The organism is Pseudoalteromonas galatheae (assembly GCF_005886105.2).
GTDB lineage: Bacteria > Pseudomonadota > Gammaproteobacteria > Enterobacterales > Alteromonadaceae > Pseudoalteromonas > Pseudoalteromonas galatheae.
In genome coordinates, this window is record NZ_PNCO02000001.1 from 1153358 (window position 1) to 1614730 (window position 461373).

Here is a 461373-nt window from a genome sequence, read left to right on the forward strand (position 1 = left end):
GAGCAGTGCGTTTCCTGTACTTAAAAGCTTGTATACCAATAAAGATTGGTTGACGTTAATTCGGCTATTTTTTGTGAAGCACGATTGTCATTCGCCATACTTTTTAGAGATTAGCAAAGAGTTCTTGCAGTTTTTACAAACAGAATACGAGCCCTCAGAAGCCGATCCTGAGTTTTTGTTAGAGTTGGCTCACTATGAATGGCTAGAGCTAGATGTGGCAACGACCGTTGAAGCAGAGCATGAGCTTTCGATTGAAGCCCAAGCGCTTACAGAGGTCGAAATGAGCTTGGCAAGTACAACCCGAATTGCACATTATCAATATCCAGTTCATCAGATCAGTGAAACCTTTCGCCCGACTAAAACAGCAGGGCAAACGTTTAGCTTCGCACTGTATAGAGACGAAGAGGACGATGTTCAGTTTGTCGCACTAAATCCGATGACGGCCTTAATGTTGTCAGTGATTGAAGCCAATGATGGTATGCAACTCACTGATATTATAAATATTATCGCGCAGCAAGTGCCTCAGTTTACTGTTGAGCAGCTACAGCAAGGAGCACAGCATACACTTGCTGAATTCGCGGATCTTGGCATTATCAAAACAAAAAACCTTTAAGCCATTGGCAACATCGACTATTATACGGCCTGTTTTTGTCGTGCTTAAACTCGGACTAGGGCGCTAGTCAATGCTTTCTGCAGCTATGCAGTTGGTGCGAGTTGTAAAATTAAAGGTAGTATCTATGTCTAAAGGTGACTTTAAAGATCCGTTCAATGCAAAGTATTTCCTTGCATTTGTTGCTGTGTTTGCTGGAGTTGGTTGTTTAAACGCGATTCTAGGCTGGGCAACAGCGCTTGCATAAGTCAAGCTGAACGTATTTACCTAGAGGCTGCTTTTTGCAGCCTTTTTCGATTTTATACTCGTATACTGCTCACTAAATTGTTCGCTTTTCCTTCATCCTGACACACAAAGTCACTCAGTCGGTTTCAACCGGATAGAAAATTGTTATAATCTCACTCTTTTGTAATAAACTTAAAGCAAAGCAATTATGACGACAGAGAATATGTCATTGATCAAAAATAGTATCGCGACGGTTCCTAATTACCCAAAACCTGGGATTATGTTCCGTGACGTGACTTCACTTCTAGCAAACCCTGCCGCGTTTAAGGCAACAATTGATGCGTTCGTTGCGGCTTATAAAGATGGCGGCTTTACTAAAATCATCGGTACTGAATCGCGTGGTTTTATCTTCGGTGCGCCATTGGCATATGAGTTAGGCATTCCTTTTATTCCAGTAAGAAAGCCGGGTAAATTGCCACGTGAGGTAATTAGCCAGTCTTACCAGCTTGAATATGGTGAAGATACACTTGAATTACACTCAGATGCGATTGAAGCAGGTGATAAAGTGCTACTTGTTGATGATTTACTTGCAACAGGTGGTACTATTGAAGCAACAGCAAAACTGGTTAAGCGCTTAGGCGGTGAAGCCACTGATGCTGCGTTTGTTATTTCATTACCTGAGCTTGGTGGTGAAAAGAAAATCAATGATCTTGGGATCAAAATCCTTTCACTTGTAGAGTTCGAAGGCGAATAAGCATGAGCTATCAGGTTCTGGCGCGAAAATGGCGTCCGCAAAACTTCCATGAATTAATGGGGCAAGAGCATGTTAAACAAGCTCTGGTCAACGCACTCAATGAAAAGCGTTTGCATCATGCCTATTTATTCACCGGAACACGTGGTGTGGGCAAAACAACCATTGCTAGGATCTTTGCTAAAAGCCTTAACTGCGAACAAGGCGTTACTTCAACGCCTTGTGGTCAGTGTAGTGCCTGTACTGAGATTGAAACCGGTAAGTTTATCGATTTAATCGAAATTGATGCGGCTTCTCGTACAAAAGTTGAAGACACACGAGAAATCTTAGACAACGTACAATATGCACCAACTCGTGGTCGCTACAAGGTTTATCTCATCGATGAAGTGCACATGCTGTCGAAGCACAGCTTTAATGCGCTCCTTAAAACCTTAGAAGAGCCGCCAGAGCATGTAAAATTCTTGCTCGCCACAACTGATCCACAAAAGTTGCCTGTGACTATTTTGTCCCGTTGTTTACAGTTCAATCTGAACGCAATGACACAAGGGCAAATAGTTGAACAGCTAGAAAAAATCCTGCCGTTAGAGCAAGTTGCCTTTGATCCGGTAGCACTACAAACGTTAGCGAAAGCCGCTGATGGTAGTATGCGTGACGCACTAAGTTTGACCGATCAGGCTATTGCACAAACAAATGGCAATTTAACGGTGCCTGCAGTGCAATCTATGCTGGGACTGATGGATAGTGCTCATGCGGTCATTTTGCTGTCTGCAATTTTGTGCCACGACGGTGAAGCTTTACTCAATGCGATTGAAAAAATAGCACTACAAAACGGTAATTTTGTCAGTGTGCTGGACGATTTAATTGCGTTATTGCATGTTATTCAGCTCACTCAACTCGTGCCTAGTGCTGCGCGGTTATCAAATTTTGATAATAACGACATTAAACTATTTGCCGAGCAAGTAGCACCGCAACAGGGGCAGTTGTTGTATCAACTGCTGTTAAATGGCAAAAAAGACCTAAAATGGGCACCTGAGCCTAAACTTGGGTTTGAGATGGTCATGCTGCGATTAATGGCGTTTGAAAAAGAAAGCCATAGCGTAGTGCCTTCCGCTCCTGTGAGCCAAGAAACTTCTGAAAAGCAAAGCAAAGTAGGGGATTTACGAGCGCTGTTAAAAAAGCCAACGGAAGATAACGCTACGGTAGCGTCATCACCTCAGGTGCAGCCGGCAACAGCACCAACATATGCACCAGAAGCAACGACACCAGCCGCGCAACAAACAACACATTATGAGCCGCTGTCGCCAACACCTGCTGCGCAAAGCCAAGCACCAGTTGCCTCTGTGCCATCTGAGGCGGAGATGGCCAACCAATACGACAGCATTATGTCGCAGGCGGTAGAGCAGGGGTTCCAAGAGCAGGCTTCTGCACATCATCATGAAAGTGCGCCAGTTGATGATGCATACGCGCAAATAGCATCGCAAAATCAAGAGGACTGGCCTCGACCTGAGATGCAAAACCAAAGCGCTTCAGAATCTACTGCTACGGCCAGTGTTACCGAGCAGCAAAACCAAGCCCAGTCAGCAATAGCACGAATTTTAAAAAATCGTAATATCTCTGGGGCGGGTCGATTGGTGGGAGCCAATGGTGAGGTAAAAAAGTCTGAGGCGCCTAGTGCGCCAATGCCAATAGAGCAAGCGCCAGCCACGACGGTAACCACACCTGAGCATCGGCCTGAGCCGCAACTGGCACAGCCCGCTGCACCTCGCTTAGCACCAAAAAAGCAAAAGAAAGAAGCGTTTCAAGAGCGCCATAAACCTATTACGGAAAATTTAGCGCCTGAATTGCTAGAGCAGTTATCACCAGTAAAACAAGATGATAACGAACAAAGTATTCAAGTGGAGATCCCTGCACCGGAAAACTTTGTTAGTCCTATCAGTGACATTAAGTTTGCTCACCAAAGCGACGATTGGGCAAACATGATTGAAAAGATGCAATTAGGCGGTCGAATTCGCCAGTATGCATTACACAGTGTGATAACACAGCAAGGCGCGCAGGTACAATTGCAAGTAGATGCGAGTCAACAGCACTTAGACTCCGCAGTGCTTAGAGAGAAACTGACAGAAAGACTAAGCGCATTACTCCAGCAGCCAATCGAGCTTGAGATTAACTATATCGACACGGTAAATAACACGCCGTTTTTGGTACAGCAACAATTAGATGAGCATAGGCTTGTCCAAGCTAAAGCGGCGATGCGTGACGATCCACTCGTCAGCGCGTTTGTCCAAGAATTTGACGCAATGCTTGACGAAAATAGCGTTCAGGCATTGTAATTAAGGGCGTTAGCCCTTATCTTTTATCACAGTAAACCAAATTGAAGTATAAGAGAGCAGAATATGTTTAAAGGCGGAATGGGCAACATCATGAAGCAGGCGCAGCAAATGCAAGAGCGCATGGAAAAAGCCCAAGAAGAGATCAAGAGCCTAGAAGTAACAGGTGAAGCAGGCGCAGGTTTAGTTAAAGTAACTATGCTTGGTAGCCACAACGTACGTCGCGTAGAAATTGACGAAAGCCTAATGGAAGACGACAAAGACATGATCGAAGACCTATTAGCCGCTGCGGTAAACGACGCAGTTCGCCGCGTAGGTGAAGAAACGCAAAAGCGTATGTCAGAAGTCACCGGCGGCATGCAAATGCCTCCAGGCTTCAAAATGCCGTTTTAATAAGCACCAACGGAATAGTTAATTTTTATTTTTCGCGAAGAGAAATAAAAACAACATTTATAGAAAGCTTCGATACTCAAATATCGGAGCTTTTTTATAGCTACAATAAAATTCACGGGCTTTCTTGCTCTGGACTAGATTTTAGATACATGCTAAATGGCCTTGCGTTATCTGTTTCGGTATCGCTTTTCCTATATTCAAATGTCTAGGCTTTGGATAATATGAAGTGGGAATTTTCAGCATAGGAAAGCCACAATTAATTGGTTAATTAGCCTAATCATCTATTCCATGATTTGCACTATTTTAGTGTTTGTCGCGGTTGGTCTGTTGGGATTCGTTGTTTTAGCTGCTCTTAATGTTATATTTGCCATTATTGCCTCGATAAAGGCCAATAATGGTGAAGTGTGGACTTATCCACTCAGTTTCACTTTTAATAAGTAATCAACACTTTGAATAGCAAAGAACCTGCTGTTTGCATTGTTCTGGTTTGCTGTATTGAGTTTAACAATACACCTCACAGCTGCATGATAAATAGAGGCAGGAGCTAATTTAAGGCTTCTGAGCATAAAAAAGGAGCTTCGGCAAACATAGCAGCCCAAGCTGTTTGCCTGCTCCTAATTTACACTTACAGGGCTACGATTCACTTTCCTCTTCAGGGCATTGAGCTATTTGCTCGATATTGCCATTTTCATCTACTTGCTCAAGTCTCACTTTAAATCCCCATAAGCGATAAAGGTGCTTTATCACTTCTTGCTTTGAAGCGGCAAGCGGGATCCCGCCTTGCGGTACATATCTTAGTGTAAGTGAACGATCTCCCCGAACATCGACGTCATAAACTTGAATATTCGGCTCATGGTTACTTAGGTTGTACTGCGCTGAAAGGGCGCTGCGAAGTTGTTGATAACCCATTTCGTCGTGAATAGGGCCAACTTCTAAATGCGGAGATTTTTGTTTATCGACAATGGTAAAAAGCTTAAAGTCGCGCATGAGCTTTGGAGATAAAAATTGGCTGATAAAGCTCTCGTCTTTAAAATTTTGCATCGCAAAATGCAGTGTATCTAACCAGTTGCTTCCCGCAAATTCCGGGAACCACTGTTTGTCTTCTTCCGTTGGGTTTTCGCATATACGGCGAATATCGACCATCATGTTAAAGCCGAGCGCATAGGGGTTTATCCCTGAATAAAATTTACTATTATATGGCGGTTGATACACAACATTGGTATGGCTTTGCAAAAACTCCAACATAAAGGAGTCACTTAGTTTTCCCTCGTCATATAAGTGATTCAAAATGGTATAATGCCAAAATGTAGCCCAGCCTTCGTTCATTACTTGAGTTTGCCTTTGTGGGTAGAAGTACTGTGATACTTTACGCACAATACGAATAATCTCGCGTTGCCAAGACTCCAACAATGGCGCGTTTTTCTCGATAAAATACAGTATGTTTTCCTGAGGTTCTGACGGGAAATGGGAACGGTTGTCGGTTTCTTCGTCTTCACCTTTAGGAATAGTTCGCCATAATTCATTAACTTGGGACTGCAAATAATCTTCCCGTTCTTTTTGCCGCTTTTGTTCCTCAAACATAGAGATCCGTTGCGGCCTTTTATATCGATCAACCCCGTAATTCATCAACGCATGACAAGAGTCAATCAAGTTTTCTACCTCATCAATACCATACTTTTCTTCACATTTGGCGACATAATTTTTAGCGAAGACCAAGTAGTCAATGATGGATGATGCGTCCGTCCAAGTTTTAAATAGATAGTTACCTTTAAAGAAAGAGTTATGACCGTAGCACGCATGCGCCATCACCAATGCCTGCATAGGCATAGTATTTTCTTCCATTAAATAGGCAATACAAGGGTTAGAATTAATCACAATCTCGTAGGCAAGACCCATTTGTCCACGTTTGTAGGTTTGCTCAGTCTGGATAAACTTTTTACCGTACGACCAATGTGCATAACCAATTGGCATGCCTACACTGGAGTAGGCATCCATCATCTGCTCTGCTGTGATCACCTCAATTTGATTTGGGTAAGTGTCAAGTCTGTAATGCTCGGCTACACGAGCAATTTCTTGATGATAGGTATCAAGTAAATCAAAGGTCCAATCTGGACCATCGTCAATTGGCTGATATGTCATCGCGCAACCTCCCAAAAATTATGCCGCACTTTGCTTATTTTTGTTCTTCTTGAACAGTTCTCTAAAGATAGGGTAAATATCTTCTACACCTCGAATGTGCTGCATAGCAAAGTTGTCAAATGAGTTGGCTATTCCTTGATATTCCCGCCATAGGCTTTGGTGTGCACGGGTCGTAATCTCTATATACGCGTAGTAGCGGACAATCTTAAGTAGTTTGTTAGAGAGTATCTGGGTGCATTGTGGAGAATCATCTGCCCAGTTATCACCGTCAGAAGCCTGTGCGGCGTAAATATTCCAATCGCCTTGGGCATAGCGTTCTTGAATGATTTCGTCCATTAATTTCAGGGCACTTGAGACAATTGTGCCACCCGTCTCTTGCGAGTAGAAAAACTCCTGCTCGTCTACCTCTTTTGCTTGGGTATGGTGGCGGATATAAACTACCTCAATATCTTTATAAGTACGGGTTAAGAACTGATAGAGCAAAATATAAAAACGCTTTGCCATGTCTTTGGTGGCTTGATCCATTGAGCCTGACACATCCATTAAGCAAAACATGACAGCTTTGCTGGTGGGGTGGGGACGCCTTTCGTAATTACGAAAGCGTAAATCGTAATTGTCGATGAAAGGCACCGCGGCGATTTGCTCTTTTAGCACTTGGATCCGTAGTTCAATATCATTGATTTTCTGTTGAGGAGGAACAGGTTCAGCGAGCATGTTTGCCAGTTCTTCCTCTAATTCCCTTAACTCTCGGCGTTTACTTGAAGTCATCGCAATACGGCGTGCCATTGAGCCTTTTAAACTGCGTACAATATCTAGGTTACTTGGCATACCATCATTACAAAAGCCAGCTCGATGCGTTTTCATTTGCATTAATTTATCTAACTGGCTTTGTTGTAAGTTGGGTAACTCCAAGTCTTCAAATAATAGGTCTAAGTATTCATCTTTAGAAATAGAGAATACAAAGTCGTCTTGTCCTTCGCCTTGATTACTTGCTTCACCATCGCCTGAACCACCCCCTTGCCCAGAAGGTGGGCGTTGGATCCGATCGCCCGTTGAAAATTGATCGTTACCTGGGTGAATGAGCTCTCTATCACCCCCTTTACCCTGATGGAAAGTGGGCTCGCTGATATCTCGTTGTGGGATAGAAATACTCTCGCCACTGGAGATATCAGTCACACTGCGTTTGTTGATGGCCTCTGAAACCGCTTTCTTTATCTGCTTTTTGTAACGGCGGATAAAGCGTTGGCGGTTCAGAGTGCTCTTATTTTTGCCGTTAAGACGGCGGTCAATAAAATGCGCCATATAACACCCTCTTCATACTAACAAGTTACTGTGACTTTCTAACTCTTAAATACCACTCTGAAAGTAGGCGAACTTGTTTTTGGGTATAGCCTTTATCAACCATACGATTGACAAAGTCTTCATGCTTCTTCTGATCTTCAGCAGAGGTTTTTGCATTGAATGAAATTACAGGGAGTAAGTCTTCGGTATTTGAGAACATTTTTTTCTCGATAACCGTTCTTAGTTTTTCATAGCTAGTCCACACTGGGTTGTCACCATTGTGATGGGCTCTTGCTCTTAAAACGAAGTTGACTATCTCGTTACGAAAATCTTTTGGATTGGAAATACCTGCTGGCTTTTCAATCTTTTCCAGCTCGCCGTTAAGCGCGGCTCTATCAAATAGCTGGCCAGTATCTGGGTCACGATATTCCTGATCTTGGATCCAAAAATCTGCATAGGTAACATAGCGGTCAAAAATATTTTGGCCATACTCAGAGTACGACTCAAGGTAAGCTGTTTGTAGCTCTTTACCAATAAACTCGACATATTGTGGGATTAGGTATCCTTTAAGGTGGCTTAGGTAGCGCTCTTGTACTTCGGCATTAAATTGTTCACGCTCAATTTGCTGCTCAAGTACATAGAATAAGTGCACAGGGTTTGCTGCGACTTCGCTATGGTCAAAGTTAAACACACGAGAAAGGATCTTAAAGGCAAAGCGAGTTGATAAGCCGTTCATGCCTTCGTCAACGCCGGCGTAGTCTCTGTATTCTTGATAGGACTTGGCTTTCGGATCTGTGTCTTTTAAGCTTTCACCATCGTAAACCCGCATTTTCGAATAGATACTGGAGTTCTCAGGCTCTTTAATCCGAGACAGGGCTGAAAACTTCGCTAAAGTTTCTAAAGTGCCAGGCGCACAGGGAGCTTCCCTGAGCTCACTATTTTCAATAAGTTTCTCGTATATTTTGACCTCTTCAGACACGCGTAAACAATAAGGTACTTTGACGATGTAAACACGGTCTAAAAAAGCCTCGTTGTTTTTGTTGTTCTTAAAGGTCTGCCATTCAGATTCGTTAGAGTGAGCAAGTATGAGCCCGCTAAATGGTAGGGCCGAAATACCCTCTGTACCATTGTAGTTGCCTTCTTGGGTTGCAGTTAGCAGCGGGTGTAGCACCTTAATGGGTGCTTTAAACATTTCGACAAATTCCATCAATCCTTGGTTTGCAAGGCATAGTGCGCCAGAGTATGCGTAAGCATCAGGGTCATTTTGAGCGAAATGCTCCAGTTTACGGATATCGACTTTGCCCACCAGCGCTGAGATATCTTGATTGTTCTCATCCCCAGGCTCTGTTTTCGCGATAGCTATTTGATCAAGAATCGAAGGGTAACGTTTTACGACTTTAAATTGGGTAATGTCTCCATTGTACTCATGCAAGCGTTTGGTCGCCCATGGAGACATTATTGTCTTAATATAACGCCCAGGAATACCGAACTCTTTTTCAAGCAGTTCTGCATCTTCTTGTGGGCTAAACAAGCAAAGTGGGTGGTCATTAACGGGTGAGCCTTTTAAAGAATAGACCGGCACCTTTTGCATCAAGTACTTGAGCTTTTCAGCGATAGACGATTTACCACCACCTACCGGGCCGAGTAAATAAAGTACTTGTTTGCACTCTTCAAGTCCCTGTGCTGCATGCTTGAGATACGATACGATTTGTTCAATGGCATCCTCCATACCGTAAAACTCGCTGAAAGCAGGATATCGAGCTATTACTCTATTCGAAAACAGCCGGCTGAGTCTGGCATCTTTCGACGTATCGATCATTTCTGGTTCGCCTATTGCCATCAGAAGTCGCTCAGGTGCGCTGGCATAGGCAGATTTATCATTTTTACAAATTTCAAGAAATTCCGCGATGGTGTACTCTTCTTCTTGCGCGGCTTCATATCTGGCCTGATAATGTTCAAATATTGTCATAACGACCTCCAATAAGCTACTTGATGTGGTTTGCGGATCACAGATTTAGAAAGGTTACTTAAAGCTTAGTCGTGATATGGAGAATACCCAAAAAAAACTAGATTTTTTATGTATTAATGTTGAGTTACAGGCATAAAAAAGGGCGCTTTTGCGCCCCATTATTGCATCAATACTGATAGTTGATGTTACGCTAGGTTGCTGTTAGCAAAGTCCCAGTTAACAAGTGCCCAGAAGCCTTTAAGGTAATCAGGGCGAACGTTACGGTAATCAATGTAGTAAGCGTGTTCCCACAGGTCAACTGTGATGATAGGGGTAACACCTTCTTCAGTCAGCGGAGTCGCTGCATTTGAAGTGTTAACAATATCTAGAGAGCCGTCAGCTAATTGTACTAACCAAGTCCAGCTTGAACCAAAGTTGTTAACTGCTTTGTCGTTGAAAGCTTCTTGGAATGCTGCGAATGAGCCCCATTTTGCATTAATTAGTTCAGCAACTTTACCTGTTGGTTCGCCACCTGCATTTGGCGCAAGGCTGTGCCAGTAGAAAGTGTGGTTCCAGATTTGAGCAGCATTGTTGAAAACACCACCTTCAGAGCTACATACGATCTCTTCTAGTGATTTACCTTCAAAGTCAGTACCTTCGATAAGACCGTTAAGCTTTACAACGTAAGTGTTGTGGTGCTTACCGTGGTGGAATTCTAGCGTCTCTTGAGAAACGTGCGGCTCAAGAGCATTTAGTGCATAAGGTAGTGACGGTAGTTCAAATGCCATATTAATCTCCATTTTTTGGTTGATTTGCCAATAATGCATACGAAAGGTGGCTAACATCAGCCCACTTTTCTATACCATTGGCCTATATAGTGATACTATAATTCCTGACTATTTTACTCAAGTTTTGGCAAACAGCAATGCGTGCCAGTGACTTAATGACTTATAATACACATTCTTTGTGAACATATGCCGAATAGCTGTCAAAGTGTAGAACATCATGACAGACGGTCATGCTAATTTTAGCCATGGCAGCTAAAGTTCTATCGCTGCTAAAAGCTAGGCATAATGAATGCAACAGGTGTTGTTATAGTGAGTAGCAAGCTAAAACGCCGATGCTAAACTAAATATTGATAAGTATTGGACGAAACGTCATTTTGAGGTAACTAATGGAAACTATTGACAAGATTAAACAGCAGATCGAAGAAAATCCAATCATTCTATATATGAAAGGGTCGCCAAAACTCCCTAACTGTGGGTTCTCTTCGCAGGCGTCTCAGGCTTTGATGGCGTGTGGTGAGCAGTTTGCTTATGTTGACATTTTATTGAATCCAGACATTCGTGCTGAACTACCACATTATGCAAACTGGCCAACTTTCCCACAGCTTTGGGTAGAAGGTGAGTTAATCGGTGGTTGTGACATCATTATTGAGATGTTCCAAAAAGGTGAGCTCCAACCTCTTATTGCTGAAACAGCAGCTAAATATAAGAAAGACGAAGCAGCAGCGGAATAAGCTAACCGCTTATGGCAGAGTAGATACTCTGCCATGCTTTATTTTCTAATCTTATCCAGTCTACTTTTCGTTATAAGCCCTATTTTAGATGTTTGGTTGAAAACCATTTCACTCATATAGTGTGGGGTATCTAGATTTTCATTAACGCCATTGGTATTAATCCAACCTAAAGCAACTCACTTCTCCTACCCAACCAGGTTGACGTTAACGTCAAGCTAAAACGAACTCTATTTTGCATAGCTATGTAAACAGTCTAATAGAGCCTGCTTCGATATTGAGTTTGTAAAATACAATAAGTGAATAATTATTCATTTTTATCGATCTTTACGTTTACGTAAACGTTCATGTGCGACTGTGTATTGCTGTATTTTTATTGTTGTGATACCGGTGTCATTTTACAAATTAATATTCAATATTTTCAAAATGGCAAATTTATTACGATTTTGGATAACTTGTCTTACCAATGAGAAATATTCAAGTTTATGAATATATATTCATATTTGTGTTGACTCTACTTTCAATCAAGGCTAATTTTGAATATCTGCCAGCATTTCGTCGTACCGTCATGGGCTGGTCGTTGTAGCAAGGGGAGGAGTCTATGTTATACGACTCAAAATTAGAAAAAGATAACTGTGGATTTGGCTTGATTGCGCATGTGAGTGGTCAGCCAAGTCACAAACTGATCCGTACAGCAATCACAGGTTTGGACCGTATGCAGCACCGAGGTGGTATTTCTGCGGATGGCAAAACCGGTGATGGTTGCGGACTGTTATTACAAAAACCGGATAGTTTTTTTCGCGCCGTCGCAGCTGAAAACGATTGGCATGTGGGTAAAAACTATGCGGTAGGTATGATATTTTTAAATCAGGATCATGAGCTTGCAGCTGCGGCTGAAAAAGTGATCAGTGAAGAATTAGAAAAAGAAACACTGACACTCATAGGTTGGCGTGAAGTTCCCACCGATCCATCTATGCTAGGTCCTATCGCGAAAGCACAATTACCACAGTTTAAACAGGTTTTTGTTGGTGCTCCAGAAGGCTGGCGTCCTAAAGATTTAGAGCGTCGTCTATATATAGCAAGGCGACGCATTGAAAAGCGTTTAGAGCAAGATGAGCAGTTTTATATTTGTAGTTTGTCTGGTTTAGTGACTATCTACAAAGGCTTAATGATGCCGGCTGATCTACCGAATTTTTATACGGATCTTGCTGATATGCGGATGACCAGTGCGATTTGTGTATTCCACCAGCGCTTTTCAACCAATACACAGCCTCGATGGCCGTTGGCGCAGCCATTCCGCTATTTAGCTCACAATGGTGAGATCAATACCATTGAAGGAAACCGTCAATGGGCGAGAGCACGTGCTTATAAGTTCGCGTCACCGTTGTTACCGGATTTGCAAAATGCGGCGCCGTTTGTCAATGAAACAGGTTCTGACTCATCTAGTTTAGATAACATGCTAGAGCTATTTTTAGCCGGTGGTATGGACTTATTCCGCGCTATGCGTATGTTAGTGCCACCCGCATGGCAAAAAAACCGTGCCATGGATGAAGACTTACGCGCATTCTATGACTTTAACTCCATGCATATGGAGCCGTGGGATGGCCCTGCAGGCATCGTGATGTCTGATGGGCGTTTTGCTGCCTGTAATTTGGACCGAAACGGTCTTCGTCCAGCTCGCTATGTGATCACGCAAGACGGCTTTATTACACTTGCCTCAGAAGTAGGCATTTGGGATTACGCGCCAGATGAAGTTATCGAAAAAGGCCGTGTAGGTCCGGGTGAGTTACTGGTGGTTGATACTTTACATGGCAAGATTTGGCAGTCCGATGAAATCGACCAAGATTTGAAATCTAGGCATCCATACAAAACTTGGCTTGAGCAAAACGTTAAGCGTTTAACGCCATTTGAAACACTAGATGAGAAAGCGGCTGGTAAGCGCGATCTTGACGATGAAACCTTGCTGACCTATCAGAAGCAATTTGGCTATACCAACGAAGAGCTCGACCAAGTGATCCGCGTAATGGGCGAGAACGGCCAAGAAGCAACTGGTTCAATGGGTGATGATACGCCATTTGCAGTGCTATCCGAAGGACACCGTTCAATATTTGACTACTTCCGCCAGAAATTTGCTCAGGTAACGAACCCGCCAATCGATCCATTACGGGAAAATCACGTAATGTCACTGGCGACTTGTATTGGTCGTGAGCAGAACGTTTTCAACGAAACCACAGGTCATGCTAAACGTTTGCAGTTTGCCTCGCCAGTACTAACTTATTCTGATATGCAGCAGCTATTAACCGCCGATGATGACCATTACTGTGCGTGTAAAATTTCATTGATTTACGAGATTGAAGAGTCTTTGCAAGATGCAATCAAGCGTATTTGTGATGAAGCCGTTGCAAAAGCGGGCTCCGGGTGCGTGATGTTAGTGCTCAGTGACCGAGAGATAGCAGCGGGTAAGCAAGTTATCCCAGCGGCGATGGCCGTGGGGGCAGTACAAAGGCGACTAGTGGATGGCAACTTGCGTTGTGATACCAATATTTTGGTTGAAACAGGTAGTGTGAGAGATCCGCACCAGTTTGCTGTTTTGTTAGGTTTTGGCGCAACAGCAATTTATCCTTATCTAGCCTACGAAACCCTTGTTGCAATGTGTGATAAGAAGATCATTAAAAAGTCTTACCGCGAGGTGACTCTGTCTTATCGCGGCGCGATTAACAAAGGTTTATACAAAATCATGTCGAAGATGGGGATCAGCACCATTGCTTCCTATCGTTGTTCGATGTTGTTTGAAGCCGTCGGTTTATCCGATGAGGTGGTTGAATTGTGCTTCAAAGGCGTTGCAAACCGTATTAAAGGTGCGTGTTTTGACGATTTTGCCTTGGAGCAACAACAGCTCAATAAATTGGCATTTAGCAAGCGTAAACTACTATCACACGGTGGATTATTAAAGTATGTGCATGGTGGTGAATACCATGCGTATAACCCAGATGTCGTGCAAACTTTGCAGACCGCAGTTCGTTCGGGTAACTATCAAGACTACGTTAAATATGCGGAGCTGGTAAATAACCGTCCAATTACTAATCTGCGAGACATGCTTAAGCTTAATACGGCGCAACAAGCAATCGACATCAACGACGTTGAGCCTGCGACTGAGCTATACAAACGTTTTGACTCAGCCGCGATGAGTATCGGGGCTTTATCACCGGAGGCACATGAAGCGTTGGCGATTGCGATGAATCGCCTCGGCGGTTGCTCTAACTCTGGTGAGGGTGGCGAGGATAAGCTACGTTTTGGCACAGAAAAGAATTCGCGTATTAAGCAAGTTGCTTCTGGGCGATTCGGTGTGACACCACACTATTTACGTTCAGCTGACGTTATTCAAATCAAAGTTGCGCAAGGGGCAAAGCCGGGCGAGGGCGGTCAGCTTCCAGGTGAGAAAGTCACCCCTTATATCGCGAAACTACGCTATTCGGTTCCTGGTGTTACTTTGATTTCGCCACCACCGCATCACGATATTTATTCGATTGAAGACTTAGCTCAGCTTATTTTTGACCTCAAACAGGTTAACCCTGAAGCGATGATCTCGGTCAAATTGGTTTCAGAACCAGGTGTCGGCACTATTGCGACTGGTGTTGCTAAGGCGTATGCCGATCTCATTACCATTGCCGGTTATGACGGTGGCACAGGGGCGAGTCCGCTGACGTCGGTAAAGTATGCAGGTAGCCCGTGGGAGCTTGGCCTCGCTGAAACGCAACAGGCGCTGGTTGAAAATGGTCTACGCCATCGCATTAGGCTGCAAACAGATGGCGGCTTAAAGACCGGATTAGATATTATTAAAGCTGCAATTTTGGGGGCTGAGAGCTTTGGTTTTGGTACTGGCCCTATGGTTGCGCTTGGCTGTAAATACCTGCGGATCTGTCACCTTAATAACTGTGCAACCGGCGTTGCGACGCAAGATGATACGTTGCGTCAAAAGCATTATCACGGATTGCCAGAGATGGCGATGAACTACTTTAAGTTTATTGCGCAAGAGGCCCGAGAGCTGATGGCCGCTCTGGGAGTCACAAAACTCACCGATTTGATTGGTAGAACGGACTTACTTGAAGCCATTGAAGGTAATACTGCGAAGCAGAAAAAGCTAGATTTAAGTCCGCTCTTAGCGAAACCAAACAATCCGTCAAATGAAGCGCTGTATTGCACCCATACTAATCCATCACATTACAGTGGTGCGTTGAACGAAAGCTTACTTGCGAAAGCGAAGACAGCAATCGACGAAATGACGGGTATTTCGTTGGTGAATCGTATTTCTAATACGGATCGCTCAATCGGTGCAATGTTGTCTGGGTATATCGCGAGCAAGCATGGTAACCAAGGTATGGCAGCAGATCCAATTGCACTTGAGTTACATGGTACTGCAGGGCAATCGTTTGGGGTGTGGAACGCCGGTGGCCTTGAAATGACATTAGTCGGTGATGCTAACGACTACGTTGGTAAAGGGATGGCTGGTGGAAAGCTAGTCGTGCGTCCTCCTGTCGGCTCAAGTTTTGCCTCTCATCAAGCGGCTATTATTGGTAACACCTGTTTATATGGCGCAACCGGCGGTAAGTTGTTTGCAGCAGGTCGAGCTGGCGAGCGTTTTGCCGTGCGTAACTCGGGTGTACAAGCGGTTGTTGAAGGGCTGGGCGATAATGGCTGCGAATACATGACAGGAGGCGTAGTGTGTGTGCTTGGTCAAGTTGGCGTTAACTTTGGCGCAGGCATGACCGGTGGTTTTGCCTATGTACTTGATGAAGAGAGTGATTTTGATAAGCGGATCAACCCTGAGTTGGTCGAGCTGGTAGACCTCAAAACGCTGGCATCGCACCAAGAGCATCTACGCGGTTTGATTGCAGAGCATCTAGATTTAACGAGCTCAACTCGAGCTGAGCAGATCTTAGCTAACTTTGAGTTGTATTTGCCAATGTTTAAATTGGTAAAGCCAAAGTCGAGCGATTTAAACAGTTTACTTGGCCACCGAGCGCGTAGTAGCGCTGAGCTAAGAATTCAGGCGCAGTAGGAGAGAGCAATGAGCGAGAACGTTTACCAATTTATCGATGTACAACGTGTAGATCCGCGCAAAAAGCCTATTTCTACGCGTAAGCAATCTTTTGTTGAAATTTATGAGCCATTTTCTGAGCAGCAAGTTCATTCGCAGTCTGATCGTTGTTTAGATTGTGGTAACCCGTATTGTGAATGGAAGTGTCCAGTTCACAACTATATTCCGCAATGGCTCAAACTTATTCGTACGGGCAGAATCATTGAGGCAGCAGAGCTATCTCACCGTACCAATAGTTTGCCTGAAGTGTGTGGTCGAGTATGTCCGCAAGATAGGCTTTGTGAGGGGTCGTGTACGCTGAACGAAGAGTTTGGTGCCGTGACCATAGGAAATATTGAAAAATATATTACCGATACGGCGTTTGCACAGGGCTGGAAGCCTGATCTTTCTTACGTTACTTGGACCGATAAGAAAGTCGCAATCATAGGTGCGGGTCCGGCAGGACTTGGCTGTGCGGATATTCTAGTGCGAAACGGCGTGCGCCCTGTGGTGTATGATCGCAACCCTGAGATTGGCGGTTTGCTGACTTTTGGGATCCCGTCATTTAAGTTAGAAAAGTCAGTAATGGAAAATCGTCGTGAGATTTTTACCGAAATGGGCGTTGAATTTAAACTCAATACCGAGGTTGGCCGTGATGTCTCTATGGACGAGTTATTGTCGCAATACGACGCCGTATTCTTAGGTGTGGGGACGTACCAAAGCATGAAAGGCAATCTTGAAAATGAAGATGCCGACGGTGTTTATGATGCGCTACCATTTTTGATTGGTAACACCAACCGAGTCATGGGTTATGACGAGAGTCAGCATAGCTATGTGAACATGGCGGGTAAGCGCGTGGTGGTACTAGGTGGTGGGGACACAGCGATGGACTGTGTTAGAACGTCAGTTAGACAAAATGCGCAATCCGTGATCTGTGCTTATCGTCGTGATGAAGAAAACATGCCCGGCTCAGTTCGAGAAGTTAAAAATGCCAAAGAAGAAGGGGTTGAATTTAGATTCAATCTACAGCCAGTTGGTATTGAAATTGACAGCTCAGGCAAAGTCACAGGCGTTAAAATGGTGAAAACACAATTAGGTGAACCTGACAAAAATGGTCGCCGTAGTGCTGAAACTGTAGAAGGTTCTGAGCATACACTAGAAGCTGACGCGGTGATCATGGCATTTGGTTTTAAGCCTCACAACCTTGATTGGTTAGCACAATACGATGTGGCAATAAATCACTGGGGCGGTATTGTTGCACCAGAAAAAGGCGCATTTACACATCAAACAAGTAATCCAAAGATCTTTGCCGGTGGTGATGCTGTACGAGGTTCTGATTTAGTGGTGACTGCGATTTTTGAAGGCCGCAACGCCGCTGAAGGCATTTTGGACTATTTAGAAGTTTAAAACTTAAACAACAGCTTTTGTCGTTCACAAACCCCAACTACACTCGTTGTAGCTGGGGTTTTTTATTTGAATTTTGCTTAGTTAGCCGCTAACTTATACCAATTGAATTAATTCTCTAATCAATTTGAAGGGTGAAATAGCATATTAGCTTCGTTAAAAATTTCTCATTTAGAACAACTAAATAGCAAAATTTTTGCCTTGCCTATATGGATATAGGTACCTTAGCGGTAGCAGGACGCGAGAGCGGTGCTACTAAAGCTATTTCCCCGCTTCAAGATAGATCATTTAATTAATACAACAGGTATTAATTTCACTCTACATGCATTTATCAATAGTGTTAAGGAAAGATCATGAATGAAACAATAAACTCAGGTGCTGATGCGGTCACTGCAAAGATAGCGAGTGTAAACGATTGGCGTGCTGTGGTATTGCAGCAGATCAGAAGTCTGATCCTAAGTGTTGATAAAGATATAGAGGAAGATATCAAATGGCGTAAGCCAAGCAACCCAACAGGAGTGCCCGTATGGTCAAAAGCTGGCATGATCTGCACTGGCGAAGTATACAAAGATAAGGTCAAACTTACCTTTGCATACGGTGCAAAATTTGAAGATGAGCATCAGTTATTCAATACAGGGTTTGCCGGTAACACTCGACGGGCGATTGATATAAAACAGCAGGACACCATCAATGAAGCCCATTTTTGTACATTGATCCGCGCAGCAATTCGGTATAACGCTGCGCGTTAATCAACAGGTGCAATCAGCCTGATAACAGTTAAGCACTTTGTACTTGTAATAACTCCTTGGCACTCGCTCTTGTTGTGTCACTTATTTTATCTCCACCAATTAACCTTGCTATTTCGTCAATGCGTTGGCTTTCTGCCATTGGGGTCATTTTGGTAAAGGTTTCGCCATTTTCTACTCGTTTTGCGACAAAAAACTGGTTGTGACCACTGCATGCCACTTGCGGTAAATGGGTAACACAAATAACTTGCGTAGACTGGCCAAGCTGGCGCAGCAATTTACCTACGGTTGCAGCTGTTGGACCTGAGATCCCAACATCAACTTCATCGAAAATCAAAGTGGGTGTCGTCACGCGTGTTGCGATAATCACTTGAATGGCTAAGCTTATCCGAGATAGCTCACCACCTGAGGCAACTTTGCCCATAGGTTGCAAAGGTTGGCCTGGGTTAGTTGAGACGTAAAACTCAATGTGATCATACCCAAGAGGGCTCGGTTTAGCGCCAAGATTAGGCGTTAACTGGATTTCAAATTGACCATCACCCATCGCAAGCTCTTTCATACTTGCAGAAATACGTTCGTTAAGAGACGTACAGGCTTGCTGGCGGCTTTGACTTAATCCAAGTGCAGCTTGGTTATAGGCGTTGATGGCTTCGGCAATTTCTTCCTCTAACGCATCCAGTCTGGCAGAATCTGAGCTAATAGACTCAAGCTCATGTTGCAGCGCTTGATGGTGCTGATATAGCAATTCAGGCTGAACTTGATGCTTTCTAGCTAAATCTAGAGCTTGAGAGAGTCTATCTTCTAGCTCTTGTAGTCGCATCGGATCTTGTTCTACGGAATCAGAATAACTGCGGATCTCTCTACTTGCTTCTTCCACTTGTACTGCTGCTTCTTCAAGCACTTGTGCAATATTTTCAAGGGTTTTGTCAAAACTGGTGAGTTCAGAGAACACTTGCGCACTTTGTTGTAGTTGCGATAGTACAGTCTGCTCGTCATTTTCATAAAGGCGAGAAAGCTCACGGTGGCATTGTTCTAAAATGGTTTGACTATGGCTTAGGCGCGAATGTTCGGTCTCAATATCTTCATATTCGCCTTCTTGTAGAGCAAACTCGTCAAGCTCTGCTACTTGGTACTCAAGCAGTTGTTTTTTTGCGGCTTGTGCCTGTTGTGACTTTTGTAGTTCAGCATATTCTTTTTGCAGTTTATGGTAGTGATTATATTGGCCCTTAACTGCTTGTAACAATGTGGTATGGTTAGCATAGGCATCTAGCAAGTGCAGTTGATACTCTGGCTTTAACAGTAGCTGGTGGGCATGTTGCCCATGGATCGCAATAAGGTGTTGACCTAATTCCTTTTGTTGGCCTGCAGTAACAGGGGAGCCATTGATGTAGCTTTTACTACGCCCACTTTTGCTAATAACACGTCGAAGAATACATTCATTTTCTTCGTTATCTAGCATATGCTCCGTTAGAAAGCGTTTGGCAGCAGGGAGGTCTGAAACATCAAATTGAGCAGAAATATCCGCCTTGTCGGTACCTGGACGAATAGCAGAAGGATCAGCACGCTCACCGAGACATAAAGAGAGCGCATCGATCGCAATAGACTTACCCGCGCCTGTTTCACCTGTAATTGCGGTCATGCCACAATGCCAGTCAATATTTAGCGCACTAACAATAGCAAAATTTTGAACATTTAAAGCTAAAAGCATACTGTACACCCTAACAGAGAATTACTGTTAATTTATACAGTATTTTATTGTTTAGCAACTCAAATTAAAAAATTCTGCTAAAAATAATAGCGAGATTATCCAACAGCATGCTCTTTTACTAAGGCCGCTGCTTGCATTTGTTGGTTAGTTGACTCCTTGCCGCTTAATTCTGATGAGTCTATATTCTCTTCATCTTGCTGTTGCGCTGGCATATCAGGTGTTTGAATGCGTGCAATGAGGGCTGGAAGCATCTCGTGATAGAAATCACGGTTATAAGCAATGCCCGCCGTAGGTAATTCAGCGACAAAATATTGTAGTTGCTCAGCAAGCAAATCGATATTGCCGTTTGAGCGACACTTATTGAGCTCGCTTGTCACTGAATAGATAAATAACTCAGACACTTTTTCCAGTTGCGCTAAATTTTCTTCCGAGTGCGCTTGCACGACAAAAAAGTTGCTAACGATTGCATTGATCTGCGGTGCGTATTTAGGCCTTAAAATCTTTGCTTCGACGAATTCAGTAACTTTAAGTTTGAAGTTGCTGCTAATTACTTTTAAACGATCGTTAAAGGCTTTTTTTTCCGCTTCACGGGCTTTTCTTCTATTATTTTCAATCACTAAATACACTGAAAGTATAGTGATAAGCAGCGCCAATGTGAAAAATACAACGTAAGCCATTTTATTGTTATTTACCCAAATTAGAAAATTTAACCAAGGTTATTTTGCGTAACTTTGCGTGCTTAGTAAAGCCTACTGCCCCAATTTAATTTCTGTCTAAGAACATTGTAGTAGGAGTAGCATTTAGGGTGGATCAATCTTAGTCTTTTCTCTGCTTTTTTGATGATAACTTCGTCACCAGGTAGCACAGCCAGCACAACATGACTGTCACAACTCACTTGTAAGCTGTCGGTGTTTTCTAGACTTAACTTAAGCTTGACTTCTTTTTCTGCATCCACCACTAAAGGCCTGCTGGATAAGGTATGCGGAAACATAGGCACCAAAGAAATAGCGTCGAGTTCGGGGGTTAAAATAGGACCGCCACCTGAAAGCGAGTAAGCGGTTGACCCCGTTGGTGTCGAGACAATTAAACCGTCTGAGCGCTGAGAAAATACAAAGTCGTCATCGATAAAAGCCTCAAATTCAATCATATGCGCAACTTTATCAGCGTGTAATACGGCTTCGTTCATTGCTAAATTTGCGCTTTTAAGCTGGTGATGTCGGTATACTGCCACCTCTAACAGAAATCTCGATTCTTCAATAAATTGGCCGCTTAACACCGCTTCTAGCTGCGCTTCAAAGCCTTCTGGGTTCAAATCTGTCAAAAAGCCTAAGTTACCGCGGTTAACTCCGATCACGGCGACATCAAAACGAGCCAGTACTCTTGCTGCGCCAAGCATGTTACCGTCACCACCAACAACAATAGCAAGGTCGCAACGTTTACCTAGTTCAACTAACTCGACTACTGCATCCTCGTCTAACGACTTTATTTGCTCTGCAACGCGATCTTCTACGAGTACTTCATATCCTAATGCTTGCAAAAATGTGTAGAGTCGTTGTAAGGTCGTCCCGGCGCCCTCGTGGTTGGGCTTGCCAATTAAGCCGATGGTGTTAAACGTAGTCGTCATTCAGTCATTTGTCCTTGGTATCTTTGCTGCAAGATTATAATAAAAGCGTAGTGCTTGAAACTGGCAATTGACACCCATATTAAAATAATTATGAAACTAAATCCCAGAGATGAACAAATTCTGTGTGCGGTCATGCGCCATTATTGTAATGGTGAAGGGCAGCCTGTTGCGTCCAGCAAAATAGCAAAGCAGGACGGCCTTGCTATTTGTTCTGCAACCGTACGCAATGCAATGGCAAGACTTGAAAATCAAGGCTTATTGTATTCGCCGCATACCTCAGCTGGTCGTGTACCCACAGACCAAGGTGTAAAATTCTGGCTACAGGAGTTTTTTCCTCTGGCTGATGTTGCCGTTCATTGGCAACCAGATCAGTCTGCAATAGTCTCTTTTGCACATTTATTGAGCCAAAACTTTCAGGTGTGTTGCTGTGTTGGATTACCACAAGTAAGCAGCAAACAAATGTTCCGGGTGGAAGTACTCGACTTTGACCGTAAAAACTGGCTGGTCCTGCTGTTAGACAGAGCGGGGCAATCACACAATATTTGTATTGATAAACCCGTTGATGACTCCGACGCGTTGCGTTACCAGTTCGCGGCTTGGATGAATACTGTATTCAGTCAACAAACTTTAGTCGAAGGTTTGCACCGAATGCGCGCTATGGCACACAGTGCACCGCCGAGTTGTCACCATATTTTGGCCCAGTGGACTAAGCAGTTAAGCCAGCAGTTAGGCTCAGATAACGCAATTGTTGTCGGCGAGCGTTACTTATATAACCGCTTAGAGTTGGATAGAGAGATTAATCTTGGGGTTGGATTTTTGGACCAAGTCGAAGACCGCTTGGCATTTAAAGACGGCGTATCCGTGTTACTTGGTGAAGAGCTAAGTATGCTGGGTTTACATCGCGTAGTGGTGCTCAGTGTGCCGTATTTCTCCAAAGGGGAATACCAAAGTCGCTTTTGCGTGATTTGCCCAGCGGACTCTAAGATCGAAGCCATCTTGTCAGAATTCAAAAAATTGCCGCAATAAAGGGTTGAAACTCTCATTTCAATCCCCATAATTACCGCAGTTGTAAAGAATCGGAGAATCACCACATGTCTGAGCAGACAAAAGCCCCAGAGCAAGAGCTTGAACAAGAACAAACACAAGCTGAAGCGGAAGTTGTAGAAGCACAAGCAGAGCAACAAACTCAGGAAGAGCAGGCAGAAAATGCGGGTGAGTTGAGCCCAGAAGAAGAAATCGCTGGTCTGTACGCTGAGCTTGAAGCCGCTAAGCAAACTATCGACTCACAAAAAGATAGCGTTGTTCGCGCCGCCGCTGAGCTTGAAAATGTTCGTCGCCGAGCCGCGCAGGACGTTGAAAAAGCGCACAAATTTGCGCTAGAAAAGTTCTCAAACGAATTATTACCTGTAATCGATAACTTAGAGCGTGCGATTGAGTTTTCTGACAAAGAAAACGAGACACTAAAGCCTGTGCTTGAAGGTATCGATATGACTATCAAGACATTTGCTGATGCCCTAGCTAAATTCGGTGTTGAAGCTGTAAACCCACAGGGTGAAACATTTAACCCAGAGCTACACCAGGCAATGTCAATTCAGCCAAGCAATGATGTATCACCAAATACTGTGCTTGCTGTGATGCAAAAAGGCTATACTTTAAACGGCCGTCTATTGCGCCCTGCAATGGTGATGGTGTCTAAGGCCGCTGAATAAACATATTCAATTTGCAAAAGCCGCTCATTGAGCGGCTTTTTTGTGTTTAGTAACGAGTGTACTCACTTACCAACTACACAGCTTCACTTTCTCAAACCAAGGACTGGAAAAAGACTTGGTAGTGATGGGGAGAGGGGCTGTCACTTCGACGCCTAGCTCTTTTGCTAAATATCTATGCACTAACAGTTTTACTTTATCACTTTCTAACTGAGTATACGCCAGTTGCAATGCTTGTTTAGTACTTTGGCTTGGCATATCTCCTTCAAGCTGTTTGTACCGAGCTTCAAGCCATTGTAACCAAGCTTGTTTTGATTCGTTTGGGAAGGCTGTAGTTAGGGTAGAAGTAGGGCCTTGTAGACGCTCGTAGTTAACGATTTGCTTTTGAATAAGAAAGACAAACATCAAGTTGATCCCCGCAGATATTTGACCCGAGCGCTTATCAACGGCTTGATAACCTAACAGAGCATGGCGAAAATACTGCTCAGCTTCAAATATTCGACCTTGATCGAGCGCAAGACTTCCTAAGTTGCTTTCAATCATCGCAAGCACCGGAGTTTGCTTTAATTCCTCAGCGAGTTTATGTGCCTTGGCATACAATGTTCTCGCTTTTTGATAATCATCTTGGTTGCGGGCAACTAACGCCATACTGTTAGTCAGTGTAAGCCGTTGGCGATCATTTTTTGCATATTTATAGGCACATTTGAGGCTAGTATCAGCATCATCAAGATATTCCTGTCGGCGTAGCCAAATCCCAAGTGCACTCAAAATCGTGGGAAGGTTTGCTTTGAAATACATGTCATCTGGATACAAAAAGACGGCGTTGATTGACGTGTAGAGCCTATCTATTTTATCTGTAGGTACAGATGCACGAGCGCTCAGCAAATGCCATTGAATAAATAAAGGCACGGGCACATCATGCAGTTGCTCTAAACTGTCGAGAATAATCAATGATTGTGCAGGGTTAACCGTTAAATAGTCGCTGGCCTCGTCTAGCTTACTTTCAAAATATGAAAAGTCCTTTGCCAACGCTTGTTGGCAAAAATAAAATGCACAAGTTACAAAGAGTAAAAGCCGAACCAAGTAAACCCCGACCACATTTTGGCACATCTATTAACTGTAGTCGGCAGTACCGAATAGTTCCAAATCAATTACGATAAACAGCATTATACAAAGATTAGAAACAATGTAGAGATCGCCTCTTCAGTTATAAATGGGGATCGGAAACTTGATGAAAAGAAAATAAATTGCTGAGTTCGTTTTGGTGCACTTTGATTAGTTGATTGATATTTTCGAGGTCGACAGTGGTTAAACTGGCTTTGCTAAGCATATAGCTAACTGGTGTTTTATTCGCATCGGTACCAGAATAGATAATATCTGTATACTCTTTGATTTTAATAATGTGGTCGCCCGCGAGTTTATCTTCAACAACATAGTCTACTCGCTGCTTACTCAACATTTTAAAGCGGCGAGTGGCATTGGGTAGGTGCACCAGCTGATCGTTATAAAAATCTTGGATCAGCTTTTCAAATGCCATGCCGTAGTAACTGCCAGCATTCAGTGCAAATGTGTTTCCTGCAAGGATCAATGACTCGACTTCCCCGCCAATTTTTGGCTTTTCCTTATGTTGGAATAATGCCATGACTTCCTGGCGGTAAGGTGTAGTGAAGTAGGCAAACTTATCTCTCGTCGTCGTTTTTGTTGCTGCGATCAGTACGTCTACATTACCTACCTTTAGCTCCGCTAGCATCCTTGTTGAGGTGGGATAGAAGACGTATTCAAGACAATAAATAGAATCTATAAAAAGAATATTTAGTGCGTTAATCTCTAAACCGAAGGCTTTACCTTCCTTGCGAGAAATATAGGGAGGCCACAGTGTTTCGTTTATTCCGATACGCAAAGTTTTATTGCATTTAGCTGAGGCTTCGAGTGCTAAAAGCGCGATGAGTATACCGAGTAGAGGCAATCTTGCGTATTTCATAGCGGCCAATCCTTGCATATTAGAGTCTAATTATTCTATCAACAAATTAAAAGAGGTACATGCACTTTGTTAAATGACTAAGTTTGTAACTACTAACCGCAGAGTGTTCTCATAGCTGCAAAAGTTACTGCATATCGCGGCTATGGGCGAGTACGGTCGCGATGGTATTGATAAGCTCAAGCTCCTCTATGGGTTTGGCAACATAGCCATCAAATCCAACGCGCTCATATAAAGCTTTGTCTTCCGGAAAAGCATTTGCAGTTAATGCGATAATTGGGATGTTGGGGTCTTTACTCTTCAGAAGTTTACAAGCCTCAACGCCATCCATTTCAGGCATTTGAATGTCCATAAGTATTAGCTCTGGTTTGCTTCGCTCGAATTGATCTATCGACTCTTTACCATTATTTGCAATTGTAATATTACCGTTGGCTTTACTGACCATAGAACGAACTACCAGCTGGTTTATTGGGTTATCTTCAGCCAACAATATAGATACGCCGTTTAAGTCTGCTGCGGTCAGCTGGTCGGTTGTTGATTGCTCTGACGTAACCTCAGACTTTTGCATTGGCAACTCGATGCTAAATAGACTGCCTTCTCCAACGGTACTTTCTACTTTAATCGTACCGCCCATCAGGTCAATTAGAGAGCGAGTGATAGAAAGACCAAGCCCCGTACCACCAAATTTTCTAGTGGTGGACTTATCTGCTTGCTCAAATCGTGAAAAGAGCTTGTTGATTGTGGCTTCTGTCATCCCGATGCCGGTGTCGGCAACGGTAATAAGCATACCTGAATCATTTTGAAGCGGTTTTATATGGGTAATAATACTGCCAGTTTCAGTAAACTTAATGGAGTTTGACAAGAGGTTAAGCAACACTTGTCTGACTCTGACTTCATCTCCGAGCCAAAACTTATGCTCAAGCTCAACGTGGATCTTAAGTTTTAGCCCCTTGTTTTTTGCCAATACCAAAAAATCTGAGCGTAGATGTTCAACCAACACCTCAATATTGAATGGCCGTTCTTCAAGCTCAATTCTACCGGCTTCAATTTTAGAGAAATCCAAAATATCGTTAATGATGGTGTTAAGTGCCTTAATTGAGTAGGTCGCTTTTTCGAGTAGATTGGTGGCAGTGCTATTGAGCGGCTCCGATTTTAAGAGTTGCAGGGTACCGTATAAGCCATTCATAGGGGTTCGTATTTCATGGCTCATATTTGCCAAAAAGACGGCTTTGGCCTTGGCTGCTTGCTCCGCTGCTTCTTTGGCGTGCGAGAGCTCTCGTTCATATTTGAGTTGCTCTGTGAGATCTAATGCAATACCCAAAAAACCGTCTATATTACCATGCTCATCGGTTAATGTTGTGACGCTTAGCTTGATTTGAACATACCGGTTTTGCTTAGTGACATAGGTCCATCGGTTAGTATCGACCACACCTTGTATAGCTTTGGCGACAAAGACCTCAAACCCAGGGTCAATGACTCTACCAAGCTCTTTCGTCAGTGCTTCTGCTCTTGTTACTACTTCTTCTTTAAGGTGAAAAATGGCGGGGGAAGATTTACCAATGAGCTCATCTTTTTTATATCCTAATAAACGCTCGGCCGCTGGGTTAAACTGGGTAATGATACCGTCTGGATCTGTGGCAATAATGGCATAACCCGAACCTTCAACAATACTGGTATGCAGCTGGCTGTATTTAATGATTTCTTTAGTACGCGCTTTCACCTCTTGTTCTAAAGACGAGTTCAGTTTCGCCAGGGATTGTGCTTTTTCTTCCTCAGCCGCCAATTTTTCTCTTTCTGCTAAGCGCTGACGTGTAAAGCTTAAAAGTAAAATATAAGTGATGACTGCCAATAGCAAAGAAACTAGTAGTGCTACTTGCAAAACAGTATTCGGCGACACTAAGTTGAGTGAACGGATAAACTTTGGAGTTGGCCAAATCTTTACTTCCCAAGTGCGACCAAATAACGCGACTTGCTTAGCGAGTGGGCTATTTTTCTCTCTAACATCTTCTTCTAGTGCCTGATAAAATGGAGTGTTTTCATCATTATTGGTTACATCAGAGATTTGAATTGAAACATCTTGTCGAAAAGAAAGTAAAGTCGACAGGATTTCATCGATAAGTAAAGGAGAGTAAGTCCAACCAATCAAATTACGTAAACGATTTTCTTCATCTTTTGCAATACTAATTGAGGTGTAAATTGGTGCGAGAATTAAAAATCCGTATTTAACCTTATTGTCGGCTTGCACTAAGGTGATTGGGGCGGTAAGCCTTGGTTCATTGGTGGTTGCAGCCTCTATTGCTGCAGTTCTGCGACTAGCTTCGGAGCCTATATCCAACCCGACAGCTTTATCATTGTTTATTTCTGGCTCAATATACTGAATAACAAATTTGCTGGTGTTATGTGGATTTAGCGTTTTGATGGAGAATGTTCTGTCCGTGCGTTCAGCTTGTGCTTGTTGCACAAAGCTACTCACGTTATCGATGGGGACATACTTAATAATTCCAACGCCTCGTGCGCCTGGATACTCCGCTTGGAAATCAAACGAGTCGATATATCGCCGCATTGCCTGATAGTCAAAGCTATGTTGTTGGTTCGCATAAATTGCAGTGCGAAGCCCCAAAATGCCGTACCAGTACAATGTAACGCGTTCGTTCACTCCCTCAGTCACATGATCAAGGCGCAAAGCAAGTGCCGAGGCGACTTTTTCAGCATGATGCTCTTTTTCTTGCTCATATAACACCAGCCCGTAAAGCATACTACCAACTAACACAAGTAGTGCAGCAACCAGTGGCACAAATCGGCTTTGGTGAACTGTGCGAGCATTCGCTAACGACACGCTATATTCCTTACGCTCTAAATCTAACCAATATGTTAGTCCAGATAGCATTGAATTGATAGTGATTACAGCAAAGTAACAACGCTCAATTTACGCCTCAATTGGCTCACTAAAGCATATTTTGAATTGTTATTTGAATAAATTGTAGATTGGGGCTGGCTCAGTCCCGTAGCCTTAAAAGCTAAAATAATACCAATTGTATTAAGTAAATGATCTATCTTGAAGCGGGGAAATTGCTTTAGTAGCAAGGCAAAAATTTTGCTATTTAGTTGTTCTAAATGAGAAATTTTTAACGAAGCTAATATGCTATTTCACCCTTCAAATTGATTAGAGAATTAATTCAATTGGTATAAATATGCGGATTTTGGGCCATATATAAATGTGGTCACGATGTGGACACTTTTTAGGATGAAATGTGGATGTTTGCCCCGAAAACAAAAAAGCCAGTCAGAACTTGTTGCTCTAACTGGCTGTTTTAAAACGCTAAAATTTGGTGGAGCTGGGGGGATTTGAACCCCCGTCCGGAAAGCGTCGACCTTCGGTCCTACATGTTTAGTATCGTCTTTTGGTTAACCTTTAAATCTCGGACGAACACGATAAGTAAAGGCGAGGCCGCTTAGTTTTAGCCCTTCAACCCCGGCCAGGGTTTCCGTAGCGATCTTGTGTAGGGTGACACTCCAGAACCAGATCCACAAGAATATCATGGAGGAGTGCTAGCGGGCTATTATGCCGCTAGAGCGTAGTTATCGTCGTTTGCGATTACTTTAAATACGGCTTTTTTACGAGGCCAGCCGCACCTCGACATGCACCTTAGGCTTCTTGAATCCCGTCGAATCCTAATCAGCCCCTGAATAAATTCAGTACTGTTAGTGTCTATACATCTAACAACTAACTATGTCTCGCATTATACATAGGATTAATGTCATTACAATGGCTTATCATGCCATTTGCTGATGATTTCACGAAGCAGAGGCGTGTTTGATTAATTACTCGCCGATTGCTGAACAAGGCCGTAAGCGTTGATTATATGTATAACGGGTTGGCTTTTTATTTGTGCGACTAGGCACTTGCGAAGAATCTTCCCTTACCACCATATTGATAGTTCTCTAAAGTCTTGAGCAGCTTTTCAGAAAATTGAATTTCTGTTTCTGATCGGCCACTCCGACGGGCCTCTCTTAACTTGGCCTTTTGCATAGCGATAACGTCGATTTTTTCATTCTCGGCTCGTGAAGTATCGGCAGGAGAGGGAATTCCACTCCCCCGATTTAGGCCTTGCTCAACAACAAAATAATGTAAAGAAAGCGAAGCATGTTGCCCTAAATCCAATATTCCTTCGTCATACAGTGCTTTAGATGCCACAGCCAGTTCTTTCTTGGTCATATGGGTAAAGTCGAATTGTGCCTCTTTGATGTGGCTAGTTGTTGCCTCTGATGCTGGCAAAACGCTTCCCTTCGCTTCATTTTCGATTGATTGCGCGCGTCGCACCTGAGCCTGATTGTATAGCACTGCTTGGTGTTGAACTTTCATTTAGCAAATCCTTCTGAAATACGTATAACAACTTCAGCAAGGTGTATGCCCAAAAGTGGCTCAATAAACTTAAACCCTCTAACCAAGGAGTGCTTTGTCACTTATCCCGATATGAACCATGAAGGTTGAAGCGCTATTTCGTTGTTTAAGGAGTTGGAGGCATTGATATCTGACGAACTCAGCTCTAAAGTCTATAGGATTGTGCTAAAAGAAAAGTGGATTATTGTACGGCGACAGAAAGCGGAGCACTCGCTACCGCTTTGTGGGTTTGTAAGGGTGATAAACGCAGCGCCAACAAACGCTGGGTATGTTGCTTTTTGTGTTTACGCTCCGCGCAACCAGTTGCGTAGTCTATCTTTTAGTTGGCCAAGGTCATCTTCGCAGATCAGGCCAATTTCTAGCGCTTTGGCGCGTAGTCTTTCCGAAGTTCTAATACCTTGATAGCTCACTAGTAGACCCCTTGCTTGTACGCCACCAAATAGCTCGCTGAGTGAGTCGAGTTTATAAATCACTTGATTGCCTTCCCCTTTACTAAACTTTTTGGTTTTGCATTCAATGAGGTGAAGCTTATTGTTGGCGAGCGCTACAATATCTAGCTCGTTATTGACATAGCCTTGTCCCACGCGACGTTTAATCGCAACGCCTTGGGCGACATCTTGTAAAATGGTGAGTTCTTTTTTTAGGCTGAGGAGGATGGCGTACACATATTCTTCTAGCCAGCCACCGTTGGCAAAAAAGCGAGCGCCTTCATTAGCAAATTTTAATTTGTCGTCTTGCCTTGTAGCGATGTTAGCATCTTCTAAATCGTCAATGAGTGTTTGCAAACTTGGGCTATTCATTTGGCTGCGACTCAAAGGCTCACTGATAAGTTCATTATCTTCACTGCTAGCAGCGAGATAGTTGAGCTGGGCTAGGGCATGGCTAAAATCCGTTTGACTGGTTGCCCATTTGGCACCGAGCTGGCGATAGCGAATATCAACAACCCCCTCATTTGCAATTTCAGTAATATCGCCATCGATGAGGTTAAAAAAGTCACGTATCTTTAATTTATCGGCAAGGATGGTGTTGGCGCGCTCTGTTGGTACAAGCCAGTGAAGTTCGTCGCGCTCGGGCTCAATGATAAAACATTCAATTGGATAGGCGCGGATCACCTCATACATCGAGAGCAAGTGTTGGCGGTCGCCACAACTGGCATTAAACACAAATTGGGTTTCTGGCTGCTCGCTAATGAGGGTGTCAATGAGTTGGTGGAAGCTGTCGATTAAGGTGTCGCTATCTCGGCTGGTAGGGATAAGGGCATGATGTACTTTCACCCCTCTTGGCCCCAACACTCTTTTAATATCTTCAAGATTTTGTTGTTGTTGAGATTCTATTAAATAGAGTATTTCATCTGAGTCAATATTGTGGTCGAGTACAGGCGTAAGTGAGTTGATAAAGTTGGTGTCGATAAAACTAAGGTGTACGTGTTTTGTCATGGCTGTCCCTAAAATTTATGTCCGTCGTAAAAGATAAAACTACCCTATAAAGCGGCAAGTGTAAAACGGAGTAATACTTAGTTATGAATTTGACGCTACTAAGCGCGAAACCCTAAAGTTTGTCTAAAGCTTTGCACTGTAAAGCCGATAAATCTAAGGAAAATAATAAGTTGTACTTTTAATGCGCAGAACGATTTACATTCATTTAAAATTTGTAGTGGTTCAGGTAATGTTAAGCTTAACAATTTGACTAAGTTATGCTCAAATGATCCCGCTGCATTAAAAATAACAACATAACAATAAGATCGTGCATATATTTCAGGGTTGATGAATGTCATTATTTCGTTTTGATGAGGATGAGGGCTATGTCTACTTGCTCTCTCATCCAGTGGAATCCGGATTTCCGGCGAGCTCGTCTCAATTGATTGAGATGATTGAGGAGTCGCCATATGCGGATTTTGAGATCATTCATGCCAATATAGGCCAATTATTTTCCGCAAGTGAGGCACCTGAGCAGGACTCGTTAATTGTGGCTCGCGCTATCGATGCGTCTATTTCTGTGCGTATTGAAGAAGGTAATATGCTTGCCGAAGCGAGAGTAACCACAGCCCGAGGCGGTAAGTTGGTTTGTATGAACAAAGCCAAACAAGCATTAAAACAAGCTGGCATTAAAAAGGGTGTCAGTGGTAAAGCTCTCGATAATCTGCTTGGTCAGCAGTTAGAACTCCCTTCTGGACACACCTACAGCGGTATTGTCGCACATGGACAACGTGCCAAAGATGGTAGCGACGCGCGTTTTGTGCGTTTGTGTATGACAGCACAAGATAGAGTGCTTAGCCCACAAGAGTCGAGTGGTGGCAAAGTCGATATGCGTAATTTAGGCGCTATCATCACCGTAAAACCGGGTAGCCCATTGATGAAAAAAGTCCCGCCAACTGAAGGTGAGCCAGGTTATACCGTGTTTGGCGATGTGATTGAGCCAAAACCGGGTAAAGATGCGCCACTTGAGGTGTCAGAAGGCACCAAGCTTGACCCTAATGACAAAAACTTACTTATTGCCGATTCAAAAGGTGTGCCGGTAGCCGTTCCTCGTGGTATGCGCGTTGATGATTTACTGTGCTACGAAAACATTGATGTGACGACTGGGCATGTTGAGTTTGATGGTAGTGTGATTGTAAGTGGTGATATCAAAGATGGAATGCGCGTTAAGGCTTCAGGAGATATTACCGTTATTGGTTTTGTGGAGTCGGCTATTCTTGAAAGCGGCAGTGCGGTTACGGTTATGCTTGGTACGATTGGCCGCAAACGCATCGAAGGTGAACCTTTTTCGTGCTCAATTACAGCAAAGCGCAGTGTTTCTTTAGGTTATGCGCAGTACTGTCACATTGAGAGTGAGCAAGACATTTTGATTGAACGTCAAGCTCTGCATTGTGATTTAGCCTCCAAACGTTTAATAAAAGTAGGCAAAGGTGAGACCCCAAGAGGTAAATTGGTTGGCGGTAATGTTTTGGACGCCATGCGTATAGAAACGGGTGAGCTTGGGGCGCCATCTGGCACAAGAACACGTATTTCATTAGCCCAAGACTGGGACAGTTTGCACGAGAAGCACCGCGAGCTGGTAGAGCTAGAAAAGATGCTAGCCTCCAAGATCATTGATATTAAGCGTGCGATGAATAAAGCGCAGGCGTCACCGCTATCTCAAAAGCGAGAAGCCTATCTTGCCAAGTTGCAGCATAGCGAAGCGCAGATCAACAAACATTATGGCCGTAATCAGCGTAATATCCGGTTAATACAGCAAAAAATACATCGCTTAGCACGCTTGAGTCGAGTCACTGTCAATGAGTTGATGCATCCTGGGACTGAAGTGAAAATAGCGAAAGATACTAAACTGTTTTCGCGAATTTACCCGCCTAATTTCGTTAAACTACATGAAGGTAAAATCATGCAACAGTTTACGACTGCCAAAACCGCAGAAATAGCGTAAAACGAACACTTACAAAAATGCCAGCTGAATTTGCTGGCATTTTTATTATTCGGTGTCGGTTGTTGACTCGACTTCAGGCTCTGGTTCAGGTAAAGGCCAGCCACCTAATGCTTGCCACCTGTTGACTATGTAGCAAAAGAGCTCTACGGTGCGCTCTGTGTCGTAAAGTGCGCTGTGTGCTTGACTGTTATCGAACTCTATACCCGCTGCACGACATGCTTTTGCAAGCACCGTTTGGCCTAGAGCAAGCCCTGCAAGTGATGTGGTATCAAAGCTGACAAATGGGTGAAAAGGTGTGCGCTTTATCTTATTACGCTCAATAGCTGCATTTAAAAAACCGTGATCAAAAGCGGCATTATGGGCAACGACAACGGAGCGCTGGCAGCCTGCGGCTTTTTGAGCTTTACGCACAGCTTTGCAAATTTCTTTCAGCACTTCATCTTCTGCAACTGCGCCTCTGAGTGGTGAAAATGGATCAATGCCATTAAATTCAATCGCAGCTTGCTCAATATTTGCACCTTCAAAAGGCGCAACATGAAAGTGTACTGTCTGATCTAAGCTTAATACCCCGTCATCGTCCATTTTTAACATACTAACGGCAATTTCTAGTAGGGCGTCAGTATCTTTATTAAAGCCAGCGGTTTCCACGTCGATAACTACAGGAAAGAAGCCGCGAAAGCGTTTTGAAAATAGCGTTTGCTCGGTATCAGACATAATCTTCTTGGTTTGTGAAATTTAGCGGCCTATTATACTGATACCTCGACAAGAAGCGAGCAGCTTGAGAGCGCTTAGTATGGTACATTTATTGCTTAACTCTAAATAGCGCGAATTGGTAGAGACAAACTCTAGTTTTTAGCATGTTGAGTGCGTGTAGATTAATGGTTGATGTTGTGAGGTGTGGGGTGATCAAGTTATATAAATCAGTAGGTTGGGTTGGTATATCGTTATGCGCCATTGCCTTTAATAGCGAGGCTGCAATGCGGCAATACGCTGCCGAAGCTGATTCATCACATTGGAATGTTGACCAAAACAATCGTTTGAGCTGTGCGCTTAACCATGAAGTTCCGTATTACGGTGAAGCTATATTTTCAAGTAACGCCAGTAAAAATAAAGATTTAACCTTTAACCTCGATATGATGGTACGTCCTGAAAGTTACGATTTTGCAGGGCTTGAATCGGTGCCTCCGCTTTGGCGAGCCGGCAAACCGGCAAGAAGTATCGGCCAAATGAAATTGCTGAAAAAATTTGACGGTGAACTTGAAAATGACGTCGCGTGGCAGTTGCTGACTGAGCTTGAAAAGGGCTACTTTCCCACTTTTTATTATAAAGATTGGCACAACGACGTAGATAAAATCTCAGTTTCTTTGTCGTCAGTGAACTTTAAACAGGCATATTGGGCGTTCTTACAGTGTCGCGATAATTTGCTACCATACAGCTTTGAAGACATTGCTTTTACAGTGATGAACTACAAGAAAAACTCCAGTGAACTGACAAAGTCGTCACGCAAACGTTTAGATATGATCGGCGAATATCTTAAAAATGATCCGAAAATTGAGCAAATTTATATTTCGGCTTATAGCGATAGTTACGGTGGCCGTGATACCAACCTGAGATTGTCAAAGAGACGTGCCGAGGCGATTAAATCCTATATGGCGAACTTAGGGGTCGAAGAGAGTAAAATTATGACTGATGGCTTTGGCGAAAAGCGCCATATTGATACCAACGACAATGCCATTGGTCGTGGTAAGAACCGTCGAGTCGTGATCCAAATTTCAAGACCTTGATGTTGGGGTTGTGGTTTTTTGTAGTTGGTTATGGGTTAGTTGGGTTGTCGGTTGTTGGGTTAAGTTGTCGGCTTAAAAGCCGACCTACGAGCCGAGATACGATGCTGATATCGGTTTTATTCTAATACCGTACTACATGACGCTTTTAATGCATTGGCATGACTGAGCTGATTTTGATAGGTGATGGTAATGGGCTGTGCGGTGTTTATCTCATAAGCCAGTGCCAAATCTAATTCTACGCTTTTACTTTGCCCTGCATTTAGGGTCATAAATTCATTAGCTGAGGGCGCGAGTCGTTTCGCCATGGGTCCTTGATAATTAAGCGACTTACCATTTTGTGTTACCTCTAAAAATTGGCTCCACCAGCCTTCAAAAGGGGTATGCCAAATTAGAAACTTTTCATCATTATGGCCTGCGTTAGTAAAAGTGAAATTAACGGGGTAGGTCATACCTGAGTCGGACCCCTTACTCACACTGCATTGAATGTTACTCTGTGCATTCATCGTTTCCTCTGATTTGGTGGTTGGGGCGGTGTCGTTGCAAGCTTGGAGTAGCATCGCAGCGGTGATCATCATTAGGGGTTTCAACATACTGTTTTTGAGCCTGTTGCCACGCTCATTCCTTTTTTATTTTCAACGTAAATACTTTGCACTATGCTGAGTATTACAGTCGAATAACGAATCGCATACTCTCATGACTAAAAATAATAACAAAGAGTTCAATTCTTTTGCATCGTTTTACCCTTATTACCTCGCTGAGCACAAAAACAAAACCTGCCGTCGCTTGCATTTTATCGGCTCAACCTTAGTGCTCTTGATTTTGCTCTTTGCGCTTGTTTTTGCACATTGGTCTTTACTGTGGTTGTTGCCAATCGCGGGTTATGGTTTTGCTTGGGTAGGGCATTTCTTTTTTGAAAAAAATAAGCCTGCGACATTTCAATATCCGCTGTATAGCTTGATGGGTGACTGGGTCATGTACAAGGATATTATACGTGGTAAAGTACCTTGGTAAAGGAGACTCAGTAGATAATAAAAATGAATGTAAAACAAAGTGTTATAGCCATGAGTTGTGCCGTTTTATTGGCAGGTTGTCAAAGTGTCTCGGCCACTAGCACACGCACGCTGGCAACTTTTAGTGTAGATAATATCCAATGTTACGACCGCAAGACGCAGCCTAGTTATTTTGCCGTTGATTCCCATCACCATTTTCAACCATTTCGCGGAGAAGCGGTGCCGTTTGATAAGCTCGTTACTTGGGCAGAGCGTGCGGGAGTGGTGTTTATCAATGTTTATGGCATTGGTCAAACTTACGAGCGAAGGCCTGACTGCTTTGGTGAGCGTGGTTGCTACAGCCAGTTGATTTCACCCAGCATTCAAAATGACTTTAAAAATGCAAGCAATTATCTTAAATATGGCGCAGATAACGTGCATATTACTTTGTCTATGACCTTTGCTGACTTGCATAAACCAGAGACTATTTTGCCAAAAATGGCACTTCTCGAAGACGAGTTTGGTGACTTATTTCGTTGGATGGGAGAAGTGAATTTAGTCAAAGCGGCGCATTTTGGTAACGGTCATCAAGCGGTAGATAAAGAGACTATCGCCAAGTGGCAGCCGTTTATGGCTGTGCTAAAAGAAAAGCGTATTCCGCTTGCACTGCACGCTGACTTGGGCGATAACAACGCGCCACTCAAATACTTGCCTTTGCTTGAGGAAGTGCTAAAGCGCTACCCAGAAAACGATATTATTTGGATGCACATGGGCGTCTCAAAAGAGTTAAACCAAATTGATCCAGAGCTACACATAAACACCATGGAGCGGCTATTCTCTCAATATAAAAACCTAAAGGCCGATCTGTCATGGCGGATTTTGTACGACTATTACTTTAGCGACCCGAAAATTCAGGCGCAGTATGTTGAATTTATTAATGCCCATGCTGAGCGCTTTTTGCCGGGCAGTGACTTCGTCGCCAGTAAAAACAAACGCTTTTTCGATTATCTAGAAGAAGTCGATATCAATAGTCGAATTCTCGCCGAACTTGATGACAACGCCTTTCGCCGGATCGCCTTAGGTCAAAACTACTTTTCGCTGTTAGATTTACCTTATCGTGCGCCAGAGATTTGTATTAAAGCGTCTCTTTAAGCATGGATAGTACATCGTTTACGTCTAGTTTCATCACCTTATCGGTGTTCGCGAGCAATTGATCCGCGAGGTCTTTTTTATGATGATGGAGCTCGACAATTTGTTCTTCAATCGTGCCTTTGGCAATTAAGCGATAAATAGTAACGGGGCGTGTTTGTCCCATTCTATGTGCGCGGTCTGACGCTTGCTCTTCAACCGCAGGATTCCACCAAGGATCCATGTGAATAACATAATCTGCCGCGGTAAGGTTTAAACCAGAGCCGCCGGCTTTGAGGCTAATCAAAAATACCTCGCCTTCACCTTTTTGAAACGCATTCACGGCCTGCTGACGTGCTTTGCTTGGGGTGCTGCCATCTAAATATTGAAACCGGATCCCGCGTTTTTCCAAGCGAGCTTTAATGAGTTGCAAGTGGCCTACAAACTGACTGAATATAAGCGCCTTGTGATTGTTCTCTTGCAGCTCGTTCAGAAGCTCATCCAATGCCGCTAATTTCGAGCTGGTTATCTGACTTTCTGCCATTAACAGTTTTGGATGACAACAGGCTTGGCGCAAGCGGGTTAGTGCTGCCAGCATTTTAAAGCGTTGTTCATTGGCACTGTCTTGCTGTGTTGACTGTGAAATTTCGTCAATGGCGTTTTGACGCAGTGCTTCGTAAAAGGTTTGTTCTTCTTGGCTCAATTGAATTGGTACATTGATCTCAGTGCGTGGTGGCAATTCGGTTAATACCTGATGCTTCATACGGCGTAAAATAAAAGGCTGGATCAGGTGTTTGAGTCCTTTACGGGCACGGTGTGCTGCTAGCTTATCTTCATTGGCATTTTCAATGGGAGCGGAAAACTTTTCACTAAAGCGTTTGAGGTTACCGAGCAATCCGGGGTTTACAAAACGAAAGAGTGACCAAAGCTCGGTGAGGTTATTTTCTATTGGGGTCCCTGTGGTGATCAGCTTAAACTTGCCTTTGAGCGCGCAGGCGGCCAGAGTACGCTTCGCTAAAGGATTTTTTAGCGCTTGGGCTTCATCGGCGACAATGGTTTCAAAAGTGATAGGCTTTAAGATATCAACTTCGCGCTGTAGCAGGCCATAGCTTAATATCACACAATCCAGTGGTTGCAAGTTGCTCAGCATCTCAGCTCTGGCATCAGAATGTGGAAAGTCAGAAAAGAGTTTTACCGACAAGGTTGGAGCGAATTTTTGGATTTCTTGTTGCCAGTTGAAGCAGACCGATGTTGGCGCGATGACAAGCGTTGGGCCGACATTGGCACGGGCCAATATCATCGCCAGCGCTTGGATGGTTTTACCCAATCCCATATCATCGGCAAGGCACGCACCTGCACCCCAATGGGCAAGTCGCATAGCCCAGTCAAATCCCGCCTGCTGGTAGTCGCGAAGCTCGGCTTGTAATGTTGAAGGAAGCGTTGGAGTCAATGCGACGGCTTGCTGCATTTTTTCGTTTTGCTCTTCCCAAGCCGGCAAGGTTTTCATCCGCATTCCTGTGGTGGCTTCCGCAATTAAAGGTGCAGCTAGCGGGTGAAACTTTCCGCCCTCGGTCGCGTTATTGAGCTGGTCAAGTTGCGCTTTTAACTCACTTGAAAGGGCGAGCACTTGCTCACCGTCCAGCGCAATAAAGCGGCCATTGCTGGTGGCAACCATTTTGAGAAGCTGTTTAAGTTCGATAACTTGGTCATTACTTACTTGTAGCTCGCCAGTCATGTCGAACCATTCATTTTTCTTGCTCATGGCAAGTTGCAAATGTTGGCTTTCGAGCTTGCTACTGAGCTTAACCTTTTTACCTTTAGGCCATCTGAGCTTGAGTGCCATAGGGCAAGGCTCTTGATTAACCACCAGCTCAAGTTCTTGCAGCACCTCTAGCGCTGCATCCATTTCGGCTAAACTTAAGCGATTATCCGTCATCTCCAAAAATAGCGGGCAGTGCGTATCTAACTCATCCAATCTTTGCTGCTCAAGTAACAAGTTTCGGGTGGTGGATAAGCGCTTACCATCGATTTCGGCGCTGACAGTGGCAATACCGTGCCCGGGATGAAAAATCGGCCCTTTTTCGCCAAAGGGCATGACCACGCAGTGAAAATCGAGGCCTTGATGATAAGGTTGAATGTTAATAACAAGCGCTGATTGCGCCTCGATACTATCTAGCCCAGTATCTATATCAGCTAAATCAGACTGTACATTAAGATAAGGTGCGATGGCTTTAATACTCGACAGCACTTTTTGTTTTGCACTAGCAGGCACGGTTAACCCGGATTCACCAATTATCTCAGCGACCTGTATATGTGATTGGTTAAACACAATAAACTCGTAGTGATGCTCAGCTTGCTGAATAAATGAGTAGGTTTGCGGTTGACCAAAATAGCTGGGTAAATTAGGAATAGAGAGTAGCAGATCGTCGCCATGTTGACGGATGTGTAACTCGGGAGATTTCTCGGCAATGGTAATGGCTTGTTTTAAGTCTTCTTCATGGTATAGGTTGGTGGCGCCGACTGCGGCTTTTAACGCTGGAATTCCCGCAAGGGCGTAGTCCACACGACCATTGTAGCCATAACCTGACTGTGGTGCGATGGCGTCGATCAGCTTTTTATCAGATTGGCTGATATAACTAAATTGCTCTGGGTGCTGTTTCAGTTGTTTGCAGGAAATTGGCTTACCTTTTCCCCAGCCTGTTTTACCCCGTTTTTGCTCGCGTGCTAAAAACTCAATATCAAAGCGACCTTGCCTAATTTGCCAAATCAGGCGAAATTGTTCGTCAACTTCTTGGCTGGTATTTGCGTTCGGGTTGAGTGCAATAAGCTTGTCCAATGCCAGATCCCACGCCGTCTTTTTGGCAACGAGATGACTAACATTCAGCTCGGGATTAAACGCAAGCGGATATTGCTCACCGTGCATTGCCAGCATCAACTGCTTTGCAAGCCCAGCAAAAAGAGGTAAAGAGAGGCGCTCAAAAATTGCGATGCAGTCGTCGAGACTGGCAAGTGTTTTGGCATCTAAGTTCTGATTACACCAGAAGTGTGCAAAGCAGTCGAGCAAGCGACCTAAGTAATAGTCAAAAACATGAGATTTCTTCAAGCTTGAATAATTTAAGTGGGCGCTGCTGTAGCTACTGTTTTGCGACAAGCTCTCCGCGCAGTATAACAGCACGTTATTGGCAAAGAAGTTGTTATAAGGTGCTTTGCTGTCTTGGCTTTCAAACTCAAGCTGCTGCGAGAGGGTGTCAAATAATGCGGCATCATGGCTATTGGCTTGTTGCAATAACGCCAACTTATGAAACAAACCCAGTGTTCTACCTAGGTACTGTTTTTTACGTTTGGTGATTTTGTCTTTGGCTTTTAGTGCTTGTTCAAAACAAACGATAAGGTCGTCGTGTTGTTGTAAAAAAGCAATGCTCGCCATAATTTGTGCACTATAAGCGGTTTGGATATTGGCTACCAACGCCTGAGCCTTATCCAATTGCAGGGTATAGATTTGATATTCTGCTAATAAACAGGTCAGTAGCGGGTTTTGTGTCTTTGCTTGAACCTGTGTGAGTATTTCAACTGCATAGCGAATGCTGTGACCACCTTGTAGTAAGGTATAGAGCAAGGTTGCAAAAGCTTGATATTGCAAGTCATCAGCAAGCGCCGAAAATCCTTCAACTGAAAAAGGATAAAAATACAGTGGTAATAGCACTTGATTGGTCTTATGACACACCGCCTGTGGGTCTTTCGCCAGTCCTAAATGGTTGCGGGCTTTTGGCAGTTGATTAATAAATAAAAAATCTCGAATGAGTCGCTGTTCATCAGCAAATTGGCGTTCCCATTCATAAGCATTCAGTACAGGGATAAACTCTTCTGCGGTGTTAAGGATTGCTAAAAACTGGCCGTCAGCCATGACTCGATGGCTTAAACTGGTCGCGAGCTTTAGGTTTATTTGCACTCCATCTTCGTTGAAAGTCACTAACCCGTCTGAGCGCCACTTCATAATTTGGCTATGACTTACACCTTGTTCAAAGTCATTTTCAGGGATGATCTCTTTTGCCACGAGCGTTTGAACTAGGCGTTTGAGCTTGATTGCTGAAACTGGTTTATAGACGACCGCCAGCACACTCAACAGCGTTTGCTCGTGAACAGGCAGGTTATGCACTTGATTGATTAGCGCTGTGATTTCTTCGTTAATTGCTGGTGGAAAGTCTAAATTCATCGTTTGGTCGTAGTGTTCAATTTAAGACACTGAAAATTACCATAATTTAGTCTGAACTGCCACGAAGACAAGCAAAGTCAAAGTCCGTCTTTGGGCTGTGGTGGCTCATTCAATGCACTGAAAACTAGTACTATACAGGTGAACTATCATGAGGGTAAGTAACAAGAAAGATAGAGAGGTGAGGGAGGCGATGCCTCCCTTTTTGTTAGCCTAGCATGTTATACAGTAATGCAGAAACCGCCAGCAAGCCGACGAATAGCAAAAAATAAGTGCCAACGTGGCTTTTGTATTTTTGTAGTGCTGGTACTTTAAACACGGCAATGGTTGGCATGATAAACAAGATCATCGCAATGATTGGGCCTGAGATAGCTCCCATCATGTCCAAAATACTTGGGTTTAATACGGCGCATACCCAAATAGCAACAAACATAAATACCACGCCTAGCTTGTCAGCAAGTTTGTAGCTCATGCTCGTTTGCTTGGTTGCAAGGCCGTTAAAGCTTTCACGTGCACCAAGGAAGTGGCCTAGGAAAGATGAAGTAATCGCGATAAATGCCACAAGCGGGCCAAGCATTTCAATAAACGGATTGTTATACACGTTAGCTAAATAGGATAAAACAGACACATTCGCTGATTTTGCTTCTTCCATTTGCTCTGGTGTTAAAGAGAATACACAGGAGAATACGAATAGCAAAACAAACACTATCAACATAATAGAGGTCGTACGAAGGATCGCTTCTGATTTTTGAACTGCCTCACTTTTGTAGTGACGACGCTGCACGTTGGCAAAGCTAGAAATGGCGGCTGCATGGCTAAATGAAAATACTACGATAGGTACGGATAGCCAAAGCAGTTCGGTTAAGCTCGCAACATCAGGCGTGCTTACCACTGGCATTTGCCAGTTAGGCACTAAATAGAGTGACAAAAACAGTAGTACCCCAACCAACGGGTAAACTAAAATAGCAAAAGCGCGCAGGAGCAGCTTTTCGCCACCGAGCATGATGGCAATCATCCCGGCAACGAGCAAACCAGAGAGTAAAATGCGAGATGGCGACTCAAAGCCAAGCTGATTGACGATAAAGCTGTCAACCGTATTGGTTAAACCAACACCATAGATAAGCAAAATAGGGAAAATAGAGAAAAAGTAAAGTAAGGAAATTAAACGGCCAGCACCTGCGCCGAAATGCTCTTCTACTACATCCGTAAAATCAGCGTTTTTTTGCTTTGATGAAAGGACGAACCGGGCTAATCCTCGGTGTGCTAAATAGGTCATAGGGAAGGCAAGCACGGTCATGATAACGAGTGGCCAAAAGCCGCCAATACCAATGTTAATTGGCAAGAATAAAATACCTGCTCCGACCGCAGTGCCAAATAAGCTTAATACCCAATGTGTGTCGTGTTGTGTCCAGCGCCCATTGTCGACGGTATTCATCTCCATCGCTGCTTCAGAGGAATTACTCATATACTTGTTGTCCTGGATTTAGAATTATAATCGAGCGCATCATATAAAAAATGACGAAGTGTTGCATGTATAAACCGTCTACTCCGAGGAGTTATGCGGTGAATAACGCTTGTTTGGCTAAAACTTGCACAAGGTGTGGCGGGTTCTTAATCGGTTTTTGTAAATCTAAGTCTGCAAATGTTCTTAATTGTTACCACTGACAATGAATTGCTAGCCGACTTATAAATAAATTTTTATTCTAGTTTGCAAAGAGAATTAAAATAACCAAGTGGAAAAGTATGTTCAAGCTAAACTCTCTATTGCTCGCTTCAACTTTGTTGGGAAGCTTTGCTGCTAATGCAACGATTGTTGAATTTCAAACATCTCATGGTAGCTTTCAGGTCAATCTATTTGATGAAAGTACTCCGAAAACCGTGGAAAATTTTTTGAAATACGTAGATAACGGACGCTATTCTGATACAGTAATTCACCGCGTTATTCCCGACTTTGTTGTACAAGGTGGCGGATTTAAGTATGAGGGTAACATCCCTCTCGACGGTATCAATACTTACGATGCCGTAAAAAATGAGCCCGAGTGGTCAAACGTAAAGGGCACGATTGCCATGGCAAAGTTGGAAAACAAGCCAGACAGTGCGACTAGTCAATGGTTTTTTAACTTGGTCGACAACAGCAAAACTTTAGATGCCAAAAATGGTGGCTACACGGTGTTTGGAGAGGTTATCGGTAATGGTATGGAAATATTAGAGGCGATAGAAAAAATTCCTCGCTGCGGTAATGTGCCATTAGTTAACTTTACTGATGAACAATGCAAGGATAATAATAGTGAACCAGGTGCCGCTAACTTTGTGACGATAAACGCAATTACGGTTCTAGATGATGACCCTAAATCAGCACAGGGTCTTAGCCCTAAAGCAAATACCTTGATTGATCAAGTGCCTGATAAGCCTTCAACTGACTCTGATTCATCTGGCGGTTCAATGTTTGCCGGCCTTATGTTGTTGGCTGGTATTTTCGGTCTCAGACGTAGATTTCATAGGTAACCAAGTCACTTTGGTTGCAGATGCTAACAATAGCATCACAGTCCCTAGTTAACCTGATCTCAGGTTAATAACTTGGAAGCGCACTTCGGTGCGCTTATTTCTTTATTATTAAGTTATTCATCTTCGCCAAACAGAGCAATTGCTTTTGTCGTCAAACTATACTGATCACGGCCATCCGTTTGGATAAGCCCTTCATTGAGGTGAGTGGTTACAACATCTTCGAGTAGGTGTTGATCCGCATGTGGGAGTGAAAAAGTGTGATGATTGATATCACAAGATTCTGGAAAGCTTGCTTTCAGCTTAGACAGCAACATTATCGAATACATATTCTGTAAACGTTCCATAGCCGACCCTTTTATTATTCCAATTTTTGCGAGAACAATCCTAACAGTAAAATTGTAATCCTGTCTATTTTTTGTTCTTTTTTATATGGTGATGAGTTGCACTATTTTTGGTTTTCTGCAGGTGGGATATGCTTTCGTAGACTAAACGAGCCAACATACGGTTTGTAAGTTGGCCCGATTAGTGTTTAAAGTTTGTGAGCTACTTTTGGTTACTTACTTCAGTCACACTCTTCGCCACTTTCAGAGGTGCATAGAGGACTTGCAAACAAAAACCCCCAAATAAAATCCGTTTGCAATACGTCTAGCGTCGCTTTGTCGTTGTTATTATAGAACCACTCTGATTTAGGCACATTGTGAACGCTTTGCTGGTAGCCAAAGTCACTTAGCTGGCGCTCGAACACACTAAGTTTGAAAAAGTCAGCGGTCTTGACTTGCTTTGTTTCGCCATCTGCGGTGATCTCTTTCATAACCTTGTGAACCCCAGCTCTAGAATGGCAGCTTATACAACTAGACTGCTGCATAAAACCACCTTCTGTAATAGAGTTGCCAAGTAAGGTTGAATGTCCCATGTGATCTGTAAAGTTGACCTGAGAACCTTTGAGCCTAAAGTGACTCCAAGCGCTATCTTCAGGATCCGGTTCATGTTCACTCGTACTTTGACCTTGGGCGATACCGGTATTCTTCAAAAGCGCTCTTAAAGAAGCGCTCATTTCTTCTGCTTCGTATTTTAAATCTCTGTTGTAAACAATACTTGGAGAGTTTAATTCATCGCTTCGTTGTTTTGGACTGACGTAATTGAGTCCTACATCATCTTTTGATTCTGCTTTTCGATTAAAACCGAAGGCATCATTACACCCTGTGAAATCACACCGACCAAAATTGTCGACATGTTCAAAGGTGGTCCAAACCCATTGTGGGATGTCTTTTGATGAAATATGAAATGCTAAAAGATAGTGTTTACCAACGATATCGCAGAAATTTTCTGGTTTTTCTTTGGCATTACATGAAGTTGGGTCTTTATCTTCGGCTAGGCAAACGGATGTTTTCAGTGTTTTGGATATATAACGATTAGTATCTTGTGGGTAGCCCAGCTCGGTAGCAAATTCATGATATAACCAGTTGCTCTTTATCATGATGGCATCAGGGGGAAGATCGATAGTCGATAGCTTTGCTTTAGTCGCTGTAGTATCTTGCATGACGGATTGATTACGGCTATGAAATGGTGCATTTTTCTGCTGATTCTTGTTATTATTTTCGAATACATCAAGCACACCATCAGCGTTATATAAGTTGTTTCTGAATAAATAATCGTGGAAAGGTAAGTTGCGTACAGTCACCTCAGAGTTTATCTGCCGAATAATCCTGCCTTTACTTTCATAACCCGACTTGGGGATCAGCACTCGTTTGACATGTTCAACTTGTGCAGGTGTACAGATGTTTGTACCTGTGATTTCACCATGCGCTTTTAGGTTTTTGTTTCTCATTGCTGACAGCACTGAGGGTCGGCCTGTTGGTATTAACTCTGAGTGTTCACTAAGAAGTGATTGCGCTTCTTTATCCGAAAAGTGATTTAGCTTTTTGAGAGTTCGAGCATATTGTTTTGCAGGGAAGGTTGGGCAGTGTTCTTTGTTGTTACTTGCACTGCCAGGTGTGCAGCATTTATTTTTTGCCGGAGATTCACTCTCGCTACACAGCGGGTAGGGGTATTCGGGCCAATTAGCTCTTTCTTCTGCCCAGTTTGACCAAAATCTATCATTAACAACTTGGGTGAATAACTGCCAAGAAAATGCATCGGGGCAGGTCATTGCAGGGTTTGTAACATTTTTTCCATATTGATATTTTTTATTTGTTTTGCTGTACGTGAGCTCGCAAAATTCAGCATCGCGAATATCAGCATTAAAGTACATAGAGTAGTCTATATCGTTGGGAGTTCTGGTGTCTTCACTTTGTGCTGCAAAGCAGGACAATAAGCAAACGGCGACGACGGGAATAGTATATTTCATGACGGCTTCCTTACAGGGTTTTATCACCATAAGGTTAGAACGAAATGCCGAACTTACTAATTACATAAGATTACACCGCTTAGGTGCCTTTATGATCGGGTAATTTCTACTATTTATTTGGGTACTAAAGGACAATATTTTGCCATTGACTTGATATGCCTACTCAGTGGTTAAGTAGGCATATGATTGGCGATAAATTAAACCGCTTCGGCTGCTTTTTTCGCAAGGTATTCGTCATAGGTACCTTGGAAGTCAATGATTTGTCCGTCTTTGATTTCCCAAATACGCGTAGCAAGAGAAGATACAAACTGACGATCATGCGAGACGAAAAATAGGGTGCCTTCGTACTGCTCTAAAGCCAAGTTTAGAGACTCGATAGACTCCATATCCATGTGGTTAGTTGGTTCATCCATCAGCAGAATATTGGGCTTGTGCATCATGATCTTGCCAAATAGCATACGGCCTTGTTCACCACCTGAGATGACCTTAACTGACTTTTTGATGTCGTTTTGAGAGAACAGCATACGGCCTAGGAAGCCGCGCACAACTTGCTCATCATCGCCTGGTTGCTGCCACTGCTCCATCCATTGGAAAAGGTCGAGGTCTTTTTCAAATTCGTCAGCATGATCTTGCGCGTAGTAACCAATGTTGGCGTTTTCTGACCATTTATATGCACCTGACAGTGGTGTTTGGCGGCCTGCTAGGGTGTTGAGGAGGGTGGTTTTACCCACGCCGTTTTCACCGATAATCGCGACCTTTTCACCAACTTCAACCAGTGCGTTTAAGTTTGAGAATAACGTCTCTTCGTAACCTTGTGATAAAGATTCAAGCTCTAGGGCATTACGGAATAGTGGTTTTTCCTGCTCAAAGCGAATAAATGGATTTTGACGACTTGACGCTTTAACTTCTTCCAGCTGAATTTTGTCAATTTGCTTAGCACGAGATGTGGCTTGTTTTGCTTTTGATGCGTTTGCAGAGAAACGCGAAACAAACTGTTGTAGCTCGGCAATTTGCGCCTTTTTCTTCGCGTTATCTGAAAGCAGGCGCTCGCGAGCTTGTGTTGCCGCAAACATGTACTCATCGTAATTACCAGAGTAGATTCGCAGTTCACCATAGTCGATGTCCGCCATGTGTGTACATACTGAGTTTAGGAAGTGACGGTCGTGAGAGATGATGATCATAGTACAATCACGTTGATTCAATACGTCTTCCAACCACTTGATAGTGTAGATATCCAAGTTGTTAGTTGGTTCGTCTAGGAGCATGATATCTGGCTCTGCAAATAATACCTGTGCTAGCAGCACACGTAGCTTCCAGCCTGGAGCAACCTCAGACATTAGGCCATAATGCTGCTCGGTTGGAATACCAACACCGAGGAGTAATTCACCGGCTTTTGCTTCAGCGGAATAGCCATCCATTTCAGCAAATTGCGTTTCAAGATCGGCAACACGCATGCCGTCTTCTTCGCTCATTTCAGGTAATGAGTATATGCGATCGCGTTCTTGCTTGATTTCCCACAGCTCTTTATGACCCATGATCACCGTGTCTACAACCGTATATTGCTCGTAGGCAAATTGATCCTGATTTAGCTTAGCGATGCGCTCGTTTGGATCGTAGTTTACGTTACCTGCACTTGGCTCAAGCTCTTTGCTTAGGATTTTCATAAAGGTGGATTTACCACAGCCGTTAGCACCTATTAGGCCGTAGCGGTTGCCGTCACCAAACTTAACGGAAATATTCTCAAACAGTGGTTTTGCACCAAACTGCATAGTGATGTTGTTACACGAAAGCATAAATTTGACTCATTACTTACAATTGCGGCGATCCTAACATTTATGGGTGACAAATGATGTAAAAAGTTTGGCTAACTCACAGATTACTTTTGTAGTCGAAATAGCAAAGGTCTGGCCGTTAAAAATGCACCGTCAAGAGACTTTTTATTTACGATATTGTTAAGCTTTATTTACTAATTTGATGGTTAAATGTTAGTCTATTCTAATTCAAAAGGGTGATTTGCAAAACTAACTTTGGTGAACAAGGATGAGAATAGTTGAAGAGAAACATAATTGGTTGATTGACCAACAAATCGATGAGCTGGAAGTTTTACCACCCCATACCACAACAGCTCATTTACCGTCAGAAATTAGAACGCAGCTAAAGCCTCATGCCAGTGATTGGATAGTATTGCGACAAAGACATAATTGGCGCCATGTTAAGCGTGACGAGTTTACTCGCGTTTTTATAAAGACTAAAAAGGGCTTACAAAGTGTAAAGTCTGGTAGCGTTGCCGATTCTAGAGAGCAACTCATCATCGTCAAGCGCAGGTCCTATTTCAAAGCCGAGAATAGAAACAACGCCTTTGCAAGCAATGGTGGGGTTGATCCTAATCAGCCCATTGGCGGATATCAATCAGACCAATTAACATCTTTCGATCAGGTATTGGCCTCTATTAACGTTGATAAATCACCTGAGGTGGCTGAAAAGCGCATATTAGTGTCGCTGGAGGGGGAGTTGGCGGTGAGTTTTGTGATCCAAGGCGCTGATACCCCCACGTTGTCGAGAGCCTCTGAAGGGGCAACGCAAACGCCTCTCGTATTCGGAAAGTTGAGTGAAGATGGCAGCTATAGCCTAAAAGCAAAAATCCTGGGGGTGCCGGAGCAGGTGCTTTTTAATAATGTGCCATATGCTGACTTACTTGATATAGAAAAAGTAAAAGCACTTAAGATTGGCGCTGAGGGCGGAGTGCAGCTGATTAAACACAATGTTTCAGGCGAGGGCAATGTACACCTACATTTTATTAGCGAGCCTCCGAGCATCGGGATCTTCTTTGATGGTACAGGCAACAATAAATACAACGATATTTTGGACCCCTTTGATGATAAAGAGCCGACGAATATCGCTAAGCTCCATGAGTTGTATAAAATGGATGATAAATTTCATTTTAAACACTATGTCGAAGGCGTAGGCACTAAGGCAGGAGAAGATAATAGTACAATTGATTTAGCCGTTGCCTACTCATTTGATGAAAGGTTGATAGAGGCGATTGATTTAATCGAAACTTTCGTTAAGAGTAAAAGCTCCATTAGCTTATGCAACACGATTTTACTTGATTGCTTTGGATTCAGCCGTGGCGCAGCGGCAGCAAGAGCGTTTGTTAATCTGATCAATGAAATGAGAGTAAAGCAAGATACTAAGTTAGCGAATAAAGAGGTGGTATTTCGCTTTGTTGGAATTTTCGATACTGTCGCTTCGATAGGAGGGGATGGGGATAATTATCATGGTGAACTGTATGCTAAAGATGAGTTAGAGAAGGCAGCTAGACTCGATCTTAATCAAGCCAGTGCAGGGGCTGTGTATCACTTAACGGCTTGGGACGAGCGGCGTGATAAATTCCCACTAAGCTCATTAAAAAATAAAGATGGTAGCTTGTTTTCTAACCATAAAGAAGATTATCTGCCAGGCGTTCATTCTGATATTGGAGGCGGGTATGCCCCTATCAGTATTGATATTGAATATCCTTTAAAGCGCATTCGTGGCATTCCAGGTGAGCCACAGCATGAAGCAAAAGTACAACAGGCAAAATTAGCAATTGAACAGAGATATCAGTGGCCAGGTATTGACGTAGATATGGTCTATCGCTTTAAAAGACTAAGATATGGCGCTAGTCGCTCGGGAAGAGACAAGGATATTTACACCACATATCGGCCCGTTTGGAGGCGTAAAATAGATAATACCCTTGCCCATTATGGACTTCACCAAATGTATAACGAGGCGGTGCAACATGGCGTTCCGCTAAAAGAAATGGCGCGTCTTCAAAGTATCTACCCCTATGAACTTAGCAACGAGGTCGCAACTTTGGTACCAAAAGCGCTTAAAGCTGGGCCAACAAGCCAAGCTTGGCAGAAGTTATACGAGCATTATATTCATATTAGTTCTCGGTTTACGGGATTTACGGATAAACTGGCTCACGGTGAGGAAACAAAAGCAAAGTACGTGACTGAAAATGGACAAAGGGAAATGTTTTACAATAATGCAAAAGCGCTACCGCAGGTGCAAGTGTGGAAAGCGTATAAAAATGGAAATAAATCAATTTGGAGAAAAGGATGATCAATAAGCTCTATACCGTTTTAATGGCAGTAATGCTGCTTTGTAGCTGCTCTTCAAGTACAGAATTGGTTAAGTTGCGGATAGGTGTATCTGCCTATGAAAATAGTGACCTAATGGTTAAGCTAGTGTTTGACGACAAGTTTTCTCCACCAGCAGGCTCAATAGGTTGTTGTTGGGGTAATGCTAATGCAAATAGTACGTTTTGGGGAGCTGAAATCCCGCATAAAGTGAAAGCACAATGGTGGGATTATAAACAAGGAAGGCATTACAACGCTGAGTTCAGTGTACAACGTGATAAAGCATACAAAATCGCAAAAAACCTGCCTAGTATTACCTTCCACACGGGAGAGGTAAAGGAAGATCTTGTCCCTCAGATTATCTTTGGTTTTGGTGAAAAGGGTGAGGTAAAAATGTGGATCTCTAATGCTCCATTTGATGGCGTGAAAGGGCGGATTTTAGAAGAAATTGGTTCAGCACAGGCGACTTGGGAGCCTTTTGAATTAACCGATGAGATGTTTAATTAGCTAAGAAAAATGTCCACTATTTATGCAGATAACAGTAAAGTAGGAGAGTACGGCAGCGAACCGTTTTTTGGATATTAGGCTTACAAGAGGAGAGTTTTATCACTCTTCGTCTACCCGATATGTTGAACAAAGTGATCGCATCGAGTTAAATTGTAGTTCGATTTCTTGCACTAGTGCGCTCGCGTGGCTTGTGCAAGAAAGTGGCTCGCCGACAATGACGTCGCAATTAAATGGCACAAATAAAGCTTCTCCTTTGGGTAAAGAGCGGCCAAGTCCATGCATCATAATGGGGTAAACGAGCACCGGCTTACAATCGCGAGTGAGATGAAAAATACCTTTCTTTAACTGCGTCATTTTTTCAGGTTCACCACGAGACCCTTCAGGAAAAAAAATCAAGATTTCACCTTGCTTTAACGCTTTATGGCATTGTTCAAAGAGCTGTGTTTTGCGTGTAACTTGCTTGCGATTTAGAGGAATGATCCCAATAACATTGAGTGCAAACCAAGCGATATATCTGTTGGCGAGAAAATAATCTGCAGCGGCTACGGGGCGTATCTTATGTATCATCCTTAATGGAAACAAGCTCATTAATACTAGGGTATCCAAATGGCTATTATGGCTTGGCGCGAGGATAGCAGGCCCATGTGTTGGTAGCTTATTGCGATTAACAACGTTGAGCCCTAGTAAAATTAAAACCACTGGCTTAATAATCATCCCAAAAAACAGTATCTTTAAAACGCGTGCAAGCATAGTTTAATAGTGCAGATAGTAAAGGTAATGGAAGAATAGTGGTGAAGTGTAGAGTAGGCTGTCCATCCTATCTAAAATGCCACCATGGCCGGGGATCATGACCCCTGTGTCTTTAATTTGTAAATCCCGTTTAACACTTGAAATAACTAAATCACCAAAAAAACCAGTAACAGCTATTAGGAGCCCTGCGCCTGCGCCTTGTAAGGTCGATAGTGGCGTGAGTGCAGGGGCAACAAAACAAGACAATGTGGCAGTAGTACAGGCGCCACCAATAAAACCTTGCCATGTTTTGTTGGGGCTCACTTTTGGGATGATTTTATGCTTACCAAACAGCTTTCCCCAAACGTATTGGCAAACGTCGTTAAATTGAGTAGTAAACAGTAAATACAATACCAGACCAATGGCACCCGCCTCACTGTTTTTGACCGGCAAAACTAACAAGTAGCCAAGGTGACTAATAGAGAAAACACACAACATGACGGCCCAGTTAAGGATCCCAGCTGACTTTATGAATCCTTTTGTATCACCGATGAGCACCATTCTAATAGGGATAAATAGAAAGATATAAACAGGAATAAAGATAATAAACATGCCATACCACTGAGTTGCAACCCAATAATATTGCAGTGGGATACTCAAATATAGCCAAAAAATAGCGCGCCTATCGGTTTGCCGTCCTGGCACTATGGACAAAAACTCTTTTAATGCTAGAAAACTTAAAAAGCCAATAAAAGCAAGTGCGAAATGTATGTTGGAGGCTAATACGACAAAAAAAGCGCCAATTATCCACCACCAAGATTGGATCCTGAGTTTTAATTCTTGATGATCCGTATCTCGTTGTATTCGGCTAATAACTAAATAAGCAAGCGTTGCGGTGATTAAGATGAGTCCTACCAACGCCATGGCATACAAAGAATGATCAGGGACGTTAAACATCGCGTTTGCCCTCAAGGTATTGATAGGCAAGGATAGCTCGTTTAAATAACGTGATGAATGAACCGACGCTAATGATAAGTAATGACGTATATAACACAGCCCCTTGTTGCCAGAATAGAGGCTCTATAGTTGTAAAAAGGCATGCAAATGTAAGTAAAGCCATTCGGTGTTGTTTCGCCATAGGCCCACAAAAATTGGCAGGAGCCCCTGTACTCGTTGCTAAGGTTCTGACGTAAGCGGTCATAATTGCAAGCGTTGCCGCACACCAAGCAATATCGATTGCGTAACTAAATTGAGGGACTGCATAGCCCACAGCAACAATGATGAAAGCATCAGCAAATCTGTCTGGCATATCGTTAAAAAGTTCACCAGATGCGGTACTTTTCCCACCTTCCACAGCGACCATACCATCGAACAAATTACACAGTAAGCGAAATTGAATGCATATGGCGGCAAGTAGAGGCAAAAGCCAAATGAGTAGTCCAGAAGACAGTGGTAACAAAACAAGAGAGATTGCTGAGCAGGCTGCAAACAGCACGCTGAGTAGTGAAATAGTGTTAGGAGTGATATTTTTATTGCTAAGCCATTTGGCGACGCGCTGAGCATATGTGCTTGAGCGTACCTTGAGTGGACGCCGACTTGATTTGTCTTCCATGATTTCCTTTTCCTTAGAATACGCATTCTTCAGCTCTTTTGAAGAAGGGATGATCTTTGTCGTTGTGCCGAGCCAGTATAAATGATCTGTGATAGGTCAACAAGGTACTACATATTGGGTTTAGCTTTAACACTTGAGATGATGTAAAGCGGAGAGACTGAAGAAGAATATTTACATTGTTTTATTAAATTCCACCGAAATAAATTGCTATTTGGCACTATCTTGGGTCACATTACTGATCGCAATTAAAATAATATAACATTTAGGATTGGAATATGCGTATTAAAGCTATCTCCGCGGCCATGGTGTTGGCCTTTTCTCAGTACGTTGCTGCCGATGAAGGCATGTGGCAACCACATCAACTACCTGAACTTGAATCTATTTTAAAGTCTAAAGGACTGGAAATTGATGCTAAGTCAATTTCTAAACTCACTGAATTCCCGATGAATGCGGTGATTAGCTTAGGTGGCTGTACGGCGTCATTTGTCTCTCCTAAAGGTTTAGTGGTGACAAATCATCACTGTGCATACGGCTCTATTCAATACAACTCAACAACAGATAATAATATTCTTGAGAATGGCTTTTTAGCAAAACAGCCAAGTGAAGATCTACCTGCGGCACCGGGCTCACGGGTTTATGTGACAAAAGAAGTGTCGAACGTAACGGATAAAGTTAATGCCGGTACTGATTCGCTTACCGGTAAAGCACGTTTTGATGCCATTGACAGTAAGCGCAAACAACTTGTTGCTGAGTGTGAGCAAGATGAAAGCTATCGCTGTAATGTTTATACCTTTCATGGTGGATTGGAATATTACCTCATTAAATCTTTAGAGATAAAAGACGTCCGTCTGGCATATACACCAGCGATGGGCGTGGGCAAATATGGTGGCGATATAGATAACTGGATGTGGCCTCGTCACACCGGCGACTTTGCTTTTTACCGTGCATATGTGGGTAAAGATGGTAAGCCAGCTGAGTTTTCTAAGGATAACGTACCTTATAACCCTGAGTCGTTTTTGAGTGTGAGTGCAAAAGGCGTGCAAGAGGGCGACTTTGTGATGGTGACGGGTTATCCGGGTCGTACCAATCGCTATCGTATTGCTTCTGAAGTGGATTATGTATTTAACACGGTTTACCCCATGGTACGCAAACATAACTCTAAGTATGTGGAACTGATTGAAGAAAACGCACCTGAAGGTTCTCAAGCTCGTATTGCTTACGAAAGCACCATTGCGGGTTACAACAACTACATCAAAAACTTTGGCTCTATGATTGAGAGCTTCAAAAAAGGCAGTATGTATAGCCGCAAGCAGCAATTTGAGCGTGATCTTAGCACTTGGATTAATGCTGATGCAGACCGTAAAGCAAAGTATGGTGCTGTACTAAACGAATTGAGCGAGTTGGTTGCTCAATCTCAAGCTCATTATGAGCGTGATATGATGGTTGGCTATATCCATCGCTCACAAATGATGTCTACTGCGCGTAAGCTTTATCGCTTGGCGGTTGAAAAACAAAAGCCTGATGCTGAGCGTGAGAGTGGCTATCAAGAACGTGATATGCCAAAAATCAAAGCGGGGCTACAGCGTATGACGCGCCGTTATGATGAAACAGTTGATAAAGCGATTATGCTTTACTTCATGGAGCTTTATGCAGCCTTGCCAAAAGAAGCGCGTTTAGCTGAAGTAGATAAGCAGCTTCAACTTGAAAACGGCTTCAATAAAGCAAAGCACCAAGCGCTGCTAGATGAGATGTATGCTAACTCTAAGCTTGCTGATGAAAAAGCCCGTCTTTGGATGTTAGATTTAGAGCTTGAGCAGTTAAATCAGAGCTCTGATCCATTCATTCAATATGCAAAAGCGATTTTTGCAGTGATGAAGCAAATCGAAGATGAAGAAAAAGAATTGGCTGGTAAGCAGCAATCTGCACGTCCTGCTTTGATGGAAGCTATTATTGCTTACAACAAATCTCAAAATAAGCCAGTTTACGCGGATGCTAACAGCACACTCCGTGTCACTTACGGTACGGTAGGTGGTTATTCACCGCAAGATGGCTTAGTGGCAACGCCATTTACCTCGCTTGAAGGACTGTTGGCGAAAAATACTGATGTTGAACCATTTAACGCGCCTAAAAAGCAGCAGCAGTTGATCCGTGAAAAAGTATATGGTCAATATACAGGTGGCATGAATACCGTACCGGTGAATTTCCTTTCTAATGTGGATACCACAGGTGGTAACTCGGGCTCGCCAACCCTGAATGGGAAAGCGGAGTTAGTGGGTTTACTCTTTGATGGTGTATATGAAAGCATTATTGGTGATTGGGATTACGATAAGAACCTGAACCGCTCAATTCATGTTGATTCGCGTTACATGTTATGGGTAATGGACAAGGTTGATAATGCGCAAAACCTGTTAGATGAAATGAAGATAGTAAAGTAGGTCGACCTTTAGGTCGACAACCATCCTTACGTTTAAAGGGTAGCCTTTGGGTTTAAACGTTAGTCGGCCTAAAGGCCGACCTACGGGTGATATCAATTTGTCGAAAAACAATGCCGGCCATGAGGCCGGCATTATTATGTTACTTTGCCATTAACTGGCGGATATAGTTCACCGGAGCACTACCAAAGCTTAAGAATTCTTCGTGGAATGTTTTTAAGTCAAATTCCTTTCCAAGCTTTTGTTTTTGTGTCTCGCGGAAGTCGTAAATTTCGCGATAACCAGAATAGTAGCTGGTTAATTGCACTTGGCTTAAGGTCGCACGACGCCATTTACCCTCTGCTTCTGCACGTTCTTGGAAAGCACCATTCATCAATAGATCTAATCCTTGCTCTTGGTTTATCCCTTTGACATGAATACCGTAATCTAGGATGGTGTTACAGATCACGCGTAGGTTCCACTTGTAATACATTAACCACATTTCAGGCTCAAAGTTGCCATAGCCTTCTTCTAGCATCATGCGTTCAGTGTAGACCGCCCAGCCCTCAACCATTGCGCCGTTACTTAAGATGCTTTTTATTAGCGATGGAGACTCATTTGAGTATACCAATTGCGTGTAATGGCCAGGCACGGCTTCGTGAATGTTTAAGATCTGCAGGATCCAACGGTTGTATTCGCGAAGGTATGATTCAGCTTGTTCATCGTTCATAGAGGTGAGTGGAGACACATTGTAATAGGTGTTCTCATTTTTGTCGTATGGGCCTGGTGCACTGATTGAAGCACCAGCAAAGCCACGCATGTACTCAGGCGTTTCGCGAACAACCAGCGGTTTTTCAGGATCTAGAGTGATGAGATCTTTTTCCATGACAAATTTTTCTAGCTCTGGAATTTGCCCCTGTATTTCGCTGACAAAGTCTTCACGTTTTACATGTTGTAGCGAGAGGTGCTTAATAAGTGTGGCTATTGCATCAACGTTAGACTCTGGGCGTGGTTTATCTGCAAAGTACTTTGGCCACAGCTTATTGGTGATTTTAACCATTTCATTGGTAACACGGGCCTTGTCAGCCAGTGCTTTCTCATACATTTGCTTTGCGGTATAACCAGATTGAATATCAAAAGCAAACTTCTCTTCGTACAGCTTCTCACCAATTCTAAATGAACGTGCGTTACCACTTGCTTTTAGCTCTGCTTCGAGATTAGTAAGGAAAGAAACATATCCATTTATAGCTGATTTAGCCGCAGCAAAGCGTTGTTTAAAGAGCGCTTTTTCCTCTGCTGTTAGCAATGAAGTGGCAAGCTTATCAAGTAACTCATCGTTTAATACACTAAAAGCGCCTTGGTTTTGTGCAATCGCCAGTTGAGTATATTCAAGGGTTGGATTGCTAATATTATGCTGTGCGGCTTCATAATAGGCTGGCACATTTTGTAGACGCGTGAGCACTAGTTTTAGCTTTTCGTCGTCGGTTTTAAAACGGCTGTTTAAGATAGTTGCAAAGCCATAGGAAACATTGTAGTTCGATGGATTCCATTGCCAGCTTTTGAAGGCTTCAATGTGCCAGATATCGCGCTTTAGACGATTTTCAATTAAGTAATAATCAATTTTTTGACTATTGCTCAAATTGGCAAGATCAAACCGGTATAACTTCGCTAGCTGTGTTCTAGAGAAGGCAACACTCTCGTCACGGCTCGCTTGATTCGGTACCGTAATGATATCATCGTACTTGCCAAAACCTGCCCATAGTGAGGCTTCTGGGTACTGCTTCCATAAGTCATTGATAAATTGCTGAGAAAACTCAGCGAATTGTGCATCTTTTGCTACTGTCTGCTGTGAAATTAAAGGCGTCGTCTCGACAGACGAAGAAGAAAGTGAGCAGCCAGTCAGGCCCATTGCCATGGCTAGTGCCATGCACAAGGCAGTTTTTTTCATTATTGTGTCCTATTTAATGGTTTTCGCTATCATAACAAGATTTCGCTTTGTTTGCTTTGTCTGGCTCATCCAACCACACCGCACCGTTAGCCTCTTTGGCAACGATGTCATCTGGGTTGTAGATAGGACACGATTTCATCGATAAGCAGCCACAGCCAATGCAACCATTGACATAATTTCTTAGACGCTGCATGTAAGCAATTTTCTCATCCAACTTTGCTTGCCAGGCTTTAGATAGTTTGGCCCAGTCTTCTTTGGTTGGTGTTCTTGAATCGGGCAGGGTATCGAGGGTTTCTTTTATCTCGCCAAGGGTTATCCCCATCTTTTGGCCCGCTTTAATAATGGCAATACGGCGCAGTACATCCTTTTTATAACGGCGCTGGTTACCGTTATTACGCCAACTGCGAATAAGCCCTTTGTTCTCATAAAAATGCAGTGCAGACACCGCAACGTCAGCTCTTTGAGCAACTTTACCGACACTGAGATTTGGTTCGTCTCTTAATAATTTTTCAGTTTTCATAAATTAATGCTTTACCTTAACTTAAGGTGAGGTTTTAAGGTTGCACCTAATTTAATATTAATGCAACTGGAATTGAACCTTATGAAAACAGTCGTTATTTACTCAAGCTCAAACCCCAATGGAAATACCTACCAATCTGCAAAGGCACTAGCAGAAGAAAAAAGAGCGGAACTCATCTACTTAGACCGTTATAAAATTGGTGAGTATTGCTATAAACATTCTCACAGTGACGATGACTTTGTTAACCTGTTTAGATGGGTACTCGGTTTTGAGCACATTATTTTTGCATCCCCTGTTTATTGGTATGCTGTAACACCAAGAATGAAGGCATTTATCGACAGAATAACCGACTTTATGGACATCGAAGCGCTAAAGCCTGAGCTCAGAACGCTGCGCGACAAGCAGTTTTCGATTTTATCAACCTCATGCCAAGAGAAAGCACCAGCACCATTTACTGAGATGCTGGTGGGAACCTTTGAGTATTTGGGTATGAAATTACAAGAGCAGCATCATGTTCATTACCCTTACGCCGATTAATAGCAGTGGATTTTGTTGGGTGGGGCTGTGTGACGATAGCTTTTAAAGATCGCTGCGTGAAGCAGCGCCTACTCTGGAGTAAAACCAGTCTGATATAAGGCGGTTTATCCACCGAGCAGTTTGTGACTGGTGTATATTTAGATGAGGGAAAGGGCTTTAAAGATCGCTGCGTGAAGCAGCTCCTACTCTGAAGTAAAACCAGTCTAGTAGGAGGAGGTTTACCCGTCGAGCGGTTTGTGGCCGGTGTATATTTAGATGGGGGAAAGGGCTTTAAAGATCGCTGCGTGAAGCAGCTCCTACTCTGAAGTAAAACCAGTCTAGTAGGAGGAGGTTTACCCGCCGAGCGGTTTGTTGCCGGTGCGTACTTGCAAAGGCCGAAAATATTATAGAGTGTTATTAGTTTGAGTCTTAACTGTGGCAACTTGGCTCATTAATTAACGCAGCGTAAAACGTCAAGGAAGAAATATGAATATCTCCGAGATACAAAAAGAAAGAACGATTATTTTACCAGAAAAATATTTAGTGTTCGTTGCGAGTGTAGACGCGGGCGAGGACTATTTCTTCAACGAGTTTCCTGAAGAGTACCCTGATTTCGAAGGCCGATGCTGGGCTTTTTATGATGAACCACTCTTAAGTGAAGAAGTTGAAATGATTGGTATCGGTAAGGCACCTGCACATCAGCAACTAGCGCTTTACTTAAAATGTTATCAACAAAGCACTAAAAAAGGCGAAATTCATTCGCCTGAAGGGCTGATTTCTATTAGTCGAGTCGCCAATGCTTTTGTTATTGCAGAAGATGACGGTGATTTTTTTATCTAGACCCTGAAGATAGTTTTTCGGTTTGGATATTTTATCACGATGGTTGTGATGTAAAGAAAGTATCAAATTCAATGGAAGAATGGTTGATGCGCGCTAAGGCTGCTTAATAGAGTGGGGCGTTAAAACCCCTTGCTACCCGACATTTCTCAGCGGAAGTACGCACTTCCGCCTATGCGAACAGGTGTAAATTCACACCTTGAATTCACTTACCATTTGTGAGAGTTGCTGTGACATTTCGCTTAATTGCTGGCTCGATGCTTTGGTGTGTTCAGCGCCAAGAGCGGTTTGGTTTGCCACTGTTGCGATGCCACTGATGTTGTCAGTCATGTCATTAAGATCTTCGGATTGCTTTTCACTCCAGGTAGCGATATTGACGTTAATATCATTCACGGTTGCAATGGAGAGGTTGATTTGCTCTAGTGCGTGCTTGCATTCTTGGCTCACTTTGAGGCTTTGCTCGGATGCTGCACGGCAGCTTTGCATTTCTTCAACGGTTGTGGCGACGCCATTGTGTAGTTTATCAATAATGGCTTGAATATCATCGGTAGATTGTTGTGTACGCTGAGCCAGCGTTCTTACCTCATCGGCCACCACGGCAAAACCTCGGCCTTGCTCTCCCGCTCTTGCAGCCTCGATAGCCGCATTCAATGCTAATAAATTAGTTTGTTCTGCCACTTTTTTAATGACATCAAGTACTGCACCAATCTCGGTTGATGAGCGTTGTAGTTCGAGCACGGCTTGTTGCGCTGAGTCAACACTACGAGAGGCGTGTGCTATGACTGCCACATTTTCGTCTACATGCGCCAGCCCTTGAGTCGTCAGTGTGGTTGTCTCTGCCACTTTATTAAGCGCACGCATTGACTCATTATTGACAGCTTGTGCCACTTGATTAAGCGACTGCATGCGTTTTTGCACCGATTCTGTTTCACTGTTTTGTTGTCCAATACCAGCTTGGATTTGCTCGGTAATACAGGATAACTCTTCTGCTTGAGAGGCCAAAGAGTGGGTGTTTTCGTTGATATCGTGCAGTACATCACGAAAATGCGAGTTCATTTTATTAAATGCGATAGCCATTTGGGCAAGCTCGTCTTTACCGTGGCTTTTCAGTGCAATGGTGAGGTCTTTTTGCGCTGAAATGAGTCCCATCGTGCGGGTGAGCTTATCCAGTGGTTTGGTAATATTTTTGCTGATCAAGCTAGAGAGAAAAATAAGTAATATTGCGTAGCCGAGCGTTTCAGCAGTCATCGACATGAGCCGGTCATAAAACTGTTCTTCAACGTCTTGAAGGTAAATACCAGTACCAATTGCCCAGCTATAGTGCTCTAGGTTAGCGATATAAGAAAGCTTTCCCTCAAGCTCCTTTGTCCCCGGTTTTGGCCATTGATATTGGGCAAAACCTTGTTGATTTTGATTGGCAATGATGACGAACTGGCTGAATGCTTCGCGAATGAAGCGTTCATGATGGTTAGTCATTGAGGTGCCGTTGAGTAGCGGCTTAATGGGGTGCGTTACCATGTTCCCGCTTAAGTCAAATAAGAAGAAGTAGCCTGCGTCACCATAGCGTGCAGCATCAATGAGTTTTTTTATTTTTTCTTGTCTTTGTTGTGGGGTGAGCGAGCTGTCAGTGGCAACCATGTTAAGTTGTGCAACTGTGGTTTCCATTAGGTTTTTTGCATTAATGCGCCGTTCGTGCGTTAAGCTGTCTCGTAAAACGAGTGCTGATGAGAGTTGCACGAGGGCAATGATCACGACAGACAAAAGCAGACTGAGTCTGAGTTTATTGGGTACTTTCATCAAACCTAAGAGTTTATTCAGCTGCTTCATGAGTTCCTCTAGCAATAAAGAATTAGTTGAAATGACAGCGATGTCAATTGGCGGGGATCATACTTAGAACGAACCAAAAATAAATAGCATGAACAAAAGATGAATAAGGCGTTAAGTCGTGCAGGTTGCTATCTAATTGATAGTTAATATAAATGTTAATATTTACGTTTTGTAAATGATTGTGAATGAGAATTATTGCTAATAAGTGCGCTTAAGAATTTTGTCTTATTAGGGAATGTTTAGGATAGGGATAGATTAAGAAAGTTTGATATAGATCATTGCAGATATCGCTTGAATCGAATAGTGACTTTGTTATACTCGCTGCGAACTTTCAGTTTAGACTGAAAGCTCTGAACTAATCAATTCTATCAAGATAAAAACATCAGGATAATCTGTGCCTCCGTTAAGCTATGCTCGACATACTGCTACCACTGACGACACGACCTATCAAGGTTGTGCGATGACGCGTGCGCAGTTATTCGGTCGTATTTTCAGTGTACTAAGCGCATTGATGATGTTTAACACGGCATTATTATTCACTGGCATGCTAGGTGATGTAGCTGAATTAGAAGCTCTTTTTGCAGATAATTCATTACCTGACTCTGTGTTGGTGATGCTCGGAGCGTTTTTGGCTCAACCTATCTTGTCATTGCAATTATTGATAGGTATTTATTGGCTAGTTTTCCATACTATTTTGCCTACACGCGCTGGTATCGTGCTGCGCAAAATGGCATTCGCCTCTACAGAGGCTATTCACCCTCAACCAGTGCCGAGCGCACATGGTTGTCGTGCTCCTCCTTTTTGATACCGCTGTCTGTTTGCGTAATTGCAATATTTTAATCCAATGTGTTTGATTTAAGCGATTTGGGTCAGCAGTCAGCAATTCAGTTTCAATTACATTAATCGGCTACTTACAGTCCTTTTAGGGCGAATTGTAAGCTTAGCAAATGTGATTGTCCGTTTACTGTGTCGATTATTTGGTAAATGGTTAGTGGCTGGTATCAAAGGAGTATTTCCCTTCACTAATGTATTTTCCCTGATGGATACAGTGCAATTCGAACTTGTGCAGCATAGCTTGCACAAATAGATACTCAGCGTGCTTGATAAATAAGCCGCAGCTTATCGTTGAAGGGTAATCAATTGAATAAACGTAGTGTCGTGAATTATGTGCTCGCTTCATTGGGGCTAATGCTCACCGGTTGTAATGGTGGCATTTTGGATCCCAAGGGGCAAATTGGCATGGATGAGAAGTCCTTGATCATCATTGCCACTGTACTGATGTTGCTCGTTGTAGTACCAGTAATTATTCTTACCTTATATTTTGCGTGGAAGTACCGAGATGGTCGTGACCACGAAATCTATGCACCTAAATGGGCTCACTCTAACAAAATAGAAGCCGTGGTTTGGACCATTCCGATTGTGATTATTATTGTACTTGGGGTGATCACCTGGCGTTCTACACAATTGCTTGATCCATACAAGCCGTTGGAGGGCAAAGGAGAACATCTCACCGTTCAAGTGGTATCGCTAAACTGGAAGTGGTTATTTATCTATCCAGATCAAGGCATTGCCAGCGTGAATGAACTGGTGTTTCCAGCGAATGTCCCGGTGGAGTACAAAATCACTTCCGAAAGCACCATGAACTCTTTCTTTATTCCGCAGCTCGGTAGTCAAATCTACTCGATGGCAGGGATGGAAACGCAGCTTCACCTGATTGCCAACGAGCCGGGGACGTTCAGAGGCTTTTCTGCTAACTACAGCGGAGCGGGCTTTACGGGTATGAAGTTCGATGCCATTGCGACCAAAGACAAAGCAAGTTTTGATAACTGGGTTGCCGATGTCAAAGCAAACGGCGAAGCCTTAACCGCAGGTCGTTACACGCAACTGGCTGAGCCTTCGGAATATCACCCCGTTGAATATTTTGGCTCGGTAGAGCAGGGCTTATTCCACACCATAGTTATGAAGTACATGCAGGGTCATGGCGAAATGAGTTATTACGCCAAACCAGAGCATGCTGCGCATCCACATCACGGCAAGGCTGAGGAGTAATTATGTCGTTGTTTGGTAAATTATCCATCGAGGCAATCCCCTATCACGAACCCATCATTATGGTGACGTTAGCCGTGGTGGCGATTGTTGGTCTAATCGTGGCGGCAATGGTCACAAAATACAAAAAATGGGGCGTGCTGTGGCACGATTGGATCACTTCAATCGATCATAAACGCCTAGGCGTGATGTACATTATCTTGGCATTAATTATGTTACTGCGCGGCTTTGCCGACGCCATCATGATGCGTACACAGCTGGCGATGGCCACAAGCGGCGCTGCTGGTTACTTGCCTCCAGAGCATTATGACCAGATCTTTACCGCACATGGGGTGATCATGATCATCTTTATGGCGATGCCATTTATGATTGGTTTGATGAATATTATCCTGCCACTGCAAATTGGTGCTAGAGATGTTGCCTTTCCGTTTTTGAATAACCTTAGCTTTTGGTTGACAGCGGGTGGGGCTATTTTAATCAACTTATCCTTAGCATTTGGTGAGTTTGCAAAAACCGGTTGGGTGGCATATCCGCCCTTGTCGGAGTTGTCGTTTAGTCCGGGTGTTGGGGTTGATTACTATATTTGGGCACTGCAAATATCCGGGCTTGGGACATTGCTCACCGCCGTGAACTTCTTGGTAACCGTATTTAAGATGCGTGCACCTGGCATGACGCTAATGAAAATGCCTATTTTTACTTGGACTTGTACTTGGGCAAATATTCTAGTTGCGGCGTCTTTCCCAATTCTTACCGCATTGCTTGCGATGCTAACGCTTGACCGTTATATGGACTTCCACTTCTTCACCAATGAAGCCGGTGGTAATGCAATGATGTATATCAACCTGTTCTGGGCATGGGGTCACCCTGAAGTGTATATCTTGATCTTGCCTGCGTTTGGGATTTTCTCAGAGGTTATTTCGACTTTTACAGGTAAACGCTTGTTTGGCTATAAGTCGATGGTGTATGCCAGCGGTGCGATTTCTATTTTGGGCTTTATTGTTTGGCTACATCACTTCTTTACTATGGGTTCAAGCGCCAATGTTAATGCTTTCTTTGGGGTCATGACGATGGTTATTGCGGTGCCAACGGGAGTAAAACTCTTTAACTGGCTATTTACCATGTATCGCGGTCGGTTACGGATCACGGTGCCTGTCCTTTGGACGTTAGGGTTTATGGTGACTTTTACCGTAGGTGGGATGACTGGTGTACTACTTGCAATTCCTGGTGCGGATTATGTGCTGCACAACAGTCTTTTCCTAATTGCACATTTCCATAACACCATTATCGGTGGGGCAGTGTTTGGTTATCTGGCGGGTTTTGCTTACTGGTTCCCTAAAGTGATGGGTTACAAGCTTGATGAGCGTTGGGGTAAAGCCTCATTCTGGTGCTGGTTAGTTGGCTTTTTTGTAGCCTTTATGCCGCTTTATGTGCTCGGCTTCTTAGGCATGACGCGTCGCCTTAATCATACCAACACGCCAGAGTGGAATATTTGGCTATACATCGCGTGTATTGGTGCCTTTATCATTATGTTTGGGATAGTTTTCCAAGTGGTACAGCTAGTGGTGAGCTACAAAAACCGCGAGCAATTGCAAGACACCACAGGCGATCCGTGGAACGGGCATACGCTGGAGTGGTCTACGGACTCTCCCCCGCAGTACTACAACTTCGCGACAACTCCTGTGGTTGACGATATTGACGCTTGGACAGAAATGAAAGAGCAGGGACAGGCATACCAAAAGCCTGCACACTATCAGCCTATTCACATGCCAAAAAATACCCCCGCAGGAGTGCTTATCAGTGCGTCATTGACCGCGTTTTGCTTTGCCATGATCTGGCATATTTGGTGGTTAGCGGCGGTGGGGTTAGTCAGTGCTATCTCGGTATTTATTAAGCGTTGTTACACCCGCGACGTTGATTATTATGTTCAGGTTGACGAGATTGAGCAGATTGAGTCTGCCCACCTTTCTCGTGCATTACAGGAGAGTTAATTCATGAGTGCTATTACTCCCGATACGCTGCATGCGTTAGAAGATGCTCACGAGCATGCAGATCATGACACAGGTTCAAATACCATATTTGGTTTTTGGCTATATCTGATGACGGATTGTTTGTTGTTTGCCTCTTTCTTTGCCACTTATGCTGTGTTGTACATGAACACAGCAGGTGGCGTGTCTGGCAAAGACATATTCGAGCTGGGTTTTGTTGCGGTTGAAACCGCGGCCCTACTGTTAAGTAGTATTACTTTTGGTTTTGCCATGATTGCGGCAAACAAACAGAAAAAGTCGCAAACCTTATCTTGGCTTGCGGTGACATTTGCCTTTGGTGCGGTGTTCATTGGCATGGAAGTGTATGAATTTCATCACTTAATAGTACACGGTCATGGACCGCAAAATAGTGCTTTTTTGACTTCTTTCTTCTCATTAGTGGGTCTGCACGGTATGCATGTGACGGCAGGCTTGATTTGGATGACTGTGATGATGATTGAAGTGACACGTCGTGGTCTTAAGCCACAAACGGTAACGCGTTTGAGCTGCTTAAGCTTGTTTTGGCACTTTTTAGATATCGTGTGGATCTGTGTATTTACCGTTGTTTATTTAATGGGGGCAATGTAATGAGCCATAGTGGATCTCAAGCGTCAGCACAGATGGATGTTCATGAGCATGAACACGACAGCCACGGTAGTGTGAAGTCGTATCTAATTGGCTTTGTGCTATCCGTTATTTTGACAGCCATTCCTTTTGCTGCCGTGATGAGTGGCAGCTTGTCATCTAGCACGACATTTTGGACGTTAGTGACAACGGCGTTAGTGCAAATTTGGGTGCACCTGAAGTACTTTTTACACCTGAACTTTGTTACGGAAGAAGGTAAGGCAAGCACGCTTTCCTTTATCTTTAGTGCGTTGATTATTGTGATGGTAGTGGGGCTGTCGGTCTGGATCATCTACGAATCGAACGCCATGATGATGTATTAACAGGAGAGTTGTCATGCTGCGTCGTTATTTTCAGGTGACAAAACCTGGGATCATTATGGGAAACTTGATTTCAGTCGCAGGAGGCTTTTTATTGGCCTCTCGAGGTGAAGTTGATTGGCTGCTATTTGCATTGACTCTGCTAGGGCTATCTTTAGTCGTTGCGTCAGGTTGTGTAGTTAACAATGTCATCGACAGGGATATCGATGCGGCAATGGCTCGCACTAAAACTCGCGTGACAGTAACTGGGGAAATTTCCTCAGTTGCTGCACTGTCATATAGTCTGGTACTCGGATTATCTGGCTTTGGGCTCTTAGCCTATTTCACCAATTGGATTGCGCTGGGTTTTGCCGCATTTGGGTTTTTTATTTATGTCGGTGTTTACAGCTTATACATGAAGCGAAACTCAGTGTATGGCACGGTGGTTGGTAGCCTGTCAGGGGCAGTGCCTCCTGTGGTTGGTTACTGCGTAGTAAGCGGGGTGTTTGACTCTGGCGCTGCCATTTTATTATTGATGTTTTGTCTTTGGCAAATGCCGCACTCTTACGCCATTGCGATTTTCCGTTTTGACGATTACCGAGCCGCGAATATTCCGGTGTTGCCAGTCGCGCAAGGTGTTGAAAAGGCCAAGCATCATATTGTTTTGTATATCGCCATTTATGCACTGGTGGTGATGTTACTACCGCTTAGCGGCTACACCGGTGTAGCATTTATGGCGGTGGCCTGTACAACCAGTTTTTGGTGGTTATTGATGGCGCTAAAAGGGTACCAAAGAGACTCAGATTTACATGGTTGGGCGAGGCAAGTATTTGCATTCTCAATAGTCAATATCACAGTCCTAAGTATCGCGATGGCGATTGATAATCACAGCACAGTTTCTGCGATGCTGTACTGATCGCAGATTATCCCAAAGTAACTAAAACCCAAAGGCCCTCAGGGCCTTTTTTCGTTCTTATCTTAGTTTATACCAATTTGACTTAATACTTGCTCAATTTGAAGGAGTATATCTGACGCTAACAGCGTTAAAAATTCCTCATTTAGAACAACTAAATAGCAAAATTTTTGCCTTGCCTATATGGATGTAGGTACCTTAGCGAAAGCAGGACGCGGTAGCGGAGTTATCGACAAGATTTTCTCGCCTCAAAATAGACCACTTAATTAAGCAAGTTGGTATTATTTAACGTCGCTTGCTTTTTACCCATTTTATCTCCATATCAAGCTTATTGAATAGATGAGAAGATAATAATGGATTTAGGGATAGCAGAGGTATTGTTGTTATTTATGGCGATTTTTATCGCGTCCTTTTTACTTTTTAAGGTCGTGCTATGGGCCAAAAAAATGCCAAAAGGCGCCTATTTATTTTTGGCATTGATGCCGCTTATTTCTCTTTTTCCTATTCCACCACCTGTTTTTAAAAATGTCGCGAAAGCCAAACAAGAACAACGTAAAAAAGCCCCCAAATCAGGCGATAAACCTGAGCAATAAGCATAAAGTGGAACCTTCAAATAGCACGCTGTTTAGCTCGTGAATTCTGCTGCCCGCTTGGCCACGCTAGCATCGTGACAGGTATACGCCGTTGAAATAATCCCTTCGCTCAATAGAAACAGGCGCTCGACAGCGGCATCATCAGCGTTGTTAAGCGATTGTTTGAGTAACGCTTTTACCGCAAGTTTGTGCCGCTGGCATAGTTGATTAATTGGACTGGTAAGCTCACCAAATTCTGCCGCTGTGTTAATAAAGTAACAACCACGGAATTCGCCCAGTACCTCCACCTTATTATTAATCCACTGATCTAGCGCCAAGAACAGTTGCTTTTCGAGCATTTCACTGGTCTGGACATCTTCAAGGCAACCAGATAACCAAGATATAAATTGGTGATGTCGCTGCTCAAGTGTTGCAAGCACCAACGCATCTTTACTCTCAAAATGGTTATACAGAGTCTTTTTAGCGATACCAGATGACTTTAATACTTCGTTAATGCCAATGGCATGAATGCCATGTTGATAGAACAGTTCCATTGCGCAATCGATCAGTTGTTGTCTTTTTGTACTCATCAGTCAACCATGTTTATTACCGTGATTATAGGTTGACAGAAGTAGACCAACTTGTCTACCATTTGTGGGGTAGACAAGTTGGTCTACTTTTGGAAAGGGAAAGAATACAATGAGAGAAATACAACTTGCTTTAATTGCTGGAGCTGGGGCGTTTATCGCCATTGCAATATTGGCGTTTAGTCAAACGATAAGTGCTGAGCATATTTTTTTAATGGCACCTTTGGGCGCAACCGCTGTGCTGGTATTTGGTGTGCCTGAAAGCCCACTTGCGCAGCCTAAAAACGTCATCTTTGGACATATTATTACCGCTACAATCGGGATTATTTTTGCGCAGTATATTGGTGTTAACGAATTCACTTTGGCATTAGCAACGGGGCTTGGCGTATTTAGTATGTTAGTAACAAAAACTACCCACCCACCGGCTGGCGCGAATCCAATACTGATCATGTTGGCACTAGAGGGATGGAGCTTTTTATTTACGCCTGTGATTATTGGCGCCGTGGTGCTCGTACTGGTTGGTAAAGCAACGTTAGCGGCTAAAACAAAGCTAACTACAGTAACAGCTGCTTGATATGTTGATGTGCAGGCCTTATTCGCCTGCCTTCTTAAACATTAAGTCGCACAATCTGTTAGCTAGGTATTAGACTAAGACTAGTTCATTGAAATTAATAAAAAATAAATAGCGATGACAAAATTTCATTAAGCGCGTTTTTGGGTTTCGTGCTAGCATGGCGGCAACGGAATTACTTTGTCTGATTGACCAATTGATAGCATTACATCTCTTTAGTCGGCTGTTTTATGGGGTACGTGGTGCCAAATGTACGAAAGAAGGCCTCCACCTTAAGTCGAAATCTGCTGATAGTTTCATCCCCTTTAGCACTATGACAGTTCCGCCAGCACCTCAGCGTGGTTGGTTTGCTCAAAAAGTCCTGATCAAACAGGGTCACGAGACCTATGTGTTAAGTGTTAAAAATCAAGGTGCAGATGAGTTAGTGCAACAATTGCAACGATTGTGGATCTTACACCATGGCAAGCACTTGCAAGTTAAAGTTCGTAAAATTGAGCAGTTATTAACGCGTCGATATCTCAGCCATCATAATCAAAGTCTAGTGCGTCAGATTTGCAGTGCTTTATGGTCTAGTTGGCAGCACCTAGATGACAATGCCGTGCCAAGTTCGTTAAAGCCTCAAGTAGCAACTGTACGAGAAATTGCACTTTGGAATGAGCGTGATATTGCTGAGTTTCAGTCTGCTTTTGTTGAACACTACTTGGCAAAAGACGCTAACTATTTTGACAGCGTTGAATCAAATCCCCTTACAGCAGCTCAGCGTAAGGCTTGTGTGATCCAGGATGACAGGCAATTACTGCTTGCTGGCGCAGGCACGGGTAAGACAAGCGTTATCAAGGCCAAAGTTGGGTATCTCTTGCATCGTAAATTGGCTCAGGCGAATGAGCTGTTATTGCTTGCGTATGGTAATGATGCCGCGACGGAGATGCGTCAGCGTTGTCAGCCTCTCTGTGATACCTTAAATTGCTCTACCTTTCATTCACTTGGCATGCAGATCATCGAAGCGATTACCGGAGTAAAGCCGACAATTTCAAATCTAGCAACGGATAAAAAACTATTTAAACAATTTATTGCAGACACCGTGCAGTCGTTGCGACAAGAAAGCCACTTTGAGCGAGACTTTGCGCTGTTTTTGAAAAGTTCGAGCACACAGCAAGCGTCACAGGCGATAGACCTGATAAGTCAGGTATTACCATTGATAAAGCATGCTCAAATCATGGGAGAGGTTGAGCAACTGCTGACGCAATTTAGCAATCAAATGAGTGTGATCATGCCAGTTCTTGCGGAATATCAGCTGTATTTAAGCAATGAATCTAGCATTGATTTCGATGATATGCTGGAGCGGGCTATTTATTACGTAGAGTCTGGTCAGTTTATTTCACCGTGGAAGTTCATCTTGGTCGACGAATTTCAAGACATTTCCCGTGTGCGGGCAAAGCTCATTCAGGTGCTGCTAGATAAAAAAGCCGGATCGCAATTGTTCGCCGTTGGTGATGATTGGCAGGCTATTTATCGCTTTAGTGGTGGAGATATGCGCCTAACCACCGAATTTACTCGCTATTTTGGAAAGTCGACGACCACATACTTGGATAAAACATTCCGTTATCCTCAAACCATTTTAGACACGGCGAGTGAGTTTATTTGCCGCAATCCAGAACAAATAACCAAGCATATCACTTCTCATACCGCAGGCGTGGCAGGACAGGGCGTAGTGAAAGTGATGGTTGATGATGAATTGTCGCAGGCGCAACAACTGCTCAATCATATTGAGCAGCGCAATGAGGGGAAAACTTCCGTTGCCTTACTGGCGAGAAATCATAGAGCATTACCTGATAAATCAAAAATTGCGCAGTGGCGGCAACTCTATCCAGAGCTTATTATTTCACATAACACCTTTCACGGTGCTAAAGGGACTGAAGCAGACTTTACGATAGTATTTGGTCTCAAGCATAGAAACTTTCCGTCACAGGTAAAAACGCCAGCATTTGTCGATGCGCTTTTACCTGCACAAGGGGCATTTCCTGACGCAGAAGAGCGGCGTTTATTCTATGTGGCATTAACCAGAGCGAAGAAACAATGCTTTTTATTAGCACCAAATGATGCGCCTTCCTACTTCTTAGAGGAAATCGCATAATTATTAATCCCAGTTAATTGACTTGATCTTTTGGCGCCATGCACTCATACAATTACTTGTTGAATTAAAAATAAGCGAGGAAAGGATGAGTATGGATCTACTAAAAGACGCGTTGAAAAGATTAAATCATATAGTCGAAAAGACAGGAATTAACGAGTCTACCTATCAAGCGTTAGCCCAGCCTCAAAGAACGCTGTCGAGCAATATCTCAATTCGTCGTGACAACGGTAAACTTGATTATTTTAAGGCGTATCGTTGTCAATACAATGATTTGCTAGGTCCAACAAAAGGCGGAATACGCTTCCATCAAGAATCTGATATGAGTGAGGTGCAAGCTTTAGCCCTTTGGATGACGCTAAAATGTGCAGCGGTTGGTGTGCCATTTGGTGGCGGTAAAGGTGCCGTAACCGTTGATCCTAAATCACTAAGTCCCATGGAGCTTGAGCGCCTTGCCCGAGCATACATCAGAGCTAATGCTGATTTTATTGGACCCGATCAAGATATTCCTGCTCCGGATGTGTACACCAATGCTAGGATTATGGGCTGGATGATGGACGAATACGAGAAAATCGTCCGTAAAAAAAGTCCTGCCGTGATCACTGGTAAACCGCTTATTTTTGGTGGTAGTGAAGGACGAGAATCCGCCACAGGTCGCGGTGCATTCTTAATGATAGAGCGACTCAGTGAAAAGAATAATTGGAATAAAGCTGAACAAACGGTAGCTATTCAAGGCTTTGGTAATGGTGGTTATCACTGTGCAAGGCTGTTGCAGCAAGCGGGTTATAAAGTCGTTGCAGTAAGCGATTCAAAAGGCGGGATTTACTGTGAAGATGGCTTAGATATAGAAAGCATCTATCAAGAAAAGCAACGCAACAAAGCGCTTAAAGCCGTGTACTGTGACGATTCGGTATGTGAAAGCGTTGAGCATAAGGTACTGAGCAATGAAGAGTTACTCGCGCTGGAAGTAGACATTCTAGTACCCGCGGCTTTATCTGGCGCAATCACCCGAGATAACGCCAAAGCAGTATCGGCGAAGTATATTATAGAAATTGCCAACGGGCCCATTGAGGCAGACGCCGATGAAATCTTGCATCAGCAGGGCATTATAGTTGTTCCTGATATTTTAGCTAACGCAGGTGGAGTCATCGTAAGCTATTTTGAGTGGTGTCAGAATCGCCAAGGAGAAGCTTGGGATGAGCAAACTGTGCAAGATAAGTTGTCAAAATATTTATCGAATGCATTTGAAGAAGCGTGGCAGCTGCGAAGTGATGAAGGGCTTGAGATGAGAGATGCTGTATACAAGCTGGCATTACAGCGCATAGAAAGTGCTTTGGAGGCTCATGGAACACAATCTTACTTTGAAAATCGTGAGTAACTTTTTAGATTGTGTCGATAAATTTTTTTTGCTGTACTGTTTTTGAGTGAGTCCACATAATCGCGCTTTTGTTTAGGGGCCGGTGATACACGAACCTGCTTGGGTGTTTTCACTTAACGATTCGTGTCGACAGCGACCCTTTTATTCCGCTACTCAAGGGGCAATTCGTATGCGCGGTTGGATCATTTACAAAGACTCTGCCAGTTTGTTAAAACCTGAAATTTATGAAATAGATAGATTAATGGCGGTGGCAAAGGAAGAAGGTATTGATCTTCAAGTTTACTCACCAGATCAATTCGATCTATTAGTAACCAGGGAAGATGAAGAAAGTATTCTAATCGATGGTCAGCCCGTTGCGTTACCTGACTTTGTATTGCCACGTATGGGGGCAGGCACGACTTACTTTACGCTTGCGATCATCCGTCACCTTGAGCGTTTAGGCGTACATTGTTTTAACTCTTCGCAGTCTATCGAAACCGTCAAAGATAAGCTGTATGCTCAGCAGATCCTTGCAGAGCAAAACTTACCAACACCAAAAACCATGCTGGTTAAGTTTCCTGTAAATATTGAACTGGTGGAGAAGCAAATTGGTTTCCCTGTCGTGATTAAAACGCTATCAGGCTCGCAGGGCAGCGGCGTATTTTTGTCAAAATCACGCGGTGAATTTGATGATTTGATGCAACTCATTGAAGCAACAAATCCAAAAGCAAATATCATTTTGCAGCGTTTTGTTAAGTCGAGTCACGGTCGAGACCTACGTGTATTAACCATTGGTGGCCGTGCTGTCGCTTGTATGGAGCGCAACTCTGGTGGTAAGAACTTTAAGGCCAATGTAAGTTTAGGTGCAAAAGGTAGCCCACACCCGATCACCCCTGAAATCGAATGGCTAGCAACACAAACCGCTAATATCCTGAATCTAGATGTCGCTGGCATCGACTTATTATTTGATGAAGAGCATTTTAAAATTTGTGAAGCAAACTCAAGTCCAGGATTTGAGGGACTTGAACAAGCTGTAGACATCGATGTGGCGAGAGAGATTTTACACTTTATTCGTATTCGCTTAGGGATCTTTAACCGCACTGGTCAATCAAAGAAGAGCAGTAACGGCACTAAAGCGAGTAAAGAGAAAGTAGTGGAGTAATACTGCTACGTCATAACACGAAAGGAGCTAGGTCAAGCTCCTTTTTTATTGCGTGAAGGGCTCAAGCGCGCCTCTTAGTGCGTCAAGCTGAATTGGCTTAGACAGAAAGTTATCCATCCCAGCTTCATAACAGGCTGCCTTGTCGGACTCTGAAGTATTAGCGGTCAACGCAATAATATGCGGCCCTTTGCGTTTATCTTTTGAAAGCCTACGAATGCTGCGAGTGGCTTCGAAGCCATCCATTATCGGCATGACGCAATCCATAAACACAATATTAAAGGTTTTGTTTTGGCATGATTTCACGGCTTGTTCGCCGTTATAGACTTTGTCGATGTGCGTTGCACCAAACTGATTCAGTAGCTTTTCCATCACCAGTACGTTGATTTGATTATCATCTACAAGCAAGATTTTGCATTCTGATAGGGAGATGGGCTGTTCTTCGGTCGTTTGCTTTTGTATGTTGTCGGCTTCTTTTGCAAACTCTATTGGGAAGGTAACGATAAAGGTACTTCCTTTACCCAACTCACTTTCAACCTGTACTTCGCCTTGTAATAAATTACAAAGCTCAAATACGATTGAAAGGCCAAGACCAGTACCACCAAAATGCCGACTTACACTGGCATCGCCTTGGCTAAATGGCTGAAAAAGATGTACTTGATTGGTCTTAGCAATCCCAATGCCTGTGTCTGATACACTTAATTGTAGCAACGGTGAAGTTTCACTTCCCAGCACGTCGGCATAAATATCGATACTACCCGTTGGTGTAAATTTGATGGCGTTACTCACGAGGTTTGCAATAATTTGTTTAACTCGAGTCGGATCTGAATAGAGCCAATTTGTGCCTTGTTTATGAATATGGAAGTTGATTGCAAGTCCTTTTTCGCGACAGGCTGGACTGTACAGGCCTACAACTTGCTCGACTAGCTGATGAAGATCAAACGGAGTATTGTCTAGCTTCAGGTTATTACTATTTAGCTTACTGAAGTCCAAAACGTCATTTATTAAGGTGATCAACATGTCTGCACTGTTGACCGCAACGCTCAAGTTGCTTTTGATTTCTTTTATGTCGGTTTCTTTTTTGCATGCTTGAAGCATGCCTACTAAACCATTTAGCGGGGTTCTTAATTCATGGCTGATTTTGGCGATAAATTCACTCCGTGTCTTGAGAAGTTGCTCCGCCTCTTCACGTTTTTGCTCTAATGCAATACGCATTTTAACTTGTTCATCAATATCTTGAATGGCACCAAAAACTCGGACGCATTCACCATTTTCATATTCACCTTGACCGTGAGAGGCGACCCACTTTTCGTTGCCGTTGGCATCAATGATAATGGATTCGATATCCCATTTGGTTTTTGAGGTGATAGCGTCGTCTATGGCTTGTTTAATATTACTTTGGTGGGCGCCAGATTTATAAAAGCTGATAGCATTGTCGAGTGTTGGTATAAAGTTATCATCAACGCCGTGAATGAGTCGCGTTTGTTGGCTCCAATACACTTTGTTCTTTTTAAAATCGACTTCCCATGAGCCAATATCAGCAAGACGGCTCATCGCTGCTAATGCTTGTGAGCGATGTTGTATCTTCTTTAACGCCTTTTGCCGAGAAATTTCAACACCAATCCATTGACCTAGTAAACTCACGTAATCTAAGTGTTCTTGACTGAACGCCTGTGCTTTGGCACTGGATGCGGAAAAGTTGACGGTACCATAGCGTTTACCATCAACAATGATCGGCGCGCCAATGTAGCTCTCTAGGCCAAAGTTTGCGTAGCAAGGGTGAGTGGCAATTTCGCTAGTACCTGCGTGATGAAAAGACAGTGCGCTGTCTGCTTGTAAAGTATGCCAGCAATAGGTGTTTGCCAGTTCAAAGTCCGTACCTGCCAACAAAGAATTATCTGGAGTGATCGCATGCCTTACAGTGTATACGTCAGCTTGAATTTCACTGACGATTGCAATATCAAGCTCAAATACATCGAGGCCAAGCGTAAGCAGCGCCGTCACTTTTTCTTCAAATGTGGTGTCTTGGTTTGTGGTGATGAGGTGTAATCGTTTTAAAATACTCACAAATTTCACGTTGACAGTACAAAGCGGCTAATCATTTAACTTTAACCGCTCTTTGCCAACTTGCCAACATTAAATCGTTTGAATCTGTCGAGATAATTTCCGTTTTTCAAAGGATTATGAATAAAATAGAGCTCGCGGGATTTATCACAAATTTTTAAGGCAAGTCTATGAAATACGTAGGTCTATTTTTTTTATTAATGACAACGGCAGTAAGTGCACAAACACTTCGTGTTGCTACCTTTAATGTCAGTATGGAAGCAACGAACTACCAAGAAAAAGGGCAAGCAATTGACTCACAGAAGTTGAGTCAATTGCTACAAAATGGTCAGCACCAACAAATAAGAAATATTGCAGAAATTATTCAGCGTGTTCGCCCAGATGTGATTTTGCTCAATGAATTTGATTACATCGCTGAGCCAAATAAAGGTGTGCAGGCATTTGTAAATAACTATCTAGCGCAACCTCAAGCGGACCAGCAGCCGATATCTTACCCTTACTTTTATATTGCGCCAGTCAATACTGGATTACCAACACCGTATGATTTAGATAATGACGGCAAGCAATCTAACTATGGCGGTGATGCCCAAGGGTTTGGGTTATATGAAGGTCAATATGGAATGGTTGTACTATCAAAGTATCCGATTAAAAAAGAGCAAGCCCGAACCTTGCAGACATTTCTTTGGAAAGATATGCCAGACCACAGGGTGACAATAGATCCGACGACGAAGCAACCTTGGTATAGTGAGCAAGAGTGGAAAAACTTGAGGCTAAGCTCAAAGTCTCACTGGGACTTGCCTATTGAAGTGAACGGCAAACTATTTCACCTACTGGCGATGCACCCAACTCCCCCTGTGTTTGATGGTGAAGAGGATAGAAATGGCAACAGAAATCACGATGAGATCCGCTTAATGGCTGATTATATCGATCCCAAACGTAGCCAATACATTTATGATGATAATGGCGTCAAAGGTGGCCTTAAAAACGATGCACGATTTGTCATTGTCGGTGATTTAAATGCTGCTGATACAGGGGATAAACATAGACCGGGTGTGATAGAGCAGCTATTAGATAACCCTAAGGTATTCTCGAACTTTACGCCACAGAGCGAAGGGGGAAGTGAACATAGCGAGGAAAGTGCGAGTCGCAGTTATACCGCACATTGGGGTGCACGCGTAGATTATGTTCTGCCTTCAAAATTCGGCTTTCAACTGGTTAACAGCGGGGTCTTTTGGCCGAGTAAAGAAGACCAATTATTCCGTTTAGTGGAAAGTCGCCATGCAAGTTCCGATCATCGCTTAGTTTGGATAGACGTGGAAGTTAAGTGACTTCAGCGGTTGGTCAATGGTATCGCTATTACAAATTTAAACAATGCCTAACGGAACTAAACCGTAATAACCTCTAAGCTTGCACTGAATGGAACAGGAGAGTGTGATGAAAAGAATTCTATTAAGTGTAGGTTTAGCGGTTTGGTTATCTGGGTGTGCTCATCATGATGATGTGCGCCCTTCTTCTGACGGTATGCATACTATAATGTTATTTGCCGATAGCCGCGATGCTGGCAGTAAAGAAGCACTAAGGCAGGCAAAGCACTATTGTAAACAGACCGAACAGGTTGCGTATGTTGTAAATCTAGATATTATTTACAACAGCGATACGCCTGAGAGTACTTATGTCACTCAGAATGGGCTGGCTAATGCTGTTGATGCAATGGGTATCGCTATGTGGATTTTTGGTAAAAACAGTGTAGACGACGCCGGTGCTGCCTTGACCCTCAGCGGAGGAATAGCTGATGGTGCGCTCGGGAAACCTTATGATGTGCGATTAAATTTCAAATGCAGATGAGTGAGTAAACTGCATACCTAACATTGCAGTATGCTTCAGTCTCCACCTTCTTTCGGTTTATTGTTTTTGGGTGTTACCTTATCTTTGTCAAAAGGCGCGGTTTGCTCATCGATTTTCTTTTTCATTTCAAATTTGGCGGAATATTTTAACAACGCAATGTTGCTCCAGATCACCCCTAACACACCAACAATGATCAAAATCACTTGCCATGTCTCTAATTGATTATTCATTCTACCCCCTAAAAGTTATCTATTTTTAAATTTGTCCTGAAATAGGTGGGCATTTTAGCGCGACTGTTGATATTATTCACCACCTAGTCATTTCGCGATAATTATGCTGCATATATTTACATTCTGAGGATAATAGCGCATTCATGGAACAAGTGTTAATTTGGCCTGCCCAGTATCCCATGCTGTTAAAGGGGTTAATCGAACAAAACGGTGCTTATATTCTAGATGCCATAGAGGCATGGCCGAATTGCCAACAAATTAAAGATGAGCAGGGTGTAACGACCACTGTTCTACCTCCTTTATTCTACCTTGCTTGGTTACGACCGCTAGAGCCGTTCGAAGCCTGTTACTTTCAACATATTGATGACTATGACGACAAGCAGCGTCAATACGTTAATAGTGTGATTCAACACATTGAAGACAATGAGACCGATCAGGATGAGCTAATAAAAACACTTATTCAGCGCCTTGGTCAGTATTCAAATATTCAAGTCCAAGTACAGGATCAACACTTATCTTTTGTAGAATTGCTTTGTGACAAGCAATATGAAAAAACTTTAATTTGGTTATTAGAAATAGGAGTGAAATTTAGTGCGAAAGAAATAGTGTCTCTATGGTGCAATAGTTCGCAAGAAATTCACACCGCTTTGCTAACCCATCTTGACACTTGTATGCTCGACCGTGCTGCCACCGCGAAGTTAGCTACGGATAGTCTGTTGGATGGGCAGCTGACGTTCGAACTGCTATGTGCCATGTGTGATGAAGATGAGGTGAGCGGCCTTTTGGAGCAAGCATTATTGTTTCAATTAACCCAGCAACAGGTGAAACAGTCTGCAATTATTACGCTGGTTACACAGGGAGCAAAAGGAACCGCAAGAGATAGCAGTGGGCGTTCTGCTATTATGCTGGCTGTTGAAAATGGTTTTGTGAGTGCGGTTGAAACCATGTTGCCACACCATAATGTTAATGAGTTAGATGAATCGGGCCGCAATTTAATGCATTATGCGGCGGCATCTAACTCGGCAGCAATGATAGAAATGATTTTTGAACATGGTGATGACCCAACACTCGCGGATATTCATGGTGACACCCCTTACCGTGTGGCGATGAAAAATCAGGCGCTTACTTCTAAGCAAACATTTGAACAGCACGGTATAATCGAGCTTTCTAACGAAGCAAAGTATCAAAAAATAAAAACCGTCCATATTCTTTATGCCTTTGCTGCTATTTTATTACCACTTCAGTTATTTTTATTTTTTACTGATGAAGTGGATGAAAAAACCATAGCAACACTTGTCACTACGGCTGCTTCTATTGCAATTTTTGTCTTTGCGAGGCGTAAACGCAGCAACCCTCTATATCCAAACAGCTCAACGCCTTGGTCACTCATCGGTGTAAATGCGTTAGCATGGCTTAGTATTGGTGTGCAGGTATTGTTTTCAGTATTGGTGTTGATAGCCGTACTATCATTGCAGTAGTTTACTGTAACGAACTAAGCTGATGGATTGATGCTAAAAAGCGCAGTTGCTAAATTGAAGACTGCGCTTTTTTAATGTGGTTACGCAAGCGAGATTATGACTCTTTATGTTCGTGAGCTGCCTTTTCGTCAGCGAGGTCTTCTTTTAACTTGCGGATCTTCAATCCTAACTCTTGACCTCTGTGCCTTGCATAGTAGGTACAACCAATAAACATGGATGTTGCAAAGCCAATCTCAAGCAGGACTAACAGAAGCTCGTCTGGAGATGTCCACAAAAGGGTAAAGCCATGGATAAAATAAAACATCACGATAAAGTTAGCCCAAGCATAAGTATAAGGCTTATCCTGTAAAATCCCTTTAAGCGGGAGTAATAAAGGTAAAACGTACACCACAAAGACAAAGCCCAAGCTGTAACCTTCTCTTGGTGCAAGCACAAAGAGCCAAAGTGGCATCAATATTAAAAGGCCAAAATACCCAACTAGCGCAAAGAGTTGAAAGCGTCTAGTGATAGGTTTTTTTGCAATTTCATTCATGTTAACTTTTCCGCGATACGTAGCAGTCGACTAGCGGCTGCACGGCAAATTTTGATTTCGGTTTGAGTGAGCGAGACATTGTTTTGGCTGCCAGCGACGTGTGTAGCACCGTAAGGCGTTCCGCCCATTTCGGTCGCCAAAAGTTCTGGCACATCATAGGGAATGCCTAACAACATCATTCCGTGGTGTAATAACGGTAAAGAGAGGTTGAGTAGGGTTGCCTCGTTGCCACCGTGCATACTGCTTGAAGACGAAAATACGCAGGCCGGTTTATCGATAAGCGCGCCTTTAAGCCATAAGTCGCTGGTGGTTTCCCAAAACGCTTTGGCTTGGGCTGCCATCATACCAAAACGTGTTGGAGTACCGAACGCCAGACCGTCACACGATATTAAGTCTTGCTTTGTTACTACCACATCATGATCTTGGCGTTTCTCGAATACGCGGATCATAGCTTCCCCGCCTTGTGCCACTATGGTATCTGCAAATTCGTGCGCCATATTCGTCACAGAGCCATGACTGGAGTGGTATAAAATAAGAATTTTACTCATTACAGGATATCAAGCACTGACTCTGGGGGTCTACCAATCGCTGCCTTGTCATCGTTGACAACGATAGGACGCTCAATTAGTTTTGGATTTTCGAGCATTGCTGTGCGCAGTGTCGTTTCGTCTGAGTCTTTCGATAGTCCAAGCTCTTTGTAGAGCGTTTCTTTGCTACGGATGAGTTGGTGAGCTGAGCTAAACCCAAGTTTAGAAAGTAAATTAGCTAAAGTGTCACTATCGATTGGCGTCTTTAGATATTCAATAACGATAGGATTAACGCCATTGGACTCCAGTAAAGCTAGGGTTTCACGTGATTTTGAACAGCGCGGGTTGTGATAGATTTCTACTGACATTATTTTGCTCTAATTCGTAATGTAAACGGATCATAGCTTAATGTCGAGGTGACGAAAAGCGATGCGCAAGAAATTTGGCTTAAATACGTTTTTACTATTGCTGTAAGCAATCGCTAAGCCTACAGCTTAGCGATTTCTTTTTGCATATTACGATATTGGCTAAGTAGCGCTTTCAGCCTAGTACGTTTGATATCTTCGTTATCTTCGACGTGATTAAGTGCACGTTGTACTTCATCCGCAGCTTTTGTGAATGCGCCGTATTGCGCGTAAACGCCAGCTTTTGATTCATGGTACGCGGCCTTGTTTTCTTGTGCTTCATAGGTTTGTGTGAGCAAATCACGAGCGAGAATATGATCCGGTTTCTCAAGCAAGAAGATCTTGAGTAGCTGCTCAGCAACTTCATACTGTTTTGCTTTTATTGCGGCATTGGCGTAATTCAGCGTGATAACTTGGTTATTGGGTCTAAGTTGATGTTGGGCTTGAAGCATCTCAACTGCTTTAGCAGATCTGTCCGTTGCAATTAAATAATCGGTATACACATCAAGGTAGAAGAGGTTATTCGGATCTTTTGCTAGTAACTCATCTAATAGTTTGCCAGCTTCCTCGTATCTTTTCTGGTCGAGTAAGGTGATTGCTAATCCGTACTGTAGTGCGCGTTTGTCGAGATCTGCAGAGCGATTTAAGGAGTTTCTAAAAAAGGCTTCTCCAGCATCTTCTGCATAATAGTATCGAGCAAGTACACGACTTTTAGCCAATGCATAGGAGAGGCTTGAAGGATAATGCTTTTTCTCGAATTGTTGTGCCCTAAGCCTAACATCTGATACTCGACTGTCGGGTAATGGGTGTGTAAGCAAAAAGGCGGGGGGTTTATTTTTAAAGCGAATTTGATCCGAGAGTTTAGTTAAAAATTCACTGGCTGCATAGGGGTCAAAACCTGCTTTATGTAATGTATTCATACCAAACCGATCGGCTTCCTGCTCTGCTTTTCGGCTATGCGTTAACTGGTTTAATGAAGACTGGGTCTGGCTTGCGGATAAGATAGCGATACCCGCATCTGGGGCAACAACGGTTGCCAAAATACCAGTAATAAGCCCCGCGATGGTTAAGGCGCTGTTGTCTTTTGCGTTTTGTACTCGGCGTGCTAAATGTCGCTGAGTTACGTGTGCAATTTCGTGGCCAATAACGGATGCTAATTGGCTCTCGTTATCAGATTGTGCAATGAGTCCGGTATGTACTCCTACATGACCCCCATAAAAAGCAAAAGCATTAATATCTTTATTATTTATCCAAAAAAAGGTAAATGGAAAGCGCACGTCATTAGCGTTGGCGACGAGGCGATTGCCCAGACTGGTTAAATACTCTTCAAGAACGGGATCGCCAACCACAGGAGAGCGGGAGCGCAGCTGCATCATCATGACTTCGCCAATCGCTTGCTCTTTTTCAATAGGTAGTACTTGGAGAGCCGAAGTTCCTAAGTCTGGTAACTTCAGCTCCGTTTGTGCAATAGCGCTACTGGATGTCGCGAGCGCAAACGTTAAAACGATTGAATTTAATAGGGGTTTTAACCGCATTTTAATCCCTTTTAAGATCTTCTCCGAGCATGATCCTAGCTAAGTCGACCTCATCATTGCATGCTCGAGCATCTTTTTCACAAAGTTGGTAAAAATCTTTTATTGAGACACCACCAACGCTGGTGATGTTCAATTCTTTTTGCAAAAACGTCACTGTCATATGCAGCACTTTATGCGCATGAAGTATTAAGGCTTTGTCAGCTATATCACCACGTTCAAAGTAAAACGCAATGAACTTATGGAGCTGGTTAATACGCAGTAAGTTTTTCATCGTGTGCGGATCCCACACTCGGAATTCTAAAAAACGATTATCTTTAACATAGGCATCAATCTTGGTACCTTTGGCTATTGGGTAAGCCCACAGCTCAAAGCCTCTTTCAGTAAATGCTTGGTGTAATGCTATTTGAGGTTTATTGTCACAGTGGATTATGCCACTGTCGTCTTCATAACCACCTAATAGGTCGATATTCCAGTTTCGCTTATCTAGCAAACGTTTGACTGCGTTATCAAAGCCGTGATGGAGCAGACCTTCACATTCACTCACTGCTGAGGCAACAAGGTGATAAAATGGTGGTAGTTCACCCCAATTAATTTGCTTTTTGTACCAATTTATTTCTTTTAATGTTGGATTGGCTGGCAATCGGGCCTTATTATTAACGCCTGGCATTAAGATTCCCAAGAAGTAGAGTATGCTATTAAGAATAAACCATCAACGCCTTGAGGGCTACTGCATTGAGTGATTTGTGTGGCGCCAAAACAACCAAAGTTGTACATGATTTGCGAGAATTTACCTGTCCTGCATTATTTGTTCAGTTTAAGTGGCGGTTAAAGCGACATGACTATACTCTAGGCAAACTTAAACTGCTGATGAGTCAGGAACAAAGCTTGTTAGATATCAAAAAGTATTTGGATGGTAACGCAATCAGTTACCAAATTATTGAACTAAAGGGTGAAGAAGTGTGTTTGGAGATCATGGATGTTTGAATTAGTCAAAGCGTGGTATATCAAGAAGTTTTCAGATCCGCATTCAGTCACGCTATTGCTGATGCTAGTTGCTTCGGTTGCGTTACTGTACTTTTTTGGCAGCTATGTCATGCCGGTGCTGGTGGCAATCGTGATAGCCTACTTGTTAGAGTGGCCAGTGAATAAGCTAACTCGGGTGACTGGCAGCAGGGTGTTATCAGCTGTCGTCGTGATGGCTGTATTTGTCGGTATTACCTTGGGTTTGGTATTTGGTATCGTTCCTGTTTTGTGGCAACAATTGAGCAATTTACTCCAAGAAAGCCCAACTATGGTTGAAGAAGGAAAAGATTTCCTCTTACATTTACCCGAATACTATCCGACTTTGATCTCTACCACTCAGGTTCAAGCAATTGTTACCTCGGTAGAAAATAAATTACTAGAGCTTGGTGAAGTCATTGTCTCAGCCTCGCTTACTTCATTAAGAGATGTGGTTGCATGGATGATTTATTTGGTGCTAGTGCCACTACTCGCTTTTTTCATGTTGAAAGACAAGTCAGAGCTGACGTCCGGAATCTCAAAAATAATACCTAAAGACAGAAAGCTCATTTCGCAAGTGTGGCATGAAATGGACCAGCAGATCATGAATTATATTCGGGGTAAGGTTTTCGAGATTGTTATCGTGGGTTTGGTGAGCTTTGTGACCTTTTCTATATTGGAGTTGCGCTATGCTGCATTATTAGGCACTTTGGTAGGGCTTTCTGTACTTATTCCATTTGTCGGTGCTGCACTGGTTACATTGCCTGTTGCTGCTGTTGCGCTATTTCAATTTGGTCTTGCGCCAGAGTTTTGGACTATCGTTATTGCGTACAGCATAATTCAAGCGTTAGACGGCAATGTTTTGGTACCGTTACTGTTTTCTGAAGCCGTGGATCTCAACCCTGTTTATATTATTGTCGCAGTGTTGTTCTTTGGCGGCCTTTGGGGTTTTTGGGGGGTGTTCTTTGCCATTCCATTGGCATCCCTTGTCAAAGCACTGATAAACGCATGGTCGAGTAAGAGTGAAGAATTGCTGGCCAAATAACCTCGTTCAGCCTATTGATAGTGTAACTTGTTGATAGGCTGAAAAAATGTTTTGCGCTTCGGGTTTGCCTTTGGCAACTCGTGCATAATGCTCCAGCGTTTTCTCTAAATAGCGTTTGGAAAGCGTACCTTGTTGCCAAATCGCTTTGCCTAATGGAGTTATGGCAGCGCCAGTCTTACCTGAAGTGAGATAGAGTACTTCGTAAATACGTCGATTTTCCTCAACCAGTGATTCATGGATCAGCTTAAGTGGCAAAGATTGTAAGGTTTGCCTCAGGGTATAATGATGATGAACTGGGCAAAGCAAGAAATCGACCTCGTCAGGTAATTTGTGGCAAAGGCTTGTCATCAGTTCTGCGGTTAAGTCGCCGCCAACACCTGCGATGATCACTAACTGCCTGCCTGAGTGCTGTGCAAGAGGGAGCTTCGCAACGTCTTGGGTGTAAAGGCTATAGCGCGCTTCAGCTTCTGGAAAGAAGCGTGCGAGATCTAGTTTCACTTTCGCGATAAGCGCTGGGACTACATCAACAAAGTGTATGTGCGCTTGGCTCGAGTCTAAAAATTGTGCACCAAGCTGGCCATGATCGCAGCAGCAGTCCCAAATATGTTGATAGTCTTCAGTAACAACGTCATGTAAAGTCTGTAAGCGTTTTCCAAGCTTCAAGTGGACTCCTTTTATTCAGGCGTAGGTGTGGTGCCGCGTTGCGCTAAAGTGATTAAGTAAGCGATGAATAAGGTAAATTGCACAGAGACTTACCGTAATTGCAACGCTCACTGAACTGAAGCGATATAGTGCGCTGTAGATTAAATCTTGATTTGGTGCGAGAGACTGCCCAAACAAGATCCCAAAAGTGGTAATAATACCAAAGCCAATCCCTGGAGCACCACCACTTAGCAAGTGATAGCGACTAAAAATGAAGACTAAGATCCATAAAATCAAAATTGGAAAAAGTAAAATCTGGCTATAGGTTTGCAGTAGGATTTGCGCTGCTAACGCTAAGTTACAGCCTATCAGCGTGCCGACTGCGCGTTGCCAGCCAGCAGTGCCCGCCGCCTTCCAACTCAGTGGAAAGAGAATTAATATTGATGCCGCTTGAGCGGAAACGGAATCTTGTAAATCTAGGATTTGGAATACCATAAATGAGAGTGTGGCTACGGTGGCGCATAGTAAGACTTCATGGCGAATACTTGCCGCATCTTTTGCTGGCCGTGGTGGTAATTGACGCACGGTAACGTCCGGAAATAACCAATGCATTACATATGCAGTTGCGATACTAATGATAATAGCCAGAGAGTTACTGGCTATGAGTGAATATAAGCCACCACTGGTTGAAGTATAACTGGCAAAATGAAGTTGGATTGATAGTCCCACCACACTCATTGCGCCAAATAAGAAGTTAACGCCTTTGCTCATTTGCAAAAACAAAAAGGCAAATAAGGCAAAAGTGAGTAAGGACATTAACGCAGGGTGGAAGCCAAATAGCCCTTGTAGCACCAATACCGAAAAGGCACAGAGCAACCCACTTAAGATAAACTGGCACACTATGTGTGCATTTAACATTGGTACTAATCCAAGCAGCAGCATGGGATATACGGTAAAAAAGATACCGTACGGCCAGTTGAGCAGTTTGCTTAGTGCAAAACCTAGCGTACTGCCAGTTGCAATACGCAGCATCTGTCTCAGGTCATTGGCGTTCAGTGCAACTTTCATATCAATAAACGTAGTGAAGTAGACTGACGAATTTGATTTGCGCTTGTGCAAGCGTTGCAAGCAAAGTGCTTTCAGGTAGGACTTGAACTGTCGCTCTTGCACCACTTGCTAGTAAAGGTAATGGCTCATCAAATGCTAAATAAACGCGTTGACGCTGCGCATCTCGCACCCAGCGGTTGGAAGTCTCAACGGCAGCCAATTGGCCGTCGGCATTAAGCTGTCCATCACTGACGCCGGCAGAAAACTCATGGATCACTGCAGGATAGACTTTGCCCGGTAACGCATCAAAGCTCACTAATGCTTGTTCGCCAATTTTGACGTGGTAAAGCGATTTTTCTCTGAAATCCGCAGCTAAGTCAATATTGTCCGAAACCAAACTGGTTAGACTCACACCCGTGCGAGCATAGGTACCCGTAGTGATCTGTAAGTTACTAATGATGCCATCATGAGGCGCGCGGACTTCGGTATAACTGAGCTGCAATTTAGCCTGCTCTACAGCATTTTGTGCTTGCTGTAGTGCAATATTATGTTCGTCGGCTGCACCACGCTTTACTTCAAGCGCATGCAGATTAGCTCTAAGTGCCCTAAGCTGTGACTTAGCCGTCGCAAAATTTGCTTGAATTTGATCTGATTCCTGCGTTGAAATTGCGTGTTGTGACAGCAAAGATTGGCTGCGCTTATACAGTCGTTGTTGCTCATCATACTTAGCTACAGCAGCCTCTATTTGCGCTTGCTGGGCAACTATTTGTGCATCTAATTGTTTGTTCTGTTGATTAACCTCTGCCAAAGCGAGCTCAGCCTTAGCTAATGCTAACCGATACGGCGCTTCATCGATAGTAAGCAGTAATTGCCCTTGCTGAACTCTTTGGTTATTGCTGACATTCACTGTAAGCACTTCACCACTGATTTTAGGCGTCACTTTGGTTACTTGATGATACACACGCGCCTGAGGCGTCATTGGTATGTAGAGATCAGCAAAGATAAAATAACTAAAGCAGAGTGCAAAAACGGCGATTGACACCTTTACGTAGCGGGAAAATTGCTGATCTGGACTAAGTTTACTCACTGGTACTCCCATTTTCAGAAATATTGTCACAACATTGCTGAGCATTGTTCTCAAGTTTGACCAAAGCATGTGCAATAGCATTGAGCTCGTCATCGCTAAGCCCATGATATAAATGTGCCTTCACTTCACTGATCCGCATCTTTAGCTGCGCTAACTGAGCTTGCCCGTGCGCGGTGAAGTAGATTTTACGACAGCGTTTGTCTTGCTTATCAATGCGGCGCTCAATTACATTATTCTCTTCTAACTGTTTCATCGTGCGAGTCAGGCTCGGCATTTCGATATCTAAACTGCTCGCTAATTGGTGTTGTGTGCAGCCCTCACCTAAATGATGAATATGCATCATGGCAGTCCAGCGTGGCTGGGTAAAACCGAGTGGCTCTACAGCTTGGGTTACAGCTTGACGGCAAATTCTATGGACTCGGCCTAACTTGCCACAGAGACTAAGATCGAGCGTTTCATGAAATGGAAGTGACGACATGACTTAAGGTATATTTACTTAGCATGCTAAGCATTTTAAGTTAGTTAGCATGCTAAGTAAATGGTGCGCGTTTAGGTTATTGCAATATTAGCTTTAACTCTATGAATTGGCGGTGCTTATTTTTATTAAGAATCGCGCATAGTGAACACAAACGTGGCTAATTACAGCGATCGCAACAACAAGTTCAAGCCAAACTAGGTATTGCAACAAGCTTAGCCAGCCTGAGTTTAAGTGCTCGCTGCTGAGCCAAGTGACGACCTTACTAATGGCGGTGACGCCGATGACTAAGGGAAAGGTATATGCCGCGAAAGCAGGACTAAATGGCAACCGCAGAAGCTGAATAAAAGCAAGATATATCGCTAGGGTCATAACAATAGCAATGCTCAGTAAAGCAAACACCACGCCAGCCGCTGGCATTGGGTGGACACTCAAATATCCTGCTAAACATAGACTCGCAGGCGCTGCCATAACTGCAATTGTGGGTTGGGTTTGCTGTGGTATGGCACAGCCTCTACATAAACGGTAAATCATGAACGGTAGCAGCAGCAGGTAAAATATAACCCCCAAGTACCAAAGTCCCATTGCCAAAGGTTGCAACGCTAACATGCCGTTAAAGGTGACATCGGCAACGACAAACCCAACAGGGGGAATAAACCAACTTGGCACTAGCTGGTTAAGCTCAAAATTGCGGCTGCGAAAATACACAAAGCTGGTTAGCAACCCTAAGTGAAGTGCAATGGCGAGCAGCCAAACCACAGTTGCGATAAGATGAGAATAGGCCGAGATGCTATGAGAAATCACCATGATGGTCATGGCGCTGGTTGGTAATACACTCCCAATCACTGGATCTGCGAGATCTGCTCTTAATTGAGCTGGTTGATGAATAAACTTAAGCACTAACAGCAATAAAATAAAGCCAGCCAGAAGTGCACTTGAAGGTTTTAATACAAAGAGTGCGGGAAAGAGATTACAGATACACCAGCCTAAACTAGCCAGCCCAAGAGCAAGACCAGACATCGGGGTGGGGATATTGGCGGTGAGCTTTTTACTATAAGAATGAAGAGTAGCCATGCGTAATTTCACAACAATTGTTCGGTGAAGGGATAATACGCTTGCGCTTTAATTAAGAATATCTGAATATATTTAAATTGGTGTTCAGTAATTCTTAACGAAGATGGTAACCCTCAAACAACTCAATGTATTTACGGTAATCGTGCAAGAGCGTTCGATCACGGCCGCAGCGGAAAAGCTATGTTTAACTAAGGCAGCTGTTAGCATGGCACTAGCGGAGTTAGAGCGCCATCTCGAGCAACCGTTATTCGATCGTGTAAATAATCGATTAATGATAAACTCTGCCGGAGAGCTATTACTACCGCATGCGCATCAAGTGCTTGATAGGTGTCGCTTCTTAGATTCCCTATTTAAAGAAAGCGAGAGGCTATATGGCGAAATTAAAATTGGTGCCAGCGATACCTTAGGCAATCATTTATTGCCTCCCATGTTAGCCGCTTTTCAGCAGCAAACTGGACACACGCAACAGCAGTTGTTTATCACCAATACGGCGAAGGTGTGCGCCATGCTTCGTGATTATGAATTAGATATTGGTTTTGTTGAAGGTCGAGTGATAGGCGAAGATTTAGACATCATGCCTTGGTTTGAAGATGAAATGTGTATCGTGAGTGCAATGGACTTCGTGGCAACTGACTTTCAAACTCTTTTGCAAAATCAATCTCGTTGGCTGTTGCGGGAACAAGGCTCCGGCAGTCGAGAGTTTTTCTTAGCGAATATTGCAACGCAGCTTACGTCGTGGCGAACCGCATTTGAGTTAAATTCTACCGAGGCGATTATAAATGGTGTGGCGGCAGGGCTCGGTCTAGCTTGTATCTCAAAATACTCCGCTGAACATGCCATAGCACAGCAACGAATTAAGGCGCTTTCAGGTTTAAAAGCCGCACCGAGGCAGTTTTGGCTGGTGACGCGTAAAGATAAATTTCAAAGCCCAATATTAACGCAACTCATTGCCTTTGCGACGCACTGGCGTCAAGAATCACGACAGAATTAGGGCCTGTCTAGCTACTCAATCCATCTTGTAGTTGGTATTAATTCCACAGACGCTGAATGAACTTTCTCATACCTCGGGTCTTTTAGACAATAGCAGATTAAGAGGTTACATATGTCGTTCAGAACTATCGACTATTCTATTTCAGGCCTGTTAGCAGTGAGCTTATTACTGCTTGGCATTTCATTTTTGTTTGGCGCTGGGCCAAATAGTATTTCAGGCACCTTTAGCTTTTACGGCTTAACGGAGTGGGTGCCCGTTGCCACGCTTGGCATGGTGTTTGGCTTTGCATTAATGGTTACTGCGGGCCTGATCATTTTACAGCAATGTAAGATTGTTCCTACGGCATGGCCGCTTGCCTTAATCGCCACCGTTAGCCTTATTACCTTGTTGACATTATTTGCCGAAAATCGTTGGATCGCAGCCCATGGTGGCTTTCCGGTTATTGGTTCTGGACAAGGGATCATCAAATATTTTGCGTTAATACCCATCGCCTTATTTCTCTACTGCCGTCATCATATCAACGCGCGAGCGCTAGTGTGGGCGAACTATTTTCCTGTGGCATTGGTTTTAGCCTGGATCGGTGGGATGAAATTTCTCGAACTCGAAGCTAAGGCAATAGTGCCGCTAGTAGAAACTTCACCGTTTATGTCTTGGATGTATGAGCTGTTTACTGTGCAAGAAGCCTCAAACGTGATAGGTGCTTATGACCTATTGATGGCAGGCTTGCTTGGCATTGGCATTTGGTTCAAACAGCGAGTCTTGATTGGGGTTGCAAGCCTTGGATGTCTCGCGGTATTTGTTATGACGCAAAGCTTTCTGTTTACCGCAGCCGGTGCGTTTAGCGACATGAGCTTACTTGGCGGCTTGGGACAATTTGTGATTAAAGACTTGTGGTTTATCGCCAATATCATGGTGATGGCATTTTTGACATTGGAGTCCAGCCCGTCTGACTCTCTAGAGTCTGCAGTCGCGTAAATTTCATTGTGATGCAGCCCCGCTGCCAAAAGAGCGTGACCTGAGTTGCGCTCTTTTTATTTTCATCATATGTGCCAGATGTGCCAGATGTGCCAAGTGAAGTTTTTTCTGAAAATAGTCCTATCGGCAGTGAAAATTAAATGTGAATAAGCTAAGGTCATAAAAAGTTGATATCAGTGGTCTAAGCTAGATTATCAAACGTATACAGCAAGATGCCATTGGCATTAAGTGGCAAAGTGAGCAAAGTTTAAAAGCTGCATGCATTGAAATGGTGTATGTATCGAAGTAGCAAGTTTAAAGAAGATAATTGTATGGAAAGACCAAATACATTAAAGCCAATCTGGCTTTCAGGTGGCGACGTAGAGAAAAAGCGCGCTGAGATCAAAGCATACTTCAACAACAGCTGGCAGCAGTACGAATCATTATTTAGCAATATCAACAATGACGATGCCTATTTTGTGAAGGCTGAGCGGTTACGGCATCCACTCATTTTCTATTTCGGTCATACCGCTTGTTTTTACGTTAACAAGTTGATGTTAGGGAAATACATCACTCAACGCGTTAATCCTCATATTGAATCTACCTGCGCTGTCGGTGTAGATGAAATGTCTTGGGACGACCTTGATAGCAATAATTACGATTGGCCAACGGTGTCTGAAGTGCGTGCTTATCGCCAACAAGTGAATGCGCTTATTAACGGGTTAATAGACAAGATGGATATTACCCTTCCAATTACCCAAGATAGCCTTGTGTGGGTTGTCCTAATGGGTATTGAACATGAGCGTATCCATTTGGAAACTTCTTCGGTGATCATACGAATGCTGCCGCTGGCTGACTTGACTTTACAACCCGGTTGGGAAGCGTGTGATGAGTACGGTGACGCACCTGACAACAGCCTAGTTTCAGTAAGTGGTTGTGATGTTCGGCTTGGTAAACCTGAGTCAAATCAAACCTACGGTTGGGATAATGAATATGGTGTGCAAGACGTCAATGTGTCGCCATTCAAGGCCAGTAAGTATGTGGTTTCAAACCAAGAGTTTTTAACCTTTGTCGAAGCTGGTGGCTACAATCAGCCTGAGTTTTGGACGGCTGAAGGTCAAGCTTGGTTGGCTTCAACTAAATCAACCATGCCGCGCTTTTGGATAAAGAAAGACACAGGCTTATGGCAGCGAAACTTAGCTGAGGAGATCCCGTTACCACTCAACTGGCCAGTTGAGGTTAATTACCTTGAAGCAAAGGCTTTTTGTAATTGGAAATCCGGGCAAAGTGAGCACTTCGTACGCTTACCAACAGAAGCTGAGTGGCAAGTACTACGTGATAAGCTTGATGTTGATCTGCCGACATGGAATGAAGCGCCAGGGAACATCAACCTTGAAGTATGTGCTTCAAGCTGCCCGGTTAATCGTTTTGAAACTGAAGGCTTATTCGACATCATCGGCAATGTTTGGCAATGGACGGAGAGTCCAATCGACGCATACAGCGGCTTTAAAGTGCACCCTTTATACGATGATTTCTCGACACCTACTTTTGACGGTAAACATAATCTGATCAAAGGTGGTTCTTGGATTTCTACAGGCAACGAAGCCGTGCGAGATTCACGTTATGCCTTTAGACGCCACTTCTTCCAACATGCCGGATTTAGATATATCGAAAGTGAGGAACCACAGGTGCCAGTGCAAAAGGTCAACTTGTGTGAAATGGATGCTGACGTTGCTAATGCGCTACATAGTCACTACGGCAAGCCTGTCATGCATTTTGGTAATCCATTGCAAAGTGTTGTTTCAAAGCTAATGACGCATTATCAAGGTAATACAGATAAAGCGCTGGACTTGGGATGCTCGGTCGGTCGCGCAAGCTTTGAATTAGCCAAACACTTTACACAAGTCGATGGTATCGATTTTACTGCGCGCAATATTCAGCACGCGTTGGCCTTAAAAGAAGGCTCACCGGTACGTTTTGCCACCGAGATTGAAGGTGAAATTGTGAATTTCCACGAAGTGTCGACTTCGCAATTGGGTTTTGTTGAACTCAGTGATCGTATTCATTTCTGCCAAGGGGATGGTCATAACCTTAAACCACAATTCGCAGAGTATGACTTAATCTTATGTCATCGCGTTGTAGAGTACTTATATTCACCAAAAACTTTTTTAAACCAAATTAAATCGCGTTTGAACGCTGGAGGGATCCTTGCGATAAGTTCTGCCTATCAGTGGGACAAAGCGCTGACCCAAGCACAAAACTGGTTGGGCGGTTATAAGGTCAGTGGTGAAAATGTCACAGGCCGCGATGGTTTAGAAATTTTACTGGGACAAGACTTTGAGTTGCTCGCTGCAGACGAAGTGATGTCCGCCATAAGCAAAAACGCACGTAAAGTTGAACTAGAGGAGTGTCAACTTACGTTATGGCGTCTTAAATAGTCTTTGATACACATGCCAGCAAAAATGCTGGCATGATTTTTTAGGTTAAAGAATGGAATTAGTATTACCTGAACACATTAAGTTTAGTCAAAGCTTGGCTGCTCCAATCGACGTCAACTTGAGTGATTCCTGCGCTCAAGGCGTCACGCTCGGTGAACTTATTGAGCTTAGTGGCGGCAAAATGCCAGACATTGAACTGGGTTACAATCCGATTGCGGGCAGTGAAGGGCTAAAAGCGGCGATTAAAGCTTATCATCTGCCGACGACTGTGTGTGTAGATCTTAATCAAATCGTGACGTTTAACGGTGCTCAAGAAGCTATTTTCACGACGATGGCGCAGTTACTAGAGCCACAAGATGAGGTGGTGGTCTGCACACCAAGTTACCCATCGCTTGCAACACTCCCCAAACAGTTTGGCGCTATCGTCAACACCGTGCCATTGCGAGAAGAGAACAACTGGCAGTTTGATATAGAAAGACTCAAAAACGCAGTGACGACAAACACCAAACTCATTATCGTCAACGCTCCTCATAATCCAACGGGCACAGGTTTGACTGACAATGAAGTTGGACAAATACAACAGCTGGCAGAGCAGTGTGGTGCTTACATTTTAAGTGATGAAGTATCAGCACAGAGCCATGGCGATGACCGCGCAGTAAGTGGACGGTTTTCGGCTTATCCGCGGTCGATTACGTTAGGCGTATTATCCAAAAGTATGGGCTTGCCTGGGATCCGAGTAGGGTGGGCAATTTGCGGTTCGAAAGCACTAGCAAATGCGCTGCTGGCCGGTAAAAGCTACTTAAGCATTTGTGGCAGTAAAGTGGACGATTTATTGGCGACGACCGCATTACTGCATAGTGAAACTATTTTAGCGCATAATGCGAGCATCATTGCAAATAACGTTCAATTGATGCGTGAATTTGTCAGTTTATACTCGCAAAAAGTAACTTGGGTTGAGCCACATGGCGGGGTGTTGTCATTGCTGAAGATTAATTCAGTAAGAGATTCTGAAAAGTGGTCACGTCAATTTGCAGAGACCTCGAGTACGCTATTGTTACCCGCAAAGTTATTTCTATTGGAGAGTGAGTGCCATTTCCGTTTAGGTACGGGTAAGCGCAACTTTGCCGCTGGTTTGGTAAGGCTTGAAACATACCTCAGTGACTAGATTAATCCAGCATTCAAACTAAGCGTCTATGATAGGTCGTGTTATTTTAATTTAATGCAGGAAAGGAAAAACCTATGGTAAACGTTAAACATTTAATGGCTGGCTTTTTGGCCGTCATGCTTAGTGCATGTGCTTCAATGGGTGATGGTGACAAGGTTGAAAAGCAACGTGCCATCCTAGATATGAAAAACGATGTACTTACTCAGCTTTACAGCAAAAAGCCGGATACACGCTCGCAACTAGCGGCAGCTCCGGGCTATGCTGTTTTTTCTAATGCCAATATTAATCTGTTATTTGTTGCTGCTGGAACAGGTTACGGTGTCGTACACGATAATACAGTGGGAAGTAACACTTATATGAATATGGCTGAAGGTGGTGTCGGCCTTGGTCTAGGTGTAAAAGATTATCGTATTGTGATGGTATTCCATACTCCTGAAGCAATGAATAAGTTTGTTACGTCAGGTTGGACGTTTGGTGGAAATGCAGATGCTGCAGCTAAAGCCGCTAAAAAGGGCGGGTCGGTAGAAGGCGAAGCCTATTATGGCGATGTTACTGTGTACACCTTTACTGAAAGTGGTTTAGCACTGCAAGCAACAGTAAAAGGCACTAAATTTTGGAAAGATAAAGAACTAAATTAAGATGATGTAATAATGACTTTAGAGAAAAGCCCCGTAAATCGGGGCTTTTCTTTGATTACTTGCTTACCTCTTCGGCGCTGAGGCTTTTCTCAAAGCGCCTGTTTAGCAACTGGCAGACGATGGTCAGCACAATGGCAGCGAACATAAAGCTCGAGAACGGCATAGGTGACTCAGGAACCGCGAGCGCAAGTAAAGGGCCGACCAAAGCGCCACTACCAAATCGTAGCGTGCCTATCACCGCGGTAGCGGTACCGGTTTGATGTTCAAAACTCAGTAATATCAGCGCATCAGCGTTGCTGGCAATGATCCCCAAACTCATCATCAAAGGTGCAATGGCAGAAGCTAACACCCAAACCGAGACGGATTGGCTACTGAGTATGACCAAGAGTGTGGAACAGACAACACCAATCGCAAGACCGATATTGAGCATTTTTCTAGAACCAAGCCTTGGTACTAAACGCGTGTTGGCAAAGTTACCAAGCATCAATGCAATCACATTCATGGCGAATAACACTCCAAAAAGCTGTTCCGACACACCATAATACTCAAGATAAATAAATGAAACTGAGGTTAAAAAGCAAAAGAATGCAAATGATGCCAGCATTGAAGAAAGAATATCGTAGCGGGCCTTCTTTTGTGTTAACACAATGCGGTAATTTTTTAAGAAAAACGATAAGCTAAGCGGTACATCGGCGTTGGTTGGAATTGCAATACAGAAAAACTGTAATGCGATGATAACCAATACTGCATAAACCGCTAAAAACCAAAAAATGGCGTGCCAATCAAAGTACAACAAGATCAACGCACCAAGTGAGGGGGCAATAAGTGGCGCGATCATCATGATCATCGACACATAAGACATCCCTTTGGCTGTATGCTCTTTGTAATAATAGCGGATCACGCCTGGTACAACAACAGTCGCTGCGGCACCACAAAATGCTTGAACGACCCGCAAGAAGCAAAACATATCAATGTCATTTGTTAGTGCAAGCCCAATTGATGATGCGGTAAACCCGACTAAACCCCAAATAGCTAACGTCTGCCTTGAGAATCTATCTGCAAGGGGGCCGAACACCATCATGCCGACAGCATAGCCTGCCAAATAACTACTAAGAGAAACCTGCACTTGCTCGAGCGGGCTATTCAAGCTGTCTGCAATCGCGAGCATCGCAGGTAGGTACAAGTCGATGGCTAATGGTGTTATCGCAACAATACTAGCCAGTAATGGCAACAGTATTGCGGGGAGTGTTGATGACTTCATATGTTGGTATTGTTACCTTGTTAATGTTAAGCAGAATAAATACACCAATCAGAGACGCTTTATATGGAGATGGTACTCGATGCACTGGAGTAGAGCAGCGAAAAGACGGCGTTGTGATCAGCAGAAGTTCATGAAAAATTTTTTATATTGTACTAAGTTAGTCTCGTTAAGTGACGAAATTGCGGTAAACTTAGAGAAACTTAAGTTGTAAAAAAGAAAAGGAACAAGTTATGAAAAAACTGGTTCTCGCGATAGCCGTAGCGGCAACGCTTGCCGGTTGTAAAACATCGCCTACCGGACGCACTCAGTTAGCGCTCTATTCAGAGCAGCAAATGGACCAAATGGGTGTTGCGAGCTTTGAACAAATGAAGCAAGAGCAAAAAGTCGATACTGATGCTAAAACCAATCGCTACGTTAAGTGTATTGCAAATGCCTTAATAGCACAACTTCCAGCAAACTACGCAAACCAGCAATGGGAAGTCGTAGTATTTGAAGATGACTCTGCCAATGCATTTGCGCTACCCGGCGGTAAAATCGGAGTTCACACGGGGATTCTCAAAGTTGCAGAAAACCAAGATCAACTTGCGGCGGTTATGGGTCACGAAGTAGGGCATGTTATTGCCGAACACGCTAATGAACGTGTTTCGCAAAACAGTGTGTTGCAGTTTGGTCTGCAAGCAGGTGCAGCGGTACTTGAAATGAATAATATCGAATATCGCAATGCCATTATGCAGGGATTAGGTCTTGGTGCACAGTACGGTGTAGCACTGCCATTTAGCCGCTCTCATGAAAGCGAAGCGGATGTTATCGGCTTAGATCTAATGGCTAAGGCAGGCTTTAATCCTGAAGGCTCTGTTGCACTTTGGCAAAATATGGCGAAAATGAGCGAACAGCGTCCACCAGAATTTATGTCGACGCACCCTGCGCCAGAAAACCGAATTAAGCAATTACAAGCCAACATGATAACAGCCCAAACAACCGCTAACAAAGCGCGTGCGGGTGGATTTACACCAAGCTGTAAACGCTAATTTCTCAAAACACCAATTACACTTAAGTTAAGTGTAATTGGTGTTTCCTTCTGTCTCACACATCAGCATAAATAGCCGTAATTCTAGCTCAAGTTGATGATAGTTGGGCTCCATGTGCTGACAAAGCTTGTAAAACGCTTTGTTATGGTCTTTCTCTTTAAAGTGCGCTAGCTCGTGTACAACCAATGCTCGTAACACCGCCTCGGGAGCGTGTTTTAACTGCGCTGCGATGTGTATTTGGTGCGACGTTTTTTGTTTTTGCCCGTGCCGTGTGGTTTTGAACGTATGTGTTCCTAACGCATTCAATACCATATTGTTGCGCTTCTCAAACTTGGCCTGCGATACCCGTGGGGTATTTTTTAAGTACTGTTGTCTTAATCCTTCTACATATTCGTAAAGTAGCTTATCGCTTTTGATTTGATGCGGTTCAGGATAGCGGCTTTTGAAAAACACACTGAGTCGTTTGCTCTCTATTAACTGAGTGACTTGAGTTTGGACTTGCTCGGAGTAGTTTAAAAAATAGGGATGGGACATTAAAACAGCGCCTCTTGCTTTGCTTCTTTTTCAGCGGGGAATGGATTGCTTACTTGATGATGTATCTCTAAATCAGCAATAAATTGTCTTGCTAAAAATGGCGCATCAAAATTGTCTGCGGTATGGAAAAACACATAAGGTGATTTACCTTCACTGAGCCATTGATTGAGTTTAGTTAACCAAGGCTGGTAAAAGTCTCTATTAGACTCAAGCTGAGAGCAACCAACAAATCGCAGAATTGGGCTGTCTCCTGTAGCAATAGCATGTACAGGCAATCGCGGCTTTTTTTGTTGTGCATCTACTATCGCAGGGGTACTGGCAGGCTCGCTAAAGAGTGCGCGAGTATCCATCACGATGCGATTGTAGTTATTTTCGATTAAATATTGGTTGTATCTGCGCTCAGCATCACCTTTACGATAAAAGTCCCAATGTCGTACTTCAACACCAACAGTTAGTGATTTGGGCAACCAAGATAAAAATTGTCGCATTTTATTTATATGTTCAGGCGCAAACTGCGCAGGTAATTGCAGCATTAACACGCCCAATTTAGGGAACAACGGTGCCATGTTTTTACACCAAGTCAATAATTCATCTTGGCAGTGGCTAAGTGCCATTTCATGACTAAAACGCTTAGGAATTTTAAACGTAAAGCGAAAGTCATCAGGCACTTGTTCTAGCCATTTTAATACGGTCTGCGGATTTGGATCGGCATAAAAAGTCGTATTACCTTCAACGCTATTAAAAATTTGGCCATACTCTTTGAGCATATTTGTGGCGCTACAATGGCTGGAAAATACTCGACCTTTCCAGTGTGCGCTACTCCATTGTGGGCAACCCAGATACAACATAGTGATCAAAACAACGATTAAATGTGTGAATAGTGTATCAGATCCTTAGATTGAGGATGACAATGCAGCGTATTTTTATATAATTGGCGGTTATTGAAAATGAGTCTTAGCGACTGGCTTACCAATACTGTGAATTCATATTGTGTGGTGAGAAGTGATTAGTCGTAAGAGCAAACTGGACTGACAGGAATTTTATGCGCTCTATATACTGCGGAAAACTAAATAAGAGCCATGTAGATCAGGAAGTTGAACTATGTGGTTGGATCAATAAACGTCGTGACCTTGGCGGCCTAATCTTTGTCGATTTAAGAGATAGAGAAGGGCTTGTGCAAGTGGTATTCGATCCTGAAGTGGAAGGCTTAATGGATAAAGCGAATACGTTGCGCCAAGAGTTCTGTGTTCAGATCAAAGGTGTTGTCCGTGCGCGTCCTGAAAGCCAAGTAAACAAAGACATGGCAACCGGTGAAGTTGAGATCTTAGGCACTGGCTTAACCATTATCAACCGTTCAGAACCATTACCGCTTGACTTCAATCAGCAAAACTCTGAAGAGCGTCGTCTTAAGTACCGTTATTTAGACCTACGCCGTCTAGAAATGAGCGATCGCATTAAGATGCGTGCTAAAGCGAGTAGCTTTGTGCGTCGTTTCTTGGATGAAAATGCATTCTTAGACATTGAAACGCCAGTACTAACGAAAGCGACACCTGAAGGTGCACGCGACTATCTAGTACCAAGTCGTGTTCACAAAGGCAGTTTCTATGCGCTACCGCAGTCGCCGCAGCTATTTAAGCAGCTACTAATGATGTCTGGTTTTGACCGCTACTATCAAATCGTAAAATGTTTCCGTGATGAAGACTTACGTGCCGATCGCCAGCCAGAGTTCACTCAGATAGATATCGAAACGTCATTTATGAGCTCAGATCAAGTTCGTAGTGTGACAGAAAAAATGATCCGCGAAATGTGGCAGTCTTTCCTAGACGTTGATTTGGGTGAGTTCCCAGTGATGCCGTACAGCGAAGCGATGAGCAAATATGGTTCGGACAAACCAGACCTACGTAACCCGCTTGAGCTTATCGACGTTGCAGACATCGTAAAAGACGTTGAATTTAAAGTACTAAGCGGCCCTGCGAACGACGAAAAAGGTCGTGTTGCAGTACTGTCAGTGCCTGGTGGCGCACAACTTTCACGTAAGCAAATCGATGAATACACTAAGTTTGTAGGTATTTATGGTGCGAAAGGCCTGGCATGGATGAAAGTAAACGACCGTGATGCAGGTATCGAAGGCGTACAGTCGCCAATTGCTAAATTCTTGAACGAAGAAGTGATCAATGCACTGCTTGAGCGCACAGGCGCAAACACAGGTGACATTATTCTATTCGGTGCAGACAAGCGCAATACCGTAAATGAAGCGATGGGCGCGCTACGTCTGAAGATTGGTCTTGATTTAGAAATTACTGATCTTAATAAGTGGGCACCACTTTGGGTAGTTGACTTCCCGATGTTCGAAGAAGACGACGAAGGCAACCTACACGCGGTACACCACCCGTTTACTGCACCTAAGGGCGTAAGTGCTTCGGAACTTGAAGCAAACCCAGCAGGTACACTTTCTGATGCATACGATATGGTACTTAACGGCTACGAAGTAGGTGGCGGTTCGGTTCGTATTCACAACAACGAAATGCAGCAGGCAGCGTTCAGGATCCTTGGCATTGAAGAGTCTGAGCAGCAAGAGAAGTTTGGTTTCTTACTCGATGCTCTGAAGTATGGCACGCCTCCACACGCAGGTTTGGCATTCGGTCTTGACCGTTTGGTGATGCTACTGTGTGGCACTGACAACATCCGTGACGTTATTGCGTTCCCGAAAACAACGCAAGCGTCGTGCTTGATGACGGATGCACCAAGCCCTGCAAACCCAGATGCGCTAAAAGAGCTTGCTATCTCAATCGAAAAGCAGTTAGTAGAGCAAGGTGAAGGCGAGTAAGTTCGTCAACCTGGTGTAAAAGAGGCGGCTTAGGTCGCCTTTTTTGATCTTATGTACTAGCTTATAACTGGTAATCTATACAGTATTTTGGCATTATAACCAAAAAATCAAGAGACGATGCGTTTGGCTGTCATTTTAGGAATTGATCCGGGGTCAAGATTTACAGGCTATGGTGTGATTGCTCACCAAGGTGCAAAGTTCCAATATTTGGGGAGCGGTTGCATTAAAGTTGGTGAACATGACTTTCCCACTCGATTAAAAATGATCTATCAAGGGATCACACAGCTCATAGAGCAGTTTTCGCCGAGCGACTTTGCGATTGAGCAAGTGTTCGTTGCGCATAATCCAAGTTCAGCCTTAAAACTTGGTCAAGCGCGAGGTGCGGCCATTGTTGCGGCGACCATGCAGTCAGTGGTCGTGAGTGAATATTCGGCAAGACAAGTTAAACAAGCCGTTGCGGGTACCGGTGGTGCAGACAAAGCCCAAGTACAGGAAATGGTAAAGCGCATATTAAAATTGCCTGGCACACCCCAAGCTGACGCAGCAGATGCGTTGGCTGTGGCGATTTGTCACGCGCACTCAAGGCAAAACTTAATAAAAATGGCAGGCGCAGCTCGTAAAACCGTAAGAGGAAGGTTGAGATAACCATGATAGGAAAATTAAGCGGAACACTGTTAGAAAAGCAGCCACCAGAAATATTAATTGATGTTGCAGGTGTAGGTTATGAAGTACAAATGCCTATGACTTGTTTTTATGAATTACCAAGCGTGGGCGAGCCGGTTTCAGTATTTACCCACTTTGTGGTGCGTGAAGATGCGCAGTTACTGTTTGGTTTTAATACCAAGATCGCACGTGCATTGTTTAGAACGTTAATTAAAGCAAACGGAGTCGGCCCTAAGCTCGGTCTTGCAATTTTGTCGGGTATGTCTGCAGAGCAATTTGTTAGCTGCGTGAATCATGGCGATGCAACTACTTTGGTTAAGATCCCTGGAGTTGGTAAAAAAACCGCTGAGCGTTTAGTACTTGAAATGAAAGATAAGTTAAAAGACTTTGGCAATGACTTACTCACACCGTTTAGCGATGCCGCTGTACTTGCGCCGCAAGAGCATCCGACGGTAAGTGATACCCCAGCAGATGAAGCGATTGCAGCCTTAATGGCATTAGGGTATAAACAAGTTCAAGCACAAAAAGCGGTAAAAGCCGTAAACAGAGAAGGCATGACGACCGAGAGTATCATTAAAGATGCTCTTAAATCGATGATGTAACTATGATTGAAGCAGATAGATTAATTGAACCTGAGGTCCAAGGTAATGAAGATTTAGTTGACAGGGCGATTAGACCTAAACTACTGAACGATTATACCGGTCAGCCGCATGTTAAAAAGCAAATGGAAATCTTTATTGCGGCGGCGCGTTCAAGGCAAGAAGCCTTAGACCACTTGCTGATTTTTGGTCCCCCTGGTTTAGGTAAAACTACGCTTGCGAACATTGTTGCAAACGAGCTTGAGGTGAATATTAAAACCACCTCGGGACCTGTGCTTGAAAAAGCGGGAGATTTGGCCGCATTGCTCACTAACCTTGAAGAGGGGGATGTGTTATTTATTGACGAGATCCATCGTTTAAGTCCTCAGGTGGAAGAAATTCTCTATCCTGCAATGGAAGACTACCAATTGGATATCATGATAGGCGAAGGTCCTGCTGCACGTTCAATTAAACTGGATTTACCGCCTTTTACTTTGGTTGGCGCAACGACACGTGCCGGTTCGTTAACCTCACCATTGAGAGACCGTTTTGGTATTGTGCAGCGCTTGGAGTTTTACTCGATTGCGGACTTGTCTGCGATTGTTACTCGCTCAGCGTATCACTTAAACTTGGAGATCAGCGAGTCGGGCGCAACTGAAGTAGCGCGTCGAGCGCGCGGTACACCACGAATAGCAAATCGTTTACTACGCAGGGTAAGAGACTTTGCTGAAGTGAAGGGCGATGGTTCTATCACTGAAGAGATTGCGCACTTAGCGCTGGATATGGTCGATGTTGATAAATGTGGCTTCGATTATATGGACCGCAAATATCTGCTAGCAATCATTGAAAAGTTTACCGGTGGCCCGGTTGGTCTGGATAACCTTGCTGCGGCAATTGGAGAAGAAAAAGAAACCATCGAAGATGTGATAGAGCCATTTTTGATCCAACAAGGTTTTATTCAACGCACGCCAAGAGGACGTATTGTCTCTGACAAAGCCTATATGCATTTTGAGCTAAGCAAGCCAGAATGATCTAAGTTGGGTAATAAACACCTTTATTCTTCATAATAGCCGAGTATTAACTCGGCTATTTCATTTCTACACTCACTTATTGCAAATCGCGTTTGCACAAATCCATTATTTTGTGTCAGCTAAATTCAAGCAAGATCCATCACTGCTGAGGTAACTTACCTGTGTGGGTTATATGTTGCTTAAACAATTTGTAGATTGCCTCGTCTTTTAAGCCAAACACTAAATAAAAACCGCAAAATGACCGAGTGTTAAAGAAAGCGTGGAGCGTAATGTTGAGCTTGTGCCAAATTTCGGGCAAAAAAAAGCCCGCAAATAATGCGGGCAAAACAACAAGTTGAAGGAAGTAATCCAGGGAACAAGATGAGTTACTTTGGGTTTTATCCACAAAATGCGTCATCTAAGCAATACGAAAAATCAGAATCCTATTGCAAGTAACTGTGCTTGCTGAAACTTCAGCTGCTCGCTCAGTACAGGGTGTATATTAAAGAGGTTTTGGCTTTTCATCAAACTAGAAAAATTCTTTTTTCAGATAGAAAAAACTAATATCAAAATTTTTTACAAGCTCAAAAAGTGAGCTTAAATGTGTCGGTGTATTTGTGTAAGCTTATGTAAAATATAGGTTTGTATGTTAAATGCGCAAATTGTAAATATTAGATAATCTGTTGTTAATTGGTAAGACCAATGTGTTTTGTGGAGTTTTATTCTCTATTTGTGCATAAAACTCCTATTTTATGCAGTTTTCAGTCATATTTAGAGGCTGTGATGGAGATTGTTGGATTTGCTTAAGTTTGGGTAAAGCAAAGGGAGTTAAACTGTTCTGGTCTATTTATCGTCAAATACAATGAATTCGCAGTATTGAGATTGTAAGGTATTTGTAGTGTGGTTAAACTAGCTGAACCTTTTGGTAGTAAATCTAGTCTATCTCTAGATATTGCTCGGTAGAGCGTAAAAATATAAATGGCTACCATTGCCGAAACACTTTTGGGAGTATAATAACGTGGAATCGGGACTAAATTTTGTCGATCTAATTTTAAAAGCCAGTTTTTTGGTACAACTTGTTATGTTGACCCTGGTGGGATTGTCTATTGCTTCTTGGGCAATTATTTTTCAACGTAAAACTGTCATTTCTCAAGCCCAAAGCCAATCAAAGAATTTCGAGCAAAAATTTTGGTCCGGTATGGATCTTAGCAAACTCTATAATGAAATAGCTGCAAGGGCTGGTAGTGCAACAGGATTAGAAGCGTTATTTGTATCCGGCTTTAAAGAATTTGCAAAGCATAAAAAAGGCAATATCCAATCTCCTTCGATTGTTGTTGAAGGAACTCACCGTTCAATGCGTGTCGCGCTTTCTCGTGAAATTGAAAAGTTAGAATCAAGCCTCTCTTTCTTAGCGACAGTTGGCTCTATTAGTCCTTATATCGGTCTATTTGGTACGGTTTGGGGTATTATGAATGCGTTCATCGCGCTCGGTGAAGTGAAACAAGCGACACTGCAAATGGTTGCTCCAGGTATTGCTGAAGCGTTGATTGCGACAGCCATGGGTCTGTTTGCGGCAATTCCAGCGGTTATGGCCTATAACCGATTTGCCAAAAATGTAGAAAAGCTCGAAACTCAGTACATTAACTTTATGGAAGAGTTCGCTAATATTCTTTATCGTCAGGCTGCAACACAAGTAGAGGCAAAACAAAATGTATCAGCGTAAGAGACGTCGTCCCGTCGCGGAGATCAACGTCGTTCCTTATATTGATGTTATGTTGGTGTTGTTAATCATCTTTATGGCAACGGCTCCACTTATCCAGCACGGCGTAAAAGTAGACCTACCTCAGATGGAAGAGTCTGAATTGGTTGAAACCAAAGACTCGCCACCGATTATTGCCACCATTGATGCTGAAGGTCGCTATTTTGTGACTGTTGGTACAGACCCTGAAGCGCCAATGGATGCAGTAGAAGTAGCCGCAGTGATTAAACTTAAGTTAGAACAAAATCCAGATACTCCTGTAATGATTAAAGGTTCAGGCAGAGTGTCGTATCAAGAAGTCCTTTATTTAATGGATTTCTTGAAAAAAGCGGGTGTTCCTTCTGTTGGCCTAATGACTAAATCATTTGAGGATGAGTAATGAGTTCATTATCTAGCAGTGTAGTTAAGTCAGTATTGCTTCATGGCGCGATTGGCGGTCTGCTATTTGCTACGGCAAATTTTCAAGTTGAAACACCTACTGTGATGGAAGTCACCTTAAATCCACAGCAAAAAGATCAAAAGCCTGAAAGGGCGGTTTCTGCGGTGTCGGTTGATCAGCAAGCGGTTGAGAAAAAGATTGCGGATTTAAAAAAGCGTGAAGAGGAAAAGCAAGCAGCTGAAGATCGCCGTATTCGAGATCTTGAGCGACGTGCACAGCAAGCCAGAAAAGACCGTGAAGCCGAAGCTAGGCGCATTAAAAAGCTGGAGCAAGAGCGTCAAGCTAAGTTGGAAGAGACTCGCCAAGCTGAGGCGCAAGCTAAACGCGCTCGCGAAATTGAGAAAAAGCAACGTGAGCAGGCTGATAAAGCGAGAGCTGAAAAAGCCGCAGCGGAAGAAGCTGCTAAAAAGGCAGCAGCCCAGCGTCAAGCTGAGGAAGATCGCTTAAGAAAGGCCGAAGAGGCGAGGAAACGTCGCGAAGCTGAGGAAAAACGAAAAGCGGAAGAAGCGGAGCGTCAACGTCAAAAGGCACTTGAAGAACAAATGCTGCGTGATCAGCTTGCTAAGGAGCAGGCAGCAAGAGCGAAGATCCGTCAACAGCAAGTCTTGAGCGAGGTGGATAAGTTTAAAGCGCTTATCATGCAACGCATTCAAGCAAACTTACTTATTGACGAAACAATGAAAGGTAAACAATGCCGAGTAAACATCCGTCTAGCTTTTAACGGCCTTGTGACGCATGTAGAGTCATTGGGCGGCGACAAACTAGTTTGTGAAGCTGCTATCCGTGCTGTGAAAATGGCAGATACTTTACCTGTTTCTAAAGATAAAGACGTGTTTGAGCAGCTTAAGAATATCAATCTAACAATTAAACCAAATTTTTAAAGGACGAACATGCTAAAGAAGTTCACAACCTTATTGCTGGTTTTTACTCTGGGCGTATCACAGTTTGCGCAAGCCGCACTTGAAATTGTGATAACAGAAGGGGTAGACAGTGCTAGACCCATCGCGATTGTGCCATTTAAGTATAATGGCACTGGTGAAATGCCGTCGAGTTTAAGTGACGTTATTTCTGCGGACCTGATGCGCAGCGGTAAATTTAAGCCCGTTGCTGAGGCTGACATGCCTCAATTACCTACAACTGACTCGGAGATTGACTACGCTGCATGGGTAGATGCAGGGATTGAAGCGGTAGTAGTAGGCACCGTGACTCAGCAATCTGCTGGACGCTACTTGGTAAAGTATGAATTGATTGATGTGATAAGAGCACAGCTTACTGGTGGTGAAACTCGCATTATGTCAAATGGTCGCTTAATGCAAAGTGACGATCATGTACTTGAAGGACGCCAAAGCATTGTCAGCAGTACAGGCTTTAGAAACTATGCGCACCAAATTAGCGATGTTGTATACGAAGCTTTAACGGGTGAAAGAGGTGCATTTAGAACTAAGATCGCCTACGTCATCGTACGTGACGGCCAAGATAAGCCGTACCAATTGGTTGTTGCGGATTATGACGGTTACAACGAGCAGGTGTTATTACGCTCCAAAGAGCCGTTAATGTCGCCTGCATGGTCACCGGATGCAAACAAACTTGCTTATGTGACTTTTGAAAATCGCCAATCGCAAATCTATATTCAAGATATTTACACTGGAAAACGCGAACTCGTCACGAGTCACCCCGGTATTAATGGCGCACCACAGTTTTCTCCTGATGGAACTAAATTACTAGCGGTGCTCTCTAAGGACTCAGGTGGTGCGACAGAAGTCTATCTAATTGACCTAAAAACCCGTCAAGAAACACGCTTGACTCGTCACCGTAGTATAGATACTGAGCCTTCTTGGCATCCAAACGGTCAAGAAATTGTGTATACATCTGAAAGGGGTGGTAATGCTCAGATTTATAAGTTAAATTTAAAAACTGGTAGGTCTAAGCGAGTGACGTTCGACGGCGACATGAACTTAGCAGGTTCGATCACCCCAGATGGTAAACGTCTGATTATGGTTAACCGTACGCTGGGCCGTTACCACATTGCGAAAAAAGAATTAGATTCCGGGCTGTTTCAAGTGCTAACTCGTACGAGACTAGATGAGTCTCCGAGCATTGCACCAAATGGTTCGATGATAATATACAGCACCTTGCACAATAATAAGCAGGTATTGGCATTGGTGTCTATGGATGGTCGTTTCAAGGCAAGATTACCTGTCTTGGACGGTCAAGTTAAGGCACCAGCCTGGTCGCCGTTTTTACAGTAATTTTGCTGGTTAGATTTATAAAGATATAGGAATATACTCGATGCAACTTAACAAAACTCTAAAAGCCTTAATGGTCGCGTTGCCAGTGATGACACTTGCAGCATGTAGCTCATCCTCAAGTGTTGATGAGGGCGCGGCGAGCGAAAGCAATCAAGCGGCAACCAATCAAGATAACAACACTGTTGACGTAAACACTATTTCTCGTGAGAAATCTGCAGAAGAAAAACTACGCGAGAAATATGAAGCACTTCGTCAAGAACAGATCGTTTACTTCGATTTTGATAAATCTACTATTCAAAGTAAATATGCTGAATTACTTCAAGCGCACGCTGATTTCCTAGTGAAAAATCCAAGTGTAAAAGTACTGGTAGAAGGTCACGCTGATGAGCGTGGTACGCCTGAGTACAACATTGCACTAGGTGAGAGCCGCGGTAAATCAGTAGCTAAATACCTTCAAAGCCTTGGTGTTTCTGACAGCCAGATCTCTGTAGTGAGCTATGGTGAAGAAAAGCCAATGATTAAGTCACGCACAGAAGAAGCGTTCGCTAAGAACCGTCGCGCGGTATTAGTGTACTAAGAAAGAGTTATTATGAAGCCGAATACTATTTTGGCAGCATTCTTACTCATGAGCGGGAGCGCCCAAGTTTGGGCTGCTCCCGCTCCTGTTTCAGAAGCTGCAAATTCAAGTCAAACACTAGAAGAACGTGTCTCTCAACTGGAGAGCATGATGAGAACCCGCAATTTACTGCAAGCCGAGCTTCAGCAACAGCTTAATCTTTTACAAGAAGAAGTAAGCCAAGTACGCGGTGTGACAGAAGAGCAGAGCTATAAGCTTGAAAAAGTGTTGCAACGCCAACGTGAGTTGTATCAAGAGATTGAAAATCGCGTTAGCCAAGCTTACGACCAGTCAAAGTCAACCGCTGCTGTAACGCCAGATGTTACACCTGAACAAGCGTTCAGCAGTAACCTGTCTGAGAATGAGGCGTACGACCGCACAGTAAACATGATAATGAAGGATAAGCGCTACGATGCAGCGATCCCTGAGTTTCAAAGTTTTTTACAGCAGTATCCAAACTCAGTATATGTACCAAACGCGCATTACTGGCTAGGTCAGCTATTCTTAATAAAATCTGACGATGGTAAAGCTAAGTCTCACTTCGCAACCGTTGTGGATAATTTCCCTGAATCGAATAAACGTCCAGAAGCAATGTTAAAGCTGGGTACTATTTTACATAAACAGGGACAAACAGCTGAAGCGAAGACACTCCTTAATAAACTGATTAAAGAGTATCCAAGTACGACTCCTGCAAAATTGGCAACAGAGCGTTTAGCGAAGATGTAATTATCACTTTTTGAGCTGAGTGCCTTAAAATTAGGCGCTTAGTCATAAAAAGTGAAAAAAACTAGCTATTTCAGTTGCACTCAAAATTTAAATAAGTATTATAAGCGCCCGCAGCAGGCGATTGGTAACAAAAAACTGCTGCGTTAAGTGGGTCATTAGCTCAGTTGGTAGAGCAGTGGACTTTTAATCCATTGGTCGATGGTTCGAGTCCATCATGACCCACCACTTTACAAGCTTTAGAATTCATATTTGAGCGGGTCATTAGCTCAGTTGGGTGAAAAAAGACCGAAGCAAGGCTTCGCAGCTTTTTGAACGCGAGTCAGGACGACGAGCCGGAACACCTCTTCAGGATGAATTAATGGCACTTTTAATACTTGAGCGGGTCATTAGCTCAGTTGGTAGAGCAGTGGACTTTTAATCCATTGGTCGATGGTTCGAGTCCATCATGACCCACCATCCTCTTATTCTTCATATATTATTCAAAATACTTTCTTAAACTCGCCATTTTGAGCTAAACATTCGCTAGGATTACCCCTGTATTTTTCGTATAATTCCACCTAATTATGCAATGTGGACTAGTGGTCGAGAAATGAGTCTAGCTGAACGTATTATGCCGGAAGATTATATCTTCCCTCCAAAACCTGCCCCTCTTACCGTTGAAGAAAAAGCAGAGTATAAAGCGCGTATCAAAGCGCTATTAGTTGAAAAGAATGCGGTACTGGTTGCCCACTATTATACTGATCCTGAGATCCAAGCACTTGCTGAAGAAACTGGCGGCTGTGTTGCTGATTCATTAGAAATGGCACGCTTTGGCGCTAAGCAAGAAGACAAAGACATGATCATCGTAGCCGGCGTGCGCTTTATGGGCGAAACGGCAAAAATATTGACACCGCACAAAACCGTTGTGATGCCAACACTCGAAGCAACTTGCTCGTTGGATGTAGGTTGCCCTATCGACGAGTTTTCTGCGTTTTGTGATCAATACCCAGACAGAAAAGTGGTGGTATACGCCAATACTTCAACTGCGGTAAAAGCAAGAGCGGATTGGATTGTCACCTCTTCTTGCGCGCTTGAGATTGTTGAGCACCTTGATGAGCAAGGCGAAAAAATCATTTGGGGTCCGGATAAGCACTTGGGTTCTTATATTCAAAAGAAAACGGGTGCAGATATGATCATGTGGAACGGTGCATGTATCGTTCATGATGAATTTAAAACCAAAGCCCTTAAAGACATGAAACAACTGCATCCTGACGCCGCAGTACTGGTTCACCCTGAGTCTCCTGCAGAAATCGTAGACTTAGCGGATGCAGTAGGCTCAACGAGTCAGTTAATTAAAGCTGCGCAAGAAATGGATAATCAGAAGTTTATCGTTGCTACCGATCGCGGTATCTTCTATAAAATGCAGCAACTTTGCCCTGAGAAAGAGTTCTTCGAAGCGCCTACCGCTGGTGAAGGCGCTACATGTCGTAGCTGTGCCCATTGCCCTTGGATGGCAATGAACGGCCTACAAGCAATTGAAGAAGCGCTTATCAGCCCACAAGGCAAAGAAGTCTTCGTTGATATGGAATTGCGTGAAGGCGCACTACGTTCGCTTAATCGCATGCTAGATTTTTCTGCATCCTTGCAAAAATAGTAGGATTAATAGACAAATAAATCCGAAAAGCAAAAAACTGCTTGATAAAGTGCGAGGCTTTTCATAGTATTAGCCCCGCAATTCAGTGCGGAGAGATGGCTGAGTGGCTTAAGGCGCACGACTGGAACTCGTGTATACGTTTATAGCGTATCGAGGGTTCGACTCCCTCTCTCTCCGCCATTCCTCTTTATTTAAATCAATCATCTACTAAAAGCTGCTCGTACTTTTGGGGACTATGATAACCCTAAACTTCGCTTTTATTTCCTAAATACAGCGCATCTTCAAAAGCCATACTGGTTTACGTCATTTCTGTTTAAAAATACCTTTGCTTGTGTAGTTTAGCCTTAGATTATCGGCTGGAGTCGCAAACGGCATAGTCGTACGAATTTGAGTTCAGTATCCGTGATCTAATACCAATTGAATTAATTCTCTAATCAATTTGAAGGGTGAAATAGCATATTAGCTTCGTTAAAAATTTCTCATTTAGAACAAATAAATAGCAAAATTTTTGCCTTGCCTATATGGATATAGGTACCTTAGCGGTAGCAGGACGCGAGAGCGGTGCTACTAAAGCTATTTCCCCGCTTCAAGATAGATCATTTACTTAATACAACTGGTATAACTCGACTTAAATGTCTCAGCGATATAAAGCTAAACGAACATGAGGTTGAGCGAGTTTCGCTATCTTATTTACAAAAAATACGAAACGCCCACTTTAAGTTTAAAAATTACTTTTCTAAAAGCCATTTGAACCAGACTGATTTCTTAGTATTGGGGTCGCTTTGTAGGTGGAGTAGGGTATCAAATTGAGCGGGCTTGAACTCAATAGGCGGTGCGAGCATTTGAGTATTTTGCGTTAAGGTTACGCCATTTTTCCGTCCTTTTTCGGTTACCTCACAGACCCCATTTTTGCATGTCACATCTGGTTCTGGAAGGGGCATACGTTCTTCGGATTGGGTAATGACATAGCGCTCGTTGATGCTACTTGCCTCGGTGAACGTTTTAAATTGCGTGGCTGAGTCACTGGTCGCAATACCGGCAGTTACCTCCGCTATATGTGCCAGAAACTGGTAGCTTCCTTGGTGAGAGAGTGCGCCAAGGCCAGGGTCTGTGATAAAAGATACAAAGCCCGCGTCCAGAGTGCTGGAAGATAGTGCACCATTATTCATCAGGCTATCTATAGAGGCTTGATCTCTTTGCGTAAATCCGACGGTAAGCTTTTGGCCTTCGGTATTAAAATGTCCCTCGTTGAAATTACTGAGTAATTTGCCATCACCATGTCGTCGGTAGTTTCCTATGTCATTAGCGAGCTTTTGAATATATTCGAAATCTATGTCATTTTGATCTGCATATTGATATAGATCAGCTAGCATAAATCGGTCTTTTTGAGTCAAAAAGTCATAGTTGCTGCGTTCTAAGTTGTGTGAAGACATCCCTTCAGCGCCATTGTGCACTTTTGGTTCATTGCCGGCAAACAGGTCTGTAACCATTAGCCTATAGTACTGCGTGGCTTGATTGTTCATAGTATGCGCTGATAAATTCACGCCTTGAAGCGCTGACTCAAAGTGTGACTGTGCTTGCGAAAGATAATCATCAGGGAGCATAGCTTTACCGAGTTCTGAGAATGTCTGGCTATGTGTGTATAGCGCAGCTTCAAATGATGTCATTGCATTATCATCATTGAGGGCGTTCCGCTTCAGCTCAGACAACGCTCGTTGATCAAGTGCATGCCACTTTTCGTAAGCAGCAGCCTTCTCTGCTTTTGAAAAGGTGTTACTGGGATCCATGGCGATAGTCTCCAGTTGAGGTTTGGACAGTTGCTCAAACTCCCACTTAGCCGAATTAATCTCTTCTTGATTGCTTTGCGCTTGCCACGTTAAAACGTTGTTATTCTGTGGAAATGATTGCTGATTTAAACGAGCTGCGTCAATCGCCTGTTGTGCTTCTTTTAGTTTCACTGCCAATGAAGAAACAGACACCTGTGTATTACGTGTATTGTTCTGGTTGGTGACCGTATTCGAACGATATGAGGTAGCAGGTGAAGCTTTGGTTTTAGTGCGCCATCGGGTATCTGATATATCCATATTGTCTGTCCCTGTGGTTTGTTAACCCTTTCTTATATAGGTGTTAAGTAAGAGTTTGTTGGTAAAATAGTAGAAATAAATACTGTTCTTCCTGTTTGCTTCTATAATAGTTGGGACTAACTGATATATTAGCGGTGCTAAAACATTCGCACTTAGGCATTAGACATAGCCAAATCCCTCGAAGCATTAGGAGAAGTTTCTGCATTTTTGTTAAGGTTTTACTATAAGCTCGATAGTAGCATAGTTCAGTTGCTCTGGAAGTTTATTCTGAAAAGCTCGCAGACGTGGCGATACCAAAGTAAGTCTGTCAGCTGAGCTGATGGAATATCAAACCCATCACTATTTCCAACTACGGGGGATAGCTTTATGATCATTGGCTTGGTTTGATGTCTTTACATGATACCGATACTCCCCAAAATGCCAATTGGCAATAATAGAATCCATTGCGGTAATTTAATGAACGTTTGTAACTTAAAAAAATACCAGCCAACTGATATAAAAACGATAAAAAATATAATGAAGCAAATCGAGATCCCGATGACTAAATGGTGAAATGAGTTTAAGTCGTACCAGCCAATAATAGTTAAGGAGACTCCGGAAAGGACCAAAATAGTTGATACTAGATGCCAGCAACTTAAGAGAGTAGCTTTACCTATATCAGGTAGGTCACTTTTAAGCAGTGGCCTAATAGGGTCTAGTTGACCTGCAAAGATATGTATAAGTGACGTCAATAGCGCGATGATACCTGCAAAAAATATCCAACTGTTCATCATGTTTTCCATGTAAATTTGATTAGATAGCAGCATAGAGTTGTCGCTTTAGTTTCTTTGCATCGGCTAATGCTGCTTTGTTCAAAATATTAGAAAAAATGTTACATTGGGCTCTATATGCAATTTGATAGTGATCAAATATTCAATTATTTACTAATTTTATAACCTAGTTCATGTCAAATATTAGCTTACATAACGAGCCACATTTTATAGTCTTATAAATTTTACTTAAAAAGTCGCTTAGTGTTCCTCAAACGATTTTTGGGGATAACTAAACTTCTATCTTGTTAAAATACTTAATATCAGGTGGTGCACTGAGAAATGAACTCAGTTTTTCCAATACACCGTTATTATTAATGAAATTCAAATATGCTAGATGACTTTCTACCGTTAGCCACTCCTCATCCAAAAGCATTTCATCATTTTCTTCGTCATATAAAACGCTAACCTGCAAATTTCCTTTAAAACCTCTAACGTTGGGCAAGTTGTGTTCTAAAAAGGGAAGTAGGGCTTGAAATTGCTCAGGTTTTACTTGGCAGTTTAGGGTAACTCTTACACTCATCTGTTTTACTCCTTATGGTTATCTTCACTCAGACTATCTAACCTGCCGAGCACCAACTACCCAAGGAATGTCAAAACTAACGATTTTCCGTCATTTACATCGTTTTATTTGTTTTGGAGTTATACCATACTGAAGCTTGAATGCTTTGATAAAGGCTGACACATTTTCATAGCCCATTGTCAAAGCAACTTGCGTCACAGACAGCTCTTTTTCTACTAACAATATTTTAGCCTGAGATAGTTTTTTTTCTCGCAACCATTTTTGTGGTGTAACTTTGTAAGTCGCTTTGAAATCACGATTAAAGCTAGAAAGACTTCTCCCTGATAAATGCGCTAAATCACCAACAGTGAGATGAAGTACATCAAGCGTTTCTAGTAGTCGAATAAGGTTTCGCCGAGGAGGGATGCACCTTTTTGAGGATAGTACGGAATGAAAAATGGCTTGGTTGTCTTTCCAAGAAATAAGGTGGAGTAGCTCTTGCAGCTTAATGTTTAAATAAGAAGGTGATTTTATATCACCTATAATTGAATCAAAAAAAGCACTGAAGTCATTACAACCTTCCAACAAGCAAAAGGTTGGCGCGCTATTGGGGCAATCTAAGGGCTTTTTAAATTTACTCAAATAATCCACAACAACACTGTCATCAAAAAATACCAAGTAAGCTTTTAAGGACTCCGTTTCTTTAACGAAATCAGATTGTAGTTTTAGCCCTTGAGGGAGAAATATTGCGCTTCCTGCCTTCAACTCAATCGTGTCGTTGTCACGGTTTGTAATGACCTCACGTCCGCTTTCAATATATATCAAACATGGTGTATTGATGTAAAACTCAACGTTTACCAAGTCCCGCTCAAGACTTTTATAAAAAATAACAGAGTTTTTATGATGACTAACAACAGCCACATCTTTGATCGCAAATAGAGCTTGAGGAAGCACTAAAACACTAGATTGAGTATGTTCAAAAATTGTTTTCATTTTTATAAAAGCCGCTAAGTTTTCAGGTAGGCTTAAAGTTTACGTCTGCATAATTGACAGATAAAAGTTAGCTAAAATTGTAGCGAAAAGTGTTAAAGGGTCGCTTTGATGCACTTTATTTAAGTGTCGCTTAGCTTTACTTTGCAAACACGGCATCAAAGCTTTCACCTGAATTTAATCTATCTATGCCTTCGTAGAGTTTTTTAGGATCAATTTTTTCAAATGCGACTCTTGATGCTTGATAAGCCCAAATTTCTCGAGGAGAAAAGTCTGATAATTCCATTACTTGATTTACTTTTGAACTATCAATATTTATGTTCTCTAGTAGTAGTGGATGCCTGTAGTCTACATAAGTACCCGAGCCTTCAAGTAGCCAAGGTTTCATTTTAAAATTTTTAGTAAAAAAGTTAGCTCTATGGAACACCTCTGCATGTGCTGTCTCGTGTGCAATCACATCAATATTAATGCCTTTGGGGCCAATAAACACACACTCCCTAAATAATGAACTTCGCGCCATCCCTGTTGGGTTGAAACCAAATTTCCAGTATGTTGAGTTTTTGGACACAATATACCTTGGATTGGAGCTCATTTTACCAAAAGCTTCATCAACTCTTTTTTTTGCTTTTTGCACCAATTCAATAAAATTTCCTTGCTCTGTTTTTTTCATGGAGTCATCAGCATAAATTTCTGGGTAAGTTTCTTTAAATCCCATAAACGGTGTAATTTCACATGCAAGTGCCTCCTTGTTAAAAATGAAAATAGATAAAAAAGTGGTAATGCACAAAAGGATCAAAATAAATTTAAGTATTTTCACCTAGTCTCCTTGTAAAACTAACGCGTATTAATTTTTTCTGTATAAAAAGTAGGTCGGTGCTAACATTTTCACCAAAAGCGAAATAACATTCCTCGTATGTTGCGACTAATGCTAACAAATGAAAGGTGGTCATTACTATCAAGAATTATGAGCGACTTTAGTTGACCATTTATATAGCTTGATGTGTGATAGAGCAAATGACAACTGGTTTTGGCAAAGGGAGTACCACGTGTTTGGCAGCTAAGCCTTAAAGGAGCAGTAATACCAGAGCATAGCGTAATACAGGCTATTTTAATTAGTGCAGACAAATACAACTCTGGGCTATGGATGGTTGTAACTAATTGTTTTTAATTTAATTTTAGTAGAGCCTATGCGACACTCGGTATTTTTTGAAAAAATTCAGGAAAAGTTGAGTTATGAAATCTCGAAACTACAATGAAGCGCTCAATAACTTACCTCCAACATAGAGAAAAAAGATGGAACTCAACAAAATATCAAATGAGGAATTAAAGTTGGCCCTTAAGGCCAGCGCGGCATTAGATATTGAAATCTCAGATGATGAGTATTTGCGCTGTTTTACTTATACCGAAAATTGGGTTTTTGGTATTGATATCGCGACTTACGAAAATGGGGGCGGCGACAATATTGTTGTCGTGATCAAAGACGAGTCGATCCTTATCAAGGGGTTCGATCATGGATCGGAAGTTAGCCCTCATGCTCAAGAAGAGTACGGTGTATGGCCGGGTATGTACGAGGGAGCGCCAACAGAGCTGTTGGAAGTACTGAATGACGAGGCTTTCGAAATAGAAGAGGTCACATTTTGTATGTGGCGACTTGATAATGAAGCGACTTGGTCTCAAGGAGCAGTAGAGTTTAATAATGATGAAGATGACGGTTCGAGCTGGCTTCTGTCAGCTATTACTACCACTCCAAGCGCCTTTATTGAATATGTCGAAAACTATCATGACGGTGATTTCAACCAGCTAACGCAAGAGAAAATACATGACGTATTTGCGGCGCAAATGTAGAGTATGTCAACTAAGCTGCTAAAGGTTTTTCTACGCCAGCAAATTCTCAAAAAATGTGATGTGAGTGGATAAGGAAAGTTTAATGAGACGAGTTAAAGTCTATTACCAACATCGTGACGGTGGCACAGAGCTCATCAATTATGAAAAAGAACTACGTTCTTATCGTGAAGCTTGCGATGTTATTGATCATTACCCTTGGGACAAAGAATTGGAATTGTTTGAGGCACTTGGGGAAGGTGGTGGGTTCTTTTTTATACTTGGAAATGAAGGCGGTAAGTACGCGTCTTACCAATTGACACCAATAGAAAATAATCGCGGATTACTAACTTTGGATGTTGTGTCTAAGCCAGCTGCTTTTGGACTATTTGGTGGTAAATCAGCTTCCCTCGATTTTGAGCTTGTCTCGATTCCAGAGGCTAAAAATCACATAAAAGCGCTGTTTGAATACTCAATTGACTCCTTGTACGAAAAGTATCGATGAAAATACACGCTATGCTGATGAATAAATATTTAAATTGAGACTTCCAATAACCTATCCGCCAGCGCATTTAGGTGTGAGCTGTCGCACTGAGTCGCTGCATAAGTTCGAATACCATATACAGACATAATAAAAAAACGGGCTCTATTTGTGGCTTCCTCTTCACTAAACGCTTCACTATCGGGCCATGCAATCAAAAACTGTTGCCTGATAAGTGATTCAAACTGGCTTAAGTTAGTACTCAGTGCTGTTTGAATGTCAGCATCTTGCTCGCCGATTTCGTTAAGCGTTTTGGTGAGCAAGCACACTTTTTTTGACTCGTTGCCTAAACACTCTGCGACAAGATCTTGTAAGAATCGCTCAAGTGCACAGCGAAGGCTGGTGCTATTTGCAAACAATTGTTGATAGTGGACTCGTCGGTCTGCTTGATATTGATCTATGGCAGCTAATAGCAAACCTTTTTTATTTTTGAACGCACAGTAGATAGAACCCGGATGGAGTCCGGTTACTTCGGTCAGTTTGGGCATACTGGTTTTGTTGTAGCCATAAGTCATAAATGCTTGCATGGCATTTCTCAGTACGGTTTCTCTATCAAACTCAGCTGTTCTCATTGATTTCCTAAGTGCACAAAATGTGTTTAAACATCACCATTATACCAAGACTTCAGCCCATTTTTGATAACAATGAAAAAAATGTAAAGGTTTAACTTGAATAATAATTCAAGAATCCCTATCTTGAATGTATATTCAAATATATGGAGAGTCATAAATGCCACAGGTACTTTTTGAAAATGTTAAACTAAATAACACCATATCACTCAATAATCGCATCCTAATGGCGCCACTGACGCGCTGTATGGCAGGCGACGATTTAGTACCTACCGATGACATGGTGAAGTACTACGCTAAGCGAGCCAAAGCTGGATTAATCATCAGTGAAGCAACGATTATTCGCCCTGATGGGCAAGGCTACCCGAATACCCCAGGTTTGTTTACACAGGCACAAATTACAGGGTGGAAAAAAGTAACAGATGCTGTACACGCTGAAGGTGGCAAAATGTTTGCGCAGTTGTGGCATGTTGGACGTGTAGCTCATCCATACTTTTTTGATGGGGAGGTCTTAGCACCGTCGGCTATTGGAATTGAGGGGACGGTTCCAAGAATGCGTGAACTCACCTATCAAACTCCTAAAGCGGTAACTCAGGAAGAAATCGCACAACTTGTTGCCGATTATGCCCAAGCGGCAGCAAACGCGATTGAGGCAGGCTTTGATGGAGTTGAAATTCACGGTGCCAATGGTTATTTAATTGACCAGTTTTTACATCATGCCGCAAACCAGCGTATCGATGAGTATGGTCAAACACCAGAAAATATGAGCCGTTTCGCTTTGGAAGTGACAGATGCTGTTGCTGAGCGAATCGGTGCCGATAGGGTGGGGCTGAGAGTATCTCCAGGGGCTTACTTCAATATGGATGGTGACCAAAGAGACAGAGCGGTATTTGATTACCTAATTAAAGCGTTAAACAGTCGTAACTTGGCATATTTACACGTAGGTATTTTCGACGACGCGATGGAATTTGACTATTTGGGCGGTAGTGTCTCAGCTTATTTGCGTAGTATTTATAAAGGAACGTTGGTAGGTGTGGGGAGTTATACAGCTGAATCAGGTGCTGAGGCTATCCAAAACCAAAAATTTGACTTATTGGCGATTGGTAGGCCGTTTATTGCTAATCCTGATTATGTGGAGAAGGTGCAAGCAGGCCAAGCCGTGAAAGAGTATGATGAGTCTATGCTCGCGACATTAGACTAAAACCAATCCATAAGTATGAATTTAGAGGGATGCCAGACACTTAAGTTTGGCATTTTTTTGTATATTGCATAAGCTTATAGCTAGCGTCAGAGGGAAAGCGGCAACTTTTTTGGTATAAAAAGTTGCCATCTTTATCCATTTAGCTTGAATGTGTTTTAAGTATTTTACTGTCAGGCATTTGCTAATTAATAGTCAACTGGATTTTAGCTTATTTTTTAACATTGATAGGAATAAAGGAGTACTTTGGAGTTTATTTGTTCGCTAAGTGTGTAATAATATGCCAGCAATGCAGTTGTGAGTGCGTCGAACATGCAAGAAGATTTACTAAATTCCGTTATCAGAATAACAAAAACGAGAGACGTCGATTCTCTTGAATACAGCTTAGTGTCAACTATTCAAGAGTTTATAGGCTGTAAAGAAGTTGCTGTTTATAAAGATCTGCTCGTGCCAGGAGAGCTGGCGATAGAGAGAAGCTTATTACTGAGAAAGCTATCTGAAAAGGAGTTTGATTGGGAGGAAAGAAGCCTGATCAAAGAACCTGATAAGGAATTAATTTCTTGCTTGCAATCAGCCTGTATTATTACAGTACAAGCTAAAGATGGCACCGAGCATCGTTGGGTACCAATCAGCCTTCTAGACAGACCTGTCGGTGCGATAGCGGTCATAAGTACAGGGTTGTCAAGCGCAGATCAAGTGCTGCTTAATGCTTTTTGCCGTATTTTTGAAAACTACCTCACCATTCTTCACGAAAATGAGCGTGATAAGCTCACCGGGTTACTCAATCGTCAAACCTTTGAAAAGCGCCTAAAACAATTGATCGAAAAGCAAGTGATCAAACAACACAAAACGGTGTGGCATGGCGATGTGCGTTCGGTGCATAAGGGCGCGACCTCGTGGCTAGCAATAATGGATATTGATCACTTCAAGAAAGTAAACGATAACTATGGACATGTGTGTGGTGATGAAGTCTTGTTATTATTAGCTCAACGTATGCGTCAGTTTTTTCGCTCCACAGACTTATTGTTTCGCTTCGGTGGTGAAGAGTTTGTACTGGTCTTTGAGCCAACCGATTACGATTCGATAAAGGCTAAGATGGACGAGTTTATGGAGCTGGTACGAAATACCCACTTTCCATTCGTAAAAAAACTCACCGTCAGTGTCGGAATGTCTCGGATCAGTCCATATGATTTCCCCATCACTGTGCTTGAAAATGCCGACAAGGCGCTCTATTACGCAAAAGATAACGGTCGCGATATGCTTTGTTTTTATGAAGAGTTGCTGTCTGAGCATAAAATTGAAGCGCCGGAAGAGAGCTCTGATATAGATTTGTTTTAATAGCTTATCTGAGAAGCGGCGATTGTCGCTTTTCTACTCAAGCACACTCGCAATAACCTCAATAACTACCGCTTGCAAGGAGATTCAGATACACTTAACACAGCGTTAAACTGCATGGCAGACAACATGTTACACATCATCCAATCGAATCGAATGGAAATCTTGCAGGCGCAACTCTGCACACTAATAAAATCAGCACCGCTCGCTAGCCCGTTTGCAAAAGAAGTGGTGTTAGTACAGTCTCCTGGTATGTCTGAATGGCTTAAACTAGGCATGAGTCAACACTTAGGGATCAGTGCACAGATCGATTTTCCATTACCATCTAGCTTCATTTGGAAGCTATACCAAAATTTTATTGATGATGTACCCAAGGAATCCGCTTTTAATAAAGGCAATATGGCTTGGAAACTATTTACGCTATTGCCTGACTGCATTGATAAGCCTCAATATATTGCGCTAAAGCACTATTTAGGTGACGACCCATCAGGAATTAAACTTTTTGCGTTGTGTGAAAAAATTGCCGACGTTTTTGACCAATATTTGATGTACCGGCCCCAGTGGATTGAAGTTTGGGAGCAGGGTCAAGATACGCTGAACGATGTGGATGTTGAAGCCATTGCCCCTTGGCAGCCTGATCTCTGGCGTCGTTTAGTCCGTCATGTTGAAGCGCTTGAACAAAGTCCATATCACCGCGCAAACATGCACAACAAGTTACTGCAAGGGCTGGCTAATGCACCAGAAGGCAAGCTTCCCGAGCGGATCTGTATATTTGGACTGTCAGCCATATCGACCAGTCAGCTTGATATTTTTCAAGCGCTTGGCGAAAAAACAAGTGTATTTTTATTCTTTTTTAACCCCAGTGAACACTACTGGGGAGATTTAGTCGATGAGAAGACTCAAGCTAAAGTAGCTGCAAAATATGCCAAGATGCCAGAGCTTGAAGCGAAAGACGGCGAGTATTATTACATTGGCAACCCACTCCTTTCTTCGTGGGGAAAGCTCGGGCGTGACTATTTTGAACAATTATTGCAGCTTGATGCCAGTTGGATTGATGGATTTGATGACGCGTTTGATGACAGCTTGCTTGGCCAAGTACAGCAAGAGATCTACCAGTTGGCATTTAAAGGTGAGTCGTTAACTGCGGATCCAAATTGGTTTGTATCTGAATTGGGTAAGTTACCCATTATGGCTGATGATACCAGTATCATTTTTCAGGATTGCCACACGCCACTGCGTGAGGTCGAGCGGCTTCATGATTATTTACTCAATCTGTTTGAACAAAATCCAAGCCTGACGCCTAAAGACATTATTGTCATGATGCCTGATGTGGGCACCTATTCGCCATTTATTAAAGCGGTGTTTGACAGCAGTGAAGACAACCTGCGGATCCCCTATGCGATTTCCGATCTTGCAATTGAGCAAGAGCGGCCTATTTTAACGTCTTTTGTGACGTTAACAGACTTACCCAATAACCGTTTTTGTGTGTCAGATATTCTCGACTTGTTGGGCGTTGCACCGATCGCCGAACAGTTTAATCTTGAAAGCCATGAGTTTGACTTAATTCGCTATTGGCTCGATCAGGTCAGTGTTAAATGGGGCTTAAATGATAGCCATAAGAGCGAATATGGCTTGCCAAAAATACCATTAAATACGTGGCAGCATGGACTCAACCGTTTGCTCTTAGGAGTAGCAACGAACGACGAACAGACGCCGTTTGCATCCATTTATCCAGCTGATGAAGTTGAAGGTATGTCGGTGGCAGTACTTAACAAGCTTATCGGCTTTGTCGATGCGCTGATTTGGTTAAAGCGGCAACTCAGTAGTGAAAAGACCTTAACGACCTTTGCAGCAATTCTACGTGAAGCCATGGCGCTATTTTACTCGTCAGAGTCTGAACAGAGTTGGGATTTACTTAAGCTTGAGCAAATTATAGAGAACATCGAAAAACACCATCAAAATGGCGATATTCAAGCGCCAGTCTCAGCAAAAATCTTAGCGTATTTGGTCAAGCAAGGCGTTAGAGAAAAAGGGGTTGGGCAGCGCTTTTTAGCCGGATCGGTAAACTTTTGTACGCTGATGCCGATGCGTGCTATTCCATTTAAAGTGGTGTGTATGCTAGGCCTAAATGATGCGGACTATCCTCGTACCGTGCAACCTATCGGTTTTGATTTAGTCGCCCACTCCACTAGACGTAAAGGCGATCGCTCACGAAAACTAGATGACAGATACTTGTTCTTAGAAGCGTTACTCAGTGCTCGAGAAAACTTGTATATCAGTTATATTGGCCGCTCTTGCTTTAACAACGAAGCCCAAGTGCCATCTGTTCTAGTCAGCGAATTGACTGAATATCTAGATCGCAGCTTTTATTTTGAAGATATGCCAAAGCAGTCGCTTGTTACTCGATTAACTTCACAACTGCCATTACAACCTTTTAATCCCGAACATTTTAAAGCGGGCTCACTACAGAGCTACAATCGTACTTGGCTTTGGCAGCATAGAGCGGCGCAAGTTGATGAGATAAAACCGTTAGCACCAGTTTTAGACGCAGAAATTGAGTTTAGCGATTTGCTGCGCGGCGTTTGTGAGCCGCAAAAGTTATTTTATCAGCAAGCACTCGGCATTAAACTCAAACCAATAGAAGCGTTAACACTTGATGAAGAACCTTTCGCATTAGATGCATTGGAACGCTACCAATATTTAGATGAAGTGCTTGATGCTCAGCTACAACAACAACCCTTAAATCTTGAACAAATATTACAACGAGGCTCGCTGCCACAAGCAAACATTGGCAAACTACAGCTAGAGGGACTGCTCACCCGCGTTGAACCTATGGTTAACGTATTGACCCCGTTGCTTAGCGAACCAAAGGAGCCTCTAGAGCTAAAACTTGGTGTTGCAGAGCATATACTGGTCGGCTGGCTTGATTGTGTGTATGAAAACAGGCAAGTGTATTATCGTAGCGCCAGTATTAAAGCCAAAGATTTGATTAAAGGGTTTTTACATCACTGTGCAGCCTGTGTAATGGGGCATGAAGTCACTACTTATATTGTCGGGTTAGATCAAAGTGTGCACTTTGCTGCTATTTCGCAGCCACAAGCTCAGCAATATTTGGAGCAGTGGCTGGCTTTTTATAAGCAAGCGCTGAGCGAACCTGTGGCATTTTTCCCAAGTTCTAGCATGGAATACGCCAAGACACAGGATATTAAAAAGGCCGTAAATAAATTTAAGCCGCAATATGTTGGTCGAGGAGAAGGGGAAGACCCCTATGTTCAACTATGCTTTAGCGATTTGTTAGCTCATGAAGCGCATTTTTGTGCACTTAGCCTTACTTTGTTAACACCTATTCTTGATGCCGCTGAGGAGGTACGCCATGGAGATGCTTAATCCCATTACTATGCCTCTAAGTGGCCAAAACCTAATTGAAGCCAGTGCAGGTACGGGGAAAACCTACACCATCACCGGTTTATATCTGCGCTATTTACTTGGTTTGCGCACTTCTGATCAGCAACATGAGCCGTTAAGCGTTGAACAAATCTTAGTGGTAACCTTCACAGAAGCGGCAACACAAGAGATCAAAGACCGAGTGAGAAAACGCATTATTCAAGCTCGAGACGTGTTACTAGGCGAAGTCTGTAAAGATGAACTGATCAATGCCATTTTGGCGCAAGTTGAAGATAAAAAGCGCGCCTTTGATCTCCTTGATGCAGCTGCTAAGTCAATGGATGAGGCCGCGATATTCACCATTCATGGCTTTTGCCAAAGAATGCTGAAGCAGCACGCTTTTGAGTCTAAGGTAGCATTTAACCTCGAGTTTATTCTCGACGAGAGCGAGTTGATTGACGCCGCGATGGCAGATCATTGGCGATGTTTTGTCTATCCGCTAGATACAGAAAAAACACAGGCTGTGATAGAGCAATTTGCGACGCCTTATGCACTGGCGAAGCAAGTTAGGCCCTTATTAGCAAGAGAAAATGCCGAAATTAAACCTTCTGTTTCCTTAGATGCGGTATTTGCAGCTCGCGAAAAATACCAAACATTAGCACTGTGGCTAAAGGCCGAAATCGTCAAAGCTGACTACATCAATGTGTTGAAAAACGCGGGGCTGGCAGGCAATCGGGCACCTGGGCGAAAAGCTAATCTTCAAGCTCTGGAGGATTATGTCAACAGTGAGCAGTGGTGGTTTGAGTTTGGTAGCAGTAATCACTCCTTTGGACTTTGGGGCAGTGAAAGCCTTGCCGATGTTGCTCACTATAAAAAGAATACTACGCCGCTGGAGCATGAGCTCATTCGTCATTTTGATACCCTAGCTGAGCTTCACCAATTAGTCGGGAGTGGGCTTAAAATCGCGCTGGTGCAACAAGCGGTGAACGAGGTAAGAGCTTTGCTTCACGCCCATAAAGAAGAATATGGCTTGATCTCTCCCGATGATTTACTTAAGCAGCTGCATCAAGCGCTGATGGGCGATAGTGGTGAGCGCTTAGCCGAAAAAATTGCACAGCAATATCCGGTTGCCATGATAGATGAGTTCCAGGATACCGATCCCATTCAATATGGGATCTTCAGCCGAGTTTACGTAAAGGAAAATACCGCATTAACTTTGATAGGCGACCCAAAACAAGCCATTTACGGCTTTCGTGGAGCGGATATTTTTACTTATATCGGTGCAAAGCAAGGAGTTGCGCAAGACAGGCGGTATACGCTTGCAACCAATTATCGCTCCGATAGTGACGTGGTTGCCGCAGTGAATACGATATTTACTCGCCATCCCAATAGTTTTATCTACAACAAAGATATCCCTTTCATTGAGGTGAGCGCGCAAGGTAAAGCCGAGGATGCGCAATTTACTATTGCGTCTAAAAAGTCGTCAGCTCTGCGCTTCAGTGTATTACCAAATGAGGATGAGGCGTTTAACAAAAGCGCCGCGCAAGCGCGGCTAAGTCAGGTGTTCGCCGGTCGAATTGCAGCGCTTATCGAGCAAGGACAGTCGGGGATTGCGAAGATTGGCGAAAACCCAGTTGTGCCAGCGGATATCTGTGTGTTAGTTCGCGACCGCATAGAAGCGAGCTTGATCAAACGAGCCTTAAATCAACTCGATATTGCCAGTGTGTACCTTGCCAGAGATAGTGTATTTAGGCAGCCGCTCGCAATTGCCTTGTATCAACTGCTTGATGTACTGCACGGGAGTTACGACGAAGCTGCGCTCAGAGGCGTGCTTGCGGGACCATTATTTTATTTAAACAACCAAGCGCTGTATGACTTACAGTTTAATGAGCAGCAGTGGCAAGGTTATTTACAGTTATTTAGTGAGTTAACACAGCTTTGGTATCGCTCTGGTGCGATGGCGATGCTGGAACACTTATTGATAACTTGTGAGCTGCCAGTGATTTGGCAGCAGCAGGGAATGGAAGTGGAGCGTTGGCTTACTGATTTTCGTCATTTGGCTGAGCTTTTACAGCATAAGCAATTAGAGCTTGATGGCACGGGTCGTGTGTTACGTTGGTTTTTATCGCAGCTAAATAACGCCCAGAGTGACAGCAGCCAAATTCGCTTAGAGAGTGATGCCAATCTGGTGAAAATTGTGACCATGCACGCATCAAAAGGTTTGGAGTATCCGATTGTCTTTATGCCATTTGCGCTTGGGTTTCGTGAACCTGATACGTTAGTTTATCACCAAGGGGATAAGCTAGTTGTCGATCTTGAAGCCAGTGACGACGCCAAAGAAAAAGCAGAGCAAGAACGACTGGCTGAGGATATTCGCTTACTTTACGTTGCGCTGACGCGTGCGGTGCATTATTGTGAGCTTGGGCTTTACGACATTCAACAAGGGCGCAGTAAAAAGTCTGCGCTGCACAAAACGGCTTTAGGGTTTGCCTTGTTTGGCATGGAAACCTTCGACAGTGCTGAGGCTTGGCAAGGTGCCCTAAGCGAGTTATGTAAAGCACATGCGGCAATGGAGTGCGTAAGAGTAGATGAAATTACCGCGCCACAGCAAGCGATAAACATATCGCTTGAAGACAAGCCTCTAGCTTTGTCAGCGAAAACCTTCAGCGGTCAGATTGAACGCCATTGGCGTACCACAAGCTTCAGCCAGCTAAGCTATCACACGCATCATGGTGATAAACCAGCTGGGGCCGTGGACGAAAACCATTTATTGGACTTACCTGAGCAGCGTCAAGAGCGGGAAAAAACCTCATATACATTTCCTAAGGGCGCCAAGCCAGGTAGCTGTTTGCACGAAATCTTTGAGCTTATAGATTTTACCGCACCGAATTCCCCCAAAAACGAAGATAAGTATACGCTGACCGAAGCGGTCACGAAATCTTTGGATAAGTTTGGTATTGCGACTGAATGGCAAGAGACCGCTGAGCGCTGGATAACAAGCTGTTTGGCAGCACCTCTTGCGCCACATCCTCATTTACAACTTGGTGTCTTGCCACCAGACGACTGCATTGTTGAAATGGAATTTTATTTGCCACTAAAACCACTCAGTGCGGTTAAGCTGAACAAGATCCTCAGTGATATCACTGGGCAAAAGTCATTTTTAAACTTTGATGATGTGAAAGGCATGCTGAAGGGGTTTATCGATTTAATCTTCAAGTGGCAAGGACAGTTTTTTGTTCTCGATTACAAGTCCAACTACCTTGGCGATAGCCCAGAAGATTATCACTATGATAACCTCAATGCCGCGATGTCGTCTCATCAGTATCATTTACAGTATATGATCTATACCGTGGCACTTCACCGCTTGTTAAAGCAGCGCCTTGCGGACTATAACCCTGAACAGCATTTAGGTGGGAACTATTACTTGTTCTTACGTGCATTACCGGACAATCAGGGAATTTTCTTCAATCAGTTAAGTGTAGAGCAAGTGTTGGCGCTGGATGCATTATTTGAGGAGTCTGTATGAGCCAGCTAAGCATGGACTTTGAGGCATTCGATCATCATAGCTTTATAGCGTTATTGCTTGAACACAAACGAGTCGGAAAAGCCGATATCGCGTTAGCCAAGTTGCTGAATCAGCAAGGCTATGACGATCACTTCTATGTATTTTTACTATTATTAATCGCTCATGGACGTCAGCATAGTTGTTTAGAGCTAGATGGTATTAATTATCAGGATCCATTTGAGCTCAGCTACGCGGTTGCGGATGAATCTATAGAGTTGTCGCCATTTTCAAGCTCGGGTATAGCCGTTGCTGCGCTCGCACAGCATCCTGCAATCGGTGAAGATAAACCGCTTCGGCTATACGATAATAAGCTCTACTTGGCGAGATTAGCAAATTATGAAGCAAGGCTTGCGGGACACTTTGAAATGTTGGCAAAAGCCGATGTTACGCTGGATGAAGCAAAACTGAGTGCACTGTTGGCGTCGTTTTTTCCAGCCAGTGAAGAAGACATTGATTGGCAAAAAGTGGCTTGTACGCTTGCAATCATTAAGCGATTTTGTGTCATCACGGGTGGTCCCGGTACGGGGAAAACCACGACGGTCACAAAACTGCTTGCGATTTTACAATCGCTTTATAACAGTGCGCCGTTGACCATCAAGCTAGTTGCGCCAACTGGCAAAGCGGCTGCGAGGCTCAGTGAGTCAATTATCGGTGCGAAAGCGAAGTTAAATCTGTCGCCAGCGCTTGCTGATTTACTGCCAGAGCAGGCGCAAACTATTCATCGCTTGCTAGGCGTTATTCCTAATAGCGTGCACTATCATCACAATCAAGATAACCCGCTGCATGTTGATGTACTGATTGTTGACGAAGCATCCATGGTGGACTTATCGCTTATGGCGAAGCTGGTGGATGCACTACCAAAACATGCACGGCTTATTTTGCTCGGCGATAAAGATCAGCTCGCATCGGTAGATACCGGTAACGTACTTAGCGATCTATGTGAAAACTTAATGCTTGGGCAAGCACCACATTACAGTCAGGCACTGAAAGCAAAGCTAGCTGAGTTGAGTAAACAAAACCTGCCTGAGTCTGGTGATACTAGCGCTGACTTTATGTTGGAAGATAATCTGGCGTTTTTACAAAAAAGTCACCGTTTTGACAGTCGAAGTGGGATTGGTCAGTTAGCATTTGCCGTAAATAGTAACAATAAGCGGCAATTAGACAGCGTGCTGGGGCAAGGTTATAGCGATATACAGCATCATGAATTAAATAGTGAAACTTACAATACCTTAATTGCCAGAGCGGCGGAGCAATACCAGCGATACCTGCTTGCCATTCATCATGGTGAGAGTGAGGCCATAATTCATAGCGAGTTTGCCAGCTATCAATTGCTAGCGGCCGTGAGAGAAGGCCCTTACGGTGTGAACGAGTTAAATCGTAGAATAGAGCTCAAGCTCAGCCAAATGGGATTGGTACAACCAACAGGGCGCTTTTACGTTGGTATGCCCATTATGATCACCCAAAACGATTACCAGTTGAAACTGTTTAATGGCGATATCGGGATCATTTTACGCGATGAACAGGGTGAACTACAGGCATCATTTATTGATGAACAGGGCAGCGTTAGGCGCTTTTATCCTGCCAGATTGCCGAGCTTTGATAGAGTGTACGTGATGACTATACACAAATCACAAGGCTCGGAGTTTGCTTACACGGCAATGATACTACCACCAATTCAACGTGCGCAGCAGGGGATAAACCGCCAGCTCATTTATACAGGGATCACCCGAGCTAAACGGCAGTTTGAATTGGTGGCGCAATATAAAGTACTGGTGCAGGGTATGAATCGAAGTGTGAGCCGCAGTAGTGGTTTACGAAGTCGGTTATCAAAGTGATGAATTTTTTGTTAAAAACTTGTTTTATTTTGTGGTTTGACTAAGGTTAAAGTGAGCTTGAAAGCTAGCTCGCCCAGTGAGTAGACTTGCCGTCAGTTAACGTGTTAACTGACGGCGTTTTTTTATTTCGTTGGTATTAGAACTTCAGTTTATCAATAAGTGTGTTTGGGTCGATTTCAAGTTCATCCATTAATGACCAGCGAGTTTGCTTTTGTACACTACCTTTTCCTAAGATCCAGTAATCATAAGTTTTTTCAATACGGCCATTGGTATGCTGGATAGTCAGCCAAGCATTTACATAACTCAGTAAATCTTGATTACGCTTGGCGACGGCAAATCCAACGGGGTATTTCAGACTTGCCCCCTCCGGCACTACAACACCAAATTCAGGGTAGAACATGCTCCATGCAAAGCCCGCCTCTGCGCTGATCACTAAGGCGTCATATTTTTCTGGGTGCTTAAAATAGCTTTGCAAATTGTTAATACCGGATACTTTTACCTTAGGGTTTTGCTGGGCCAATTGTTTGAGTAACGGAGCATACTCAACGTGAGCTAAATTCAGCTTATCAAGCGTAAGTAGGGCTGACTTGTCAGCAAACTTCTTCAAATCATGATCTTTGGCCAAGAGCGCCAGTTGCAGCTCCAATACCTTGTCACTAAAGCGCACGCTTTGTAAGTCGGCAATATTAATTTCAAGGCCGGACATTGCAATGTCGAAATATCCCTTGTTGAGATACTCTGCCAGTTGTGGCTTTTTAAATGGAATAAACTCGATTTTAACCCCAAGGTCGGATGCGAGCCTATGTGCGAGGCTGACATCAAAACCCACTAACTGGTCTTTTTGATTAAAGTAACTAAACGGCACATTATCGATAAGATATCCAACACGCAGCAGGTTACGTTTTTTAATCACATCGATATTCGTCAAAGACAACTCACCACTTTGGTATGCTTTAGGGACATAGCTAAGTACATGAGCAGGGACGGTATCCGAGATCACCATATTAGCGATGGCCTCGTCGGCCGATTTAGTTTGCTTACCGAGATAATTATTCGCTGTAAAACTCAACAACATAAATGCTGGGAGTAGTGCAGATAGTAGCGTTAAATAATAAACTGATCGCACGCGTTTTAGGTGTAATTGTCTGCGGTTGATGAAAATACATAAAAATACAAATGCGAAGATATATACCACAGTGGTCGGTGAAACTACTTTTGCGGTGAGTACTGACATTGATAAATATAACTGATAAGTGTCAGCCGGGACACGCAAGGTATCGAGTAAATAGGGAATAGCGATATGTACATTAGCAAAGTAACTTAACATCGCCGACAAAGACACATTAGGAATTTGTTCGATGCTGATTTGGTTGCCGGTAAGCCATGCTGCAAAAGAGACGAAAATAAGGGTAGTAAGTTTTCCTAAACTTGGGAAGGTATAAGCGATAGGCACTAACACCTCCGCGATGTGATCAGAGTTTTCGTCACTTTGCTTAATTTTGCGTAAATGATCTTTGATCCCCTCGGTGATCACAGGCAATACAATAAAAACGTTGCCGGTACTAAATGCGGTGATCCATGCATTGCGCATAACCATGATAAGGTCGCGGTACTTAACTGGGGTAAGTGCGGCAACAAGCATAGGGAGCAACACTAACATCAAATACACGCCGACACATAAAACGACAACCCAGTACACTTGCAATTCAGACAATTCTTCTGCACTCATGGTGCCTGCGGTACTTGCTGTCATCGCAAAAATGCCGATAGGGAAGATGGCAATGATCTTCTTGGAAATAACCGACAGACCTTGACCTACGACTTCTAACACATCGAGTAAACGGTTTTTCTTTTGATTGGAAATAAGCGCCATACCTAGCGCAATACAAAATATGACTAAGGCAGGTACATTACCCTCTGCCATAGAAGCAAAAGGGTTAGCGGGAATATAATGTTTAACGAAGTCTACTTCGGGCGCTGCGGCGACCAGTGCTGGGGAAAAAAAGGTCCCGGCATCATGCGCAGGTAATGTCATAATAAAGCACCAGATCACAGCAAGACCTACCACCCAAATGGAGATCATGACTAGCGCCGCTTTTGCAAGAATGCTTTTAACTTGTTCGGGATTAAATTTCCCTAAACCCACGATAAGGCTGACGACAATATAAGGGAGAATGGTGATTTGCATCAGGTTTACAAAACCTGTACCGATAGGTTTTAAAAATGATAACCGTTCACCGAAAACTAAACCAGCAAAAATGCCAAGTATGAGCGCCCAAAGCATCCAGTTAACGTTTTTTAGAAAATTAAGCAATTTAGTCATGTGCTCAGTCGAAAAAAGAGCGGTATTTTAATTAGCTTAGCTTAAAACTTACTGAATGTTTGAGCGATTTGATTACAAATTATCGAGTGTTTACTCAAAGTTCATAATCATCCCCATTTTTGGCACGGTAACAGGCTTTTCCTGCCGGATGTTGCACGCCGTGATAAAAGCTCATCCACAGTTTTTGTAGCTGGGTTTTAGTCTTTTTACCAACCACAGACGCCAGTGGTGTTTCTACGATAATATCTTCGATATGGGCGCTATCAAATTGACCGAGCATTCCGGTTCGATTGAAGGTAATTTCAATATGTAAACCATCGTCCTGTTTTAATAAAATAGCCTCTGGCGTTTCACGGTGACCGCATAGTGCGACGAATTGGCTACAATTTTTCAAACCACAATGGGTGCCGTTGGCAAAAAATGCAAGCAGGTGATTGTAGTAAACCACATAGTCTGTCACCTCCATGTGTGAGCCAAATTCTAAAGGACATTGTTCATCAAGATACTGTTTTGCCAGCATTGACTGTTGCGCTTTCGTATCATCAATTGATTGCTCTGTATGCGGTTGTAATTGCGCTGCCATGATCCACCTCACTTGTTCATGTTGTCATAAATTGGGAAATATATTCTGGTTGTTTCGTGTACATTTTGAGTGTAAGTTAAATATTCAAATAATTTCACAAAAAGAATTTCACAGTGTGAATTTCACAAAAACGGGGTGTGAAATCATGGCAAAAGTTGCAAGCTTAATTAGAAAGTCCCACTTTCTGGGTACTAAAATAAGAAATCTAAGAAAGCGTAACCATCTGACTTTAGAAGACTTATCGGCTCGATGCGTTAAGCAAGATCCCGCCAGTGCGCCTTCCGTTTCCTACTTGTCAATGATTGAAAGAGGCCAGCGTACGCCAAGCGAAGCGATGCTCGAAAACTTCTCCACTGTATTTCAAAAGCCGATTGAGTGGTTTTTAGATAGTCAACCAGAAGCACCGGAGATAGCGCCAGATAAAGGCAATTTCGGTGGGATAGTGGGGATGGCTTTAGAGCCCAACTTTCTATTTGCCAAAGAGATATTGCAAATTGCGATCCCAGAAATGCTGTCCCAAGCGGGGATCAGCGGTAGGCAGTTTGCGCACCTTTTGATCCGTGCCCACCAAGAACACCATCAAAACCACTTTCCTGATTTAGAGCGAGCAGCCGATGAAGTGGGGGGTAAAAATCTCTATCTCAGCTGTGATGACCTCATGGCAATTTTGCTAGCAAAAGGTCGAAAAGTGGAGTGGTTTGAGCAATCCTCTCCTGACGGAGAGGGAATGATCACTTCTTATTTCAAAGAGCCAAACTTGGTGTTTATAAATCGCGCATTGCACGCACATCCCGCGAGAATGAAATACGATTTAGCCGTTCATATTGGCCATGCAGTGCTTCACAATAGTGAGGGTTTAGAATGTGTACTCACTACTGGAGAAAGCCGGAAGAGTAGTGATAACCCAGATCACGATACTCCAAATGCCCAGGATATTTTGAGCGCGTGGCAGGATTTTGAATCGAGTTTCTTCGCAGGGGCTTTATTGTGCCCCCGTACACCATTTCGGCAGTTACTCGAAAGCCGAGGTTACGATGTGCGCGTCCATGAGCAACTTGGTATTTCGGCTTCCGTCGCAATGCGCAGAATGACATCGGTTTCACCTTATCCACATTGGCACTATTTTGATGCTTATCAAGCAGGTAAACTCAAGGCGGTGTATCGGGGCAATGGCATTCCTTTACCTTGGGGCAATATGCGTAGCGTTGCCGATCCGTGTCAGCACTGGGCCGTATTTCGTAAATTTCATGATGATAGTCATAGTGCCAGTGCTCAGCTTTCGATCTTGAACGTCAATGGTAAACCACGTCTGTATTGCTGTGAGTCAGTAAAAATCGTTGATGTGGCGAATCGTCCAAGGGTGTTGTGCGCGGGTCTGGATCTCAATCCTGCTATTAATGCACAAGGAATTGATGCTGACGCCTTGATTGGAGAATTGCAACAAGCTTGTATTAGCCATGGTGGCGCGAGTGTGGTGCCCTATCATATGAAAACCCAATTACTCCGTGTCGCCAAGATTTTAAATATCCAGTGGATTGAACGAGGGCTTGAGGGCTCTGTTCGGGTGATCTGTACTCGAGGAAAAAGCTGCCCAAGAAAGCCGAGCTGTTATGTTGAGAGTCCGTAATTGACGTCATTCGATGATTGTTTTGTTGAGTTTTTGATAATAAAAGTTGAAAAGGTCGGCGTTGCATGCCATATTTTTTAAGCGGGTTGTTTACATCTGCTTAATACTCATTCTTTTAACTATCACCTAGGAGACGTAAATGTTCATCTACAACAAACAACGACCTAGTGATCTGCATGAATGTTCCGTTAATTACCACTTGAGTGAGTGGTTCGACGAATAGCCACACCTGAATTTCAATTCTATTCCCATCGACAATTTGTTGGGTGGGTTTTATCACGTTCCGTATCAATGCGAATGTAAACGCTAACGCTAATTGCGTTTAGGTTTTTCAAAAAACCAAATTAATAATACCAGTTGTATTAAGTAAATGATCTATCTTGAAGCGGGGAAATAGCTTTTGTAGCACCGCTCTCGCGTCCTGCTACCGCTAAGGTACCTATATCCATATAGGCAAGGCAAAAATTTTGCTATTTAGTTGTTCTAAATGAGAAATTTTTAACGAAGCTAATATGCTATTTCACCCTTCAAATTGATTAGAGAATTAATTCAATTGGTATAAGGCTCATTTCTGCACTTTTGGTCATCGTCACCTGTGAATAAGTTGCCGTGAACGCGTGGTGCAAATACGGTGTGCGGCAGCGTAGCTTTACAATGCAACGGTACGGATCATAGAAACACATATCATTCAGGTAAACACTATGAAAAACAATAACATTCTATTTGTATCACTAGCTGCTTTAATGCTTGTTACAAGCCATAGCTATGCTTGCTCAACCTCTGAAACTGAATCTAACGACAGCGAAGGTAATACCAATAGTGGAGTGTGTAATAACACGACAATTAGCGGCGAGTTATCTAGAAGGGATATTGACTGGTTTACTTTTGATGTGGCAGCGCCAGGTTCGATAGATATTTCTCTAGACCATAGCTCTGGTGATGATTTTGACTGGTTCTTATATCAAGAAACAGGCTCAGCGGTTGTCAGTCGAGAAACGAGTCAAATACCAGAAACGGGGAGCTTTTATGCTGAAACTGCAGGCACCTATTATATAAAGCTAACGCGATATAGTGGCTCTGGTTGGTATGATTTGATTGTGAATTTTGTCCAAGATGAAAATCCTCCTCCACCAACTGGAGAGTGTAATTACGGAGTTCGTCCGTCAAAACCTGGGGGATTAAAAACTTATCTTGCTGGTAATAGCTTAGACACTTGCAACACGCTCACAGCGAATAACGGTGCCACGCTCTTAATGGGAGGGGGAGCGGATGTTGATAATGCCTTTAGCCAAAGAGTAGCTCCTCATATTGGTAGTGGTGCTGATGTGGTGGTACTGCGTACTTCTGGCACGGACGCGTACAATGATTACTTACTTGGTCTAATGGCGGCGGATTCAGTTGAGACGTTAATTATTGATTCTGTTAGTAAGGCTAATGACCCTTATGTTGATTGGGCTATTCGCAGTGCCGAGTTTGTCTGGTTTGCTGGAGGCGATCAGTCTGATTATCTAAATAAATGGCAAGGAACTTCAGTCCAAAGCGCGGTGCAGCACGTTTTTGATAAGGGAGGTGTTGTTGGTGGTACATCAGCTGGAATGGCGTTACTGGCCTACAGTATTTACGATCCTGATGGTGTGCTCGGTGCTATCTCCAGTGAAGTAGTAACCGATTTTTGTCATGAAACACTGAATTTTAGTAGTCGGTTTGTTTCTATCCCTATGCTAGACAATGTGCTAACAGACACGCACTTTGCTGAGCGTGACAGAATGGGACGTGCAGCCGTATCTTTAACTCGCCACAGTAGTGACTATTTTAATATTGCTGCGAGTGAAGCAACATCAATTTTCATCAATAGTGACGGCGAAGGGATCGTGGATGGCAGCGCTGAAGTTTATATTCTCAAAGAAACTGCACAAACAAAAAGAACAGCACTTGCTTGCGGTCAAGCAGTACAATATCAAGACTTTTTGCGAGTTAAGGTGTTGCCGGGGCAGAGTTACAACATCTATACCCACACACATAGTAGCGGTGAACTCGCGGTCTCCATTAACGGGAACTTGAGTAACTTTTATTTACCCAATAACCCGTATTAATCAGATAACTACAATTACTTCTTTGACTTAATATTAGCCAAAACCCAATACTGTTGTCGGTATTGGGTTTTATATCTGGAGTAAAAATACCGTGATAGAGTCGGATGATACTTTTGCCCTTTGCATTTTAGTTAATTCATTTTTAATTCCGAGTTCAAATGAAATAGTAATTTTGTCTGTTTAACTTTGCGCACTATTGCTGTAAGTTACGCCGACTAATTCTGAGTAAAGGTCGGTATTTTGGAAATTCGTCAAGTAGTGGGTTCATTAACACAAGTCTATTTTAATTTGGTGCAAGCATATGAAGCTGAGTTTTCAGTGTTGACGGAAAAATTACCAGATGGTAACGGTTTATTTCAGATAGATACGCCAATAGATGAACAGCACCTTGGCTACTTGGTATATGAAAATGGCCGCCCGGTTGGTTTTATCAATATTTTGAAAGTGCAAAATACTTTTGAGGTGTGTGAGTTTTATATCGTGCCTGCAGCGAGAAAACGTAAACTCGGTTCTTCATTTATGTCCAAAATATGGCAAATGTATCCAGGGCATTGGCAAGTCAAGCAAATTCAAGGCGCAGATCACGCGATCAATTTTTGGCGCAACGCATTGACGTTAAACGGTATCGACTACTGCGAATCTCAATATCAAGATGACTATTGGGGTGTCGTAAATAGACAGATCTTTACCGTGTAATGGGTGTATTTCGCGAAGGCATAATATCTAGGGATATTATGCCTTCGCCATTATTATATTTTACTTCTAATTAAATCTCTGACGAGCAATCTGGCTGGGTGGATTGCCTGATGTACACGCTCGCTTAAAGGTCTTGCTTCGCCAAGTAGAGTTGCAACTAAGTGCTCAGTAGCAAGTGGAGCGCTGCACAGTCCTCGTGCGCCAAAGCCGGTAACAATATGAATTCCTTGATAGGGTAGTGCTGGCTTCCCAAAACCGTAGTGTTTTCCCTTTCTTAAATTGGCAAACGCCGAGCAAAACTCATCGTTATGCTGGACTTGACCAAGCATAGGCAAATGATCGTTAAAGCAGCAACGTACTGCGGCTTTTGCTGAGGTGATCTCGCCAAGACTCGCGGCTAAATCCGTATCTTTATAAAAGCGTTCAAGCTGGGCACGGTTAACCGCATTGTCTTCGGCTTTTACCTCTCGGCTTTTGCTATTTTTTTCAAACGTCGCGCCCATACAATGTTGTCCATTCATTGCGGGAGTAAAGTACCCCTTATGGCAAAGTACGGTATTGAGTTTTTGTGATTCTTCTCCAGCATCAACATGAGAGACCTGACCGCGAACGCCGTGTAGAGGAATATGTTTGGTTTGCTCGAATCGGTCAGAATGCTCACCGCCACAGACAAAGACATCTGAAAACGGCCCAAACGTATTATCTTCACCGTGTAATAACCAGCCGCTCTCGGTTTTTTCGAGCTTTTGTATATCAGTATTAAAATAAGTCGAAACTGCTTTTAATGCGTGAGCTGCATCAAACACAGCTTGCGTTACCTCTGCAGGGTTTAGCCAGCCAGCCTCAGGAATATAAAGTCCACCGTAAGGCAGCGTGGTATTTGCTATAACTGAAGCTTGTTTGGCATCAACGGCATGAATTAAGTCATGCGGCCAAGTTGCTTTTTCAGCTAAGTTTTGATGCTGCGCTTGTTTGGCTTCACTAACGGACTGCAAGAGTACGCCACACCAATCGTGCGCAAAGTGGTAGCCTGTACTTGCAATATGTTGATAAAGACGTTTTGCATATAAAAAGCTGTGGGCATATAGCTCGCTCGAGGGCGTGTGATCTGCTTGCAGGTTTGGATATAGCGCGCCTTGACGATTGTGAGAAGCGCCTTTGGCTAACGCGTCGTCTTGGCAGAAAAGTGTTGCGCCAAGATTACGTTTACTAAGGTGGTACAACAAACAACTTGAGGCAATACCGCCACCAATAATAGCGATGCTCTCTAACTTACGCGGTGCAGTGCTGTAATACGCTGGAGTATTGTAATTTTTATTGGCGTGGTTTAGCGTTCCGACCACCATTTCGCGCTTACGACCAAACCCTTTGACTTTTTTGCACTCAAATCCGGCGTCTTGTAGTCCCCTGCGGACAAAACCCGCGGCGGTGAATGTTGCTAAAGTAGCGTTATCTCGGCTCATATTGGCCATGGCATCAAATAGGCTTTGTTGCCACATATCTGGGTTTTTACTCGGCGCAAAGCCATCTAAAAACCACGCATCTACAAATCCAGCTTGTTCAAAACTTAGCTGTGGTAAATTATCGTGAATATCGCCAAACCATAAATCTAAGGTCACTTGACCATCGTCAAACTCTAGGCGATGGCACCCTTCAAGTGCTATCGGGTATTGTTGGCAAAGCTTTTCGGCGAGCGGGGCAAGCGTAGGCCAAGCTTGTAGCGCTTTAACTAAATCATCAATATGGATTGGGTATTTCTCAAATGAGACAAAGTGAAGTTGGTTAACGCATGCGTCTTTGCTACGCTGGTTGAAGTGATACCAAGCGTTGAGAAAGTTTAATCCAGTACCAAAACCAGTTTCTGCGATGACAAATCGGTCTTTGCCATGATTTTGTAACCGCTCGTCGATATGGTTCTGAGTATAAAAGACGTAATGTGACTCAGCTAATCCATCGTCGTTGGAAAAATAGACATCGTCAAAACTATCGGCAACAGGGGTGCCAGCATCGTTGAAGTGTATTTGAGCGTTTTTTATCATGAAAGACTCTATGTTCGACTATTTGGGAACTATTTTACTGTCTTTCGACTCAATAGTCTGGTTGCATTTTTAGTTATTTAGGTTCAGAGTACATGTGTACGCTGGAAAGCTGACCACTTGGCGCTAAAAATCAGCGTATACTACGCATAATTTGTAATATCGAAGGGAATAAACCCATGAGAAGAGCCGTTATTACGGGGATCGGTGTTGTTTCGAGCATCGGCAACAACAAGCAAGAAGTTTTAGAGTCATTAAAAGCAGGTAAGAGCGGTATTGCTTTTAACCAAGAATTTGCAGACTACAACCTACGTAGCCAAGTGTCTGGTAAAATAGATATCGACGTAAAATCTCTCGTTGACCGTAAGGCACATCGTTTTATGGGGGACGCGGCAGCGTTTTCTTATATTTCGATGGCGCAAGCAATAGAAGATTCAGGGCTATCAGAAGAGCAAGTATCGAACGAACGCACAGGCCTTATCGTAGGTTCTGGTGGTGGTTCGTCTAAATACCAAGTTGAAGCCGCTGATATTCTGCGCGAAAAAGGCGTTAAACGTGTTGGACCTTATATGGTTCCGCGTACCATGGCAAGCACGACTTCTGCGTGTTTGGCGACACCATTTAAAATTAAAGGTGTAAACTATTCAATCAGCTCTGCATGTGCAACATCAGCACACTGTATTGGCAATGCAGTTGAACAAATTCAACTAGGCAAGCAAGATGTTATTTTTGCTGGTGGTGGTGAAGAGCTTCACTGGACATTGGCGATGGAATTCGATGCCATGGGGGCGTTGTCAACCAAGTACAATGAAACGCCTGAGCGCGCATCACGTACGTATGATGCGAATCGTGATGGTTTCGTCATCTCTGGCGGTGGCGGTATTGTGGTAGTTGAAGAGCTAGAACACGCACTTGCTCGCGGCGCGCACATTTATGCTGAAATCGTTGGCTATGGTGCTACATCAGATGGTTACGACATGGTAGCACCATCAGGAGAAGGCGCTGTACGTTGTATGAAGCAAGCGATGCAAGGCCTTGATGCACCAATTGACTACCTAAATACGCACGGTACTTCAACACCAGTTGGTGACGTGAAAGAGTTAGGTGCCATTCAAGAATTGTTTGGTGATAATTCCCCAGCTATTAGTGCAACTAAAGCAATGACTGGCCACGCACTCGGTGCGGCTGGCGTGCATGAAGCGATTTACTCTTTGCTGATGCTAGATAATGACTTTATCGCACCATCAATTAATATTGATGAACTGGACGAACAAGCGCAAGGTTTAGACATTGTAACGGAGCGTCGTGATGGACTGCTTAATACCGTGATGTCCAACAGCTTTGGCTTTGGTGGTACTAACGCAACGCTTGTGATGCAAAAGTACAAAGGTTAAGCGCTTTACGCTTAACCTTCATATCAAACACAAAAAAGCAGGCTAAGCCTGCTTTTTTTCGTTCTGTTTGTATATTAACGTACATTGTGCTTCATTAAACGCTCTTTATCACGAGACCAATCACGGTCTTTAATATCAGCACGTTTATCGTGTTGCTTTTTACCCTTCGCAAGATAGAACTCGAGTTTTACCCAGCACTTTTTCCAGTACATTGCTGTGGCAATCAGAGAATAACCATCACGTTCGGTTGCACCGATAAGACGTGAGATTTCACGTTTATTTAGTAGCAGTTTACGATAACGAAGCGGATCGCATATCACATGTGTTGACGCACTATTTAGTGGCTGAATTTGACTGGCCAATAAATAGGCTTCGCCGTTTTTGATATGGATGTAAGTATCTGAGATATTGACTTTACCGGCGCGGATACTTTTTACTTCCCAGCCTTGTAACTCGATACCTGCTTCGAACTTTTCATGTAGTGAATACTCATGACGCGCTTTTTTATTTAGCGCTATGGTATTGCTATTTGATTTACTTGAATTTTTCTTTGCCATAATGGCTTAGTCTACCTATAAATCTTGTTTTAAGACAGCGCTTTTTCATTAATATGACGTATTTTTACTTAGTCAGTGGCTGCAAACAAGATAAATCTGCAAAACCTTGGTAAAATCCTCGTATTAAGATTTGGAGTGTCTATGCCACAGATAGAAAAAAGTGCTTTGGTGATGTATAGCACCAAGGAAATGTTTGAATTGGTCAATGATGTTGACGCTTATCCCGCATTTCTACCACATTGCTCGGATGCAAAAGTGCTCAGTAGTGATGATGAAGGGATGACCGCGAGTCTAGAAATTTCGAAAGCCGGCCTAAAAAAGTGGTTTACCACAAAAAATGAATTTGACGGTAATCGAGTAAAAATGTGTCTAGTAGATGGACCATTTAAGTCTTTAAATGGTTATTGGGAATTTACCGCGCTTGATGAACAGGCTTGTAAGGTGAGTTTAAAATTAGAGTTTGAATTCGCGAGCAGATTAATTGAGATGGCGTTTGGTAAGCTATTCAATGAAGTGGCCAAGAATATGGTGTCTGCGTTTACCCAGCGAGCCAAAGTTGTTTACGGAGTGAGATGATGATAAAGGTTGAAGTGGTATTTGCATTGCCTGATAGCGCGACGTCTTTGTCGGTTGATGTGCCTGAGGGAACGTCAGCTGAGCAAGCGGTATTGCAATCAGGGATATTAGAAAGATGCCCTGAAATCGATGCGAATGATTTGACGCTTGGGATTTGGAATCGCACAGTAAAATTACATCAAGTAGTGAGTGATGGTGATAGAATCGAAATCTATCGTCCACTAATTGCTGACCCGAAAGAGGCGCGTAGACGCCGTGCGGAAAAAGCAAAGGAAGAAGGTCGTGCAAGCAAAGTTACTGGTGGGCGACCTGTCTCTTTAGGAGGCAAGGAATAATTAACCTGAACTTCGGATAGTTAATGCCTTTCTAGCAGCCAGTTTTTGCGCTAACTGCGTTGAATTCACTTCCAATAGCCAACTATTGGTGCGTAAATTCGCCTTGTTATCCCTAAAACTCTCTGGCTAGATAAGGGTATAATTTAATGTGGTATTAAAAACAATGATTTAGCCCATTCCTTATCCAAACCTCAGGCTAATTAAAAAAGGGGAAAGACTTTCCCCTTTGACTACGAAATAATGTGTGCCCTTTGGCCTCTATGAGTCTAAAGGGGTGTTAAATTCTTCAGGTTCTTCGAAGTCGCCGCTCACGCGAACTAGTTTGTCATTCTCGAAATAAACGCTAAATGATTTGCGAACCTCTGACTCTCTATCAATATTAAATACGTACTGGTAATGCCAGACATTGTTGTTAAAAGTGTCTTTTGCAAGCGGTGTACCTAGTACATATAGCACTTGCTCTCTGGTCATTTGGACGCGAAGCTTATCTACATCTGACTGCTCTAAGAAATTACCTTGTGGCACGTTGATGCGATAAATCCAGCTTGAACAGCCAGACATAAACACCGTCATAACTACAGCACTGAGCCAAACAGAAAGGGTTTTATTAGACAGCATGAAATTGTGTATCCTTATTATCAGTTGTTTGCATGATACCGATTGCACAGAGAAGGTAAAGTCTCTTAGCGGAATTGGACTGCACTAAGTGTAAAAAGTTCGTACATAAGTTGCAATAGTCATCAAGTGCAACATAAATCGTTGATAAGATCTTGAGGAGAACCAAGTAGTGCTAGGAAAAATATTACTTAGCGAGCCCAATAAATCCGAGCACCAAGTTACTTGGAGCTTATATATCCTAGAAACGCGCTTTGGTCATTGGTATACAGGAATAACAACTAATGTAGAGCGGCGTTTACAGCAGCATCAGGCAGGGAAAGGGGCAAAGAATTTAAAGGGGAAAGGGCCTTTGACATTAAAATACCAATATCCAGTCGGTTCTAAATCTCAAGCTGCAAAACTCGAGTGGCATATAAAGCAGCTGACAAAAGCACAAAAAATTCAGCTCGTAGAGTCAAGTGGTGAGCGAGTTAACGACAAAATAAAGTCACTGATGAGATTTACCCCTGCTTGATACTTATTTAAATCCATATTCTCTAGTGTATCTCTCGTCGTGTGATGATGTTTGTCTTCACCCATACCGAAATAAATATAAGGGATCCCTTGGCGATAAAAGGCGTAGTGGTCGCTCGCTTTATGCCAATCAATTCTTGGATTATTTGTATAGCGCTCAATTTGTCGTTGTGATGATACTACAGTCAATTTGATTTGAGATTGGACCTTGTTCTGGAGCTCTGCTTTATACTCCTTAAAACCCGGTGAAAACAACGCAAATAAACGGTTGTTGTTATTTATCCCTAACATATCTAAATTGATATTGAGTTCAACTTCCTGATTAAGGTGTTTGGCATAGTATTTTGCACCATGCAAGCCGCGCTCTTCAGCATCGGTTGCGACAAACAATATATCACGAGCGCGATTTGTTTTACTGAGTTGCCTAGCCATGTGCAACATCGCAGCAACGCCAGATGCATTATCATTGGCACCTGGGTAATGTTTCTGCCCTGTGGTTCCTAAATGGTCGTAATGCGCACTGATAACAATGGCCTTGTCACAACGAGGTTGAGTACAAGGCAAAGTCGCAGTGACGTTATGACCGATATCTTTACTAAAAATACCAGCTCTAAAGGTAAAATGCTGATAGCTTGGATTTCCACCTAAACGCTCAAAAGCATCAAAAATATACTGAGCACTGATATTGGGTGACTGAGCACCACTCTTACGCCCTTGGTGATTGATGCTCGTAAGTGTTTGTAAATCTCGCACCAATATATTATCAACATGAGCAATACTTGAATGTTGCGCCTGCGCCACTGCATTCGTGGTACATATTGCGGTCAGCATCATGCCGAATAGTTTGAAGTAGAGATTCTTCATTCTTATTGTTATCTCTCATCGTTGGCTATGGAATTTAACTGGTTGCTTGCAACACTTTTCAATAAGGCAAGTTTACCTTCGTAGCGCGCTTTATCGTGTTCAAAGACAGATATTTTGTATGCCTTGTTGAGGTAATACTCTGCTTTTTCTCTATCGCCTTGTTCATAAGCGACCTTTGCTAATCCAAAGTAGCTACCATGAATGTTGCGATCAAGTTGATTAGCTTTTTGATAAAAGTGCTTGGCACGAGCTAGGTTTCCACTTTTAAACGCTTCGTTACCCAACACTAGCATGTAATAGGGGTTGTTCTTCCTTAAGTTGTGAATATTGGCTTCAATCATTTCTGCCTCACGGTCACGTTCAGTGAGATAGTAAAGTTTTGCAAGGTTACCAAGGGCGTTTCGGTTGTCGTGATTAATGGCGAGTGCTTGATTGTAGGCTCGTTCGGCGAGCTCATATTGTTCAGTGATGCGATATAGGATCCCAAGGTTTCCCCAGGCACCGTCGTGGTAGGGATCACTTTCAATAGCTGCCTTATAATAGCTGTAAGCCAAGTCAAGGTTGCCGTTAATCATTCCCATAGCACCTTTGTTGTTATAAAACATAGATAAGATGGTGTTTGTATCTATCGCTGATGTACTAAATTGTTGTGCTCGGCTATTGGGATCGAAGTCGACAGTGACTGAAGTCGGTTTCACATAGAGTGTTTTTATCGCATTTTTTGTGTTGTCTACTTCGAAGATTTTGATGTTTACGTGACCTGTGAGCAAACTATAACCTTGGCTCTCATCCCAATATTCAGGTATATGGACTCGTTGAAATTGGGTACGTAAGCCAAGTTGTTTCGCGATTGCATGGGTCAATATGGACAGGGATAAGCAGTTGGCATTCATGTCTCTAAAAGTTTGGTTTGCAGTCAGATTTGCACCTGATAGATAAGAAAGAGAATCATCGCCACTACTTACTAAAAACTCCATCAACATTTTAGCGCGCTTAATCCCAATTTCATCGTTATGAAAATAGTGAGCGAGTTTCGCTTTTATTTGATTATTTAGCTGAAAAACCTCTGAGTATGACTCTACAGGCTGAATATTAAATTGATGCTCCGATTGGAGAATGGATGTGTCTATTGTCGCTTTGGGAGTGCTATTACAGGCACTAAGCAAAACACTAAGCACAATAATAGAGAACTGAATTACTATCTTCATACTACCTCCAGATTGGGCGTGAGGCTGATTTTTAATTATCGTGTAATTGCTTACCTATAGCCCTTGCTATTATTGAATTTAGACTATAATTGCAAAATTTGCGCGGTGTGATTGTTACACCATGTAACAAAGAGGAAATTTGAGAGGCTAAGCCTACAGACAAAGCGTGTAGGCTTACTTTAGGTTTGAAAATAGGGTTTAAAAGCTCGCGACGAGATCATCAAGCGTTTTGGCGGATGCTGCAAGACGCTGAATTGCTTGTTCCGTGTCAAGTTGCTCGTTCATCACCGCATCGCTTATTTCACTGATCTGTTCGATATTACGGCCAACGTCCGCGACGACATTACTTTGTTCTTCGGTCGCCGTTGCGATAAGCGCAGTCATATCATTTATTTGATTTGCGGTTTCTGAAATTTCCAACATTAACTCCACTGACGATTGCATCGTTTGAACACTTTGCTCTGCTTGTTCACTAGATTGTTGGATTTGGTTTACGACAGCATCAGACACCTGAGTTAATTCAGATATCGTTGCTTGGATCTCGTCGGTAGATTGTGATGTACGGCTTGCAAGTGCTCTAACTTCATCTGCAACGACGGCAAACCCGCGACCATGCTCGCCCGCACGTGCAGATTCAATTGCGGCATTAAGTGCAAGTAAGTTGGTTTGCTCAGAAATGCCTCTGATCACATCAACGATGTTGGCGATGGACTGTGTTTTTTCGGCCAACGTAGCGACTTGACCCGCCATATTTTCGATGTCACCAGCAAGTAAGTGAAGTGTTTCTTGGCTTTCTTGTACACCTTGGCGGCTGCGTTTGGTTGACGCTTTACTTTCTTCTGTCAGTTTTGCCGTGTTGGTCGCGCTGCTCGCTATCTCTTGTACTGTCGCCCCCATTTCATTGATCGCCGCGGCAACAGACATAGTTTGAGACTTTTGTTCGTCCAGAGACTGAGAGTTTTGCTGGCTCTGTTTAAACACGGCTTCGCTCGTCACACGAATTGAGCGGCTCTCTTCTGCAACCATGTGGATAGCTTCTTCGATCTTAGTCATAAACTGGTTAAAGCCGCCAGCTAAAGCATGAAGTTCAGGTTGTGCTGAGTCTGGCAAACGGTAATTGAGTTTTGCATCGCCGCTGCCAAGCTGCTCAAATAAATCTGCCATCTTTTTAAGTGGCGCGCTTAAGTTCTTAGCCAGTAGCATACTAAAAAAGCTTGCCACTAGCGCAATCACTAGCGAAAAACCAATGATTTGCCATTGCAGGGAAGTGATCCCACTATTGATTTCACTGGTTGGTACTTGGGCAATAACAAGCAAGTCTGTGTTTGGAATTGGGCTCGCTGCAACTAAATTAGTTTCGCCGTTCACTTCCAACTCTTTAACGATAAACCCACGTGTTGAGCTAAAATCGTGACTATGCTGGCCATAAAAGTCTTCAATCGAGGACTTTGCGACTTTGCTTGCATCTGGGTGCAATTGCACCGTACCTTGCCTATTAATGACGAAAACAAAGCCACTTTGCTCGATTTTCATATTAGCAAGCATCGCCTGCATATCATCAATACTTTTCGCAAGCCCAGCCAAACCAATCCCATTTAATTGTTGGTGATTGACAAACATTTTTACGTCGCCCGGCGCTTCTTGGTAGATACTAATCGAGTATGCCGAGCCACTATTCGTGAAACCGAAAAACCAACCATCTTGCTCTTGATTTAATACTCTTAAAAAGCCGTTTTGATTCCAATATTGATTGGTTTCGCGGTTAGCCCAAGAAGCCGTAACTAAGTCATACTGCGCCGCAATACGCTTGAGTTCGTTGACAAGAAGTTTTTCGTCCAAAGTATTTTGCTTGGCACTTTGGGTGATTAATACATTGCTTGAAAGCTGCTCGGCTGCATTTTTCAAAGTGTCTATCTGCTTGCTTAATGATTTATTGATGCTTTCTATCTTGCTTGGCAATTCAGACTGCATCATGCGTTCATTAATGAGCGTTTTGGCGCTGTAAAGCGAGGTAAACCCGATTAAACAAGCGACAGCAATCGCAATGAGACTACCTAAGAGGGTAATTCTTTGAGTAATTGTTAAACCTGTGTTTTGCATTCGATCTGTGTGTGTAATCCCGTGGAACCGATTATTCTAGCATAGTAAATAACCAGCTCGGAACAAGTAACAATCCAAGTCACAAAAAATAATTTTGTTTTATAAAATAAAGTTAATCTCAGTATTTAGTGTTAACTGTATTTGAGTTAAATGGGTGGTTATGTTGAGAAACAGAGATAAAAGGCCACGATCTCAGGGTGGAAAGTGGCCTTGGTTACTAACAAGCGAACTAGTTTGCAATATTATTGACGCAAATTTATTTCTACTTACTAAACAATCTTTTTCATATCTGACATGTAACCGCGAAGGACTTCACCTATTTTTTCTACCGGATGGTTACGGATCGCACGGTTTACAGCGATGAGTTTCTGGTTGTCAGCATAATTGTCACTGTCTAACAAACCTTCACCAATCTCACGTTTTGTTATGGATTCCATAAATGGCTTCAATAATGGTAGGCATGCGTGATTATACAGGTAGCAACCATATTCTGCGGTGTCTGAAATCGTACGATTCATCTCGAAAAGCTTTTTGCGCGCAATGGTGTTCGCGATTAGCGGCGTTTCGTGTAGTGATTCGTAGTACGCTGATTCATCAATAATGCCAGCCGCTGTCATGGTTTCGAAAGCTAACTCTACACCGGCTTTAACCATAGCAACCATTAAAATACCTTGGTCGAAGAAAGTCTGCTCTGAAATTTCAGCGTCAGTATTCGCTTGCTTTTCAAACGCGGTTTGTGCGGTTTCTGCGCGCCATGTAAGTAATTTATTGTCGTTTTCAGCCCAATCCGCCATCATACCTTCTGAAAATTCACCACTGATGATGTCGTCCATATGCTTGTTGTATAGCGGGCGCATAATGTCTTTTAGTTGCTCGCTCAGTTCAAATGCAAGTAACTTGGCGGGATTCGACAGTCTGTCCATCATATTGGTGATACCACCGTGTTTTAGTGCTTCAGTGATGATTTCCCAGCCATATTGAACGAGCTTTGATGCATATCCAGGTTCAATGCCTTCTTCAACCATTTTGTCAAAGCATAGTAGCGAGCCAGTTTGCAACATACCACATAGGATGGTTTGCTCACCCATTAGATCTGATTTTACCTCAGCAATAAATGATGATTGCAATACGCCAGCACGATGACCACCAGTTCCTGCCGCATATGCTTTAGCTTGCGCGAGACCTTTACCCTCAGGGTCGTTTTCAGGGTGAACAGCAATCAGCGTAGGTACACCAAAGCCGCGTTTGTATTCTTCACGTACTTCCGTGCCCGGACATTTTGGTGCAACCATGATTACGGTGATATCTTCACGCACTTGCATCCCTTCTTCTACGATGTTGAAGCCGTGAGAGTAAGCAAGTGTTGCGCCTTTTTTCATTAACGGCATAACCGCATTTACAACAGGTGTATGTTGTTTGTCAGGCGTTAAGTTTAGTACCAAATCTGCTTCAGGAATGAGCTCTTCATAGGTGCCAACGATAAAGCCGTTTTCAGATGCATTAAGAAACGATTGACGTTTTTCTTCGATTGCTGAGGGACGTAGTGCGTAACTAACATTCAAACCAGAATCTCTTAAGTTTAGACCTTGGTTTAAGCCTTGGGCGCCACAACCAACGATGACCAGTTTTTTACCAATCAGAACGTCGACACCTTGTTCGAATTCTCTTGGGTCCATAAATGCACATTGAGAAAGCTGAGCTAATTGCTCGCGTAAAGATAAAGTATTAAAGTAATTCGACATGATATTTCCTGATTCTGTAGAAATAGATTGAAGTCAGAGTAGGGCGAACTTTTGATTGCGTAAAATGATATATTTGAACTATAGTATTTCAAAAGGTGAAATACTATGAATCACAAACAACTAAAATATTTTTTGGCACTTGCAGATACGCTGCATTTTTCCCGGGCGAGTGAACGCTGTTTTGTAAGCCCTCCAACTTTAAGTCGTCAAATCAAGCAGCTAGAAGAGGAGGTCGGGGCGCCTTTGTTTCTACGAGACAATCGCACCGTAGAGCTGACTCAGCAAGGTAAAGCGTTTGTTCATTACGCGCAAGCGACGTTGGCAAGCTGGCGGCAGTTTAAGAGCGAATGTGTTGACGATGATAAGCCTTTGACCGGTGAGCTGAGCTTATTTTGTTCAGTGACCGCGACTTACAGCTTTATTTATGATCTTTTTTCCAAATTTCGCCATCTATACCCGCAAGTAGAGTTGAATCTTATTACCGGCGACCCCGCGCATTCAATAGCAGAAGTTGCCAGTAGTAAGGAAGATGTAGCAGTAGCGGTGAAGCCAAAACATCTGCCAAACGGTATCGAGTATTTACCTATCGGCCGTTCTAGGTTGGTGTTCATTGGCCCGACGATGGATTGTCCGCTTAAATCTATTATTGACGAATACAGTCACAGTGATCTGCCATGGCAGCGCTTGTCTTTTATTATGCCAGAGCAAGGTGTGTTAAAAGATCGTATTGATAGCTTTTGCAAAAAACACAATTTTATACCCAAGGTTTATGCGCATGTTTCGGGTCATGAAGCTATGGTTGCACTCGCAAGTTTGGGTTTTGGTATCGCGTGTGTCCCCGAGATAGTAATTAGTCAAAGCCCATTTAAGAATCAAGTTCAGCTTTTGCAGCTTAGATCTGATGAGATTGAAATTGGACTTGTAACTAAGAATAAACGGTTATATGACCCAGTTGTTAAAGCACTTTGGGATACGGCAAAAGGATTATTTGTGCTGTAAAGCATCCATTCAGGTTGCGTGACTACACTGTGTTCATCCACGTTGAATGAAGAGGTGCGTCCGTGTCCACTATCTTGGTTGCACAAAGCAATAACAATATATTGACATCACAACAAAAAATGCTTGAAGAGCAAGGTTATACTGTTGAGTTGTTGAGGGAATTAGGCCAATTGAATGGTTTTTCAGGGAAATCTATTAACGGTATCGTGCTTGATCAAGCTATCGCTTCGGTACCAACCTGTGATTCAATTAGCCAGTTTAGACAAAGGTTTAAAGCGCCGGTGATTGTCAGTCTTGACAGCGATGATGAAGATGTTCATAGCCTGTTTCTAGAGCTTGGTGCTGATGAAGTTATTTCAAAAGATGCAAAGCCACGGCTGTGGCGTGCTCGACTTGACGCCGTATTAAGAAGGCAAGCTGCGAACTCGCAGTTCGACGATGAGCCGGAGCAGCTCACTTTCGGACAATTACATATCGATAAAAACACCAGACGCGTGAGTTATGGTCAGGAGCGTATTGATCTTACTACACATGAATTTGAACTTTTATGGTTGCTCGCAAGCAATGGTGGCAAAGTGGTGAAACGTGACTTTGTTTATGAACAAATCCTAGGTAAGTACTATCGCCCAGACACACGAACGATAGATGTCCGTATTTCTCGCTTACGTAAAAAACTACATGATAATCCCAGTCGTCCTGAGAAGATCAAGACAATTTGGCGTCAGGGTTACTTATTTGTTACTGACGTTTGGAACTAAAAAGTAACAATTTGATTTAACGCAAAAATACTTCGGGTTTTTCGAATACTTAATTCGATTAAATTTGATGAAAAGCTATGCGTAATAGCGGCATAAATTCATTGTTATGGATTTATGCCTTTGTTTTTTCTATATTATTTTTACTCCCTCAATTTTTCCACTGCCTCTTGGTGGTAAAATGCCAAGCAATAAACTTGAAAAAATTGTTATTTTTACAATGCAAATAATATTGATTGCTATTTAGGTGCGTGTATACTTTACACCTAGTTATGAAAATATAAACATAATTAGTCTCAAAGGAACAATTCAATGGCACTTAAAAAGTCTCTGTTAACGACTGCTATTCTCGCTGCAACTTTAGGCCTCACTGCATGTGGTGGCTCGAGCAGCAATTCAAACGATAACGATGATAACAACACAACACCACCTCCAGCGGAAACTAATGCTGCACCTACGATCACTGTAGACAGTGCATCAGTATCTGAAGATACACTTGGTGCAGCGGTTGCAAACATTACTTTCGCAGATGATAACGATGAAGTAAGTGCACTGACACTAAGCATCTCTGACAATCGTTTTGAAATTGTCGACGGTGCCGTCAAGCTCAAAGCTGCGAATGCACTAAACTTCGAACAGGTTGACGCTGGTAAAGTATCGGTAACTATCACGGCAACAGACAGCAAAGGCGAAAAAACCGAAGTTGAAGCCGAAATCGCTGTTCAGCAAATTGCTGAAGAAAACAAAGCGGGTGTAAACCGTTATGCCTTTAATAATGCTCAAGGTGAGTCTTCAGTTTCTTACTCTGGCCAAATCGCGCGCCACGCGGCTATGGTTCATATCAAGAGTTTAATGGGTAAGCTTAGCAATGAGACTGTAGGTAATGCACCTGGTCAAAAAACGGCTGAAGCAGCAATCACAGAAATAAAATCATTCTTGATGCCTACAGAAGCACTTGTATTAGATGAACCTTTAGATTTTGCTGTTGCGGCAAACGCTTCACAAACTACATTGGGGCAAATTTCAGGCTCATTTAAAAAGGTGGCGGGTGAAAGCGGTAAAATTGCAGGCCGTGACACGTCTTATATGCATAAAGCATGGGAAGAAGATGGCGTTATGGTTGGTTGGACTGACTTCGGTACACAGCCTAAAACACCAGAAGGTCTAGCACTGCACTATTTAGACTTGTTACAAGCTCAGCTTCAACAGTTTGAAAATGGTTCAACGATTAAAGCTGAACATAATGGTACAGAAGTAACATTAAACAAGCTATATGTCACACCGGAAGGCCTGGATTTGGCCCAACTGATGCAAAAGCATTTAAATGGTGCCGTATCACTTTCTCAAGCAGCTGATGATTACCTTGACGACTTACTTATCGGAGCTAAATCGGCAGACAACTCTGCGCTAGCTGAAGGTAAGAGTTATACAGAGCTCGAGCACAAATTTGATGAAGGTTATGGCTACTTTGGTGCTGCAATTGACTATTTAGATTATTCAGATGATGAGATTGCGGGCAAGGGTGGACGTGAAGCTTACGCCAGTGGTTATCATGATTTAGATAAAGATGGAAAAATCAATCTACTGTCTGAGTTTAACTTCGGTAACTCAACAAATGCAGCAAAACGTGATCGTGGTACTAAATCCAATGTGAATCCAACGGATTTGACTGCCCAAGCGCAATTGGCATTTATTGAAGCTCGTAAACTTATCAACATGAATGTTGGTACTAACGTTGCGCAGTGGTCAGACGAAGACAAAGCGCGCTTAGAAGCTTTGCGTGATCAAGCATTGCTTGCATGGGAAAAGTCGATTGCAGCGACAGTGGTTCACTACATCAATGATACAATCTCTGACGATGATGGTGATTTAGACGATATCGCATCAGGTAACTTTACTGCTGAGCAATTTTATACAGTAGCTAAACACTGGTCTGAGATGAAAGGGTTCGCGTTAAACTTCCAGTTTAACCCGCATTCTCCAGTAGAAGAAGCCGACTTCGCTGAAATCCATAACTTAATGGGTGATAAACCTGAGCTTGCAGCTGACAAAGTAGCAGATTATAAGGCTGACTTGTTGAAAGCGCGCGAGATTATTGCCAATGCATATGGCTTTGATGCTGAGAATGTTGCCAACTGGTAATCTAAATTTTCATTTATAACGTTAAAAGGTTAGCCGTTTATTCAGCTAACCTTTTGTTGTATATAGATAATAGAGAATACAAATGAGAGTATCTAAACGTTTAAGTACTGCAGCTATCGCAGTGGCTCTGGTGTTGTCGGGTTGTGGGGAAAGCACTTCAAGTAGTCAAGGCCCAGGAGTAAAGGACAATAATAACTCAGGAACGGATAACCCATCACCAACGCAATTTGATGAAGCAGCCTTGGTAAGTAACTTGGTTGATAATGTACTGACTCCTACTATCGAGCAGTTTAATGAACTAGCAAAGACACAACAAGTTGCAATTGCCAGTTACTGTAGTGCTGAAAAAGCGGTGGCAGAAAATACCGCAGCGTTAAAGCTAAGTGCTCAAGACAGTTGGCGCTCAGCTATGGTGGGATGGCAGTATGTTGAATTAATGCAAATGGGTCCACTTACCGCCAATAGCAAAGAGCTTAAGAATAACATTTATGTTTGGCCTGCTACCGGTTCTTTATGTGATATCGATTTGGATGTTGTGTATTTCGAAGATGGTGTCATTAATCGTAATGCTAGCAATCCTTATAATATTTCTGAGCGCACCGCAAACCGCAAAGGCTTAACGGCCCTTGAGCACCTTCTATTCAATGCTAATCTTGACCATAACTGTTCGTCAGTGAATGATGCTTTGGCACCATGGAATAGTCGCCCAGCTCAGGAGCGGGTCATTGCTCGTTGTGAGTTCGCGACGGAAGTCGCAAAAGATATTGAAACTCAGAGTAATTTACTTCTGTCCCAGTGGGGCGGAGAAAATGGCTATGCAGCTAAGCTTGTTAACGCGGGACAGCCTGGGTCGCCGTTTGATACGCCTCATTTAGCGCTAAATGAGATATCAAAAGCACTGTTTTATATGACCGAAGAGCTGAAAGACGGCAAAATTGCAACACCGTTAGGCCTAGGTTTTCCTAATGCATGTGGTTTAGAGGCTTGTCCTGAAGCTGTTGAGTCCCCTTTGTCTGAACATTCAAAAGAGAATTTACTTGCCAATATAAGAGCGTTTAGGAAGATTTTTACCGGTAATGGCCAAGACGCTGAAAATACACTGGGCTTTGATGACTTTTTAGACGCAGAGGATGGCAGTGATGTAAAAGAGCGCATGCTTGCAGGGCTTGCAGATGCTGAAGCCACATTGCTTGCGATGGATGCGAGCCTTAAAGCTGAGCTCGCGGGTTCAACAGAACAAGTAACGCAAACGCATACAGATGTTAAAAAAGTGACGGACGACTTAAAGACTGAGTTTATCGAAAAGCTCGCCCTAGAACTTCCACAAACTTCGGCAGGTGACAATGACTAAGCGCATGAATATGAAGAGATCTTTATTAGCTGTTGCGGTAATTTTTGCATTGCCTCAAGCGCAAGCTGCGGATGACAACCAAGATATTGAACATATCTCTATTATCAGCCACCACGATAAGTTGCGAAAAGAAGCAGGCTCCGCAACGTTGTTGTCTGAAGCGCAGTTGGCAGAATACGAGTATGATGATATTCACCGTATTCTTTCTAACGTACCCGGCGTTAATATTCGTGAAGAAGATGGTTATGGCTTGCGACCAAATATCGGGTTTCGTGGTGTAACACCTGAGCGAAGCAAAAAAATCACCATAATGGAAGATGGTGTGCTGATTGGCCCCTCACCATACTCTGCACCAGCTGCTTATTACTTTCCAGTGCCGACTCGTATGACTGCGGTTGAGGTATTTAAAGGGCCTGCGGCTATCAAGCATGGTCCGCAAACCGTTGCTGGGGCACTTAACTTAGTGACTCGCCAAGTGCCAGAATTTACAGAAGGCGGTATTGATGTCGCGGCTGGAAGTGATGGGTACTCCAAAGCACACGGTTATTATGGCTCTGTGGTAAATAATGTCGGCTTCTTATTTGAAGCAGTTAATTTACAGGCTGATGGCTTTAAAGAGCTTGATGGTGGGGGAGATACTGGATTTGAAAAGAACGATATCTTAGCCAAATTCAATTATAAGCTTTCTCAAGGTGAATTAAACCACACTTTTGGGCTAAAACTCAGCTATGCTGATGAGTTGTCTGATGAAACCTATCTTGGTTTAACTGATGCAGATTTTGCTGAAAACCCATACCGTCGATACGCAGCGTCTGAGCCTGCAGAGATGGACACTAAGCATACTCAAGTAATGTTATCCCATGTGCTTGATGGTGAAGACTTTAACATTACAACAAGACTTTATCGCAATGACTATGAGCGAGCTTGGCTTAAACTCAATAGTGTGGGTAGCAAAAATGGACCATCATTGTCAAAAATCATGGCAAACCCAGAGGCTTTTGCAAACGAGTACGATGTGATCACAGGGGCAAGGGACTCGGTCGTTGCAGGTTCAAATATCTTTTTGAATATGGGGACTAATGACCGTGAGTATTTCTCTCAAGGTCTTCAAGTCGATGCCAATACGAGCTTTAGTCTGTTTAACTTAACCCATGATATTGCTGTTGGCGTGCGTTTTCATGAAGATGAAATTGAGCGCAAACATTTTGAGCAAGCGTATGCAATGGAAGCTGGTTCACCTACGTTGCTGGAAGGTTCAAAGCAGTTTACATCGCTGAATACTGAAAATACTAAAGCTTGGTCTGTATATCTAGAAGACAAAGTACAACTGGATGCTTTAACACTAGGCCTTGGCCTTCGTGGCGAGCTGATGGACATGTCTTACCAAGATAATAAAGATGCCGATGTTTGGATTGATAAAACCACCCGTATTTGGCTACCTAGCCTAAGTGGTTTCTATCAGCTTTCTGATGATGCCGGTCTTTTATTTGGTGTGCACCAAGGTTTTGTGCCTTCTTCACCACAACAAGATCCGGATATAGAGCTTGAGAAGAGCGTTAACTACGAATTTGGTGGGCGCTTTAATGATGGTGTGACTCAGTTTGAGATTGTGAGCTTTTTCAACGATTATGAGAATCTGAACGAAAGCTGTGGTCAGTCTAACTGTGGTGTTAATGACCAACAAGACCAGCAGTTCAGTGGCGGTGAGGTGGATGTTTACGGTCTCGAAATGCAGTTTGCACAACGTTACCCTTTGAACCTTCAACTGGATATCCCTTATAGTCTCACCTACACCTATACGAAAGGTGAATTCCAGAATGAGCGTGCGACAACGTTCGCACAATGGGGTTATATTAAAAATGGTGATGAGCTTCCGTATTTACCATCTCATCAAGCCACTTTTAATATTGGCCTTGCAGCAAGTGACTGGAAAGTTAACGTAGCCATCAAATACATCAGTGAGATGAGCGAAGCTGCTGGCAGAAGCACTGAAGACTTTGAGCTTGTACTTGAAGGCGCAAAGGTGCCTAGCACAACCATCGTTGATGTGTCTGCGAGTTACGAGCTAGGCCAGTATGGTCAAATCTATGCTAAAATCGATAACTTGTTCGATGAAGCAGAAATTGTCAGTCGCCGCCCGTATGGCGCGCGCCCAGGCAAACCAAGACAATTTAGTTTAGGTTATAAATACCAGTTTTAATTGATTGTCTATGCGGCTCTTAAATAAGAGCCGCAGCTTCATGGCGGTTTGTCGCTAGACCTATGGAGCTATTCCCAAAATATATGAACTCATTATTTCTTTTTGATGGAAATGACTATGTTAGAGCAATTATGGCAAAGCATTACTGAACTCCCAGGCTACTTGTTCGATGCCAATAAAAGAGTGTATTTGCCATACTTGTTTAGTGCCATTTTGATGGCTGTTCCTGTCTATATCGCCACAGAAAAAGCGCGTTCAGGTAAAGGTTTTTTTAAATTCCTATTTCCCAAGCAAGTGTGGTGGTGCAAGAGCGCCAAGCTCGATTACTGTTTATTGATCACAAATCGATTGATAAAGGCAGCGACGTTCACGCCTATCGTGTTGACTATGGTACCTGTGGCGCTGGGGTTATCCGGTGGGCTTGAAGCGCTTTTTGGTCCAGCATTACATCTTGAAGCGCCAGAATGGCTGGTGATTGGACTATTTACGTTATTTTTATTTATAGTTGATGATCTTACTCGGTTCTTGCTGCACCTGATGCTACATAAAATCCCATTCTTTTGGGAGTTTCACAAAGTGCACCATTCTGCAAAAGTTCTGACCCCTTTTACCATTTATCGCTCACATCCCGTTGAAAGCTACCTGTACGCCTGTCGTATGGCATTAACTCAAGGGATAGTGGTTGGAGTGGGGTATTACGTATTTGGCAGTAGCCTGAGCATGTACGATATTCTTGGTGCGAATGCGTTTGTCTTTTTATTTAATATTTTTGGCGCGAATTTAAGACATTCACATATATGGCTGAGCTGGGGTGATAGGTTAGAAAATTGGTTTATCAGTCCTGCACAACACCAAGTACATCACAGTGATAATCCAATCCATTTTGATACTAATTTAGGTTCAGCGCTGGCTATTTGGGATCGTATATATGGCTCGCTCATAAAAGCCTCAAGTGCGGGTAGCATTACCATTGGAGTCGGACAATATGATGCTGGGCATGATTCACTCTCCGCTATTTATTTGAAGCCGTTCAAGCAAGCTTGGAAAACGTTATTACCGAAAAAGAAAAATGATCCACCACTTAAGTCACCGCAGGGGGAATGACTAAGTTATCCAGCGCAGCGTTTTTATGAGAAACAAGATTGGTATTTCGTGTTTCAGTCATAAATTAGTTTCTTTTATTGAGCGAAAGGGGAAAATAGGCTGACGACGGGCATTGTCAGCCTATGTGGGAGAGTAGGCTCCCTAAATCATATTAGTGTAGTTGTGACGACAGCTTATTACGCACGAAGCCAAGTTCATTTAGCCTTTCAACCAGTTTTTGTGGGTCATCTAAACCACAAGGTGTTTCTTCGCTTCGCAAAAAGTGATCATTTGGGACTGCGTGTAAATCCAGCATTTTATGGAATAGAATATTTCTAATTGCCAGCGCTGTCATGCCATTGTCCTGAATCGCATCGAGTCGCTCTTGAAGGTCTGAAAAAGGCGCAGCCTTTACGTCATCCACTACTGCAGAAAATTGACTATTAGATTTATTCTTAATCATAAAACCTCCAGAGGTATAGCTTGTTCACAATCCAGTGACACACTGTTCTTAAGCCGAAAAATATCAATTTATGTTCATAAAATAGATACTTACGTCTTGTCCAATGTGGTCAGTTTACTCTGAAGTCGGGGCAAATTACCATCTTGGATGTAAAGCTTTGTAAATCGAATAATGAGAGGAATGAAATAATTAAATAGACGTCTAGATGTAACATGATGATCTGAATATGAAAATAGTTCTCAGTACCAATTATGGAACTGAGAACCGAGTATCTAATTTAAGTAAATAATTTTTCTTTTACATGCTCAGCAAAGCCGCTACCTGCTTCTAAGTAAAAGTTATAGGTAGAATTTACTCCCATCTCTTCTAATTCTTTTTGTTGATCTGGGTAGTTTGCAATCGCGGTTACTTGGCCGTTGTAACCTGAAGCTTTTAGCTGCTCTAATGCGTAAATATTCTGCATGTGTTTTGGCATAGCCAGCATCACCATTTCTACTTCAGAGTGATTTACACGTTGCCAAAAATCAGGATCGGTTGCGTCGGCGGTCAATACTCTGCGGCCTCTGGAAACATGTTTTTCAACCACCTCAGGCTTAATATCTACACCCGCTACGGTGTCTGGGAAGCTAGCCTGTATTGTTTCGTAAGCACCGGTTCCAATTCTTCCCATGCCAAATATTACGATTTTTGTATCGGTAAGATTGACGGGAAGCTCTTCTTCTAAGCGGTCTTGGCTCTCAAACTTTAATAGCCAAGGCTCTAATTTAACGTAGATCTCATTTGAACGCTTGTTTAGCGGAGAGGCAATTACAAAAGTGATAGAAACAGCGATCGCCACGACCGCTAACCAATCAGGAGCAACCGCACCAGAAGCAGATGCAACGGCACAGACAATGAGACCAAACTCGCTATAGTTGGTTAGCGTAAAAGCGCTCAAGAGTGACGTACGGGCACGCAGTTTAAACATATTGGTAAAGATGTAATAAAGCGATACCTTGATTGGTAGCACAAATACTAACAAGATAGCGATGAGTAACGCGTCTAAGGTAATGGTCGCGTTCAAACCAATATTCAAGAAAAATCCAACAAGTAAAATGTCTTTTACATTTAATAGTGACTTTGACAGCTCACCCGCCTTTTTATGTGGTGCGAAAATCATCCCCATAATAAGTGCGCCTAAATCGCCCTTGAGACCCGCAAACTCAAAGGCATGATAGCCTGCAACCAATGCAAAAAAGAAGCCAAAAAGTGGTAGCAACTCGCCATGTTTCGAGCGACTTAACACCCAAAACATAACTGGACGTACAAGGGGTAAAACTACAAGCAGTGCCAAAGCCCAAATATTTGGTACTTTGCCCGTACTCACGGCGAGAAAGATAACCGCAAAGATATCTTGCATGACTAAAATACCGATTGAGATTTTACCATGAAGGCTTGCCATCTCACCGCGCTCTTCTAATACTTTTACTGCGAAAACGGTACTGGAAAAGCTAAATGCAAAACCAACCAATAACGCACTTTGCCAGTCTAAGTCAGTAAATAAAGGTAGGCTCATTGCTCCTAGCATCAATGATAGGCTAGCGAAAAAAGCGGTGCTAGTAATGATGTGCATACTTGCTGGCGCCCAAACCTGAGGCTTTATTAGGTTACCAACTCGTAATTTTAAACCTATGCTAAAAAGTAGTAGTGTTACACCAAGATCAGCCAATTGGGTGAGTAAATCAGTGGTTTTGTGTCCAAGTAAGTTTAAAACAAAGCCAGCCATCAAAAAACCAATCAAAGGAGGAAGCTTTAATTGATAGACAGAAAATCCGCATGCGAATGCGACAGCAAAATAGAGCAGTTCCATAACTTCAAATTTTTATCCAAGATATGAGCAGTGTACCAAAACCTCCTGATATATAAATTATAAATTTTCGCTGACAAGTTGGAAAAAATATGGTTATGATGCAGGTAAGGACATACCGGACAGGAGACGTAATGTTTAAGAAGATCCTAGCATCTGTCGGTATCGGTGCGGCAAAAGTAGACACTATATTAGAAACAGAACATTTGCACCCGGGACAGAAATTTCAAGCGCAAATAGTAGTGAAGGGCGGTGACGTTAGCCAAGAAGTAACAGGTTTAGAGCTTGCGCTAATGACCAGAGTTAAGATTGAAGGGGAAGACGGCGAATACTTCAGCAATCATGTTATCGATCGTTGGCGTGTAAGCAATAGCTTCACGATAGGTCCAGATGAAGAAAAAGTGATTCCTTTCGAAGCTCGACTTCATTCAGAAACACCAATCACAGAAATTAATGCAGGTTTCAACCGTTGTCATGTTTGGATTGAAACAGGACTAGACATTGATTTAGCAATAGATCCTTCTGACAAAGATGCTTTGCATATATATCCAAATGAAGCAGTTAAAGCCTGTATGACGGCAATGGAGCGTTTAGGCTTTCGTTTAGTGAAAGCTGATGTGGAAAAGGGGTATTTACGAGCCTCCGAGTTTCAGTCTGTTTCTGGTTGCTATCAAGAATTAGAATACCGACCAAGTGCTCGTTCGTTGTTTGGATTACAAGAGGTTGAGCTCTCATTTGTCCCTGAGGCACATCGAACTCATGTACTGATTGAACTAGATAGAGCATTTCGAGGCGATGGCTATGTCGATCTTACGATTGAGCACGATCAGGTAAATATTTCCCAATTATGCGATCAGTTGGAGCGGCTGTTCTCATAATCACTTAATTTAACTCAAAACGCCCAGCTTTGTCTGGGTGTTTTTGTTTCAAGCATAAAGGATACCAATTAGTTTTTAATACTTGCTCAATTTGACGGAGCAAATCTGACGCTAACTGTGTTAAAAATTTTTCATTTAGAACAACTAAATAGCAAAATTTCGCCTTGCCTACATGGATGTAGGTACCTTGGCGTGAGCCGGATGCGGAAGCGGTGTTATCGACAAGATTTTCTCGCCTCAAAATAGATCACTTAATTAAGCTAATAGGTATGACAGAGAAGAATATGAATTGGCAAGTTAAAAGTTATGATGCACTTACAAAAGATGAGCTTTTTGAAATTCTAAAACTAAGAGTAGATGTATTTATTGTGGAGCAGGCATGTCCCTATCCGGAAATTGATGACACGGATAGAGCGCCTGAAACTAGACATTTGTTTTTGGTTAAAGATGAGCAAATCTTGGCCTATGCGCGTTGTTACAGGCAATCAGCATCAACAGCATCCATTGGCCGTGTGATTGTTTCGTCAATATTGCGCGGGCAGGGTGTTGCGCACGATCTCATGCATCGTGCTATTGCTTGTTGTGACACGGATATAACCCATGAAGCTTTAGTTATTTCTGCGCAGTGCTACTTAGACAAGTTTTATACAGGGCTTGGTTTTGTGAAGCAAGGTGACGAATATCTTGAAGATGGGATCCCACATCAAGATATGTTTTTGGTGAGAAATTAAAAGAGGCTACGTGTAGCCTCTTTTTTATGAGCAAAATTATAGCGAATTTAAAAATACTGCAGCAATAGCGATTGGACAAACGAAGCGAATGTACCAAGGCCATATCTTCCAGAAAAAGCTACTACCAACTTCCGGGTACCCTGACTCAATTTCCTTGAGTAGCTTTGCTCTGTGCCAAATCCAACCTACAAAAATACAGCAAAGCATGCCGAGCAGAGGTTGCCCAAACTTAGTTGTTAGGCTGACAATGAAGCCGAATAGCGTCTCGATATTTACTAAAATGGTTAAGCTTACAGCTGTCACTAAAGCACCGATGATCCAAGTTGCTTGTACTCTGCCAAGTGCAAAACGTTCAACGGCGTAAGATACAGGTGCTTCTAACATCGAAATAGAAGAGGTGAGTGCTGCAATACTCATCAGTGCGAAGAAAGCGAAGCTTACTAAGAGGCCAATACTACCCATGCTGTCAAACAGTGCAGGCAATACTTGGAACACTAGGGTATCTTCGTTTAGAAGCGAACCATCGGCTGCAAAGATGTCCACGCCTTGTGCTTGTGCAACATACATGGCAGGAATGATAAGTAAGCCGGCAACGAATGCGATAAAGACGTCGATTAATGTGACCAACGCACCGAGTGAAACTAAATTTTCTTTTTTACTAATATATGAGCCGTAAATGATCATCACGCTGGTACCAAGCGAAAGCGAGAAAAATGCTTGTCCAAGGGCATCAACGAGTAACTGCGGATTGAGCACAGACGAAAAATCAGGAACAAGATAAACTTTAAGCCCTTCAACAGCACCTTCTTGGGTTAATACATAGGCAATTAACGAGAATAAAATACCAATAAGTGCAGGCATCAAGCGTTTTGACCACTTTTCGATCCCATTTTCTACGCCTTTGCTAATAATAAGCACAGTGAGTGCAATAAAGGAGGCTGTAAAGACGATGTTGCGCGACATGGAAGAGTCAGCAAGCCAAGATTGTGCTTGAGTCATCGACGCAACCTCGGCGATGGGCTCAAGTGTTGCACTAAACATCCAACCTGCCACGATTGCATAGAAACTTAAAATAAGACCAGCGCAAATGATACCGCCGAATCCAACAACAAAAGCAAGCTTACTTTGCCATGCTGTATTTGTAAGTTTGCGCAGTGAAGATACCGCATTTGCTTGGCCGTGACGGCCAATAACAAGCTCTGCCATTAGTGCTGGGTAGGCAAGACAAAAAGCCAACACCAGATAAACGAAAACAAACGCAGCGCCACCATTGGATGCTGTCTGTGTAGGGAAACCCCAAATATTTCCCAAACCTACTGCCGACCCTGCGGCAGCCATAATAAAACCAAAGCGAGAGCTGAACTCTCCTCGGACATTGCTCATAATTATTATACTTCTCTAAATTTTCTAACGGCGTTGACAATCTACTGTAATTAAAAAGAAATAAAAAGAATAAATTACTTTGATTTAGCGCAAGTTTTAGCCGGATATGTGGCCGTAATTAAGTTGTTGCACTCAAAAAGGAAAGTTTAGCTTATAAGCTAATGTTTTCACGATTATTTATGCATGAGGTTGGTTAGCGTGTAGCGGCATATTTACAACAATTATTTTTCTTTACAGGGAAGCGAAAGCACAAATTTTGCACCGCCTAATCGCTCGGACTGGTTAACAGTGGCTGTACCATGATGCCAATCCATGACTTTTGCAACGATGGCAAGCCCTAAACCGTAGCTCTTACCCGCACGGTTACGATGAGTTTGCTCTTGAAAGAAAGGGCTAAAGACTTTGTCCCAGTTTTGTCTCGCGATCCCAGGTCCATCGTCTTCAACGGTAATAATAAGCCTGTGTTCGGTACGATGTGCACTCAATACCACACTACTTGTCGCAAAATCACAAGCATTGCTGATCAGATTACTTACGGCTCTGGCAAGCCAATGTAAGTCACCATAGATCATTAAGTGTTCAGGAATATCCACCAGACCACTAAGTTGATTCTTTTGTAGTTTATGCTGCATTTGCTGCATAAGATCTTGGCCATAATGAGATAAGTTTGTGACTTCGTGTTTGAGTAAATGAGACTTTTGCTCGAGTGTCGCAAACGAGAGGTAGCTCGCAAGCATATCTTCCATTTGGTCTAAATCTTTTTCCATACGTTCTAAATAGTCGTGGATAGCGCCAATATCATTTTCATCCAAAGCAGCATCTAAGCCAAATCTTAAGCACGCAACAGGTGTTCGAATGTCATGAGAAAGACTAGAGGCCATTAATTTATTTTCGGCCATTAGCTTTTCAATCTGGTTGGCCATGCGATTGAAAGTGTTTTCTAGATCACGGATGTAAGTGAAATGATTGGGGGCGATCCGCGCGCTTAGGTTGCCGCTAGCAAAGTGCTTTGCTGCGGTATTGAGTACAATCAATCGTTTCACTAAGGGAGAGAGAATAAACCATAGAATCGCGCAAATACCGCCATAGAAAAATAAAGTCAGTAGCACATCGTAGTTCGCCTGTTCAACTTGAGGCAACCATTCTAACTCAATATAGTCAGGTGCCATTTCAGGCGTTGTTTTTAGTAGATAGACATTCTCGTTCTCTATCACTAACCCATCAGGTTGAAGCATTTGTTGCTTCAACTCGAGTGGCATGGCTAGTGTATCGCCATCTTTATAACTAATGTTGATAGCAAATTGTCGAGCAATCAAAGTAGTTGCATCTTCACGCTTTGCCCGATCAATATTGGCAATTTGCTTAGCAAGGCCGGTGATTAGTTTACTTTGCCATTCAAAGTTATCTTCTACAGGGGCGGTTTGTTGATTGTAGGTGTCAATCACCCAACCTAATGCAAAGATCGAAATCAATGCACCGGCGAGTAAGTAGATGTAGAGTTTTTTCACGATATGAGCTTGTAATTCACGTTACCAAGCCGAGGGTACAAGTAAATAACCTTTTCCCCATACGGTTTTAATCTTTTCGGGATTTTGTGGGTCGTCGTTAAATTTCTTCCGCAGAGCGGAAATGAGTACGTCTACGCTTCTATCAAGGCCATCGTATTCTCTTCCTTTCGTGGCTTTAAATACCGCGTCACGAGATACAACTTCGCCAGCATGACTGGCTAGAAACTGTAACAGTAAATATTCGGCGCTGGAAACGATGATTTCTTGTCCTGAAACACTGACTTTGCGAGCCTGAGTGTCAATGCATAGGTGCCCAACGATAAGTTCATGATTTGCCGTTTTGTGGTCGAGTGGCTTTTCTTGGGCTGCGCGTACATTGGCTTTGATCCGAGCGAGTAAGGCTCGTGGGCGAACCGGCTTAATAACATAATCGCTGGCACCAACTTCTAAGCCAATGACTTCGTCCATTTCTTCATCTTTGGCGGTAAGCATAATAACAGGTTTGTTATAAAACTGGCGTAAGTCGCGGCACACGCTGATACCGTCTTTACCAGGAAGCATAAGATCAAGTAAAACAAGGTCTGGGTCTAACGACTTAACACGTTCGATCACCTCGTCACCACGATAGCAACAATGTGTTTTGTAGCCTTGATTGTCTAGATATTCAGCAACCCACTGAGCAAGTGAAGTGTCATCTTCAACCAATAAAATCGTACCGTATTGCTCCATGTCTTAACTCCGAACTTTTTATTTTTCTGCGTCGAGTATAATTCCAGAAGCGAAGATGTCTGTAAATAAGTGTAGCGCCAGCTTCTGAGAAAAAGCTGACGGCTCTTCAATTATTTAACGTTTAGCTTCTCAATTAAACTTTCGGCTAAGTGTTTTTGCATATCCGCTGTTAGTGCAGATACTTCTGTTTGGGTACACGCACCAGCGGTTTTTTCGAGTGGAGAAACCGTCTTAGTTACCTTGTAAGGAGGAATATCCACCGGGTTTTTGCCACGTTGACGGCGCGCCTCGTCGGTATTTTGTGCAACGATAAACGATAGCACGTCATGTTCATTTTCTATTTTCTCTACTTCGGTAAAAGTGAACTGCAATGGGATCCCTTGGAATCCAGCACTGTCCACCGAAGATTTAGCAAACCATACAACATCTGATGAAGCTTGGTGTGCCAGACGCATACTGACTGAAGCCACAATATTTGTGCATTGGAACGCTGGTGAGTTTTGTGCAAGCTCAGCAATGTGAGGGTGTGGATTTCTTGGTCTATCCAAAGCGTACGTTTTATTGGCCGCAAACTCTAAATCAAGTTGGTGAATCGTTAGCGTATAGCTTGCCCCTTTTCCAGCGGCAATTTTAAGCCCTTTTTTCTCGAGTAAAGTAACGATTTGCTTTCTTAGCGTATCAGTTAAGCTAACTTTGTCTGCGTTGATATAAACAGTATCACCTTGTGCGAGCGGGTGAGCGGGTAATTGCACTGATTTAATCCGTGCGGAATTAAGTTCGGTACTATAGCTGATTTGATAGACAGATTTTTTTAATAGTGGCTTCTTAGGCACATCTAACTTTGGCGCTAATGGCGCTGTGGTGACACATCCAAAGAGTAGGCTTGTACATAGAGCTGCTAGCACTAAACGCATTAAAATACCTCAATTAAACAGTTATTTTCTTATATTTAGTGAGTTCCGCCAATTCATCGTGTTAGTATGGCGGGCGAGTGTTAATGAAATGAGTCATTATGAAGTCGCTAATTCTCACATTAGTTTGTTTTTTTTGCATTAGTTATCCAAAAATAACGATTGCAAAAACTCCAAACCAGCAATGGTCACAATTTTTAAAAAGCTATTCTAAGCAAGTCGAGCGCAAACTAAAAGAAAAATCGGTGCCTGGTGCTGCATTATCCATTGTGCATATTGAGCACGGTAGCTACGCTAAGGGCTTTGGTTTGACGAAAAGCCGCCAAGGAAGAGTGGTTAATGAGCAAACTCGTTTTCGATTAGCATCTTTATCTAAAACGTTTGCGGGCAGTTTAACCGCAAAGCTGGCGAGTGAAGGATATTTTAGTGTTGACGATCATGTCAGTACCTATTTGCCACAAGTCGCAAAGGGAAATTATAGTCAACTTAAGCTCTATCACCTGCTAAGTCATTCGAGTGGCTTGGTGCCCAACGCCTACGATAACCTAATAGAATCGCGCATGGATTATCCGCAAATTGTAGAGCGCTTACTGCAAGTCAAAGCGTTGTGTAAGCCCGGCGAGTGCTATGGCTATCAAAATGTCATGTTTAGCTTGATTGGGGATGTTATCGAAAAAGCAACAAACATCAGTTACAAGACTTGGATGGAAGAATTTGTATTCGCGCCACTTAATATGCGCGATTCAGGTCTTGGTTATGAGCAAATGACAAAAAATGATAACTTTGCCTGGCCGCATGTGAGAGGCAGAAAACGTTGGCATACCGCAAAATTAAAGCAACATTACTATAAAGTACTGCCGGCTGCAGGTGTAAATGCGAGCGCAGCGGATATGGCGCAGTGGTTAAAAGCACAGTTAGGCATGTACCCAAGTGTGTTATCACCAGATGCGCTAAGTAAACAATCGGTACCTTATACCTTGACCAAGCGAGAGTTACGACGAAGGATTTGGCGTGGCCACGTAGAAGAAGCTTATTATGGACTTGGATGGCGCATTTATCGCTACGATGGCAAGTTACTTTATTATCACAGTGGCTGGGTGCAAGGTTATCGTACCGATGTAGTGATTATTCCTGAGCTTGGTGTTGGCTTTAGCTTACTGTTAAATGCAGAGAGTGGCATTATTAATCAGCTAACGAACGATTTTATTGTTGACGCATTGGCGCTTGAGAAGAAATTACTGCCTCAGGTGAGTGAGCAGGAAATTAAGAAAATTAAAGAAGACGAAGCAAATTTATTGAAAGCCGCGACGTTTTCTAGTGAAAGCGTCGCGAGCAATAAAGATTAATTACGAGGTAATTGGATCTTTTTGTCTTCACTTTGACGGTACAACACAATGATATGGCCAATTGTTTGTACCTTGTGCGCGTTCGTTTCACGAACAATTGCTTCAAAAATCAACTGCTTAGTTTCACGATCATTGGTTGGTACTTTTACCTTGATGAGTTCGTGAATGTTCAGGTTTTGCTCAATTTCAGCCATGACACCTTCCGTTAGGCCGTTTGCGCCAAGAAGAACAACTGGGTTTAAAGAATGAGCTAGCCCTTTTAGGAACTGCTTTTGTTTATTTGATAAGGTCATATTGATACAATCTTATTTATTAAAAGGCTTGAATTCTCGATATTCTAACGCCATCTAGACAATATTACTAATGAGTTGTAGTTAATATGGCAAATAAAAAACATTCCGCCAGTTCGAAACGTTGGTTAAAAGAGCACGTAGAAGACCCTTACGTACATGAGGCCCAAAAGCGTGGCTATCGTTCACGAGCGGTTTTTAAGCTGGAAGAAATCCAACAAAAGGATAAATTGATCCGTAAAGGGATGACGGTAGTTGATTTAGGGGCTGCCCCGGGGAGCTGGTCGCAGTATCTCGCAGAGCAGGTAGATATTGACGGACAAGTGATTGCCTGTGATATCTTACCGATGGACTCATTAGCAGGCGTTGACTTCCTTCAGGGAGACTTCAGAGAAGAAGCGGTATTAAATGCGCTGCTCGACAGAATAAATGGCAAGAACGTAGACGTGGTTTTTTCCGACATGGCTCCAAATATGAGTGGTAATATGTCAACCGATCAATCTGGCAGCATGTATTTAGTCGAACTAGCATTAGATATGTGTCACCAAGTGCTTAAACCAAATGGCGCATTTGCGGTTAAAGTTTTTCAAGGCGAGGGCTTTGATCAATTTGTACAAGAGGTACGTAATTGTTTTAAGGTTGTAAAGATCCGTAAACCAAAAGCGTCTCGTCCTCGTTCACGAGAAGTATATGTAGTGGCGACAGGTTACAAACTGTAGTACAGTTGGAAAGCATCAAGTTGAATTTGAATTTTTTTGGATACAAGAGGTTAACTCCTTGAGCGATATGGCTAAAAATCTAATACTCTGGTTAGTGATTGCAGTAGTGCTAATGACTGTGTTCCAGAGCTTTAACGGTGGCGAACAATATGATCGCCAAACGAGTTACACACAATTTGTAAAGGATGTGCGCAATGGCTCTGTAAGAGAAGTCAGTATTGACCGTCAAACGGGCATGATTAGTGGCGTTCGTTCTAGTGGAGATCGTTTCCAGACAGTGATCCCATTAACTGATTTAGATCTAGTTAATGATTTACTTAAGAATGACGTAAATATCAAAGGTGTTGCACCGGAAGAACAGTCTTTCTTGGCAAATATCTTTATTTCTTGGTTCCCAATGTTGCTGCTTATCGGGGTATGGATTTTCTTCATGCGCCAAATGCAAGGCGGTGGCGGCAAAGGCGCGATGTCGTTTGGTAAAAGTAAAGCTCGATTAATGAGCGAAGACCAAGTTAAGACAACATTTGCGGATGTTGCTGGTTGTGATGAAGCGAAAGAAGATGTTACTGAGCTAGTCGATTTCTTGCGTGATCCGTCAAAGTTTCAAAAGTTGGGCGGTAGCATTCCGAAAGGCGTGTTAATGGTTGGCCCTCCTGGTACGGGTAAAACCCTACTTGCTAAAGCCGTTGCTGGTGAAGCAAAAGTACCATTCTTTACCATTTCGGGTTCTGACTTCGTAGAAATGTTTGTTGGTGTTGGTGCATCTCGTGTTCGTGATATGTTTGAGCAGGCGAAAAAAGCAGCGCCTTGTATTATCTTTATCGATGAAATCGACGCTGTAGGCCGTAAACGTGGCGCTGGTATGGGCGGTGGTCACGACGAGCGAGAGCAAACGCTTAACCAAATGCTTGTAGAAATGGATGGCTTTGAGGGTAACGAAGGTATTATCGTTATTGCTGCTACTAACCGTCCTGATGTACTAGACCCTGCATTATTACGTCCAGGCCGTTTTGACCGCCAAGTCGTGGTTGGTCTTCCGGATATTCGTGGCCGTGAACAAATCTTAAATGTACACATGCGTAAAGTGCCTTTAGACGATAATGTTGAAGCGTCTGTGATTGCACGTGGTACACCTGGTTTTTCTGGTGCTGACTTAGCTAACCTTGTGAATGAAGCTGCACTTTTTGCCGCTCGTGGCAACAAGCGTAAGGTAAGCATGGCGGAATTTGACGCCGCGAAAGATAAAATCATGATGGGTGCTGAGCGTAAGTCCATGGTGATGAGCGAGCAAGAGAAGGAAATGACGGCTTATCACGAAGCTGGTCACGCGATTGTTGGTCGTTTAGTGCCTGAGCATGACCCAGTATATAAAGTGTCGATTATCCCACGTGGTCGCGCATTAGGTGTAACAATGTACTTACCGGAGCAAGACCGTGTAAGTCACTCTAAGCAACACCTAGAATCTATGCTTTCGAGTTTATACGGTGGTCGTATCGCTGAAGCGCTGATTTACGGCGATGACAAAGTAACGACAGGCGCGAGCAACGATATTGAGCGCGCAACCGATATTGCTAAGAAAATGGTTACGCAGTGGGGCTTAAGTCCGAAACTTGGTCCACAGATGTATTTAGAAGAGCAAGGCGAGATGTACATGGGTGGTGGTTCTCACCGCATGTCAGGTATGTCGGATGAAACTGCTAAGCTTATTGATGCTGAAATTAAAGATTTCATCGATCGCAACTACCAACGTGCGGAGCAAATCCTAAAAGATAATATGGATATTCTTCACACGATGAAAGACGCGTTGATGAAATATGAAACGATTGATGCATTGCAGATTGATGACTTAATGGAGCGCCGTGATGTTCGTCCACCAAGGGATGCACATGACATTAAGCCAGAGAAAAAAGCGGAATCTGCGAAAGTAACAGAGATAAAGCCTGAGCCTAAAGCTGAAAAACCAGCAGAAGAGCAGTCAAACGACACATCATCAAACTCAGAACTTGATGACAAATCGTAAGATTAGGTAGAATACGACAGCCCCGAGCAATCGGGGCTTTTTTGTATCAGTTGATATAAGTTCTATTAGCACTCAATGCGAGAATTTAAATCAACTGCTATAAGCCTTTCGTTATCACCAAACTTAAACTACAGAAAATAGGTATAGAATGTACGAGTTACGTTTACCCAAAGGGCGCACCCTTAGTTTAGATAAGCCTCAGGTAATGGGGATTTTAAATGTTACTCCCGACTCATTTTCTGACGGTGGACATTTTACTCACCTTGATAGTGCGATAGAGCAAGCAAATTTAATGCTTTCACAAGGCGCTACCATCTTAGATATAGGTGGAGAGTCCACTCGTCCCGGTGCGCCAGACGTACAATTAGAAGAAGAATTACAGCGCGTAATACCGGTTATTCAAGCAATTCGTACACACTCTAACTGTGTGATTTCGGTAGATACCAGTAAAGCCGAGGTGATGAAACAAGCAATAGAGGCTGGCGCTGATATCATTAATGATGTTCGAGCGTTGCAAGAGCCAGGTGCGCTCGAAGTCGCAGCTCAATACGGTGATGTACCAATTTGTTTAATGCATATGCAAGGTCAACCTCGCTCAATGCAAAATAACCCTCACTATGATGACTTATTTTCAGACATCAGTCAGTTTTTCGAAGCTAGGATCAGTGCGTGCAAGCAAGCTGGGATTGATATCAATCGGCTGATTTTAGATCCTGGCTTTGGCTTCGGTAAATCTCTAGAGCATAACTTTCAGATATTAGGCTGGCTGGACAAGTTTCACGCTTTCAATTTGCCTATTCTGACAGGTCTCTCTAGAAAGTCCATGTTTGGACAACTACTCACTCGGGAAACGCATGAGCGCGTAGCTGCGAGTCTAGCTGGTGCACTGATATGTGTGCAGAAAGGCGCGCACATAATTCGTGTTCATGACGTAAAAGAAACAAGCGACGCGCTTAATGTATGGCTAGCGTCGGTCAATGGAGTTACTCAATGACAACAAGAAAGTACTTCGGTACGGATGGTGTAAGGGGCATGGTGGGCGAGTTCCCAATTACGCCTGAGTTTGCAATGAAACTAGGCTGGGCGGCTGGAAAAGTGCTGTCTGAGCGTGGTACCAAAAAGGTAATTATTGGCAAAGATACCCGCATTTCTGGCTACCTTCTTGAAACCGCGTTAGAGGCTGGATTAATTGCCGCTGGGATCAATGTGATTTTATTAGGGCCGATGCCGACACCTGCTGTTGCTTATTTGACACAAACGTTCAGAGCTGAGGCTGGTATTGTGATCAGTGCATCTCATAATCCATACCATGACAATGGCATCAAGTTTTTTGGTGGCGATGGTAAAAAGCTCCCTGACGAGGTGGAACTTGCAATAGAAGCAAAGCTGGATGAGCCGATGACGTGTGTAGCGTCTGAAAAGCTCGGTAAAGCTAAGCGCCTAGAGAGTGCGGATGGTCGCTATATCGAATTTTGTAAAGGCCAGTTCCCTAAAGAGCTATCGCTTGAAGGTTTGAAAGTGGTGCTGGACTGCGCAAATGGCGCGACTTACCACATTGCGCCAAGTGTCATGCGTGAACTTGGTGCGGACGTGATCACAACTGCGTGTGAACCGAATGGTGTTAACATCAACGAAAAATGCGGTGCAACGCATGTCGAAGCGTTGAAAAAAGCCGTGCTTGAACATCAAGCGGATGTTGGTATTGCTTATGACGGTGATGGTGATCGAGTCATGATGGTCGATCACGACGGTCATGTATTTGATGGTGATGACATCGTCTATATTATTGCATGCCAGGCTCATGCCGATGGCACATTAGGTGGCGGTGTTGTAGGTACGGTGATGTCTAACATGGGGCTCGAAAACGCCCTTAAATCACGCGGAATTGCTTTTGAGCGCAGTAAGGTCGGTGACCGCTATGTGATGGAGCTTCTTGGTGAGAAAGGCTGGAAAATCGGCGGCGAAAGCTCAGGTCACGTTTTAAATCTGGATCTGATCAGCACCGGTGATGGCATTGTCTCGAGCTTACAAGTGCTTGCCGCCATGGTTGCGCAGAATAAAACATTAAAAGATTTGGGTGACGGTTTTAGCAAATACCCAATGAAGATGATTAATGTGCGTTATAGCACTAAAGATGATCCAACCGAGCAAGACGCTGTTAAAGCGGTTGTCGCTGAAGTTGAAACTCAGCTTGCCGGAAAGGGCAGAGTGCTATTGCGTAAATCTGGTACAGAGCCAGTGGTTCGCGTCATGGTTGAAGCTCAGCAACAGAAGCAAGTTATCGATTTTGCCCAAAAAATCGCTGAAGTTGTTGAATCTGTGAGCAATTAAACCAAAAGTTAAATTTATTTCTTGTAACTTCGGGTGAGTAGAGTTAGTATCTCACCCGCTTTCTACTGCGGAGTATCGTATGACAACTAGAAAGCAAATTGTTGCTGGTAACTGGAAAATGAATGGCTCAAAAGCTCTTGTTGACCAAATATCAGAAGCAGTAAGCAATCAAACATTTAAAGCAGATGTAATTATTTTTCCTCCTGCTATGCTCATTGAGCAAGCAGCAAGTAAAGGGCTTACTGTCGGAACACAAACTGTTTCGGAATATAAAGAAGGCGCATACACTGGAGAAGTTCAGGCGTCCCTAGCAAAATCGCTAGGAGCAACATATACCTTAGTTGGTCATTCAGAGCGTCGAGCTATTTATGGCGAAAGCGATGAAGATGTTGCTAATAAATTTGCACATGCTCAAGAACAAGGTTTAACACCAATTTTATGTGTTGGTGAGACCGAAGAAGAAAGAGAAAATGGGCAGACAGAGCAAGTAGTTGCTAGGCAAATAAACGCAGTTATCACCAAATTAGGTGTAGCAGCGTTAGCAAACTCTGTGATAGCATACGAACCTGTTTGGGCTATTGGTACTGGTAAAACAGCATCTCCAGAGCAAGCGCAAGCAGTACACAAATTTATACGTGATTTGCTTTCAGATAATGACAAGCAAATCGCACAATCACTGCAGCTCCTTTACGGCGGCAGTGTTAATGAACAGAACAGTGAATTGTTATTCGCACAAGACGATATAGACGGTGGACTTATCGGTGGCGCAAGCCTAAAACCTGAGAGTTTCGCTGCTATATGCAGAAGTGCAAAAGGATAAGTAAATGTACGAAATTCTAATGGTTGTTTACTTAATTGTGGCATTAGCATTAATTGGTATGGTGTTAATTCAACAAGGTAAAGGCGCAGACATGGGCTCTTCGTTTGGTGCAGGTGCGTCAGCGACAGTTTTTGGCTCATCAGGCGCAGGCAACTTTATGACCAAGACAACAACAATATTGGCAACTGTATTCTTTGTGCTAAGTATTGTTCTAGGTAATCTAACTACAGGTCAGATTAAAAAGACTAACGAGTGGGAAAACCTAGAGGCACCAGCTGCTGCAACAACAGTTCCAGCAACAAATGATGTGCCAGCGACAGAAGAAAATCCAGCTTCTGACGTGCCTAACTAATTATTAGGAAATACACCGAATTTGCGAATGTGGTGGAATTGGTAGACACGCCATCTTGAGGGGGTGGTGGCTTCGGCCGTGGGGGTTCAAGTCCCCCCATTCGCACCAAATAAAAAAACCAGCTTAGGCTGGTTTTTTTCGTCTAGACTCTTTTATTTAGAGAAACTAATACCAGTTGTATTAAGTAAATGATCTATCTTGAAGCGGGGAAATAGCTTTAGTAGCACCGCTCTCGCGTCCTGCTACCGCTAAGGTACCTATATCCATATAGGCAAGGCAAAAATTTTGCTATTTAGTTGTTCTAAATGAGAAATTTTTAACGAAGCTAATATGCTATTTCACCCTTCAAATTGATTAGAGAATTAATTCAATTGGTATAAGTAGCAAAGTTTTTGGTCTGCCAATAGACATGTTGATACTTTTGTGCGAGCAGAATATGGTAGCTGTGTTATCGACAAAATTTTCTCGCCTAATAATAGAACACTTAAACGTTAAGTAAATTGCTATTAGGCATTTTGCCAACCAAAAGAAGCTCCACTATGATTACTTTAAATCAGGAAATCGGAGAGCGAAAGTGCTTCCAGTTTTAATTGTTGTTTCTTCCCTGACAGTACTTGCACCTGATGAGCTGTTTAAGACATTGCGGGTTATTCAAGATTTAAACATCTCTAACCCAGCACAAGCAACTCGAGCCTATGAAGCAGTATTACCCAAACTACCAGTGCAGCCCTCAAAAGGTTTATATGAGCTACATCGAGCAGGCTTAGAGGCATCAATAAAATCAAATAATGTACGTAGAATAACTGAAATTGTGGAGCTATTTTCTGAAAGTGCTGATTGGCTTACCTATCTTCAGTCAGAGAAAGGGTTAATTGCAAACAATCTTGCGATTTATTATCGCCGCATTAATCAACCTGCTCTTGCTCAAATAAACTACGAATGTGCACTCAGGTACTCAACTCATGATCAAAGGCCCCGTATCGTTAATAATCTCGCGGTTTTATATCGAACGATGGGACAGTTAAAAGAAGCAATCAATATTTTAACACCAACATTGTCTGACGTTAAAGATGAGCAACTGGAAGCGGCACTTAACAATAACTTAGCCAATGTTTATTTTGATATGAGCAAATACCAACATGCTGCAAGACTATATAGACAAGCTTTTCTTTATCACCAAAAATCAGGGCAAGCATATGAGGCGAGTTATACCGGGTTAAATTTGTTAAACGTTTATTTGCTCGCAAATCAATGGAAAAACTATAGACGCTATAGGAATACAGTAAAAGCTCAGCTAAGTGCAGCAGAGGATAGAGAATTGTCGATTGTGTTTATGTGGCAGGAGTTAATTTTTCAAAAAAGTAGAAATGGTTTAAACCCAAAAGCAGAGCAAGTGGAGTTTCTCATGTCGACTTTACCCAAGTTGATCCAAAGTGACTACGGCAGCAACATGGAAAAATATGTTTATACACTACAGCTCCCAGAGTTGATAGCATCTTATAATACCTTGCTGTCCGAGCAGCAAAAAACATCACCTAATGTATCAACAGAGGCTCCACTGTTAGGCGTCGCGCTGTCCTGGTGTGAGAGCAATAACTCATAACAAAAACACGACTACCTCAGTAGAAAGCGGTACGGTTTTTATACTGTGAGTGGTAGAGAAATGTAGCTAAGCAATACTGGCTAGTCAGCGCCTATGACTCAACTACCCCAGAGCCAAGTCAAAGGCTATGAAAAAATTGACGACTAGAATGTCCACGCAACGTGTACTTGAGGAACAGATTCGTTAGTGTCTGTACCAAGTTTGTTGCGCCAATACTGCCATTCAATACCTAACATCAACTGGCTGTTAGGCATGCCCATCGCGTAGCCGAGATCCCATTGCAGAATTGGCTGCGCGAGCAACCAGCCTTTTACGTCATTACCAAACTCGTTCTCTCGCTCGCCAATATATTCTACGTGACCTGTGAGGTAGAACTTTTGTTCGCCTATTGTGAAAGGGTAACCCCATGCAAGATCTATCATCCAGCTATCACTTTCCTTAGGTGCACCGCCATGGCTGACCCCTTGGCTATCGTCTTGATAGAGAGTAAAAGTAGAAGAGAAAAAGTTGAATCCTTCAAAATTCCAGTTCACTTTGACACCAGGTAAGTATTTCATCACCTTAGCGTCTCCAGCTGCATTGAAGCCCATTGTTAAGCTAACGTCAGCTATAGCATCAAAAGAAGACTTAAAGTCAGCAACCTTTGACATTGAGAAACTTGAATACCACTCTCCATAAAAGTCACCATCTTGGTAGCCATCAGAGAGATCATCTTTACTGTAATCGATAAAAAAGAAGTTATCACCATAGCGATAACCTGAAGCATGTTGTAGCGAATAAACGGTTGTGGTTGCTTCATTTCTGCTAAAGGGGTTTTTAAAGTCGCCGTGGTTAACGTGTAGCTGTGTTGTGCTCCAATCAGCAGCATAGCTAAGTGAGCTAAAAGCGAGTGAGGATAAAGTAACGAGCGTATTGAGTTTCATTTATTATTAATTCGGATAACATTAAAAATGAAAGTATAACAAAAGCGCCCAAAGTTGGGCGCTTAAAATAAATAAATTATGCTTTATTACTTCTCAAGCAAATAACGCCAATGGCAGTGAACGCCAGAATAAAACAGTAATAAGATGAACTAGATACATCCCAAGGGCTGATTTTAAAAGTAGCCCCAAGTAACAGTGCCTGTGCGCCATAGGGTAAAGAGCCTTGCATAACACACGCAAAAATATCCAGTAAGCTTGCAGAACGCTTAGCTGAAATTTTTCCGTCTTCAGCTAGCTTTTTAGCAACTGGACCTGCGACAATAATACTTACAGTGTTATTTGCAATACATAGATTACTAGTTAACACTAGCGCTGCAATACCGAGTTGATCAGCAACTTGGCGGTGCCATTTTGCGATAATGCTGGTGATTTTTTGGATCTGTTTGGCTAAAAAGTCTAGGCCACCATTGATACGAATAAATTCAGATAAACCACCAATGAACATAGAGAGCAAGAAAATCTCTTGCATATCACTAAAGCCTTTATAAATATCGTTTAAGAACGCAGCGCCTTGATAGTCACCTACAAAGCCCATACAGCCGGCAAATACGATGCCACTAAAGAGCACAACAAAAACATTGATACCAATCACTGCCAAGACCAAGATAAAGGCATATGGCAAAACTAATAACCAATCAAACGGCTTGGTTTCTACAACCTGCGGCTCTGGAGTTAAAAATACCAACAACAAAACAGTCAAAAATGCAGCTGGCAGGGCTATCTTAAGGTTCTCTCTAAATTTATCTTTCATTTCACAGCCTTGGGTTCGTGTGGCTGCAATTGTGGTGTCAGAAATAATAGATAGGTTATCGCCAAACATTGCACCTGATACTATAGTGCCGGCCATAAGTGCCGGATCAATTCCGGTTTTCATCGCGACTGCAACAGCAATAGGTCCAATTGCTCCAATTGTACCCATAGAGGTTCCCATTGCAGTAGAGACGACAGCAGATATAAGAAACAAGCCGGGTAATAAAAATGCCGGAGGAATAAGTGATAAACCAGCGTTAACTACAGCGTCAACGCCGCCTGTGGCACTTGCAACTGCAGAGAAAGCACCTGCTAATAAATAGATGAGGCACATGGTGATGATATTGCTGTGTCCCGCGCCTTGAATAAAAGTTTCGACACTGCGGTTGATGGTATCTTTATTAAGTAAAAAAGCGAGAACGATGGCTGGTAAAATCGCGACAGGAGCTTTTAATTGATAAAACGCATAATCAACGCCTTGCGATTGCAAATACAATCCTGCGCCAAGAAAAATCCCTACAAAGGTCAACAGCGGCAATAGTGATAGTTTTGCCTTTGTTTGATTGTAATTTGGTTGCATAGCACTCCCCAACAATAAAGCACAGCCAATAGTTAGCTGTAAAACCGCACAACACACCTGATACCAATTGTATTAATTCTCCAACCAATTTGAAGGGTGAATTAGCATATTTGCGTCGTTAAAAATTTCTCATTTAGAACAACTAAATAGCAAAATTTTTGCCTAGCTACTAAAGCTATTTCTCCGCTTCAAAATAGCCCTTTTACTTAATGCAATTGGTATAAGATGAAAATCTCTCAACTTCAATAGGTGAGCGAGCGCGGCAGTTTATATGTTTAGACGTCTAAAGTCTAATGTTTTATTATTTTCCACTTAACTGACTATGACACACAGATACGGTAAACTCTACTCCCGCAAAAACACATTTCCATTATCCGGTTAGCCATCGTTGCTGCCTTTCGGATAATCAATATCGCAAATAAAAAGGGTAACGTATGACAAGAATAGGTATTTACGGTGCGAATGGCAGAATGGGGTTAGCATTGATAGAAGCCTGCTATTTGTCGCAAGAAGTAGAGCTGGGCAACGCTTTTGTACGAGATAGTTCACAATATCTTGATAAAGCAGTTAATCAATTGCAGCCTCAAGCAGACGCAAATATCTGTTTTAGTTCCGAGCAAAGTAAGCTTGAAAATGTTGATGTATTAATAGACTTTACTTTGCCAGAGGGTATGAAGCAGCATTTATCAGCTGCAATTGCCGCTAAAAAACCAATGGTGATTGGTACTACTGGACTGACAGCAAGTGAAATAGCGCAGTTGGCGGAAGCCGCAAAAGATATCCCAATTGTGTTTTCTCGAAACTATAGCGTTGGCATTAATCTGCTGCTTAATCTTGTACAAACAGCCGCTCAAAAGCTGGCTGACGACATGGATATTGAAATCTTTGAAGCGCATCATCGCAACAAAATAGACGCCCCCTCGGGAACCGCGCTCGCTATCGGAGAGGCAATTGCAGAAGCTAAAGGCTGGCAACATGATGATGTTGCGGTTTACGATCGAAGTCAAAATCATGAAGCGAAATCACAACAAGAAATCGGATATTCGGTCCTCAGAGCGGGTGATATAGTAGGCGAACATACAGCTTACTTCGCGACAATGGGGGAAAGGCTTGAATTAACACATAAAGCTGCGTCGAGACTGACCTTTGCATCAGGTGCTGTAAGGGCTGCGCAGTGGCTAAAAGATAAACCAGCAGGTCTTTACGATATGCAAGATGTGCTGGATTTAAAGAAGTAAGTATAACATTTTGAGGCTTTAAAACAAAAAAAGAGTTTAATGGCTTATTTTTATAATTTTTGTGATTTGTATTAGACGAAAAGGCATTCATGCTGTAGACTATAACGAATTTGCCAAAATTTTAATAACTGCGTGTTACCAAGCGCTTTGTAGACGGGATGTTGAGCGTTTTGCTTTCGCCCGTTTTTTACTATTAGGAGGTTAACTTGACTAAATCCGCTCTGTTAGTCCTTGAAGACGGCACGGTGTTTCGCGGTACTGCTATCGGTGCTGACGGTATGTCAGTCGGTGAGGTGGTATTTAATACGTCAATGACGGGGTATCAAGAGATCTTAACGGATCCTTCATACGCGGAACAAATCGTTACGCTTACTTACCCACATATCGGCAACACCGGTACTAACAGCGAAGATGAGGAAGCGGACAAGATCTGGGCAAAAGGCCTAGTGATCCGTGACTTACCACTGCTTGCGAGTAATTTCCGTAACGAACAATCATTGAGTGATTACTTGAAAGAACGCAATATCTTAGGGATCGCAGATATTGATACTCGTAAACTAACTCGCATTTTACGTGATAAAGGTGCCCAAAATGGCTGTATTATCGCAGGTGACGAAGTAGACGAGCAAAAAGCGCTAGAAGCGGCGCAAGCATTCCCTGGCTTGAAAGGGATGGATTTAGCAAAAGTAGTAACAACAGAATCTCAGTTTGAATGGCGTGAATCAAGCTGGACTCTAGGCGAGGGCTTTAAAACGCTTTCTGCTGAAGAAGAAAAATTCCATGTTGTTGCGTACGATTTTGGTGTGAAAAAGAACATTCTTAGAATGTTAGTTGATAGAGGCTGTAAGTTAACCGTTGTTCCAGCAGAAACCTCCGCTGCTGATGTACTTGCATTAAACCCTGATGGTATCTTCCTATCAAATGGTCCTGGCGACCCTGAGCCATGTACTTATGCCATTGAAGCAATCAAAGCATTTTTAGAGACAGATACACCTATTTTTGGTATTTGTTTAGGCCATCAGTTATTAGCACTCGCTTCTGGTGCGAAAACAGTAAAAATGAAGTTTGGTCACCATGGTGGTAACCACCCGGTTAAAGACTTAGATCGTGATGTTGTGATGATCACAGCACAAAACCACGGTTTTGCTGCTGACGAAGCAACGCTTCCTGATACGCTACGTGCAACGCACAAGTCACTGTTCGATGGCACACTGCAAGGTATTCACCGTACTGATAAGCCAGCGTTTAGCTTCCAAGGTCACCCTGAAGCAAGTCCTGGTCCACATGATGCGGCACCGCTATTCGACCATTTCATTGAATTAATGCAATCTCGCAACGCTTAATTAGACCGGAGTAATAATGCCAAAACGTACCGACATAAAAAGCATTCTGATTTTGGGCGCAGGTCCAATCGTTATCGGCCAAGCATGTGAATTCGATTACTCTGGTGCTCAGGCCTGTAAAGCGCTTAGAGAAGAAGGCTATAGAGTTATTCTTGTAAACTCTAACCCTGCGACTATCATGACTGACCCTGAAATGGCGGATGCGACTTACATTGAGCCTATTCACTGGGAAGTGGTAGAAAAGATCATCGAAAAAGAAAAGCCTGATGCGGTGCTACCTACTATGGGTGGCCAAACAGCACTTAACTGTGCGCTAGACCTAGATAAGCACGGTGTGCTTGCTAAACATGGCGTTGAGCTAATTGGTGCGACTGCAGATGCGATTGATAAAGCGGAAAACCGTGAGCGTTTTGATGCGGCGATGAAAAATATCGGCCTAGAATGTCCTCGCGCTGAAATTGCACACTCAATGGATGAAGCCCACGATATCTTAACTCGTATCGGGTTTCCATGTATTATTCGTCCTTCATTCACGATGGGTGGTACCGGTGGTGGTGTTGCGTATAACATGGAAGAGTTTGACGAGATCTGTACTCGTGGTCTTGATCTGTCACCAACCAATGAGCTGCTTATCGATGAAAGCCTATTAGGCTGGAAAGAATATGAGATGGAAGTGGTTCGTGACAAAAACGACAACTGTATCATCGTATGTTCAATCGAAAACTTCGACCCAATGGGCGTACACACTGGTGATTCAATCACAGTTGCGCCAGCACAAACGCTAACTGATAAAGAATATCAAATCATGCGTAACGCCTCGATGGCGGTACTTCGTGAAATTGGTGTTGAAACGGGTGGTTCAAACGTTCAGTTTGGTGTAAACCCAGTTGATGGCCGTATGGTTATCATCGAGATGAACCCACGCGTATCACGCTCTTCTGCACTTGCGTCAAAGGCTACGGGCTTCCCGATCGCTAAAATCGCAGCCAAGCTTGCCGTAGGTTACACGCTAGATGAGCTTCAAAACGACATCACAGGTGGTGCAACTCCAGCATCATTTGAGCCGTCAATCGACTACGTAGTGACTAAGATCCCTCGTTTTAACTTCGAAAAATTCGCAGGTTCAAACGACCGTCTAACTACGCAAATGAAGTCGGTTGGTGAGGTAATGGCAATTGGTCGTAACCAACAAGAGTCATTACAAAAAGCACTACGAGGTCTAGAAGTGGGTGCAACGGGTCTGAACCCGATTGTCGCATTAGATGCGCCAAACGCAAAAGAAACGATCATTCGCGAATTGCGCGAGCCAGGTGCCGAGCGTATTTGGTATATTGCCGATGCGATGCGTCATGGCATGTCTGTCGAAGAAGTATTTGAATTAACTAAGATTGACCCTTGGTACCTAGTTCAAATCGAAGACATTTTAAAAGATGAAGCGACAATCGCTGAAGTGGGAATGGCAGGTCTAAACAAAGACTTCCTGCGTCGCTTGAAACGTAAAGGTTTCTCAGATGCTCGCATTGCCGAAATCGCGGGTGTATCAGAAAAAGAAATTCGCAAGAAGCGTCACCAGCTTGAAATCCTACCGGTTTACAAGCGTGTGGACACATGTGCTGCAGAATTTAGCTCAGACACCGCTTACATGTACTCAACGTATGATGAAGAATGTGAAGCGAATCCTTCTGACAAAGACAAAATCATGGTTATCGGTGGCGGTCCTAACCGTATCGGTCAAGGCATCGAATTTGATTACTGCTGTGTACACGCAGCCCTTGCAATGCGTGAAGATGGCTATGAAACTATCATGGTTAACTGTAACCCGGAGACGGTTTCAACAGACTACGATACGTCTGATCGCCTATTCTTCGAGCCAATTACACTTGAAGACGTGCTGGAAATTGTCCGTGTTGAAAAGCCAAAAGGCGTGATCGTTCAGTACGGTGGCCAAACGCCACTGAAACTGGCAAGAGACCTTGAAGCGAATGGTGTTCCTGTAATTGGTACTTCTCCTGACGCCATTGACCGCGCAGAAGACCGTGAACGCTTCCAACAGCTAGTAGAGCGTCTAGATCTACTGCAACCAGAAAACGCAACAGTGACGTCACTAGAAGAAGCGGTTGCTAAATCACAAGAAATTGGCTTCCCACTGGTTGTTCGTCCATCATACGTACTTGGTGGTCGAGCAATGGAAATCGTGTACGATGAAGACGACTTACGTCGCTACATGACAGAAGCGGTGTCTGTTTCTAATGAAGCACCAGTGCTACTTGACCGTTTCTTGGATGATGCGATCGAAGTCGATGTAGATGCTATTTGTGACGGTGAGAACGTTATCATTGGCGGTATCATGGAACACATCGAGCAAGCGGGTGTTCACTCGGGTGACTCGGCTTGTTCATTACCAGCACACACGCTGGCGCAAGATATTCAAGACGTGATGCGTAAGCAGGTTCGCGATATGGCGCTTGAGCTAGGTGTTGTGGGTCTGATGAATACTCAGTTTGCGGTGAAAGATGGTCAAGTTTATTTGATTGAAGTTAACCCGCGTGCTGCTCGTACAGTACCATTTGTTTCAAAAGCAACAGGCGTTGCACTTGCAAAGGTTGCGGCACGTTGTATGGTTGGTCAGTCTCTTGAAAGCCAAGGTGTAACGAAGGAAGTGATTCCTCCATATTACAGTGTAAAAGAAGTGGTATTGCCATTCGCTAAGTTCCCAGGTGTTGACCCAATGCGTGGTCCAGAGATGCGCTCGACGGGTGAAGTGATGGGTGTTGGTGAAAACTTCGCCGAAGCATTCGCAAAAGCCCAATTAGGTGCATCAAACACTTTACCACGTGGCGGCCGCGCGCTACTATCTGTGCGTAATGGTGATAAGGCACGCGTAGTTGAACTAGCTAAGACAATGAAAGCAATTGGATTTGAGCTAGATGCAACGAATGGTACGGCGAAAGCGCTTGAAGAAGCGGGTATTGAAGTACGTCGCGTAAACAAAGTATTCGAAGGCCGTCCTCATATTCTTGACCGTATCAAGAATGGTGAGTATAGCTATATCGTTAATACGACCGAAGGTCGCCAAGCTATTGAGGACTCGAAGGTGTTACGTCGTGGTGCACTTCAGCATAAGACTAACTACACCACTACGCTAAATGCAGCGTTTGCAAACTGTACAGCGAATGAAGCTGACGACAGAAGTTCTGTAAACTCTGTTCAAGAACTACACCAGCGTTTGAACTAAGAAGAACAAGGCCAGAGCGTTAGCTCTGGCAATGAGTGAGATACTTATGCAATCAATTCCGATGACAGTACGAGGCGAAGAGCTGCTTCGTGATGAACTGAATCATTTAAAAAAAGTTGTTCGCCCGAAAATCGTTGCCGATATTGCAGAAGCGCGTGAACACGGTGACTTGAAAGAAAATGCTGAGTACCATGCTGCACGTGAGCAGCAAGGTTTTTGTGAAGGCCGAATTCAAGAAATTGAAGCTAAGCTTTCGACAGCACAAATCATCGACGTGACTAAAATGCAGAATAACGGCAAAGTGATTTTTGGTAGTACTGTGACTATTGTTAATGTAGATACAGACAAAGAAGTGACTTATCGTATCGTTGGTGACGACGAGGCTGATCTTAAGAACAATTTGATTTCTGTTAATTCACCGATTGCGCGTGGGTTAATCGGTAAAGAACTGGATGATACAGTGAATATTCAAACACCAAATGGTGCTGTTGAATATGAAATCATCGAAGTTGAATACAAGTAATCCTTCCTTTTAAAGCCCGGGTCTGCGGGCTTTATACTATCTCAATCTTAATCATCTTATTTCGACTTTTGCAGCTGTAATGCCGTGTAATTGCCATTTCTCAAGATTCTTATAGCTTAAGATGATGCCTGTGTATTTTTTGCTATAAACACTTTTAGGAGAAATGGATGTCATTTGAAGTCGACCAGTTTAAAACACAAGGGTTTGAATTGTTTATGTCCAGTTGGAGATCTAGGTTGGCAGGTGCTGGCGCGCGGGACCTTTCCCTGGATCAACATTATTTTTGGCGTACCATGCGTAGTCGCTTTGCGATTGACCTCAGTAAGCAGAGTGAGCTTTTGCAAGGAGTGAGCTTAGCGAGATACGATACCTATCTTATTCTAACCGCTTTGTTGTACACCAATAGCTTGTACGAAAGTTCAGATTTAATTGTTGGTTATAATCTTCCGGATCATTTTTTTACCACTAATAGTTCGGAAGCTCGGCACTGCTTTTCTCGAGAGCTACTTGATTCGCTTAAGCTTACTCAGTCATTGGTCTTAGTCGATGAATATTTTGAAAATTTTGAGTTCAATACCATTGCTTATGAAAAGCTTAATGAGGATAATCCCGTTTGGCACGATATTAGTAGCGAATTAGGCACTTTACCTAGTTTAGTAAATACCACACGCTCCGAGCACCAACTTTCCTTAAATCTATTGCATTTTGTGCCGAAACTCTTTTCTGGTAGGCAGCTTGCCGAGCAAATAAATTACTTAGCTGAGATCGAGTAGAGTGGTACACGTCTGACATAGTTTGAAACGAATTTGCTTTAGACTTTTAAAGTATACTTGTTACACTCGGATTGTTCCCAAAACCAATCAGGCACCGGTTCATAATTGGTGTTATTATGAGCCGGTATCTTTATCAGGAGAGTAACCATGAGTTTATTAAAAAGCGCATTGTTTAAGACGTTGAAAAATAAGTCTACTCAGCAAGTCGCTTCAGTGGTATTGGATAAGGCACTGAAGCAGGGAAAAGAATATCTAGATTCAAGAAACACCAGCGGTGGTAACGATACAGATGAGTTGTTGTTAGGGCTGCAGCATTTGTTAGCACAAAAACCCAATGATGGTGTTTATTCAATCACACTATCCACTTATCGAGTGAGAGTAAAAATTACTTCCGGCGCTATTTCCCATATTGATAAGATCTAATTTATTCCACTCACTGTAAATTTTTATTCCTCCTTTTCGTCAATTGGTTGGATTTTTAATCATAAAGATCAACCAATTGGATGTATGTATAAGCTACGACTTTCCCTTTGGATATCCGTTTTTAAGATTATGATGGCTTGTCCGTCGATCCACTATTCCATAAAGTTATATAAAATATATTGTATACATTGTAATTTTAGTGTTAAAAACCTATAACCCGATCGGGTTTGGATACACAACAGGAAAGGTAAATTATGAAAATTACAAAACTCACTTTGGCGTTATCTGCGATCACAGCGATAAATTCAGCCAACGCACATCAAGAATCACAGCGACTTTTTAAGCCGCTCAATGCATCGGTTCAAGTGGAAACGAACATATCTCATGGCCATGAGCATAAAGCTTTGAATGATAGAGCACCCGTTGCACACACACCAACAAGAAGCGTGCCGCTGCTATCTGCTAAGCACACACCATTATTGCAAGCGATGGCAGTTAGCGAGAGAGAAGCAATTGCTGCATGTGATTTAAACAGCTTAGCAAGTGCGAGCAGTAGCCAAATTGTTACTGAAATAAAGCAACAGGGCACGAGCTGTATCAATGCTTTATTCTCCGCTGACAGCAGCATCCAAACGCAAGTGTTCACGTCAGATAAAATGTATGCTGCGGCGCAAAATGCTAAGTCGCTTTCGCAAAGCTATACAGGCAACGGCAGTGCCGATCTCGAAGCGCTTTATTTGTTTATTCGCGCTGGCTTTTATGTTGAGTTTTACAATGATCAGGTAACTTTCGCCACTTGGGTTAAGCCTGCGGTGAAAGATGCGTTGGATGCTTTTGTTAGCAATAGCCATTTCTACGACGACAATGATGCCCATGGTAAAGTACTTGGTGAGGCTATTACTACAATGGACTCATCGGAACTACAAGGGCACTATCTGCCTGTCGTAAAAGCATGGTTATCTAAATGGAATGAAAGCTACGCTCAAAAGTGGAATATGCGCAGTGCGGTAAACGGCATTTTCACTATCTTATATCGTGGTCAGTGGAATGATAACTTTGTCGCTTTGGTTAAAAACGATCAACAATTGGTAAGTTTACTGGGGAGCTTTACCGAACAAACTTGGATGGTAAATTCTGACTCTGAATATCTAATCATCAATGCAGCAAGCGAATTGGCTCGACTTAAACTGTACAATGGTGCAGCTATTCAAGAGTCAGTCGACACGCAATTAACTGCTTTATTCTCGCGTTACAACAGTTATGGTTTTGGCGATGGTGTCTGGTTAGCTGCGGCTGATGTCGCGACCTATTATGCTGATTGTGGTCAGTTTGGTATTTGTAATTTTGATAAAGAACTTGAGACAAAAGTACTTTCTCAACAACATAGTTGTAGCGATACAATAAAGATTAGAGCACAAGCGCTTACTACTCAGCAATTGACTTCAGCTTGTCAAACTATGGAAGCGGAAGAAGTGCGATTCCACACCATGCTGGAAACAGGCCGCTTACCGGTTGCCGATGACAACAATGATTTTCTGCAAGTGAATATCTTTAATAGCAGTGCGGACTATAAAAAATATGCCAAAGCCATTTTTAAGATCAGCACCGACAACGGTGGTATGTATTTAGAAGGTAATCCCAGCGATGTAAATAACGTTGCTAATTTCGTTGCATACGAGGCCAGTTATGCAAAGCCGGATCATTACATCTGGAACTTAGAGCATGAATACGTCCATTACCTTGATGGGCGCTTTGATCTTTATGGTGACTTTAATGCACCAACTAAACCTATCGTCTGGTGGAGCGAGGGGGTGGCTGAGTACATTGCAAACCTCAATGATAATCAAGCTGCAATAGACACAATCAAAGATGGTTCAGCATATACGCTTGCCGAAATATTCAGCACCACGTATGACGGTTTTGATCAAGATAGAATTTACCGTTGGGGTTATTTAGGGGTGAGATTCCTGTATGAAAAGCACTTTGATGAAGTGCTCGCAATGCGACAGGAAACGAGACAAGCAAATTGGAATGCGTACCAAGCTCGTATGGACCGACTCGCATCACAGTATCAATCAGAGTTTGTTCAATGGTGTAATGCGCTTGCCACTGGTGGTCAGAATAACGCGCCGACTTCAGAGATTAATGGCCCTTACTCCGGTGACGTCAATCAAGCGATACTATTTTCAAGCCAAGGTAGTGTCGATCCTGATGGCGACGCGCTCACTTATTTGTGGCGCTTTGGTGATGGTAGTCAAAGTAATGAAGCCAATCCCACGCACAGATATGCACAAGCAGGCGAGTATCAAATTAGCTTAACAGTAAGTGACCCTAGCGGATTGAATCACACTAGTAATACAGTGACTACAGTAAGTGCAACGACTTCAAACAAACTACAGTCTGGCGTACCTGTCACAGTTGCTGGCGAGCAAGATGAACAAGTTGCGTTTTCAATTGATGTTGCTGCTGGCACCGATAAGTTAGTCATTCGCACGTCTGGAGGTAACGGTGATGCCGATCTTTACGTTAAGTTAGGGTCGGCGCCAACGTTCAGCGATTATGATTGTAGACCATACCAATCAGGTAACGAAGAGATATGTGAGATCACCACACCTACCGCTGGCACCTATTACATTATGTTGTATGGCTATAACCGCTTCGAAAATGTGCAATTGTTAGGAGAAATCGTAACAACTTCAACAATAGCGGACGTATGTCAGTCGCAGGGCAGTGTCTCTAATGGTAGATTGGTAGCAGGTGAAACGATTTGCCTTGGAAGTCAAGAGCCTATGTGGTTTAGCCTTGAGAACGTAAGTGGTCAACAATCGGTGGTGATCAAAACCGCGCATGGTAGTGGTGATCTTGGTCTGGAATACAGCAATTCAGGGTGGCCGAATGGCACAAATGTGGATGCAAGCTCCTTCAATCAAGGTAATCAGGAGTGCATTGAAATAAGTGCGCAATCTCAATATTGGGGATACCTAAAAGTGTCGGGCGCACCGACGGGAGCTGCGCTGAAAGTCTCTTATAATAAAGGTGATTGTCAGTAACTGTTCAATATTAAGCTTAAATTGATGAAGGCAATTGAAAAGGTGAGTTAGATCACAGATATTACTTGTTAATAATTTGTTTTTGTTATATTTTTGTGAAGTGAAGGGGCCTTTGGTCCCTTTACTTATTGTAAAAACATGCAAAAGGAATTAACTGATGTGCCAAGAAGGAGCTAGGCTGTATTAGACTGTATGAAAAGTTTAGGGTATACACGAGGCGCTCAGTGTTAAAACAGTATTGTATTGCCATTACTACTTTGTTAATGCTGGCCTTTTCAGTGAAAGCCACAGAAACACAAATTCTCTATATATATCACGATAAACCACCCTATGTTATTGATCTAGAGTCCCAAAAAGGCCTCTATTTTGATTTAGCCAAATTAATTAATGCAGTACAAAAAGACGTACGGGTAGAAGTACGGTTTGTACCACGCAAACGCTTAGATAAGCAACTCGAACGACAAACGTTTCAAGGCTTCATATTAGGGGTAAATCCAGCTTGGTTTGATGACCGAAAAAAACAAAAATATTTGTGGAGTAGCCCGTTAATGTATGACACGGACGAATTTGTTTCGCATATAGATCAACCGTTCGAATATTATCACCCCAGCTCTTTGTATGGAAATCAGGTTGGCGCTATTGCTGGATACTATTATCGACACCTAGATCAGGGAATGGAGCAATCCAATATCCAGCGAGTGAACGTAAATTCCGAAGAAGCGCTGTTGGAAATTGTCCTAAAAAAGCGGGTGAGTATTGCGATCGTCAGTCGGTCTACGACAGAATATCTTATTGCTAAAAATGGATGGAAGAGAGTGTTTCACTTTTCACAAAATCCGCACGAAACCTATTTCAGAGCGATATTGGCGCCTAAAAGTTCTGTATCGGACTTTGAGGCGCTACAGCTGGTGCTAGATTCCAAGCCCTTCAAAAAACAACTGGTGAAATTGCTTAAAAGCTATCATCTTGTCTATTGAGCGATTGGGGGCTAATTTTATTTAAATCAGTTACATCGCTCAGGCGCTTGAGTGATTACCAACTGCCAGTGTTGTCCATTGACTGCCAAGGCTCAGCTGGAGGCAATGCATCACCTTGCTGCAGTAACTCGATAGAAATTCCATCTGGAGATTTTACAAATGCCATATGGCCACAGCGCGGTGGTCTGTTGATCACGACTCCGGCATCTTGCAGTTTTTGGCAAAGTGCATAAATGTTCTCTACGGCAAAGGCCAAGTGACCAAAATTTCGTCCCCCCGTGTATTCTTCCGGATCCCAATTATAGGTAAGTTCGATAGTAGGAGAAAAGCTTTGCTGCGCTTGTTCAACTTGATCAGGGGCGGCAAGATAAACCAGACTAAAGCGACCTTGCTCACTGTCATAACGTTTCACTTCAACGAGGCCCAATAGCTCGCAATAAAACTTCATTGACTCATTAAGGTCACGGACTCGCACCATAGTGTGTAAGTATTTCATTATGTAATCCATTTAGACTCTAGTTGATAAATTTTAAAGTGTTCTACATCAGATTGGAAGGTCAACAGACTTTGACGCTTAACAGTGGCGATAAACGTGCTTTATGAGCCGAAAAGAAGTACAAGAACCTGTTCCTATATAGCTTCAAACAATACTGAATATTAGATTAATATTTTGTTATTTATCATGTTTTTATAAAATTTCATGATATTTTTCGTTGCCCTTTGCTTTAAGCAGATGATTGATTTAGGATCAGACTTTATAGTCAAAAAACATGGACATTATGATCATCAGGCTGATCCTTATTGCACTGTTTTGTTTTGCCATGACGGCAAAAGCAGTAGAAGTTCAAAATTTATATGAAGCCTCGCTGAGTGTTAACGACAAATCTCGCGCAACACGAGCGCAAGCGAGCCAACAGGCATTATTAAAAGTGTTGCAAAAGCTCACGGGTAAAGCCGATGATTTTTCTCACCCTTCTATCCAAGCGAGCCTTAAGCGTATTTCAGATTACATGCTGAGGTATGAATATTATGATCGACAAGGTGTAACTAAAATAAAGGTGGAGTTTGAGCCTGGTAAGGTCGAAGATTTGGTTAGAGAAGCTGGCTTACCGCTTTGGGGCAACCGCCGTCCTATGGTCGCGATATGGATGGTGATTGAAGATAACTTCCGCCGAGAGTTTGTTACGCAAGAAAGCTACCCTCAACTCGAACGCTTGATTTATGACACAGCAGACGAATGGGGTGTGCCAGTCGTCGTCCCTTTGATGGATCTTGAAGATCGCAGCAATGTGAGTATCGCAGAGGTATGGGGAAACTTTTCTAACGAAGTTGAGGAAGCGTCATTGCGTTATGAGGCGGAGCGCGTTATCACTGCACGTTTGTTTCAGCCTGCCCATACAAATTCTTGGCAGTTAGACTGGCGCTACACTGATGCCGAATATTTTGAGCCTGAGCAATATGTTGGTGACAAGCAGCAAGTTATCATTGATATGGTGAATCAGCTATCTAGTACCTTAGCTCAGAAGTATGTTATCGATCCTAATCTTACTTTAGAGGCCCATCGAACTGAAATTGTCGTCGAGCAATTACGGTCATTTTCGGATGTAGAAATGGCTAAGCGTCGTTTGCTATCCATGAGTACGGTGGTGGATGTCGATGTGATCTACCGTGCGAAAACAGCGGTGAAGTTTGCAATTGAACATACCTCAAGCACAACAGACTTGCGTAAAACGATTGCATTGGAGCAAAGCTTTAAGGCGTATGAAGACCCAAGAGCTTATTATCAAATTGCAGACGAAAATAACCTTAAATACAATTGGGTGGGCAAATAGGATGGAATCGCCACGTCAAATGGCGTTGCCAGTGACACTGCCAGATGACGAAACCTTTGCCTCTTATTTTGGTGGCGAAGCGTCATTGGAAGTAAGTCACTTAAAAAATGGCCTTGCCCGTCGTTTAACTGGTTTTCAGTACACTTACCTGTGTGGATTAGCAGACTCTGGCAAGTCGCACTTGCTTTATGCCACGTGCATTGAAGCGCAAGAGCTTGGGCTTTCAACTATCTTATTGTCTATGCGAGAAGTGTTGGATTTTGGTCCGTTAGTGTTAGATGGGCTCGATGCACTGGATGTAGTTTGTATAGACGATGTGCATTTGGTTGCAGGAGATGAAGCGTGGGAAAAAGCCTTATTTAACTTTTTCAATCGTTTTAATGAAAAAGGCAAATGCCTAGTGGTCACTGCCGATCTGTTACCCAACATGCTGAATTTGTCACTGCCAGACTTAGAATCGCGCCTAACCTGGGGAACGACCTTTCAGATCCGCTCGATGAGTGACGATGATAAAGCCGAAGCCTTAGTAAAAAGAGCGCATATGCGTGGCCTTGAACTATCCGATGAATGTGCGCGATTTTTGCTCACGAGATTGAGTCGTGATATGCGTGCGTTACTTGATGTATTGGATAAACTCGATCACGCATCCATGGCTGCGCAAAGAAAGTTAACAATTCCTTTTATAAAAGCCACTTTAAAGCTGTAACAGGGCTAGAATATCGCCTTGCAATTCAGTTATCATAAGAGATTAAATAACAGCAAATTACCTCAGCAAAGATCAGGTAGACAATGAATTTAGAAAATATTTTAGCGCAAGCGCTTGAAGCCGTTGAGCAGGCAAGCGAAATTGCGCACCTTGAGGAAGTTAGAATTAACTACCTTGGTAAAAAAGGTGAGATCACAGGTCTTCTTAAAACGCTAGGCAAACTAGCACCAGAAGAGCGTAAAGACGCAGGTCAGGTGATTAACCAAGCGAAGACCCAAGTACAAGATGCGATTACGGTAAAACGTGAAGCGTTAGCCAATGCTGCACTTGAGCAGAAGCTAGCAGCTGAGACAATTGATGTGACGTTGCCGGGTCGTACAATGCCAGCTGGTGGTCTTCACCCAGTTACTCGCACCATTGAGCGTATTGAGCAGTTTTTTGGTGAGCTAGGATTTGCTGTTAAATCTGGCCCAGAGGTTGAAGATGACTTTCATAACTTTGATGCGCTAAATATTCCAGAGCACCACCCTGCGCGTGCCGATCATGATACTTTCTACTTCAATCCTAAATTGGTACTACGTACACAAACCAGTGGCGTTCAGATCCGTACTATGGAAGCTGAGCAGCCACCTTTACGTATTATCTCACCAGGTCGTGTATACCGTAACGATTACGATCAAACACATACGCCAATGTTCCACCAAGTTGAAGGCTTGATGGTAGACACTAACGTAAGCTTTACAGAACTTAAAGGGATTTTGCACGATTTCCTACGCAACTTCTTTGAAGAAGATATGGAAATCCGTTTCCGTCCTTCATACTTTCCGTTTACAGAACCTTCTGCTGAGGTAGATGTAAAAGGTAAAAATGGTAAATGGCTTGAAGTACTAGGCTGCGGCATGGTGCACCCTAACGTATTGCGATCGGTAGGCATTGACCCTGAAAAATACACTGGTTTCGCCTTCGGTATGGGGGTTGAGCGTTTGACGATGTTACGTTACGGCGTAACTGACTTAAGAGCTTTCTTCGAAAACGACTTAAAATTCCTAAACCAATTCAGATAAGAGCGACAAAAGTATGAAATTCAGTGAAAAGTGGTTACGCGAGTGGGTCAATCCAGCAATTGATACTGATGCGTTATCTGAGCAATTATCAATGGCGGGTTTAGAAGTTGATGGTGTAGACCCAGTTGCCGGTGACTTCCAAGGTGTGGTTGTCGGTGAAGTGGTCGAATGTGGTCAACACCCAGATGCTGACAAACTTAGAGTAACAAAAGTAAATGTAGGCGAAGACGAGCTACTAGATATTGTCTGTGGTGCCGCTAACTGCCGTGCCGGTTTAAAAGTAGCGGTTGCTAAAGTGGGCGCAACGCTTCCTGGCGATTTCAAAATTAAGAAAGCCAAACTTCGTGGTCAGCCGTCTCACGGTATGTTGTGTGCGTTTGAAGAGCTTGGCATGGCGGAAAGTTCAGACGGTATTTTAGAACTCCCTATGGATGCGCCAATTGGCCAAGACATTCGTGAATACTTTGGCTTGAACGACGTGACTATTGACGTTGATTTAACGGCTAACCGTAGCGACTGTTTAGGGATCAAAGGTCTGGCTCGTGAAGTTGGGGTACTAAACAGCATTGACGTAACAGAAGTTGCTATCACGCCTGTTGCGCCAACGATTGATGATAAAATCTCTATTGAACTGGTAAATAGCGAAGCATGTCCACGCTACTTAGGTCGTGTGATCAAGGGCGTTAATGTTAAAGCAGAGACCCCGTTTTGGATGGTAGAGAAACTGCGCCGCTGCGGTGTTCGCTCGATTGATCCAGTTGTTGACGTAACGAACTACGTGTTGCTTGAGCTAGGTCACCCGATGCACGCGTTCGATTTAAGCCAAATCGAAGGTGGAATTAAAGTACGTAATGCCTTTGAGAATGAAGAGCTAGTATTGTTAGACGGCAACACGGCGAAGCTTAATCCATCAACGCTACTGATTGCTGATGATAATAAAGCACTTGCGATGGCCGGTATTTTCGGTGGTGAACAGTCTGGTGTTAGTGACGAGACAAATGACATCTTGCTAGAAAGCGCGTTCTTTGCACCGCTTGCGATTGCAGGTCAGGCACGTAACTACGGTTTGCATACCGATGCATCGCACCGTTACGAGCGTGGTGTAGACCCAGTGCTGCAGCGTGATGCAATGGAAAGAGCGACAGGCTTGTTACTTGAAATCGTTGGCGGTGAAGCAGGCCCGATTGTTGAAGCTGTGTCAGAAGCAGATTTACCAAAAGAGCGTCAGGTGACGTTACGCCGTGAGCGTTTAGACCGTGTGATCGGTTATCATATCGAAGATGCTAAAGTGTCAGACATTTTAACGCGTCTGGGCTTAGCTGTAACATTTGCAGGCGGCCAGTGGCAAGCAACAGTGCCAAGCTATCGCTTCGATATTAGTATCGAAGAAGACTTAATTGAAGAAGTTGCTCGCGTATTTGGCTACAACAATATTCCAAATGTGGCGCCAACCGCTGCGTTAAAGATGACAGATCATCAAGAAGCACGTTTGCCTGTAGCGCGTTTTAGAGATGAGTTAGTAAGCCGTGGTTATCAAGAAGCCATCACATATAGTTTCGTTGATCCAAAAGCACAGCAGCAGCTACATCCAGAAGCTGATGCATTAATTCTTCCGCACCCAATTTCGATTGAAATGTCAGCAATGCGTGTAAGCTTGATGACAGGCTTGATCAATGCGGTTTCTTATAACCAAAACCGTCAACAGTCACGTATTCGCTTATTCGAAACGGGCCTTAAGTTCATCAAAGACGACAGCGCGGAAAACGGCGTACGTCAAACAGCTGTGATTGGTGGTATCGCGTATGGTAATACGCACAATGAACACTGGTCTGTGCCTTCACGTAAAGTGGATTTCTTTGATGTGAAAGGCGATGTAGAAGCATTACTTGCGCTTTGTAACGATAAAGCACGCTTTAGCTTTAAAGCAGAAGCGAGCGATGGTTTGCACCCAGGTCAATCAGCTGCAATTTATGCAGACGGTAAAAAGGTTGGTTTCATCGGTGCTGTTCACCCTCAGCTATTAAAGCCGTTAGAGCTTAAAGATACACCATATGTATTTGAAATCGACATGGCTGCTTTAGAAAATCGCCTGCTTCCAGAAGCAGTTAGTATCTCGAAATTCCCATCAAATAGAAGAGATATTGCTATTTTAGTTGCAGATGACGTAAAAATAGGCGATATTTTAGAGTGCATTGAGAAAGTTGGCGGAAATCAATTAGTTGACCTAAACTTATTCGATGTGTACAAAGGGCAAGGGGTTGAACCTGATCATAAGAGTTTAGCCATTGCTCTAACATTACAAGCGGTTGATAGAACGCTCGAAGAGAAAGACATCAACGCGGTTGTAGAAAACGTGGTGGCCGAACTGGCCAAACAATTCAATGCATCGTTGAGGGACTAGATATGGCGCTTACTAAAGCCGACATAGCTGAACACCTATTTGAAAAACTGGGGATCAATAAGAAAGATGCCAAAGACTTAGTTGAAGCGTTTTTTGAAGAAATCCGCTCAGCGCTAGAAAACGGCGAGCAAGTAAAGCTCTCTGGGTTTGGTAACTTTGACCTTCGCGACAAGAAGGAACGCCCAGGTAGGAACCCAAAAACTGGGGAAGATATTCCTATCTCTGCGCGACGCGTGGTAACTTTTAGGCCTGGCCAAAAGTTAAAAACCCGTGTTGAGGTCGGCACAAGCAAAAACTTGTAATATAAGAAAGCCTTGGTGGTGATACCAAGGCTTTTTTTATATTGAAATAGTTTTGTCACATATTCAAGCTACACTCTGCGCTTGATTGCGTTCTGTGGAGTGGAGAGCTTATGCGAGGAGCACACTCCTTAAGCAAGTTGTTTAAGAATATCTTTATTGCTTGGTTGTCTTGCACCTTTGTATTTTCAATTTTGGCAGCATTCACTTATGTGCATCAAAAAGAGACTGCTAAATCCAACCTTACTACCGTAGCGAGTCGGATTGTATCTGACATCAACAAAGAGTTTGCTGTAGTAGACGATACCTTAAAACATGCTATCCACCTTTCTTCGAATTGTGACCCTGAGGGTCTACAGTACATGCGTAGATTGGTTTTTGAAAATCCAGGTATGAGCGAAATAGGTATAGTAGATAGTAAAGGGAAATTGGTTTGCAACTCTTTTGGGCAGCTCACTCCACCTGTTAATACCAGTGCCCCCATAAAAAAGCCCGGGCTAAGATACTACGGTCCAGTTATTACTGACTACCTGGAGCTTCCAGCCTTTGTTCTAGCACGTACAAGAGACGATGGCTATGAAGTGAATGTGTTGATCCCTGCTCATTGGCTGAAGAGTATGCTTGATATTTCGGCTCATCATAATACCGATTTTGCTGCCTTGGTCGACAATAGCACGGGTGTGCCGATTTTTTTAAATGGTAAATACGCTTTGCCAATCCGTCAAAAACTATTTCCGTCCGCTAATAGCCGTGCAGTAGAAGCACTTTTTGATGATGGAAAAGTAAAATTTGCTTACGTTGCTGCTATTCCAAGTTTACCGCAGATGAGTTTGATTATTGCAAAAAATGACGAGCAACTAGTGAGTCTAGGTTGGTTATGGTTAATACTCTGGAGTGTTTTTTATGGCGTCTCTTGGGTTGGCCTTACGTTGTTATTAATCAGTTATGACAAGCGCCAGTTAAGCAGTAAAACCCAAATACTAAGAGCATTGGCAAATGATGAGCTGTTTAACGTATATCAACCACTCGTTAATTCCGAAGTGAAGTCGATAGTGGGCGTAGAGGTGCTCATTCGTTGGCGACATCCACTTGAAGGTGTGCTAGGGCCAGCTTACTTTGTTCCCGAGGCTGAGCGAGATGGTACTATTTTAGATATCTCGATAGCGCAAGTCGAAAACGCTGTGCGTGATTTGACGGACATCTTGGAAGCTCAGCCAGACTTTAAGGTTTCTTTTAACGTTAATGGTTTACTTCTGGGTTCTAAGCGCTATATAGACGCCTTACTCGCTGCAAAATGTCAAATATCTTCATTAACTATTGAGTTAACTGAGCGCGATGTGCTGACACAAGCTCAAACCAAAACGGTACTAACTGAGCTCAAACGTGCTGGAATAGAAATCGCGATTGATGATTTTGGCACGGGGTATAGTGGTCTGCAGTACCTGCAAAGTTTTCCGATTGACCTACTGAAAATAGACCAGAGCTTTGTCGCATCGATTGGCCTAGATACTTTGCAATCCCCGGTTTTATCGGCGGTGATTGATATGGCGGAAAAGCTGGACAAAAAACTGATTGCCGAAGGGGTAGAAACTCAGGCTCAAGCAAGTTACCTAAAAAGTCGAGGAGTGAATATTCACCAAGGCTGGCTTTACTTTAAAGCATTGGAGCTGCCGCAATTGCAGTGTGAGGTAGGTAAAGCGCTGGGTGATAACAGAGCAGCTTAACCACTCTGTTACTTTCAATAGACCCTAAAATTAAATAACCTTAGCGAAGTAGCAACCAAATGCATCAAGAGTGAGTACATTTGCGCTTGCCGTGCCACTTAGGTGCTTCAGGTCGCACTGCATTAATGCAACTTCAGGAAGTGTCACGCTTTGCTGAGTAGCGGCTAAGTTGAATGCGCACAGCAGTGTCTGGGTTTGTGCTTTACGGTAAAAAGCTAATACTGGCTCTGGAGTATCAATAAACTCAATATCGCCTGTTTTTAGTGCAGGTTGCGCATTTCGCCACTGTAAAAAAGCTTGATAGTAGCTGAGCGTTGAATAGTCATCTACTGCCTGTTCATCTACAGCTCGTAGCGCATGCGCTTCAGAAACTGGTAACCAAGGCTTAGATTCTGAGAATCCAGCATTGGTTTTTTCTTTTGTCCACGGAAGCGGCGTTCTACAGCCATCACGGCCTTTAAAGTTTGGCCAGAAGGTAATGCCATATGGGTCCTGCAGCTCCTCGAAAGCAACGGTGGCTTCGCCAAGTCCAAGTTCTTCGCCTTGATACATACAGACGCTACCGCGCAATGAACCGAGAAGGGCGGTGAGCATTTTGACCTGCGTATCGTTCACCTTGCCATCTACACTCCAGCGACTTGCTACCCGTTCTACATCGTGATTTGCAAACGCCCAACATGGCCAACCTTCGGTCATGACTGACTCTAGGCGAGCAACCGTTTCTCTGATGTACTTTGCACTATAATCGTTAGTTAGGAGCTCAAAGCTATAACCCATGTGTAGCTTGTTACCATCGGCTGTGTACTCTGCCATTGTTTGCAAAGAGTCTTCTGAGCTTATCTCACCCAAGCTAACTGTGCCTGGGTATCTATCTAATAAGGCACGGATCTCTTCCATGAACAGTAAGTTTTCAGGTTGTGTATTGTTGTAATAATGGTACTGAAAAGCATAAGGGTTGTCTTCGCTAAAGCCACGACCTTGACGAAGCTCAATAGGCTTAGCTGGATTATCCCTAAGCTGCTTGTCGTGAAAACAGAAGTTGATGGCATCTAGTCTAAATCCATCAACGCCTTTTTTAAGCCAAAATTCGACGTTGTCTAGTACGGCTTTACGCACTTCAGGGTGATGAAAGTTAAGATCCGGCTGCTCAGTTAAGAAGTTATGCAGGTAATATTGGCAACGTCTAGGCTCCCACTGCCAGGCAACACCGCCAAAAATGGATAGCCAATTGTTTGGTGGACTGCCGTCTGGATTGGCATCGGCCCATACATACCAGTCTGCTTTGTCGTTTGTTTTGTTTTCACGACTTTCGACAAACCAAGGGTGTTGATTTGAGGTATGACTAAGTACCTGATCAATGATGATCTTAATATCACGGTTATGTGCTTCGCTGATAAGCGTATCAAAATCGTCGAGTGTGCCGAACATAGGATCGATATCGCGATAATCGCTAATATCATAGCCAAAGTCTTTCATCGGTGATTTAAAAAATGGTGAAATCCATACTGCATCAACACCAAGCGACTTAATGTAGTCTAGTCGCTGAATAATACCCTGTAAGTCGCCAATACCATCTGCGTTACTGTCCTGAAAGCTACGTGGATATATTTGATAGATAACCGCGCCTTTCCACCATTCATTATTTGCCATGCACTTTCTCCAGGCTATGTGCGTGTTTATTCTGTGGTCGTGCTGAGTATCAAGTAAATACGATACTAGGCACTTTCACCACTAATTTTGCCAAAGAATACGTCATGCTCATGGGGCTGTAAAAAACCTGCATACGTATGCAGGTTTTGTTGGGTAAATTTATGATAAGTCATTTACATAATTTTATTTTATAAAATAAATTTACCAATATTGGCCTACAAAAGGGAATAACCAGATAAATAAGGCTTTACAAGACTAAGTTTTTGGTAAGACCAATTTAACTTGAGTAAGTCGTTAGATAACACGGAAGATGTGGTTTGATGTTCAGTCAACAATAATAGTCCGTGAAAGTTAAGATTTAGTGAAATTAAAGCAGGTAAATAAATGTTGTCGGTCTTATGACCTTAATAAGTAAAACTATATATTTATCATTAGGTTGGGCTTTATTTCTGTAAAAAGCCTGTAAATTTCGTTGAAATGCACTAGCTTTGAATACGTATGCATAAAGTTGTTTACAAATTTAATCAGCCGCTAGTATTTGACTGACAACAACTGTGCTCGTTTGTTTTTTCATCAGTTTGCACGCCAGATGAACAAATCGCACAATATAATATGGTTAATTGGGATAAAACATTATGTCTAAGTTCAAACCGAGTATGCTAACGCTTGCGCTGATTGCTGCAGGTGTGAGCCATGCTGCTCCTGTTGAAGATAACACTGCTAATAATGAAGAGAAAAACGTTGAGGTGATCGAAGTTCGCGGTATCTCGCGCAGTATCATCGCCTCAATAGATAAAAAAAGATTTAGCGACACCATTGCAGAAGTAGTTGATGCTGGAGACTTAGCTTCCTTACCTGACGTTTCAATTGCTGACTCGTTAAGCCGATTGCCTGGGATCACAGCGGTAAGAGCAAGTGGGCAATCATCGCAACTTAATATTCGCGGGATGAACGGCGACTTTATTCAAACCACATTAAACGGACGCGAGCAGGCGAGTACCAGTGGATATACTGCAGGTAGTCGCTGGATTTCATTCGACCAATATCCGTCAGAATTAATTAATCAAGCCGCGGTGTATAAATCACCAAAAGCGTCGCTGATTGAAGGCGGTGTTGCGGCTACGGTTGAACTTAAAACGGCAAATCCTCTCGATGCTGAAAAAGAACATAATTTTAATTCTTCGGTAAGATATTCCTACAATGATGCAGCGTCAGATGTGGGGGCGGATTCAACGGGTGAGCGCATTAGTTTTTCATACCGAGGTAAATTCCTAAATGAGACACTTGGTTTTGCCATTGGTGGGGCGTATCTAAACCAACCAAATAATGCAATTGATATTTCAGCGCATGCACCTACACGCTCTCAAGATTTTGATGGTGATGGTACTGAAGAGCGCTCAGTTAATGGCTTTCAATATCGTTCAGCCAAAGGCAGTGATGAAAGACTTGGCCTGTTAAGCACCTTAGTGTATCAGCCAACAGACGCACTCAAAGTCCAATTTGATTATTTCCATTCTAAGTTTGAATCGGAAGATAAAAAGAGCGGCTTGAATATTGAAGGGTTTTCAAAAGATATTAACTCGTTGTACACGGTTGACAATGCAGTTGTTAAAGACGGCTTTCTAGTTGCTGGGGATGTCACTATTACAGATCCAAATGGTCCATGGGTTGAGATGCGCTCTGAAGACCAATCAACGGACTCAACCACCGATAGCTTTGGCTTAAACTTACAATACACGACTGATACATGGGAGTTAAAGTTCGACTGGGCTCATAGTGAAGGGGAAAAGACGCGTAGAGATATGATTGCTTCAATGCATGCATATGAATACGGTACTTCCACACTGGAAGATGGAACGTTAGTTAACACTTGGCAAGAATTAAGAAATCAAACGTTTTCTTTTGAACAAAGAGAGAAAGACTCACCACTGTTAACACTTGGCAACGGGTATACTGACCTATCTAATATGCGACTGGGTGATTGGGAACAATTCCCTCACAAGTACACAGACGAGTTAGATAGCGTTAAAGTTGATTTTAAATATTTTATTGAGAACAGCTTTATTTCTTCAATTGAGGTCGGTGCACGCTGGTCCGAACGAGAATTTACTGATCAGCGCTCGACATTTAGATGGGGGGCACGTGAAGGTCAAAATGGTTATCAGTTACCGGATGGCACTATCGTCACGAACAAAGGCTGTGAGTTTAATGATCAGAACCACCCGTGTATTCCTCACGATTTGACGGGATATGTCTCGGTTAGAGATACACGGGGCTTTCAATACTTGGAATTAGATCTTGAAGGTATCGCTGATGAGGTATTTGGTCCAGGTAACTATGACGCGCAACAAACTTGGGGTCATAACTGGACACTTATTGAAAGTGGAGCTGTTCGAGAAGAAGTGTTAGCTGGTTATATTATGGCTAACATTGATACCGAAATTGCTGACATACCAGTGACGGGTAATTTTGGTGTTAGAGTTGTAAGAACTGATACGAAATCAATAGGCATTCAACAGATCCAAGGCGATGAAGTTGGCGACTCAATCATTGATGACAATGGCGTTGAAAGAACCGATTATCGCCATGTTAATTATGGTCCTGAGTATACAGACACATTGCCTTCACTAAACCTCAATTTCAGAGTGAGTGACACTGACCAAATTAGGTTTGCAGCTGCGGAAGTTATTGGTCGTCCACCTGTCTACCAGCTTAGAGGTGGTGCAGGTTCTTGGGCTGACACTGCAAATGATGGTACTAGTCCTCGTTATAATGTTTGGTCAAAAGGTAACCCAAATTTAGACCCATTTAGAGCGACTCAAATTGATTTATCTTATGAGCGTTATTTTGAAGATGGTGGTGCTTTTGTTGCCGCTATATTCTGGAAAGATATTGAATCTTTGATTGAAAGCATCACTTATCAGGAAGGTGAAGTTGACTGGGCTGATATTGGCTTAGAGGTACCAGATGGGTTCGTTGCAGGTCAATACCAAACGACTCAGAACAATGATCAAGGTGGATACATAAGAGGTATTGAGCTTGCTTATACCACGATGTTTGATAATTTACCGGGCATCTTTTCGGGCTTAGGTTTTAACGCTAACTATTCATATACTGAGAGCGAAACAACGGTGGATGGCGGTGGTAATTTCCCTGATCAGCAATTGCCGCTCCCAGGTCTATCAAAAAATGTTTGGAGTGCGACGGTATTTTGGAACATAGACTCGTTCACAACACACCTGAATATCCGTTACCGTGATGAGTATGTGTATGAAGGGGCTTCACCTGGTGGCTCTTCTCTAGCTTGGGCTGATGAATATACTGTGGTTGATTGGCAGGCATCGTACAACTTTGAGAATGGCTTGGAAGCCGTCTTACAGGTTAATAACCTAACTGATGAGCCAAATACCACTAACTATGGGACTGCACTTGCCACTGGTGAGTACAAAGAGTTTGGTCGCCAGTATTATTTAGGGTTCAACTACAGCTTCTAATTATTAGCAAGCATTCATGGCCACCAAAGTAACACCTGCTTTGGTGGCTTTTTTATAGTCGCTCACAGTGTAATGGGTGGTTATCATCAGTTATCTAAATTGATATGTTTGTTTCACTTTCAATACATGGTTTTTAATAGGTTTAAGGTGCGAAGGCGATGAAAAGTCAGAAAATAGTGATTTTAGGTGGTGGAACTGCAGGTTGGATGGCCGCAAATATGATGGCGAAAAGCTGGGCAGATAAAGCGATAGAAATCACTGTGGTTGAATCTTCAAGCATCGGAACTATTGGCGTTGGTGAAGGGTCTACTCCGCAGTTCAAAGGATTTATGGACTATTTAGGTATCTCGGAAGCCGAGTGGATGCCGGCTTGTAATGCGACCTATAAAAATGGCATTCGGTTTATAGATTGGTCGACCAAACCTGGGTTTTCTAGCTATTTTCACCCATTTCCTGCACAACCTGACGACTACAGTGCACCGGCTTTTTTTCATAACAGCTTTGTTCGGCGTAAGGCGATTGACGTAGAGGGCCATCCAGACCACTTTTTTTTAGCGACTCACTTGGCTGATTTAAATAAATCCCCAATTGCTGCAGAAAACTTTCCATTCGAAATTAATTATGGTTATCACTTTGACTCTGCTTTGCTTGGCCAGTTGTTGGCTCGCAAAGCGGCTGAGTTTAATGTAAAACACATTGATACCACTATTACCGACGCTCGAACACACGTTGATGGTGATATCGCAGCACTGATAACGTCGGAGGGTACGGAAGTCGCTGGTGATATCTTTATTGATTGCTCGGGTTTCAAAAGTTTACTGCTACAACACACTTTAGGTGTGGGTTTTGAGTCATTTGAGTCCAATTTATTTAACGACGCTGCGGTCGTTATACCTACCAAGCAACTTGACACTATTCGCTCCGAAACACAATCTGTTGCGCGTCAATTTGGGTGGTCTTGGCACATTCCACTAACGAACCGTATCGGTAATGGTTATGTTTATAGTCAGCGTTACTGCGATGCGGATCAAGCAGAAACCGAGCTAAGGGCTGCTTTGGGTTTGTTGGACTCAGAAGTAGAAGCTCGGCATATAAAAATGAAAGTCGGGCAAGTTAAAGCGCACTGGAGTAAAAACTGCATAGCGATTGGTTTATCTCAGGGCTTCATAGAGCCATTAGAAGCAACCGCTTTGCATATAGTCCAAGAAACCGTTCAAAGTTTCATTGAATGCTACCAAGATGCGGATTTTACCGATGGTAACAGAGATAAACACAACCGCGCTTTGAGCGAACGGTATCAGGCTATTCGAGACTATATCGTCGCTCATTATCGTGTCAATAGTCGTACTGACACCAACTACTGGCTTGATAATGCCAACAATAACCACTTATCGCGGTCACTCTATCAAATTTTACAGACTTGGGTTTCTGGTAACAACTTATCGGATGAATTAGTTCGCCAAAACGTCGAGCAATATTACCCTTCAGTCAGCTGGCATTGTTTATTGGCAGGTTATGGTATCTACCCAGAACAATCTCAGCTTAAGTCAGGCAATGCCCTAGCAAACCAACATAGCATCGAAAAAGTGAATGATTTCATCAGACGATGTGGATTGAATTTTAAAGATCACCGAATGGAGCTAGAAAGCTTTGTGGCAAATGTTCACAAGTAACTTGGTATTAATCGTTATAAATAAAATCTAATTAAGGGTCTCTCTGAATACATATGTAATGGGTTCAGTACGTTCGTTTACGCAAGTAGACTCTTTTAAAACAGCATTATGACAACACTATGAAAAATAAATCTCTACTATTGGCTGTGTCAGCGCTTTTGGGTGGTGCAGTAGGTTTAAGCGGCTGTGGCCCTAAGCCAGTTGACAATAAAACTGAACAAATGACATTGCAATCGGAAGTGGCACCAGTGAGCAAACCCGTTGTTTATCAAGTCTTCACAAGGCTCTTTGGCAATACCAAAACGGTGAACAAACCTTGGGGAACAATTGAGGAAAACGGTGTAGGCAAGTTTTCTGATTTTACTCCTACGGCACTACAACAAATCAAGGCGATGGGCGTGACCCATGTTTGGTATACCGGTGTCCTTCATCACGCAGTCGTAACCGATTATAGCAAGTATGGGATCAGCCAAGATGATCCTGATGTTGTAAAAGGCAGATCGGGTTCACCCTATGCGATAAAAGATTACTACAATGTTAATCCTGATCTTGCGAACGATCCTTCCGCACGACTGGCTGAATTTGAAGCCTTAATCAAACGCACACATGACGCCGGTTTAAAAGTGATCATTGATATTGTGCCAAACCATGTCGCTCGTAACTATGAGTCACTCGGTGCGCCCAAAGGAACTGTCGATTTTGGCGCGAATGACGACACGCAAGTTGCATATGCTAGGGACAATAACTTTTATTACGTGGTTGGTGAAGAATTTGCAGTACCAACGAGTGAAAGCTATCAGGTGTTAGGGGGGGGAACCCATCCATTAGCGGATGGCAAATTTGCAGAAAATCCAGCAAAGTGGACCGGTAATGGGGCTCGTGCGGCAAAGCCTGATATTAATGATTGGTATGAAACCGTCAAAGTGAATTATGGGGTAAAGCCTGATGGTAGCTACGATTTCGATCGCTTGCCAGATGAGTATGCGCAGCAAGATTACCGTGCGCACTTTGAATTTTGGCAACACAAGCAATTGCCCGATAGTTGGTACAAATTTCAAGCCATTACCCACTTTTGGTTAGAAAAGGGCGTAGACGGTTTTCGTTACGATATGGCGGAAATGGTGCCAGTAGAGTTTTGGAGCTTCTTAAACTCGTCGATTAAAACAAAAAATCCTGAAGCTTTCTTGCTTGCAGAAGTCTATAACCCCACTTTATATCGCCCGTATATCAAGCAAGGGAAAATGGATTACCTCTACGACAAAGTGGGTTTTTACGACACCTTGAAGGCGTTAATGCAAGGCAAAGGTAGTGCCCAAGCTGTGTTGGATAGTCATCAATCGGTAGCCGATATTGCTCCACATATGTTGCACTTTTTAGAAAACCATGATGAGCAGCGTATCGCAAGCCCTGAATTTGTAGGCGATCCGCTAAAAGGCAAACCCGCTATGGTGGTCAGTCACCTGATAAGCACAGCGCCATCAATGATCTATTTTGGACAAACATTAGGGGAAGATGCCTCTGAGCATGCAGGGTTCGGCAGTCCAAGCAGAACCAGTATCTTTGACTATATTGGTGTACCCGAACATCAAAAATGGATGAATAACGGAAAATTTGATGGCGCGTTACTGTCAAATGAGCAAAAGGCGCTTCGTAATTACTACGTCAAATTACTTAACCTTGCAAAGCAGCCGGCGATTGCTGCTGGTGAATACCAGCAAGTCGTTATGAGCGCTGAGATGTCAAGCAATGCTGAAGCCGTCATGGCATTTGGCCGTAAATTAGGTCAACAAAAGCTGTTGGTCGTGAGCAACTTTAATGCAGAACAAGAACAAACAGTCACCGTCAATCTGCCTAAAGACTGGCAGGGTACTTATAACGATATTTTAGAGTCACACCCGACTTTACAATTACAACCAACAGCTGATGGCGAGCATGCCAACGCAACGATTACGCTAGCGCCGCTTGCCAGCGCAGTTTATCAATTAGAGAAGTAACCTATGCAACAAGAACAACAAAAACCACAACTCAGTTTTTGGCAGATATGGAATATGTGCTTTGGGTTTCTTGGGATCCAATTTGGTTTTGCACTACAAAACGGCAACGTGAGCCGTATTTTTCAAACCCTTGGTGCAAAGGTCGATGACATCCCTATATTGTGGGTTGCAGCGCCCTTAACGGGTTTAATCGTGCAACCAATTATTGGCTATTGGAGTGATAGAACATGGGGAAAACTTGGCCGTAGAAGACCATTTTTCTTGTGGGGGGCTATTCTCACCACGCTATCGCTTTTTATCATGCCCAATTCTCCAACGCTTTGGATTGCGGCGGGTATGCTGTGGATCATGGATGCGTCGATCAACGTCACGATGGAGCCGTTTAGAGCATTAGTAGGTGATAATCTGAATGAAAAGCAACGTGCTACAGGTTATGCGATGCAGAGCTTTTTCATTGGGGTTGGTGCCGTGGTCGCGTCTGCGCTGCCTTGGGTGATGACCAATTGGTTTGAGGTGAGTAATACAGCACCTGCTGGACAAATCCCTGACTCGGTAAAATACGCATTTTACTGGGGGGGAGCTATCCTGTTCATCTCCGTATTATGGACGATTTTAAAAACGAAAGAATATAGTCCTGAGCAACTCGCTGCTTTTGAACAAGCGCAAACGAATACGCAAAGCGCAACACTGTCAGACCTACCTGTGAACTTTATAAAAGGCAGTGCGGTGAGTGGTTTCATTGGCGTTATTGTGTTGCTTGCCGTTGCACTTCTTGGCCTTGAAAAAGAGCTTTATTTGCTTAGCGGGCTGCTCATCGCTTTTGCAATTGTATTTGTCATTGCGCATGTGATGCAGCAAAAACAGCGTGTAAGTAATGGTTTTTATCATGTTATTTTTGACTTATTTACGATGCCAAAGACCATGCAGCAGCTTGCTGTGGTGCAGTTTTTTAGCTGGTTTTCGCTATTCGCCATGTGGATCTACACTACCTCAGCGGTGACGAGCCATCACTATGGTACGTCAGATGTAACGAGCAAACTTTATAACGATGGTGCTGACTGGGTTGGGGTGTTATTTGCAGCTTACAATGGCTTTGCTGCCATTGCTGCGATGGTGATCCCATTCATGGTTAAGCACATTGGTCTCAAAGGGGCACATGCAGCTAACTTGTTTTTTGGTGCTGTGTCTTTAATTAGCTTCAAATTTATTGGTGACCCCACATTACTTTGGTTGCCAATGGTGGGCATTGGCTTTGCTTGGGCATCTATTTTGTCATTACCTTACGCGATGTTAAGTAACGCTTTGCCAAGCAACAAAATGGGTGTATTTATGGGGATCTTTAACTTTTTTATCGTGATCCCACAATTACTCGCCGCCAGTATTCTAGGTCTAATTCTACGTCATGGTTTTGATAACCAACCGATATTTGCACTCGTCATCGGAGGCGTGTCATTTTTACTCGCTGCATTAGCTGTTTCAAGAGTCACGATAAAGGCTCAATAAGGAGAACGAGATGATTAAACTATCAACAATTGCACTTGCTCTGGTAAGTGCTGGCCTCATGGGTTGCGGATCACAGCAATCTGGCAATGAAACCCTGACGGCACCAGGTGAACCTGGCGTTAAACCTTATTGGTCATACTCTGGAAAAACGGGGATTGGTACGTCGTACGAAGCGTACGAAGACGGCAAGTACAGTGATTCTACGGCTACTAAAGCAGTTTCAAAGGTATGGTTTTCTGTTGCAAAAGGGATGATCACAGAGACCATGTTTGGACTTATTCACCAAGCGCAGATCAAAGACATGCAATTCATCATCGTGGGTGACGGCTTTGCAGTGAAAGAATCTGATACTGACGCCCTAGATGTCACGATTGACTATCTTTATAAAGATGCCAATGGACGACCGTTATCGCTGGCTTACAAAATTTTAAGCAAGGATAAACAAGGCCGCTTTACCCTTGAAAAGCATATTTTTACCGATCCTGACGGACAAACCTTGTTTGTTAGAGCAAAAGTAGATACTGCTCTCAAAGATGTAAAAGCTTTTGTGAACGTAAACCCATACGTGAATAACAATGGCTTAAACGATTTTGCAAAAGTGACAGAGCAAGGTTTGTTAGCATGGGAAGGTAAGAATTATCTCTCTTTGCAGAGCAAAACTGGCTTTGTTGAAGCATCTGTCGGTTTTACTGGCACCAGCGATAATTTAGCGGCACTTGAGTCTACAGGACATATAGCTCAGGCTTATGCGTCTACAGGCAAAGAAAGTGGCAACGTTAACTGGTTGGCAAACTTAGGGCAAGTAAAGGGCAGCAGCACCTTTGATCTTACCTTGAGTTTTGGTCATTCTCAGCAGCAGAGCTTTGCTGAGGGAGCAGCCACATTAGCCAAAGGTTATGACAAGGTACTGGCTGATTATAATGGCCAAGGCGAAGCGACGGGCTGGCAAGATTATCTCGACAGTTTAGTGCCACTAAAGTCCATGACGGCAAATACCGCAGACAACGGCAAGTTACTTTACACCAGTGCGCTAGTGCTTAAGGCGCAAGAAGATAAAACCCATGCCGGTGCGCTGATAGCATCGTTGTCAAATCCGTGGGGTGACACAGTGCCTGCAGAGCAAGGCCATACCGGCTATAAAGCAGTATGGGTGCGTGATTTTTATCAAGTAGCGATGGCATTTTTGGCGATGGGAGATACACAAACAGCACTCACTGCTTTTGAGTATCTAGAAAAAGTGCAAGTTACGGATAAAACACCGGGTAACCATGGTGATACTGGCTGGTTCTTACAAAAAACGCATGTAGATGGCGAGCTTGAGTGGGTTGGTGTACAGCTTGACCAAACGGCAATGCCAATCATGCTGGCATGGAAACTGTGGCAATCGGGTGTGCTAAGCGATGAAAGACTGGTTTATTGGTACAATAAGATGTTAAAGCCCGCGGCTAACTTCTTAGTTGAAGGGGGACTGGCTAAAATATTGTGGAATGACACGCAAATCACACCGCCGGCGACACAGCAAGAGCGTTGGGAAGAGCAAAATGGCTATTCACCATCGACTACCGCGGCAATCATTGCAGGCCTTGTGACGGCGAGCGATATTGCTAAATTGGCTGGTGATAAAGCGGGACAAGAGAAATTCCTTGCGACGGCGCAGCAGTACAATCGTGATGTTGAGTCATTCATGTTCACAACCAAAGGGAGTCTGCAAAGCAAACACAGTGACGGTCAATATTTCTTCCGTATTGGACAAGACAAAGATCCTAATTCCAATACGACCTTAAATACCAACAATGGCCGCAGCGGAATGGATAAGAAGCAGATCATCGACGGTGGCTTTTTAGAACTTGTGCGTTACGGGGTTAGAGGGGCTGACGCCCCGAGCATCGTGGCCACCATGCCTGAATACGATGATGAATCGATAGCTGACAACTTAAGAGTAAAATATAGCTTTAAATTTGATGGTGATGTTAATAGTTATCCGGGGTATCGCCGTTACGGTAATGACGGTTATGGTGAAGATGAGAAGCGTGGTATCAATTATGCCGAAAATGGTCAGAATACTGATGGCCAACGCGGTCGAGTGTGGCCTTTCTTTACCGGAGAGCGTGGTCACTATGATATTGCGCTGGCGCTGCTTGATGGTGAATTAAGTGCGGATGAACAGAGCAAAATACAAAATACTTATGTGAAGGGGATGGAGCACTTTGCTAATGAAGGCATGATGTTACCTGAGCAAGTATGGGATGGTGTGGGTAAAAATACCTTTGGCTATCAACTTGGCAAAGGAACCAACTCGGCGACGCCTTTGGCTTGGACACATGCTGAATACGTAAAGTTAGTACGCTCTCTTAATGAAAAGCAAGTATGGGATCACTACCCAATCGTAGAAAGTAAACTGAAATAACAAACTGTAAGTAAACACATAAAAAATGCCGAACATGAGTTCGGCATTTTTATCGCTATTGCTACCGTGAAGACTGCCTAACAATCAATTTCGGCGGCAAGAGGGTAGAGGTTACCGCTTCACCTCGGATAAGCGTAAGTAGGTTATCGACTAGCATTTGCCCTGCCAATGTGGTGTTTTGCTGCACAGTAGTCAAAGAGGGAGAAACATAACCCGCCGCGGCAATGTTATCAAAGCCAACGACATGCACATCATGCGGCACGCGAACGCCCGCTTCTTGAAGTGCCTTAATCGCGCCAATAGCAATGAGATCGCTAGCAGCGAAAAGCGCATTAAATTTAACATTGTTGGCGATTAAAGAGCGAGTCGCATGATACCCTGAGTCTTCTGTGGAAATCGCATTTGCCATTTTACGGTCACTCACCTCAATACCTTTTGCTTTAAGGGTGTCTCTAAAACCTTTAAAACGCGCAAAAAATTCCGGGCTGTGATCCGAGGCATCGCCAATAAACGCACAATCTGTTCTGACCATGTCGATTAAATGCTTTGCAGCTAATACACCACCACCGTAATTATCGCAGCTCACAGTGAGGTCTGGACGGTTATCAACCGTTGCCCCCCAGCAAACAAACTTCGTGTGGTTGTCGAGTAGAGTTTGTAACTTTGACTGGTAATCGATGTAATCACCATAGCCGAGTAAAATTAACCCGTCAGCACGATGACTATCCTCGTAATCGGCATGCCAATCACTGCTCGTCGATTGAAACGACACTAAAAGGTCATAGCCTTCTTTCGCGCATGCTCGGGTAATACTGCCAAGCATACTTAAAAAGAAAGGATTAATTTGTGACTCGTCTTCTGTGGGATCTTCAAATAACAGCAAAGCCAACGTACTGCTTTGCTGAGTGCGCAGATTACTCGCGTTTTTATCGACCTTATAGTTAAGCTTTTTAGCAATCTCATGAACGCGACGACGAGTTTCTTCGTTAACCAAAGGGCTATTTCTTAGGGCGCGCGATACCGTAGATTGCGAAACGCCAGCATAATGGGCGATATCAAATGAAGTTGCTTTACCTTTCATGTTCTTCTCAACGCTTAAGACAGTGACATTGTCAGTCATTCAATTTTTTTTTCAACCAATTTCACCGAATTTGCAAATTTTTATTGATACAGTCTGACACCGGTGTCATAATGTCGATGTTTTATCATTTTGTTGTCAAAACGTATTTGGCTGCCCTATGCCAAGGGCAGCATTTTTTTACCAAATTAACAGAATAACAGGTAAGAGCAAAAGCCAAGGCGTGCAAATTTTGGCGAGTTGAGACAGTAAATTGCAGGACGTGTGCTGGCAGCCCTGATGTTAGCCCAAGCATAATCGCAGTGATAAAGAGATAATAATATGAGCCAGACAACAAGCCATTCATCCGTGCCGTTTGAGCCGATTGTCGTTGCCGACATCGGGGGAACAAACGCCAGATTTGCAATCGTGTCAGATTTTGATGCGCGAACTAACCATTTTTCAATTACGCATCAAGTCACTTTTCCTAGTGCTGAATTCCAGTCTTTTGAATCCGCTATCCAAAAATATTTAACTGAGCTACCTGTTGCGCAACCAAGCAGAGCCTGCCTCGCGGTTGCTGGTCCTATTAAATCTCAGCAAGTTCATTTAACTAATTTAGGTTGGCACTTTAGTTCAGAAGATATCAAAGCTCAGTTCGACTTTACCGAGCTTGCCGTGATCAACGATTTTGCCGCTTTTGCCTACGCGGCACCTTATTTGGCACTAGAGAAAAATCTAGTAATTAAGCAAGGTCAACCTGAGCTAGGTGCAAATATCGGCGTGATGGGTCCGGGCACTGGATTTGGTGCGGCTTGCCTTGCTAGAGATATCAATGGCAGCGCAGTGATGAGCTGTGAAGCAGGGCATATATCGCTTGCGCCGGTTACTGCTCTAGACAAAGAGTTATTAAAGGTGCTGCGCGCGAGTATTCAACATGTTTCAGTCGAAACTGTATTTTCAGGCCCGGGTATTGCGAGACTCTATAAAGCCATGGCTGAAGTGCGTGGTGAGCAAGCTAAAGATCTTAATGCTGCGCAGATCAGTGCGCTTGCGAAAGAATGCAAGGTTTGTGACGCAACATTGAGTCACTTCTGTGACTGGATGGGGAGCGTAGCTGGCGATTTAGCGCTGACTTTTGGAGCCTTAGGTGGTGTTTATATTGGTGGTGGGATCTTGCCGCGGATGAAAGCGCGATTACAAGCAAGTAGCTTTGTTGAGCGCTTTACCGAAAAAGGCATGATGTCACAGTACACGAGCCAAATTCCAGTGACTTTGGTGGTACAAGATAATATCCCACTGATTGGTGCAGCGGCATGTATTCATGAGCGACGCCGAGCCTAAGGGAAAATCGATGAAAAAAGTAACTATTAATAGCGTTGCCGAATATGCCGGAGTATCTAAAAAGACTGTATCTCGAGTATTAAATAACGAGCCAAATGTTAGTCCAGCAACGCGGGAAAAAGTCCTGAAAGTCTTTGAAGAGCTGAATTATAAGCCAAATCCTATTGCACGCGGTTTGGCACAAAACCGTAGCTTTATCATTGGCTGTTTATACGACAATCCATCAAAAAGCTATATCACGCGAGTGCAAAGTGGTGCGCTGGAAGCGTGTCAGAAGCATAGTTACAATTTATTGATACATCCTTGTGAACTGCGCGGCCAAGACCTCATCGACAATGTTGAGCAGCTGCTGACCACATCGAGACTTGATGGTATTGTGCTTACTCCACCGTTTTCAGACTCCAACGAGCTTATTGCTTTTTTAAAGCAACGTAATATTCCCTATGCACGCGTTGCTTCAGCCATTGAAGGTGATGATTCGATTTCAATTCGCAGTAATGACGAGCAGGGGGCTTTTGAGTTAACTGAGCATCTGATCAATTTAGGTCATACCGAAATTGCCTTTATTAAAGGTCACCCTGATCACAGTGCTACAGAAAATCGTTTCTCTGGCTACCAAAAAGCGCTAGCAAAACATGGCATTGAATATCGCGAACGATTAGTTGCAGAAGGTAACTTTAGTTATCACTCAGGTGCAGACAGTGCAAAAGCCATATTGGACTTAGAGCCAAGGCCAACGGCTGTATTTGCATCAAACGACTACATGGCTGCGGCCGTGTTAAAACTTGCGACCCAGAGAGAGATCAAAGTGCCCGAGCAGTTATCTATTGCTGGGTTTGATAACGCACCTATCGCAAGGCATATTTGGCCGGGCCTGACGACGATAGCACAGCCCGTGGAAGAAATGACTCGGATAGCGGTAGAAGAGCTGATTAAGCATATAACTCAGCCGCAAGAAGCACCGTTTCAGCAGGTTTTAGAAGCTAAACTCATCACTCGAGAATCGACGAAAGCGCGCTCGAGCTCATAACATTTTCAATTTTTATACTTGCCCCAAAGCCCAACGCCTAGCCGTTGGGCTTTTTATTAGGGAAGTGACGGCAGCAATACAGTAGAACGGAGCGACTTGCTCTAACGAGTTAGTGCTTTCAACTATCAGATTTTGGTTGATAGGTTTTAAGCTCAATCTGAAATTGTTCCATACCATCTTTGCCTTTAAACATTTTAACCAACATGTGATCGTAGTTAGGAGCAAACCAAGCAATAGCTTGTCGGTCGCTATCATCGTAAACGCGCTTAACCTTGATGGTTTTGACATTACCAAAAGGTAAGGTGATCATTTCCTCGCCGACAACTTCAAAATCATAGCTTCGCTGGCCGCCTTTTTTGTCTATGATTGGGTAGCTAAACTTGGTTTTTCCGGCTTTCAGGTCTTCTCGCAGCTGTACCTGATAACTAATTAAATCTTGCTGATTCTCAAGCCACTTCACTTTCAGTGGATACTTTTCTTCACTGGAGGTAATTGCTTGGTTTTGATGATCAAACTTAATTTTGTAGCTTTTATCTGGGCCAGTCCCTTCACGAGTCATGCTATAGTGTAGTGGGCTTACAGTATGCTCGGTGACTTTAAACAATGACTCTTCAGTTCTTACGTCCGAAAAAATCATCCATTCGATATCACTTTTGTAGCGCACAGCGTATGTTGCGTCTGCAATTTTTGTGAGATCGCGGGTGGCCGTACCATGAACCTCACCTTTGCGCGAAACTTGGTATTCGGCGTGATATTCAGTGAGCGAGTTTGCAAATGTGGAGGTAGAAAGTAGAGCGCTAATACCAATTAGCACAGCGCTCCATTTTTTATTTTTCTGGGTACGGTGCGCCTTGAATTGGTAAGGTTTTGTTATCAAAAACAGCATAGTCTGCTTCCATTGTTAGTCTTTGTTCGCTGAACCATTTGACCACCAAAGGATAAAGAATGTGTTCTTGCTTATGCACACGTTGCGCCAGTGACTCTGCCGTATCATCTGGAAGAATAGCGACCTTGGCTTGACAGACCACAGGACCACCATCTAACTCCTCTGTGACAAAGTGAACGCTAGCACCATGTTCTGCATCGTTTGCATCGATTGCTCTTTGGTGGGTGTTCAACCCTTGATACTTAGGCAACAAAGAAGGATGAATGTTCAACATTTTTCCTCTAAATTTTTGCACCAAGTTTGGAGTTAGAATACGCATAAATCCAGCTAATACAACCAAATCTGGTGTAAAGCTATCAATTAGTTGACCAAGCGCAACATCATACTCTTCACGAGAAGTGTATTGCTTATGGTCTAAAACGGATGTTGCTATGCCAGCTTCTTGCGCTCTGGTTAGGCCGTATGCGTCCGCTTTATTACTAATAACGGCAGCAATTTCACCTTGAATATAGCCAGCTTTGCAAGCATCAATGATGGCTTGCAAATTCGAACCACTCCCAGAAATCAGAACTACAAGGCGAGTGGGTGCCATTACTCGGCACCACCTAAGATCTCAACTTGTTCTTCACCAGCCTGAGCGTCTTGAATTTCACCGATGTGCCAAGCGTTCTCGCCTTGTTCTTTTAGGATTTCAAGACTTTGCTCAAGCTTATCAGCTGGAACAACTAAGATCATGCCAACACCGCAGTTGAATGTGCGGTACATCTCGTGAGTTGCAATGTTACCGTTTTCTTGTAGCCAGTTGAAGATTGCAGGCCATTGCCAGCTATCACCCTTGATCACTGCTTTCGCTGACTCAGGTAGTACACGAGGGATGTTTTCCCAGAAGCCACCGCCAGTGATATGAGAAAGTGCGTGAACATCAACTTCTTTTAATAGCGCTAAGATTTGCTTTACGTAGATACGGGTCGGCTCTAGCAGGTGCTCGCCTAGAGTTTTGCCTTCGAACTCTGCGTTAGTATCTGCGCCAGATATTTCTAGTACTTTACGAATTAGAGAGTAGCCGTTTGAGTGCGGACCGCTTGAACCTAGTGCAATTAGCTGATCGCCAGATGCAACTTTAGTTCCATCAATGATTTTAGACTTTTCGACCACACCAGTACAAAAGCCAGCCATATCGTAGTCATCGCCTTCGTACATGCCTGGCATTTCAGCTGTTTCACCACCGATAAGCGCACAACCCGAAAGTTCACAGCCCTTACCAATACCAGATACCACATCTGCTGCGACGTCAACGTCTAACTTGCCTGTGGCATAGTAATCCAAGAAAAACAGCGGTTCAGCACCTTGGACAATAAGATCGTTAACACACATAGCAACTAGGTCAATACCTACTGTGTCGTGCTTTTTCAAATCGATAGCTAAGCGTAGCTTAGTACCAACACCGTCAGTGCCAGCAACCAAAACAGGCTCTTTATATCCAGTTGGAAGTTCGCATAGTGCACCAAAACCACCAATGCCACCCATTACTTCAGGGCGACGAGTTTTTTTTACTACGCCTTTAATTCTTTCGACCAATGCGTTGCCCGCATCGATGTCAACGCCAGCGTCTTTATAACTAAGAGACTGTTTTTGTTCGCTCACAGGTTTTCCTCAAAAGTTGCTAGATAGATTTGCTTAGAAACGCCGCCATTTTACAACAATTGCATCTAGGCGGCTAGCGACTTTGCGAGAAACCCCGAGAATGTGGTCAAAGGTCCTAGCTTTTATGGGGTAGATAGTATAAAGAAGCAGCAAAATACCGAGGGCTAAGCAAGGTTTGCGTTAGATCAATACTCAAAGGCGACAGCGGGTTACTATGGGAGTAGGCCCAATCAGACAGTAACTTCATCAATACTTTGAAGCGACTGTTACTACGGCGCATTGATTGGGTCTACTCTTTGAGGTTGGGTGTATATCTTAACCTCGTGTATATGGCTATTTATGGGAATAAAACGATGAACATTGAACGTCACAGCCTAGCTAAAGAACTCCCAGAATTTAAAGATAGAATTCATGACTTAAAACTGTCAGATGGACACTTCTCAAGGTTATTTAAAGATTACCATGAAGTGGACAATGAAGTTATTCGGATTGAAGATGGTGTAGAGCACTCAAGTGATGAGTATCTCGAGTCACTAAAGAAAAAAAGGCTGTGGTTAAAAGATCAGCTTTACCAAATTCTAAAAAGCGCGGATTAAACTCTTGTCTTGGCCAATTAGCTAATATGAGCGGGCTACCTAGCCCGCCACTGTGTTCCCCACCCAATATTGAATAATTCTTTCTGTCCCGAGCAAGGGCGTATTTATAATCTATACTCTAACCATTGTACTCTATGCACGATGATTCCTTTGATTGCACTTATATTAGTATTAGCTGGCAGCTTTATCATGGGATTAGCTTTTTCTCCGGCCTTTAAAATATGTCGATTAACTTCTTCGGTCGGTTGGCGAGTGTTGTTAATTCTTATGGCTCTGTTTGAACTTGGATATTTGAGCTTTGCCTACTTCCTGTACGATCACAATAGCGCGAGTTTTATTGAGCAAGGCTTAAGTTTAATCCTGTTTCTAGGTTCCATTTTTGTTTTTGTGGTGAATTGTTTGAGTCTAACTAGCCTGCAAGAATTGAATGAAATTGCAACACAGGCCAAGTATAACGCAGAACATGATTTTTTAACGGATTTAGAGAATCGCCAGCGTTGCATTGATGCTATTAATGAACGTAAACATCAGCAGCTTGATTTTAGTGTTATTCTGGTAGATTTGAATAATTTCAAGCAGATCAATGATGCTAAAGGGCACTTTTTTGGTGATAAATTACTGGTGGAACTGGCGCATAAAATGGGGGCAGCACTGCTTCCTCGTAGCAAGTTATATCGCATGGGCGGCGATGAATTTATTATTTTAATGGACGTGACAGACGTAAATTGTATTTACTCCCAGAACAATGCGCTGCTGAGTGAGCTAAAGTCAGGTATTGAAGTTGAAGAGCTACAACTTGACGTGACGTACAGTGCAGGCGCAAGCTTATGGACTAAGTCTCGTCAGCTCGATGTTTTTGAGCTATTGAAGCAAGCTGACATCGCTATGTATTCGGCCAAACATAGCCGGCAAAGCATTGTTATTTTTGATGAAGAGCTTCATGAGGGAATTGAAGCCGAATTCCAGATGCTGGCCAATCTAAAGGTTGCGCTCGCACGTGGTGAACTTGCGCTTCATTATCAACCGATTGTTTGTTCGAAAAGTGGTGATATTCATGGGGTTGAAGCCTTACTTAGATGGCCGCAGCCAGATGGCTCAATGACAATGCCGGATCAATTTATTGAATTGGCGGAGCGTAATAATTTGATCCGCCAGCTGAGTACATTTGTGATCAATCGTGTTTTTCAAGATCTCGCTATCTTAACTGAAATAGATAACAAGTTAGTTGTACATATTAATCTTTCTTGTCAGGACTTTGCCGAGCAGAACTTAATTAATACCCTCGCAATGCTTCTGGATACACACCGAGTAGACCCAACACATATTGTGTTTGAGCTCACGGAAAGTACGGTGATGGAAGAAGTTGAGAAGGCACGGAGCATGATTGAAACGTTAATTGATATGGGATTTGCAGTCAGCATTGATGATTTTGGTACTGGTTTTTCTTCATTTTCAATATTAAAGGAGTTACCAATTTCTCAAATTAAAATTGATGGCTCGTTTGTGAGGCAAAGCCATGAAAGTGAAAAAGATCAAGCCATAGTCGAAACAAGTATGTTTTTAGCGCGTAAATTGAATTGCAGTATAGTTGCTGAGGGTGTTGAAAGCGATGCCTGCTTGCAGTATTTGTATAGCTTGGATTGTCCTTATATTCAGGGCTTCCAGATCTGTGAACCACTCTCGCTAAGCGAATGCGTAAAGTGGATTAATTCCCAGAGCATGGTGAGAGGTGCGATGAAAAGGTTAGACGGATGAGAGTAATAATCCTTTTCTACTAAAAGCTTATTGTCCAGATATACGAGTCAACTAGAACGTCAACATGGGTTTAGGTGGGACGAAGCCATACATTTGTTCAAACCCCGGGATCTCTGTTTCCCAAATCGGTGTTTCCTCACCAATATATGCTCTGAATGCATCTAAGAAAAGCCTCGTTCTAACCGGTAAATCTCGGTGAGGGTAGAGGGCATACATCGCAGCGAAGTCAACTAACTTAATATTCGTTAAAATTGGCTGTAACTTCCCTTCAATAATCTCTTTACCAACTAAAAACGCAGGCGCTACGATGTAGCATGTACCTGATAATACACTTTCTAGCAAGGTATCTCCGTCATTGGTTCTAAAGATACTTTTAACAGGCATTTGTTGTTCGATGCCTTGCTCGTCTTGATAGGTGATACTGGTAAACCTTAGCGCATCACTGGCGTAAGTTGCTGCAGGTAACTCGCTGAGCTCTTCAAGGGAGCTTGGTGTGCCATGGGCTTTTAAGAAGGTTGGGCTTGCTAATATGAGCAATCGATTGCGTGCAATTCTACGAGCGATAAGCGAAGAATCTTTCGGTTCGCCGACACGAAAAGCTAAATCAAAACCTTCACCGACCAAATCTACTAATCTGTCTTCAAGTCGAAGCTCAACCTCGACGTGGGGGAAACGTTTCTGAAAATCGTTAATGACAGGCTGTACATAGCGTCTACCTACTACAGTGGAGCTCGCAATTTTAAGCAAACCTTTAGGCTCGGTGTGATAATTTTGTGCGATCCGTTGTGTGTCGTTGAGTAATAGCCTTAGCTCCTCTGCTTTTTTTACCATCTCAGAACCAGCAGAAGTGAGTGAGAAAGAGCGAGTTGTACGGTTCATTAATCTTACGCCAAGCTCTTCTTCTAATTTGGTCATCTGTTTAGAAATGACAGAACGGTCAATATTTCTCAACTGTGCCGCACTGGCAAAGGAACCGCGCTCCACAACGTCTAAAAAGATTAATAATCTGCTGCTAATATCCATGATGCGAAAAAGTTCACCAACACTGATGCCATTGTGACACTAAACAATTGGAAATGCGAGTAGCATATTTACACTAATAAAGTTGTGGCTCGTTGCTAACAATGGTTTAATGAAGTGAAGCGCATAGGTCAAATTATTTTATTTTTAGACATAAAGTTAAGGTATATGATGAAAGCAGTCCGATTCAATCACACAAATGGACTTACCTTCGAGCAGGGAGAAATTAATTTGCCTGAAGCAACGGATGATCAGGTTTTGGTCAAAGTTGAATACGTTGGTTTAAGCTTTATCGATACAAAGGTGGCCAATTGTCCCTGTGAAGAAACACCAAACAGAGTGTTTGGCGTGGACGCTGTGGGTATTGTGGAAAAAGCATGTAAAACAGGGTTTCCAGAGCCGGGAACTCGAGTATTCTGGCACGGCGATATTCGAGAGCATGGTACGATGAGTGAATTTGCCTTGGTGCCAAGTCATGCACTTACTGTCTTGCCAACAAACGTCGATGGAAAACTGGCCGCAGCTTCAATTGCTCCAGCAATGTGCGCGTTAATAGCTCTTTTCAAACTGCAGTTAAATGCTGGGGATACGGTCTTAATCGAATCGGCTCATCACCCAGTTGGTCAAATGGCGATACAATTTGCAAAACAGTTGGGTTTGGGCGTTGCGGCATGTTCTGAATCTAAGCATAAAAAGCTGCTTGAGAAACTAGGCGCGGATCTGGTGTATTGTCATCCTGACTTTGCGGGTTTGGCTGATGCGTTGCAGCTTCACTTTGGTGCCGCAGAGGTACAAGGTGCGTTGGACGTGACGGGCACACATACTCAGCAACTGATTGCGCACTTGACATTTTGTGGCCGCGTCAGCTGCCTAGCTGGGTTGCCAGCCATTGAACAGCATATATTGATGAAGAAAGCCCCCAATATAGGAATTGTTTCCTTATGCGGCAGCTGGCTTTCAAATAGCGTCTGTGCACAGCAAAGAATGGCATTTATTGGAAACGCGCTTGCAGAAAAGCTTGAAAAAAATGAAATCACTTTGCAGCAACTTGAGTCAATTTCGCCGCAGCATGATGCGATAATAGAAACACTGGAAAAACTGGGAAGCTGCGATAATATCGCGTTTTTTGTGGCAGATATGGAACGCTAGCCTCCAGCAACAACGGTAATTTATCCCCTTCACGCAATAATCGTGAGCTTGGCTGCAATCGCCAAGCTCAGCGAGCAAATAAATTGATACAATTTCTGACATTTTTCGTCGTTTGATCCCCGTATACTTCCCGTAGGCCTTGTCATAACAGTAATACGCCTTTTATTTCTGACTTTATAAAAAGCGGTTGTCATCGTGAGCCTCTATTTTACATTGCGTTAATTGATGTCGGTTAGGCATTAATTTGGTGCAGATTGGTATGTTTATTTGCACTCGTCAAATTGGATAGACTAGTGTCATCAGTTTAATAAGGATTAAACAATGAAAAAGTTACTCGTTATTTTCAGTTTTCTCATTTTCTCAGGCTTCGCTTCTGCGAATGACACGCCTTACGAGTTAATTAATCACGTTGGCGATAAACTATTTGCCGACATAAAAACGGTTAATCAAGATGGCAAGGCGACGGAAACTCAGATGAAAGGCATTGTACGTAGCCGTTTAATGCCGCACATAGATGTCAAGTTTGTATCTTTTAAATTACTTGGCAAACACATCAAAGGGTTAAAGCGAGATGAAGCGATTGAATTTATCAATGCAGTAGATAAGTATCTTGTAGCCACCTATGCCAATGCACTTTTGCAGTATAAAGGTCAAGATGTATTGTTTGAAGAATTACCAGTTTCTGACGGCGCTGATTTTGCCACAGTCAAGGTGGTAATAAAAGAGCAATCAAAACCGGATATTGATATGCATTTTAAGTTTCGCCAAAGCAAAGACGGCAGTTGGAAAGTCTATGACATGGTTGCTGAAGGTATTTCTTTATTGAGTGCTAAGCAAAAAGAGATCACGATGAGAATTTCAGAAGTAGGTTTAGCTCAGGTTACGGCTGAATTGAAGAGCAAAGCATAAATCAAATTACTTCCCCCGACTTTGAAGTAACCAAAAGAGCACATCATGATTGATATGCTCTTTTTTTTGGTTCTGAAATTAGATTACTTGGTTTATCAACGGCTTTTCCAGTCTTGCTGCGTCGAGGTTTTCACAGGTTATTGTTGCAATTTGTTTTAGTGCTTCTTTGGTAAAGAAGCCTTGATGCCCTGTAACTAGTACGTTGGGGAAGCTAACCAAACGCGAGAAAACATCATCTTGAATTATTTCTTCACTATGGTTTTTAAAAAATAGCTCTGACTCTTGTTCATACACATCTAAGCCGAGATAACCGAGTTGTTTAGACTTGAGCGCGGCGATACAGGCTTTGCTATCTAACAGGGCGCCTCTACTGGTGTTAATAAGCATCACACCCGCTTTCATTTTGGCAAACGCAGCATCATCGATAATATGATGGGTATTTTCATTAAGCGGACAGTGCAGACTAATAATATCCGATTGTGCTAGTAAGATATCTAGAGAGACCAAAGTGTAGGGGCCTTCTCCAACGTTTGGGTCATAAACTAATACATTGGCACCAAAGCCGTTCAAGATACTGACCAATGCTTGCCCAATTTTGCCACAACCGATGATACCGACCGTTTTATTATAAATATTAAAACCTAGTAAACCGTTGAGATCAAAGTTATCTTCTCGAACTCGATTATAGGCCTTATGAGTTTTGCGGCTGAGCGTTAGCATTAACGCGATACAGTGCTCTGCAACCGCTTCAGGACTGTAGGCTGGCACACGGACAACATTTATACCACGCAGCTTTGCTTGTCGAATATCAACGTTATTGAAACCTGCGCAGCGTAGGGCGATGAATTTAACACCATAGTCAGCGAGTTTATCAATCACTTGCGCATTTACAGAATCGTTTACAAATACACAAACCGCGTCATAGTGCTGACACAGTGAAACTGTGTTTTCATTGAGTGACTCGCTAATAAAGCTTATTTCAAGTTCTGAGTAAATATTTACAGCTTGCTCAAAAAATGGCACTTCATAGTTTTGCGAACTGAATAGGGCGATTCTCATGATTAATGTGGCTCTCTATCACTGATTTAAGCGTTTCTGGTTTAGTTCTTGGGGCATATCTAGATACTAGCATGCCTTCTGAGTTTATTAGAAACTTGGTAAAATTCCATTTAATTGCACGGTTTTGCGCGATACCACGGGTATGAGATTTTAAGTAGCTAAACAATGGATGTGCATCAGGTCCGTTGACTTGTGTTTTAGTACAGATCTTAAAGCTTAAATTGAAATGTGTATTGTAAAACTCTTTAAGCATTTCATCTTCAAGTGGCTCGTTGCGACCAAACTGATTGCAAGGAAAGGCCAATACCTCAAATCCAAAAGGTTTGTATTTGCTGTATAGCTTTTCAAGTGCAGAAAGTTGTGGCGCAAAGCTACATTTACTCGCAATGTTAACGATCAATAACGGTCTTCCCGCCAGAGACTGTAATGGCAAAACTTGGCCATCAATAAGTTGTGCACTAAAACGATAAATATTCTCCATCCTTTCAGGCTCCGTGTGATTTATTCATGTTATTCGGTATCAAAGCGGTTTTTTCATTTGCTATGACAGAGGTGCTCGGGTATAAAAACTCCATTCTTATTAAGATAACAACGAAATAGGACAGAAATATGTCAGTGAAAGTCGCATTTATAGGATTAGGCGTCATGGGGTATCCAATGGCTGGGCATTTGCAAAAAGCGGGTCACCAAGTCACGGTATATAATCGTACTACCAGCAAAGCCGAAAAATGGGCCGAGGAGTATGCTGGCAACTTTGCAGTTACACCTAAAGACGCAGCGACTGACTGTGATTTTGTGTTTATGTGTGTTGGCAATGATGACGATTTACGCTCAGTCGTATATGGCGAAAGTGGTGTATTAGCGGGAGTGAAGCCGGGAGCGGTGATAATTGATCATACTACAACATCTGCAAAAGTTGCCCGTGAAATAGCGCAAGAAGCCAAGAAATTAAAAGTTGAATTTCTAGATGCTCCTGTATCTGGAGGCCAGGCTGGTGCAGAGAATGGCGTGTTGACGGTAATGGTTGGCGGAGACGAAAGTACGTTTGCAAAAGCACAACCAATCATGGCCGCGTTTGCTCGCTTTAGCCAATTAATTGGAGAAGTGGGTGCTGGGCAGCTTTGTAAAATGGTTAATCAAATCTGTATCGCGGGTGTGGTGCAAGGGCTCGCAGAAGGCTTGCACTTTGCTAAAAAAGCGGGTCTTGATGGTGAAAAGGTGATTGAAACGATTGCCAAGGGTGCGGCTGGCTCTTGGCAAATGGAGAATCGTTATAAAACCATGTTAGCAGGCGAATATGACTTTGGTTTTGCAGTCGATTGGATGAGAAAAGATTTAGGCATTGCGCTAGACGAGTCAAGAAGTAACGGCGCAAATTTGGCGCTTACAGCTTTAGTGGATCAATATTATGCGGATGTTCAAGCGCTTGGCGGCAACCGTTTTGATACCTCAAGTCTACTGGCTAGGCTTGACGCTATTCACGACAAAAGCAAATAACCCTTTCTTTTCTAATCTAATACCAGTTGTATTAAGTAAATGATCTATTTTGAAGCGGGAAATAGCTTTAGTAGCACCGCTCTCGCGTCCTGCTACCGCTAAGGTACCTATATCCATATAGGCAAGGCAAAATTTTGCTATTTAGTTGTTCTAAATGAGAAATTTTTAACGAAGCTAATATGCTATTTCACCCTTCGAATTGATTAGAGAATTAATTCAATTGGTATAAGTAGCTTAAGGTCGGGTTAGTTGTTATGGCTGCGCTACATTGGTGATAAATTGCTGATGTAGTGCGCTGAGATTCGTCAGTATTGCGTCTTTACCTTTGATATCGCTGCGTTTAAGCACTGCACCAATCGCGTCAACGGATTGCAGCGAGGCAAGTTTTGATGCCGTTAGCTGGTGGCTAATATGCCAAGGCTCCGCAGCAACTCCCCCTCGGTAACAATCATAAGGCCGATAGAAACCAAAAGTTGCTAAATGCGCATCAAGCCACAGCGAAAATTTGTGCTGATGTCCATCTTTCTGGTATTCCCACGGTTCCAGTTGTAGTGATTGCCCTGCTGGTACAAGGTTTTTGGCGAACACATCCAGATCAGTGCCCAAATGGTGGCGACTAGCACCAGGTAGGGCGGAGAACAACATAATTGCTTTTACTTTGTCGATGTCTGAGAGGTTACTCAGTTCTATCTCTTGATTAGTGATACCAAAAACAGGACGGCGCATTGCAAACTTGCTATTCCAAATCGCTTTTTGCCTTTCAAATCCTCGATATGCGGACGCCATGTAAAACTCAAAACCTGCCTTTTTCGCAGCTTTAGAGAGGTCATTGAGATCGGAAACTATTGCGCTATGCACGTGGCGACCATGGTAAAACACCAGATGTGATTCGTTGACGCCACAAGCGCTACATTCAGCGCTTGTAAGCATATAGTTGCTAGGCAAGTAACTTCTCCAAGATCTTTTCATAGATTAAGGCTAATTGATCTAGGTCTTTGCAGCTCACGCATTCATCGACTTGATGGATTGTGGCATTAATTGGGCCAAGCTCAATTACCTTACATCCCGTTTGGGCAATAAACCGGCCATCCGATGTGCCACCTGAAGTTTCCGGTGTGGTTTGCCTTCCCGTCACTTCTTTGATGGCTGCAATCGTCACATCGAGCAACGGACCTGGTTCAGTTAAAAACGGTAAGCCATTCAGTACCCAATTAAGCTCATAATCAAGTTGATGCTTGTCTAGAATAGCAATAACGCGCTGTTTGAGCTCATCGGCTGTAACTTCGGTGCTAAAACGGAAGTTAAACTGTACTTGCAGGGAACCTGGTATCACGTTGCCAGCCCCTGTTCCGCCATTGATATTGGACACTTGGAAGCTTGTTGCGGGGAAAAATGCATTCCCTTGATCCCACTCGGTCTGACTGAGTTCAGCAATCGCCGCCGCAGACAAGTGAATGGGGTTTTTAGCAAGGTGAGGGTAAGCTACGTGACCTTGTTTTCCAATCACTTTTAGGTGTCCTGTGAGTGAACCGCGGCGACCATTTTTTACTACGTCGCCAAGTTTATGGCGCGATGAAGGTTCACCGACTAAGCACATATCAATTTTTTCGTTGCGGGCTTCTAATAAATCTACAACTCGAGTTGTGCCGTTCACGAAAGGGCCTTCCTCATCAGAGGTTATCAAAAAAGATAGTGACCCTTTGTGGTTGGGGTGTTTTTCGATGAACCGTTCCGTTGCCACGATCATAGCTGCAAGTGAGCCTTTCATGTCAGCAGCTCCACGGCCATGCAACATGTCATTTTCAATCACTGCAGCAAATGGCGGGTGTTGCCATTGACTCTCGTCGCCAACCGGTACTACATCAGTGTGTCCAGCAAAGCAAAAATGTGGTCCGCTGTCGCCTTTTCGTGCCCATGTGTTGAGGGTATCAACAAAGAAGTGTTCTTCGATGGTAAAGCCAAGCTTTGCTAGGCGTTCATTCATTAATTGTTGGCAACCAGCATCATCAGGTGTAACAGAAGCCCTTTGGATCAGAGCTTGAGCGAGCTTAACTACTTCGCTCATTAGGCAAAAATCTCATCATACTGCGCAGCTTTAAAACCCAAGTGATATTGACCTTGGTACTGCAAAATAGGGCGCTTTATCATGGCTGGTGCCGCCAAAAGGTGTTGTTTCGCTGACTGCGCATCGAGATTTTGTTTTTGTTCTTCGCTAAGCGCTCGGTATGTGGTCCCGCGTTTGTTTAACACGTTTTCCCAGCCAAGTTGGTCAATAAAAGTAGTGAGTAGAGCTTCGTCTAATCCATCTTTGCGGTAGTCGTGAAAAGTGAATTCGATATTGTTGTCTTGAAGATATTTTTTGGCTTTTTTAATGGTATCGCAGTTGCTGATCCCATACATGGTGATTGTCATAAAGCACACGCCCTTGCAATTGTGATTATCGGCTCTTTGGCCGCAGATACTTGTTTTAAAGGATAATAACACGCACCAAGCTTTTGTGCATTGAGTAGCACAATAGCGGCCATGGTTTTTGCTTCACTGAGTGGAATATCAAAAAAGCATAGCGGCTCTCCAAGCTTTATCGTGGTTTTGCCAAAGCTGTTTGCTTTGAGATATTCGGGTTTGGCAAACTCATTGCCGACTTCTAAGCTCAGCAACATTTTTAAGCCGTTATGGGCGTGTAGAATGTATTCACAGTTATTTTTTCTGATCTGAATTAGTTTTCCGTTACAAGGAGATAGCAACAAAGGCACGCGCATTTGTACACAAACACCAATCCCTAACATTCCTGACGCAATCGCCGCGTTTGGGTGCGCACTTAGCGGTAAGACTTTACCAGAAAAGGGACTTGGAATATGCGCAATAGGGTTTGCGATTTGGGATATTGGCCGATATTGGATAGGTGGTGAGAGTTCAATCAAAGTAATAAATATCCATCTTTTTTAAGTGCTTGCATCGCTTGCTGGATTTGGCTTTCTTTTACTAGGATGTAATCGGTATCGTACGTTGATAACGTAAAAATAGAGACGTTGGACTTTGCTAGCACACCAGAAATATTAGCCATAATGCCTGTAAGCGAAAACCCCAGCGGGCCCACGACTTCCAATGCTCTCCAATGACTTTCAGCCGCGAGGCTACTGACTGCGATATCTGACGCGCAAACGATAGAGAGCTCATCCTCAGTTTTGGCAATAAAAAAGATTTTACTGTTTAACACTGCTTGTGGAACAGCGTCATCGCAATCCAAGCTATGTATTGTAAATTCTTGTTTGAGCAATTGCAGCGTTTGCTTTGACATTACCAACCCTTGTTTTTGGAAAAATACCAATTGGTATAATTCATAGTATAGCTAAGTCAATTTAAAGACCAGAGGGTTCACCCGAATTCTGGGCAAAAGAAAGGATTAGTGAGGTAATAAAGAAAAGGGCTCACGCATTGAGCCCTTAGTGTGAAGACTATTCTTCGATTTGTGTTGCCTGAATAGCAGTTAAGGCTATGGTGTATACAATGTCATCAACCAAAGCCCCGCGGCTTAAGTCGTTAACTGGCTTACGCATACCTTGTAACATAGGCCCGATGCTAACAAGTTCAGCACTTCGCTGCACCGCTTTATATGTGGTGTTACCTGTATTTAGATCTGGGAAGACAAATACTGTTGCTTTACCAGCGACTTTGCTGTTTGGCGCTTTTTTACGTGCGACATTTTCCATAATGGCGGCATCGTATTGCAGCGGCCCGTCAATATCGAGATCAGGGCGTTTCTTTTGCGCGATCTCTGTGGCTTCACGCACTTTTTCTACATCTGCACCTTGTCCAGATGTTCCTGTGCTGTAACTGATCATGGCAACGCGAGGCTCAATGCCGAATGCTGCAGCGGAATCTGCAGATTGAATTGCGATATCTGCTAACTGCTCAGCCGTTGGATCAGGGTTAATTGCACAGTCGCCGTATACTAACACTTGGTCCGGTAGCAACATGAAAAATACTGAGCTTACCAAAGACGCGCCTGGTGCCGTTTTGATTAACTGCAGTGGTGGACGAATAGTATTGGCGGTGGTATTTACCGCACCAGATACTAAGCCATCAACTTGGCCTTCGGCTAACATCATGGTGCCGAGCACGACGTTATCTTGCAGTTGCTCTGCCGCAACAACTTCGGTTAGGCCTTTGTTTTTACGTAGCTCAACCATAGGCGCAATGTACTTTTGCAACTCTTCTTCTGGAGATAAGATAGTCACGTTTTCATTAAGCTCAACACCTTGTTGCTGGGCGATACGCTCAATCTCTTCTCTATCTCCAAGTAGAACGGTTTTAGCAATGTTTCGTGCACCGCAGATAGCCGCCGCCTTGATCGTTCTAGGCTCATTACCCTCAGGCAGCACAATGGTTTTGCTAGCACGTCTAGCTAAATCAGTCAGCAGATAACGAAACGCAGGAGGGGAGAGTTTTCGGGTTTTACCGACCCCTTTAGCCAAACTTTCCAGCCACTCGCTATCGATATGGCGAGCGTTGTGCTGTTTTACGCGCTCGATGCGCTGCTCGTCATCACTTGGCACTTCCATATTGAAATTATGTAATAGTAACGAGGTACGCCACGTATCAGCCTCAGTAGCAAGAATAGGCAGACCGGTATCCATCGCTTGCTCACATAAGGTCATGATCTTCTCTTCTGGTTTGAATCCACCAGTTAACAAGATAGCGCCAATCTTGGTGCCATTCATAGCTGATAAACACGCTGCAACTAAGATATCCGAACGATCGCCAGGAGTAACCAATAGGGCACCTGGCGTAAAGTGGTTAAGAATGTTCGATACCGTTCTTGCACAGAAAGTAACACGGCGCAGACGACGGTGCTCCATATCACCCGCATTGATGATTTCGGCTTTTAAATAATTGCTTAAGTCGATAACTCGCGGCGCAACTAAGTCAAAGTCCCATGGTATGGCACCTAAAAGTTGAAATGGGTGTTTTCTGAAAATAGGTAGCGATGCTAAACGATTCATTTCGTTTTCAAGCTCTTCTGGTTTGTATTGATCAACCAGATCGGCGCGCGCTCTGCCATCTTCATCCAGCGGTGCATTCACTTTATTGAATATACAACCCAATACGCGAGGGTGGTTTACACCGCCATAATTGCCTGCAGCTATCTCTAAGCGGTCTTCAAGCTCGTCGATAGAGTCATTACCCGGCGTTAAGACAAACACGATATCTGCACCTAACGTTTGCGCAATCTCGCGGTTTACACGGCCAGCGTAAGGTTGACGACGGGTGGGAACCATTCCTTCTATAATGGCAACTTCATCGTCTTGTACTGTGCCTTCAAAGCGCTCCACTATTTCTTCTAACAGGTCATCGCCTTTACCATCACCTATCATTTGCTCAGCGTAGCTAAGCTCAAACGGCGTGGGTGGGGCAATGGTTGAACCTTGCTGAACGATGAGTGTTGACTTCTCGGGGCCGACTTCATCTTTACGAGGTTGAGCGATCGGCTTAAAGAAGTTTACTTTTACCGCTTTTTGTTCCAGTGCTCGGACTATTCCTACAGACACCGACGTCAAACCAACGCCCGTTGAAATAGGAATAAGCATGATACGACGACCCATCATTACACTCCTTTAGCAAGCGTGGCTGCATCGTTGGCAATCACCCACTCTTCATTGGTTGGGATGACCATAGCGACAGGAGAGTGAGACTCATCAGTGATCACACCTTGATTACCAAAGCGTGCGTTGAGGTTATGCTCCTTATTGATGTGCATGCCAAGGAAGCTAAGTTGGCTCACTACTTTTTCACGGATAACGTCAGAGTTTTCACCAATTCCGCCAGTGAATACAAGTGCATCTAAGCCGTTTAGTGGTACCAAGAAGCTAGCAATTTGTTTGGCTAAACGATAACAGAAAATATCAAGCGCCAGTGTTGCTTGAGGATGGTTCTCCTGCGCTGCTTCTTCTATCGTACGGCAATCGTTAGAAAGCTCACTAATACCTAAAAGGCCACTTTGTTTGTTCAACAAGGTGTCAATTTGCTGTGTTGAATAGTTTAGGTGATTAACTAAAAACGAGAACAAGCCTGGATCAATATCACCACTTCGGGTGCCCATCACTAGGCCTTCTAATGGAGTTAAGCCCATGCTGGTGTCCACCGATTTACCGTCTTTAATTGCGGTAACGGAACAACCATTGCCCAAGTGTGCAGTGATAATACGAGATGGCTTATCTTTTAAGCCTAAAATCTCGATGGCCTGCGCCGATACATAAGCATGGCTGGTGCCGTGGAAACCATAACGTCTAACACCATGTTCACGGTATAGTGAATAAGGTAGGGCATAAAGGTACGCTGTTTGATCCATACTTTGATGGAAAGCCGTATCAAAGACAGCGATTTGCGGTAAATGTGCAAATGCGGCTTGAGCTGATCGGATCCCAAGTAGGTTAGCTGGGTTATGTAAAGGCGCCAGACTTGCCGTTTCTTGGATAGCTGTGATAACGGAGTCATCGATAATGACTGAGTGTGTGAAGCGCTCACCGCCGTGTACCACGCGATGGCCTACAGCGACAAGATTTGCGTCTAACGCGAGATCTTTGATAAGTTTTACAAGTGTTGTGATCGCAACTTGGTGCGCATCACCACTATTTAGGGGCACGATTTCCTTGTTGCCTTGGAACTTATATTTAATTTGTGGCGACTGTTCAGCTAGGCGTTCAGCCAGACCTGATAATATCTCCTCTCCCGTTGCATTATCGATGATTGCAAACTTAAGACTGGAGCTTCCACAATTAAGAACCAAAACATGCTGAGATGACATAATGACTTTCCGTTTTGACAATAACAGTTATTGCGTATTAAGCTTAAAGCTATAGCGCATATAAGCTACGCATTTAGACTAAGGTATAGTTGACAGTAAAGACGTCGATTTTACCTCATTTTTTATATAAAAGTTAGCACCTAGGAGTTATGATGCAAAAAAGTCTTATTTCGCAAGTGCAACTTGGACGTCAATACTCGAAAGAGTGGCCTATGCGCAAGGAGCTAGCACCGTTGTTCCCTGAATTTAGGGTGATCAAGGCGACAGAACTTGCTTTAAATACAATGCCTATGCTGGCGGTGTTTACTCTGTTTTTGCAGACCAGCCAATTGGGTTTTCAATATCTTCCGCAAGCCATTGCGATTGCTTTGTTCTTTTTATCGCTTCCTCTCCAAGGATTATTATGGCTTGGTAAAAGAGCTGAAACGCCGTTGAATCCGGCTTTGTATTCTTGGTATACAGAGCTGCATCAAAAGATGGTTGCTAATGGTTATGATTCGCCCCTGTCTTCAAGAAAGCCTAGATACAGAGATTTAGCGCGATTGCTAAAAGATATGTTCGATAAAATGGACAAAGCGTTTACGCAAGAAAACCTGTAGGATCCGTTTTCCTGCCTACCAAGCAAGTAGGCAGTGATTTGCTCATAATTGGTGATCTGATGTTGGATTACTTGCGCTGATATTCGTTTATTAAAAACGAGAGCGTGACTTCGATATGATCCATCTTTTGTAATCTATCCATGTGTTGTTGCTTAAATTTCCATGCAAACGGCGTCATCATGATTAAGTGCTCAACACACTCAAATTCCATGCTATGTGTTTGTTGCAATTTAGTTCGTTCAACCAATTCAAACCCTTGTGGTGTTTCAGGTGCCTTGTGTAGCTTTACATTATCATAAATCAGCGACTTGAGTTCGAATAGATGGTGCTCACCAGGTGAGACGACATACAAACTGCCTGATGGTTTGCATAGACGGGCAAGTTCCTCGGCAAACACTGGCGCAAAAATACTCACAATCACATCTGCAAATTCATTTTCAAAAGGGGCGTCTTTGATAGAGGCTACGCTAAACTCTACTTGAGGATAGCGTTTAGCAGCATAGCGGACAGCAGGTTTTGCGATATCGACCCCGTAGACTTTAGCATTCTCGCAGCGGTTTGCGATTTCACGGGTATAAAATCCTTCACCACATCCTAAATCCAGTAGGGTAGCTGGCAATTTTTCAGAGACTATTTGTGCAAGTCTATCACGTAGAAAGTGATAGTGATCGGTTTCGAAGAATGCCCGACGCGCTGCAACCATTTCCTGATTGTCGCCCGGTTGTTTTGATTTTTTATTTTGCACGGGTAGTAAGTTGACATAGCCTTCTTTGGCAATATCAAATTGATGATTATTATTGCAACTGTAGCTGGCACCGCCCTGATATAAAGGCAGTTTACACAGTGGACAGCGGTAGTGGGAGATCATTTGTCTAAGTATTCCCTATCAAAAAAAGTTTTTACCCAGTGTGGGCGATATGTAATGAGTAAGGTGATGGCCATACCATTCAACATGGCTTCCGGGAACCACATTATCACCGCAAAATGGAGATAATTGTCCGCCAACTGATACCAAGTATAGGCATCGACTGCATAATAATAGAATGCGCTTAGGAGTATCTTTAAACAGCCCACCGTACCTGCGAAAATAAATGCACAAACAAAAATATAAACAAAAAAGTGCCGCGGTAAATGATGATAGCAAAGGGCAAAAAGTCCATAGCTTAAGTAAACAGGGAGCAGTGCTGTGAATAGCCAAAAATTACCGAACTCTATCAAAGTAAAAGCGCTAAAGTAACTGTGGACGAGACAGGCCAAAGTCGCACTCAACGCGCTTAGCCGCCAACCCAAAATTAACGTTACTGCGGTTATTCCTAGAATATGAATGTTCAACTCAGGTAAGATACCTGCTTTTATTTGCCAAAGGAATGTAAGCACGACCGCACAGCTAAATACACCAGTTTGTCTGGCAGGCACTTGTAACAATTGCTGATATTCTTTGCGATGAAAACTGAGTAAAAATAACCCAAGGGCAGCGATAAACGTCACGTTTCTATCCAGTTTTTAAGTTGGTGATTTTAGTATATGCCGAGCACTGAATTCACAGTCTCGGCGGAAAAGCGGGCGATTAGATGTCGAAAGTTGCCCAAATAGGTGCGTGATCTGAGGGTTTATCAATTCCTCTCAATTCGTAATCTATGTCACTTTCAATACACTTCGCAGTTAAAGGAGCAGTTGCTAGAACCACATCTATGCGTAGACCACGATTATCATCAAACCCTTTAGAGCGATAGTCAAACCATGAGTACTTTTCGGTTGCATCAGGTGTTAACTCTCTAAATGTATCTTTAAAGCCCCAATCTAGCAGTGTTTTTAACCATTCGCGCTCTTCAGGTTGGAACGAGCACTTACCTGTTTTTAACCAACGCTTGCGGTTTTGCTCACCAATACCAATATCTGCATCCAGTGGAGAAATATTAATATCGCCCATGACCACAAGGTTAGATTGAGGATCGGCAAAATTATTTAAATGGGTCATGAGGTCCGCATAAAATTGTCTTTTATACGGAAACTTTGTTTCATGGCTGATGTTATCCCCTTGAGGGAAGTAACCATTCATAACGGTAACTTCGTTCCCTGAATCGCTTTCAAACGTACCGCTGATCATGCGACGTTGTGATTCATCAGTATCCGTTGCGAAGCCTTTTTGTATCGCTTTTGCAGGTTTCTTGGAGAGTAGTGCCACACCGTAATGCGCCTTTTGGCCATGGAAATAAACATGGTAGCCAAGCGCTTCTACATCGTCGACAGGAAAAGCTTCGTCATGGACTTTAATTTCTTGCAGTCCAATGACATCAGGTTGGTGTTTTTCAATCAATGCTTGTAATTGATGCAGTCTAGCTCTAAGGCCGTTTATATTAAACGAAACAATTTTCATAGCGCTCTCTTTAGATTCTTGCTGTTATTTGACAAAGTTTATCACTTAAAAACGAGAGGGTCAGCGCTTGGGGGAAATAACTTCTTTAGTGAATGGGTACGCATGTTGGTAGTTGTTAAATTTTGCACAAGTTTAGCGCGGGGATAACGAGGATTTTAGCTTAGTGTGAATAGATCATTAAATAATCAAAATTGCATGATTTAGCTGTTTACTTATTCTTCATTGTAATTATAATCCGCGCCGAATCGTTCAATTGGGGTATACTATGCTTAAATCTCTCTCTTTCTTTGGTCTTGTTTCTTTGGTTTCTACAACGGCTTTTGCTTCACAGGTTGAGTTCACTCAAGCTGATGCATCACCAGCGACAAAAGTATGTGCTGTTGCAGCAGAACAAGGTTTCAGTGCAGCTCGTAGAGAAGCTTCTTCACTAGGTCTATTTATTTCACGCTTTTCACCAAGCATCCATTGTAACGGTGAAGATATCCGTGAGTTTGCGAAAGCGGCAAAGCGCTCGCAAAAGCAAGAAAAGAAAGTTGAGCTAATCGCTGAAAAAACTGATACCGCAACTGAGCTATGCTTAGACGCAGTTCGTCACGGCGTAAATCACCTACGTTTGAATAACCAACAGGTTCGCAACTTACGTTGTAACGATATGCCTGTTAAGCAATTCGTCAAAGAATTCAGAAACGCAGCAATCTAACCTAATTGATGTGAAGAGAAGGGGCGTTTAGCCCCTTTTTTATTGCTTTTTATTCAATTGTGCATCACGATATTTGTTGTAACAGACTAGCGCTGCCAAACCTCCTACTGGCACTGTAATAATACCGAACCAGCCACCCGTATATAAGACGGCAAGTAGCATTCCAATATCAATACCGCCGATAACACAATCAGAATGACCACTTTCTGAAACCCGACAATTCAGTACTGCAACGCTAAGTTCAGCAATGAGTAAACCAAATAAAGGCGCAAGGGCGAGAAACCCTAAGCTCACCGCTAAAAGTTTCAATTGCTTGTGTGACATGTACATATCCTTATTTATCATTCACGTTTATTGTGTCGTGATGAGATTAACGCGAGCTGATAATTTCTGCAACGCAATGACAGTCGCACGTTTTTTGCACAAAAAGTGTCGTTCACATAATACGATATTTAACGTAGTGAGGATGGTGAAGTTGTACAATCAGGTGAAAACCAAAAGTCATCGGAGGCTGCTGACCACTCATCGCTACATACACCGAGTTGCTCACCTTCAACGTCAGCACAGGCATCGTGATTTAAGCAATCTTGAGTGTATTGTCCATCGCCAAACATTGGGCAGCCAGCACCGCATCGAGCAGCACAAAAACCATGACCGCCAACAATATAACTCCGTGTTTTTACGTTTGAATCGTTAACATCCCAAACCGCTGTTCTTGAGTAACCCATGTATGGACAAAGATCGGTCCATCCTTGTGCACTAAAGTCCCTAGTAACTTCTTGTTCTATTGCCTCACCTAACGGGTAGGTCGATAAAAACTCGAAGAACTTCAGCAACACCAGTTTCGATTGCTGGTCTAGAGTAGATTGGCTCTTCATGATGGCGCTTCCATTCAGTTTTGCATGATGTAACATATCTTTAATATCTGTTTGGAGTGCTTGAGTGTTAACGAGTGGCTGCTTAGTCGCATCAATCCCTGATATTTTAACTAGCTTCTTATTTTGATCTAGCGATAAAAAGTAAAAATTACCCTTGTATTGAATGGATGCCGAGACTATACCCTGCATTTTGTTAGTTATCGAAAACTGAATTGGAGAGGAATCACTTTGCAGGTTTGGCGATTGGTCCTTACCATCATTGTGAGTTTGAATTACTCCTTTAATACCGTGTTCCGTAGTCTGAACGATAGTATTGTCGGTGCTAGCGAATGTTAAACCAGAGAATAATACAGATAAGATAATAGATGAAAACAGGTGCTTCATAGTAAATCCTTTTTAAAAAATATTAAAAAACTAGGTTAAATTAAAGTTCTTAACCTGGTTTACATTTTTGTTTCATTTTTAGTGTTTGTCAAGTGTATGTTCTATAAAGAAATAATTGTTTTATTGGTAATAATGTTGTTTTTTGGTTTTGACCAAGTTATAAAATTATTACCGTGAGCTTCTTGCGTTGTTTTACTTACTTAAACTATTACTTGCTACCGCTTTATAACCTTGTCTATTTCTTTGCTATAATCCGCACAATTTTGGTAATAGGCACTGACCTCCAATGACATTTAGCGAATTACAACTTCACCCTGAACTACTAAGCGCAATTACCGAGCTTGGGTTTGCGTCACCAACACCAATCCAAGAAAAGAGTATTCCACTTCTGCTCAGTGGTTTTGATTTAATTGCAAGTGCCCAAACTGGAACCGGTAAGACTGCTGCCTTCATGCTGCCGATTTTGCACTCCATGCTGATAGGTGGCGTGCAAGATGAGAAACGGGTTAGGGCGCTGATACTTACCCCAACTCGTGAGTTGGCGCAGCAGGTTGCTGAGCATACTGAAAAGTTAGTGGGTAGCACCGGCCTAAATGTCGTGTGCTTATATGGCGGTGCAAATATTGGTCCGCAAGAAAAGCGCTTAAGAGCGGGCGTTGACATAGTGGTTGCGACACCTGGGCGTTTACTTGACCACCTAATCAAAGGCACATTAACACTCAAAAATATTCAACACTTGGTCTTCGATGAAGCAGATCGCATGTTAGATATGGGGTTTATGGGGGAAATTAAGCGGATCATGCGAACTATGCCGCTTAAGCGTCAAACGTTGCTATTTTCAGCTACGGTTGACGATGCTGTGTTGTCCCAAGTAAAGCCTTGGTTGAACGACCCTAAGCGAGTAGGAGTTGAATCTCAGAACAGCACCGCAAGCACAGTTACGCAAACTTTCTATTCGGTAGACGAAGATCGCAAACGTGAATTGATCTCCCACTTGATTGGCAAAAATAATTGGCATCAGGTACTGGTGTTTACTCGCACAAAAAATAGTGCTGATAGCTACGCAAAAGAATTGAATAAGGATGGCCTTAAAACCGCAGCGATCCACGGTGATAAGTCTCAAGGTGCGCGTGACAAAGCGCTATCTCAATTCAAATCAGGTGAAATTCGCGTCTTGGTTGCAACGGATGTAGCAGCTCGTGGCATTGACATTGACTCGCTAAACTATGTCTTCAATGCTGAGTTACCCTATGTTGCTGAAGACTATGTGCACCGTATCGGCCGTAGTGGTCGTGCTGGACAAAATGGCCAAGCCATTTCGCTTGTGAGTATTGATGAACAGTGGCTACTAGAAGAAATAGAAATTTTCTTAGATGAGCGATTTGCACCGCAATGGCTGCTAGGCTATGAACCTGATTTAACCAAAGAGCCTAAAGACACTCGCCGTAATTCTGGTAAATCTAAGAAGCAAAGAGACAAAAAGCGTATTTTGGGAACAAGAACCAAGCGTAAAAGGAAGTAATGGCTTAGCGCTAAAGCTTATGTTTGGCTTCTCTCATCCAAACATAAGCATCATTGGCCATTAATTACTAGTAGAGGTTTTGATATAAACAGCTGCCCCAGATACAGATAAAAACGATAAGTGCGATCAACACGCCTGCAGAGCCCAAGTCCTTGGCAAGCCCCGACAGTGGGTGGATTTCTAAACCGACTCTATCAATTGTTGCTTCAATAGCAGTATTTACTATCTCTGCAAACATCACAAACAGCGTTGCACAAAACAACATAACGCGCTCATAGAGTGAAAGTTCAAGTGTAAACAGCAAAATGATAGTAACCAGCAGTAGAATAAGCTCTTGCCGAAAGGCGGATTCATTTTTTGTGAGCCAATTAAACGCTCTAAATGAGTGTCCAAGCGCCAGCAATAGTCGTTTTGCTCCAGTTGGCTTATTGGTGTTATCAAAATGCATTAGTTTCTCCATTAGTTGCGAGTAATTGAGTTTGACAGGTTGCAAATATGTCATTTTTGGACTGATAGGTTTTCGAATTAACTTGGGTTAAGCCAAGTAACGTATCGTAGATATTGTCATGAGAAAGGGGTTGCTGTTTTACAGCGTCAATGCAACCACTGTAGCTTTTATTTGTTAGGCGGTTACTCCAGTAAATCATCGGGATCTGAGTTTGTTCTTTAGGTGCTAGACGATATGGAAAGCCATGTAAATATAATCCGGTTTCACCAAGTGATTCGCCATGATCGGAAACATAGAGCATGTTGACTGTTTCTGCGTCTAACGAAGACAGTTGTGTAATGGTTTTGTGCAACACTAAATCTGTGTAAGCGATGGTATTGTCATAGGTGTTCACTAATTCTTGAGGCGTACAATTTTGGATATCGCTACGTTGGCAATCTGGGAGGAATTTTTGCTGTGTTTTAGGGTAGCGGCGATAATAAGTTGGGCCATGCGAGCCAATCATATGTAAGACAACAACAATATTGCTTGTTTGCGCGTTGTTTATGGTAGTCATAAGTGATGGGATTAGTACCTCATCAAAGCAATACTTACCGTCGCACAGCGGGTTATCCTTGTTAGTATCAATCCGATAATTCTCAACCCGATTACATACACCTTTACAACTACTATTATTGTCTATCCAAAACACTTCGGCGCCAGCCCTGTGGATCACATCAAGCACGTTATCTTGGCTCTGAGCAAGACGGCTATTGTAATGTGCTCTATCTAGCCGTGAAAACATACAGGGTACTGAAATTGCTGTCGCTGTGCCACAAGATGACATGTTACTGAAATATTTGATGCCGTCCTGTTTAGTGTATTCGTTAGTATCTATTTTATAGCCTCCATGTGAAAAGTTGCTTGCACGTGCAGTTTCACCAACAACGATAACGGTGATATTAGCACTTGATTTGGAAGCTAAAGCAGGTGTTTTATCTAGTAATCGAAATGGTAATGGAGGATAAAAATAGTTATCTCTCAGGTATTTATATCCTGCAATATAAAATGAAAATGGCGTGATATAGCTTGCGACTTCTTTATTGTTTCTACCAACGGAGGCATAGTTTTGATAAAAGCTAAAGGCTATCAAAGAGATGAAGGTAATTGAAACAAAATTAATGAGTGTAAAGGATTTTAGCCTTTGCTTTAGTGGCTGTTTTATTTTGTTTTTTGTTATTAAATAAGCAGGGGTTAAACCCAGGGTTAGTACGAAAATAACTAGTTTTAAATTTAAATATGAAAATGCTTCCCCTGTGTCTGTTTCAATAACGTTTTGTATCATGTTTTTATCAAATATGACGCCGTAGTTTATTGATGCGTATAGCAACACACTAGATAACACAATGGTGATAAATAATAAAGGCCGTACGAAGGTGATTAAAGAAAGCCAACTAAATAGTAACAGTGTCAGGAAAAATAAAAGAATAGGGACAGACGCTAAAAATAGCCAATCGGACCAGTCCTGCATTGTAGTAGCATTAGGTACAGTAAAGGGTGGCGAGAACCATCAGGCTGGTATAGCCTGATGGGGAGATATGTTTTAAAAATTTAAACATATCCAACTCCTGATGAGAAAATAAAAACTAAGTTATCTTTATTTTCTATAGAAATACTTAAGGCAACCTTATGCTTTACTCTTTTAATCGATAAATTTGCTCCTGATAGGCCAAATTACTAAATAATACATGAGATAGTGCTTTTTCTTTCAAATCAACGGTGTGCGTTGTATTCACCAGTGGTGTTTGCATCTTAGTCGCCACGTCATATTGCCAATAACTCACTTTGTTTCCTGGCATCAAAATGGCGGCTTTGTCATCTTCAATGTAGGCAAAATTATCGTAATATTGCATCATCGCTCTTTGCACTGGATATTGTTTGGTTAAGTCAAAACCAAGCATAGGCGTTGGGCGTTCAACCCCTATTAAAGAAAGCAAAGTGACAGGTAAATCAATTTGACTGACCAATCTTTTATCTTGTTTCTGATTAAAGTCTGAATTCAAAATAACGGCTGGAATATGAAAAGACTTAATAGGGATGGGCTCGGATCCATACACCCTGACATCATGATCTGCAACGACTAAAAAGATAGTATCCTGCCAATAGCGGCTTTGCTTGGCCTTATCAATAAACTTTCCGAGCGCATAGTCGGCGTACTTGATAGCGAGATCTCGCGCAGGTTTATCACTTTTATGATTTGTTGGTAACATTACTTTTCCGTCAGGAATTTCAAACGGGTCGTGATTGCTAGATGTAAAGATCAAACTAAAAAATGGCTTTTCTTCTTCACTCAGCTGAGTTAGTTCTTTATCCGCTTGATTAAACAGATCTTCGTCGCTGGCGCCCCAAGACGCAACAAACTCCGGGCTTTCAATATCATCAAAGTCAACGATACGTTGAAAGCCATTTCCTAAGAAGAAGCTTTTCATGTTATCGAAGTGGCTTTCGCCACCGTAAATAAACTGTGTGGTATAGTTTTCTTTGGCTAAAATATCCGCCAACGTACAAAATTGTTGCTGAGACTTTGAAAGCTTAACAACGGAGCGTGATGGTGAGGGGATAAAGCCGGTGATCACGGCTTCAATTCCGCGAACCGATCGGGTGCCCGTTGCGTAGAGGTTCTCCAGCCCCCAGCCTTCTTGATACAGTTTATCTAACTCTGGGGTTAGGTTTGCTCCCCCCAGCGAGCTGACAAAACGTGCGCCTAAGCTTTCCTCTAAGATAATTACTAAGTTTTTCTTTTTGCCCTGATGATATGCCAGATTAGTGGCTAGGGTAGGAAGTGTATTTGAGATAAAATCTTGTTTGTAACTTGCTTTTCTTACTGTATCAAAAACCTTTTCTTTGGATAGCGAACCATAAAGCGCACTGGCACTTTTTTCGCTGCCCATATTTTTTGCTGCGAACGCAACACTATAAGCTGAATTGATGGTCAGCGAATTAACCAATGCATCCTGTGAGAAATAGACGGTAGCAGGGTTAAGTGGTCTATGACTCAGAGTGCCTCTTGCTAATAGCGCTAAACAGATAAGACTACAAAAAGTAGAGATAGCCATATTCCTCTTTGATGGCACATCGTTGCCAATGCGAGGAAAATATCTCAAGGTGGTTATTAAAGCTAAAGTACATAAAAGCAGGGTGAATATCACTGTGCCCAAGTGGCCACTCAACAACATTGAAATAACTTCTTTGGGGTAAATCAGATACTCAATAAATAAACGGTTCGGTCTGATGTCGTATTGCAAAATAAATGCAGGAGTTGCAGCTTCAAGTAGTAGGACAAATGCAATACCCAACGCAATATACCCCGTTATTAGCGCCGTAAGTAAAGGCTTTAATGGTTTAGGCATAAAATAGTGTGTGACCATTAACAATAAGAGTGGTATCGCGAGATATGCGATAGTACTCAAATCAACTCGAAGGCCTGATATCACAAAGGTCAAAGGATCAGAGCCTGCCATTCTCTCTAACATCCAAGCCGATAGTCCTAAACGGCTAAGCGTCAAAATTACCAACAAGGACAAGAAAAACACCATGAAAGGTTTTGCATAAGGAGTTGAAAAGTGTACTTTGTTCATAGAATGTTAAGAATAGCTGCATTTATCACAAGACTATCCGACGAAACTTAAGAAAAGCTTAGGAAATCCTTCGGAATTGATGAAAGTTGAAGTTCTCTTTAGCGAATCTTAAGTTTGAGCAACTAAGCTATGTGACATTAAGCACTAGCCAAAGGTTTATTTATGAATGTGTTACTGATTGAAGATTCTGAGTCCTTGCGTCGCAGCTTAACCTTAGGGCTCTCTAAACTGGGCTTTACGGTAGATGATACGGCGGACGGCTCTAGCGGTTTGAGTATGGCGCTGATGGATCACTATGATGTAATTATTTTAGATATCATGTTGCCCAGTTTGGATGGCATAAGCGTGCTTAAAGCGCTAAGACAACATAAGAATGATACTCGAGTGTTGGTGTTGTCAGCAAAGTCACAACCTGAAGACCGAGTGCTGGGTTTATTAAGTGGTGCAGACGACTATCTCGCCAAGCCCTTTTCGTTTGATGAGCTGCATGCACGGCTATTAACGCTAATGAGAAGAGGGGCATTTAAACAAGATGGTGATGAAATCGTGCATGGCTTTTTGACCATTGACTTGCAGCTAAAGTCGGCGTTAATTGCAGGGCAGCGAATAGACTTAACACCCAATGAGTATAAAATTTTGGAATGTTTGTTTACTAATCAAAATAAGATTATTACATCAGAAAAATTGAGCACTTATATTACCGGCAATTTCGATAGTGTGTCGAAAAATGCTATCGAAGCTCACCTTTCTTCGCTACGCAAAAAGGTAAAAGCGTTGGGTCAATGCTTGCCAGTTAAAACTAAACGCGGGTTTGGATATTATGTTGAGCAACTACCATGAAGTCGATCCGAGGGAACTTAGTTAGCACATTATCAATTACCATCACAGGTGTTGTAGTCGCCATTTTACTCGCTACAGATTTGGCTGTTGACTCTTGGATTGACTCACAATTCGACAAAGCGATGCATACAAAAGTTGGCATGCTGATGACGTTAGTCTCTGAAGATGAAGATCATCTTGAACTGCACTTTTCCGGTGAGTTTTTACCTGAATTCACTGGCAATATCGAGCCCGAATATTATCAAATCTGGTTGAACGACCGAGTTTTTGCACGCTCTGACAGTTTAGATCTTTTTTCGCAACACGAGTTACCTTATTTGTCGTTATCACTTGGCGAGAGCAAAGTGGTAAATAAAACCCTGCCAGATGGTCGTGCGGGACGGATCATATATACCCGTTTTATTCCGCAGATCCATACCCTAAAAGGGGAAAAAAAATCTTTTGACGACGAACTTGTTATTGCCTATGCGGCCTCGTCGGAGGGGCTGGACTTTATTCTTTGGCTCATTGATATCGTTTTTATCGTGACTATCGTATGTGTTGTGGTGTTTATTCGTGTCTTTGTGCGTAAAACGGTCGATGTTGGTCTCGCGCCGTTGAATAGCATGAACGCTCAGATAGCCAAACTAAATTTTTCTAAAGATTCAGACACCATAATATTAGAAAAGCCAGTCTCTGAGCTATTACCCGTTGAGCAAAGCTTAAACCGTTTTATCGTTGAAAACAGACAACTGTACTTGCGAGAAAAGCGCTTAACCTCAGATATTTCGCACGAACTAAAAACGCCCATTACGGAGCTCATTAATTTGGCGGAAGTTATTTCACGCTTTCCCGAAGACAATGAATTGATGGATGACTTTGTGCCAGAAGTATTAAGAATAAGTCAGCGGATGAAAAACATCGTCACCAACGTAATGTTGTTACATAAATACGAGCAGATAAAGCTACCTAAAGAAGATGTTGTTGATGTATTGCAAGTCGTCAACCGTTCGATTGGTGAGATAGCACTTGATAATGTTGAGATTCAGACAACTTGCTCAGAATGTCCAATTCAGACCAACTTAATGGCAGTTGAGAGCATCATTGGTAACTTACTAAAAAATGCCAAGCGCCACCGTGTAGTGGGTTCCGAAGCACTTATTGTTGTTGAAAAGGGGGCGACAAATGGGATAAATGTTCGGGTGAGCAATCAGGCTTCCGGCGAGCTCGAAAACATGAATTTAGCACAGTTATTTGAACCACTATGGCAAAGCGACCAGTCGAGAAGCGCGAATGATTGCTTTGGCTTGGGGTTGCCTATTGCTAGGGCCTTTGCTGAAGCCATTGATGCGGAACTCACTGTTGCGTTGGAAGGGAGCACCATCACCTTTACATTGACCCTTTGAAGCACTATTTAAAAGTGAGTTTCCACTGATAAACCCAGTTCCCAGCTGTCAACTTCAGGATAGTTACTTAATGGTTTAGTAAAGTCTATATGCACTACGTTTTCGTTACTTGAACGAGCGGAATATAAACGAACTCCGAGCCCTACACTGCCAAGCATTTTATTGCTTATATTAGGATGTTGTATATTCCCGGATGCTTTTCCCATATCAACAAAGCCAACGAACCCTAAATCAACAAGCTGATAAATATTAATGTTAGGATACATACGGAGCTCGAATGAAGATTTGACCGTTTGCATACCTTGTTGATAGCTTTGTGGGAAGCCACGGATCCCTTCTTCTCCACCGAGAGCAAGAGGACGCTCGGCAAATTCCTTGTTTTGCCACGCAGCAATGACATCAGCATAAAAAGCAAAACTATCGCTCCAGCGATAATTTACCTTTGCAGCGAGAGTAGACCATACTCTATCACCTTGCTGCGTGCCGATTTGGGCATTGGTTGATGCTTTAAATCGGTATAAAAGATCCTCATTAAATAGCCATGCTTTGTTGGCTGAAAACTCCCAAATTGAGCCAACTCCATCTGCTTCGGTATCAATACCTGCTTTAGCCGCAAGTGACCATCCGAGGTTGAAATCTTCACTGTGATTGATTAAGTCTACATCTTGTAGCACGATATAATTATCTGCGATATATTGAAGGCTAATCCAAGGCGCTAACAGTTTGAAGTCATAAAGGTTATCTCTTATGGCTAAGTTTGGCTCGTCATAGCTGACATCTTGGTAATCGACACCAGCTATCCACCTCAGGGTGGTGGTGTTGGTTTGCTGCCATAAACGGCCATAAGCAAACCGCGCAGATGTACCATTATATCGAAACTGACTTTATGTTTGACCGTTATGATAGATAGAAGTCGTTTGGTCTTGTGCATTAATATAAGCTCTATATAACAAAGAGCTGGAGCGCTGATAGAAAGGTAAATATTTGACCGTTATCATAATCATCTGCTTGCACCGTTATCATGGCATGTGGTTGCCATGGCGCAGGCATTTGCAACACGGTATGGTAACCGGAACGTTCATGATCAGATTTGTATTTTACGGATGCCCTAACGCCATACCCTAACAAGTTTTCCTCTTTAAACCCCAAACTTAACTTATTGTTTCCACTACTTCGGCCAAAGTTGACACTGGGCAGCAAACTCCAGGTGTCCCACGTTTGCACTGATATTTTCTATGGCTCGGCACTGCTGCAAGGCTTGGCGTAGTTGATTTTCGCCTCTCTGATGTATTTTTTAGCACGCAAGATCCGCTCAGCCTCTAAAATATCGGCCTCGCTGACTAGGCCACCAGCCTGAAAAGGGAGTTGAGAAGCGATAGTCGCATCTCGGGTTTCTATATGTAGCCAGTTTGCGAAGTCATGGAAAGAGGTCGTTTCTGGGTTGTCTGGATTAAAAATAGGGTTTGAGTTTATTTCGATAGACTCAATCTTGATGTTTTTCTCTTGGCTTGCTTTATCCGTCTGTCGCGCCATTTTATTACTATGTTCAGCATCATTATTGTAAAGGGAGTCGATGCTAAATGGGTCACCAGCAAACGCAGGAGTGATTGAAGTGACTAACACGAATACCGCAACGGTTTTGGCTGGCATATATGCTCCAACTGAAAAATATCAAGCTACGTTGAAAACATATATGCCAATACTTAAGAAAGGCTTAAGAAAAATTAAAGAATGAGTTAATTGCCAATGTATGCGAGTTTTTCATGATTAAGTTTTGCCTCTACGAACAGAGTTTACAGTTCCCCGGTAAATAAGCGTCGATGCGCTTTTCGTGCATACTCATCAGACATACCACCAAGATAGTCCGCTAACACGCGCATTTGCTGCGTTTCATCGGTTGCTTGCTGGAATAGTGTTTGGGTTGTATACGGCAATAATCGCATTGGGTCACTGGCAAAAACTTCAAATAAATCAATAAGCAGGTTTTGACCACTAAACTCAATTTGCTGCATTTTAGGTTCACGAATTAATCTTCGATATACGAACACTTTTAATACTTGCAGGATCTCTTGAAATTCGGGTGCCATCTCAACGGTAAAATGAAGTAGGGCGGAGTCAAAATCTGAGTCTTGAACGGTGAGTTTACAGTGCACAATAAACAGGTTGACGAGTTCGCCTATAGTATCTTTACGGTTAGATTCATCTTCTGAAAATAAACTCTCGCTCACGCGTTGTAAGTTTTGCTTTAACCAAGTTGAGTCTAACTTTTGTAATTCAGGTAGAGCGAAATCATGCCATGCTGCCTCGTTAAGGGTCTCGGTTGCAATCGCATCTTCTAAATCATGAACTGCATAGGCGATATCATCGGCATATTCCATAATGGCGCAATCTAACGATTTAAACTTAGTCTTGCGACGAAAAGTATCTTTTACTTCGGTTTCCTGCAGCTTGCTTTGGTCATTTTGAGAAAATGGCGAGAGGATCCAATCAAATACAGATTGGTCGCATTGATAAATACCTTTAGCAGGCAGCCAATCGCTAGACAATATGTACTTTCGACTTTGTGTTTGCGTTGGTTGGTGATACCAAAGTGTGTCGATTAATGCAGGATATTTAATAAAACCTAGTAGGGTGCGGCGCGTTAAGTTCATGCCATAACCTTTAGTATAGGGTTCTAATTTAGTTACAATGCGCAAGGTTTGAGCATTACCTTCGAATCCTCCATGGTCACGCATAAGGTAATTAAGTGCGATTTCGCCACCATGGCCAAAGGGTGGGTGGCCGATATCATGGGCTAGACACAAAGTTTCAATAAGGCTTGTCGAAGGAAAGTGTTCAAATTCAGGGTGTTGTTTTCTTAAATGGCGCAGTAGACCGCTGCCTATTTGCGATACTTCCAAAGAGTGGGTTAGACGAGTCCGATAAAAATCGTTAACGCCGATTGCCATAATTTGGGTTTTGGCTTGCAAGCGCCTAAAAGCCGCGGCATGTATGATCCTTGAGCGGTCAATTTGCCATGCTGAGCGGTTGTCGTTAGGGCGGTTTTTTTGCTGCGATAGCAGACGCTGCTGCCAAGCGTTAGACGTCATACCTCTGTTCCTTTTTCTTTATACCTTAAATTCGTCTAAACTATGTACGATAACTGAACGAAAATTCGCGTTTAATTGCGGCTTTTGATATTATCAGCCGCTATTTTTGAATACTGTTATTTTGGCGCAAGTTATCAACGCCTTATCACACTATAGTAACAGAATAAAACTGTTATTGAGTGGGCTTGAGAAAAGTTCTTAGAGACTTAGGGAAAGAGACTCCGTTTCCAGAACAACGCCACTGCGAGGAGAAGTATGCAAGCTAAACTGATTAAACTCATTGTTGCCCTAGTGACTATTTGGGCACTCTTATTCCCTTTTGTCCAAGATAAGGGCCCTCAAGATACCGTTTTAGACCAAGAGGATACGGGCACAGAAGTCTTACCTAAGGTGCCTGAAAAGCCACTTCATAGCGTAAAACTACCCAATTTTTCAGCCATTCGTGATATCAATGAAAAGAAAACGGCATTTTTCGACTTTATTAAACCGCATGTAGAAGCCGAAAATAAACAGATCTTGGAGCAACGAGCCACGCTTGAAATTGCGCTGATGATGGTGCAATTTGATGAAACCCTGACACGAAAACAAATAGAAAAGATAGCATTGATTTTCACAAAGTATGATTTAAAAGGTGAAGCCATTAATGAATCGTCGCTCAAAAGAGCATTACGCCGAGTGGATATTATTCCTAAAGAGCTGGCGTTGATGCAAGCTGCTAATGAATCCGCTTGGGGCACGTCACGATTTGCGCGAATTGGATTAAACTTCTTTGGTCAGTGGTGTTATACAAAGGGCTGCGGTATGGTACCCAGACGTAGAGAAGACGCCGCAGATCACGAAGTTAGAGCATTTCAGTCGGTACGGGCTGCGGTTAAGTCGTACTTTAGAAATATCAACACCAATGATGCATACAGAGAGTTGCGTTTGGTACGAGCAGAGCTGCGAGCTCAAAAAGCACCGATTGATGCGACAGTATTAACAAGTGGCCTGTTGAGTTATTCAGAACGTGGTGAAGACTACGTGAACGAACTTAACGACATGATAAGACATAACCGAGCGTATTTTGATGAAGAGTAAGATTGTATTTGTCCTGATAATGGCACTTTGGAGTGCGATAGCCTCCGCTAACACGGTCACCTTTGCATACGATAGTTTTTACGACAGATTAAAAGTAGTAAATAAAGGCGATTTTGAATTTGCACGTGTGGGTTTTTACCTTGTCGATACAGTGAGCATGCAGCCATGTAAAATCACCAAGGGGAATATTGTAACCGAAGAGGCCAGTTTTCCATTATCGTATACCGATGAAGCACAACTATTGCTTCCATTTGACAAAGAATTGGACAAAGACAAAGCAAAAGTGTTGATTGAAACAAAGAGTGGACACTCGGACTGTCAGCTAAAAATGCAGATTGAAGCCGAGTTATTTAATACGACATCTCTAAGCAGATCTGACCTTTATAAAATGCAAATGGAATTTGAGGAGCTGTTGGCTGATCTATCGGGTTTCTTTATTAAAAACTTGCTATCATTTTTGCTACCAGAGCAACAAGGGGTCATTGTAACCTTTGACCATACTCAAAAAGTCACTAACGCCACTATGCAGTGTGAATCGCAAGTCTGTCAAATCACTGTTCCTAAAACATGGCTTAATGACAATACACATTTTGCTGACTCTGCTAATGTGCAGTCAGTACAACCTTGGCTAGCATTATAATTAGTCTATTATAATATGAAGTAACGTCTTTAGACTTTAGTCGTAGCTCTTCAAGCTGGCTAAATTTATTAGATGTTACTTCATCCTCGCGTTTTTACATGTCAAATTTCCTCTTTACGACCTTTAATCCCTCTTTTGGCAATAATTCAGACTGGAAAATAGTTTGGTATATTCGTCGCATTTTTCTGTCGTCACATCCCTAAATTGGAAACTTTGTGTTAAATAAATGCATTGTTAAAGTTTACGTGGTGTGCTAATAATGTTTTGATTATTAAAAAAACTACAGTGTAATTATTAACTTAAGGGGAAACAGGATGACCTATAAATTACCACTCAGTGCGCTTTCAATTGCTATTTTAATTGGCATGAATCAACAAGTTAAGGCTGAAGAAACAACGCAAGTTGAACGTATTGAAGTGACCGGTTCTCACATAAAAAGAACAGACTTAGAAGGCCCGTCACCAATCCAAAGTTTATCAGCTGCTGATCTAGCATCAACAGGATCAACGGACCTTATTGGCGCACTACAGAAACTACCAGTTTCAGGAACGGGGACTTTTAGTACGCAAGGTAACTCAAGTGATGACACCGCAAATGGTGGTTCAAGTGTGGCGCTAAGAGGACTTGGGGCCTCATCAACTCTTGTACTGATCAATGGTCGTCGCGTTGCAGTGAGCCCATTTGCAAAAGATATTGAAACTTCGTTTGTTGACTTAAATACCATTCCGGTATCATCGGTTAAGCGTATAGATATTCTAAAAGATGGCGCTTCAGCGACTTATGGTTCTGATGCGGTAGCTGGTGTTATTAACATCATTCTTCGTGATGATATCGACGGTTTTGAAGTTGCGGGTAAAATCTCTGATACCGCAGATGGTGGTGCCGAAGAACAAAACTTTACTCTTCTTTGGGGGTCGTCAACACAAAATGGCCACCATAATTTTTCATTAGATTACTTCAAGCGCGGTCACTTAACGTATGCAGATCGAGATTATACGGCGTCTGCTGATCAGCGTTTTCGTGGTGGTAATAACTCATTAAGCTCTGCAGGTGTGCCAGGAAGCGTTGAGGTAATGAGAAGTATGCTCACAGACGAGCAGTGGGCGAGATTACCTGTTGTTCGTGTTGAAGACGATGGTACTCAAGTTAGGCAGACTATCTTTACTGATGTATGGGGAAATGATAAGTGTGACCCTGCTTTAGATATTGGTGATATCTGTCGCTATGATTATGCGCCACACATGACCGCAATCCCATCGACAGAGCGTATTAGCTTTAACTATAACGGCGTACAAGAAATCACCGATGGAATTGAAGGTTTTGCAGAAATTTCTGCACAGCACTCCTCAACCTTCATTCAAGGTGCAGGTAGTCCAAGTTTTACAGAACTATTTATGGATGGTGATAACCCAAATCACCCATTGTTTAACGACCCAGACCATTTCTTACATGGTGTAGATATTTCCATGCGTCGTCGTACGGTTGATATCGGTAACCGTAAAAAAGATGTTGATTCCGAATACTATCGTGCTGTTCTCGGTGCGCGTGGTGAATGGAATGCGTGGTCGTGGGAAGTTGCGTATTCTGCTATTCGTTCAAGTGCAGTCGAAAAAGGCTTTGATGGCTTTCCGAACAAACTAAGAGCGCAACAAGCGATTGATGAGGGCCTTTGGAATCCATTTGAACCAAGCACCAATACAGAAGCCGGTCTGGCGTTTTTTGAAACCACGACTACACGCTATGGTGCATCAACCATGCAATCATTAGACGGTACTATTTCAGGTGAACTATTTGAATTGGGTGCAGGCTACGTTGCAGCAGCGTTTGGTTTCGAACATCGCTACGAAAAAATCGAAGATAATCCTGATAGCCAATACATCAGAGGCGAAATCTTTGGTACTGAAGCAACACAAGCTAATGGTGATAGAGACAATACTGCGCTATTCGCTGAGTTTAGTGTGCCAGTACTGGATAATTTAGAGCTACAACTAGCGCTTCGTTATGAAGACTACAGTGACTTTGGAACAACAACCGATCCGAAAGTGGCATTTCGCTGGACACCAATTGACAGTGTTGTAGTTCGAGGCTCTTGGGGAACTGCATTTAGAGCACCTTCTCTTGTGCAGTTACATCTAGGTAGAACTGACGAATCACCAAGTGTGATAGACCGCGAACGTTGTCGTCAAACAGGTGCCGATGATGATTGTAGTCCGTATGAATACACCGCGATTGTATCTGGTAACAAGAATCTTCAACCGGAAGAATCAGAAAACTACAACTTAGGTATTGTGTGGCAGGCAACCGATGACTTTAGCATCGGTGTGGATTACTGGAACTATGATCAAGAAGATCTTATTAAGAAGATAGGTGCACAGAAGTTAGTTGATTGTTGTGGTACTGATCCTAATTTGGTGGTGCGTGCGCCTAATCAAGGTAGCACACTTGGTCGTATTCTGACTATTAACGACACTTTTGTTAACATTGGTGGTCGTGAAACAGACGGTTTCGATGTTAACTTAGCCTACGCATTAACTACTCGTGAAATGGGCGAGTTTAAGTTCAATTACAACTTAACTTACGCACTTAACTTTGAAGAGCAGTCATTTGAAAGTGATGATCAAGGTAACACATTCAATGTCGCAGAAGATCTCAATGGAGAATACCAGCATCCACAGTTCCGTTGGACCGCAGGCATGGACTGGGCTAAAAACGATTGGCTTGCAAATATCAGCGTAAACTATGTTGATTCTTACAAAGATCTAGCTGACAGTGATGGCAACAAGTATGAAATCGATTCTTGGACTACGGTTGATACAAGTGTCAGTTATATTGGTGTAGAGAAGCTGACAGTAACACTAGGTGCATCGAACTTGTTCAATGAAGAAGCGCCGCTAGCGCCTTCAGAGTCAATGGGTATTGATAATAAGACACACAGTATCCTTGGTCGTCAAGCTTATGTGAAATTTGCTTACCAGTTTTAAGCTACATTAACTCTTCCCTCCAGAGGCTTGGAGGGAAGCTTCCCCAAAAAAGTTAAATCTTTGACTATGGTCAGTTGACCTTTATGATCTAATTTCTATTTCCAGTTTATGTGTTGTTCGTAATATCCGAGTTACTGCATTTTCCTTTAAGAAACAGTGCAATGTAAACTTTATTTGTAATAAGCCCAATCACATTAATACCAATTGAATTAGTTCTCTAATCAATTTGAAGGGTGAAATAGCATATTAGTTTCGTTAAAAATTTCTCATTTAGAACAACTAAATAGCAAAACTTTTGCCTTGCCTATATGGATATAGGTACCTTAGCGGTAGCAGGACGCGAGAGCGGTGCTACTAAAGCTATTTCCCGCTTCAAGATAGATCATTTACTTAATACAACTGGTATAAATCGACTATTTCTTTACTTATGGTAGGGGGTTAAAAGAGGTGTAAAAAGTGGCTTGCTAATTGCTTTTTAAAGTTAGGCTACCAATAAAACACAGGGGTTCATTATGGAGATCCAAGGAGTAGGGCAAATATTTGCCACATCAGGTAATAATAGCAACAAGTTAGCACAATCCGGTCTAGAAACGGATTCAGCCTTTAGCAGTTCTTCTTCATCGGTTGAGTCGCAAATAGAAAAACGGATTGATATGCACAATATATCTCCAAATGAATACAATATGCTAGTCCGTGCAGGCGTTGCAGATCTTCCTATTCCTATGGTTCTACCCAATGGGCGATTATACTTGGATGGACAACAAGGAAAAATGGGGGATGTCCGAACTGACTACATCGGGCAAATCGAGCAATCTATAAAGTATAGTAAGAGTATCGGCGATGTTAATCAGGCAAACTTCCTTGAAAATAGATTAGCGATTGTAAAAGAGCTTCATGGTAAAGATTATCTGCAGACAGAACATGCTTTAGGCCTTGATGTCATGGCTTAAATTAGTTTACCAATGAGATAGATAAGTCCCAAAAAATTCGAAATACGCGTTACAGCGGTGCATAATAGGCCGATTGGGGAGATGAAAATTTAAAAGGAAACACCGAATTAAAGTCGAGTGTTGGGTCTTATTTGATTCGATTTCTGCCTATATACAGCTCTGTTGCGGTATGGTTCACCTAAGTGTGCTTTGTTCATTGTTGCTCAACTTTTGCTTAGATTACTTGGCGGAAAGTCGAGCGTCGTGACCAAAACACACTCAGGAGAACGACAATCAAACAGCAAAGGTCCTATAGTGAGTACAGGCTTTATAAATTGATTGTTTTTATCAACTTAATCGGTTCACCATCAACGTCAAACTCACCCGTGATCTCAAGTAACCCATCCTTTAGCCCCCGTAGCTTATCTAGGTTAAAAGTTTTACTTTCATAAGGTGCAAAGGTGACGGGCAGTTGCCAAAGAGGCTCATCATTTTTGAATGAGTGGAATGGGGTAAAACCGACGCGTAATGTGCCACTCGATGCACCTGAATAGGGGCCGGTTAGCGTGATGGTTATATTGTCATGAATAGTGACTTCCATTTTTACGCCATCAAAAGACTTCTCTGGCGTTAGAAGAGATTTATGTTGTGTTAGTCCGTTCCAACGAATCACTAAGTTTTGAAAGGTATGTTTTGGCAATAAAATACGGTGTTCACCTGAAGCTAGAATTTTTTTGTGGTTACCGTAAGTTAGCGCAACATCATGGGTACTGGGGTTATTGACGTAAAGGTCGTGCGTTCCATCAGAAAAATAGTCCTGGATGTTGATACCACTTAGCGTAAAGAGCGCATCGTCGCCAAGTGTTGATTGCCATTGCTGCAGCAAGTGGTTGAGGGTTTTATGCTCAGTTTCCGTGACTGTCCTAGATTTCTGTTTGTTAAAGATTTCGCGAAGTGGGGTCATACAATCACTTAACTGAGCGCTATATTCCACACAAGTGTTAAAAGCTCTGCGAAGTAAAGGTGCATCTTTAAAGTGCCAAGGATTAGTGGTTTGTTCATTCGTGATCAAGTAGTCATGCGCAGCAAAGTACGGCGTTATTCTATGATTGTTATTTCGGCCAAGAAGACTTATTTTTTGCAAGCTAAGGTCTGAAACACCAATTTGGATCAACGGTAGCCTAGCCAATTGCTCATGGTGTTGTGTTTTCATTTTAATAATCAGTGTATCGTCCCGCTTTGAAAGCGTGAGCGCAACTTGATGATATAGCTTAATATCGTTGCGTAATTGCGGCAGCAGTGCGATAGACTTTGCAGGAAACAATGCTTGATTGCTTGAGACTGTTAACTTTACTCCGTCTTGAAGGGTAAATTGCAGTAGAGTGTCTTTATTGAAATCAATTTCTTTTGGTTTAACGCGTCCGAGACGCGCATCTAAGCTCTCGATTGTTAAATCAGCGATTAACGCAAAGCCAATTTCCCCACGTTTTATCTGCTCTGGTTCGAAGTCGATTAGTACTGCAACACTATGCCCATCAAGTGAGTTGATTAGAGGTGTTTTATCGGGGGCGGGAAAATCCATCACGACATGTGTAGAGGAAAAGTTTGGATGAATATCGAGACGATTAAGTGTTTTGCTTTCGGTATTTCTGAGCCAATATGCGGCACCGTTTTGCTCCCAAGGCCCATCGACAATATAAAAACTTGGCGTGGCAGAGCGCACAAACGCTGCAAACTGCTGTTCAAGCTGAGGCCAATCGGGGAAGGTCTGTTTTAAGAGTGCATTGGCAGTTGGCAAGGTGTTTTCAGAGTGAGGATTTGCGTCCATTAATTTGCCGATAAAGCGTTTAAAATATTGATATCGCTCAGGATCGCTCAATAAAAAATGTACGATAAAAAAGTTGAGCCCGCGTTTGAGTGATGGATCATCATTGATTGCTTCGAAAGATGGCTGGCCATTTTGGTAATACTGCTGTAAACCCAAGTGCAGATAATTCATTGGAGCACGGTCAAAAACCATCACAGTTAACTGCTTTTTATTTGGATTATATACGTGGCTTGCAATGGCATCAGCCATCCCCTCAGTGATCCAATTGGGTGCCCAAGTTGAGTGACCGTTCAGTGCCATATGAAACGCATGCATAGTTTCGTGGATCACGATGTAGCGTTGGTGATGCTGGCGATGACTCGGAAAGTTGTACCCTGCACGGTTATAAAACATAGTTTCGCCGCCAGCCGTTTTATGTACGCCGCGCAAAAAGCCATCATCTAGCATGGCTTCTTTTGTACGTTGGCGTGAACTGCCATAAACGACAGCGATTCTCTTCTTATCAATCGCGGCGGGTGCCATACCAAACAATTCAACATAATGAGGGTAAGACATTTCAAGTAATTCTAAATAAAGTTTTACTTTGTCTTCAGGCAGGTCACTTTTGAGTGCAAAATGTTTACTCACCCACCAGTCATATCCCCGCGAGTTAGCTATTTTTCCATCGCTATAAGTGAGCGGAATTTGTTTACCAGTATGTTGGATATCGATGTGTTTCAACGTACTAACTCGGCCATTAACGCTTACTTCAGAGCGCATATCGGCGGGACTTGGTATAGCAACAATATCGCTTCGTGTAGTTTTACATCCACTGAGTAAAGCAAGTATTGCAATTAGAGGAGCAAACACTAGCTGTGGCTTTTGCACAGAGGATATTCGCCGATAAAAGGTATGGAATAGATAAAATAAAGACATGATACTTTTCTCTCGTTACTATTTGTGTATATTGTATGCAATATAAAATAACAAAGATAACAGGTATTGTCATTATGCAAAATCAGCAGCAGTGGTGTGAGCCAGATCTCAATGGAGCAAATCGGTCAAAGTCGTCTTCTGGGTTTGGTCGAACTTTTTACATTGCGAATATCATGGAAATATTCGAACGGCTCGCTTGGTATGGCTTTTTCGCTGTGTCATCAATTTATATGACAACCCCAAAATCACAAGGTGGTATTGGCTTTACTGATATAGAGCGTGGCGCCGTGCAGGGGATTATTCCCTTCTTTTTATATCTTTTGCCTGTTGTAACTGGTGCGCTGGGAGATCGCGTCGGGTATAAAAAGATGTTCTTTTTTGCATTTTTGGTGATGACACCAAGTTATTATTTACTGGGACAGGCACAGAGTTTTTGGCCGTTTTTTGCTGCGCTGAGCTTTGTTGCGTTGGGTGCTGCTTGCTTTAAACCTGTGGTTGTTGGCACCGTCAGTCACAGTACAAACGATGGTAATCGTGGCCTTGGATTTGGGATCTTTTATACCATGGTGAATATTGGTGGGTTTTTAGGTCCTTTGGTTGCGGGGTATATGCGCGCTATTAGCTGGGATGCGGTATTTATGATGTCGGCGATTTGGATTGCCATAAACTTTATCCCCTTGATGTTATTTTACAAAGACCCGCAAACATTACCTAAAACCAAGCAATCTCCTACTCAAGTATTAAAAACGGCACAGTCGGTGCTGGGTAATACACGTTTAGCACTTGCGCTGTTTGTCGCACTGGCGCTATTGATGTCGGCAGGCGTTGGGTTTTCTGACTACAGTCAGGCGTTTACTTGGATTGCAATCTGGTTAGTAGCTAACTGGGTGTGGGACAGAGTACTCATAAATCGAGCGCCGACTAAAGCATGGTGGCAACAACCGATGAAGGTGAGTAACCTGCCGTTTGCGTTATATTTGCTGATCCTTGCAGGCTTTTGGACTGTGTATAATCAGCTGTTTTATACTTTACCTGTGTATATCCGTGATTATGCAGATACCCGAGATATATTGGCGTGGTTTGGCGATTCTGGCGTCGCGTTTTTAGCGCATGTTGATATTGATAAGTTAACTGCTGCTATTTTTACGCTGTTCAATGAGCTTAAGGAAAGTGGCACGGTATCCATTGAAACCATTAGGCTGGAATGGGTTCACCTCAAAGTGAATGTCCCCCATGAGCAAATACAGTTGATACTACAAACGCTAAATGCGCTTCATGATAATGGACAGGCTCTTTCACAGCACCAAGCGCAAGCCCTTGCTAAGCAACTCGTACAATATCGTCAAATCAATCCTGAGTATCTCATCAACTTAGACTTTGCAGCGATCGTGGTCGCACAAATTTTGGTGAGCTTTCTCTGTCAGCGATTTAGACCATTTTATGTGTTAGTCACAGGCTTACTGGTGATGGCGGTTGCGTTTACCGCATTACTTAGCGATAGCGACTGGTTAAGCGGTCAGCTCATTGTCACTGTCATATTGCTTATCGCGCTTGGTGAAATGCTTGCCTCTCCTAAAAGCCAAGAGTATGTCGCGAGTATCGCGCCTCAATCTCAAGCTGCGTTGTATATGGGATACTACTTTGTTTCTATGGCGCTGGGCTTCTTATTTGCTGGATTTTTATCTGGTTGGAGCTATAAAGTGTTAGTACAAGAAATGGCGGCACCTGAGTTAATGTGGGGGCTATTTGCCGCTATCGCGCTTATAACTGCCATTGCATTATTCTGGTTCAACAAAGTGATAATAGACAGAAAAACATAGCACTATTGAAATGGGAACAGTTATTGGTCGCGATCGGTTTGTTTGCAAGCCATATTCTCTCTACACTCAAGCAAAAAATGAGGAAGTAACATGAATAAAAAAATATGGATGAGCGCGGCCCTCTTTGTTTCAAGTAGTGTGCATGCACAAACGTATGTTTTAAATGCCGACTCTGCAATTGATGTGGTGTCAGGCAAGCTTATCTCACCTGCCACTGTGGTCGTTGAAGACAATAAAATTATTTCAGTCGGAAAATCAAATCGTAAAGCCTATCCAAAAGGCGCAGAGGTGATAGACCTAAGCGGTCACACATTATTACCCGGTCTATTTGATATGCATGTCCACTTAACTTCAGATGCTCATGTTCATGGCTACAAAAGGTTGCAACGTACCGCACCTCGAGCGGCAATTACTGGCGTTAGAAACGCCAAGCGCACGCTAGATGCGGGCTTTACGTCTGTTCGTAACCTCGGTGCTGCTGGCTATGCTGACATTGCGCTGCGAGATGCCATTATTGATGGTGATGTATCAGGCCCACGTGTAAATGCAGCAGGCCCTTCACTTGGGATCACTGGCGGCCATTGTGACAACAACCTCCTAACCCATGAGCATAAAGTCTTTTCAGAAGGGGTAGCTGATGGTCCCTGGGCGGTAAGGCAAAAGGTACGTGAAAATATTAAATATGGCGCTAACTTAATCAAGTTCTGTGCAACGGGTGGCGTACTATCTAAAGGCACTAAAGTGGGGGCTCAGCAATATTCTCAAGAGGAAATGACGGCGATAGTAACCGAAGCGCATCTACGTGGCTTAACAGTTGCAGCCCACGCACACGGCACGGATGGTATCAAGTCCGCAATTAAAGCAGGTGTGAACTCGGTTGAGCATGTCAGTTTTGTTGATGATGAAGCCATTCAGCTGGCCAAAGACAAAGGTACGTATTTCTCTATGGATATCTACAATACGGAATATATCCTTGGCGAGGGCGAAAAAGCAGGTATTTTGCCTGAGAGCTTAGATAAAGAACGTAAAGTTGGGGCTACTCAGCGTGCTAGTTTTACAAAAGCGGTAAAAGCAGGCGTGAATATGGTGTTTGGCTCTGACGCTGGCGTTTATCCTCACGGTGACAATGGTAAGCAGTTTAGCCGCATGGTGAAATTTGGTATGACTGAGCTACAGGCTCTGCAGGCCGCTACTATTAACGCAGCGACGTTACTCAAGCAAAACACACTATTAGGCTCGCTTGAGACGGGGAAACTTGCTGATATTATTGCGGTTAAAGGCAATCCGCTCAAAGACATTGGCGTGATGGAAAATGTCACTTTTGTGATGAAAGACGGCAAAGTAGAGAAGCAATAACCAAATGCTCAGCAGCTAATGCTTTTTTTAACAACTACGTCCTGACCTTTGAGGAACTGACGATTAATTTTGGCATTATCCGCTGACAAACGAGCAAAAAAGGCGCACAATAGCAAGCGTTGCCAGACAAGGTATTTCATGATGGATTTGAAATACCTAAGTGCTTTTCTAAGACCCTAGAGTACTTAAGTATTATACTTTTAAGGGCAACATGATGAATACGCAACTTCCTAAAATCGTGATAGTCGGTGGTGGTGCTGGTGGTTTAGAGTTGGCTACACAGCTAGGACATAAACTCGGGAAAAAGCGCCAAGCAGAAATCTTATTAATTGATAAAAATCGTAGCCATATTTGGAAACCGCTGCTCCATGAAGTCGCGACAGGATCTATTGACGCTGACTTAGATGGTGTGGTTTATTCTGCTCATGCGGCAAAGCATTATTATCAGTTTCAACTCGGCAGTTTTAGCCACGTAGACTCAATCAATAACACCATCACGCTGAGCGAGCTAAGAGACGAACTCGGTCATCGTATTCTCCCAGAGCGACAAGTCAACTATGACTATTTAGTGCTTGCTATTGGTAGTATTAGCAATGATTTTAATACTCCAGGGGTCAAGGAGCACTGCTTCTTTCTCGATTCAAATCAGCAAGCTGAGCGATTTCAGCATGCACTTCTCGATAACTTTACACGCTTACATCAAGACGATGATCAGAAGCATTCGTTAACTATTGGCATTGTTGGTGGTGGTGCTACAGGCGTTGAGCTTTCTGCTGAGCTGTATCATGTGTCTGACATGTTGAAAATGTACGGGCTGAATAAAATGACTGCCAAACGCCTTCGTATCGATTTAATAGAAGCAGGTCCTCGAATATTACCAGCACTCCCTGAGCGTATTGCCAATTCAGCTAAACAGGAGCTTGTGAAGCTCGGTGTCACGGTGCGAGAAGGTACCCAAGTAAAGCAGGCAACTGAAGACAGTTTTATTACTAAAGAAGATGAGCAGCTAAAGGCAGACATCAAAGTGTGGGCTGCGGGGGTAAAAGCACCTGACTTTATTAAAGAGATTGGGCTGTTCGAGCTTACTCGCAATAATCAAATTAAGGTAAATCAATACTTACAAAGCAGTGTAGATGAGCATATTTATGTCATCGGTGATTGCTGCGCATTTACCCAAGCGGATGGTACTCAAGTGCCGCCGCGTGCTCAGTCGGCCCATCAAATGGCGCAATGTGTAGAGAAAAATCTAATTGCAACACTAAAAAATCAACCTTTACAAGAGTTTACCTACAGTGACCACGGCTCTTTAGTGAATTTATCTCGCTATAGCACCGTTGGGAGTTTAATGGGAAATCTAACCAGCAATAGCTTTTTTATTGAAGGTAAGATAGCGCGATTCATGTACATCTCGTTGTATAGAATGCATCAGCGCGCAATCCATGGTATCGCAAAAACTTTTGCACTATGGATAAGCGAAAAGGTGCTTAGAGTGGTACGGCCAAAAATGAAACTGCACTAAACCCAGTTTGATATGTTACTTAAAAGCCGACGAAGGTCGGTTTCAAATGTAAGCGTGCCATAATAATCTTGCTCAGCAATACAAACGCTACAATAAACTTCTAAGGTGAAGTCCAGTATGGCCGGCTCTATATTTCAATAAACGGCAGAAATTTGATTTGGAAGAGTAATTAATCACTTTGTTACTTTTGATTAACGAAATGGGTCGTGAAATATCTACTTTTACTCTAGTATGATTAATCATGCGATTAAAGGAGTAAAAATATGACTGAAGAGTTAGTAGAGATTGCGGAGACACCGAGGGATAAACTAGTGACAGCGGGAAAAAACTTATTTATTAGAAAAGGTTATAATCGCGTCACTACGAGAGCAATAGCTGAGCAGGCTGACGTGAACGTCGCTTTAATAAAATATTATTTTAGCGATAAGGCGGGTTTGTTTGAAGCGGTATTTCGTGAAGTTGCAGCTCCTTTACTAGGTTTACTTGAGGAAGTTAAGGTGTCACAGCTACAAGATGTATCGCCGATTATATTGACTCAGTTTGTTGAGAACTATTACCAAGTGATGAGCACTTACCCAACACTTCCGAAGATCATTTTGATTGCGTTACACGATACTCATTCTAAGGAGCATGAGATCATTAGACGGATCTTCTTGGAGCATGTGGAAGTTGGAGTAAAAATATTGAATTCGGCGTTTAGGCAACTCGTGCCATCGAAACCTATTCGTGTTGAGTGGTTATTGTTAACTTGCCTTAGTCTATCTTCATTTCCATTTTTAGTACCGCCCGTAATACAACCATTGCTAGGTATTGAGAGCAAAAACACTCAGCATTGGCAAGCGCTTGGTGAACATCAACAAGCCATCTTTAACGTGTTTCTCTCTCAAATTGCTGAACAGAAGACATCATGACGACACTATTCTTAATCATATTGGTTTTATTTTACAGATGAGTGTGAATAGCTGATCGAAACTCGAGAGTAGAATCCTCGGTATAATCGAATGACCTCTGGTATAGCCAAACGGAGAATTGTTAGGGGTTATTCAACTTTGCTGTTTGGTTTTTGTTCTCTTGAGGGGGGCAACGCTTGACTTGCCGGTTAGCAATCTAACTAAGCAAAAGTTGAGAAACAATGAACAAAGCGCACCCAGGTGAACCCAAAGGACAGCGCTTGATTAGCACTTCTTTTGTGTTGCTCAACAAGGATGTGGGGTAACTTAGCTTTCATAAATACCAGTCAGGTTGCCGGAAAAATAAACTTAAAAGATAAACTAAACCTAGTTGAGCTAATGAGAAATTATGGCAACAGCGTAGTAAAAAGATAAGCACTGGCAAAAATTTCAATGTCAAAAGCATGAGCGCAGCTAGATTAGTTGTACAAATTCGTCGGTACTGATAACTTACGACGAAGTTTTGTTTTAAAAGGAAAATTTTGATGGACTTGCAATCTTTGGCTGTGTTTGCGGTGGCGTGTCTCGCGATTAACCTCATTCCAGGCCCCGATGTGATCTATATTGTGTCCAATACAATGAAGGGTAAAATGTCTGCAGGGTTAAAGGCTGCATTAGGCTTAGGCACTGGTTACTTCATTCATACTATTGCCGCTTGTTTAGGATTATCAGCAATTATTTTAAGCTCGGCCTTTGCGTTTACTGTGGTGAAGTGGCTTGGCGCTGCTTACCTAGTTTATTTAGGGATTCAGTCGTTATTATCGATGTGGCGTGGCGATAGTCAACTTCAGTTAAAACAAACCGAGGTTGCAACAGGCAATGTCTTTATGCAGGGGGTATTGGTAAGTGTTTTAAACCCTAAAGTGGCTTTGTTTTTCTTATCCTTTTTACCGCAATTTGTTGACCTTTCAGCACATTCCACTTCGCTGCAAATTTTAATGCTCGGCATGTTGTTTAGTGCCCTGGCGACACTTTGTAACTTGATTTACGCGGTAGCCGGAAGCTGGCTATTCAATCGTCCTAATGCTAAGCGGTACTCTCGTGCCCTTGAAGGTATCTCGGGCGTATTGCTGCTGGGATTAGCTGGAAAAGTTATCGCGAGCGAGAAGTAGAGTAATCAAAGGTGACTAAAAAAGGTAATCCAAAGTAATAGAGTTACACGTGGAAAAGTCTAAAATCTGGAAAGACAAGTCTGTTGAGGGTGTCGAGCTTTTATCAGCGCAATATACTAAATTTGAGTTTGCCAAACATTGGCATGATGAATTGGCTATTGGGGTGATAGAAGAGGGTGCTGAAGGTATTCTCTATGGCGGGCAAAAATTGATTGTGCCTAAACACCACGTTGTTGCTATCAACCCTTCTGAAGTGCACACCGGATTCCCAGGTGTGCCAAGTGGATGGCGCTATCGAATGTTTTACTTTGATCTCGCATTTCTACAGCGACTTTTTGATAATATGAGTGTGCACTTAGCGCCCGTTGTTACTCGCACCATCATTGATGATAATCGTCTATTTTTAGGTTTATTGCAGCTTCATCAAGCCATGGAACAAGCGAGTTTCACACTGACAAAAGAGTCGTTGTTGCTGATGACCTTAGAAAAGGTGTTTACTCAGTATGGCTCAGTGACAAACCCTGAAAACACTGCTTTTATTGATACTCACAGCGTGTTTCGTGCAAGAGATTATCTTTTTGATAACTGGCAAGAAAATATTTCACTCGATGAGTTAGAGTGCTTAACGGACAGCACTCGGTTTCAATTAATTAAAGGTTTCAATTCTGCATTTGGCCTGACTCCACACCAATTCCTCCTGCAAATTAAAATCCAAAAGGCCAAGCTGCTGCTTGCTAAGGGTATGACGTGTGTGGACACGGCGCTAACCTGTGGCTTTTATGATCAAAGCCATTTTAGTCGCAACTTTAAGCGGGCATATGGGGTATCACCGTCTAATTACAGGTGCTGATATCTAGGCCTTTGGCTTATTTCAATTTTGTACAAGAACATGCCTTGCGATTTCTGTACTTTGTGTGCTTTCACAAAGGAGAAGTTTCAACCATGAGTTTGTTTATCATTTGGTTTAGTGCCATGTTCCCGTTAGTTTTTAGTCCAGGACCTGCAAATATCGTATTTGCTGCATCAGGTGCGAATGTCGGAGTGAGGCGATCATTAGGACTCTTGGCCGGAGTTGACGTAGTGTATATTCTAAAGTCGCTGCTGGTGGGGTATGGTCTTGGCAAAGTCGTTGAGTCTCACCCCATGGCTTTGAATATTATGCAATTGATAGGTGCAATTTACCTCATATATCTGGCAACGAAGTTTTTTGCCGCGACTAAGAACACCCCAGCAAATGATAACAAAAAATTAGGTTTTATAGATGGAGCGTTGCTGCAAATATTGAATAGCAAAGGATGGGTGTTAGTCTTTATTATGTTTACGCTTTTTAGTGAGCAAGCAAATGAGACCTTCGGCGCGTTGGGCAATTTAATTCTGGTGTTGTGGCTTGCGATACTTAATATTTCGGTGCATTTGGTGTGGATTAAAGCTGGTGATTTGTTGGCGCGAGTGTCGAATGACCCAAATTATAATAAATGGTTGAATCGGTTTTACGGCGGCTGTTTGTATCTGGTCGCGGCTTGGTTAATTTTCGATAATGAAATTTGGCGCGAAGGTTTGATCTGAGCAAAAATAAAGGCTTCTAAATAGAAGCCTTTATTTGTATACAAGTATTAGGGTGATTACATCACTCGCATGCCAGGCTGTGAGCCCTCGTCTGGATTTAAGATGTAAATCTCTTTACCACCGGGGCCAGCGGCCAATACCATGCCTTCCGACATGCCAAAACGCATCTTACGAGGTTTTAGGTTTGCAACCATTACTGTTAACTTGCCGATAAGATCTTCAGGTGAATAAGCCGATTTAATGCCAGCAAATACCTGGCGCGTTTCACCACCTAAATCAAGCGTAAGTTTAAGCAGTTTATCTGCACCTTCAACATGCTCTGCGTTAGCAATTTTTGCGACACGCAGATCAACTTTGGCAAAATCATCGAATTCGATTTCCGCAGAGATTGGCTCTTTGGCAAGCGGGCTATTCGGATCTGCTGCTACAGATTGACCACCTACTTTCTTTTCAAGGCTTTCTTTAGACGACTCGATCATCGCATTCACTTTATCAAGCTCAACACGCTGCATTAGCGCTTTAAATTTATTGATCTCATGATTAACAAGAGCGTTGTTAACACTTTCCCAAGTAAGCTCGGTATTTAAGAAAGCTTCTACATTTTTCGCCATACCTGGAAGGATAGGCTTTAAATAAGTCAGTAGTACGCGGAATAGGTTAAGACCCATAGAGCACACTTGATGTGCACGCTCAAGCGTCTCTTCATTCTTTGCAAGCACCCAAGGCGCTTCGGCATCAATAAACTGGTTTGCTTTGTCAGCAAGGGTCATGATCTCACGCACTGCGCGGCTGTATTCGCGGTTTTCAAAATGTGTCGCGATTGAATCCTTTGCAGCAACAAAGCTAGTTAATAGTGCTTCGTCCATAACAGAGCCGCTTAGCTTGCCGTCAAATTTCTTAGTAATAAAGCCTGCGCAGCGACTTGCGATGTTTACCACTTTGCCCACTAAGTCTGAGTTTACGCGTGCCGCGAAATCTTCTAAGTTTAGATCTAAATCCGTAACGCCGCTGTTTAGTTTAGCTGCATAGTAATAACGTAGATATTCAGGGTCTAAATGCTCTAGATAAGTACGAGCCTTTACAAAAGTGCCTTTTGATTTAGACATCTTAGCGCCATTCACGGTGACAAAACCGTGAGCGAATACGTTATTTGGTTTACGGAAATTAGCGCCATCAAGCATCGCAGGCCAAAATAGGCTGTGGAAGTAGATGATGTCTTTGCCGATAAAGTGATAAAGCTCGGCGTCAGATCCTTCACCCCAAAACTCGTCAAAGTTTAGGCCTTGTTTCTCGCAAAGGTTTTTGAAGCTTGCCATGTAGCCGATTGGTGCATCCAACCAAACATAGAAATACTTGCCAGGCGCGCCTGGTATTTCAAAACCAAAATAGGGGGCGTCACGGCTGATATCCCATTGCTGCAAGCCGTCTGCAAACCATTCGTCAAGCTTGTTCGCCATTTCAGATTGCAGACTACCTGAGCGTAGCCATGTTTTTAGCATGTCTTCAAACGCTGGTAAGTCAAAGAAGTAATGCTCTGAGTCTTTCAAGATGGGTGTCGCACCAGACATCACTGATTTTGGCTCAATTAATTCTGTTGGGCTGTAGGTTGCACCGCAGGCATCACAGCTGTCGCCATTTTGATCTTCAGACTTACAAGTCGGGCAAGTGCCAGTAACAAAACGATCTGGTAGGAAAATGCCTTTCTCTGGGTCAAATAACTGTGAAATCGTGCGCTTTTTGATATAGCCTTTTTCGTCTAAACGAGTGTAGATTAGCTCGCTTAGTTCACGGTTTTCGTCACTGTGTGTGCTGTGATAGTTATCAAACTCGATATTGAAGTCTGCAAAGTCACGCTGACGCTCAATACTTACCTGCTTAACCATTTCTTCAGGCGTGATACCTTGCTTCTGTGCATTTAGCATGATTGGTGTGCCGTGCGCATCGTCCGCACATACATAATAGGCTTCATGGCCTTGTAGCTTTTGGAAGCGAGCCCAAATATCGGTTTGAATATATTCCAGCAAGTGGCCTAAGTGTGTGGGGCCATTTGCATATGGTAATGCACTGGTAATGAGAATTTTTCTCTTCGTCATAACGATTCCATGAATTTAGCGCGATCTTTCTAATTGATGGTGTTGAATTGGTTGATTATTCACCGAGTTAACACTTGAATGGACAAGTGTGCTTAGTGACTCACCTTAGTTCAGACCATGAACCGCGAATTGACTGGTTTTAATGAGTTGAATGTTACATAATTCCGTGGCTATTTTCATCACCCAGAGGAGTTTAATTTGTATGTTTGGACTGGAAAAATGGTTTGCCAAGGGAAAAAACACCAAACAGGCAATCATTGAGCTTTTAAATGGTTATCGTAGTGCCGCATTACCAGTGGGCATTGATGCAAACTGGGTGATCAAAACACAAGAATCAAAGGCGCAAATTCAAGTACAAATTAATTTCCCATTTGCCATCCAATGCGACCAAGATGTTGCTAGTTATCTACAGCAACACTTAGGCAAGCCCGTTGAGGTGACATCGAAAGTCGTCGTTGTCGGCAGACCAAAATTTAAAGCCATTAAACATATTATTCTTGTTGCCTCAGGTAAGGGCGGAGTGGGTAAGTCTACCACTGCGATTAATTTGGCGTATGCGCTACGTGCTCAAGGCGCGAAAGTCGGTGTGCTAGATGCTGATATTTATGGCCCTTCGCTACCTAGTTTACTGGCTCTTGAGGATGAAAAACCTCAGGCGAAAGATGATAAAACCTTACTACCAATTGAAAAGTCGGGCATTAAAGCCATGTCTATTGGCTTTTTAGTCCCTGCAGAAGACGCCACTGTTTGGCGCGGACCAATGGCTTCTCAAGCGCTTACTCAATTGTTAAATGAAACGGATTGGGGCGAGCTGGATTATCTGATTGTTGATATGCCACCAGGCACAGGAGATATCCAACTCACTATGACGCAAAAAGTGCCAGCCAGTGGCGCGGTGATTGTCACCACTCCTCAAACATTGGCGCTTGCAGATGCACAGAAGGGCATCGCGATGTTTGAAAAAGTGCAGCTCCCCATTTTAGGTTTGGTCGAAAATATGAGTTACTTCAATTGTGCGCAATGTGGTAGCCGCAACCATATTTTTGGTCACTCTGGTGGCACCACGTTGGCGAGTCGCTATGGTGTGCCTTTACTTGCGGAAGTACCGCTTAACGACCAAATTAGAACAGCAACAGAGCAGGGCGAAGATATCATTTCCGCGACCCGTGAGCCTAGTTCAGAAAGTAAGACTGACAATCATGGTATAGCAGATCACTATGTTGATTGTGCCCAACTGGTTGCCAGTATGTTATATTACCAATCAGACTCAACATCGGGTGTTGAGATTGTGATGACGGAAGACTAAGAATGAGATTATCGGATACCCATATTCGAGAAGCGATCGAACAACAACGCATAATCATCGAACCGACCCCAAAGCCTGATATGATTTCAGGCGTTACCGTGGATTTAAGACTGGGTAACAAGTTCAGAGTGTTTCAGGACCATGCCGCGCCTTACGTTGATCTCAGTGGTCCTAAAGATCAGATCAATGCCGCGATGGAATCCATCATGAGTGACGAAATTGTGTTAGAAGATGGCCAAGCGTTTTTCTTGCACCCTGGTGAGCTTGCGCTGGCAATGACGTATGAAAAGGTAACGCTACCTGCCGACCTTGTTGGTTGGTTAGATGGCCGCTCGTCGCTGGCAAGACTTGGTTTAATGGTTCATGTTACTGCGCATCGTATCGATCCCGGTTGGTCTGGAAACATCGTATTGGAGTTTTACAACTCCGGTAAGTTACCTTTGGCACTTAGGCCAAATATGAAAATAGGTGCGATGAGTTTTGAAACGATGACCAGTGCCGCGCAATTTCCTTATAACGAGCGCAAAGACGCCAAATATAAGGATCAAACTAGTGCGGTTGCTTCACGTATTAGTGACGACAGTTAATGGAATACTTTGGCGGATGGATTGGCGCGCTAGTCGTTAGCTTACTATAAGCAAATTTGACCCTTATGTTTGGAATAACAACGGCTAGAGAACAAGTTGTTATTCCAATCTTAAAATTAAATATTAGACCTCCTATAACGGCACACCACCTTTACATTTTTGAGCTCACACCAAATCAGTCATAACGATTTAAATTCAATAATATTTTTGCATTTGCTTTGATCCAAACCATACTTACAACAATACGTTTTTATGTTGTCGAACGATACATCATGTAAATGGCTACAGAAGACAAAGTGAATACGTGTTGGCGCGAGAATGACGTAGCCTACTGATTTTCAATGGAATTTAATTAATAACCGTGAGGGTTAGTGTTTTTCTGAATGATAACGCTTGGTTCTTTGGATAATGAATAGGCTAATAAATCACCGTCAAAGTGACTCAAGGAGAATGGGTATGTGGCTTAGCACTGCTAGGTATGTCACGTTGATGTTTATGATAATTGTGAGCTGTACTTTTGCGATGTCGGCTTCTGCTGAAACGCAGTTGGCTGCAAAAAATATAGAAGCAAGACCACTAGTTTCGGTAGGTTACGGTGACTTTGCCGAAGCCCAATTTAGTGAATCGCAAGAGGCTGTAATTATTCCGAAGGGGGTGGCTGTTTGGCTTCGAGTCACGAATCTTATTTATGCTGATTCGTCAGGCCAAGTGCTAACAGTTTCACGTCCATCTATGGGCAGTGTTGAGTTTTTTACCACTGACTCTACTGGAAAATTAATTCAAATTTCCAATAGTAATAATCATACATCATTGAGACATTTTTCACCCCATTTGGTGATTGATAACAATAGCCATGTTGAGCCGTTAATCGTTAAAGTTCAATCACCTTATGTTGCCGTGTCGCGAGTGAGCATTGAACCCTATGAAGTGTATATCAAAAATACCAATGCTCATTTATTTTTAACTGGGCTATTTCTAGGGGTGATATTTTTACTGAGTATCTTTATGCTCAGTACCGGTGTTATTTCGAAGCGCCTAAGTCTGCTTTCGGTTAGTGGCTATTTGCTGTCATTAGCCTGCTTGTACGTAGCTCATAAAGGACTTGCGGATATCTTTTTTAGCTACCAAAATAGTATTCATTTTCTACATTACAGTGGCAGCTTTGTGTGTTTTTCACTTGGCTTCACCCTTTTGTTTTTTCATCACTTCCTCACTAAAAATAGGCTTGAACGAAAGACGAAGCTAATCATCAAGACGACTGCCCATGTTTATTTATTAAGCGGTATCGTCGTTGCATTTGCAAAAGTGGATTTACCGCTTGCTTTGCAATCAATTATGGTTATCGGGGCAATCGCGTTAATTATAATGATTCTGGTAAGCCAAGATAAAGACAGTCGCAAAGAAGTCTATTTCTGCTGCGCAATTTGGTCTCCCATGGTGGCGGTATTAATTGGCTTTGCAGGAAGTCAATTGATACAGCCAAGTGAGCAAATATCAGCCGTAAACTATGTATTGATCAGCCTGCATTTAATGTTGTTACTCCTGTTTGTGGTTTGGCATGATGCAGAAAAGCGGCGCATGTATATTCATTATGCTGAGTATGATAAAGAGACTGCACTGCCCAATAAATTCGCCCTGTTTGGCTCACTCGCTAAGCTTGAGGAGCAAAATAAAGCGCATACCCTAGTGCTCTTTAAACCACTTATCCTACCATCAATAAGGTTGAGCTTTGGTTTAACCTTTGCAAATCAGCACATCAATAAGCTATTTAAAGAGGTTTCCGAACAGATCAATACTTATGGTAGCGCTGCAGTTGCAAATAAAGGAGAAACACCAATTTATCGTCTCGAAGATCAAGTGTTTGCCATCGTGCTTGACGGTAAAATTGAAGTCAGTCAAGTTGAGCAATATGTATGTATTTTATCTTCCGTTTTTGAAGAAGGAATTGGCTATAAGGGCACGCAAATAGTAGATAGTTTAGAAGTAGGTGTGGCGAATTACCCAATGCACGCAAAATCTACTGAAAAGCTGATCCAGCGCGCACTGCAGGCACTGAATACTAAATCGCATAATGGTCAACGCTGGCATTTATTTGACGTTGAAAGCTCTATTTCCACTGAACGACATTTAAAGCTCACCTCATTTCTCAAAAGTGCGATAGCACATGAGCAGTTTAGTTTGTTTTTTCAGCCACAGGTTGACCTTGGGACCGGGAGGGTGTTCGGCTCGGAAGTGTTACTACGGTGGCTCCACCCTGAACTTGGTTACATTCCACCTGACGAATTTATTCCTATCGCCGAGTCTTCAGGGCAAATTTACGAAATCACGGAGTGGGTGATCGAGCATGCACTGCGTTATCAAGCCGAGATAACAAAGCTATTACCTGAACACGTTATTTCGATAAATGTATCTGGTCGTGATTTAAGTCGAAGAGAGTTGTCGGTACAGCTCATTACACTTATCAATGAGCTTTCGTTAGCACCTTCACAGATTATGATAGAGATCACAGAATCTGTCACAATAGGAAATGAAGCCGAGCTTAAAGGGGTGTTAAATGACTACCGTTCAATCGGCGTAAAAGTAGCGATAGACGACTTTGGTACTGGATATTCCTCACTTGCATACCTGAGTAAGCTTGGATTTGATGAGCTTAAAATTGATAAAAGCTTTGTGATGGATATTGAGACATCCAAAAGTAATCAAAGTATTTGTAAGGCAACTTGTGATATGGCACACAGTTTAGGATCAAAAGTGGTGGCTGAAGGGGTTGAAGATATCAATAGCTATATTCGTTTACAGGCCTATGGCTGCGACTTTGCACAGGGCTATTTTATTTCACGTCCGTTACCGTTTAACGAATTTAAGAGTTGGCTAAATAAAGTCACCTATGCCGGCGATATAAAATCTTTCCTAGTTCGCTGAAGTAGTTAAAAATGGGCTTAGCGCAGCGTGTTCTATGTTCACTCGTCGGGTAAATTCCCAGCTTTTCTTGCTCAGAATCTTTAATTCCTGCGGCCAAGAATGAATTTGATATATCGCTGTGATAGGCAATAATGGCCTCGAACATTCGAGCGGTTAATTCCTCGGGTAGTGCGTAATAAATTTGTCTATTTGCACTATCAGCAATCTTAGCGGTATGAAAAAACCGATTTGGCTTTTGATGTTGTTCATCTAAAAAGGTATGCGCAAAGAAAGTTGCTAAGGCATTGTTCAATGGGTGTCGTACGGTCTCAGTAGAAAGTAGCCAAGCAGATGATGCAAAAGGTTTCTTTGGCTGTGTTATTAAATGCTGGCAAATATAGTGGTCAAAAGCATGCCACCATTCATGGGCGAGTGCACCACCACCGGCATTTTTTGCCAAAGCGAGTGTTCTGGTATTTGCGGCATAATGCGCTTGAACACCTTGTTGACCGCCTGTACCAAAGGCAAAGTGAAGTGTTCCCCGAAGGCCTATGACTTCAGGTGGTACCTGTAATATTTGGGCTAGATCTGCAAGAGCATCATAAATTAAATTGGCGGATAAACGGGTTTCTTCGGGCGTAACCCAATTACCAATGGTCATGGTTTTAAAGCCAAAGGTCTGTTTGATTTCACTAAAATCCACTTGATCGCCGAATCGATAATCGGGTCCGTGGCGAGCATATCCACGCTGTAGTCTAGAGCTTGGCATTTTCTTCCTTCAATACCTAGCCTTAACATCATCAGGCATGAGCTTCATCTGTTCTTTCACCATGCCTGCTTGAAGTTTATAGAGATCCGCTGTTTCGCATTGATCTACAATCTCGAGAAATTGAGCTGCCGCTTCAAGTGTTGATAAACTGTATTCATGTTTAGATTTACGAATAGTATATTCACTCGCATTTACCGAATCGAACTGAAAACTGGGCAACTGGCTTAGCCACGGGTTGAGATTATAAAGCTTAGTGGCTTTCTTCCACGTACCATCCAATAAGATGATAGCATCAAGCGTTTGATCGAAGTTATATTCTGTAGTTAGGGTTTTGGCATGGCTGTTTGGGTATAGCACAGCGACGTGATTTAAGCGACAGAAGTTAATTAATTCCTCAAAGTCAGCAGTATTTTCTCCAACATAAAGCGTAAACCTATCTAACTGTAAGGCGAGCAGCTTTGCCGTATTTTTGGCAACTTTTACTTCGCTTGGGTGCTGTATGATAATAACTTGGGTTGTATTTGATATTGTGTTTCCAATATAGCTGCAAACGCAAGTGTTTGTGGGAAATCGACAGACTGGACAGGTATTACGTTTCATGATTGATGAGGCATTTTTTAATTTAAGTCACATTTTATCATATCTTGCCTGTATTTACTTTGCACAAGAAACCAGATTTGGCTAGCATAAGTAATAGAATATTAAACTTAAGGAAAATTATGAGCATCGTGATAGATGAAAGTGCCTTAGAGAACATGCAAATGTTACTGGGCGAGCAATTCGAAGATACGGTTCATTTTTGTTGTTCGGAATTCGAGCGGTTAGAATCGGAGTTGATGCTGAACTTGAATCAGGATCAAGAAGCTGCTATTCGTCATGCTCACAGTTTGAAATCTAATGCTGCTCAATTTGGGGCTGCTAGTTTGAGTGAATTGGCAAAGGCGATTGAGCACGCCCTAATTCATGGCGAGGCGGACATTGTCGATGACTCAATTGCGAAGCTAGCAGCGCAAGTTGCAGGTTCAAAAGCTAAATTACAGCAGTGGCTGGAAGTACATTCTTAAAATTAACGTAATCCAAAGTGTAAAGAATGAGGTCGTGTATACGGCCTTTTTTAACCTAGTGTTGTGAATAGGCCAACTTATCTTAATACTTGCTTAATTTGAAGGAGCAATTCTGACATCAACTGTGTTAAAAATTTCTCGCTGAGAACAAACAAATAGCAAAATTTTTGTTTGGTTATCGATAGAACTTTCCCGTCTCAGAACGGATCACTTAATTAAGCAAATCGGTATTACTTGTCCCACCCTATCAACTTCATTTTATACGTTTCTTTTTTGCAGCATAAAAAGTTATCACAAGCATAGAATTTAGACGGCATTGTGATATATGCTTGAGCAAAATGAGGGGGTTATAGATGCTACAAATAACAAAAAGTAATAAGCTAAACGGGGTGAGTTACGATATTCGTGGTCCAGTGTTGGATCAAGCAAGAAAAATGGAAGACGAGGGCATGAAAGTCCTCAAATTAAATATTGGTAATCCGGCGGCATTTGGCTTTGATATGCCAGAAGATATGCACCGAGACATCATAAAAAACTTATATTCTGCGCAGGGGTATTGTGACTCAAAAGGATTATATTCTGCTCGAGTTGCCGTATACCAATATTATCAGCAGAAAAGCTTTCCTAATATTAGTGTTGATAACATCTTCATTGGCAATGGTGTCAGTGAATTGATCCAAATGACCGCACAAGCTTTACTCAATGATGGTGACGAGGTGTTGATCCCCGCACCGGATTATCCGTTATGGACTGCTGCCGTTAAACTATCTGGCGGTAATCCAGTGCATTATCTTTGTGATGAAGAGCAAGACTGGTTTCCAGATATCGAAGATATCAAGCGTAAAATCACGAGTCGTACCAAAGCGTTGGTGCTGATCAATCCAAACAATCCGACCGGTGCGGTATATGACAAAGCATTGCTTGAGGCATTAATTGACGTTGCCAGAGAACACAAGCTATTAATACTGAGTGATGAGATCTACGAAAAGATCTTATATGACGGTGCGGAGCATTTTTCAATAGCAAGTCTTTGTGATGATATACCAGTTATCACTTTTAACGGCTTAGCAAAAACCTATCGTGCGGCCGGGATCCGCATGGGTTGGATGGTGATCAGTGGTAAGCATTCAGTGATGCAGGATTTGATTACAGGCTTAGAAATGCTCGCCTCTATGCGATTATGCGCCAATGTTCCTGCACAGTTCGCCATTCAACAAGCGCTTGGAGGCATACAATCCATCGACCAACTCATTGAACCGGGTGGGCGCTTGTATGAGCAGCGTGATATTGCGTTTAAAGGTTTAAACGATATTGAAGGGATAAGCTGTGTAAAGCCAAAGGGCGCACTTTATGCGTTTCCAAAAGTGGACGTGAAACGGTTTAATATTAAGAATGATGAGCGCATGGTGCTGGACTTGCTCAAAGAAGAAAAAATTCTACTTGTCCACGGACGCGCTTTTAACTGGCCTAGTGCCGATCATTTTAGATTAGTGTTTTTGCCACATAAAGATGATTTACAGCCCGCAATGGATAGAGTAAAGCGCTTTTTTGCACATTACAGTCAGTAATATCTTGTAATACAAATTAGTCTTAGTACTTGCTCAATTTGAAGGAGTAAATCTGACGCTAACTGCGTTAAAAATTTCTCATTTAGAATAACTAAATAGCAAAATTTCGCCCGGTTATCGGCAAGATTTTCTCGCCTCAAAATAGATCACTTAATTAAGCGACTTGGTATAAAAAAGCTCGGAAATTTCCGAGCTTTTTTGTGGGCTAGTAATTTGTTACTTAGTGAGTATTGGAATGTAGCTCTGATATCGCTTGTTGGCTATCGGCCGAGTCTTTACCTTTAAACCATTTGCGGCCAACCCGTTTAACATCTTCAAGTGCCACATATTGACAAGGGATCAGCACGAGGGTTATCACTGTGGCAAATAACACGCCAAACGCAAGTGATACAGCCATTGGAATGACTATTTTAGCTTGTAGGCTAGTTTCCATTATGATCGGTACAAGCCCGATAAAAGTAGTCAATGATGTGAGCAAGATTGCTCTAAAGCGTTTACAACCGGCCTCGACGGCCGCGGCTTTTAAATCGATGCCTTGTTCGCGTGCTTTATTTACAAAATCAACCATAACCAAAGAGTCGTTTACTACAACCCCTGCCACGGCAATAATTCCGAAGAAAGACAGGCTACTCATGGTCATACTCAACACCATGTGACCAAACACTGCGCCAACTACACCAAATGGGATCACAGACATGATAATCAGCGGTTGTGAATAAGAACGTAATGGAATTGCCAGTAGTGCGAAGATAATCATTAATGACAGGGCAAAGTCACGAATTTGCTCAGCAACACTGTCCATTTCTTCTTGTACGCGACCCGCCACTGCACTTTGAACGCCAGGGTAGTTCTTTAATAGACTAGGAAGATATTCGTCACGAACCTGTTTTGCTATCTCAAATGGTTGTGCGATTTCTGTATCAACTGATGCCCAAACATTAATCGTGCGTTTGGCGTTTTCGCGTCGAATTCGATTAACACCGTCTACCAATTTCACATCAGCCACTTCTACCAACGGCACTTCTGCACCTTGAGGTGTTAGAATACGCACATCCTGAATATCACTAATGGCATCACGATGTTCTTTAGGGTAACGGATCATTACCTTGATCTCTTCTCCATCACGTAAAATGCGCTGTGCTTCAAGGCCGTAATAGCTGAAGTTTACTTGAGATGCGACATCCGCCAACGTAAGCCCAAGACTGTACGCCAAAGGTTTCAGCTCAAGTTGTACTTCATCGGTTGCTGATTGCATAGAGTCGTTGATATCACCAACGCCTTCGATAGTTGCTAGCTTATCTTTTAGTTTCTGTGCGACTTCACGAAGTTCTTCTTTGTGTTTACCTTCTAACCTAAAGCTAATGTCTCCGTCGTCACGGCCACCATTCATAATGCTATCTTGAATGTTTAGCGATTTAACACCTGGCAGTGCAGGCATTGCATCACGCCAGCGGGCGCTGAGTGCAAAGGTATCGATTGGACGCGCATCTGGCTCAACCAAGATCACCATGATATTTGCGCTTGTGCGGCCGTTCATGTTTACCATGTAATCACGGATCATTTTTTTGCCATACTCAGTCTCAATTTCTTTGTCGACACTCAGTACCATTTGCTCGATTTTTTGAATTGACTCAAGTGTCGCGTTTTCTGACGAGGATAAGTTCATATCGATCGAGATACGTGGAAAATCATGGGGGATTTTTGGGTTAGCAACAAACTTCACTAGGCCACCAGCAAACATCCCGGCGCTGATAATTAAAATAGTTAAAAAGCCAACGATAACGGTATAACGGTAGTGAATACAGCGCATAATGAATGGGCGGTACGTGTTTTCAATGAAAGATTGAAGGCCGCTATCCATTTTTTCTCTGAGGCGGTGGAACGGATTTTTAGGGTTGCTTGGTTTGTCTTTCATCGCTGCTAAATGCGCAGGTAAAACCAGCTTAGACTCAACCAAAGAGAATAATAGGCACAGAATTATTACGCCACCAATAGCTTTAGAAAATGCTGCCGTTGGTCCGGTTGCTAATGTTTGCGGTAAGAAAGCGGCAACGGTAGTCAGCACACCAAAAGTGGCAGGGATAGCAACACGTTTTACGCCACGAACGACATTATCGAGACTATGACCATGCTTTTCTATTTCTGCATGGGCGGATTCACCGACGACTATCGCGTCATCAACGACAATTCCCAACACCAAAATAAAGGCAAACAGTGAGGCTAAGTTAATCGTTACGTCTAAATAGCTCATTGGCATCATTAAAAATGCACCTAAGAAGCTAACTGGCAACCCCATCATGACCCAAAATGCTAAACGCACACGTAAAAATAGAGCAAGCATTAGCATAACCAATACGCCACCTAACGCCATATTTTCAAGCATCATGTTAAGGCGGCCATTGAGGTAATAGGTCAAGTCAATAAAAGGTTCAAGTTCTACGCCTTGTGGTAGTGAGCCTTTCTTTGCCTCCAGATAGTTCTTAATGATATCTGCAACTTTGGTGATGTCTTGGTCTTTTGACGCGCTAACTTCATACACCAGTGAGTTCTTGCCATTGTATTTAGAGTATTGAAGTCCTTCCTCAAAGCCATCGTTAATGATAGCGACGTCGCCTAAGCTAACCTGTGCGCCGTCTGGTAGTGTTAATAAGGGGAGCTTTCTAAACTCGTCACCGCGATAGGCTTGGTTTTCAACTCGCATTGAAATATAGCCATTTTCGGAGCGAATTTGACCTGCAGACATGTTCGCTGAGAAGCTCTTTACTGCATCCGAAATCGCTCTAAAACTTAGGCCGTATTCGCGCATCTTATCAGGGCTTATCTCAATAGAGATTTCGTAGTTCAGACCACCATCAAAACGTACAAGGTTAACGCCAGGTAACGACAGCATTTCTTCATGAATGCGATTACCCAGTTCTTTAAGATCATGGGGGCTTAAATCGCCATTGAGTGATAGCCACATTACTTCTTGGGTTGCCTTGTCGTGACGCACGATAGGGCGCTCCATGCCAGATGGGAAAGTTGAGACGGAATCCACCTGCATCTTGACTTCATCGAGCACTTCTTTGGTGTTGTACTGCTCATCTACTTCTATCCAAGTTTGTGAATAACCACGATTAGAGTAGGTGATCAGGCGTTTGATCCCTTCGAGACCTTCCATGGATTCCTCGATCTTAATCGTGATCCCTTCCTCGACCTCTTGAGGTGCCGCACCCGGATACACGGCTTGAACACTTATCCAGTTACTATCGTATTGTGGAAACATTTGCTTGCGGATCGAAAACGCAGTAAGCAAGCCACCCACAATAATAAATATCATCAATAAGTTTGCTGCAACTGGGTTACGTGCAAACCAAGCAATTAAGCCTTTTTCTGTGCTTTGACTATGCATGAGCCTTACTCCTCTTTGAGCGCCAGTTGTGTGTTAGCGCTTTGCGAAGGAGTATCGTCTGTACGAAGTTGCATCCCTTCAGAAGGATAGTCCAGTGCTGAAGTAATAATCTGTTGGCCTGACTCAACGCCGTTATCAACGACGACCATACCATTGTAATCTCTAATAATATTGACCTTTTTGTAGCTCAGCTTATTATCGTCATCCAATGTTGCAACGCGACCTTCTTTTACTAAGTGATGAGGAAGCATAGTGGCATTTTGCACTAATAAACCTTGAATATCGGCGTTGATATAAGCGCCAAAACGTAATGGTTTTACACTGTTGTGATAAGGCTTTTCGACTTGTGCAACGAGGTAGGTCATGCGGCTTTTGTTATCGATAACACCTTCACTGCGGACGATTTCGCCTTTCCAACTCATCGGTTGACCAGCGACTTCAGCGGTGATCACGACATCGGTACCAACACCTTGTTGCGGTAAATATTTCAATTCATTATCGGCAACAGGGAGGCGCACTTCTGCAACAGATGTCGCATTGAGTTTACCAAAGCCATTACCAGGGTTGACTACACTACCAAGACTTACGGTGCGAGATTCTATAATCGCATCGTAGGGCGCTTTGATGTAAGTACGCTCTAAATTTCGATTCGCTCTTTTCACCGCGGCCTGCGCCGCTTTAAAGCTTGCTAACTTTTCAGCAAGCTGTGGCTTTCTTAAATAGAGCTCGGAGGGTATTTTTTCGTTAGCGTTTGCTTTAATTCTTTGCCATTCCGCTTTTGCTACTTGCACCTGAGCTTGTTCTATTTCAAGCGCTGAGCTTGCTTGTGCTAAAGCCGCTTCAGCTTCAATCAGCGACGCCTCATAGTCATTTGGGTCGATGCGAGCAAGCACGTCGCCTTCTTTGACAAAGCCACCTTTGACAAACTTGTCAGACAATGAAATGACTTGACCACTTACTTGAGCAACAAGCTCAGTACTGTATTTTGGCATCACGATACCGTATGACGATACGTTAAGCCTTACAGGGTCAATATGAATAGGTTGAACCTGTACGAGAGGATGTACTATTTCTTCTTTCTTCTCTTCTGGAGGTTGTTTCATTGCAGACATGGCAACAGCCGCTGCAATTCCCACCGCAAGAACGGCAATTGGTAGAATTATTTGTTTTTTACTAGCCACGTTAAAATCCTTCCTGTTGAATGATTTTTAATGACCCAGATTAACGGCTCTAGATCATCGATAAGCTTAAGAATACGCGAATAGTTATGTCGAGATGTTTAAATCCTACAGGAATATGTAACAAAGCTTTGCGTACCTAAATTAATCGTTACATTCTTAAAAGAGATTGATGCTTTTACGTGTAGTCGATTTTTCGATAAAATGCACCACTTATTGTCAAAATTGCGAGAAACAGAATGGATTGTAGGCTTGGTTGTGGCGCTTGTTGTATAGCACCAAGTATTTCAACACCCATTCCCGGTATGCCAAATGGTAAACCTGCGGGGGAGCGGTGTATTCAACTAGATGAAAATAATCTGTGTAAACTGTTTAATCAGCCAGAGCGTCCACAGGTGTGTTTGCAATTTAAGGCCATGGAAGATGTGTGCGGTGACAGCAATGAAGCAGCGATGCAGATCATCACAGAACTCGAAATGTTGACCTAACTAGCCTCTGGTTAACTGATAAAAAAACGCCCAGAAACTTACCTGCTAAGTTCTGGGCCTAGGGAAAGGCTCAAGATTGAGCCGTGCGCTAACTAAAAACACCTTCTAAGACTGTAGGGAGAAGTAGAAAGTACTGTTAAGTTTAGTTAACCTTTCATTCTTTTTACAAATAAATGAATGATTTATTAAGTTTATATAAAACAAAGAGTTGTTCTTTATATTCATAATTGGTCTTAAAAATATTAAAAGGGTATATTCAGGTTATACCCAAGTTATCAACAGGCCGTCTTTAATTAAATCCCGAGGCAAACTATTTTTAACTTTATTCTTTTGCCATTTTCCTAACCCGATGGCACTGCCACATAGCGTGAGGATCACCTCTCCCGTTAGTTTGGTAACTTCATCTAGGCGTATATCCTTGCCATTAAAGTAATCTTTTGCTTGCTCTTTTGTTAGTGCTAAAGTGTTTTTAGACGCTAAGTGACCGAAAGTAGTGGCAAACTCATGCTCTAATCTTACCCCGTTTTTATGGGTAGTACCGATTAAAATCCCTATGCGAGAATATTTGATCTTATCGTGGATTGCTTCAAAGTTGTCAGGAAATAGCCACACCTCCTTATCGCGCTGCATCAACTTACCGTCAAGTTGGGCAATTCCAAACTGTTTTTTTAGTACGGATAACAATAGTTGAGTGGTTTTCTTGTCTAGTTCTTCAAAAGGGAAAGCGCCTTTTTTCTGTTTTGGGTTCTTAACTTCAACCGTGCTTAACTTTTTAAATCGAGCAATGAAAAACCCCTCGCTATCATATAGCTGAGGCCACACATGCAAGTATCCTTCGGACGTTGTAGCTTTTTCAGCACCCTCGAATAAAGTCGATAGGTTTTCGACTGCTACTGCTTTGGGGTAATTATCAATGAGGTGTTGGCATACTTGCTGATTTTCCAGAGGTGTTAACGTACAAGTTGAATACACTAAGGTACCGTCTGGCTTTAAGGCTTGAAATGCGCTGTCTATCAGTTGCTTCTGCACTTGTGCAATTTCAACATTAGACTCAATTGACCAGTTTTTAAGGGCATTTGGGTCCTTTCTAACAGTGCCTTCTCCAGAGCATGGCGCATCAAGCAAGATGTTATCAAAACATTCATGCATATAATCGCCAAAGATACAGCCGTCAAAGTGAGACAACGCAACATTGCGTATGCCCATACGTTTCATATTTGCTGCAAGGGCTTTGAGTCGAGATGAAGATAGCTCATTAGCGATTAGTACGCCACGCCCATCCATATAAGCTGCGAGTTGCGAAGTTTTCGAACCTGGTGCTGACGCCATATCCAAATTAATATCATCACTGCTGATAGTCGATTTCAGTGCCGTGGGCGGCAACATGGAACTAGCTTCTTGGACATAGATGCAGCCACTTAAATGGATATCTGTGTTGCCGATAGCAAGATTAGCCTCTTCTTGTTCACTTCTTGATATCCAAAACCCTTCTTCACACCAAGGGATCGGTTCTGCCTGCCAATCACTTTTTTCGCAGTAGGCTAAGAATTCCGTGACAGACATTTTTAGGGTGTTGACTCTGACTGCTCGGCGTAAAGGAGACTGGCACGTATCTATAAAGTCTTCGATGCTAAGGTGGTCTGGTAAGTAGGTTTTTATGTCGTCTAGAAACGCGCTGGGAATATAGGTTGATTTGTCCACGCAGTTACTCAATTTGAAAGCTATATCTCATTTTACACTTTCATGAGTAAAAAATGCATGTTTGTTGTGACGGTTACGATTATTAAATGAAACTCATGGCTGACAGTGATAGGTTATGGTTATATAATAGTCGCGAAATATCGCGAGGATTGCTATGTCTATTATCAAACATTTTTTGGCGGACCCAAAATTATTACTGAATGCGGTTGGAGAGGGGATCTATGGTTTTGACCTTTCTGGTAACGCTGTCTTTGTAAACCCGGCTGCGGAGCGTATGACTGGGTGGCAAAGTGATGAGCTTTTGGGGAAAAAAATACATCAGTACCATCATCACAGTCATGCAGATGGGAGTGATTATCCTGCTGATGAATGTAACATCTACAAAACCATGTTTGATGGTAAAACACGTCAGGTAACCAATGAGGTATTCTGGCGTAAAGATGGGAGCTGTTTTCCTGTAGAATATACCTCAACACCAATTTTCAAAGATCAGCAAATTATTGGAGCGGTCGCGATATTTCGCGATGTATCACAGCAGCACAAAACTGAAAATGCCCTAAGAGAGGCGCTGAATAAAGTTCAAGTGCTTACTGAGCAGCTTAAAGATGAAAATGCCTACTTGCTAGAAACATTAAATGAAAATTGGCAAGACTCGGGTTTGGTGGGTAGTAGTGCAATATTTCAGGCCATGTTGGCGCAGCTTGAACTGGTTAGTCAGACTGACAGTACGGTATTGGTTTTAGGGGAGAATGGCACGGGTAAAGAGCTTGTTGCCAGAAATCTGCACCGCCTTAGTGAGCGCTCAGCACAACCTTTCGTTAAAGTAAATTGCGCTGCTTTTTCACCAACCTTGATTGAATCTGAGTTGTTTGGACATGAAAAGGGGGCATTTACTGGAGCGAATGAGAGGCGTAAAGGACGGTTTGAACTGGCGGATAAAGGAACTATATTTTTAGATGAAATTGGAGAGTTACCGCTAGAGGCACAAAGCAAGTTATTACGCGTCTTACAAGAGCGAGAGTTTGAACGTGTAGGGGGAAGTAAGTCAATTCAAGTAGATATACGCATAGTCGCGGCGACCAACAGGGATTTATGGAAAATGGTCGAGGTGGGGGAGTTTAGAATGGATTTATATTACCGTTTAAACGTTTTTCCTATTCGAGTACCTGCACTACGAGAGCGTATAGAAGATATTCCTGTATTGGCCAACAACCTCATCGTGCAGCTCAACAAAAAGCTGGGTAAGCAACTACGCGGGATCTCCAAAAAGGCTATTCATGCGCTGCAGCGTTATGATTGGCCAGGTAATATTCGAGAACTCCAAAACGTGCTGGAGCGCGAGGCGATATTATCTAAAGGTCGTTTACTTGATTTATCTCAAGCGCTTAACGCTACTGAACACCATAAACCTGAAGACGGTGAGCTGACTTTGGCGCAAGCAGAAGCCGAGCATATATTAAGAGTGCTAGAAATAAGTAACTGGAAGATTGCTGGCAAAAACGGTGCGGCTGATAAGCTAGGGTTACCCGAAAGTACTCTGAGGTCGAAAATGAAAAAACTAAAAATCACCAAACTTTCGTGATATATCGCGTCTATTCGTGATATTTCACGACATTGAAAATTTAATAAAAGTAAAACCATTAAAAATCAGGTGTTTATAAACTTTCAGATTGGTCTGAAAGTTGCAGTATCAAGCTTGTGTATTACCAATGTAGCAAATAACATGAAGTTTGATATCAAAGAAGAAGACATGATCATTAAGCCCTATAAACAAGAAGGGCCTATTTACGTCAGAGAGCAAAAAGGGTTCTTCCAAAAAATAAGGAGAAATCTTGGTTGGTTTTTAATGTTAACTTTCGTTCTTATTCCTTGGATCCCTTACAACGGACAGCAAGCCATTCTACTTGATTTTGGTACGCAGCAATTTAGGATCTTTGGTGCTACCTTTCTCCCACAAGACTTTATGATTCTTGCTTGGATTTTTATGGCGGGTGCTTTTGCCTTATTCTTTGTCACAACTTGGTTGGGTCGAGTTTGGTGTGGCTATACTTGTCCACAAACGATTTGGATGTTGATGTTTACTTGGGTTGAGCACCGAGTGGAGGGGACTCGCAATCAAAGAATAAAGTTGGACAAATCAGACTGGAATAGCAAAAAAATCGCTAAGAAAACGGCAAAACACGCTATTTGGTTGATAATTTCCGTGTTTACCGCCACGTCATTTATGGCATATTTTATTCCCGCGAAATCGCTGTATCTCGATATGTTTACGCTTGAGTGGACTGGCCTGACTTGTTTCTGGGTATTTCTATTTGCACTATGCACTTATGGAAATGCGGGCTTTCTACGAGAAAAAATGTGTACCGTTGCATGCCCATACTCTCGTTTCCAATCGGTTATGTTTGACAAAGATACGCTAGTCGTTACCTATGATAGTGAGCGTGGCGAAAACAGAGGTCGCCGTAAACGCAAAGACGATCCAAAGCAACTGGGGCTCGGCGACTGTGTAGACTGTAATTTATGTGTTGAAGTTTGCCCAGCTGGTATTGATATTCGTAATGGTCTGCAATATGAATGTATTAACTGTGGTTTATGTATCGATGCGTGTAACGAAACGATGAATAAATTTGGTTATCAGCCAGATTTGATTAAATACCAGAGTGAACATGAACAAGCGGGTAAAAAGTCAAATCCGTTTAGGCTAAAAATTGTAGGTTATGGTGCGATTACCGCTTTGATAATAGTTACTATGGTGATTTGGGCATTCAACCGTACGCCCATAGAAGCCTCTGTCATTCGCGACCGAAATGCGCTTTATCGTGTTAACTATGAGGGCTTAGTCGAGAACCCATACACCTTAAGTGTAATAAATAAAACGCAACATGATTTGACTTACACTGTAAGTTTGAAGGGACTGCCAAATGCGCAGCTGACCGCCCCAATTACTACGCATATCGCCGGTGGCGACATGGCATTGATCCCAGTAACAGTTACAGCCGATGGTTATGAACTTAAAGGTAAGCGAACTCCAATCCAATTCACTATAGAATCGCAACAAGATGCCAATATTAGCATCACGAAGGACAGCTACTTCTATAAAAACTAATTTACACTCCCCCCGACTCAAGGCGCTTGCATTATGAAGCGCCTTTTTTGTGTGCGTATACGCACAATCTGCCGCTAAATATATGGCTTTCTCTCTGAACTTTTAGCGTATAAGCTTATCTTTATTGAGAATGAGTTTTATTAGCTGAATGTTATGTTTAAAAATACATCACAAAACTATGGTTTGTTAGCCATCATCTTTCACTGGCTCAGTGCACTGGTAGTATTTGGTATGTTCGGTCTTGGATTGTACATGGTTGAACTCAGTTATTACGATCCTTTTTATCGTGACGGCTTACACATTCACAAAAGCATCGGGATACTGCTGGCAGCTTTGATAGTTCTTAGGCTGATTTGGAAGGTTGCCAACCCTAACGTGAAGCCCGAAAGCGAAGCAACTCCCATGGATAAATTGCAAAACATAATAGCGCATGTCGTTCACGTCGTTTTGTATCTTGGCTTGTTTGGGCTGTTTGTCACAGGTTACTTAATCTCTACCTCGGATGGCAGAGCAATAGAGGTATTTAACTGGTTTTCTGTTCCGGGTATTGGAGAGCTATTTGAAGAACAAAGCGATATTGCAGGCACTGTGCATTTTTACATTGCATGGGGACTCATTGGATTAGTAGCGCTACACATCGTGGGAGCGCTAAAACACCACTTTATTAATAGAGATCGTACCTTAGTTCGAATGCTTAAGGTACCAAACACTACAAAAGTTGAGGATTAAAACATGAAAAAGACAATGATTGCACTGAGCATGGCTGCTATGACTTTATCAGCTGCTGTGAGTGCTGCGGATTATGTAATTGATACTAAAGGTGCACATGCTTTCGTAAACTTCAAAATTAAGCATTTAGGTTATAGCTGGTTGCATGGTCGGTTTAATAGCTTTGAAGGGGATTTTAGTTATGATGCAAAGCATCCCAATGCATCGAAAATCAATGTAGTAATCGATACCGCATCTATTGACTCGAATCATGCTGAACGTGACAAACATTTGCGTGGCAAAGATTTTCTTAACGTAAAAGCAAACCCTAAGGCGACTTTTAAGAGTAACTCCATTACTTTTAGCGATGATACAAATGCGAAAGTAAAAGGAAGCTTCACGCTTAATGGAGTAACAAAGCATATCGAATTTGATGTTCAAAAAGTGGGTGAAGGTAAAGATCCGTGGGGAGGGTACCGAGTTGGCTTTGAAGGTGAAACCCAGTTAAAACTTACTGATTATGGCATTGACTACGATCTAGGCCCGGCGTCAACACACGTTACCATTGGTTTGCATTTAGAAGGTATTCGTAAATAATCGCTAAGCACCATGTGTTGTTATACACATGGTGCTATTTCCCTACTTTAAGTTGGGTGTACTTTTTCAAACGTAAGATACGTTTTAAAAAGTCAGTGTTTAAAGATGCTAGCCAGCTGTGGCTGAAACTGTTCTGGTAACCAACGAGACATTGCCATTCTAAACTGCTCGCTTTTGTGTGCTTGTTTTAATGCTTCGCTAATTACAGCTATTTGTTCCTTGCCAATCGCATTGTTATTACAGCCCGCATATCCAGCAGTTATCTGTGAGGCGATACTCAATCTGGCTTGTGTCAATTCATCTTGCGTATCTACATGTAATTTGTGGTAGTGGTGCTCGCTTGGGTATCCGAGTATCACATCGACTCTTTTTTTGAGTAGCATAAAAGTTAAACTCTCTAGCGTATCTCTACCAGGCCTGACAAGTACTTGCTTAGTCGGTAAACTCGCCAATAATGCATCAATTTCATTACCAAAGGAACGGTTTGCTGCAACGCCAATGGTTAGCCCGTGTTCAGTTACCAGTTTTTCTAAATCTATTGCACTGTTTGTAATGCCAAGCGACTGTGCGACATCTTTCCTTAGTGCTGCAGAGGTTGACAATCCGATGGTGGAGTACTCATCACTAAAAGCGATATGTTTTTTTCGTTCGGCCGTTTTGTACAATGAGATCATACAGTATTGGTTGTTGAAATTAGAAAGCTCATATATAGCCCTAGATGCAGGGAACACTTTATAATTGAAGGTATAGTCGGGCATCTGTTGTTGAATGAGTTTTATCAACAGCTCGTCTCGTCCTTGCCCTTCCAAGTTGTCAGAGAGGATATAATAAGGAGCAAAATCTATAACAATCCAGGTTATTTGCTTTGCAAATACAACACTAGATTGAAGGACAATGAAGAGAAATAAGATGATTTTGATCAAATTGGATCACTCTTGCTGAACTTACAATAAGCTTAGCATTGTTTGTGATATTAATAATTAAATTAATGTTTATTTAATTTGTATTTAATGTTTACAGGGATTGGCAGTGTGCTAGCTTTAAGAGAGGTTTTAGTTTTGGGTAAATGCCTGCTAATCAGTACCCTGTGTAGCGATTGATGGTAAGTTTAGGAGTAGCGTGTTAATCCAAATATAAGTAGATAAGGCCATGTGGCAGGGAAAGTCATATAAGCCAATAACGATAAATTATTAATAAGGAAAACCAATGGCTATATTAATTGTTACCGATATTTTCGGTCATACTGATCATATTGACCACTTTGCTAAATCGCTTGGAAGTGACGTGCAGGTGCTTTCCCCATTTATAGAAGAACCAAACACAGTCTCGGAGCCAGATTGTTACGAACTGTTTTTGGTGCAATGCGGCCATCGTGTATATGCTGACAAAGTATCAGCTGCGATTGCTGAACTTCAGCCAAAACTTATTATTGGGTTTAGTGCAGGCGGAGCTGCCGCATGGGTAGCATTATCCGAGCAAGATGCTTCTGGTTCTGTAGAGCAGCTTATTGCCTTTTATCCTAGCCAAATACGTCATCATTTAAATATTAAGCCTAGCTGTGATGTATCTATCTTTTTTGCTCAAGTTGAATCTCATTTTGATGTAGAGCCTGTTATTGAACTCTTAAAAGATAAAAAAGGGCTGAATTGTATCCGCACACGATATTTACACGGTTTTATGAATAAGCTTTCGAGTAACTTTGATGAGTATGCATATTCTCATTATCAATACTTTTGCCAGCAAGAAGCACGTAACTATGTCGAAGTTGAGCAACGAGAGGCAGAGTTTTTATAACCTACATACGCAAAAGCAGCTTGAGCGAACTACACTAAGCACTAACTTATTATATTCTAAGGAGTGAAAGATGTATCCCGAGTTGCCTGATTATCAACATTTTTATAGTAATCCAATCGCTAAACCTCCGTGCAGAATGTTAAATGCGCAAATGTATGGCTTTTTTGTCAAAGGAAAGAAATCAACAATCCAAAGCTATGTTGATAATACACTTAATTCGGTTTCTAGTAGTGAATTTGTATTCAAGGCTTTAACAGATTGGTGCTTATTGACCTTTACGGATATTGAAAATATCGCGTCAAAAGTTCCGCCTTTCAGTAACTATGGATACATGCAAGAAACTGATGTCATCATCTGGTTGCCAATTCTGCAAATAAATCTCGAAACGCTAAAAGCAGAACATTTATATTGGTATCCAGCATTTATCTCAGTCAACAATATTAACGCGCTGATAAATGGTCGAGAAATATGGGGCTACAATAAATATTTATGTCGCTACGAAATGCCTGATAACTTTGGTGACCCACTGAACTTTTCCCTCTCTCTGGAAACCTTTAAGGAATTTGATCCCAACGTCAAAATGGCATGGCATGAATTGTTATCTGTAGAACCTGAGGATGACGGAGAGTCATGGTTAAAAGAAGTGTTAGAAGTGGGTGAAGAAATTGCTGAGCTTTTCAAAGATTCAGTGTCTGATTTAAATGTCGATAGCCAATTTCTTAAACAGTTCTTATCGGGTTTTACCCACCCGCAAATGGATCAAATATTATTTAAACAGTTTCCAGATGGTTATGCTGAAAAGTCTGTATATTCGGCGGTGGTGCATTCCCCTTCTGAGGTGAAGAAAATCCACAAAATTGGTTTTATTAAGGACGACTTAAGCCTGAACTTACAACGAATGGATGCGTTTCCACTTGATAAAATGTTTGGTATTCCATTAGGTAAAAGTGAGGTCAAACTACCTTATTTTGTGAAAATGGATTTCGATCAGGCAGGAGTGGAAGAAATTGTTTCCAGTGCTCAGAGTATGGTTAATCTCCATCGTTAGTGTATTTGTGGCATAAAAAGCACGATTTTTACTAAAGCGATATTTGCATGTTTAGTTGTCTTCCTATATGGCTTTAGGTGTTGCTCGTCAACACGTTAGAAAAGGAAGATTTATGAGTAAACAAAAAGTAGCAATACTTGGCGGCGGCGTTTCGGCAATGACCGCTGCGGTATACATGACAGAACAAGAAGGTTGGCAAGAACGCTATGATATTACCGTTTATCAGCAAGGCTGGCGTTTGGGTGGTAAAGGAGCGAGTGGCCGTAATGCTGAGTTCGGCGAACGTATTGAGGAGCACGGCTTACACGTTTGGTTTGGTGCTTATGTTAATTCTTTTAGGGCAATAGAAACGGTTTATAATAAGCTAGAACGCTCAAGTGATATCCCCATTCACACATGGCAACAAGCGCTAAAACCGCATAGCTTGGTCGTGTTACAAGAATATATCGACCAGCAGTGGCAAACTTGGTCGGTAGATTTTCCTGAGATCCCAGGTAATCCGGCAAATGGCACACTCGATTTACATTTTTGGCAGATTTTAAAATTACTTGCGGCTTGGCTACACAAATGGGTTGATGATTTGGAGTGCGAGGTTGAAAAAACGCACAAATCCATACAGCTCAAAACAAAAAAAGAAAGAGATAAAACACTACTCGCTCATCTAGGCCAAGAAGTTAAGAGCTTTTTTGACAGTGTGGAAGAAAAAGCTAGCGCTTTATTTGATGACGCAGAAAACCATGTCCAAGAGGTAGTATCCACGCCAAAGCTGTTAATAACGCAACTCAGTAATTTTTTAACGGTACGTGAGGCCGATCACCGTTTAGAAAATAAGAAAGATCACTTACTTGTTTGGTATATGGTTCGAAAAATTAGGCGTTGGTTAAAGTCAGAAGTAAACGACTTGATTGATGACAACCCATTGATAAGGCGTCTGTACATATGTATAGATCTCGGGGCTGCGATGACCATTGGTATGCTACGTGACAAGGTTTATTCACGCGGTTTTGGTTATATTGATCGGTATGATTTTAAACAGTGGCTAAGGCGTAATGGTGCAAATGAATCTTTGTCCGTGGAATCAGCGCCGGTTCGCGGTTTTTATGATCTCGTTTTTGGCTATGAAGACGGGGATTTTAAAAAACCAAATGTCGAAGCTGGCGTTGCGGCTTTGGCAATGCTTAGGATTATGCTGTGTTATCGAGGCGGTGTGATGTGGAAAATGCAAGCGGGAATGGGAGATATTATTTTCTCCCCCATTTATGAGCTGCTCAAACATCGAGGCGTTAAGTTTGCCTTTTTTCATCAGGTTGAGTCATTACACTGTGCACAGGATGAAAACGGTCATCATGTTGATAGTATTCAATTAATTCAACAAGTCACGCTAAAAGCTGCAGAATGTTACGAGCCTTTGGAATTAGTAAAAGGCTTGCCGTGTTGGCCAAGCGCTCCACTGTGGCAGCAAATTGAGTCGCAGCAAGCTGCACTACTCAAGGAGCATAAGATTAATCTTGAGTCTTACTGGTCTAATTGGGAAACGGTTTACCAACAAGCATTTGGACAGACGTTACCGAGAAAAACACTAAATAAAGGAACTGATTTCGATTTGGTGATTTTTGGGATTTCAGTGGCAGGCCTTGAGCCATTATGTCAGCAACTATTGGCCAAAGATAATGACTTAAAGCTGCAAGCTGAAAAGGTTAAAACTGTTGCGACTCAAGCATTGCAGTTGTGGCTCACTAAAACTGACAGTGAACTGGGTTTTCACGATCCTTCTGGCAGTAATGAACCACCAATATTAAGCGCATTTTCCCAACCCTTCGATACTTGGGCTGCGATGTCTAATTTACTAGAGGTGGAGGATTGGCCAAATTCACAGCCCAAGAACATTGCCTATTTTTGTAGTGCTTTTACCTGCGCAGATTATCCACCTCCGAGCGATCATGAATTTCCTGAACGCATGAAAGCTCAGGTAAAAGAAAACGCTTTGCAAAAACTTAGATTGCAGATGCAACCACTGTGGCCAGAGGCGTATCATGGTGACGACTTCGATTGGAACGTATTGTTTGATGTTGATAATAATGAAGGTGAAGCGAGGTTCAACACACAGTATTGGAGAGTGAATGTCGACCCCAGTGAGCGTTATGTACTAAGCGTTGTCGATAGCAGTCAATTTCGACTATCTACTGACGGCAGCATATTCAATAACCTCTACATTACCGGAGATTGGATTAAAACCGGTGTTAATGCAGGTTGTGTTGAAGCCGCAGTGATGGCAGGCATGCAAACCAGTAGAGCCATCACCGGATACCCTCAACGTATTAGTGGAGAGTTGGGGTTTGAGCCATTTAACTGAAGCTTATTGATATTTAATGTTTTTTGCAGCAGTTTGATTGGTATTTAGACAATGCAGGGTCCGTGTAGCATAGTTATTTTATGTGAGTTAGGTGATAAAGATTTTGCGCGCCTTCAAAGTCACTTTACCCCACATCTATGTGGGGCTACATAGAAGAAATACTAATCAAGCGCTGCCCTTTGGATTCACCTGAGTGCGCGATATTCATTGTTGCTCAATTTTTGCTTGGATTACTAGGTAGCAAGTCGAGCGTCCCGGACCAAAATACGCTCAGGAAAGCAAAAATCAAGCAGTAAAGGTCAAGAGGCCCTAACTTAGCCATCTTTATTTAGATAGGAAATAAACCCTTTCCCCTTAGGTTGTAATACATACCGAGCCGTGCAATCTAGAGGGCTTTATCCGAGTATTTGGATAATTTACCACAGTAATGAACAATAATTTGAACCTCAAAGAGGTAATCAGGTTCATTTGTTTGGGAGTCTTTTTAATTCAGCTATACTGATAATGCAATTGCATGATATAGCTCAGGATTCAAACTATGCCACATCCAAATGTGCTGTTAAATACGATAACTTTAGCATTACTCTCTGTAGGCCCGATGGAAACATCAGCACAAGTAGAAGAAATCGAAGTCATTGAGGTGTACGCTCAAAAAAGAAAGCAGTCTATCAATGATGTCGCTATCGCTGTAAAGCCCATATCCGGACAGACTATTACTGATGCCGCACTGAAAGACACGACGGAACTAGGCAGCTTAGTTGCGAATGTTAAAATCAGTCAAAATGCGGCCGAAGGAACACCTCCTGCTATCAATATTCGAGGCGTTGGTTTAGTCGATTACAATACAGCAAATACCTCTCCTGTTGGCATGTATTTAGATGGTATATCAGTTGGAGCGGCGAATAACCAAGTTATCAATCTATTTGATATTGAACAAGTTGAAGTATTAAAGGGTCCACAGGGTACACTTTTTGGTAGAAATACTACTGGAGGGGCAATTTTAGTACGTACAGCACGCCCAACTGATGGTGACTTTGCTTCTGTCAGTGTTGGGGTTGGCTCAGATTCTCTAACAAGAGCTCGGACAACCTTTAATTATAGTCTAGATCAAAACAGCGCGGTGCGACTCGCTGCGAGCCACAATAACTATGAGTATACTACGTATAACCTTCAGCCAGATGTTCCCGAAGCATATATGGAACAAAATGATGTTCGATTAAGTTATTTAGGTGAGTTTGATGATTTCAGCGTGTTTGTCAAACTTGATTATGGCCATTGGAATGGGTTAGTTCAGCCAGTCGGGAATATCGGATTATTCTCTAACCCCTTAGATGGTTCGTTATGCTCTCCTGCGAAGGCGGGAACTAGCAACTGCGTTGATATACTTGGATTTAATGTTGGCAGCGACGATTTTTGGGCAGTACGGGTGAACAATTACCAAAGACATCACAGCATAAATAAAGGTGTCACAACTGAGATAACTTATGCACTGGATGAGCGGTCGCAGTTTATCTATCTTGGAGCTTTCAATCGTTTAGATAGGGTACATGGATTTAACTGTGATGGAAGCCCATTTTCACTGTGTGAAGGGGAGTTGGGCCTTAAAAACGAAAAGCTGGTAAATGAGCTGAGATTTGAACAAAGCATGACAAATGGTTTTTTGACCGTTGGTTTATTCCACTTGGAGGAGCGTATTTATCAGGATAATTTTAATGATTTATTACGTGATCTAAGAGGTACCGAGAATGGCACAAGTGCAGCGACTTTTTTTTACGATAATGATATCAAAGTAAAATCGCAAGCATTGTTTGGCCAATATGAGTATGAAGTCAGCGAGGATACTGATGTCCTTGTTGGCATAAGATACAGCGATGAAGAGGTAAGTTATGACTCTTTCTCCTACTTAAATGTACCGTTTGCAGATAACCTCACAGGTATTTTAGTTCCTGCCTACGATATTGAGGGAGAAGAATCCGATAGCAATTTGTCTGGAAAATTATCGGTTATCTATAAAATAGAACCGGATAACAGTATCTATTACAGTTTGTCTAATGGTGTTAAGAGCGGTGGTTATAACGGCGGTTTTTTGATCTCAAAAGCAGCAGCAATGCAAGCAAGTTATGGCCCTGAAGAATTAGTTGCTCATGAAGTTGGCGCTAAGCTGTTGTTTAAAGATTTAAGACTTCGTACAAATTGGGCTGCTTTTTACTATGATTATAAAGACCAGCAGGTATTTATGAATCAAGCATCTGAGGTACCTGGTGCGCCGCCTTATCAGCTACTAGAAAATGTGGGTAAGTCAAAAATTTACGGTGCTGAAGTAGAAAATACTTGGTATCTATCGGAGCAAACTCATCTAGGATTAGATGTTGGGTATATACCGGAAGCAAACTTTGAAGAATTTATTGACCCTGTGGGTGTTGTGTTGACGGATAACCGGCTACCGTTTACATCAAAGTGGAATATCTCTGGACGTATAGATTATAAATTTAATTGGGATGAAGTGAGTATAAAAAGTAGAGTTGGGTTTGATTATCAAAGCGAATATTACTTCGACCAAAATGAATCTTCTTACGCTAAGCAGCCAGGCTATATACTTTGGAATGCTAATCTACAAATGGAATATGGAGACTGGCAGTTAGGCATATGGGGTAAGAATCTTTTAGATAAGGAATACAGCCATCTCAAATTTGACCTTAGTAGCTTTTTGGGGATGTTGGAAGACTTTAAAGGTGAAGGTAGAAGGGTAGGAATGGATGTAACATACCGTTTTTGAGCGTGTTTAAGAACTATATTGAGATAAGTCACCTGACTTGGGGATAGAAAATTTGCATATACAATATCGGACCACAGGTAGCTTTGCTAAGGTAACTGGCTAGAATGCGTTTGCTACTGATCATCTTCGGCATAATTCTGTTTTCTGGTTTTGTTCATGCAGAGCAGGCTGTGTTGAAGTTAACACAGCCTTGGCAATATCAAAATCTGCACCATATTGGTAAATCCTACGAGGCTAATTCCAATACAAGATTTCCTCAGAGTTGGAATGAACTGAGAGCGTGGGAATCAATAAGAGAGCCAATAGAAAAGAGAGCACTGTTCTCTGGTCGTTATTTCTTGGTAACCAAAATCAGGAACGAAACGCCGTTAAATGAGTTTGTGCTTTACCCCTACAATACGGTGCTAAGCAAAGTCGAGTCGAGGATATATACGCCTCAAACAGTACAGCGGGTTTTCTCTGGAGGTAAAGTAGAAAATGAATTTGCGTTTCATTATGGCAATCAAGTTACGCTAGAGCCTAACCAAGACTATTATATCGTTACGCTTTTCGAGAGTGACTTTTTTTACACGCCCGTAAAATTGACTATTGAGCCACTTAGGGATTTTCGACAAAAAGTAGTTTATGAAAATCTCATCATGACACTTTGCTTTGGTGTTGGTATTGTTTTAGGGTTGTATAACTTATTGATTTACGTAGGCTCTAAGGATGTAACCCACCTTTACTATGCACTATTTACCTGCGTTTGGGTATTCGCTTGGAGTCACTTCTTTCATTTTCCTGATGAGTTATTTGGATTTTACTCAGCAAATCTTCATTGGTTAGGTTTTGCATTGGCACCATTGACCAATGCATTATTTTATATTCATTTATTAAAACTCAAAGATGTTCATCCTAACTATGTGTCGATCTCTATCTGGCTCGGCGTAATAGCCGCGCTCGGAATGCCTTTTTGTATATTATTTCCTGGCTTTGGTTTTATCTGGGCAACTTTAGTCACAGGCTTGGCCTTGTGCTTTGGACTGTTTGTTGGAGTAAAACGCTGGATTGAAGGGTTCAAGCCCGCACGATATTTTGTGATGGCTTATGTTGCCATGGCTATCCCCAATATGGTTGGCAATCTAACTAACTTGAGTTTGCTACCGGAGTCCTCAAATAACCTATACCTTTATGGGCTGATAGGTACCGCTCTTGATGCATTGCTGTTGGCATTCGCGGTTGCAGATAAGTTTAGAATTACCAGTGAAGAGAATATAGAGTTAAATAAAAATCTAGAAGCAAAGGTGTTAAAACGTACCTATGAACTAGAGCAGGTAGCGTCGGAGCTCAGAGATGCTAGTGAGGCTAAAAGCCGGTTTTTAGCAAACATGAGCCATGAAATACGAACACCAATGACCTCGATTATTGGCTATGCTGATGGCATTATGCTTGGAGACATCAAACCTCATGAGCGCAACCATGCTATTTCCGTCATTTTGCAAAACTCAAGGCATGTACTTGGGCTCATCAATGATATTCTTGATATGTCTAAAATTGAGGCCAATAAACTAGAGGTTGAATTGGTGGAGTCAAACCTATTTCAAGCGATTGCACATGTTGACTCCCTATTGGGTAAACAAATTCGGGACAAGGGGCTTGAATTTGCCCTAAATTATCACTTTCCCTTACCTGATTTCGTTGTGATCGACCCTACGCGGTTACGGCAAATATTACTCAACCTCACATCTAACGCAATGAAATTCACTACGGTTGGTAAAATATCAATAGATGTAGCGTGTAAAAACGAGCAGCTTATGATCACTGTTCGTGATACTGGGATTGGTATGACCGTGGACGAGCAAAGGGAATTATTTAGTGCGTTCTACCAAGCCGACTCTTCGACCTCTCGGAAGTATGGTGGAACGGGGCTTGGATTAAATATTTCGAAAAGCCTTGCGAAAAAATTGGATGGGGACATTAGTGTCGAAAGCGAGGTCGGCTCAGGAACTGCATTTACGCTTACACTTAGCTTGTACACGACAGAAAAAACCAAGTGGGTACAAAGTCTTGCCCAAATTGGAGACGTGAGAGAGGTAGGGACGATGCCTGAGGAATTAAGCCAAGAGCTAAAAGGTGAAGTTCTGCTTGCAGAAGATAACACTGATAATAGTAAGCTTATTAGGCGTATTCTTGAGCGTATGGGATTGTCTGTAACTGCAGTTGAAAATGGTCAGATGGCGGTCCAAGCCGTGCTTGATAGTGAGTTTGACTTGATACTAATGGATATCCAAATGCCAGTAATGGATGGTGAACAGGCATTTAGCTTTATCCAAGCAACAGGATGTAGCACACCTGTGATTGCGTTAACCGCTAACACTATGCAGCATGAAATTGAGCGTTATCTGAAACTCGGGTTTAGTGATCATTTAGCAAAGCCAATAGATAGAGTTGTATTTAGCCAAAAAATTGCTTATTACCTAGATATTCAAGTTGATGAAGATGTAGATCTACCTGAAGCGGAGTTTTATCAGTTAAAACAGCAGTATATTTCTGGGTTGCATGAGCAGATAGTTCAGATAAAGAATCAAGCGAAATACCAAGATTACGAAGCGTTGGCAAAGACTATTCATGCAATTAAAGGTACGGCTGCAATGTTTGATTGCATTGATATTCATAAAATAGCAAACGAACTGGATGTTAAATTGAAGAATAAGCAGCTTGAGCGTATCGACGAGAGAATAATGGAGTTACTCAATGCCATGTCTGTCGCGATTGAGTCAGAAAAGCAGGAAACAAAACAAGCTTAGCTTTTTATGTCTTATCAATATTTATCCGTGAAGATATGGTAGTGGTCGTTAAAGGCTTTAAAAAATGCTTTATCTTAATGGCTGAAGACTATAAATATGAGTTTTACTTAAGTAAGGAAAATCCTGCCGCTGCTTATAGTTAGCATATAGATTGGAAAATATGGTCGTTTTGGAGAGTTTATCTAAGTTCGCAATAAATAGTCGTCCACTGTTACTGTCTCCCGGTATTGCACTGTTTTTACAGCATTGCTGAAATAAGGAAATAAGCGTTCTGATTGTGTTCTTATTGCCTATATCCTGTAGTGCAATTTCTGCTTCTATAAAGAAGGCAACTCCACTCCAATAGACTCTTTGTTGTGCCTTTAATGACCACATTTGTTCGCTCACTGCTTTAAGTGATCCTTTATTTAGTCGCGTATTTTTTACGTCTCGGCTGAGCCCTGAGATTAACCTCGTACGAAACTCGTCAACATTAAAAATATCATTTTCTAGCATAATGACATTTTGTAAATAGGTAGCAAGCCCCTCTGCAAGCCAAAAATCTGAGTGGTCAAGCAAAGGGTGATAAAGGTGGGCAATTTCATGGTACAAGGTCCAGTCTTTAATCAGCACTCGGCTTGAGGTAAATCGTTTGACTTGAAGTAAAATGGCATCGGGCTTACCTCGTTGAACCGAGCCCCATGGCACAGGTTCAGATGCGAATAAGCTCGGTTCAATGATAAATGGAAGCGTTTGCTGTTGTAGTACTCCTAAGGAACGCTCTGTTGCTTTGACACCGTGTTTTAGCCAAGTTTCCACATATTGTTTATCACTGCTACTTATCCAGCTCTTATATTCGATTTCAATTTCGGTTGCCTGTGCGAATGCAATTAAGCCGAACCACAGTACTAGCATTAATAATTTCATTATTCTCTCGATATGGGTTACTTCGTAAATAGACCTGAGAACGCATTATTTCATTCCTGATGTTGAGGTTACCTCAACTGAATTCGTTGGGTAATTGTGTAAAACTGGATAAAACAACGTTGCACTTAGTTTATTGTTATTGAGTCCACTCACATTGGCAAACCCACTATTAGGTATTTGGGAATTGGTTGAGGGAAAATATGTCCTAAGGATGGCATTGTATCGACGCAAGCGCCTAGCTTGACATCGATAAAGTAGGAATAACAAAGACATCTATTTTTATTCATTGCTAACTAAGCATAAATGAGCAATAAGGCTGACATCATTGGATTGTTTGTATATGTCAGAAGTTTATCGTAATTACATCAACGCAACTGATCCTACGAGCGTCCGAATTTACTACGATTACGTCCACTTTCGGACGTTAATTTATTATTTTAAGTCCTAGAATGAAAAATTAAAATAAAAACATAGAGTTAAGTTTTGGCATGTAGGTTGCTTCGTCATGTATACCACCAATTAACCATAAAGATAAATATGGGTGTTAATAAGTCCAAAACTGCAAAACATACGCGAATTTTCAAACGTGAAATCTCGTTTAAGATTATATCGGCACGACTGAGCTGCTTGGTTATCTAAGTTGATGGATACGTCTTACTACTTCTCAATCGGTCATACCAGAAGCTGTGTCATTAACTCAGAAATACCGCTATGCACTGTTGTTTTAGCGCTTAACTCCATCATTTTAGCAACGTTAACCTAATAACAAGGGAGTCCATATCAGTGCCAGATTATTATAGATATTTGATTTTTGCCTCTACAGTAATTGGAACCTCAATTTCATCAGTGCAAGCTAGTGCAACACCTGTGGTGAAAGTCGAAGAGGCGCGAAAGTGGCAGCGAGGAGTTCAAAAGCCGCTGTATTGTCATGCCGATGTTCCTTTCCGTCAGCAAGTTTCAAGTCATGTATCTGCTGAGTTAACTTGGTTGTTACCGGCTGGTAGCCGAGTGAAAGAAGGGGAAGTATTAGCGAAACAAAATGACTTCTATCTAAAGCGTCAGCTTGCTCAATTGGATGCGAATGCTAAAGCTGCGCGTGCAAACTATGTTTATTCCTTTAATGAGTACGACCGCCTGAGCAAATTAGATGAAGGAGGAGTTGTATCGAGCTCGGAATTGCAGCAACACAAAAGAGACTATCAAACAGCAGCAGAACAAAATGAAATTTATGCTGAGCAATATCGTTTAGTTGAACATCAATTAAATAACTTAACGCATCGAGCGCCCGCTGACGGTGTTGTGCTATCGCTATTTGGTGAGCCGGGAGAGTGGGTTGGCGAAGGAGAGAGTATCTTAGTTTTTTTGCCAGCTCAGCAGCAGGAAGTGACTTGTCGAGTTGCATTAGACTTATATCAGGAGTTCAATCAATTTGAAGGTGCGAAACTGTCATTGGCTGACGGCACTGAGTTGTTTTTAGACCGTGATGCCGGCCTTGTGAGTAGCCAAGATCAAACTATCAATTTACATTTGAAATTCAAACACAATCCTCCCGAAAAATTTCTTATTGGTCAACGATATGTCGTTGACGTGTCGATGGCTGCCAGTAATTTAACCAAGGTGCCATATGATGCCTTGACTATAAATAAAAATGAATATTACGTTTGGCGTGTAGATCAAGAGAACAAAGTGAATAGAGTTGTTGTAAAAATTGTGGACACTGACAAAAACCACTCGGTGATCCAAGGAGAAATCCAAGCCGGCGACAAAGTAGTAGTCAAAGGAAAAATAGCACTGAAAGATGATGCACAAGTTACCATTAATAGTCAGGGTAAACTATGAAATTAGTTGAAAAATATGGCTCTATTATCATCGCCTTTTCATTTTTACTGGTATTGCTGGGGGTTTTAGCTGGTGCAAAACTCCCCAATGCGTTATTACCTAAAATCGATAGAGCCCAAATTGCCGTGGTGACATCTTGGCCGGGGAAAACTGCAGCTGAGATTGAGCAGAGCTTAGTTTCACCGCTTGAACGACAGCTTGCAGGTGTGAGCCAATTAAAAAATTTACAAACTAATATTTCAAATGGCCAAGCGTGGACCACCTTGAACTTTCATTATCAAGCCGATATGGAACAAACTTATATGGAGGTTTTGGCGCGGATCAATCAGGTTCCGGATTGGCCTCCTCAAGTTGCAAAGCCCAGCGTAATTGACTATAGCAATGGTGCGGGCTCAACTTTGGCTTCCTTGTTTTTGTATTCAGATACAGAGAAGTCACAAGAAGACTTTATGCATGCCTATCGCGCTTATGTCGAGCCTGCCATGACAGATATTCCGGGTATCACCAACATCAATATGGATAATAACCGACTGGCACAACGGGTAGACATTGAATTTGAACCACGGAAGTTAACTCAGTTTTCATTGAGCATAGAGCAAGTGACTCGTAAACTACAGGGCCTAATCGACCGCTCAGGAGACAGTCTATTATTGGGGTCGAAAGAGTATGATTTGCACTTTAAAGGCCAGATGGCATTGACCGAGTTACGCAATTTACCAATTGCGGTTACTGGAGTTCGAGTTGTACGCTTAGGGGAAGTGGCAAGTGTGCATAGACGGTTTGTGTACGACTGGTCATACTCAGCTTTTAAGGGTAATCAAGCGATATACTTTTACCTACAACCAGATAAAGATATTAATGTATTAGAAACTATTGAATTGATCAAAGCAACCTTAACCGAGCTAAATGAAGGGCCACTGTCATCACTCGACCTCAAGGTTGTGATGAGTCGTGACAACTCGCAGCCAATAAAACAGGCACTGCTACTGGTTTATGGTAATTTACTATTGGGTGTTCTGCTCGCTTGTGGTTTTTTGTATTATTTTATACGCAATTTACGCATCGTTTTTTTGATCTTTGTGAGTATCCCTGTGTGTTTGTCTTTAGTGCTATTAGGGATGCAATTGGGCGGACGAAGCCTGAATTTAATCTCCCTAGCCGGCATGGCGTTGTCCGTCGGACTATTACTTGATGCTTCAATAATCATTGTTGAAAATATTCAACGCTTAAGAAGCACAGGACTATCGCTTTTAGAAAGTTGTCGCCAAGGTGTATTGCAGGTACAAGCAGCTTTAATTTCTTCTACGTTGTCCAGTATTGTAATTTTTGTCCCTATCGTATTAATGCACTCGCGGAAGTCAGCCAGCTATTTGGCGACCTTGCATTTACTATCTCCAGTGCCTTAGTGGCCTCAATTTTAGTTGCATTGTTCCTATTACCAGCATTAACACGACAGCTATTACCAGGCCAGAAAGTCGTTAAAAGTAAGGCGTTATCTGATAAATGGACTCTGTTTGTCACAGCACCATCTCGTTCAAAGCTTCAAGGGACGGTTTGGTTGGTCTTAGCAATCCCCGGAGCCTTGCTGCTCAGTTGGTTGATCAAGCCAGAGTTAGATTTGTTGCCCAATCCAAAGGAAAACATAATGATGGTCTACACCGCATTTGATGAACCTCTTTCTGTTGGTGCCGCAAAAACACAGGTAGGTAATGTGATTGAACAGCGTATTGCGGCTCAAAAACAGCTTGGTAGCCATCCGGCCTTTGATATTCACGGCTCTTTTTGTAACTCAACGTATTGTTTAGTGTATTTTTATCCTGAGGGCAGTTGGGATTTTCCTGTATTCAAACAGTGGGTCGACACCCAGATAGTACAAGATTTACCAGATGCAAGAACCTACGTTTATCAAGGAACTCTACTTCGATTAGCGTTACCTGATGCGCGCACAAGTCAGCTCGATTTAAAAGGACTGAGCTTGCCTAAATTACAACAAGCTGGACAAGATTTACTCGCCCATTTAATAGAATCCTTCCCGGGAGCGCGGATCACTGAAGTTATTCCGATGAGAGATACTGTGGCCAGAGTAGAATTTACGCCTAAAGCCGACACGCTTGCGTTTATGGGCATGTCTCAGGCTGAGTTAAATCAGATTTTAGTGACGTTAACCGACGGTGCTTACCTCGGCCAGTTTTATGCTGACAGTGATACTCTGCCTTTCTACTTAAAAGGTGAAACCCCTGAGCATCTTGAACAATTATTGCAAACAGAAGTGATGATCCCAAATCACGGACTGCACCCACTGCGCTCTTTAGTCGATACTCAACTAAGTTTGGCACCAAGTGCTATATATCGCACTGATCGCGAAGTAAGTATGTCGATTAATTTAGTGCCAGCTAATGGTCAGCCAGTTGGTCCATTTATTACGCAGGTAAAGGCTGAAGTCGCGGCGTATTTAGCGCAACAACCAGAGCAAAACTTGTTTATAAATTATCGGGGTAGTGCAGATCAATTGAGTGGATTCTTAACGGAATTTTTCCAGATGTTCTTGGTTTCCTTGTTGATTTTATTTCTATTGATACGAATGGCACTCAATTCTTGGATTTTAGCTTTAGCTGTCATGTTGTCAATGCCGTTGGCAATACTGGGTGGCATGTTTTTCTTAAAAACAGTTAATTATTTTGCACCGCAAAATTTAGATATTGTCACCATGATTGGCTTTATTATTTTAATGGGACTGGTGATAAATAATGCCATTTTGCTTGCGAGTCAATATCGCTCGGCGATAGTTTCCGGGCTAAATCAACAGCAGGCCATTATTCAGTCTACTAATTATCGTATGCGTGCTATTTATATGAGTACCGGAACCAGTGTTTTTGGTATGTTGCCGTTGATGCTCAGTCCCGGAGATGGTTCAGAGATATATCGTGGTTTAGCCGCTGTGATTGTTGGCGGTATGTCGTTCAGTGCGTTGTTCAGTTTGGGCTTTATGTCAGCTTTACTATCACTGCCAATGTTTGATAAGCAATCACAAGTGAAGGATGAGCCTGAGACTAACAGTGTGCCCCTGTTAGAGAGTGAATAGGAATAAGGTTTCTGCTATGACGTTATTCTTAGTGGAAGCCATGATTGCTAGCAGCATCAGGTCACTGGCACGGCTTGACATAACTGGGGCGTGAATTTTGTCACACGTACTTTTCAGAGCTTAGTGGAACGATTGGCGTTGGCAACGGGCTCACTCAATTAAAGGAATATATTGGCTTTATGATCGCAAGATTTTTACTGTGTTTTAGTTTGTGTGTGATCGGTGATAATAGGTTACAAGCGAAAGCCGTTGAAGTTGACGTTGCGCACCAGTTACAACCTGCGCAGGCTAAACAAATTGTCGAAGAGTTTGCTCACACTATCGAACAAAATTACGTGTTTACCGACACCGCAAAAACCATTGCAGCGCAATTACGTGCGTTGACTTTTAATGATATGCAATTTCGACATGGTTTATCAGAGCAGATCACTGATTTAGTGAGCGAGTATGATAAACACCTGGCGCTGGTTACTCGAGTTGACAACAATGGCAAGCATAGTAGCGATGCTAGAGAGCCCTGGTTCACTGAGCTAAAGCGCAAGAACTCAGGTATACGCCAAGTAGAAGTGCTAGCAGGAAATATTGGTTATTTAGAAATGTGGGGCTTTGATTCTGTATCTTCTCAAGCTAAAGACGCAATTGCGGCGTCGATGAGATTACTACAAAGAACCGATGCCCTTATTCTTGATTTTAGTCAAAACGGTGGAGGAGATGGCTACATGATCTCCCACTTTGCAAGCTACTTTTTAGCGAAACCGACTTTATTACACTCCTACCAATTTCGAAATGGAAGTCATTACCCCTTTACAGTGAACAGCCTTTGGGGGCAAGTGAACTGCACGAGATACCTTTGTACATCTTAATTGGCCCTGAAACGTTCTCAGCCGGAGAAGCGTTTGCGTATGCGATGAAGCATCTTGGGCGAGCAACAGTGATTGGTGAGTCGTCAAAAGGGGGAGCAAACCCTATCAGACAAATAAAATTATCTCATGATTTTATTGCATTTGTGGCAATCGCTAGCACTGTTAGCCCGATAACCCAAAAAAACTGGGAGGGCAAGGGAGTAACACCAGACATAAATACTCAGGGTGAATTTGCAAAATCGCAGGCCTATCTAATGGCATTACAGCAGTTAGCAGGGCAGAGCTCTAACCCTTTTCTAATCAAAGAAAGAGCTGAGGCAATTAGCGAGTTGACTAGCCAACTTGCCGTTTTAGGTGCTAAAGCTGATAGCAAAAATTAGCTTGGCTGCGTAATTCTCTCTCATAGATCTCATATTTTCGTTTTTGATGTTGAGATTATCTCAACTGACCTCGTTGAGTGATCGTGTAAAACTGAATAAAACAACGTTAAAGGGAAATAAGATGAAAGTCTCCGTACTTAGTTTATTGTTATTGAGTCCAGTTGCTTTGGCAAACCCACTTTTAGGTACTTGGGAATTTGTTGAGGGGAAATATGCCACCACAGATGGCATTGTATCAGCGCAAGCGCCTAGCTTGACATCGATAAAGTTAGTTACTCCAACTCACCACAGCTACATTACGCAAAGTGAAGGAAAATTTAAATACGCTGGTGGAGGGAGTTACAAAATAGAGGGAGATAGATTTATCGAAACCTATGAATATGGAAATATTACTAGTTTACTCGGTCGAACGATGTCATTCAGCTACAAGATTGATGGTAATTTATGGCATCATGAACTGTATGAAGATGGTAAGTTCGTCGAGAAGGAAATATGGAAAAAAATCCAGTGATCCCAAAGAAGATGCGTTATATCAGCCACGCATCTTCTCAACTTCAACTCCAGTACACCGAAACGCCAACGTTGAGTGCAAAGCAAGTGCTAATCAAAGTGCATGCGTTTGGGGTTAATAGAGCAGATATTTTGCAAAAACAAGGGAAGTATCCTGCGCCTGAAGGCGATAGTGAGATATTGGGTCTGGAAGTGTCTGGAACGATAGTTCAGGTGGCGTCTTCTGAGCTTGAACATTTACTTGGTGACCAAGTGTTCTGTTTAACCGCCGGCGGCGGCTATGCTGAGTACGTGGTTGCACAAAGTGAATTACTCATGCCGTTAACCGAAGGTCTGTCATTGAGCTATGCGGCAGGTGTAGCAGAAGTATATCTTACGGCCTATGATGCGATTGTGCGAACTGGGCAGCTAAATTCTAATGGGGTTTTACTTTGTCACGGCGGTGCTTCAGGTGTTGGCAGTGCTGCCATAAGGATTGCAAAAAGGCTAGGTGCAACGGTCATTACTACCCAAAGTAGCAAGGAAAAGGCCGAGTATGCAAAATCTCTGGGGGCAGATCATACTATTAATTACTTAGACTGTGATTTTGCTGAAGAAATGAAAAAGCTTGGTTTGAAAGCAAATGTCATTCTTGATCCAGTCGGTGGTGAATACCTCAGAGCGAATCTAAGAGTTGCAGCCATGGATTGCCATTGTGTCATGCTCGCTATGCTAGGCGGAAGATATACAGAACTAGACTTTGCCAAGTTACTCGCGAAAAGGTTCAACTTGCATGGAAGCACGTTAAGAAATCGCTCTTTAGATTATAAAAGGGAATTAGTGAAAGATTTTCTGAGTGAGTTTGGCTCGGAACTGTCGGATCAGACGATGAAGATACCAGTGTATAAGGAGTTACTTTGGGATGAAATTGAGCAAGCCCACGATATTCTCGAACACAACCAGAATCTCGGGAAGGTGATAGTTAGAGTTAGTTAACTGTTTATTTATACAGTTGTTATTCTACCCACTCTTAGTGACAAGAGGAGTGAATAGTTTTGACGTTTAAAATTGAAGAGAAAGTACCTTGCCCAGAGGAATATTGTGATTTGCGAATAGCCGCGGGATTATCTGCAAAATCTTTAGAAGCAGCGACACGTGGGTTGCCTAACTCATTATATGGAGTTGCTATTAGGCATGATGAACAGCTTGTGGCAATGGGTCGGGTGGTTGGAGACGGAGGCTGTAATTTTGAGGTCGTCGATGTTGCCGTCAATCCGCTTTATCAAGGGCAGGGATTAGGGCGTACAGTAATGGAATATATTGATGGTTACTTAGCAACAAGTGCTTTGCCGGGCTCCTATGTTTCAATGATTGCAGATGAGCCAGCTTTTTATGAAAAGCTGGGCTACCGCTTAGTATCCCCGGCGAGTCAAGGAATGACAAAGCGGTTCACTGTGAAGCCTATCAAAAGTTCTGAGGCTTGAATTATTCACTTTTTGGTTAGCGGGATAAAAAAATAGCGAACATATTCAAAATTATTGCTCCTTGTTTCGGGTTGTTGAAAGTCGTTAGTGCTTTTTCTGTTTTGAATTTAGCTGGTTTGTAAAGATCTCAGAATGGTATAACCGAGTTGTTCTGGATTATCGACCTTTGGCACGGTCTATGGAAAGCAGGGAGTACTTTTTCTGTTTTGAATTTAGCAGGTTTGTAAACATCTAAGAATGATACAACCGAATGGATCCAAATTCTCGACCCTTGGCGCGGGTTATAGAGATTAGGTAGTGCTTTTTCTTTATTTGAATGATATTTATTAGTGGTACAACCGAGTGGATTCGAACCACCGACCCCTACCATGTCAAGGTAGTGCTCTAACCAACTGAGCTACGGTCGTACAATAACATTTTCTTATTTGTCGTTTTCAGGTCTGTGCCTGTCAACGCGATGTAATATATAGTGACTCAGCTAACGGATCAAGCGGCTTTCCGTAATTTTTTGATTGTTTGCCTTTTTTTTGTTCATGCTGGGGGGATTTCACACAGCTGATAAAATTCTTGCCACCATTTTACGTGTGCTTTTGCAGAATCTTTAAGGTTATCTAAGTTCTGTTGAAGCGTGAGCGGATCGACAACATTATTATTTTGATACAATAGGTGAATAGGCTGCCAAGCAGCGATCAGCTCTTCCATAGAAAGAGAGAGCATCGCCTGATAAGGCTGAAGAATAGATAAATAATACTTGCTGAAGATATTGTTTATGATCTCTGCCTGTTTTTTATTTCCGCCGCTTTTACAAATGTCATTTCTCAGTTTAAGTTGTTTTAATTGGCGTGTAGCTGCATTATTCAGTTGAGTTTGTTTACGGACGCTTGTAACCAAAGATGAGACAAATCGCTGAGAAAGGACTTTTAAAGCGGGGGTAAGCGTGTCTGGACTGAGGTTCTCGGGCGCGTCCATGTTTATCACCAACTCAGCGAGCTCATTAGCGGCTTCTAACATGTGACTGTGCGCTGCTGGTAGTTCTAAGGGCACCTCATCAGCAATCAACAAGCTCAAACTTGCCAACTCTCTTTCAAATGTCATCATATGAAGAAAGTGATGTGGAAGCTGCTCTTTCTTTTCCTGTAATGCTTGAGCTAGTGTTTGTTTTAGCTCGTCGCTCGTGTTTGGATGTCGAATGCAGTGAGGCGCTTGCTGAATAAATAAGATGGTATATTTCAAGCGCTCACTTGGATAACTTACTTTACCCAGTTGATTATTTTGCGCAGCGATGAGATTTGTGACTTTGCAGTGCCCAGCGGTCGCGATGTCCAACATAGAGATAGTAAGCTCACTTGTAGGTAATGGCACTTTTTGGATTTCAGGATTGTAAAGTGGGGCCGGATGTACCAACTCTATGCTAGCTGCATTCGCAAGTCGTTGTTGATATTCAACAGCAATATCGCTTGGCTGCTTGCTGCATCCGGCCATAGTAAAAAGTAATATCGTACTAGCTATTTGCTTGACTAATTTCAAATTTCACCCGTTTGTTTACACAAGTTACTAATAATATCGCCGCCGTACTCAAACCGATAATAATACCAACCCAAAAGCCCTGTGGACCCATAGCTGGCGTTATCCAATCGGTCTTTGCTAATACATAGCCCAATGAAAACCCAATAAGCCAGTACGATATAAAAGTTACCCAAGATATTGGTTTAGTATATTTGAGCCCTCTTAACACGCCGTTTGCGGAGACTTGCAATGCATCGGGCAATTGATACAAACAAGCCAATACCATAATACTGGTTGCGAGTGTGGCGACTTCAGTATTGTTTGTATATAGCCAAACAATCTGATCTCTCCCTATATACGTAACGAGAGCGACAAAAAGAGCAATTAAGGTGGCTAAAAGAAAAGCTGTATTAACAGAAAGCCTAAGTTGGTCTAAGGCTCCTTGGCCGGTTAGGTTACCGATCCGTATAGCGATAGCCATAGACAAACTTAATGGCATCATAAATAACATTGTAGTGACACTAGCCGCAATTTGGTGACCGGATACGGAAATAGGCCCTAAATCAGCAATAAATAATGGAATACAAGCAAACAGAGTAACTTCAAAGAAAGTTGCCAGTGCAATTGGGAAGCCAAGTGCTGCAACATATTTCATCATAGATAGACTTGGCTTGGTAAAGCCGCTGATGAGCGCCTTTCCATCTATGTGTTTACTCTTCAAGCTATACACCCACTGTGCAATTGCCATTGACCAAAGCACGATGGATGTAGCGAGACCGCAGCCAGCACTTCCAAACGCAGGAGCGCCAAATTTACCATAGATAAAAATATAGTTAGCAACGACATTGATACAGAGACCAACAATACTGATGTAAAAAGCAGGCTTTGTTTGCCCAACTCCCTCTGTAACATTACGATATACTGTGAAGATCAAAAAGCCTAATAGGCCCCACTTCACAAAATCAATATAGCCTTGAGCAAGGGTCTGAACATTCTCACTTGCCCCAATATTTGAGAAAACCACAGAAGTAAAGTTCGCTAAAACCAAACCGACGGTAAAAAGTGCTAAAGCAAGATATAAACTTTGTTGGAAAAATCGTTTGATCCCAGAAGTGTCATTAGCACCATGGCAATGTGCGACGATACTTGTAAGTGCTAGTAAAATACCTTGTAAACTAAAAATCAGAGGGTTCCAAACACCCGTAGCAATAGAAAGTGCAGCCAAGTCCTCAGCGCTAACTTGACCTGCCATCATTGTATCAACAACGGTCATTAAGACTAAAGTAACTTGAGCGAGAAAAACAGGGATCGCAAGTTGAAGCAAGCGTCTGGCTTCCCAAGTTGAAAAATTCATGGTGAGATACTACTTAAGGCGTAAAAGAGATAGTTTATTTTAGTGCTTTGTATTTAGCAAAATTTTGCGTTTAGCAGCCACGACTATTTATATCTAGTCGCATATTCAATACAAATTAAGTACCTCTATTAATGCGATTTCGCTACAATTCCAAGGATAAATTAAGAGGGTAGATATGTTTACAGGAATTGTTCAAACAAAAGCGACTGTGGTGTCGGCAAAGCAAGTTGATAGTATTTTAAAATTAGTTATTTCTGTTGGTGTCGACTATCTCGATAAACTGACTTTGGGCGCGAGTATAGCAATTAACGGATGTTGTTTAACTGTGGTTCACTTCGAGCGACCAGAAAATGATGTCGTAGGCCAAGTTTGTTTTGATGTGATTGATGAAACCTTGAGACTTACCAATTTAGGTGAAGTACACAGAGGATCACAGGTTAACTTTGAGCGCTCGATGACATTTGGCACGGAGCTTGGCGGACATGTAATTTCAGGGCATATTCAAACGAGCGCGAACATAAGTGAAATACATCGAAACGAAGGCAACTGCAGGATGCATATTTCGTTGCCTGAATCGTGGCATAAGTATGTTATGTATAAAGGCTTTATCGCGGTAAACGGTGCCAGTCTGACGGTAGGGGAGCTTGATCACAGTGGGTTTTGGTTACATCTAATACCTGAAACACTAGCGCTTACAAATCTTGGCACGATGAATGTGGGAGACCGCGTAAATATTGAGGTTGACCAACAAACCTACACGATTATTAATACCGTTGAAAACTATTTGAAGAAGCAAAGTTTATTAAAACACGGCTAGAAGATTACGAGACTGAGCACTGCGTTTTCGGCCTATCTTGATATAAAAAAGTATGGCTGTCTTTATAAAAGCAGCTCGAACCCGAGCTGCCCGTAACTTATAGTGCTTCTGCTTTTGGTTAAAAAACCTGCTCGTCGTCGCTATCAACCCTAAGCTCAAGTTTATTGTGTACTTGGTCTAGGTGCATATTTAGATGTATAGGATTGCAACAAGCAGCACAGTCTTCGTAGTAGTCCTGATCGCCTTCACTTGTATCAAGGTTGACAAAAATATGGTGTCCACAATGTGGGCATTCAATACGTTGCTGATATAGGTTTCTCATTGGCCCTCCACCTGAATTGGCCAAACTAAATACCTTTTAACTATAGCGCATTGTGACGAAAATATGGCAGTTATTTGAGCAGGGCTTGCACTTGTTCTGCCGCGTCCCGTATGTACTTGCCAGCAAATAAGTTTGCTTGCACTAGAAGAGGATATAAGCGATAAATGTCTAAACGCTCAGCCGCATTTTCTGCAAGTGGATAGATAGACCCATAACCACGGTAGAAGTCATCTGGTAATGGAGCAAATAGCGAAGCCATAGCAATATCAACTTCTCTATCACCATAGTAGCAAGCTGGAGAAAATAGCACGGGCTTTTGACGGCTAAAGCCAATGTTACCATGCCAAAAGTTACCATGAACCAAAGACGGTTGAACTTGGTGTGGAAGGAGTGGTTTAAGTTGCTCTACAAATGTGTCGATATCGGTGAGAATAATCCCTTTTTCAGCCAGCAGTTGCAGCTGCCAACCAATTCTTTCTTCGGCAAAAAAAACTTCCCACTTTTTGTGCCATTGATTCGGTTGTGGAAGCTCGTGAATGTAATTGTCTTCTTCTAGGCCAAACATTTCCTGTTCATGGCGTTGGTGCATTTTAGCTAGGCTTTGGCCACACTCAAGCCAATTTTCATTGCGATGATCAAGTTCTAACCATTCCAGCACAATAAAACAAAATTCGACACTCGTACCCAGTGTTATTGTATCGGCAACGAGAAAATCGGAGTCACGAATGAGCTTTTCTCGATTAGATGCCTCACACTCAAACCGCTCTAAAGCCTGAATTGGGGCTACTTTGACTAAAAATTGATGGGTATCGTCTGCAATCTTATAGAGTTTTTTAGACCCATAACTTTTTAAGGTTTGCTTTGATGAAAGCTCAAACGCGTCATGGAGAGATTCAGAGATTTGTTGGTTGACTTTGTTCCACATAAGTTAGATCCAACATATTCACTTACTCTAAAATATGGTTGAAATTCTCAAGATCACAAATACTTGAGGCCTTTTTCTAAAAAAAATAAAATATCGCCTCTGTCATTTTATCCAAGGGAAGTACATTGAATAAAAATATCACCACCAATTTACTCGCGATACTGCTAACAGGTACTGGTTTCACACTAGAAAACGACGTGCTGTTTTCGATAGGATTGTTTGCACTATCTGGCGCATTGACGAATTGGTTAGCGGTACATATGTTATTTGAGAAAGTGCCTTTCCTCTATGGTTCAGGGATAATTACGCTTAAGTTCGAGTCGTTTAAAGCGTCGATTAGAGAGCTCATCTTGAGTGAGTTCTTTAGTCAAGAAAAACTAGAAAAGTTTCTCGGCAAGGAGCATCCAAAGTTTGACTTGGCACCTATCGCTAATAAAGTCGACTTAAATCCTGCATTCGACCGTTTGTTAAGTGTGATTGAGGCGTCTCAATTCGGCGCAATGCTGCAGATGTTTGGTGGGACTGAAGCTGTACAACCACTGCGAGAGCCATTTATTGAGAAAATGCGATTAGCAATAGTTGAACTCGGTGAGCAGCCTGAGTTTGATGCTGCAATTAGTGAGTCGCTCAGTAATGGTCTACTTGGCGATGATTTACACCAAACCATTGAAAAAGCGGTAGATGAGCGGCTTAATGAACTAACGCCGAAAATGGTAAAGGAAATAGTACAAAATATGATTAAGACTCACCTAGGATGGCTAGTTGTGTGGGGTGGAGTTTTTGGGGGTCTTTTCGGATTATTGGCTGCAGTTGTATAGCTGAATAATGAAAAAGGCGTAGTCAGGGATTTCTACGCCTTGCTTCTGTTTATAACCATATCGATATGGTTACTTAGATCCTGAGACAAAAATGGTTTTTTGATCTACTTTCGCAATGTCTTTAATACTGGTTTCCACACTACGGTCTATACCGAGGAAGTCTGCCGCTTTATTAAACCCGTAGGTCGTGGCAAATTTGCCAATTGGCATATCGTTGCAGTGTAGTTTTTCTTCAACGACTCGTGTTCTTAAGTGATTTTCTTTGATTGTGTTATGCAGATGAATTTTATTATTTTTAACGACCGACATACAAACCTGAGTCGCTCGACTATTATCCGCAGCTACAAAGTCAGCGGCGGATACACTACCTGTGATTAAAAGTGAAGTTGCACATACTAAATTGAACAGTTTCATGGTTAGCTCCTTGGCTATCTCTAGGACACGTTCTTAGTATTGCTAAAGTTGCTGAGTAATGCTGTAAATCAAGTAATTCGGAATGTAATAGAGTGTGTCAGATGTGTGTGAGATTTCTATGCACTTGAATAGTAGTAATTTATTTTGTTGTAATAGATACAAATAGTGAAAACTTTTTTTATTATAAAATACTATTATCGATAATTTAACACTCTGCTTTTGTACTTGCCCCTATCTTTATTACTTCAACGAGAAGGTATGTCAAATCATGTCAATATTGACGCATCTTTACAAATTTGCGCAGCTGCCTCTAATGCACTGCGCATTTTCGCAACATGCGTTATAATCTCTTGACGTTCGTCGTAATTACTTGTCGCTAAAGCTCATAATTGCGTAAAGTGCGATGGCATGAGCTAAAGTCACAAAAAAACAATAGAGATGACAATAATGTATAAATTTGCCCCCTCCATAGTCGTAGCTGGGATTGCCGCAGCTTTGATGGGCTGTCAGGATCACGGCCCGCAGAAAGAAAAAGTTACCATAGAGAAAAACCCATATCCAAGTACTTACAAGCCAGTACCTTCTCAGTCAACCCTAATCACGAATGCTACCGTTCTAATCGGTACGGGTGAAAAGCTAGAACAAGGTGATGTATTTATTGTTGATGGTAAAATCAAGCAAGTTGGCAAAGACCTTTCTGTCACAGCTGATGTTACTATCGATGCCGAAGGTAAATGGGTAACACCTGGTATTATCGATGTGCACTCTCATTTAGGGGCTTACCCCAGTCCAAGTGTAGAATCGCACAGTGATGGCAATGAAATGATTAACCCTAATACTTCTCAGGTATGGGTTGAGCACTCTGTATGGCCGCAAGATCCTGGCTTTAACCGAGCCAGAGAAGGGGGGATTACCACGCTACAAATCTTACCTGGCTCTGCAAACCTATTTGGTGGCCGAGGTGTTACCTTAAAGAATGTGCCGGCATCAACAATGCAAGCAATGAAATTCCCTGATGCGCCATATGGATTAAAGATGGCATGTGGTGAGAATCCAAAGCGTGTATACGGCTCTAAAGGTGTAGCCCCTTATACTCGTATGGGTAATATGGCAGGATATCGTGAAGCTTGGATTGAAGCTGGTGAATATAAGCGCGCGTGGGAACAATACGAAGCCGAATATGCTGCTGGATTGAATCCGGATGCACCAGAGCGTGATATCAAGTTCGATACGCTGCGTGGCGTGCTAGATGGTGAAATCTTGATCCATAACCATTGCTACAAAGCGGAAGAAATGGCAATGATGATCGACTTGTCTAAAGAGTTTGGTTATCACGCAGGAACTTTCCACCATGGTATTGAAGCATATAAGATTGCAGATCTGTTAGGTGAAAACGGTAACTGTGCTGCACTTTGGCCTGATTGGTGGGGCTTTAAGATGGAAGCCTATGATATGGTTCAGGAAAACGTTGCAATTGTTGATGCAGTGAAAAACTCATGTGCAATTGTTCATTCTGATTCAGGGACCACAATCCAACGTTTGAATCATGAAGCCGCAAAAGTGATGAACACCGCAAACCAGTCAGGCTTTAACATCAACGAGCAGCATGCAATTAAGTGGATCACCTCGAATGCTGCGAAATCGTTAGGTATTCAGGATAAAACCGGATCGCTTGAGCAAGGCAAACAAGCTGATGTCGTAATTTGGAGCACTAACCCGTTTAGCGTGTACTCTCGTGCAGAGCAGGTTTTTGTGGATGGTGGTAAAGTCTATGATCGTTATGATGAAAAATATCAAGCGGTTAGTGATTTTATGTTGGGCCAAAAGTAAGGAGTTGATGAGATGAAAACCATGAAGCTAACCATGATCACTAGCGCATTACTAGCTCACTCTGTTGCTTTTGCCAGTGTTACCGCAATTACCAATGCAACGGTCCATACCGCGACAGATGCTGGCGTACTTAAAGGTGCGACCTTAGTTATCGAAAACGGTAAAATAAAAGCGATTAATCCAGATAATGTGACTGCTGATGTGACGATTGACGCCAGCGGTAAAGTGGTCACTCCGGGTTTTATTGGCTCAATGAATCAACTTGGTTTAGTTGAAGTTGGTGCTGTTGCTGCTTCACGTGATGCCAGCGATGACGATGCAGGCTTAGACTTTGATGCAAGCACCGCATTTAATCCACGTAGTAGCTTAATTGCATATGCTAGAAAAGGTGGAGTAACGCAAAACTTTGTCGCACCTTGGGGTGGTAAAAGTGAGTTTGCAGGGCTTGGTTTTGTTGTTGATTTATCTGGTGAATTTAACAGTGTGACCGACAAGCATACCGCGTTAATTATTCATCTAGGAGCCAAAAGCAAAGGGTCTCGTGCAAAGGCGTTGGATAACGTTGTTAAAAAGCTTGAAGCACAGCAAGAAAAGCTCGCTAAGAAAGACAAAAAAGACGAGGGAAAACCGAGTTCAGAAGAACAAGTGTTAACGCAAGTGTTAGCGGGTGAAATGCCTGTGATTGCAACACTTTCACGAGCGTCGGATATCCTTGAAGCGATTAAGCTAAAAGAAAAGTTTGGTTTAGATCTGATTATTCAGGGTGCTGATGATGCGGTAGTGGTCGCCGACCAGCTAGCTGAGGCAAAAGTACCTGTTATTTTGAGTGCGGTATCAAACCTACCAGCTAGCTTTGACTCAATGCATGCAAGTCTAGATAACGCAGGTAAGCTTGAGAAAGCAGGTGTCAATGTCATCCTGTCAATAGGTGGTGACGGTAGCCATAACGTCTACCAGCTACGTTTTGATGCGGGTATTGCTGTAGCAAATGGCATGAGTCATGAAGGCGCACTTAAGGCGGTTACCGCTAACCCTGCTAAAGCACTGGGTATTGATGGCGGTGTGATTGAAGCTGGTAAACGCGCAGACATCGTAATGTGGAGTGCGGATCCTTTCGAATTCAGCACCACAATCGATAAAATCTGGATCAATGGTGAGGAAGTGTCTACTGAGTCACGCCACGATAAACTAAGAGACAGATATACGACAGATTCTGATATGCCAAGAGCGTATACGAAGTAATATAGTCAAGAATAGCTTAAAAAGCCTAAAATCGTCTAAGGTTTTAGGCTTTTTAAATTATAAATAGCTTTGTATAGCGTTGCTATTTTTCAAACAGGTTATGTACTCGTGAATTCAAGTCCGAAGCGTACTTCTCGTTAAATTAGGCTGCTTTGCGTAATTCATCGAAATATCACGGCTGATTGCCTAAGCCCTAGGAATTTTCTCGGCCTCGCATTTAGCGCCTGTTCTATGTGCGCAATTTGCTTAAACTTTCCCCAGTTTGCGCACTTTTTCATTAGCCCGAAAAGCAACTATATAGGCGCCTGTTTCTTTTTTCACTAGTATATAGCGAAGTTTAGGTTGAGATTAATCAGGCACCGTCACACTGAGTTGAAATCTCTATCTTAATTATATTGTTGTGTAAAATATAATAATCTAAAATATTTAAAATTCTCTTTTTATTAATGTTGGCGTTGGTTGTTTTTTAAACTAACCTTAATTTGGTTTTAAAGTAAATATTTAAGGATAAATATATGAAAAGAACATTTGGAATAAATTATTTTATAATCTACTTTGCTTTTGCCTTAGTCTTCAGCTGTAATGCTCAGGCTAATTCTGAACTAAACACTGATCTTAAACATAATATGACAGCCTGCCATGGATGTAGCGAAAGCTATAGTCAATCTGCCGCTAAGGACGCATGGGAACCTGGGGAAAGTGGCACTATTTTCGTATTTAATTACCCAGCAAGAACACTTAAAAAGTATTATGTATATTATGAGTGGATCCAAGTTGACCCTACCCTGCGAGTCCCAAAAAAAAGAGTGAGAGCTGAAGTATTATCATCTAGAGAAAGAGAGTATGGGCAAAATATTGTTCAAGTCTTTAATGATTTTAAAGAGCGCTCATTAACCTATGAAGTTAACCGAGGCTCTCTCCATACTGATATAGTTGTTAGCTCAAGTCCCTATGGTAACAACGCTTATGACTTTGTTCGGAGTTCACAAATGCGAGATGAATTATTTGATACGCACTTTCGGCTTGGATATAATAGAGTTTCAACCTTAGTAAATAGGATTACTTCTGCTCTTAACATAAAAAGATTTGCGATCTTTTCAGAGAAATTTGATTTTAATATAATTTTTCCAGATGGCTCATACGTAAAAGTTGAGCCTATTTTGCATAGACAAACTTATAATATAATCGAAGTTAAAGATGGAGATGGAAACACCATCCCTGTCAGACGCCCTAATACACCAAAGCATTATTATCATAGACAATGGCCTCGCTATGAAAGTTTTAAAGAGTACATGTCAGAATTGGGGTTGAGAATGCGACAAGCAGAATTGTCTCGCTCTTGTCCGAGAATACAGACGACTTGTACTATTTCCTCAGACAATGGTCGGATGACTTGTTTAGCATCTTGTAGTTAATCAGGGTTTTGTAACTCATCAATATTATTTATAAAAAGGAATGATTATGAATATTAGCCTTAAAGTCTCATTTTTATTTATCGTATTTTTCAGTTTCTTTTGCCATTCAAGTGTGGAAAAACTAGGTAATAATAAATTTAGATTATTAGGTAGTTGCCACGGATGCCAAGATACTGAGACTAGAAGTGTCGCAATAGAAATATTAGGTATAGGCAATAATGGCGTTGCTTTTATTTATGATTTTGCTAGTAGAAATCTGAGCAAGGTCGATATTTATCATGATAAAGCGAATGTTGAGGGTGAGCAAGTTTACATACCACAATATAAGGTGCTTCCATTGACTGAAAAAGAGTCAATGGCTCTTGAACCGCTCGAGTCATTATTTCTGGAAAGCTTGAATTATGGTGGTTATTCGAGTGGTTCTCCCTACCTGATAGCAGCTCATCAGGTTGAAGGGGAGTGGAACAAGTATAATGCAAATGATTTTATCTTAACATCGGCGATGAGAGACAGTTTAAATAAAGAAATTATTGTTAATCTAAAGAGTCGTATTAAGCCTTTGCTAATTTCAATTAGAAGTATTTTGGATATGGATAGCAATGAACCTGTAGATTTAAAGCTCCTTCATAAATTAGTGTTTAATGATGGAAGCTATGTACTTGCGGTTGAAAGTGAGCAAAGTGACGATGATGATTTTAAAGTACTTAAAGCTTATGATAGTCAGCAGAACGTGCTGGACAAGTACTAAAAGAAATAGTTAAACATGCTTAGTTGGGAGCTAATATGAAGAAATACCTTTTAGGAATATTATTAATCTTTCTCTCATTAGTAAGCTTTATAGCATACTGCGGTTTTCAAGCTAAATATAATGTCTTAACCAGCTGTCATATGTGCTCCGAGCTAAAAAAACAAAGTGAGGCAATTAGAGCGCATACGGGGCAATTAGGAGAAAAGGTTTATGTCTATGATTATAGCTCACGAAGCCTGTCAAAATATCAAATAGCATCTAGGTTGGTATTGACGGACAATGGTGTTGTGGATATTAATTATGCAGTGCCTAAATCATTGTCTATCGATGAACGGTTGGCTCAAGTAATGATTGATAAGGTTTTTGATGGGGTAATTGCTTCAAACTAATTTTAACTTATTATGATCAAATATGAAGCTTATGAAGCTTATGGAGCAATAAGCTTCATATTTTTTACCAAGTATTATCAAATACACTTGGCGGGTTTTGGCAATCCTGCAATTTTTGTTGCTTGTTTAGCTGGGCCTTTTGGAAATAACTTATATAAATAGATGCTATTACCTTTATCCTCACCTAGTGCTTTAGCCATTGCCTTTACCAGCATACGGATCGCGGGGCTGGTGTTGTATTCGAGATAAAAACTTCTCACAAACTCAATGACTTCCCAGTGTGCATCTGAAAGCTCAATGTTTTCCTCTGCGGCTAGAAGCGGTGCTAAGTCTTTAGACCATTGAGTATGGTCTAGCAAATAGCCTTGTTTATCAGTCTCGATAGTTTGGTTGTTAAATTCTAGCATGATGATTACCAAGTAATTGAATTGTTCATAGTAATGGTCAGCTCAACCCAATCTTTGTCAGAAATAAGCTTTACTCCGGCTTCTGGGACAATGCCTCTGGCACTCGCACAGGTTTGCAGCATCACCACATGTGCATCCTCAGCTGAGATACGCGTTTGGCCAAAGCAGCCATCATTACATAATAAAATAGTGTCGCGATGGGACACAAACTGCAGCTTATCGCATGCTTCGATACTAGAAATAATATGTAGCGTACTCATAATGTCACCACAAAGTCATGTTGTTTGATTAACGCGAGGATCTCATGTTGATTTTTGACTTCAGTATCAACAGCAAGGGAGTGTGGTGATACGTTAAACTCATCCATAGCTGACTGGCAGGCGTAAACCTGCTCGACATCATAAATTTCCAAAGTTTTTAATTGTTTAAACATATCTTTTAAACCCAGTGTGGGCGCATTGAGGGTTTTCTGGAGTGATAGCACAGCAGGACCAGTAAAAAGCCAACTTACTTGCTGATCAATTGCGGCATAGATTAGTGCGACATCGAGCGCTTCTTTCAGACTATTTTGGTCAAACGGACTGGTTTGAGAAATGATTAACACGGTTTTACTCATTTAAACTGTATCCATTTATCAGATTTACTCGAGATCATGGCAAACTCTGCAAGGCCAGCAACGGTGAAAGGGCTAACGTTTTCGGTGCTAACGCCGCGCTTTTCCGCTGCGGTGACACACAGCAACAGCGGGATCCCTTTATCTTTGATGCGTTGCCAAAGCGCGTTGACTTGCAATTCGTCGGAAGCATGTACAATATTTTGACTGGCGTGATAGACAGCATCTTGATATAGAAAGATACACGCGATTTGATGGTCACTTTTAATAGCGGCATCGACATACCGCTCTAGTAAAGTTAACTTTGACTGTGCAGCTACGCCAAAGTGCACTGATATGGCTATTTGACTCAAATTTTACTCATAAAAAAAGCCCCGTAATGGGGCTTATTTTATCAGAAATTCTGAGTTAGTCATCCGACGCACCTAAAAGGGCAAGGATACTGGTAAATAAGTTATAAATACTTAAATACAAGCTTACAGTTGCAAGCACGTAGTTTGTCTCGCCGCCGTTAATGATACGGCTTGTATCATAAAGGATAAAGCCAGACATTAATAAAACGACTGCCGCGTTAATTGCCATAAACGCGATGCTTGATCCAATGAACAAGTTTACTAGGCTCGAGATAATAACCACGATTAAACCAACTGTTAAAAAGCCACCCATAAATGAGAAATCTTTTTTCGTAGTTAGTGCATAAGCTGATAAACCGAAGAAAATTAACGCTGTTGTGCCTAGCGCTTGTGCTATCAACATGCCACCATTTGGTAATGCAGCATAGTGATTAAGCATAGGCCCAAGGCCGAAGCCTAGAATACCAGTAAATAAGAATACAAGACCGATAGCAGAAGATGAGTTTGCTTTTTTACCGATAACAAATAGCAAACCAAATGCAACTAATGAACAAACGATACCAGTAAACGCTGGTAATGCCATCGTCATTGAAATTGCGGCTGTTACTGCACTAAACGCTAATGTCATTGCCAATAGGAAGTAAGTGTTTTTCAACACTTTGTTTGTTTCCATTGTCGACATGACAGGTTTTGCAGTGTTGTATGAATGATTGAATGCCATGATTCAAGCTCCTTAATAAAACATGCTGATCCCAAAAATAACTGAGATAAGAGTATCAATTGTTATATGTTGGGGCAATGATTTCTGGATCAATATCGTCGATATTTAGATTGCCTTTATAATCTAAGCTATTGTCTAAGACTTTGAATATTTTCAAAAGTTCGCTGAAATATCAAAAATACGCAGAATCTTGACTGGTTCTTAGACGATTAAGCCAAATTTTACGCAAACGATCAAATAATTGAAAAAAAAGCTTCACAAGCGCATAGGGATTCTCTATTATTCGCCCCGCTGCGGAGAGATGGCTGAGTGGTTGAAAGCACCGGTCTTGAAAACCGGCATACGTTAATAGCGTATCTAGGGTTCAAATCCCTATCTCTCCGCCACATTTAAAGCCCTCATGTTTGAGGGCTTTTTTGTTTTTGATATCTGAAACTTCCATTCATCAGCATAACTCTCGATAAAAATACCTATTAGACCAAAGTCGGCTAGTGCCGAGGCTCTGCTTGCACAATACTCAATGGTGTTGAATGAATAATGAATGTAGAGAGTGTTGAATATGAAACAAGTTGGCAAAGGGGTAGGCTTCTCTTTATTATCACCGTTAATCGTAGGTGGTGTGCTTGGGATTTACTACAGCTTTACACTCGGTCGCAGTGAGATGTTCTTTAACTTGCTACTTAGTGCAATTTCTAATGCATACATCGTTGGTCTTGCAATGTGTCTATTCGTTGTTCCCGGATATATCCTTATGTTTAGGTACAACAAGGTGCAATATGGCGGTTTGTTAACACTGGGGTTACTTGGTGGCGCGATATTTAGCTATCTTTTTGCCGCACAATCGGGCGTTGGTTTTATTGTTAACGCCTTAATGTCAATGCTCTCCGCAGGGCTTTTCTTATGTGGTTTGCGGGCTGGTAATCGTAAAACTGAGTGATAATTAACCGAGCAGTGTCAGTTTTACAGATAATTAATACTTTTTCAGTCGAAAAGGTTTTAATTGTTTCTCCGAAAGAGTACCTTTAGCTTTTGTCGTTCAATTCGTGAATTTGATGGTAATGCAAAAGCAAGATTTTTATCAGACTTTAGTTAAACAAGCTCAGGGGCTAATCAGTGGCGAACACAATGTGATTGCCAATATGGCAAACTTGAGTGCGCTTTTATTTACAACCCTTGAAGATATCAACTGGGCAGGCTTTTATCTTATGGATAGCGCTGAAGAGTTGGTTCTTGGGCCGTTCCAAGGTAACCCTGCATGTATCCGAATTCCCGTCGGTAAAGGGGTATGTGGCACAGCAGCTGCGATGTGTGAAACGCAATTGGTTGAGGATGTTCATGCGTTCGCTGGTCACATTGCTTGTGACGCGGCATCAAATTCAGAAATCGTGATCCCTGTTTTTAAAGGCAATAAAGTGATTGCCGTGCTAGACATTGACAGTCCCAGTCTGGCAAGATTTGACGAGCAGGATAAAATCGGATTGGAAGCGGTAGTTAAAGCGTTTGAGGAAACGCTTTAATGAAAGATATGCTTCAGGTACAAGATTATTTGTTTTCCTACGCCGATGTCGGTGATTGGGAAGGCGAAGAAGAAGTTGTTGCAGAACGCTTAAATGAGCTTATTCATCACGCCTGGGATTTGCTTCCCGAAGATTTAGACTGTGACACAATAGATAGGCTCATAGAAGGTATTTGGGAACATCTTCGCGGTGATTTAGCGCTTCTTGAAGCAGATATAGAAGAGCTAATTGACTGGGTTACACACTATATAAACTCGTCGCTCGATGAGCAGATGTAATTAATAGGTTTAAAAATGGAAACCACAAACAAGCTAAAAGACACAAATGAAGTATTAGACTTCTTATTTTCAGAATTTCCTAATTGCTTCAAGCAAAAGGATGGGATTAAGCCACTAAAGGTCGGTATTTTTAAAGATATCGCTGAACGAATTGAGGGCTCTGATAAAGTCAGTAAAACTCAAGTACGTCAAGCACTTCGTAAATACACTTCAAACTGGCGTTATCTCGAAGCAGTTACCAAGAACGAATTTCGCGTAGACCTAGACGGCAATCAAGCAGAAAAGGTTGAGCAAGAGCACGTTGAACACGCAGAAAAAGCATTGGCTGAGAGTCGTGCAAAAATGGCTAAGCGCAAAAAGCCACAGCGTCCAAACAATCGCGATGGCGAAACAAAATCTTACAAAAAGAAACCTTACTCAAGGGATCGTCAAGACCAAAAGCGCCCTAAAATGAGTAATAAACCTGCTGAAGTTAAACCAAAGCGCAGTGGTAAAGTTGAACCTTTACCGGCTGAACAGGTCAAGGTTAATAATAAAGTTAAAGTTAAACTTGGCCAAGCGCTTGTTAACGCTACCATCACTGAAGTCAAAAATGATGAAGTGCACGTAGAGCTTGTAACAGGAATGCAAGTCAAAACTAAAGCAGATAGCCTATATATCCAGTAAGGAGTTGTATATGAGTAAAAAGTTACCACTCATTTCCCTAGTCGCCGCGTTCGTATCGAGTGTTACTTTAGCCTCAACAAGCACAGTCACTATTAAGGACTTGCCGGTTCTTAAACCTGAAGCGCAACATACAACGGCTAGTAAACGAGTGACTAACCTATTTACTCGACAACACTACAAACGCTTCAGCTTTGATGACAGCTTATCGGATAAAATCTTCGATCGTTACGTAGAAGCCATCGACTTTAATAAGTCTTTGCTTCTACAGTCGGATATCGATAGTTTTCAACAATATCGTAAACAATTTGATGATGCATTGATCTCAGGAAAATTGGGTTTTGCTTACGATATGTTTAATCTAAGCATGAAGCGTCGTTTTGAGCGCTATGATTTTGCTATTGACTTACTCGACAAAGAAATGAGCTTCGATAAAAAAGATGAGTTCATTTTTGATAGAGAAGAGCAAAATTATGCAACCGCGACAAGTGAACTTGATGAATATTGGCGCCAGCGCGTTAAATCTGATGCGCTGCGTTTAAAGTTGACGGGCAAAAATTGGGAAGAGATCAAAGAAGTTCTTACCAAGCGCTACAAAAACGCGCAAAAACGTCTAGTGCAAACGAACAGTGAAGATGCATTTCAAGTTATTATGAATGCGTTTGCACGTAGCATTGAAGCGCACACATCCTATCTCTCGCCACGCCGTGCCGAACAGTTCAAAATGGATATGGACCTAGAGCTTGAAGGTATTGGTGCGGTGTTAAGTTACGATGAAGATTACACCGTGATACGTAGTTTAGTCCCTGGCGGTCCCGCGGACAAAACTGAAAAACTTAAGCCGGACGATAAAATCATCGGCGTAGCACAAGATGATAAAGAATTTGTAGACGTTATCGGCTGGCGTTTAGATGATGTGGTCGATTTGATCAAAGGTCCTAAGGGAACCAAGGTTCGACTTCAATACCTTAAAGGTACTGATAGCCACGGAACGCCTAAAGTCGTTGAAATTGTTCGTGACAAAGTAAAATTAGAAGATCGCGCAGTTAAATCTTCTGTCTTTGAAGCTAAATATTCAGAGCTACAAAGTAAAATAGGCGTGATAGAAATTCCGAGTTTCTACAATAATCTCTCTCAAGATGTAAAAACTGAAATCGCTAAACTTAAAGAAGCCAAAGTCGATGGGGTTATCATTGACCTTCGCCAAAATGGCGGTGGCTCGCTTTACGAAGCAACCCAGCTATCCGGTTTATTCTTTGACCAAGGTCCAGTGGTTCAGATCCATACCGCTTACAATCGTGTCGAAAGTCAACAAGATAGAGATGGCATTACCTTCTACGATGGACCTTTGACTGTGTTAGTTGACCGCTACAGTGCATCAGCATCCGAAATTTTTGCTGCTGCGATGCAGGACTATGGCCGAGCTGTAGTGATTGGTGAGCAAACCTTTGGTAAAGGTACCGTGCAACAACATCGTGGCCTGGGTAAAAATTACGATTTATTCGAAAACCCTTTAGGGAGTGTAACTTACACGATTGCGAAGTTTTATCGTATCGACGGTGGTAGTACACAACATAAAGGCGTGATCCCTGATATCTTGCTACCATCGGCAATCAATCCTGAAGAGTGGGGAGAAAGCCAAGAGGATAACGCACTACCTTGGGATAGTATTGTTCGTGCAAAATATGCGAGTTTAGATAACTTGTCGCCAACCATTCAGTACTTGAGTAAACGCCATGATGAGCGAGTAAAAGTTGAGCCTGAATTCGAATATATTTATAAAGACATTGAAGAATACAAAGCGCGTAAAGACGATAAGGCGATTTCATTAGTTGAAGCTGAACGTATCAAGGAGCGCGAAGATCGTGATGATCTGGTATTGAAGCGGACAAATGAAAGGTTGAAGCGTCTAGGATTAGAGCCCGTTAAAGATTTGGACGATACGCCAGAGGTTATTTCGGAATTAGACCCGTACCTTGAAGAGGCAGCCCTGATCACGCAGGACCTAATTTCATACGGGCGAATAGCCAAAAACGAAGTTAAAAAATAAATAAAAGGCGCTTCAAGCGCCTTTTATTATTTCTTTTACTCTTACTTTTACTTAACAAATTTTGTTATCATCTGCGAGATTTTCTAAGCTGATACTCTTTTGAGGCTTTTTGAGAATGGTGCGTGGCTCGACCACTGGCAACCTTGCTACTCAAAACGGCTTAAAGCGGTATACTGCAAATAAAATAATTATAAGCATGGGTCGTCGTGCGTAGGAGTATTCCTTTTGAAACAACAAAAACAGCCGTCATTTATTGACGCTCTTATTCCGATCACTTTGTTGGTCGCTTTGCTAGGTGCTGCGGTGTACCTCTACGGTGACAGTTCATCATCGGGTCCAAACCAAATAGCCTTGCTTTTTGCAACATTCACTGCGGCGCTTGTTGGCCTAAAAAATGGTTTTACGTGGAAGACGCTTGAAGAAGCGATGATCAAGGGGATAACTATCTCTCTTGGCGCTATTATCATTTTACTGATGGTTGGTGCTTTAATAGGTACTTGGCTATTGTCCGGTACCGTTCCTACGCTGATCTACTATGGTCTGCAAATTATCAATCCAAGTTGGTTTTATGCCGCGAGTTGTTTGATTTGTGGAATTGTGGCGATGAGTATAGGCAGCTCGTGGACAACAGCTGCAACCATAGGTGTGGCGCTATTAGGCGTGGCGACGGGGCTTGGCTTAGATCAAGTCGTTACTGCGGGTGCAGTGATTTCAGGTGCTTACTTTGGAGATAAGTTGAGCCCACTATCTGAAACCACAAACCTAGCGCCTGCGGTCGCAGGTAGTGATTTGTTTGATCATATTCAACATATGCTTTGGACTACTGTGCCGAGCTTCGTAATTGCACTCATCATATTTATCGTAATGGGCTTTAATGCTGAAGTGTCAAGCGAAGCGGGGCGAATAGATGAAATAGTGTCGATACTGCAAACTAATTTCAACATTAATCTATTAATGCTAGTTCCTTTGCTGGTGCTGCTTGGTCTTGCTATCAAGAAAATGCCCGCTTTTCCGGCGATTTCAATTGGCGCGGTGATTGGGGCTATATGGGCAGTGCTGTTCCAAGGTGACCTAATTGCAAGCCAAATTGACGCTAGCCAAGGTGAATTAGTAGGTTATGTGAAATTAGTATGGGCGACTTTCTTTGATGGTTTTGCATTGCAAACAGGCGATGCAAAAATGGACGACTTGTTAAGTGGCGGTGGCATGTCATCAATGCTAACGACAACTTGGCTGGTGATGACGGCATTGATGTTTGGTGCCATTATGGAAAAAACTGGCTTACTTGATGTCTTCGTACGTAGCATTCTTAAAATTGCAAAAAGCACGGGTTCACTGATTGCCTCGACTATTGCAACTTGTATTGGTACAAATCTAGTTGCAGCGGATCAGTACATCGCGATTGTTGTCCCTGGCCGTATGTTCAAAGAAGAATACAAAAAGCGCGGTTTGAAGAGTGTAAACCTCTCTCGTACGCTGGAAGATGGTGGCACAATCACCAGTCCACTGATCCCTTGGAACACCTGCGGCGCATATATGCAAAGTGTACTGCTGATCAATCCGTTTGATTATGCCATGTACGCGTTCTTTAACTTGATCAATCCTGTACTGGCTGTTATCTACGCGTATCTCGGTATCAAGATCCTCAAGATTACGCCACCAACGGTAAACGCGGAAGAACCAAATGAGAAAGTAGGCCGAGCGTAAAGTAGCGCATTTGCAATCTTGCTCAGGCCTTTTCCAACAGGTCAAATAGAAATAAAACGCCTATCCTTAGAGTTGGCGATATCGAATTTGTTTTATCACTCGCCCCTTTTTGGGGCGTTTTTGTAAGGACTATATATGACTCAAAAACCACAAGCTAAATTTCTTAAAGATTACCTTGCACCAAGCCATACCGTTGATGCGCTTTGTTTGACCTTTGAGTTAAGCCCAAGAAATACCATTGTGACTGCGGTAAGTCAGTTTGTCGCTGTGAGCGATGCGACACAATTAATATTGGACGGTGTCGACTTAGAGTTGGTGTCTTGTCAGGTAGATGGTACAGAATGGCAAAGCCTTGAAAAATCCGATTCTGAATTGATCCTTTCTAACTTGCCAGAGGCTTTTGAGCTCAAAATTGTCACTAAGATTTCACCGCAAACGAATACGTCGCTTGAAGGCTTATACCTCTCTGATGGCGCATACTGCACGCAATGTGAAGCAGAAGGTTTTAGAAAAATCACCTACTTCATGGATAGACCGGATGTATTGACGACTTACACGGTGACTATCATTGGTGAATCAAAGTATCGTTACTTACTCTCAAATGGTAATAAAGTCGAAGAAGGGAGCCTAAGTGATGGTAGACATTTTGCAAAATGGCACGATCCACATAAAAAACCAAGCTACTTGTTTGCCTTGGTTGCCGGCGATTTTGATGTATTAGAAGACAACTACATCACTAAATCGGGTAGAGAAGTGAAGTTGGCGCTATTTGTCGATAAAGGCAATTTACATAAAGCTCCCCATGCTATGACGTCACTAAAAAAAGCCATGGAATGGGATGAGACAAGGTTCGATTTGGAATACGATCTCGATATATACATGATTGTCGCAGTTGATTTTTTCAATATGGGGGCAATGGAAAACAAGGGCCTAAATGTTTTTAACAGTGCCTGTGTGTTGGCAAGCCAAGAAACTGCGACAGACCGAGACTTTCACACTATTGAATCGATAGTTGGACATGAATACTTCCATAACTGGACAGGGAACCGGGTCACTTGCCGAGATTGGTTTCAACTTAGTTTAAAAGAAGGCCTAACCGTATTTAGAGATCAGGAGTTTAGCTGCGATTTAGGTTCTCGAGGCCTAAACCGTATCGACGCAGTAATGGCGATGCGTACGCATCAGTTTGCGGAAGATGCGGGACCAATGGCACATCCAATAAGGCCACAGCAAGTTATTGAAATGAATAACTTCTATACCGTGACTGTTTATAACAAAGGCGCTGAAGTCATCCGTATGATGCATACCTTGCTGGGGGAAGAGAACTTCCAAAAAGGGATGAAGCTCTACTTTGAACGTCATGATGGACAAGCAGTGACGTGTGATGATTTCGTTAATGCAATGATGGACGCCTCTGGTGTCGATTTAACGCAATTTAAACTATGGTACGAGCAATTTGGTACGCCAAGAGTAAAAGTGGCAACCGAGTATGACAAACAGACTCAAACATATGCAATTACGGTGAGCCAACGCCATGCTGATTGCGACCCTGTGAACGCGCCACTGCATATTCCATTTAAGCTAGAGCTTTTGGATGAGCAAGGTGAAAGCATCCCCTTGGTAACGAAGCACGGAGACATACAACGAGCGTTAGATATTACTGAATTTGAACAGCGGTTTGAGTTTGGGGGAGTTACAAGCAAGCCGGTTCCTGTATTGCTTGAAGATTTCTCAGCACCAGTGATTATGGAATACCGCTACAGCATTGATGAGTTATTACACATATTGCGTTTTGCGCGGAGTGATTACGCTCGTTGGGAAGCAATACAGCAAATCTTTATGATTGAAGTTAAGCGAGCGGTTACGTCAGGTGATAACGAACTGGATTCAAAAGTCCTCGGCGCGTTGTCCTCATTAGTGGAAACGTTAGAAGGAGATCTTGCACTACTGGCTGAGCTTTTGACCTTACCTACATTCGACACGCTAGCCGGTCAATTTGAAATTATCCCAGTAGATAAGCTCGTTTCAATTTCCGATGCATTTGAAATGCAAATTGCACAATCACTCCAATCGGTGTTTGAACTCGCTTATTTGTCTTTACAAGACTCAGGCTCACTAGAAGCAAAGGATGTTGCGATCAGAGCCTTCAAAAATAAAGCGCTTTATTACTTAGCGAAAACAGACTCTGATAGTGTTGACAGCGCCCTCGATAGTCAATTTTCATCAAACAATATGACCACTAAGCTGGGCTCATTAAAAGCGGCTGTCGCCGCCCAGCACACAAAGATGGAAAGTTTGTTCAGTCAGTTTGATAGTCAATGGCGTCACGATAGTCTAGTCATGGACAAATGGTTTGCATTAAGTGCAAGCTTACCTAATGATGAGGTGATATCGAATATAAATACGCTTTATGCGCATCCTTGTTTTGACAAAGGCAATCCTAACCGTGTTCGCGCATTGATAGGAAGCTTCGCAAGAACTAATCCTGCGCAATTCCATCGTACAGATGGTAAGGGCTATGCGTTATTGGGAGACCTACTAGTGGAGCTAAACAGTATCAATCCACAAAATGCGTCTCGTATGATTACGCCGTTCATGTCATGGAAGCGTTATGATGAAACACGCCAACAGCTGATGCGCGCGCAGTTGAGCCGTTTGGCTAACTTAGAAGGCTTGAGCGACGACTTATATGAAAAGGTAGAGAAGGCGCTGGCGCAGTAGATGAAAGAGTACTTCTTTTACATGGATCTGAGCTACGACAAGTGCCTCGGTTACTACTACGGGCACTATACTTCAGTGCAAGTGATTGAAGATGGGGGGAAGAGTATTCGCTTCCCCGCAGAGCGTATTCGCCCCTTTATTTCATCAATTGGGATCAGGGGCAGATTCCGTCTCATCTTGGATGATAGCAATAAGTTTCTATCGTTAGAAAAAGTCACTTAATCGAAGTAGAACTGCAAAACATATTTTATTTTTGTTAAATGAGTTTGTTATAAGCTTGAAATACGTGTTATAAATTATCTGGTAGGACGTCTTACCAAGAGTAAAATACGCCCCTAGAGGCGAAAAAGCGTTGATTTAGTGGAGCAGTATTTGTATTTTCGCGGTTTCGCTTCTATCGTTTAGACAACAAAAAACAATAACTCTAAGAGCTTAAGCTCTAGACATGACCCGCCAAAAGGGGGAGAAATAATGATAAAAAGATCGCTCTTTGTGAAAAACAAAATCATGCTCGGTCTTAGCGCGGCAGTAATGGGAGCTGCCGCCACGTCAGTACACGCGGCCAGTTTTGAGGTTGGTGATTTCGAAATTACCTTCGATTCGACTTTTTCTTATGGTCAAAGCATTCGCGTTGAAGATCGTAACTTTGATTTCATCGGTAAAAGTAATCATCCACAGTTTAACTGGGATGGTTATAAAGCAACCACTGGCAACACCATCTATTCTTCGTCACAAATCTGGTCACAACAGGGGGCCTATTCAAATAATGGTGATGCTGGTAACCTAAATTTTGACTCTGGAGATACTTTCTCTCAGTTGATAAAAGGTACCCATGATTTAGCAATTACCAAAGATAACTATGGTTTGTTCACTCGTTTCATGTATTTCTACGACTTTGCAATGGAAGATGGGGATTTTGCGTATAGCAACCCTGTTTCAGGCAAAAAAGTTGACCCGTGTGAAGACGACGATACCAGAAAACAAGTCTGTTCTGATTTACGCTTGCTAGATGCATTTGTTTGGGCAGATTTTGACCTCAATGATGGCAAAAACCCGCTCTCAGTGCGTTTAGGTCAGCAAGTAGTTAACTGGGGTGAAAGTACGCTTATTTCCCATGGCATTAACGTCAACCCAGTGGATATTGACCGTTTGAAAGCGCCTGGCTCTGAAGTAAAAGAAGCCTTTATCCCTGTAGGTATGCTTTGGGCGTCGATTGGTTTGTCTGAAAACGTCAACCTTGAAGGTTTTTATCAGTATCAATGGCATGAAACCAGATTGCCGGCAACAGGTAGTTACTTCTCAACCAATGATTTTGCATCTGAAAATGGTTATATGCAAAATGTTCAGCTTGGTTTTACCTCAAATCCTGATATCGATTTATATCACTTAACGGATGCGTTAAACAGCTTATATGCTGATGCGACGGCCGCGTTGGTTGCGCAAGGCGTAGTACCAACAGCTGAGGCTGTGGGTAGTGCCGCAGCTTCCATGTATATGGCTTATCCGACAAGAGTGGCACTTAAAGGAAAAGGGAATAACGGTAAGAGCGAACCTGATGATGGTGGTCAGTACGGTTTACGCTTAGGTATTTTCTCTCCAGAGCTAAACGACACTGAATTTGGTTTGTATTACATTAATTACCATAGCCGCAGACCTTTGATTTCTGGTAAAGCTTCTAACTTTACAGGTCAAGCGATTATGGCTGACTTAGCTTATATCGCACAGAACCAAATTACGGCAGATAATATCACTAACCTAAACGCCTTTACTCAAGCGCAAATTACCTACCCTGAAGACATCAAGCTGTATGGTTTAAGTTTTAATACTGCGATTGGTGAAACCGCATTTGCTGGTGAAGTGGCATATAGACAAGATGAACCACTGCAGATAGATGACGTTGAACTACTTTACGCAGGTATGGTTGAGCAGTTAGCCGCTGCGGGTCTGCGTGATGATTTGGCTGGTTTATCTCAGCTTAGTCAAGGGGACGATATCGCTTATGTGGGTCCTGGTGAAGTCGCACAAGGTTATATTTTGCGAGACACTATTCAAGCACAGTTTACTGCAACACATTTGTTCGGACCATCGCTAGGTGCAGATAGCTGGGCAGTGGTTGGTGAAGTAGGTGCTGTTACCATCAAAGACATGCCAGAGTACGATGAACTTCGTTTGAATGTTTCAGGTACTGGCCGAAGTGGCACGATTGAGGGGCTTTCAGGCCGAGATTACAATCTTATCCACCAAGCGGTTTCAAATGGTCCAGAAACCAACCCATTCCCGTCGGCTTCTGCATGGGGCTATCGCCTTATTGCTAAGGGTGAGTATAACAACCTATTCAGTGGTGTGAATTTTTCTCCACGCGTAGTGTTCTCACATGATGTTAACGGTATCACCCCAGATCCTATGTTCTTATTCATTGAGGATCGTAAATCGCTAGGCATTAATCTTAACTTTAACTACCTAAATTCGTGGTCATTTGATTTTGGCTATAACACGTTTTGGGGTGGTGGTAAGACGAATACCTTTGCGGACCGTGATTTCATCTCATTCAACATTAAGTATTCAATTTAAGGGCTTTCGATATGTTTAGAAAACCTACGTTTATCGCAGCAACAATAATTACAATGCTGTCTGCCAGCAGCGCTATGGCTAAAATGAGCGCTGACGAAGTTGCACGTTTAGGTAAAGACTTGACGCCTATCGGTGCAGAGAAAGCGGGTAATGCTGATGGCAGCATTCCGGCTTGGAATGGTGGGATCACAGCGCCGCCAGCTGGTTATGAAGTGGGCATGCACCATCCAGATCCATTTGCTGATGACAAAGTATTGTTCACAATTGATAAATCAAATTTAGATAAATACAAGTCACTGCTAAGCCCAGGTCAAATTGCACTATTTGAAACGTATCCAGAAACGTTCAAAATGAACATTTACCCAACTAGACGCAGCGCTTCTTATCCACAGTTTGTGTACGATGCAACGAAGAAATATGCATCTACAGCAGAGCTTATCGAAGGTGGTAACGGCATTAAAAATACTGCTATCGGTATTCCGTTTCCGGTGCCAAAAGATGGATTAGAAGCTATCTGGAACCACCTATTGCGTTTCCGTGGCTTGTCGATTGCACGTTTCGGTGGCCAAGCGATGCCGACGGAGTCAGGTGCTTATAACATTATTGGTTTCGATGAGCAGTTATTGGTTAAGTACTCTGCAACAGACGCAACGCCTGAAGCATTACAAGAGTCAAATATCCTGTTTAAGTTTAAGCAGCAAGTGACAGAGCCTGCACGTCTTGCTGGTACGGCACTGCTTGTACATGAAACCATGGACCAAATTCTGACACCTCGCCAGGCTTGGACCTATAACGCAGGTCAGCGTCGTGTAAGACGTGCGCCAAACGTTGCATATGATGCACCAGGAACTGCGTCAGATAGCTTACGTACAACAGATGACTTTGACATGTTTAACGGCTCTCCAAACCGCTACGACTGGAAACTAGTTGGTAAAAAAGAGATGTATATCCCTTACAACAGCTATAAGTTACATAGTGACAAGTTGAAGTATGATGATATCTTGATGGCTGGCCACATCAACCCTGAACACGTACGTTATGAAAAACACCGTGTATGGGTAGTCGAAGCTAACCTGAAAGAAGGCACTCGCCATATTTATAAAAAGCGTGTGTTCTATATTGATGAAGATAGCTGGCAAATCCACGTAACGGATATCTATGATAACCGTGATCAGATGTATCGCGTCGCGATGGCACATGGTCTTAATTACTACGAAGTGCCGACACATTGGAGTACGTTGGATGTCTATCATGATCTAAACTCTCGTCGCTACCTTGCGATTGGGTTAGATAACGAAGAAGACATGTACGACTTCAGTCAGTCTTTCAACGATAACGAGTTTACTCAGGGTGCGCTGCGCCGTGAGGGTCGCCGTTAATCAAATATTATCAGGCTGAAGCAACCTCGCTTCAGCCTTCTTCCTCCTTTCCTCTCACAACTCGAGTGTTTTCTCATGATGAAGAAGTTAGTAGCAGCCTCGATTTTAACTATGGCGCATGTAGCAGTAGCCGAAAGTAGCGATCAGATTTCAGCAAAATCAGCCCTGATGGTCGCTCACCCAGAGCAAACGCTTTTCACAGATATTACAGATAACGGTGATGCGTTAATTGCGGTAGGTAAACACGGCACAATAATTATTAAACAAGAAGGGCAAAACTGGACGCAGGCAGAGGTGCCAATTCAATCACTGTTGACCTCTGTGACATTCAAAGGCAAAGATATTGGTTGGGCGTGTGGCCACGACGCCAGCATAATCAAAACCACAGACGGTGGTAAAACATGGGCGCTAAAACAATATCTACCAACATTGGAAAAGCCTTGTCTTGATATTGAGTTTATTGACCAGCAACACGGCTTTGCTGTGGGCGCTTATGGAATGTTTTTTGAAACCACGGACGGTGGTGAATCCTGGACAAAACGTTTTATCAGTGAATTTGTTCACCCCGACGATGTCGACTATTTAGCCGATTTAAAAGAGCAAGACCCCGCGGCATACGAACAAGAAACGGCGTTTATTCTTCCCCATTTTAATCGTCTGTTAATCGCCGAAGGCATGATGTACCTTGCCGGTGAAATGGGACTTGTGGCACAAAGTGATGACTTGGGAAAGACATGGCAAAAATTTGAGTCTTTTTATCGCGGATCATTTTTCGCTGTTGATCAAACCTCTGACAACCAACTTATTGTTGCGGGCCTTAGAGGCAACGCATTTATTGGCAATGTACAGCAAATAGTACAGCTCGATACTCAAAAAACAGCGACAATAAATAGCATTGCCCACAAAGATAATGTGACCTATATGTTTGCTAACAGCGGCGTAATATTCACGTTGAAAGCAGGTAAGCTAACCTCAAAACAACTAAAAAATGGCCACTCTATTTTAGCAGGTGTGGTTAAAAAGAATCAGCTAATTCTAGCGACGGAGCAGGGGATTGCTGAGGTAGAGGTGAACAACTAATGCAAGCGTTTTTAAATCAATTGGTATACGCCATCTTTAGGCATCGTATTAGCGTCGTGTCTTTTTTCGTACTGACGACGGTATTTTTGGGCTTCAAAGCCACACAAATTCAGCTCGATGCCTCATTTAACAAAAATATTCCACTAAATCATGAATACATGAAGGTGTACCTGAAGCACGAAAAACAGTTTGGTGGTGCAAATAGTATTCTTATTTCTGTTTGTGATAAAGATGGTGACATCTTTAATGAGCCATTTTTCACTCAGCTAAAAGCGGTGCATGATCAGCTTTATTTTATTCCGGGCGTTAATCGCCCATTGGTAAACTCAATCTTTGCTCCTAGTGCAAGATTTGTTGAAGTTGTGGAAGACGGCTTTGCTGGTGGGCCTATTATTCCTGCTAATTTCCAACCCACCGAACAAGGCCTAGCGGTTGTAAAGCAGAACATTGAAAAAGCAAAAGTTGTGGGTCGTATGGTTGCAAGCGACTATTCATGTGCCATGGTAACCGCACAGTTAATGGAAACCGACCCGCAAACTCAAGAGAAACTTGATACCTTAGCTTTTGCGCAAAAACTAGAATCTGAGGTCAGAGCGCCACTTAGCACTGATAAGGTGAGTATCCATATCATTGGCTTTGCAAAGATGGCTGGTGACATTGCTGATGGCGCGAAAGGCGTAGTGCTCTTCTTTGCATTAGCGATTGCTTTTACCTTTATTATGGTTTGGATGTTTTGTAAGAGCTTTAAGCTAACCTTATTACCTATCGCCTGTTCTTTTATTGCTGTGATTTGGCAGATGGGTTTACTCAGTACTTTGGGTTTTGGTGTTGATCCCATGTCTATTTTGGTGCCTTTCTTAGTGTTCGCCATTGGCGTGAGTCACGGTGTGCAAATGATCAACGCGATAGGTAAAAAAGTAGCGGAAGGGGTAAGCTGTAAAGTGGCTGCTGAAGCGAGTTTTAAAGCATTACTTATCCCTGGTGGTATTGCTCTACTGTCGGACACCGTTGGCTTCTTAACCTTACTGGCAATCGACATCGGCATTATTCGTGAACTTGCTATTACTGCCAGTTTAGGGGTTGCGGTTATCATCTTTACCAACTTGATACTGCTTCCAGTGATGGCGTCGTTCTTTGAGTCCGCAAATATCAAACGACTTGGTGATGGTAAAAACGCCAGCCATGGTATGTTTGAGGCAATGCGAGAGTGCTTGGTGAAAACCACAGACAAAAAAGTAGCCAGAATTATCTTACTTATCAGTGCAGTACTGTTCGCATTTGGCTATTGGCAATCTGAAAAGATGCGTATTGGTGATTTACATGCTGGTGCACCGGCGCTACATGAAGATGCCAGATACAACCAAGACACTTTTCTTATCTCAGACCGTTATGCCATTTCTTCTGACATCTTAAAGGTCATTGTCGAAGCGACACCTGCGGCTTGTACTGAGCACGATACAATGGAGCGTATTAGTCGTTTCCAATGGCGCGTAGAAAATTTGGCCAGTGTACAATCGGCAGTTTCTTTGAGCTCTGTTGCACAAGCGGTTAATGCTGGGTACAACGAAGGTAACTTAAAATGGCAGACGTTACCAAGAAATACTGCTTCTCTAGTTCAAGCTACCTCTCGAGTAGAGACAAGCTCAGGACTGCTTAACGGTGATTGTTCGGTGATGCCTATTATCATCTTTATGGAAGATCATAAGGCGGAATCTATCGACCATGTGATTGCAAAGATCAAAGCGTTCTCAGAAGAAGAGGGAACTGATGACGTTGCCTTTAAGTTGGCGTCTGGTCCAATCGGTGTAATGGCGGCGACAAATGAATCTGTTTCTGAGGCACAGGTCCCTATGATGATATACGTGTACGGTGCCGTGATCCTGTTATGCTTAGCGAGCTTTAGGAGCGTTCGAGCGACTATCGCAGTGGTACTACCTCTGTATGTGGTATCAACGCTGGCTCAAGCGCTTATGGTGCAGCTTGAAATCGGTTTAACGGTATCGACGTTACCGGTAATTGCTTTGGGTGTGGGAATAGGTGTCGATTATGGCATTTATATTCTATCCTCAATGATGGGACAGCTTAAGCAAGGTATGCCGTTGTCTGCGGCCTATAGAAATGCGCTTGCTGAACGAGGCAGTGCGGTACTGTTTACTGGTATCACGCTGGCTATTGGAGTAAGCACATGGATTTTCTCTGCGCTTAAGTTCCAGGTTGATATGGGTATCCTTTTAACCTTCATGTTCTTGGTAAATATGCTGGGTGCTGTGCTGCTTTTACCGGCAATTGGAACGCTCATCTGGTCTGACCAGAAAAAATAATGTGAATAATTGTGCTCCTTTTTATTTGGTATTGGCGATTTATATCTATTTTTTGTGAATAGATGAGCAAACAGCTGAAAAGCTTGAAATGTTTTCGTCAAAAAGGCTGTTTATTAGCGTCAGAAAGGTTAGAATTTACCTGACTCCACGCTAATAAATGGCTGTACAAATAATCTACCGTTCAAAGGTGGTATAGATTAAGGAACACATAATGACACAAAATGAAGGCACAGCTTCTGTTATCCTAGATAACGTCTGCAAGCTTATCCATAAGAAAGTCCATGCTGACAAAGTGTCACTTGTCGAAACGTTTGCCAAAACCTTGTACAGCAATATGTCTAAAGAGGATTTGGCACATCGTAACGACAGTGACTTATACGGCGCAGCATTGAGCCTTTGGAATGCCCTTGATAAAAACAAGTCTGACGATGCCGTCATTCGCGTTTTTAATCCTGAGGTTGCAAAGGATGGATGGCAATCATCGCATACGATTGTCGAGATAATCGCTAAAGATATGCCGTTTTTGGTTGATTCAGTACGCATGGCGATGAATCGCAAAAACATAGTCTCTCACCTATTACTTCATTCTCCACTTAAGTTACAAAGAAATGACGCTGGTGCAATCACCGCAGTTTCTAACTTAAAAGCAGAACAAGAATCTACGTCTACTAAGACCGTATTCTTTATCGAAATCGACAGGCAAACAGATGATTCGGTGATCGCTGATTTTACAGCTGAGCTTGAATCTGTCTTAAATGATGTTTCTGTTGCGGTTGCTGATTGGCTACCAATTCGCGATAAATTGGTGAGCGTAAGTAAAGAGCTGCCGACTCGTCATTATAGTTGTTCAAAAGAAGAAGTTGCTGAAGCCGTCGAGTTTTTAGACTGGCTGGTTAGCGACAACTTTACCTTTATGGGCTACCGCCAATATGATTTGACTCCAGTTCAAGGTGACTATGAGCTGAAGCCAGTTGAAGGCACAAGTCTCGGACTGATGAAAAACTCAGGTGATGACCACAGTCGTTTATTGTCTGAATTGCCTGAAGTTGCGCGCAAAGAAGCACGTAGTAACAACTTGCTGATCTTAACCAAGACGAACTCACTTTCACGCGTTCATAGACCAGCGTATATCGACTATGTTGGTATCAAGCGTTTTGATGATGAAGGTAACGTGATTGGCGAAGACCGTTTCATCGGCTTGTTCTCATCTAGTTTCTACAACAACAGTGCAGTAGATGTTCCGGTACTTAAGAGTAAGATTAACCGTATCATGGAGCAATGTGACTTTGCAAAAGGCACACATGCATACAAAGCGGTACTCAATATTCTTGAAACCTATCCTCGTGATGAGCTAGTACAGGCGCGTGAAAGCGAACTACTTGAAGTGGCAATGGGCGTTTTGCAAACTCAAGAGCGTGACATGTGTCGCCTATTTGTGCGTAAGGATGTGTATGGTCGTTTCTTCTCTTGTATGGTTTATGTGCCAAGAGAGCGATACAACACAGCGTTACGCCGTGAAACTCAACAACTGCTAGGCCGTGCATTTAAGTCTAGCGACAAAGTAGAGTTCACCACCTTTTTCTCTGAATCAACACTAGCGCGTACGCATTACATCGTGCGTGTTGATGACAACAACATAGATTACAACGTGAAAGAAATCGAAAATAACTTGGTAGAAGCCGCTCGTACTTGGGAAGACAAGCTACAATCCGCACTTCTTGAAAGAACAGGCGAGTCTCGTGGTAACGAGTTAAACCGTAAATACACGAATGCGTTCCAGTCTGCATATAAAGATCAAGTGTTGCCAAGCGCAGCAGTCGTAGACATCGAAAAGCTAGAGCAACTAAATGACGACAACAAACTTGAGATGCTGTTCTACAGACCTCAAGAAGAAGCTACGTCGCAGCTTGTTCGTTTGAGTCTGTTCCACAAGGCAGAGCCTATTCATCTATCAGACGTGATGCCAATGCTTGAAAACTTTGGCCTACGTGTTATTGGTGAAACTCCGTACGCCGTGAAGACGACTGATGGTCAAGTAAACTGGATCATGGATTTCTCTATGCTTATTGACAGTAAAGGGATCACTGATTTTGATAAAGTATCAGCACGTTTCCGCGCAGCATTGACTAATGTGTGGAATAACCGCCTAGAAAATGACGGTTTCAACCGTTTAGTGTTATTAGGTGGTCTAACTGGTCGTGAAGCATCTATCTTACGTGCATATGCTAAATACATGCGCCAAATTGGTGTGACGTTCTCGCAGTCTTACATCGAAAATACATTTGACCGCTACCCGCACATTGCAGCGATGATCGTTGATCTCTTCGTGAAGAAGTTTGCACCGAAGAAAGTTGCCACTGAAAAGGCACTTCAGAAGGTTATTGATGCAATCTACCTTGAGCTTGAAAACGTAGCAAACTTAGATGATGACCGTATCATTCGTTTGTACGTTGATATGATCAATGCAACGCTGCGTACTAACTTCTATCAAAAAGAAGCAGACGGCACGAACAAGTCGTACACGTCATTCAAGATCCAGCCAAGTGCAGTGCCAGATATGCCATTGCCATTACCAGCGTTTGAAATCTTCGTATACTCTCCACGCGTAGAAGGTGTTCACTTACGTGGCGGTAAAGTGGCTCGTGGTGGCCTACGTTGGTCAGACCGTCGTGAAGATTTCCGCACAGAAGTACTTGGCTTAGTTAAAGCACAGCAGGTTAAGAATACGGTTATCGTACCTGTGGGCTCTAAAGGTGGTTTTGTTTGTAAACAACTTCCAACTGAACGTGAAGCGTTCTTCAAAGAAGGCCAAGAGTGTTACAAGATCTTCATCCGTGGTCTACTAGACATCACAGATAACATCGTACATGGTGACATTGTGCCGCCAGTGGATGTTGTACGTCACGACGAAGATGACCCATACCTAGTTGTTGCAGCAGATAAGGGGACAGCTACCTTCTCTGATATCGCAAACGGCATCGCTGAGTCTTACAACTTCTGGTTGGGAGATGCGTTCGCTTCTGGTGGTTCAATCGGTTATGACCATAAGAAGATGGGTATTACTGCTAAAGGCGGTTGGGAATCGGTTAAGCGTCATTTCCGTGAAATGGACATTGATTGTCAAACAACTGATTTTACAGCAGTTGGTATTGGTGACATGGGTGGTGACGTATTCGGTAACGGTATGCTGCTATCTAAGCACATTCGTTTACAAGCGGCATTTAACCACATGCACATCTTTATCGATCCAAACCCAGATGCAGCAAGCTCGTATGTAGAGCGTGAGCGTCTATTTAATCTGCCACGTTCAAGTTGGGAAGATTATAATAAGGATCTTATCTCCGAGGGCGGTGGTATTTTCTCTCGTGCAGCGAAAGCAATTACGCTAAGCGCTGAAATGAAGAAGATGATAGGCACTAAGAAGTCGAGCATGACACCAAACGAGTTGATCAAAGCATTGTTGAAGATGCCAGTTGATTTACTTTGGAACGGTGGTATCGGTACTTACATTAAGTCTAAATCTGAAACTGATGCTGAAGTAGGCGACCGTGCAAATGACGCGCTACGCATCAACGGTGGTGAGCTTGGAGCGAAGATCTTTGGTGAAGGTGGTAACTTAGGTGCTACTCAGCTAGGTCGTATCGAGTTTGCTTCAAACGGCGGTCGTATTAACACCGACTTTATTGACAACGTAGGTGGTGTTGCCTGTTCGGATAATGAAGTTAATATCAAGATCCTACTTAACGGCCTAGTTGCTGAAGGTGAATTGACGAATAAGCAGCGTAACGAATTACTGTATTCAATGACTGATGAAGTATCAGAATTGGTACTGAAAGATTGTTACCGCCAAACGCACACGCTTTCGATTACTAAGTCTAAAGGTCCTGCAACTCTGAAAGAAAAAGTACGCTTTATTCATGCACTTGAAAAAGAAGGCAAGTTAAATCGTGCAATCGAATTCTTACCAACTGATGAAGAGCTAGCAGAGCGCGCGGCGGCAGGTAAAGACCTAACACGTCCTGAGCTATCTGTATTAGTTTCTTACTCTAAGATGGTATTAAAAGAGACATTAGTTGTTGATGAGATCTCAGAAAATCCATACTACCGTCAGTTGCTAGTGAACTCGTTCCCAGCACCGCTGCGTGAGCGCTTCAATGCTGCGATGGATAATCACCCGCTACGTAAAGAGATCATTGCAACGAAACTTGCAAACAATATCGTGAACGATATGGGTCTAAACTTCATGGTTCGTATGCACGAAGAGACAGGTGCAACGGATGCAGAAATTGCGGTTTGCTACTCAATTGCAAGTGCAATCTTTGAAATGAAGGAAACGTGGTCAGCGATTTCTGCGCTTGATAATAAGATCCCAGCAGCAGTTCAAACGGAAATGCTATATCAATTACGTCGTACGGTTCGCCGTTCAACGCGCTGGTTCTTGCGCCACCGTGATAAGTCTCAAACCATCGAGCAAACCATCGCGTTCTTTGCACCAACATTTAAAGATTTAAGTACAAATCTACACAACTACATGGTTGCAAATGAAAGCGAGCAGATCGTTGATAAAGCGCGCGACCTTGAATCTCAAGGTGTACCAGCTGAGATTGCACTGCGTATTGTGTCACTTTCAAGCTTGTTCTCGGTCATGGACCTAGCGGAAGTGGCGCATAACTCAGGTCGTAAGATCGGTGTTGTGTCTAATACCTACTTCACGCTCGGTGCAAACATGGGTCTACATTGGTTCCTTGACCAAATCACGGCTCAACCTGTTGCAAACCATTGGCAGGCGCTTGCTCGTGCTTCATATCGTGAGGAGCTTGATTGGCAACAGCGTTCATTGTCAGAGGTTGTATTAAACAGCTTTGCTGGTGATGACAGTGATATCAATGAACAGATTGAGCAGTGGATGGATAAGCAAGCAGGCTTACTACACCGTTGGCAGCAAATGTTAACTGAGTTTAAGACGTCGCAAAGTCATGACTTTGCTAAGTTCTCAGTTGCACTTCGTGAGCTAATGTTACTAAGCCACAACTGCGATACTTCCAAATAATCCAGAAATCGCTACAATACCCCAGCTTTGACTGGGGTATTTTTTTGTCTAATGCCATTGGCATAATCCATTTAGCTAAAGTCACAAAAGGGTGATTTTAGCTAAGTCGATTACGTTACCAATACTGAGGAGCTACCATGTTTTACGATCTTGCGCGTCGTTTTATGTTTAACAAAGATGCGGAGTGGGCACACGATTTTGCCCTAGGCAATCTTCGTCGCTTTGCAAATACGCCAATGAGCCTTGCATGGTCTCAATCAGTTCAAGACAAACCAGTTAACTTTTTGGGGTTAGAATTTAAAAACCCGGTTGGGCTGGCAGCAGGCCTTGATAAAAATGCTGAGTGTATTGAAGCATTCGCACAAATGGGTTTTGGCTTCATTGAAGTTGGAACTGTCACGCCGAGACCACAAGCGGGCAACGACAAGCCTCGGATCTTTCGTTTACCAGAGGCAAATGCGATTATTAATCGCATGGGATTCAATAACAAGGGCGTTGATTACCTAGTCAACAATGTAAAAGCGGCAAAATACGATGGGATCCTTGGGATCAACATTGGCAAAAATAAAGATACACCGAATGAACAAGGTAAAGATGACTACATTCACTGTATGAGAAAAGTATTTGAGCATGCCTCATATATCACAGTGAATATCTCTTCACCAAATACACCAGGTCTTAGAGATCTACAATATGGCGAAGCGCTGGACGATCTATTACAAAGCCTGAAAAATGAACAGATGGATCTGATCGCCAAGCATAACAAGTCAGTGCCTATGTTGGTAAAGATCGCACCAGATGTCGATGGCGTTCAGTTAACCCAGATCGCAGAGTCATTAGTTAATAACCGTATCGACGGTGTTATTGCAACTAACACAACATTAGCCCGAGATGCGGTAGCAAATCTAGAGTACGGTAATGAAGCAGGTGGTTTGTCTGGTAGACCTGTTCGTGAAAAATCGACGCATGTAGTCAGCGAATTGAAGCGTATTACTGACGGTAAGCTACCAATCATCGGTGTAGGTGGTATTGACAGTGCTGAATCTGCAAAAGAGAAATTTTCAGCTGGTGCTGATTTAGTACAAGTCTACACAGGCTTTATTTATGAAGGTCCAGCGCTTGTTAAAAAGATCGTTTCGTCCTTATAAGGATCGGTCATATAACCAAATGATCCAAAACAAAACGTTATTATAAAAAATTTCATCATTGCGTTTTTCGCGTTATACTCCCACTTACTAGTTGAGCTAATTGGTTGGTGGGAGAGAAGTTTTGCAAGCTTCAAAAGAGTGGCAATGGATCCGCTGCACAGAAAGGAACAGGTTGTTAATTGATTTGGGTGACGAGCTTCAGCTTTGCACGCCTTTTCGTTTGCGCCACCTTACTGAGGACTCAACCGCTAATCCCAATTTTAGTCTCAGCGAAGCTGAATTTTATCAGAGTGTATTTTCCTACCTTTGCGGGTTTGGTGTTTGGAATGAGCCCAGATGCTGCCAAATCGCTTTAAATGCCACTGCGGCAAAGTTTCATCTGCAACCGATGCAAGCAAAAAGCTGGTTTTTTAAGCCATATTTTGGTGGTGAACCTGTGAGTGAGGCGGTTGTGTGTTTAAATTCTAAGTTAAGCTGCGGCGAGTTTCTAATTATCGAGCATGATGGTCAATCAAGCCTTTGTTTAAGCTTGAACGAGCAATTTATTCTTGATGAGGGAATAGAGCTTGAACAATTTCAAGCGATAAAAGTACTGAACGATCGGTTAGCGCCGCTGGTGTTAACACACCGAGTTCACCAAAGCGCATAGCCAAGTTCATCCTATCGTTTTATTGACCAGCAATTATTTCCTATATTAATCTGTACCTAATTTGAGTTATTTGCTGATCTAGGGAACAGAATGCGCTGCCTCTGCGATAAAACATTAAAACTAACTTATGCCGACGCTGAAGGACATTGCGGTTATCAATGTCAGTCATGCGGTGCCATTTGGCTGCCGCGCAAATTTATTGATTCCATTAAACATACTTATCACTTTAGTTATATCGATTTTATTGCAAAGCGGTTGTTGCTTGAGCGTGACGTTTTTCAATTATGTCCTGATGATGGTCATACACTTAAAGACTATACGCTCTTTGAAGCTAGTTTTAGTGAGTGCGGGTGCTGTGGTGGCGTGTGGTTTGAAAAAGGGGAGCTCCATAACTTACTACAAAATTACGAAAGCAAGAGTTCGGACATAAGCGCGCTAGATAAGTTAGACTTTCTGAACTTGCTAAATTTTTAACGTAATTTATCCCTATACAACCAAGCTCAACTAATAACTAACGATAACTTGTGTGTTATACTGCGCCCAGTTGAAATTTAAGGGTATTCAAATTGCAATTTATCGCATTGACATCTATTGGTGTAGAGCAGTTACTGGTTGAAGAATTAACCGAGTTTGGTTTTGAAATAAATAAGCAAACCGTTGGTTCAGTTAAGTTCACAGGTGCTAATCTAGACGTACAAAAGTTCTGTATGATGACACGATTTGCAACGCGCGTGATGTTGCTTATCGATGACAAACCAGAAGTGAATGACAAAGATTCTCTCTACAAGTTTGTTCGTTTTCATCCATGGCAAGATTGGTTTAGTCCAAAGCAGACCTTTGCAGTAGAGTTTAATGGTACGAATAATGCGCTTAAAAATACGCAATTCTCTGGTCTGGTGGTTAAGGATGGGATCGTTGACTATTTCAATGACCTGTTTGAACAACGTCCAGATGTTGACAAACAGACACCGGATATTCGCATCATAGCGAAATTATCTAAGCAAGGCTGTGCGCTATATATCGATTTTTCGGGACCTCGCTTATCTGATAGAGGTTATCGTGACAAACAAGGTAAAGCGCCAATTCGTGAACATTTAGCGGCAGCGCTGGTTAAACGTAGCGGCTGGCTTGAAGATACTAATAAGCCACTTTTTGATCCCTGCTGTGGTTCTGGCACGTTATTGATTGAAGCAGCTTCTATGGCACTTGGCTTACCTACTAACCTAAATAAAGACTTTGCCTTTAAACGCCTGCCGAGTTTTCGTGAAAGTAAGTTCACTGAGCTTAAAGCACAATTAAAGGTACAACCAGAGCAAAAGAGCTTATGGCTGATCGGTAGTGATATCGATGAGCGTGTGCTGTCAATTGCCGAGCGCAATGCCAAGCGCGCAGGCGTTGAGTCACATATTAAGTTTAAGTTTGAAGATGCCAATCAGCTTAGCCTTGCAGCTAAACGTCCCGGCACTGTGCTGAGCAACTTGCCTTATGGTGAACGTCTAGGTGGTATGGCTGAAATTATTACGCTATATCGCAATATGGGGATCGCCTTTAAAAAGCACTATAAAGACTGGAATTTGGCGCTACTTGCAAGCGAAGAAAGCCTGTTAAAAGTGTTAAAACTGGCGCGTAAAAAGTCTTATAAATTTAAGAATGGTCCACTAGACGTACTACTTAACCTGTATGAAATGAATGAAATGCAGGTGCAGCAAAATAAACAGAGCAGCGGTCTTAATTTTGAAGGCTCGACTGCGTTTGGCAACCGTTTGAAGAAAAACCTGCAAGGCTTAAAATCTTGGCTGAAAAAAGAAGACATTAACGCGTATCGTGTTTATGACGCGGATATTCCTGAGTACAATGTTGCGGTTGATGTATATAACGACAACGCAGTCATCTTTGAATACAAAGCACCAAAAGAAATTGACGATAGCGTTGCGCAAAAACGTTTGCAAGACGTGATCACACTTACCGCCGAGCAGCTGAATATCGACCCGCTAAACATCGCGGTAAAAGTAAGAAAACGCCAAAAAGGTCAAGAGCAATACAAAGCCCTGGACAAGCAAAACCGTACTGAGGTAGTAGAAGAGTACGGTGCTAAGTTCAAGGTTAACCTATTTGATTATCTTGATACTGGTCTATTCCTAGACCACCGCTTAGCTCGCAAGTTTATTCAGCAACATTCGAAAGATAAACGTGTGTTGAATCTATTTGCATACACAGGTAGTGCTTCTGTGCACGCCGCAGTTGGCGGTGCAAAGTCTGTTACCACAGTAGATATGTCAAAGACCTATCTAAAATGGGCTGAGGAAAACTTTGAGCTAAATGGTTTGAAGAATCCACGTTTCAGATTTGAGCAAGCGGATTGCTTAAAATGGCTTGAAAGAGCCGTTGGTCAATATGATCTCATTTTCTTAGACCCACCAACATTCTCTAACTCTAAGCGTATGTCTGACGCGTTTGACGTACAAAGAGATCATTTAAAACTATTTGGGTGGGTAAAGAAAATATTAGCACCGAATGGTGTACTGCTGTTTTCTAATAACAAACGCGGATTTAAAATCGATGAAATGGGACTTGCTGCACTTGGCCTAACCGCTGAGGAATACTCATCACAAACCTTGTCTTTGGATTTTAAACGTAACAAGCAAATTCACAACAGCTGGTTGATCCGTCATGATTAAATGTACCTTATTCCACACCGATGGTTGTCATCTTTGTGAAGAAGCATTGGCGATGTTAATTCAATTTTTGCCTGAGGCCGAAATTGAACTAGTCGATATCGTTGATAGTGAAGAGACGATGACGGAATATCAATATAGAATTCCAGTGATTAAAAAAGGCGAGACAGGTCAGGAACTTGGCTGGCCTTTTACTCAACAACAACTACAAGAATTTATAGACTAATATGGATCTCATTCGAATTGCTAAAGCCCAACTGGCTTTTGGTTCACACCCTATACTTGACCAAGCTGATGCCGTTATTGAATCAGGTGAGCGCGTTTGTATTGTGGGCCGAAATGGAGCCGGTAAATCAACGTTACTGAAAGTACTTGATGATCAAGTTCAACTTGATGATGGTGAAATCAACCGTGTTGGTGGATTAAAGGTTTCAAGGCTAGAACAAGACCCACCAAAGGGTGCAAATGGGTCGGTTTTTGATTATGTTGCGAACGGTTTACCTGATGTTGCTGAGCTACTCATTGAATTTCATGAAGTCAGTGAAAAACTACAAACCAGCCAGTCAGATAAATTGATGACCTCGCTTGAGCGCCTGACTCAGCGATTGGAAAGCGAAGATGCATGGCGTTTTGAGTCAAGGATCAAGCAAGTGCTTAGCCAGTTGCAATTAGATGCGAATATGCGCCTAGAAGAGCTCTCCGGTGGCTGGCTACGCAAAGTCGCGCTGGCCAAAGCGTTGGTGAGCGACCCAGACTTGTTGCTACTCGACGAGCCGACTAACCACCTTGATATGCAAAGTGTTATCTGGCTTGAGCAATTCCTGAAAGAGTTTAAAGGAGGGATCGTGTTTATCTCTCACGATCGTGCCTTTATTCGCGCAATGGCGACTCGAATTTTAGATTTAGACCGTGGCAAGTTGGTTTCATACCCAGGGGACTATGCGCAATATCTAGAACAAAAAGCCCATGATTTAAAAGTGGAAGAGCAACAGAATGCCTTGTTTGATAAAAAGCTTGCCGAAGAAGAAACCTGGATAAGGCAGGGGATCAAGGCCCGTCGAACCCGTAACGAAGGGCGTGTGCGAGCACTAAAAGCGCTCCGTGTTGAGCGCAAGCAACGCATCGAGCAGCAAGGTAAGACAGACTTCAACATCGAGACGGCGGATCGTTCCGGTAAGCTGGTCTTTGAAGCGAAACATTTAGACAAAGCATTTCAAGAAAAATGCATTGTGAAGGACTTTTCAACGCTGGTGATGCGTGGCGACCGTATTGGCTTGGTCGGTCCTAACGGAGCTGGTAAAACCACGCTATTAAAAATGCTTTTTGGTGATATTAAACCTGATGCGGGTAGTGTAAAACAAGGTGTGAACCTAGAAGTTGCGTACTTCGACCAATACCGAGAAAAATTGGATGAAGAAGCAACCGTGCAGGATAATGTCGCAGAAGGCAAGCAAGAAGTAATGATGGGCGGTCGCTCGCGTCATGTGCTTGGCTATCTGCAAGACTTTTTATTTCCGCCTGCGCGAGCCCGAACCCCTGTAAAGGCGTTATCAGGCGGTGAAAAAAACCGTTTATTGCTTGCAAAGCTTTTCCTTAAGCCTTCAAATATTATTGTGCTGGACGAACCGACCAATGACTTGGATATTGAGACGCTTGAGCTACTTGAAGAAATCTTAAATCAATATCAAGGTACGGTGCTGGTCGTTAGCCACGACCGAGAGTTTATCGATAATACCTGTGGCAGTGTTTGGGCGTTCGAAGGCGAAGGCTTGGTGACAGAAATTGTTGGCGGTTATAGTGACTTTGAGCTGTATCAACAAAGACGTGAGCAGCAAAAGAAAGAAGCGCAAAAGGTTCATCAAGAAAAACAGCAACAAGCCGAGATTAAAAAAGCAGCTGCGCCTGCTCGTTCAAATAAACTGAGTTACAAATTAAAACTTGAATTAGAGTCGTTGCCCAGTAAAGTAGAGGAACTTGAAGAGGCAGTGAACAAACAACAAGCACTGGTCAGCGATCCAGACTTCTTTAAACAAGATCAAGAAACGACCCATAAGGCATTGAACCATTTGACTGAGCTAGAGTCGAAGCTGGAAGCCGCGTTTGAACGCTGGGAAGAACTAGAAGCATTACAGAATCAGCAGTAAGGATTAAAATGAAATTTAAACTTTTAGCCGCGAGTGTCGCCGTAGCCCTTTCACAACAGGCGAACGCTGCCACCTATCAGTTAACTGAATTACCAAGACATGATAATAGCAAATATAGCTACGTGTCGGATGCCAATGAAGCGGGTGAAGTGATTGGCTATGCGTCCAATCTGTTTGGTGTAAAAATTGATGTGTCGTATATCGACTTTGATGATTCGACATTTAAAAACTTTTACGATAACACTAAAAAGCAGTATGAGCTGATCGACGAAGAAATTACTTTTACATTAGATGATATTCAAAATAGCAATGCTGCTAATACAAATGCCCAAGCGCATGCTTTTATGCTGTCGTACTTGAGCAGTGAGAATAGAAATGGTTTTATACAGCATCAACATGTTATTAGTGGCATTGTGTTGACCTATGATAACAGTAGTGCAGAAGAGTTCGTGGTGTTTGACGAATCATCCCCTGACTACGAGGGATTGACTCGATCTGTGAGTAGCTACCTAACGAGCATCGCAGAAGACGGCACAATCGTTGGTTGGGGATCTGCGCCTTACAAAAAGATCACATTTACTCCTGATGGTGAAACGGAAAAAGAAACCTACTTTGTGCGTGATTGGCGCAATAAAGGTATTTTAGTTACACCAGCAGGAGAGAAAATTAAGTTAGAGCCAGCCTTTACAGAATACGGCGGTCTTTCTATTGCCACTGATATCAAACAAACTGCAGATGGCGGCTATATTGTTGTGGGACAAAGCTCGACGTCGTTATCGCAACGTGCAAAAGAAAATATTGAAGACAATTGTGATGGTAAAGATGAACCGGTTGAGGTGTGTGTACAAAGTATCTCCACTCCTTTCCACACAAGAGCGTATCAATGGAAGTTTGACAATGACTTTAATCTAACTAGCACCACTGATCTTGGTTTGGGATTCACGCCAGATGAAGACAGTGAAATTGCTTATTCAAGTTTGGCTGTGGCAACTAATGCGAACGGCTTAACGGTTGGTGAGTCCCGAGCGCGTCGTCAAAGTAATAATGATTTATTGCCATATGGACAGGCTGTTTATTATAAAGATGGTGAAATCAAGCGCATCAAAGAAGTTGAGAGCTTTATCGAGTATAGCCAAGCAGTTGATGTAAATGATAATGGGATTATTGTTGGTGTGTTTGGTCGGTCATCGAATGGTTCAAGAGAATATGACTCAACTGGCTTTTATTTTGATACGACAACATCAGAATTTAAAGAGATGCCTGCATACTTTGAGAGCTCAGCAACTGCGGTAAACGACATCAATAATAACGGGTTTGTTGTAGGTCAAGGTGTTATCGAAAAGAGTGGCTCTAACCGCCGTCGCGAGGCGTTTTTATATGAAATTGGTGCAGAAAAACTAGTTAATATAAACTCACTTCTTCCTTGTAAGAGCGATTCTTTCCCTTACACTATCGCAGAAGCTGTAAAAATCACCGATGATAACAAGATTTACGCTGTCGCGACTAAAACAGTTGAACGACGCAATACCTTGGGTGGAATTGAAAAGGACAGTAAAGGTGAGATAGAGTATGAATCGGTGAGTTTGCCAGTTTTACTTACGCCAATTTCGGGTGAACCAGAAAGCTGTACACCACCTGAAGCGGAGACGTATGAGCGCCAATCTGCAAGCTGGTCTTGGCTTAGCTTACTTGCGTTACCACTAGTGGCGCTGAGAAGACGTCGTAAAATCTAAAGTACAAATTTAGACACAAAAAAAAGCCCTTAAGGGCTTTTTTTTGTGTCTGAAAAAATTCAATTCGATATTTAATTCAACCGATAAAAATCTTAACTATACTGGTACTAGTCTTGGCCGCGACTTTGCCACGCTTTGTTTACTGAGCGTCGCCACAGGTAATCGATACCGAAAAAGCCGACAATGGCGGCAAGTGTTGCGCAGATCAAAGAGCCGACGATAAATGCTGGCCCAATCGTTGTTAAACTTTGTGCAAGCCATTCCCAACTCGCTTCAAAATGGAATGGTTGTTGTTCTTGGCCAAGAGCAAATACACCGACTAAGTATGAGCAATAAAATATAGGCGGCATTGTGAGTGGGTTAGTGATCCACACGAGTGCAATAGACAAAGGCAAGTTAACGCGAAATGGAATCGCGAGTGCTGCTGCCAGCACCATTTGAAAAGGAACAGGGATGAATGCGAAAAATAGCCCCACCGAAAATGCACCGCGCGCTGAGCGCCGGTTCAAATGCCAGAGATTGGCATCATGCAATAACTTACCAAAGATTTTTAATGATTTCTGTTGTTTGATTTTATTATGATCAGGTAAAAAGCGTTGAATCGTTTTTTTCGCCATTTGCAGCTGCCATCTACTTGGATTCTGATATGTTTTGGAATAATGCTGGGTTGCTTCAGTGCGGTATTTCTTCTCGACAATTGGCGATTAGCCGCAATAAGCATATTCCTCTACTTCATGGGCCGCTATTCTAAGCTTTTTTGTCCTATATTGGCAGGGTTTATTTTAGGGATTTCCATTGTTCTTAGCCATTACTTTGTTTTTTATCAGCTAAAAATACCAGAAATGTGGCAATCGCAGCTTGTTACTGCTTCGGGTAAAGTTCTTGAGGTTGATAATTCTGTGATAGGTGAAGCGTTAAAGGTAAAACTTGAACAAGTTGACGATTATCAGTTTGCGCGTTGGCGGACGGTAAATGCAAAGCTTTATCGTGACGCGTCAACGCCTATATTGACAGTTGGTGACCACATTGAGTTTACGGTAAAACTTAAGCGTTATCGTAGCCGAGTTAATATCGGACTTTTTAACGCTGAATTGCATGCGTTTAGAAAGCACATGTATTTTAAGGGCAGCATCAAAACAATCAATTTGGTAGTGAAGGACACTACGTGGCGAAATAACTACCGCTTATTCATAGATAAAAAGCTAAACGGGCTCAGTTATGCTTGGCTGTATTATATTTTGTTAACCGGCGATACAAGCAAAGTCGACTTTGAAAACAAAACACAATTTAGAAGTCTAGGTTTGAGCCATTTGTTAGCGATTTCAGGGCTTCATATCGGGATGGTATTTGCCATCGCGTTTTTGCTGATAAAAGTCGTGCTGTATTGTATCCCGGTAATAATCTCCCAGGCAGCCAACTTGCATCAGTGGTGTTTAGTTTTTGCGTTATTATTGTGTTTTGGATACGTCATTCTCTGCGGCTACAGTGTATCGGCGACACGAGCTGTGATCATGGCAATGGTATGGGTTGCATGTTACCTCTTTGCTGTGCGACTTAAAGCGCTTCAAGTGTTAACGGTTGCGTTGACAATCGTCTTGGCGGTAGACCCGTTTTCGCTACTTAATCCTGGTTTATATTATTCCTTTTTTGCGGTTGCTATCATCGTAACGTTAGTGACAAAAGTTGGTCGAGGTATAGGTGCAAAACTGCTTGCGTTAATTAAGTTGCAGCTTGCGTTATTTATCTGCCTGTTGCCACTTAACCTATATTTCTTTTCCGGTGCGAGTATTATCTCACTGGTTGCGAACATCATTGTGATCCCGTTGATTTCTGTGGTTGTATTTCCGCTACTACTGCTTCATGTTACTGCGTTGCACGCTATTGGTTGGCAACTTCCACTTCACTTAGTTGATAATGGTTTAGTGGTTCTTTTTGAGTTGTTGCAGAGCGCTCCGCTAACTTGGGTAGATATACCCAGCGTTTCGTCCGTGTTTCTCATAACCAGCTACTTAAGTGCTGTGCTGCTGTTTTTATTCAGAGATTATCTCGGTTTATTACCTGTCTTACTTTTCCTCGTTCAGTATCAATTTCGAGCTTCTCCGCTATGGCAAATCGATATCTTTGATGTAGGTCACGGAACGGCAGTGTTAGTTTCTCGTGATAACAAAGGGCTGCTCTATGATGTGGGGGCTAAGTATTTTGGTTATTTTTCGATGTTCGAGTTTGTGATCAAACCCTATCTTTTAAATAATCGAATTACGCTGCAAGATACCATCATTAGTCATAACGATGGTGACCATAATGGTGGCGTTGACGACCTCATTGCTTTTGATGGCGGGAAGTCGTTACAGCGTTTTCACCCAGCAAGTGCTGCTGATAGTTGTGTGCTAGGAATGCATCAATTTCAAGGACTAGAGGTATCTGTGATCTGGCCTCAAGAAATGTCGAACAATGACAACAATAACTCTTGTGTGGTTCGTATCTCTGATGGGCAGTTTACGCTTTTATTACCAGGAGATATTGAGAAAGTCATTGAAGCTAAGTTACTTACTCTAGAAAAAGAAGCACTCAAAGCCGACATTTTACTGGTTCCACACCATGGTAGTGGCAGCTCTTCAAGCGAGCAGTTTATTCAAGCAGTTGACCCGGATATTGCGATATTTTCTCGTGCCTTTTATTCGCCTTGGAAAATTCCCAATGAGAACGTGATTGAAAGATACCAAAGAGTAGGGAGCACGCTATTGGATACCGCCTTAGATGGCCATATAAAGATCTCAATTTTTGCTCAAGAAATCACAGTTGAACGAGCTCGAGAAGTGGAAAATTACTGGTTTCTCAGATAATCCATTCAGTTTTAACGATTTGAAAGTTACAATAATGCCATATAGAAAAGTAGAGGCTGGCAATGCAACCAACCGACAAGCAGATTTACGCTAGATTATTTAGCTATGTAAAAGACTTTAAACTCGCTGCCGTATTTTCAGTAATTGGCATGATAGGGTACGCTGCGATGGACGCTTCGTTCGTTGCCTTAATGGATCCATTTATCGATGAGGGTCTCACAGCAGGCAATCGCGATGTACTAAAACTAGCGCCCTTTGTTGTCATCGCGTTAGTTATTGGTCGCGGTATATTTAACTATATGGCATCGTATTGCTTGTCTTATGTTGGGTCTCAGGTTGTTCGCACTTTGCGACAGCAACTATTTGAACATATGTTGTATCTACCAGTTTCATTTCATGATCAACATTCTAATGGTGAATTGATATCAAAAATCACTTTTGATACTGAGCAAGTACAGCAAGCCGTCACTAAGGCACTTCAAGTGCTGATCCGTGAAGGTGCATTTGTATTTTTCCTACTTATTACGATGTTTTATGCAAGTTGGCAGCTATCACTCATCTTCTTAGTTGTGGTACCAATCGTGGCGGTGATCGTTACTGTGGTGTCTAAGCGTTTTAAGAAAATTTCCAAGAATATTCAAGATGCGATGGGAGAAGTGACGAAAAGCTCTGAGCAAATGATGGCGGGTCATAAAGTTATTCATGGGTTTGGTGGTCAAGATAAAACTATCTCTCACTTTGCTAAAGTTAATAATCATAATCGCCAGCAACGCGTAAAAATGGATGCGACTAAAGCGCTGAGCGTGTCTATCATCCAAATCATAGCGGCGAGCGCAATGGCGGTGATACTCGCGATTGTCGCAATGCCTTCTATGGTAGATAAAATTTCATCGGGCACCTTTGTCACTTTGATCACCTCTATGATGATGATGCTGCGTCCTTTAAAACAACTTGCCAATGTGAATAGCGACTTGCAACGCGGTATCTCTGCGGCGAAAAGTGTGTTTGCGGTGATTGATCTTGAAAAAGAAAAGGACACTGGCACTCAGTCCTTATCTCGTGCTCAAGGTAACCTACAAGTCAAAGACTTAACCTTTACTTATCCATCTAAAAACGATCCGGTGATTGAGTCATTAAACCTTGAAATCAAAGCCGGGCAGAGTATTGCGTTGGTTGGCAGAAGTGGCTCAGGAAAATCAACGATTTCTAATCTATTACCGCGTTACTATGATATTGAAGCGGGCAGTATTGAGTTAGACGGCACGAACATAAATGATTACCAGCTTGCGGATCTACGCGCGCAGTTTTCCATCGTGTCGCAGCAAGTGGTGTTGTTTAATGACACTATTGCAAACAATATTATGTACTCGTTAAAGCAACCCTTATCGCAAGAAGCCCTCGAAAAAGTAGCAAAACAAGCCCACGTCTGGGAATTTGTTAAAGATCTTCCTGAGGGCCTAAATACTGTTGTTGGTGAAAATGGCGTGATGCTTTCTGGCGGACAACGACAACGTATCGCCATTGCGCGTGCTATTGTAAAAGATGCACCTATCCTTATTTTAGATGAAGCCACATCAGCACTAGACACGGAATCTGAGCGTTTGATCCAACAAGCGTTAGAAGAACTGATGGCTGATAAAACAACCATAGTGATTGCCCATCGGTTATCGACAATCGAGCGTTGTGACTGCATCTATGTGCTAGATAAAGGCAAAATCATCGAACAAGGCAAGCATGCTGAATTAGTCGCGCAGGAAGGGGTTTATCATGCACTTTGCAAAATGCAGTTTGGTGAGCAATAAATGGCATCAAAAATAGAGCAAAGTTGGTATAAAAAAGCGGGCGTACTGACGTTGTTATTGCTCCCGTTAAGCCTATTATTTGGACTTATTAGCTCGATAAGAAAGGGGCTTTATAAACTCGGTTTTTGCCCCGCGTATCGCTCGCCTGTTCCGGTTATTATTGTCGGTAACATCAGTGTGGGCGGTAATGGCAAAACGCCATTTGTGCTTTGGTTAGTGCCTTTTCTTGAAAAGCTTGGTTTTAAGGTTGGGGTGATCAGTCGAGGCTACGGTGCGAAACCCAGTTCAACCCCGTTTTTGGTCACTGAAGCGACCTCAACGGAAGAGGGCGGTGATGAACCTTGTTTACTCGCCAAGCGGTTGAAATGCCCAGTGATGATTGGTGCTGATAGACAAGCCAGTATCGAGAAATTATTGGATAGTAGCGATGTAAACATCATTGTCAGCGACGATGGGCTACAGCACTATAAATTGGCGCGAGATATTGAATTCTGTATTGTTGATGCTGAACGGCGCTTTGGGAATGGCTTGTGGATGCCAGCAGGGCCCCTTAGGGAGTTACCTAAGCGTATTCAGAGTGTCGATCTTGCCGTATATAATGGTGGGTGCGAAAGTTACTCCTATACGCTAGAGGCGGTTGGTTTTTTTCGTGTTACAGATGATAGTCCAGCATCCAATATTGAAATGGCTGGTGCTTCAGTCTGTGCTATCGGCAATCCCGCGCGATTTGAAAATACGCTACGAGATAGGGGGATTGTTCTGAGTGAAAGCCTACATTTTGCGGACCATCATCCATATCAAGCGTCCGACTTCTCGCAAATCGATAACGGCGCTATTTTTATGACAGAGAAAGATGCGGTAAAGTGTCGCACATTTGCAAAAGATAATTGGTATTACCTCAAAGTAGATGCCAAACCTACATCAGCGCTTGAAAAAGCGGTATTAAATTTACTTAAAAAGAAAGAGATTTATCATGGCCTTTGATACCAAATTACTAGAAATAATTGCCTGCCCAGTATGTAAAGGCAAATTAAGATATGACAAAGAAAACAAAGAGTTGATCAGCACAGCAGCTAAGCTTGCGTATCCAATTAAAGATGATATTCCTGTGCTATTGGAAAACGAAGCACGCGAGCTGAGCAGTGATGAGGTTGAGCAGTGGAATTCGTAGTCGTTATTCCGGCGCGTTATGCTTCAAGCAGGCTGCCTGGTAAACCACTTGCTGATATCGGCGGTAAACCAATGATCCAGCGTGTCTACGAACAAGCTATTCAATCTGGTGCTGCAGCGGTTTATATCGCAACCGATCACAGTGCGGTATTTGAGGCTGCGCAAGGCTTCACCGATAATGTGCTTATGACGCGTGAAGATCACCAATCTGGTACTGAGCGACTTGCCGAAGTTGTTGAACAACTGGGGCTGAACGAACAAACCTTGGTGGTCAACGTACAAGGTGATGAGCCACTATTAGAGCCTGATAACATCGCACAAGTCGCAGCACTACTGCATCATTCTGATGCACCGATGGCGACTTTGTGCGTTGATGTGGAAGATGTAGAAGAGGTGTTAAATCCGAATGCTGTGAAAGTGGTGTCTGATATTCAAGATAACGCGCTGTATTTCTCTCGCGCGTCTATTCCGTTTCAGCGCGACAGTATGTTAACGCTCGACAAAAATAACATTCCAGTGAGTCACTTTAGACGTCATGTTGGCATATATGCTTATCGTGCGGGCTTTATTCAAACCTATTTATCGCTAAGTGTTTCACCGCTAGAGTTGCAAGAGTCACTAGAGCAGCTACGCGTGCTGTATCATGGATACAAAATTAAGGTCGCTAAAGCGGCTAAGCCGGTGCATGCAGGAGTCGATACTCCCGAAGATTTGGCACGAGTTCAAGAGATACTGAATGGAAAAGTTTAAGCTCATTGCAGACGAGGCAGACTATGTAGTTGCATACAAACCTCAAGGTGTGAGTTTCCATAGTGAGGACGGTGCAGGTTTTGTTGCCTTACTGACGGAGCAATTAGGCTATCCCTTATTTGCGGTTCACCGCCTTGATAAAGTTACATCGGGACTCATTCTTTTAGCGAAGTCTAGCGAGACTGCAAAGCAGTTGACAAGCCTGTTTTCCGCCCGAAAAATAGATAAATTTTACTTGGCGTTAGTCAGTGCTAAACCGAAGAAAAAGCAAGGCTGGATAAAAGGCGATATGGCTAAGTCGCGTAGAGGCACTTATAAACTGGTTAAAACTAAGCTAAATCCTGCGGTGACTCGATTTTATTCATGCTCTGTTGCGAGCAACCTACGCGCTTGTATCGTTAAACCGTTTAGCGGTAAAACACACCAAATTCGCGTGGCACTAAAAAGTATCGGTGCGCCAATTTTAGGTGATTTAGCCTATAGTGGAGAGCCTGCTGATAGAACGTATCTTCACGCATTTTGCCTTGAATTTGAGTGGCAAGGTAACCATCAACGTTATCAAGCGGCGCCTGAAGGTGAGGGTGCATTTGGCCATTTATTGGCACATGAAATCTTTGCAAGTTGGCAAAATCCAAGTCAATTAGAGTGGTAAAATGACGGATTCGAATAGAGAACTAAGATTTGGCGGTATTGGTCGGTTATACGGTAACGCCGAGTTAGAAGCATTAAGTAGAGCACACTTTTGTGTTATTGGTATCGGTGGCGTTGGTAGCTGGGCTGTAGAAGCATTAGCGAGAACGGGTATAGGAAAGATTACGCTTATCGATATGGACGATATTTGTGTTACTAACATTAACCGCCAGTTACATGCTTATAGCGAAAGTATCGGGATGCAAAAGATTGAAGCAATGCGAGATCGCTGTCTTGCGATTAACCCAGATTGTGAAGTTACCCTGATCGATGATTTTTTGATGTTAGATAACATTAGAAACTACATTCAAGGCTTTGATTATGTTATTGACTGTATCGACGCGGTTAAAGAGAAAGCGGCGCTAATCGCGCATTGTAAGCGTAATAAAATACCGGTGATCACCACAGGAGGTGCAGGCGGTCAAACCGATCCTAGCCAGATCCAATATGGGGATGTGGCAAAGACAACCCATGATCCGCTGCTGGCAAAAGTACGTTATATTCTCAGAAAACAATATAATTTTAGCGATAATCCAAAACGTAAATTTGGCGTGGATTGTGTGTATTCCACAGAGCAGCTCGTTTACCCAAGTACCGACGGCACCGTGTGCAAGGCAAAGCAACAAGCTGAAGGTGGGAAAAATATGGACTGCGCGACCGGGTTTGGCTCTGCTACTATGGTAACTGGGAGTTTTGGTTTTTTTGCGGCGTCCAAAGCAATACGCAAGTACCTAGATAAACAAAGCAAAAGCAGCGAATAAGTGTGCTCGTTCGAGCACCTTATATCACTTTATTTTAATAACTCCGCCTTTGCTTGGATCTGTTCAACAATCGCACGTATACCATTACCTCTTGATGGGCTTAGGTGAGCAATTAATCCAAGCGACTCAAACAGTTCATAAGCATTAAACTGACTTGCTTGCTCTGGTGTTTTACTTGCGTACGCTGCAATGATGATTGCAAGTAATCCTTTGACAATACGCGTATCTGAGTCGGCAATGAGTACGAGCTGCTGCGCGTTTTCATCTAAGTCCAGATAGAGCCAAACCTTACTATCACAGCCTGACACTAACGCTGAGTCGACTTTCAGCGCATCAGGAAGCGATGGAAGTTGTTTACCTAGCAGCATAATTTCACGGTACTTGGCTTGCCAGCCATGACTGTCAGATAATTTTTTTGTGATATGTTCAATATTCATAAGTTTAATCTAATAATTCTATTGTGGCATTTAACGCATTAATAAAATGCTCAATATCATCTTGGTTATTATAAAAAGCCAAACTTGCACGCACTGTCCCGTTAACCTTGAGCATTTTCATAAGAGGCTGAGTACAATGATGTCCGCTTCTGACTGCTACGCCGTATGTATTGAGTAGTGTGGCAAGATCGTAGTGATGCTCGCTTTTATAGTTAAAACTGACTACGCCAACATTGTTTTGTGTATCGCCATAAACCGTGATGCCTTCAATCTGTCTTAGCTTTTCTAAAAGGGCGTGGTAGAGCGTTTGCTCATATCGTTGAAGTGCACTGTGCTCAATCTTGTTTATATAATCTATCGCTGCGGCAAAACCGATAACGCCAGAAATATTGGGCGTGCCGGGTTCAAACTTGCCAGGTGCCTCTCGATAGCTGGATCGCTCGAAGCTCACTTCTTTTATCATTTCGCCGCCGGTTTTATACACGGGGAGCGCATTTAGTTGCTGGTATTTACCATAAAGCCCGCCGACACCTGTTGGTCCAAGCGCTTTATGAGCTGAAAAAACATAAAAGTCGCAATCCAGTGCCTTCAGATCAGGCCTTAAATGCAGTAAAGACTGTGCGCCGTCGATAACCGTGATGGTACCCAATGCCTTACAAACCGAAATGAGCGATTCAATTGGATGAATATTCCCAAGTGCGTTTGACACATGACCCATTGCTAACACATCAGGTTTATGTTGTTTTAACAGCGCAATAGCGCCTTGCTCATCGAGGATGCCGTCTAACATAGGTAACACTAATAAAGTTGCCCCGGTACGTTGACAGGCTTCTTGCCAAGGCACTATGTTAGCGTGATGTTCAAAAGGACTGATGGCAATGACGCTGTCTGAATTGAAGCATGCACTCAGGCCATGAGCCAACAAATTTAGAGATTCAGTAGCGCCGCTGGTCCATACTATTTCTCGTGTTTCTACATTTAAAAAATTTGCAACTGTTTCTCGGGCACTTTCGTAGCGAACGGTGGCGTTTTCACTAAGCGTGTGTAAACCTCTATGTACGTTTGAATTCTCATCTTGATAAAAAGATTTTATGACATCGATGACTTTGTTCGGTTTTTGCGCAGTTGCAGCAGAGTCAAGATAGCAAAGCGGCTGTCCATCAAGTTGTTTGTTCAAAATTGGAAAGTCGTTGCGCAGAGATTGAATGTCAGTCATAACGTACCTGAGTTAATTGAGCAGCGCGATTCTAACGAATACGCGGCGATATTAAAACAAAAAAGGCCGCATTAAGCGGCCTTTTCAAACACAATAACGAGATTATCTGTCGTTTTGTGTTTTGTAGTCGCGAGACGTGTAGCCTTTGTAAAGCTGACGCGGACGACCAATTTTGTGTCCTGGTTGAGAAAGCATTTCGTTCCAGTGTGAAATCCAACCCACAGTACGAGACATCGCGAAGATAACCGTAAACATGCTTGTTGGAATACCGATTGCTTTAAGAATGATACCAGAATAGAAGTCTACATTCGGGTATAGTTTCTTCTCGATGAAGTAAGGGTCTTCTAGGGCAATCTGTTCAAGTTTCATTGCTACGTCAAGCAGTGGATCTTGAATGTTTAGCTCTTTAAGCACTTCGTGACACGTTTGACGCATTACCGTCGCACGTGGGTCAAAGTTTTTATAAACGCGGTGACCAAAGCCCATTAGACGGAACGGATCGTTCTTGTCTTTTGCTTTTGCAACGTACTCGTCAATACGATCAACAGAGCCAATTTCTTCAAGCATAGTTAAACATGCTTCGTTTGCGCCGCCGTGTGCAGGGCCCCAAAGTGATGCAATACCTGCCGCGATACATGCGTATGGGTTTGCACCTGAAGAGCCAGCAAGACGAACGGTTGAAGTTGACGCGTTTTGCTCGTGGTCTGCGTGAAGCATGAAAATACGATCCATTGCTTTAGCAAGCACTGGGCTGACGTTATAGTCTTCAGCTGGTACAGAGAACATCATGTGAAGGAAGTTTTCTGCGTAGCTCAAGTCGTTACGTGGGTATACGAACGGTTGGCCAACGTTATATTTGTACGCCATTGCAGCAATCGTTGGTAGCTTAGCTACTAATTTGATTGCACAACGCATACGCTGGTCTTCATCAGAAATATCCAAATCTGAGTGATAGAACGAAGATAACGCACCAACTACACCACATAGCATTGCCATAGGGTGCGCATCGACACGGAAACCTTGGAAAAACGCAGCGATTTTCTCGTGCATCATTGTGTTGCGAGTGATCTCATCTGAGAACTCAGCTAGTTGTTCTTCGCTTGGTAATTCACCATTTAATAGTAGGTAGCAAAGTTCAATATAGTTAGAATTTTCAGCAAGTTGCTCAATTGGATAACCGCGGTGAAGCAGTACACCTTTGGCACCGTCAATATAAGTGATAGACGAGTCACAAGAGGCAGTCGACATAAATCCTGGGTCATACGTAAATAGGCCGTGAGCACCTAAAGAACGAACGTCAACTACGTCTTGACCAGCTGTACCCTCGTAAATCGGTAACTCAATCGGATCGTGACCATCAATATGGACTGTGGCTTTTTTATCTGCCATCTATTTGTCTCCTATTTAATAACAATATTCTGATTGTTATGTTGTGATACTAATGTTAAGCAAATTCAGATCATTCTAACTTATAACCTAGGTCAAAAGTCAATTTTTCTGTGATTTATGCATAAATGTATAATAAATATTCTACGACGATTAAATATTAGACCATTCGCTAATTCGCAAGCGTCTCTATCTAAACAAGAATTGTAAAAGGGCGCATAGCCTTATATACTGTCAACGGTTTTATACCGTATCGTCTGTAGGTAAACCTATTTTTACATCAATTTTTACACTCAAGTGAACTATTTGGTGTCCAAATTGGTTTATCTAGAGTGTGCTGCTTGCATTTGAGAATATGTAGGTGGGTTTCATAAAAACAAGTAGATGGCTCCTTGTGGGCAAAGATGGGCAAGTAACTGTGAAAATGCAAAGACCTGTAAATCTAGATCTTACGACTATATCTATGCCAATAACGGCTAAAGCGTCGATTCTTCACCGTATTACTGGTGTAGCGTTCTTCTTCGCTTTAACCTTTGTGATTTGGGCTTGGTCTGAATCTCTCTCTTCTTCTGAAGGCTTCATGTTTGTAAAAGAACTGATGACTAGCTTTGTCGCGAAATTCATCGCGTGGGGCACCCTAACTGTATTGTCTTACCACGTTATCGCTGGTATCCGTCACATGATACAGGACAAGGGGTGTTGGGAAGAATTAGAATCAAGCGCGAATAGCGCGAAAGTTGCACTAGCGCTTTGGGCTGTTTTAGCAATTTTAGCTGGAGTATGGATATGGTCTTAAATCAAGCGACTCTTAAGCGTGATGGCGTACAAGACTTCGTGTCATTACGCACAACTGCGTTAATTATCCTAGCTTATGCTGTATTTATCATAGGCTATTTATTATTGACTCCTGAACTGACCTATGAAGCTTGGTCAGGGTTGTTCTCAAACTTAGCTGTTAAAGCAGCGACGATGATCACACTCGTTTGTATCATGGTGCATACACGCATTGGTTTGTGGCAGGTTCTAACTGACTACGTTAAGAACTCGACAACTCGCACTGTCCTTGGCTTTGTATTAAACCTTATGGCAATAGCTTACGTAGCTATTGGTCTATTTGTTCTATGGGGTGTTTAAGTGAAATATAACGTACGCGAATTTGACGCAGTTGTAGTTGGTGCTGGTGGCGCGGGTATGCGCGCGGCACTCGCTATTTCAGAATCAGGTAAAACTTGTGCTCTTATTTCAAAAGTTTTCCCAACTCGTTCTCACACAGTATCTGCGCAAGGTGGTATTACAGTCGCGCTAGGTAATTCTCATGAGGATAACTGGGAATGGCACATGTACGATACGGTGAAAGGGTCAGACTACATTGGTGACCAAGATGCCATCGAATACATGACTAAAACGGGTCCTGAAGCTATTACTGAGCTTGAGAACATGGGACTACCTTTTTCTCGTTTTGAAAATGGTCGTGTTTATCAGCGCCCATTCGGTGGTCAGTCTAAAAACTTCGGCGGTGAGCAGGCTGCACGTACAGCGGCGGCTGCTGACCGTACTGGTCACGCATTATTACATTGCTTGTATCAGCAAAACGTGAAAAACAAAACAAACGTGTTCTCAGAGTGGTATGCGCTTGATTTAGTTAAAAACGACAAAGGCGACGTCGTTGGTGTTACCGCGATTGATATCGAAAGTGGCGAAGTCGTTTATTTCAAGTCTAAAGCAGTGGTATTAGCAACGGGTGGTGCAGGTCGTATTTACGCATCTACTACTAACGCACACATTAACACTGGTGATGGTGTTGGTATGGCGGTGCGTGCTGGTATTTCAATGCAAGACATGGAAATGTGGCAGTTCCACCCAACCGGTATTGCAGGTGCAGGTACGCTTGTGACAGAAGGCTGTCGCGGTGAAGGTGGTTACCTTCTAAACAAAGACGGTGAACGCTTCATGGAGCGTTATGCACCTAACGCAAAAGACTTAGCTGGTCGTGACGTTGTTGCACGTGCAATGATGACAGAAATTCGTGAAGGCCGTGGCTGTGAGGGTCCTTGGGGTACACATATCAAGCTTAAACTCGATCACCTTGGTGAAGAGATGCTAAATCTACGTTTACCTGGCGTATGTGACCTTTCTAAGACATTTGCACACGTTGACCCTGCTAAAGAACCAATTCCGGTCATCCCAACATGTCACTACATGATGGGTGGTGTACCAACGAATGTGAATGGCCAAGTGTTAAGTGTTAGTGAAAATGGTGATGAGCGTATCATCGAAGGTTTATTCGCTGTAGGTGAAATTGCGTGCGTATCAGTACACGGCGCAAACCGCTTAGGTGGCAACTCGTTGCTTGATTTAGTTGTATTTGGCCGTGCGGCAGGTAACTTCCTAGGCACGTACCTAAACAACTTCGAGTCTACTGGTGAAGCATCGAAAGATGATGTTGATAACGCGTTCGCACGTTACAATCGCTGGGAGTCGTCTGAAGCTGGTAAAGGTGAAGATCCAGTACAAATTAAAAAAGACCTCCAAGAGTGTATGCAGCTTAACTTCTCTGTATTTAGAGAAGGCGATGCAATGGCTGAGGGCCTTAAAGAGCTTAAAGAAATCCGCGAGCGTCTTAAGCATGCTCGTCTAGATGACAAGTCATCTGAGTTCAATACGCAACGTATTGAGTGTTTAGAACTAGATAACTTGATGGAAACAGCGTACTCGACAGCAGTAGCCGCTAACTTCCGTACAGAGAGTCGTGGTGCACATTCACGTTTTGACTTCCCAGAGCGTGACGATGAGAACTGGCTGTGCCACTCAGTTCATCACCCGGGGTCTGATTCGATGACTAAGCGTGAAGTAAACTTTGCGCCTACAACCCGTGAAGCCTTCCCGCCAAAAGCACGTACATACTAGGAGTTCAACGATGGCGACTTTAGAATTATCAGTTTATCGTTACAATCCTGATGAAGATTCAGCACCGCGTATGCAGGACTATACTCTAGAAGTAGAGGAAGGTCGTGACATGATGGTGTTGGACGCTCTGATGCAATTAAAAGAGCAAGATCCAACTTTATCTTTCCGTCGTTCATGTCGTGAGGGCGTTTGTGGCTCTGACGGCGTAAACATGAACGGTAAGAACGGCCTTGCCTGTATTACTCCAATTTCTGCGGTGCAGAAAGGTGGAAAAGGTAAGATCATTATTCGTCCATTACCGGGTTTACCAGTAATTCGTGACCTAGTAATTGACATGAGTCAGTTCTATACGCAGTACGAGAAGGTAAAGCCGTTTTTGATCAACGACAAGCCGACTGGCGGTGTTGAACGTCTTCAGTCTATTGAAGAACGTGAAAAGCTAGATGGTCTGTATGAATGTATTCTTTGTGCATGTTGTTCAACGTCTTGTCCTTCGTTCTGGTGGAATCCAGACAAGTTCATCGGTCCGGCAGGTCTTCTACACGCTTATCGTTTCTTGGCTGATAGCCGCGATACAGCAACGGAAGAACGTCTTGCAGGCCTTGATGATGCGTTCAGTGTATTCCGTTGTCACGGTATCATGAACTGTGTTAACGTTTGTCCAAAAGGTCTTAATCCAACTAAGGCAATTGGGCATATTAAATCAATGTTGTTAAACCGTTCGGTATAACACATACTACTAGCTAAGATGGCAAGCAAATGCTTGCCATCTTGTTTTCGTTTGGGTTTCTGCGCTAGATAAAAGGGCTAATAGATGCACGAAGGTGTGATGAAGGCATGGCTAGAATCTTCGCATTTGTACGGCGGTAACGTTGCGTACGTAGAAGATCTATATGAAGCGTATTTAGATGATGCAGCTTCAGTGCCAGAAGAGTGGCGAGAGGTGTTTGATCAACTACCAAAAGTTGATGGTGTGGATGTTGACACAAAGCATTCAGAAGTGAGAACGCAATTTGCGGAACTTGCTAAAAACAAACACAGAGAAGTCGTGGTTTCTGCAGAAGGTTCTGCTGATGCCAAACAAGTTAAAGTTCTGCAGTTAATTAATGCATTCCGTTTCAGAGGTCATCAGAACGCAAACCTAGATCCTCTAGGGATTTGGGATAGAGAGCGTGTTCGCGATCTTGACCCTGCTTTTCATGATTTAACCGATGCAGACTTAGATAAAGAATTTAACGTTGGCTCATTTGCTTGTGGCAAAGAGACAATGAAACTCAAAGACTTGTACGCTGCGCTTAAAGCGACATACTGTGGCTCTATCGGCGCTGAGTACATGCACATCACGTCTACCGAAGAAAAGCGTTGGCTACAACAGCGTTTGGAATCGTCCTTCTCGAAACCACAGTTCGACAAAGAAACCAAACTAAGAATCTATAAAGGCCTTACTGCTGCAGACGGCTTAGAAAAGTATCTGGGTGCAAAATTTCCGGGTGCGAAGCGTTTCTCTTTAGAAGGCGGTGATTCACTTGTGCCTATGCTGAAAGAGCTTATTCATCGTGCTGGTGAAAGTGGTCAGCAAGAAGCCGTAATTGGTATGGCTCACCGTGGTCGTCTAAACGTACTAGTGAATGTACTGGGTAAAAACCCACAAGAACTATTTGACGAGTTTGCTGGTAAATACGGTGAGCATGCAGGTTCGGGTGATGTTAAATACCACATGGGTTTCTCTTCTGACTTTGGTACGAAGGGTGGCAATGTTCACATGGCATTGGCATTTAACCCATCTCACCTTGAAATTGTAAACCCAGTAGTAATGGGCTCGGTACGTGCTCGTCTTGACCGACTAAATTGCCAAAGTGGCTCTAAAGCACTACCAATCACAATTCACGGTGACTCTGCAATCGCAGGTCAAGGTGTCGTACAAGAAACGTTTAACTTATCGCAAACACGTGCATACGGCGTTGGCGGTTCGATCCGTATCGTAGTTAATAACCAAGTAGGTTTCACTACATCAAAACGCGAAGATACTCGTTCGACTGAATACTGCACTGATATCGCTAAAATGGTTCAGGCACCTATCTTCCACGTTAACGCTGACGACCCAGAAGCTGTTGCATTTGTTACACAAGTTGCACTTGATTTCCGTAACAAGTTTAAGCGTGATGTAGTGATTGACTTAGTGTGTTACCGTCGTCATGGCCACAACGAAGCTGATGAGCCAAATGCGACTCAGCCGTTGATGTATCAAAAGATCAAAAAGCACCCAGTACCTCGTCAATTATATGCTGATCAGCTCGTACGTGAAGGTGTGATTTCTGAAGATGATGCGAAGCAGATTGCCGACGATTACCGTAATGGTCTTGATAAAGGTGTTTGTGTAGTAGAAGAAATTCAAAAAGAAACCAAGCATTCTTCTGATTGGTCTAAGTATGTTGGTCACGACTGGGACGCGCCTTATGAGCCAAAAGTTGCGTTAGATAAGCTTAAAGCGCTTGGCGAAAAGATTGCGAACTATCCTGAAACGCATAAAGCACAATCACGCGTTAAAAAGATTTACGACGACCGTAAACTAATGGCGCAAGGCGAGAAAATGCTTGATTGGGGTATGGCTGAGACATTGGCTTACGCGACTTTAGTTGACGAAGGCACAGACGTACGTCTTACTGGCCAGGATTCTGGTCGTGGCACATTCTTCCATCGTCATGCTGTAGTACATAACCAAAAAGACGCGTCTACTTATCTTCCGCTACAAAACATTCGTGAAGGCCAAGGCCTGTTCGAAGTGTACGATTCAGTATTGTCGGAAGAGGCGGTACTTGCATTCGAGTATGGTTATGCGACAGCAGAGCCAACGTCATTGGTACTGTGGGAAGCGCAATTCGGTGATTTTGCCAACGGTGCTCAAGTCGTATTTGACCAATTCCTTAGCTCAGGTGAACAGAAGTGGGGCCGTCTATGTGGTTTAACACTTTTACTTCCTCACGGCTATGAAGGTCAAGGTCCAGAGCACAGTTCTTCGCGCTTAGAGCGTTATTTGCAGCTTTGTGCTGACCACAATATGCAAGTATGTGTACCGTCAACACCAGCGCAAGTATACGCAATGTTACGTCGTCAATCGGTTCGTCCACTGCGTCGTCCATTGATCGTAATGACGCCTAAGTCGCTATTACGCCACCCACTAGCGGTTTCTAGCCTAGAAGAGCTATCTGAAGGCGTATTCAACAACATGATCGATGAGATTGATGATATCAATCCTGAAAACGTTGAGCGTGTGGTGTTCTGTAGCGGTAAGGTTTATTACGAACTACTGCAAGAACGTCGTAAGCAAGAACTTAACAACGTTGCTATCGTTCGTGTTGAACAGCTATATCCTTTCCCTCACAAAGAGATGGATGAGATCATGGCTCGTTACCAGCACGTAAAAGATTTTGTTTGGTGTCAAGAAGAGCCACAAAACCAAGGTGCTTGGTACTGTTCACAGCATCATTTCTGGGAAGCTATCCCAGCTGGCGCAAATCTGACGTATGCAGGCCGTAAGGCTTCAGCTGCACCAGCATGTGGATACATGTCTACACATACTAAAGAACAAAACGCGTTAATTGCTGACGCTTTAACAATTAAGAAATAAGGAATAAGAGATGACAACCGAAATTAAGGTGCCTGTTCTTCCTGAGTCTGTTGCAGATGCAACGGTTGCTACATGGCATGTAAGCGTTGGCGATAAAGTGACTCGCGATCAAAACTTAGTTGACATCGAAACGGATAAGGTCGTTTTAGAAGTGGTAGCACCAGAAGATGGTGTTATCGTTGCAATTTCTGAAGAAGAAGGCGCAACCGTTCTTGGCGAACAAGTTATTGCACAACTAGGTGCTGCTGATGAAGCAGCAGCGCCTGCTCAATCAAATGAAAAACCAGCAGCGTCAGAATCGGCGCCAGCAGCAGAAGGTAAAGAAGTGGACATTAAAGTACCTGTACTTCCTGAGTCAGTAGCAGATGCTACTATCGCAACTTGGCACGTTCAACCAGGTGAAGCGGTTAGCCGCGACCAGAACCTAGTTGATATTGAAACTGATAAAGTGGTTCTTGAAGTTGTTGCACCTGAAGACGGTGTGATGGGTGAGCACATCCACGCTGAAGGTGAGACTGTACTAGGTGATCAAGTTATCGGTAAAATCGTTGCCGGTGGTGCACCAGCTGCATCATCAAGTGCTAAGAAAGAAGAAGCACCAGCAGCTGCTTCTGACGAAAACTCAGATGTACTAACGCCATCTGTTCGTCGTCTTATCGCAGAAAAAGGCCTTGATGCTGCTAAGATCAAAGGTTCTGGTAAAGGCGGTCGCATTACTAAGGAAGACGTTGATGCTTTCCTAAAAGCACCAGCAAAATCAGAGTCTAAGCCTGCGGCTTCTGCACCAGCAGCGCCTGTAGGTGAACGTACACAAAAGCGTGTACCTATGACTCGTCTGCGTAAGACAATCGCTAACCGTCTATTAGAAGCGAAGAACTCAACAGCAATGCTGACGACGTTCAACGAAGTAAACATGAAGCCAATCATGGATCTTCGTAAGCAATACCAAGAAGTTTTTGAGAAGCGTCACGGTATCCGTTTAGGTTTCATGTCTTTCTACGTGAAAGCAGTAACGGAAGCCCTTAAGCGTTTCCCTGAAGTAAACGCGTCAATCGACGGTGATGATATCGTTTACCACAACTACTTTGATATCAGCATCGCGGTATCAACGCCTCGTGGTCTAGTGACTCCGGTACTACGTGATTGCGATAAGCTTTCAGTTGCTGAAATCGAAAAGAACATTCGTGAACTGGCTATCAAAGGCCGTGACGGTAAGCTAACAGTAGATGATATGACTGGCGGTAACTTCACAATCACCAACGGTGGTGTGTTTGGTTCACTCCTTTCTACGCCTATCATCAACTTGCCACAATCTTCAATCTTGGGTATGCACAAAATCCAAGAGCGTCCTATGGCAGTAAATGGTAAGGTTGAAATCTTACCTATGATGTATCTAGCGCTTTCTTATGACCACCGTCAAATCGATGGTAAAGAGTCAGTTGGCTTCCTAGTGACGATTAAAGAGTTGCTTGAAGATCCAACACGTTTACTACTAGACGTATAATATTTGTTTAAAGAATAAGCTGTATGCTCGCATGCAGCTTTTTTTTTGCGCCTTTGGTCTAAGTGGGGTTTTCATCAGAAGCCTTGGGATCTATACTATGTGCGCAATTTGGGATAGCTGACTATTTGCATAAATATTCAGCTTTTTTAGTATAAAAAATTGGATAAAGCATCATGAATTTGCATGAGTATCAGGCAAAACAACTTTTTGCCGAATATGGTTTACCTGTATCAGAAGGCTTTGCTTGTGATACACCTCAAGAAGCAGTAGAAGCTGCTGGTAAAATCGGTGGAGACAAGTGGGTTGTTAAGTGTCAAGTACACGCTGGCGGCCGTGGTAAAGCTGGCGGTGTTAAACTTGCAGACAGCAAAGACGAAATCCGCGCATTCGCTGAAAACTGGTTAGGTAAAAACCTAGTTACTTACCAAACAGACGAGAAAGGTCAGCCAGTTGCTAAAATCTTAGTAGAAAGCTGCACTGATATTGCAAATGAACTATACCTAGGTGCTGTTGTTGACCGTGGTTCACGTAAGATCGTGTTCATGGCATCAACTGAAGGTGGTGTAGAAATTGAACAAGTTGCAGAAGAAACGCCTGAACTAATTCATAAAGCTGAGATCGACCCACTTGTAGGTCCTCAAGCTTATCAAGGTCGTGAGCTAGCGTTCAAACTAGGTTTGAACCCAACTCAAGTTAAGCAGTTCACTAAGATCTTCATGGGTCTAGCGCAAATGTTTATCAACCACGACTTTGCACTACTAGAGATCAACCCGCTAGTAATCACAGACGCTGGTAACCTACACTGCCTAGACGGCAAAATCGGTGTTGACGGTAACGCATTATTCCGCCAGCCTAAGATCCGTGAATTCCACGATCCTTCACAAGAAGATGCACGTGAAGCTCACGCTGCAAGCTTCGAGTTAAACTACGTTGCTCTAGACGGTAACGTTGGTTGTATGGTTAACGGTGCAGGCCTTGCGATGGGTACTATGGACATCGTAAACCTACACGGCGGCAAGCCAGCTAACTTCCTAGACGTTGGTGGCGGCGCGACGAAAGAGCGTGTATCTGAAGCATTTAAGATCATCCTTTCTGATGACAATGTTAAAGCAGTATTAGTTAACATCTTCGGTGGTATCGTACGTTGTGACATGATCGCTGAAGGTATTATCGGTGCGGTTAAAGAAGTTGGCGTAAACGTACCAGTAGTTGTACGTCTTGAAGGTACTAACGCTGAAGCTGGTCGTGAAGTACTAGCTAACTCTGGCCTTGACATCATTGCAGCTGAGTCACTAACTGACGCTGCTGAGAAAGTAGTTGCTGCTGCGGAGGGCAAATAATGTCTGTACTAATTAACAAAGATACTAAAGTAATCTGTCAAGGTTTCACTGGTGGTCAGGGTACTTTCCACTCTGAGCAAGCTATCCAGTACGGTACGCAAATGGTTGGTGGTGTTTCTCCTGGTAAAGGCGGCACAACTCACCTAGGTCTACCTGTATTTAACACAGTACGTGAAGCGGTAGAGTCAACTGGTGCAACTGCATCTGTTATCTACGTACCAGCTGCTTTCTGTAAAGACGCTATCCTTGAAGCGATCGACGCAGGTATCGAGCTAATCGTATGTATCACTGAAGGCATCCCTACACTAGACATGGTTGATGTTAAAGTGAAGCTAGAAGAAACTGGCGTTCGCATGATTGGTCCTAACTGCCCAGGTGTTATCACTCCAGGTGAAACTAAGATCGGTATCATGCCAGGTCACATCCACATGCCTGGTAAAGTAGGTATCGTGTCACGTTCTGGTACTTTGACTTATGAAGCAGTTAAGCAAACAACTGACGCTGGCTTCGGTCAATCTACTTGTGTTGGTATCGGTGGTGACCCAATCCCAGGCACTAACTTCATCGACGTACTAGAGATGTTCCAAAACGATCCGCAAACTGAAGCTATCGTAATGATCGGTGAGATCGGTGGTACAGCTGAAGAAGAAGCGGCTGAGTACATCAAGCACAACGTAACTAAGCCTGTTGTTTCTTACATTGCTGGTGTTACAGCTCCTCCAGGTAAGCGTATGGGTCACGCTGGTGCAATTATCGCAGGCGGTAAAGGTACAGCTGATGAGAAATTCGCAGCACTTGAAGCAGCGGGTGTTAAAACAGTTCGCTCTCTTGCAGAAATCGGTTCTGCACTAAAAGAGAAAGCGGGTTGGTAAGTTAATACCACGTGTTAAAAAGGCTCCTTACGGAGCCTTTTTTGATCTAGTTATACCTATTGTATGAGTGAATTATGCCTTTTCATAAACTCGGTCAGTTTTGTGAAGCCACAAGAAATGAATTATTAACATTTATTAGGGAGAATCCAACGTTCGGTACAAAGCGCTGCGGCCGCAATGAAATATTGTTGCAGCAAGGACAAATGCAACATTATGGCTTCTTTATCCACTCTGGCAAGCTCGTCTCATCGGTAGTAAATGAAGTAGGGGAACTAAGACATAAGGAGTTCTATTTTGCTGGCGAACTTTGTATTTTATTTGCTGAGTGGATCCAAAAATCTCCTAGCTTCTATCAAATCTCTGCGCTGGATGATGCAAAGGTTGTACTCGTTCCGTTAGCCAAATTGGAACAAGATAATCTCCGCGCACTTAAATTAAAATTATTACAACAACAGTTGCTATTCAAAGAAGCAAAAGAAGCGTTTCTATTACTAAATACGCTTGAGCAAAGGTATTGTTTTTTGCGTGACGAACGTCCACATTGGGTTAATGGTTTGGCAAATTATGATCTTGCTAATTATTTGGGTGTAACGCCTCAAGGCTTATCACGGTTAAAGTCGCGAGTAAACAATGCACAAGTGACCACAACTAAGCGCTAGCTCAAAGACTATATTCACGCTCTACCTTAGCAATACGAGTTGTATAGCTTTGATACCATTTCTTATTACCGCTTTTTTGTGCCTCAATATGCTCAGCATTGGCTTTCCATGCTTTGATTGATTCTAAGTCGCGCCAATAAGAAACCGTGATCCCAACCTCTTCACGCGCAGATTCTAATCCTAAAAAGCCAGGTTGAAGCTGTGCAAGCTCGACCATTCTCGACGCGGTTCGGGCGTAGCCCTCATCGTCTTCATTTTTTATATTGGTAAAAATTACGGCGTAATAGGGTGGTGGTGGGGTAGTTGCAATCATAAGTTGTAGCGCAGTAAATTGTAGATGCTATGTTTATACCAATTAAGCTGTGCTTAAATCAATCACGATAAATGATGAGTTACTCATCAGAGCAACTCAGCATTTATTTTTAATATCATTCAACCCCAAAAGGATTGTCTATGCTGTGCGCAGGCTCAGTAAACCAACGCGGACCATCGTCGGTCATATAGAAATGATCTTCCAAGCGAATGCCAAATTTATCAGGAATAACCAGCATAGGTTCGTTTGAAAAGCACATTCCAGCTGCAAGCGGTTCTGGGTTGTCTTTGACTAAATAAGGCCATTCGTGGATATCTAAGCCGATACCGTGCCCAGTGCGATGTGGGCAACCTGGTAGTTGATAATCAGGACCGAGCCCATTGCTGGCAATATACTCTCTCGCGGCCTTATCAACAGCGCCACAGGGCGCCCCAATTTTGGCTGCATTAAATGCTGCAATTTGCGCTTGCTTCTCGATTTGCCAAACGGACTTTTGCTTTTCACTGGGGTCGCCAAAAACATAAGTGCGGGTGATATCGCTAAGATAGCCGTGTAACTTACAACCAGTGTCGACGAGAACCACATCGCCTTTTTTCAGCGTTTGTGGATTTTTTACACCATGTGGGAATGACGACGCCACACCAAATAGCACAATACAAAAATAATTGCCCGGCGCCCCCACTTTTTTGTGCGCTTCATTAATAAAGGCTTCAACTTCGGTTGTGGTGATCCCTTCATACAGCATAGATGCCGTTGCTTTATGTACGGCAAGTGTCATGTCCATTGCGCGTTGAATAAGGGCAATTTCATTGGCCGACTTATGCATTCTACAATGCGCGGTTACTACCTTTGCATTAATAAGCGAAAGCCCAGGTGCCGCGAGTCTGATCCCATCAGCAACAAAAAACGCAGTGCTTTCGTCAATGGCGAGTGTGCCTGTGCTATCAATATTGAGTGTGTTAAGTATGTTTGCGACGAGCTCGTAAGGAGATTCTTCTTCTTGCCAAGCATGAATAGGGCCTTCAATCAGCCAATAATCCTTAATAGAGCCGATTTCAAAAAATGGGACGATAAACTGAACTTGTCCATTGGCGGGTAAAATAGCACCGACCAAACGTTCACTGGCGTACCATTGTAAACCAGTAAAGTACTTTAAATTTGTACCAGCATTTAAATAGAGCGCATCAATGTTGTTTTGCTGCATATATTGTTGAGCTTTCTCTATTCTTGCTAAATACTCGCTTTCGCCAATTGGCGCTATGCCTTTGGTCATATCTTCTAAGTTATCTAGCGCTTGCTGCGCGCTTTGGTATGCAATACCTTTCATTTTTGTGCTCCTTGTCTAATTAAATCGAGCAATACTAAAAGGAGTAAGATCGATGTCGTTGGGCTTGTTGTCAATAAGATCTGCGATACATTCACTGGAAATTGCGGCTTGGGTCAGTCCTAAGTGCTGATGACCCAGTGCAAAATAAACGTGGTGATGATTTGGCGCTTGTCCGATGACAGGTAAATAATCTGGGAGTGAGGGACGGCAGCCAACCCACAAGTTATCATTTTTTTGTGGCAGCGATGAGTTTAACAATATACTTGCATGATGCAATAATGCGTGAGCACGGCTGTAATTGGGCTTACTCTCCAGTGTGGCAAATTCTACTGTACCGGCCAGTCGCAAACCTTGTGACATGGGCGTCATGATAAACCCTCGTTCACTTGAGGCGACAGGTCGTGTAAGCGTATTATTCAATGCCAACATGTTGTGATAACCGCGCTCGGCAATCATGGGCAGTGAGTAACCTAAAGACGCACAGAGCGTTTTACTTGCAGCACCCGTTGCCACAACCACTTTGTTAAAGGCCATCATGTGGCTTTTGGAGTGAAGTGTATAGCCATGCCCTGTGTGGGTAATATTATCGATTGAGCCTTGCTTGAACGTACCGCCTAGCTGTATAAACTGCTCATATAACGTCAAACAAAGGGCGTAGGGGTCTGTGCTATGCGCGACTTTATCAAAATACAGTGCCGAGGTGATGGTACTTGATAGGCTCGGCTCCATTTCTCGGGCTTGATCGCCTGTTAGTAAGCTCACTGAGATGTCTTGTTCGGCGTATTTGTTATAGCTTTGACGCGCAGAGCTTTCGTCACCTTCAAATACCAGTAAACTGCCGTTACTAGATATAAGTGTATGATATTTGTCACCAAGTAAACGCTGATATGCGGGTAGTGCGCGTTCATTTAAACTTCTAAGTGCGATTGTACCTTTATGGAAGCAGCTACTTTTCATTTGCTTTAAGAATCGTACAAACCAAGGAATATTTTTGACCAAAGAGGTGGTCTCAATTCGCAAAGGCCCCACCGGATTGACTAACATGCTAGGCACCTTTGTTAGTAAAGCTGCGTCTGCCATGGGGAATACCTGCTCTGTGGCAAAATGCCCCGCGTTACCCTTAGAACATCCCTCTGCGGGCTGATTTTTATCGAGCAAGGTAACAGCGTGGCCTCGTCGAGCTAATTGCAGCGCTGTGGTGATCCCAATGATCCCTGCGCCTATCACTGCAATTTTATTATTATTTTCCACAATTTACCTCACCACCCTAAATTGTATTTCCACATAGCCTTCAATCAAACCTCATTGAAATACCAACAAGAAAAAATTTAACACTTATAAATCATAGTATTAAAGATGTTTAAGCCAATCATTTGAGTTAATGGCTAAAAAATCTCTCTTTCGAATATTGATTATTGTATACAATATACCTATGATGGCAAGCACAATAACTAAACAACTTAATGAAAGGCGAGAACCATGAACGTAAATTGGCAGGGTGTATATCCAGCAGTAACCACTCAATTCCATGATGATGAAAGCATCAACTTTGATACCACAAAAGCGATGATAGATAACCTGATTAACGAAGGGGTTCATGGCATCATAGTATTAGGCACCGTAGGTGAAAATTGCTCACTCACGGCTGACGAGAAACGCCAAGTTTTAAAAGCTGCAACAGAAGTTGTAGGTGATAGAGTGCCACTACTTAGTGGTGTGGCTGAAACCACAACAGCACTTGCTGTCGAGTTTGCCAAGGATGCAGAAGCGCTAGGCATTGATGGACTGATGGTATTGCCGGGGATGGTCTACCGCTCAACAGAGCGTGAAGCTATTCATCATTACCAACAGGTGGCGCGCAGCACCGCATTACCTATTATGATTTACAACAATCCAGTGACCTATGGTGTCGACGTGTCAATCGAAGGCATGAAAACCTTAGCTGAAGAGCCCAATATTGTTTCTGTAAAAGAAGCAACGGAAGATACTCGCCGTATTAGCGAGCTGTTTAGCGCATTTGGCGATCGCTACGTAGTATTTGGTGGTGTTGATGATATCGCACTGGAAAGCCTGATGCTTGGCGCGACGGGTTGGATCTCGGGATTGACTAATGTATTCCCACGCGAGTCAGTGGCTATTTATAAACTTGCTGAGCAAGGTCGTTTTGAGGAAGCGCGTGCGCTGTGGCGTTGGTTTTTACCTTTGCTACGTTTAGATACGATTCCGACACTGGTGCAGTGCATCAAATATGCAGAGTATTTGGCTGGGCGCGGTAGTGAAGTGACTCGTTCTCCAAGATTGCCACTAACTCAAGAAGAAAAAGCCTATGTAAGTCGTTTGTACGATGAAGCGATGGCAAATCGAATTGACTTAAGCCAATATAACTTGGACTAAGCGTATGATTTTAGGCACCTACTATTGTATAGATGGCCATACTTGTGGCAATCCCGTGCGCTTGGTCACAAGCGGTCATCCAACGCTTTTGGGCGAGAGCATGAGTGAAAAGCGCCAACATTTTTTACGTGACTACGATTGGATAAGGCGCGCATTGATGTTTGAGCCCAGAGGCCATGACATGATGTCGGGTGCCTTTTTGTATCCACCGACCACTGCTGATGGGGATGTGGCAATCCTATTTATCGAAACCTCTGGGTGCTTGCCTATGTGTGGGCACGGCACTATCGGGACAGTCACTTTTGGCCTCGAAAGCGGCCTTATTACCCCAAAGGAACAGGGGGTACTCAAGCTTGACACCCCTGCGGGGCGCGTGAATGCCTATTATGAGATGAAAGCAGGTAAAGTGACTTGGGTAAGGCTCTACAATGTGCCGGCATTTTTGGCTTACCAAGCGGTGCCTGTCCACGTTGATGGGTTGGGGGAGCTTATCCTTGATATCGCCTATGGCGGTAACTTTTACATTATCGTTGAACCTCAAAGTTTATTTGCTGGTGTGGATCAAAGCTGCGCCGCTGAATTACTGGCGTGGAGCCCTAAAGTGCGCGCGGCAGTTAATGCGCAAATAAACCCTATTCATCCCGAAGACTCTACCGTGTGCGGCGCCTCCCATGTGTTGTGGACAGGCAAGCCACAGCACCCAGGTAGTCATGCGGCCAACGCGGTATTTTATGGCGATAAAGCACTTGATAGGTCACCTTGTGGCACAGGCACAAGTGCAAGAATGGCACAGTTGTATGCAAAGGGGCTGCTAAAAGAGGGTGATACATTTGTTCACGAGAGCATCATAGGCAGTCAATTTATCGGTAAGGTCGAAGGCACAACTGAGGTCGCGGGAAAAGCCGCTATTCTACCAAGTATTCAAGGTTGGGCACGTCAAACGGGGAGTAATTGTATCACTGTAGATGACGAAGATCCGTATGCACTTGGTTTTCAGGTGCTCTAGCCATTAAGACTGAAAGAAAACAGGAGCTAACAATGAATTTATCAGGAAAGAGCTACGTCAACGGTGCGTGGCAAGCCGCACAAACGGCAACAACGTTTTGCGCGTTTTGCCCGGCAACCAATGAACCGTTAACGCAAGCATTTTTTAACGCCAGTGAAGCACAAGTAGAAGAAGCCGTTAATGCAGCAGAGCAGGCTTTTAAGGCTTATCGTAAAACCTCGATGACTGCTAGAGCCGAATTTTTAGAGACCATAGCCCAAGAAATTCTCGCCTTAGGTGATGAGCTGATCACTACTACGATGGCAGAAACTAACCTACCAAGGCCACGACTCGAGGGCGAGCGTGGCCGCACGGTAAACCAATTAAACACATTTGCTGCAGCGCTGAGAGATAACCTAGCTGAGCTTTGCCTGACTAAGGAAGAGCAAGCAGACCCAAATCGCACGCCGGTGCCTAAGCCAAAAACACAGCTTAAGCATATTCCTATTGGTGTTGTTGCGGTGTTTGGCGCGTCAAACTTCCCGTATGCCTTCTCTACGCTCGGGGGCGATACCGCAGCTGCGTTAGCCGCCGGCTGTCCTGTGGTATATAAAGGTCACCCAGCACATCCGGCAACGTGTGAGCTAATGACTAGGGCCATCGCCACAGCAATAAGCAAGTGCGATATGCCAAGCGGGGTGTTTTCAATGCTGCAAGCGAAAGCATACGATGTCGCGCATTGGCTGGTGGAAGCTAAGCCTATCAAAGCGGTTGGGTTTACAGGCTCCTTTGGCGTTGCAAAAGCATTGCAAGAAACCATCGCGAAGCGCCATGAACCTATCCCGCTTTACGGTGAGCTTGGCAGCGTGAACCCGCAAATTGTCTTACCTGAAAAAGTACAGGCACAAGGCGCAGAGCTTGGTGCACAATTTGTCCAGTCTTTACTTATGGGTAATGGTCAATTTTGTACTAGCCCCGGCATTTGGTTGGTGCCAAGTAGTAGTTCGCAAACATTTATCGAGACAACTAAGCGACATATTAGTGAAGCGCCTTCAGATACCTTATTGACTCCGGGCATTTTAAAAGCTTATCAAAACAGCATCGCGGCGCTAAAAGCACACCCTCAAGTAACGTTGTTGAGCGCTGGTGAGCAAGCACAGCCGTTTCACGCAAGCGCTCACTTGTTCCTGACGGATAGCGAAAGCTTTGCAACCGATGCAAGGCTTAAAGAAGAAGTCTTTGGGCCAAGTGCTTTAGTGGTGAGCTATGACAACTTAGCACAGCTTGAAGACTTAATCGCAGACTTAGATGGACAACTCACCGCCAGTATTCATGGCACTGAGTCTGACCTACATCAAGCCGAATGCATCATAGAGGCGCTACAATACCGCGTAGGTCGATTGATTTACGGGCAAATGCCCACGGGCGTTGAAGTGTGCGCCACCATGAACCACGGTGGGCCGTTTCCGTCATCAACCGATGTACGTTCAACATCGGTAGGGTTAGAAGCGCTCAAACGATTCGTAAGACCAATTTGTATACAAAGTTAAGCAAACCAAGCCCATAGTACTGCTATGGGCTTATTTATTCAGACATAATTCGCACATCAAACTTATATACTCGACAAACATGCAATTTGAACTCAGATACGTTTATAATGAGTTCATAAAACAATAATTACTAAATACTATGGCGATTGTACATAAAACTCGAACTCAATTAGTTGCTGAAGCAATTCGTGAAAAAATCCTCACTGGCGAAATCAAAGCGGGCGAGCCGCTAAGGCAAGCCGCGCTGGCAGATGAGTTAAATGTAAGCCGTATTCCTGTTAGAGAAGCCCTTCTGCAACTAGAAGCTGAAGGCTTAGTTAACTTTGAAGCGCACAAAGGTGCGACAGTTACGCGTTTAAGTGCCGAACAAATCGATGAAATATTTGATCTACGCGCATTGTTAGAAGCCGAGCTATTACGTCACTCAATCGACAAGTTAACCGCACGCGACCTATTAGAAGCCGAAGCCATCTTAGCCGAGCTTGAAGAAGCAATGGCCGCTGGCGATACACAACTGGCAACGGGCAAACTCAACGCCGAATTTCACAGCAAACTCTACAGCAAAGCACAGCGCCCACAAACACGTGAGCTGGTGGATGTGTACAGTAAAAACTCCGAGCGCTACGTGCGCATGCATATCCTACTTGCGGGCGGCATTAAAACCGCACCAGAGGAACACCGCCAGCTATTAGAGCTATGCCGCGATAAAAATACCAAAGGGGCTTGTGACTTTTTGAAAAAACATATCATCGGCGCAAAAGATGATATCAAAGCATTGCTGCTAAAGCTTGAAAGCGAGCAGTAGGTAAATTTGGTTGTATAGGTCCTAGTGGATTTCTGAATAATAGTCATATCTATTCTCATGGCTATTGTTCAGGACGCTGTGATTACATGTATTACACAGACATAATCATATTTAATTTCCCTAACCTTGATCTGTATCATCCTCGCAAGACTAAAGTCTCATCAAAACTTGGTGGTTTTTTATCTATCTTTACTCTGTTCTAGCAAAACTGAGTAACCTATTATGACAACAATAACCTATCAACAGGCATATCAAACATTTTCCCAAGACCCTGAGGCATTTTGGCTTAAAGAAGCGGCACGGCTTGATTGGCATACGCCACCACAAATCGGACATAACCAAGACCAAGAGGGGCTGAGTCATTGGTTTAGTGATGGTTTGATGAATACCAGTTATTTGGCACTTGACCATCATGTACACCAAGGCCGAGGCGAGCAAACCGCATTAATTTATGACTCGCCGGTGACGAATACCAAACGCAAAATTAGCTATGGCGAGTTGCTCTCTCAAGTGAGCCATTTTGCAGCTGGCTTAAATCAACTTGGTGTAAGTGTAGGGGATAGGGTGGTAATTTATATGCCCATGGTGCCAGAGGCGGTCGTTGCCATGCTTGCTTGTGCGCGCGTGGGTGCTATTCATTCCGTGGTGTTTGGCGGTTTTGCACCTCATGAGCTTGCGGTGAGAATAGATGATGCGAAACCAAAGCTAGTGATCAGTGCTTCTTGCGGAATTGAAATAGGCCGCACGATTGAATACAAACCTATGCTGGATGAAGCTTTGTCGTTGGCAAAGCATCAAGTGGAACATTGCATTGTGCTACAGCGTGAAGCATACCAAGCGCAGATGTCATCGCCAAGGGACCTAGATTGGACTGTGGTGGCAAATACGCCAGAGTCTTTTGATGCTGTGCCTTTACCAAGCACGCATCCGCTTTATATTTTGTATACCTCTGGCACCACAGGCACACCCAAAGGAGTAGTGCGAGAGCAGGGCGGTCACGCCGTGGCATTAAACTACAGTATGAAAACCGTTTACGGCATGGAGCCCGGAGAAGTGTTTTGGGCAGCATCCGACATTGGCTGGGTTGTGGGGCATTCTTATATTGTCTATGGCCCACTGATTTATGGTTGTACCAGCGTGTTATACGAAGGAAAACCGATTAAAACTCCAGACGCAGGGGCATTTTGGCGAGTGGTTGAAGAATATCAAGTGGCAGCACTTTTTAGTGCACCGACGGCATTTCGTGCCATTAAAAAAGAAGATCCGAGCGCAGCGCTTTTGGCTAATTACAACACCAGCAGTCTAAAAACGCTATTTTTAGCTGGTGAACGACTCGACCCTGCCACCTACGACTGGTTACAGTCCACTACAAAGCTACCGGTAATTGATCACTGGTGGCAAACGGAAACGGGCTGGGCAATTGCGTGTAACCCAGTTGGGATTGAATTGATGCCTTCAAAGGCGGGCAGTGCCACAGTTCCTACACCGGGCTATCAAGTCGAGATCCTCGATGTAGACGGCAGTCCATGCGAGGCCAATCAACAAGGTGTTGTTGCGGTTAAATTACCACTTCCTCCCGGTTGTTTAACCACTATTTGGAATAACACGGCGCGCTTTAAAGGCAGTTACTTATCACAATACCCCGGCTATTACCTCTCTGGCGATGGCGGGTATTTTGATGAAGACGGCTACCTGTTTATTATGGGCCGCACTGATGATGTAATAAACGTAGCCGGGCATAGACTGTCAACTGGTGAAATGGAAGAAATCGTTGCTGGTCACAATGCAATTGCAGAATGCGCGGTATTCGCCGGTAAAGACGAGTTAAAAGGTCAAGTACCCATTGCAATGGTGGTATTGAAAGATGGCGTAAACACCACTGAATCGGCAATTGCCGAGGAGATAAGAAGCCTGATCCGCGAAAAAATCGGCGCGATTGCCTGCCTTAAAACCATTAAAGTGGTTGAGCGTTTACCCAAAACCCGTTCGGGTAAAATTCTCAGAAAGAACCTACGCCAGCTGGTAGACGGAGAAGACATTGTCGTGCCATCTACCATTGACGACCCGGCCATTATCGAAGAGTTAAAGCAATTGTGGGATGTGAGCCAGCACCAATAGTTTTTGCGTGTCAGCAGGTTACCCCTAACGCGAAACGCGCATCAACATTAGTTAGGAGCGGGTTCATTCCGCGATCTTTTGAGTGCGGTTCCTTCTAAAATCTGATGTCGCAATAAATCACGACCTACGAGTTTTAGTAATGATTTACCAGTGTTGCTGAGCTGTTAGGGTAAACCTTGTGCTAAACGCGCATCAACATTAGGTAGGAGCGGGTTCACCCCGCGATCTGTTGAGTGCGGTTCCTTCTAAAATCTGATATCGCGATAAATCACGACCTACCAGTTTTAGTCACGTTCTGCTATTGTCCGCAAACTGTCCGGTGTCCGTCCAATCCCCTTGAATAAAGCCGTTAAATCTCATAAATTTCATATAAAACAACAATATAAATTCTGGCACGCTACTTGTAATTAGTTACTCATGATAATCTCGGACACTCACGTGTCCGCATGGAGGTAGCATGATTAAAGATACAAGTGCGCAAGACAAACAAATCGCAAAAAAGCGAACCATAAAAAAGCCTGTAATTGCGTTATTGGCCGTTGGCATCACATTAGGTGGACTAACCAGTGCTTGGTCAAGTATTAACACTATTCTATCAGCAGAGCAGACCGTATCGCGGGAGCAAGTACGTCTCGCCACAGTAGTGAGAGGTGATATCAGCGAAGATCTTCGTGTTGAAGGGCGTACGCTCGCTGCGAATAATCCAGATTTATATGCCATCGCATCGGGCACAGTAACGCTAAACGTTAAACCTGGTGATGCCATCAAAGCGGGGCAAGCGTTGCTTAGGATAGATAGTCCTGAACTAACCAATCGTTTACTACAAGAAGAGGCTACGTTCGAACGTTTACAAACGGAAGTTGAGCGCCAACGGATCTCGATTAAACAGCAGCTACTCGATACCGAACAACGCATGGAAATGGCGAAAGTAGACTTAGAAGCGGCAGAGCGTGAAATGGCGCGCTCAAAACAAAGCATCGAAAAGCAAATTATCTCAAAATTAGAGCTTGAACAGTCAATGGTTGAACTTAAGCGCGCGCAGCTACAAGAGCGGCACGCCATCGAGTCGCTAAAGCTTGAGCAAGAGCGACTTGCGTTTGAGCTAAAAAGTAGTGAACTGAGCCTAACCAGACAGCAGCATATTTTAGAAGAAGTGCAGCGTCAGGTAGCAGCACTTAATATTATTTCGCCGTTATCAGGCATTGTTGGTACTGTGCATGTCCAACAAAAGCAGTTTGTACAGCGAGATGCCGCATTAATATCACTGGTTGACCTTTCTGAGCTTGAAGTTGAAGCACAAATACCAGAAATTTACGCCGACAACCTGGGGGTCGGCATGGCCGCTGAAGTATTTATCAATCAATACCAATATCATGCGAAGCTGGTCGCTATTTCCCCTGAAATCGAAGCTGGTCGCGTCAGTGCTCGGGTGCGCTTTGACGAGCAGCCAAGCGGCCTTCGCCAAAATCAAAAGGTATCTACAAGAATTATCCTATCGCAAAAGCAAGATGTGCTCAAAGTAAGGCGTGGTGCATTTGTTGAAACCGGTGCCGGGCGTTTTACCTATGCGGTTGTCGGTGAGCAGGCTGATCAAACACCAATTCAGATTGGTGTAAAAAGTATTTCTGAAGTTGAGATTATTGAAGGCCTGAGTGAAGGGCAAGAAATCGTGATTTCAAGTTTAGAACCGTTCAATAAAAAAGCGCGAGTGCTACTCGGGAAGTAGCGCCAGCTTTCGTTGCGAATAAGAATTAGAAGGAATAGACAATGTTAAAAATGAATGAAGTAAGCAAAATCTATCGCACAGATCTGATTGAGACCCATGCACTCAGTAATGTGAATTTGACCATTGAAGAAGGGGAATTTATTGCGGTCACAGGCCCGTCAGGATCGGGTAAAACGACCTTTTTGAACATTGCGGGTTTATTAGAGCGTTTTGAGCGCGGTGATTATTTTCTAGATGGTGAAAACGTTGCCAATCTTAACGATAAAAAGCTATCACAACTACGAAACGAAAAAATTGGCTTTATCTTCCAAGGCTTTAACCTTATCAGTGACTTATCTTTATATGACAACGTTGAAGTCCCCCTTATTTTTAGGGGAATAAAAGCCAATGAGCGTAAAAAGCGCATTGAAGAAGCACTCGAACTCGTTGGGCTTGCCAGCCGAATGAAGCATTATCCTGCACAGCTCAGTGGCGGGCAACAGCAACGTGTTGCTATTGCCAGAGCACTGGCGGGGAAACCGCGATTCCTATTGGCGGATGAGCCAACGGGAAATTTAGACAGCTTAATGGCAAGGCAAGTGATGGACTTATTACAAGAGGTAAACCAAGCGGGTACTACATTGATTATGGTAACGCATGACAATGAACTGGCTCGAAGAGCTGGTCGCAACATTCAAATTCTTGATGGTGAACTCACTGACATCACTAAATCTCAACTAACCGAACTGGCAGTGTAGGAGCAGGCAATGAAAGAGTTAGTACTTTTAGCTTGGCAAGGGTTAAAGCAAAAGCCCAAACTGAGTGCACTAATGATAATCAACCTTGCAGTTGGGATCACTTTAATGTTGACTATGTCAGCCATAGTAAAACAAAGCAGTAGCGAAGTCATTGGTTATAAGGCAAACAGCTTATTTACGGCAGGCCTCAATTATTATGATGCGGTGGTAGATGTTGTCGACTTTAGACAATTTCCTCGCTGGACTTTTCAAGATGCCCAAGCACTTAAGCAAGCGGATTTATCGTACGAGCACCTATCGTTTAACTACACCACGGAGTTTATCGTTGGTCTTGCTGATAACTCAGTTAGGCCTATTAGTGTAGAGGCATCTGGTACAGATAGAGAGATGTTTAATGTACTAGATGCGCCGTTTATTTACGGTACTTCTTGGAACGAAAAAAGCCAGCAAAGTAGTGAAGCGGTGGCTGTGATCAGTAAAAACGTCAACGACCATCTATTTGGTGGGGCGAATTCTGTTGGACAGTTTATTCAAGTTCAAGGAGAACAAATACAAGTCGTGGGCGTGGTTGATTTAAGCAATTATAAACGTCGCTTCCAAGATTTGAGCTTTAGCAATAATTACAACCACGATGTTTTTATTCCGCTAAATTATGCTTATGCGCAAAACTTTCCGAGAACGGGGCAAGTAACGTGCAGAACTGACGAGTTATACACTGCAACTAACCCGAGAAGTGGCAGTATCGACATGTTGAAAAGTACTGAATGTGGTTATTTGACGGTTTGGTTCCAGTATCAAGAAGACAAGAAGACGGCGCATCTTGCAGAACTAAAAACCTGGTTAAATAACTATATCGTTAACCAACAAGAAGTTGGCCGGTTTCAACATACTAACCTTACTAGTTTTTATAGCATGGGTGAGCTGTATATTTTGATCCAGCGCTTTATGGCGTGGGAAGCCATTTATCTGACTTTTTCGTATTTATTATTTGGCATTTGTTTAGTGAATACAGTGGGGATCCTACTGGCCAAATTCCAAGCCAATCGCAAGCTTATTTCTCTTTACCGAGCCCTCGGTGCAAATCGTAGAGTGATCATGAAAATTCATTTTCTAGAAATTCTCATGCTCACGGTTGCATCTGTGCTGTTTGGTTTTGTACTAGCATTTGCAGGACTCGAGTTGATGTTCCATCTGCGTATGTATCAGACGGATTATATGGCACTTGCTGAGCAAGTACGACAAATCTATCAGTTCGATGGTGAGCTGGCACTTTGGACGACTATTGGGATTTTCTTAGCGGTGGGTCTATCTGGGTTATATCCGGTATACCGCAGTAGCCGCGTATCACCAGCTGCAGAGTTAAGGGGATAATCATGGCGATTAAACATATTTTAAAGCTGATATTAAAGCAAAAGAGCATTTCACTATTAATTATTCTACAAATCGCGATTACCGTGATGATTGTCAGCAACACGGCCTTTATCAGCTATGCAACGCTGCAAAACTGGTTAATTCCTTCAAAGCTGGAAGAGCAACAAATTCTCAATGTGACGACGCGTGTATTTGATACCTCAGTAAATGTCCAGTCACTTATCGAAAAGGATATTCAAGCGATTGAAAACGTACCGGGGGTTATTGGTGCATCTTATGCCGGTAGAGAACTGGTATTAAACAGCTTAGGCCCTGGGTGGACCATTTTTAAAGATACCCAACCAGAAACGGATTATAGCGTGTTCGGCTACTTTGGCTTAGATGAAAAGGGAGTTGATGTACTTGGGCTTGAGCTCGTTGAAGGGCGCAGGTTTTATGCCAGCGAATTTATTAAAGGCGATGAGACTACAAAAAATGCCGGCGTTATTATGATAAGTGACGACCTTGCCACGTCCTTATTTGGTGATAGCTCTGCTCTTGGAAAGTCGGTGTATATTTCAAGACAGCGTATCCCTCACCAAGTCGTTGGGGTATATAAAGGTAAAATGCTTGGTGAAAGTGCCACATATAGTCAACAACCCTACAATTCGGGAGTTGTACCTGAAGTCATCTGGGGTAACCGTCAGCGGGCCAATTATTTAGTGCGAGTAGAGGAAGGCGTATCTGAGCGCATTCTAGAAGAGGTCGAAACAGCGCTTTATCATTCTGAGGGCCGTATGGTAGAGAGAGTTGAATTTGTAGCGCGTGCTAAAAAGCGTTTGTGGGATGGCCGCAGCACCTTTGCACTCACCATGGCAGGTATAAGCGGCATCGCTTGTGTGGTCACCGCGCTCGGTATAGTCGCACTTGTCAGCTTTTCTGTTAGCCTTAGAAAGAAAGATCATGGTGTACTTCGTGCACTAGGCGCATCTAAAGGTAAAGTGATGTGGTCTTTAATTAAAGAAAATACAATTTTAGTCTGTATCGGTTTAGTGCTAGGCTTTGGTCTCTCGATTTTGCTTTACTATTTTTTGATGAATAATGTTCGAGTGCAAAGTGTGGTAGAGATACCGTTATTGGTTGGAGTAGCTATTTTTACTTGGCTTGTGAGTACATTGGCGGTGTACCTGCCTGCTAAGGAAGCCGCCAAAGTGTCGCCGGCGCAAGTAACTAAATCGAGTTAATAATAAAAACAATACAGCCCCGAAAGGGGCTAAATCTACAAATTAGGATCAAAAGCGTTCATGAGTGTATTGGTAATTGACGATAATCCGGATGTAATTCAAGCAATTAAAGTCCTCTTATTGCTCAATGATATTCAGTGTGAAGGCGTGACTTCTCCGCAGCAAGGCTTAGAGATGGTACGTAGTAAACAGTTCGACTTGGTCATTCAAGATATGAACTTTACCAGAGACACCACCAGCGGGGCAGAAGGTAAAGCCCTATATAAAGCAATCAGAGATTTAGAGCCTGATTTACCTATCATTTTATTGACCGCTTGGACAAATCTTGAAATGGCGGTGGAGCTAATTAAAGATGGTGCGGCAGACTACTTAGCCAAACCTTGGAAAGACCATAAACTCGTCACCTCAGTGAAAAACTTGCTCGAAATGCGAGAACTACAAGAACAAGTTAGTAGCGCCGCTAATCAGCGCAATACCAGATTACAGAAGCTAAAAGCGCAATACGATCTGTGTGGTGTGGTGGTAGCCGATCCTGCCATGTTGAGCTTGCTTGAAATGGCAACTCAGGTTGCCCATTCTGATGCACCAATATTGATCACAGGACCAAACGGGGCAGGTAAAGAAAAAATTGCAGAAATTGTGCAAGCCAATAGTAGCTATAAACATAAACCCTTTATTAAGGTAAATGCAGGAGCTATTCCAGCTGACCTGATTGAGGCCGAATTATTTGGGGTTGAAAGTGGTGCGTATACAGGCGCACAAAAATCGAGGGCTGGGCGCTTTGAAGCGGCTGATGGCGGGACATTATTTTTGGACGAAATTGGTAACTTGTCTTTGGCAGGGCAACAAAAATTACTGAGGGTTTTACAAAGTGGTGAGTTTGAACGCGTTGGCAGCACGATAACAAAGAGGGTGAATGTTAGGGTGATCAGTGCCACCAACAGTAATTTACCAGAGGCCATTCGGGCAGGTACTTTTAGAGAAGACTTATATTATCGTATCAATATGATTGAGTTAAAGCTGCCGCCACTATCTGAGCGAAAAGAAGATATTGCCGTGTTAGTGGATCACTTTTTGCCTAGCAATAAGAGTTTGAGTAACGCAGCTATGAAGCAGTTAAAGCATCATACTTGGCCTGGAAACGTTAGAGAGCTTGAAAACACCATAGCCCGTGCTGTGTTGCTGAGCCCCGGGCAAGAAATTGAGTGTGAGCATTTAGCAATTCAAATACCACAACATGAAGAGCCGCTTGAATATACACAAGCAGATATCGAAGCTGCATTAGACAGCGCTGATGGCGTCGTCAGTAAAGCCGCAAGAAAGCTTGGATTAAGTCGGCAAGCACTATATCGGAGAATGGAGAAATTTGGCTTAAAATGACGATATCTCTTCAAGCAGCTGTGTCTGCATGCTTATTTGTATCATTATTGGTGTTTGCGGCTATTTTATGGCTGGCAGCTTCATTTGCAATACCACTTACTCTGGCAATTCCGGTGGGGCTCCTTTTTGCAACGGTATTTGGCATTGTCGGTATCAGTTATTTTTTTTCTCGCCAACGGCGGATCATAGATTGCTTAACGGACGGGATCCGCAGTTTTAAAGATCAAGACTTCTCAGTTCAAATTACCCACTTTGAAAGCATAGAAATGTCTGACTTAATTCTGGAATATAATCGTTTATCGACGACATTAAAAAAACAGCGCCACGCTACTAGCCAAAGGGAGTTACTACTCGATACCATTTTGCAGGTGTCGCCGGTGTCGATTATATTACTCAATCAGTTTGATCAGGTTGTATATGCCAACGACAAAGCTGGGAAATTACTCAATAACAAAAAATCTTTAAGTGGCCTTGTACTTCATCATGCCATCGCGAATGCAGAGCCTAAGCTGCAAACAATTTTGCTACAAAAAGAATCCGGGTTTGTGACCTTTCAAGCCAATGATGAAAAGCAAAGCTATTACTTTTCAAGGCAGAGTATCACACTCAACCACCAGCCACATGTATTGCTAATGTGTCAAAACTTATCTAGCGAAATGAGCCGTCAAGAGGTGGGACTTTGGAAAAACGCCATTCGCCTGATAAGTCATGAGCTCAATAATTCATTAGCGCCCATTTCTTCGTTGACTAACTCCGCAAATACGATTGTTGAGCGTAGCGCTAAAGAACAAAATCATACCTTAGTCCAGTTGCTACCTGATATGCTGGCAACCATTAATCGCCGCACCGAAAACTTGAGTGAGTTTGTGGCTAAATATAGCGAATTTGCAAGATTACCGGCTCCTAATATTTCAGAGCAACCCTTGCAGCCCTTACTTGATACCGTTGGTAAGCTTTATGACTTTACTTCGCTGGCACCACTTCCTGTGGAGCGCGCTTTTTTTGATCCCATACAGGTAGAGCAGGTGATGATTAATTTGGTTAAAAACGCCCATGAGTCAGGATCTAAAATAGATGAAATAGGCGTGAAGCTGCTGGTTAATTATCAACGCCTGATAGTCGTGGTTGTTGATAGAGGTGTAGGAATGGAAGAAGAAAAGCTAGCAAACGCAGTACTGCCATTCTTTTCTACTAAACCAAGTGGCACAGGGATAGGGCTGAGTATTTGTAATGAAGTCGCCATTGCCCACGGTGGACAACTTAAGCTATTTAATCGCGAAAAGGGCGGACTAATGGTGCAGTTTGATCTACCCCTCGTTGCACCAAAAACATAGTATTGTCATTGTACTAACCCATATCGAGTAGGCGCAGATCCACCCAGCGTTTTTTGATTCCGCATTTCGGGTGGGAGCGGGTTCACCCCGCGATCTTTTTGGTTTTAATGCCGTACCTTAGGGGCGGAAATCCTGTGTCGTGATAAATCACGACCTACAAATAACAAGCTTCACAAATTTATTTGGTTGATCTCATTTTTTGCTAAATCTATATCGGGTGGGAGCGGGTTCACCCCGCGATCTTTTTGCCTCTAATGCTGCACTCTAAGCCGCGGAAATCTTTTTGTCGTGATAAATCACGACCTACCAGTCAGCTGCGCTGCTAAAGCAAATATTGTCCTAAAAGCTCAATTTCTGGTGGGAGCGGGTTCACCCCGCGATCTTTTTGGCTCTAATGCCGCACTTTAAGCCGCGGGAATCTTTGTGCCCAGATAAATCACGACCCACAGATATTATCGTTTGAGCGCATATCTATCGACAGGCAAAGGCAGAGCAGCGATACTCAAGCATGTTGACCATACAGGGAAATGAACTTGAACGCGCAAACTCAAACCAAAAATCACTTTTTACTCTTCGCAGGTGTGTGTACAGCCATTGCGGCAGTGGCGCATGTAGGCTGCATTATCTTCGGTGCACCTTGGTATCGATTTTTTGGTGCCGGTGAGGAAATGGCTACTATGGCCGAGCAAGGGCTTATTTATCCTCACCTAATCACTGCCGTTATCGCTACGATTTTACTGCTCTGGTCATGCTATGCGTTTTCAGGAGCGAAACGGATCCGACAATTACCTTTGATGAAAATCGCCCTATGTGTAATAAGTGCAATCTTTTTAATTAGGGGAATTGGCTTTGTTTTTATCATGCCAGCCATCCCAGATAACAGCATGACGTTTTGGTGGGTGAGCTCCTCAATTTGCTTGGTAATAGGTGGCGCTTACGCGCTTGGAACCAAAAAGGCATGGTCACAAATCTAACCGTTTTAAAAGCTAGCACTTCAGGTGCTAGCTTTTTGTTCAGATTAGGCAGTTAACCTTATTCATTCAGTGCTGTTCTAACACCGGCTTCAAGTTCTTCATGAACAGATTTAAATAACCCAAGTTGGCGTTCTATGATATGTTCAGGTACACCCGCCATCGCGCGTGCTATGTTGCCGTACAAGCGCTGCTTTTGGGCATCATCAAATAGGCAATATAGAGCACGAGGCTGTGAAAAATCATCATTGTCTTTGCGGTGGTCGTATCTATCCGCCATTCCCTCAAGTTCAAGAGCAGGGCGTTTATACTCTGGATTCTCTTTTGGGCCTCCCATCGAGTTAGGCTCGTAATAAGCATCTTCGTTACCACCGGGTTCATTGTTAAAGAACCGCATTGCACCGTCTTTGTGGTAATGATGCACAGGGCATTTTGGGCGATTAACAGGTAATGCCTCATAATGCGTACCGAGTCGGTAGCGGTGAGCATCTGCATAGGAGAAAATGCGTGCTTGCAACATTTTATCCGGAGAAAATCCAATGCCAGATACCACGTTAGACGGACTAAATGCGGCTTGTTCTATCTCAGCAAAATAATTGTCTGGTACGCGATTTAATTCGAGTGTGCCAACATTGATGAGTGGAAAGTCGCCATGCGGCCAGACTTTGGTTAAATCAAACGGATTGTGTTGGAATTGTTTTGCTTGTGCTTCAGTCATCACCTGAATTTTCATATCCCATTTCGGATAATTTCCGCGCTCTATGGCCTCAAGCAAGTCCTCTTGAAAGCTCTCTCTGCTTTCGCCAATTACCGTTTTAGACTCTTCATCAGTATGATGCTGGTGGCCTTGTTGGGTTTTCATATGAAACTTTACCCAAACTCTTTGATCCTCTTCATTGATCAAACTAAAGGTATGTGAGCCATAACCGTTCATGTGCCTTACATCCGTTGGCAAGCCACGGTCAGACATTAAAATTAATACTTGATGCAGGCTTTCCGGTGACAGAGACCAAAAGTCCCATTGTGCGGTGTTGGAGCGTAGGTTGGTTTTAGGGTGGCGTTTTTGGGTGTGAATAAAATCTGGGAATTTATACGGATCACGAACAAAAAATACGGGGGTATTATTGCCAACTAGATCCCAGTTTCCTTCTTCAGTATAAAACTTTATCGAGAAACCTCTTACGTCACGCTCCGCATCGGCAGCCCCTTTTTCTCCGGCTACCGTTGAAAAGCGCATCAGAATGTCGGTTTGCTTACCAACCTCAGCAAATAGCTTTGCCTTGGTATATCGGCTTATATCGTTTGTTACTGTAAATGTTCCAAACGCCCCCCATCCCTTAGCATGAACGGTACGTTCTGGAATACGCTCTCTATTTTGATGCGCCAGTTTTTCGATTAACTGGTAATCTTCAACCAATAAGGGGCCTCTAGGACCTGCTGTAAGGCTATTTTGATTATCGGCGATTGGATTACCAGCTGTGGTGGTTAATGGACACTTGGTCATTGCTCGTTTCCTTCAAATAAAATTTAGAAACTAACAGCAAGAATTAAACCAAAGAAAAAATTCAATTTAAACAATTGGTTGAGTAATAGCTTAGTGGTGGGTGTGATTTTTACAGAGCAAAGTTTTCAAAAGCGTTGTAAGAGCTACGTAAGTGGTGAGCTAGGATATTGCTCACCACTTACTCATCTTAGTTACTGAGATTCGGCAAATGCATCAAGTTCACTTTCCATTTGCTCTCGCATTTTGAACTTTTGTAGTTTGCCTGTGACCGTCATCGGATAATTTTCAACGAGCTTGATATGTTTTGGTACTTTGAAATAGGCGAGTTTATCTTTTAAAAAGATACGAATATCTTCCTCCGAAATATAATGATTGGGCTTAAGTTGAACCCAAGCACATACCTCTTCACCGTATTTGTCATCTTTAATCCCAAATACCGCAGCATCTTGAATATCATGATGATGATAAAGTACCTCTTCAATTTCTCTAGGATAAATATTCTCGCCACCGCGAATGATCATGTCTTTTATGCGGCCGACGATGCTAACGAAACCTTCGTCGTCCATTACCCCTAAATCGCCAGAATGTAGCCAGCCATCGTCATCAATGGTTGCTGCCGTTTTTTTAGGGTCTTGCCAATATCCTTTCATTACGCAATATCCACGAGCACATACTTCACCAGGCGTACCTATTGGGGCAATATGTCCGAGCTCATCAATAATTTTTACCTCGGTATGTGGCATAGCGCGACCAACTGTCTGTACGCGTTTCTCAACAGGCGAGTCTATTTCGGTAATATTGTTGATTGGGCTGCACTCGGTTTGCCCATAACCAATGAGTACATCGGTCATATGCATTTGGGTTTGAACTTGGCGCATGACCTTTTCTGGACAGGTCGAACCTGCCATCACTCCAGTGCGCAGCGAAGACAAATCAAACTGCGTAAAGTCTGGGTGTTCTAATTGTGCGATAAACATAGTCGGCACACCGTGAAGTCCGGTGCATTTTTCTCGTTCAACAACTTGTAAAGTGATAAGTGGATCAAAGCTATCGTTAGGGAATACAGCGCACGCCCCTTTACTGATACAAACGAGATTACCTAGCACCATGCCAAAACAATGATAAAGTGGTACGGGAATACAAAGCTTGTCTTGCTCCGTGAGCTTCATGGCATTGGCGACGAGTAATCCGTTATTGAGGATATTATTGTGGGTGAGGGTGGCGCCTTTTGGGTTACCAGTGGTACCTGAAGTAAATTGAATATTGATAGCGTCACTGGCGCTGAGGTTGGCAGCAATTGCAGTTGCCTCAAGATAGTGGGCATCGTTTGCTTTAGATAACAAGGTGCTGAAATTCATCAGGCCCGGTTCAATATCGTCGTCAATCAGCACAATCTGCTTGAGCGATGGTAGACGCTTTGAACATAGTTCGCCAAACATGCTGTCATAGGACTCTGGAGCCAGCTCTCTTATCATGTCTACATAATGACTGTGTTTAAATGATTTCGCCATGATTAGCATTTTACATTCAACATTATTTAGCACGTATTCAAGCTCGCTCGGGCGGTAGGCGGGGTTAATGCACACCATGACCGCGCCAATTTTTGCGGTTGCGAATTGCACAAGACTCCATTCGAAATTGTTTGGTGACCAAATTCCAACTCTATCCCCTGGCTTTATTCCCACAGCTAAAAGGCTTGCGGCAAGTTGATTGATTTTTTCGAGGTACTCACGATAATTTAAGCGAACTGATTGATGAGAAACAACTATGGCTTCTTTTTCAGGATAATTGTCGACAATGCGCTCTAAATATTGCCCTATAGTGAGTTGAGTTAATGGTTCTGCTTGGGGGCCTTTGAAGTAACTCTTTGTAAGTGCTTTTACATTTAAAGTTTGGCTCTTTGTTGTCATGTCTTGTCCTTGCTGTTGATCTCTAGTTTTTATCATTATGCTTTATCAGTGATAACTTAATTGTCGACAAAATCAAGTGCGATTGGACGAAAAGCATAAAATTACGACTAATGGATAGTGATAAAATGTGTGATGGCGAGAGAGTGGAAAGGTGGTAGTAGCTTTATCAGACATATAAAAAACGCCTGAAAATTCAGGCGTTTTGTGGTTTAACTTAAGGGATGTTGTTAAGCTAATCCTTCATCTGTATCGACATGCTCATCTTTATGATGCTTCGCGATTTCATCTGAAAGTTCTTGTTTAGAACGCTTCTCTGACATCCGTCTTGCCATTAGCCAATAGAAGAACAGTGGCAAGAAGAATACTGCGAGGAAGGTCGCCGAGAGCATACCACCCATTACGCCAGTACCCACACTGTGTCTTGCTCCTGCGCCAGCTCCTGAACTCATCACCAGTGGAACAACACCGAGTATGAAAGCAAGTGAAGTCATGATAATAGGTCTAAAACGCAGTCTTGCCGCTTCAAGGGCTGCGGTTGCCGGACTCCACCCTTCTTGATACTTCATGAGTGCGTACTCGACAATAAGAATGGCATTTTTACTGGCAAGGCCAAGTAGGGTAACCAAACCGATTTGGAAGTAAACGTCGTTGGTTAGCCCAGCGATCCAGATTGAGACCAATGCACCAAAAGTACCAAACGGCAGCGCTAACATAACTGAGAATGGCAATGACCAGCGCTCATAGAGTGCTGCGAGGATCAAAAATACCATGATCACAGCCATACCTAGAGCAATACCGGTTGTGCCAGAGTTTTGCTTTTCTTGGAATGCAGAACCCGTCCACTCGTACGTCATGTCTGGTGGTAGCACTTTGTTGGCGATACGCTCAAATTCTGCGATAGCTTGACCTGAGCTATAACCAGGTGCAGCTTCGCCCATTAGCTTCACAGCTGATAGGTTATTGTAACGATTCATGGTTTCTGGACCGCGACTATACTCAACATCCGTAAATGCCGAAATTGGTACCATTTCGCCGCGATTGTTTTTCACGTATATACGTCCAACATCTTCCGGTGTCATTCTAAACTCGGCTTCTGCTGACATAATCACCTGCCATGCACGACCAAACTTATTGAAGTCGTTGACGTAGTAGTTACCTAAATTGGCTGCAAGTGCGTTAAACGCAGAATTAATATTAACCCCCATGGCACGCGCTTGTTCACGATCCATATGCACCTTTAGCTGTGGTGCATCAGGACGCCATAGCGTTTGAATGCCAGTAAGGATAGGGCTCTTCTGCGCCTCAGCCATGATCATCTGCATACCTTGCTTCAATTTAGCAGGATCAGAGCCGCCTTTATTTTGCAAGAAGACTTCAAATCCGCCTGTTGTACCCAAGCCGAAAATTGGTGGTGGGTTAAACGCTAGCACTAGTGCTTCATTAATATGCGCAGTTTTCATAAATAACTCACCAACAAGTTCTTTCGCCGACACATCACGTTCATCCCAATGTGTCTGCGTCACGAACATAGTCGCAGCGCTATTTTTGAAGCCACCACCGATGAAATCCATCCCCGTAAACGCCACGACGTTTTCGTTAGCTGGGTTTGATTTTGCAGCAGCAATTACTTCATCTGCCACTTTAGCGGTGCGCTCTAGTGAAGAACCATCAGGCAAGAACACAGCAATCATGTAGTAACCTTGATCTTCATCAGGTACTAAAGAGCTTGGCGTTTTTTGCCATAAGAATACCGTAGCACCAATCATGGCTGCCATTAGTGTTAGGCCCACAAAACCACGGCGGACCATAAAGCTAACCGCGCCAACATAGCGTCCGGTTACACGATGGAACCAGTCATTGAACCACAAGAAAAACTTGGCATCTTGTTTATGCTCGTGCTTAAGCAGCAATACACAAAGTGCTGGTGTCATCGTCAATGCAACCACACCGGATAAACTTACAGAGATGGAGATTGTGATCGCAAATTGGCGGAATAGTTCGCCTGTTAACCCGCCTAGGAAAGCGATAGGTACAAACACTGAACACAATACCAATACAATCGCGACTACGGGGCCGCTTACTTCCTGCATCGCTTTAACCGCTGCTTCTCTAGCCTGCAAGCCTTGCTCATGCATGATCCGCTCGACATTCTCAAGTACTACAATGGCGTCATCTACCACGATACCAATCGATAACACCATGCCGAACAGCGTAAGGGTGTTAATCGAGTAACCGAGCATATAGAGACCTGCAAATGTACCAAGTAACGAGACCGGAACTGCAAGCGTTGGAATTAGCGTTGCGCGCCAGTTTTGCAAGAACAGGTAAACCACTAAGAATACCAAGATCATTGCTTCACCAAGCGTTTTTAACACCTCTCGAATTGAGACTTCTACAAAGCGTGTGGTGTCGTAAGAGTTTACGTGAGCAAGACCAGTAGGGAACTGAGGTTTGATCTGTTCAATTTCAGCCTCTACTGCTTTAGCTACGTCAAGCGCATTCGCGCCCGGTTGCAAGAATACACCGAGTAATACCGCTTCCTTACCGTTAATAGTACCTTGGAAGTTATAGTCTTTTGAGCCAAGCTCTACGCGAGCAACATCCTTAAGGCGCAGTGTTGAGCCATCAGGGTTTGCACGAACGATGATATTTTCGAACTCTTCAGCCGTCGATAAACGTCCTTTTGCAGTAACACTGTAAACTAGCGATTGCGCGTCTTGAGAAGTTGGAGTGGCACCAATACTACCCGCCGCATATTGAGAGTTTTGCTCTCTAATTGCGCCTGAAATTTCATCTGCTGTGACTTGCAGTTGACTCATAATATCCGGACGTAGCCAAATACGCATGGCGTAGTCTTTGGCACCAAAGATTTGCACGTTAGTCGTCCCTGGAATACGCTTGACGCGGTCAAGAATATTCATGGTGACATAGTTAGATGTCCAGAGACTATCTCGAGTTCCATCTGGTGAATAAAACGCATGCACTTGCAAGAAGTTAGAAGAGGTCTTTTGAACCACCACGCCTTGGCGTCTTGTTTCTTCAGGGAGACGAGCTTCTACTTGCTTCACACGGTTATTAACATCGACAGCGGCCTGATCAACATCTGTTCCTATCTCAAAAGTTACTGCAATAGTTGTTACTCCTGAGTTAGTACTGGTTGATGTCATATACATCATACCTTCAACACCGGTAATCGCGTTCTCGATGGGGGTTGCAACAGTTTGTTCCAATACATCTGCTGATGCACCTGGGTATACCGCACGTACTTCAACTTGAGGTGGTGCGATTTCGGGATACTGTGCAACTGGTAAACTGCGCATTGCAGCAAGACCTGCGAGCACTATCACGATAGAAATAACAAAGGCGAAAATAGGCCTGTTAATGAAGTATTTGGAGAACATCAGATTATTCCCCTTGCTCGCTCACAGACACCGGCATGCCAGGAAAAAAGATCCTCGCCATACCTTCAACAATAACGGGTTGTCCTTCTTTTAGGCCTTCGCGAATAACCCACATATTTTCACCATTAAGCTTGACCCATTCACCAACTTTGACAGGTGCGGGCAGAGCGACTGTTGTGCCTTGTTCATTTTTAGTGGCAATATACACAAATTTACCCGTGCCATTATCTAGTACCGCTCTTTGCGGCAGAACAATAGCGTTATTGCGTACTGCACCTGAGAGCTTAACTCGCACAAATTGGCCAGGCCTTAGTTCGCCGTTTTCATTAGGGATACGAGCTTGTAACTCACTGGTACCCGTAAAGCGGTTTACGCGAACGTCGCTAAAGTTTACTTTACCCGCTTGTCCGTAAAGCGAACCATCTTGCAGAATAATTGTGGTATCAAACTCATTATGTTCTGGCAGGGCTAAGGAGCCGTTTTCCACATCTTGGCGCATTGCCAATTGCTCACGCTCGGAAAAGCCAAATCGAGCGCGAATCGTGCTGATATCGGTAAGTTCGGTTAAAAGTACACTTGGACCAGAAACGTAGCTACCTTCTGACATCAGTTCGCGACCGACAATCCCAGATACTGGCGCTTCAACTTTGGCATATTCAAGATCCAGCTTAGCTTCACTCAACGCGACTTTTGCAGATTCTAAATTCGCAACTGCAATATCGTAAGCAGACACTGAATTGTCAAAGTCGCGCTTTGACACTGAGCGTTCGTTCTTTAAACGCTCAAGTCTCTCACTTTCTCGCTTAGTTTGGTCAACGTTTGCTTTCGCTGCCTGAAGTGCTGCTTGCGCTTTATCTACAGCTAATTCAAATGGTTTAAGCTCAATGGTAAATAGCGAATGACCAGCTTTTACAAACTGACCTTCCTCAAAGTTGCGAGATTCGATGATCCCAGAAACCCGAGAACGAATTTCTACTTCTTTATCACCCGCGAGAGTGGCTGGAAGTTCGATATCGAAAGGCACTGATTGAGTAGTAACTTGTTGTACACTCACTTGCGCAGGTGGCATTGCTTGCCCTCCTTGCTGTGGTGCTTCTGAACACGCAGACAAAGTGCCTAACGTGAGCATTAAAAAAGATAGGTGTTTAACACGACTGCGTATTGATGCTGGATACATGAACACTCCAATTCCTATATTATCATTTTATGCTGCCCCGACTTTGACGGGGAACTACCTTGCAATTTGCCTTTTATAACGCACACTCAACTGGATGCAATCAGTCAAGTGAGTTCATTTCATACCTTAACCACACCAAAGTAAAGGCTATTTGTTCGACAATTAAACAAGTAAACGGTAGTGTATACTTAAAGAAATAAAAGGTAAACGGTTGCGTGTACTTTTCTTCGGTTTAGGTATACGATCATGTGTACTTTTTATTAACGACTTTATTGATTAAAATAAAGGGAATGTTGATTTATTACGAAGAAGGCTTATCTAGAGATAGAGAAGTAGTTCTTGGTATGCAACTGACCATGTGAGTAGCAGCTATCGATGGCTCGCTTTTCCCACTATTAATTAAAGACAGAATAAGTAGATGACGCAACTTTCACCAAAACAGCAGTCAATTTTATGTGCGGCGATAGAAGAATTCGCTCAAAAAGGCCTGCAGGCTACGACGATGGAGTCGATCAGTCAATCTGCAGAAGTTTCTAAGCGAACGCTGTACAAACATTACTCAACCAAAGACGAGCTATTTGATGCCGTCGTCGAGTTGTTGATTGAGCGGATAAAACCCATCACTGCGATACAGTTTATTCCAAACTATGACTTTGCAGTTCAGCTGCAACACCTTGCGAAAAGTGCAATGACTTTACTGAACGATGAGGATTATATGCGTTTATCGCGCATTGTGATGATTGAGTCGATGCGCAGCTTTGAGCAAGCACAAAACCTTAATGAGAAGTTTAGTAACTGCGAAGCTGCAATGAACCAGTGGTTTGAAGATGCGGCGAGGTCAGGCTGTTTGGGAAGTTTCAAAGGGGACTTTGCTGCTGCTTATTTCTGGGGAGCACTGAAGAAGCTAGGCTATTGGGAGCGTGCAATAAAATGGCAAGCTCCGCTTCCAGAAGCAGAGCTTGACATATTGGTTGAAAAAGCGGTCGCGCTATTTTGTAACGGTGTTACTCAACCCCAATAAACCCACCGGTTTGATGAGACCACAGTTTGGCGTATATACCATCTAAGGCTAGCAAGGATTGATGGCTTCCTTCTTCTACGATCCGACCTTCATCCATTACGATTAGCCTGTCCATTTGCGCAATTGTAGATAATCTATGGGCAATCGCAATAACGGTTTTATCTTCCATTAATGCATCTAAGCTCTCTTGGATAGCTTGTTCGACCTCTGAATCTAGAGCTGATGTAGCTTCGTCTAAAATTAAAATTGGCGCATTTTTTAATAATACACGGGCTATGGCGATACGTTGTCGTTGGCCACCTGATAATTTCACACCGCGCTCACCCACTTGAGCGTCAAACCCAGTATTACCGTGGCTGTCTTCCAAGTCTTGGATAAAATCATAAGCCTGCGCTTCTTTTGTTGCGGCAATTAGCTCGTCTTCTGATGCATCAGGGCGACCATAAAGAATATTATCACGCACGCTGCGATGGAGCAAAGAAGTATCTTGCGTCACCATGGCGATATGACGTCGTAAGCTTTCCTGTTTTACTTTAGCAATATTTTGACCATCAATTTCGATGCTGCCGTCGTCGGTATCGTAGAATCTCAGTAATAAGTTCACTAAGGTCGACTTGCCCGCACCTGAGCGGCCAACTACGCCAATTTTCTCACCGGGTTTGATATGCAGGTTAAGGTTGTCGATGACATTATGTTGTTTCGCCGCATCTTTACGCTTATAAGCAAAGGTCGTGTTACAAAAGTCGATTTTTCCGGCTTTAAAATCTAACTGCGGCGCTGTTTGTTGATCAACAATATCAAGCGGTCTTGAGAGCGTATTCATGCCGTCTGCAACTGTACCAATATTTTCGAATAGGCCGCTAATTTCCCACATTATCCACTGTGCCATACCATTTAAGCGTAAGGCTAATCCCACAGTAATTGCGATTGCACCAGCGGTTATCGCATTAAAAGACCATAAGTAGATTGAAAGTGCTGCGACGGAAAATACCAAAAGATAATTTAGGGCTTGAATGCTAACGTTTAAGCTAGTTGCTAGGCGCATTTGTTTATATACAGGTTGAATAAACACATCCATGCTGTCTTTGGCATATTCTTCTTCTCGTTTAGTGTAAGAGAAAAGCTTTACAGTTGAAATATTGGTGTAACTATCAACGATCCTTCCTGTCATTTCTGAGCGTGCGTCAGCCTGCTCACTAGAAACACGTTTTAGTTTAGGAACGAAATAGAATTGAAAACAGATATAGCAGCCAAGCCAGACAACCAGCGGGATCATCAAACGTATATCACTGCTTGCGACAAGCGCGAGCATTGCGGTGAAGTACACTAAAATATAAACCAGCACATCGAGTAACTTCATGACTGATTCTCGCACGGCTAGGGCGGTTTGCATCACTTTAGTTGCAATTCGTCCAGCAAACTCGTCTTGATAGAATGTCATAGACTGCTTTAGCAAGTAGCGGTGTGCCTGCCAACGAATAGCCATTGGGTAATTACCCAATAAACTCTGATGTAAAATGGCGCTGTGAAAAAAGACTAATAGTGGCAGCGCCACTAACGTGATCACAGACATTCTAATTAGCTCGGCTTGTTTGGCTTCAAATAGAGTTTGCGGTGTGTAAGTGGAGAGCCAGTCAACTAAATCACCCATAAAGCCAAATAATGTTACTTCCAAAATTGCGAGGATTGCAGCACTTAGCGACATAAATAATAAGGGTAATTCCATTCCCTTAGTATAGAAGCGACAGAAAGCCAACAAACCTTGTGGTGGCTGACCAACTTCTTGCTCGGGAAACGGTTTGGTAAAGCGTTCAAATACTCGATACATGGATGATCCCTAAATTTGTTCAGCAGCTAGTCTACCTTGATAGTATGAAATTCGCGAGTCACAGATTGGTGCTTAAATTGCACGAGTAATTATAATTGTTTTTTATTGAGTCGCTTTTGGGCGATTAGCTCACCTGTAATTGCATTGTAGCTAGTGAGCGTTAACGGGGCTGAGTAATGTTTTAAATGGACTTGCTCAAGCGGTTTTTCTATCGTTATTTTATCAATAGGAACGAGCTTATTAGATTCCTTAGTAAAAAAAGCCAGCTCTAGATAGCAAGGAAAAGTTTGTTTACAGATACTCAGTGGCTGTTTTTTCAGCCTAAAAGTAGATGATATCCAGCTTGGGCGGTTCTCGACATGAATGGTTTTTGGCCAAGTAACGGATAAATCAAAGCGTTCAGGATCAGAAGAGTAGTGTTGTGAAGTACTAGTTACTCGTTCAAGCAATAATGGTCCATCGCCAGTTTCAGAATGAACTTCAGATAGTCTAACTTGGTCTATCGTCAGTGGGTTGACCTGCAACTGCTGTTTTAACTCACTCGCTAATTGTTTTTGCTCGTCCAATTGTGAGAAACCAAGGTGGATCAGTAGCTTTGCATCGGGATTGCTATTAAATACTTTTTCCTGTAATTCTAACGCGGCAACTTTAGCTCTATTGTCTTGCGATTCTCTATCATAGCTAATAATTTCATAGCCAATTGTTTTTGCCTCAAATATTAAGCTGGCGAATGTCGCTTCCATCGTGTAGATACCATGGTCGTATGTGGTAAAGCCATGTTTATTTACCTGCTGCTCAACATCAGTTTGGGAGGACAATGCCTCTAACGCGAGGTAGCGATAACCTTGATCGTATAAAGGTTGAAGCAGGGCGATTGTTAACGCACGATGCTTGGCATTATGGTACGCTTCATTCACCATAGTGATACGAGTTTTCATCGATTTTTGCTTGATGACTTCCAGAGCAGGAACCAAGCGATAGTCATTTAATAACATGTCAGGGCTAATCACACCTGAAATGAGCTTTTCCGCTTCAAAATAGTTACCAACTATAGAATGGTAAGTCGCTGCATATTGAATACTGGCTGAGCTACTGTCTAAACTCCCACGGATAGGTAACTGAGCCTCAAGAGACTGTGTATTTTCGTACACACGTTTGTCTGTGTTGACGGCAAATATTAATGATGCTGGATTGCTATCTGAATTGGCAATTAGTTTTGTACTTAACAGGGAACATGCCAAAAAAATGGCTACCGTTGAACACTTTATACGTAACACCTGAATCCACTCCTTGCGGTTTATTACGGTTATATTAATAGCATAAAAGCGCGCAGGGCTGAATCAAATCAAAGCAAAATTTTTACAACAATTTTATATTTGAATTATTTACATAGTGGAGAGAAGTTGAAGCTAATAAAAAGGCCAGTAGCTAAGTAGCTGCTGGCCCTTGATATGATTATTCTTCTTTGCCGTATGTTTTACGAAGAATATAAACATAGGCATTAATGAAAGCTTGCTCTTGAAACTTTTTCAACCCAGTGTCTTCAAAGTCAACAGGAATTGGGTTTCTTTTTAATTGCTCTTTAACTTCAGTACCAGATAGTAACTGCACGTCCACGCCTGAAATTAACTGGATTGCTGCTTCCATTTTAAAACCTGCCGCACTACCTGCGAACTTACCTTTATGTGGGCGCTGACGAATGGCGATAGAATCTACGCCGTAATCTTCTACTAGTTTTGCAAAGTCGAATTGGAACTTGCGCATTTCATCAAGTTCTGTCCCTTGGTTACTTAACGTAAAGCGGCGCTGACGAATGTCTCTGATATCAAAAACGTCATCTTCTTTCGTTAGCATACAAAGCAGAGCTTCGCTGCCTGAAATTTCAACCCCAAGTGTTCTCATTTTCGTGTCCAGATTATGCAAAAATTGAATTATCTCACAGTGTTATTTCTATTGCTATCGCTGCATGGTCAGAATAGCAAATATCTTCGTCCATACGCTTTGGATCAAGGTGAGCATCGTAACTGTAGTAATGTAACGACTTCACCCTAGGCGCTTCTCGGTTGGGATTGAATTCTTTTGAACAAAGAATGTAATCAAGTACATTACCCTCACCTTGATAGTAATGACTGGCGGGCTTTTCTTTGTGGTTGTTGTCGGCATAAAGAAAACTGTCGAACAACCCGACACTGTCAAAGCCATTACTGGCAAGTACGGGTGGAAAGGCTTGCGTCATAAAAGATAGTGCCGGGCTGTCTAACGCATCATTGAAGTCGCCCATCACCAATGTTGCAGCCTGTTTCTCTCTTTGTGTCTTTAATGCATCGTAATAAATGATGGAAGCTTCGAGTGAACGTGAGATCTGCGACTGCATCGTACCTACGGTTTCGTGGAGCAATGTAAGTAGCGGATCGTCTTGATTGGAATCTCCTAGCATGTGGGCCATTGAATGCACGCGTTGAGACTTAAAGTGGACGGCATAACACGCCAGTAACCCAAAGCCTGGAATATCGAACTTACATTTTATCGGGGTACGATTGAATTTAAATTGATGTTGATTATTAAGGTATTCGAGTAATTCGGGGCAGGGCTCTAACGGTGCAAAAGATTTAAATGGTAGCTTCGATGCGATAGCGACTACTGGTTTAAACAGTACTGATGGATATACGTGATCAGGACTTGGCGCATCGACAGTGGCAAAGTGAACAAGGCCCAAGTCTTCGCACAGCATCTGTAAGCTATCAGGAGAGAAGACCTCTTGAAACACAATGACGTCGGGGTTTATATGCTGAATGAGTCCCGTGATGAACTGAGTTTTGGTTTGCCACTGTGTTTCATTATAGTGCTCATGAAGCTGATAAAAGGAATAAGGTGGTGCTGCAAAATTTAGTAGATTAAAGGTTGCAAACCGATAACGCTTTTTGGCCACGAATAATCCCAAAATAGTTTTTGTAAATTAATAGATTAATTTTAGCTCTAGGCTTGCACTTAGCCAAGTAACACGCGAGAATAGTGGCTCTTATTCGGAAGTCCTCGGATGAGCCGCGATAATTCGCGCAAGACAATGCTTATTCGTAAAAGCGTTGATAGGCACACTTTAAAATTAATTAAATACATGTGATGCATTGTAGGTGTCACCACTGTAAATAGGATTTATCATGCCAGTTATTACTCTCCCTGACGGCAGTCAGCGTATTTTTGAAAACCCTGTCACTACTTTAGAAGTCGCTCAAGACATCGGTCCTGGCCTTGCGAAAGCAACGATTGCTGGCCGTGTAAATGGCGTTCGTGTTGACGCTTGTGACCTCATCGAAAATGATTCAGCACTTGAAATCATCACTGCAAAAGACGACGACGGTCTTGAGATTATTCGTCACTCGTGTGCGCACTTGATTGGTCACGCTGTAAAACAATTGTTCCCAGAAGCTAAAATGGCGATTGGTCCTACCATCGACAACGGTTTTTATTACGATGTTGACCTAGAGCATTCGCTTACTCAAGAAGACCTTGAAGCGATTGAAAAGCGTATGTTGGAGTTGGCAAAGACCGACTACGATGTAGTAAAGAAAAAGGTGAGCTGGCAAGAAGCGCGCGATGCATTTGAAGCACGCGGTGAAACCTATAAGATGGAAATCTTGGACGAGAATATCGCGAAAGATGATCGCCCAGGTTTATATCACCACCAAGAATATGTTGATATGTGTCGTGGTCCGCACGTACCAAATATGAAGTTCTGTCACCACTTTAAGATTATGAAAGTGGCAGGTGCATACTGGCGCGGTAACTCAGAAAATAAGATGTTACAGCGTATCTACGGTACAGCTTGGGCTGACAAGAAGCAGCTAAAGGCTTACCTTAAGCGTTTAGAAGAAGCTGAAAAGCGCGATCACCGCAAAATTGGTAAAGCACTCGATCTGTGGCACTGGCAAGAAGAAGCACCAGGCATGGTATTCTGGCATAATGATGGCTGGAGCATTTATCGCGAGCTTGAAGATTTTGTTCGTGAAAAACTACGCGAATATCAGTACGAAGAAGTAAAAGGTCCGTTGATGATGGACCGTGGCTTGTGGGAAAAATCAGGTCACTGGGATAAGTATTCAGATGCCATGTTCACGACTGAGTCAGAGAAACGTGAGTATGCTATTAAACCAATGAACTGCCCGGGTCACGTGCAGATCTTTAACCAAGGTCTAAAGTCATACCGAGATTTGCCATTACGTATGGCTGAGTTTGGTTGTTGTCACCGGAATGAACCATCAGGCGCATTACATGGCTTGATGCGCGTTCGTGGCTTTACTCAAGATGATGCGCATATCTTCTGTACAGAAGAGCAAATCATGGATGAAGTATCTGCGTGTATCAAAATGGTATACGACACATACTCGACATTTGGCTTTGAAAAGATTGTTGTAAAGCTTTCTACTCGTCCAGAAAAGCGCATTGGTGAAGACGAAATGTGGGACAAAGCGGAAGAAGCATTGGCCGAAGCGTTGAAAGTCAACAACATTGAGTTTGAATATCTGCCGGGTGAAGGGGCGTTTTATGGTCCTAAAATTGAATTTACGCTATACGATTGTTTAGAACGTGCGTGGCAATGTGGTACAGTGCAGTTAGACTTCGCATTACCTGGTCGTTTAGGTGCAACTTATGTTGCGGAAAATAACGAGCGTAAAACGCCGGTTATGATCCACCGTGCTATTCTGGGTTCACTAGAGCGCTTTATTGGTATTCTAACGGAAGAATATGCTGGTCAATTCCCAACTTGGCTTGCGCCGAAACAAGTTGTGATCATGAATATCACGGATAAACAAGCGGATTATGTCCACGAAGTTGTACAAAAGTTGAATAAACTTGGAATAAGAGCTTGTGCCGACTTGAGAAATGAGAAGATTGGTTTTAAAATCCGCGAGCATACTTTAAAACGTATACCTTATTTGCTAGTGGTGGGTGATAAAGAAGTCGAGCAACAAGAAGTTGCAGTAAGAACCCGTACTGGTGAAGATTTAGGTAAATTCTCGATTGATGATTTCATCGCGAAAGTTAGCGAAGAGATTAAAAATCGACTATAAATATAAACTTGCGTGTACTTCACTTTTTCTGGTGCACGCAATTACTTTTGAATTTTTTGGAGGAACGTACCATTAGAGGCGGCAAAAAAGGGCAAAATAACGCTCAGAAAAATCGTATTAACGAAGAGATTACAGCGAAAGAGGTTCGCTTAATTGACGCTGAAGGCGAGCAAGCTGGCATTGTCTCAACAAGAGACGCACAAAACATGGCGGATGAAGCAGGTCTAGATCTAGTTGAGATCAGTCCAAATGCTGAACCACCAGTTTGTAAAGTGATGGACTACGGTAAGTTCCTTTTTGAAAAAGCAAAAATCCAAAAAGAACAAAAGAAAAAGCAAAAGCAAATTCAGGTTAAGGAAGTTAAATTCCGTCCTGGTACTGATATTGGTGATTACCAAGTCAAGCTACGTAGCCTTCGCAAGTTTCTTGAGGGTGGCGATAAAGCTAAAGTCACAATTCGCTTCCGCGGTCGTGAGATGGCGCACCAAGAGATTGGTATTGATCTACTAGAACGTATCAAGACTGAATTGGAAGATATCGCATCAGTTGAGTCTTTCCCGAAAAAAGTAGAAGGTCGTCAGATGATAATGATGATGGCACCTATTGCTAAAAAGTCTTAATCTCGGCATAATACGCATCGAATTTAACGCAGGTCTCAAGTGCTAACGCCACCTGCGTTATCCGGTCTTAAAGTAAGGTATTGATCCTTCACCGGTTTTAGGTAGTAAGCTAGGCCTACAAGTGAGTTTATCTCCGCCTACTTACATTGTGTTAAAGCAATATCATTCGGAGTTATTGCAAATGGCTTATAAGCTAAAATCACACAGAGGTGCTGCTAAGCGCTTCAAAAAGACTGCTTCTGGCGGTTACAAGCGTAAACAGTCGCATCTTCGTCACATTCTGACTAAGAAATCTTCAAAGCGTAAATTACACCTTCGTGCTAAGTCTATGGTTCATAAGAATGACCTAGGCCTAATCGATCGTATGTTACCATTCGCTTAATAGAGGATATCAGAAATGGCAAGAGTTAAACGCGGCGTAGTTGCACGTGCACGTCACAAAAAAGTATTAAAGCAAGCTAAAGGTTACTATGGAGCGCGTTCACGCGTTTACCGCGTAGCTTTCCAAGCGGTAACTAAAGCTGGTCAATATGCTTACCGTGACCGTCGTGCTAAGAAACGTACTTTCCGTCAACTATGGATTGCTCGTATCAACGCAGCTGCACGTCAAAATGGTCTTTCTTACAGCCGTTTCATCAATGGCCTTAAAAAGTCATCGATTGAAATCGATCGTAAGATCCTAGCTGATATCGCAGTATACGACCAAGTAGCTTTCGCAGCACTAGTTGCTAAAGCAAAAGATGGTCTAGCTGCTTAATAAGCGGAACTAGAATTAGTCTTAGGACTAAAGCTGGTATTGAAAAGGAGCCTTTGGCTCCTTTTTTAGTTTTGTATTCGTTATAAATTCTAACGTTAGCGGTTTTTTATTAAGATTTTATCCAGCATCTTACTACTCAATATTCGTTTTAAGTATCCCATCAAATAGGTCGGAAACGTCACGTAATATCTCGGCTTTGCAATCTTCGCACTCAGTGCGTGTTGCAGCGCTTTATAAACAGCTTCTGGTCCTAAGGTAAATTTTTGCGGTGCTTCTTCTGAGCCTAAGCGGTTAAGCTGCGCTTGATATGCTTTGTGATGTACACTATTTTCGTGATCGATATTCGTTAAAAAGGCCAGTTTCGCGTTTTCTCTAAACTTAGATACGATTGGACCTGGCTCGATTAGACTAACTTGAATATTGCTACCGGAAAGCTCCATGCGCAGGGTATCGGTAAGTCCTTCAAGTGCAAACTTACTCGCGTTATAGGCGCCACGATATGGTAGGGCGACCAATCCTAACACGGATGAGTTATGAATAATGCGGCCAGCGCCTTGCTTACGCATTTGCTCAACTGCAAGACAGGTGAGCGTATGCCAGCCGAAAAAGTTAACTTCAAATTGTTGCCGTAACACGTCTGTAGGCAAGTCTTCTACCGCGCCTGGTTGCCCATAGGCTCCGTTATTAAATAGCGCGTCTAGCTGACCATTTGCGACAGTCAAAGCTTGGTTAAAACCATCTCTTATACTTTGCTCACACGCTAAATCTAACAAAATACATTGGATGTCTGTGCCTTCAAATATATTCAAGTCTTTTGCATTTCTAACCGAAGCAATGACTTGATATCCTGCTTTTGACAATTGCACTGCGCAGTAATAACCGATCCCGCTAGAACAACCAGTGATTAAAATTGATTTTTGTACGCTCATTTGATCCCTAAAGTAATGGTTAACTGCGATTAACTGCAAATTTTTGTTGAATCACCGCACATTGTAAGCTGATATCTAAAATATTGATATAATTGGCGGATAAAAGCAGAGGAATAGAGAAATATGATGAGTTCCAGCATTATTATGCTTACTGCAATGCTAGGTTTAGATGGTCATTTACCTCCTTTGATGGAGTGGCAAGGCAAAAGCGAACAACTATTACAACAACAAGGCCCATTGACGACTGATTTTGAGCTAAGCGGTGCGATAGATTCCCCTAATTACGCAGATACAATGGCGTTTGTTGATCGCCTTGTGGCCGCCAATCCTACCCAATTTAAGCTAGAAACAATTGGATTTAGTAATAGCAACCGTGCAATTAAGATGATTGTTGCTACCGAGCAAGGCGGCAATAAGTCAAACGTTATCAATAATGGCAAGCCAACAATTTTGGTGCAAGCTGGGATTCACGCCGGTGAAATTGATGGTAAAGATGCCATGTTTATGTTGCTTCGCGATGTTGCAACTGGTAAGCGCCGTGATATTTTAACGAAAGTAAATTTACTTTTTATTCCTATCTTAAACGTCGATGGGCATGAGAGACGCAGTGAGTTTAACCGCATCAATCAACGCGGGCCGAGCATTATGGGTTTTAGAACTAATGCCAATAACTTAAATCTTAATCGTGATTACACTAAATTGGATACGCCGGGAGTTAAGGCGGTCATGCAGGTGATTAATGACTATAACCCAGATCTCTATATTGATGTCCATGTAACGGATGGTGCAGACTACCAATATGATGTCACTTATGGTTTTAACCCCAGATTTGCAAGTGAATCTCCAGCGATAGCTGAGGTATTAGAGAGTCAGATTTCGCCACAAATTAATGCAGCGCTAGCCGCCCAAGGGCATATCCCTGGTCCGTTAGTATTTGCAATGGATAAGCGAGATTTTAAAAAAGGCTTAGCGGGCTGGGTGGCAACGCCTCGATTTTCGAATGGTTGGGGAGATTTAAAAGGATTACCAACAATATTGGTAGAAAATCACTCATTGAAGCCCTATAAGCAGCGTGTTCTAGGCACTTATGTGTTTATGGATGGTGTTATCAATGGCCTTTCAAGTAATATTCAGGCACTGCGAGAAGCGGTTCAAAAAGAGGCTGAATTCACACCTAAACAACTGGTTGTTGAACGAAGCTACGCAAAAGAGCCTGACTATATTCAATTCAAAGGCATCAAATACAAGCAGTTTGAAAGTGCATTATCTGGACACCTAGAAGCTAAGTATTTAGGTGAGCCACAAGAGTATGATAAGTTGCCTATTTATTGGCAAAAGGAAGTAAAAACAACGGTTAATGTACCTGAACAATTTTACATTCCACCTACATATCCGGAAGTGGTTGAAAAATTAAAACTGCACGGAGTAGCTGTTTCTAAACTACCAGCCGAGTCGATACTGGAAAAAGTAAGTCAAGCTTCAGTAAAAGACTACCAATTTGCTACTGCTCCTTTTGAAGGACGCTTTAGAGTGAGCGCGACTTTTGACATTAAGGAGCTATCAGATAAAGTGGACTTAAGTGGTTGGTATAAAGTCGCAACAGCGCAAAAATCTGGAGAGTTGGCGACCCACTTATTGCACCCGGCGGCACCAGATTCATTCTTTGCTTGGGGAGATTTTAATACTATCTTCCAACGTACAGAATATGTTGAAAATTATGCACTTGAACCTTTTGCGCGAAAAATGCTAAAACAAAATCCAGCGATGGCCTTGGCTTTTGATAAAAAAATACGTGAGGATAAGCAGTTTGCAAACGATCCAAAGGCGAGAATGGAGTGGCTTTATGCACGAACTCCGTTTTATGATAATGCGTATCTTAAATATCCCATTTTGATGTCGTTTGGAGCAAATTAACAATGCAAGTGTTCACTATTCCCGTTACCCCATTTATGCAAAATTGTCGTGTGATTGTGTGCCCAGAGACACAAACCGCGGCAATTGTAGACCCAGGTGGTGAACCGGAAAAAATTATTTCGCAGTTGAACACATTGGGGTTAGTACCAAGCATGATTCTGCTTACTCATGCGCACCTTGATCATGTGGGTGCGAGTACAGCATTAAGTGAGCATTTTAATATCGAGATAATCGGACCTCACCAAGACGACCAATTTTGGTTGGATGCTTTGCCTATGCAATCGCAAATGTTTGGCTTTCCAAATCATGCTGCTTTTTTACCATCACAGTGGTTAAAAGGTGGTGATAACATATGTTTAGGAAATCTAGAGCTCGAAGTCAGACATTGTCCGGGGCATACTCCGGGGCACGTAGTATTTTATGAGCCAAGTTCAAAGCAGGTCTTAGTGGGCGATGTGTTGTTCAAAGGTTCTGTTGGCCGTACTGACTTTCCAAAAGGCGATGCGACTGAGCTAAAACAGTCTATTGAAGATAAGCTGTTTACTTTGCCCGATGAGGTCATAGTACATTCGGGACATGGTGAAAATACCTCAATTGGCTTCGAAAAGGCGACAAATCCTTTTATGAGTGGCCGATTTGGCTAAATTATAGTGGAAGTGGCATAGTAGTGATGTGCATTTTTACCTACTATGCTTCAGGGAATAACAATCAGCATCGGTTAACTGACTGATGTGCTAATTAAACTAGAATTGATATGTCATTAAACCAAGTAGATCGCCAGATTCTGGCATTGTTACAGCAAGACGCAAGTCTTTCTACCGCAGAAATCGCTGATAAAGTGGGGCTATCTCAGTCACCTTGTTGGCGTCGCATCGCTAAATTAGAGCAAGATGGCTACATTAAAGGCAAAGTTGCATTGCTAGATGAGAAAAAGCTCGGGTTTGATATGTTGGTTTATGCGCATGTTAGACTCTCAAATCATGGCCGTAACAATCTCGCTGAATTTGAAAAACTGATCCTAAGCTATGATGAAGTGACAGAATGTTACTCTATGGCAGGTACAATGGACTTTATGCTGCGTATTATTTCGAAAGGCATTGAAGGCTATGAGCAATTTGTTCGCGACAACTTACTTAATTTAGAGTTCGTTCAAGAAGTACACTCAAATGTTACAATGACGTGCGTTAAGCGTAGTACTTCTTTACCTCTTTAATACAACCTGTTGCCCTGCTCCGTTGGGTAGGGCGTCCCGTCATCTTTTCTCCATTGTTCTATACTAAAATAGTGGCTTCTTTACCAAGCCGAGTATAGAAATGAGTTTTCAAAACAAGCTTGTATCTTATTTGTTAAAGGCGCTGCTTTTTGCTAAAATCCGCCGCCTTTGTGTTCATAGTCAATTCACACCAGAGGATATTGATGTTTAATCTTATCAGCAAAGCGCCTAGCTCTGCTAAAAACGATGTACTGTCTGGGCTGACAGTTGCTTTGGCACTTGTGCCAGAGGCTGTGGCTTTCGCTTTTGTCGCACAAGTAGATCCGTTAGTTGGTTTATATGCGGCATTTATTGTCGGTCTTGTGACCTCAATCTTTGGTGGTAGACCGGGTATGATATCCGGCGCAACTGGCGCATTAGCCGTAGTAATGGTGAGTCTCGTCATTGATCATGGTGTTGAGTACCTCTTCGCGACTGTTTTACTTATGGGCTTTTTACAGATCCTAGCAGGTATATTTAGGCTGGGTAAGTTTATCCGCATGGTGCCGCATCCTGTTATGCTAGGCTTTGTGAATGGTTTAGCCATCGTTATCTTTCTTGCACAACTTGGTCAGTTTAAAGTACTTAATGGTGAAGGTGAGTTGACTTGGATGCAAGGAGAAACTCTTTATGTGATGGTGGGTTTGGTAGCATTGACTATGGCCATCATTCACTTTTTGCCGAAGCTAACAACTGCAGTTCCATCTAGCCTTGCGGCAATTTTAGTGGTAACCGGCATTGTTATTGGTTTAGATCTGGATGCTCGTAATGTGCTCGATTATCTGAAAGATATGTCAGGTAACGCAGATGCAACGATTGCCGGTGGTTTTCCTGCTTTCCATATTCCAGAAGTACCTTGGACATTTGAAACATTTAAAATCATTTTCCCGTATGCGCTTATCCTAGCCGCGATTGGTTTGATTGAATCTTTATTAACCCTCACGTTAATCGACGAAATCACCGAAACACGTGGTCACAGTAACCGCGAATGTATTGGCCAAGGCGCAGCGAACGTAACTTGTGGCGTATTCGGTGCGATGGGGGGCTGTGCGATGATTGGGCAATCAATGATCAATATTAATTCTGGTGGTCGTAGCCGTTTGTCAGGTATCACAGCTGCATTATTACTACTTGTATTTATTCTGTTTGCAGCAAGCCTTATCGAGATGATCCCACTTGCTGCGTTAGTCGGTGTGATGTTTATGGTGGTATTAGGAACTTTTGAGTGGTCAAGCTTTAGATTAATTAGAAAGATCCCTAAATCAGATGCTTTTGTAATTGTCTTGGTATCGGGTGTCACCGTTCTCACGGACTTGGCTATAGCGGTTTGCGTTGGTGTCATCGTTTCTGCGCTTGTATTTGCGTGGGAGCATGCGAAACACATATACACTAATAACTATATTGACGAGCAAGGCTCAAAAGTATACGAATTACACGGACCACTATTTTTTGGATCGGTGAAAAATTTTGCCGAACTATTTGATGTTAACAATGACCCGGACGATGTTATTGTTGAGTTTAAACACAGTCGTGTAGCCGATCACAGTGCAATTGAAGCGATAGATGCGTTGGCTGAACGTTATAAAAAGACTGGTAAAACGCTACATCTTCGCCATTTAAGCCATGATTGCAAAGTATTGCTAAGTAAAGCTAAAGATTTAGTTGAACTAGACGGACAAGCAGATCCGACTTATAAAGTGGCATCTGACAAACTAGCTTAATAGCGATAGTTTGAATCGATGAATATAAATTAACGGGTTAATTTATTTCAAAAAAAGGCACTAAGGTGCCTTTTTTATTTGCGGCAAGGTGTGTAAAAACTGAGACCACCGGCAGTGAATAGAGACGACATGCTGAGATATAATCCAGTTAAGATAGAAGAGGTATGATCATTTTGAAGTGGCAATCACTGGTTGATAACAGGCAGAGATTTTTCTGGGTATTACAAATAGCTGGTTGGTTAGGCTACGCGTTAGTTAACTATATTGGCTCAAAAGTCTTTGAAATGCGTGACATTTATGTATTTGTCATCGCGTTAAATGCCTATGCAGGTTGCTTGATGACCGTACCGCTACGCTACCTCTATCGTAAAATTTGGAATGCAACGCCCTTGGTGTTGATATTCGCTGTGTTTACGGCGTCATATGTTACTGGGACATTATGGGCGGTAGTGCAGAAATTCAATCATTGGGAGATATATCGTCACGGGTATCGGCCGGATGAATGGTTTTATTACTTACAGCAGGGATTAGATTCTGTCTATATTATACTTTGCTGGAGCGGGTTGTATTTTGGTATTAAGTATTATCAGTTGTTGCAGAGCGAGCGTCAAAAGGCATTGAAAGCCAATACTATGGCCCATGAAGCGCAATTAAAAATGTTACGCTATCAGCTAAATCCGCATTTTCTATTCAACACTCTTAATGCAATTTCGACGCTTATATTGGTTGAAGAAAACAAAGATGCGAATCAAATGGTTTCAAGGCTCAGTGATTTCTTGCGTCATACATTAAATACAGATCCGATAAAAAAGGTACCGCTTGAGCAAGAGCTACACGCGTTAAAGTTGTACTTAGAAATTGAGAAAGTCCGTTTTGATGAACGCTTATCCATTGAGCTTGATGTGACAGAAGAAGCAGAGCAGGCGTTAGTACCAAGCTTGATTTTACAGCCACTCATTGAAAATAGTATTAAATACGCAATTGCCCATATAGAGCATGGCGGCAAAATTGAAATAAAAGCGCAGGTGTTTGCCAATGAACTACTCTTGGAAGTAGGAGACAATGGTCCTGGCGCCGAGCTAGAAGATGGGCAACTGAAAAGTGCACAGGGAGTGGGTTTAGCGAATACCAAAGACCGTTTAAAAACCTTGTACGAAAATAACTATTCATTTGTGCTCTCGGATAATGAGCCATCAGGGTTGAAGGTAAACATTCGCGTTCCATATGAAAGGGCGAAGAAGTAATGAGCAAAATTAGAACACTAATCGTAGATGATGAGCCGTTAGCGAGAAAAGGACTAGCGGTAAGATTAAGAGATTTTTCTGAAATCGAAGTTGTAGAATTGTGTGGCAGTGGTCAACAAGCAATCGATCTATGCAAATCTGAGGATATAGATCTGGTCTTTCTCGATATTCAAATGCCGAACATGAACGGTTTTGAAGTAGCGAGAGCGTTAAGTGAAAGTGTTAAACCATTGCCTGCTATCGTATTTGTAACTGCGTTTGATCAATATGCTGTAAAGGCATTTGAGATCCATGCGCTTGATTACATCTTAAAACCCGTTGATGACAACAGATTAAAACAGGCGGTGGAGAAAGTGCAAAGCTATTTAAAAACACAACAAGACAATGCGCATAAGAAAAAGCTAGCCAGCTTTGTTGCAGGGATCACTGGTAACAACTGTGAAGAAATCCTAAAAAAACTTGCAACAGGAGATACAATTGAAGATAAAAAATTCCCAGAGTCTTTAGCGGTAAAAGAGCAGGGTGAGATTATTCGAGTATCTACATCGTCAATTCAGTGGATTGATGCAGCTGGTGACTACATGTGCTTACATTGTAGCGATGGTCAGACTCATATTTTACGTAAAACAATGAAAGATCTAGAGCAAGAATTAGATCCAACGTTATTTGTACGTGTTCATCGCTCTGCAATCGTAAATACTAAGCAGATCAGTAAACTAGTTACACAAAGCAGTGGTGAGTATTTATTGGTGCTTGAGAATGGTCAAGAGCTTAAAGTAAGTCGTAGTTACCGTGACAAAGTAAAGGCCGCACTCGCAAGCTAATCCACTGAAAAAGCGAATACAATCGCGAGCTAAAGTGATTTGCACCGTGTTTAGCCTACGGTGACGTAGTGTATTTTATGTGCTTGTACACTTTAGGATATTCTAAGGAGAGATGAACTAGGCAGCAAGGCTACCTAGTTCAATGCTGTTACACAGTGACGATTTTCAGCGTGTTACTGGCGCCGATAGTTTCCATCTTATCACCGTGTGTGATGATCACTGTGTCGCCTTTTTCTAATGAGCCTGCTGCAACTAGCGTATCAAGCGCTTCGCGAACAGTTGAGTCGTCTGAGCATTGTGTCGAGTCAAATCTCACTGGATAAACACCGCGATAGAGCGACGCCTGCCCAAGTGTTGATTGATGACGAGACAGTGCGTAAATAGGTAACCCTGAACTGATACGGGACATTAATTTTGCGGTGTTACCTGATTCAGTTAGCGCAACAATCGCTTTTACTGAGTCCAAATGGTTTGCTGCGTACATTGCTGACAAGGCAATAGTTTCACAGGTATCAGCAAAACGGCTGTCTAAGCGATGTTTAGATATATGGATCTGCGGTTGAGACTCAGCACCTAAACACACACGTGCCATTGCTGCCACCGTTTGCTCTGGATAATCACCAGCAGCGGTTTCTGCTGAAAGCATTACCGCATCTGTGCCATCTAGCACTGCGTTGGCGACATCCATAACTTCAGCACGAGTTGGCATTGGGTTGTCAATCATTGACTCCATCATTTGGGTGGCAGTGATCACCGTACGATTTAGTGAGCGAGCACGGCTGATAATTTGCTTCTGTTTACCAACAAGAGCGGCATCGCCAATTTCTACGCCTAAATCACCACGGGCAACCATCACCGCATCAGAAGCCAGTACAATATCGTCAATCGCTTCTACGGTTTCCACCGCTTCTGCACGTTCGATTTTTGCAAGTAACTGCGCATTAGACCCCGCTTTTTCTGCCAGCCCCCTAACGTAGCGCATGTCGTCACCACTGCGAGGGAACGAAACTGCAATATAGTCCACGCCAATTTCTGTCGCTGTGATCAAATCTTCTCTGTCTTTGTCAGTAAATGCAGGTGCTGTTAAGCCACCGCCTAAACGGTTGATCCCTTTATTGTTCGACAATACACCGCCAACTTTAACACTGGTGTGAACCAAGTGATCTTGTACTTCTTCAACAACAAGCTGAATAAGTCCATCGTTTAATAACAGTAAATCGCCTTGCTTCACGTCATTCGGTAATTCTTTATAGTCGATACCCACGGCTTCAACGTGACCTTGGCCTGGTTCCATTTTTGCGTCGAGCGTGAATTTTGCACCCACTTCTAGGAACACTTTGCCTTCTTTAAATGTTGAAACGCGAATTTTAGGACCCTGTAAATCTGCTAGGATCGCTACATTTACGCCTAAGCGTTTAGCAATTTCGCGAACGGCTTCGGCTCTATTTTTATGATCTTGAGCAACACCGTGTGAAAAGTTTAGTCTGACTACGTTGGTGCCGGCACGAATGATTTTTTCTAGGTTGTTATCTCTATCCGTCGCTGGCCCCAGTGTTGCGACGATTTTTGTGCGTCTAAGCATCAGATTCTCCTGTTAGCTTATCAAGGTAAGCAAAAACTCATGAATGTGTTAAAAATAAATCAAGATTGCTGTTTTTTTATACATGTCACATTGTAAAATCACGATTTAACTAATTAGAGCATAAAGAATTATGTAAAACCCTTTTTAACACTCTAATTAAGTTATATGATCTATATGTCATCATTATGACACCGGTGTCAGTGGCCGTCAATCTCGAATATTTTACCCTACAGCTTAGAGGGTAATTTGAGATTTATCATAAAATTGGTGAATTCGCGCCGCTGTCACTATATTGCTATACAGTGAATTGTGTTAGCTGCCATATTTGGGGGCCGCTCTGATATCAGTGAATTGTGTGTCTCGCTGGTCAATCATGGTCGCTCAGGTATAATGCACATACACGAACGCATAAAGTTTTGATGTTACCGAGGAGGAAACTAAATGCAGGTTGCATTAGTTGGTTTGGGTGTGATGGGTAAAAACCTCGCGCTAAATCTAATTGAGAAGGGGATGACCTTAGTCGCTTACGACAAGAACCCCGAAGTAGGTGCGGAATTATTGAGTTGCGCACAGTCGTTAGGTATGGCGGAGCGCTTACACATAGTGTCTGATCTCGGTGATATGATCAGAAGATTAGAGACTCCTCGCTCGATTTTATTACTCGTTCCAGCAGGTGAACTAGTAGATAAAGTTTGTAGCGATTTGGTTGAAGCTGGAGTTGAGAAAGACGATATCATCGTTGACTGTGGTAACAGTAATTACAAAGATGGTATTGCACGCAAATTGAAGTATCAGAATAAATTTGAGTTTGCCACTATGGGGATCTCTGGCGGTGCCGAAGGTGCACGTCATGGTCCCGCAATGATGGCAAGTGGTTCTGAAGGTGGCTGGGAGCGTATCGAGCCTTGGTTCGAAAAGGTTGCTGCGAGCTACAACAATGAATCATGTTTCGCGCGTGTTGGGCAATCTGCCAGCGGTCACTTTGTTAAAATGGTTCACAACGGTATTGAGTATGCATTGATGCAGCTCATTGCAGAGCTTTATCAATTGCTTCGACTTGGTACCGGTCGCTCTCCTAAAGAAGTGGCTGAGATTTTTGAGTCTTGGTCTGAAGGTAAACTAAATAGTTATCTACTTGCAATTTCTAGCCACATTTTAAGTCTTGAAACAGAGCAAGGTGAGTCTTTAGTCGATCTTATCGACAATAAAGTCGGGGCTAAGGGCACTGGCCTTTGGACGGCGCAAAACGCACTAGAGCTTGGAATTGCCGTACCTTCGCTTGTCGCTGCGGTACAAGCTCGCCACCTCACCAATACCATCGATACTCCAGCTGCAAAAGAAATGACGTATGCGAATAAATCAACGCAAACAATTGATGTTGATTTAGACGAATTAAAAGACGCATTCTATTTTGCAAGTTTGCTATGTTACCGCCAAGGTCTTGCACTGATTAAGGGCGCGTCACGAGCACATCAATGGAAAGTTGATCTTAATAAAACGCTACAAACTTGGCGCGCCGGCTGTATTATCCGAGCTGATTACTTAGATGATATCGCTGAAGGTGTTGAATTTATCGATTCACTAGAGAAACCAGCACTTGCGCTACGTAGTATTACAGGTAAAGCAGTGGCGACTGGTTTGTCTTTCCCTGTGCTTGGCGCGACACAAACTTATATTGCAACATTGAGCACGCCAAGCAATGGGCATTTGGTGCAAGCTCAGCGTGATTACTTTGGTGAGCACGGTATAAAGACACACAGTGGTGAAACTTGTCACCTGACTGATCTTGTCGATATCGAAGCAAAAGTTAGATAATAATCGACGTTCGGAGCAGTTCGAGCTGATTGAAAAGCCGTGGCAACGATACCACGGCTTTTTTATTTTACCGCTATCGAGTTAGCTCACCGCGTAGATTGTCTTGCATCAAATGGCGGATTGTTTCAAGCTCAAGTTGCTGGCTAAACAAATAGTGTAGCTTTGTTAAGCACGCTTCTAGTGTCATATCGTAGCCGCTGATCACACCACAGTTTAATAACGCATTTCCTGTCGCGTAGCCGCCCATATTCACTTTTCCTTGAATACATTGGGTGAGGTTGATAATCACCACTCCGCGATCGCTGATTGCTTTAAGCTCAGTTAAAAAGTGCTCGTCTTGTGGTGCGTTACCAACACCGAAGCTCAATAAGATTAATGCTTTCATCTTGCTACGCATTAGATTCTTAAGGATTTCAGTTGAGATCCCTGGATACAAATGCATTACCGCGATAGGTTGAGGTGAGATCTTGGTGACTTGCAAGCTTTGCTCAACGTAAGGGCTTAGCTTCCCTTCGATCAGCTGAATATTGATCCCTGCTTGTGCCAGTGGCGAAAGGTTTGGAGAAGCGAATGCATCGAAGCCATCAGCATGAGCTTTGATTGCTCTGTTACCGCGGTAAAGTTTATTGTTGAAAAACAAACTCACTTCGGCGATAGGGTAGTTAGCAGCCAAATACATCGCGTTTAACAGATTCACTTGACCATCGGAGCGCAGCTGTGACAAAGGAATTTGAGAGCCTGTTACGATCACAGGTTTAGTTAAGTTCTCAAACATGAAGGATAGCGCAGAAGCAGTATAGGCCATTGTATCTGTGCCATGAAGCACCACAAAGCCATCATAGTCGTGATATTTTGATTGAATATCATCTGCGATAAGTTGCCAGTGATGCGGTGACATATCTGATGAATCAATTAACGGGCAATATTCATGAATATCAAATAGCGGCATTTCATCGCGAGTAAACTCAGCATTATTTTTCACCGTATCTGTTAGATATCCTGCAACCGGAACGTAACCGCGACTGGATTGCTTCATACCAATGGTACCACCGGTATAGGCGATATATATTTTTTTTCTTTTCATAAAAAAGCCCAGAATAAAATCTGGGCTTAGTATAACAATTACAGCACCACAATTGCAGTGCTTAATCGATTTCACTCAGGTGAAACGTTACACACTAAGCAAAGCGTATAGACATGGTTAGGATCGTTAAGCTGCCCTAACATTTGAGTTTGTATTTCGATTGTATTACTAACGCTGTCTAGGGCGTTCAGTGCAGTTTTTGCGAATATCGATTGCTCAGGTACAAGGGCACTAATGGCGCTTTGCACCATTGATGCACCAAATAATTGCTGCATCAGCTTTTCTTGCTCGGTGAGTGTTTGTTCAATAGTGATAACATCATACATCTCTAAATTAGCAAGATTTGCGGCCGCTTCAATGGCATCGTTCTTGTTACCTAACTTATCAACTAAGCCAAAATCAAGCGCCTGAGTTGCTAGCCATACACGTCCTTGCGCAACATCATTAACGGCTGATTTATCAAGATTTCGCTCAGTCGCGACCATGGAAATAAACTTATCATAGGCATCTTCAACCCCCATCTGGATAAGGTTTTTATAGCCTCCGTCTATTCCTCTGAATGGGGATTGACCTTTCAATTCGGTTGTCGCAACACCATCAGAGTAAATTCCTAATGAGTTTGCTGCATTTTCAAAGGTCATGATCATGCCAAAGACACCGATGGAGCCCGTAATTGTACTTGGAGAAGCCCAAATTTCATTAGCTGATGCCGCAATCCAATAACCGCCAGAAGCTGCAACTGAACCCATTGATGCTATCACGGGTTTTCCAGCGGCTTTTAATGCAATAACCTCATTACGAATGGTTTCCGAAGCAAACATGCTACCACCGCCAGAGTCAATTCTTAATACAACTGCTTTTACCTTGTCGTTAAGGCGAGCCTTTTTAAGTAATGCAGCTGTTGAATCACCACCGATAGCACCCGCTTTACGCTTGCCATCAGAGATCTGACCTTTAGCAACAACCACTGCGACTTTTTCAGTAAATGGGTTTTCTGCAAACTCTTTAGGCGGCATTGTCGATAGATATTGATTGAACGAGACCTGTTTAAAAGATTTTCCTTTTGCATCGAGACCAACTTCATCGATCAGTTTTTGTGCAAATGCCTGATTGGTCGTTAATGCATCGACCCATTGGTTGTCGATAGCATATTTTGCTGAATCGCCTTGGGCGGCTTCCATTTTATCGGTTAATGCTGCGAAGGTTTCATCAAAATTAGCTGTATCAAAACCGCGGTTTTCGGCGACTTCTGTTTTGTATTGTGTCCAAAGTGGGGTGATCCATCCAAGGTTTGATTCTTTTGCTTCTGGTGACATGTCGCTGCGAATAAAAGGCTCAACAGCTGATTTGTAAGTGCCAACGCGGAAGATATGTTGCGTAACTTTCAGCTTATCAAGGGCTTCTTTGAAGTACAGCGGATACATACCAAACCCAGTGATATTAACTCCCCCATATGGATGTAAAGAAATTTCATCGGCTATCGAGGCGAGATAATATTGAGCTTGAGTGTAATAAGCGCCGTGAGCGTAGATTTTTTTGCCTGCAGCCTTAAACTGCGAGAGCGCGTCTTTAATATCTCGTAATTTGTCGAGATGGGCGCTATGAAGACGTTGTAAATCAAGGTACATCACTGTGATTCGGTCGTCTTTAGCCGCACTATTGATAACATCGATAATATCATCTAATAGAATTTCACTTGGCTCTTCTGAATCGCCAAAGGCGTCGCTCATTGCTGCGTCAATAGGATCAACATAAGTCAATTGCTCGACTATGATACCGTTCAGGTTTAAGCGTAATACGCTTTTATTTTCGACCTTAACCTGATCTTCGTCCGATACAATGCTTATCACTATGGCGATAAGAATGAACAAAAACAGCAGATTTAGAATCAATCGCCTGGAAAAGTTCAGTGTGGCCCAAATGCCCTTAAAAATATTCGCTATCAATTTCAAAATGATCCCTTATGCTTAACTTCAATACAACTCTATACGTTTATCATATATCAGAGCGAGTTTCATGAATAATAGAAAAACGTAACGAAGTATTTTCATGATTGAAATATCGCCAATGCTGCCAAATTCGTTAATTTCTTTCTTCTTAACACTTGCCAAATAATAAAAAAACGTTAATGTTCACAGGTAAGACCAGTTTTGTGGGGCGGCAAATGTTAGAACAAGAATTACAACTTAAACATACCAGTTTACGAAATCGCTTGGTAATGGGATCAATGCATACCGGGCTTGAAGAGGGGTGGCATAACCGAAAGCGACTCGCTGCATTTTATGAGGAGCGGGCAAAAGGCGGAGTAGGTCTTATTGTAACCGGAGGCTACAGTCCAAACTTGCGCGGTAAGTTGACACCAATTTCTTCTTCTTTTAACTCGTTATACGATGTAATTAAACATAAAGCATACACTGATGTAGTACATAAGCATGGTGGCAAAATTTGTCTACAGTTACTACATGCAGGGCGCTACGCTTATCATCCATTCAACACCGCACCAAGTGCGATTAAAGCGCCGATTAATCCATATAAACCAAAAGCAATGAGCGTAAGTGCTATTAAAGGCACGATTAAAGACTTTGCTCACTCAGCTAAATTGGCCGAAAAAGCAGGCTACGATGGTGTGGAGATCATGGGCTCAGAGGGTTATTTAATCAATGAGTTTATGGCGGGTCATACCAATAAACGCACCGATGAGTATGGTGGTAGCTTAGAAAACAGAATGCGATTGGCAACAGATATTGTAAAAGCGGTTAGAGCAAAAGTGAGCGATAAGTTCATAATCGTGTTTCGTCTGTCGGTCATGGACTTAATCCCAAATGGCTCAACACCAGAAGAAGTAGTGCTGCAAGCCAAAGCTTTGGTCGCAGCCGGTGTAGATATTCTTAACACCGGAATCGGTTGGCACGAAGCGCGTGTTCCAACAATTGCGTCGATGGTGCCTCCTGGTGCCTATCGTGAAGCGTCACATAGATTAAAACAAGCCGTTGATATACCTGTTGTCGCGGTAAATAGGATTAACACCCCAGATCTTGCTAATGACATTTTAGCTAAAGGAGATGCTGACCTTATTTCTATGGCGCGTCCGTTACTGGCTGATCCTGAATTCTTTAATAAATATCAAGAGCAGCGCTCGGAGCAAATCAATATTTGCATCGGCTGTAATCAGGGTTGTTTGGACCATGTATTTAAGGGCAAACGAGCAACATGTTTGGTGAATCCACAAGCGGGATTTGAATTGGATTATCCACTTCAGAGCGCTCAAAGGAAAAAACAAGTACTTGTTGTTGGGGCAGGACCTGCTGGGTTGTCTGTAAGTTACTATCTCGCCAAAAAAGGCCACCAAGTTAAGTTGATTGATAAAGGTAGTGAATTAGGTGGCCAGTTTAATTTAGCGATGCGAATACCTGGTAAAGAAGACTTCCAACATACGCTTAAATACTATGTCAGCGAAATAAATCGCTTAGGTGTTGAGCTTTGCCTAAATACACCATACGAAGAAACAATGGCAAACGCGTTTGATGATGTGGTATTTGCAACGGGTGTAAGCCCGCGTATGTCGAAAATAGAGTGTGCAGATGGGAAACGTGTGTTTGCCTATGACGAAGTGATTAAAGGTGAAGTAGAACTGGGCAATAAAATTGCCATTTTAGGTGCAGGTGGTATTGGCTTTGACATGGTAGCGTTTTTAACAGAACAGCGAGAACAAACTATTCCTGATTTTAAATCACAGTGGGGAATAGAATGTGAAGCGCAACCATCACAAGAGCAAAGGCCAATTTATATGTTAAAACGCTCTGAAGGACGTTTTGGTAAAGACTTAGGTAAGACTACCGGCTGGATCCACAGAGCTGTTGCAAAACATCACAATGTTCAGCAAATTGCGGAATGCGAATATATAAGCTTTGATAATCAAGGTTTGACTGTGAGAGTGGCAGGTGAAGAACAACTGTTAGATGTAGATACGGTCATTGCTTGTATTGGACAAGTTTCCAACGATAGCTTGTTCGATAAAGAGGCACTTCCTGAGAATCAGCACGTTATCGGTGGGGCCAAACTGGCTGCAGCGATTGATGCTAAGCGAGCGATTGCAGAGGCACTTCAGGTAGCAAGAAAGATCTAACGAAATAATCCAACCCAATCTGCGGTCTATACTGATAATTCAAACATCAACTATGGACCGCATATGTTTACCAACCTACTAAAGCCGTATCGGCAACTACAACATTTATCTCAATATTTTTCTGGTCTTGCACCATTGCTTATGCGACTTATTCTCGCGCCTGTTATGATCATTGCAGGTTATAATAAGTTGAATTTGACCAATCCAGACGCGACATTTTTGCAAAGTCTCCTCGCCGATCCGAATATTGTTGCTTGGTTTGGTAATAGTGAATGGGGCTTAGGTCTGCCTTTTCCTGACTTGCTTGCCTTTCTAGCCGCATGGACGGAGTTTTTAGGTGGTTGGTTAATTTTATTCGGCTTGCTTACACGCTTAGTATCAATTCCGCTCATGGTGACTATGGTTGTTGCTGCCACTACGGTTCATTTGGAACATGGCTGGTTTTCGGTTACACCAACAAATCCAGATACTAGCGCGGCTAAAGTATTAGATTGGCTTGGCTTTGACGAAGCAAAAGTAAGCTTAAAAAATAGTGTAGATGCAAAGCAGCGTTTGGATTTAATTAAAGAGATTGTCGAAGAAAATGGCAAACCAAGTTATCTATACGAAAAAGGCAATATTGTGATTTTGAACAATGGAATTGAATTTGCAGCAACTTACTTTGTGTTACTGCTATCGCTATTTTTTACCGGTGGTGGACGTTATGTCAGTGTCGATTATTGGTTGAGACTACGTTTCGAAAGAAAACAACGTGATTTAGTTCCCGAATAAAAAATAGGTTATAGCAAGGATGCAACCATAAACCGTGATGTTGCGTGGTCGAATTTAAGGTAAAATGGTAGACTGTCACCATGTAACGGCAATTTGCTTAATTAGATAGCCTATTTCGAGGCAAGTATTAAGTTAAATTAGTATAATTCACGGCCATTTTGAAGGCACAACACGGGACGAGTTAATGGACGCCATAGAATTACTCTTAACACGCCAGTCAGATAGCAACCTGTCTTTTCCTGGACCCAACCCAGCTCAGCTAGAAATCATTAAAAAAGCGGCACTAAAAGTGCCTGATCACGGTGGTTTAACACCGTTTAAATTTATTATAGTAGAAGAAAAAGGTCGCGAAAAACTGGGCGAGATCTACTACCAAGCGGCGGTAAAAGAGCAACAAGAGCAACGGGTAATAGATAGAGCGAGACAATTGCCAGAGCGTGCCCCTATGTTGATCATCGCTGTATCTCCATATCAAGAACATCCAAAAGTACCTCGTATTGAGCAAATTCAAAGTGCAGGCTGTAGTGTACTTGCTATGCAGCAAGCGGCTTTTGCACAGGGATTGTCGGGTGTATGGCGAACTGGCTACTTTGCCCAGAGCCCTGAAGTGAAAAAGCAACTTGGTCTCAATGAAAAAGATGAAATCGTTGGTTACCTTTATTTAGGCACGCCTACAGTACAGTGTACTAAGCCTACAAGGCACAAACCTGAAGATTTCTTTTGCAGTTTATAAGGATACGTAGTCATGGCATTACATGTAATTGATCACCCGTTAGTTCAGCATAAACTTGGGCTGTTACGCGAGCAGTGCATATCAACTAAAAACTTTCGCGAAATTGTCTCGGAAGTTGGCAACTTACTCACTTACGAAGCAACAAAAGATTTGACGTTGAGCGATCAGGTCATCTCCGCTTGGGACGGTAACGAGTTAACAGTTAAAAGGCTGACGGGCAAAAAGATCACCTTGGTGCCAATTTTAAGAGCTGGTTTGGGAATGCTAGATGGCATATTGCAGTTGATCCCAGCGGCTAAAGTGAGTGTTGTGGGTTTACAGCGTAACGAAGAAACGCTTGAGCCTGTGCCTTATTTCGAGAAATTGGTGGGAAATATTGATGCCAGACTTGCTTTGGTTATTGATCCAATGCTTGCGACTGGTGGCTCACTGATCGCTACTATCGACATGCTAAAAAAAGCAGGTTCAAAAGAGATCAGGGCGATTGTGCTTGTGGCAGCGCCAGAAGGAGTCAAACTGGTGGAAGAAGCACATCCTGATGTTGAAATTTATACCGCTTCACTGGATAGTCATCTAAATGAAAAAGGATATATTGTGCCAGGTCTAGGCGACGCCGGTGACAAAATATTTGGTACGAGAGCCTAAACAGTTATAGTGATCAACAGGTTTTGGTTTTTTGATCTAAAACAATGATACAAAAAAATATCGTAGTAAAAATACGTCTTCCGCTCTATTTTTGTTAAAACAACAAAATAATATTAAGGATAGACCATGTATTTGCTACGTATTTTTTTGTGGCTAAGCTGCATTTCTGTTTCAGCAAACGAGCTCCCCAGTATTAAAAAAATAGAAATATTTGCAACCAACTATCATCTCGATCTCAACATACATACACAAACAAGCCGTTTATCTGGCAGCGCAACGATAACGGTTAAAAACCAAGGAACAACACCAACTAGCGTAATTCCATTAAGACTTTATCGCTTGCTTAGTGTTGTCGATATCACTTCGGAAGCGGGTAAGTCCCTCAACTATACACAGGGAGTAGTAAGTAATATTGATGACTCACTATTTCAGTCTAATTATATTAAATTATCGTTATCTGAGGCGCTCCAACCCGATCAACAAACAACTTTTACTGTTAATTATTCTGGCCATATAAAGGGGTATGTAGAAACTGGGATGGCTTATATTAAAGATGACATCACCCCTTTGTTTTCTATTATTCGTATGGACGCATATGCTTATCCGCTCATCACAGTGCCTGATGATAGGGTCAATCGCGCGTCACGCTTTTGGCAGAAGCTGTATAACTACACCGCTAATATCGAAGTCGATAGTGGCTTAGTGGTAGCAAATGGTGGAATTTTACTAGGCGTAACAGAGACCGATCAAGGAAGAAAGGTTTATTCGTACAAAAACCAGAAACCCTCATGGAGAATGGACTTCATGGTCGCACCATATACCGTGACAAAAGGAGATGGCTTTAAGCTATTTACGTTACCGGGAAATAAATATGCAACTGACTATATGGAAAAGGCAAAACAAACCATAACGTTGTATGAAAGCTGGTTTGGTCAACGTCAAAGCACTGGTGAGTTTAGCTTTATAGAGATCCCAAAGGGGTTTGGTGCTCAAGCTGATGTTACCGCAATTATTCAAGACAGCGAGGGGTTTGTGGAGGTAACTCGTTTGTATCACGAACTGAGTCATCTATGGGACCCACGTTCGAATGAAAGCTACTCACCACGCTGGAATGAAGGTAAGGCTACCTTTTTAGAGTATTTAACGGATTCACGGCTGAATAAAAGGGTGTCTTTAAGCTCGCATATGACAAACGTACTAAAACGAGCAAAAAATCAGTTCGTTAAACAGCCTAAATATTTAACGACTGCGTTTGAAGAGTATGGAAAAGCAGGGCTTAATGCCTATTCGGTAGGGGCGCTATTTTTTGCGCTTTTGCATCATGAGCTAGGAGAGGAAAGGTTTACTCATTTACTACGTACTTTTTATGCAGCACATGTTAAAAGCGGAGCATCAACAGGCGACTTTATTCTTGCACTGCGTGATTTGAAAGATCCTAACATTGATTGGATATTATCTCGTTGGGTGAATAGCCATAGGTTCACGCTTGATATTTTAGACGCTACCAACTTTGAGAACTTCATCACGTTGAGTATAAGAAGTAGTAAAATATAAATAATCCAAATAAAAAAGCTACCCACAAGAGGCAGCTTTTTGGCTTCTATAAAAGAAAGGAATCGGTATTAAAAGTAGCCTCTGATACCAAGCTTGATATTACGACCTGGAAGTGGAGCTTGCTCTTTAATAAACGAGCTATGCACAAAGCCTAGCTCATCTGTTAGGTTATCAAGGTTAACATAACCAACTATGTCACTGCCCATAAACTCAAAGTCATAGTTAAACGACATATCCACTAACGTGTAGCCTTTAGTTTCACTTTCATAGCTTGCGATGTTGTCTTGCTTGAAGTAATGCGTCACCGTGAAATTAGCTGTTAAGTTCTCGTAACTGTGTTTGTAATCAAGACCTAGCTTGTTGCTTGGGATACGTGGTAAATATTCGTCGTTATCTAACTTCGCTGTTAGTGAGTCACCAAACACTTTAACGCGTGCAAAGTTGCTTAATTTGTAATGGGCATCAAACTCAAGACCATATAGTTTGGCGTCACTGCTTTCAAACTTAAACACTGGAACAGCGCCTTCATGTTCATGATCTGCCACTTCTAAACCGTGCTCTGGACTATAGATATAGTCTGTTAATGCCTGATAGTAGAAGTTTTCGATGTCGTTGTAGAAGAAGTTAACGGTATAACCAAAGTCACCTGAGAACTTTCTAAAGCTGATGTCTAAGTTGTTTGATGTTTCTTGTTCAATATCTTGTGGCTCAAAGTGTAAATGATCGCCTTCTAGCTTATAACCAAGTCCTAGTTCATAGGTGCTTGTTGCGATATGAATGCCATTTGAAAGCAACTCGGCGGTTAATGGTGCGCGCTCTGAGCGAGATAGTGAAACGGCAACGTTTTGACCTTCAACAAAGTCGTATACACCGCCAATGGATAAGCTTAGATTAGTCATTTCCAGGTCATAAGAAATAAACCCATTATCTAAGTTTCCACCATGGTCGTGGTCGTGATCATGGTCGTGTTCACCTTCGTGGTCATGATCTTCTTCGTACGCTTTCAGTTGATTACCTTTGCTTGATAACTGGTAGTCTTCAATACGAGCACCTAACTCAAGTGTGAAGTCTCCAAAACGACGTTCTTCAAGGATATAAAGTGCGTGCGTTTTGGTATTGGTCGATGGCGTGAAAGCTTCTGCACCGTTTGCGGCGTAATCGCTGTCGGAGAAATGATAACCAACAGTGCCGTGCCACTCTCCTAAGCGGTGTTCCGCCGTTAAGCGTAACTCAGTTGTATCATTTTCAAATACAGTGCCAATGTTTCCATCTTCAATTTCAGCGTGTTCATAATCTGTGTAACCCACGCGTAGACCAATAGATTCAAGCCAATCACTATGTACTGCATAATTTACAAGCCCTTGCCAACGATCTTGCTTTACTCGAGCAAATACGGATTCTTCTTCGTGGTCATGTCCTTCGTCTTCATGTTCGTGATCATGGTCATGACCAATATGAGAGTGAGCGGGTATGCCATAGTCCGTATCAACACGGCCATAAGAGAAACCAACAGTCAGATGATCGCCAACATAACTTGTACCTAAATTAAATTGCTCGGAGTCGATAAAGGTATTGTCGACGCGATTGGCGTACTCTGTTTCATGTTCTTCTGCTTCGTGGGCATGATCTTCGCCTTCATGTTCATGCTCGTGTTCTTCATGTTCGTCGTGCGGCAGTGCAAAATTTGGGGTTTCATAATCACCACCTTTACGCTTAACGCCATCGAAATGGAAGTTAAAGCCGTCAAAGCCGGATTCTAATAACATCGCAAAGGTATTGGTATTTGAGTTGGTATCATGGCTGTAGTCGGCAGCGCCCTGGAGGCTATCGATTACGTCAGTAGGAATACGATTATCAACGACATTAACCACCCCACCGATTGCACCTGAGCCGTAGAGTAGGGTTGCAGGGCCCCTTAGCACTTCAATTTGCTGCGCGGCTAGCGAATCATTAGTGTTTGCGTGATCCGGACCAACGCGCGAGGCGTCGCTACTGTCTAAACCATTTTGCGTAATTTTTACGCGAGGACCATCTAAACCACGGATAATAGGACTTGAACTAACCGGACCAAAATAGCTGGCATTGATCCCAGGTTGGCCTTTTAGTGTTTCACCTAGCGTTGGTTTTGCATGATTTTTTAACTCATCACCACTTAACACACTGACAGGAGAAGTCATTTCCATGTTATTTTTGTGTAGAGCAGAAGAGTAAACAACAATGCTTTCGACAGATGTTGGTTTTAATTCGACTCGAACAAATCCTTGGGCTTCATCTACATCTACACGCTTATCAAGATAATTAGGCTTAGTAACGTGTAATTGAGAATCAGCATCTATTTCAATGGTAAATTGGCCATTCTTATCTGATTTAACTGACTTGCTTTTGCCATGTAGGTGGATGGTTACATTACTAAGTGGTTGGTTGTTTGCGTCAACAACTTTACCTGTTAGTTGTGCAGCATAAGCTGGCGCTGCACCGATAATTGAAATTAATGCGCTGGCGATAAGAGACTGCTTAAACATATTTTATTACCACGAGTTAGATTATGTATTGAACGAGTGAGCCTATTTGGCAACTAGGGTGATAATATAACACTACAAATATAGTGGATCAATAACGTTATACTATAACTTGGGTGTTGTTGAAATTGGAATTGCAGCTATAGTTAAGGAATAAGTCAAAATGGGCACAACATTATGAACAAGCCATTTGTTTTCAAGGCAAGGATTAAGGTTGCTGACTTATTTCATCATAGCCATCATGAAGAAGTTTTTACTACAGCTATGTTGTCAAAAGAAAGTAGCGAACACTTTGCGATGAAATTGCTCGGGATCTGTGCGCTGTCTTTTGATAAGCCTGCAAAGTGGAGTAAGACGGAGAAAAAGTATTGGCCCGATGTATGGCTCGAAGATGAAAACGAACAAATTGAAGTCGCTTTGTTTATTGGCACTTACGAGGTTGAAGAGATACTTAAGTATGAAAAGCTTTATACTAAGGTCGTGGTGTTGTGTGCCGACGGTGAGCAATGGTTTGAAGAGCGTCGAGTGCAGTTACAGTTTATTGGTTCGCTATCTGTGTTTAGTATTCCCGCTGTTTTTGTGGCTGATTTGTGTGAAATGCTGACACGAAGTTTGCATTGGGATGTGATTCTTGAAAATGGGGCGCTGAGTATTACTGATAACGAGCACTATATTCGTGCTCAAATTACCAAGCTGATTTAACGCAGTGATAAGGGACAACGGCTACGGCTAGAGAACAAAGTATTCTTTTGAATTCATGCTATCTAGGGCAACTCTATTTTAATATGGCTTGTGGGTCTGCTACAGCACAATAAAATTTCTCCATCTCTCACAAAAGCAAGTGGCTCGTTCGCGTATTGTGTTTGCCCTTCGATGAGCTTGGCGCGGCAGGCGCCGCAAAAACCCTCGCGGCATTGATAGGGGACTTCAATATTTGCGGCTTCAAGGGTTTCGAGTATCGAAGACGAAGAAGCCACATATTCCAGTGGCTCCTCAATATTCTCAACCTGAATTAGGAAGGGTGGCTTTTCAACCATTACAGGTCGAAGTCGCCAAAGTCAGAGGCATCGACTTCAGAGTCGATTTGTCCAACAAGGTATGAGCTGATCTCTGCTTCCTGTGGTGCAACCTGAACATTGTCAGACACAAGCCAAGCATTGATCCACGGAATAGGGTTTGATTTAGTTTCGAATTGCGTTGGTAAACCAACTGCTGACATACGAATATTTGTGATGTACTCGACGTATTGACACAAGATATCTTTGTTCAGACCGATCATCGAACCGTCTTTAAATAGATACTCAGCCCATTCTTTTTCCTGCTCAGCGGCCTCAATAAACATCTTAATTGCTTCTTCACGACATTGCGCTGCCACGATAGACATTTCAGGATCATCTTTACCTTCTTGCATGATATTCAGCATGTGCTGTGTACCAGACAGATGTAGCGCTTCATCACGTGCGATTAGCTTGATGATTTTCGCATTACCTTCCATAAGCTCGCGCTCAGCAAAAGCAAACGAACAGGCAAAACTTACGTAGAAACGGATTGCTTCTAAGATGTTTACAGACATGATGCAAAGATATAGGAGCTTTTTAAGTTCAAACAAGTTAATGACGACCGTTGTGCCGTTAATTTCATGTTTGCCTTCGCCGTACTGATTGTAAAGGCTTACTTTTTCAATCAGTTCGTCGTAGTACTTGGTAACTGCATCCGCACGTTCAACAATTTTGTCATTGCCCACGATGTCATCAAAGATCAATTCTGGATTTTGCGTTACATTACGAATAATGTGAGTGTAAGAGCGACTGTGAATAGTTTCACTAAATGCCCAAGTTTCGATCCAGGTTTCAAGCTCAGGAATGGAGACAATCGGTAAAAGCGCAACGTTTGGAGAGCGGCCTTGAACACTGTCTAGCAATGTTTGATATTTTAGGTTGCTCAAAAAGATATGTCTTTCGTGCTCAGGAAGTGCCTGAAAGTCCAACCTATCTTTACTTACGTCTACTTCTTCTGGACGCCAGAAAAACGATAGTTGCTTTTCAATTAGCTTTTCGAAAATAGGAAACTTCTGTTGGTCGTAGCGAGATACATTAACAGTCTGTCCAAAAAACATCGGTTCTTTTAATTGGTCGTTATGATTTCTGCTAAACGTAGAATATGCCATAAATGTGTTACTCAATACCTAAAAAAGCGGGTGAAGACCACCCGCATAAAAGTTATATCTTACAAGCGCCGCCTTCACAACCATCGTCTTCTGCTTCTGGTTTTAACTCATCTTGAGCATCTGAAGCACCGTCACGGGTGTTATGGTAGTAAAGCGTTTTAACACCAAGTTTGTATGCGGTGAGTAAGTCTTTTAGCAATAGCTTCATAGGAACTTTACCCGCTTCAAACTTACTTGGATCATAATTGGTATTTGCAGAGATAGTTTGATCGATGAACTTTTGCATAATACCAACTAATGCAAGGTAACCATCGTTAGATGGAATATCCCAAAGTAGCTCATAGTTATCTTTGAGGCGGTCGTACTCTGGTACTACTTGCTTCAAGATACCATCTTTACTCGCTTTAACACTGATATGACCACGAGGTGGTTCGATACCGTTTGTTGCGTTTGAAATTTGTGATGATGTTTCAGATGGCATCAAGGCAGACAACGTTGAGTTGCGCATACCGTGTTCTTGGATACTTGCTCTTAGTGAATCCCAATCCAGATGCAATGGCTCTTCGCATACTTTATCAAGGTCACGCTTATAAGTATCTATTGGCATAATACCTTGTGAGTACGTCGTTTCGTTAAATTTAGGACAAGCGCCGCGCTCTTTTGCCAATTCATTCGAAGCTTTCATCAGATAGTATTGAATGGCTTCAAATGTTTTATGTGTTAGGCCGTTAGCGCTACCGTCGGAGTACTTAACGCCATTCTTTGCAAGATAATAAGCAAAGTTAATCACACCGATACCTAGTGTACGGCGTCCCATCGTTGCATTGTACGCAGCAGGTACGGGGTAGTCTTGATAGTCTAATAAGTTATCAAGTGCGCGAACCGCAAGCTCTGCTAACTCTTCTAACTCGTCTAGAGACTTGATGGCACCCAAGTTAAATGCGGAAAGCGTACATAGTGCAATTTCACCTTCAGGGTCGTTTACGTGGCTTAGAGGCTTAGTCGGTAGTGCAATTTCAAGACATAGGTTTGACTGGCGGATCGGTGCAACCTTAGAGTCAAACGGACTGTGTGTATTACAGTGATCAACGTTTTGTAGATAAATACGACCAGTGCTCGCACGTTCTTGCGCAAACATTGAGAATAACTCAATCGCTTTAATGCGTTTCTTACGGATAGACTCATCTTGCTCGTACTTAACATACAGTTCTTCGAATTTATCTTGGTCTTCAAAGAATGCGTCGTAAAGACCAGGCACATCTGATGGACTAAATAGCGTGATATAGTCGTCTTTAATTAGGCGGCTATACATGGTTTTGTTGAACTGCACGCCATAATCCAAATGACGCACACGGTTCTCTTCAACACCACGGTTATTTTTTAGTACTAATAGGTTTTCAACTTCAAGATGCCAAAGCGGGTAGAATAGGGTCGCTGCGCCACCACGTACACCACCTTGAGAACAGCTTTTAACAGCCGTTTGGAAGTGCTTATAAAACGGAATACATCCTGTGTGATACGCTTCACCATTTCTGATTGGGCTACCTAGCGCACGAATACGACCAGCGTTAATACCGATACCAGCGCGCTGACTGACGTATTTTACAATCGCAGAAGAAGTTGCGTTGATTGAATCTAGGCTATCAGCACATTCTATAAGTACACATGAGCTAAACTGACGTGTCGGCGTACGAACACCCGCCATAATTGGCGTAGGTAATGAAATTTTGAATGTTGAAACTGCATCGTAGAATCGCTTTATGTAATCTAGACGCGTTTCTTTCGGGTAGTTTGCAAACAGGCTAGCAGCTACAAGAACATATAAGAACTGAGCACTTTCGTAGATCTCACCTGTTACGCGGTTTTGTACAAGGTATTTACCTTCCAACTGCTTAACAGCTGCATAGCTGAAGTTCATATCTCGGCTATGATCGATGTAGTTGTTTAGCTCATCAAACTCTTCTTTTGTGTAATCGGTAAGAAGATGCTGATCATAGCGCTTGTCTTCAACCAGCTTTACCACATGGTCGTGTAAGTGCGGCGGCTCAAAACAGCCATAGGCTTTCTTACGCAAGTGGAAAATAGCCAAACGAGCGGCTAGATACTGATAATCTGGAGACTCTTTTGAGATCAGATCGGCTGCAGCTTTAATAATCGTTTCGTGGATATCACCAGTACGAATACCGTCATAAAACTGGATGTGTGACTTTAATTCAACCTGAGAAACTGAGACGTTATCTAGGCCTTCTGCCGCCCATGTAATGACACGATGGATCTTATCTAGATCTAACGGTTCTTTGCGACCGTTTCTTTTGCATACAGATAGCTGTTGGTTCATGTTATGTGCCTGTATTCCTTAGGAACGCGCTTTAGATATCGCACGAATATAAAATTGTTTAGCAAACCACCACTATATATGGTGCCCTAGTGGCTAGGGATCACAAGATAGTGGGGTTGACGTGAATTTGCAAGAGAACAACTCGGGCAGAATTGTGGATAAGTTTGGGATAATTTACTTATGTAAGTATCCACTAACCTATGACAATCCACTTATCTGCTCACAAAGAAAAATCAACAGAAAGATGACGCTTTTCAGCAAAAATAAAAAAAAATTCTAACTGATTTTTTTCTACACAAATTCGTATCTATTATAGCAAAAACACAATATATGGTGTTTTATTTTTCTATCAACACTAAATATGCGATAGCGTGTCTAATGGGTTAGTAAGATAGAGATCCGCATGCCAAGACTTTGCTTCGGCTTCAGATGGAATGAACCCCCACATTGCTGCTGCACTAATCATTTTTGCAGATTTCGCAGCAATAATATCTCGCTCAGCGTCGCCAACATAAATACACTGCTCAGGTGAGACCCCCAATTTTGATGCCACTAACAGTAAAGGCTCTGGATGAGGCTTGGCCACCGCCAGTGTATCTCCGCATACTACTGTCTCGATCTTTGCAAGTTCAGGGATCTGCTTTAGTAGCGGAAGTGTTAAAAACTCAGGTTTGTTTGTCATGATCCCAACCTGAATCTCTTTTTCTGCAAGTGCCGCTAATAACGCACCAATCTGCGCAAAGCATTGGGAATGTACTGACAGGTTCGCAAGGTAGTAATCGAGTACCCCCTGACGTAATACCTGAGTATCGTAGCGCTGTAATGACTCACCAAACCCTACTTGCAACATCGCTGCTACGCCGTTTGAAATCGCACTGCTATATACCTGTTTGCCGACAGTAGGCATTTTGTTAGCAGTTAAAACGTGGTTTAGTGCAGCTCCCAAGTCATCACTGGTATCCAGCAAGGTGCCGTCTAGATCAAATAGTACCGCTTGGATCATACTAGCTTCTCGAAGTGTAGAATGTAGTTAACCGAAACGTCTTTAGTTAAGGTAAATGTTTTGCCGATAGGGTTGTAGTTAATCCCTGTTGCCGCTCTAACTTTGAGGTCGTACTTTTCAGCCCAAGCTATTAAGGTAGACGGGCGAATAAACTTATCATGCTCATGCGTGCCTTCAGGAACCATTTTAAGCAGTTTTTCAGCAGCGACAATAGCCAGTAAATACGCTTTTGTGGTCTTGTTTAAGGTAGAAAAAAATACATGACCGCCGGGCTTAACTAATTGTGAGACAGAACGAATAATGGATTCTGGATCTGGTACGTGTTCTAACATTTCCATGCAAGTTACTACATCGAATTCGCCATGGTGCAAGGCTGCGAATTCTTCTACTGGCACTTTTTGATAGTCTACTTTAACGCCGACCTCTAGCGCGTGAAGTTTTGCGACATTGAGCGGTTCTTGTCCCATATCGATACCGGTTGCATTTGCGCCCAGCTTAGCCATGCTTTCTGTTAAAATCCCACCACCACAACCGACATCCAATACTGTTTTTGCAAATAGGCCTTCACATTTATCGTTAATAAAGTCCAATCTCAATGGGTTAATATCGTGTAATGGTTTGAATTCTCCCTCTCGGTCCCACCAGCGCTCTGCTATTTCTTCAAATTTAGCGATTTCATTAGGGTCTACATTTTGATGTTCGGTCATAAAAAACTTCCTCGTCGAATTGAGCGCATTATAAAGGGGATTAGATAAAAATAGCACCTGTAAAACGGTAAAAAGTGTGTTAGCATGCTTGACGAATTTTATAATAAACAAAGCCCCCGCTGATACTCTGAGGCAATTCGGCTATTTTTCGAAGCGCGTTTAATTGGCGCTTCAGCAGAAAAAGCAATTTGATATTCAGATAGCATCTCAACACAAGTTGTAGTGTGACACAAAAGGGGTGGACACTGAAGGAAAGTGGAGTCAAATGCCTGATCTCGCCAATGAAATCCTGCCAGTCAATATCGAAGATGAATTAAAAAATTCATACCTAGATTATGCAATGAGTGTAATCGTAGGTCGTGCATTACCTGACGTACGTGACGGCCTAAAGCCAGTTCACCGTCGTGTATTGTTCGCGATGAATGAACTTAAAAATGACTGGAACAAACCATATAAAAAGTCAGCTCGTGTAGTTGGTGACGTAATCGGTAAATACCACCCGCATGGTGATAGCGCGGTTTACGATACTATTGTACGTATGGCTCAGCCTTTCTCTCTACGCTACATGCTCGTAGATGGACAAGGTAACTTTGGTTCTGTCGATGGTGACTCTGCAGCTGCGATGCGTTATACCGAAGTACGTATGGCGAAAGTCGCTCACGAGTTACTTGCTGACCTTGAAAAAGAAACCGTTGATTATGTACCAAACTACGATGGTACAGAGCAAATTCCAGATGTGTTACCAACTAAAGTGCCTAACTTATTGGTGAATGGTTCATCTGGTATCGCGGTTGGTATGGCGACCAATATTCCGCCTCACAACTTAACCGAGGTGATCAATGGCTGTTTGGCTGTGATCCAGAATCCAGACATCACTATTGAAGAGTTAATCGACTATATTCCGGGTCCAGATTTCCCGACAGCCGCCATTATTAGCGGTAAGAATGGCATCGAACAAGCCTATAAAACAGGCCGTGGTAAGATCTACATCCGTGCGAAAGCTGAAATCGAAGTTGATGAGAAGACTGGCAAAGAAACTATCATCGTTCATGAAATTCCTTACCAAGTTAACAAAGCAAGACTAATCGAAAAGATTGCAGAGCTTGTTAAAGATAAAAAGGTTGAAGGGATCAGTGCACTACGCGATGAGTCGGATAAAGACGGTATGCGTATCGTTATTGAGATCAAGCGTGGTGAAGTAGGTGAAGTTGTACTAAACAACCTATACGCTCAAACACAACTACAAACTGTGTTTGGCATCAATATGGTTGCACTAGATAATAACCAGCCTAAGTGTTTCAACCTGAAAGAAATGCTTGATGCGTTTATTATTCACCGTCGTGAAGTCGTAACGCGTCGTACTGTATTTGACCTGCGTAAGGCGAGAGACAGAGCGCATACGCTTGAAGGCCTCGCAATTGCGCTAGCCAATATTGACCCAATCATTGAGCTTATTCGTAAGTCACCAACACCAGCAGAAGCAAAAGCAGCGCTAACCGCACGAGCTTGGGATCTTGGTAACGTTAAATCAATGCTTGAGCGCACTGGCGAAGAAAATGTTGCGCGTCCGGACTGGTTAGCGGAAGAATTAGGGATCCGTGATGGTCAGTACTATTTGTCTGAGCAACAAGCCCAAGCAATTCTAGACTTAAGACTACACAAATTAACGGGTCTTGAGCACGAGAAAATTCTAGCAGAATACAAAGAACTGCTCGATTTAATCGCTGAGCTACTGTACATCCTTTCTACTCCAGAGCGTTTGATGGAAGTGATCCGCGATGAGTTAGTTGAAATCAAAGAAACGTATGGTGATGAGCGTCGCACAGAGATCACTGCTGCTGCGCACGATATTAGTTTAGAAGATTTGATCAACGAAGAAGACGTTGTCGTTACGCTTTCTCACGAAGGTTATGTGAAGTATCAACCTCTAAGCGATTACGAAGCTCAGCGTCGTGGTGGTAAAGGGCGATCTGCAACTAAGATGAAAGATGAAGACTTTATCGAACGTCTACTCGTTGCAAATACTCACGATACAATTCTTTGTTTCTCAACTTCTGGCCGTTTGTATTGGTTGAAAGTTTACCAGCTGCCGCTTGCATCACGTGCTGCGCGCGGTAAGCCAATTGTTAACTTGTTACCACTCGAAGCTGATGAGCGTATTACGACAATTTTACCAGTTCGTGAATACGAAGAAGATAAGTTTATCGTCATGGCGACGGCAAGTGGTATCGTTAAGAAAACACCTCTGACAGCATACAGTCGTCAGCGTGCAAGTGGTATTATTGCTATCAACTTGAACGAAGGCGATAGCCTGATCGGTGCTAACATTACCACAGGTGAAAATGACATCATGCTATTTACTGAGCATGGTAAAGTTGTGCGCTTTAATGAGAAGCAGCGAGATTCAGAAACAGGTGAAGTGAAGCGTGATCCTGAAACTGGCGAAGAAATGTTGGCGTTACGTCCGATGGGTCGCACAGCAACAGGTGTTCGTGGTATCAAGATGCCAGATGACGTGAAAGTGGTATCACTAATCGTACCACAAGGCGATGGTGCAATCTTGACCGTAACTGAAAATGGTTATGGTAAGCGTACGCCGCTTGAAGAGTACCCAGCGAAGAGCCGTGCAACACAAGGTGTTGTGTCAATCAAAGTAACTGAAAGAAATGGTTCTGTGGTCGGCGCGGTTCAAGTTGATGACAACGATGAAATCATGCTGATATCAAACCGTGGTACACTAGTTAGAACGCGTGTAAACGAAGTTTCTACGGTAGGCCGTAACACTCAAGGTGTTATTCTGATCCGTACAATGGAAGAAGAAAAGGTAGTTGGTCTTCAACGCATCGAAGAAATTGAAGTGGACGAGTTGCCTGAGGGTGAAATTGTTGAGGCTGAGGGTGAAGCGACACCAGCAGTTGATTCAGACACAGAAGAATAGCACAATCTTATCTGTAATATAAAAAGCGACTTCGGTCGCTTTTTTTCTTTATGTCAGTTTTTTCAATCTATCCCTCTATGACAATAGCTCGAACCCTGATAAATTAAGGCTACGAACTATCCAGCTTTTGCTTGGGCAACTCACTGTTCATTCAAAAAATATGATAACAATTCGTCTATAATTTGGATGGGCTAGTTTATTAGGAATGAGGAAAAATATGACGGTTTATAATTTTTGCGCGGGTCCTGCGATGTTACCTGTTGAAGTTATGAAGAAAGCGCAAAAAGAATTTTTAGATTGGCAAAATTTAGGCGTGTCGGTGATGGAAGTCAGCCATCGCTCAGCGCCTTATTTGGAGATGGCGAAGCAGTGCGAGGCCAGCTTACGTCGTTTGATGAATATCTCTGATGAATTTGAAGTGTTGTTTATGCATGGCGGTGGTCGTGGTCACTTTGCTGCTGTACCGCTAAATCTACATGTAGATGGTGTACCAGGTGTATATATCGAAAACGGTATCTGGTCTACTGGCGCGACAAAAGAAGGTGGGAAGTTTACGCAAACGCATGCAATTAATATTCGTACTGACGAAAATGGTCAATTCGATATTTTACCTGTCTCTGAGTGGAAGCTACCAGAGAACGCTTCATTTATTCACTATTGTCCAAACGAAACTATCGACGGTATCGAAATATTTGACGTTCCAAAACATTCAAGCGCACCGATTGTAGCGGATATGTCTTCCAATATTTTATCTCGTGAGATTAACGTCAATGACTTTGATTTGATTTATGCTGGTGCGCAAAAAAATATCGGTCCTTCAGGGCTAAGTATCGCTATTGTGCGTAAGACGTTATTGAAGCGTGAAGGGTTGCCAAGACCTGCCATTCTTGATTACGCCATTGAGGCTGATCAGCAAAGCATGTACAACACACCACCGACATTTGCATGGTATCTAGCGTTTGAGGTATTCAAGTATCTTGAAAGCATTGGTGGTGTTAAAGCCATGGAAGCGCACAATCAAGAAAAAGCGGCCATTTTGTACGATTACATCGATGGCTCTGGCTTCTATTCAAACAAAGTTGCAAAACATTGTCGCTCGTTAATGAACGTACCATTTTGGTTAAACGATGACAGCCTAAATGCAAAATTTTTGGCAGAGGCAGAACAAAACGGTTTAATTGCACTTGAGGGCCACCGTTTTGTCGGCGGTATGCGTGCAAGCATCTATAACGCTATGCCAATTGAAGGGATAAAAGCGTTAGTTGCATTTATGGATAAATTCGCACGGGAGAACAGTTGATGGAACAGTTGACCCTCAAGCCTATTACTAAAGTCGGTGGCAGTGTAACGCTACCTGGCTCTAAAAGCTTATCAAATCGTATTTTGTTGCTTGCGGCATTGTGCGAAGGCACGACAAAAGTGACGAACTTATTGGATAGCGATGACATCCGCCATATGTTAGGTGCACTGTCTCAATTAGGCGTTGAAGTGACGCTAGAAGACGACAACACGGTGGCACTTGTCAAAGGAAATGGTGGCAACTTTATTTCCCCCGTTGAGCCGTTATTTTTAGGCAATGCTGGTACTGCGTATCGGCCATTAACTGCTGTGCTTGCTGCTATATCCGGTGATTATGAACTGATTGGTGAGCCGCGAATGGAAGAGCGCCCAATTGGCCATCTTGTTGATGCCATGCAAACGCTTGGTGCAGATATTCAATATCTCAAAAACAAAGACTACCCGCCGTTAAAAATTGCAGGTAAGCAACTTGCTGGTGGAGAAGTTGAGATTGACGGCAGCATCTCAAGCCAGTTTTTGACTGCATTATTGATGGCTGCACCGCTTTTTAGTGGCGATACGAATATTGCGATCAAAGGTGAGCTGGTTTCAAAGCCTTATATTGATATTACCATTGGCGTGATGGCGCACTTTGGGGTTCATGTCGAAAACCATGATTACCAGCGTTTTGTGGTAAAGGCTGGGCAGCAGTATCAATCTCCTGGAACACTTATGGTCGAAGGGGATGCATCATCTGCCTCTTATTTCATTGCTGCAGCGGCAATTGCAGGCGGTGAAATTGAGATCAAGGGAGTGGGTAAACAAAGTGTGCAAGGTGATATCGGCTTTGCCCAAGTGATGGAACAAGTCGGAGCAAACATTGATTGGCATGACGAACGTATTGTTGTGCGAAAAGGTGAGTTAAATGGTGTGGATATCGATGCTAATGCTATCCCCGATGCGGCGATGACGCTTGCAACCGTAGCGCTATTCGCAAAAGGTAAAACCGCAATTCGTAATATCTACAATTGGCGTGTAAAAGAAACCGATAGGTTAGCTGCGATGGCGACTGAGCTAAAGAAAGTAGGTGCAGAAGTGGTAGAAGGGCACGACTTTATCGAAGTTACACCACCGGCTAATTTTAATTTTACGGATGTAGATACATACAATGACCATCGCATTGCGATGTGTTTTTCAATGGTGGCAGTAGGTGGTCAAGCTATAACGATTAATGACCCTAAATGTACGGCAAAAACTTTCCCAACCTATTTTTCAGTGTTAGAAAGCATTAGCCAGTATTAATCTCATCAAAGGTGTTGAAGATGTTCAGCACCTTAAAGCCCTCTCTAAAATAATCAATCATAACAAAGTCAAATACGCGTTTGGTTGGCTGAATTTTATTCAGTCAAAGCTAGTCTGCACCTGACATTTAGCATCTTTCGCTGTACTAATAATTTGAGATATAACAAAAAATGACAGGTAAATAAGGATATATTCAGCAAATTGACGTATACTATGCGCCGTCAAATTCAGGTGAGCATTTTTAGGAGGTCTAAATGCAGGCAGCTATGCCAGTTATCACCGTCGACGGCCCAAGTGGTTCAGGCAAAGGAACTGTTTGTCGCTTGTTAGCTGAAACATTAAATTGGGAAGTGTTGGATAGCGGCGCGATTTATCGCGTGCTTTCGTTAGCTGCATTACACCACCAAATAGCAACTGATAACGAAGAGGGCTTGGTCCCACTTGCAGCTAATTTGGATGTACAATTTTCTATCGATAAAGAAACTAAAAAAAGTAAAATTGTACTTGAAGGTGAAGATGTCACTAATACCATTCGCAATGAAGAAGTCGGCGCAGCAGCGTCAAAAATTGCGGCATTACCACGAGTCAGAGAAGCATTGTTAAGACGTCAACGTGCTTTTAGAACTGAAGTTGGCTTAATTGCAGATGGACGTGATATGGGAACAGTGGTGTTCCCTGATGCAGAGCTTAAAATTTATTTAACTGCAAGCGCTGAAGAACGTGCTCGCAGGCGGTTTGTTGAGTTGAATGAGAAAGGCCATGATGTTACACTAAGTGGTCTGTTAGAAGACATTAAAGCTCGCGATGATCGCGATATGAATCGCAAGGTTGCCCCATTAGTTCCTGCCAGCGATGCGGTAGTTGTTGATACAACTGAGTATAATGCTGAACAGGTATTCGAACAGGTTATGTCTTTTATTCAAGACGCCATTGTGGCAGGTAAGCTTCCAAAAAGTTGTTTACCTAAATAATTTTTAATGACACAGGCAGGAAGCTAGTGTTTATTTAACAACCCCATGCAGCATGGTTGCTAATTGGTAATTTAACTTTATAGAGACGTATTTAGTATGTCAGAAAATTTTGCGCAGTTATTTGAAGAAAGCCTACAGGGTTTTGAAGTTGAGCAAGGCTCAATCGTTAAAGGTACAGTAATCGCTATCGAGAACAATGTTGTTCTTGTTGATGCTGGCCTTAAGTCTGAAAGTGCAATCCCTGCAGAGCAATTCAAAAATGCTGCTGGTGAACTAGAAGTTGCAGTTGGCGACGAAGTAGATGTAGCACTTGACGCTATTGAAGACGGTTTCGGTGAAACTATCCTTTCTCGTGAGAAAGCGAAGCGTCACGAAGCATGGATCCGTCTAGAGAAAGCATGTGAAGAGCACGAAACTGTTGTTGGTATGATCAACGGTAAAGTTAAAGGCGGTTTCACAGTTGAAGTTGATTCAATCCGTGCATTCCTACCTGGTTCACTTGTTGATGTACGTCCAGTTCGCGACACAGCTCACCTTGAAGGTAAAGAGCTAGAGTTCAAAGTTATCAAGCTAGACCAGAAGCGCAACAACGTTGTTGTTTCACGTCGTGCTGTTATTGAATCTGAGAACTCACAAGAGCGTGAAGAGCTTCTTCAAAACCTTGTTGAAGGTCAAGAAGTTAAAGGTATCGTTAAGAACCTTACAGACTACGGTGCATTCGTAGACTTAGGTGGTGTTGACGGTCTTCTACACATCACTGACATGGCTTGGAAGCGTGTTAAGCACCCTTCAGAGATCGTGAACGTAGGTGACGAAATCAACGTTAAAGTACTTAAGTTCGACAAAGAGAAGACTCGTGTTTCTCTAGGTCTTAAGCAACTTGGCGAAGATCCATGGGCTGCTATCGCTGGTCGTTACCCAGAAGGTGCTAAGCTTACTGGTCGTGTAACTAACCTAACTGACTACGGCTGTTTCGTTGAAATCGAAGAAGGCGTTGAAGGTCTAGTACACGTTTCAGAAATGGATTGGACTAACAAGAACATCCACCCTTCAAAAGTAGTTTCACTAGGTGATACTGTTGAAGTTATGGTTCTTGAAATCGACGAAGAGCGTCGTCGTATTTCTCTAGGTCTTAAGCAGTGTAAAGCTAATCCTTGGCAAGAGTTTGCTCGTCTTAACAACAAAGGCGACCAAGTTTCTGGTAAGATCAAGTCTATCACTGACTTCGGTATCTTCATCGGTCTTGACGGCGGTATCGACGGTCTTGTACACCTATCTGACATCTCTTGGAACACTCCAGGCGAAGAAGCTGTACGTGAGTACAAGAAAGGTGACGAAATCACAGCTATCGTTCTACAAGTTGACCCAGAGCGTGAGCGTATCTCTCTAGGCGTTAAGCAAATTGACGCTGATCCATTCACTAACTACCTAGACGCCAACAAAAAAGGTGCTATTGTTAAAGGTAAAGTGACTGAAGTTGATGCTAAAGGCGCAACTGTTGAGCTGATCGAAGGCGTTGAAGGTTACATCCGTGTAGCTGATATCGCACAAGAGCGTGTTGAAGACGCGACAGCTGCTGTTTCTGCAGGCGACGAAATCGAAGCTAAATTTGTAGGTGTTGATCGTAAGAACCGTACTATCAGCCTATCAGTTAAAGCTATCTACGAAGCTGAAGAAAAAGAAGCACTAGAGAAGCTTAAGAAAGATGAGCCAGCGTTCGAAAACGCAATGGCTGCAGCTTTCAAAAATGCTCAAAAAGACTAATTAATCGGTCTTTAAACTAGGAGGGGCGTTTAGCCCTTCCTTTTACACTAAAGGAAACATTATGACAAAGTCTGAATTGATAGAACAACTTGCACTGCAGCACGCTCACGTTCCTGTTAAAGATGTAGAGAATGCGGTAAAAGAAATCCTTGAACAAATGGCTGGCTCATTATCAGACTCGGAGCGTATCGAAATCCGTGGCTTTGGTAGTTTCTCGCTTCACTTCCGTTCTCCTCGCACTGGCCGTAATCCTAAAACGGGTGAGACAGTAGAGCTGGATGGTAAATATGTACCACACTTTAAGCCTGGCAAAGAGCTGCGCGATAGAGTAAACGAAAGCTTAAATAATTAAGTCTAACGGAGCTAAACTTGGTTGCAGTATTGAAAAAAGGATTAGCTGTTGTTGCCATACTGATTGCATTTTTAGTTGGGACACAAAATCCACAAGTTGTTAATGTCAATTTTGTAATTGCAAGTGCAGAGTTACCACTGGCAACCTTAATGAGTATTTGCTTAGCTCTTGGGATAATTATTGGTTTACTTGTAACAGCGTCGGTTTTATCTAAGCTTAAATGGCAAAATCATCGCCTAAAAAAAAGTAATAGTAAGCTTAGCCAAACAGCCGAACGCTAGTTATGATCGAACTGCTGTTTTTATTATTACCTGTAGCCGCCGCTTACGGTTATGTTATGGGTAAAAATAGTGCTAAGAATCAAGCCTTAGAGCAAAGTCGACAAATTACCTCAGAATATAGTAAAGGCCTGAAATTCCTGTTGGATAGGGAAGAAGACCAGGGCCTTGAACATCTCACTAAATTACTAGAAGTCTCGGCAGACTCCGTCGATCATTATTTAACACTTGCATCGCTTTTTAGAAAGCGGGGAGAGTTAGATAGAGCGATAAAAATTCATGAGTTACTACTTAAACAACCTAATCTAGATGAAGAAGTGGTTAAATCCTGCCGCTTAGAGCTTGCTCAAGACTACATCTTAGCAGGTCTGTTGGATAGTGCAGAGGAACACTTAGTCATCCTTGTAAAGCTAGGGTTTAATGATGCTCTCGATCCTATTTTAAACCTATACTCTCAAACTAGAGATTGGCGAAAGGGCGTTCATATGTATGAAGCGCATCCTGAGCTTTTTAAAAAGTCTTCTCATTGCGCCACGATTGCAAACTTTTACTGTGAAGCCGCAAATCAAGAAAAGAATCCGAGTCTATTCGAAAAAGCAACGTTACTTGCGCATGAAACAGTAAGACCCTTGTATGAAATGGGTAAAGATGCATATAAACATGATGATTACGTGAAGTGCATATATTATTGGCGAAAGCTCGTGAGCCAATTTGTATTTATGGCGCCACTTGTAATAGAAGACCTTGAATCCTGTTATGTTAAATTAAATATTCATGATCAATTCTTTGAGTTAGTCTCAGAGTTATTAGAAAAAGGAGGTGTGCTGATCAGAATTAAGTTTTGCCAAGGATTAGTCCAAAAAGGTCATATTTCTGAGGCAATAGAGTTTCTAACTGATAGTTTAAAGCGTGAACCATCAATTAGGGGCTTTAGTTATTTGCTGCAACTCATTAGCGGCAAAGATGCTAAAATAGACCACGTACTACAAGAAATAGATAAATTGGTGAAGTCTTATATTGCAACTAAGCCAAACTATCAATGTGGTCATTGCGGGTTTACAAGTCATACTATGTATTGGTTATGTCCCTCCTGCAAACATTGGGAGTCACTTGCTCCAAGCCGTGGGTTAGACGGTTTTTAAGTTTATAATTTGGCCAAATAGGGTAACTATGTCGACACAAGATTTAAAAAAGGTTTTGATTGCGCTTGATTATGATAATGAAGAAGCTGCATTATCATTTGTTTCTCAGCTCTCACCTGACGAATGCCGATTGAAAGTAGGTAAAGAGATGTTTACCTATTTTGGCCCTCAGTTTGTAAAAAAACTGGTAGATATGAATTTTGATGTATTCTTAGATCTAAAATTTCATGATATTCCAAACACGGTTGCAAAAGCAGTAACTGCTGCGGCTGAGCTAGGGGTGTGGATGGTAAACGTTCACGCCAGTGGTGGTCATGAAATGATGTCAAAAGCAAAAGAAGCGTTGGTAGCTTACGGTGATAAAGCGCCACTACTTATTGCTGTGACCGTACTAACTAGTATGGATCAAGGACAATTATTAAAGCTTGGAATTGAAAAAACGCCCCAAGAGCAAGTGCTATATCTAGCAAAATTAGCGAAAGAATCAGGCCTAGACGGCGTAGTTTGTTCTGCGCAAGAAGCCGAGCTGTTAAAAGCTCAACTCGGTGAAGAATTTAAACTTGTAACACCTGGGATCCGACCTGCAGGCTCTGATGCTGGCGATCAAAAACGCATTATGACACCTGAAAAAGCAGTTAAAGCGGGGAGTGATTACCTCGTGATAGGACGCCCGATCACTAAAGCTGAAGATCCTACTGCTATGCTAAAGGCGATTAACAGTAGCATAGCCGAGATTTAAGTTGCAAAGCCAACGTTATATTCACGTTGGCTTTAATTTATTGTCCAAGTCGTGTATCGCAACTATAAGCGAAGTAAAACTCCTCCGGAAGATATTGAGCATAGACCTTCGTCCTGTTGTGCTTATTGATATACCACTCACCCATGAACGTGTAATTTGGGTCATCGCTAGTTATGAAATTAAACTTCTCTAGCTTTGTTTTATTAGTCGCTCCAACTTTTAGCGTCAGGGAGTTGTCGTTAAGTTTGTAGTTTCCTCTTGCCAGAAAGTCATATCCTATATTACTCTCAGTTTGCTCAGTTGCTCTCGCTATCACTACATTCTTGTTTGTCCGTATACAAATTTCATAAAGAAGGGATTTATAACCATATTGTTCATATACAATTGATAAAATACCTTTTGTTAACTCATTCGTAGAATACGGAAATGCGGTACTAGATGAGTCACTAGTACCAAAAGAATCACTAGTACCAAAAGAATCACTAGTACCAAAAGAATCACTAGTACCAAAAGAATCACTAGTACCAAAAGAGTCACTAGTTCCAAAAGAGTCGCTAGTTCCAAGCGAATCAATCATGGTATTATTGGTTTGGGTTACACTTCCGTGTAACTCTTGACTAATTCCATCACTAATTGTTTCAGCAGCAGATGCAATTGATTGTACAGTGCTTGCTAAAACCACTGTAGTAGGTAAAACAGCAAATAAATTAAATTTCACGATCTGTCCTTACAATACTTAAAATTTCTGTTTTTATCTTTGTTACTATTTCACATAGTATAGGTTTTATATTTAAGAAATAATCCTCCTTTTTATCCTCAGGTATATGATTTGTATGGTTGAATACTCCAAAAATGATGTACTTAAAGCTGCCAGATAAGACGAGCATAACCTCTCTTTCATTTGAATTTGACTCTAAATCACTGATGAAATTAGAAAGTACTGATTTTAATTCATTTAATGTGCGAGTCTTTTTTAAATCCTTGATAAGAAAGTTTAATATTTCACGGCATCTATCTAAATTTTTTTTAAAGGTAAAGCTTATATGATTAAGATTGTTTACTGCTTTCAAGCTGTTTTCAAATAGTGAAAAGGAAAAAGGAATTGAGTTTTGTTTCAATTCCTTTGTTGGTATTGCACCATTTATCAATGCGCCATTACTTATATTCTCAACACTCAGCTCAGGATTAACATGAATTAGCGACTCAACTGCTTTTCTTGATTCATTGAATATTCGAGTTGTTAACACTCTTTCTGTTTGGTTACCTTGCACATAATGTTGTCCAGTGAAGCGACATCGGCTAAGATCATCTCTTTCGTTATAGTATTGAGAGTGCTTACAATGATGCAGTTTCTCATCAACAAAGCCATAATCACACCCAGATAATACAAACTTTTTAACACCCAGACTTACGAGTGCAGACATAGCGGTATTTGTAACGGTTGGATTGCTATAGTAAAGCGGAGTTATAGCATGCTCTTTTGTAATAATCTCTGTTGTAATGTCATTTGCTTTAAAAAAAACTAACCTATTCTTGAATGCGCGTAGAGTTTTATGATAGACGGTGTTTAAAGTTATCAATAGCGTGTTTTTCAATAGGGGACTGTTTAGGTAATTCTCTTTAATATAATAACCATCTTTACTTCTCTCCATTTCTACATGTATATGTGGAACAATGTCTTTTTTAAGTAGGCTCGATAATGATGTTCCACATGATACAATAATCCCATTAAATTTATTTATATCATCAATTATAAGATCTAGCGATGGGCCATTTCCTACAATCAAAGCTTTATGACTTTCTAGAAAAGAAAAATCTGATTTTTTAAAATTTTTTAGACTTTTTATGTTTTGATAGGAATGTTTTAAACTTATCATCTCATCTTCCATAAAGCCCCATAGACTTACGAAGGAGTTTCTCCATTCCTTAAATGAGTCATATATTTTTTCAAATAACTGACAGTTATAATGTCTAAATAAACTGATATCACTAAATATTCCACAACTTCGCTCAGATGAGTAGGATGCTAAACTATCTAAAAAGTCACTATAGCTCTTACATTTAAAGAGCTTTAGATTACCGCCGCGTGCTTTACACTCATTTTTTATCGTTTCAAGATCGATGTTAAACCGGCCTAAGGCTTCAAGTTTTTGATCCTGCTCAATAATTATCACATCTATATAATTTAGCTTGTTAAGTAATGCGGGAACATGATAACCAGCACCTAAGCCCAGAACGACCAGTGTACTGGATGTAGGTTTCGAGTTTGGTTTAAACCCTAATGCTGACGCAATGTCATGTGATTTATTGATAAATTGTTGATGGTAGTATTGTGTTTCAGCGATAGATAAATTTAGAGAAAGATGAGTTGGTCTATTAAAAAAAAGTTCCACTTGCTCAATGCATTGAACTTTAGGGTCAATGCCATAAAATTCTAACTCTATAGACTTAGCATGTAATTTATCTTGAATCTGTGGGAAGTGAGATTTGTTCTGCGAAATTTGAAAACTTGCTTTCATATATTATTCTAGTCCTTGATATCTAATTACTCGATAAGTATTAGAATTGAGTACCTATTTTAGCATCAAACCTGAAAATTATCCTTCAATTAAATAGAGACGTTACCAAGCGAAGAGCAGCCATAGATGAAGGATTGTAATCTATTCTAGAAGTAGCAGATAACCTTGTAGTTTACTCATTATTTAGTGATACGTTAGCTGGGTATTAAGCAATAGTTGGCATTGGTTTGATCAGCCATACTTTTAGCATGGCCAATCGGGGACAATATATTTGTCTTTTACTCTTCGTTATCAGCAGTTTCAAAGTTCAAACTAAATTGGCCACTGCGCTGTACTGAGAAAATAGCCTTTTGCCAATTTTCTTCTTGATTTGATGTTGCATTTTCGAACAAGCTTAGAAAAAGAACAGAGATTTCATCACTTACTGGTATAACGTGTGCTTGTTTTGGTGTGCTGGTGTCATAGTAAAAAGCGGAACACCTAGGCATATTATCGTCATGGTAGTCCAGTACGAGCCGCGCTTCACTCCATGGCTCTTTAATTTGTTGATATAGATACTGGCCCAATTGTTGAGGGACTCGTCGGTTTTCTTCTCGCATTCTAACTCCTTGTTATTTTGGCGGTAAATGTTGGCCTGGTTTTACTGATGGCTTTAGTATGCACTAAAAATTTGGGGACCCCAAAACCCACCAGTATAAATATGATCGACTGACTCGCAGCATTACCCATGATAACCTTAGTGTAAAATAGGCCTGAAAGTATAAACATAAAGATAAAAATGAAAGCACCGATGTTAGTAACACAACGACTTTTACCCATAGTTGAACTAGCTTATGTCTCTGTCTGCTAATCAATACAGCAACGATAAAACTGATCAAAGAAACCAAAAAACGATAAAATGCTGTTCCGTGGTGATCAGGTATTTCCTTATTCATAGATAAGTAAACTTGCTTTGTTCATTTTCTGTCGCTTTAAAGAAGAGTTTCATAAAGTGTTCGGCAACTCAATTACTCCTTGCAATCATAACGACTCAATAAAATCATGGCATTTAAGCCAATAAATTAACCCTTATTTTGCTAAGAGTCGGGTGAAAAAGTGTCGCTTTTTTCTAGCGCTTGTCTGTCTGCTGTAGTGTGGCCAGATCTTTAGTGACTTGCAATTTTATTCGGTCTTATGAATAGCCCACTTTTAATAAAATTGAGTTGATCAAAGATTGTACATTGATTTTTACAAAAAACTGGCATTTTTCTGTTTGTTTTAGTCGTTCGACCCTTGGCTTTAAAGTTAATTGACAAGCATAGGTATTCTCCAAAGTCGTCCGTTACAAATGTCAAAGCGTTCGGCCGTGAAAAAAGTACTCTGTTGACCTGAACAGATTGTTTCAAAAGTTACATCATTCCCAGCCAAAAGTTCGTCAGGAAGATCTGACTTTGATGCTAAAGTGCTATATTCAATAAAACTACCATTAATACAAGTAGTTAATTCAAAACTTGCTACATTGCTTGTTTAGCTAATACCGTAAATTGCGATCTCTGTGTGCACGATATTTAACCTTTGTTTGCTCGCAGGCCATCACAATAGTCTGCTGGTTTTGGTTAATCATATGTAAATGGTTATTTTGCGTGTAATTATCTGTTATTAATATAATTCATATAATAACAGAGGCTATTACATCGTTAGGCTGGAATGCAAGTGTGTTTTTTAAAGTGGTATAATATTAATTTGATATTATGGTTGATCTAAAAAATTCGTTTGTGTATCGTATGCGCCGTTCGAGAATGTACATCAAAAGTCCAGATGTTTAGTGTGGTTTTTGTTTTCAGGGAAGTGTCTATCTCAACAAGTCGTAAGAAAGCTTAATGCAAACTGAATTACTCATTAAGCTTTATGACTTCCTCTCTGAATGCCTATAAAAAGTAAAATCCCTTAAAAAACATATGTTTGCATAATTTTGAAGAAGATTTTCGAATGTTAACTTAGTATTCAGTTACAAACTGCATACTTGGTCTATGTAATTTCTTGTTAAATAGTTAAATCAAATGTATTTTCACTATTGTACTGGAAATTAAAAAGATTAATTGTTTCCAATAATCTAATTTGGATGTCTTATAATTGAGGCGGATATGGCTAGGAATGCTTTATTTATAATGGTTTTGTTTTTAACTGGTTGTATGTCTACTTACGTTAAGTTAGACGTGACGGCTACTGATAACATAAATTTAAACCAGTTTAACGAACCACTACCTGTGGTATTAAAGGTATATCAACTAACTGATATTCAAGCGTTTAAAAATTCGACATTTGAGCAGCTTTGGAAATCAGACAAATCAATTCTGGCTAACACTTTGGTCACGGTGGAAGAGCGCACCGTAAACCCCTCAGATCGTATTAAAATCGAGTTTGAACAAGCTGAATCAGCCAAGTATGTTGCGTTTGTGGCCTTATTTAGAGACCGAACGGGTGGAAACTGGCGCGCATTTTATGACTTAAATGATTGGCCAGTACCCTTATCTACTTCTCTAGATATTGAAATTACCAGTAATTCTCTCCGCTTACCTGAAGTTGAGGAGGATAAGTAATGCAGCGCAACAACGTGTATAAGCCCGTTTGGGCTGAAGGGCTAATGCTCAGTCAGCAGCACTTGCAGCTATTTGATCAATATCAGCAATCTCAACTAGCGAGTGTACAGCAAAGCCTTAGAGAAAACGCATTTGGTTTGGATAGAGTTGTTTTTGATGAATCAGCATTGGCCAAAGGCGTAGTCAAACTGCAAAGTATTGCTGCAATTTTCAAAAGTGGTCGCCATATCCATCATATTTTTGCTGACAACGAAGCACCTATGTTTGAGCTCGAGGATAACAAAAGCGAATACATTATTAGTGTGGCGCTTGCGAATAATCATTCAGTAAGCAATATCCAAGGTTACCCGCAAACTGGGCAGCTCAGTGCTTATGATTGTGATTTTGTTGAAATGCAAGATGCACATGATCCAAACCGAAAAGCAGAAGTAATGGTTGCTAAGCCCAAACTTATGCTGGTTGAGTACAGTGCAAGTAATAGCTTTATTGAGCAACTCCCTTGCATCAAAGTGGTTCGTGGTGAGCATGGGCAGTTTGAAATTGACTCAAGTTATATTCCACCGTTATTAAATATCAAAGCCCTTGGATATTTAGCCGAGCGCGTAAATAAACTCGTCAACATGGTTGAAGCTAAGTACACGGCATTGTTTACCAACCGTGCCAGCATGGGAATTGTAGAAGACTTTGGTCCAACAGAGCTTAAACACTTTTTGTTATTACAAACGTTTAGCTCTGTTTTTCCTGAGATTAAGCAGCTTAGTAATACAGCCAAAATTAGTCCTGATGCTTTATTTATGGCGCTAAATAAACTGATCTGTCAACTGATCAATTTTGAGCCAGAAGCCAGTAAGTTCGAGCTACCAGTTTATGACCATCAAGACCTAACGCGCAGCTTTGGTTTGATTGAATCTCACATTCAGACTCTGATTGGTTCGATAAGCGCAGCACGCTCGTCTGATTTAGTACTCAGTGCTATCTCTCAGTCTATTTTCGAAGTTCAAGACTTAGAAAGCACGACCTTGACTCGCGGTGAATTGTATATTGCAGCTTTCTATGAACATGAATCTACCCAGTGGATTGAGCTATTTGCAGAGCAGGTTAAGCTGGCAGCGCCTAGTCAATTGGAAATCTTAATTGCGTCAGCGCTTGGTGGTGTGAAGTTAACACACTGTCAGCGTCCACCGAATAGAGTATCGGTTAAAGGTGGTTATGAATATTTTAAAGTCGAACCACACGGAGCTGCTTGGGAACAAGTTGTACAGGAATTAGCGTTAAGAATTTTTGTGCCATTTAGCCTTCAAGGCGTGAAACTTGAAGTGGTTTCGGTGGCAAGTAAATAGTTAGTAGGTAAAGGTCATGGAAGCGTCGAAAAATAAATCTGAACTAGTCGCCTGCATTTCTCCGGTACTTGAGGTGCTTACCTCAATTCGCCAGGGTGGGGCTGATCATCAAGGAGTTGATGGTCTACGCAGTAAAGTCATGGATGCTTTTGATGAATACGAAAAAAGTTGTTATGACGCACGGATCAGTGCATCAGACATGCAAGAAGCCAAATTTGCATTAACCGCTTTGGTCGACGAGCAAATCATGACGGCGCAGAAGCCGTATAGTATGGAATGGATGGCGCGACCTTTACAATTAGAGTTGTTTGGCAATATGCGTGCGGGGGAAGCTTTTTTTGAAAAGCTTGAAAATATCCGCCGTGCAGCGGCACAGCAACGCACTTTATTAGAAGTCTATTTTGTTTGTTTACAACTTGGCTTTGAGGGTATCTATAAGATCAAAGGCGTGGAGCAACTCAAAGCGTTGATGCTGGACGTTAGAGCACAATTAGAAGAGCTCACGGGGCCGGCAAAATTACAGCTTTCTGATAATGCAAAACCACAAGAAAGTATGGTAACCAAGGTGGGAAGAAATCTCCCGTACTGGGTTATTTTATCAGTAACGCTCGCCCTACTTGCTAGTATGTATGTTGGTTCAACGTATTTTATTGAGAATCGCGCGAACCAGCAAGTGGTGCAAATTGATAAGCATATTGAAGTCCTAACGCAGTTAGAGAAAACAGGGAAAGCGAGGTAACATCATGTCAGGAGTGAATCGTAGCGGGCTAGTGCACCTAGTCTTAGGATTTTTGTCATCTCGTGCAACGGCTCATTGGGTCGGTATATTCGCAATTTTAACGCTAATTTGGTTTGCAGGTCGGTTTATTGGCCTTGAGGATCAAAATCATCGTTTAATGGTGATGGGTGCTGTATTTGGCTTGTTTTGTCTTACTTTATTAGTTCGTTGGCTGTGGGTGAAGCGTTCTGGCGACAAGCTAGCGAAAGAAATTGCCAACAATCACGCGGGAACAGAAGCCGAAGTCGAAGAAATCAAAGCCAAAATGGAAGAGGCGCTGTCGGCATTAAAAGCGTCTCACCTAGGTGCAGGCTATCGTGGCAACGCTGCGTTGTATGCATTGCCTTGGTACATGATCATTGGTCCGTCTGCTGCAGGTAAGAGCACATTATTTGCAAACTCTGGACTGCACTTCCCTTATTCAAAATCTAATCAACTGCATATCCAAGGTTTTGGTGGTACGCGTAATTGTGACTGGTGGTTTTCAGATCAAGCCGTTTTAATTGATACTGCAGGTCGTTATACCACTGAAGAGTCAGATAATGATCAATGGTTATCATTCTTAAAGCTATTACGCAAATACCGCTCTAAACAGCCAATCAATGGCGTGATGGTTGCGATTAGTGTTGCCGACATCTTGACTTCTGACAGCGAACAGATCCGCGACCACGTTAAACAGATCCGCGCTCGTATTGATGAGTTAATCAACCAACTAGGACTTATCTTTCCAGTATATGTGGTGTTTACCAAGTGTGATTTGATCAGCGGCTTTGAGCCTTTCTTCAATGAATTAAGTGAAGATGAGCGTAAGCAACCCTGGGGCGCGTATTTACTTGAGGAAGATGGCACCAATACCGGTGAAGTGGCAAGCGAGAACTTTTCAAAACATCTTACAGGCTTGTATGAGCGCTTATGTGATCAACGCCTAGTTAAAATGACGCGTGAACGTAACGCCCAACGTAAACAACTGATTTATGATTTTCCCAATCAGTTCAAAGCAGCGTCAGCTAAAGTCGAAGAGTTTATTGACACATTATTTAAAGAAAACCCGTACCAGGAAGTACCGTGGTTTGCTGGTGTGTATTTTACCTCTGGTACGCAAGAAGGTACACCTATTGAGCGCAGCGCAACGAGCAAACTGTCTACATTTAGATCAGTATTGTTTGAGTATCGCCAAGAAAGCATAACTTCTGCGTTCTTTATCAACCAAGTATTCAAAGATGTGTTGTTTAAATTACAAGACCTTACCAGAGGTAACCGTAAAAAGCGCCGCGTACAAAAATGGCTAAAAGGCTTTGCTGTATGCTTGTGTGTAACGTCGGTATTTGCACTTGCGGGCTTATTGGTTAACTCCTATACCCACAATCAGCAGCTTTTAACAACCAGTGATAAATTAACGACTGCTGTTGTTAATACACGTGTAGAAAATCAGCCGCTGGCGGAGCAATTTAACTCAACTTTGTCTCTTTTTGCACACTATCAAGAGCTGATCGGTTATGAGAAAAAGCTGCCTTGGTATTTCTTACTTGGTGTTTACAGTGCTGACAACACCATAAAGCCAATAGAGCAGGTATTACGTCAACGTGTACAAGCGCTCATTGGTGAACCAAGTTCGGAGCTTGTGCAACAAGCACTATTTGAAAGTCACCAAAACTGGATTGCGCTGCTAAGTACAGAAGAGCAAGTTGCTAAACGTATCGAGCCAAAACTACGTGATAAGTACTATCAGGCACTAAAGCTGCAGCTTATGATGAGTAACGAGTTTGAACGTTTAAATAAAGACTATGCCAAGTCTGAATTATTAGACTACACGGCGGATCGCCTAGAGCTAACGCTAAACGAAGACACGCAAGCATTAACAGAGCAACTGTCAGGACTAATCGATTTTTACTTAGCCCAATTAGCGGTTGAGCCTGCACCGCAGCAGCTAGCGATTTGGCAGAGTAATGATTTCTTAGTGAACCAGGCTCGTTCAGACTTAATGAGTGCGCCAGAGCCGATTGCGCTGTATGAGCAGATCAAAGCAAAAGTCACAGTATCAAAAGCCGCATTAACGCTTGATCAAATGATGCAGCAAAACAACAAAACCTTCTTGCAGTCCAAAATCAGTATTCCATACGTTTACACCAAAGAAGCGTGGGAAAACGAAGTATATGACGCCATTAAGGTTAGTGCGAGTAAAGCATTTTCTGGCGACTGGGTTATGGGAACCGAGAACTCAGAAAGCCAAGGCTCTGTTGATGAAGCAAAAGCAAGCGCTTTGGTTAAATCTATTCGTGCGCTGTATTTCAGAGACTATGCCAATGTATGGTTTGAATTTTTAAATTCAGTAGAAATAAGTCCATTCAATACTAGTAACGCGGCGAGTTTAACCCTGGCTCAGCTGTCATCACCAGAAGGTCCATTAGTTGATTTAATGGCCTCAATTGACGACAACGTAAATCTAATTGATTCGCCAAGCAAAGTGATAGAAACGGAAAAGCTAGCTGATCAAGCTAATGCACTACTTGCAAAGTCCAAAAATAACAAGGTTAAAGATGCGAAAATAGAAACCGCTGCGAGAAAGCGTGTGCCTGAACTGTCGAGCCGCTTTGCAGATCTGCGTCGCTACACCGCAAAAGGAGAAGACAACGCACGCTCCGATTATCTTGAGCAATATCTGGGTGCTTTGAGTGCTTTTCATTCGGATATCAAAACAATTGCAGCGAGTAACAATGATGACTATATGGCCATGTCTTTTACTCAAACACTGTTGAACGGTGACAGCAAAAACCATGCACTTCAAAGTGCTTGGGTGGTAGTGGAAAGTCAAGTAAGAGCACTTGACCCTGATACCAAGCAAGCACTTGAAAAACTGCTAAAAGCACCACTTTTGGCGAGTGTGCAGACGGTAATGAATGAAGCAAAAGTACAACTCAATGAGCGTTGGTCTAATCAAGTATTTTTAACATACAAAGAAAATATCCGTGGAAAATACCCGTTCAATACCAGTGGTCCAGATGCTGCGGTTGAAGATATTAGTGAGCTGCTGAACCAAGAGTCGGGTGTGTTTTGGCAGTTTATGGCTGAAAACCTTTCTCCTTACCTGCGTTTAAAGCGTGGTGAGTGGGTAGAGAAAACGTGGAATGGCATTGGCATTGGCTTCAAGCCCGGTGTACTAGACAAGCTAACTAAAGCGAGAAAGGTAACGCGTTCGCTATTTCCTCGAGACGGTTCTGAGGTGGGTATTAGCTTCCAAATGATGCCTGTGGCGCAAAAGGGATTAAAAGAAACGTATATTGGCTTTAGTGACCAAAATTACCGTTATAGAAACGAGCCTGAAGAGTGGCGTCGTTTTAATTGGCCTGCAAGATCTGGAACAGAAAAAGCGGTGGTATATGGTTTAGACAGTGAAGGTCGCAGAATCGAAATCGAGAAATCAGGCCCTTGGGCGTTCCTTAAAGTCTTGAATGAAGCAAATGTGCAGTGGGTTCGTGGCACCGAATTTATGGCAACGTGGCAACTGCAAAGGGAAGCTGAAGACACTGCTGAGCCAATTCAAGTTCAAGTCGCACTTAAGTCGAGCAGAAACAGTGGCATATTCAGTAAATATTTTATGACGTCGTTTGCACTGCCAGAATCTTTATTTGATACCAAAGTGAGCGTGGCTTCTAATGAAAACTTGGTGTTGAGGTAATACGGGCATGTTCGGTTTTTTTAATAATAAGAAAGTCGCCAAAGTACCAACGACTCAGCCATTTGGATTTATGGGTAAAAACCCAATTCAAGCGGACTTTATTAAGTTTAACGTTGACTCAAGAGAAGCAATTACACTTGAACGCTGGCTTCAAGAAGGGTTTGCAGACATGAGTCGCCAAGCTTTGGTAAGCGATGGCGCAGCTCAAAAAGAGCAATCAACGCTATTTTTTATTGCTTCAGGTCAGGACGAAAACTGTTTATTAGGGACATTGCAGCCGAGTGAAGATAAAAGTGGAAGACAGTACCCATTTTGCTCGTTTGTATTATCGAGTAATGCGGATTACAAACAAAACCCGGCGTTTTTGTTTAGCGAATGTGGTAGTGCGTTTAAGTCATTAAGTTTAAACCATGAACTTATCAGAAATTGCAGTAGCGTTGAGCAAATGCGCCATAGTGCGCAGGAGCTTAAGCAGGTAAGCGAGCTGGTTTCGCAACCGATCGATTTCGATAAGGCAATGTCTTCACTACGAGCTTCACCGATACAGCGTGTATGGGATGCGCTTGAACTAGAAGATCTAGATCAGCGAGCACAATTAATCAGTCAAGTGATGTCTGCGCTTAAAATGATCAAAACCCAGGGTTGTTTGCGTTGTCAGTTTGGGTTGAAGTTACCGATGCCACAAGTGGGTGAAGATACTCAGCTGTTAGGTGCATTTTGGCTGCATCTCATTACCAATATGGTGGCCGATCATCACTGGCAGCCTTGGTGTTTTTATAACTATGGTCAATTGAGCCAGAAAGCCTCGCTGGTGGTGTATTGCAGGCCTATGCCGGCCTCGTATTTTGCGTCAGTTTGGCTTGAGCACAATAGCTTGTCGACGACTATTAATCTAACGGGGACTTTGCCACAACACCCAGTAACACCACATATGTATGAATTGGCAAAAGCATCAAATATGAGTGTTTTCGATGCGCTAAGAAGTTGGAGTAAGCTATGAGTCAACCACATAAGTATCAGAGCTGGCAGCAGTGGCGTGAAAACTTATTAGCGCCTCTAGGCGGCATGCCATGCGGTGACGATTTAAAATACGAAGAGTCATTTAAATTACTAAAAGCCTCTTCGTCAGGTGTTGCTGAGCCAGACTTCAAAGCTAACTTTATTTTGGCATCAGAGCTGTTAGAAAAACAAACCAAAGATATTCGCATTGCGTCGTATCTAGCGTTGGCCGCGACGAATGAGTTTGGACTTGAAGGTTTGATCCAATCGTTAGATTTGTTTAATCAGCTTTTGCAGCAGTATCAGGCGCAGATCCACCCAGTGAAAGAACGTGCGAGGGCATCGGTTCATACTTGGTTCTTACAACAACAACAGCGATTACTTGGTGTTGCGACAGCGCATAGCGCGACAATGCCAGAACAATGGCCAGAGTTAAAGCGTGTACTTGAACAATATGCAGCATACTCTGTTGCGATACTTGATGCAGACTCGGGACCACTTGCTGATTTAAAACACTGGTGTGAGCAAGGTTTGGTATCACAACCTGTGATCGCAAAGCCCACTGTGATTGAACAAGAGCCCGTTGAAAAGCAACAGGTGGTCACAGCAGAGCAGCCTCAAGTACAGCAACCTGTAGCGGCAACTTCACAGCCTGCGGCTATTGCCTCCAAGCCCGTTTCTACGGTTGCTATCGCCGCGGAAGCACCACAGTCAGACTCGGCTTATACCGAGCAAGTTCGTAAATTACTGGCTTACGACAAAGAAAGCCAAAATTGGATGCGCGCAATTCGTTTGGCACGTGCAGTGAGGTGGGGGGCGCTTGCGTTACCACCACATGATGGTGAGTTAAAAACACGCTTACCTGCGCCTAGACAAGCGGCATTTGTACCTATCGAAAACGCGCTAGCAGCGCAGAACTTTGTTCAGGCATTAGAAAAAGCAGAAGCCTTATTCATGGAAGGGGCGATGCATTTTAACCTTAATTTACAAAGGCTGACTATTTCTGCACTTGAGGGGCTTAAACTATTTAAAGAAGCTCTATGGATAGAGTTAGAACTCGCGGCAATCGCTGATCAATATCCAACACTCTTAAGTCTTAAATATGAAGATGGAAGTGAATTCTGTTCCTCGGCAAATCGTGAACGAATTGGTGAACATAAATTACTAAGCCAAGGTCAAGATTCAAGCGGCGATGGTAGCCAAAAAATTTGGCTGGACAAATTTAAAGAAGCGCAAGCGCTTGTTGACCAAAACAAGCTTTCGCAAGCACTTCAGCTAATGGAAGGCTTCGCACAGGATAAGTTCGATTTTTCGAAACAAAAGTTATATCAAGCGCGTTTATTGATGCGTAGTGAACGCGCGGATCTTGCCTATCCAATGTTTGAGCAGTTACTTAAAGACATTGAACAGTACCGACTGGATTTATGGCATGAGTCGTTTGCTCTAGAGGTTTGGCGTTATGCTAAGCAATGCAATGAAGTAGTATCCCTAGAGCAAGGGGATGAATTTGACCTACGAGCAACCGCGATAAAGCAGAAAATGCTCGTAACCAAAGTAAGCTCAGCGATTGACTGGGTTTGATTGTTAACCGCTGGGCTTGTAACGGCAGGCGCAACGACTGATTAAATAAGGAAAGACTATGTCTGATACGTTTCAAAAAGAGATCCCAAGGGCGCGGATTAATATAGCGCTTGAGCTGGAAACCGAAGGTGCAACGCAAAAGAGCGAACTACCAATGAAAGTTTTGGTGGTTGGTGATTATTCCAACGGCCAAAACGACAGTGACCTCGCAGAGCGAGAGCGCATTGCTATAAATAAAAATAACTTAGAGCAAGTGCTTAAAGACATGTCACCAAAGGCAAACTTTCAAGTATCGAACAAAATTGCGGGTGATGGTGAAATTGGTATTAACCTGACGTTTGATGATTTTAAGTCATTCGATCCAGAACAAGTTGCAGCCCAAGTGCCAGAGCTTAACAAGATGATGTCAATGCGTAACCTATTACGTGATCTGAAATCTAACTTGCTCGATAACTCAACGCTGAGAAAAGAGCTTGAGCGTATTTTGCAAAATAAACCAGAACTTGATGAGTTAAAAGCACGCCTTAATGAGCTGGCGCCGCTTTTGTCTGAGCAAGAAAAACAACCGCAAGAGTAAGGACACGAACCGATGAATATGCAAGAAACGTTAAACGTTGAAGCGCGCAAAGAAGAGACGTTGACAGCTTCAGCTTATGAAACAATTTGTAATCTTGTGTCTATTGAGCCGGTTTCAAGCGAAATCAGCATAGATAACTTCCGTGATGCTAATAACCTTGCGGAAACCGACACCAATGAGCGCTTAACTGCTGCTATCAATGTCTTTTTAGATATGGCCACTAATGACAGCAAAGAAGTGTCGCGTATCGACAAGTTATTACTTGATGACTACATCGCCAAAGTTGACAAAATTATTTCTGAACAGCTGGACGAAATTTTACATCATCCGCAGTTTCAAAAAGTAGAATCGGCGTGGCGTTCATTGCGTTATTTGGTAAATCGTTGTCCAAATAACTCAAACGTAAAGCTTGAGCTACTTGATGTTGATAAAGAAACGCTACGTGATGACTTCGAAGAAGCACCAGATACCACGCAATCTGCGCTCTATAAGCAAGTATATACGGCTGAGTATGACACACCAGGTGGCGAGCCAATTTCGACTATGGTGTCAAACTTTGAATTTGATTGTTCAGCGCCGGATGTGTCGTTATTGCAAGAAATTTCAAGGGTATCTGCGGCAGCACATTGTCCTTTCTTAGGTAGTGTTGGTGCTAAATTCTTCCTAAAAGACTCGCTTGAAGAAGTGTCAAAAATTCAGGATTTAGGCTCTTATATGGAGCGTGCTGAGTTTTTACGTTGGAAGAACTTCCGTGAATCAGAAGATGCACGTTACATTGGCTTAGCATTTCCGCGCTTCTTGCTGCGCTTACCATACGGCGACTTAAACCCAATTCGCCACTTTAACTATCAAGAAGACGTTAGCAGCGAGCATCACGAACGTTATCTATGGGGTAACGCGACATTTGCGTTCGCGGCAAATATCGTCCGTAGCTTCCACCAAAATGGTTGGGCGGTAAATATTCGTGGTCCACAGTCTGGCGGTCGCGTTGAAAATCTACCTCTGCATTCTTTTGAGGCTGGTCGTGGTCAAGAAACTAAGATCCCAACGGAAGTGCTGATCTCTGAAACTAAAGAGCTTGAGTTTGCAAACCAAGGGTTTATCCCTCTGAGCTATTACAAAAACAGTGACTTTGCGTGTTTCTTCTCTGCAAACAGTGCGCAAAAGCCACAAATTTTTGAGACGCCGGAAGCCACCTCTAACTCGCGGATCAATGCAAGATTACCTTACATCTATTTGGTATCGCGTATTGCACACTATATGAAGGTGATCCAGCGTGAAAATATCGGCTCCAGCAAACCTCGTCATGAGCTAGAACAGCAACTTAATGATTGGTTAGGTGCATTAGTTACTAAGATGAATAATCCAGACGAGTCTCTAATTGCTACGCACCCGTTAAAGGATGCCAACGTGACGGTTTCGGAGATCCCAGGTAACCCAGGTTATTACCGTGTGAATACGTATGTGGTTCCACACTTCCAAGTAGAAGGTATCGACGTACGCCTCGCACTCGTTGGGCAAATGCCTGGCGAAAAATGAAGGCCACCTGAAGAACCTATGAAGCGTATATAGGGCAGTGAAAGCTGCCCATTATTAAGAATGAAGCCTTAATATAATGAGGTTTAGAAATAGCGGTTTGGACTTTTGAGATGTCAGCTGAGCTTGCGTTCAAAAGTAAGAAAAGAAAAAATTTTAAACCGTGTTAGATTGATAAGTTCAACGATTGAAAATTGGTTACTGGTAAAAAATAAAACTTAATATGATTGCTGGTATTAAATGGTGTGTTTATGAATATAAAAGCGAGCCATTTTATTTGGAAGGTTATATTTTTAGTGCAGCTTTCCTTAACACTATTTTCAATATACGAGAATCAATTTTTAATCTTGTCTGAGGTTAGGGTTACACTTGTAGAAGTTGTCGTTCTTATTACTGATGGATTAGTGTTGGTGGCAAACTTACTGTTGATTTTACAAATGCGTATGTTAAGCCAAAGAACATGGTGTTTGATAGTTTTGATATGGTGGTTTGTAAATATTTACAGTTTACTAAATGAATTTTACTTAGGCGGTTATACTTCGTCTGAAATGTTGTTTTTTGGAAATGTAATCTGGTTTTTAATTTTATTTTCTTTGCCTGTAATTAAGTACGGAAGCTTTATAGGAGAACCCATTAAAGCTGAGTAAAGTTAAAGCGATTTATACTTCCATGATGCACTTTAGTGCATGCGTTAAACTGTGGAATTGACGTGCGTCTTAAGATATTTGGTCAAAAGCCAAGTATAAATAAAAGCCACTGATAAAAACGAATAAACGTATCTAAGGCTTAGATAGCCCTATAAAAAAAGCGATAAGGCAATGGATTGTCATGTTTAAACGAAAAATATATAGCTGGTTAATGGTGTTAAGTACAGTTTTAGTGACTAACTTTGCTTATAGTCAAGGGCTGACACCTGAGCTCTTTTTCGCAAAAAAGAAATTACAAGAAGCAACTATCTCTTACACCGCAGAGATGGAAACGTGTTTTGAGCATACTCCACGCGTTCGTCCAAGCGAGTTAAAGATAGACAAACTTGAAACAGAATTAGTTGTAGATGCAGTATATTATTTGCATTACTTTGCGCTTAACCATTGTATGAAAGACGAATATATTCGTTTCTTAAGTGCAGTTAACTACTACAACTCTTTGGTTAATCGTAATGAATGGTTAGAGGTTGATAGCTTTGTTATTTCCGCTTTGGAGGAAGAAGTACGTGGAGAATTCGAATTTAAACAGTTACCCGAAGCGGTTCAGCAGCACTTTTTGCAGCTGGATATACTAAAAACGCCATTTGATGCGGCGACGTTAGTGATGGAATTACGTGGTGACTTATAACATGTAGTGAAAGATTGCCCCAAGTTGGCTGCCACCAACTTGGGACATGTTCCCAAATTGGCATAAAGCGTGGCGCTTTGTTTGGGGATCAAACGTGAAAAACACGCGTTTGATCAATGCCTTTAATAATTAGGAAACATCTTATCTTAAAAGGAGAAATTAAAAATGGC

The 461373-nt window shown here is 42.7% G+C and carries 381 protein-coding genes, 6 tRNA genes, 1 other RNA gene and 2 pseudogenes (2 of these 390 only partly in view); 248 read left to right on the forward strand and 142 right to left on the reverse strand.

Annotation, left to right across the window (positions count from 1 at the left end; all coding sequences use genetic code 11):
- The 5 genes and pseudogenes from CWC29_RS05070 to CWC29_RS05090 form a co-directional block, all read left to right on the forward strand.
- Nucleotides 1-613: the 3' portion of an HvfC family RiPP maturation protein gene (locus tag CWC29_RS05070; protein ID WP_138524481.1), read on the forward strand. 137 nt of this gene lie to the left of the window's left edge; the window shows 613 of its 750 coding nt (coding positions 138-750); its start codon lies beyond the left edge, outside the window; its stop codon occupies nt 611-613.
- A gap of 430 nt (nt 614-1043) precedes the next feature.
- The gene (gene apt, locus CWC29_RS05075; RefSeq protein WP_010368992.1) at nt 1044-1589 is read left to right on the forward strand and encodes an adenine phosphoribosyltransferase; all 546 of its coding nucleotides are present in this window, start codon (nt 1044-1046) and stop codon (nt 1587-1589) included.
- Nucleotides 1590-1591: 2 nt separating this feature from the next.
- Nucleotides 1592-3916 carry a DNA polymerase III subunit gamma/tau gene (gene dnaX, locus CWC29_RS05080; RefSeq protein WP_138524479.1) on the forward strand — a complete coding sequence of 775 codons (2325 nt, stop codon included), beginning with the start codon at nt 1592-1594 and terminating at the stop codon, nt 3914-3916.
- Nucleotides 3917-3979: 63 nt separating this feature from the next.
- Nucleotides 3980-4306 carry a YbaB/EbfC family nucleoid-associated protein gene (locus CWC29_RS05085; protein ID WP_010368987.1) on the forward strand — a complete coding sequence of 109 codons (327 nt, stop codon included), beginning with the start codon at nt 3980-3982 and terminating at the stop codon, nt 4304-4306.
- A 249-nt stretch (nt 4307-4555) separates the two neighbouring features.
- Nucleotides 4556-4747 (forward strand): annotated as a pseudogene (locus CWC29_RS05090) (DUF4870 domain-containing protein); the annotation flags it as partial.
- A 192-nt stretch (nt 4748-4939) separates the two neighbouring features.
- Here CWC29_RS05090 and CWC29_RS05095 read toward each other — a convergent pair.
- From CWC29_RS05095 to CWC29_RS05110, 4 genes are all read right to left on the reverse strand, one after another.
- Nucleotides 4940-6445 carry a SpoVR family protein gene (locus tag CWC29_RS05095; protein WP_128727829.1) on the reverse strand — a complete coding sequence of 502 codons (1506 nt, stop codon included), beginning with the start codon at nt 6443-6445 and terminating at the stop codon, nt 4940-4942.
- Between the two features lie 18 nt (nt 6446-6463).
- Nucleotides 6464-7747 carry a YeaH/YhbH family protein gene (locus CWC29_RS05100; protein ID WP_128727828.1) on the reverse strand — a complete coding sequence of 428 codons (1284 nt, stop codon included), beginning with the start codon at nt 7745-7747 and terminating at the stop codon, nt 6464-6466.
- 25 nt (nt 7748-7772) lie between these two features.
- Nucleotides 7773-9695, reverse strand: coding sequence for a PrkA family serine protein kinase (locus CWC29_RS05105; RefSeq protein WP_128727827.1), 1923 nt, complete (start codon nt 9693-9695; stop codon nt 7773-7775).
- A gap of 185 nt (nt 9696-9880) precedes the next feature.
- Nucleotides 9881-10462, reverse strand: a complete 582-nt coding sequence (locus CWC29_RS05110; RefSeq protein WP_010375405.1) for a Fe-Mn family superoxide dismutase — start codon at nt 10460-10462, stop codon at nt 9881-9883.
- Between the two features lie 386 nt (nt 10463-10848).
- On the opposite strand from CWC29_RS05110, the gene CWC29_RS05115 reads away from it, so the two are divergent.
- From CWC29_RS05115 to CWC29_RS05130, 4 genes are all read left to right on the forward strand, one after another.
- On the forward strand, nt 10849-11193 hold the full coding sequence (locus CWC29_RS05115) for a Grx4 family monothiol glutaredoxin (protein WP_010375406.1): 345 nt from the start codon (nt 10849-10851) through the stop codon (nt 11191-11193).
- A 598-nt stretch (nt 11194-11791) separates the two neighbouring features.
- A complete protein-coding gene (gene gltB, locus CWC29_RS05120; RefSeq protein WP_128727826.1) occupies nt 11792-16249 on the forward strand; it encodes a glutamate synthase large subunit in 4458 nt (1485 codons plus the stop codon).
- 9 nt (nt 16250-16258) lie between these two features.
- The gene (locus CWC29_RS05125) at nt 16259-17674 is read left to right on the forward strand and encodes an FAD-dependent oxidoreductase (protein ID WP_128727825.1); all 1416 of its coding nucleotides are present in this window, start codon (nt 16259-16261) and stop codon (nt 17672-17674) included.
- 350 nt (nt 17675-18024) lie between these two features.
- A complete protein-coding gene (locus CWC29_RS05130) occupies nt 18025-18420 on the forward strand; it encodes a DUF1801 domain-containing protein (protein ID WP_128727824.1) in 396 nt (131 codons plus the stop codon).
- A 28-nt stretch (nt 18421-18448) separates the two neighbouring features.
- On the opposite strand, the gene recN is transcribed toward CWC29_RS05130, so the two are convergent.
- The 3 genes from recN to nadK form a co-directional block, all read right to left on the reverse strand.
- Nucleotides 18449-20125, reverse strand: coding sequence for a DNA repair protein RecN (recN, locus tag CWC29_RS05135; protein ID WP_128727823.1), 1677 nt, complete (start codon nt 20123-20125; stop codon nt 18449-18451).
- A gap of 95 nt (nt 20126-20220) precedes the next feature.
- A complete protein-coding gene (locus tag CWC29_RS05140) occupies nt 20221-20802 on the reverse strand; it encodes a hypothetical protein (protein ID WP_138524604.1) in 582 nt (193 codons plus the stop codon).
- Nucleotides 20803-20864: 62 nt separating this feature from the next.
- Nucleotides 20865-21749: an NAD(+) kinase gene (gene nadK, locus CWC29_RS05145; RefSeq protein ID WP_017217984.1), complete on the reverse strand. Its 885-nt coding sequence runs from the start codon at nt 21747-21749 to the stop codon at nt 20865-20867.
- Nucleotides 21750-21839: 90 nt separating this feature from the next.
- Here nadK and CWC29_RS05150 point away from each other — a divergent pair, with 90 nt between their 5' ends.
- Together CWC29_RS05150 and grpE are read left to right on the forward strand one after the other, a co-directional pair.
- A complete protein-coding gene (locus CWC29_RS05150) occupies nt 21840-22775 on the forward strand; it encodes an HrcA family transcriptional regulator (protein WP_171039494.1) in 936 nt (311 codons plus the stop codon).
- Between the two features lie 65 nt (nt 22776-22840).
- Nucleotides 22841-23458 carry a nucleotide exchange factor GrpE gene (grpE, locus tag CWC29_RS05155; RefSeq protein WP_138524598.1) on the forward strand — a complete coding sequence of 206 codons (618 nt, stop codon included), beginning with the start codon at nt 22841-22843 and terminating at the stop codon, nt 23456-23458.
- A 66-nt stretch (nt 23459-23524) separates the two neighbouring features.
- Here the strand turns inward: grpE and CWC29_RS05160 are convergent, their stop codons facing one another.
- The 6 genes from CWC29_RS05160 to CWC29_RS05185 all read right to left on the reverse strand — a co-directional run bounded on the left by CWC29_RS05160 (nt 23525) and on the right by CWC29_RS05185 (nt 31271).
- Nucleotides 23525-24565 carry a tetratricopeptide repeat protein gene (locus tag CWC29_RS05160; RefSeq protein WP_138524596.1) on the reverse strand — a complete coding sequence of 347 codons (1041 nt, stop codon included), beginning with the start codon at nt 24563-24565 and terminating at the stop codon, nt 23525-23527.
- A gap of 97 nt (nt 24566-24662) precedes the next feature.
- Nucleotides 24663-25436: a substrate-binding periplasmic protein gene (locus tag CWC29_RS05165; protein WP_128727818.1), complete on the reverse strand. Its 774-nt coding sequence runs from the start codon at nt 25434-25436 to the stop codon at nt 24663-24665.
- Nucleotides 25437-25560: 124 nt separating this feature from the next.
- Nucleotides 25561-28269 carry a CHASE domain-containing protein gene (locus tag CWC29_RS05170; RefSeq protein WP_138524594.1) on the reverse strand — a complete coding sequence of 903 codons (2709 nt, stop codon included), beginning with the start codon at nt 28267-28269 and terminating at the stop codon, nt 25561-25563.
- Between the two features lie 491 nt (nt 28270-28760).
- Nucleotides 28761-29117: a transfer-messenger RNA gene (gene ssrA / locus CWC29_RS05175) on the reverse strand.
- Between the two features lie 211 nt (nt 29118-29328).
- Complete coding sequence (locus CWC29_RS05180; protein ID WP_138521867.1) at nt 29329-29796, reverse strand: hypothetical protein; 468 nt, start codon at nt 29794-29796, stop codon at nt 29329-29331.
- Nucleotides 29797-30119: 323 nt separating this feature from the next.
- Nucleotides 30120-31271: a Card1-like endonuclease domain-containing protein gene (locus CWC29_RS05185; protein WP_138521865.1), complete on the reverse strand. Its 1152-nt coding sequence runs from the start codon at nt 31269-31271 to the stop codon at nt 30120-30122.
- A gap of 331 nt (nt 31272-31602) precedes the next feature.
- Between CWC29_RS05185 and CWC29_RS05190 the strand changes: the two genes are divergently transcribed.
- Nucleotides 31603-33255, forward strand: a complete 1653-nt coding sequence (locus CWC29_RS05190) for a DUF342 domain-containing protein (protein ID WP_138521863.1) — start codon at nt 31603-31605, stop codon at nt 33253-33255.
- A 45-nt stretch (nt 33256-33300) separates the two neighbouring features.
- Here the strand turns inward: CWC29_RS05190 and rnt are convergent, their stop codons facing one another.
- Nucleotides 33301-33969, reverse strand: a complete 669-nt coding sequence (gene rnt, locus CWC29_RS05195; protein ID WP_138521861.1) for a ribonuclease T — start codon at nt 33967-33969, stop codon at nt 33301-33303.
- A 164-nt stretch (nt 33970-34133) separates the two neighbouring features.
- Here rnt and CWC29_RS05200 point away from each other — a divergent pair, with 164 nt between their 5' ends.
- A complete protein-coding gene (locus CWC29_RS05200) occupies nt 34134-35039 on the forward strand; it encodes a flagellar protein MotY (protein WP_128727812.1) in 906 nt (301 codons plus the stop codon).
- Nucleotides 35040-35155: 116 nt separating this feature from the next.
- Here CWC29_RS05200 and CWC29_RS05205 read toward each other — a convergent pair whose 3' ends face one another.
- Nucleotides 35156-35614: a DUF5067 domain-containing protein gene (locus CWC29_RS05205; RefSeq protein WP_235956527.1), complete on the reverse strand. Its 459-nt coding sequence runs from the start codon at nt 35612-35614 to the stop codon at nt 35156-35158.
- 118 nt (nt 35615-35732) lie between these two features.
- Here CWC29_RS05205 and CWC29_RS05210 point away from each other — a divergent pair, with 118 nt between their 5' ends.
- Nucleotides 35733-36050 carry a DUF962 domain-containing protein gene (locus CWC29_RS05210; RefSeq protein ID WP_010606470.1) on the forward strand — a complete coding sequence of 106 codons (318 nt, stop codon included), beginning with the start codon at nt 35733-35735 and terminating at the stop codon, nt 36048-36050.
- 50 nt (nt 36051-36100) lie between these two features.
- Nucleotides 36101-37180: an amidohydrolase family protein gene (locus CWC29_RS05215; RefSeq protein ID WP_235956528.1), complete on the forward strand. Its 1080-nt coding sequence runs from the start codon at nt 36101-36103 to the stop codon at nt 37178-37180.
- Here the strand turns inward: CWC29_RS05215 and CWC29_RS05220 are convergent.
- Nucleotides 37164-41369, reverse strand: a complete 4206-nt coding sequence (locus CWC29_RS05220; protein ID WP_138521855.1) for a DEAD/DEAH box helicase — start codon at nt 41367-41369, stop codon at nt 37164-37166. The two genes, CWC29_RS05215 and CWC29_RS05220, sit on opposite strands and share 17 nt — an antisense overlap.
- Before the next feature lie 205 nt (nt 41370-41574).
- On the reverse strand, nt 41575-42831 hold the full coding sequence (locus CWC29_RS05225) for an aromatic amino acid transport family protein (RefSeq protein ID WP_138521853.1): 1257 nt from the start codon (nt 42829-42831) through the stop codon (nt 41575-41577).
- Nucleotides 42832-43109: 278 nt separating this feature from the next.
- On the opposite strand from CWC29_RS05225, the gene CWC29_RS05230 reads away from it, so the two are divergent.
- Nucleotides 43110-43871 (forward strand): peptidylprolyl isomerase, encoded by a 762-nt coding sequence (locus CWC29_RS05230; protein WP_138521851.1) that lies wholly within the window; start codon nt 43110-43112, stop codon nt 43869-43871.
- A 113-nt stretch (nt 43872-43984) separates the two neighbouring features.
- Here the strand turns inward: CWC29_RS05230 and CWC29_RS05235 are convergent, their stop codons facing one another.
- The 3 genes from CWC29_RS05235 to CWC29_RS05245 all read right to left on the reverse strand — a co-directional run bounded on the left by CWC29_RS05235 (nt 43985) and on the right by CWC29_RS05245 (nt 48011).
- Entirely contained in the window at nt 43985-44215 is a 231-nt protein-coding gene (locus CWC29_RS05235) for a hypothetical protein (protein ID WP_128727805.1), read from the reverse strand.
- 218 nt (nt 44216-44433) lie between these two features.
- Nucleotides 44434-46218 carry a hypothetical protein gene (locus tag CWC29_RS05240; protein WP_138521849.1) on the reverse strand — a complete coding sequence of 595 codons (1785 nt, stop codon included), beginning with the start codon at nt 46216-46218 and terminating at the stop codon, nt 44434-44436.
- 197 nt (nt 46219-46415) lie between these two features.
- Nucleotides 46416-48011, reverse strand: coding sequence for an ABC-F family ATPase (locus CWC29_RS05245; protein WP_095727709.1), 1596 nt, complete (start codon nt 48009-48011; stop codon nt 46416-46418).
- A gap of 247 nt (nt 48012-48258) precedes the next feature.
- On the opposite strand from CWC29_RS05245, the gene CWC29_RS05250 reads away from it, so the two are divergent.
- Nucleotides 48259-50325, forward strand: a complete 2067-nt coding sequence (locus CWC29_RS05250) for a T6SS phospholipase effector Tle1-like catalytic domain-containing protein (protein WP_138521847.1) — start codon at nt 48259-48261, stop codon at nt 50323-50325.
- Nucleotides 50322-50849, forward strand: coding sequence for a hypothetical protein (locus CWC29_RS05255; RefSeq protein WP_138521845.1), 528 nt, complete (start codon nt 50322-50324; stop codon nt 50847-50849). The genes CWC29_RS05250 and CWC29_RS05255 overlap by 4 nt, the downstream gene beginning before the upstream one ends.
- Before the next feature lie 99 nt (nt 50850-50948).
- Here CWC29_RS05255 and CWC29_RS05260 read toward each other — a convergent pair whose 3' ends face one another.
- The 3 genes from CWC29_RS05260 to CWC29_RS05270 are packed head-to-tail and all read right to left on the reverse strand — an operon-like array spanning nt 50949 to nt 53190.
- A complete protein-coding gene (locus CWC29_RS05260) occupies nt 50949-51563 on the reverse strand; it encodes a lysophospholipid acyltransferase family protein (protein ID WP_209319024.1) in 615 nt (204 codons plus the stop codon).
- 39 nt (nt 51564-51602) lie between these two features.
- Nucleotides 51603-52535 (reverse strand): phosphatidate cytidylyltransferase, encoded by a 933-nt coding sequence (locus tag CWC29_RS05265; RefSeq protein ID WP_128727800.1) that lies wholly within the window; start codon nt 52533-52535, stop codon nt 51603-51605.
- Nucleotides 52528-53190: a CDP-alcohol phosphatidyltransferase family protein gene (locus CWC29_RS05270; protein ID WP_128727799.1), complete on the reverse strand. Its 663-nt coding sequence runs from the start codon at nt 53188-53190 to the stop codon at nt 52528-52530. The genes CWC29_RS05265 and CWC29_RS05270 overlap by 8 nt, the downstream gene beginning before the upstream one ends.
- 275 nt (nt 53191-53465) lie before the next feature.
- Here CWC29_RS05270 and CWC29_RS05275 point away from each other — a divergent pair, with 275 nt between their 5' ends.
- Nucleotides 53466-55625, forward strand: coding sequence for a S46 family peptidase (locus CWC29_RS05275; protein WP_128727798.1), 2160 nt, complete (start codon nt 53466-53468; stop codon nt 55623-55625).
- A gap of 139 nt (nt 55626-55764) precedes the next feature.
- On the opposite strand, the gene CWC29_RS05280 is transcribed toward CWC29_RS05275, so the two are convergent.
- Both CWC29_RS05280 and soxR read right to left on the reverse strand, forming a co-directional pair.
- A complete protein-coding gene (locus CWC29_RS05280) occupies nt 55765-57549 on the reverse strand; it encodes a DUF885 domain-containing protein (protein WP_138521840.1) in 1785 nt (594 codons plus the stop codon).
- Nucleotides 57550-57562: 13 nt separating this feature from the next.
- A complete protein-coding gene (gene soxR, locus CWC29_RS05285; protein ID WP_138521838.1) occupies nt 57563-58069 on the reverse strand; it encodes a redox-sensitive transcriptional activator SoxR in 507 nt (168 codons plus the stop codon).
- A gap of 81 nt (nt 58070-58150) precedes the next feature.
- Between soxR and CWC29_RS05290 the strand changes: the two genes are divergently transcribed.
- Complete coding sequence (locus CWC29_RS05290) at nt 58151-58606, forward strand: flavodoxin family protein (protein WP_138521836.1); 456 nt, start codon at nt 58151-58153, stop codon at nt 58604-58606.
- Nucleotides 58607-59071: 465 nt separating this feature from the next.
- Nucleotides 59072-59425: an SMI1/KNR4 family protein gene (locus tag CWC29_RS05295; protein WP_235956529.1), complete on the forward strand. Its 354-nt coding sequence runs from the start codon at nt 59072-59074 to the stop codon at nt 59423-59425.
- 189 nt (nt 59426-59614) lie between these two features.
- Here CWC29_RS05295 and CWC29_RS05300 read toward each other — a convergent pair whose 3' ends face one another.
- A complete protein-coding gene (locus tag CWC29_RS05300) occupies nt 59615-61249 on the reverse strand; it encodes a methyl-accepting chemotaxis protein (protein ID WP_128727794.1) in 1635 nt (544 codons plus the stop codon).
- A 394-nt stretch (nt 61250-61643) separates the two neighbouring features.
- Between CWC29_RS05300 and CWC29_RS05305 the strand changes: the two genes are divergently transcribed.
- From CWC29_RS05305 to CWC29_RS05335, 7 genes are all read left to right on the forward strand, one after another.
- Nucleotides 61644-62054: a hypothetical protein gene (locus CWC29_RS05305; protein ID WP_128727793.1), complete on the forward strand. Its 411-nt coding sequence runs from the start codon at nt 61644-61646 to the stop codon at nt 62052-62054.
- 383 nt (nt 62055-62437) lie between these two features.
- Nucleotides 62438-63298 (forward strand): ubiquinol oxidase subunit II, encoded by an 861-nt coding sequence (gene cyoA, locus CWC29_RS05310; RefSeq protein WP_408004176.1) that lies wholly within the window; start codon nt 62438-62440, stop codon nt 63296-63298.
- A 2-nt stretch (nt 63299-63300) separates the two neighbouring features.
- Nucleotides 63301-65283: a cytochrome o ubiquinol oxidase subunit I gene (cyoB, locus tag CWC29_RS05315; protein WP_138524229.1), complete on the forward strand. Its 1983-nt coding sequence runs from the start codon at nt 63301-63303 to the stop codon at nt 65281-65283.
- Nucleotides 65284-65286: 3 nt separating this feature from the next.
- Nucleotides 65287-65907: a cytochrome o ubiquinol oxidase subunit III gene (gene cyoC / locus CWC29_RS05320; protein ID WP_125253822.1), complete on the forward strand. Its 621-nt coding sequence runs from the start codon at nt 65287-65289 to the stop codon at nt 65905-65907.
- Nucleotides 65907-66266, forward strand: a complete 360-nt coding sequence (gene cyoD / locus CWC29_RS05325; RefSeq protein ID WP_125253823.1) for a cytochrome o ubiquinol oxidase subunit IV — start codon at nt 65907-65909, stop codon at nt 66264-66266. The genes cyoC and cyoD overlap by 1 nt, the downstream gene beginning before the upstream one ends.
- Nucleotides 66267-66279: 13 nt before the next feature.
- Nucleotides 66280-67158, forward strand: coding sequence for a heme o synthase (gene cyoE / locus CWC29_RS05330; RefSeq protein ID WP_138524228.1), 879 nt, complete (start codon nt 66280-66282; stop codon nt 67156-67158).
- A 350-nt stretch (nt 67159-67508) separates the two neighbouring features.
- Nucleotides 67509-67748 carry a hypothetical protein gene (locus CWC29_RS05335; protein ID WP_125253825.1) on the forward strand — a complete coding sequence of 80 codons (240 nt, stop codon included), beginning with the start codon at nt 67509-67511 and terminating at the stop codon, nt 67746-67748.
- A gap of 32 nt (nt 67749-67780) precedes the next feature.
- On the opposite strand, the gene CWC29_RS05340 is transcribed toward CWC29_RS05335, so the two are convergent.
- A complete protein-coding gene (locus CWC29_RS05340; RefSeq protein WP_125253826.1) occupies nt 67781-68317 on the reverse strand; it encodes a TetR/AcrR family transcriptional regulator in 537 nt (178 codons plus the stop codon).
- A gap of 109 nt (nt 68318-68426) precedes the next feature.
- Between CWC29_RS05340 and CWC29_RS05345 the strand changes: the two genes are divergently transcribed.
- The 4 genes from CWC29_RS05345 to CWC29_RS05360 all read left to right on the forward strand — a co-directional run bounded on the left by CWC29_RS05345 (nt 68427) and on the right by CWC29_RS05360 (nt 73535).
- Nucleotides 68427-68888 (forward strand): HPP family protein, encoded by a 462-nt coding sequence (locus CWC29_RS05345; RefSeq protein WP_088530930.1) that lies wholly within the window; start codon nt 68427-68429, stop codon nt 68886-68888.
- 157 nt (nt 68889-69045) lie between these two features.
- Entirely contained in the window at nt 69046-71019 is a 1974-nt protein-coding gene (locus CWC29_RS05350; protein WP_138524278.1) for a UvrD-helicase domain-containing protein, read from the forward strand.
- Between the two features lie 91 nt (nt 71020-71110).
- Nucleotides 71111-72394 carry a Glu/Leu/Phe/Val family dehydrogenase gene (locus CWC29_RS05355; protein ID WP_235956530.1) on the forward strand — a complete coding sequence of 428 codons (1284 nt, stop codon included), beginning with the start codon at nt 71111-71113 and terminating at the stop codon, nt 72392-72394.
- A gap of 169 nt (nt 72395-72563) precedes the next feature.
- Nucleotides 72564-73535: an ATP-grasp domain-containing protein gene (locus CWC29_RS05360; RefSeq protein ID WP_128727785.1), complete on the forward strand. Its 972-nt coding sequence runs from the start codon at nt 72564-72566 to the stop codon at nt 73533-73535.
- A 45-nt stretch (nt 73536-73580) separates the two neighbouring features.
- Here CWC29_RS05360 and CWC29_RS05365 read toward each other — a convergent pair whose 3' ends face one another.
- Nucleotides 73581-75599, reverse strand: a complete 2019-nt coding sequence (locus tag CWC29_RS05365) for an ATP-binding protein (RefSeq protein WP_138524274.1) — start codon at nt 75597-75599, stop codon at nt 73581-73583.
- A gap of 167 nt (nt 75600-75766) precedes the next feature.
- On the opposite strand from CWC29_RS05365, the gene CWC29_RS05370 reads away from it, so the two are divergent.
- Nucleotides 75767-76924 carry an endonuclease/exonuclease/phosphatase family protein gene (locus CWC29_RS05370; protein WP_128727783.1) on the forward strand — a complete coding sequence of 386 codons (1158 nt, stop codon included), beginning with the start codon at nt 75767-75769 and terminating at the stop codon, nt 76922-76924.
- A gap of 106 nt (nt 76925-77030) precedes the next feature.
- Entirely contained in the window at nt 77031-77441 is a 411-nt protein-coding gene (locus tag CWC29_RS05375; protein WP_138524272.1) for a hypothetical protein, read from the forward strand.
- Nucleotides 77442-77476: 35 nt separating this feature from the next.
- Here CWC29_RS05375 and CWC29_RS05380 read toward each other — a convergent pair whose 3' ends face one another.
- Complete coding sequence (locus CWC29_RS05380; RefSeq protein WP_128727781.1) at nt 77477-77671, reverse strand: DUF2897 family protein; 195 nt, start codon at nt 77669-77671, stop codon at nt 77477-77479.
- Between the two features lie 143 nt (nt 77672-77814).
- Between CWC29_RS05380 and CWC29_RS05385 the strand changes: the two genes are divergently transcribed.
- The gene (locus CWC29_RS05385) at nt 77815-79149 is read left to right on the forward strand and encodes an ankyrin repeat domain-containing protein (RefSeq protein WP_128727780.1); all 1335 of its coding nucleotides are present in this window, start codon (nt 77815-77817) and stop codon (nt 79147-79149) included.
- 94 nt (nt 79150-79243) lie between these two features.
- Here CWC29_RS05385 and CWC29_RS05390 read toward each other — a convergent pair whose 3' ends face one another.
- From CWC29_RS05390 to CWC29_RS05410, 5 genes are all read right to left on the reverse strand, one after another.
- Nucleotides 79244-79681: a DUF2069 domain-containing protein gene (locus CWC29_RS05390; RefSeq protein WP_128727779.1), complete on the reverse strand. Its 438-nt coding sequence runs from the start codon at nt 79679-79681 to the stop codon at nt 79244-79246.
- The gene (gene wrbA / locus CWC29_RS05395) at nt 79678-80229 is read right to left on the reverse strand and encodes an NAD(P)H:quinone oxidoreductase (RefSeq protein ID WP_138524270.1); all 552 of its coding nucleotides are present in this window, start codon (nt 80227-80229) and stop codon (nt 79678-79680) included. The genes CWC29_RS05390 and wrbA overlap by 4 nt, the downstream gene beginning before the upstream one ends.
- Complete coding sequence (arsC, locus tag CWC29_RS05400; protein WP_128727777.1) at nt 80229-80576, reverse strand: arsenate reductase (glutaredoxin); 348 nt, start codon at nt 80574-80576, stop codon at nt 80229-80231. Before arsC ends, wrbA begins: the two co-directional genes overlap by 1 nt.
- A gap of 119 nt (nt 80577-80695) precedes the next feature.
- Complete coding sequence (gene bepA, locus CWC29_RS05405) at nt 80696-82147, reverse strand: beta-barrel assembly-enhancing protease (protein ID WP_138524268.1); 1452 nt, start codon at nt 82145-82147, stop codon at nt 80696-80698.
- Between the two features lies 1 nt (nt 82148).
- A complete protein-coding gene (locus CWC29_RS05410; RefSeq protein WP_128727775.1) occupies nt 82149-82814 on the reverse strand; it encodes a hypothetical protein in 666 nt (221 codons plus the stop codon).
- Between the two features lie 65 nt (nt 82815-82879).
- On the opposite strand from CWC29_RS05410, the gene CWC29_RS05415 reads away from it, so the two are divergent.
- Together CWC29_RS05415 and CWC29_RS05420 are read left to right on the forward strand one after the other, a co-directional pair.
- The gene (locus CWC29_RS05415) at nt 82880-83131 is read left to right on the forward strand and encodes a hypothetical protein (protein ID WP_128727774.1); all 252 of its coding nucleotides are present in this window, start codon (nt 82880-82882) and stop codon (nt 83129-83131) included.
- Nucleotides 83124-84191, forward strand: coding sequence for an AI-2E family transporter (locus CWC29_RS05420; protein ID WP_128727773.1), 1068 nt, complete (start codon nt 83124-83126; stop codon nt 84189-84191). The genes CWC29_RS05415 and CWC29_RS05420 overlap by 8 nt, the downstream gene beginning before the upstream one ends.
- Before the next feature lie 6 nt (nt 84192-84197).
- Here CWC29_RS05420 and CWC29_RS05425 read toward each other — a convergent pair whose 3' ends face one another.
- From CWC29_RS05425 to CWC29_RS05445, 5 genes are all read right to left on the reverse strand, one after another.
- Nucleotides 84198-84854, reverse strand: coding sequence for a tRNA (adenine(22)-N(1))-methyltransferase (locus tag CWC29_RS05425; protein WP_128727772.1), 657 nt, complete (start codon nt 84852-84854; stop codon nt 84198-84200).
- 15 nt (nt 84855-84869) lie between these two features.
- Entirely contained in the window at nt 84870-85901 is a 1032-nt protein-coding gene (locus CWC29_RS05430) for a DUF2955 domain-containing protein (RefSeq protein WP_128727771.1), read from the reverse strand.
- A gap of 1 nt (nt 85902) precedes the next feature.
- On the reverse strand, nt 85903-86967 hold the full coding sequence (locus CWC29_RS05435) for an HlyD family secretion protein (protein ID WP_128727770.1): 1065 nt from the start codon (nt 86965-86967) through the stop codon (nt 85903-85905).
- Nucleotides 86960-87445 (reverse strand): MarR family transcriptional regulator, encoded by a 486-nt coding sequence (locus CWC29_RS05440; RefSeq protein WP_128727769.1) that lies wholly within the window; start codon nt 87443-87445, stop codon nt 86960-86962. Before CWC29_RS05440 ends, CWC29_RS05435 begins: the two co-directional genes overlap by 8 nt.
- Nucleotides 87446-87544: 99 nt before the next feature.
- Nucleotides 87545-88516, reverse strand: coding sequence for a TDT family transporter (locus tag CWC29_RS05445; RefSeq protein ID WP_209319025.1), 972 nt, complete (start codon nt 88514-88516; stop codon nt 87545-87547).
- Nucleotides 88517-88619: 103 nt separating this feature from the next.
- Here CWC29_RS05445 and CWC29_RS05450 point away from each other — a divergent pair, with 103 nt between their 5' ends.
- The 5 genes from CWC29_RS05450 (at nt 88620) to CWC29_RS05470 (ending at nt 94702) form a co-directional block, all read left to right on the forward strand.
- Nucleotides 88620-89507, forward strand: a complete 888-nt coding sequence (locus CWC29_RS05450; protein ID WP_138524266.1) for a LysR family transcriptional regulator — start codon at nt 88620-88622, stop codon at nt 89505-89507.
- A gap of 111 nt (nt 89508-89618) precedes the next feature.
- Entirely contained in the window at nt 89619-90482 is an 864-nt protein-coding gene (locus CWC29_RS05455) for a DUF417 family protein (protein WP_138524264.1), read from the forward strand.
- 311 nt (nt 90483-90793) lie between these two features.
- The gene (ovoA, locus tag CWC29_RS05460) at nt 90794-92899 is read left to right on the forward strand and encodes a 5-histidylcysteine sulfoxide synthase (RefSeq protein ID WP_138524262.1); all 2106 of its coding nucleotides are present in this window, start codon (nt 90794-90796) and stop codon (nt 92897-92899) included.
- Nucleotides 92900-92951: 52 nt separating this feature from the next.
- The gene (locus tag CWC29_RS05465; RefSeq protein ID WP_138524260.1) at nt 92952-94064 is read left to right on the forward strand and encodes an aminotransferase class I/II-fold pyridoxal phosphate-dependent enzyme; all 1113 of its coding nucleotides are present in this window, start codon (nt 92952-92954) and stop codon (nt 94062-94064) included.
- A 74-nt stretch (nt 94065-94138) separates the two neighbouring features.
- On the forward strand, nt 94139-94702 hold the full coding sequence (locus CWC29_RS05470; protein WP_128727764.1) for a lipid-binding SYLF domain-containing protein: 564 nt from the start codon (nt 94139-94141) through the stop codon (nt 94700-94702).
- 55 nt (nt 94703-94757) lie between these two features.
- On the opposite strand, the gene CWC29_RS05475 is transcribed toward CWC29_RS05470, so the two are convergent.
- Nucleotides 94758-95963 (reverse strand): Bcr/CflA family multidrug efflux MFS transporter, encoded by a 1206-nt coding sequence (locus CWC29_RS05475; RefSeq protein WP_138524258.1) that lies wholly within the window; start codon nt 95961-95963, stop codon nt 94758-94760.
- Between CWC29_RS05475 and CWC29_RS05480 the strand changes: the two genes are divergently transcribed.
- The gene (locus CWC29_RS05480) at nt 95954-96097 is read left to right on the forward strand and encodes a hypothetical protein (protein ID WP_161568697.1); all 144 of its coding nucleotides are present in this window, start codon (nt 95954-95956) and stop codon (nt 96095-96097) included. The genes CWC29_RS05475 and CWC29_RS05480 overlap by 10 nt on opposite strands.
- 96 nt (nt 96098-96193) lie before the next feature.
- Nucleotides 96194-96991: a M48 family metallopeptidase gene (locus tag CWC29_RS05485; protein WP_138524256.1), complete on the forward strand. Its 798-nt coding sequence runs from the start codon at nt 96194-96196 to the stop codon at nt 96989-96991.
- Nucleotides 96992-97018: 27 nt separating this feature from the next.
- On the opposite strand, the gene CWC29_RS05490 is transcribed toward CWC29_RS05485, so the two are convergent.
- Both CWC29_RS05490 and CWC29_RS05495 read right to left on the reverse strand, forming a co-directional pair.
- Entirely contained in the window at nt 97019-97525 is a 507-nt protein-coding gene (locus CWC29_RS05490) for a M48 metallopeptidase family protein (RefSeq protein WP_138524254.1), read from the reverse strand.
- The gene (locus CWC29_RS05495; RefSeq protein WP_128727760.1) at nt 97525-98292 is read right to left on the reverse strand and encodes a DUF72 domain-containing protein; all 768 of its coding nucleotides are present in this window, start codon (nt 98290-98292) and stop codon (nt 97525-97527) included. Before CWC29_RS05495 ends, CWC29_RS05490 begins: the two co-directional genes overlap by 1 nt.
- Nucleotides 98293-98567: 275 nt before the next feature.
- Here CWC29_RS05495 and aspS point away from each other — a divergent pair, with 275 nt between their 5' ends.
- The 14 genes from aspS to CWC29_RS05565 all read left to right on the forward strand — a co-directional run bounded on the left by aspS (nt 98568) and on the right by CWC29_RS05565 (nt 110205).
- Nucleotides 98568-100352 (forward strand): aspartate--tRNA ligase, encoded by a 1785-nt coding sequence (aspS, locus tag CWC29_RS05500; protein ID WP_128727759.1) that lies wholly within the window; start codon nt 98568-98570, stop codon nt 100350-100352.
- A 123-nt stretch (nt 100353-100475) separates the two neighbouring features.
- The gene (gene ruvC / locus CWC29_RS05505) at nt 100476-100997 is read left to right on the forward strand and encodes a crossover junction endodeoxyribonuclease RuvC (protein WP_010605128.1); all 522 of its coding nucleotides are present in this window, start codon (nt 100476-100478) and stop codon (nt 100995-100997) included.
- 2 nt (nt 100998-100999) lie between these two features.
- Complete coding sequence (gene ruvA, locus CWC29_RS05510) at nt 101000-101617, forward strand: Holliday junction branch migration protein RuvA (RefSeq protein WP_010377584.1); 618 nt, start codon at nt 101000-101002, stop codon at nt 101615-101617.
- Between the two features lie 2 nt (nt 101618-101619).
- A complete protein-coding gene (ruvB, locus tag CWC29_RS05515) occupies nt 101620-102624 on the forward strand; it encodes a Holliday junction branch migration DNA helicase RuvB (RefSeq protein WP_138524252.1) in 1005 nt (334 codons plus the stop codon).
- A gap of 997 nt (nt 102625-103621) precedes the next feature.
- Complete coding sequence (gene tolQ, locus CWC29_RS05520; RefSeq protein ID WP_010605125.1) at nt 103622-104326, forward strand: protein TolQ; 705 nt, start codon at nt 103622-103624, stop codon at nt 104324-104326.
- Entirely contained in the window at nt 104313-104741 is a 429-nt protein-coding gene (gene tolR / locus CWC29_RS05525) for a protein TolR (RefSeq protein WP_010377593.1), read from the forward strand. Before tolQ ends, tolR begins: the two co-directional genes overlap by 14 nt.
- Nucleotides 104741-105682, forward strand: a complete 942-nt coding sequence (tolA, locus tag CWC29_RS05530) for a cell envelope integrity protein TolA (protein WP_128727757.1) — start codon at nt 104741-104743, stop codon at nt 105680-105682. Before tolR ends, tolA begins: the two co-directional genes overlap by 1 nt.
- Before the next feature lie 9 nt (nt 105683-105691).
- The gene (gene tolB, locus CWC29_RS05535; protein ID WP_138524250.1) at nt 105692-107050 is read left to right on the forward strand and encodes a Tol-Pal system beta propeller repeat protein TolB; all 1359 of its coding nucleotides are present in this window, start codon (nt 105692-105694) and stop codon (nt 107048-107050) included.
- A gap of 40 nt (nt 107051-107090) precedes the next feature.
- Nucleotides 107091-107627 (forward strand): peptidoglycan-associated lipoprotein Pal, encoded by a 537-nt coding sequence (gene pal / locus CWC29_RS05540; RefSeq protein WP_128727755.1) that lies wholly within the window; start codon nt 107091-107093, stop codon nt 107625-107627.
- Between the two features lie 12 nt (nt 107628-107639).
- Nucleotides 107640-108392 carry a tol-pal system protein YbgF gene (ybgF, locus tag CWC29_RS05545; RefSeq protein WP_128727754.1) on the forward strand — a complete coding sequence of 251 codons (753 nt, stop codon included), beginning with the start codon at nt 107640-107642 and terminating at the stop codon, nt 108390-108392.
- 149 nt (nt 108393-108541) lie between these two features.
- Nucleotides 108542-108617, forward strand: a tRNA-Lys gene (locus CWC29_RS05550).
- A gap of 155 nt (nt 108618-108772) precedes the next feature.
- A tRNA-Lys gene (locus tag CWC29_RS05555) sits at nt 108773-108848 on the forward strand.
- 133 nt (nt 108849-108981) lie between these two features.
- Entirely contained in the window at nt 108982-110025 is a 1044-nt protein-coding gene (gene nadA / locus CWC29_RS05560; protein WP_010605119.1) for a quinolinate synthase NadA, read from the forward strand.
- A gap of 89 nt (nt 110026-110114) precedes the next feature.
- Nucleotides 110115-110205 (forward strand) — tRNA-Ser (locus CWC29_RS05565).
- A 548-nt stretch (nt 110206-110753) separates the two neighbouring features.
- On the opposite strand, the gene CWC29_RS05570 is transcribed toward CWC29_RS05565, so the two are convergent.
- The 4 genes from CWC29_RS05570 to CWC29_RS05585 all read right to left on the reverse strand — a co-directional run bounded on the left by CWC29_RS05570 (nt 110754) and on the right by CWC29_RS05585 (nt 115227).
- Nucleotides 110754-112109, reverse strand: a complete 1356-nt coding sequence (locus CWC29_RS05570) for a hypothetical protein (RefSeq protein WP_138524826.1) — start codon at nt 112107-112109, stop codon at nt 110754-110756.
- A 1041-nt stretch (nt 112110-113150) separates the two neighbouring features.
- A complete protein-coding gene (locus CWC29_RS05575) occupies nt 113151-113441 on the reverse strand; it encodes a putative quinol monooxygenase (protein ID WP_128728396.1) in 291 nt (96 codons plus the stop codon).
- A 90-nt stretch (nt 113442-113531) separates the two neighbouring features.
- Nucleotides 113532-114413: an AraC family transcriptional regulator gene (locus CWC29_RS05580; protein WP_128728395.1), complete on the reverse strand. Its 882-nt coding sequence runs from the start codon at nt 114411-114413 to the stop codon at nt 113532-113534.
- A gap of 136 nt (nt 114414-114549) precedes the next feature.
- A complete protein-coding gene (locus CWC29_RS05585) occupies nt 114550-115227 on the reverse strand; it encodes a hypothetical protein (RefSeq protein ID WP_128728394.1) in 678 nt (225 codons plus the stop codon).
- Nucleotides 115228-115703: 476 nt separating this feature from the next.
- Between CWC29_RS05585 and CWC29_RS05590 the strand changes: the two genes are divergently transcribed.
- Both CWC29_RS05590 and CWC29_RS05595 read left to right on the forward strand, forming a co-directional pair.
- Entirely contained in the window at nt 115704-116255 is a 552-nt protein-coding gene (locus tag CWC29_RS05590) for a hypothetical protein (RefSeq protein WP_138524824.1), read from the forward strand.
- A gap of 82 nt (nt 116256-116337) precedes the next feature.
- Nucleotides 116338-116736: a hypothetical protein gene (locus CWC29_RS05595; protein WP_138524822.1), complete on the forward strand. Its 399-nt coding sequence runs from the start codon at nt 116338-116340 to the stop codon at nt 116734-116736.
- A gap of 29 nt (nt 116737-116765) precedes the next feature.
- Here the strand turns inward: CWC29_RS05595 and CWC29_RS05600 are convergent, their stop codons facing one another.
- The gene (locus CWC29_RS05600) at nt 116766-117344 is read right to left on the reverse strand and encodes a TetR/AcrR family transcriptional regulator (RefSeq protein ID WP_128728391.1); all 579 of its coding nucleotides are present in this window, start codon (nt 117342-117344) and stop codon (nt 116766-116768) included.
- Between the two features lie 157 nt (nt 117345-117501).
- Between CWC29_RS05600 and CWC29_RS05605 the strand changes: the two genes are divergently transcribed.
- From CWC29_RS05605 to recD, 5 genes are all read left to right on the forward strand, one after another.
- Nucleotides 117502-118542: an alkene reductase gene (locus CWC29_RS05605; protein ID WP_128728390.1), complete on the forward strand. Its 1041-nt coding sequence runs from the start codon at nt 117502-117504 to the stop codon at nt 118540-118542.
- Between the two features lie 309 nt (nt 118543-118851).
- Nucleotides 118852-119877: a GGDEF domain-containing protein gene (locus tag CWC29_RS05610; RefSeq protein ID WP_128728389.1), complete on the forward strand. Its 1026-nt coding sequence runs from the start codon at nt 118852-118854 to the stop codon at nt 119875-119877.
- A 126-nt stretch (nt 119878-120003) separates the two neighbouring features.
- Nucleotides 120004-123261 carry an exodeoxyribonuclease V subunit gamma gene (recC, locus tag CWC29_RS05615; protein WP_235956531.1) on the forward strand — a complete coding sequence of 1086 codons (3258 nt, stop codon included), beginning with the start codon at nt 120004-120006 and terminating at the stop codon, nt 123259-123261.
- On the forward strand, nt 123248-126784 hold the full coding sequence (recB, locus tag CWC29_RS05620) for an exodeoxyribonuclease V subunit beta (RefSeq protein WP_138524818.1): 3537 nt from the start codon (nt 123248-123250) through the stop codon (nt 126782-126784). The genes recC and recB overlap by 14 nt, the downstream gene beginning before the upstream one ends.
- Nucleotides 126781-128658, forward strand: a complete 1878-nt coding sequence (recD, locus tag CWC29_RS05625; RefSeq protein WP_138524816.1) for an exodeoxyribonuclease V subunit alpha — start codon at nt 126781-126783, stop codon at nt 128656-128658. The genes recB and recD overlap by 4 nt, the downstream gene beginning before the upstream one ends.
- Nucleotides 128659-128794: 136 nt before the next feature.
- Here the strand turns inward: recD and CWC29_RS05630 are convergent, their stop codons facing one another.
- Both CWC29_RS05630 and CWC29_RS05635 read right to left on the reverse strand, forming a co-directional pair.
- The gene (locus CWC29_RS05630; protein ID WP_138524814.1) at nt 128795-130981 is read right to left on the reverse strand and encodes a cation:dicarboxylate symporter family transporter; all 2187 of its coding nucleotides are present in this window, start codon (nt 130979-130981) and stop codon (nt 128795-128797) included.
- A 94-nt stretch (nt 130982-131075) separates the two neighbouring features.
- Nucleotides 131076-131564 carry an aldolase/citrate lyase/malate synthase family protein gene (locus tag CWC29_RS05635; RefSeq protein WP_138524812.1) on the reverse strand — a complete coding sequence of 163 codons (489 nt, stop codon included), beginning with the start codon at nt 131562-131564 and terminating at the stop codon, nt 131076-131078.
- Nucleotides 131565-131709: 145 nt separating this feature from the next.
- Between CWC29_RS05635 and CWC29_RS05640 the strand changes: the two genes are divergently transcribed.
- The 3 genes from CWC29_RS05640 to CWC29_RS05650 all read left to right on the forward strand — a co-directional run bounded on the left by CWC29_RS05640 (nt 131710) and on the right by CWC29_RS05650 (nt 135980).
- Nucleotides 131710-133191 (forward strand): DUF3612 domain-containing protein, encoded by a 1482-nt coding sequence (locus CWC29_RS05640; RefSeq protein WP_128728383.1) that lies wholly within the window; start codon nt 131710-131712, stop codon nt 133189-133191.
- A gap of 701 nt (nt 133192-133892) precedes the next feature.
- Nucleotides 133893-135284, forward strand: a complete 1392-nt coding sequence (locus CWC29_RS05645) for a pre-peptidase C-terminal domain-containing protein (protein WP_138522768.1) — start codon at nt 133893-133895, stop codon at nt 135282-135284.
- A gap of 240 nt (nt 135285-135524) precedes the next feature.
- Nucleotides 135525-135980 carry a GNAT family N-acetyltransferase gene (locus CWC29_RS05650; protein ID WP_138522770.1) on the forward strand — a complete coding sequence of 152 codons (456 nt, stop codon included), beginning with the start codon at nt 135525-135527 and terminating at the stop codon, nt 135978-135980.
- Between the two features lie 53 nt (nt 135981-136033).
- Here CWC29_RS05650 and mnmC read toward each other — a convergent pair whose 3' ends face one another.
- The gene (mnmC, locus tag CWC29_RS05655) at nt 136034-138019 is read right to left on the reverse strand and encodes a bifunctional tRNA (5-methylaminomethyl-2-thiouridine)(34)-methyltransferase MnmD/FAD-dependent 5-carboxymethylaminomethyl-2-thiouridine(34) oxidoreductase MnmC (RefSeq protein ID WP_138522772.1); all 1986 of its coding nucleotides are present in this window, start codon (nt 138017-138019) and stop codon (nt 136034-136036) included.
- Nucleotides 138020-138195: 176 nt separating this feature from the next.
- Here mnmC and fabB point away from each other — a divergent pair, with 176 nt between their 5' ends.
- Nucleotides 138196-139410: a beta-ketoacyl-ACP synthase I gene (gene fabB, locus CWC29_RS05660; RefSeq protein WP_128728379.1), complete on the forward strand. Its 1215-nt coding sequence runs from the start codon at nt 138196-138198 to the stop codon at nt 139408-139410.
- Between the two features lie 74 nt (nt 139411-139484).
- On the opposite strand, the gene smpB is transcribed toward fabB, so the two are convergent.
- Complete coding sequence (gene smpB, locus CWC29_RS05665; RefSeq protein ID WP_010379116.1) at nt 139485-139967, reverse strand: SsrA-binding protein SmpB; 483 nt, start codon at nt 139965-139967, stop codon at nt 139485-139487.
- A gap of 141 nt (nt 139968-140108) precedes the next feature.
- Here smpB and CWC29_RS05670 point away from each other — a divergent pair, with 141 nt between their 5' ends.
- Both CWC29_RS05670 and CWC29_RS05675 read left to right on the forward strand, forming a co-directional pair.
- Complete coding sequence (locus CWC29_RS05670; RefSeq protein ID WP_128728378.1) at nt 140109-140543, forward strand: type II toxin-antitoxin system RatA family toxin; 435 nt, start codon at nt 140109-140111, stop codon at nt 140541-140543.
- Entirely contained in the window at nt 140543-140878 is a 336-nt protein-coding gene (locus CWC29_RS05675) for an RnfH family protein (RefSeq protein ID WP_128728410.1), read from the forward strand. Before CWC29_RS05670 ends, CWC29_RS05675 begins: the two co-directional genes overlap by 1 nt.
- Nucleotides 140879-141136: 258 nt before the next feature.
- On the opposite strand, the gene CWC29_RS05680 is transcribed toward CWC29_RS05675, so the two are convergent.
- Nucleotides 141137-141496 carry an outer membrane protein assembly factor BamE gene (locus tag CWC29_RS05680; RefSeq protein ID WP_128728377.1) on the reverse strand — a complete coding sequence of 120 codons (360 nt, stop codon included), beginning with the start codon at nt 141494-141496 and terminating at the stop codon, nt 141137-141139.
- 181 nt (nt 141497-141677) lie between these two features.
- On the opposite strand from CWC29_RS05680, the gene CWC29_RS05685 reads away from it, so the two are divergent.
- Nucleotides 141678-142010, forward strand: coding sequence for a GIY-YIG nuclease family protein (locus CWC29_RS05685; RefSeq protein ID WP_128728409.1), 333 nt, complete (start codon nt 141678-141680; stop codon nt 142008-142010).
- Here the strand turns inward: CWC29_RS05685 and CWC29_RS05690 are convergent.
- The 4 genes from CWC29_RS05690 to ilvC all read right to left on the reverse strand — a co-directional run bounded on the left by CWC29_RS05690 (nt 141938) and on the right by ilvC (nt 147923).
- Nucleotides 141938-142873: a M20/M25/M40 family metallo-hydrolase gene (locus CWC29_RS05690; protein WP_138522774.1), complete on the reverse strand. Its 936-nt coding sequence runs from the start codon at nt 142871-142873 to the stop codon at nt 141938-141940. The genes CWC29_RS05685 and CWC29_RS05690 overlap by 73 nt on opposite strands.
- Nucleotides 142874-142881: 8 nt before the next feature.
- Nucleotides 142882-144081 carry a tetratricopeptide repeat protein gene (locus CWC29_RS05695; RefSeq protein WP_138522776.1) on the reverse strand — a complete coding sequence of 400 codons (1200 nt, stop codon included), beginning with the start codon at nt 144079-144081 and terminating at the stop codon, nt 142882-142884.
- A 198-nt stretch (nt 144082-144279) separates the two neighbouring features.
- Nucleotides 144280-146181 (reverse strand): methyl-accepting chemotaxis protein, encoded by a 1902-nt coding sequence (locus tag CWC29_RS05700; protein WP_138522778.1) that lies wholly within the window; start codon nt 146179-146181, stop codon nt 144280-144282.
- Nucleotides 146182-146450: 269 nt separating this feature from the next.
- On the reverse strand, nt 146451-147923 hold the full coding sequence (gene ilvC, locus CWC29_RS05705) for a ketol-acid reductoisomerase (RefSeq protein WP_138522780.1): 1473 nt from the start codon (nt 147921-147923) through the stop codon (nt 146451-146453).
- Nucleotides 147924-148028: 105 nt separating this feature from the next.
- Between ilvC and ilvY the strand changes: the two genes are divergently transcribed.
- The 6 genes from ilvY (at nt 148029) to CWC29_RS05735 (ending at nt 156474) form a co-directional block, all read left to right on the forward strand.
- Nucleotides 148029-148922, forward strand: coding sequence for an HTH-type transcriptional activator IlvY (ilvY, locus tag CWC29_RS05710; protein ID WP_128728372.1), 894 nt, complete (start codon nt 148029-148031; stop codon nt 148920-148922).
- 62 nt (nt 148923-148984) lie between these two features.
- Nucleotides 148985-149680, forward strand: coding sequence for a response regulator transcription factor (locus CWC29_RS05715; RefSeq protein ID WP_010373828.1), 696 nt, complete (start codon nt 148985-148987; stop codon nt 149678-149680).
- A 309-nt stretch (nt 149681-149989) separates the two neighbouring features.
- Nucleotides 149990-151819, forward strand: a complete 1830-nt coding sequence (locus CWC29_RS05720; RefSeq protein ID WP_138522782.1) for an Ig-like domain-containing protein — start codon at nt 149990-149992, stop codon at nt 151817-151819.
- Between the two features lie 82 nt (nt 151820-151901).
- Complete coding sequence (locus CWC29_RS05725; RefSeq protein ID WP_138522784.1) at nt 151902-153170, forward strand: imelysin family protein; 1269 nt, start codon at nt 151902-151904, stop codon at nt 153168-153170.
- A complete protein-coding gene (locus tag CWC29_RS05730) occupies nt 153163-155370 on the forward strand; it encodes a TonB-dependent receptor family protein (RefSeq protein WP_138522786.1) in 2208 nt (735 codons plus the stop codon). The genes CWC29_RS05725 and CWC29_RS05730 overlap by 8 nt, the downstream gene beginning before the upstream one ends.
- A gap of 117 nt (nt 155371-155487) precedes the next feature.
- The gene (locus CWC29_RS05735) at nt 155488-156474 is read left to right on the forward strand and encodes a sterol desaturase family protein (protein WP_138522788.1); all 987 of its coding nucleotides are present in this window, start codon (nt 155488-155490) and stop codon (nt 156472-156474) included.
- A 151-nt stretch (nt 156475-156625) separates the two neighbouring features.
- Here CWC29_RS05735 and CWC29_RS05740 read toward each other — a convergent pair whose 3' ends face one another.
- Both CWC29_RS05740 and CWC29_RS05745 read right to left on the reverse strand, forming a co-directional pair.
- Nucleotides 156626-156916, reverse strand: coding sequence for a hypothetical protein (locus CWC29_RS05740; protein ID WP_128728367.1), 291 nt, complete (start codon nt 156914-156916; stop codon nt 156626-156628).
- Between the two features lie 277 nt (nt 156917-157193).
- Nucleotides 157194-158765: a cation:proton antiporter family protein gene (locus CWC29_RS05745; protein WP_128728366.1), complete on the reverse strand. Its 1572-nt coding sequence runs from the start codon at nt 158763-158765 to the stop codon at nt 157194-157196.
- A gap of 131 nt (nt 158766-158896) precedes the next feature.
- Between CWC29_RS05745 and CWC29_RS05750 the strand changes: the two genes are divergently transcribed.
- Together CWC29_RS05750 and CWC29_RS05755 are read left to right on the forward strand one after the other, a co-directional pair.
- Nucleotides 158897-159640, forward strand: coding sequence for a sporulation protein (locus tag CWC29_RS05750; RefSeq protein ID WP_138522790.1), 744 nt, complete (start codon nt 158897-158899; stop codon nt 159638-159640).
- Between the two features lie 284 nt (nt 159641-159924).
- Nucleotides 159925-160371 carry a GNAT family N-acetyltransferase gene (locus CWC29_RS05755; RefSeq protein WP_128728364.1) on the forward strand — a complete coding sequence of 149 codons (447 nt, stop codon included), beginning with the start codon at nt 159925-159927 and terminating at the stop codon, nt 160369-160371.
- A 36-nt stretch (nt 160372-160407) separates the two neighbouring features.
- On the opposite strand, the gene CWC29_RS05760 is transcribed toward CWC29_RS05755, so the two are convergent.
- The 4 genes from CWC29_RS05760 to CWC29_RS05775 all read right to left on the reverse strand — a co-directional run bounded on the left by CWC29_RS05760 (nt 160408) and on the right by CWC29_RS05775 (nt 164905).
- On the reverse strand, nt 160408-161754 hold the full coding sequence (locus tag CWC29_RS05760; protein WP_138524876.1) for a sodium-dependent transporter: 1347 nt from the start codon (nt 161752-161754) through the stop codon (nt 160408-160410).
- A gap of 221 nt (nt 161755-161975) precedes the next feature.
- Nucleotides 161976-163262: a sensor histidine kinase gene (locus CWC29_RS05765; RefSeq protein WP_138524874.1), complete on the reverse strand. Its 1287-nt coding sequence runs from the start codon at nt 163260-163262 to the stop codon at nt 161976-161978.
- 21 nt (nt 163263-163283) lie between these two features.
- The gene (locus tag CWC29_RS05770) at nt 163284-163991 is read right to left on the reverse strand and encodes a response regulator (protein ID WP_128728361.1); all 708 of its coding nucleotides are present in this window, start codon (nt 163989-163991) and stop codon (nt 163284-163286) included.
- Between the two features lie 110 nt (nt 163992-164101).
- A complete protein-coding gene (locus CWC29_RS05775) occupies nt 164102-164905 on the reverse strand; it encodes a hypothetical protein (protein ID WP_128728360.1) in 804 nt (267 codons plus the stop codon).
- Between the two features lie 98 nt (nt 164906-165003).
- Here CWC29_RS05775 and CWC29_RS05780 point away from each other — a divergent pair, with 98 nt between their 5' ends.
- A complete protein-coding gene (locus tag CWC29_RS05780; protein WP_138524872.1) occupies nt 165004-166248 on the forward strand; it encodes a serine hydrolase domain-containing protein in 1245 nt (414 codons plus the stop codon).
- On the opposite strand, the gene yhbY is transcribed toward CWC29_RS05780, so the two are convergent.
- On the reverse strand, nt 166245-166541 hold the full coding sequence (gene yhbY / locus CWC29_RS05785) for a ribosome assembly RNA-binding protein YhbY (protein ID WP_128728358.1): 297 nt from the start codon (nt 166539-166541) through the stop codon (nt 166245-166247). The genes CWC29_RS05780 and yhbY overlap by 4 nt on opposite strands.
- Nucleotides 166542-166627: 86 nt before the next feature.
- On the opposite strand from yhbY, the gene rlmE reads away from it, so the two are divergent.
- The 8 genes from rlmE (at nt 166628) to CWC29_RS05825 (ending at nt 174383) form a co-directional block, all read left to right on the forward strand.
- A complete protein-coding gene (gene rlmE / locus CWC29_RS05790) occupies nt 166628-167257 on the forward strand; it encodes a 23S rRNA (uridine(2552)-2'-O)-methyltransferase RlmE (protein WP_099028807.1) in 630 nt (209 codons plus the stop codon).
- A 67-nt stretch (nt 167258-167324) separates the two neighbouring features.
- Nucleotides 167325-169277: an ATP-dependent zinc metalloprotease FtsH gene (gene ftsH, locus CWC29_RS05795; protein WP_095728538.1), complete on the forward strand. Its 1953-nt coding sequence runs from the start codon at nt 167325-167327 to the stop codon at nt 169275-169277.
- A gap of 148 nt (nt 169278-169425) precedes the next feature.
- Nucleotides 169426-170271, forward strand: coding sequence for a dihydropteroate synthase (gene folP / locus CWC29_RS05800; RefSeq protein ID WP_138524870.1), 846 nt, complete (start codon nt 169426-169428; stop codon nt 170269-170271).
- Nucleotides 170268-171608 carry a phosphoglucosamine mutase gene (gene glmM, locus CWC29_RS05805; RefSeq protein ID WP_128728356.1) on the forward strand — a complete coding sequence of 447 codons (1341 nt, stop codon included), beginning with the start codon at nt 170268-170270 and terminating at the stop codon, nt 171606-171608. Before folP ends, glmM begins: the two co-directional genes overlap by 4 nt.
- A 79-nt stretch (nt 171609-171687) precedes the next feature.
- A complete protein-coding gene (gene tpiA, locus CWC29_RS05810) occupies nt 171688-172428 on the forward strand; it encodes a triose-phosphate isomerase (protein WP_128728355.1) in 741 nt (246 codons plus the stop codon).
- A gap of 4 nt (nt 172429-172432) precedes the next feature.
- Nucleotides 172433-172780, forward strand: a complete 348-nt coding sequence (secG, locus tag CWC29_RS05815; RefSeq protein ID WP_128728354.1) for a preprotein translocase subunit SecG — start codon at nt 172433-172435, stop codon at nt 172778-172780.
- A gap of 23 nt (nt 172781-172803) precedes the next feature.
- A tRNA-Leu gene (locus CWC29_RS05820) sits at nt 172804-172888 on the forward strand.
- 466 nt (nt 172889-173354) lie between these two features.
- Nucleotides 173355-174383, forward strand: coding sequence for a tetratricopeptide repeat protein (locus CWC29_RS05825; protein ID WP_239966900.1), 1029 nt, complete (start codon nt 173355-173357; stop codon nt 174381-174383).
- Nucleotides 174384-174526: 143 nt separating this feature from the next.
- Here the strand turns inward: CWC29_RS05825 and CWC29_RS05830 are convergent, their stop codons facing one another.
- Nucleotides 174527-175306, reverse strand: a complete 780-nt coding sequence (locus CWC29_RS05830; protein WP_138524998.1) for a nucleoside-binding protein — start codon at nt 175304-175306, stop codon at nt 174527-174529.
- Between the two features lie 76 nt (nt 175307-175382).
- On the reverse strand, nt 175383-176696 hold the full coding sequence (locus CWC29_RS05835) for a Na+/H+ antiporter NhaC family protein (RefSeq protein WP_138524996.1): 1314 nt from the start codon (nt 176694-176696) through the stop codon (nt 175383-175385).
- Between the two features lie 434 nt (nt 176697-177130).
- Between CWC29_RS05835 and dapB the strand changes: the two genes are divergently transcribed.
- The 8 genes from dapB to CWC29_RS05875 all read left to right on the forward strand — a co-directional run bounded on the left by dapB (nt 177131) and on the right by CWC29_RS05875 (nt 188258).
- Nucleotides 177131-177934, forward strand: coding sequence for a 4-hydroxy-tetrahydrodipicolinate reductase (dapB, locus tag CWC29_RS05840; protein ID WP_138522303.1), 804 nt, complete (start codon nt 177131-177133; stop codon nt 177932-177934).
- A 206-nt stretch (nt 177935-178140) separates the two neighbouring features.
- Nucleotides 178141-179277, forward strand: coding sequence for a glutamine-hydrolyzing carbamoyl-phosphate synthase small subunit (carA, locus tag CWC29_RS05845; RefSeq protein WP_010377970.1), 1137 nt, complete (start codon nt 178141-178143; stop codon nt 179275-179277).
- Between the two features lie 16 nt (nt 179278-179293).
- On the forward strand, nt 179294-182512 hold the full coding sequence (gene carB / locus CWC29_RS05850; RefSeq protein ID WP_128728350.1) for a carbamoyl-phosphate synthase large subunit: 3219 nt from the start codon (nt 179294-179296) through the stop codon (nt 182510-182512).
- Nucleotides 182513-182558: 46 nt separating this feature from the next.
- A complete protein-coding gene (gene greA / locus CWC29_RS05855) occupies nt 182559-183035 on the forward strand; it encodes a transcription elongation factor GreA (protein ID WP_010377973.1) in 477 nt (158 codons plus the stop codon).
- Between the two features lie 167 nt (nt 183036-183202).
- Nucleotides 183203-183808, forward strand: a complete 606-nt coding sequence (locus tag CWC29_RS05860) for a hypothetical protein (RefSeq protein ID WP_128728349.1) — start codon at nt 183203-183205, stop codon at nt 183806-183808.
- Nucleotides 183809-183955: 147 nt separating this feature from the next.
- Nucleotides 183956-184231 carry a hypothetical protein gene (locus tag CWC29_RS05865; protein WP_128728348.1) on the forward strand — a complete coding sequence of 92 codons (276 nt, stop codon included), beginning with the start codon at nt 183956-183958 and terminating at the stop codon, nt 184229-184231.
- Nucleotides 184232-184482: 251 nt separating this feature from the next.
- Nucleotides 184483-187281 (forward strand): collagenase, encoded by a 2799-nt coding sequence (locus tag CWC29_RS05870; protein WP_128728347.1) that lies wholly within the window; start codon nt 184483-184485, stop codon nt 187279-187281.
- Between the two features lie 224 nt (nt 187282-187505).
- Complete coding sequence (locus tag CWC29_RS05875; protein WP_138522305.1) at nt 187506-188258, forward strand: substrate-binding periplasmic protein; 753 nt, start codon at nt 187506-187508, stop codon at nt 188256-188258.
- A 55-nt stretch (nt 188259-188313) separates the two neighbouring features.
- Here CWC29_RS05875 and CWC29_RS05880 read toward each other — a convergent pair whose 3' ends face one another.
- Nucleotides 188314-188754 (reverse strand): VOC family protein, encoded by a 441-nt coding sequence (locus CWC29_RS05880; RefSeq protein ID WP_128728345.1) that lies wholly within the window; start codon nt 188752-188754, stop codon nt 188314-188316.
- A 274-nt stretch (nt 188755-189028) separates the two neighbouring features.
- Between CWC29_RS05880 and CWC29_RS05885 the strand changes: the two genes are divergently transcribed.
- The 6 genes from CWC29_RS05885 (at nt 189029) to CWC29_RS05910 (ending at nt 196284) form a co-directional block, all read left to right on the forward strand.
- Complete coding sequence (locus tag CWC29_RS05885) at nt 189029-190090, forward strand: DUF2066 domain-containing protein (protein WP_128728344.1); 1062 nt, start codon at nt 189029-189031, stop codon at nt 190088-190090.
- Nucleotide 190091: 1 nt separating this feature from the next.
- A complete protein-coding gene (hda, locus tag CWC29_RS05890) occupies nt 190092-190796 on the forward strand; it encodes a DnaA inactivator Hda (RefSeq protein ID WP_117332898.1) in 705 nt (234 codons plus the stop codon).
- 83 nt (nt 190797-190879) lie between these two features.
- On the forward strand, nt 190880-191860 hold the full coding sequence (gene pheS, locus CWC29_RS05895) for a phenylalanine--tRNA ligase subunit alpha (protein ID WP_128728343.1): 981 nt from the start codon (nt 190880-190882) through the stop codon (nt 191858-191860).
- 13 nt (nt 191861-191873) lie between these two features.
- Nucleotides 191874-194261, forward strand: a complete 2388-nt coding sequence (pheT, locus tag CWC29_RS05900) for a phenylalanine--tRNA ligase subunit beta (protein ID WP_128728342.1) — start codon at nt 191874-191876, stop codon at nt 194259-194261.
- Between the two features lie 2 nt (nt 194262-194263).
- Nucleotides 194264-194563, forward strand: coding sequence for an integration host factor subunit alpha (gene ihfA, locus CWC29_RS05905; protein ID WP_010377997.1), 300 nt, complete (start codon nt 194264-194266; stop codon nt 194561-194563).
- A 110-nt stretch (nt 194564-194673) separates the two neighbouring features.
- The gene (locus tag CWC29_RS05910; RefSeq protein ID WP_128728341.1) at nt 194674-196284 is read left to right on the forward strand and encodes an EAL domain-containing protein; all 1611 of its coding nucleotides are present in this window, start codon (nt 194674-194676) and stop codon (nt 196282-196284) included.
- Nucleotides 196285-196314: 30 nt separating this feature from the next.
- Here the strand turns inward: CWC29_RS05910 and CWC29_RS05915 are convergent, their stop codons facing one another.
- Nucleotides 196315-197934, reverse strand: coding sequence for an alpha-glucosidase family protein (locus CWC29_RS05915; RefSeq protein ID WP_128728340.1), 1620 nt, complete (start codon nt 197932-197934; stop codon nt 196315-196317).
- 635 nt (nt 197935-198569) lie between these two features.
- Here CWC29_RS05915 and CWC29_RS05920 point away from each other — a divergent pair.
- The 5 genes from CWC29_RS05920 (at nt 198570) to CWC29_RS05940 (ending at nt 209005) form a co-directional block, all read left to right on the forward strand.
- Nucleotides 198570-201428 (forward strand): TonB-dependent receptor, encoded by a 2859-nt coding sequence (locus CWC29_RS05920; protein ID WP_128728339.1) that lies wholly within the window; start codon nt 198570-198572, stop codon nt 201426-201428.
- A gap of 158 nt (nt 201429-201586) precedes the next feature.
- On the forward strand, nt 201587-203101 hold the full coding sequence (locus tag CWC29_RS05925; RefSeq protein ID WP_138522307.1) for a tryptophan halogenase family protein: 1515 nt from the start codon (nt 201587-201589) through the stop codon (nt 203099-203101).
- A gap of 119 nt (nt 203102-203220) precedes the next feature.
- On the forward strand, nt 203221-205095 hold the full coding sequence (locus tag CWC29_RS05930; protein ID WP_128728337.1) for an alpha-amylase family glycosyl hydrolase: 1875 nt from the start codon (nt 203221-203223) through the stop codon (nt 205093-205095).
- A 3-nt stretch (nt 205096-205098) separates the two neighbouring features.
- Entirely contained in the window at nt 205099-206598 is a 1500-nt protein-coding gene (locus CWC29_RS05935; protein WP_128728336.1) for an MFS transporter, read from the forward strand.
- A 10-nt stretch (nt 206599-206608) separates the two neighbouring features.
- Nucleotides 206609-209005: a glycoside hydrolase family 15 protein gene (locus CWC29_RS05940; RefSeq protein WP_128728335.1), complete on the forward strand. Its 2397-nt coding sequence runs from the start codon at nt 206609-206611 to the stop codon at nt 209003-209005.
- 61 nt (nt 209006-209066) lie between these two features.
- Here the strand turns inward: CWC29_RS05940 and CWC29_RS05945 are convergent, their stop codons facing one another.
- Nucleotides 209067-210086, reverse strand: a complete 1020-nt coding sequence (locus tag CWC29_RS05945; RefSeq protein WP_128728408.1) for a LacI family DNA-binding transcriptional regulator — start codon at nt 210084-210086, stop codon at nt 209067-209069.
- A gap of 318 nt (nt 210087-210404) precedes the next feature.
- Between CWC29_RS05945 and glk the strand changes: the two genes are divergently transcribed.
- Together glk and CWC29_RS05955 are read left to right on the forward strand one after the other, a co-directional pair.
- Nucleotides 210405-211406, forward strand: a complete 1002-nt coding sequence (gene glk / locus CWC29_RS05950) for a glucokinase (RefSeq protein ID WP_128728334.1) — start codon at nt 210405-210407, stop codon at nt 211404-211406.
- A 10-nt stretch (nt 211407-211416) separates the two neighbouring features.
- The gene (locus CWC29_RS05955) at nt 211417-212436 is read left to right on the forward strand and encodes a LacI family DNA-binding transcriptional regulator (protein ID WP_128728333.1); all 1020 of its coding nucleotides are present in this window, start codon (nt 211417-211419) and stop codon (nt 212434-212436) included.
- A 118-nt stretch (nt 212437-212554) separates the two neighbouring features.
- Here CWC29_RS05955 and CWC29_RS05960 read toward each other — a convergent pair whose 3' ends face one another.
- The 3 genes from CWC29_RS05960 to purM are packed head-to-tail and all read right to left on the reverse strand — an operon-like array spanning nt 212555 to nt 214966.
- Entirely contained in the window at nt 212555-213250 is a 696-nt protein-coding gene (locus tag CWC29_RS05960; protein WP_128728332.1) for a DUF3108 domain-containing protein, read from the reverse strand.
- 13 nt (nt 213251-213263) lie between these two features.
- Nucleotides 213264-213914, reverse strand: a complete 651-nt coding sequence (purN, locus tag CWC29_RS05965; protein ID WP_128728331.1) for a phosphoribosylglycinamide formyltransferase — start codon at nt 213912-213914, stop codon at nt 213264-213266.
- Nucleotides 213914-214966 (reverse strand): phosphoribosylformylglycinamidine cyclo-ligase, encoded by a 1053-nt coding sequence (purM, locus tag CWC29_RS05970; protein ID WP_128728330.1) that lies wholly within the window; start codon nt 214964-214966, stop codon nt 213914-213916. The genes purN and purM overlap by 1 nt, the downstream gene beginning before the upstream one ends.
- A 353-nt stretch (nt 214967-215319) precedes the next feature.
- Between purM and CWC29_RS05975 the strand changes: the two genes are divergently transcribed.
- Nucleotides 215320-215562 (forward strand): YdcH family protein, encoded by a 243-nt coding sequence (locus tag CWC29_RS05975; protein WP_128728329.1) that lies wholly within the window; start codon nt 215320-215322, stop codon nt 215560-215562.
- A gap of 390 nt (nt 215563-215952) precedes the next feature.
- A complete protein-coding gene (locus tag CWC29_RS05980) occupies nt 215953-217317 on the forward strand; it encodes a putative bifunctional diguanylate cyclase/phosphodiesterase (RefSeq protein ID WP_240036275.1) in 1365 nt (454 codons plus the stop codon).
- A gap of 51 nt (nt 217318-217368) precedes the next feature.
- Here CWC29_RS05980 and CWC29_RS05985 read toward each other — a convergent pair whose 3' ends face one another.
- The gene (locus tag CWC29_RS05985; RefSeq protein ID WP_128728328.1) at nt 217369-218340 is read right to left on the reverse strand and encodes a LysR substrate-binding domain-containing protein; all 972 of its coding nucleotides are present in this window, start codon (nt 218338-218340) and stop codon (nt 217369-217371) included.
- A 165-nt stretch (nt 218341-218505) separates the two neighbouring features.
- On the opposite strand from CWC29_RS05985, the gene CWC29_RS05990 reads away from it, so the two are divergent.
- Together CWC29_RS05990 and CWC29_RS05995 are read left to right on the forward strand one after the other, a co-directional pair.
- Nucleotides 218506-219486 (forward strand): zinc-binding dehydrogenase, encoded by a 981-nt coding sequence (locus CWC29_RS05990; RefSeq protein ID WP_235956533.1) that lies wholly within the window; start codon nt 218506-218508, stop codon nt 219484-219486.
- Nucleotides 219487-219807: 321 nt separating this feature from the next.
- Entirely contained in the window at nt 219808-220395 is a 588-nt protein-coding gene (locus CWC29_RS05995; protein ID WP_128728327.1) for an MlaC/ttg2D family ABC transporter substrate-binding protein, read from the forward strand.
- Nucleotides 220396-220473: 78 nt separating this feature from the next.
- On the opposite strand, the gene CWC29_RS06000 is transcribed toward CWC29_RS05995, so the two are convergent.
- Nucleotides 220474-221454 carry a 2-hydroxyacid dehydrogenase gene (locus CWC29_RS06000; protein ID WP_138522309.1) on the reverse strand — a complete coding sequence of 327 codons (981 nt, stop codon included), beginning with the start codon at nt 221452-221454 and terminating at the stop codon, nt 220474-220476.
- Nucleotides 221420-221935 carry a glutathione peroxidase gene (locus CWC29_RS06005; protein ID WP_010373899.1) on the reverse strand — a complete coding sequence of 172 codons (516 nt, stop codon included), beginning with the start codon at nt 221933-221935 and terminating at the stop codon, nt 221420-221422. Before CWC29_RS06005 ends, CWC29_RS06000 begins: the two co-directional genes overlap by 35 nt.
- Nucleotides 221936-222063: 128 nt before the next feature.
- Between CWC29_RS06005 and CWC29_RS06010 the strand changes: the two genes are divergently transcribed.
- Nucleotides 222064-222951 carry an NAD(P)-dependent oxidoreductase gene (locus tag CWC29_RS06010; RefSeq protein ID WP_138522311.1) on the forward strand — a complete coding sequence of 296 codons (888 nt, stop codon included), beginning with the start codon at nt 222064-222066 and terminating at the stop codon, nt 222949-222951.
- 252 nt (nt 222952-223203) lie between these two features.
- Here the strand turns inward: CWC29_RS06010 and CWC29_RS06015 are convergent, their stop codons facing one another.
- The 7 genes from CWC29_RS06015 to CWC29_RS06045 form a co-directional block, all read right to left on the reverse strand.
- Nucleotides 223204-223896: a M15 family metallopeptidase gene (locus CWC29_RS06015; RefSeq protein ID WP_138523216.1), complete on the reverse strand. Its 693-nt coding sequence runs from the start codon at nt 223894-223896 to the stop codon at nt 223204-223206.
- Nucleotides 223889-225016, reverse strand: a complete 1128-nt coding sequence (dapE, locus tag CWC29_RS06020) for a succinyl-diaminopimelate desuccinylase (RefSeq protein WP_138523202.1) — start codon at nt 225014-225016, stop codon at nt 223889-223891. The genes CWC29_RS06015 and dapE overlap by 8 nt, the downstream gene beginning before the upstream one ends.
- The gene (locus CWC29_RS06025; RefSeq protein WP_128728321.1) at nt 225016-225363 is read right to left on the reverse strand and encodes an ArsC family reductase; all 348 of its coding nucleotides are present in this window, start codon (nt 225361-225363) and stop codon (nt 225016-225018) included. The genes dapE and CWC29_RS06025 overlap by 1 nt, the downstream gene beginning before the upstream one ends.
- On the reverse strand, nt 225360-225872 hold the full coding sequence (locus CWC29_RS06030; RefSeq protein ID WP_128728320.1) for a PTS glucose transporter subunit IIA: 513 nt from the start codon (nt 225870-225872) through the stop codon (nt 225360-225362). The genes CWC29_RS06025 and CWC29_RS06030 overlap by 4 nt, the downstream gene beginning before the upstream one ends.
- Nucleotides 225869-226249, reverse strand: coding sequence for an ACT domain-containing protein (locus CWC29_RS06035; protein WP_010373910.1), 381 nt, complete (start codon nt 226247-226249; stop codon nt 225869-225871). Before CWC29_RS06035 ends, CWC29_RS06030 begins: the two co-directional genes overlap by 4 nt.
- A gap of 157 nt (nt 226250-226406) precedes the next feature.
- Nucleotides 226407-228554, reverse strand: a complete 2148-nt coding sequence (gene pta, locus CWC29_RS06040; protein ID WP_193554588.1) for a phosphate acetyltransferase — start codon at nt 228552-228554, stop codon at nt 226407-226409.
- A 2-nt stretch (nt 228555-228556) separates the two neighbouring features.
- Nucleotides 228557-229756 carry an acetate kinase gene (locus CWC29_RS06045; RefSeq protein ID WP_128728318.1) on the reverse strand — a complete coding sequence of 400 codons (1200 nt, stop codon included), beginning with the start codon at nt 229754-229756 and terminating at the stop codon, nt 228557-228559.
- Nucleotides 229757-229908: 152 nt separating this feature from the next.
- Here CWC29_RS06045 and yfbV point away from each other — a divergent pair, with 152 nt between their 5' ends.
- Entirely contained in the window at nt 229909-230355 is a 447-nt protein-coding gene (gene yfbV / locus CWC29_RS06050) for a terminus macrodomain insulation protein YfbV (RefSeq protein WP_138523220.1), read from the forward strand.
- A gap of 67 nt (nt 230356-230422) precedes the next feature.
- Here the strand turns inward: yfbV and rlmA are convergent, their stop codons facing one another.
- The 3 genes from rlmA to xthA all read right to left on the reverse strand — a co-directional run bounded on the left by rlmA (nt 230423) and on the right by xthA (nt 232732).
- Entirely contained in the window at nt 230423-231223 is an 801-nt protein-coding gene (gene rlmA / locus CWC29_RS06055) for a 23S rRNA (guanine(745)-N(1))-methyltransferase (protein WP_128728317.1), read from the reverse strand.
- Complete coding sequence (locus CWC29_RS06060; protein ID WP_138523200.1) at nt 231220-231843, reverse strand: energy-coupling factor ABC transporter permease; 624 nt, start codon at nt 231841-231843, stop codon at nt 231220-231222. Before CWC29_RS06060 ends, rlmA begins: the two co-directional genes overlap by 4 nt.
- A 79-nt stretch (nt 231844-231922) precedes the next feature.
- Nucleotides 231923-232732, reverse strand: coding sequence for an exodeoxyribonuclease III (gene xthA, locus CWC29_RS06065; protein WP_128728315.1), 810 nt, complete (start codon nt 232730-232732; stop codon nt 231923-231925).
- Nucleotides 232733-232997: 265 nt separating this feature from the next.
- Between xthA and CWC29_RS06070 the strand changes: the two genes are divergently transcribed.
- The gene (locus CWC29_RS06070; RefSeq protein ID WP_128728314.1) at nt 232998-233432 is read left to right on the forward strand and encodes an exonuclease III; all 435 of its coding nucleotides are present in this window, start codon (nt 232998-233000) and stop codon (nt 233430-233432) included.
- 39 nt (nt 233433-233471) lie between these two features.
- On the opposite strand, the gene CWC29_RS06075 is transcribed toward CWC29_RS06070, so the two are convergent.
- A complete protein-coding gene (locus tag CWC29_RS06075; protein ID WP_128728313.1) occupies nt 233472-233756 on the reverse strand; it encodes a hypothetical protein in 285 nt (94 codons plus the stop codon).
- 128 nt (nt 233757-233884) lie between these two features.
- Nucleotides 233885-234694, reverse strand: a complete 810-nt coding sequence (locus CWC29_RS06080) for a hypothetical protein (RefSeq protein ID WP_128728312.1) — start codon at nt 234692-234694, stop codon at nt 233885-233887.
- Between the two features lie 286 nt (nt 234695-234980).
- On the opposite strand from CWC29_RS06080, the gene CWC29_RS06085 reads away from it, so the two are divergent.
- On the forward strand, nt 234981-236216 hold the full coding sequence (locus CWC29_RS06085) for a DEAD/DEAH box helicase (RefSeq protein ID WP_128728311.1): 1236 nt from the start codon (nt 234981-234983) through the stop codon (nt 236214-236216).
- A gap of 67 nt (nt 236217-236283) precedes the next feature.
- Here CWC29_RS06085 and CWC29_RS06090 read toward each other — a convergent pair whose 3' ends face one another.
- The 3 genes from CWC29_RS06090 to CWC29_RS06100 all read right to left on the reverse strand — a co-directional run bounded on the left by CWC29_RS06090 (nt 236284) and on the right by CWC29_RS06100 (nt 240239).
- Nucleotides 236284-236664, reverse strand: a complete 381-nt coding sequence (locus CWC29_RS06090; RefSeq protein WP_010605037.1) for a diacylglycerol kinase — start codon at nt 236662-236664, stop codon at nt 236284-236286.
- Nucleotides 236654-238174 carry a phosphoethanolamine transferase gene (locus CWC29_RS06095; RefSeq protein ID WP_235956534.1) on the reverse strand — a complete coding sequence of 507 codons (1521 nt, stop codon included), beginning with the start codon at nt 238172-238174 and terminating at the stop codon, nt 236654-236656. Before CWC29_RS06095 ends, CWC29_RS06090 begins: the two co-directional genes overlap by 11 nt.
- A 163-nt stretch (nt 238175-238337) precedes the next feature.
- Nucleotides 238338-240239: an LTA synthase family protein gene (locus CWC29_RS06100; RefSeq protein WP_138523218.1), complete on the reverse strand. Its 1902-nt coding sequence runs from the start codon at nt 240237-240239 to the stop codon at nt 238338-238340.
- Between the two features lie 204 nt (nt 240240-240443).
- Here CWC29_RS06100 and CWC29_RS06105 point away from each other — a divergent pair, with 204 nt between their 5' ends.
- Both CWC29_RS06105 and CWC29_RS06110 read left to right on the forward strand, forming a co-directional pair.
- The gene (locus tag CWC29_RS06105; RefSeq protein WP_138523198.1) at nt 240444-241121 is read left to right on the forward strand and encodes a response regulator transcription factor; all 678 of its coding nucleotides are present in this window, start codon (nt 240444-240446) and stop codon (nt 241119-241121) included.
- Nucleotides 241118-242506 (forward strand): histidine kinase dimerization/phospho-acceptor domain-containing protein, encoded by a 1389-nt coding sequence (locus CWC29_RS06110; RefSeq protein WP_138523196.1) that lies wholly within the window; start codon nt 241118-241120, stop codon nt 242504-242506. The genes CWC29_RS06105 and CWC29_RS06110 overlap by 4 nt, the downstream gene beginning before the upstream one ends.
- A gap of 8 nt (nt 242507-242514) precedes the next feature.
- Here CWC29_RS06110 and CWC29_RS23670 read toward each other — a convergent pair whose 3' ends face one another.
- The 4 genes from CWC29_RS23670 to CWC29_RS06120 form a co-directional block, all read right to left on the reverse strand.
- On the reverse strand, nt 242515-243180 hold the full coding sequence (locus CWC29_RS23670) for a ShlB/FhaC/HecB family hemolysin secretion/activation protein (protein WP_235956535.1): 666 nt from the start codon (nt 243178-243180) through the stop codon (nt 242515-242517).
- Between the two features lie 268 nt (nt 243181-243448).
- Nucleotides 243449-243730: a hypothetical protein gene (locus tag CWC29_RS23675; RefSeq protein ID WP_235956536.1), complete on the reverse strand. Its 282-nt coding sequence runs from the start codon at nt 243728-243730 to the stop codon at nt 243449-243451.
- Nucleotides 243731-243739: 9 nt separating this feature from the next.
- A complete protein-coding gene (locus CWC29_RS23680; RefSeq protein ID WP_235956537.1) occupies nt 243740-244156 on the reverse strand; it encodes a hypothetical protein in 417 nt (138 codons plus the stop codon).
- Nucleotides 244157-244299: 143 nt separating this feature from the next.
- Nucleotides 244300-245595, reverse strand: coding sequence for an anti-phage deoxyguanosine triphosphatase (locus CWC29_RS06120; RefSeq protein WP_138523194.1), 1296 nt, complete (start codon nt 245593-245595; stop codon nt 244300-244302).
- 255 nt (nt 245596-245850) lie between these two features.
- Between CWC29_RS06120 and CWC29_RS06125 the strand changes: the two genes are divergently transcribed.
- From CWC29_RS06125 to CWC29_RS06140, 4 genes are all read left to right on the forward strand, one after another.
- Nucleotides 245851-246672 (forward strand): glucosaminidase domain-containing protein, encoded by an 822-nt coding sequence (locus CWC29_RS06125; RefSeq protein WP_138523193.1) that lies wholly within the window; start codon nt 245851-245853, stop codon nt 246670-246672.
- Nucleotides 246662-247312: a DUF2987 domain-containing protein gene (locus CWC29_RS06130; protein WP_138523191.1), complete on the forward strand. Its 651-nt coding sequence runs from the start codon at nt 246662-246664 to the stop codon at nt 247310-247312. The genes CWC29_RS06125 and CWC29_RS06130 overlap by 11 nt, the downstream gene beginning before the upstream one ends.
- 314 nt (nt 247313-247626) lie before the next feature.
- Nucleotides 247627-250293 (forward strand): TonB-dependent receptor plug domain-containing protein, encoded by a 2667-nt coding sequence (locus CWC29_RS06135; RefSeq protein ID WP_138523190.1) that lies wholly within the window; start codon nt 247627-247629, stop codon nt 250291-250293.
- 512 nt (nt 250294-250805) lie between these two features.
- Nucleotides 250806-251243, forward strand: a complete 438-nt coding sequence (locus CWC29_RS06140) for a hypothetical protein (RefSeq protein WP_128728306.1) — start codon at nt 250806-250808, stop codon at nt 251241-251243.
- Between the two features lie 307 nt (nt 251244-251550).
- On the opposite strand, the gene CWC29_RS06145 is transcribed toward CWC29_RS06140, so the two are convergent.
- Nucleotides 251551-253965, reverse strand: coding sequence for a hypothetical protein (locus CWC29_RS06145; RefSeq protein WP_138522681.1), 2415 nt, complete (start codon nt 253963-253965; stop codon nt 251551-251553).
- 74 nt (nt 253966-254039) lie between these two features.
- Between CWC29_RS06145 and CWC29_RS06150 the strand changes: the two genes are divergently transcribed.
- The 7 genes from CWC29_RS06150 to CWC29_RS06180 all read left to right on the forward strand — a co-directional run bounded on the left by CWC29_RS06150 (nt 254040) and on the right by CWC29_RS06180 (nt 262288).
- Entirely contained in the window at nt 254040-255785 is a 1746-nt protein-coding gene (locus CWC29_RS06150) for an MFS transporter (protein WP_138522679.1), read from the forward strand.
- A 90-nt stretch (nt 255786-255875) separates the two neighbouring features.
- Nucleotides 255876-257141, forward strand: a complete 1266-nt coding sequence (locus tag CWC29_RS06155) for a Xaa-Pro dipeptidase (protein WP_128728303.1) — start codon at nt 255876-255878, stop codon at nt 257139-257141.
- 214 nt (nt 257142-257355) lie between these two features.
- Nucleotides 257356-258660 (forward strand): NAD(P)/FAD-dependent oxidoreductase, encoded by a 1305-nt coding sequence (locus CWC29_RS06160; protein WP_128728405.1) that lies wholly within the window; start codon nt 257356-257358, stop codon nt 258658-258660.
- Between the two features lie 263 nt (nt 258661-258923).
- Nucleotides 258924-259571 (forward strand): TetR/AcrR family transcriptional regulator, encoded by a 648-nt coding sequence (locus CWC29_RS06165; protein WP_128728302.1) that lies wholly within the window; start codon nt 258924-258926, stop codon nt 259569-259571.
- 524 nt (nt 259572-260095) lie between these two features.
- A complete protein-coding gene (locus tag CWC29_RS06170; protein WP_128728301.1) occupies nt 260096-260722 on the forward strand; it encodes a LysE family translocator in 627 nt (208 codons plus the stop codon).
- Nucleotides 260723-260771: 49 nt separating this feature from the next.
- Nucleotides 260772-261572 (forward strand): AraC family transcriptional regulator, encoded by an 801-nt coding sequence (locus CWC29_RS24070; RefSeq protein WP_128728300.1) that lies wholly within the window; start codon nt 260772-260774, stop codon nt 261570-261572.
- A 92-nt stretch (nt 261573-261664) separates the two neighbouring features.
- Nucleotides 261665-262288, forward strand: a complete 624-nt coding sequence (locus CWC29_RS06180; RefSeq protein WP_138522677.1) for a LysE family translocator — start codon at nt 261665-261667, stop codon at nt 262286-262288.
- A gap of 56 nt (nt 262289-262344) precedes the next feature.
- Here the strand turns inward: CWC29_RS06180 and metG are convergent, their stop codons facing one another.
- A complete protein-coding gene (gene metG, locus CWC29_RS06185; protein WP_138522675.1) occupies nt 262345-264381 on the reverse strand; it encodes a methionine--tRNA ligase in 2037 nt (678 codons plus the stop codon).
- Nucleotides 264382-264583: 202 nt separating this feature from the next.
- On the opposite strand from metG, the gene apbC reads away from it, so the two are divergent.
- From apbC to CWC29_RS06200, 3 genes are all read left to right on the forward strand, one after another.
- Nucleotides 264584-265687 carry an iron-sulfur cluster carrier protein ApbC gene (gene apbC / locus CWC29_RS06190; RefSeq protein WP_138522673.1) on the forward strand — a complete coding sequence of 368 codons (1104 nt, stop codon included), beginning with the start codon at nt 264584-264586 and terminating at the stop codon, nt 265685-265687.
- Nucleotides 265688-265689: 2 nt separating this feature from the next.
- On the forward strand, nt 265690-266274 hold the full coding sequence (dcd, locus tag CWC29_RS06195; protein WP_128728296.1) for a dCTP deaminase: 585 nt from the start codon (nt 265690-265692) through the stop codon (nt 266272-266274).
- Between the two features lie 456 nt (nt 266275-266730).
- Nucleotides 266731-269196, forward strand: a complete 2466-nt coding sequence (locus CWC29_RS06200; protein WP_138522671.1) for a bifunctional diguanylate cyclase/phosphodiesterase — start codon at nt 266731-266733, stop codon at nt 269194-269196.
- Here CWC29_RS06200 and CWC29_RS06205 read toward each other — a convergent pair.
- Nucleotides 269156-269944, reverse strand: coding sequence for a CLCA_X family protein (locus tag CWC29_RS06205; protein WP_128728294.1), 789 nt, complete (start codon nt 269942-269944; stop codon nt 269156-269158). The genes CWC29_RS06200 and CWC29_RS06205 overlap by 41 nt on opposite strands.
- Nucleotides 269945-269953: 9 nt before the next feature.
- The gene (locus CWC29_RS06210; RefSeq protein ID WP_138522669.1) at nt 269954-270544 is read right to left on the reverse strand and encodes a tRNA-uridine aminocarboxypropyltransferase; all 591 of its coding nucleotides are present in this window, start codon (nt 270542-270544) and stop codon (nt 269954-269956) included.
- Between the two features lie 119 nt (nt 270545-270663).
- Here CWC29_RS06210 and CWC29_RS06215 point away from each other — a divergent pair, with 119 nt between their 5' ends.
- Complete coding sequence (locus tag CWC29_RS06215; protein WP_128728292.1) at nt 270664-271008, forward strand: Hpt domain-containing protein; 345 nt, start codon at nt 270664-270666, stop codon at nt 271006-271008.
- 353 nt (nt 271009-271361) lie between these two features.
- The gene (locus CWC29_RS06220) at nt 271362-272576 is read left to right on the forward strand and encodes a pyridoxal phosphate-dependent aminotransferase (protein WP_095727258.1); all 1215 of its coding nucleotides are present in this window, start codon (nt 271362-271364) and stop codon (nt 272574-272576) included.
- A 220-nt stretch (nt 272577-272796) separates the two neighbouring features.
- Here the strand turns inward: CWC29_RS06220 and CWC29_RS06225 are convergent, their stop codons facing one another.
- On the reverse strand, nt 272797-275967 hold the full coding sequence (locus CWC29_RS06225) for an efflux RND transporter permease subunit (protein ID WP_138524864.1): 3171 nt from the start codon (nt 275965-275967) through the stop codon (nt 272797-272799).
- Nucleotides 275968-275972: 5 nt separating this feature from the next.
- Nucleotides 275973-277148: an efflux RND transporter periplasmic adaptor subunit gene (locus tag CWC29_RS06230; RefSeq protein WP_138524862.1), complete on the reverse strand. Its 1176-nt coding sequence runs from the start codon at nt 277146-277148 to the stop codon at nt 275973-275975.
- A 236-nt stretch (nt 277149-277384) separates the two neighbouring features.
- Here CWC29_RS06230 and CWC29_RS06235 point away from each other — a divergent pair, with 236 nt between their 5' ends.
- On the forward strand, nt 277385-277633 hold the full coding sequence (locus CWC29_RS06235; RefSeq protein WP_010371625.1) for a YkgJ family cysteine cluster protein: 249 nt from the start codon (nt 277385-277387) through the stop codon (nt 277631-277633).
- Nucleotides 277634-277894: 261 nt separating this feature from the next.
- Here the strand turns inward: CWC29_RS06235 and rsmF are convergent, their stop codons facing one another.
- Entirely contained in the window at nt 277895-279334 is a 1440-nt protein-coding gene (gene rsmF, locus CWC29_RS06240; protein ID WP_138524860.1) for a 16S rRNA (cytosine(1407)-C(5))-methyltransferase RsmF, read from the reverse strand.
- Nucleotides 279335-279488: 154 nt separating this feature from the next.
- On the opposite strand from rsmF, the gene CWC29_RS06245 reads away from it, so the two are divergent.
- The 4 genes from CWC29_RS06245 to CWC29_RS06260 all read left to right on the forward strand — a co-directional run bounded on the left by CWC29_RS06245 (nt 279489) and on the right by CWC29_RS06260 (nt 283745).
- Nucleotides 279489-280916, forward strand: coding sequence for a sigma-54 interaction domain-containing protein (locus tag CWC29_RS06245; RefSeq protein ID WP_128728288.1), 1428 nt, complete (start codon nt 279489-279491; stop codon nt 280914-280916).
- 141 nt (nt 280917-281057) lie between these two features.
- On the forward strand, nt 281058-282440 hold the full coding sequence (gene ccoG / locus CWC29_RS06250) for a cytochrome c oxidase accessory protein CcoG (RefSeq protein WP_128728287.1): 1383 nt from the start codon (nt 281058-281060) through the stop codon (nt 282438-282440).
- 153 nt (nt 282441-282593) lie between these two features.
- Complete coding sequence (locus CWC29_RS06255; protein ID WP_128728286.1) at nt 282594-283169, forward strand: cytochrome b; 576 nt, start codon at nt 282594-282596, stop codon at nt 283167-283169.
- 3 nt (nt 283170-283172) lie between these two features.
- Nucleotides 283173-283745: a YceI family protein gene (locus tag CWC29_RS06260; RefSeq protein ID WP_128728285.1), complete on the forward strand. Its 573-nt coding sequence runs from the start codon at nt 283173-283175 to the stop codon at nt 283743-283745.
- Between the two features lie 92 nt (nt 283746-283837).
- Here the strand turns inward: CWC29_RS06260 and CWC29_RS06265 are convergent, their stop codons facing one another.
- Entirely contained in the window at nt 283838-284668 is an 831-nt protein-coding gene (locus tag CWC29_RS06265) for a transporter substrate-binding domain-containing protein (protein ID WP_128728284.1), read from the reverse strand.
- A 283-nt stretch (nt 284669-284951) separates the two neighbouring features.
- On the opposite strand from CWC29_RS06265, the gene CWC29_RS06270 reads away from it, so the two are divergent.
- The 5 genes from CWC29_RS06270 to CWC29_RS06290 all read left to right on the forward strand — a co-directional run bounded on the left by CWC29_RS06270 (nt 284952) and on the right by CWC29_RS06290 (nt 294502).
- Entirely contained in the window at nt 284952-285539 is a 588-nt protein-coding gene (locus CWC29_RS06270) for a dienelactone hydrolase family protein (protein ID WP_128728283.1), read from the forward strand.
- Between the two features lie 70 nt (nt 285540-285609).
- Complete coding sequence (locus CWC29_RS06275; protein ID WP_138524858.1) at nt 285610-286587, forward strand: acetoacetate decarboxylase; 978 nt, start codon at nt 285610-285612, stop codon at nt 286585-286587.
- A gap of 112 nt (nt 286588-286699) precedes the next feature.
- Complete coding sequence (locus CWC29_RS06280; protein WP_128728281.1) at nt 286700-288940, forward strand: NAD(P)-binding protein; 2241 nt, start codon at nt 286700-286702, stop codon at nt 288938-288940.
- 538 nt (nt 288941-289478) lie between these two features.
- On the forward strand, nt 289479-291716 hold the full coding sequence (locus tag CWC29_RS06285) for a TonB-dependent receptor (protein ID WP_138524856.1): 2238 nt from the start codon (nt 289479-289481) through the stop codon (nt 291714-291716).
- Between the two features lie 104 nt (nt 291717-291820).
- Nucleotides 291821-294502, forward strand: coding sequence for an ATP-binding protein (locus CWC29_RS06290; RefSeq protein ID WP_138524854.1), 2682 nt, complete (start codon nt 291821-291823; stop codon nt 294500-294502).
- A 69-nt stretch (nt 294503-294571) separates the two neighbouring features.
- Here the strand turns inward: CWC29_RS06290 and CWC29_RS06295 are convergent, their stop codons facing one another.
- Nucleotides 294572-295408 (reverse strand): M61 family metallopeptidase, encoded by an 837-nt coding sequence (locus CWC29_RS06295; protein ID WP_138524852.1) that lies wholly within the window; start codon nt 295406-295408, stop codon nt 294572-294574.
- Between the two features lie 783 nt (nt 295409-296191).
- On the opposite strand from CWC29_RS06295, the gene CWC29_RS06300 reads away from it, so the two are divergent.
- The 8 genes from CWC29_RS06300 to CWC29_RS06335 all read left to right on the forward strand — a co-directional run bounded on the left by CWC29_RS06300 (nt 296192) and on the right by CWC29_RS06335 (nt 303545).
- Nucleotides 296192-297247 carry an efflux RND transporter periplasmic adaptor subunit gene (locus CWC29_RS06300; protein WP_167815414.1) on the forward strand — a complete coding sequence of 352 codons (1056 nt, stop codon included), beginning with the start codon at nt 296192-296194 and terminating at the stop codon, nt 297245-297247.
- Nucleotides 297244-298653, forward strand: a complete 1410-nt coding sequence (locus CWC29_RS23950) for an efflux RND transporter permease subunit (RefSeq protein ID WP_138524848.1) — start codon at nt 297244-297246, stop codon at nt 298651-298653. The genes CWC29_RS06300 and CWC29_RS23950 overlap by 4 nt, the downstream gene beginning before the upstream one ends.
- The gene (locus CWC29_RS23955) at nt 298653-300329 is read left to right on the forward strand and encodes an efflux RND transporter permease subunit (protein ID WP_167815398.1); all 1677 of its coding nucleotides are present in this window, start codon (nt 298653-298655) and stop codon (nt 300327-300329) included. The genes CWC29_RS23950 and CWC29_RS23955 overlap by 1 nt, the downstream gene beginning before the upstream one ends.
- A 179-nt stretch (nt 300330-300508) precedes the next feature.
- The gene (locus tag CWC29_RS23960) at nt 300509-301192 is read left to right on the forward strand and encodes a S41 family peptidase (RefSeq protein ID WP_138524844.1); all 684 of its coding nucleotides are present in this window, start codon (nt 300509-300511) and stop codon (nt 301190-301192) included.
- Nucleotides 301180-301572 carry a S41 family peptidase gene (locus tag CWC29_RS23965; RefSeq protein ID WP_167815415.1) on the forward strand — a complete coding sequence of 131 codons (393 nt, stop codon included), beginning with the start codon at nt 301180-301182 and terminating at the stop codon, nt 301570-301572. Before CWC29_RS23960 ends, CWC29_RS23965 begins: the two co-directional genes overlap by 13 nt.
- 121 nt (nt 301573-301693) lie before the next feature.
- A complete protein-coding gene (locus tag CWC29_RS06325) occupies nt 301694-302083 on the forward strand; it encodes a hypothetical protein (RefSeq protein WP_128728274.1) in 390 nt (129 codons plus the stop codon).
- Complete coding sequence (locus CWC29_RS06330) at nt 302065-303057, forward strand: NAD(P)H-quinone oxidoreductase (protein ID WP_128728273.1); 993 nt, start codon at nt 302065-302067, stop codon at nt 303055-303057. The genes CWC29_RS06325 and CWC29_RS06330 overlap by 19 nt, the downstream gene beginning before the upstream one ends.
- Before the next feature lie 59 nt (nt 303058-303116).
- Nucleotides 303117-303545 (forward strand): GNAT family N-acetyltransferase, encoded by a 429-nt coding sequence (locus CWC29_RS06335; protein WP_128728272.1) that lies wholly within the window; start codon nt 303117-303119, stop codon nt 303543-303545.
- Nucleotides 303546-303875: 330 nt separating this feature from the next.
- On the opposite strand, the gene CWC29_RS06340 is transcribed toward CWC29_RS06335, so the two are convergent.
- The 3 genes from CWC29_RS06340 to CWC29_RS06350 form a co-directional block, all read right to left on the reverse strand.
- Nucleotides 303876-303952 (reverse strand) — tRNA-Val (locus tag CWC29_RS06340).
- 124 nt (nt 303953-304076) lie between these two features.
- Complete coding sequence (locus CWC29_RS06345) at nt 304077-305072, reverse strand: DUF3080 family protein (protein WP_138524176.1); 996 nt, start codon at nt 305070-305072, stop codon at nt 304077-304079.
- A complete protein-coding gene (locus CWC29_RS06350; protein WP_128728270.1) occupies nt 305047-306405 on the reverse strand; it encodes an MATE family efflux transporter in 1359 nt (452 codons plus the stop codon). Before CWC29_RS06350 ends, CWC29_RS06345 begins: the two co-directional genes overlap by 26 nt.
- Nucleotides 306406-306580: 175 nt before the next feature.
- Between CWC29_RS06350 and CWC29_RS06355 the strand changes: the two genes are divergently transcribed.
- Entirely contained in the window at nt 306581-307222 is a 642-nt protein-coding gene (locus CWC29_RS06355) for a riboflavin synthase subunit alpha (protein WP_128728269.1), read from the forward strand.
- A 118-nt stretch (nt 307223-307340) separates the two neighbouring features.
- On the opposite strand, the gene CWC29_RS06360 is transcribed toward CWC29_RS06355, so the two are convergent.
- Together CWC29_RS06360 and CWC29_RS06365 are read right to left on the reverse strand one after the other, a co-directional pair.
- Complete coding sequence (locus tag CWC29_RS06360) at nt 307341-307544, reverse strand: CPXCG motif-containing cysteine-rich protein (protein WP_128728268.1); 204 nt, start codon at nt 307542-307544, stop codon at nt 307341-307343.
- A gap of 70 nt (nt 307545-307614) precedes the next feature.
- Nucleotides 307615-308469 carry a fructosamine kinase family protein gene (locus tag CWC29_RS06365; RefSeq protein ID WP_128728267.1) on the reverse strand — a complete coding sequence of 285 codons (855 nt, stop codon included), beginning with the start codon at nt 308467-308469 and terminating at the stop codon, nt 307615-307617.
- A 125-nt stretch (nt 308470-308594) separates the two neighbouring features.
- Between CWC29_RS06365 and CWC29_RS06370 the strand changes: the two genes are divergently transcribed.
- A complete protein-coding gene (locus CWC29_RS06370; protein ID WP_128728266.1) occupies nt 308595-309287 on the forward strand; it encodes a DUF445 domain-containing protein in 693 nt (230 codons plus the stop codon).
- Between the two features lie 69 nt (nt 309288-309356).
- Here the strand turns inward: CWC29_RS06370 and CWC29_RS06375 are convergent, their stop codons facing one another.
- Complete coding sequence (locus tag CWC29_RS06375) at nt 309357-309701, reverse strand: DUF3718 domain-containing protein (protein ID WP_138524174.1); 345 nt, start codon at nt 309699-309701, stop codon at nt 309357-309359.
- Nucleotides 309702-310148: 447 nt separating this feature from the next.
- On the opposite strand from CWC29_RS06375, the gene CWC29_RS06380 reads away from it, so the two are divergent.
- Nucleotides 310149-311531 (forward strand): amidohydrolase, encoded by a 1383-nt coding sequence (locus CWC29_RS06380; RefSeq protein ID WP_128728264.1) that lies wholly within the window; start codon nt 310149-310151, stop codon nt 311529-311531.
- Nucleotides 311532-311543: 12 nt separating this feature from the next.
- The gene (locus CWC29_RS06385; protein ID WP_138524172.1) at nt 311544-312773 is read left to right on the forward strand and encodes an amidohydrolase family protein; all 1230 of its coding nucleotides are present in this window, start codon (nt 311544-311546) and stop codon (nt 312771-312773) included.
- A gap of 142 nt (nt 312774-312915) precedes the next feature.
- On the opposite strand, the pseudogene CWC29_RS24220 reads toward CWC29_RS06385, so the two are convergent.
- Nucleotides 312916-313021, reverse strand: a pseudogene (locus CWC29_RS24220) (IS30 family transposase); the annotation flags it as partial.
- A 267-nt stretch (nt 313022-313288) separates the two neighbouring features.
- Between CWC29_RS24220 and CWC29_RS06390 the strand changes: the two are divergent.
- The 3 genes from CWC29_RS06390 to CWC29_RS06400 are packed head-to-tail and all read left to right on the forward strand — an operon-like array spanning nt 313289 to nt 315325.
- Nucleotides 313289-314188 carry a hypothetical protein gene (locus tag CWC29_RS06390; protein WP_138524170.1) on the forward strand — a complete coding sequence of 300 codons (900 nt, stop codon included), beginning with the start codon at nt 313289-313291 and terminating at the stop codon, nt 314186-314188.
- Between the two features lie 46 nt (nt 314189-314234).
- Nucleotides 314235-314936: a hypothetical protein gene (locus tag CWC29_RS06395; protein ID WP_138524168.1), complete on the forward strand. Its 702-nt coding sequence runs from the start codon at nt 314235-314237 to the stop codon at nt 314934-314936.
- 35 nt (nt 314937-314971) lie between these two features.
- Nucleotides 314972-315325 (forward strand): hypothetical protein, encoded by a 354-nt coding sequence (locus tag CWC29_RS06400; protein ID WP_138524166.1) that lies wholly within the window; start codon nt 314972-314974, stop codon nt 315323-315325.
- A 77-nt stretch (nt 315326-315402) separates the two neighbouring features.
- Here CWC29_RS06400 and CWC29_RS06405 read toward each other — a convergent pair whose 3' ends face one another.
- Genes CWC29_RS06405 through CWC29_RS06425 form a run of 5 tightly spaced genes read right to left on the reverse strand, consistent with a single transcriptional unit; the run spans nt 315403 to nt 317419 of the window.
- Complete coding sequence (locus CWC29_RS06405) at nt 315403-315732, reverse strand: TusE/DsrC/DsvC family sulfur relay protein (protein ID WP_039495713.1); 330 nt, start codon at nt 315730-315732, stop codon at nt 315403-315405.
- A 5-nt stretch (nt 315733-315737) separates the two neighbouring features.
- Complete coding sequence (locus CWC29_RS06410; protein WP_128728262.1) at nt 315738-315992, reverse strand: DsrH/TusB family sulfur metabolism protein; 255 nt, start codon at nt 315990-315992, stop codon at nt 315738-315740.
- Nucleotides 315989-316348: a DsrE family protein gene (locus CWC29_RS06415; RefSeq protein ID WP_128728261.1), complete on the reverse strand. Its 360-nt coding sequence runs from the start codon at nt 316346-316348 to the stop codon at nt 315989-315991. The genes CWC29_RS06410 and CWC29_RS06415 overlap by 4 nt, the downstream gene beginning before the upstream one ends.
- A complete protein-coding gene (tusD, locus tag CWC29_RS06420) occupies nt 316345-316698 on the reverse strand; it encodes a sulfurtransferase complex subunit TusD (protein WP_128728260.1) in 354 nt (117 codons plus the stop codon). The genes CWC29_RS06415 and tusD overlap by 4 nt, the downstream gene beginning before the upstream one ends.
- A gap of 55 nt (nt 316699-316753) precedes the next feature.
- Nucleotides 316754-317419: a Bax inhibitor-1/YccA family protein gene (locus CWC29_RS06425; protein ID WP_010604622.1), complete on the reverse strand. Its 666-nt coding sequence runs from the start codon at nt 317417-317419 to the stop codon at nt 316754-316756.
- Nucleotides 317420-317714: 295 nt separating this feature from the next.
- On the opposite strand from CWC29_RS06425, the gene CWC29_RS06430 reads away from it, so the two are divergent.
- From CWC29_RS06430 to CWC29_RS06530, 21 genes are all read left to right on the forward strand, one after another.
- Nucleotides 317715-317805, forward strand: a tRNA-Ser gene (locus CWC29_RS06430).
- Nucleotides 317806-317978: 173 nt separating this feature from the next.
- A complete protein-coding gene (locus CWC29_RS06435) occupies nt 317979-318356 on the forward strand; it encodes a hypothetical protein (RefSeq protein WP_128728259.1) in 378 nt (125 codons plus the stop codon).
- A 121-nt stretch (nt 318357-318477) separates the two neighbouring features.
- Complete coding sequence (locus tag CWC29_RS06440; protein WP_128728258.1) at nt 318478-318936, forward strand: GAF domain-containing protein; 459 nt, start codon at nt 318478-318480, stop codon at nt 318934-318936.
- Nucleotides 318936-319214, forward strand: coding sequence for a hypothetical protein (locus CWC29_RS06445; protein WP_010371557.1), 279 nt, complete (start codon nt 318936-318938; stop codon nt 319212-319214). Before CWC29_RS06440 ends, CWC29_RS06445 begins: the two co-directional genes overlap by 1 nt.
- Nucleotides 319215-319229: 15 nt before the next feature.
- Nucleotides 319230-319880, forward strand: a complete 651-nt coding sequence (gene proQ, locus CWC29_RS06450; RefSeq protein ID WP_138523880.1) for an RNA chaperone ProQ — start codon at nt 319230-319232, stop codon at nt 319878-319880.
- A gap of 10 nt (nt 319881-319890) precedes the next feature.
- The gene (gene prc, locus CWC29_RS06455) at nt 319891-321927 is read left to right on the forward strand and encodes a carboxy terminal-processing peptidase (protein WP_138523878.1); all 2037 of its coding nucleotides are present in this window, start codon (nt 319891-319893) and stop codon (nt 321925-321927) included.
- A gap of 225 nt (nt 321928-322152) precedes the next feature.
- Nucleotides 322153-323634, forward strand: coding sequence for a Na+/H+ antiporter NhaC (nhaC, locus tag CWC29_RS06460; RefSeq protein WP_128728255.1), 1482 nt, complete (start codon nt 322153-322155; stop codon nt 323632-323634).
- A gap of 135 nt (nt 323635-323769) precedes the next feature.
- Nucleotides 323770-326355: an aminopeptidase N gene (gene pepN, locus CWC29_RS06465; RefSeq protein WP_138523876.1), complete on the forward strand. Its 2586-nt coding sequence runs from the start codon at nt 323770-323772 to the stop codon at nt 326353-326355.
- Nucleotides 326356-326577, forward strand: coding sequence for a DUF2835 domain-containing protein (locus CWC29_RS06470; RefSeq protein ID WP_010604628.1), 222 nt, complete (start codon nt 326356-326358; stop codon nt 326575-326577).
- A 249-nt stretch (nt 326578-326826) separates the two neighbouring features.
- Nucleotides 326827-328926: a DUF1302 domain-containing protein gene (locus CWC29_RS06475; RefSeq protein ID WP_128728253.1), complete on the forward strand. Its 2100-nt coding sequence runs from the start codon at nt 326827-326829 to the stop codon at nt 328924-328926.
- 11 nt (nt 328927-328937) lie between these two features.
- On the forward strand, nt 328938-330305 hold the full coding sequence (locus CWC29_RS06480; protein ID WP_017218691.1) for a DUF1329 domain-containing protein: 1368 nt from the start codon (nt 328938-328940) through the stop codon (nt 330303-330305).
- Nucleotides 330306-330383: 78 nt separating this feature from the next.
- Complete coding sequence (locus CWC29_RS06485; protein WP_235956640.1) at nt 330384-331385, forward strand: WD40/YVTN/BNR-like repeat-containing protein; 1002 nt, start codon at nt 330384-330386, stop codon at nt 331383-331385.
- Nucleotides 331385-333706, forward strand: coding sequence for an efflux RND transporter permease subunit (locus tag CWC29_RS06490; protein WP_138523874.1), 2322 nt, complete (start codon nt 331385-331387; stop codon nt 333704-333706). Before CWC29_RS06485 ends, CWC29_RS06490 begins: the two co-directional genes overlap by 1 nt.
- Nucleotides 333707-333917: 211 nt before the next feature.
- Nucleotides 333918-338756, forward strand: a complete 4839-nt coding sequence (locus CWC29_RS06495; protein ID WP_138523872.1) for an NAD-glutamate dehydrogenase — start codon at nt 333918-333920, stop codon at nt 338754-338756.
- Nucleotides 338757-338893: 137 nt separating this feature from the next.
- Nucleotides 338894-339904: a quinone-dependent dihydroorotate dehydrogenase gene (gene pyrD / locus CWC29_RS06500; protein ID WP_128728250.1), complete on the forward strand. Its 1011-nt coding sequence runs from the start codon at nt 338894-338896 to the stop codon at nt 339902-339904.
- A 121-nt stretch (nt 339905-340025) separates the two neighbouring features.
- The gene (locus CWC29_RS06505; RefSeq protein WP_138523870.1) at nt 340026-340553 is read left to right on the forward strand and encodes a cell division protein ZapC domain-containing protein; all 528 of its coding nucleotides are present in this window, start codon (nt 340026-340028) and stop codon (nt 340551-340553) included.
- A 90-nt stretch (nt 340554-340643) separates the two neighbouring features.
- Nucleotides 340644-341027: a zf-TFIIB domain-containing protein gene (locus tag CWC29_RS06510; RefSeq protein WP_138523868.1), complete on the forward strand. Its 384-nt coding sequence runs from the start codon at nt 340644-340646 to the stop codon at nt 341025-341027.
- Nucleotides 341028-341119: 92 nt separating this feature from the next.
- Nucleotides 341120-343231 carry a bifunctional 23S rRNA (guanine(2069)-N(7))-methyltransferase RlmK/23S rRNA (guanine(2445)-N(2))-methyltransferase RlmL gene (gene rlmKL, locus CWC29_RS06515; protein WP_138523866.1) on the forward strand — a complete coding sequence of 704 codons (2112 nt, stop codon included), beginning with the start codon at nt 341120-341122 and terminating at the stop codon, nt 343229-343231.
- On the forward strand, nt 343224-343454 hold the full coding sequence (locus tag CWC29_RS06520; RefSeq protein ID WP_045989052.1) for a glutaredoxin family protein: 231 nt from the start codon (nt 343224-343226) through the stop codon (nt 343452-343454). The genes rlmKL and CWC29_RS06520 overlap by 8 nt, the downstream gene beginning before the upstream one ends.
- A 1-nt stretch (nt 343455) precedes the next feature.
- Nucleotides 343456-345372: an ATP-binding cassette ATPase Uup gene (uup, locus tag CWC29_RS06525; protein ID WP_128728246.1), complete on the forward strand. Its 1917-nt coding sequence runs from the start codon at nt 343456-343458 to the stop codon at nt 345370-345372.
- A gap of 8 nt (nt 345373-345380) precedes the next feature.
- Entirely contained in the window at nt 345381-347105 is a 1725-nt protein-coding gene (locus CWC29_RS06530) for a DUF3466 family protein (RefSeq protein WP_138523864.1), read from the forward strand.
- Between the two features lie 107 nt (nt 347106-347212).
- Here CWC29_RS06530 and CWC29_RS06535 read toward each other — a convergent pair whose 3' ends face one another.
- Nucleotides 347213-347722, reverse strand: a complete 510-nt coding sequence (locus CWC29_RS06535; protein ID WP_138523862.1) for a DUF2062 domain-containing protein — start codon at nt 347720-347722, stop codon at nt 347213-347215.
- Here CWC29_RS06535 and CWC29_RS06540 point away from each other — a divergent pair, their 5' ends adjacent.
- The 7 genes from CWC29_RS06540 to tcdA all read left to right on the forward strand — a co-directional run bounded on the left by CWC29_RS06540 (nt 347723) and on the right by tcdA (nt 355121).
- Entirely contained in the window at nt 347723-349948 is a 2226-nt protein-coding gene (locus CWC29_RS06540; protein WP_268960340.1) for a DNA internalization-related competence protein ComEC/Rec2, read from the forward strand. It abuts the gene before it with no gap.
- Nucleotides 349949-350010: 62 nt separating this feature from the next.
- Nucleotides 350011-351750: a lipid A export permease/ATP-binding protein MsbA gene (gene msbA, locus CWC29_RS06545; protein ID WP_128728242.1), complete on the forward strand. Its 1740-nt coding sequence runs from the start codon at nt 350011-350013 to the stop codon at nt 351748-351750.
- Nucleotides 351751-352734, forward strand: coding sequence for a tetraacyldisaccharide 4'-kinase (gene lpxK, locus CWC29_RS06550; RefSeq protein WP_138523858.1), 984 nt, complete (start codon nt 351751-351753; stop codon nt 352732-352734).
- Complete coding sequence (locus CWC29_RS06555) at nt 352724-352921, forward strand: Trm112 family protein (RefSeq protein WP_010371492.1); 198 nt, start codon at nt 352724-352726, stop codon at nt 352919-352921. Before lpxK ends, CWC29_RS06555 begins: the two co-directional genes overlap by 11 nt.
- Nucleotides 352909-353670, forward strand: a complete 762-nt coding sequence (gene kdsB, locus CWC29_RS06560; RefSeq protein ID WP_128728240.1) for a 3-deoxy-manno-octulosonate cytidylyltransferase — start codon at nt 352909-352911, stop codon at nt 353668-353670. The genes CWC29_RS06555 and kdsB overlap by 13 nt, the downstream gene beginning before the upstream one ends.
- Nucleotides 353657-354322 carry a TIGR01621 family pseudouridine synthase gene (locus CWC29_RS06565; protein ID WP_138523856.1) on the forward strand — a complete coding sequence of 222 codons (666 nt, stop codon included), beginning with the start codon at nt 353657-353659 and terminating at the stop codon, nt 354320-354322. Before kdsB ends, CWC29_RS06565 begins: the two co-directional genes overlap by 14 nt.
- Nucleotide 354323: 1 nt before the next feature.
- Nucleotides 354324-355121 (forward strand): tRNA cyclic N6-threonylcarbamoyladenosine(37) synthase TcdA, encoded by a 798-nt coding sequence (gene tcdA / locus CWC29_RS06570; RefSeq protein WP_138523854.1) that lies wholly within the window; start codon nt 354324-354326, stop codon nt 355119-355121.
- A 29-nt stretch (nt 355122-355150) separates the two neighbouring features.
- Here tcdA and CWC29_RS06575 read toward each other — a convergent pair whose 3' ends face one another.
- From CWC29_RS06575 to CWC29_RS06585, 3 genes are all read right to left on the reverse strand, one after another.
- Nucleotides 355151-355558, reverse strand: a complete 408-nt coding sequence (locus CWC29_RS06575) for a SufE family protein (RefSeq protein ID WP_138523852.1) — start codon at nt 355556-355558, stop codon at nt 355151-355153.
- Nucleotides 355559-355562: 4 nt separating this feature from the next.
- Complete coding sequence (locus CWC29_RS06580) at nt 355563-356774, reverse strand: aminotransferase class V-fold PLP-dependent enzyme (RefSeq protein WP_138523850.1); 1212 nt, start codon at nt 356772-356774, stop codon at nt 355563-355565.
- Nucleotides 356775-356876: 102 nt separating this feature from the next.
- Nucleotides 356877-358163, reverse strand: a complete 1287-nt coding sequence (locus CWC29_RS06585) for a citrate synthase (RefSeq protein ID WP_010371472.1) — start codon at nt 358161-358163, stop codon at nt 356877-356879.
- A gap of 415 nt (nt 358164-358578) precedes the next feature.
- Between CWC29_RS06585 and sdhC the strand changes: the two genes are divergently transcribed.
- The 9 genes from sdhC to CWC29_RS06630 all read left to right on the forward strand — a co-directional run bounded on the left by sdhC (nt 358579) and on the right by CWC29_RS06630 (nt 369070).
- On the forward strand, nt 358579-358956 hold the full coding sequence (gene sdhC, locus CWC29_RS06590) for a succinate dehydrogenase, cytochrome b556 subunit (RefSeq protein ID WP_128728235.1): 378 nt from the start codon (nt 358579-358581) through the stop codon (nt 358954-358956).
- Nucleotides 358947-359294: a succinate dehydrogenase, hydrophobic membrane anchor protein gene (gene sdhD / locus CWC29_RS06595; protein WP_128728234.1), complete on the forward strand. Its 348-nt coding sequence runs from the start codon at nt 358947-358949 to the stop codon at nt 359292-359294. Before sdhC ends, sdhD begins: the two co-directional genes overlap by 10 nt.
- Nucleotides 359295-361067: a succinate dehydrogenase flavoprotein subunit gene (gene sdhA / locus CWC29_RS06600; RefSeq protein WP_128728233.1), complete on the forward strand. Its 1773-nt coding sequence runs from the start codon at nt 359295-359297 to the stop codon at nt 361065-361067.
- Nucleotides 361068-361077: 10 nt separating this feature from the next.
- A complete protein-coding gene (locus CWC29_RS06605; protein WP_128728232.1) occupies nt 361078-361797 on the forward strand; it encodes a succinate dehydrogenase iron-sulfur subunit in 720 nt (239 codons plus the stop codon).
- Nucleotides 361798-361881: 84 nt separating this feature from the next.
- The gene (gene sucA, locus CWC29_RS06610; RefSeq protein WP_138523848.1) at nt 361882-364695 is read left to right on the forward strand and encodes a 2-oxoglutarate dehydrogenase E1 component; all 2814 of its coding nucleotides are present in this window, start codon (nt 361882-361884) and stop codon (nt 364693-364695) included.
- A 10-nt stretch (nt 364696-364705) separates the two neighbouring features.
- The gene (gene odhB / locus CWC29_RS06615; RefSeq protein ID WP_045989062.1) at nt 364706-366199 is read left to right on the forward strand and encodes a 2-oxoglutarate dehydrogenase complex dihydrolipoyllysine-residue succinyltransferase; all 1494 of its coding nucleotides are present in this window, start codon (nt 364706-364708) and stop codon (nt 366197-366199) included.
- Between the two features lie 173 nt (nt 366200-366372).
- On the forward strand, nt 366373-367539 hold the full coding sequence (sucC, locus tag CWC29_RS06620) for an ADP-forming succinate--CoA ligase subunit beta (RefSeq protein WP_010371452.1): 1167 nt from the start codon (nt 366373-366375) through the stop codon (nt 367537-367539).
- Complete coding sequence (gene sucD, locus CWC29_RS06625; RefSeq protein ID WP_099641555.1) at nt 367539-368411, forward strand: succinate--CoA ligase subunit alpha; 873 nt, start codon at nt 367539-367541, stop codon at nt 368409-368411. Before sucC ends, sucD begins: the two co-directional genes overlap by 1 nt.
- A gap of 74 nt (nt 368412-368485) precedes the next feature.
- Nucleotides 368486-369070, forward strand: a complete 585-nt coding sequence (locus CWC29_RS06630; RefSeq protein WP_138523846.1) for a Crp/Fnr family transcriptional regulator — start codon at nt 368486-368488, stop codon at nt 369068-369070.
- A 1-nt stretch (nt 369071) separates the two neighbouring features.
- On the opposite strand, the gene CWC29_RS06635 is transcribed toward CWC29_RS06630, so the two are convergent.
- The 3 genes from CWC29_RS06635 to CWC29_RS06645 all read right to left on the reverse strand — a co-directional run bounded on the left by CWC29_RS06635 (nt 369072) and on the right by CWC29_RS06645 (nt 371961).
- On the reverse strand, nt 369072-369383 hold the full coding sequence (locus tag CWC29_RS06635) for an antibiotic biosynthesis monooxygenase family protein (RefSeq protein WP_138523844.1): 312 nt from the start codon (nt 369381-369383) through the stop codon (nt 369072-369074).
- Between the two features lie 115 nt (nt 369384-369498).
- Nucleotides 369499-370710: a M24 family metallopeptidase gene (locus tag CWC29_RS06640; protein WP_138523842.1), complete on the reverse strand. Its 1212-nt coding sequence runs from the start codon at nt 370708-370710 to the stop codon at nt 369499-369501.
- 15 nt (nt 370711-370725) lie between these two features.
- Nucleotides 370726-371961, reverse strand: a complete 1236-nt coding sequence (locus tag CWC29_RS06645; RefSeq protein ID WP_138523840.1) for an NAD(P)/FAD-dependent oxidoreductase — start codon at nt 371959-371961, stop codon at nt 370726-370728.
- Between the two features lie 228 nt (nt 371962-372189).
- Between CWC29_RS06645 and CWC29_RS06650 the strand changes: the two genes are divergently transcribed.
- The 12 genes from CWC29_RS06650 to CWC29_RS06705 all read left to right on the forward strand — a co-directional run bounded on the left by CWC29_RS06650 (nt 372190) and on the right by CWC29_RS06705 (nt 387307).
- On the forward strand, nt 372190-373104 hold the full coding sequence (locus CWC29_RS06650) for a dihydrodipicolinate synthase family protein (RefSeq protein WP_138523838.1): 915 nt from the start codon (nt 372190-372192) through the stop codon (nt 373102-373104).
- Between the two features lie 4 nt (nt 373105-373108).
- The gene (locus CWC29_RS06655) at nt 373109-374110 is read left to right on the forward strand and encodes a 4-hydroxyproline epimerase (RefSeq protein WP_128728225.1); all 1002 of its coding nucleotides are present in this window, start codon (nt 373109-373111) and stop codon (nt 374108-374110) included.
- Between the two features lie 32 nt (nt 374111-374142).
- Nucleotides 374143-375639, forward strand: a complete 1497-nt coding sequence (locus tag CWC29_RS06660) for an aldehyde dehydrogenase (NADP(+)) (RefSeq protein WP_128728224.1) — start codon at nt 374143-374145, stop codon at nt 375637-375639.
- A gap of 139 nt (nt 375640-375778) precedes the next feature.
- Entirely contained in the window at nt 375779-376444 is a 666-nt protein-coding gene (locus tag CWC29_RS06665; protein WP_128728223.1) for a GntR family transcriptional regulator, read from the forward strand.
- A gap of 222 nt (nt 376445-376666) precedes the next feature.
- Nucleotides 376667-378562, forward strand: a complete 1896-nt coding sequence (locus tag CWC29_RS06670; RefSeq protein WP_138523836.1) for a propionyl-CoA synthetase — start codon at nt 376667-376669, stop codon at nt 378560-378562.
- Nucleotides 378563-379019: 457 nt separating this feature from the next.
- The gene (locus tag CWC29_RS06675) at nt 379020-380288 is read left to right on the forward strand and encodes an efflux RND transporter periplasmic adaptor subunit (RefSeq protein WP_138522216.1); all 1269 of its coding nucleotides are present in this window, start codon (nt 379020-379022) and stop codon (nt 380286-380288) included.
- 41 nt (nt 380289-380329) lie between these two features.
- On the forward strand, nt 380330-381025 hold the full coding sequence (locus CWC29_RS06680) for an ABC transporter ATP-binding protein (protein WP_138522214.1): 696 nt from the start codon (nt 380330-380332) through the stop codon (nt 381023-381025).
- Between the two features lie 9 nt (nt 381026-381034).
- The gene (locus CWC29_RS06685) at nt 381035-382396 is read left to right on the forward strand and encodes an ABC transporter permease (protein ID WP_138522212.1); all 1362 of its coding nucleotides are present in this window, start codon (nt 381035-381037) and stop codon (nt 382394-382396) included.
- A 2-nt stretch (nt 382397-382398) separates the two neighbouring features.
- Nucleotides 382399-383619 (forward strand): ABC transporter permease, encoded by a 1221-nt coding sequence (locus tag CWC29_RS06690; RefSeq protein WP_128728218.1) that lies wholly within the window; start codon nt 382399-382401, stop codon nt 383617-383619.
- Nucleotides 383620-383679: 60 nt separating this feature from the next.
- Nucleotides 383680-384999, forward strand: a complete 1320-nt coding sequence (locus tag CWC29_RS06695; protein WP_138522210.1) for a sigma-54-dependent transcriptional regulator — start codon at nt 383680-383682, stop codon at nt 384997-384999.
- Complete coding sequence (locus tag CWC29_RS06700; RefSeq protein ID WP_138522208.1) at nt 384996-386333, forward strand: sensor histidine kinase; 1338 nt, start codon at nt 384996-384998, stop codon at nt 386331-386333. The genes CWC29_RS06695 and CWC29_RS06700 overlap by 4 nt, the downstream gene beginning before the upstream one ends.
- A 527-nt stretch (nt 386334-386860) precedes the next feature.
- Nucleotides 386861-387307 carry a hypothetical protein gene (locus CWC29_RS06705; protein WP_138522206.1) on the forward strand — a complete coding sequence of 149 codons (447 nt, stop codon included), beginning with the start codon at nt 386861-386863 and terminating at the stop codon, nt 387305-387307.
- Nucleotides 387308-387365: 58 nt separating this feature from the next.
- On the opposite strand, the gene CWC29_RS06710 is transcribed toward CWC29_RS06705, so the two are convergent.
- The 4 genes from CWC29_RS06710 to CWC29_RS06725 form a co-directional block, all read right to left on the reverse strand.
- Complete coding sequence (locus CWC29_RS06710; RefSeq protein ID WP_138522204.1) at nt 387366-388808, reverse strand: catalase; 1443 nt, start codon at nt 388806-388808, stop codon at nt 387366-387368.
- Between the two features lie 191 nt (nt 388809-388999).
- On the reverse strand, nt 389000-390718 hold the full coding sequence (locus CWC29_RS06715) for an AMP-binding protein (protein ID WP_138522202.1): 1719 nt from the start codon (nt 390716-390718) through the stop codon (nt 389000-389002).
- A gap of 227 nt (nt 390719-390945) precedes the next feature.
- Nucleotides 390946-394119, reverse strand: coding sequence for an efflux RND transporter permease subunit (locus CWC29_RS06720; RefSeq protein WP_128728212.1), 3174 nt, complete (start codon nt 394117-394119; stop codon nt 390946-390948).
- A 4-nt stretch (nt 394120-394123) separates the two neighbouring features.
- Nucleotides 394124-395296 carry an efflux RND transporter periplasmic adaptor subunit gene (locus CWC29_RS06725; RefSeq protein ID WP_138522200.1) on the reverse strand — a complete coding sequence of 391 codons (1173 nt, stop codon included), beginning with the start codon at nt 395294-395296 and terminating at the stop codon, nt 394124-394126.
- A gap of 418 nt (nt 395297-395714) precedes the next feature.
- Between CWC29_RS06725 and CWC29_RS06730 the strand changes: the two genes are divergently transcribed.
- Nucleotides 395715-396317 carry a TetR/AcrR family transcriptional regulator gene (locus tag CWC29_RS06730; RefSeq protein WP_128728210.1) on the forward strand — a complete coding sequence of 201 codons (603 nt, stop codon included), beginning with the start codon at nt 395715-395717 and terminating at the stop codon, nt 396315-396317.
- Here the strand turns inward: CWC29_RS06730 and CWC29_RS06735 are convergent.
- The 4 genes from CWC29_RS06735 to CWC29_RS06750 form a co-directional block, all read right to left on the reverse strand.
- On the reverse strand, nt 396301-398145 hold the full coding sequence (locus CWC29_RS06735; RefSeq protein ID WP_128728209.1) for an ABC transporter ATP-binding protein: 1845 nt from the start codon (nt 398143-398145) through the stop codon (nt 396301-396303). The genes CWC29_RS06730 and CWC29_RS06735 overlap by 17 nt on opposite strands.
- Before the next feature lie 89 nt (nt 398146-398234).
- Nucleotides 398235-399422, reverse strand: a complete 1188-nt coding sequence (locus CWC29_RS06740; RefSeq protein WP_128728208.1) for a transcription antitermination NusB family protein — start codon at nt 399420-399422, stop codon at nt 398235-398237.
- A gap of 178 nt (nt 399423-399600) precedes the next feature.
- Complete coding sequence (locus CWC29_RS06745) at nt 399601-400047, reverse strand: DUF3010 family protein (RefSeq protein WP_128728207.1); 447 nt, start codon at nt 400045-400047, stop codon at nt 399601-399603.
- A 34-nt stretch (nt 400048-400081) separates the two neighbouring features.
- Entirely contained in the window at nt 400082-401074 is a 993-nt protein-coding gene (locus CWC29_RS06750) for an endonuclease/exonuclease/phosphatase family protein (RefSeq protein WP_128728206.1), read from the reverse strand.
- Nucleotides 401075-401303: 229 nt separating this feature from the next.
- Between CWC29_RS06750 and thrS the strand changes: the two genes are divergently transcribed.
- From thrS to rplT, 4 genes are all read left to right on the forward strand, one after another.
- Complete coding sequence (thrS, locus tag CWC29_RS06755; protein ID WP_128728205.1) at nt 401304-403214, forward strand: threonine--tRNA ligase; 1911 nt, start codon at nt 401304-401306, stop codon at nt 403212-403214.
- A gap of 56 nt (nt 403215-403270) precedes the next feature.
- Nucleotides 403271-403834 (forward strand): translation initiation factor IF-3, encoded by a 564-nt coding sequence (infC, locus tag CWC29_RS06760; protein WP_128728403.1) that lies wholly within the window; start codon nt 403271-403273, stop codon nt 403832-403834.
- Nucleotides 403835-404015: 181 nt separating this feature from the next.
- Entirely contained in the window at nt 404016-404216 is a 201-nt protein-coding gene (gene rpmI / locus CWC29_RS06765; RefSeq protein WP_010604868.1) for a 50S ribosomal protein L35, read from the forward strand.
- Between the two features lie 15 nt (nt 404217-404231).
- Nucleotides 404232-404591 (forward strand): 50S ribosomal protein L20, encoded by a 360-nt coding sequence (rplT, locus tag CWC29_RS06770; protein WP_010376973.1) that lies wholly within the window; start codon nt 404232-404234, stop codon nt 404589-404591.
- Nucleotides 404592-404686: 95 nt separating this feature from the next.
- Here rplT and CWC29_RS06775 read toward each other — a convergent pair whose 3' ends face one another.
- A complete protein-coding gene (locus tag CWC29_RS06775) occupies nt 404687-405520 on the reverse strand; it encodes an SDR family oxidoreductase (protein WP_128728204.1) in 834 nt (277 codons plus the stop codon).
- Nucleotides 405521-405646: 126 nt separating this feature from the next.
- Between CWC29_RS06775 and CWC29_RS06780 the strand changes: the two genes are divergently transcribed.
- The 6 genes from CWC29_RS06780 to CWC29_RS06805 all read left to right on the forward strand — a co-directional run bounded on the left by CWC29_RS06780 (nt 405647) and on the right by CWC29_RS06805 (nt 412475).
- Nucleotides 405647-407434 (forward strand): M14 family metallopeptidase, encoded by a 1788-nt coding sequence (locus CWC29_RS06780; RefSeq protein WP_209319107.1) that lies wholly within the window; start codon nt 405647-405649, stop codon nt 407432-407434.
- Between the two features lie 2 nt (nt 407435-407436).
- On the forward strand, nt 407437-408078 hold the full coding sequence (locus CWC29_RS06785) for an MBL fold metallo-hydrolase (protein WP_128728202.1): 642 nt from the start codon (nt 407437-407439) through the stop codon (nt 408076-408078).
- A 110-nt stretch (nt 408079-408188) separates the two neighbouring features.
- The gene (locus tag CWC29_RS06790; protein ID WP_010376979.1) at nt 408189-408647 is read left to right on the forward strand and encodes an Lrp/AsnC family transcriptional regulator; all 459 of its coding nucleotides are present in this window, start codon (nt 408189-408191) and stop codon (nt 408645-408647) included.
- A 203-nt stretch (nt 408648-408850) separates the two neighbouring features.
- Nucleotides 408851-410407, forward strand: a complete 1557-nt coding sequence (locus tag CWC29_RS06795) for a SulP family inorganic anion transporter (RefSeq protein WP_128728201.1) — start codon at nt 408851-408853, stop codon at nt 410405-410407.
- Nucleotides 410408-410580: 173 nt separating this feature from the next.
- Nucleotides 410581-411651 carry a sensor histidine kinase gene (locus CWC29_RS06800; RefSeq protein ID WP_128728402.1) on the forward strand — a complete coding sequence of 357 codons (1071 nt, stop codon included), beginning with the start codon at nt 410581-410583 and terminating at the stop codon, nt 411649-411651.
- A complete protein-coding gene (locus CWC29_RS06805; RefSeq protein WP_010376983.1) occupies nt 411651-412475 on the forward strand; it encodes a LytR/AlgR family response regulator transcription factor in 825 nt (274 codons plus the stop codon). The genes CWC29_RS06800 and CWC29_RS06805 overlap by 1 nt, the downstream gene beginning before the upstream one ends.
- Before the next feature lie 148 nt (nt 412476-412623).
- Here the strand turns inward: CWC29_RS06805 and pyk are convergent, their stop codons facing one another.
- On the reverse strand, nt 412624-414057 hold the full coding sequence (gene pyk, locus CWC29_RS06810) for a pyruvate kinase (protein WP_128728200.1): 1434 nt from the start codon (nt 414055-414057) through the stop codon (nt 412624-412626).
- Between the two features lie 441 nt (nt 414058-414498).
- On the opposite strand from pyk, the gene gndA reads away from it, so the two are divergent.
- Nucleotides 414499-415872, forward strand: a complete 1374-nt coding sequence (gene gndA, locus CWC29_RS06815) for an NADP-dependent phosphogluconate dehydrogenase (RefSeq protein WP_138522196.1) — start codon at nt 414499-414501, stop codon at nt 415870-415872.
- Nucleotides 415873-415945: 73 nt separating this feature from the next.
- Here the strand turns inward: gndA and ansA are convergent, their stop codons facing one another.
- Together ansA and sppA are read right to left on the reverse strand one after the other, a co-directional pair.
- The gene (ansA, locus tag CWC29_RS06820; RefSeq protein WP_138522194.1) at nt 415946-416956 is read right to left on the reverse strand and encodes an asparaginase; all 1011 of its coding nucleotides are present in this window, start codon (nt 416954-416956) and stop codon (nt 415946-415948) included.
- 71 nt (nt 416957-417027) lie between these two features.
- Nucleotides 417028-418908 carry a signal peptide peptidase SppA gene (sppA, locus tag CWC29_RS06825; protein WP_138522192.1) on the reverse strand — a complete coding sequence of 627 codons (1881 nt, stop codon included), beginning with the start codon at nt 418906-418908 and terminating at the stop codon, nt 417028-417030.
- A 212-nt stretch (nt 418909-419120) separates the two neighbouring features.
- On the opposite strand from sppA, the gene CWC29_RS06830 reads away from it, so the two are divergent.
- The 5 genes from CWC29_RS06830 to CWC29_RS06850 all read left to right on the forward strand — a co-directional run bounded on the left by CWC29_RS06830 (nt 419121) and on the right by CWC29_RS06850 (nt 424785).
- Nucleotides 419121-421082, forward strand: a complete 1962-nt coding sequence (locus CWC29_RS06830) for an FAD-dependent oxidoreductase (protein WP_138522190.1) — start codon at nt 419121-419123, stop codon at nt 421080-421082.
- Nucleotides 421083-421145: 63 nt separating this feature from the next.
- Nucleotides 421146-421853, forward strand: a complete 708-nt coding sequence (locus CWC29_RS06835; RefSeq protein ID WP_138522188.1) for an HvfX family Cu-binding RiPP maturation protein — start codon at nt 421146-421148, stop codon at nt 421851-421853.
- A 184-nt stretch (nt 421854-422037) separates the two neighbouring features.
- Entirely contained in the window at nt 422038-422586 is a 549-nt protein-coding gene (locus tag CWC29_RS06840) for an NAD(P)H nitroreductase (protein ID WP_128728194.1), read from the forward strand.
- A 12-nt stretch (nt 422587-422598) separates the two neighbouring features.
- Nucleotides 422599-423231 carry a uracil phosphoribosyltransferase gene (gene upp / locus CWC29_RS06845; protein ID WP_138522186.1) on the forward strand — a complete coding sequence of 211 codons (633 nt, stop codon included), beginning with the start codon at nt 422599-422601 and terminating at the stop codon, nt 423229-423231.
- Nucleotides 423232-423357: 126 nt separating this feature from the next.
- Complete coding sequence (locus CWC29_RS06850; protein ID WP_128728193.1) at nt 423358-424785, forward strand: M1 family aminopeptidase; 1428 nt, start codon at nt 423358-423360, stop codon at nt 424783-424785.
- Between the two features lie 68 nt (nt 424786-424853).
- Here CWC29_RS06850 and CWC29_RS06855 read toward each other — a convergent pair whose 3' ends face one another.
- Complete coding sequence (locus CWC29_RS06855; protein WP_128728192.1) at nt 424854-427307, reverse strand: TonB-dependent receptor; 2454 nt, start codon at nt 427305-427307, stop codon at nt 424854-424856.
- A 174-nt stretch (nt 427308-427481) separates the two neighbouring features.
- On the opposite strand from CWC29_RS06855, the gene CWC29_RS06860 reads away from it, so the two are divergent.
- Nucleotides 427482-428006, forward strand: a complete 525-nt coding sequence (locus CWC29_RS06860) for a YaeQ family protein (RefSeq protein ID WP_128728191.1) — start codon at nt 427482-427484, stop codon at nt 428004-428006.
- A 62-nt stretch (nt 428007-428068) separates the two neighbouring features.
- On the opposite strand, the gene yfaE is transcribed toward CWC29_RS06860, so the two are convergent.
- The 5 genes from yfaE to ubiG form a co-directional block, all read right to left on the reverse strand.
- Nucleotides 428069-428341 carry a class I ribonucleotide reductase maintenance protein YfaE gene (gene yfaE / locus CWC29_RS06865; RefSeq protein WP_128728190.1) on the reverse strand — a complete coding sequence of 91 codons (273 nt, stop codon included), beginning with the start codon at nt 428339-428341 and terminating at the stop codon, nt 428069-428071.
- Nucleotides 428341-429471 (reverse strand): class Ia ribonucleoside-diphosphate reductase subunit beta, encoded by a 1131-nt coding sequence (nrdB, locus tag CWC29_RS06870; RefSeq protein ID WP_138522184.1) that lies wholly within the window; start codon nt 429469-429471, stop codon nt 428341-428343. Before nrdB ends, yfaE begins: the two co-directional genes overlap by 1 nt.
- A 52-nt stretch (nt 429472-429523) precedes the next feature.
- Entirely contained in the window at nt 429524-431809 is a 2286-nt protein-coding gene (nrdA, locus tag CWC29_RS06875) for a class 1a ribonucleoside-diphosphate reductase subunit alpha (RefSeq protein WP_138522182.1), read from the reverse strand.
- Between the two features lie 355 nt (nt 431810-432164).
- A complete protein-coding gene (locus tag CWC29_RS06880; RefSeq protein WP_138522180.1) occupies nt 432165-432812 on the reverse strand; it encodes an HAD family hydrolase in 648 nt (215 codons plus the stop codon).
- On the reverse strand, nt 432809-433519 hold the full coding sequence (gene ubiG, locus CWC29_RS06885; RefSeq protein ID WP_128728187.1) for a bifunctional 2-polyprenyl-6-hydroxyphenol methylase/3-demethylubiquinol 3-O-methyltransferase UbiG: 711 nt from the start codon (nt 433517-433519) through the stop codon (nt 432809-432811). The genes CWC29_RS06880 and ubiG overlap by 4 nt, the downstream gene beginning before the upstream one ends.
- A 265-nt stretch (nt 433520-433784) precedes the next feature.
- Between ubiG and gyrA the strand changes: the two genes are divergently transcribed.
- From gyrA to pyrF, 9 genes are all read left to right on the forward strand, one after another.
- Nucleotides 433785-436457, forward strand: coding sequence for a DNA gyrase subunit A (gyrA, locus tag CWC29_RS06890; RefSeq protein WP_138522178.1), 2673 nt, complete (start codon nt 433785-433787; stop codon nt 436455-436457).
- A gap of 217 nt (nt 436458-436674) precedes the next feature.
- The gene (gene serC, locus CWC29_RS06895; protein WP_138522176.1) at nt 436675-437757 is read left to right on the forward strand and encodes a 3-phosphoserine/phosphohydroxythreonine transaminase; all 1083 of its coding nucleotides are present in this window, start codon (nt 436675-436677) and stop codon (nt 437755-437757) included.
- Nucleotides 437757-439037, forward strand: coding sequence for a 3-phosphoshikimate 1-carboxyvinyltransferase (gene aroA, locus CWC29_RS06900; RefSeq protein WP_138522174.1), 1281 nt, complete (start codon nt 437757-437759; stop codon nt 439035-439037). The genes serC and aroA overlap by 1 nt, the downstream gene beginning before the upstream one ends.
- A 254-nt stretch (nt 439038-439291) precedes the next feature.
- Nucleotides 439292-440008 (forward strand): (d)CMP kinase, encoded by a 717-nt coding sequence (cmk, locus tag CWC29_RS06905; RefSeq protein WP_128728183.1) that lies wholly within the window; start codon nt 439292-439294, stop codon nt 440006-440008.
- A 96-nt stretch (nt 440009-440104) separates the two neighbouring features.
- Nucleotides 440105-441772 carry a 30S ribosomal protein S1 gene (rpsA, locus tag CWC29_RS06910; protein WP_128728182.1) on the forward strand — a complete coding sequence of 556 codons (1668 nt, stop codon included), beginning with the start codon at nt 440105-440107 and terminating at the stop codon, nt 441770-441772.
- Nucleotides 441773-441833: 61 nt separating this feature from the next.
- A complete protein-coding gene (gene ihfB / locus CWC29_RS06915) occupies nt 441834-442124 on the forward strand; it encodes an integration host factor subunit beta (protein ID WP_010377033.1) in 291 nt (96 codons plus the stop codon).
- Nucleotides 442125-442141: 17 nt separating this feature from the next.
- Nucleotides 442142-442405, forward strand: a complete 264-nt coding sequence (locus tag CWC29_RS06920) for a lipopolysaccharide assembly protein LapA domain-containing protein (RefSeq protein WP_128728181.1) — start codon at nt 442142-442144, stop codon at nt 442403-442405.
- Between the two features lie 2 nt (nt 442406-442407).
- Entirely contained in the window at nt 442408-443544 is a 1137-nt protein-coding gene (locus tag CWC29_RS06925) for a lipopolysaccharide assembly protein LapB (RefSeq protein ID WP_128728180.1), read from the forward strand.
- A 28-nt stretch (nt 443545-443572) separates the two neighbouring features.
- Nucleotides 443573-444283: an orotidine-5'-phosphate decarboxylase gene (pyrF, locus tag CWC29_RS06930; protein ID WP_128728179.1), complete on the forward strand. Its 711-nt coding sequence runs from the start codon at nt 443573-443575 to the stop codon at nt 444281-444283.
- Between the two features lie 37 nt (nt 444284-444320).
- On the opposite strand, the gene CWC29_RS06935 is transcribed toward pyrF, so the two are convergent.
- The 3 genes from CWC29_RS06935 to CWC29_RS06945 form a co-directional block, all read right to left on the reverse strand.
- Nucleotides 444321-445001 carry a hypothetical protein gene (locus tag CWC29_RS06935; protein ID WP_167815416.1) on the reverse strand — a complete coding sequence of 227 codons (681 nt, stop codon included), beginning with the start codon at nt 444999-445001 and terminating at the stop codon, nt 444321-444323.
- The gene (locus CWC29_RS06940; protein WP_138522820.1) at nt 444991-446802 is read right to left on the reverse strand and encodes a motility associated factor glycosyltransferase family protein; all 1812 of its coding nucleotides are present in this window, start codon (nt 446800-446802) and stop codon (nt 444991-444993) included. Before CWC29_RS06940 ends, CWC29_RS06935 begins: the two co-directional genes overlap by 11 nt.
- Nucleotides 446803-447080: 278 nt before the next feature.
- Complete coding sequence (locus CWC29_RS06945; RefSeq protein WP_128728177.1) at nt 447081-447401, reverse strand: hypothetical protein; 321 nt, start codon at nt 447399-447401, stop codon at nt 447081-447083.
- Between the two features lie 1548 nt (nt 447402-448949).
- Between CWC29_RS06945 and tssJ the strand changes: the two genes are divergently transcribed.
- The 11 genes from tssJ to CWC29_RS07000 form a co-directional block, all read left to right on the forward strand.
- Nucleotides 448950-449381: a type VI secretion system lipoprotein TssJ gene (gene tssJ / locus CWC29_RS06950; protein ID WP_010377046.1), complete on the forward strand. Its 432-nt coding sequence runs from the start codon at nt 448950-448952 to the stop codon at nt 449379-449381.
- Complete coding sequence (tssK, locus tag CWC29_RS06955; RefSeq protein WP_138522818.1) at nt 449381-450721, forward strand: type VI secretion system baseplate subunit TssK; 1341 nt, start codon at nt 449381-449383, stop codon at nt 450719-450721. Before tssJ ends, tssK begins: the two co-directional genes overlap by 1 nt.
- A gap of 16 nt (nt 450722-450737) precedes the next feature.
- Nucleotides 450738-451460, forward strand: coding sequence for a type IVB secretion system protein IcmH/DotU (icmH, locus tag CWC29_RS06960; protein ID WP_128728175.1), 723 nt, complete (start codon nt 450738-450740; stop codon nt 451458-451460).
- A gap of 4 nt (nt 451461-451464) precedes the next feature.
- Complete coding sequence (gene tssM, locus CWC29_RS06965) at nt 451465-455175, forward strand: type VI secretion system membrane subunit TssM (protein WP_128728174.1); 3711 nt, start codon at nt 451465-451467, stop codon at nt 455173-455175.
- Between the two features lie 7 nt (nt 455176-455182).
- Entirely contained in the window at nt 455183-456175 is a 993-nt protein-coding gene (gene tagF, locus CWC29_RS06970; protein WP_138522816.1) for a type VI secretion system-associated protein TagF, read from the forward strand.
- The gene (locus CWC29_RS06975; protein ID WP_138522814.1) at nt 456172-457755 is read left to right on the forward strand and encodes a TssA family type VI secretion system protein; all 1584 of its coding nucleotides are present in this window, start codon (nt 456172-456174) and stop codon (nt 457753-457755) included. Before tagF ends, CWC29_RS06975 begins: the two co-directional genes overlap by 4 nt.
- A 58-nt stretch (nt 457756-457813) precedes the next feature.
- Complete coding sequence (gene tssB / locus CWC29_RS06980) at nt 457814-458332, forward strand: type VI secretion system contractile sheath small subunit (protein ID WP_128728171.1); 519 nt, start codon at nt 457814-457816, stop codon at nt 458330-458332.
- A gap of 12 nt (nt 458333-458344) precedes the next feature.
- Nucleotides 458345-459871: a type VI secretion system contractile sheath large subunit gene (gene tssC, locus CWC29_RS06985; protein WP_010377056.1), complete on the forward strand. Its 1527-nt coding sequence runs from the start codon at nt 458345-458347 to the stop codon at nt 459869-459871.
- A 248-nt stretch (nt 459872-460119) separates the two neighbouring features.
- Complete coding sequence (locus CWC29_RS06990) at nt 460120-460515, forward strand: hypothetical protein (RefSeq protein ID WP_138522812.1); 396 nt, start codon at nt 460120-460122, stop codon at nt 460513-460515.
- Between the two features lie 181 nt (nt 460516-460696).
- Nucleotides 460697-461203 (forward strand): hypothetical protein, encoded by a 507-nt coding sequence (locus tag CWC29_RS06995; RefSeq protein ID WP_235956539.1) that lies wholly within the window; start codon nt 460697-460699, stop codon nt 461201-461203.
- Between the two features lie 165 nt (nt 461204-461368).
- Nucleotides 461369-461373 carry the beginning of an Hcp family type VI secretion system effector gene (locus CWC29_RS07000; protein WP_010377064.1) on the forward strand. 481 nt of this gene lie beyond the right edge of the window, so only the first 5 of its 486 coding nucleotides appear in the window; the start codon lies at nt 461369-461371; its stop codon lies off the right edge, out of view.

Coding starts and splice junctions, on each gene's coding strand:
- CWC29_RS06225 (WP_138524864.1), bottom strand. CDS start 275,967: ATGCATAGTCAAAGCACAGAAAAAGGCTTAATTGCTTGGTTTGCACGT.
- CWC29_RS06670 (WP_138523836.1), top strand. CDS start 376,667: ATGACAACAATAACCTATCAACAGGCATATCAAACATTTTCCCAAGAC.
- fabB (WP_128728379.1), top strand. CDS start 138,196: ATGAGAAGAGCCGTTATTACGGGGATCGGTGTTGTTTCGAGCATCGGC.
- CWC29_RS05475 (WP_138524258.1), bottom strand. CDS start 95,963: ATGAAGTCATCAACACTCCCCGCAATACTGTTGCCATTACTGGCTAGT.
- CWC29_RS05345 (WP_088530930.1), top strand. CDS start 68,427: ATGAGAGAAATACAACTTGCTTTAATTGCTGGAGCTGGGGCGTTTATC.
- CWC29_RS05675 (WP_128728410.1), top strand. CDS start 140,543: ATGATAAAGGTTGAAGTGGTATTTGCATTGCCTGATAGCGCGACGTCT.
- CWC29_RS06855 (WP_128728192.1), bottom strand. CDS start 427,307: ATGTTTAAGCAGTCTCTTATCGCCAGCGCATTAATTTCAATTATCGGT.
- CWC29_RS06680 (WP_138522214.1), top strand. CDS start 380,330: ATGTTAAAAATGAATGAAGTAAGCAAAATCTATCGCACAGATCTGATT.
- pyk (WP_128728200.1), bottom strand. CDS start 414,057: ATGCTTAGACGCACAAAAATCGTCGCAACACTGGGGCCAGCGACGGAT.
- rpsA (WP_128728182.1), top strand. CDS start 440,105: ATGTCAGAAAATTTTGCGCAGTTATTTGAAGAAAGCCTACAGGGTTTT.
- CWC29_RS06470 (WP_010604628.1), top strand. CDS start 326,356: ATGAAAGAGTACTTCTTTTACATGGATCTGAGCTACGACAAGTGCCTC.
- proQ (WP_138523880.1), top strand. CDS start 319,230: ATGGAAACCACAAACAAGCTAAAAGACACAAATGAAGTATTAGACTTC.
- CWC29_RS05745 (WP_128728366.1), bottom strand. CDS start 158,765: ATGGAACTGCTCTATTTTGCTGTCGCATTCGCATGCGGATTTTCTGTC.
- CWC29_RS06200 (WP_138522671.1), top strand. CDS start 266,731: ATGTGGCTTAGCACTGCTAGGTATGTCACGTTGATGTTTATGATAATT.
- CWC29_RS05975 (WP_128728329.1), top strand. CDS start 215,320: ATGAACATTGAACGTCACAGCCTAGCTAAAGAACTCCCAGAATTTAAA.
- CWC29_RS05690 (WP_138522774.1), bottom strand. CDS start 142,873: ATGAAGAATCTCTACTTCAAACTATTCGGCATGATGCTGACCGCAATA.
- CWC29_RS05390 (WP_128727779.1), bottom strand. CDS start 79,681: ATGAATGAAATTGCAAAAAAACCTATCACTAGACGCTTTCAACTCTTT.
- CWC29_RS05185 (WP_138521865.1), bottom strand. CDS start 31,271: ATGACAAAACACGTACACCTTAGTTTTATCGACACCAACTTTATCAAC.
- CWC29_RS06385 (WP_138524172.1), top strand. CDS start 311,544: ATGAAAACCATGAAGCTAACCATGATCACTAGCGCATTACTAGCTCAC.
- CWC29_RS05230 (WP_138521851.1), top strand. CDS start 43,110: ATGTTCAAGCTAAACTCTCTATTGCTCGCTTCAACTTTGTTGGGAAGC.
- CWC29_RS06405 (WP_039495713.1), bottom strand. CDS start 315,732: ATGCTAGAATTTAACAACCAAACTATCGAGACTGATAAACAAGGCTAT.
- CWC29_RS05275 (WP_128727798.1), top strand. CDS start 53,466: ATGCGTATTAAAGCTATCTCCGCGGCCATGGTGTTGGCCTTTTCTCAG.
- lpxK (WP_138523858.1), top strand. CDS start 351,751: ATGGCATCAAAAATAGAGCAAAGTTGGTATAAAAAAGCGGGCGTACTG.
- CWC29_RS06325 (WP_128728274.1), top strand. CDS start 301,694: ATGAAAGTCTCCGTACTTAGTTTATTGTTATTGAGTCCAGTTGCTTTG.
- gndA (WP_138522196.1), top strand. CDS start 414,499: ATGCAGGTTGCATTAGTTGGTTTGGGTGTGATGGGTAAAAACCTCGCG.
- CWC29_RS06070 (WP_128728314.1), top strand. CDS start 232,998: ATGCTTAAATCTCTCTCTTTCTTTGGTCTTGTTTCTTTGGTTTCTACA.
- cyoA (WP_408004176.1), top strand. CDS start 62,438: ATGCTCACCGGTTGTAATGGTGGCATTTTGGATCCCAAGGGGCAAATT.
- CWC29_RS06395 (WP_138524168.1), top strand. CDS start 314,235: ATGAATATTAGCCTTAAAGTCTCATTTTTATTTATCGTATTTTTCAGT.
- CWC29_RS06210 (WP_138522669.1), bottom strand. CDS start 270,544: ATGAAACGTAATACCTGTCCAGTCTGTCGATTTCCCACAAACACTTGC.
- CWC29_RS06790 (WP_010376979.1), top strand. CDS start 408,189: ATGTCATTAAACCAAGTAGATCGCCAGATTCTGGCATTGTTACAGCAA.
- CWC29_RS05410 (WP_128727775.1), bottom strand. CDS start 82,814: ATGCCAGGCGTTAATAATAAGGCCCGATTGCCAGCCAATCCAACATTA.
- CWC29_RS06575 (WP_138523852.1), bottom strand. CDS start 355,558: ATGAATATTGAACATATCACAAAAAAATTATCTGACAGTCATGGCTGG.
- CWC29_RS06635 (WP_138523844.1), bottom strand. CDS start 369,383: ATGATTGCAACTACCCCACCACCACCCTATTACGCCGTAATTTTTACC.
- odhB (WP_045989062.1), top strand. CDS start 364,706: ATGACAACCGAAATTAAGGTGCCTGTTCTTCCTGAGTCTGTTGCAGAT.
- tssM (WP_128728174.1), top strand. CDS start 451,465: ATGTCAGGAGTGAATCGTAGCGGGCTAGTGCACCTAGTCTTAGGATTT.
- CWC29_RS06480 (WP_017218691.1), top strand. CDS start 328,938: ATGTTTAGAAAACCTACGTTTATCGCAGCAACAATAATTACAATGCTG.
- CWC29_RS06685 (WP_138522212.1), top strand. CDS start 381,035: ATGAAAGAGTTAGTACTTTTAGCTTGGCAAGGGTTAAAGCAAAAGCCC.
- CWC29_RS05930 (WP_128728337.1), top strand. CDS start 203,221: ATGAAAAATAAATCTCTACTATTGGCTGTGTCAGCGCTTTTGGGTGGT.
- CWC29_RS06105 (WP_138523198.1), top strand. CDS start 240,444: ATGAATGTGTTACTGATTGAAGATTCTGAGTCCTTGCGTCGCAGCTTA.
- CWC29_RS05235 (WP_128727805.1), bottom strand. CDS start 44,215: ATGGAACGTTTACAGAATATGTATTCGATAATGTTGCTGTCTAAGCTG.
- CWC29_RS06785 (WP_128728202.1), top strand. CDS start 407,437: ATGCAAGTGTTCACTATTCCCGTTACCCCATTTATGCAAAATTGTCGT.
- ilvY (WP_128728372.1), top strand. CDS start 148,029: ATGAATCACAAACAACTAAAATATTTTTTGGCACTTGCAGATACGCTG.
- wrbA (WP_138524270.1), bottom strand. CDS start 80,229: ATGAGTAAAATTCTTATTTTATACCACTCCAGTCATGGCTCTGTGACG.
- CWC29_RS05335 (WP_125253825.1), top strand. CDS start 67,509: ATGGATTTAGGGATAGCAGAGGTATTGTTGTTATTTATGGCGATTTTT.
- CWC29_RS05455 (WP_138524264.1), top strand. CDS start 89,619: ATGTCGTTCAGAACTATCGACTATTCTATTTCAGGCCTGTTAGCAGTG.
- CWC29_RS05575 (WP_128728396.1), bottom strand. CDS start 113,441: ATGAGTGTAAGAGTTACCCTAAACTGCCAAGTAAAACCTGAGCAATTT.
- CWC29_RS06090 (WP_010605037.1), bottom strand. CDS start 236,664: ATGCATTTTGATAACACCAATAAGCCAACTGGAGCAAAACGACTATTG.
- CWC29_RS06150 (WP_138522679.1), top strand. CDS start 254,040: ATGCAAAATCAGCAGCAGTGGTGTGAGCCAGATCTCAATGGAGCAAAT.
- CWC29_RS05760 (WP_138524876.1), bottom strand. CDS start 161,754: ATGAGCAATGTCCGAGGAGAGTTCAGCTCTCGCTTTGGTTTTATTATG.
- CWC29_RS05570 (WP_138524826.1), bottom strand. CDS start 112,109: ATGGATATATCAGATACCCGATGGCGCACTAAAACCAAAGCTTCACCT.
- CWC29_RS06585 (WP_010371472.1), bottom strand. CDS start 358,163: ATGGCAGATAAAAAAGCCACAGTCCATATTGATGGTCACGATCCGATT.
- CWC29_RS06100 (WP_138523218.1), bottom strand. CDS start 240,239: ATGGTGTTTTTCTTGTCCTTGTTGGTAATTTTGACGCTTAGCCGTTTA.
- CWC29_RS05645 (WP_138522768.1), top strand. CDS start 133,893: ATGAAAAACAATAACATTCTATTTGTATCACTAGCTGCTTTAATGCTT.
- glmM (WP_128728356.1), top strand. CDS start 170,268: ATGACAACAAGAAAGTACTTCGGTACGGATGGTGTAAGGGGCATGGTG.
- CWC29_RS05985 (WP_128728328.1), bottom strand. CDS start 218,340: ATGGATATTAGCAGCAGATTATTAATCTTTTTAGACGTTGTGGAGCGC.
- CWC29_RS05995 (WP_128728327.1), top strand. CDS start 219,808: ATGAAAAAGTTACTCGTTATTTTCAGTTTTCTCATTTTCTCAGGCTTC.
- CWC29_RS06160 (WP_128728405.1), top strand. CDS start 257,356: ATGAATACGCAACTTCCTAAAATCGTGATAGTCGGTGGTGGTGCTGGT.
- CWC29_RS06215 (WP_128728292.1), top strand. CDS start 270,664: ATGAGCATCGTGATAGATGAAAGTGCCTTAGAGAACATGCAAATGTTA.
- CWC29_RS05265 (WP_128727800.1), bottom strand. CDS start 52,535: ATGTTTAACGTCCCTGATCATTCTTTGTATGCCATGGCGTTGGTAGGA.
- CWC29_RS06880 (WP_138522180.1), bottom strand. CDS start 432,812: ATGATCCAAGCGGTACTATTTGATCTAGACGGCACCTTGCTGGATACC.
- CWC29_RS06715 (WP_138522202.1), bottom strand. CDS start 390,718: ATGACAACAAAGAGCCAAACTTTAAATGTAAAAGCACTTACAAAGAGT.
- CWC29_RS05260 (WP_209319024.1), bottom strand. CDS start 51,563: ATGATTATTAAGCCAGTGGTTTTAATTTTACTAGGGCTCAACGTTGTT.
- CWC29_RS06805 (WP_010376983.1), top strand. CDS start 411,651: ATGAGCAAAATTAGAACACTAATCGTAGATGATGAGCCGTTAGCGAGA.
- tssB (WP_128728171.1), top strand. CDS start 457,814: ATGTCTGATACGTTTCAAAAAGAGATCCCAAGGGCGCGGATTAATATA.
- CWC29_RS05190 (WP_138521863.1), top strand. CDS start 31,603: ATGTCATTATTTCGTTTTGATGAGGATGAGGGCTATGTCTACTTGCTC.
- CWC29_RS06380 (WP_128728264.1), top strand. CDS start 310,149: ATGTATAAATTTGCCCCCTCCATAGTCGTAGCTGGGATTGCCGCAGCT.
- sucA (WP_138523848.1), top strand. CDS start 361,882: ATGCACGAAGGTGTGATGAAGGCATGGCTAGAATCTTCGCATTTGTAC.
- grpE (WP_138524598.1), top strand. CDS start 22,841: ATGTCTGAGCAGACAAAAGCCCCAGAGCAAGAGCTTGAACAAGAACAA.
- CWC29_RS06165 (WP_128728302.1), top strand. CDS start 258,924: ATGACTGAAGAGTTAGTAGAGATTGCGGAGACACCGAGGGATAAACTA.
- CWC29_RS05270 (WP_128727799.1), bottom strand. CDS start 53,190: ATGGAAGACAAATCAAGTCGGCGTCCACTCAAGGTACGCTCAAGCACA.
- tssC (WP_010377056.1), top strand. CDS start 458,345: ATGAATATGCAAGAAACGTTAAACGTTGAAGCGCGCAAAGAAGAGACG.
- CWC29_RS05740 (WP_128728367.1), bottom strand. CDS start 156,916: ATGATTAAGAATAAATCTAATAGTCAATTTTCTGCAGTAGTGGATGAC.
- CWC29_RS05730 (WP_138522786.1), top strand. CDS start 153,163: ATGACTAAGCGCATGAATATGAAGAGATCTTTATTAGCTGTTGCGGTA.
- tssJ (WP_010377046.1), top strand. CDS start 448,950: ATGGTTTTGTTTTTAACTGGTTGTATGTCTACTTACGTTAAGTTAGAC.
- CWC29_RS05420 (WP_128727773.1), top strand. CDS start 83,124: ATGTTTGAATTAGTCAAAGCGTGGTATATCAAGAAGTTTTCAGATCCG.
- CWC29_RS05445 (WP_209319025.1), bottom strand. CDS start 88,516: ATGGCTACTCTTCATTCTTATAGTAAAAAGCTCACCGCCAATATCCCC.
- CWC29_RS05115 (WP_010375406.1), top strand. CDS start 10,849: ATGGAAACTATTGACAAGATTAAACAGCAGATCGAAGAAAATCCAATC.
- serC (WP_138522176.1), top strand. CDS start 436,675: ATGACGGTTTATAATTTTTGCGCGGGTCCTGCGATGTTACCTGTTGAA.
- CWC29_RS06725 (WP_138522200.1), bottom strand. CDS start 395,296: ATGTATCCAGCATCAATACGCAGTCGTGTTAAACACCTATCTTTTTTA.
- icmH (WP_128728175.1), top strand. CDS start 450,738: ATGGAAGCGTCGAAAAATAAATCTGAACTAGTCGCCTGCATTTCTCCG.
- CWC29_RS05935 (WP_128728336.1), top strand. CDS start 205,099: ATGCAACAAGAACAACAAAAACCACAACTCAGTTTTTGGCAGATATGG.
- CWC29_RS06780 (WP_209319107.1), top strand. CDS start 405,647: ATGAGTTCCAGCATTATTATGCTTACTGCAATGCTAGGTTTAGATGGT.
- CWC29_RS06830 (WP_138522190.1), top strand. CDS start 419,121: ATGTTAGAACAAGAATTACAACTTAAACATACCAGTTTACGAAATCGC.
- CWC29_RS05830 (WP_138524998.1), bottom strand. CDS start 175,306: ATGAAACTCAATACGCTCGTTACTTTATCCTCACTCGCTTTTAGCTCA.
- aspS (WP_128727759.1), top strand. CDS start 98,568: ATGCGCTCTATATACTGCGGAAAACTAAATAAGAGCCATGTAGATCAG.
- CWC29_RS06650 (WP_138523838.1), top strand. CDS start 372,190: ATGAACGTAAATTGGCAGGGTGTATATCCAGCAGTAACCACTCAATTC.
- CWC29_RS06235 (WP_010371625.1), top strand. CDS start 277,385: ATGGATTGTAGGCTTGGTTGTGGCGCTTGTTGTATAGCACCAAGTATT.
- CWC29_RS06330 (WP_128728273.1), top strand. CDS start 302,065: ATGGAAAAAAATCCAGTGATCCCAAAGAAGATGCGTTATATCAGCCAC.
- CWC29_RS06990 (WP_138522812.1), top strand. CDS start 460,120: ATGAATATAAAAGCGAGCCATTTTATTTGGAAGGTTATATTTTTAGTG.
- CWC29_RS06555 (WP_010371492.1), top strand. CDS start 352,724: ATGGCCTTTGATACCAAATTACTAGAAATAATTGCCTGCCCAGTATGT.
- CWC29_RS06475 (WP_128728253.1), top strand. CDS start 326,827: ATGATAAAAAGATCGCTCTTTGTGAAAAACAAAATCATGCTCGGTCTT.
- CWC29_RS06605 (WP_128728232.1), top strand. CDS start 361,078: ATGGCGACTTTAGAATTATCAGTTTATCGTTACAATCCTGATGAAGAT.
- CWC29_RS06850 (WP_128728193.1), top strand. CDS start 423,358: ATGTATTTGCTACGTATTTTTTTGTGGCTAAGCTGCATTTCTGTTTCA.
- rplT (WP_010376973.1), top strand. CDS start 404,232: ATGGCAAGAGTTAAACGCGGCGTAGTTGCACGTGCACGTCACAAAAAA.
- recD (WP_138524816.1), top strand. CDS start 126,781: ATGAGCCAGCTAAGCATGGACTTTGAGGCATTCGATCATCATAGCTTT.
- CWC29_RS06535 (WP_138523862.1), bottom strand. CDS start 347,722: ATGGCGAAAAAAACGATTCAACGCTTTTTACCTGATCATAATAAAATC.
- cyoD (WP_125253823.1), top strand. CDS start 65,907: ATGAGCCATAGTGGATCTCAAGCGTCAGCACAGATGGATGTTCATGAG.
- greA (WP_010377973.1), top strand. CDS start 182,559: ATGCAATCAATTCCGATGACAGTACGAGGCGAAGAGCTGCTTCGTGAT.
- secG (WP_128728354.1), top strand. CDS start 172,433: ATGTACGAAATTCTAATGGTTGTTTACTTAATTGTGGCATTAGCATTA.
- CWC29_RS06520 (WP_045989052.1), top strand. CDS start 343,224: ATGATTAAATGTACCTTATTCCACACCGATGGTTGTCATCTTTGTGAA.
- CWC29_RS06035 (WP_010373910.1), bottom strand. CDS start 226,249: ATGTCAAAGCAAACGCTGCAATTGCTCAAACAAGAATTTACAATACAT.
- CWC29_RS05360 (WP_128727785.1), top strand. CDS start 72,564: ATGCGCGGTTGGATCATTTACAAAGACTCTGCCAGTTTGTTAAAACCT.
- ihfA (WP_010377997.1), top strand. CDS start 194,264: ATGGCGCTTACTAAAGCCGACATAGCTGAACACCTATTTGAAAAACTG.
- smpB (WP_010379116.1), bottom strand. CDS start 139,967: ATGGCAAAGAAAAATTCAAGTAAATCAAATAGCAATACCATAGCGCTA.
- CWC29_RS05700 (WP_138522778.1), bottom strand. CDS start 146,181: ATGCAAAACACAGGTTTAACAATTACTCAAAGAATTACCCTCTTAGGT.
- apbC (WP_138522673.1), top strand. CDS start 264,584: ATGTTTGGACTGGAAAAATGGTTTGCCAAGGGAAAAAACACCAAACAG.
- CWC29_RS05635 (WP_138524812.1), bottom strand. CDS start 131,564: ATGGCAGCGCAATTACAACCGCATACAGAGCAATCAATTGATGATACG.
- CWC29_RS06125 (WP_138523193.1), top strand. CDS start 245,851: ATGCAAGCTAAACTGATTAAACTCATTGTTGCCCTAGTGACTATTTGG.
- CWC29_RS05580 (WP_128728395.1), bottom strand. CDS start 114,413: ATGAAAACAATTTTTGAACATACTCAATCTAGTGTTTTAGTGCTTCCT.
- CWC29_RS06440 (WP_128728258.1), top strand. CDS start 318,478: ATGCAAAAGCAAGATTTTTATCAGACTTTAGTTAAACAAGCTCAGGGG.
- CWC29_RS05375 (WP_138524272.1), top strand. CDS start 77,031: ATGAAAAGAATTCTATTAAGTGTAGGTTTAGCGGTTTGGTTATCTGGG.
- CWC29_RS06140 (WP_128728306.1), top strand. CDS start 250,806: ATGGAGATCCAAGGAGTAGGGCAAATATTTGCCACATCAGGTAATAAT.
- CWC29_RS05860 (WP_128728349.1), top strand. CDS start 183,203: ATGTCATTTGAAGTCGACCAGTTTAAAACACAAGGGTTTGAATTGTTT.
- CWC29_RS06705 (WP_138522206.1), top strand. CDS start 386,861: ATGAACTTGAACGCGCAAACTCAAACCAAAAATCACTTTTTACTCTTC.
- CWC29_RS05225 (WP_138521853.1), bottom strand. CDS start 42,831: ATGAGTAATTCCTCTGAAGCAGCGATGGAGATGAATACCGTCGACAAT.
- CWC29_RS06925 (WP_128728180.1), top strand. CDS start 442,408: ATGATCGAACTGCTGTTTTTATTATTACCTGTAGCCGCCGCTTACGGT.
- CWC29_RS05770 (WP_128728361.1), bottom strand. CDS start 163,991: ATGGAGCAATACGGTACGATTTTATTGGTTGAAGATGACACTTCACTT.
- nadK (WP_017217984.1), bottom strand. CDS start 21,749: ATGACGACTACGTTTAACACCATCGGCTTAATTGGCAAGCCCAACCAC.
- CWC29_RS05085 (WP_010368987.1), top strand. CDS start 3,980: ATGTTTAAAGGCGGAATGGGCAACATCATGAAGCAGGCGCAGCAAATG.
- CWC29_RS05880 (WP_128728345.1), bottom strand. CDS start 188,754: ATGAAATACTTACACACTATGGTGCGAGTCCGTGACCTTAATGAGTCA.
- CWC29_RS06285 (WP_138524856.1), top strand. CDS start 289,479: ATGCCACATCCAAATGTGCTGTTAAATACGATAACTTTAGCATTACTC.
- pheS (WP_128728343.1), top strand. CDS start 190,880: ATGAATTTAGAAAATATTTTAGCGCAAGCGCTTGAAGCCGTTGAGCAG.
- CWC29_RS05300 (WP_128727794.1), bottom strand. CDS start 61,249: ATGAAGCAGCTGAATAAACTCTTAGGTTTGATGAAAGTACCCAATAAA.
- CWC29_RS06075 (WP_128728313.1), bottom strand. CDS start 233,756: ATGTCACACAAGCAATTGAAACTTTTAGCGGTGAGCTTAGGGTTTCTC.
- dcd (WP_128728296.1), top strand. CDS start 265,690: ATGAGATTATCGGATACCCATATTCGAGAAGCGATCGAACAACAACGC.
- CWC29_RS05250 (WP_138521847.1), top strand. CDS start 48,259: ATGAGAATAGTTGAAGAGAAACATAATTGGTTGATTGACCAACAAATC.
- CWC29_RS05165 (WP_128727818.1), bottom strand. CDS start 25,436: ATGAAATACGCAAGATTGCCTCTACTCGGTATACTCATCGCGCTTTTA.
- CWC29_RS05640 (WP_128728383.1), top strand. CDS start 131,710: ATGGCAAAAGTTGCAAGCTTAATTAGAAAGTCCCACTTTCTGGGTACT.
- CWC29_RS05910 (WP_128728341.1), top strand. CDS start 194,674: ATGCGAGGAGCACACTCCTTAAGCAAGTTGTTTAAGAATATCTTTATT.
- CWC29_RS05735 (WP_138522788.1), top strand. CDS start 155,488: ATGTTAGAGCAATTATGGCAAAGCATTACTGAACTCCCAGGCTACTTG.
- ihfB (WP_010377033.1), top strand. CDS start 441,834: ATGACAAAGTCTGAATTGATAGAACAACTTGCACTGCAGCACGCTCAC.
- CWC29_RS06155 (WP_128728303.1), top strand. CDS start 255,876: ATGAATAAAAAAATATGGATGAGCGCGGCCCTCTTTGTTTCAAGTAGT.
- CWC29_RS05100 (WP_128727828.1), bottom strand. CDS start 7,747: ATGGCGCATTTTATTGACCGCCGTCTTAACGGCAAAAATAAGAGCACT.
- CWC29_RS05215 (WP_235956528.1), top strand. CDS start 36,101: ATGAGTTGTGCCGTTTTATTGGCAGGTTGTCAAAGTGTCTCGGCCACT.
- CWC29_RS05125 (WP_128727825.1), top strand. CDS start 16,259: ATGAGCGAGAACGTTTACCAATTTATCGATGTACAACGTGTAGATCCG.
- CWC29_RS06660 (WP_128728224.1), top strand. CDS start 374,143: ATGAATTTATCAGGAAAGAGCTACGTCAACGGTGCGTGGCAAGCCGCA.
- CWC29_RS05295 (WP_235956529.1), top strand. CDS start 59,072: ATGAATATCTCCGAGATACAAAAAGAAAGAACGATTATTTTACCAGAA.
- CWC29_RS06640 (WP_138523842.1), bottom strand. CDS start 370,710: ATGAAAGGTATTGCATACCAAAGCGCGCAGCAAGCGCTAGATAACTTA.
- CWC29_RS05290 (WP_138521836.1), top strand. CDS start 58,151: ATGAAAACAGTCGTTATTTACTCAAGCTCAAACCCCAATGGAAATACC.
- CWC29_RS05725 (WP_138522784.1), top strand. CDS start 151,902: ATGAGAGTATCTAAACGTTTAAGTACTGCAGCTATCGCAGTGGCTCTG.
- CWC29_RS06145 (WP_138522681.1), bottom strand. CDS start 253,965: ATGTCTTTATTTTATCTATTCCATACCTTTTATCGGCGAATATCCTCT.
- uup (WP_128728246.1), top strand. CDS start 343,456: ATGGATCTCATTCGAATTGCTAAAGCCCAACTGGCTTTTGGTTCACAC.
- CWC29_RS05450 (WP_138524266.1), top strand. CDS start 88,620: ATGGTAACCCTCAAACAACTCAATGTATTTACGGTAATCGTGCAAGAG.
- dnaX (WP_138524479.1), top strand. CDS start 1,592: ATGAGCTATCAGGTTCTGGCGCGAAAATGGCGTCCGCAAAACTTCCAT.
- recC (WP_235956531.1), top strand. CDS start 120,004: ATGTTACACATCATCCAATCGAATCGAATGGAAATCTTGCAGGCGCAA.
- CWC29_RS06835 (WP_138522188.1), top strand. CDS start 421,146: ATGTTTACCAACCTACTAAAGCCGTATCGGCAACTACAACATTTATCT.
- bepA (WP_138524268.1), bottom strand. CDS start 82,147: ATGCGGTTAAAACCCCTATTAAATTCAATCGTTTTAACGTTTGCGCTC.
- CWC29_RS06840 (WP_128728194.1), top strand. CDS start 422,038: ATGGACGCCATAGAATTACTCTTAACACGCCAGTCAGATAGCAACCTG.
- CWC29_RS06270 (WP_128728283.1), top strand. CDS start 284,952: ATGGCTATATTAATTGTTACCGATATTTTCGGTCATACTGATCATATT.
- folP (WP_138524870.1), top strand. CDS start 169,426: ATGTACGAGTTACGTTTACCCAAAGGGCGCACCCTTAGTTTAGATAAG.
- CWC29_RS06665 (WP_128728223.1), top strand. CDS start 375,779: ATGGCGATTGTACATAAAACTCGAACTCAATTAGTTGCTGAAGCAATT.
- ruvA (WP_010377584.1), top strand. CDS start 101,000: ATGATAGGAAAATTAAGCGGAACACTGTTAGAAAAGCAGCCACCAGAA.
- rlmA (WP_128728317.1), bottom strand. CDS start 231,223: ATGATCTCCCACTACCGCTGTCCACTGTGTAAACTGCCTTTATATCAG.
- arsC (WP_128727777.1), bottom strand. CDS start 80,576: ATGTCAGTAGAAATCTATCACAACCCGCGCTGTTCAAAATCACGTGAA.
- CWC29_RS06410 (WP_128728262.1), bottom strand. CDS start 315,992: ATGAGTACGCTACATATTATTTCTAGTATCGAAGCATGCGATAAGCTG.
- yhbY (WP_128728358.1), bottom strand. CDS start 166,541: ATGACCTTATCAAATAAACAAAAGCAGTTCCTAAAAGGGCTAGCTCAT.
- CWC29_RS06245 (WP_128728288.1), top strand. CDS start 279,489: ATGTCTATTATCAAACATTTTTTGGCGGACCCAAAATTATTACTGAAT.
- CWC29_RS05355 (WP_235956530.1), top strand. CDS start 71,111: ATGGATCTACTAAAAGACGCGTTGAAAAGATTAAATCATATAGTCGAA.
- CWC29_RS06365 (WP_128728267.1), bottom strand. CDS start 308,469: ATGTGGAACAAAGTCAACCAACAAATCTCTGAATCTCTCCATGACGCG.
- CWC29_RS06350 (WP_128728270.1), bottom strand. CDS start 306,405: ATGAATTTTTCAACTTGGGAAGCCAGACGCTTGCTTCAACTTGCGATC.
- CWC29_RS05465 (WP_138524260.1), top strand. CDS start 92,952: ATGGAATTAGTATTACCTGAACACATTAAGTTTAGTCAAAGCTTGGCT.
- CWC29_RS06495 (WP_138523872.1), top strand. CDS start 333,918: ATGACACAAAATGAAGGCACAGCTTCTGTTATCCTAGATAACGTCTGC.
- CWC29_RS06945 (WP_128728177.1), bottom strand. CDS start 447,401: ATGCGAGAAGAAAACCGACGAGTCCCTCAACAATTGGGCCAGTATCTA.
- xthA (WP_128728315.1), bottom strand. CDS start 232,732: ATGAAAATTGTTTCGTTTAATATAAACGGCCTTAGAGCTAGACTGCAT.
- dapB (WP_138522303.1), top strand. CDS start 177,131: ATGACAAGAATAGGTATTTACGGTGCGAATGGCAGAATGGGGTTAGCA.
- CWC29_RS06355 (WP_128728269.1), top strand. CDS start 306,581: ATGTTTACAGGAATTGTTCAAACAAAAGCGACTGTGGTGTCGGCAAAG.
- CWC29_RS06720 (WP_128728212.1), bottom strand. CDS start 394,119: ATGTTCTCCAAATACTTCATTAACAGGCCTATTTTCGCCTTTGTTATT.
- CWC29_RS06530 (WP_138523864.1), top strand. CDS start 345,381: ATGAAATTTAAACTTTTAGCCGCGAGTGTCGCCGTAGCCCTTTCACAA.
- CWC29_RS06795 (WP_128728201.1), top strand. CDS start 408,851: ATGTTTAATCTTATCAGCAAAGCGCCTAGCTCTGCTAAAAACGATGTA.
- CWC29_RS05920 (WP_128728339.1), top strand. CDS start 198,570: ATGTCTAAGTTCAAACCGAGTATGCTAACGCTTGCGCTGATTGCTGCA.
- CWC29_RS05110 (WP_010375405.1), bottom strand. CDS start 10,462: ATGGCATTTGAACTACCGTCACTACCTTATGCACTAAATGCTCTTGAG.
- prc (WP_138523878.1), top strand. CDS start 319,891: ATGAGTAAAAAGTTACCACTCATTTCCCTAGTCGCCGCGTTCGTATCG.
- CWC29_RS05480 (WP_161568697.1), top strand. CDS start 95,954: ATGACTTCATATGTTGGTATTGTTACCTTGTTAATGTTAAGCAGAATA.
- CWC29_RS05340 (WP_125253826.1), bottom strand. CDS start 68,317: ATGAGTACAAAAAGACAACAACTGATCGATTGCGCAATGGAACTGTTC.
- CWC29_RS06400 (WP_138524166.1), top strand. CDS start 314,972: ATGAAGAAATACCTTTTAGGAATATTATTAATCTTTCTCTCATTAGTA.
- upp (WP_138522186.1), top strand. CDS start 422,599: ATGGCATTACATGTAATTGATCACCCGTTAGTTCAGCATAAACTTGGG.
- CWC29_RS06085 (WP_128728311.1), top strand. CDS start 234,981: ATGACATTTAGCGAATTACAACTTCACCCTGAACTACTAAGCGCAATT.
- CWC29_RS06745 (WP_128728207.1), bottom strand. CDS start 400,047: ATGAGAACACTTGGGGTTGAAATTTCAGGCAGCGAAGCTCTGCTTTGT.
- CWC29_RS06000 (WP_138522309.1), bottom strand. CDS start 221,454: ATGAGAATCGCCCTATTCAGTTCGCAAAACTATGAAGTGCCATTTTTT.
- CWC29_RS06565 (WP_138523856.1), top strand. CDS start 353,657: ATGGAAAAGTTTAAGCTCATTGCAGACGAGGCAGACTATGTAGTTGCA.
- CWC29_RS05105 (WP_128727827.1), bottom strand. CDS start 9,695: ATGACAATATTTGAACATTATCAGGCCAGATATGAAGCCGCGCAAGAA.
- CWC29_RS06220 (WP_095727258.1), top strand. CDS start 271,362: ATGCTACAAATAACAAAAAGTAATAAGCTAAACGGGGTGAGTTACGAT.
- ccoG (WP_128728287.1), top strand. CDS start 281,058: ATGAAGTTTGATATCAAAGAAGAAGACATGATCATTAAGCCCTATAAA.
- CWC29_RS06655 (WP_128728225.1), top strand. CDS start 373,109: ATGATTTTAGGCACCTACTATTGTATAGATGGCCATACTTGTGGCAAT.
- CWC29_RS23960 (WP_138524844.1), top strand. CDS start 300,509: ATGATCGCAAGATTTTTACTGTGTTTTAGTTTGTGTGTGATCGGTGAT.
- ovoA (WP_138524262.1), top strand. CDS start 90,794: ATGGAAAGACCAAATACATTAAAGCCAATCTGGCTTTCAGGTGGCGAC.
- nrdA (WP_138522182.1), bottom strand. CDS start 431,809: ATGAACCAACAGCTATCTGTATGCAAAAGAAACGGTCGCAAAGAACCG.
- CWC29_RS05595 (WP_138524822.1), top strand. CDS start 116,338: ATGAGACGAGTTAAAGTCTATTACCAACATCGTGACGGTGGCACAGAG.
- CWC29_RS05915 (WP_128728340.1), bottom strand. CDS start 197,934: ATGGCAAATAATGAATGGTGGAAAGGCGCGGTTATCTATCAAATATAT.
- CWC29_RS06180 (WP_138522677.1), top strand. CDS start 261,665: ATGAGTTTGTTTATCATTTGGTTTAGTGCCATGTTCCCGTTAGTTTTT.
- CWC29_RS06995 (WP_235956539.1), top strand. CDS start 460,697: ATGTTTAAACGAAAAATATATAGCTGGTTAATGGTGTTAAGTACAGTT.
- hda (WP_117332898.1), top strand. CDS start 190,092: ATGGAATCGCCACGTCAAATGGCGTTGCCAGTGACACTGCCAGATGAC.
- CWC29_RS05630 (WP_138524814.1), bottom strand. CDS start 130,981: ATGACTAAATTGCTTAATTTTCTAAAAAACGTTAACTGGATGCTTTGG.
- sdhD (WP_128728234.1), top strand. CDS start 358,947: ATGGTCTTAAATCAAGCGACTCTTAAGCGTGATGGCGTACAAGACTTC.
- CWC29_RS06025 (WP_128728321.1), bottom strand. CDS start 225,363: ATGACAATCACCATGTATGGGATCAGCAACTGCGATACCATTAAAAAA.
- CWC29_RS05130 (WP_128727824.1), top strand. CDS start 18,025: ATGAATGAAACAATAAACTCAGGTGCTGATGCGGTCACTGCAAAGATA.
- ubiG (WP_128728187.1), bottom strand. CDS start 433,519: ATGACCGAACATCAAAATGTAGACCCTAATGAAATCGCTAAATTTGAA.
- rlmE (WP_099028807.1), top strand. CDS start 166,628: ATGGCAAATAAAAAACATTCCGCCAGTTCGAAACGTTGGTTAAAAGAG.
- CWC29_RS05605 (WP_128728390.1), top strand. CDS start 117,502: ATGCCACAGGTACTTTTTGAAAATGTTAAACTAAATAACACCATATCA.
- cyoE (WP_138524228.1), top strand. CDS start 66,280: ATGCTGCGTCGTTATTTTCAGGTGACAAAACCTGGGATCATTATGGGA.
- CWC29_RS06860 (WP_128728191.1), top strand. CDS start 427,482: ATGAACAAGCCATTTGTTTTCAAGGCAAGGATTAAGGTTGCTGACTTA.
- CWC29_RS06390 (WP_138524170.1), top strand. CDS start 313,289: ATGAAAAGAACATTTGGAATAAATTATTTTATAATCTACTTTGCTTTT.
- CWC29_RS05370 (WP_128727783.1), top strand. CDS start 75,767: ATGAAATACGTAGGTCTATTTTTTTTATTAATGACAACGGCAGTAAGT.
- CWC29_RS06710 (WP_138522204.1), bottom strand. CDS start 388,808: ATGACCAAGTGTCCATTAACCACCACAGCTGGTAATCCAATCGCCGAT.
- tolA (WP_128727757.1), top strand. CDS start 104,741: ATGAGTTCATTATCTAGCAGTGTAGTTAAGTCAGTATTGCTTCATGGC.
- CWC29_RS06580 (WP_138523850.1), bottom strand. CDS start 356,774: ATGACTGACATTCAATCTCTGCGCAACGACTTTCCAATTTTGAACAAA.
- CWC29_RS05220 (WP_138521855.1), bottom strand. CDS start 41,369: ATGAATTTAGACTTTCCACCAGCAATTAACGAAGAAATCACAGCGCTA.
- msbA (WP_128728242.1), top strand. CDS start 350,011: ATGCAACCAACCGACAAGCAGATTTACGCTAGATTATTTAGCTATGTA.
- cyoB (WP_138524229.1), top strand. CDS start 63,301: ATGTCGTTGTTTGGTAAATTATCCATCGAGGCAATCCCCTATCACGAA.
- CWC29_RS05255 (WP_138521845.1), top strand. CDS start 50,322: ATGATCAATAAGCTCTATACCGTTTTAATGGCAGTAATGCTGCTTTGT.
- CWC29_RS06360 (WP_128728268.1), bottom strand. CDS start 307,544: ATGAGAAACCTATATCAGCAACGTATTGAATGCCCACATTGTGGACAC.
- CWC29_RS05485 (WP_138524256.1), top strand. CDS start 96,194: ATGAAAAAACTGGTTCTCGCGATAGCCGTAGCGGCAACGCTTGCCGGT.
- CWC29_RS06295 (WP_138524852.1), bottom strand. CDS start 295,408: ATGAAATTATTAATGCTAGTACTGTGGTTCGGCTTAATTGCATTCGCA.
- soxR (WP_138521838.1), bottom strand. CDS start 58,069: ATGAAAACTGAAAAATTATTAAGAGACGAACCAAATCTCAGTGTCGGT.
- CWC29_RS23680 (WP_235956537.1), bottom strand. CDS start 244,156: ATGCCAGCCAAAACCGTTGCGGTATTCGTGTTAGTCACTTCAATCACT.
- CWC29_RS06775 (WP_128728204.1), bottom strand. CDS start 405,520: ATGAGCGTACAAAAATCAATTTTAATCACTGGTTGTTCTAGCGGGATC.
- CWC29_RS05865 (WP_128728348.1), top strand. CDS start 183,956: ATGAGTTTATTAAAAAGCGCATTGTTTAAGACGTTGAAAAATAAGTCT.
- CWC29_RS06280 (WP_128728281.1), top strand. CDS start 286,700: ATGAGTAAACAAAAAGTAGCAATACTTGGCGGCGGCGTTTCGGCAATG.
- CWC29_RS23950 (WP_138524848.1), top strand. CDS start 297,244: ATGAAATTAGTTGAAAAATATGGCTCTATTATCATCGCCTTTTCATTT.
- mnmC (WP_138522772.1), bottom strand. CDS start 138,019: ATGATAAAAAACGCTCAAATACACTTCAACGATGCTGGCACCCCTGTT.
- CWC29_RS06735 (WP_128728209.1), bottom strand. CDS start 398,145: ATGTATCGAGTATTTGAACGCTTTACCAAACCGTTTCCCGAGCAAGAA.
- CWC29_RS05430 (WP_128727771.1), bottom strand. CDS start 85,901: ATGAAAGTTGCACTGAACGCCAATGACCTGAGACAGATGCTGCGTATT.
- CWC29_RS06375 (WP_138524174.1), bottom strand. CDS start 309,701: ATGAAACTGTTCAATTTAGTATGTGCAACTTCACTTTTAATCACAGGT.
- CWC29_RS05160 (WP_138524596.1), bottom strand. CDS start 24,565: ATGTGCCAAAATGTGGTCGGGGTTTACTTGGTTCGGCTTTTACTCTTT.
- recB (WP_138524818.1), top strand. CDS start 123,248: ATGGAGATGCTTAATCCCATTACTATGCCTCTAAGTGGCCAAAACCTA.
- CWC29_RS05380 (WP_128727781.1), bottom strand. CDS start 77,671: ATGAATAATCAATTAGAGACATGGCAAGTGATTTTGATCATTGTTGGT.
- CWC29_RS06695 (WP_138522210.1), top strand. CDS start 383,680: ATGAGTGTATTGGTAATTGACGATAATCCGGATGTAATTCAAGCAATT.
- pheT (WP_128728342.1), top strand. CDS start 191,874: ATGAAATTCAGTGAAAAGTGGTTACGCGAGTGGGTCAATCCAGCAATT.
- CWC29_RS06005 (WP_010373899.1), bottom strand. CDS start 221,935: ATGGAGAATATTTATCGTTTTAGTGCACAACTTATTGATGGCCAAGTT.
- cyoC (WP_125253822.1), top strand. CDS start 65,287: ATGAGTGCTATTACTCCCGATACGCTGCATGCGTTAGAAGATGCTCAC.
- CWC29_RS06485 (WP_235956640.1), top strand. CDS start 330,384: ATGAAGAAGTTAGTAGCAGCCTCGATTTTAACTATGGCGCATGTAGCA.
- ilvC (WP_138522780.1), bottom strand. CDS start 147,923: ATGTCGAATTACTTTAATACTTTATCTTTACGCGAGCAATTAGCTCAG.
- tolR (WP_010377593.1), top strand. CDS start 104,313: ATGTATCAGCGTAAGAGACGTCGTCCCGTCGCGGAGATCAACGTCGTT.
- gyrA (WP_138522178.1), top strand. CDS start 433,785: ATGCCTGATCTCGCCAATGAAATCCTGCCAGTCAATATCGAAGATGAA.
- CWC29_RS06425 (WP_010604622.1), bottom strand. CDS start 317,419: ATGGCATTCAATCATTCATACAACACTGCAAAACCTGTCATGTCGACA.
- yfbV (WP_138523220.1), top strand. CDS start 229,909: ATGCAAAAAAGTCTTATTTCGCAAGTGCAACTTGGACGTCAATACTCG.
- CWC29_RS06260 (WP_128728285.1), top strand. CDS start 283,173: ATGAAAAAGACAATGATTGCACTGAGCATGGCTGCTATGACTTTATCA.
- CWC29_RS06045 (WP_128728318.1), bottom strand. CDS start 229,756: ATGTCATCTCAGCATGTTTTGGTTCTTAATTGTGGAAGCTCCAGTCTT.
- CWC29_RS06445 (WP_010371557.1), top strand. CDS start 318,936: ATGAAAGATATGCTTCAGGTACAAGATTATTTGTTTTCCTACGCCGAT.
- CWC29_RS05775 (WP_128728360.1), bottom strand. CDS start 164,905: ATGCGTTTAGTGCTAGCAGCTCTATGTACAAGCCTACTCTTTGGATGT.
- CWC29_RS06435 (WP_128728259.1), top strand. CDS start 317,979: ATGAAACAAGTTGGCAAAGGGGTAGGCTTCTCTTTATTATCACCGTTA.
- nrdB (WP_138522184.1), bottom strand. CDS start 429,471: ATGGCATATTCTACGTTTAGCAGAAATCATAACGACCAATTAAAAGAA.
- CWC29_RS05240 (WP_138521849.1), bottom strand. CDS start 46,218: ATGAAATATACTATTCCCGTCGTCGCCGTTTGCTTATTGTCCTGCTTT.
- cmk (WP_128728183.1), top strand. CDS start 439,292: ATGCAGGCAGCTATGCCAGTTATCACCGTCGACGGCCCAAGTGGTTCA.
- CWC29_RS06630 (WP_138523846.1), top strand. CDS start 368,486: ATGCCTTTTCATAAACTCGGTCAGTTTTGTGAAGCCACAAGAAATGAA.
- CWC29_RS05200 (WP_128727812.1), top strand. CDS start 34,134: ATGGTTGATGTTGTGAGGTGTGGGGTGATCAAGTTATATAAATCAGTA.
- CWC29_RS05280 (WP_138521840.1), bottom strand. CDS start 57,549: ATGAAAAAAACTGCCTTGTGCATGGCACTAGCCATGGCAATGGGCCTG.
- CWC29_RS05990 (WP_235956533.1), top strand. CDS start 218,506: ATGATGAAAGCAGTCCGATTCAATCACACAAATGGACTTACCTTCGAG.
- recN (WP_128727823.1), bottom strand. CDS start 20,125: ATGCTTTTAGCTTTAAATGTTCAAAATTTTGCTATTGTTAGTGCGCTA.
- CWC29_RS05470 (WP_128727764.1), top strand. CDS start 94,139: ATGGTAAACGTTAAACATTTAATGGCTGGCTTTTTGGCCGTCATGCTT.
- thrS (WP_128728205.1), top strand. CDS start 401,304: ATGCCAGTTATTACTCTCCCTGACGGCAGTCAGCGTATTTTTGAAAAC.
- glk (WP_128728334.1), top strand. CDS start 210,405: ATGAGCCAGACAACAAGCCATTCATCCGTGCCGTTTGAGCCGATTGTC.
- CWC29_RS05210 (WP_010606470.1), top strand. CDS start 35,733: ATGACTAAAAATAATAACAAAGAGTTCAATTCTTTTGCATCGTTTTAC.
- pal (WP_128727755.1), top strand. CDS start 107,091: ATGCAACTTAACAAAACTCTAAAAGCCTTAATGGTCGCGTTGCCAGTG.
- CWC29_RS05440 (WP_128727769.1), bottom strand. CDS start 87,445: ATGTCGTCACTTCCATTTCATGAAACGCTCGATCTTAGTCTCTGTGGC.
- tssK (WP_138522818.1), top strand. CDS start 449,381: ATGCAGCGCAACAACGTGTATAAGCCCGTTTGGGCTGAAGGGCTAATG.
- CWC29_RS06415 (WP_128728261.1), bottom strand. CDS start 316,348: ATGAGTAAAACCGTGTTAATCATTTCTCAAACCAGTCCGTTTGACCAA.
- CWC29_RS05955 (WP_128728333.1), top strand. CDS start 211,417: ATGAAAAAAGTAACTATTAATAGCGTTGCCGAATATGCCGGAGTATCT.
- CWC29_RS06490 (WP_138523874.1), top strand. CDS start 331,385: ATGCAAGCGTTTTTAAATCAATTGGTATACGCCATCTTTAGGCATCGT.
- metG (WP_138522675.1), bottom strand. CDS start 264,381: ATGACGAAGAGAAAAATTCTCATTACCAGTGCATTACCATATGCAAAT.
- CWC29_RS06130 (WP_138523191.1), top strand. CDS start 246,662: ATGAAGAGTAAGATTGTATTTGTCCTGATAATGGCACTTTGGAGTGCG.
- CWC29_RS06730 (WP_128728210.1), top strand. CDS start 395,715: ATGACGCAACTTTCACCAAAACAGCAGTCAATTTTATGTGCGGCGATA.
- CWC29_RS05610 (WP_128728389.1), top strand. CDS start 118,852: ATGCAAGAAGATTTACTAAATTCCGTTATCAGAATAACAAAAACGAGA.
- tcdA (WP_138523854.1), top strand. CDS start 354,324: ATGACGGATTCGAATAGAGAACTAAGATTTGGCGGTATTGGTCGGTTA.
- CWC29_RS05150 (WP_171039494.1), top strand. CDS start 21,840: ATGAAACTAAATCCCAGAGATGAACAAATTCTGTGTGCGGTCATGCGC.
- CWC29_RS05720 (WP_138522782.1), top strand. CDS start 149,990: ATGGCACTTAAAAAGTCTCTGTTAACGACTGCTATTCTCGCTGCAACT.
- CWC29_RS06975 (WP_138522814.1), top strand. CDS start 456,172: ATGAGTCAACCACATAAGTATCAGAGCTGGCAGCAGTGGCGTGAAAAC.
- CWC29_RS06940 (WP_138522820.1), bottom strand. CDS start 446,802: ATGAAAGCAAGTTTTCAAATTTCGCAGAACAAATCTCACTTCCCACAG.
- carB (WP_128728350.1), top strand. CDS start 179,294: ATGCCAAAACGTACCGACATAAAAAGCATTCTGATTTTGGGCGCAGGT.
- CWC29_RS06275 (WP_138524858.1), top strand. CDS start 285,610: ATGTATCCCGAGTTGCCTGATTATCAACATTTTTATAGTAATCCAATC.
- CWC29_RS05590 (WP_138524824.1), top strand. CDS start 115,704: ATGGAACTCAACAAAATATCAAATGAGGAATTAAAGTTGGCCCTTAAG.
- CWC29_RS05205 (WP_235956527.1), bottom strand. CDS start 35,614: ATGATGATCACCGCTGCGATGCTACTCCAAGCTTGCAACGACACCGCC.
- nadA (WP_010605119.1), top strand. CDS start 108,982: ATGAGTCTAGCTGAACGTATTATGCCGGAAGATTATATCTTCCCTCCA.
- ansA (WP_138522194.1), bottom strand. CDS start 416,956: ATGAAAAGAAAAAAAATATATATCGCCTATACCGGTGGTACCATTGGT.
- CWC29_RS05750 (WP_138522790.1), top strand. CDS start 158,897: ATGTTTAAGAAGATCCTAGCATCTGTCGGTATCGGTGCGGCAAAAGTA.
- purN (WP_128728331.1), bottom strand. CDS start 213,914: ATGGCACCCACTCGCCTTGTAGTTCTGATTTCTGGGAGTGGTTCGAAT.
- CWC29_RS06290 (WP_138524854.1), top strand. CDS start 291,821: ATGCGTTTGCTACTGATCATCTTCGGCATAATTCTGTTTTCTGGTTTT.
- CWC29_RS06700 (WP_138522208.1), top strand. CDS start 384,996: ATGACGATATCTCTTCAAGCAGCTGTGTCTGCATGCTTATTTGTATCA.
- CWC29_RS06110 (WP_138523196.1), top strand. CDS start 241,118: ATGAAGTCGATCCGAGGGAACTTAGTTAGCACATTATCAATTACCATC.
- gltB (WP_128727826.1), top strand. CDS start 11,792: ATGTTATACGACTCAAAATTAGAAAAAGATAACTGTGGATTTGGCTTG.
- sucC (WP_010371452.1), top strand. CDS start 366,373: ATGAATTTGCATGAGTATCAGGCAAAACAACTTTTTGCCGAATATGGT.
- CWC29_RS05350 (WP_138524278.1), top strand. CDS start 69,046: ATGGCGGCAACGGAATTACTTTGTCTGATTGACCAATTGATAGCATTA.
- CWC29_RS06690 (WP_128728218.1), top strand. CDS start 382,399: ATGGCGATTAAACATATTTTAAAGCTGATATTAAAGCAAAAGAGCATT.
- CWC29_RS06080 (WP_128728312.1), bottom strand. CDS start 234,694: ATGAAGCACCTGTTTTCATCTATTATCTTATCTGTATTATTCTCTGGT.
- pyrF (WP_128728179.1), top strand. CDS start 443,573: ATGTCGACACAAGATTTAAAAAAGGTTTTGATTGCGCTTGATTATGAT.
- CWC29_RS05835 (WP_138524996.1), bottom strand. CDS start 176,696: ATGCAACCAAATTACAATCAAACAAAGGCAAAACTATCACTATTGCCG.
- pepN (WP_138523876.1), top strand. CDS start 323,770: ATGACTCAAAAACCACAAGCTAAATTTCTTAAAGATTACCTTGCACCA.
- ybgF (WP_128727754.1), top strand. CDS start 107,640: ATGAAGCCGAATACTATTTTGGCAGCATTCTTACTCATGAGCGGGAGC.
- pyrD (WP_128728250.1), top strand. CDS start 338,894: ATGTTTTACGATCTTGCGCGTCGTTTTATGTTTAACAAAGATGCGGAG.
- aroA (WP_138522174.1), top strand. CDS start 437,757: ATGGAACAGTTGACCCTCAAGCCTATTACTAAAGTCGGTGGCAGTGTA.
- CWC29_RS05245 (WP_095727709.1), bottom strand. CDS start 48,011: ATGCTTTCGTGTAACAACATCACTATGCAGTTTGGTGCAAAACCACTG.
- tagF (WP_138522816.1), top strand. CDS start 455,183: ATGTTCGGTTTTTTTAATAATAAGAAAGTCGCCAAAGTACCAACGACT.
- CWC29_RS05490 (WP_138524254.1), bottom strand. CDS start 97,525: ATGTCCCATCCCTATTTTTTAAACTACTCCGAGCAAGTCCAAACTCAA.
- CWC29_RS05695 (WP_138522776.1), bottom strand. CDS start 144,081: ATGAAGATAGTAATTCAGTTCTCTATTATTGTGCTTAGTGTTTTGCTT.
- CWC29_RS06205 (WP_128728294.1), bottom strand. CDS start 269,944: ATGCCAAGCTCTAGACTACAGCGTGGATATGCTCGCCACGGACCCGAT.
- rnt (WP_138521861.1), bottom strand. CDS start 33,969: ATGTCTGATACCGAGCAAACGCTATTTTCAAAACGCTTTCGCGGCTTC.
- CWC29_RS06095 (WP_235956534.1), bottom strand. CDS start 238,174: ATGCAGGACTGGTCCGATTGGCTATTTTTAGCGTCTGTCCCTATTCTT.
- CWC29_RS05670 (WP_128728378.1), top strand. CDS start 140,109: ATGCCACAGATAGAAAAAAGTGCTTTGGTGATGTATAGCACCAAGGAA.
- apt (WP_010368992.1), top strand. CDS start 1,044: ATGACGACAGAGAATATGTCATTGATCAAAAATAGTATCGCGACGGTT.
- CWC29_RS05495 (WP_128727760.1), bottom strand. CDS start 98,292: ATGCTCAAAGAGTATGGCCAAATTTTTAATAGCGTTGAAGGTAATACG.
- CWC29_RS05600 (WP_128728391.1), bottom strand. CDS start 117,344: ATGAGAACAGCTGAGTTTGATAGAGAAACCGTACTGAGAAATGCCATG.
- ruvB (WP_138524252.1), top strand. CDS start 101,620: ATGATTGAAGCAGATAGATTAATTGAACCTGAGGTCCAAGGTAATGAA.
- CWC29_RS05385 (WP_128727780.1), top strand. CDS start 77,815: ATGGAACAAGTGTTAATTTGGCCTGCCCAGTATCCCATGCTGTTAAAG.
- CWC29_RS06255 (WP_128728286.1), top strand. CDS start 282,594: ATGTTTAAAAATACATCACAAAACTATGGTTTGTTAGCCATCATCTTT.
- CWC29_RS05780 (WP_138524872.1), top strand. CDS start 165,004: ATGAAGTCGCTAATTCTCACATTAGTTTGTTTTTTTTGCATTAGTTAT.
- CWC29_RS05755 (WP_128728364.1), top strand. CDS start 159,925: ATGAATTGGCAAGTTAAAAGTTATGATGCACTTACAAAAGATGAGCTT.
- yfaE (WP_128728190.1), bottom strand. CDS start 428,341: ATGGTTGAAAAGCCACCCTTCCTAATTCAGGTTGAGAATATTGAGGAG.
- CWC29_RS06135 (WP_138523190.1), top strand. CDS start 247,627: ATGACCTATAAATTACCACTCAGTGCGCTTTCAATTGCTATTTTAATT.
- CWC29_RS06510 (WP_138523868.1), top strand. CDS start 340,644: ATGCGCTGCCTCTGCGATAAAACATTAAAACTAACTTATGCCGACGCT.
- ftsH (WP_095728538.1), top strand. CDS start 167,325: ATGGCTAAAAATCTAATACTCTGGTTAGTGATTGCAGTAGTGCTAATG.
- sucD (WP_099641555.1), top strand. CDS start 367,539: ATGTCTGTACTAATTAACAAAGATACTAAAGTAATCTGTCAAGGTTTC.
- CWC29_RS06675 (WP_138522216.1), top strand. CDS start 379,020: ATGATTAAAGATACAAGTGCGCAAGACAAACAAATCGCAAAAAAGCGA.
- CWC29_RS06010 (WP_138522311.1), top strand. CDS start 222,064: ATGTCAGTGAAAGTCGCATTTATAGGATTAGGCGTCATGGGGTATCCA.
- tolB (WP_138524250.1), top strand. CDS start 105,692: ATGCTAAAGAAGTTCACAACCTTATTGCTGGTTTTTACTCTGGGCGTA.
- CWC29_RS05095 (WP_128727829.1), bottom strand. CDS start 6,445: ATGACATATCAGCCAATTGACGATGGTCCAGATTGGACCTTTGATTTA.
- rpmI (WP_010604868.1), top strand. CDS start 404,016: ATGGCTTATAAGCTAAAATCACACAGAGGTGCTGCTAAGCGCTTCAAA.
- CWC29_RS06170 (WP_128728301.1), top strand. CDS start 260,096: ATGGACTTGCAATCTTTGGCTGTGTTTGCGGTGGCGTGTCTCGCGATT.
- CWC29_RS05180 (WP_138521867.1), bottom strand. CDS start 29,796: ATGAAAGTTCAACACCAAGCAGTGCTATACAATCAGGCTCAGGTGCGA.
- pta (WP_193554588.1), bottom strand. CDS start 228,554: ATGGGTCGTCGTATCATGCTTATTCCTATTTCAACGGGCGTTGGTTTG.
- CWC29_RS05680 (WP_128728377.1), bottom strand. CDS start 141,496: ATGCTGTCTAATAAAACCCTTTCTGTTTGGCTCAGTGCTGTAGTTATG.
- CWC29_RS05925 (WP_138522307.1), top strand. CDS start 201,587: ATGAAAAGTCAGAAAATAGTGATTTTAGGTGGTGGAACTGCAGGTTGG.
- dapE (WP_138523202.1), bottom strand. CDS start 225,016: ATGAGCGAAGTAGTTAAGCTCGCTCAAGCTCTGATCCAAAGGGCTTCT.
- CWC29_RS05945 (WP_128728408.1), bottom strand. CDS start 210,086: ATGAAAGGTAAAGCAACTTCATTTGATATCGCCCATTATGCTGGCGTT.
- CWC29_RS05140 (WP_138524604.1), bottom strand. CDS start 20,802: ATGGCTTACGTTGTATTTTTCACATTGGCGCTGCTTATCACTATACTT.
- CWC29_RS05940 (WP_128728335.1), top strand. CDS start 206,609: ATGATTAAACTATCAACAATTGCACTTGCTCTGGTAAGTGCTGGCCTC.
- CWC29_RS05885 (WP_128728344.1), top strand. CDS start 189,029: ATGGACATTATGATCATCAGGCTGATCCTTATTGCACTGTTTTGTTTT.
- CWC29_RS06120 (WP_138523194.1), bottom strand. CDS start 245,595: ATGACGTCTAACGCTTGGCAGCAGCGTCTGCTATCGCAGCAAAAAAAC.
- tpiA (WP_128728355.1), top strand. CDS start 171,688: ATGACAACTAGAAAGCAAATTGTTGCTGGTAACTGGAAAATGAATGGC.